This is a genomic window from Streptomyces sp. NBC_01428 (assembly GCF_036231965.1).
Taxonomy (GTDB): Bacteria; Actinomycetota; Actinomycetes; order Streptomycetales; family Streptomycetaceae; genus Streptomyces.
Map to the genome: position 1 here is coordinate 1,594,096 of NZ_CP109499.1, position 459,662 is coordinate 2,053,757.

Annotated in this window: 399 protein-coding genes, 4 tRNA genes, 8 pseudogenes and 1 riboswitch (2 of these 412 only partly in view); of the genes and pseudogenes, 181 read left to right on the top strand and 230 right to left on the bottom strand. The window is 72.3% G+C overall.

Translation table 11 applies throughout. From position 1 onward, the window contains the following. The 4 genes in view from rhaS to OG406_RS06970 are tightly spaced (at most 34 nt apart) and all read right to left on the bottom strand, a layout consistent with a single transcriptional unit that may run on beyond the window. On the bottom strand, positions 1–819 hold the 5' portion of the coding sequence (rhaS, locus tag OG406_RS06955; RefSeq protein WP_267049175.1) for a rhamnose ABC transporter substrate-binding protein. 270 nt of this gene lie to the left of the window's left edge; only the first 819 of its 1,089 coding nucleotides appear in the window; it begins with the start codon at positions 817–819; its stop codon lies off the left edge, out of view. A gap of 34 nt (positions 820–853) precedes the next feature. Continuing rightward, positions 854–1,846: an ABC transporter permease gene (locus OG406_RS06960; protein ID WP_164371193.1), complete on the bottom strand. Its 993-nt coding sequence runs from the start codon at positions 1,844–1,846 to the stop codon at positions 854–856. Next, positions 1,839–2,879: an ABC transporter permease gene (locus OG406_RS06965; protein ID WP_164371194.1), complete on the bottom strand. Its 1,041-nt coding sequence runs from the start codon at positions 2,877–2,879 to the stop codon at positions 1,839–1,841. Before OG406_RS06965 ends, OG406_RS06960 begins: the two co-directional genes overlap by 8 nt. Next, complete coding sequence (locus OG406_RS06970; protein ID WP_329184739.1) at positions 2,876–4,393, bottom strand: sugar ABC transporter ATP-binding protein; 1,518 nt, start codon at positions 4,391–4,393, stop codon at positions 2,876–2,878. Before OG406_RS06970 ends, OG406_RS06965 begins: the two co-directional genes overlap by 4 nt. A gap of 353 nt (positions 4,394–4,746) precedes the next feature. Between OG406_RS06970 and rhaI the strand changes: the two genes are divergently transcribed. The 7 genes from rhaI to OG406_RS07005 all read left to right on the top strand — a co-directional run bounded on the left by rhaI (position 4,747) and on the right by OG406_RS07005 (position 13,932). Further along, a complete protein-coding gene (rhaI, locus tag OG406_RS06975) occupies positions 4,747–5,907 on the top strand; it encodes an L-rhamnose isomerase (protein ID WP_329184740.1) in 1,161 nt (386 codons plus the stop codon). A gap of 343 nt (positions 5,908–6,250) precedes the next feature. After that, entirely contained in the window at positions 6,251–8,290 is a 2,040-nt protein-coding gene (locus OG406_RS06980; protein WP_327408323.1) for a bifunctional aldolase/short-chain dehydrogenase, read from the top strand. A 5-nt stretch (positions 8,291–8,295) separates the two neighbouring features. Next, positions 8,296–9,741: a rhamnulokinase gene (locus OG406_RS06985; protein ID WP_329184741.1), complete on the top strand. Its 1,446-nt coding sequence runs from the start codon at positions 8,296–8,298 to the stop codon at positions 9,739–9,741. A 94-nt stretch (positions 9,742–9,835) separates the two neighbouring features. Next, positions 9,836–10,591 (top strand): (Fe-S)-binding protein, encoded by a 756-nt coding sequence (locus OG406_RS06990; protein WP_266851002.1) that lies wholly within the window; start codon positions 9,836–9,838, stop codon positions 10,589–10,591. Beyond that, complete coding sequence (locus tag OG406_RS06995) at positions 10,588–12,081, top strand: LutB/LldF family L-lactate oxidation iron-sulfur protein (protein ID WP_329184742.1); 1,494 nt, start codon at positions 10,588–10,590, stop codon at positions 12,079–12,081. Before OG406_RS06990 ends, OG406_RS06995 begins: the two co-directional genes overlap by 4 nt. Next, entirely contained in the window at positions 12,078–12,773 is a 696-nt protein-coding gene (locus OG406_RS07000; protein ID WP_329184744.1) for a LutC/YkgG family protein, read from the top strand. Before OG406_RS06995 ends, OG406_RS07000 begins: the two co-directional genes overlap by 4 nt. Before the next feature lie 4 nt (positions 12,774–12,777). Then, positions 12,778–13,932: a betaine/proline/choline family ABC transporter ATP-binding protein gene (locus OG406_RS07005; protein WP_266617740.1), complete on the top strand. Its 1,155-nt coding sequence runs from the start codon at positions 12,778–12,780 to the stop codon at positions 13,930–13,932. 11 nt (positions 13,933–13,943) lie between these two features. Here the strand turns inward: OG406_RS07005 and OG406_RS07010 are convergent, their stop codons facing one another. Genes OG406_RS07010 through OG406_RS07025 form a run of 4 tightly spaced genes read right to left on the bottom strand, consistent with a single transcriptional unit; the run spans position 13,944 to position 16,903 of the window. Then, a complete protein-coding gene (locus OG406_RS07010) occupies positions 13,944–14,552 on the bottom strand; it encodes a hypothetical protein (protein WP_267049170.1) in 609 nt (202 codons plus the stop codon). A 52-nt stretch (positions 14,553–14,604) separates the two neighbouring features. Continuing rightward, entirely contained in the window at positions 14,605–15,558 is a 954-nt protein-coding gene (locus tag OG406_RS07015; protein ID WP_443067057.1) for an ABC transporter substrate-binding protein, read from the bottom strand. Further along, complete coding sequence (locus OG406_RS07020) at positions 15,555–16,226, bottom strand: ABC transporter permease (protein ID WP_164371205.1); 672 nt, start codon at positions 16,224–16,226, stop codon at positions 15,555–15,557. The genes OG406_RS07015 and OG406_RS07020 overlap by 4 nt, the downstream gene beginning before the upstream one ends. Next, entirely contained in the window at positions 16,223–16,903 is a 681-nt protein-coding gene (locus OG406_RS07025; protein ID WP_081220600.1) for an ABC transporter permease, read from the bottom strand. Before OG406_RS07025 ends, OG406_RS07020 begins: the two co-directional genes overlap by 4 nt. 180 nt (positions 16,904–17,083) lie before the next feature. On the opposite strand from OG406_RS07025, the gene OG406_RS07030 reads away from it, so the two are divergent. Next, a complete protein-coding gene (locus OG406_RS07030; RefSeq protein WP_329184747.1) occupies positions 17,084–17,872 on the top strand; it encodes an ABC transporter ATP-binding protein in 789 nt (262 codons plus the stop codon). Positions 17,873–17,875: 3 nt separating this feature from the next. Next, positions 17,876–19,192, top strand: coding sequence for an ABC transporter permease (locus OG406_RS07035; protein ID WP_329184749.1), 1,317 nt, complete (start codon positions 17,876–17,878; stop codon positions 19,190–19,192). Between the two features lie 195 nt (positions 19,193–19,387). On the opposite strand, the gene OG406_RS07040 is transcribed toward OG406_RS07035, so the two are convergent. Beyond that, complete coding sequence (locus tag OG406_RS07040) at positions 19,388–20,353, bottom strand: pirin family protein (protein WP_164371207.1); 966 nt, start codon at positions 20,351–20,353, stop codon at positions 19,388–19,390. A 255-nt stretch (positions 20,354–20,608) separates the two neighbouring features. Here OG406_RS07040 and OG406_RS07045 point away from each other — a divergent pair, with 255 nt between their 5' ends. The 4 genes from OG406_RS07045 (at position 20,609) to OG406_RS07060 (ending at position 22,888) form a co-directional block, all read left to right on the top strand. Beyond that, positions 20,609–21,124 carry a MarR family winged helix-turn-helix transcriptional regulator gene (locus OG406_RS07045; RefSeq protein ID WP_329184752.1) on the top strand — a complete coding sequence of 172 codons (516 nt, stop codon included), beginning with the start codon at positions 20,609–20,611 and terminating at the stop codon, positions 21,122–21,124. Further along, entirely contained in the window at positions 21,121–21,579 is a 459-nt protein-coding gene (locus OG406_RS07050) for a MarR family transcriptional regulator (RefSeq protein ID WP_329184754.1), read from the top strand. Before OG406_RS07045 ends, OG406_RS07050 begins: the two co-directional genes overlap by 4 nt. 76 nt (positions 21,580–21,655) lie before the next feature. Beyond that, positions 21,656–22,003 carry a tetratricopeptide repeat protein gene (locus OG406_RS07055; protein ID WP_266617730.1) on the top strand — a complete coding sequence of 116 codons (348 nt, stop codon included), beginning with the start codon at positions 21,656–21,658 and terminating at the stop codon, positions 22,001–22,003. A gap of 228 nt (positions 22,004–22,231) precedes the next feature. Continuing rightward, entirely contained in the window at positions 22,232–22,888 is a 657-nt protein-coding gene (locus OG406_RS07060) for a peptide deformylase (RefSeq protein ID WP_329184758.1), read from the top strand. A 159-nt stretch (positions 22,889–23,047) separates the two neighbouring features. Here the strand turns inward: OG406_RS07060 and OG406_RS07065 are convergent, their stop codons facing one another. Further along, complete coding sequence (locus OG406_RS07065) at positions 23,048–24,481, bottom strand: dihydrolipoyl dehydrogenase family protein (RefSeq protein WP_266617727.1); 1,434 nt, start codon at positions 24,479–24,481, stop codon at positions 23,048–23,050. A gap of 120 nt (positions 24,482–24,601) precedes the next feature. Here OG406_RS07065 and trxA point away from each other — a divergent pair, with 120 nt between their 5' ends. Beyond that, the gene (gene trxA, locus OG406_RS07070; RefSeq protein WP_164371213.1) at positions 24,602–25,003 is read left to right on the top strand and encodes a thioredoxin; all 402 of its coding nucleotides are present in this window, start codon (positions 24,602–24,604) and stop codon (positions 25,001–25,003) included. A 239-nt stretch (positions 25,004–25,242) separates the two neighbouring features. On the opposite strand, the gene OG406_RS07075 is transcribed toward trxA, so the two are convergent. The 3 genes from OG406_RS07075 to OG406_RS07085 form a co-directional block, all read right to left on the bottom strand. Further along, positions 25,243–26,679 (bottom strand): benzaldehyde dehydrogenase, encoded by a 1,437-nt coding sequence (locus tag OG406_RS07075; protein ID WP_329184762.1) that lies wholly within the window; start codon positions 26,677–26,679, stop codon positions 25,243–25,245. A gap of 197 nt (positions 26,680–26,876) precedes the next feature. After that, the gene (locus OG406_RS07080; protein ID WP_329184764.1) at positions 26,877–28,055 is read right to left on the bottom strand and encodes a 4-hydroxybenzoate 3-monooxygenase; all 1,179 of its coding nucleotides are present in this window, start codon (positions 28,053–28,055) and stop codon (positions 26,877–26,879) included. A 97-nt stretch (positions 28,056–28,152) separates the two neighbouring features. Further along, positions 28,153–29,187: a LacI family DNA-binding transcriptional regulator gene (locus OG406_RS07085; RefSeq protein ID WP_164371216.1), complete on the bottom strand. Its 1,035-nt coding sequence runs from the start codon at positions 29,185–29,187 to the stop codon at positions 28,153–28,155. A gap of 168 nt (positions 29,188–29,355) precedes the next feature. Here OG406_RS07085 and OG406_RS07090 point away from each other — a divergent pair, with 168 nt between their 5' ends. The 4 genes from OG406_RS07090 to OG406_RS07105 all read left to right on the top strand — a co-directional run bounded on the left by OG406_RS07090 (position 29,356) and on the right by OG406_RS07105 (position 33,320). After that, positions 29,356–30,780, top strand: coding sequence for an amidase (locus OG406_RS07090; protein WP_164371217.1), 1,425 nt, complete (start codon positions 29,356–29,358; stop codon positions 30,778–30,780). Positions 30,781–30,806: 26 nt separating this feature from the next. Next, positions 30,807–31,025 (top strand): hypothetical protein, encoded by a 219-nt coding sequence (locus tag OG406_RS07095; protein ID WP_203659681.1) that lies wholly within the window; start codon positions 30,807–30,809, stop codon positions 31,023–31,025. 171 nt (positions 31,026–31,196) lie between these two features. Continuing rightward, positions 31,197–32,702 carry a flotillin family protein gene (locus OG406_RS07100; RefSeq protein WP_164371218.1) on the top strand — a complete coding sequence of 502 codons (1,506 nt, stop codon included), beginning with the start codon at positions 31,197–31,199 and terminating at the stop codon, positions 32,700–32,702. A 171-nt stretch (positions 32,703–32,873) separates the two neighbouring features. Beyond that, a complete protein-coding gene (locus OG406_RS07105; protein WP_164371219.1) occupies positions 32,874–33,320 on the top strand; it encodes a type II toxin-antitoxin system PemK/MazF family toxin in 447 nt (148 codons plus the stop codon). Between the two features lie 43 nt (positions 33,321–33,363). On the opposite strand, the gene OG406_RS07110 is transcribed toward OG406_RS07105, so the two are convergent. Then, complete coding sequence (locus OG406_RS07110; protein WP_267049162.1) at positions 33,364–34,197, bottom strand: TIGR02452 family protein; 834 nt, start codon at positions 34,195–34,197, stop codon at positions 33,364–33,366. A gap of 257 nt (positions 34,198–34,454) precedes the next feature. Here OG406_RS07110 and egtA point away from each other — a divergent pair, with 257 nt between their 5' ends. Genes egtA through egtD form a run of 4 tightly spaced genes read left to right on the top strand, consistent with a single transcriptional unit; the run spans position 34,455 to position 38,903 of the window. After that, positions 34,455–35,828 (top strand): ergothioneine biosynthesis glutamate--cysteine ligase EgtA, encoded by a 1,374-nt coding sequence (gene egtA / locus OG406_RS07115; RefSeq protein WP_164371221.1) that lies wholly within the window; start codon positions 34,455–34,457, stop codon positions 35,826–35,828. Then, positions 35,825–37,153, top strand: a complete 1,329-nt coding sequence (egtB, locus tag OG406_RS07120; RefSeq protein WP_329184770.1) for an ergothioneine biosynthesis protein EgtB — start codon at positions 35,825–35,827, stop codon at positions 37,151–37,153. The genes egtA and egtB overlap by 4 nt, the downstream gene beginning before the upstream one ends. After that, positions 37,153–37,944 carry an ergothioneine biosynthesis protein EgtC gene (gene egtC / locus OG406_RS07125; RefSeq protein ID WP_164371223.1) on the top strand — a complete coding sequence of 264 codons (792 nt, stop codon included), beginning with the start codon at positions 37,153–37,155 and terminating at the stop codon, positions 37,942–37,944. Before egtB ends, egtC begins: the two co-directional genes overlap by 1 nt. Beyond that, a complete protein-coding gene (gene egtD / locus OG406_RS07130) occupies positions 37,941–38,903 on the top strand; it encodes an L-histidine N(alpha)-methyltransferase (RefSeq protein WP_164371224.1) in 963 nt (320 codons plus the stop codon). The genes egtC and egtD overlap by 4 nt, the downstream gene beginning before the upstream one ends. A 196-nt stretch (positions 38,904–39,099) precedes the next feature. Here the strand turns inward: egtD and OG406_RS07135 are convergent, their stop codons facing one another. Then, positions 39,100–40,362, bottom strand: a complete 1,263-nt coding sequence (locus tag OG406_RS07135) for an extracellular solute-binding protein (RefSeq protein ID WP_164371225.1) — start codon at positions 40,360–40,362, stop codon at positions 39,100–39,102. Positions 40,363–40,581: 219 nt separating this feature from the next. Here OG406_RS07135 and OG406_RS07140 point away from each other — a divergent pair, with 219 nt between their 5' ends. After that, the gene (locus OG406_RS07140; protein WP_081220578.1) at positions 40,582–40,797 is read left to right on the top strand and encodes a dodecin; all 216 of its coding nucleotides are present in this window, start codon (positions 40,582–40,584) and stop codon (positions 40,795–40,797) included. Between the two features lie 35 nt (positions 40,798–40,832). On the opposite strand, the gene OG406_RS07145 is transcribed toward OG406_RS07140, so the two are convergent. Both OG406_RS07145 and OG406_RS07150 read right to left on the bottom strand, forming a co-directional pair. Next, positions 40,833–41,327, bottom strand: a complete 495-nt coding sequence (locus OG406_RS07145) for a phosphatase domain-containing protein (RefSeq protein WP_404122689.1) — start codon at positions 41,325–41,327, stop codon at positions 40,833–40,835. Positions 41,328–41,403: 76 nt separating this feature from the next. Further along, positions 41,404–41,955 carry an RNA polymerase sigma factor gene (locus OG406_RS07150; protein WP_164371227.1) on the bottom strand — a complete coding sequence of 184 codons (552 nt, stop codon included), beginning with the start codon at positions 41,953–41,955 and terminating at the stop codon, positions 41,404–41,406. A 46-nt stretch (positions 41,956–42,001) separates the two neighbouring features. Between OG406_RS07150 and OG406_RS07155 the strand changes: the two genes are divergently transcribed. Together OG406_RS07155 and OG406_RS07160 are read left to right on the top strand one after the other, a co-directional pair. Continuing rightward, entirely contained in the window at positions 42,002–43,393 is a 1,392-nt protein-coding gene (locus tag OG406_RS07155) for a serine/threonine-protein kinase (protein WP_329184776.1), read from the top strand. A 158-nt stretch (positions 43,394–43,551) separates the two neighbouring features. Further along, complete coding sequence (locus tag OG406_RS07160; protein WP_164371229.1) at positions 43,552–44,304, top strand: DUF4232 domain-containing protein; 753 nt, start codon at positions 43,552–43,554, stop codon at positions 44,302–44,304. A gap of 49 nt (positions 44,305–44,353) precedes the next feature. On the opposite strand, the gene OG406_RS07165 is transcribed toward OG406_RS07160, so the two are convergent. The 3 genes from OG406_RS07165 to OG406_RS07175 form a co-directional block, all read right to left on the bottom strand. Then, positions 44,354–46,276 carry an RICIN domain-containing protein gene (locus OG406_RS07165; protein WP_329184777.1) on the bottom strand — a complete coding sequence of 641 codons (1,923 nt, stop codon included), beginning with the start codon at positions 46,274–46,276 and terminating at the stop codon, positions 44,354–44,356. A 418-nt stretch (positions 46,277–46,694) separates the two neighbouring features. Then, a complete protein-coding gene (locus OG406_RS07170) occupies positions 46,695–47,663 on the bottom strand; it encodes an aldo/keto reductase (protein WP_164370892.1) in 969 nt (322 codons plus the stop codon). 78 nt (positions 47,664–47,741) lie between these two features. Then, positions 47,742–48,515 carry a nuclear transport factor 2 family protein gene (locus OG406_RS07175; RefSeq protein WP_329184781.1) on the bottom strand — a complete coding sequence of 258 codons (774 nt, stop codon included), beginning with the start codon at positions 48,513–48,515 and terminating at the stop codon, positions 47,742–47,744. A 277-nt stretch (positions 48,516–48,792) separates the two neighbouring features. On the opposite strand from OG406_RS07175, the gene OG406_RS07180 reads away from it, so the two are divergent. The 3 genes from OG406_RS07180 (at position 48,793) to OG406_RS07190 (ending at position 52,904) form a co-directional block, all read left to right on the top strand. Further along, positions 48,793–49,293: a methylated-DNA--[protein]-cysteine S-methyltransferase gene (locus OG406_RS07180; RefSeq protein WP_329184783.1), complete on the top strand. Its 501-nt coding sequence runs from the start codon at positions 48,793–48,795 to the stop codon at positions 49,291–49,293. A 114-nt stretch (positions 49,294–49,407) separates the two neighbouring features. Beyond that, entirely contained in the window at positions 49,408–50,457 is a 1,050-nt protein-coding gene (locus tag OG406_RS07185) for an LLM class flavin-dependent oxidoreductase (RefSeq protein WP_329184785.1), read from the top strand. Positions 50,458–50,546: 89 nt separating this feature from the next. Beyond that, positions 50,547–52,904: an excinuclease ABC subunit UvrA gene (locus OG406_RS07190; RefSeq protein WP_329184787.1), complete on the top strand. Its 2,358-nt coding sequence runs from the start codon at positions 50,547–50,549 to the stop codon at positions 52,902–52,904. Positions 52,905–53,003: 99 nt separating this feature from the next. On the opposite strand, the gene OG406_RS07195 is transcribed toward OG406_RS07190, so the two are convergent. From OG406_RS07195 to OG406_RS07215, 5 genes are all read right to left on the bottom strand, one after another. Further along, on the bottom strand, positions 53,004–54,206 hold the full coding sequence (locus tag OG406_RS07195) for a 1-acyl-sn-glycerol-3-phosphate acyltransferase (protein WP_443067140.1): 1,203 nt from the start codon (positions 54,204–54,206) through the stop codon (positions 53,004–53,006). Further along, entirely contained in the window at positions 54,206–54,976 is a 771-nt protein-coding gene (locus OG406_RS07200; RefSeq protein WP_266617710.1) for a GNAT family N-acetyltransferase, read from the bottom strand. Before OG406_RS07200 ends, OG406_RS07195 begins: the two co-directional genes overlap by 1 nt. A 286-nt stretch (positions 54,977–55,262) precedes the next feature. Next, the gene (locus tag OG406_RS07205; RefSeq protein WP_164371265.1) at positions 55,263–56,012 is read right to left on the bottom strand and encodes a succinate dehydrogenase/fumarate reductase iron-sulfur subunit; all 750 of its coding nucleotides are present in this window, start codon (positions 56,010–56,012) and stop codon (positions 55,263–55,265) included. Further along, positions 56,009–57,958 (bottom strand): fumarate reductase/succinate dehydrogenase flavoprotein subunit, encoded by a 1,950-nt coding sequence (locus OG406_RS07210; protein ID WP_329184790.1) that lies wholly within the window; start codon positions 57,956–57,958, stop codon positions 56,009–56,011. The genes OG406_RS07205 and OG406_RS07210 overlap by 4 nt, the downstream gene beginning before the upstream one ends. Position 57,959: 1 nt before the next feature. Beyond that, positions 57,960–58,631, bottom strand: coding sequence for a succinate dehydrogenase (locus tag OG406_RS07215; protein WP_329190686.1), 672 nt, complete (start codon positions 58,629–58,631; stop codon positions 57,960–57,962). A 120-nt stretch (positions 58,632–58,751) separates the two neighbouring features. On the opposite strand from OG406_RS07215, the gene OG406_RS07220 reads away from it, so the two are divergent. Beyond that, positions 58,752–59,642, top strand: coding sequence for a LysR family transcriptional regulator (locus OG406_RS07220; protein ID WP_164371498.1), 891 nt, complete (start codon positions 58,752–58,754; stop codon positions 59,640–59,642). Positions 59,643–59,883: 241 nt separating this feature from the next. Here the strand turns inward: OG406_RS07220 and OG406_RS07225 are convergent, their stop codons facing one another. The 4 genes from OG406_RS07225 to OG406_RS07240 form a co-directional block, all read right to left on the bottom strand. Then, complete coding sequence (locus tag OG406_RS07225; protein ID WP_326841851.1) at positions 59,884–60,663, bottom strand: SDR family NAD(P)-dependent oxidoreductase; 780 nt, start codon at positions 60,661–60,663, stop codon at positions 59,884–59,886. A 98-nt stretch (positions 60,664–60,761) separates the two neighbouring features. After that, complete coding sequence (locus OG406_RS07230; RefSeq protein WP_266851044.1) at positions 60,762–62,897, bottom strand: putative bifunctional diguanylate cyclase/phosphodiesterase; 2,136 nt, start codon at positions 62,895–62,897, stop codon at positions 60,762–60,764. Continuing rightward, a complete protein-coding gene (locus OG406_RS07235) occupies positions 62,894–63,706 on the bottom strand; it encodes an SAM-dependent methyltransferase (RefSeq protein WP_266851046.1) in 813 nt (270 codons plus the stop codon). Before OG406_RS07235 ends, OG406_RS07230 begins: the two co-directional genes overlap by 4 nt. 472 nt (positions 63,707–64,178) lie before the next feature. Further along, a complete protein-coding gene (locus OG406_RS07240) occupies positions 64,179–65,114 on the bottom strand; it encodes an SCO0930 family lipoprotein (protein ID WP_081220559.1) in 936 nt (311 codons plus the stop codon). A gap of 681 nt (positions 65,115–65,795) precedes the next feature. Here OG406_RS07240 and OG406_RS07245 point away from each other — a divergent pair. The 3 genes from OG406_RS07245 (at position 65,796) to OG406_RS07255 (ending at position 67,554) form a co-directional block, all read left to right on the top strand. Next, positions 65,796–66,017: a hypothetical protein gene (locus tag OG406_RS07245; RefSeq protein ID WP_239155099.1), complete on the top strand. Its 222-nt coding sequence runs from the start codon at positions 65,796–65,798 to the stop codon at positions 66,015–66,017. A 15-nt stretch (positions 66,018–66,032) separates the two neighbouring features. Then, on the top strand, positions 66,033–66,797 hold the full coding sequence (locus OG406_RS07250) for a bestrophin-like domain (RefSeq protein WP_326841852.1): 765 nt from the start codon (positions 66,033–66,035) through the stop codon (positions 66,795–66,797). 226 nt (positions 66,798–67,023) lie between these two features. Next, positions 67,024–67,554, top strand: a complete 531-nt coding sequence (locus tag OG406_RS07255; RefSeq protein WP_164371272.1) for a hypothetical protein — start codon at positions 67,024–67,026, stop codon at positions 67,552–67,554. A gap of 149 nt (positions 67,555–67,703) precedes the next feature. On the opposite strand, the gene OG406_RS07260 is transcribed toward OG406_RS07255, so the two are convergent. Beyond that, positions 67,704–68,195 (bottom strand): hypothetical protein, encoded by a 492-nt coding sequence (locus OG406_RS07260; RefSeq protein ID WP_081220555.1) that lies wholly within the window; start codon positions 68,193–68,195, stop codon positions 67,704–67,706. A 332-nt stretch (positions 68,196–68,527) separates the two neighbouring features. Here OG406_RS07260 and OG406_RS07265 point away from each other — a divergent pair, with 332 nt between their 5' ends. Continuing rightward, entirely contained in the window at positions 68,528–69,190 is a 663-nt protein-coding gene (locus OG406_RS07265) for a class F sortase (protein WP_164371273.1), read from the top strand. A 78-nt stretch (positions 69,191–69,268) separates the two neighbouring features. Here the strand turns inward: OG406_RS07265 and OG406_RS07270 are convergent, their stop codons facing one another. Both OG406_RS07270 and lysX read right to left on the bottom strand, forming a co-directional pair. Next, positions 69,269–70,111, bottom strand: coding sequence for a polysaccharide deacetylase family protein (locus OG406_RS07270; RefSeq protein ID WP_164371274.1), 843 nt, complete (start codon positions 70,109–70,111; stop codon positions 69,269–69,271). 81 nt (positions 70,112–70,192) lie between these two features. Continuing rightward, positions 70,193–73,471: a bifunctional lysylphosphatidylglycerol synthetase/lysine--tRNA ligase LysX gene (gene lysX, locus OG406_RS07275; protein WP_164371275.1), complete on the bottom strand. Its 3,279-nt coding sequence runs from the start codon at positions 73,469–73,471 to the stop codon at positions 70,193–70,195. 101 nt (positions 73,472–73,572) lie between these two features. Between lysX and OG406_RS07280 the strand changes: the two genes are divergently transcribed. Continuing rightward, on the top strand, positions 73,573–74,037 hold the full coding sequence (locus tag OG406_RS07280) for a universal stress protein (RefSeq protein WP_081220551.1): 465 nt from the start codon (positions 73,573–73,575) through the stop codon (positions 74,035–74,037). Positions 74,038–74,077: 40 nt separating this feature from the next. Here OG406_RS07280 and OG406_RS07285 read toward each other — a convergent pair whose 3' ends face one another. Continuing rightward, complete coding sequence (locus tag OG406_RS07285) at positions 74,078–75,232, bottom strand: CapA family protein (protein WP_329184801.1); 1,155 nt, start codon at positions 75,230–75,232, stop codon at positions 74,078–74,080. A 280-nt stretch (positions 75,233–75,512) separates the two neighbouring features. Between OG406_RS07285 and OG406_RS07290 the strand changes: the two genes are divergently transcribed. From OG406_RS07290 to OG406_RS07300, 3 genes are all read left to right on the top strand, one after another. Beyond that, the gene (locus tag OG406_RS07290) at positions 75,513–76,061 is read left to right on the top strand and encodes a sigma-70 family RNA polymerase sigma factor (RefSeq protein WP_164371277.1); all 549 of its coding nucleotides are present in this window, start codon (positions 75,513–75,515) and stop codon (positions 76,059–76,061) included. A gap of 135 nt (positions 76,062–76,196) precedes the next feature. Next, a complete protein-coding gene (locus OG406_RS07295; RefSeq protein WP_081220549.1) occupies positions 76,197–76,712 on the top strand; it encodes a hypothetical protein in 516 nt (171 codons plus the stop codon). 199 nt (positions 76,713–76,911) lie between these two features. After that, positions 76,912–77,592: a zf-HC2 domain-containing protein gene (locus OG406_RS07300; RefSeq protein WP_266617702.1), complete on the top strand. Its 681-nt coding sequence runs from the start codon at positions 76,912–76,914 to the stop codon at positions 77,590–77,592. A 19-nt stretch (positions 77,593–77,611) separates the two neighbouring features. On the opposite strand, the gene OG406_RS07305 is transcribed toward OG406_RS07300, so the two are convergent. From OG406_RS07305 to OG406_RS07315, 3 genes are all read right to left on the bottom strand, one after another. Next, a complete protein-coding gene (locus OG406_RS07305) occupies positions 77,612–78,472 on the bottom strand; it encodes an Fpg/Nei family DNA glycosylase (RefSeq protein WP_266617701.1) in 861 nt (286 codons plus the stop codon). A 72-nt stretch (positions 78,473–78,544) separates the two neighbouring features. Further along, positions 78,545–80,620 (bottom strand): SpoIIE family protein phosphatase, encoded by a 2,076-nt coding sequence (locus tag OG406_RS07310; RefSeq protein WP_329184804.1) that lies wholly within the window; start codon positions 80,618–80,620, stop codon positions 78,545–78,547. Positions 80,621–80,722: 102 nt separating this feature from the next. Continuing rightward, a complete protein-coding gene (locus tag OG406_RS07315; protein ID WP_329184806.1) occupies positions 80,723–82,036 on the bottom strand; it encodes a DUF6777 domain-containing protein in 1,314 nt (437 codons plus the stop codon). Between the two features lie 117 nt (positions 82,037–82,153). Between OG406_RS07315 and OG406_RS07320 the strand changes: the two genes are divergently transcribed. Next, positions 82,154–83,581 carry a lipase maturation factor family protein gene (locus OG406_RS07320; RefSeq protein WP_329190688.1) on the top strand — a complete coding sequence of 476 codons (1,428 nt, stop codon included), beginning with the start codon at positions 82,154–82,156 and terminating at the stop codon, positions 83,579–83,581. Positions 83,582–83,609: 28 nt separating this feature from the next. On the opposite strand, the gene OG406_RS07325 is transcribed toward OG406_RS07320, so the two are convergent. The 8 genes from OG406_RS07325 to OG406_RS07360 all read right to left on the bottom strand — a co-directional run bounded on the left by OG406_RS07325 (position 83,610) and on the right by OG406_RS07360 (position 91,586). Continuing rightward, positions 83,610–84,449, bottom strand: coding sequence for an amidohydrolase family protein (locus tag OG406_RS07325; RefSeq protein ID WP_329184807.1), 840 nt, complete (start codon positions 84,447–84,449; stop codon positions 83,610–83,612). Beyond that, entirely contained in the window at positions 84,446–84,760 is a 315-nt protein-coding gene (locus OG406_RS07330; RefSeq protein WP_164371284.1) for an L-rhamnose mutarotase, read from the bottom strand. The genes OG406_RS07325 and OG406_RS07330 overlap by 4 nt, the downstream gene beginning before the upstream one ends. Further along, positions 84,757–85,743, bottom strand: coding sequence for an aldo/keto reductase (locus tag OG406_RS07335; protein ID WP_329184809.1), 987 nt, complete (start codon positions 85,741–85,743; stop codon positions 84,757–84,759). The genes OG406_RS07330 and OG406_RS07335 overlap by 4 nt, the downstream gene beginning before the upstream one ends. Next, entirely contained in the window at positions 85,740–86,513 is a 774-nt protein-coding gene (locus tag OG406_RS07340; protein WP_164371286.1) for an SDR family NAD(P)-dependent oxidoreductase, read from the bottom strand. Before OG406_RS07340 ends, OG406_RS07335 begins: the two co-directional genes overlap by 4 nt. Beyond that, complete coding sequence (locus OG406_RS07345; RefSeq protein WP_329184812.1) at positions 86,510–87,865, bottom strand: L-fuconate dehydratase; 1,356 nt, start codon at positions 87,863–87,865, stop codon at positions 86,510–86,512. The genes OG406_RS07340 and OG406_RS07345 overlap by 4 nt, the downstream gene beginning before the upstream one ends. Positions 87,866–87,938: 73 nt before the next feature. Next, a complete protein-coding gene (locus tag OG406_RS07350; RefSeq protein ID WP_266617694.1) occupies positions 87,939–88,964 on the bottom strand; it encodes an ABC transporter permease in 1,026 nt (341 codons plus the stop codon). Next, positions 88,957–90,513 (bottom strand): sugar ABC transporter ATP-binding protein, encoded by a 1,557-nt coding sequence (locus tag OG406_RS07355; RefSeq protein WP_164371289.1) that lies wholly within the window; start codon positions 90,511–90,513, stop codon positions 88,957–88,959. Before OG406_RS07355 ends, OG406_RS07350 begins: the two co-directional genes overlap by 8 nt. Then, a complete protein-coding gene (locus tag OG406_RS07360; protein WP_329184817.1) occupies positions 90,510–91,586 on the bottom strand; it encodes a sugar ABC transporter substrate-binding protein in 1,077 nt (358 codons plus the stop codon). The genes OG406_RS07355 and OG406_RS07360 overlap by 4 nt, the downstream gene beginning before the upstream one ends. A gap of 194 nt (positions 91,587–91,780) precedes the next feature. Between OG406_RS07360 and OG406_RS07365 the strand changes: the two genes are divergently transcribed. Then, positions 91,781–92,515, top strand: coding sequence for a FadR/GntR family transcriptional regulator (locus tag OG406_RS07365; protein ID WP_329184819.1), 735 nt, complete (start codon positions 91,781–91,783; stop codon positions 92,513–92,515). Positions 92,516–92,801: 286 nt separating this feature from the next. Here OG406_RS07365 and OG406_RS07370 read toward each other — a convergent pair whose 3' ends face one another. From OG406_RS07370 to OG406_RS07395, 6 genes are all read right to left on the bottom strand, one after another. Further along, positions 92,802–95,825 (bottom strand): alpha-mannosidase, encoded by a 3,024-nt coding sequence (locus OG406_RS07370; RefSeq protein WP_326841862.1) that lies wholly within the window; start codon positions 95,823–95,825, stop codon positions 92,802–92,804. A gap of 33 nt (positions 95,826–95,858) precedes the next feature. After that, positions 95,859–97,859, bottom strand: coding sequence for an endo-beta-N-acetylglucosaminidase (locus OG406_RS07375; protein ID WP_329184821.1), 2,001 nt, complete (start codon positions 97,857–97,859; stop codon positions 95,859–95,861). Positions 97,860–97,902: 43 nt separating this feature from the next. After that, positions 97,903–99,135 carry a glycoside hydrolase 5 family protein gene (locus OG406_RS07380; protein WP_164371294.1) on the bottom strand — a complete coding sequence of 411 codons (1,233 nt, stop codon included), beginning with the start codon at positions 99,133–99,135 and terminating at the stop codon, positions 97,903–97,905. A gap of 146 nt (positions 99,136–99,281) precedes the next feature. After that, positions 99,282–100,196, bottom strand: coding sequence for a carbohydrate ABC transporter permease (locus tag OG406_RS07385; RefSeq protein ID WP_329184823.1), 915 nt, complete (start codon positions 100,194–100,196; stop codon positions 99,282–99,284). Next, positions 100,193–101,164, bottom strand: coding sequence for a carbohydrate ABC transporter permease (locus OG406_RS07390; RefSeq protein ID WP_329184825.1), 972 nt, complete (start codon positions 101,162–101,164; stop codon positions 100,193–100,195). Before OG406_RS07390 ends, OG406_RS07385 begins: the two co-directional genes overlap by 4 nt. 6 nt (positions 101,165–101,170) lie before the next feature. Further along, positions 101,171–102,457, bottom strand: coding sequence for an ABC transporter substrate-binding protein (locus tag OG406_RS07395; protein ID WP_164371295.1), 1,287 nt, complete (start codon positions 102,455–102,457; stop codon positions 101,171–101,173). Positions 102,458–102,677: 220 nt separating this feature from the next. On the opposite strand from OG406_RS07395, the gene OG406_RS07400 reads away from it, so the two are divergent. Next, entirely contained in the window at positions 102,678–103,727 is a 1,050-nt protein-coding gene (locus tag OG406_RS07400) for a LacI family DNA-binding transcriptional regulator (RefSeq protein ID WP_164371296.1), read from the top strand. Positions 103,728–104,123: 396 nt separating this feature from the next. Then, the gene (locus OG406_RS07405) at positions 104,124–105,464 is read left to right on the top strand and encodes an amidase (protein WP_329184827.1); all 1,341 of its coding nucleotides are present in this window, start codon (positions 104,124–104,126) and stop codon (positions 105,462–105,464) included. Between the two features lie 180 nt (positions 105,465–105,644). Here the strand turns inward: OG406_RS07405 and OG406_RS07410 are convergent, their stop codons facing one another. Continuing rightward, on the bottom strand, positions 105,645–105,818 hold the full coding sequence (locus OG406_RS07410) for a hypothetical protein (protein ID WP_266617685.1): 174 nt from the start codon (positions 105,816–105,818) through the stop codon (positions 105,645–105,647). A gap of 530 nt (positions 105,819–106,348) precedes the next feature. On the opposite strand from OG406_RS07410, the gene OG406_RS07415 reads away from it, so the two are divergent. Further along, positions 106,349–106,909, top strand: a complete 561-nt coding sequence (locus OG406_RS07415) for an HD domain-containing protein (protein ID WP_329184830.1) — start codon at positions 106,349–106,351, stop codon at positions 106,907–106,909. A 273-nt stretch (positions 106,910–107,182) separates the two neighbouring features. Here the strand turns inward: OG406_RS07415 and OG406_RS07420 are convergent, their stop codons facing one another. The 6 genes from OG406_RS07420 to OG406_RS07445 all read right to left on the bottom strand — a co-directional run bounded on the left by OG406_RS07420 (position 107,183) and on the right by OG406_RS07445 (position 116,279). Then, positions 107,183–108,697, bottom strand: a complete 1,515-nt coding sequence (locus OG406_RS07420) for an SDR family NAD(P)-dependent oxidoreductase (RefSeq protein ID WP_329184831.1) — start codon at positions 108,695–108,697, stop codon at positions 107,183–107,185. A 101-nt stretch (positions 108,698–108,798) separates the two neighbouring features. Beyond that, positions 108,799–110,127: a wax ester/triacylglycerol synthase family O-acyltransferase gene (locus OG406_RS07425; RefSeq protein WP_266617682.1), complete on the bottom strand. Its 1,329-nt coding sequence runs from the start codon at positions 110,125–110,127 to the stop codon at positions 108,799–108,801. A gap of 155 nt (positions 110,128–110,282) precedes the next feature. Continuing rightward, positions 110,283–112,616, bottom strand: coding sequence for a GH92 family glycosyl hydrolase (locus OG406_RS07430; RefSeq protein ID WP_329184833.1), 2,334 nt, complete (start codon positions 112,614–112,616; stop codon positions 110,283–110,285). A 329-nt stretch (positions 112,617–112,945) separates the two neighbouring features. After that, entirely contained in the window at positions 112,946–114,166 is a 1,221-nt protein-coding gene (glgC, locus tag OG406_RS07435; RefSeq protein ID WP_081220524.1) for a glucose-1-phosphate adenylyltransferase, read from the bottom strand. Between the two features lie 82 nt (positions 114,167–114,248). Further along, positions 114,249–115,400: a glycogen synthase gene (glgA, locus tag OG406_RS07440; protein ID WP_164371501.1), complete on the bottom strand. Its 1,152-nt coding sequence runs from the start codon at positions 115,398–115,400 to the stop codon at positions 114,249–114,251. A 129-nt stretch (positions 115,401–115,529) separates the two neighbouring features. Beyond that, complete coding sequence (locus OG406_RS07445; RefSeq protein ID WP_329184836.1) at positions 115,530–116,279, bottom strand: (2Fe-2S)-binding protein; 750 nt, start codon at positions 116,277–116,279, stop codon at positions 115,530–115,532. A 207-nt stretch (positions 116,280–116,486) separates the two neighbouring features. Between OG406_RS07445 and OG406_RS07450 the strand changes: the two genes are divergently transcribed. After that, positions 116,487–117,851, top strand: coding sequence for a DMT family transporter (locus tag OG406_RS07450; RefSeq protein WP_329184838.1), 1,365 nt, complete (start codon positions 116,487–116,489; stop codon positions 117,849–117,851). Here OG406_RS07450 and OG406_RS39390 read toward each other — a convergent pair. Both OG406_RS39390 and OG406_RS39395 read right to left on the bottom strand, forming a co-directional pair. Next, a pseudogene (locus tag OG406_RS39390) lies at positions 117,841–118,575 on the bottom strand (M23 family metallopeptidase); the annotation flags it as partial. The gene OG406_RS07450 and the pseudogene OG406_RS39390 sit on opposite strands and share 11 nt — an antisense overlap. 183 nt (positions 118,576–118,758) lie before the next feature. Continuing rightward, positions 118,759–119,049, bottom strand: a pseudogene (locus tag OG406_RS39395) (transglycosylase family protein); the annotation flags it as partial. A 560-nt stretch (positions 119,050–119,609) separates the two neighbouring features. Between OG406_RS39395 and gndA the strand changes: the two are divergent. Then, complete coding sequence (gndA, locus tag OG406_RS07460) at positions 119,610–121,049, top strand: NADP-dependent phosphogluconate dehydrogenase (protein WP_266617676.1); 1,440 nt, start codon at positions 119,610–119,612, stop codon at positions 121,047–121,049. A gap of 777 nt (positions 121,050–121,826) precedes the next feature. On the opposite strand, the gene OG406_RS07465 is transcribed toward gndA, so the two are convergent. The 9 genes from OG406_RS07465 to OG406_RS07505 form a co-directional block, all read right to left on the bottom strand. After that, positions 121,827–122,579 carry an aspartate/glutamate racemase family protein gene (locus OG406_RS07465; RefSeq protein WP_329184842.1) on the bottom strand — a complete coding sequence of 251 codons (753 nt, stop codon included), beginning with the start codon at positions 122,577–122,579 and terminating at the stop codon, positions 121,827–121,829. Further along, positions 122,579–122,923 (bottom strand): GNAT family N-acetyltransferase, encoded by a 345-nt coding sequence (locus tag OG406_RS07470; protein ID WP_081221938.1) that lies wholly within the window; start codon positions 122,921–122,923, stop codon positions 122,579–122,581. The genes OG406_RS07465 and OG406_RS07470 overlap by 1 nt, the downstream gene beginning before the upstream one ends. Before the next feature lie 67 nt (positions 122,924–122,990). Continuing rightward, entirely contained in the window at positions 122,991–123,410 is a 420-nt protein-coding gene (gene panD, locus OG406_RS07475; protein ID WP_329184844.1) for an aspartate 1-decarboxylase, read from the bottom strand. A 217-nt stretch (positions 123,411–123,627) separates the two neighbouring features. Continuing rightward, a complete protein-coding gene (locus OG406_RS07480; RefSeq protein WP_329184846.1) occupies positions 123,628–125,532 on the bottom strand; it encodes an alkyl/aryl-sulfatase in 1,905 nt (634 codons plus the stop codon). A 183-nt stretch (positions 125,533–125,715) separates the two neighbouring features. Next, complete coding sequence (locus tag OG406_RS07485) at positions 125,716–125,877, bottom strand: hypothetical protein (RefSeq protein WP_329184848.1); 162 nt, start codon at positions 125,875–125,877, stop codon at positions 125,716–125,718. A gap of 59 nt (positions 125,878–125,936) precedes the next feature. Continuing rightward, positions 125,937–126,512 carry a hypothetical protein gene (locus OG406_RS07490; protein WP_329184849.1) on the bottom strand — a complete coding sequence of 192 codons (576 nt, stop codon included), beginning with the start codon at positions 126,510–126,512 and terminating at the stop codon, positions 125,937–125,939. A gap of 144 nt (positions 126,513–126,656) precedes the next feature. After that, positions 126,657–127,598 (bottom strand): diacylglycerol/lipid kinase family protein, encoded by a 942-nt coding sequence (locus tag OG406_RS07495; protein WP_329184850.1) that lies wholly within the window; start codon positions 127,596–127,598, stop codon positions 126,657–126,659. A gap of 78 nt (positions 127,599–127,676) precedes the next feature. Further along, positions 127,677–127,763: transfer RNA gene (locus tag OG406_RS07500), tRNA-Arg, on the bottom strand. A 193-nt stretch (positions 127,764–127,956) separates the two neighbouring features. After that, positions 127,957–128,592 carry a TetR/AcrR family transcriptional regulator gene (locus OG406_RS07505; RefSeq protein ID WP_081220514.1) on the bottom strand — a complete coding sequence of 212 codons (636 nt, stop codon included), beginning with the start codon at positions 128,590–128,592 and terminating at the stop codon, positions 127,957–127,959. Between the two features lie 197 nt (positions 128,593–128,789). On the opposite strand from OG406_RS07505, the gene OG406_RS07510 reads away from it, so the two are divergent. The 3 genes from OG406_RS07510 (at position 128,790) to OG406_RS07520 (ending at position 133,580) form a co-directional block, all read left to right on the top strand. Next, positions 128,790–130,388: an MFS transporter gene (locus tag OG406_RS07510; protein ID WP_329184851.1), complete on the top strand. Its 1,599-nt coding sequence runs from the start codon at positions 128,790–128,792 to the stop codon at positions 130,386–130,388. 65 nt (positions 130,389–130,453) lie between these two features. Continuing rightward, entirely contained in the window at positions 130,454–132,685 is a 2,232-nt protein-coding gene (locus OG406_RS07515) for an MmgE/PrpD family protein (RefSeq protein ID WP_329184852.1), read from the top strand. A gap of 88 nt (positions 132,686–132,773) precedes the next feature. Then, positions 132,774–133,580: a GDSL-type esterase/lipase family protein gene (locus OG406_RS07520; protein ID WP_329184853.1), complete on the top strand. Its 807-nt coding sequence runs from the start codon at positions 132,774–132,776 to the stop codon at positions 133,578–133,580. Positions 133,581–133,669: 89 nt separating this feature from the next. On the opposite strand, the gene OG406_RS07525 is transcribed toward OG406_RS07520, so the two are convergent. The 12 genes from OG406_RS07525 to OG406_RS07580 all read right to left on the bottom strand — a co-directional run bounded on the left by OG406_RS07525 (position 133,670) and on the right by OG406_RS07580 (position 144,701). Further along, a complete protein-coding gene (locus OG406_RS07525; RefSeq protein WP_164371319.1) occupies positions 133,670–134,152 on the bottom strand; it encodes an SRPBCC family protein in 483 nt (160 codons plus the stop codon). Between the two features lie 22 nt (positions 134,153–134,174). Then, positions 134,175–135,410: a beta-ketoacyl-[acyl-carrier-protein] synthase family protein gene (locus OG406_RS07530; RefSeq protein WP_164371320.1), complete on the bottom strand. Its 1,236-nt coding sequence runs from the start codon at positions 135,408–135,410 to the stop codon at positions 134,175–134,177. After that, positions 135,410–135,649 carry an acyl carrier protein gene (locus OG406_RS07535; RefSeq protein WP_081220508.1) on the bottom strand — a complete coding sequence of 80 codons (240 nt, stop codon included), beginning with the start codon at positions 135,647–135,649 and terminating at the stop codon, positions 135,410–135,412. Before OG406_RS07535 ends, OG406_RS07530 begins: the two co-directional genes overlap by 1 nt. Positions 135,650–135,712: 63 nt before the next feature. Further along, positions 135,713–136,738, bottom strand: coding sequence for a beta-ketoacyl-ACP synthase III (locus OG406_RS07540; protein WP_266851111.1), 1,026 nt, complete (start codon positions 136,736–136,738; stop codon positions 135,713–135,715). Then, entirely contained in the window at positions 136,735–137,790 is a 1,056-nt protein-coding gene (locus OG406_RS07545) for a fatty acid desaturase family protein (protein WP_329184857.1), read from the bottom strand. Before OG406_RS07545 ends, OG406_RS07540 begins: the two co-directional genes overlap by 4 nt. Beyond that, positions 137,787–138,770, bottom strand: a complete 984-nt coding sequence (locus tag OG406_RS07550) for a VlmB-like protein (RefSeq protein WP_164371323.1) — start codon at positions 138,768–138,770, stop codon at positions 137,787–137,789. The genes OG406_RS07545 and OG406_RS07550 overlap by 4 nt, the downstream gene beginning before the upstream one ends. A gap of 2 nt (positions 138,771–138,772) precedes the next feature. Continuing rightward, the gene (locus tag OG406_RS07555) at positions 138,773–139,396 is read right to left on the bottom strand and encodes a flavin reductase family protein (RefSeq protein ID WP_329184860.1); all 624 of its coding nucleotides are present in this window, start codon (positions 139,394–139,396) and stop codon (positions 138,773–138,775) included. Continuing rightward, positions 139,393–139,887 carry a hypothetical protein gene (locus OG406_RS07560; RefSeq protein ID WP_329184862.1) on the bottom strand — a complete coding sequence of 165 codons (495 nt, stop codon included), beginning with the start codon at positions 139,885–139,887 and terminating at the stop codon, positions 139,393–139,395. Before OG406_RS07560 ends, OG406_RS07555 begins: the two co-directional genes overlap by 4 nt. Next, on the bottom strand, positions 139,887–140,447 hold the full coding sequence (locus OG406_RS07565; RefSeq protein ID WP_329184863.1) for a type II toxin-antitoxin system RatA family toxin: 561 nt from the start codon (positions 140,445–140,447) through the stop codon (positions 139,887–139,889). Before OG406_RS07565 ends, OG406_RS07560 begins: the two co-directional genes overlap by 1 nt. Before the next feature lie 2 nt (positions 140,448–140,449). Next, a complete protein-coding gene (locus OG406_RS07570) occupies positions 140,450–141,730 on the bottom strand; it encodes an aspartate aminotransferase family protein (RefSeq protein ID WP_385632887.1) in 1,281 nt (426 codons plus the stop codon). 15 nt (positions 141,731–141,745) lie between these two features. After that, complete coding sequence (locus tag OG406_RS07575; RefSeq protein ID WP_329184866.1) at positions 141,746–142,882, bottom strand: acyl-CoA dehydrogenase family protein; 1,137 nt, start codon at positions 142,880–142,882, stop codon at positions 141,746–141,748. A 115-nt stretch (positions 142,883–142,997) separates the two neighbouring features. Next, entirely contained in the window at positions 142,998–144,701 is a 1,704-nt protein-coding gene (locus tag OG406_RS07580) for an aldehyde dehydrogenase family protein (RefSeq protein ID WP_329190692.1), read from the bottom strand. Between the two features lie 219 nt (positions 144,702–144,920). Between OG406_RS07580 and OG406_RS07585 the strand changes: the two genes are divergently transcribed. Then, on the top strand, positions 144,921–145,919 hold the full coding sequence (locus tag OG406_RS07585) for a bifunctional lysylphosphatidylglycerol flippase/synthetase MprF (RefSeq protein ID WP_329184867.1): 999 nt from the start codon (positions 144,921–144,923) through the stop codon (positions 145,917–145,919). Positions 145,920–146,023: 104 nt separating this feature from the next. On the opposite strand, the gene OG406_RS07590 is transcribed toward OG406_RS07585, so the two are convergent. Further along, positions 146,024–146,788 (bottom strand): AfsR/SARP family transcriptional regulator, encoded by a 765-nt coding sequence (locus OG406_RS07590; RefSeq protein ID WP_164371329.1) that lies wholly within the window; start codon positions 146,786–146,788, stop codon positions 146,024–146,026. 823 nt (positions 146,789–147,611) lie between these two features. Between OG406_RS07590 and OG406_RS07595 the strand changes: the two genes are divergently transcribed. The 7 genes from OG406_RS07595 to OG406_RS07625 all read left to right on the top strand — a co-directional run bounded on the left by OG406_RS07595 (position 147,612) and on the right by OG406_RS07625 (position 155,941). Then, positions 147,612–148,028: a glycosyl hydrolase gene (locus OG406_RS07595; RefSeq protein ID WP_164371330.1), complete on the top strand. Its 417-nt coding sequence runs from the start codon at positions 147,612–147,614 to the stop codon at positions 148,026–148,028. A 269-nt stretch (positions 148,029–148,297) separates the two neighbouring features. Further along, positions 148,298–149,236 (top strand): pseudouridine-5'-phosphate glycosidase, encoded by a 939-nt coding sequence (locus tag OG406_RS07600; RefSeq protein WP_329184870.1) that lies wholly within the window; start codon positions 148,298–148,300, stop codon positions 149,234–149,236. Then, positions 149,233–149,949: an HAD family hydrolase gene (locus OG406_RS07605; protein ID WP_329184872.1), complete on the top strand. Its 717-nt coding sequence runs from the start codon at positions 149,233–149,235 to the stop codon at positions 149,947–149,949. The genes OG406_RS07600 and OG406_RS07605 overlap by 4 nt, the downstream gene beginning before the upstream one ends. Then, the gene (locus tag OG406_RS07610; protein ID WP_266851125.1) at positions 149,946–151,394 is read left to right on the top strand and encodes an MFS transporter; all 1,449 of its coding nucleotides are present in this window, start codon (positions 149,946–149,948) and stop codon (positions 151,392–151,394) included. The genes OG406_RS07605 and OG406_RS07610 overlap by 4 nt, the downstream gene beginning before the upstream one ends. 11 nt (positions 151,395–151,405) lie before the next feature. After that, complete coding sequence (locus OG406_RS07615; protein WP_329184875.1) at positions 151,406–151,867, top strand: cupin domain-containing protein; 462 nt, start codon at positions 151,406–151,408, stop codon at positions 151,865–151,867. A gap of 10 nt (positions 151,868–151,877) precedes the next feature. Next, positions 151,878–152,129, top strand: coding sequence for a tautomerase family protein (locus tag OG406_RS07620; RefSeq protein WP_164371335.1), 252 nt, complete (start codon positions 151,878–151,880; stop codon positions 152,127–152,129). Positions 152,130–152,908: 779 nt separating this feature from the next. After that, entirely contained in the window at positions 152,909–155,941 is a 3,033-nt protein-coding gene (locus OG406_RS07625; protein WP_329184877.1) for an AfsR/SARP family transcriptional regulator, read from the top strand. A gap of 173 nt (positions 155,942–156,114) precedes the next feature. Here the strand turns inward: OG406_RS07625 and OG406_RS07630 are convergent, their stop codons facing one another. Together OG406_RS07630 and OG406_RS07635 are read right to left on the bottom strand one after the other, a co-directional pair. Beyond that, on the bottom strand, positions 156,115–156,768 hold the full coding sequence (locus tag OG406_RS07630; RefSeq protein WP_329184879.1) for a hypothetical protein: 654 nt from the start codon (positions 156,766–156,768) through the stop codon (positions 156,115–156,117). A gap of 257 nt (positions 156,769–157,025) precedes the next feature. After that, positions 157,026–158,219, bottom strand: a complete 1,194-nt coding sequence (locus OG406_RS07635; RefSeq protein ID WP_267049105.1) for a hypothetical protein — start codon at positions 158,217–158,219, stop codon at positions 157,026–157,028. A 545-nt stretch (positions 158,220–158,764) separates the two neighbouring features. On the opposite strand from OG406_RS07635, the gene epsC reads away from it, so the two are divergent. The 12 genes from epsC (at position 158,765) to OG406_RS07695 (ending at position 173,340) form a co-directional block, all read left to right on the top strand. Continuing rightward, positions 158,765–159,346 (top strand): serine O-acetyltransferase EpsC, encoded by a 582-nt coding sequence (gene epsC / locus OG406_RS07640; protein ID WP_164371505.1) that lies wholly within the window; start codon positions 158,765–158,767, stop codon positions 159,344–159,346. A gap of 97 nt (positions 159,347–159,443) precedes the next feature. Beyond that, entirely contained in the window at positions 159,444–160,421 is a 978-nt protein-coding gene (locus OG406_RS07645; protein ID WP_329184882.1) for a PLP-dependent cysteine synthase family protein, read from the top strand. Beyond that, positions 160,418–160,885 (top strand): cupin domain-containing protein, encoded by a 468-nt coding sequence (locus OG406_RS07650; RefSeq protein ID WP_327408439.1) that lies wholly within the window; start codon positions 160,418–160,420, stop codon positions 160,883–160,885. Before OG406_RS07645 ends, OG406_RS07650 begins: the two co-directional genes overlap by 4 nt. A 59-nt stretch (positions 160,886–160,944) precedes the next feature. Then, positions 160,945–161,910, top strand: coding sequence for a DMT family transporter (locus OG406_RS07655; protein ID WP_164371340.1), 966 nt, complete (start codon positions 160,945–160,947; stop codon positions 161,908–161,910). 574 nt (positions 161,911–162,484) lie between these two features. Beyond that, complete coding sequence (locus tag OG406_RS07660; RefSeq protein ID WP_329184885.1) at positions 162,485–163,312, top strand: cupin domain-containing protein; 828 nt, start codon at positions 162,485–162,487, stop codon at positions 163,310–163,312. Positions 163,313–163,319: 7 nt separating this feature from the next. Further along, positions 163,320–165,197: an asparagine synthase (glutamine-hydrolyzing) gene (gene asnB, locus OG406_RS07665; protein ID WP_329184887.1), complete on the top strand. Its 1,878-nt coding sequence runs from the start codon at positions 163,320–163,322 to the stop codon at positions 165,195–165,197. Then, on the top strand, positions 165,194–166,228 hold the full coding sequence (locus OG406_RS07670; protein WP_329184889.1) for a PrpF domain-containing protein: 1,035 nt from the start codon (positions 165,194–165,196) through the stop codon (positions 166,226–166,228). The genes asnB and OG406_RS07670 overlap by 4 nt, the downstream gene beginning before the upstream one ends. Then, complete coding sequence (locus OG406_RS07675; RefSeq protein WP_329184892.1) at positions 166,207–167,382, top strand: acyl-CoA dehydrogenase family protein; 1,176 nt, start codon at positions 166,207–166,209, stop codon at positions 167,380–167,382. Before OG406_RS07670 ends, OG406_RS07675 begins: the two co-directional genes overlap by 22 nt. Further along, positions 167,370–168,773 carry a dihydroorotase gene (locus tag OG406_RS07680; protein ID WP_164371345.1) on the top strand — a complete coding sequence of 468 codons (1,404 nt, stop codon included), beginning with the start codon at positions 167,370–167,372 and terminating at the stop codon, positions 168,771–168,773. Before OG406_RS07675 ends, OG406_RS07680 begins: the two co-directional genes overlap by 13 nt. After that, on the top strand, positions 168,770–169,297 hold the full coding sequence (locus OG406_RS07685; protein ID WP_266617650.1) for a flavin reductase family protein: 528 nt from the start codon (positions 168,770–168,772) through the stop codon (positions 169,295–169,297). The genes OG406_RS07680 and OG406_RS07685 overlap by 4 nt, the downstream gene beginning before the upstream one ends. Positions 169,298–169,425: 128 nt before the next feature. Further along, the gene (locus tag OG406_RS07690; RefSeq protein WP_329184896.1) at positions 169,426–169,884 is read left to right on the top strand and encodes a MarR family winged helix-turn-helix transcriptional regulator; all 459 of its coding nucleotides are present in this window, start codon (positions 169,426–169,428) and stop codon (positions 169,882–169,884) included. A 255-nt stretch (positions 169,885–170,139) separates the two neighbouring features. Beyond that, entirely contained in the window at positions 170,140–173,340 is a 3,201-nt protein-coding gene (locus OG406_RS07695; protein WP_329184898.1) for an alpha-L-rhamnosidase, read from the top strand. 87 nt (positions 173,341–173,427) lie between these two features. Here OG406_RS07695 and OG406_RS07700 read toward each other — a convergent pair whose 3' ends face one another. Continuing rightward, the gene (locus OG406_RS07700; RefSeq protein ID WP_266617647.1) at positions 173,428–175,326 is read right to left on the bottom strand and encodes an ABC transporter ATP-binding protein; all 1,899 of its coding nucleotides are present in this window, start codon (positions 175,324–175,326) and stop codon (positions 173,428–173,430) included. Positions 175,327–175,512: 186 nt separating this feature from the next. On the opposite strand from OG406_RS07700, the gene OG406_RS07705 reads away from it, so the two are divergent. The 4 genes from OG406_RS07705 (at position 175,513) to OG406_RS07720 (ending at position 181,273) form a co-directional block, all read left to right on the top strand. Beyond that, positions 175,513–176,496, top strand: coding sequence for a lysylphosphatidylglycerol synthase transmembrane domain-containing protein (locus OG406_RS07705; protein WP_382754133.1), 984 nt, complete (start codon positions 175,513–175,515; stop codon positions 176,494–176,496). A gap of 104 nt (positions 176,497–176,600) precedes the next feature. Beyond that, positions 176,601–177,365: a crotonase/enoyl-CoA hydratase family protein gene (locus OG406_RS07710; RefSeq protein WP_329184900.1), complete on the top strand. Its 765-nt coding sequence runs from the start codon at positions 176,601–176,603 to the stop codon at positions 177,363–177,365. A 375-nt stretch (positions 177,366–177,740) separates the two neighbouring features. Further along, on the top strand, positions 177,741–178,826 hold the full coding sequence (locus tag OG406_RS07715; RefSeq protein ID WP_329184902.1) for a mechanosensitive ion channel family protein: 1,086 nt from the start codon (positions 177,741–177,743) through the stop codon (positions 178,824–178,826). Between the two features lie 227 nt (positions 178,827–179,053). Further along, entirely contained in the window at positions 179,054–181,273 is a 2,220-nt protein-coding gene (locus tag OG406_RS07720) for an NADP-dependent isocitrate dehydrogenase (protein WP_266617645.1), read from the top strand. A gap of 165 nt (positions 181,274–181,438) precedes the next feature. Here the strand turns inward: OG406_RS07720 and OG406_RS07725 are convergent, their stop codons facing one another. Beyond that, positions 181,439–183,112, bottom strand: a complete 1,674-nt coding sequence (locus tag OG406_RS07725) for an FAD-dependent monooxygenase (RefSeq protein WP_329184905.1) — start codon at positions 183,110–183,112, stop codon at positions 181,439–181,441. A 600-nt stretch (positions 183,113–183,712) separates the two neighbouring features. Here OG406_RS07725 and OG406_RS07730 point away from each other — a divergent pair. Together OG406_RS07730 and OG406_RS07735 are read left to right on the top strand one after the other, a co-directional pair. Beyond that, positions 183,713–184,777, top strand: a complete 1,065-nt coding sequence (locus tag OG406_RS07730; protein WP_329184907.1) for a right-handed parallel beta-helix repeat-containing protein — start codon at positions 183,713–183,715, stop codon at positions 184,775–184,777. A gap of 68 nt (positions 184,778–184,845) precedes the next feature. Further along, positions 184,846–185,883, top strand: a complete 1,038-nt coding sequence (locus tag OG406_RS07735; protein WP_329184909.1) for a methyltransferase — start codon at positions 184,846–184,848, stop codon at positions 185,881–185,883. A gap of 125 nt (positions 185,884–186,008) precedes the next feature. On the opposite strand, the gene OG406_RS07740 is transcribed toward OG406_RS07735, so the two are convergent. The 7 genes from OG406_RS07740 to OG406_RS07770 all read right to left on the bottom strand — a co-directional run bounded on the left by OG406_RS07740 (position 186,009) and on the right by OG406_RS07770 (position 191,322). Beyond that, positions 186,009–186,341: a TcmI family type II polyketide cyclase gene (locus tag OG406_RS07740; RefSeq protein WP_081220473.1), complete on the bottom strand. Its 333-nt coding sequence runs from the start codon at positions 186,339–186,341 to the stop codon at positions 186,009–186,011. A gap of 27 nt (positions 186,342–186,368) precedes the next feature. Beyond that, positions 186,369–186,842, bottom strand: a complete 474-nt coding sequence (locus OG406_RS07745) for an SRPBCC family protein (RefSeq protein ID WP_266851161.1) — start codon at positions 186,840–186,842, stop codon at positions 186,369–186,371. A 1-nt stretch (position 186,843) separates the two neighbouring features. Beyond that, the gene (locus tag OG406_RS07750) at positions 186,844–187,104 is read right to left on the bottom strand and encodes an acyl carrier protein (protein ID WP_081220471.1); all 261 of its coding nucleotides are present in this window, start codon (positions 187,102–187,104) and stop codon (positions 186,844–186,846) included. Positions 187,105–187,132: 28 nt separating this feature from the next. After that, complete coding sequence (locus OG406_RS07755) at positions 187,133–188,386, bottom strand: ketosynthase chain-length factor (protein ID WP_266617641.1); 1,254 nt, start codon at positions 188,384–188,386, stop codon at positions 187,133–187,135. Continuing rightward, positions 188,383–189,651 carry a beta-ketoacyl-[acyl-carrier-protein] synthase family protein gene (locus tag OG406_RS07760; protein ID WP_266617640.1) on the bottom strand — a complete coding sequence of 423 codons (1,269 nt, stop codon included), beginning with the start codon at positions 189,649–189,651 and terminating at the stop codon, positions 188,383–188,385. The genes OG406_RS07755 and OG406_RS07760 overlap by 4 nt, the downstream gene beginning before the upstream one ends. After that, positions 189,648–190,130 carry a cupin domain-containing protein gene (locus tag OG406_RS07765; RefSeq protein WP_081220468.1) on the bottom strand — a complete coding sequence of 161 codons (483 nt, stop codon included), beginning with the start codon at positions 190,128–190,130 and terminating at the stop codon, positions 189,648–189,650. The genes OG406_RS07760 and OG406_RS07765 overlap by 4 nt, the downstream gene beginning before the upstream one ends. Positions 190,131–190,197: 67 nt before the next feature. Next, entirely contained in the window at positions 190,198–191,322 is a 1,125-nt protein-coding gene (locus tag OG406_RS07770) for a SchA/CurD-like domain-containing protein (RefSeq protein ID WP_164371356.1), read from the bottom strand. 236 nt (positions 191,323–191,558) lie between these two features. Between OG406_RS07770 and OG406_RS07775 the strand changes: the two genes are divergently transcribed. Then, complete coding sequence (locus OG406_RS07775; protein ID WP_329184915.1) at positions 191,559–193,349, top strand: FAD-dependent oxidoreductase; 1,791 nt, start codon at positions 191,559–191,561, stop codon at positions 193,347–193,349. A 90-nt stretch (positions 193,350–193,439) separates the two neighbouring features. Here the strand turns inward: OG406_RS07775 and OG406_RS07780 are convergent. The 4 genes from OG406_RS07780 to OG406_RS07795 form a co-directional block, all read right to left on the bottom strand. After that, a tRNA-Pro gene (locus OG406_RS07780) sits at positions 193,440–193,513 on the bottom strand. A 116-nt stretch (positions 193,514–193,629) separates the two neighbouring features. Next, positions 193,630–194,397, bottom strand: a complete 768-nt coding sequence (locus tag OG406_RS07785) for an NPP1 family protein (RefSeq protein ID WP_164371358.1) — start codon at positions 194,395–194,397, stop codon at positions 193,630–193,632. A gap of 272 nt (positions 194,398–194,669) precedes the next feature. Beyond that, a complete protein-coding gene (locus tag OG406_RS07790) occupies positions 194,670–195,764 on the bottom strand; it encodes a maleylacetate reductase (RefSeq protein ID WP_329184918.1) in 1,095 nt (364 codons plus the stop codon). Then, entirely contained in the window at positions 195,761–196,708 is a 948-nt protein-coding gene (locus OG406_RS07795; protein ID WP_329184920.1) for a dioxygenase family protein, read from the bottom strand. Before OG406_RS07795 ends, OG406_RS07790 begins: the two co-directional genes overlap by 4 nt. 244 nt (positions 196,709–196,952) lie before the next feature. Between OG406_RS07795 and OG406_RS07800 the strand changes: the two genes are divergently transcribed. Next, a complete protein-coding gene (locus tag OG406_RS07800) occupies positions 196,953–197,489 on the top strand; it encodes an NUDIX hydrolase family protein (RefSeq protein ID WP_203659731.1) in 537 nt (178 codons plus the stop codon). Positions 197,490–197,581: 92 nt separating this feature from the next. Here the strand turns inward: OG406_RS07800 and OG406_RS07805 are convergent. Then, a tRNA-Pro gene (locus OG406_RS07805) sits at positions 197,582–197,658 on the bottom strand. Between the two features lie 100 nt (positions 197,659–197,758). On the opposite strand from OG406_RS07805, the gene OG406_RS07810 reads away from it, so the two are divergent. From OG406_RS07810 to OG406_RS07820, 3 genes are all read left to right on the top strand, one after another. Next, the gene (locus OG406_RS07810; RefSeq protein ID WP_329184922.1) at positions 197,759–198,292 is read left to right on the top strand and encodes a DUF309 domain-containing protein; all 534 of its coding nucleotides are present in this window, start codon (positions 197,759–197,761) and stop codon (positions 198,290–198,292) included. Positions 198,293–198,346: 54 nt separating this feature from the next. Further along, entirely contained in the window at positions 198,347–199,117 is a 771-nt protein-coding gene (gene cobF / locus OG406_RS07815; protein ID WP_267049091.1) for a precorrin-6A synthase (deacetylating), read from the top strand. An 87-nt stretch (positions 199,118–199,204) separates the two neighbouring features. Next, a complete protein-coding gene (locus tag OG406_RS07820) occupies positions 199,205–201,289 on the top strand; it encodes an MDR family MFS transporter (protein ID WP_329184925.1) in 2,085 nt (694 codons plus the stop codon). A 56-nt stretch (positions 201,290–201,345) separates the two neighbouring features. Here the strand turns inward: OG406_RS07820 and OG406_RS07825 are convergent, their stop codons facing one another. The 5 genes from OG406_RS07825 to OG406_RS07845 form a co-directional block, all read right to left on the bottom strand. Next, positions 201,346–202,092, bottom strand: a complete 747-nt coding sequence (locus tag OG406_RS07825; RefSeq protein ID WP_329184926.1) for a cobalt-precorrin-6A reductase — start codon at positions 202,090–202,092, stop codon at positions 201,346–201,348. Positions 202,093–202,177: 85 nt separating this feature from the next. Then, a complete protein-coding gene (locus tag OG406_RS07830; RefSeq protein ID WP_329184928.1) occupies positions 202,178–203,761 on the bottom strand; it encodes an alpha-amylase family glycosyl hydrolase in 1,584 nt (527 codons plus the stop codon). Between the two features lie 201 nt (positions 203,762–203,962). After that, positions 203,963–204,736, bottom strand: a complete 774-nt coding sequence (locus OG406_RS07835) for a sulfite exporter TauE/SafE family protein (protein WP_164371365.1) — start codon at positions 204,734–204,736, stop codon at positions 203,963–203,965. Between the two features lie 108 nt (positions 204,737–204,844). Beyond that, positions 204,845–206,353, bottom strand: a complete 1,509-nt coding sequence (locus tag OG406_RS07840; protein ID WP_329184931.1) for a long-chain-fatty-acid--CoA ligase — start codon at positions 206,351–206,353, stop codon at positions 204,845–204,847. A 120-nt stretch (positions 206,354–206,473) separates the two neighbouring features. Next, positions 206,474–207,661 carry a thiolase family protein gene (locus tag OG406_RS07845; RefSeq protein ID WP_164371367.1) on the bottom strand — a complete coding sequence of 396 codons (1,188 nt, stop codon included), beginning with the start codon at positions 207,659–207,661 and terminating at the stop codon, positions 206,474–206,476. Between the two features lie 255 nt (positions 207,662–207,916). Here OG406_RS07845 and OG406_RS07850 point away from each other — a divergent pair, with 255 nt between their 5' ends. Both OG406_RS07850 and OG406_RS07855 read left to right on the top strand, forming a co-directional pair. After that, on the top strand, positions 207,917–208,261 hold the full coding sequence (locus tag OG406_RS07850) for a DUF3140 domain-containing protein (protein WP_164371368.1): 345 nt from the start codon (positions 207,917–207,919) through the stop codon (positions 208,259–208,261). A gap of 148 nt (positions 208,262–208,409) precedes the next feature. Continuing rightward, a pseudogene (locus tag OG406_RS07855) lies at positions 208,410–209,221 on the top strand (SAM-dependent methyltransferase). Positions 209,222–209,285: 64 nt separating this feature from the next. Here the strand turns inward: OG406_RS07855 and OG406_RS07860 are convergent. Together OG406_RS07860 and OG406_RS07865 are read right to left on the bottom strand one after the other, a co-directional pair. Continuing rightward, positions 209,286–211,139 (bottom strand): ABC transporter ATP-binding protein, encoded by a 1,854-nt coding sequence (locus OG406_RS07860; protein ID WP_329184934.1) that lies wholly within the window; start codon positions 211,137–211,139, stop codon positions 209,286–209,288. A gap of 296 nt (positions 211,140–211,435) precedes the next feature. Continuing rightward, a tRNA-Pro gene (locus OG406_RS07865) sits at positions 211,436–211,509 on the bottom strand. Positions 211,510–211,687: 178 nt separating this feature from the next. Between OG406_RS07865 and OG406_RS07870 the strand changes: the two genes are divergently transcribed. After that, positions 211,688–212,389, top strand: a complete 702-nt coding sequence (locus OG406_RS07870; protein WP_329184936.1) for a transketolase — start codon at positions 211,688–211,690, stop codon at positions 212,387–212,389. Positions 212,390–212,461: 72 nt separating this feature from the next. Then, complete coding sequence (locus OG406_RS07875; RefSeq protein WP_329184937.1) at positions 212,462–213,373, top strand: transketolase family protein; 912 nt, start codon at positions 212,462–212,464, stop codon at positions 213,371–213,373. A gap of 42 nt (positions 213,374–213,415) precedes the next feature. Here OG406_RS07875 and OG406_RS07880 read toward each other — a convergent pair whose 3' ends face one another. The 13 genes from OG406_RS07880 to OG406_RS07940 form a co-directional block, all read right to left on the bottom strand. After that, the gene (locus OG406_RS07880) at positions 213,416–214,912 is read right to left on the bottom strand and encodes an MFS transporter (RefSeq protein WP_329184938.1); all 1,497 of its coding nucleotides are present in this window, start codon (positions 214,910–214,912) and stop codon (positions 213,416–213,418) included. A 116-nt stretch (positions 214,913–215,028) separates the two neighbouring features. Beyond that, positions 215,029–215,388, bottom strand: coding sequence for an MmcQ/YjbR family DNA-binding protein (locus OG406_RS07885; RefSeq protein WP_266617623.1), 360 nt, complete (start codon positions 215,386–215,388; stop codon positions 215,029–215,031). Between the two features lie 68 nt (positions 215,389–215,456). Continuing rightward, entirely contained in the window at positions 215,457–216,005 is a 549-nt protein-coding gene (locus tag OG406_RS07890; protein WP_329190695.1) for a GNAT family N-acetyltransferase, read from the bottom strand. Positions 216,006–216,016: 11 nt separating this feature from the next. Beyond that, the gene (locus OG406_RS07895) at positions 216,017–216,598 is read right to left on the bottom strand and encodes a helix-turn-helix domain-containing protein (protein ID WP_329184940.1); all 582 of its coding nucleotides are present in this window, start codon (positions 216,596–216,598) and stop codon (positions 216,017–216,019) included. 34 nt (positions 216,599–216,632) lie between these two features. Continuing rightward, entirely contained in the window at positions 216,633–217,538 is a 906-nt protein-coding gene (locus OG406_RS07900; protein ID WP_164371375.1) for a LysR family transcriptional regulator, read from the bottom strand. A 141-nt stretch (positions 217,539–217,679) separates the two neighbouring features. Then, positions 217,680–218,876, bottom strand: coding sequence for a glycine C-acetyltransferase (locus OG406_RS07905; RefSeq protein ID WP_081221929.1), 1,197 nt, complete (start codon positions 218,874–218,876; stop codon positions 217,680–217,682). A 19-nt stretch (positions 218,877–218,895) separates the two neighbouring features. Then, entirely contained in the window at positions 218,896–219,924 is a 1,029-nt protein-coding gene (tdh, locus tag OG406_RS07910; RefSeq protein WP_267049082.1) for an L-threonine 3-dehydrogenase, read from the bottom strand. A 317-nt stretch (positions 219,925–220,241) separates the two neighbouring features. After that, entirely contained in the window at positions 220,242–220,829 is a 588-nt protein-coding gene (locus OG406_RS07915) for a GAF domain-containing protein (RefSeq protein ID WP_164371377.1), read from the bottom strand. Next, positions 220,826–221,425, bottom strand: a complete 600-nt coding sequence (locus OG406_RS07920; RefSeq protein ID WP_267049081.1) for a GTP-binding protein — start codon at positions 221,423–221,425, stop codon at positions 220,826–220,828. Before OG406_RS07920 ends, OG406_RS07915 begins: the two co-directional genes overlap by 4 nt. Then, a complete protein-coding gene (locus tag OG406_RS07925; protein ID WP_081220443.1) occupies positions 221,403–221,774 on the bottom strand; it encodes a DUF742 domain-containing protein in 372 nt (123 codons plus the stop codon). Before OG406_RS07925 ends, OG406_RS07920 begins: the two co-directional genes overlap by 23 nt. A 2-nt stretch (positions 221,775–221,776) precedes the next feature. After that, the gene (locus OG406_RS07930; RefSeq protein WP_081220442.1) at positions 221,777–222,211 is read right to left on the bottom strand and encodes a roadblock/LC7 domain-containing protein; all 435 of its coding nucleotides are present in this window, start codon (positions 222,209–222,211) and stop codon (positions 221,777–221,779) included. 71 nt (positions 222,212–222,282) lie between these two features. Then, entirely contained in the window at positions 222,283–224,658 is a 2,376-nt protein-coding gene (locus OG406_RS07935; RefSeq protein WP_443067058.1) for an ATP-binding protein, read from the bottom strand. A 357-nt stretch (positions 224,659–225,015) separates the two neighbouring features. Further along, the gene (locus OG406_RS07940) at positions 225,016–226,233 is read right to left on the bottom strand and encodes an MBL fold metallo-hydrolase (RefSeq protein ID WP_267049079.1); all 1,218 of its coding nucleotides are present in this window, start codon (positions 226,231–226,233) and stop codon (positions 225,016–225,018) included. A 359-nt stretch (positions 226,234–226,592) separates the two neighbouring features. Here OG406_RS07940 and OG406_RS07945 point away from each other — a divergent pair, with 359 nt between their 5' ends. Then, positions 226,593–227,771, top strand: coding sequence for a Glu/Leu/Phe/Val dehydrogenase dimerization domain-containing protein (locus OG406_RS07945; protein WP_329184947.1), 1,179 nt, complete (start codon positions 226,593–226,595; stop codon positions 227,769–227,771). A 49-nt stretch (positions 227,772–227,820) separates the two neighbouring features. Next, positions 227,821–228,441 carry a TetR/AcrR family transcriptional regulator gene (locus OG406_RS07950; protein ID WP_164371382.1) on the top strand — a complete coding sequence of 207 codons (621 nt, stop codon included), beginning with the start codon at positions 227,821–227,823 and terminating at the stop codon, positions 228,439–228,441. Positions 228,442–228,519: 78 nt separating this feature from the next. Here OG406_RS07950 and OG406_RS07955 read toward each other — a convergent pair whose 3' ends face one another. The 3 genes from OG406_RS07955 to OG406_RS07965 all read right to left on the bottom strand — a co-directional run bounded on the left by OG406_RS07955 (position 228,520) and on the right by OG406_RS07965 (position 233,051). Then, on the bottom strand, positions 228,520–229,305 hold the full coding sequence (locus tag OG406_RS07955) for an SGNH/GDSL hydrolase family protein (RefSeq protein ID WP_164371515.1): 786 nt from the start codon (positions 229,303–229,305) through the stop codon (positions 228,520–228,522). Between the two features lie 312 nt (positions 229,306–229,617). After that, positions 229,618–230,514 carry a M23 family metallopeptidase gene (locus OG406_RS07960; protein WP_267049077.1) on the bottom strand — a complete coding sequence of 299 codons (897 nt, stop codon included), beginning with the start codon at positions 230,512–230,514 and terminating at the stop codon, positions 229,618–229,620. Between the two features lie 2 nt (positions 230,515–230,516). Continuing rightward, positions 230,517–230,676: riboswitch (cyclic di-AMP (ydaO/yuaA leader) on the bottom strand. 302 nt (positions 230,677–230,978) lie between these two features. Further along, positions 230,979–233,051 carry an alpha-galactosidase gene (locus OG406_RS07965; RefSeq protein ID WP_267049076.1) on the bottom strand — a complete coding sequence of 691 codons (2,073 nt, stop codon included), beginning with the start codon at positions 233,049–233,051 and terminating at the stop codon, positions 230,979–230,981. Between the two features lie 198 nt (positions 233,052–233,249). Here OG406_RS07965 and OG406_RS07970 point away from each other — a divergent pair, with 198 nt between their 5' ends. Then, a complete protein-coding gene (locus OG406_RS07970) occupies positions 233,250–234,047 on the top strand; it encodes a tyrosine-protein phosphatase (protein WP_329184951.1) in 798 nt (265 codons plus the stop codon). 28 nt (positions 234,048–234,075) lie between these two features. Here OG406_RS07970 and OG406_RS07975 read toward each other — a convergent pair whose 3' ends face one another. The 20 genes from OG406_RS07975 to OG406_RS08065 all read right to left on the bottom strand — a co-directional run bounded on the left by OG406_RS07975 (position 234,076) and on the right by OG406_RS08065 (position 255,206). Continuing rightward, positions 234,076–234,225, bottom strand: a complete 150-nt coding sequence (locus OG406_RS07975) for a DUF6126 family protein (protein ID WP_239155109.1) — start codon at positions 234,223–234,225, stop codon at positions 234,076–234,078. After that, the gene (locus OG406_RS07980; protein WP_329184954.1) at positions 234,222–234,872 is read right to left on the bottom strand and encodes a helix-turn-helix domain-containing protein; all 651 of its coding nucleotides are present in this window, start codon (positions 234,870–234,872) and stop codon (positions 234,222–234,224) included. Before OG406_RS07980 ends, OG406_RS07975 begins: the two co-directional genes overlap by 4 nt. Positions 234,873–234,933: 61 nt before the next feature. Next, the gene (locus tag OG406_RS07985) at positions 234,934–236,334 is read right to left on the bottom strand and encodes an aspartate aminotransferase family protein (protein ID WP_327408468.1); all 1,401 of its coding nucleotides are present in this window, start codon (positions 236,332–236,334) and stop codon (positions 234,934–234,936) included. Beyond that, entirely contained in the window at positions 236,331–238,283 is a 1,953-nt protein-coding gene (gene dxs / locus OG406_RS07990; protein WP_329184958.1) for a 1-deoxy-D-xylulose-5-phosphate synthase, read from the bottom strand. The genes OG406_RS07985 and dxs overlap by 4 nt, the downstream gene beginning before the upstream one ends. A 28-nt stretch (positions 238,284–238,311) precedes the next feature. Continuing rightward, positions 238,312–239,469 carry a flavodoxin-dependent (E)-4-hydroxy-3-methylbut-2-enyl-diphosphate synthase gene (ispG, locus tag OG406_RS07995; RefSeq protein WP_266851209.1) on the bottom strand — a complete coding sequence of 386 codons (1,158 nt, stop codon included), beginning with the start codon at positions 239,467–239,469 and terminating at the stop codon, positions 238,312–238,314. Positions 239,470–239,473: 4 nt separating this feature from the next. Next, positions 239,474–240,496 carry an adenosyl-hopene transferase HpnH gene (gene hpnH / locus OG406_RS08000; protein ID WP_081220430.1) on the bottom strand — a complete coding sequence of 341 codons (1,023 nt, stop codon included), beginning with the start codon at positions 240,494–240,496 and terminating at the stop codon, positions 239,474–239,476. 5 nt (positions 240,497–240,501) lie between these two features. Beyond that, positions 240,502–241,143: a phosphorylase family protein gene (locus OG406_RS08005; RefSeq protein ID WP_164371390.1), complete on the bottom strand. Its 642-nt coding sequence runs from the start codon at positions 241,141–241,143 to the stop codon at positions 240,502–240,504. Further along, a complete protein-coding gene (shc, locus tag OG406_RS08010) occupies positions 241,143–243,143 on the bottom strand; it encodes a squalene--hopene cyclase (RefSeq protein WP_329184962.1) in 2,001 nt (666 codons plus the stop codon). The genes OG406_RS08005 and shc overlap by 1 nt, the downstream gene beginning before the upstream one ends. Positions 243,144–243,295: 152 nt before the next feature. Beyond that, a complete protein-coding gene (locus OG406_RS08015; protein WP_329184963.1) occupies positions 243,296–244,426 on the bottom strand; it encodes a polyprenyl synthetase family protein in 1,131 nt (376 codons plus the stop codon). Next, positions 244,423–245,829, bottom strand: coding sequence for a hydroxysqualene dehydroxylase HpnE (gene hpnE, locus OG406_RS08020; RefSeq protein WP_326841912.1), 1,407 nt, complete (start codon positions 245,827–245,829; stop codon positions 244,423–244,425). Before hpnE ends, OG406_RS08015 begins: the two co-directional genes overlap by 4 nt. After that, positions 245,826–245,966 carry a DUF6380 family protein gene (locus tag OG406_RS39400; RefSeq protein WP_351422268.1) on the bottom strand — a complete coding sequence of 47 codons (141 nt, stop codon included), beginning with the start codon at positions 245,964–245,966 and terminating at the stop codon, positions 245,826–245,828. Before OG406_RS39400 ends, hpnE begins: the two co-directional genes overlap by 4 nt. Then, positions 245,966–246,916: a presqualene diphosphate synthase HpnD gene (gene hpnD / locus OG406_RS08025; protein WP_081220425.1), complete on the bottom strand. Its 951-nt coding sequence runs from the start codon at positions 246,914–246,916 to the stop codon at positions 245,966–245,968. Before hpnD ends, OG406_RS39400 begins: the two co-directional genes overlap by 1 nt. Further along, on the bottom strand, positions 246,913–247,815 hold the full coding sequence (gene hpnC, locus OG406_RS08030; protein ID WP_266617609.1) for a squalene synthase HpnC: 903 nt from the start codon (positions 247,813–247,815) through the stop codon (positions 246,913–246,915). Before hpnC ends, hpnD begins: the two co-directional genes overlap by 4 nt. 358 nt (positions 247,816–248,173) lie before the next feature. Continuing rightward, positions 248,174–248,953, bottom strand: coding sequence for an ABC transporter ATP-binding protein (locus OG406_RS08035; protein WP_081220423.1), 780 nt, complete (start codon positions 248,951–248,953; stop codon positions 248,174–248,176). Continuing rightward, positions 248,946–249,875 carry an ABC transporter permease gene (locus OG406_RS08040; protein WP_326841913.1) on the bottom strand — a complete coding sequence of 310 codons (930 nt, stop codon included), beginning with the start codon at positions 249,873–249,875 and terminating at the stop codon, positions 248,946–248,948. Before OG406_RS08040 ends, OG406_RS08035 begins: the two co-directional genes overlap by 8 nt. Before the next feature lie 98 nt (positions 249,876–249,973). After that, a complete protein-coding gene (locus OG406_RS08045; protein WP_164371394.1) occupies positions 249,974–250,858 on the bottom strand; it encodes a glycosyltransferase family 2 protein in 885 nt (294 codons plus the stop codon). Further along, positions 250,855–251,634 carry a CDP-alcohol phosphatidyltransferase family protein gene (locus tag OG406_RS08050; RefSeq protein WP_164371395.1) on the bottom strand — a complete coding sequence of 260 codons (780 nt, stop codon included), beginning with the start codon at positions 251,632–251,634 and terminating at the stop codon, positions 250,855–250,857. The genes OG406_RS08045 and OG406_RS08050 overlap by 4 nt, the downstream gene beginning before the upstream one ends. Beyond that, the gene (locus tag OG406_RS08055) at positions 251,612–252,673 is read right to left on the bottom strand and encodes an iron-containing alcohol dehydrogenase family protein (protein WP_329184967.1); all 1,062 of its coding nucleotides are present in this window, start codon (positions 252,671–252,673) and stop codon (positions 251,612–251,614) included. Before OG406_RS08055 ends, OG406_RS08050 begins: the two co-directional genes overlap by 23 nt. Further along, positions 252,661–253,413 (bottom strand): phosphocholine cytidylyltransferase family protein, encoded by a 753-nt coding sequence (locus OG406_RS08060; RefSeq protein ID WP_266617608.1) that lies wholly within the window; start codon positions 253,411–253,413, stop codon positions 252,661–252,663. Before OG406_RS08060 ends, OG406_RS08055 begins: the two co-directional genes overlap by 13 nt. Continuing rightward, the gene (locus OG406_RS08065; RefSeq protein ID WP_266620339.1) at positions 253,410–255,206 is read right to left on the bottom strand and encodes a DUF5941 domain-containing protein; all 1,797 of its coding nucleotides are present in this window, start codon (positions 255,204–255,206) and stop codon (positions 253,410–253,412) included. The genes OG406_RS08060 and OG406_RS08065 overlap by 4 nt, the downstream gene beginning before the upstream one ends. A gap of 321 nt (positions 255,207–255,527) precedes the next feature. Here OG406_RS08065 and galE point away from each other — a divergent pair, with 321 nt between their 5' ends. The 4 genes from galE (at position 255,528) to idi (ending at position 259,065) form a co-directional block, all read left to right on the top strand. Then, positions 255,528–256,508 (top strand): UDP-glucose 4-epimerase GalE, encoded by a 981-nt coding sequence (gene galE / locus OG406_RS08070; protein WP_329184969.1) that lies wholly within the window; start codon positions 255,528–255,530, stop codon positions 256,506–256,508. A 150-nt stretch (positions 256,509–256,658) separates the two neighbouring features. After that, a complete protein-coding gene (locus OG406_RS08075; protein ID WP_164371399.1) occupies positions 256,659–257,597 on the top strand; it encodes a cation diffusion facilitator family transporter in 939 nt (312 codons plus the stop codon). A 199-nt stretch (positions 257,598–257,796) separates the two neighbouring features. After that, positions 257,797–258,348, top strand: coding sequence for a GNAT family N-acetyltransferase (locus OG406_RS08080; protein WP_329184972.1), 552 nt, complete (start codon positions 257,797–257,799; stop codon positions 258,346–258,348). Positions 258,349–258,471: 123 nt separating this feature from the next. Further along, the gene (gene idi / locus OG406_RS08085; protein ID WP_081220416.1) at positions 258,472–259,065 is read left to right on the top strand and encodes an isopentenyl-diphosphate Delta-isomerase; all 594 of its coding nucleotides are present in this window, start codon (positions 258,472–258,474) and stop codon (positions 259,063–259,065) included. 8 nt (positions 259,066–259,073) lie between these two features. On the opposite strand, the gene OG406_RS08090 is transcribed toward idi, so the two are convergent. After that, positions 259,074–259,577: an ATP-binding protein gene (locus tag OG406_RS08090; protein ID WP_164371517.1), complete on the bottom strand. Its 504-nt coding sequence runs from the start codon at positions 259,575–259,577 to the stop codon at positions 259,074–259,076. Between the two features lie 311 nt (positions 259,578–259,888). Between OG406_RS08090 and OG406_RS08095 the strand changes: the two genes are divergently transcribed. Then, on the top strand, positions 259,889–260,632 hold the full coding sequence (locus OG406_RS08095; RefSeq protein ID WP_329184974.1) for an enoyl-CoA hydratase/isomerase family protein: 744 nt from the start codon (positions 259,889–259,891) through the stop codon (positions 260,630–260,632). Between the two features lie 6 nt (positions 260,633–260,638). Here OG406_RS08095 and OG406_RS08100 read toward each other — a convergent pair whose 3' ends face one another. Together OG406_RS08100 and OG406_RS08105 are read right to left on the bottom strand one after the other, a co-directional pair. Then, positions 260,639–261,274 carry a DJ-1/PfpI family protein gene (locus tag OG406_RS08100; RefSeq protein WP_164371402.1) on the bottom strand — a complete coding sequence of 212 codons (636 nt, stop codon included), beginning with the start codon at positions 261,272–261,274 and terminating at the stop codon, positions 260,639–260,641. Between the two features lie 139 nt (positions 261,275–261,413). Then, positions 261,414–262,367: a GlxA family transcriptional regulator gene (locus OG406_RS08105; protein WP_329184976.1), complete on the bottom strand. Its 954-nt coding sequence runs from the start codon at positions 262,365–262,367 to the stop codon at positions 261,414–261,416. A 111-nt stretch (positions 262,368–262,478) separates the two neighbouring features. Here OG406_RS08105 and OG406_RS08110 point away from each other — a divergent pair, with 111 nt between their 5' ends. From OG406_RS08110 to OG406_RS08120, 3 genes are all read left to right on the top strand, one after another. After that, complete coding sequence (locus tag OG406_RS08110; RefSeq protein WP_267049066.1) at positions 262,479–263,345, top strand: SCO6745 family protein; 867 nt, start codon at positions 262,479–262,481, stop codon at positions 263,343–263,345. Positions 263,346–263,398: 53 nt separating this feature from the next. Continuing rightward, on the top strand, positions 263,399–263,530 hold the full coding sequence (locus OG406_RS08115; protein WP_266617602.1) for an LPFR motif small protein: 132 nt from the start codon (positions 263,399–263,401) through the stop codon (positions 263,528–263,530). Positions 263,531–263,657: 127 nt separating this feature from the next. Beyond that, complete coding sequence (locus tag OG406_RS08120; protein WP_326841921.1) at positions 263,658–266,063, top strand: Tex family protein; 2,406 nt, start codon at positions 263,658–263,660, stop codon at positions 266,061–266,063. 169 nt (positions 266,064–266,232) lie between these two features. Here OG406_RS08120 and OG406_RS08125 read toward each other — a convergent pair whose 3' ends face one another. Together OG406_RS08125 and OG406_RS08130 are read right to left on the bottom strand one after the other, a co-directional pair. Continuing rightward, positions 266,233–267,873, bottom strand: a complete 1,641-nt coding sequence (locus OG406_RS08125) for an ABC-F family ATP-binding cassette domain-containing protein (RefSeq protein ID WP_164371406.1) — start codon at positions 267,871–267,873, stop codon at positions 266,233–266,235. A 381-nt stretch (positions 267,874–268,254) separates the two neighbouring features. After that, positions 268,255–269,298 (bottom strand): oxidoreductase, encoded by a 1,044-nt coding sequence (locus OG406_RS08130; RefSeq protein WP_329184982.1) that lies wholly within the window; start codon positions 269,296–269,298, stop codon positions 268,255–268,257. A 66-nt stretch (positions 269,299–269,364) separates the two neighbouring features. Here OG406_RS08130 and OG406_RS08135 point away from each other — a divergent pair, with 66 nt between their 5' ends. After that, the gene (locus tag OG406_RS08135) at positions 269,365–270,327 is read left to right on the top strand and encodes an FAD-dependent oxidoreductase (RefSeq protein ID WP_329184985.1); all 963 of its coding nucleotides are present in this window, start codon (positions 269,365–269,367) and stop codon (positions 270,325–270,327) included. Between the two features lie 24 nt (positions 270,328–270,351). Here the strand turns inward: OG406_RS08135 and OG406_RS08140 are convergent, their stop codons facing one another. Further along, a complete protein-coding gene (locus tag OG406_RS08140; RefSeq protein ID WP_329184987.1) occupies positions 270,352–272,310 on the bottom strand; it encodes a Xaa-Pro dipeptidyl-peptidase in 1,959 nt (652 codons plus the stop codon). A gap of 182 nt (positions 272,311–272,492) precedes the next feature. Here OG406_RS08140 and OG406_RS08145 point away from each other — a divergent pair, with 182 nt between their 5' ends. Beyond that, positions 272,493–274,013, top strand: a complete 1,521-nt coding sequence (locus OG406_RS08145) for a M1 family metallopeptidase (RefSeq protein WP_326841925.1) — start codon at positions 272,493–272,495, stop codon at positions 274,011–274,013. A 133-nt stretch (positions 274,014–274,146) separates the two neighbouring features. Here the strand turns inward: OG406_RS08145 and OG406_RS08150 are convergent, their stop codons facing one another. Together OG406_RS08150 and OG406_RS08155 are read right to left on the bottom strand one after the other, a co-directional pair. Further along, a complete protein-coding gene (locus OG406_RS08150; RefSeq protein ID WP_329184989.1) occupies positions 274,147–275,067 on the bottom strand; it encodes an adenosine kinase in 921 nt (306 codons plus the stop codon). Positions 275,068–275,200: 133 nt separating this feature from the next. Continuing rightward, positions 275,201–276,667 carry an amino acid permease gene (locus OG406_RS08155; protein ID WP_329184991.1) on the bottom strand — a complete coding sequence of 489 codons (1,467 nt, stop codon included), beginning with the start codon at positions 276,665–276,667 and terminating at the stop codon, positions 275,201–275,203. A 568-nt stretch (positions 276,668–277,235) separates the two neighbouring features. On the opposite strand from OG406_RS08155, the gene OG406_RS08160 reads away from it, so the two are divergent. Continuing rightward, positions 277,236–277,934, top strand: coding sequence for a MerR family transcriptional regulator (locus OG406_RS08160; protein WP_329184994.1), 699 nt, complete (start codon positions 277,236–277,238; stop codon positions 277,932–277,934). 158 nt (positions 277,935–278,092) lie between these two features. On the opposite strand, the gene OG406_RS08165 is transcribed toward OG406_RS08160, so the two are convergent. The 6 genes from OG406_RS08165 to OG406_RS08190 form a co-directional block, all read right to left on the bottom strand. Next, positions 278,093–280,285 (bottom strand): 3-hydroxyacyl-CoA dehydrogenase NAD-binding domain-containing protein, encoded by a 2,193-nt coding sequence (locus OG406_RS08165; RefSeq protein ID WP_329184995.1) that lies wholly within the window; start codon positions 280,283–280,285, stop codon positions 278,093–278,095. A 36-nt stretch (positions 280,286–280,321) separates the two neighbouring features. Further along, complete coding sequence (locus OG406_RS08170; RefSeq protein ID WP_329184997.1) at positions 280,322–281,536, bottom strand: acetyl-CoA C-acetyltransferase; 1,215 nt, start codon at positions 281,534–281,536, stop codon at positions 280,322–280,324. A 21-nt stretch (positions 281,537–281,557) separates the two neighbouring features. Then, positions 281,558–282,700, bottom strand: coding sequence for an acyl-CoA dehydrogenase family protein (locus tag OG406_RS08175; protein ID WP_329184999.1), 1,143 nt, complete (start codon positions 282,698–282,700; stop codon positions 281,558–281,560). A gap of 67 nt (positions 282,701–282,767) precedes the next feature. After that, the gene (locus OG406_RS08180) at positions 282,768–283,781 is read right to left on the bottom strand and encodes an LLM class F420-dependent oxidoreductase (protein ID WP_164371417.1); all 1,014 of its coding nucleotides are present in this window, start codon (positions 283,779–283,781) and stop codon (positions 282,768–282,770) included. After that, the gene (locus tag OG406_RS08185) at positions 283,781–284,917 is read right to left on the bottom strand and encodes a CaiB/BaiF CoA transferase family protein (RefSeq protein WP_329185001.1); all 1,137 of its coding nucleotides are present in this window, start codon (positions 284,915–284,917) and stop codon (positions 283,781–283,783) included. Before OG406_RS08185 ends, OG406_RS08180 begins: the two co-directional genes overlap by 1 nt. 284 nt (positions 284,918–285,201) lie before the next feature. After that, entirely contained in the window at positions 285,202–285,582 is a 381-nt protein-coding gene (locus OG406_RS08190; RefSeq protein ID WP_164371419.1) for an MmcQ/YjbR family DNA-binding protein, read from the bottom strand. A 138-nt stretch (positions 285,583–285,720) separates the two neighbouring features. On the opposite strand from OG406_RS08190, the gene OG406_RS08195 reads away from it, so the two are divergent. Next, positions 285,721–286,893 carry a saccharopine dehydrogenase family protein gene (locus tag OG406_RS08195; protein ID WP_266851275.1) on the top strand — a complete coding sequence of 391 codons (1,173 nt, stop codon included), beginning with the start codon at positions 285,721–285,723 and terminating at the stop codon, positions 286,891–286,893. Positions 286,894–286,978: 85 nt separating this feature from the next. Here the strand turns inward: OG406_RS08195 and mmpA are convergent, their stop codons facing one another. Together mmpA and OG406_RS08205 are read right to left on the bottom strand one after the other, a co-directional pair. Next, a complete protein-coding gene (gene mmpA / locus OG406_RS08200; RefSeq protein WP_164371263.1) occupies positions 286,979–287,125 on the bottom strand; it encodes a morphogenic membrane protein MmpA in 147 nt (48 codons plus the stop codon). 199 nt (positions 287,126–287,324) lie between these two features. Beyond that, positions 287,325–288,014 (bottom strand): endonuclease V, encoded by a 690-nt coding sequence (locus OG406_RS08205; protein WP_164371421.1) that lies wholly within the window; start codon positions 288,012–288,014, stop codon positions 287,325–287,327. A gap of 64 nt (positions 288,015–288,078) precedes the next feature. Between OG406_RS08205 and OG406_RS08210 the strand changes: the two genes are divergently transcribed. Continuing rightward, entirely contained in the window at positions 288,079–288,375 is a 297-nt protein-coding gene (locus OG406_RS08210) for a YciI family protein (RefSeq protein WP_164371422.1), read from the top strand. Positions 288,376–288,412: 37 nt separating this feature from the next. Here OG406_RS08210 and OG406_RS08215 read toward each other — a convergent pair whose 3' ends face one another. Continuing rightward, positions 288,413–289,498, bottom strand: a complete 1,086-nt coding sequence (locus OG406_RS08215) for a WD40/YVTN/BNR-like repeat-containing protein (protein WP_387107190.1) — start codon at positions 289,496–289,498, stop codon at positions 288,413–288,415. A gap of 290 nt (positions 289,499–289,788) precedes the next feature. Here OG406_RS08215 and OG406_RS08220 point away from each other — a divergent pair, with 290 nt between their 5' ends. After that, a complete protein-coding gene (locus OG406_RS08220) occupies positions 289,789–290,205 on the top strand; it encodes an SsgA family sporulation/cell division regulator (protein ID WP_081220391.1) in 417 nt (138 codons plus the stop codon). Between the two features lie 15 nt (positions 290,206–290,220). Here the strand turns inward: OG406_RS08220 and OG406_RS08225 are convergent, their stop codons facing one another. Both OG406_RS08225 and OG406_RS08230 read right to left on the bottom strand, forming a co-directional pair. Beyond that, on the bottom strand, positions 290,221–291,057 hold the full coding sequence (locus tag OG406_RS08225; RefSeq protein ID WP_329185006.1) for an isocitrate lyase/PEP mutase family protein: 837 nt from the start codon (positions 291,055–291,057) through the stop codon (positions 290,221–290,223). A gap of 118 nt (positions 291,058–291,175) precedes the next feature. Continuing rightward, positions 291,176–291,856, bottom strand: coding sequence for a GOLPH3/VPS74 family protein (locus OG406_RS08230; RefSeq protein WP_164371425.1), 681 nt, complete (start codon positions 291,854–291,856; stop codon positions 291,176–291,178). A 303-nt stretch (positions 291,857–292,159) separates the two neighbouring features. Here OG406_RS08230 and OG406_RS08235 point away from each other — a divergent pair, with 303 nt between their 5' ends. The 3 genes from OG406_RS08235 to OG406_RS08245 all read left to right on the top strand — a co-directional run bounded on the left by OG406_RS08235 (position 292,160) and on the right by OG406_RS08245 (position 295,902). Then, entirely contained in the window at positions 292,160–293,794 is a 1,635-nt protein-coding gene (locus OG406_RS08235) for an ABC-F family ATP-binding cassette domain-containing protein (protein ID WP_266851285.1), read from the top strand. A gap of 125 nt (positions 293,795–293,919) precedes the next feature. Continuing rightward, positions 293,920–294,696 (top strand): dimethylargininase, encoded by a 777-nt coding sequence (gene ddaH / locus OG406_RS08240; RefSeq protein ID WP_329185007.1) that lies wholly within the window; start codon positions 293,920–293,922, stop codon positions 294,694–294,696. Between the two features lie 228 nt (positions 294,697–294,924). Beyond that, on the top strand, positions 294,925–295,902 hold the full coding sequence (locus OG406_RS08245) for an acyl-ACP desaturase (protein ID WP_164371428.1): 978 nt from the start codon (positions 294,925–294,927) through the stop codon (positions 295,900–295,902). Positions 295,903–296,145: 243 nt separating this feature from the next. Here OG406_RS08245 and OG406_RS08250 read toward each other — a convergent pair whose 3' ends face one another. Beyond that, positions 296,146–296,391 carry a WhiB family transcriptional regulator gene (locus OG406_RS08250; RefSeq protein WP_179165336.1) on the bottom strand — a complete coding sequence of 82 codons (246 nt, stop codon included), beginning with the start codon at positions 296,389–296,391 and terminating at the stop codon, positions 296,146–296,148. Positions 296,392–296,663: 272 nt separating this feature from the next. On the opposite strand from OG406_RS08250, the gene OG406_RS08255 reads away from it, so the two are divergent. Next, the gene (locus OG406_RS08255) at positions 296,664–297,455 is read left to right on the top strand and encodes a VOC family protein (protein WP_164371518.1); all 792 of its coding nucleotides are present in this window, start codon (positions 296,664–296,666) and stop codon (positions 297,453–297,455) included. Between the two features lie 154 nt (positions 297,456–297,609). On the opposite strand, the gene OG406_RS08260 is transcribed toward OG406_RS08255, so the two are convergent. Both OG406_RS08260 and ligD read right to left on the bottom strand, forming a co-directional pair. Then, the gene (locus OG406_RS08260) at positions 297,610–298,644 is read right to left on the bottom strand and encodes a LacI family DNA-binding transcriptional regulator (RefSeq protein ID WP_329185011.1); all 1,035 of its coding nucleotides are present in this window, start codon (positions 298,642–298,644) and stop codon (positions 297,610–297,612) included. A gap of 204 nt (positions 298,645–298,848) precedes the next feature. Then, a complete protein-coding gene (gene ligD / locus OG406_RS08265) occupies positions 298,849–299,880 on the bottom strand; it encodes a non-homologous end-joining DNA ligase (protein ID WP_164371430.1) in 1,032 nt (343 codons plus the stop codon). 74 nt (positions 299,881–299,954) lie between these two features. On the opposite strand from ligD, the gene OG406_RS08270 reads away from it, so the two are divergent. Beyond that, entirely contained in the window at positions 299,955–301,025 is a 1,071-nt protein-coding gene (locus tag OG406_RS08270) for an ATP-dependent DNA ligase (RefSeq protein WP_329185013.1), read from the top strand. Between the two features lie 37 nt (positions 301,026–301,062). On the opposite strand, the gene OG406_RS39405 is transcribed toward OG406_RS08270, so the two are convergent. Continuing rightward, positions 301,063–301,407 (bottom strand): hypothetical protein, encoded by a 345-nt coding sequence (locus OG406_RS39405; RefSeq protein WP_388695795.1) that lies wholly within the window; start codon positions 301,405–301,407, stop codon positions 301,063–301,065. Between OG406_RS39405 and OG406_RS08275 the strand changes: the two genes are divergently transcribed. Beyond that, on the top strand, positions 301,394–302,188 hold the full coding sequence (locus OG406_RS08275; protein WP_406362145.1) for a DUF3048 domain-containing protein: 795 nt from the start codon (positions 301,394–301,396) through the stop codon (positions 302,186–302,188). The genes OG406_RS39405 and OG406_RS08275 overlap by 14 nt on opposite strands. Positions 302,189–302,209: 21 nt before the next feature. Here OG406_RS08275 and OG406_RS08280 read toward each other — a convergent pair whose 3' ends face one another. Continuing rightward, entirely contained in the window at positions 302,210–302,674 is a 465-nt protein-coding gene (locus OG406_RS08280) for a MarR family winged helix-turn-helix transcriptional regulator (RefSeq protein WP_081220382.1), read from the bottom strand. A gap of 245 nt (positions 302,675–302,919) precedes the next feature. Here OG406_RS08280 and OG406_RS08285 point away from each other — a divergent pair, with 245 nt between their 5' ends. The 7 genes from OG406_RS08285 to pcaDC are packed head-to-tail and all read left to right on the top strand — an operon-like array spanning position 302,920 to position 309,364. Next, the gene (locus tag OG406_RS08285; protein ID WP_329185018.1) at positions 302,920–303,702 is read left to right on the top strand and encodes a CoA transferase subunit A; all 783 of its coding nucleotides are present in this window, start codon (positions 302,920–302,922) and stop codon (positions 303,700–303,702) included. Beyond that, the gene (locus OG406_RS08290) at positions 303,702–304,349 is read left to right on the top strand and encodes a CoA transferase subunit B (RefSeq protein WP_267049046.1); all 648 of its coding nucleotides are present in this window, start codon (positions 303,702–303,704) and stop codon (positions 304,347–304,349) included. The genes OG406_RS08285 and OG406_RS08290 overlap by 1 nt, the downstream gene beginning before the upstream one ends. Further along, entirely contained in the window at positions 304,346–305,548 is a 1,203-nt protein-coding gene (locus tag OG406_RS08295; protein WP_329185020.1) for a thiolase family protein, read from the top strand. The genes OG406_RS08290 and OG406_RS08295 overlap by 4 nt, the downstream gene beginning before the upstream one ends. 9 nt (positions 305,549–305,557) lie before the next feature. Further along, positions 305,558–306,325, top strand: coding sequence for a protocatechuate 3,4-dioxygenase subunit beta (gene pcaH, locus OG406_RS08300; protein WP_164371437.1), 768 nt, complete (start codon positions 305,558–305,560; stop codon positions 306,323–306,325). A gap of 2 nt (positions 306,326–306,327) precedes the next feature. Beyond that, positions 306,328–306,891 carry a protocatechuate 3,4-dioxygenase subunit alpha gene (gene pcaG, locus OG406_RS08305; protein WP_329185024.1) on the top strand — a complete coding sequence of 188 codons (564 nt, stop codon included), beginning with the start codon at positions 306,328–306,330 and terminating at the stop codon, positions 306,889–306,891. Next, entirely contained in the window at positions 306,888–308,237 is a 1,350-nt protein-coding gene (pcaB, locus tag OG406_RS08310) for a 3-carboxy-cis,cis-muconate cycloisomerase (protein ID WP_329185027.1), read from the top strand. Before pcaG ends, pcaB begins: the two co-directional genes overlap by 4 nt. Beyond that, a complete protein-coding gene (gene pcaDC, locus OG406_RS08315; protein ID WP_326841941.1) occupies positions 308,234–309,364 on the top strand; it encodes a bifunctional 3-oxoadipate enol-lactonase/4-carboxymuconolactone decarboxylase PcaDC in 1,131 nt (376 codons plus the stop codon). The genes pcaB and pcaDC overlap by 4 nt, the downstream gene beginning before the upstream one ends. A 136-nt stretch (positions 309,365–309,500) precedes the next feature. On the opposite strand, the gene OG406_RS08320 is transcribed toward pcaDC, so the two are convergent. Continuing rightward, a complete protein-coding gene (locus OG406_RS08320) occupies positions 309,501–312,167 on the bottom strand; it encodes an ATP-binding protein (protein WP_266851305.1) in 2,667 nt (888 codons plus the stop codon). A 621-nt stretch (positions 312,168–312,788) separates the two neighbouring features. Here OG406_RS08320 and OG406_RS08325 point away from each other — a divergent pair. Then, positions 312,789–313,808, top strand: a complete 1,020-nt coding sequence (locus OG406_RS08325; RefSeq protein WP_329185029.1) for a DUF2510 domain-containing protein — start codon at positions 312,789–312,791, stop codon at positions 313,806–313,808. Positions 313,809–313,960: 152 nt separating this feature from the next. Here the strand turns inward: OG406_RS08325 and OG406_RS08330 are convergent, their stop codons facing one another. Further along, a complete protein-coding gene (locus OG406_RS08330; RefSeq protein ID WP_164371443.1) occupies positions 313,961–314,578 on the bottom strand; it encodes a TetR/AcrR family transcriptional regulator in 618 nt (205 codons plus the stop codon). 230 nt (positions 314,579–314,808) lie between these two features. On the opposite strand from OG406_RS08330, the gene OG406_RS08335 reads away from it, so the two are divergent. Together OG406_RS08335 and OG406_RS08340 are read left to right on the top strand one after the other, a co-directional pair. Then, positions 314,809–315,738: a phosphatase PAP2 family protein gene (locus tag OG406_RS08335; protein ID WP_329185031.1), complete on the top strand. Its 930-nt coding sequence runs from the start codon at positions 314,809–314,811 to the stop codon at positions 315,736–315,738. Continuing rightward, complete coding sequence (locus OG406_RS08340) at positions 315,735–316,691, top strand: hypothetical protein (RefSeq protein ID WP_164371445.1); 957 nt, start codon at positions 315,735–315,737, stop codon at positions 316,689–316,691. Before OG406_RS08335 ends, OG406_RS08340 begins: the two co-directional genes overlap by 4 nt. 156 nt (positions 316,692–316,847) lie before the next feature. Here the strand turns inward: OG406_RS08340 and OG406_RS08345 are convergent, their stop codons facing one another. The 3 genes from OG406_RS08345 to OG406_RS08355 all read right to left on the bottom strand — a co-directional run bounded on the left by OG406_RS08345 (position 316,848) and on the right by OG406_RS08355 (position 320,895). Next, complete coding sequence (locus tag OG406_RS08345) at positions 316,848–317,705, bottom strand: phospholipid scramblase-related protein (protein WP_329185033.1); 858 nt, start codon at positions 317,703–317,705, stop codon at positions 316,848–316,850. Positions 317,706–317,757: 52 nt separating this feature from the next. Beyond that, positions 317,758–319,809 carry a phosphocholine-specific phospholipase C gene (locus tag OG406_RS08350; RefSeq protein ID WP_329185035.1) on the bottom strand — a complete coding sequence of 684 codons (2,052 nt, stop codon included), beginning with the start codon at positions 319,807–319,809 and terminating at the stop codon, positions 317,758–317,760. A 216-nt stretch (positions 319,810–320,025) separates the two neighbouring features. Next, positions 320,026–320,895: a UbiA family prenyltransferase gene (locus OG406_RS08355; protein ID WP_266617560.1), complete on the bottom strand. Its 870-nt coding sequence runs from the start codon at positions 320,893–320,895 to the stop codon at positions 320,026–320,028. A gap of 164 nt (positions 320,896–321,059) precedes the next feature. Between OG406_RS08355 and OG406_RS08360 the strand changes: the two genes are divergently transcribed. From OG406_RS08360 to OG406_RS08390, 7 genes are all read left to right on the top strand, one after another. Next, positions 321,060–322,154, top strand: coding sequence for a type III polyketide synthase (locus OG406_RS08360; protein WP_329185038.1), 1,095 nt, complete (start codon positions 321,060–321,062; stop codon positions 322,152–322,154). A 37-nt stretch (positions 322,155–322,191) separates the two neighbouring features. After that, complete coding sequence (locus OG406_RS08365; protein WP_164371456.1) at positions 322,192–322,731, top strand: isoprenylcysteine carboxyl methyltransferase family protein; 540 nt, start codon at positions 322,192–322,194, stop codon at positions 322,729–322,731. Then, positions 322,728–323,741, top strand: a complete 1,014-nt coding sequence (locus tag OG406_RS08370) for an NAD(P)/FAD-dependent oxidoreductase (protein WP_266617558.1) — start codon at positions 322,728–322,730, stop codon at positions 323,739–323,741. The genes OG406_RS08365 and OG406_RS08370 overlap by 4 nt, the downstream gene beginning before the upstream one ends. 111 nt (positions 323,742–323,852) lie before the next feature. After that, positions 323,853–324,710 carry a YhjD/YihY/BrkB family envelope integrity protein gene (locus OG406_RS08375; RefSeq protein WP_329185040.1) on the top strand — a complete coding sequence of 286 codons (858 nt, stop codon included), beginning with the start codon at positions 323,853–323,855 and terminating at the stop codon, positions 324,708–324,710. Positions 324,711–324,969: 259 nt separating this feature from the next. Further along, positions 324,970–326,034, top strand: coding sequence for an aromatic ring-hydroxylating dioxygenase subunit alpha (locus tag OG406_RS08380; protein WP_329185041.1), 1,065 nt, complete (start codon positions 324,970–324,972; stop codon positions 326,032–326,034). After that, on the top strand, positions 326,031–326,210 hold the full coding sequence (locus OG406_RS08385) for a hypothetical protein (RefSeq protein WP_164371460.1): 180 nt from the start codon (positions 326,031–326,033) through the stop codon (positions 326,208–326,210). Before OG406_RS08380 ends, OG406_RS08385 begins: the two co-directional genes overlap by 4 nt. Beyond that, on the top strand, positions 326,207–327,142 hold the full coding sequence (locus OG406_RS08390; protein WP_329185044.1) for a PDR/VanB family oxidoreductase: 936 nt from the start codon (positions 326,207–326,209) through the stop codon (positions 327,140–327,142). Before OG406_RS08385 ends, OG406_RS08390 begins: the two co-directional genes overlap by 4 nt. On the opposite strand, the gene OG406_RS08395 is transcribed toward OG406_RS08390, so the two are convergent. Continuing rightward, positions 327,093–327,908 (bottom strand): IclR family transcriptional regulator domain-containing protein, encoded by an 816-nt coding sequence (locus OG406_RS08395; RefSeq protein ID WP_164371462.1) that lies wholly within the window; start codon positions 327,906–327,908, stop codon positions 327,093–327,095. The two genes, OG406_RS08390 and OG406_RS08395, sit on opposite strands and share 50 nt — an antisense overlap. Positions 327,909–328,093: 185 nt before the next feature. Here OG406_RS08395 and OG406_RS08400 point away from each other — a divergent pair, with 185 nt between their 5' ends. Genes OG406_RS08400 through OG406_RS08415 form a run of 4 tightly spaced genes read left to right on the top strand, consistent with a single transcriptional unit; the run spans position 328,094 to position 331,519 of the window. Beyond that, positions 328,094–329,065 (top strand): ABC transporter substrate-binding protein, encoded by a 972-nt coding sequence (locus OG406_RS08400; RefSeq protein WP_329185046.1) that lies wholly within the window; start codon positions 328,094–328,096, stop codon positions 329,063–329,065. Next, positions 329,062–329,868 (top strand): ABC transporter permease, encoded by an 807-nt coding sequence (locus OG406_RS08405; RefSeq protein WP_326841950.1) that lies wholly within the window; start codon positions 329,062–329,064, stop codon positions 329,866–329,868. The genes OG406_RS08400 and OG406_RS08405 overlap by 4 nt, the downstream gene beginning before the upstream one ends. Positions 329,869–329,873: 5 nt before the next feature. Further along, on the top strand, positions 329,874–330,683 hold the full coding sequence (locus OG406_RS08410; protein ID WP_164371520.1) for an ABC transporter permease: 810 nt from the start codon (positions 329,874–329,876) through the stop codon (positions 330,681–330,683). A gap of 23 nt (positions 330,684–330,706) precedes the next feature. Beyond that, positions 330,707–331,519, top strand: coding sequence for an ABC transporter ATP-binding protein (locus OG406_RS08415; protein ID WP_164371465.1), 813 nt, complete (start codon positions 330,707–330,709; stop codon positions 331,517–331,519). Here the strand turns inward: OG406_RS08415 and OG406_RS08420 are convergent. The 12 genes from OG406_RS08420 to OG406_RS08475 form a co-directional block, all read right to left on the bottom strand. Further along, positions 331,488–333,671, bottom strand: coding sequence for a discoidin domain-containing protein (locus OG406_RS08420; protein ID WP_267049029.1), 2,184 nt, complete (start codon positions 333,669–333,671; stop codon positions 331,488–331,490). The genes OG406_RS08415 and OG406_RS08420 overlap by 32 nt on opposite strands. Before the next feature lie 53 nt (positions 333,672–333,724). Beyond that, positions 333,725–335,326, bottom strand: a complete 1,602-nt coding sequence (locus OG406_RS08425) for a glycoside hydrolase family 13 protein (protein ID WP_267049028.1) — start codon at positions 335,324–335,326, stop codon at positions 333,725–333,727. Between the two features lie 39 nt (positions 335,327–335,365). After that, complete coding sequence (locus OG406_RS08430; RefSeq protein WP_081220353.1) at positions 335,366–336,241, bottom strand: carbohydrate ABC transporter permease; 876 nt, start codon at positions 336,239–336,241, stop codon at positions 335,366–335,368. After that, positions 336,238–337,209, bottom strand: coding sequence for a carbohydrate ABC transporter permease (locus OG406_RS08435; protein ID WP_266851334.1), 972 nt, complete (start codon positions 337,207–337,209; stop codon positions 336,238–336,240). Before OG406_RS08435 ends, OG406_RS08430 begins: the two co-directional genes overlap by 4 nt. An 8-nt stretch (positions 337,210–337,217) precedes the next feature. Next, entirely contained in the window at positions 337,218–338,573 is a 1,356-nt protein-coding gene (locus OG406_RS08440) for an ABC transporter substrate-binding protein (RefSeq protein WP_081220351.1), read from the bottom strand. A gap of 167 nt (positions 338,574–338,740) precedes the next feature. Further along, on the bottom strand, positions 338,741–339,739 hold the full coding sequence (locus tag OG406_RS08445; protein ID WP_203659742.1) for a LacI family DNA-binding transcriptional regulator: 999 nt from the start codon (positions 339,737–339,739) through the stop codon (positions 338,741–338,743). A 79-nt stretch (positions 339,740–339,818) separates the two neighbouring features. Beyond that, positions 339,819–340,508, bottom strand: coding sequence for a GntR family transcriptional regulator (locus OG406_RS08450; RefSeq protein WP_164371468.1), 690 nt, complete (start codon positions 340,506–340,508; stop codon positions 339,819–339,821). 107 nt (positions 340,509–340,615) lie between these two features. Next, positions 340,616–341,617 (bottom strand): proline racemase family protein, encoded by a 1,002-nt coding sequence (locus OG406_RS08455; protein WP_164371469.1) that lies wholly within the window; start codon positions 341,615–341,617, stop codon positions 340,616–340,618. A 54-nt stretch (positions 341,618–341,671) separates the two neighbouring features. Further along, positions 341,672–342,571 carry a dihydrodipicolinate synthase family protein gene (locus OG406_RS08460; protein ID WP_267049027.1) on the bottom strand — a complete coding sequence of 300 codons (900 nt, stop codon included), beginning with the start codon at positions 342,569–342,571 and terminating at the stop codon, positions 341,672–341,674. Positions 342,572–342,701: 130 nt separating this feature from the next. Continuing rightward, on the bottom strand, positions 342,702–344,126 hold the full coding sequence (locus OG406_RS08465) for an FAD-dependent oxidoreductase (protein WP_329185053.1): 1,425 nt from the start codon (positions 344,124–344,126) through the stop codon (positions 342,702–342,704). Further along, positions 344,119–344,451 (bottom strand): (2Fe-2S)-binding protein, encoded by a 333-nt coding sequence (locus OG406_RS08470; protein WP_329185056.1) that lies wholly within the window; start codon positions 344,449–344,451, stop codon positions 344,119–344,121. Before OG406_RS08470 ends, OG406_RS08465 begins: the two co-directional genes overlap by 8 nt. Continuing rightward, a complete protein-coding gene (locus OG406_RS08475; protein ID WP_329185058.1) occupies positions 344,448–345,599 on the bottom strand; it encodes an NAD(P)/FAD-dependent oxidoreductase in 1,152 nt (383 codons plus the stop codon). The genes OG406_RS08470 and OG406_RS08475 overlap by 4 nt, the downstream gene beginning before the upstream one ends. Before the next feature lie 161 nt (positions 345,600–345,760). On the opposite strand from OG406_RS08475, the gene OG406_RS08480 reads away from it, so the two are divergent. After that, positions 345,761–347,170 carry an aminopeptidase P family protein gene (locus OG406_RS08480; RefSeq protein WP_329190701.1) on the top strand — a complete coding sequence of 470 codons (1,410 nt, stop codon included), beginning with the start codon at positions 345,761–345,763 and terminating at the stop codon, positions 347,168–347,170. Between the two features lie 188 nt (positions 347,171–347,358). Then, positions 347,359–347,973 carry a hypothetical protein gene (locus tag OG406_RS08485; RefSeq protein WP_329185060.1) on the top strand — a complete coding sequence of 205 codons (615 nt, stop codon included), beginning with the start codon at positions 347,359–347,361 and terminating at the stop codon, positions 347,971–347,973. A 34-nt stretch (positions 347,974–348,007) separates the two neighbouring features. Here the strand turns inward: OG406_RS08485 and OG406_RS08490 are convergent. Further along, positions 348,008–348,134 (bottom strand): annotated as a pseudogene (locus OG406_RS08490) (ABC transporter permease); the annotation flags it as partial. Between OG406_RS08490 and OG406_RS08495 the strand changes: the two are divergent. Continuing rightward, positions 348,135–348,272: pseudogene (locus OG406_RS08495) on the top strand (GntR family transcriptional regulator); the annotation flags it as partial. A 57-nt stretch (positions 348,273–348,329) separates the two neighbouring features. Here the strand turns inward: OG406_RS08495 and OG406_RS08500 are convergent. Continuing rightward, positions 348,330–348,989 (bottom strand): MmyB family transcriptional regulator, encoded by a 660-nt coding sequence (locus OG406_RS08500; protein ID WP_164371475.1) that lies wholly within the window; start codon positions 348,987–348,989, stop codon positions 348,330–348,332. A 269-nt stretch (positions 348,990–349,258) separates the two neighbouring features. Between OG406_RS08500 and OG406_RS08505 the strand changes: the two genes are divergently transcribed. From OG406_RS08505 to OG406_RS08515, 3 genes are read left to right on the top strand one after another with little or no spacing between them, the layout of a single operon-like run. Next, entirely contained in the window at positions 349,259–349,915 is a 657-nt protein-coding gene (locus OG406_RS08505) for a helix-turn-helix domain-containing protein (protein ID WP_081220336.1), read from the top strand. Between the two features lie 32 nt (positions 349,916–349,947). Beyond that, the gene (locus OG406_RS08510) at positions 349,948–350,478 is read left to right on the top strand and encodes a toxin-antitoxin system, toxin component (protein ID WP_164371523.1); all 531 of its coding nucleotides are present in this window, start codon (positions 349,948–349,950) and stop codon (positions 350,476–350,478) included. 13 nt (positions 350,479–350,491) lie between these two features. Then, positions 350,492–351,796: an MAB_1171c family putative transporter gene (locus OG406_RS08515; RefSeq protein WP_329185063.1), complete on the top strand. Its 1,305-nt coding sequence runs from the start codon at positions 350,492–350,494 to the stop codon at positions 351,794–351,796. Positions 351,797–351,846: 50 nt separating this feature from the next. Here OG406_RS08515 and OG406_RS08520 read toward each other — a convergent pair whose 3' ends face one another. Continuing rightward, complete coding sequence (locus OG406_RS08520) at positions 351,847–352,890, bottom strand: alpha/beta fold hydrolase (RefSeq protein ID WP_081220335.1); 1,044 nt, start codon at positions 352,888–352,890, stop codon at positions 351,847–351,849. Positions 352,891–353,151: 261 nt separating this feature from the next. Between OG406_RS08520 and OG406_RS08525 the strand changes: the two genes are divergently transcribed. Further along, the gene (locus OG406_RS08525; RefSeq protein ID WP_164371476.1) at positions 353,152–353,388 is read left to right on the top strand and encodes a hypothetical protein; all 237 of its coding nucleotides are present in this window, start codon (positions 353,152–353,154) and stop codon (positions 353,386–353,388) included. Positions 353,389–353,559: 171 nt separating this feature from the next. Here the strand turns inward: OG406_RS08525 and OG406_RS08530 are convergent, their stop codons facing one another. From OG406_RS08530 to OG406_RS08550, 5 genes are all read right to left on the bottom strand, one after another. Beyond that, the gene (locus OG406_RS08530) at positions 353,560–354,600 is read right to left on the bottom strand and encodes a hypothetical protein (RefSeq protein ID WP_329185064.1); all 1,041 of its coding nucleotides are present in this window, start codon (positions 354,598–354,600) and stop codon (positions 353,560–353,562) included. A gap of 169 nt (positions 354,601–354,769) precedes the next feature. Next, the gene (locus tag OG406_RS08535) at positions 354,770–355,357 is read right to left on the bottom strand and encodes a YciI family protein (RefSeq protein ID WP_329185066.1); all 588 of its coding nucleotides are present in this window, start codon (positions 355,355–355,357) and stop codon (positions 354,770–354,772) included. Between the two features lie 156 nt (positions 355,358–355,513). Then, positions 355,514–356,266, bottom strand: coding sequence for a GNAT family N-acetyltransferase (locus tag OG406_RS08540; RefSeq protein WP_267050049.1), 753 nt, complete (start codon positions 356,264–356,266; stop codon positions 355,514–355,516). Positions 356,267–356,442: 176 nt separating this feature from the next. Next, positions 356,443–357,153 carry a 4'-phosphopantetheinyl transferase family protein gene (locus OG406_RS08545; RefSeq protein WP_329185069.1) on the bottom strand — a complete coding sequence of 237 codons (711 nt, stop codon included), beginning with the start codon at positions 357,151–357,153 and terminating at the stop codon, positions 356,443–356,445. Further along, complete coding sequence (locus tag OG406_RS08550) at positions 357,101–358,009, bottom strand: metallophosphoesterase family protein (RefSeq protein ID WP_329185071.1); 909 nt, start codon at positions 358,007–358,009, stop codon at positions 357,101–357,103. Before OG406_RS08550 ends, OG406_RS08545 begins: the two co-directional genes overlap by 53 nt. Before the next feature lie 272 nt (positions 358,010–358,281). On the opposite strand from OG406_RS08550, the gene OG406_RS08555 reads away from it, so the two are divergent. From OG406_RS08555 to OG406_RS08570, 4 genes are all read left to right on the top strand, one after another. After that, entirely contained in the window at positions 358,282–359,514 is a 1,233-nt protein-coding gene (locus OG406_RS08555) for an ATP-grasp domain-containing protein (RefSeq protein WP_164371481.1), read from the top strand. 123 nt (positions 359,515–359,637) lie between these two features. Continuing rightward, entirely contained in the window at positions 359,638–360,147 is a 510-nt protein-coding gene (locus OG406_RS08560; protein ID WP_329185074.1) for a GNAT family N-acetyltransferase, read from the top strand. Positions 360,148–360,264: 117 nt separating this feature from the next. Then, complete coding sequence (locus OG406_RS08565) at positions 360,265–361,953, top strand: carbohydrate binding domain-containing protein (protein ID WP_443067059.1); 1,689 nt, start codon at positions 360,265–360,267, stop codon at positions 361,951–361,953. Between the two features lie 138 nt (positions 361,954–362,091). Next, the gene (locus OG406_RS08570; protein WP_329185076.1) at positions 362,092–363,126 is read left to right on the top strand and encodes a D-cysteine desulfhydrase family protein; all 1,035 of its coding nucleotides are present in this window, start codon (positions 362,092–362,094) and stop codon (positions 363,124–363,126) included. A gap of 52 nt (positions 363,127–363,178) precedes the next feature. Here OG406_RS08570 and OG406_RS08575 read toward each other — a convergent pair whose 3' ends face one another. After that, positions 363,179–364,516, bottom strand: a complete 1,338-nt coding sequence (locus OG406_RS08575; RefSeq protein WP_266617535.1) for a 6-phospho-beta-glucosidase — start codon at positions 364,514–364,516, stop codon at positions 363,179–363,181. Positions 364,517–364,867: 351 nt separating this feature from the next. On the opposite strand from OG406_RS08575, the gene OG406_RS08580 reads away from it, so the two are divergent. Then, the gene (locus OG406_RS08580) at positions 364,868–365,713 is read left to right on the top strand and encodes a hypothetical protein (RefSeq protein WP_329185079.1); all 846 of its coding nucleotides are present in this window, start codon (positions 364,868–364,870) and stop codon (positions 365,711–365,713) included. A 73-nt stretch (positions 365,714–365,786) separates the two neighbouring features. Here the strand turns inward: OG406_RS08580 and OG406_RS08585 are convergent, their stop codons facing one another. The 4 genes from OG406_RS08585 to OG406_RS08600 are packed head-to-tail and all read right to left on the bottom strand — an operon-like array spanning position 365,787 to position 369,566. Next, positions 365,787–366,242, bottom strand: a complete 456-nt coding sequence (locus tag OG406_RS08585) for a MaoC family dehydratase (RefSeq protein WP_329185081.1) — start codon at positions 366,240–366,242, stop codon at positions 365,787–365,789. A gap of 9 nt (positions 366,243–366,251) precedes the next feature. After that, on the bottom strand, positions 366,252–367,754 hold the full coding sequence (locus OG406_RS08590) for an acyl-CoA synthetase (RefSeq protein WP_329185083.1): 1,503 nt from the start codon (positions 367,752–367,754) through the stop codon (positions 366,252–366,254). Between the two features lie 10 nt (positions 367,755–367,764). Next, on the bottom strand, positions 367,765–368,649 hold the full coding sequence (locus OG406_RS08595; RefSeq protein WP_266851367.1) for an amidohydrolase family protein: 885 nt from the start codon (positions 368,647–368,649) through the stop codon (positions 367,765–367,767). Further along, complete coding sequence (locus tag OG406_RS08600) at positions 368,649–369,566, bottom strand: SDR family NAD(P)-dependent oxidoreductase (RefSeq protein WP_329185086.1); 918 nt, start codon at positions 369,564–369,566, stop codon at positions 368,649–368,651. The genes OG406_RS08595 and OG406_RS08600 overlap by 1 nt, the downstream gene beginning before the upstream one ends. 220 nt (positions 369,567–369,786) lie before the next feature. Between OG406_RS08600 and OG406_RS08605 the strand changes: the two genes are divergently transcribed. Both OG406_RS08605 and OG406_RS08610 read left to right on the top strand, forming a co-directional pair. Further along, positions 369,787–370,215, top strand: a complete 429-nt coding sequence (locus OG406_RS08605) for a MarR family winged helix-turn-helix transcriptional regulator (RefSeq protein ID WP_329185088.1) — start codon at positions 369,787–369,789, stop codon at positions 370,213–370,215. Then, entirely contained in the window at positions 370,212–370,994 is a 783-nt protein-coding gene (locus OG406_RS08610) for an IclR family transcriptional regulator (RefSeq protein ID WP_329185090.1), read from the top strand. The genes OG406_RS08605 and OG406_RS08610 overlap by 4 nt, the downstream gene beginning before the upstream one ends. Before the next feature lie 21 nt (positions 370,995–371,015). On the opposite strand, the gene OG406_RS08615 is transcribed toward OG406_RS08610, so the two are convergent. Continuing rightward, entirely contained in the window at positions 371,016–371,648 is a 633-nt protein-coding gene (locus OG406_RS08615; protein ID WP_329185092.1) for a class I SAM-dependent methyltransferase, read from the bottom strand. A 149-nt stretch (positions 371,649–371,797) separates the two neighbouring features. Here OG406_RS08615 and OG406_RS08620 point away from each other — a divergent pair, with 149 nt between their 5' ends. Then, complete coding sequence (locus tag OG406_RS08620; protein ID WP_266617530.1) at positions 371,798–372,370, top strand: helix-turn-helix domain-containing protein; 573 nt, start codon at positions 371,798–371,800, stop codon at positions 372,368–372,370. Positions 372,371–372,394: 24 nt separating this feature from the next. Here OG406_RS08620 and OG406_RS08625 read toward each other — a convergent pair whose 3' ends face one another. Next, positions 372,395–375,097 (bottom strand): FAD/NAD(P)-binding protein, encoded by a 2,703-nt coding sequence (locus tag OG406_RS08625; RefSeq protein WP_329185094.1) that lies wholly within the window; start codon positions 375,095–375,097, stop codon positions 372,395–372,397. A gap of 305 nt (positions 375,098–375,402) precedes the next feature. Here OG406_RS08625 and OG406_RS08630 point away from each other — a divergent pair, with 305 nt between their 5' ends. Both OG406_RS08630 and OG406_RS08635 read left to right on the top strand, forming a co-directional pair. Next, positions 375,403–376,698 carry a L,D-transpeptidase gene (locus tag OG406_RS08630; protein ID WP_438829368.1) on the top strand — a complete coding sequence of 432 codons (1,296 nt, stop codon included), beginning with the start codon at positions 375,403–375,405 and terminating at the stop codon, positions 376,696–376,698. Between the two features lie 237 nt (positions 376,699–376,935). Then, on the top strand, positions 376,936–378,339 hold the full coding sequence (locus OG406_RS08635) for a glycoside hydrolase family 16 protein (protein ID WP_266617528.1): 1,404 nt from the start codon (positions 376,936–376,938) through the stop codon (positions 378,337–378,339). Positions 378,340–378,417: 78 nt separating this feature from the next. On the opposite strand, the gene OG406_RS08640 is transcribed toward OG406_RS08635, so the two are convergent. Next, positions 378,418–379,347 carry a helix-turn-helix domain-containing protein gene (locus OG406_RS08640; protein WP_327408515.1) on the bottom strand — a complete coding sequence of 310 codons (930 nt, stop codon included), beginning with the start codon at positions 379,345–379,347 and terminating at the stop codon, positions 378,418–378,420. Between the two features lie 146 nt (positions 379,348–379,493). Here OG406_RS08640 and tkt point away from each other — a divergent pair, with 146 nt between their 5' ends. Genes tkt through OG406_RS08675 form a run of 7 tightly spaced genes read left to right on the top strand, consistent with a single transcriptional unit; the run spans position 379,494 to position 388,468 of the window. Beyond that, positions 379,494–381,569 carry a transketolase gene (gene tkt / locus OG406_RS08645; protein ID WP_329185097.1) on the top strand — a complete coding sequence of 692 codons (2,076 nt, stop codon included), beginning with the start codon at positions 379,494–379,496 and terminating at the stop codon, positions 381,567–381,569. Between the two features lie 19 nt (positions 381,570–381,588). Then, positions 381,589–382,734, top strand: a complete 1,146-nt coding sequence (gene tal, locus OG406_RS08650; protein ID WP_164371493.1) for a transaldolase — start codon at positions 381,589–381,591, stop codon at positions 382,732–382,734. Next, positions 382,731–384,392: a glucose-6-phosphate dehydrogenase gene (gene zwf, locus OG406_RS08655; RefSeq protein WP_329185099.1), complete on the top strand. Its 1,662-nt coding sequence runs from the start codon at positions 382,731–382,733 to the stop codon at positions 384,390–384,392. Before tal ends, zwf begins: the two co-directional genes overlap by 4 nt. Continuing rightward, complete coding sequence (gene opcA / locus OG406_RS08660; protein ID WP_266617526.1) at positions 384,389–385,321, top strand: glucose-6-phosphate dehydrogenase assembly protein OpcA; 933 nt, start codon at positions 384,389–384,391, stop codon at positions 385,319–385,321. Before zwf ends, opcA begins: the two co-directional genes overlap by 4 nt. Beyond that, entirely contained in the window at positions 385,314–386,963 is a 1,650-nt protein-coding gene (gene pgi, locus OG406_RS08665) for a glucose-6-phosphate isomerase (protein WP_329185100.1), read from the top strand. The genes opcA and pgi overlap by 8 nt, the downstream gene beginning before the upstream one ends. 6 nt (positions 386,964–386,969) lie before the next feature. Further along, on the top strand, positions 386,970–387,848 hold the full coding sequence (gnd, locus tag OG406_RS08670; protein WP_329185102.1) for a phosphogluconate dehydrogenase (NAD(+)-dependent, decarboxylating): 879 nt from the start codon (positions 386,970–386,972) through the stop codon (positions 387,846–387,848). An 8-nt stretch (positions 387,849–387,856) separates the two neighbouring features. Beyond that, positions 387,857–388,468: a histidine phosphatase family protein gene (locus tag OG406_RS08675; protein WP_164370240.1), complete on the top strand. Its 612-nt coding sequence runs from the start codon at positions 387,857–387,859 to the stop codon at positions 388,466–388,468. A gap of 83 nt (positions 388,469–388,551) precedes the next feature. On the opposite strand, the gene OG406_RS08680 is transcribed toward OG406_RS08675, so the two are convergent. After that, positions 388,552–390,000, bottom strand: coding sequence for a hypothetical protein (locus tag OG406_RS08680; RefSeq protein WP_164370241.1), 1,449 nt, complete (start codon positions 389,998–390,000; stop codon positions 388,552–388,554). Positions 390,001–390,552: 552 nt separating this feature from the next. Next, a pseudogene (locus tag OG406_RS08685) lies at positions 390,553–391,230 on the bottom strand (hypothetical protein); the annotation flags it as partial. A gap of 44 nt (positions 391,231–391,274) precedes the next feature. Here OG406_RS08685 and OG406_RS08690 point away from each other — a divergent pair. Further along, positions 391,275–392,750 (top strand): annotated as a pseudogene (locus OG406_RS08690) (glycoside hydrolase family 31 protein); the annotation flags it as partial. Positions 392,751–392,768: 18 nt separating this feature from the next. On the opposite strand, the gene OG406_RS08695 reads toward OG406_RS08690, so the two are convergent. After that, positions 392,769–394,643 carry a bifunctional sugar phosphate isomerase/epimerase/4-hydroxyphenylpyruvate dioxygenase family protein gene (locus OG406_RS08695; protein WP_329185106.1) on the bottom strand — a complete coding sequence of 625 codons (1,875 nt, stop codon included), beginning with the start codon at positions 394,641–394,643 and terminating at the stop codon, positions 392,769–392,771. 88 nt (positions 394,644–394,731) lie between these two features. Next, positions 394,732–395,616, bottom strand: coding sequence for a shikimate dehydrogenase (locus OG406_RS08700; protein WP_329185108.1), 885 nt, complete (start codon positions 395,614–395,616; stop codon positions 394,732–394,734). A 183-nt stretch (positions 395,617–395,799) separates the two neighbouring features. On the opposite strand from OG406_RS08700, the gene OG406_RS08705 reads away from it, so the two are divergent. Continuing rightward, the gene (locus OG406_RS08705) at positions 395,800–396,465 is read left to right on the top strand and encodes a TetR family transcriptional regulator (protein ID WP_329185110.1); all 666 of its coding nucleotides are present in this window, start codon (positions 395,800–395,802) and stop codon (positions 396,463–396,465) included. Between the two features lie 233 nt (positions 396,466–396,698). Further along, entirely contained in the window at positions 396,699–398,051 is a 1,353-nt protein-coding gene (locus OG406_RS08710) for an MFS transporter (protein WP_329185112.1), read from the top strand. A 268-nt stretch (positions 398,052–398,319) separates the two neighbouring features. On the opposite strand, the gene OG406_RS08715 is transcribed toward OG406_RS08710, so the two are convergent. Next, positions 398,320–398,919, bottom strand: coding sequence for a TetR/AcrR family transcriptional regulator (locus OG406_RS08715; RefSeq protein ID WP_164370248.1), 600 nt, complete (start codon positions 398,917–398,919; stop codon positions 398,320–398,322). Positions 398,920–399,066: 147 nt separating this feature from the next. Here OG406_RS08715 and OG406_RS08720 point away from each other — a divergent pair, with 147 nt between their 5' ends. Continuing rightward, positions 399,067–400,008, top strand: a complete 942-nt coding sequence (locus tag OG406_RS08720; protein ID WP_164370258.1) for an NAD(P)-dependent oxidoreductase — start codon at positions 399,067–399,069, stop codon at positions 400,006–400,008. Here OG406_RS08720 and OG406_RS08725 read toward each other — a convergent pair. Further along, on the bottom strand, positions 399,964–400,413 hold the full coding sequence (locus OG406_RS08725; RefSeq protein ID WP_266617518.1) for a PPOX class F420-dependent oxidoreductase: 450 nt from the start codon (positions 400,411–400,413) through the stop codon (positions 399,964–399,966). The genes OG406_RS08720 and OG406_RS08725 overlap by 45 nt on opposite strands. Positions 400,414–400,542: 129 nt before the next feature. On the opposite strand from OG406_RS08725, the gene OG406_RS08730 reads away from it, so the two are divergent. Genes OG406_RS08730 through OG406_RS08740 form a run of 3 tightly spaced genes read left to right on the top strand, consistent with a single transcriptional unit; the run spans position 400,543 to position 403,900 of the window. Next, the gene (locus tag OG406_RS08730; RefSeq protein WP_329185116.1) at positions 400,543–401,121 is read left to right on the top strand and encodes a TetR/AcrR family transcriptional regulator; all 579 of its coding nucleotides are present in this window, start codon (positions 400,543–400,545) and stop codon (positions 401,119–401,121) included. Next, complete coding sequence (locus OG406_RS08735) at positions 401,118–402,644, top strand: MFS transporter (protein WP_329185119.1); 1,527 nt, start codon at positions 401,118–401,120, stop codon at positions 402,642–402,644. Before OG406_RS08730 ends, OG406_RS08735 begins: the two co-directional genes overlap by 4 nt. Positions 402,645–402,673: 29 nt before the next feature. After that, complete coding sequence (locus OG406_RS08740) at positions 402,674–403,900, top strand: serine hydrolase domain-containing protein (RefSeq protein WP_329185120.1); 1,227 nt, start codon at positions 402,674–402,676, stop codon at positions 403,898–403,900. Between the two features lie 13 nt (positions 403,901–403,913). On the opposite strand, the gene OG406_RS08745 is transcribed toward OG406_RS08740, so the two are convergent. The 3 genes from OG406_RS08745 to ribA all read right to left on the bottom strand — a co-directional run bounded on the left by OG406_RS08745 (position 403,914) and on the right by ribA (position 406,990). Continuing rightward, positions 403,914–405,149: an MFS transporter gene (locus tag OG406_RS08745; protein ID WP_329185122.1), complete on the bottom strand. Its 1,236-nt coding sequence runs from the start codon at positions 405,147–405,149 to the stop codon at positions 403,914–403,916. A gap of 150 nt (positions 405,150–405,299) precedes the next feature. Beyond that, positions 405,300–406,286: an ornithine cyclodeaminase family protein gene (locus OG406_RS08750; RefSeq protein WP_329185124.1), complete on the bottom strand. Its 987-nt coding sequence runs from the start codon at positions 406,284–406,286 to the stop codon at positions 405,300–405,302. Continuing rightward, on the bottom strand, positions 406,283–406,990 hold the full coding sequence (gene ribA, locus OG406_RS08755) for a GTP cyclohydrolase II (RefSeq protein ID WP_266617512.1): 708 nt from the start codon (positions 406,988–406,990) through the stop codon (positions 406,283–406,285). Before ribA ends, OG406_RS08750 begins: the two co-directional genes overlap by 4 nt. Before the next feature lie 39 nt (positions 406,991–407,029). Between ribA and OG406_RS08760 the strand changes: the two genes are divergently transcribed. Then, on the top strand, positions 407,030–407,791 hold the full coding sequence (locus tag OG406_RS08760; protein WP_323178235.1) for a creatininase family protein: 762 nt from the start codon (positions 407,030–407,032) through the stop codon (positions 407,789–407,791). Positions 407,792–407,928: 137 nt separating this feature from the next. On the opposite strand, the pseudogene OG406_RS08765 reads toward OG406_RS08760, so the two are convergent. The 5 genes and pseudogenes from OG406_RS08765 to OG406_RS08785 all read right to left on the bottom strand — a co-directional run. Continuing rightward, positions 407,929–408,732, bottom strand: a pseudogene (locus OG406_RS08765) (lysylphosphatidylglycerol synthase transmembrane domain-containing protein); the annotation flags it as partial. 278 nt (positions 408,733–409,010) lie between these two features. After that, positions 409,011–409,958 carry a class I SAM-dependent methyltransferase gene (locus OG406_RS08770; RefSeq protein WP_164371040.1) on the bottom strand — a complete coding sequence of 316 codons (948 nt, stop codon included), beginning with the start codon at positions 409,956–409,958 and terminating at the stop codon, positions 409,011–409,013. After that, positions 409,955–411,181: a glycosyltransferase family 4 protein gene (locus OG406_RS08775; protein WP_382751917.1), complete on the bottom strand. Its 1,227-nt coding sequence runs from the start codon at positions 411,179–411,181 to the stop codon at positions 409,955–409,957. Before OG406_RS08775 ends, OG406_RS08770 begins: the two co-directional genes overlap by 4 nt. Further along, complete coding sequence (locus OG406_RS08780; protein WP_266617509.1) at positions 411,178–411,576, bottom strand: 6-pyruvoyl trahydropterin synthase family protein; 399 nt, start codon at positions 411,574–411,576, stop codon at positions 411,178–411,180. The genes OG406_RS08775 and OG406_RS08780 overlap by 4 nt, the downstream gene beginning before the upstream one ends. A 137-nt stretch (positions 411,577–411,713) precedes the next feature. Continuing rightward, complete coding sequence (locus tag OG406_RS08785; protein ID WP_329185128.1) at positions 411,714–412,694, bottom strand: zinc-dependent alcohol dehydrogenase; 981 nt, start codon at positions 412,692–412,694, stop codon at positions 411,714–411,716. A 106-nt stretch (positions 412,695–412,800) separates the two neighbouring features. On the opposite strand from OG406_RS08785, the gene OG406_RS08790 reads away from it, so the two are divergent. After that, positions 412,801–413,652: a CDP-alcohol phosphatidyltransferase family protein gene (locus OG406_RS08790; protein ID WP_329185129.1), complete on the top strand. Its 852-nt coding sequence runs from the start codon at positions 412,801–412,803 to the stop codon at positions 413,650–413,652. A gap of 155 nt (positions 413,653–413,807) precedes the next feature. Here the strand turns inward: OG406_RS08790 and OG406_RS08795 are convergent, their stop codons facing one another. Further along, positions 413,808–415,112, bottom strand: coding sequence for a lectin-like domain-containing protein (locus tag OG406_RS08795; RefSeq protein ID WP_329185131.1), 1,305 nt, complete (start codon positions 415,110–415,112; stop codon positions 413,808–413,810). 260 nt (positions 415,113–415,372) lie between these two features. Here OG406_RS08795 and OG406_RS08800 point away from each other — a divergent pair, with 260 nt between their 5' ends. From OG406_RS08800 to OG406_RS08815, 4 genes are all read left to right on the top strand, one after another. Next, positions 415,373–416,254, top strand: a complete 882-nt coding sequence (locus OG406_RS08800) for a DNA-3-methyladenine glycosylase family protein (RefSeq protein ID WP_164372443.1) — start codon at positions 415,373–415,375, stop codon at positions 416,252–416,254. A 163-nt stretch (positions 416,255–416,417) separates the two neighbouring features. Continuing rightward, a complete protein-coding gene (locus tag OG406_RS08805; protein WP_329185134.1) occupies positions 416,418–417,551 on the top strand; it encodes an ABC transporter ATP-binding protein in 1,134 nt (377 codons plus the stop codon). Then, positions 417,551–418,261: an ABC transporter permease gene (locus OG406_RS08810; protein WP_081220284.1), complete on the top strand. Its 711-nt coding sequence runs from the start codon at positions 417,551–417,553 to the stop codon at positions 418,259–418,261. The genes OG406_RS08805 and OG406_RS08810 overlap by 1 nt, the downstream gene beginning before the upstream one ends. Before the next feature lie 14 nt (positions 418,262–418,275). Then, positions 418,276–418,932, top strand: a complete 657-nt coding sequence (locus OG406_RS08815) for an ABC transporter permease (RefSeq protein ID WP_203660328.1) — start codon at positions 418,276–418,278, stop codon at positions 418,930–418,932. Positions 418,933–419,008: 76 nt separating this feature from the next. On the opposite strand, the gene OG406_RS08820 is transcribed toward OG406_RS08815, so the two are convergent. Genes OG406_RS08820 through OG406_RS08835 form a run of 4 tightly spaced genes read right to left on the bottom strand, consistent with a single transcriptional unit; the run spans position 419,009 to position 423,108 of the window. Further along, the gene (locus OG406_RS08820) at positions 419,009–419,620 is read right to left on the bottom strand and encodes a GTP-binding protein (RefSeq protein ID WP_164372446.1); all 612 of its coding nucleotides are present in this window, start codon (positions 419,618–419,620) and stop codon (positions 419,009–419,011) included. After that, positions 419,571–420,002: a DUF742 domain-containing protein gene (locus OG406_RS08825; RefSeq protein WP_081220281.1), complete on the bottom strand. Its 432-nt coding sequence runs from the start codon at positions 420,000–420,002 to the stop codon at positions 419,571–419,573. Before OG406_RS08825 ends, OG406_RS08820 begins: the two co-directional genes overlap by 50 nt. 56 nt (positions 420,003–420,058) lie before the next feature. After that, a complete protein-coding gene (locus OG406_RS08830; protein ID WP_164372447.1) occupies positions 420,059–420,532 on the bottom strand; it encodes a roadblock/LC7 domain-containing protein in 474 nt (157 codons plus the stop codon). Between the two features lie 2 nt (positions 420,533–420,534). Next, positions 420,535–423,108 carry an ATP-binding protein gene (locus OG406_RS08835; RefSeq protein ID WP_329185138.1) on the bottom strand — a complete coding sequence of 858 codons (2,574 nt, stop codon included), beginning with the start codon at positions 423,106–423,108 and terminating at the stop codon, positions 420,535–420,537. A gap of 332 nt (positions 423,109–423,440) precedes the next feature. Here OG406_RS08835 and OG406_RS08840 point away from each other — a divergent pair, with 332 nt between their 5' ends. Then, a complete protein-coding gene (locus OG406_RS08840) occupies positions 423,441–424,400 on the top strand; it encodes an ABC transporter substrate-binding protein (protein ID WP_164371672.1) in 960 nt (319 codons plus the stop codon). A 99-nt stretch (positions 424,401–424,499) separates the two neighbouring features. Beyond that, complete coding sequence (locus tag OG406_RS08845; protein WP_329185141.1) at positions 424,500–426,182, top strand: aromatic amino acid ammonia-lyase; 1,683 nt, start codon at positions 424,500–424,502, stop codon at positions 426,180–426,182. A 186-nt stretch (positions 426,183–426,368) separates the two neighbouring features. Here the strand turns inward: OG406_RS08845 and OG406_RS08850 are convergent, their stop codons facing one another. Further along, positions 426,369–427,853 (bottom strand): MFS transporter, encoded by a 1,485-nt coding sequence (locus OG406_RS08850; RefSeq protein ID WP_327408535.1) that lies wholly within the window; start codon positions 427,851–427,853, stop codon positions 426,369–426,371. A gap of 363 nt (positions 427,854–428,216) precedes the next feature. On the opposite strand from OG406_RS08850, the gene OG406_RS08855 reads away from it, so the two are divergent. Continuing rightward, positions 428,217–428,795 (top strand): TetR/AcrR family transcriptional regulator, encoded by a 579-nt coding sequence (locus OG406_RS08855; RefSeq protein WP_164371669.1) that lies wholly within the window; start codon positions 428,217–428,219, stop codon positions 428,793–428,795. A gap of 125 nt (positions 428,796–428,920) precedes the next feature. Here OG406_RS08855 and OG406_RS08860 read toward each other — a convergent pair whose 3' ends face one another. Both OG406_RS08860 and OG406_RS08865 read right to left on the bottom strand, forming a co-directional pair. Next, positions 428,921–430,381 carry an amidase gene (locus OG406_RS08860; protein WP_329185143.1) on the bottom strand — a complete coding sequence of 487 codons (1,461 nt, stop codon included), beginning with the start codon at positions 430,379–430,381 and terminating at the stop codon, positions 428,921–428,923. Positions 430,382–430,628: 247 nt separating this feature from the next. After that, a complete protein-coding gene (locus OG406_RS08865; RefSeq protein ID WP_329185145.1) occupies positions 430,629–431,240 on the bottom strand; it encodes a TetR/AcrR family transcriptional regulator in 612 nt (203 codons plus the stop codon). A gap of 108 nt (positions 431,241–431,348) precedes the next feature. On the opposite strand from OG406_RS08865, the gene OG406_RS08870 reads away from it, so the two are divergent. From OG406_RS08870 to OG406_RS08905, 8 genes are all read left to right on the top strand, one after another. Beyond that, complete coding sequence (locus OG406_RS08870; protein WP_267048982.1) at positions 431,349–433,037, top strand: CocE/NonD family hydrolase; 1,689 nt, start codon at positions 431,349–431,351, stop codon at positions 433,035–433,037. Positions 433,038–433,230: 193 nt separating this feature from the next. Then, positions 433,231–434,886, top strand: a complete 1,656-nt coding sequence (locus OG406_RS08875; RefSeq protein WP_329185149.1) for an ABC transporter substrate-binding protein — start codon at positions 433,231–433,233, stop codon at positions 434,884–434,886. Further along, entirely contained in the window at positions 434,883–435,833 is a 951-nt protein-coding gene (locus OG406_RS08880; protein ID WP_267048980.1) for an ABC transporter permease, read from the top strand. Before OG406_RS08875 ends, OG406_RS08880 begins: the two co-directional genes overlap by 4 nt. Then, on the top strand, positions 435,830–436,705 hold the full coding sequence (locus tag OG406_RS08885) for an ABC transporter permease (RefSeq protein ID WP_267048979.1): 876 nt from the start codon (positions 435,830–435,832) through the stop codon (positions 436,703–436,705). The genes OG406_RS08880 and OG406_RS08885 overlap by 4 nt, the downstream gene beginning before the upstream one ends. Continuing rightward, complete coding sequence (locus OG406_RS08890; protein ID WP_329185153.1) at positions 436,702–437,838, top strand: ABC transporter ATP-binding protein; 1,137 nt, start codon at positions 436,702–436,704, stop codon at positions 437,836–437,838. Before OG406_RS08885 ends, OG406_RS08890 begins: the two co-directional genes overlap by 4 nt. Further along, positions 437,831–438,646 (top strand): ABC transporter ATP-binding protein, encoded by an 816-nt coding sequence (locus OG406_RS08895; RefSeq protein ID WP_267048977.1) that lies wholly within the window; start codon positions 437,831–437,833, stop codon positions 438,644–438,646. The genes OG406_RS08890 and OG406_RS08895 overlap by 8 nt, the downstream gene beginning before the upstream one ends. Further along, positions 438,646–439,119: a DUF3237 domain-containing protein gene (locus OG406_RS08900; RefSeq protein WP_267048976.1), complete on the top strand. Its 474-nt coding sequence runs from the start codon at positions 438,646–438,648 to the stop codon at positions 439,117–439,119. Before OG406_RS08895 ends, OG406_RS08900 begins: the two co-directional genes overlap by 1 nt. Before the next feature lie 90 nt (positions 439,120–439,209). Next, positions 439,210–439,644 (top strand): PAS domain S-box protein, encoded by a 435-nt coding sequence (locus OG406_RS08905; protein WP_329185156.1) that lies wholly within the window; start codon positions 439,210–439,212, stop codon positions 439,642–439,644. A 94-nt stretch (positions 439,645–439,738) separates the two neighbouring features. Here the strand turns inward: OG406_RS08905 and frc are convergent, their stop codons facing one another. Together frc and oxc are read right to left on the bottom strand one after the other, a co-directional pair. Continuing rightward, positions 439,739–440,995, bottom strand: coding sequence for a formyl-CoA transferase (frc, locus tag OG406_RS08910; RefSeq protein ID WP_164371667.1), 1,257 nt, complete (start codon positions 440,993–440,995; stop codon positions 439,739–439,741). Between the two features lie 65 nt (positions 440,996–441,060). Further along, positions 441,061–442,812, bottom strand: a complete 1,752-nt coding sequence (gene oxc / locus OG406_RS08915; RefSeq protein WP_329185157.1) for an oxalyl-CoA decarboxylase — start codon at positions 442,810–442,812, stop codon at positions 441,061–441,063. A gap of 298 nt (positions 442,813–443,110) precedes the next feature. Between oxc and OG406_RS08920 the strand changes: the two genes are divergently transcribed. After that, positions 443,111–444,700: a FadD7 family fatty acid--CoA ligase gene (locus tag OG406_RS08920; protein ID WP_329185158.1), complete on the top strand. Its 1,590-nt coding sequence runs from the start codon at positions 443,111–443,113 to the stop codon at positions 444,698–444,700. A 26-nt stretch (positions 444,701–444,726) separates the two neighbouring features. Here the strand turns inward: OG406_RS08920 and OG406_RS08925 are convergent, their stop codons facing one another. The 5 genes from OG406_RS08925 to OG406_RS08945 form a co-directional block, all read right to left on the bottom strand. Further along, complete coding sequence (locus tag OG406_RS08925) at positions 444,727–445,659, bottom strand: LysR family transcriptional regulator (protein WP_081220271.1); 933 nt, start codon at positions 445,657–445,659, stop codon at positions 444,727–444,729. Positions 445,660–445,781: 122 nt separating this feature from the next. After that, positions 445,782–445,994, bottom strand: coding sequence for a formate dehydrogenase subunit delta (locus OG406_RS08930; protein WP_266851433.1), 213 nt, complete (start codon positions 445,992–445,994; stop codon positions 445,782–445,784). A 1-nt stretch (position 445,995) separates the two neighbouring features. Further along, positions 445,996–448,866: a formate dehydrogenase subunit alpha gene (gene fdhF / locus OG406_RS08935; protein WP_329185159.1), complete on the bottom strand. Its 2,871-nt coding sequence runs from the start codon at positions 448,864–448,866 to the stop codon at positions 445,996–445,998. Then, the gene (locus OG406_RS08940; RefSeq protein WP_329185161.1) at positions 448,863–450,476 is read right to left on the bottom strand and encodes a formate dehydrogenase beta subunit; all 1,614 of its coding nucleotides are present in this window, start codon (positions 450,474–450,476) and stop codon (positions 448,863–448,865) included. Before OG406_RS08940 ends, fdhF begins: the two co-directional genes overlap by 4 nt. After that, complete coding sequence (locus OG406_RS08945) at positions 450,473–450,952, bottom strand: NAD(P)H-dependent oxidoreductase subunit E (protein WP_326841988.1); 480 nt, start codon at positions 450,950–450,952, stop codon at positions 450,473–450,475. Before OG406_RS08945 ends, OG406_RS08940 begins: the two co-directional genes overlap by 4 nt. Before the next feature lie 361 nt (positions 450,953–451,313). On the opposite strand from OG406_RS08945, the gene OG406_RS08950 reads away from it, so the two are divergent. After that, on the top strand, positions 451,314–452,000 hold the full coding sequence (locus OG406_RS08950) for a GntR family transcriptional regulator (RefSeq protein ID WP_107482688.1): 687 nt from the start codon (positions 451,314–451,316) through the stop codon (positions 451,998–452,000). A gap of 17 nt (positions 452,001–452,017) precedes the next feature. On the opposite strand, the gene OG406_RS08955 is transcribed toward OG406_RS08950, so the two are convergent. From OG406_RS08955 to OG406_RS08965, 3 genes are all read right to left on the bottom strand, one after another. Continuing rightward, entirely contained in the window at positions 452,018–453,004 is a 987-nt protein-coding gene (locus tag OG406_RS08955; RefSeq protein ID WP_329185164.1) for an acyl-CoA dehydrogenase family protein, read from the bottom strand. Positions 453,005–453,207: 203 nt separating this feature from the next. Next, positions 453,208–453,756, bottom strand: a complete 549-nt coding sequence (locus tag OG406_RS08960) for a beta-class carbonic anhydrase (RefSeq protein WP_164371659.1) — start codon at positions 453,754–453,756, stop codon at positions 453,208–453,210. Positions 453,757–454,076: 320 nt separating this feature from the next. Continuing rightward, on the bottom strand, positions 454,077–454,925 hold the full coding sequence (locus OG406_RS08965) for a DUF429 domain-containing protein (RefSeq protein ID WP_329185167.1): 849 nt from the start codon (positions 454,923–454,925) through the stop codon (positions 454,077–454,079). A gap of 134 nt (positions 454,926–455,059) precedes the next feature. Here OG406_RS08965 and OG406_RS08970 point away from each other — a divergent pair, with 134 nt between their 5' ends. From OG406_RS08970 to OG406_RS08990, 5 genes are all read left to right on the top strand, one after another. Further along, complete coding sequence (locus OG406_RS08970) at positions 455,060–456,067, top strand: LacI family DNA-binding transcriptional regulator (protein ID WP_164371657.1); 1,008 nt, start codon at positions 455,060–455,062, stop codon at positions 456,065–456,067. 146 nt (positions 456,068–456,213) lie between these two features. After that, positions 456,214–457,569: an ABC transporter substrate-binding protein gene (locus OG406_RS08975; protein ID WP_329185169.1), complete on the top strand. Its 1,356-nt coding sequence runs from the start codon at positions 456,214–456,216 to the stop codon at positions 457,567–457,569. A gap of 1 nt (position 457,570) precedes the next feature. Next, the gene (locus tag OG406_RS08980; protein ID WP_329185170.1) at positions 457,571–458,566 is read left to right on the top strand and encodes a carbohydrate ABC transporter permease; all 996 of its coding nucleotides are present in this window, start codon (positions 457,571–457,573) and stop codon (positions 458,564–458,566) included. Positions 458,567–458,577: 11 nt separating this feature from the next. Further along, positions 458,578–459,462: a carbohydrate ABC transporter permease gene (locus OG406_RS08985; RefSeq protein WP_267048964.1), complete on the top strand. Its 885-nt coding sequence runs from the start codon at positions 458,578–458,580 to the stop codon at positions 459,460–459,462. 156 nt (positions 459,463–459,618) lie between these two features. Then, positions 459,619–459,662, top strand: the 5' end (the start) of a protein-coding gene (locus OG406_RS08990; protein ID WP_329185173.1) for a CBM35 domain-containing protein. The gene runs 2,470 nt beyond the window's last position; only the first 44 of its 2,514 coding nucleotides appear in the window; the start codon lies at positions 459,619–459,621; its stop codon lies beyond the right edge, outside the window.

Below are 459,662 nucleotides of genomic sequence, written 5' to 3' on the forward strand. Positions count from 1 at the left end.
GACCTTGCCCTTGTACTTGGAGCCGGACAGGTACTGCGCGGCCGCCTTGATGCCGACGGTGGTCGGCGAGATGATCCCGGCGAGCTTGGGGTGCTCCTGGAGGAGGCCCTGGGTCTGCTGGAAGGACTGCTGGGCGTCGTCGTTGCCGTAGGCGACCTTGACCAGCTTGATGTTCTTGTACTTGGGGTCCTTCAGCTCGTCCTTCATGAAGTCGATCCAGGTGTTCTGGTTCGTCGCGGTCTGCGCGGCGGACAGGATCGCGATCTCGCCCTTGTAGCCGATCTGCTGGGCGAGGAGCTGCACCTCGGTGCGGCCGAGGTCCTCGGCGCTGGCCTGCGAGACGAAGGCGTTGCGGCAGTCGGCCTTGGTGTCGGAGTCGTAGGTGACGACCTTGATCTTGTTCGTCATCGCCTGCTTGAGCGCGGTGCACAGCGCGCCCGGGTCCTGCGCGGACACGGCCATGGCGTTCACCTGCTGCTGGGTGAGCGTGTTGACGTAACTGACCTGGCCGCTGGTGTCGGTGGCGCTGCTCGGGCCGACCTCCTTGTAGGTGGAGCCGAGCTCCTTGAGCGCCTTCTCGCCGCCCTTGTCGGCGGAGGTGAAGTAGGGGTTGTTGACCTGCTTGGGCAGGAAGCCGACGGTCAGCCCCTTCTTGGTGGCCGCGTTCGGGTCGGCCTTGGCGCCGCCGGCCGCGGAGTTGGAGCCGCCCGAGTCCTTGACGTCGTTCTTGGTGGTGCCGCCGCACGCGGTGACGGCCAGGGCGAGGGAGGTGACGGCGGCGAGCGCCGCGCAGGTACGGCGGATCGAAGACTTGCGCATGGCTGACGGTCCTTTACGGGGGTGAGCGGAGCGGTTACGAGATCGGAGTCGAGGCGGCTCTGCGGCCCGCCCTCGCTACGGAGATCTGCCGTGCGACCCGGGGGCCGAGCACGGAGACGACGAGCAGAACGCCGGTGACGACGATCTGCGACTGCGCGGAGACGTTGAGGAGGCTCATCACGTTCTGGAGTGCGCCGAGCAGGAAGACTCCCGCGACGGCGCCGCCGAGCGTGCCCTTGCCGCCGTCGAAGTCGATGCCGCCGAGCAGGACGGCGGCCACGACGGACAGTTCGAGCCCGTTGGCGTTGTCGTAGCGGGCGCTGGCGTAGTGCAGGGCCCAGAAGACGCCGGTCAGGGAGGCCATCAGACCGGTCGCGACGAACAGGAGCAGCTTCTGCCGCTTGACGCGGATGCCGGCGAAGCGGGCGGCCTCCTCGTTGGCGCCGATGGCGAACGACGACCGCCCGAAGGGGGTGGCGTGCAGCACGACGACGGCGACGGCGAGGAGGACCAGGAAGGGCAGCAGGGCCTGCGGGACGAACGTGTCACCGATGCGTCCGGCGGCGAAGTTCAGGTACGGGGTGGGGAAGTCGGTGACCGCGTCGGAGCCGAGCACGATCTGCGCGATGCCCCGGTAGGCGGCCAGCGTGCCGATGGTGACGGCGAGGGACGGCAGCCCGAGCCGGGTCACCAGCAGGCCGTTGACCAGTCCGCACGCCACGCCGAGCAGCAGGCACAGCGGGATGATCGTCTCGATCGACATGCCCTGGTTCCACAGGACGCCCATCACCGAGCCGGAGAGTCCCGCCGTGGAGGCGACCGACAGGTCGATCTCGCCGGCGACCACGAGCAGGGTCATCGGCAGGGCGATCAGCGCGATCGGCAGGGTGTTGCCGATCAGGAACGACAGGTTGAGGGCGTTGCCGAAACCGTCCACGAAGGAGAAGGAGAACAGCAGCAGGACGATGAGGAGGGCGCCGACGACCGTGTCCCAGCGGACGGCGCGCGCGAGAGCGGAGTCAGCCATGGCGGGCGTTCCTCTTCTTCAGGGCGGAGGCCACGCGCAGCGCGACGACCCGGTCGACCGCGATGGCGAGGATGAGCAGGATGCCGTTGATGGCGAGCACCCAGACGGAGCTGACGCCGAGGGCGGGCAGCACGCTGTTGACGGAGGTCAGCAGGAGGGCGCCGAGGGCCGCGCCGTAGACGCTGCCGGAGCCGCCGGTGAAGACGACGCCGCCGACCACGACCGCGCTGACGACGGTGAGTTCGTAGCCGTTGCCGGTGCCGGAGTCGACGTTGCCGAACCGGGCGAGGTACAGGGCGCCGGCGAGTCCGGCGAGTCCGCCGCAGACGATGTACGCGGTGAGGATGCGCTTGCGGACCGGGATGCCGGCGAGGCGGGCGGCCTCGGGGTTGGAGCCGAGGGCGTACAGCTCGCGGCCGCTCCCGAAGTGCTTCAGGTAGTACGCGGTGACCACGAGGACGGCCAGGGCGATGAGCGCGAGGTACGGGACGGCGGAGATGCCGCCGGAGCCGAAGTCGACGAAACCGCCGGACAGGTCGGCCGCGGTGATCTGGCGGGAGCCGACCCAGATGGAGTCGATGCCGCGGATGATGTAGAGCGTGCCCAGGGTGACGACGAGGGCGGGCACCTGGCCGAGGCTGACGAGGAGTCCGTTGACGAGTCCGCAGCCGATGCCGAGGAGCACGGCGAGGACGATCGCGACGACGCCGTTGCCGCCGCCCTGGAGGTAGGTGCCGGCCGCGAAGGCGCTGATGCCGAGGGTCGAGCCGACCGACAGGTCGACGTTGCGGGTGATCACGACGAGGGACTGGCCGGTGGCGACCAGCACGAGGATGGTCGCGTTCAGCAGGAGGTCCTTGATGCCCTGTTCGGACAGGAACTCGCTGTTGCCCATCTGGGTGACGGCGATCATCACCAGGAAGACGGCCAGGATGGCGAGTTCGCGCATCTTGAAGACGCGGTCCACCAGCCGGGTGCCGCTGGACTTGGGCACCTCGGTGGCGGGGGCGGGGGTGGGCGCGGTGACCGTCATGCGGCGGCCCTCCCGGTGGCTGCGGCCATCACGGTTTCCTCGGTGGCTTCGGAGCGTGGGATCTCGGCGGTGAGCCGGCCCTCGTGCATCACGAGCACGCGGTCGGCCATGCCGAGGATCTCGGGCAGATCGGAGGAGATCATCAGGACGGCCACCCCGTCGGCGGCCAGCTCGCTCAGCAACCGGTGGACCTCGGCCTTCGTGCCGACGTCGATGCCACGCGTCGGCTCGTCGACGATGAGCACCTTGGGGCCGGTGGCGAGCCACTTGGCGAGGACGACCTTCTGCTGGTTGCCGCCGGAGAGCGTGGCGACGGTGTCGGCGATCCGGGCGTACTTCACCTGGAGCCTGACGGCCCAGTCGAGGGAGCGGCTGCGCTCGGCGCCGCGGTCCATCAGGCCGGCCCGGGCCGTCGTCCGCAGCCCGGTGAGGCCGATGTTGCGCTCGATGGACATGTCCATCACCAGACCCTGGGCGCGGCGGTCCTCGGGGACGAGCGCGAGGCCGGCGGCCATGGCGGTGGACGGGGCGCCGTTCGTCAGCGCCTTCCCGTCGATCTGCACCTCGCCGGCGTCCCAGCGGTCCACCCCGAACACGGAGCGGGCCACCTCGGTGCGGCCGGCGCCGACGAGACCGGCGAGGCCGACGATCTCGCCGCGCCGGACGTCGAAGGAGATGTCGGTGAAGACGCCCTCCCGGGTCAGCCGGCGCACGCTCAGGGCGACTTCGCCGGCTTCGACGTCCTGCTTGGGGTAGAGCTCGTCGAGGTCGCGGCCGACCATGCGGCGGACCAGGTCGTCCTCGGTCATGCCCTCCAGCGGCTCGCTGGAGATGAGGGCCCCGTCGCGCAGGGTCGTGACGCGCCGGCAGATCTGGAAGATCTCCTCCAGCCGGTGCGAGATGAACAGCACCGCGGAGCCCTGATCGCGCAGGGTGCGCACCACGCCGAACAGACGGGCCACCTCGCTGCCGGTGAGGGCGGCGGTGGGCTCGTCCATGATCAGGACGCGGGCGTCGAAGGAGAGCGCCTTGGCGATCTCGACGATCTGCTGGTCGGCGATGGACAGTCCGCGTGCCGGGCGCTCGGGGTCGAGTTCGACGCCGAGGCGCTTCATCAGGGCGGCGGTCGCCGCGTGGGTCGCCTTGTGGTCGATGCGGCCGAGGGCCCGCCGCGGCTGGCGGCCCATGAAGATGTTCTCGGCGATCGAGAGGTCGGGGAAGAGGGTGGGTTCCTGGTAGATCACCGCGATGCCCGCGTCACGGGCGTCGGCGGGGCCGTGGAAGACGACGGGTTGGCCGTCCAGGATCACCTGGCCGGCGTCCGGTCGGTGCACGCCGGCGAGCGCCTTGATGAGGGTCGACTTGCCCGCGCCGTTCTCTCCGGCGAGCGCGTGCACCTCGCCGGGGAACAGTTCCAGGGACACGTCCCGCAGGGCGCGCACGGCGCCGAAGGACTTCGACAGGTCCTTCAGCGCCAGCACCGGGGTCGGTCCCGTGTCGGACGGGTGGGTCATGAGGGGCTCCTCGACGACGCCTGCGGGACGGCCCCCACGACGTCGTGAAAGGTTTCAATTGGGTTGCCGGGACGTTAGGCAGGTCACCCAGGTCACGTCAATGGGTTCGTGGCGAAATTCTTCGAGGGCCAAAGGTCACAGCAGAGTCACGAACAAAGGCCGGCGCCGGAGGGGTTGACAGCCCTTCGGGGTGCTCATAGCTTCGCTCCTGAATCGTTTCAGCCGTCGTGTTCAGCAAGCCGGTGAGCAGCCTCGGGGGAAGCCCGCGTGGCGGGGCCCCGGGAAGCGTGCACCGAAGCGGTTCAGGAAGCCGTCGGAAAGCCGTTCCCACTCGAAGTCGTAGGAGCCCCGAAGTGACCGAGTTCGCCGCGGTGAAGGCCGCGCTCAAGACCCAGGCCGTCGAGACGCCGTCGTGGGCGTACGGGAACTCGGGAACCCGGTTCAAGGTCTTCGCGCAACCGGGCGTGCCCCGGACCCCCGAGGAGAAGATCGACGACGCGGCCAAGGTCCACGAGTTCACCGGCGCCGCCCCGACCGTCGCCCTGCACATCCCCTGGGACCGGGTCGACGACTTCGCGGCGCTCGCCAAGCACGCCGAGGAGCGCGGCCTGAAGCTGGGCGCGATCAACTCCAACACCTTCCAGGACGACGACTACCGGCTCGGGTCCGTCTGCCACCCGGACGCCGCGGTGCGCCGCAAGGCCGTGGGCCACCTGCTCGAATGCGTCGACATCATGGACGCGACGGGCTCCCGGGACCTCAAGCTGTGGTTCGCGGACGGAACCAACTACCCCGGCCAGGACGACCTGCGCGAGCGCCAGGACCGGCTGACCGAGGCCCTCGCCCAGGTCCACGACCGGCTCGGCGACGACCAGCGCATGCTGCTGGAGTACAAGTTCTTCGAGCCCGCCTTCTACGCCACCGACGTCCCCGACTGGGGCACGGCCTACGCGCACTGCCTCAAGCTCGGCCCCAAGGCGCAGGTCGTCGTCGACACCGGGCACCACGCGCCCGGCACCAACATCGAGTTCATCGTCGCCACCCTGCTGCGCGAGGGGAAGCTCGGCGCCTTCGACTTCAACTCCCGCTTCTACGCCGACGACGACCTCATGGTCGGCGCGGCCGACCCCTTCCAGCTGTTCCGGATCATGTACGAGGTGATCCGCGGCGGCGGCTTCACCTCCGACGTCGCCTTCATGCTCGACCAGTGCCACAACATCGAGGCGAAGATCCCGGCGATCATCCGGTCGGTGATGAACGTCCAGGAGGCCACGGCCAAGGCGCTCCTCGTCGACCGTGACGCGCTCGCCGCGGCCCAGCGCTCCGGGGACGTCCTGGCCGCCAACGCGGTCGTCATGGACGCCTACAACACGGACGTGCGGCCGCTGCTCGCCGAGGTGCGCACCGAGCTGGGACTCGACCCCGACCCGGTGGCCGCGTACCACCGCTCGGGGTGGGCCGAGCGGATCGCCGCCGAGCGGGTGGGGGGACAGCAGGCAGGGTGGGGCGCGTAGGCAGGCGCCGGTTCCGTATGGGCGCCCGCTCTCTCTGAGGACTCACGCTGTCCGAGGGCTCGGGCTCGCTCTGTCCGAGGGCTCGCTCTGTCTCTCACTCCTTCTGAGGGCTCGCCTCCCTGAGGAGGGGCCGTCCTCCGCTCCGGAGGTCCGTGGCCGGGCGGAGTGGGGGCCCGGTCGCCGGGTTGCGTCTGCCCCGCGGGCCGGTCGCCGGGGCGCGAAGACCGTTGTGGCCGGTCGCGCCGTTCCCCGCGCCCCTGACGGGGCGCTCCTGCTCGGGTTCCTCTTAGTGCACCTCTTCCTCACCCCCCTTCCTCCCCTCCTCTTCCAAAGGATCCGGAACATGGCACCCCATCCCGAAGCCGCCGCTCTGCTGGCCCGGTCCCGCCGGCTCGGCGCGGATCCCCGCAACACCAACTACGCGGGCGGCAACACCTCCGCGAAGGGCACCGACACCGACCCCGTGACCGGTGGGGAGGTCGAGCTGATGTGGGTGAAGGGGTCGGGCGGCGACCTCGGCACGCTCACCGAGGGCGGGCTCGCGGTACTGCGCCTGGACCGCCTGCGGGCGATGACCGAGGTGTACCCGGGCGTCGAGCGCGAGGACGAGATGGTCGCCGCCTTCGACTACTGCCTGCACGGCAAGGGCGGTGCCGCCCCCTCCATCGACACCGCGATGCACGGACTCGTCGACGCGCCGCACGTCGACCACCTGCACCCCGACTCCGGGATCGCGCTGGCCTGCGCGGCCGACGGGGAGAAGCTGACGTCCGCGTGCTTCGGCGACAGCGTGGTGTGGGTGCCGTGGCGCCGGCCCGGCTTCCAGCTCGGCCTCGACATCGCGGCGGTCAAGGAGGCCAACCCCGAGGCGATCGGCTGCGTCCTGGGCGGGCACGGCATCACCGCGTGGGGCGCCACGGCCGAGGAGTGCGAGCGCAACTCGCTGCACATCATCCGCACCGCCGAGGCCTTCCTCGCCGACCGCGGCAGGGCGGAGCCGTTCGGGCCCGTCGTCGAGGGGTTCGAACCGCTCGCCCCGGCCGACCGCCGTGAGCGCGCCGCCGCGCTGGCCCCGCACGTACGCGCCCTGGCCTCGCAGGACCGGCCGCAGGTCGGTCACTTCACCGACTCCGACGAGGTGCTGGACTTCCTCGCCCGCGCCGAGCACCCCCGGCTCGCGGCGCTCGGCACCTCGTGCCCCGACCACTTCCTGCGCACCAAGGTCAGGCCGCTCGTCCTCGACCTGCCGCCGGCCGCCTCCCTCGACGACGCGGTCGCCCGCCTGAAGGAGCTGCACGCCGCGTACCGCGTGGAGTACGCCGCCTACTACGAGCGGCACGCGGAGCCCGGCTCCCCCGCGATGCGCGGCGCCGACCCGGCGATCGTGCTGGTTCCCGGGGTCGGCATGTTCTCCTTCGGCAAGGACAAGCAGACGGCACGGGTGGCGGGCGAGTTCTACGTGAACGCCGTCAACGTGATGCGCGGCGCCGAGGCCGTCTCGACGTACGCGCCGATCGAGGAGTCGGAGAAGTTCCGCATCGAGTACTGGGCCCTGGAGGAGGCCAAGCTCCAGCGGATGCCGAAGCCCAAGCCGCTCGCCACCCGGGTGGCGCTGGTGACGGGCGCGGGCAGCGGCATCGGCAGGGCCATCGCGGAGCGGCTGGCGGCCGAGGGCGCGTGCGTGGTGGTCGCGGACCTCAACGCCGAGGGCGCCGAGGAGGTCGCCGCCGGTCTCGGCGGTCCCGACAAGGCCGTCGCGGTCCGGGTGGACGTCACCTCCGAGGAGCAGATCGCCGAGGCGTTCAAGGCGGCGGTGCTGGCGTTCGGCGGGGTCGACCTGGTGGTCAACAACGCGGGCATCTCGATCTCCAAGCCGCTGCTGGAGACCACGGCGAAGGACTGGGACCTCCAGCACGACATCATGGCGCGCGGCTCCTTCCTCGTCTCGCGGGAGGCGGCCCGGGTGATGATCGCGCAGGAACTGGGCGGGGACATCGTCTACATCGCCTCCAAGAACGCGGTGTTCGCCGGACCCAACAACATCGCCTACTCCGCCACCAAGGCCGACCAGGCTCATCAAGTACGGCTCCTCGCAGCCGAGTTGGGCGCACACGGCATCCGCGTCAACGGTGTCAACCCGGACGGGGTGGTGCGCGGCTCGGGCATCTTCGCGGGCGGCTGGGGTGCCCAGCGGGCCGCGACGTACGGCATCGAGGAGGAGAAGCTCGGCGAGTTCTACGCCCAACGGACCATCCTCAAGCGGGAGGTGCTGCCGGAGCATGTCGCGAACGCCGTGTTCGCGCTGACCGGCGGGGACCTGACGCACACCACGGGGCTGCACGTCCCGGTCGACGCCGGCGTCGCCGCCGCGTTCCTGCGATGACGTCGATGCACACCCCGCACACCTACGCCGCGGTCGACCTCGGCGCGTCCAGCGGACGCGTCATGGTCGGCCGGGTCGGCCCGGACACCCTGCACCTGACGGAGGCGCACCGCTTCCCGAACCGTCCGGTCCGGGGCCCCGAGGGGCTGCGCTGGGACATCCTCGCGCTGTACGCGGGTGTCCTCGACGGGCTCCGCGCCGCCGGGCAGGTCGACTCCGTCGGCATCGACAGCTGGGCCGTGGACTACGGCCTGCTGGACGCGGACGGGGCGCTGCTCGGCAACCCGGTGCACTACCGCGACACCCGCACGGAGGGCGTCGCGGAGAAGGTCTGGGCGACCGTGCCCGCCGCCGAGCTGTACGCGGCGACCGGCCTGCAGTACGCGCCGTTCAACACCCTGTACCAGTTGACGGCGGCCCGCTCCACCGCTCAACTCGGCTTCGCGAAAAAGCTGTTGCTCGTACCCGACCTCTTGGCGTACTGGCTCACGGGCGAGGCCGGCACCGAGCTCACGAACGCCTCCACCACTCAGCTGATCGATCCGGGCACGCGCGACTGGGCGTACGGTCTCGCGGAGCGTCTCGGTATCGACCTCACGCTGTTCGCTCCGCTGCGCCGGCCCGGCGATCCGGCCGGGACCCTGCTGCCGCGTGTCCTGGAGGAGACCGGGCTGACCGGGCCGGTGCCGGTGACGACGGTCGGTTCGCACGACACCGCGTCGGCGGTGGCCGCCGTCCCGGCCACCGGGGAACGGTTCGCGTACATCTGCACCGGCACCTGGTCGCTCGCGGGTCTGGAACTGGACGCGCCCGTGCTCACCGAGGCGAGCCGGGCCGCCAACTTCACCAACGAACTGGGCCTGGACGGCACGGTCCGCTACCTGCGCAACATCATGGGGCTGTGGCTGCTCCAGGAGTGCCTACGGGAGTGGGACGGTCCCGATCTCGGCGAACTCCTGTCGTCCGCCGCCGAGGTGGCGCCGCTGCGGTCGGTGGTGGACGCGGGCGACGCGGCGTTCCTCGCGCCCGGCCGGATGCCGGCGCGGATCGCAGAGGCGTGCCGGGAGTCGGGGCAGCCCGTGCCGGCCTCCCGCGCCGAGATCACCCGGTGCATCCTCGACTCCCTCGCGCTCGCCCACCGCCGCGCGGTCCGGGAGGCGCAGGCTCTCGCCGACCGTCCCGTCGACGTCGTGCACATCGTGGGCGGCGGCACCCGCAACGAACTGCTCTGCCAACTCACCGCCGACGCCTGCGGGTTGCCTGTCGTGGCGGGCCCGGCGGAAGCGGCCGCGCTCGGCAACGTCCTCGTCCAGGCCCGGGCCCACGGGCTGGTCGGCGACCGCGCCGGGATGCGCCGGCTGGTGGCCCGCAGCCAGCCGCTGCGCCGCTACGAGCCGCGCGGTGACACGGCCGCCTGGCGCGCGGCCGAGGCCCGGCTCGGCACGCCGTGACCCGTCCGTCGTCCGGCGGGCGCGCAGTGCCTCCCGCACCGCGTGCCCGCCGCGTACGCTGCACCCATCCGATGATCGAGACCAAGGAGCTGCGATGCGAGTCGCCCTGTTCCTGACCTGTGTCAACGACACGCTGTATCCGGACACCGGCCGCGCCGTGGTGAAACTGCTGACCAGACTGGGTGTCGACGTCGATTTCCCGATGGGGCAGACCTGCTGCGGACAGGCTCACTACAACACCGGTTACCGCCACGAGGCCGAGCCGTTGGCCCGTCACTTCTCCGATGTCTTCCGCGCGTACGACGCGATCGTGACGCCGTCGGGGTCGTGCGGGGCGATGGTGCGGGAGCTGTATCCGCGGATGGGCGAGCGGGCGCGCGCCGAGGGGCGGGGCGACAGCCTGGCCCGGACGCTGGCGCCGGTCGTGCCGAAGACGTACGAGCTGACGGAGTTCCTCGTCGACGTTCTCGGGGTGACGGACGTCGGCGCGTACTACCCGCACACGGTGACCTATCACCCCACCTGTCACGGCCTGCGCAGCCTGGGCCTCGGGGACCGGCCGCACCGGCTGCTCCAGGCGGTCAAGGGGCTCGAACTGCGGGAACTGCCCGGCGCGGACGAGTGCTGCGGCTTCGGCGGCACCTTCGCCGTGAAGAACCCCGACGTGTCCGCGGCGATGGGCGCCGACAAGGTGCGCAACGCCGAGTCGACCGGGGCCGACGTGCTGTGCGCGGCCGACAACTCGTGTCTGATGCACATCGGCGGCACGATGGGCCGCCTCAGCACGGACATGCGGCCCGTCCACATCGCGGAGATCCTGGCGAGCACGGAAGAGGAGCCGAGCGCATGAGCGGAACGTTCGTCGGAATGCCGGCCTTTCCCGTGGCCGCGCAAGAGGCCGTGCACGACAGCACCCTGCGGGGCAATCTGCGCCACGCCACCCACACCATCCGCGCCAAGCGCGAGAAGGCCGTCGCGGAGGTCTCCGACTGGGCGGCGCTGCGCGAGGCGGGGAAGCAGATCAAGGACCACACGCTCCGTCATCTCGACCGCTATCTCGTCCAGTTGGAGGAGGCGGTCACCGCGGCGGGCGGCGTCGTGCACTGGGCCGCCGACGCCGACGAGGCCAACCGGATCGTCACCGCGCTGGTGAGGATGACCGGCGAGACCGAGGTCGTCAAGGTCAAGTCGATGGCCACCCAGGAGATCGGGCTGAACGAGGCGCTGGAGGCCGCGGGCATCCACGCGTACGAGACCGATCTCGCCGAGCTGATCGTGCAGTTGGGCAAGGACCGGCCGTCGCACATCCTCGTCCCCGCGATCCACCGCAACCGCGGCGAGATCCGCGACATCTTCGCCCGCGAGATGGGCGAGTGGGGCCGGCCCGCGCCCGAGGGACTCACCGACACGCCCGCCGAACTGGCGGAGGCCGCGCGTCTGCACCTGCGCGAGAAGTTCCTGCGCGCCAAGGTCGGCATCTCCGGCGCCAACTTCATGGTCGCCGAGACCGGCACCCTCGTCGTCGTGGAGTCCGAGGGCAACGGGCGGATGTGTCTGACGCTCCCCGAGACCCTGATCTCGGTCGTCGGCATCGAGAAGATCGTGCCGAGCTGGCGGGACCTGGAGGTGTTCCTGCAGACCCTCCCGCGCTCCTCCACGGCCGAGCGCATGAACCCGTACACCTCGATGTGGACGGGAACCAAGGACGGCCGCGCCGGGGAGGACGACGGGCCGGGGACCTTCCATCTGGTGCTGCTGGACAACGGCCGCACCGACACGCTCGCCGACGAGGTCGGCCGCCAGGCCCTGCGCTGCATCCGCTGTTCGGCCTGCCTCAACGTCTGCCCGGTGTACGAGCGGGCGGGAGGGCACGCCTACGGCTCGGTCTACCCGGGTCCGATCGGCGCCATCCTGAGCCCGCAGCTGCGGGGCACCGGCAGCGAGATCGACGCCTCCCTGCCGTACGCCTCGTCGCTGTGCGGTGCCTGCTACGAGGTGTGTCCCGTCGCCATCGACATCCCGGAGGTCCTCGTGCATCTGCGCGAGCGGATCGCCGAGGGAGGACCCGCCACCCGCGACGGCAACCGGGTCCTCCTCAAGCCCGCCAAGGGCCACGCGGCGGAGCGGGCGGCGATGCGGGCGGCGCGGTGGGCCTTCAGCCATCCCGGCGCGCTGCGCGGCGGCCAGCGGCTGGCGTCGCGGACCCGGCGCTTCCACCCGCGCACCCTGCCGGGGCCGGGCCGGGCATGGAGCGCCACCCGCGATCTGCCGGAGGTCCCGGCGGAGTCGTTCCGCGACTGGTGGCAGCGGACGCGGGGCGGAAAGGACGTGACGAAGTGAGCAGCAGGGATCTCATCCTCGGGCGGGTGCGGCGGGCGACCGCCGACATCCGCGACGACGACACCCCGTACGAGCGGGCCGTGGACCGGAGTTATCTGCGCGAGCACGGAGAGCGGACCCCAGCCCAGACGGTCGCGCTGCTCGCGGAGAACCTGGCGGACTACCGGGCGGTCGTGCACCGCTGCGCGGCCGACGCGCTGCCGGCGACCCTCGCCGGTCTGCTGGCCGCCCGGGGCTCCGGCACGGTCGTCGTACCGGAGGGTCTCGACGGGGCCTGGCTCGCGGAGAGCGAGGTGACGCGCGTCGCGGACCGCGCCACGGGCACGGCGCACGAGCTGGACGCGGTCGACAGCGTGGTCACCGCGTGCGCGGTGGCCGTCGCCGAGACCGGCACCATCGTCCTGGACGCCTCCCCCGACCAGGGCCGGCGCCGCATCACCCTCGTGCCCGACCACCACATCTGTGTCGTCCGGGTCCCCGGTCAGGTCGTCTCCTCCGTGCCGCAGGCCCTGGAACGTCTGGACCCGGCACGCCCGCTGACCTGGATCTCCGGGCCCTCCGCGACCAGCGACATCGAACTGGACCGGGTGGAGGGGGTGCACGGCCCGCGCACCCTGGAGGTGGTGCTGGTCGACGACGCTTCCCAGGGCGTCCCGCCGTCGAGCGGGGAGCACGTGGCGCGGCTAGCGTGAGGGCATGATCCGGTTCGAGCAGGTCAGCAAGGTCTACCCGGACGGTACGAAGGCCGTGGACGACCTCTCCTTCGAGGTGGACGAGGGTGAACTCGTCACGCTCGTCGGCCCGTCGGGCTGCGGCAAGACGACGACCATGATGATGGTGAACCGGCTGATCGAACCGACGTCGGGCCGGATCCTCGTGAACGGCGAGGACATCGCCGAGGTCGACCCGGTGCGGCTGCGGCGCCGGATCGGGTACGTCATCCAGCAGGTCGGCCTGTTCCCGCACCGGACGATCCTCGACAACACGGCGACCGTGCCGACCCTGGTCGGCTGGAAGAAGGCCAAGGCCCGCGCGCGAGCCGCCGAACTCCTCGACCTGGTCGGCCTCGACCCCGCCACCTACGGGTCGCGCTACCCCGAACAGTTGTCGGGTGGCCAGCGCCAGCGGGTCGGGGTGGCGCGGGCGCTGGCCGCCGATCCGCCGGTCCTGCTGATGGACGAGCCGTTCGGCGCCGTGGACCCGGTGGTGCGGGAGCAGTTGCAGGACGAGTTCCTGAGCATGCAGCGATCCGTCCGCAAGACGGTGCTGCTGGTCACCCACGACATCGAGGAGGCCGTCCGCCTCGGCGACCGGATCGCGGTGTACGGGCAGGGGCGCATCGAGCAGTTCGACACCCCGGGGGCGGTCCTGGGAACGCCTGCCACGCCGTACGTCGCCGAGTTCGTCGGCGCCGACCGCGGGCTGAAGCGGTTGTCGGTCACCGAGATCGAGGCCGACGACCTGGAACAGCCGCCGGTCGCACGGCTCGACGAGAGCGCCGCCGAGGCCGCGGCGCGGCTGCGCGGGGACGGCTCCCGGTGGGCCGTGGTCCTCGACACGGACGGCGACCTGCACGGCTGGGTCGGCGTCGACGAACTCGGCGCGGGCGGCCTGGTCGGTGCGTACGCCCACCGGATGAACTCCTGGGTCCCGGTGGGAGCCCCGCTGAAGCAGGCGTTCGGTGTGATGCTGCAGCACGACGCCGGCTGGGTCGCCGTCCTCGACGGCGCCCGCTTCCTCGGCGTCCTCACCCCCGCCAAACTCCACGAGGCCCTGCGCCGCTCGGTCGACGCCGACGCCCGGGGAGTCCCGCGCGGCCAGGTCGACTTCGACTCGGTGGCGGACGCCTGAGGGACGGTCCGTCAGGAATAGGCGACCGGGCTGCCGCGGCGCAGCACGAACTGGGCCGCGCGCAGGTACACCGCGACGTAGAAGGCCGCGTCCAGGTCGTCGGCCCAGGGCCCCGGACGGGTGGCCGCCAGGTCCTTCGCCGCCCCGTCCCGGAACCACGTCGTCAATTCCAGGTTGTCGGACGTCGCCGGGACGGCGGACGGCAGCCCGACCGCCTCGGCGAGGCGCTCCGCGAGCGCCAGCACCTGGGGTGCGCCCGCGACCATCGTCTCGTCCGTGTAGGCGGAGGCGACGGGAAGCCAGATCTCCTCGTCGAGCGATATCGGCACCAGCAGCGTCCAGCCGCAGAGGAGGTCGGCCTCCGCGGGGGACAAGTGGTCCTCGCACAGCGCGACGAAGCCGTCCATCGGCGGGACGAGCTTCTCCTCGAAGGCGAGCCCGGAACCCCGGACGAAGGGCGCCTCTTCGGGCAGGGAAGTGAACGGCGGCAGGCCGCGGGCGCGCAAGGCGTCGTTCAACGCGGCGGCACGCGGCCCGTATCCGGTCCCCTCCTCGTCGTCCTCGTCATCGTCCTCGCCGGACCATTCGCTCGCGCTGATGCTGACCAGGTAGATCCCCATGCCCGGAAGCTACCGCGCGCCACTGACAGTCCCGGCGACGATGCCCGCCCCCTCACTTCAGCAGACCCTTGTCCTTCAGGTAGGTGCGGGCCACGTCCTCCGGGAGGCGGCGCCAGCTGTCCACCTGTTCGTTCATGGTGGCCAGGTCGGCGGTGGTGAGGACCTCGTTGAGCCGGTCGAGCGCCTTGGCGGGTCCCTCGCCGCCGGCGCGGGCGCGGTTGACGACGGGGACGAGGTAGTCGGCGTTCTGGAGGTGCTTGTCGTCGGCGAGCAGGACGAGGCCGAACTCGTCGAGGGTGGCGTCGGTGGTGGTGGTCAGCACCATCTGGTCCTGGCCGTTCTGCACGGCCTTCTTGGCCTGGGTGGTGCCGACGCCCTTCGGGTCGACGCCGGTGATGTCGATCCCGTACGTCTTCCTCAGACCGGGCTCGCAGTACGGCCGCTTGACGCATTCGTCGCCTGCGGCGAGGCGGACCTTCAGACCGGATCTGCCGAGGTCGCTGAGGGTCTTGAGGTGGTGCTCGCGGGCGTACTCCTTCGTCACCGCGAAGGCGTTCTGGTCGACCGCCCTGCCCGGGTCGAGGACGGTGAGGCCGCGCGGTGTCGCGAGCTTGCGCAGGGCGGTCATGGTGGCGTCGAGGTCGGGTGAGCCGACCGGTGGCGCGTCGGCGCCGTTGGTCTTCGCGTTCAGCCAGTCGGCGAAGGTGGCGGCGTACTCGGCGACCACGTCGATCTGGCCCGATTCGAGCGCGGGTTCGTACAGTTCGCGGTTGGCGACGGTGAGCATCGAGGTCTTGTAGCCGGCCTGCTTGAGCAGCAGGGAGTACATCTGGGCGAGCAGGTCGCTCTCGGTGAAACCGGCCGAGCCCACGGTCAGGTTCTTGCTGTCGCCCGGCGGGGCGGTGACGTCGCCCTGTGTCTCCAGCGAGGGCCCCGTGCCGCAGCCGCCGGCCAGGAGCGCGATCGCCAGGGCCGGTACCGCGAGGGTGACGGCGGCGCGCCTCACCGGGTGCCCCGCGCCCACCGCGGGGACAGCCGCTCGGCGATCTCGAAGACGGCTTCGACGATCAGGGCGAACACGGCCACCAGGACGGCTCCCGCGACGACCTGCGGGGTGCTCGCCAGGTTGAACCCCGCCGTGATGATCCGGCCGAGGCCGCCGCCGCCCGCGAGGGCCGCGATGGTGGCGGTCGCGACGAGCTGGACGGCGGCGATCCGCACCCCGTTCATGATCATCGGGAGGGCGAGCGGTACTTCCACGCCGAAGAGCATCTGCCGTCCGGTCATGCCCATCCCGCGCGCGGCCCGTACGACGTCACGGTCGACCTCGCGCATCCCGACGTAGGCGTTGGTGAGCAGCGGCGGTACGGCGAAGAGGACCAGCGCGACGACGGTGGGGCCCTCGCCCCACTGGCCGATCGGGGTGAGCAGCAGGATCACCAGCACGGCGAACGTGGGGATCGCGCGGCCCACGTTGGAGATGTTCACGGCGAGCGCGCCGCCCTTGCCGAGATGGCCGAGGACGAGGGCGACGGGCAGCGCGATCAGACAGCTGATGACCAGGCAGACGACCGTCAGGACGAGATGCTGGGCGAGGCGGTGCCAGACGCCGTCGTCGCCCGACCAGTGGGCGGGGTCGGTGAGCCAGTCCCAGGCCCCGGTCAGTGTGTTCACCGGCGGGCCGCCCGCGTCCAGGGCGTGATGAGCCACTGCACGCCGAGCAGCAGCAGGTCGGCCGCGACGGCGATGACGACGCACAGCACGGACGCGGTGAGCACCTGGGCCTTGAAGTAGGTGTTCATGCCCGCGTAGATGAGGTTGCCGAGTCCCCCGAAGCCGACGATCGCGCCGACGGTGACGAGCGAGACGGCCGACACGGTGGCGATCCGCAGGCCGGCCATCGCGGCGGGGACGGCGAGCGGGAGTTCGACGGTGAGCAGCAGCCGGATCGGCCCGTATCCCATGCCCCGTGCGGCCTGCCGGGTCTCCTCGGGGACGGCGCGCAGCCCGGCGAGGATGTTCCGAACGAGGAGCGTCAGCGAGTACAGGACGAGCCCGGCGGCGACCAGCGAGGCCGACAGGCCGTACACGGGCAGCAGGAGCGAGAACATCGCGAGCGAGGGGACCGTGTAGAGGATCGTCGTCACCGCGAGGACCGGTCCGGCCGCCCAGCGCCAGCGGCGGGCGAGGACGGCGAGCGGGACGGCGAGGACGAGGGCGATCGCGACGGCGACCGCCGTGAGCTGGAGGTGCTGGACCGTCGCGTCGACCAGGATGTGGCGGCGCGTGCTCAGGTACTCGCCGCAGATCCACTCGTTGCGCGCGAGGCAATCGTCCGGGGGCGCGGTCACGCGTCCATTGCATCGGGTGTTCGACACGGTCCGCGCGTTGTGGTGGCCCGTACGGGGGTGGCCCGGTGCGCGGGGGTGGCGCTGAGTACACCGCGCGATACGGGTTCTGCGCCCCGTGTGGTCGCGACGCCGTCTCCGTAGCGTCGTGGACGAGGCACAGGACGTGCCGGACGGAGGGCGATGACGATGTTCCGCTCAGCACGCCGCACCCAGGACACGGGCCCTGCCCCGGAGGCTCTGCGGCTGGTCAAGGTCACCAGGACGTACGGGGAGGCGGAGAGCGCCGTGACGGCCCTCGACGGGGTGACGCTCGGTCTGGCGCGGGGTACGTTCACCGCGGTCATGGGCCCGTCGGGGTCGGGGAAGTCCACGTTGCTGCAGTGCGCGGCGGGTCTCGACCGGCCCGACAGCGGCATCGTGATGGTCGACGGCACGGAGATGACGAGCGGCGGTGAGGCGGAGCGGACCCGGTTCCGGCGGGAGCGGATCGGCTTCGTGTTCCAGCAGTACAACCTGCTGCCGACGCTGACGGTCGCGCAGAACACGGTGCTGCCGCTGCGGCTGGCCCGGCGTCGCGTGGACAGGGCCCGTGCCCGGCAGGTCCTCACGTCGCTCGGTCTGGGCGACCGGCTGGGGCATCTGCCCGAGCAGCTCTCGGGCGGGCAGCGGCAGCGGGCGGCGATCGCCCGGGCGCTGATCACCCTGCCGCGGGTGATCTTCGCGGACGAGCCGACCGGCGCCCTCGACACCCGCAGCGCCCGGGAGGTGCTGGCGCTGCTGCGCCGGGCGGTGACCGAACACGGCACCACGGTGGTGATGGTGACGCACGATCCGCTCGCGGCGTCCCACGCGGACGCGGTCGTGTTCCTGGCGGACGGACGGCTCGCGGGCGAACTGCGGGCGCCGACCGTGGACGCGGTGGCCGAACGTCTGGCGCACCTCGGCGACGACGCACCGCTGGGAGCGTGAGTCGTGGTCACCCTCTCCCTGGCCCTGCGGTCCGTCCGCAAGCGTCCCGGCCGCTTCACCGCGACCCTGCTGTCGGCGTTCCTGGGTGCCGTGGTCGTCATGACCTTCAACTCGCTGCACGACACGGCCGGGCAGCCCGGCGTGGACCCGGTGAGCGCCGAGTCGCTGTCCACCGCGGCGAGCGTGGTCGGCGGGTACGGCACCCTGCTGGTGTTCTTCGCGGTCGCCTCGACGCTCACCGTGAACGTGCGGCAACGCGGCGCCGAGACCGAGCTGTTGCGCCGCTCGGGCGCCACGCCGGGGCAGATCCGGCGGATGGTGGTCGGTGAGGCGGTGGCGGTCGCCCTGGTGGGGGCACTGCTGGCCATCGGACCGGCGATGCTCGGCGGCCGGGCCCTGCTGGAGTTGTTCGAGGACAGCGGCCAGGTGCGGCGGTCCGTGGACTATGTCTTCGGCCCCGTCGCCCTCATGTCGGGCCTCGGCATCACGCTGCTCGCGTCGGCGGGCGCCGCGTTCCTCGCCGTGCGGCGCGCGACCCGCGGACAGCGGCCGGCCGGCCGGTCACGGAAGGTCCTCGCGTACGCGGCGACGGCCGTCGGTGCCGCCGCCGTGTGTTCGACGTTCGCCTTCTCGGCGGACGACGCGGCGCTGATGGCACCGCCGGCCTACGGAGCGATCCTGCTGTCGGTGGGCTGCGCGCTGCTCTCGCCGCGGCTCCTGACGGCGCTGCTCGACCGGCTGCCCCTGTCGGGTCCGAGCGGCTATCTCGCGGTACGGAATCTGCGGCGCCGCGCGGACGAGCTGTCCGGTGTCCTGATGCCGCTGATCCTGTTCACCTGCATGGCGACGGCGACGCTGTACATGCAGGCCGTCGAGAACGACGCGATCGACGCCTCGGGGCTGGTGAAGTCCGTCGACTCGAAGAACCTGGAGACCCTGAACCTGGTCGTCGTCGGCATCATCGTGGTGTTCTCCTGCGTCATGCTCGTGAACTCCCTGTACGCGGCGACGACGTACCGGACCAGGGAGTTCGGCGGTCAGCGGCTGGCCGGCGCGACCCCGGGCCAGGTACTCGGCACGGTCGGCGCGGAGGGCGTGATCCTCACGGTGACGGGCGTCCTGCTCGGCACCGGTGCGGCGCTCACGGGGATCGTCCCGTTCACGCTGGTCCGCACGGACGCCGCGTGGCCGGGCCGGGGTCCGGGCATCTGGCTCGCCGTCGTCGCGGTCGCGACGGCGGTGACGCTGGGGACCGGCCTGCTGACGGCACGGGCGACGCTGCGCACTCCGGCGGTCGAGGCGGTGGCGCCGGGCGAGTGAGCGTCGTGACGCGGGATCCCGACGAGGGGGGCGGCCGACGAGCGGCTGCCCCTCTCGCATGTCCGGGTCCCGTGCGTGCGGCCTCGCACTCCCCTGCGTGGGGCGTCCGCCGCGCGCTCCCCCACGTGGAGCGCCCGCCTCACGCTCCCCCGCGTGGGGCGGCCGGTCCCCGAGCATGAGGGCGGGGTGCTCCGGTCAGCGCACCCGGCCGCGGGGCTTCAGGGGCACCGGCGGCAGGTCCGGGGCGTGCAGCGGGGCGCCGTCGTAGCCCTTCACCTCACCGAAGCGGGAGCCCTTCGCCCAGTCCTGGCGGGCCTGTTCGATCTCCGCCTGGGTGCGTCCGATGAAGTTCCACCACATGATCAGCTCCTCCTCGAACGGTTCACCGCCCAGGAGCATGAGGCCCGCGTCCGTCGCGGCGCGCAGCGGGAGTTCGGTCCGGCCGCAGCCGAGGTACAGCATGGAGCCGGGGAGCATCGGCACCCCGTCGACATGGGCCTCGCCCGACATGGCGAGGACGGCGTACTCGAAGTCGGGCTCCAGCGGCAGGCGCAGGTCCGCCCCGCTCGCGAGGGCCAGGTCGGCTCCGACGATCGGGGTGTACGTCGTACCGGGCGAGGTGGTGCCGTCGACCGTGCCCAGCAGGAGCGTGGCACGCAGGCCGGGGGCGGTGACGACGGGCAGCTCGCCGTGGTGCTCGAAGTGCGGGTCGGTGTGCCGGTGGCTGTCCGGCAGGGCGACCCAGAGCTGCGCGCCGTGCAGCAGGCGGGCGTGCGGCCGGGGGCTCTCCTCGGAGTGGCTGATCGCGCGGCCGGAGGTCATCAGGCCCAGTTCGCGCGGGCGGATCGTCTGGAGGCTGCCCGTGGAGTCGCGGTGCAGCACCTCGCCCTCGTGCAGCCAGCTCACGGTCTGCAGGCCCATGTGCGGGTGCGGCGGGACCTGCATGCCGGGTTCGTCGGCGATGTCGTCGGGCCCGTAGTGGTCGACGAAGCACCAGGCGCCGACCATGCGCCGGCCCAGGTTGGGGAGCAGGCGGCGGACTTCGGTGGACTCGCCGAGCTTGACCCGGCGAGGGCTGAGGAGTTCGCGCACCGGCTCGGCCACCACGAACCCGCGGCCACCGCAGAGAGCGGGAACCGCCTCCTGATCAAGATTGCTCATGGCCCACAACCTAGACCTGTCGGGGACCCCACGTCAGGTCGTCGAACCGCCCATCCAGGGGCACTTGGCTCAGAACAGGCGCGATGGGTCAGGAGCTCCGCCCGGGTCCGTACGCCATTGGACGGACCTGTCCTGTCCCACCGGGGCCCCGGGCCCGCTCCCGGCGACGCGGCAGCCACCGCTCGCGATCACCGTCGTCGGCGCCGATCCGAATTATAGTAGCCATGTACATAGTAGCCATGTACTGTTTCTTTCATGAGTTCTGCGAAGTCGGTCTCCGAGTACGCGACGCCCGGTTTCCTCGTCTGGCGCCTGTCCATGAAGTGGCGGGTCGCGGTCGACCGGGCGGTGGGCCCGCTGGGCCTGACGCACGCGCAGTATTCGCTGGTCGCGTCGCTGTACGGCATGCACCGGGACGGTGTGCGCCCCAGTCAGCGCCGGCTCGCCGACCACACCGGACTCGAACCGCTCTACGTCTCGAAGCTGGCCCGGTCCCTGGAGGCCGCCGGCATCGTCGACCGCACCCGCGACCCGGCGGACCCCCGCGCGGTGCAGTTGTCCCTCACCGAGGAGGGACGCGAGATCACCGGCCGCGCGATCACCGTGGTCCAGGGCCTGCTGGAACAGCTTCTCGGCCCCCTGGGCGGCCTCGCGGGCGACCGCACACGGGCGTTCAGCCACGAACTGGCCACCCTGCTCGACGTACCGCTCGATCCGCACGCCGGAGCCGGAGCGGTTCCGGACGCGACCTCTTCCAAGGAGCAGTCATGAGCACCTCCGTTTCGCCCACCCCCGCCGTCCTTCCCGTCAACGGCCAGGTCATCGGCCTGGCCCACTACGCGAGCCGTGCCGCCCTGGAGCGGGTACTGGCGCGCAGCGGCACCAGCTTCAACCGGTCCGTGGCCCTGCGGGCCGTCTCCGACAACGGCGGGACGGTCGAGCGCGCATGGCTGGTGGGCCGGCTGACCGGCGCGTTGAAGATCGAGGAGTCGGTGGCCCGCGCGACCGTCGAGGAGATGACGGCGGACGACCTCCTGGCGGAGCCCGGCGCCGGGCAGGTGTCCCTCACCGACGCCGGGCGCGAGCTCTTCGACTCGATCCGTACCGCGGGCAACGCGATCGCGGCCCGGCTGTACGCGGGGATCCCGGCCGAGGACCTCGCGGCCGCCGGACGGGTCCTCACCCTCGTCACCGAGCGGGCGGACGCGGAGCTCGCCGAGGCGTGAACCGACCGTCGACCACCTCAGGTCGTGGAATATTCAACCAACCTGGTCGGTTGTGGAGCGTCGAAGGAGGTCCGCAGTGGACATGACGTACTACGACCACGGAACGGCCGCGGAGCGCTGGGAGCGGGCGCAGCTGTTCTTCGACGCCAAGGACTACGCCGCGGCGGCGCGGGTGCTGGACGGGCTGGTCGAGGAGACCCCGGAGCAGGTGGGGCCCCGGCTGCTGCTGGCCCGTTCGTACTACCACTCGGCCCAACTGGGCCGCGCCGAGACCGAGTTGCGGGCACTGGTGGAGATCGACCCGGTCGAGCACTACGCGCGCCTCATGCTGGGGCGGACGCTGGAGCGCCAGGGGCGGCACGCGGAGGCGGCGTCGCACCTGCGGATCGCGTCGGCGCTCGCGGGCGAATTCCAGCAGGCCTGATCCGTTCCGCGGCACGATCGGCCGGGTGTCCGTCACCCGTCCCGTCGCGGTACCTCGGCCGGAGGGCCGGTCACCTCGGTGACCGGCCCTCCGGCGTGCGCGGGCACCGGACGGCCGCACCTCCCGAAGAGGCCGCGCCCACCTCGAGAGCGCCGGTTGTCCCGAGAAGTCGCGGGACTCGCCCGGCGCCGCCTCGATCGGAGCGAGCCGGCTTGGCATCCTGGCCCGATGGCATCCGAACGTGACTCCAGCGCCTCCCGCACCCTCAGCGACCTGATCGAGGAACTCCTCGAACACGAGGGTCCGTTGCCGATCTTCGGGGCCGGCGACCCCGTGCTGCGGATGGCGGCCGAGCCGTTCGACGGGCAGTTGGAGCCGGGTCTGCTGGCCCGGTTCGTGGCCGCCCTGCGCGCCACGATGCACGCGGCACCGGGCGTCGGCCTCGCGGCCCCGCAGGTGGGGGTGCCGCTGCGGCTCGCGGTCATCGAGGACCCGGCACCGGTCCCCGAGGAGATCCGCCTGGCCCGCGGACGGGTTCCGCAGCCGTTCCGCGTACTGGTGAATCCGTCGTACGAGGCAGTCGGCCGGGCCCGGGCCGCGTTCTTCGAGGGCTGCCTGAGTGTCCCCGGCTACCAGGCGGTGGTGGCCCGCCCCGAGGAGGTGCGATTGACCGCGTGGGACGAAAACGGGCTGCCGGTCGACGAGGTGTTCCGAGGCTGGCCGGCCCGCATCGTCCAGCACGAGACGGACCACCTGGACGGAACGCTCTACCTCGACCGCGCGGAACCGCGCAGCCTGTCCTCGAACTGGGCAGCGGCCGAACTCTGGGGCCAGCCGACACCGGAACGGGCTGCCCAGGAACTGGGGTTCACGCTCCCGGGATAGCGGCGGGGGCCGCGGACGAGGACCTGTGGAGCGAGGAGTACCGGGGGCTGGTCGCCCTCGCCTGACGTTCGGGGGCATCGGGAAAGCGGCAGGCCGGGCGGCGCACCCTGCGTCGCCCGGCCTGTCGGTTCGTGGCCGGGGCTTCCCCGGCCGGCCCGCTCACGCGTCCCGGTAGGCCTCCAGGAGCCGCAGCCAGACCTCGCTGACCGTCGGGTAGGACGGAACGGCGTGCCAGAGGCGGCTGATCGGGACCTCGCCGACGACGGCGACGGTCGCGGAGTGGATCAGTTCGCCGACGCCGGGGCCGACCAGGGTGAGGCCGAGGACGACCTCGCGGTTGATGTCGACGATCATGCGGGCCTTGCCGCGGTAGCCGTCGGCGTAGAGGCCCGCGCCCGCGACCGAGGACATGTCGACGTCGACGGCCCGTACCCGGTGGCCCGCCTGTTCCGCCTCCGCGAGGGAGAGGCCGACGGCCGCCGCCTCCGGGTCGGTGAAGACGACCTGCGGGACACCGGCGTGGTCCGCGGTCGCGGCGTGCGCGCCCCACGGGTCGGTCTCCAGCAGCGGTACCCCGGCGGCGCGCGCGGCGATGGCGGCGCCCGCGATCCGGGCCTGGTACTTGCCCTGGTGGGTCAGCAGGGCGCGGTGGTTGACGTCTCCGACGGCGTACAGCCACTCGCTGCCGACGACGCGGAGACTGTCGTCGACCTCCAGCCAGGTGCCGTCCTCCAGGCCCACGGTGCCGAGGCCTAGATCGTCGGTACGGGGTGCCCGGCCGGTGGCGAAGAGGATCTCGTCGGCCTCGATGCGGTCGCCGGTGTCCGTGAGCGCGACCACCGTCGAGCCCTCGCGGGACACGGCGGTCACCGAGACGCCGGTGCGCACGTCCGCGCCGGCCTCGGTCAGCGCCTCGGCGACCAGTTCACCGGCGAAGGGCTCCATGCGGGGCAGCAGGCCCTTGCCACGGACGAGCAGGGTGACCTGGGATCCGAGCGCCTGCCAGGCCGTGGCCATCTCGGCGGCGACCACACCGCCGCCCACCACGATCAGCCGCCCGGGCACGGCGTGCGCGCTGGTGGCCTCGCGGCTCGTCCACGGCTTGACCTGGTCGAGTCCGGGCAGGTCGGGCAGGAGGGCGCGGGTGCCCGTGCAGACGGCGACCGCGTGCCGCGCCGTGAGCGTCGTCCGGGTGCCGTCGGGGCCGTCGACCGTCACCGTGCGGGGACCGGCCAGGCGGCCGTGGCCGCGGTACAGCACCGCTCCGATGCCGTCCAGCCAGCCGATCTGGCCGTCGTCCTTCCAGTCCGAGGTGAACCAGTCGCGGTGGGCGAGCACCGCGGGGGCGTCGAGGGGGCCCTGTACGGCCTGGGCGAGGCCGGGTACGCGGCGGGCGTCGGCGCGGGCGATGGCAGGGCGCAGCAGGGCCTTGCTGGGCATGCACGCCCAGTACGAGCACTCGCCGCCGACCAGTTCGCTCTCCACGACCGCGGTGGAGAGGCCGGCCGCGCGAGCGCGGTCGGCCACGTTCTCCCCCACGGGCCCGGCACCGAGCACCACGACGTCGTAGGCGATGGATTCCGTTTCCGTCATGGGGCCAGTCTGGTTGCTGGTGTGCGTCGTGGCCACACGGGTACGGGCGCGGAATACGCCCCCGGTGGGTGGCGTTGTGCAAACCGGCATGAGCCGGACGTCAGGAAGAGGGAATATCGCATGAGCAGCACCGTGGAGCTCACCAAGGAGAACTTCGACCAGACGGTCACGGACAACGAGTTCGTCCTGATCGACTTCTGGGCGTCCTGGTGCGGGCCGTGCCGTCAGTTCGCGCCGGTCTACGAGAAGGCGGCCGACGCGAACCCGGACCTGGTCTTCGCCAAGGTCGACACCGAGGCGCAGCCGGAGCTCGCGGCCGCCTTCGACATCCAGTCCATCCCGACCCTGATGATCGTGCGCGACCAGGTCGCGATCTTCGCGCAGCCCGGGGCGCTCCCCGCGGAGGCCCTGGAGGACGTGATCGGGCAGGCGCGGAAGCTCGACATGGACGAGGTCCGCAAGTCGGTCGCGGCCCAGCAGGCCGCGGCGGCCGAGGGTCAGCCGGCCCCGGGCGGCGAGTGACCTGAAGCGGGCACGGCGTCACCCGCCGGTGCCGCCGCACCGGCGGCGGCACCGGGTGACGCGCCGTGTCCGCGACGAGGACGCGGCGACGCGGCGAGTCCCTGCGATGAGCCGTGCCCGCGCGGCGTCCGGACACTCCGGTGCGCACGCGGCACCCAGCACCTCCAGCGCCCGGCACCCGGCACCGCCGGACGCGGGAGTGGAGTGCCCGGAGAGGATCCGGGAGTGCCCGGGAGTGCCTAGAACGGATATCCGGCCACGTCCCCGCGCACCGTCGTCCAGCGGATGTCGGTGAACGCGTCCAGGTTGGCGTCGCCGCCGAAGCGCGCGCCGGTTCCGGAGGCGGCGGTCCCGCCGAAGGGCGCGACGGCCTCGTCGTTGACGGTCTGGTCGTTGATGTGGACGATCCCGGTCGGGATGCGGTCGGCGAGTTCGAGGCCGCGCGCGGTGTCGCGGGTGACGATGCCCAGCGAGAGACCGTACGGTCCCGCGGAGGCGAGGGCCGCGGCCTCGTCGAGGGTGTCGAAGGAGCGGACCGGCGCGACCGGTCCGAAGACCTCCTCCGTGTACGCCGGGGTCGTGTCGTCGACCCCCGCCAGCACGGTCGGCCGGTAGAAGAGCCGGTCGTGTTCCCCGCCCGCCGCCAGCTTGGCGCCGCGGGCCGTGCTGGCCTCCACCAGCCCCCGGATCTTGGCGAGTTGGGCGTCGTCGATGATGGGCCCGAGGTGCACCTGCTCGCGGTAGGGGTCACCGACGGCCAGCGAGTCGGCCTTCGCCGCGAGCCGTTCGACGTACTCCTCGTACAGCGAGGCGTGGACCAGGTGGCGGCCGGTCGTCATGCAGATCTGGCCCTGGTGGAAGAACGAGCCCCAGGCGGCCGTGGAGATGACGGCGTCGAGGTCGGCGTCCGCGAGGACGACCAGGGCGGAGTTGCCGCCCAGTTCGAGGTGGGCGCGCTTGAGGTGACGGCCCGCCGCCTCGCCGACCGCCCGCCCCGCACCGGTCGAGCCGGTGAAGGAGACGACCGGGACGAGCGGGTCGGCGACGAGCGCCTGACCCACCTCGGCGCCACCGGGCAGGACGTGCAGCAGCCCGTCGGGCAGCCCGGCCTCGGCGAAGACCGCGGCCAGCGCGAGGCCGCCGCACACCGCGGTCCGCGGATCCGGCTTGAGGACCACGCCGTTGCCGAGCGCGAGCGCCGGGGCGACCGAGCGGATCGAGAGGATCAGCGGCGCGTTGAAGGGCGCGATCACGCCCACCACACCGACCGGGACACGGCGCGTGTACGACAGACGCGGGGCCTCCGAGGGCAGGACCTGGCCCGTCGGGCGGGAGGCGAGGGCGGCCGCCTCGTAGCACTCCTGGGCGGCGACGTGCAGTTCGAAGTCCGCCTTGCCGGGGATGGAGCCGGACTCGCGCACGATCCAGTCGCGCAGTTCGTCGGCGTGCTCGGCGAAGAGGTCTCCGGCCTTGCGCAGCACCGCGGCTCGCACGAAGTGCGGGGCCGCGGCCCACTCGGTGCGGGCCGCGTGGGCGGCCCGGGCCGCCGCGGCGACGTCGTCGGCCGCGGCGAGCGTGACGGCGCCGAGACGTTCTCCGGTGGCGGGCTCGGTGACGGGGTGCTCACCGCCCGAGAGCGGGCGGGTCTGCCAGGTCGTGGGGTCGAGCAGCGGCATGTCGGCTCTCCGATCGTTCCCTGATCTCACGCGGGTGCTGCGGGTGGTCCGGCGGTGATACGGCTCGTCGGGTGACGGGGGTGATGCGGATGATGCGGGTGTTCGGCGGTGATACGGCCCGTCGGGTCCGGCGGGCGTTCGGTCCCGGCCTGTGGGCCGCGTCCGGGCACGGGGCTCGGCGCGGGTCGTCGGACGGCTCATAAGGCGAGCGGAAGTCCCGTGTAGTGCGCGGCCAGTTCGGCGGCCGCGGTGCGGGACGCCGTGATCCGGCGCAGCCGCGCGAGCTGCATCCGGGCTTCGAAGGCGTCGCTATCTGGTTGAGCGTGCAACATCTTAGTCATGTCGTACGAGAAACGGGTGGCCTGCCACACCCGGGTGAGTGCCACCTCGGAGTAGCGGTCGAGCAGCCGGGAGGATCCCGAGCGGTGCAGCTCGGCGAAGCCCTGCGCGAGGACCCGTACGTCGGACACCGCGAGGTTGAGCCCCTTGGCGCCGGTCGGCGGCACGATGTGGGCGGCGTCGCCGGCGAGGAACAGCCGCCCGTGACGCATCGGTTCACGGACCAGGCTGCGCATCGGCGTGACCGACTTGGCGGTGACGGGGCCGCGCTCCAGGCGCCAGTCCCCGTCGACGGCGAAGCGCGCGGCCAGTTCGTCCCAGACCCGCTCGTCGGGCCAGTCGGCGGGGTCGGTGCCGTTGGGGACCTGGAGGTAGAGGCGCGACACGGACGGGGAGCGCATGCTGTGCAGCGCGAAGCCCCCTTCGCCCCGGGCGTAGATCAACTCCTCGCAGGACGGCGGCACATCGGCGAGGATCCCCAGCCAGGAGTACGGGTACTCGTGCGCGTACGCGCGGCTCGCGCCGGCCGGGAACGCGGCGCTCGCGATGCCGTGGGAGCCGTCGCAGCCGACCACGTAGTCGCAGCTCAGGGTCCGCTCGCGCCCCTCGTGCAGGAACCGCACGACCGGTTCGCCGCCCTCCACCCCGTCCACCGCGAGCGCCTGCGCCTCGAACAACAGCGGTGGCCCGCCGTCGAGTTGGAGGGCGACGAGGTCCTTCACGATCTCCGTCTGGGCGTAGATGGTGACGGTGCGGCCGCCGGTCAGGCCGGGGAAGTCGATGTGGTGGCGCTCGCCGTCGAAGCGCAGCTCGATGCCGCGGTGCACCAGGCCTTCGGCGTTCAGCCGGTCACCCGCTCCGCAGGCGCGCAGCGCGTCGACGGTGCCCTGCTCCAGCATCCCGGCCCGCTGGCGCTCCTCGACGTAGGCCCGTGTCCTGCTCTCCAGGACGACACAGTCGATCCCCGTCCGGTGCAGCAGGCGGGCCAGCAGGAGCCCGGCCGGGCCGCCGCCGATGATGCCGACCGAGGTCCGCATGACGCCTCCGCTGTCCGGTGCCGCCGGGTCGGGGCCCGGTGGATTCGAGGGGACCAGTCCCGGCGCGGGGGCACCGGGCGAACAGGCCCAGCCTCTCTCAGCTCGACGCGCGGTGCACGACCCGTGCGCCCAGCACCTCGTGCGTCTCGGGCTCGCCGCCGGGTTCGCGGACGACCCGGTCGACCAGTTCGGCGAGGTCGCGGCCGGAGGGCAGTTCGATGTGGACGGTGCTCAGCCGGGGCCGGAGCAGCCGGCCGAGCATGAGGTCGTCGGCGCCGACGACGGCGGTCTCGTCGGGGATCGTGACGCCCTCGTCCTGGAGGGCGCGCATCAGGAGCATCGCGTACTCGTCGTTGTAGGCGAAGACGGCGTCGAGGCCGAGCGAGCGCCAGCGGGCCGCGAGTCCGGCCGCGGCCTCCTCCTCGTACGGAAGGGGCAGCTCGGTCACCGTCGCGTCGGTGCCGCGCAGCGCCCTGCGGACGCCGTCGAGGCGCGGGGTGGAGAAGATCTCCAGGCCGGCCTCGCCGGGTATCACCACACCGACACGGCGCCGGCCGCGGGCCAGCAGGTGCTCCCCCGCCGCGTGTCCGACCCGGTCGTGGTCCATGAGGAGCGCGTGGGCGCCCTCGACGCGCTCGGGGCCCAGCGTGACGACGGCGCGGGCTCCGGCACGCTTGAGGACGGCCACGCCCTGCGGACCGAGCCCGCTGCCGGGGACCAGGACGGCGACGGGCCGCAGCTCCGCCCAGGCGCGGGCGGCCTCGTCACCGCGGAGGCCGACGCTGCCGTACTGCACGACGGTGTAGTCGAGCCGGCCGAGCGCCCCCTGGAGCTCGCTGAAGAACTGGTTGTAGAGGGGCCCCACGGGGACGGATGGGGCGGGCATCAGGACCATGCGGCTGTGACCGGCGCGCAGGCTGCGGGCAGCCGCGTGCGGGACGTAGCCGAGTTCCTCGGCGGCCTCGCGGACCCGGCGGCGGGTGGGCTCGCTGATGCGGACGGCGCTGGTGTTGTTCAGGACGTACGAGACGGTCGCGCGCGAGACTCCCGCGAGGCGCGCCACGTCGGCACTGGTCGGCACGGGTCGCTGCGCGGGCGCCGACGGGGCGGGCTGCTTCGGTATGTGCACCATGACGTACGGCATCCTTCCAGAAGCCCGGAACGCCACCTCGGGCCGGGGCGCCCCGACATCGCCCGCGGCGCGGAACTCCCGCTTCCGCACGGGGGGTTGGACGCCGCGTACCGCTGGGACCGCCCGCAGGTTACCGTTCGGTAGACGACGTCCTCCGGAGGTGTCCGCATGGCTCCCGACCGCACCCCAGGCCTGACGGAGAGCGCGCGCGCCCTCGCCGACGGCGAGGTCACCTCGCGCGCGTTGGTCGAGCGGGCGCTCACCCGCATCGAGGCGAGCCGTTCCACGCTCAACGCGTTCCGGCTGGTGCGCGCCGAGGCGGCGCTCGCCGAGGCCGACGCGGCGGACCGCGAACGGGCGGCGGGCGGGCGGCGGCCCCTGCTCGGGGTGCCGGTGGCGGTCAAGGACGACATGGACGTGGCGGGAGAGCCGACCGCGTTCGGCTGCCCCGGCACCCACCCCCGGGCCGCCGAGGACGGCGAGGCGGTACGGCGGCTGCGCGCCGCCGGGGCCGTCGTGATCGGCAAGACGAACACCTGCGAGCTGGGGCAGTGGCCCTTCACCGAGGGCCCGGCCTTCGGCGCGACCCGCAATCCCTGGCACACCGGGCACACGCCCGGCGGTTCGTCGGGCGGCTCCGCGGCGGCGGTCGCCGCGGGTCTGGTCCCGGCGGCGCTCGGTTCGGACGGCGCGGGCTCCGTGCGCATCCCGGCCGCCTGGACCCATCTGGTCGGCATCAAGCCGCAGCGCGGCCGGATCTCGACCTGGCCCCGCCCGGAGTCCTTCCAGGGCATCACCGTCAACGGCACGCTCGCCCGGACCGTCGCGGACGCCGCCCTGCTGCTGGACGCGGCGAGCGGCAGCCACCACGGCGATCTGCACCGCCCGGCCGCGCTGCGCGTCCACGACGCGGTGGGCCGCGACCCGGGCCGGCTGCGGATCGCGCTGTCGCTGAAGCCGCCGTTCACGGCCGTGCCCGCGCGGCTCGATCCCGCCGTACGGGCGAGGGTCGTCGCGCTCGCGGAGCGGCTCGCCCGGCTCGGGCACACGGTGGAGGAGGCGGAGCCGCGCTACGGACGGATCGGGCTCACGTTCGTCCCGCGCGCCACGGCCGGCATCGCCGAGCACGTGCGCGAGGCGCCCTTCCCCGAACTCCTCGACCGGCGCACCCGCGACGCCGCGCGACTGGGCAGGCTGCTGGGCGGGGCACCGCTGCGGGCGGCCCGGCGGGCCGAGGCCCTGCTGCACCGCCGCGTCGGCGCGCTCTTCGAGGGATACGACGTCCTGCTCGCGCCCACGACCGCCGCTCCCCCGCCGCGCATCGGCGCCCTGCTCGGCCTGGGCGGCTTCGGCACCGACCGGGCGATGATCGCCGCATGCCCCTACGCCTGGCCGTGGAACGTCCTCGGCTGGCCGGGCGTGAACGTACCGGCGGGTTTCGTCGGCGACGGGCTCCCGGTCGGCGCGCAACTGCTCGGCCCGGCGGACAGCGAGCCGCTGCTCGTCTCCCTGGCGGCGCAGCTGGAGGACGACCTGCGCTGGCAGGACCACTGGCCCGCGCACGGGGCCGTCGCCGACTCCCCGGCGGCATGAGGCAGTCGCGGCCTTACCCTGGCGTCATGGACGACGCGCCGATGGTCGGTTTGATGGGACGGGTGACCGGCACGGTCGGCCCCGGACTCGTCGGCGAGGTGATCGTCCGGGTGCGCGGCGGCGCCGAGCACTTCCTCGCCTATCCGGCCGTCGCGAAGGACCGTATCGAGCGGGGCACGGTGGTGATGGTCGTGGAGTACCTGCCGCCCCGCACCGTGTACGTGTCGCCCGCCTACGACGCCTGACGAAGCCGCCCGTCTCCCGTCACAGACACGACAGTTGAGCCCGCCCCGCCCCAGGTGAGAGGCCGGGGCGTCAAGAACGCGACAAGGATGCGCCGACGTCTGTACCCCGGCGCCGGCGAGGAGCACACTCCGTTCGTTCGGTGCCGAAAGGGCACCATTCAAAGGGGGCGTATGCCGATGGTCGTCGGCGTCGTGGCGGGGGCGGTTGTCCTCGCAGTGATCTTCATCGTCGTGGTCTTCAAGCTCATGTGGCGGGTCGCGGAGCCCAACGAAGCACTCATCATCTCCGGTTCGAAGCATCGGACGGAGGGCCTCGAGGAAGGCATGGGTTTCCGCATCGTGACGGGACGCGGCACGCTGGTGATGCCGGGCGTGCAGGCGGTGCGGAAGATATCGCTCGACCTCAACGAGACCGAGCTGCACGTGGACTGCGTGACCACCCAGGGCATTCCGCTCAAGGTGCGGGGCGTGGTCATCTTCAAGGTGGGCGACGACTTCGTGTCGATCGCGAACGCGGGCCGCCGTTTCCTCGACCAGCAGAAGATGATGGCCGAGCGGGTGCACAACGTGTTCGCCGGCCATCTGCGGTCCATCGTCGGCGGGTTGACCGTCGAGGACATGATCAGGGACCGGGAGAAGCTGACCGGTCAGACGCGGGCGGCGTGCGGGACGGAGATGGAGAAGCTCGGTCTGATCGTCGACTCGCTGCAGATCCACGAGATCGAGGACCCGACCGGATACATCAAGAACCTCGCGATGCCGCACGCCGCCGCCGTCCAGCGGGACGCGCGCATCGCGCAGGCCGAGGCGAACCGCCTCGCCACCGAGGCCGAGCAGAAGGCCGCGGCCCGGATGTCGGAGGCGACCCGGGACAGCGAGATCCTCCAGGCCGGCTACCAGGCCGAGCGCGACAAGGCGGCGGCGAAGGCCCGGCAGGCCGGACCTCTCGCGGACGCCGCGGCCCGGCAGGACGTGGTCGTGCAGGAGACCCGGATCGCGGAACTCGACGCACTCCGCCGCGAGCAGCAGCTCCAGGCGGACGTCCGCAAGCCGGCGGACGCCCAGGCCTACGAGACACGGGCCCGCGCCGAGGCCGAGCGTGACGCGCGTATCTCGGCGGCGCAGGCCAAGGCCCAGGAGACCGAACTGGCCGCCGCGGCCGAGGCGAACCGGGTCAAGACCGCCGCCAACGCCGAGGCCGAGGCGACGAAGGCCCGGGGTGCGGCCGCCGCGCTGGCGACCAAGGCCACCGGTGAGGCGGAGGCGGCGGCGTCCCAGGCCAAGGGGCTCGCCGCCGCCGAGGCCACCCGCGCCCAGGGCCTCGCGGAGGCGGCGGCCATCCAGGCACGGGCCGCCGCGCTCGCCGAGAACCAGGAGGCGGTGGTCGCCCAGCAACTCGCCGAGAACTGGCCGGAGATCGTCCAGGCGGGTGCGAGCGCGTTCGGCAACGTCGACCACATGGTGCTGCTCAACGGGGCCGACGGCATGTCGGACCTGTTCGCCAAGGCGCTCACCATGGGCGGCACGGGCCTCGGCCTGGCCCGCCAGTTGCTCGCCTCGATGAGTCCGGAGGGCGCACCGGCCAAGAGCGGGGCGACGGGCCTCAACGGCTTCACGCCGCCGCTCACCGAGAAGGTCCCCGTGGAGAAGGTTCCCGTGGAGAAGGACGAGGGCTGACCCGGACGGGCTGAGGCGCGCGGGACACCGGGGTCACTCGGGTGAGGCGCGGGCGTACGGGAGTCGAGCGACGACTCCGGTGCGCCCGCGCCGTCCGTCGGGCGCGTCACCGGGCGCGGCGTGCTCGACCCGCCTGTCGAACTCCCGTGCCCAGGCTCTACCGTGGCCCGCGTGACTGCCTCTCCCGATGAAGACGTCCCCGGCCGCTACGGTCCCACCGCGACCACCGAGGCCGAACCCCGCGACGTCGGCCCCGTGAAGACCGAGTACTCCCCCGCCCACGACGGCGACCCCGACCCGGGCGAGATCGTCTGGACCTGGGTGCCGTACGAGGAGAACGACGGCCGGGGCAAGGACCGCCCGGTACTGGTCGTGGCCCGCGAACCCGCGGGCACCCTGCTGGCGGTACAGCTCTCCAGCAAGCGGCACGACGGCGAGCGCGAGTGGGTCGCGATCGGGAGCGGCCCCTGGGACCGGACGGGACGGGACTCCTGGATCGCCGTCGACCGGGTGCTCCGGCTGCACGAGGACGGGATGCGCCGCGAGGCGTGCGCGCTGGACCGGATGCGGTTCAACTCCGTCGTGCACCGGCTGCGCGAGCGGTACGGCTGGCGCTGAACCGTACGGGGTGACGGGCGACCGGTGACCGCCGGGCGCCCCGTCACACTCCCCGGAGTTCGTGAGCGAACGCCTGCTCGAAAGCACGGTGGGTCGCGCGGTCCGGCGTGCGGTCGAGGACGCCGAACACCACATGGTCGAAGTACCCGTCGAAGCGGCCTCCCACCAGCAGCCCGCGGAAGGCGCCGGCCACCTGGGCCGGATCGTTCCGGAAGACCCCGCAGCCCCAGGCGCCGAGCACCAGACGGCGGTATCCGTGGGCGGCGGCGGTCTCCAGGACGCGCTCGGCACGGACCGCGAGCGCGCGGGGCAGCTCGCCGGCGCGCTCCGGGGCGGTGCGCAGCACGACGCCCGCGTTCGGGGCCGCCGCGGTCAGGAACCCGGCCGGAAACGGCTCGTCGAGGAGCCGGCCCCGGTCGTCGCGGAAGACGGGTACGCCGGGTGAGTGGATGACACGGTCCGTGTAGAACGTGTCGCGGTGGGCGCGGTGATGGTCGTAGAACCCCCGGGCCCGCAGCAGGCAGGCGTACAGCGCGGAGGCGCGGCACAGGGCCTCCTCCTGGGCCTGGGCGCCGTTCAGATAGCCGCCGCCCGGATTGCGCGCCGAGGAGAAGTTCAGCACCGCGACGGGGTCACCGTCCAGGGCGGTGAGCCGGCGGGCCGCCTCCAGGCTGCTCTCGCCCGTGACCTCGAACGACGTGTCGTGGTGGGGCACCGAGGGCGTCTCCACCGGCTCGGGTCCGTGCAGCCGCGTCCCGGACCGGGCCGACTCGACGGCGTCGGCGATGGTCACCCGGACGCCGGAGGGGCCGCGGTAGCCGCCGGCCGCCACGATCTCCTCCGTCTCCCGGGCGATCGCCCGCAGGCGCGCGCTCATGGCGTGACCCCCGTACGCGCCACGAGCACGGCCCGTGTGTTCTCCCCCGTCGTGCCCATGAACGCATCGTGAGCGATGCTGGTCCTGCGGCGCAACAGAGTTTCGGGGCCCCGCAAACGGTGTACTCCGGTCCCGCAAGCGACAAATTTGCACCCTTGTGCGAACCGCCGAGAGGGTCTTGGGTGGACGGGTGAATGCCGGTCCGGCCCACCAGACCCCGGGCCGGCGGCATGGTGGAATCTCAGGAGGATCCCCACATGTCCGATTCGGTGAGTGACTGTACGGAGCGACGCCGCTCCACCGTCACCGAGGCCGAGGTGGAGGCGCTCGTCCATGGCATCTGCTTCAAGACGGGCCCGCCCCGCCTCCTCGGTGTGGAAGTCGAATGGCTCGTCCACGAGCTGCGCGCGCCGTGGCTCCCCGTACCGCCAGAACGTCTCGAAGCGGCGTACGCCGCTCTGCGGGCCGTGCCCCTGAGTTCGGCGCTGACCGTCGAACCCGGTGGGCAGCTGGAGCTGAGTTCCGCTCCCGCCGCCTCCCTGATGGAGTGCGTACGGTCCGTGTCGGCCGACCTGGCCGCCGTCCGCGCGAAGCTGCGCGAGACGGGCCTCGGCCTCAGCGGTTACGGCCAGGACCCCTGGAACCCCCCGACCCGCTACCTCCATGAGCCCCGGTACGACGCCATGGAGCGCTGTCTCGACCGTGCGGGGCCCGAGGGCCGCGCCATGATGTGCACGTCGGCGTCCGTGCAGGTGTGCGTGGACGCCGGTTACGAGGAGCCGGGTCCGCTGGGGCACGGGCGGCGCTGGTGGCTCGCGCACCAGCTCGGCGCGGTCCTGGTGGCCGCGTTCGCCCACTCCCCCATGGCCCGGGGACGGAGCACGGGCTGGCGCTCCACACGGCAGTCGCTGTGGACCGCGATGGACCCCGGGCGCACCGACGCGCCGCCCCTGGGCGGCGATCCCCGGGCCTCCTGGGCCCGACACGTCCTCGACTCCCCGGTGATGTGCGTCCGGGCGCCCGAGGGCCCCTGGGACGTGCCGGAGGGCATGACCTTCCGCGACTGGACCCGGTCCGGCACCCCGCCGGTCCGGGAGGACCTCGATTACCACATGACGACGCTGTTCCCGCCGGTACGTCCGCGCGGTCATCTCGAACTCCGCATGATCGACGCGCAGCCGGGTGAGGACGGCTGGATCGTGCCCCTCGCGGTGACGGCGGCCCTCTTCGACGACCCGGACGCGGCCGAGGTGGCCTACCGGACCGTGAAGCCGCTCGCGGAGCGGGCGGGCCCGGACCGAGCGCCCCGCAACCCGCTGTGGCGGGACGCGGCCCGGCACGGCCTCGCCGATCCGGAACTGCGCGAGGCCGCGGCGATCTGCTTCGCCGCGGCCCAGGAGGCGCTGCCGAGGCTCGGGGCCTCCCCCGAGGTCCTGGACGCGGTGGCCGAGTTCACCGACCGCTACGTGGCGCGGGGCCGCTGCCCCGCCGACGACCTGCTCGGCGCGGACCGGGCCCAGCACGAGGGCCGGTCCGGCGACCGGTCAGGCACCCGTTCCGACGGCCGGTCCGAGGCCCGGTCCGACGGCCGCTCGACCGGCCGGTTCGATGGGAAGGACATCAGCTCATGACCGCCCCCGCCCCCGATTCGCTGACGGATCCGGAGTCGCTCAGGGAGCGCGCCCTCGACGCGCTCGTCACCGCCCGGGACCGCACCGCCCTCCTCACCTCGTGCGTGGAGGACCCCGACCTGACCGCGCAGCACTCGCCGCTGATGTCCCCGCTGGTGTGGGACCTCGCGCACATCGGCAACCAGGAGGAGCTGTGGCTGCTGCGGGCGGTCGCGGGACGCGAGGCGCTGCGGCCCGAGATCGACGGGCTCTACGACGCGTTCGAGCACGCGCGTTCCGAGCGGCCGAAACTGCCGCTGCTGCCGCCCGCCGAGGCCCGCACGTACGCGGCGGAGGTGCGCGGCCGGGCGCTCGACGTCCTGGAGAGCTCCGCGTTCCGGGGCAGCCGCCTCACCGAGGCCGGATTCGCCTTCGGCATGGTCGCGCAGCACGAACAGCAGCACGACGAGACCATGCTGATCACCCATCAGCTCCGGAGGGGCCCCGCCGCCCTGACCGCTCCGGATCCCGCTCCGGTCGCGCCGTTCACGGGGCCGGCCGAAGTCCTGGTGCCCGGCGGCCCGTTCGTGATGGGCACCTCCACCGAACCCTGGGCGCTCGACAACGAGCGTCCCGCGCACCGGCGTACGGTCCCGTCGTTCCACATCGACACGACGCCGGTCACCAACGGCGCCTACCAGGCCTTCATGGCGGACGGCGGCTACGGCGACCCGCGCTGGTGGACGCCGGAGGGCTGGGACCACATCCGGACGCACGGCATCGAGGCGCCGCTGTTCTGGCGGCGCGAGGGCGGTCAGTGGCTGCGGCGGCGCTTCGGCGTCACCGAGGTCGTGCCGCCCGACGAGCCCGTTCTGCACGTGTGCTGGTACGAGGCCGACGCGTACGCCCGCTGGGCGGGCCGGCGGCTGCCCACCGAGGCGGAGTGGGAGAAGGCGGCCCGCCACGACCCGGTCTCCGACCGTTCCACCCGCTACCCGTGGGGCGACGCCGACCCCACACCGGAACACGCCAATCTGGGTCAGCGTCATCTGCGTCCGGCACCGGCGGGCAGCTATCCGGCGGGCGCCTCACCGCTCGGCGTACGGCAGTTGATCGGTGACGTGTGGGAGTGGACGTCGAGCGACCTGGAGCCGTATCCGGGGTTCGCCGCCTTCCCGTACAGGGAGTACTCGGAGGTCTTCTTCGGGCCCGACCACAAGGTGCTGCGCGGTGGTTCGTTCGCGGTGGACCAGGTGGCCTGCCGGGGCACGTTCCGCAACTGGGACTATCCGATCAGGCGGCAGATCTTCGCCGGCTTCCGCACGGCCCGTGACGGATCCTCCTGATGTGCCGTCATCTGGCGTTCCTCGGCGACGAGGAGCAGCTCGGGACGCTCCTCGTCGCGCCGGAGCACAGCCTGTTCCGGCAGTCCTGGGCGCCCCGCAGACAACGGCACGGGACGGTCAACGCCGACGGTTTCGGCGTGGGTTGGTACGCCGAGGGCGATCCGGTGCCCGCCCGGTACCGGCGTACCGGGCCCGTCTGGGGTGACGCGTCGTTCGCCGACCTGGCCCGTGTGGTCAGGTCGCGTGCGGTGCTCGCCGCGGTGCGGGACGCGACCGTGGCGGGCTCGGACGGGGAGGCCGCGGCGGCGCCGTTCGCCGCGGGCACCTGGCTGTTCAGCCACAACGGCGCCGTCCTCGGGTGGCCCGGCTCCCTCGCCCCGCTCGTGTCGGGCCTGCCCGCGGCCGAGCTGCTGTCCCTGGAGGCCCGCTGCGACTCCGCGTTCGTGTGGGCGCTGGTGCTGCGCCGGCTGCGCTCCGGGGACACGGAGGGGCAGGCGCTGGCCGACACGGTCGTGGAGGTCGCGGAGGCGGCCCCCGGATCACGCCTCAACCTGCTGCTGACCGACGGCGGGACCATCGCAGCGACCGCCTGGGGCGACACCCTCTGGTACCTCGCGGAGCCGGGCCGTCGCGTCGTGGTGGCCTCCGAGCCGCACGACGACGACCCGGGATGGCGGGAGGTCCCCGACCGCACCCTCCTCACGGCGAGCCGCACCGAGGTGCTGCTCACCCCGCTCAAGGACATGAGCGACGACATGGCATCCGCACAGCGCAAGGAGCCCCGTACGTGAGCCCGTTCCTGCTGACCCGCACCCTTCCCGAGGACGCCACCGAGGCGGCCCTGCGTGCCGACGTCCTGCACGGCCTCGGGCAGTCACCGAAGACGCTGCCGCCGAAGTGGTTCTACGACGCGCACGGCAGCGAGCTGTTCGAGAAGATCACCGAACTGCCGGAGTACTACCCGACGCGCGCCGAGCGGGAGATCCTGCTCGCGCGGGCGGGCGCGATCGCGGCGGCGAGCGGTGCGCGCACGCTCGTCGAGCTGGGTTCCGGCTCGTCGGAGAAGACGCGTCATCTGCTGGACGCGCTGCCGGACCTGCACACCTACGTCCCCGTGGACGTGAGTGAGAGCGCGCTCACGCAGGCCGGGCACGCGCTGATCGCGGAGCGTCCCGAGCTGAACGTGCACGCCCTGATCGCCGACTTCACCGCCGGTCTCACGCTCCCGGACACACCGGGACCGCGTCTGGTGGCGTTCCTGGGGGGCACCATCGGCAATCTGCTGCCCGCCGAGCGTGCCTCGTTCCTGTCGTCCGTACGGTCCCTGCTGTCGCCCGGGGACACCCTGCTGCTCGGCACGGACCTGGTGAAGGAACCGTCGGTGCTGGTCGCGGCCTACGACGACGCGGCCGGGGTGACGGCGGCGTTCAACAAGAACGTGCTGAGCGTCGTCGACCGTGAACTCGGCGCGGACTTCGACCTCGACGCGTTCGAGCACGTCGCGCTCTGGGACGCCGGGCACGAGTGGATCGAGATGCGGCTGCGGTCCCGTGTCGCGCAGACCGTGAAGATCAGCGCCCTCGGTCTGGCCGTCGACTTCGCGGAGGGCGAGGAGGTGCGGACCGAGATCTCGGCCAAGTTCCGCGCGGAGGGCGTCCGCGCCGAACTGGCGGAGGCGAGCTTCGACCTGACGCACTGGTGGACGGACACCGAGGGCCGCTTCGCGCTGTCGCTGAGCTCGGCGGTCTGACCTCCGGTCGGCGAGGACGGCGACCGGCGGCCCGCGGGTCCGGCACGGACCACCCGTGGGCCGGCCGCGGATCGGCGCACGGGCCTCCCGGACCCGACGGTCCGGGAGGCCCCGCCGCGTCAGCACCCCGTCGCGTCCGCACCCCGCCCCGGCCGTCCCTCGTCAGGTCGCACCCGTCCCCGGAGCGGGCGTCAGCTCATTCCCCGTCCACGGACAGGACGCGCGTGATGCTCTCGGAGGCCTTGCGGGCCTCCGTCGCCGGGTCGGCTCCGCCGAGGATCTTCGTCATGGACTTCTTGATCGGGTTGTCCGCCTCGACGGCGGCCCACTGCGGCGAGGACGGGGTCGCCCGGCCCTGCGCGGCCCCCGCCGCCATGGCGGCCACGCCCGGTTCGCCGGACACGGCGCCGGCGAGCTTGGACTTGTTGGGGACGTAGTTCATCGTCCTGGCCAGTTCCTTCTGCCACTTGGCGCCCGCGAGCGCCGCGATGACGGCGGTGGCACCGGTGCGGTCGTCGGTGTTCTCGGGCACGACGAGGTCGGAGCCACCGGTGAAGACCGCGCCGGGCTTCTCGGCGGTCTTGCCGGGAACGGGGAAGAAGCCCAACTTGCCCTTCAGGTCGGGGTTCGTGCGCTCGATGGCCTGGACGAGTCCGGGCACGGCCACGATCTGCGCCACCCGCCCCTTCGCGAACACCCCGGACTGCGGCGGGTGTTCCTCGTCGGCGTCCACCGGTCCGTCACCGAGCGCCTGGAGGCGCCGGTAGAATTCGATGCCGCGCAGCGCGGCCGGCGTATCGAGCGTGCCCGTCCAGCTGCCGGAGCGCGACTCCTCGGCGAGGTCGCCGCCCTCGTCCCAGATGAACCCGGAGAGGGTGTACCAGTCCTGGCCGGCCAGGTAGATGCCCTGGTTCCCGGCGGTGTTGAGGCGTTCGGTGTCGGTGAGCCACTGCTCGCGGGTCTTGGGCGGCTGCTCGACGCCGGCGGCCCGGAACAGGTCCTTGCGGTAGATGACGACACGGTTGGCGGCGTACCAGGGGACGCCGAACTGGCGGGTGCCGAACCGGCCGGGCTCGGCGAGGCCGGGCAGCCAGTCGTTCACGCCCCAGTCGCGCATCGATTCCAGGGTCAGGTCACTGAGCCCGCCGGCGTCGACGTACTGCGCCACCTGGGTGTTGCCGACCTCGATGACGTCGGGCGCGTCGGCGTCACTCTGCTTCAGGGCCGCCTGGACCTTGTCGCCGATCCCGGTCCACTCCTGGATGCGGATGTCGAGCCGGATGTCGCCGTGCCTGCTCTCGAAGTCCTCGGTGAAGCGCTTGAGGAAATCCTTGGAGGCGCTGTCCTTCATCAGCCACACCGTGACGGTGTGTCGTGACGTGCCGCTTCCCGGCAAGGAGCCGCACGCGGTGAGCAGGGAGGCGCTGACGCAGGCGACGGCGAGGAGGCGACGTTTCACGAGGGGTCCAGTTCTGTCTTGCGGACAGGGGGGAGGGGCCCGGCGTGGGGGGACGAGCTTGGGGTGCTCGTACGGGTGTGTGGATTTTGGTATGGACCAATGAGGTCCGTCAAGGGCCCACCGTCACCCGGGGCGGCCCGCCGTCTCGCGCAGCGTCACCGGGTGGGGCACCGTGGAATGACGCGTGGCACCACCGCCACGGCGGAGAGGAGCACCCGCATGTCCGACCACACCTACCGGGTCACCGAGATCGTCGGGACCTCGCACGAAGGCATCGACCAGGCGATCCGCAACGGCGTCACCCGCGCCTCGCAGACCCTGCGCAACCTCGACTGGTTCGAGGTCACGCAGGTCAGGGGCCAGATCGAGAACGGGCGGGTCGAGCACTACCAGGTCGGCCTGAAGCTCGGATTCCGGCTGGAGGACGCGGACTGACGCGTCGCCGGGACTCCGCACGGCCCGTCTCCGGGTCAGGTGCGCCCCTCCCCCTCCTGCGCGTCCCGCAGCGCCGGTGACGCGTCGGCCCAGCGCGCCCGTACGACCCTGAAGCCGGCCCGTTCCGCGTCCTCGCAGACGAGTTCGTCGTCGTCGACGAGGACGCGGATCTCCCGGTCCCGCGCGAGTCGGCGCAGGATCTCCAGTTTGGTACGGCGGGCGGGCCTGCGGTCGTCGTTGCGCCGCATCCAGATACGCCCCTCGGGCAGACCCTGGGCGGCCAGCCAGGCCACCGTGTCCCGGCGGCACCGCTCCGGACGGCCGGTCAGGTAGACGACCTCGCACTCGCGCGCGCTGCTCAGCGCCAGCGCGACCCCCTCGGCGAGCGGTGGATCCTGGGCCGCCGCCGCGAAGAACGCGTCCCAGTCCCGCGGGGAGCGCTCCAGGAACCGCTGGCGGTGCGCGGTGTCCGCGAGGGTGCCGTCCAGGTCGAACACGGCGAGTGGCGGTCTGCTGCTCTGCTCCTTCACAGCGACCAGCCTAGGGACTGTCCCGGCACGCCACGCGCCCGGCGCGACGACCGAGCCCCCCGGGACGGAGCCGGCTTCAGGAGGCGTCGGCCAGCCAGGGCCGGACCTGCCTGCGCGCCTCGTGGAGGCGGGACTTGAGCGTGCCGAGCGGAATGCCGACGCGCTCCGCGACCTCCGCGTATTCCAGCTGGCAGATGTCGCGGTACACCAACGGCGCCACCAGGTGCGGGTGTTCGCGCTCCAGCCGGTCCAGCGCCTCCAGCAGGTCGACCCGCGAGCCGGCGATGACGCTCGTGGTCCGGGGATCGACGTGCTGGGCGGCGTCGATCTCCTCGGGCCGCTCGGCGGCCCGGCGCTTCAACTCGCGGTACTTCTGCCGGGCACAGTTGGAGACCACCGTGTGGAGCCAGGTGCTGAAGCGGCTGCGGCCCTCGAACGTGGTGATCTTCCGGGACACCTGGAGGAGCACGTCCTGGGCCGCCTCCTCGGCGTCCTCGCGGCAGGGCAGAAAGCGTCCGCAGCGCCGCACGACCTCGGGCCGGACCTGCTGGAGCAGCACGTCGAGGGCCGCCCGGTCACCGGCGGCCGCCCGCAGCGCGAGTTCCTCGGTCCCCGCCGCGTCCTGCACTGGATGCTCCCCTCGGAGTCGATCAGAGGCCAGGCATGATAGTCGCATGCACTCCCTGGAACGGATCGGCCGCTACCGTCTGGACCGGCGCCTGGGCGCCGGCGGTTTCGGCGTGGTCTGGCTCGCCCACGACGACGACCTCGACGCCACCGTGGCCCTGAAAGTGCTGTCCGACAACTGGGTGGACCGGCTGGATGTCCGGGAGAGATTCCTCGCCGAGGCACGCCTGCTGCGCAAGGCCGACTCCAACCGGGTCGTGCAGGTCTACGACATCGGTGAACTCCCCGACGGCAGGCCCTACTTCGTCATGGAGTACGCGGACGGGGGCACCCTCGCCGACCGGCTGGCGGACGGACCGCTGCCCGTCGCCCGGGCCCTGCGGCTGACCGCGCTGGCGGCGCGCGGGGCGGCGGCCCTGCACGAGGCCGGCATCGTGCACCGCGACATCAAGCCGTCCAACGTCCTGCTGCGCACCGCCCCCGGCGGCTCCGACCGGGTGCTGCTGGCCGACCTCGGGCTGGCGAAGAGCCTCGCCCAGGCCTCCGGGCTCACCATGGCGGCGGGCTCCGCGGGCTACACCCCGCCCGAACAGGCCCAGCCCGGTTCCGGGATCGACGCACGGGCCGACGTGTACAGCCTGGGGGCCCTCGGCTACCACCTGGTCACCGGTTCGGTGCCGGGCCCGCCGGGGAAGGTGGAGCGGCCGGACCGGCTCCGCGCCGACGTCCCGGCGGACGTGCGGCGGGCACTGCTGCGCGCCATGGAACCCGACCGGGAGCGGCGCTGGCCCACCGCGGCGGAGTTCGCCGCGGAACTCGACCGGCTGGCCGACGAGGTGGCGGCCGCGGACACCTCCCGACGGACCCGGCCCCGCCGTCGCATCGCGCTCCTGGCGCTGACCGGTGTCGTCGTGGCCGGCGCGGTCGGCGCCGGCGCCGTCCTGCTGACGCGGGATCCCGGGCCGGGGACCGTCCGGGTCGCGGACCGTACGGGCCGGGTCTCCGCACAGGTACCGGCGTCGTGGGGCGGCCAGGTGCGCGACTCGGGCTGGAATCCGCGGACGCTGGGTCTGCGGGACGGCACGGAACCCGGGCTCGCCGTCGCGAACCACCTCACCCGCTGGCAGGACCTCGGCGCGGGCGGTGTCGACGGCGCCTTCGTCGGACTGAGCGAGCACGGCGACGTGACCACCGAGGTCCGCGGCCTCGCGCACACCGGCTGCCACTACGCCGGCAGCCGCCCCTACGCCGGCCCCCGCTGGCACGGGCTGATACGGACCTGGGACGACTGCCGGGGCGACGCCGGGTCCCTCACCGAGGCGGCGCTCACCCCGGCGGGCGGAGCGGCGCAGCCCCAGGTGTACGTGCAGATCCGGCAGGAGAGCGGCGACCGGAAGGCGGTCGACGGTGTGATCGGCTCCGTACGGGTGACGGCCTGACCGGCGTCGGACGGCACCGTTCGGCCGCCCTCGGGAAATTCGTCGGCCGATCCCGCGAACTTTTCGCTCCGCAGGTGCATCGGAGAAGGGTGACGGGGCACAACGCGCCGTGCGTACGGGCGAGAGGCCCGTACGAAGAGAGACCAAGGAGTGGTGACATGTCGACCTTCCGGCGCGCGGTGGCGGACACGGACCGGCCCGACGCGGTGTCCGCACGCCGCCTTTCCCCCGCCGCCCGGCGGGCCGCGCTGCTCGCCGGTGTGGCGCTGCTGAGCGTGCTCACCGCCTGCGGCAACGACACCCCGAGCGGTTCCCCGAAGAGCCTGTCCGGTACGGCCGAACCGGCGTCCGGGGACACCGGCACGAACACGGGCTCCGCGGGCTCGTCCGACCAGAGCGCGAGCTCCACCCCGGACAGCGGCACGGCGGGTACCCCGACCGATGCGGCCTCGGCCTCCGCCACCGCCTCCTCCGGCAACGCCTCCACCGCGAGCAGCCGGTGCCACACCTCCGAGCTGCGTGCCTCGGTCGGCGGCAACGACCCGGGGGCCGGGCAGGAGAACTTCCCGATCGTGCTGACCAACCGGTCCGGGCGCACCTGCACGGTGCGCGGCTACCCGGGCGCGGCGTTCGTCGACGCGTCCGGCAAGCAGCTCGGCCCGGACCCGCAGCGGTCCACGGACTCGGTGACGACCGTGAAGCTGGCCCCCGGACAGAGCGCGTGGGCGGGGCTGTCCTTCTCCAACCCGGAGATCAGCGGCGCCCACACGGCGACCCCGGCCTCGCTGGTGGTCACACCGCCCGACGAGAAGGACTCCCTGACGGTGAAGTGGACGCAGGGCAAGGTCCCGGTGTCCGGCAACTCCTCGTCGGTCCGCCTCACGGTGGTGCGGGTCGGCAGCGGCGCCTGACCGCCGCCTCGCCTCGGGCCCGCCTCGGGCCACGGTGCCCCGGGTCCCGTCAGTTCCCCGGCCCCGAGGTGGCGGACGTGGGCGCCGGCTCCACGGAGGCCCCCCAGTTGACGAGTTGCGTCCGGGGCGAGGGCGAGGCGGTGTCCAGTGTCCAGCGCTGAACCGGATCGTCGTCGTCGCGGGTCTTGAGGACGAGCGCCGACTCCCCTTCGACGGCCGCGGGCACGAGGACCAGGTCCTTGTTCCAGCGCGCCACCAGCCTGCCCTGGGCGGTGAGGTCGTAGCGGACGTTCTTCGCGCCCCGTTCCGACGCGCCCGCGCAGGGGGCCAGTCGGACCGAGTAGCTCAGCTGGGAGTCGAGACAGAGACCGGGCTCGGCGGCGTCGCGCAGCAGTCCGTCACGGCCGTACGACCAGGTGCGTACCGACTCGTCGTCGCAGGAGGTGAGCCGGGTCTCCACGCCGGCCGCGGCCTGTGCGCCGACGATGCCGACGCAGAGCCCGGTCGTGGTGTTGCGCAGGAGGGCGCCCGAGGCGCCGTCCGCCCGGCCGCCCGCGCCCGTCCAGGACGGTGTCGAGCCGGTGTGCGGGCGCGGTGCCCCCGAGGAACCGCTGCCGTCGGCCTTTCCGCTCGGCTCGTCGGAGCCCGCACCGGCGGCCCAGAGAACCAGCGGAACCAGGATCAGCGCGCCCACCGTCAGCACGGCGAGCGTCACGTTCCGGCGGCTCGGGGCGCGCCGGGCCCCCTTGTGCGGCGTGGCCCCGCGGGACGGCTTCGCGCGGGTGCCGGAGGGCGACCTGCCCCGGCGGGACGGGCGCTCCCTTACGGGCCGCGCCGGTGCGCGCCGACGGGACCGGGGGCCGGCGGAGCGCGACGGCGACGGGTCGCCGGGCTCGGCGCGGACCGTCGCGGGGCGGACGGGCGCGGCCTGCGGCGGGAAGGGCGGGGGCGGGGGTGCTCCGGGCGGGAGCGTCACGTCGGCCCGGGGATGGAACTCGACGATGGGGTCGGCTCCGTGGGGCGGCGTCTCCCGGCCGGGACCGGTAGCCGGCGCGCCCGACGTGGGCCCGTACCGGCCCGCCGGGTCCTCGGCGTCCCGGCCGGTCCCCGGTGCGTCCGCGGCGGGGGCGGCGGGGGCTCGCGTCCGGCGTGACGCCGCGTACGGGACGGCGCCCCAGCCGAGGACCGCCTCGGCGAGCGGGACGGCGAGCGAGCCGTTGAACTGGTTCAACTGGTCGGCCGCGTACCGGCAGTGGCCGCACCGGTTCATGTGCAGGCGCAGGTCGGGATCGAGGTCGGCGCCGCCGCGCCGCAGGGAGACGTCCAGCATGCGGTGGTAGCCGCGGCACTCTCCCTCGGGGGCGAGTTCGCGGTGGACCTCCAGGCAGCTCTCGCGCAGCCGCTCGCGGGCGCGCCGGAGTTCCGCGGGGGCGTCCGCCACGGGCAACCCGAGCAGGGCCGCCGGGACGGCCAGCCGCTCGCCCTCGGTCTCGCCGTGCCACAGCAGGCAGCGGGCCGCTTCCGGCAGTCGCTGGAAGGCCCGGGCCAGCAGCCGTCTGCCCTCGGGCGGAAGCAGCGGGTCGGTCTGCGGGTCGGTGCGGTCCACGTCGGCAAGGAGGTCGGGCGAGAGCAGTTCGCGCCGCTCGTCCGCGAGCCACTCGCCGGCCATCCGCCGCACGGTGACGAGCAGTTGGGGACGCCATGCGGCAGTGGGGCCGCCCTGGTGCAGGGAATCGCCGAACAGGCGCGTGAAGGAGGCGGTGGTGAGCATTCCGGCCGGGCCCACGCCGTCCGTGCACAGCCGCGCATAGGCGAAGACCGATTCCCAGTGCCGGTCGAGCAGTTCTCCGACGGGCCGGGTCGCGGGCGTCCCGCCCGGACTCTGCCTCAACTCGGCGGCGAGCCGTGCGTCCGGGACGACCTCGGGCAGCCGGCCCCGGTCGGGAGAAGGGGGCGGCACTGAGTCATTCACGTCCGCATTTCCTTCCGAGACAACGCGTCACCAAGTTCCCGCTCACACAAATGCGGACCCTCCGGCGAGGCCGGACGATCCGCCCTGGAGAGGGGCCGCGCCGCGAACGACCACCTCGGGCGGCCCTGGGGCGAGGGGGAACGGGCGCGCCGTACGCGCGCAGAGGCAGGCGAATATTGTCCGCACGCCGACAAGCCCCACCTTTGCACAGGCCGGGGACCCGGAACAAGTGAACCCGGAATTCTCCTAATGGCGCGCGCGGCCGGGATATTGACCAAATGTCAGCCCGGCCCGCGCGAAATGCAATTCGGAATCCCGCGGGCCCGCGAATCGCCCCGGTCTCACCACAATGGGAGCGCTCTCACGCGCTCGTTCGAGCGCGCGTCATTCCCGACGACGGCCGCGGCGGAGCGCCGGATCAGTGGCCGCTGATCTCCCGCGGGGCGTAGGGCTGTTCGAGCTGCTCGGTCTCCTTGTCGGTGAGTTCCACGTCCAGGGCGGCGACCGCGTCGTCGATGTGCGACGGTTTGGTCGCTCCGACGATGGGCGCGGTGACGGTGCTCCGGCCGAGCAGCCAGGCGAGCGCGACCCGGGCGCGCGGCACCCCGCGGTCCGCGGCGATGCGTGCGACGGCGTCCACGATCTCGCGGTCGCCCCCCTGGTACAGCTTCCTGCCGAAGTCGTCGTTGCGGCTGCGTTCGGTGGCGGTGTCCCCGTCACGGGTCAGGCGGCCGCGGGCGAGCGGGCTCCACGGCAGGACCCCGACGCCCTGGTCGGCGCAGAGCGGCAGCATCTCGCGCTCCTCCTCGCGGTACAGGAGGTTGTAGTGGTTCTGCATGGAGACGAACTTCGTCCAGCCGTGCAGGGCGGCGGTGTACTGCATCTTGGAGAACTCCCAGGCGTACATCGAACTCGCCCCGATGTAACGGGCCTTGCCCGCCTTCACCACGTCGTGCAGGGCTTCCATCGTCTCCTCGACGGGGGTCGCGTGGTCGAAGCGGTGGATCTGGTAGAGGTCGACGTGGTCGGTGCCGAGGCGGCGCAGACTGTTGTCGATCTCGGTCATGATCGCCTTGCGGGACAGGCCACGGCCGTTGGGTCCTTCGTGCATCGCGCCGTTCACCTTGCTGGCGAGGACGATCTCGTCGCGGCGCGCGTACTCGGCGAGCGCCCGGCCGACGATCTCCTCGCTGGTGCCGTCCGAGTAGACGTTCGCGGTGTCGAAGAAGGTGACCCCGGCCTCCAGCGCCCGGCGGATCAACGGCCGTGAGGCCTCCTCGTCCAGAGTCCACGCGTGCGTGCCGCGATCGGGGAGACCGAAACTCATGCAGCCCAGGCAGATCCGGGACACGTCCAGACCCGTCGAACCGAGCTTCACGTACTGCATGCTCATTCCTGCTTTCACTGGCGGTGGGGTGGGGAGAGCCGAGGACTGTTCCCTGCCCGCCGAAGGCGCACCGCAGGCCTACTCGACGGGCCCTTCCACGTCGTCGTACATCCGGGCCGACAGGATCAGCCCGTCGCCGCCCCGCGTGCAGACCGCGAGCCCCGGCTGCGGCGGCAGGTCGGCGTCGCCCCAGCGGTCGCAGATGTACTCGAAGGCGCTGCGGGTGCCGTCCTCGGTCACGGTGCACAGTTTGAGCGGGATTCCGCCGCCGGCGGCGAAGAGGGCGTCGTACAGCTCGGTCAGTTCCTCGGGCCCGGCGTGGCGGTACGTCTCCTCGGAGGGCCCCCGGAAGGTGCCGTCCGGCCCGAACGCGGCGACGACGGCCGCGGTGTCGCCCGCGTCGAGGGCCGCCGTGTAGGCGCCCACGACGTCGGAGGCGTGGACCGCGGGGTCGGGTTCGAGCATCGGACGGCGCACGACGTGCCGGCCGAGCAGGGGCCAACGGGAGTGGTGGATGCGTACGGGGAGTTTGGAGGCGGGGTCGACGGCGACCGCCACGGGCACTCCGGCGCGCTCGCCGTCGGGACCCTCCAGGTGCACGATCCACTCGCCCACGGCCCGCCGCGCGCCGATCGTGGTGGCGACCTCCTCGATGTCGACCTTGTGCTCGGCCCGCCAGGTGTCCTGCACCCCCAGCCAGGCGGCCAGCACGGCCACACCGCTGATCCGGCCCGCCTCCGGGTCGTCGAGGGCCACGGGTACGGTGGCCGACGCGGGGTCGCGCAGCGCGTCGGCGAGGTCGGCGGCGCCGATCCGGTCGACGAGATCGGCGATCTGCGGGATCCAGACCATGGGGACTCCTGGCGGTGCCGAGTGGTCGTGCGGTGGTCGAGCGGTGATCGTCCCCGCGGTCGTCCTCGATCGTGGGGCCGGTCGTCTTCGATCGTGGGCCCGTACGGCCCGGGGCGCGACCTCAGCGCGTGGAATCGGTGGCCCGCCCGGGGTGGGCCCCCGTACGCGGGCCGTCTTTCGACCCAGCGCCATGTCCGAATACCGCCGGACGTGGCGCCGGACGAGGCGCACTGTTGAGGGTGCACACAGCTTGGGACCTGGGAAAGGAACCGGACCGATGACGCTCTACACGACGATGGACAGCCCGCTCGGCCCGCTGCTGCTGGTGGGCCGGGAGTCCCCGACGGCCAAGGGCGGGACCGCGCTCGCCGCGCTGTCGCTCCCCGGCCAGAAGAACGGCGCGGTCGTCCAGGACGGCTGGCGCGAGGACCCGGACGCCTTCCGGGAGATCGGCTCACAGCTCCGTTCGTACTTCGAGGGCGGGCTGACCTCGTTCGACATCGAGTACGTGCCCGGTGGCACCGACTTCCGGCAGCGCGTCTGGAAGGCCCTGGAGGACATCCCGTACGGCACCACGCTCAGCTACGGGGAGATCGCCGCGCGGATCGGCGCGTCCCGGGCCGCCGTCCGGGCCGTCGGTACGGCGATCGGCGCGAACCCCCTGCTGGTGGTCCGCCCCTGCCATCGGGTGATCGGCGCGAACGGGGCGCTCACCGGATACGCGGCGGGGCTGGAGCGCAAGCGGCTGCTGCTGGACCTGGAGAACGTGCCGGTGTGATCCGCGGCTCCCGGGGCCGCCTTGCCCGGCCCGGGAGCCGGGGCGGATCATGGACGGCGCCGGGAACCGGCGGAACGACGCCGGAACGACGGGTGACGAGCGACCGGAGCGGCCATGCGCAGCGAGCGACACCACGACTCCCCCTCGGCGGCGGAGCCGCCCGGCGACGAGGTGCGCTTCTCCGTGCTCGACCGCTCCCGAGTCCGCGAGGGACACGAACCGGCCGAGGCCCTGCGGGACAGCGTGCGTCTGGCCCGTGAACTGGAACGGCTGGGATACCACCGGTTCTGGGTCGCCGAGCATCACGGCGTCCCGGGTGTCGCCGGGTCCGCGCCGACCGTCCTGGCCGCCGCGGTCGCCGCCGCCACCCGCACCCTGCGGGTCGGCACCGGAGGCGTGATGCTCCCCAACCACCGGCCGCTGGTCGTCGCGGAACAGTTCGGGGTTCTGGAGTCGCTGTTCCCGGGGCGCATCGACATGGGCGTCGGGCGTTCCGTCGGCTTCACCGACGGGGTGCGCAAGGCGCTCGGCCGCGACAAGGACGCCGCCGGGTCCGAGGACTACTCGGCCCAGCTCGACGAACTCCTCGGCTGGTTCCGCGGCACCGCACCCACCGGGGTGCACGCCCGCCCCGCGGAGGGACTGACCGTCCCGCCGTTCGTGCTGGCCCTCGGCGAGGGCGCCGCCATCGCCGCCCGGGCCGGCCTCCCCCTGGTCATCGGGGACCTGCGGAACCGGGACAGGATGCGGCGCGGTATCGACGAGTACAGAGCGGCCTTCCGCCCCTCCGTATGGGCGGAGCGGCCCTATGTCGTGATCTCCGGCACGGTCGCCGTGGCCGCGAGCCCCGGGGAGGCCCGGCGGCTGCTGCTGCCGGAGGCCTGGTCGATGGCGCACGCCCGGACCCACGGCACGTTCCCGCCGCTGCCGCCCGCAGAGCGGGTCGAGACGCTCACGATGACGGGCAAGGAACGCGGCTTCTACGAGTCCGGTCTGACCGGCCACATCGCCGGCACCGAGGACCAGGTGGCCGACGAACTCCGTACGGTCCTGAAGGAGACCGGCGCCCAGGAGGTACTGGTCACCACGAGCACGTACGACCGGGCGGCCCTGCTGGACTCCTACCGCCGGCTGGCCCGGGTCGCGGGACTGGCCCCCGCCTAGAATCGTGGGGTTTGCCCGCCCACCCCGATCCACGCCCGTGCCGAAGGTCCTCAGGTCCCCGGTACCGGGCAGCTCCAGGAGTCCCGCCGATGCCCCTTCCCGACCGCAGCCCGCACGACCCGTACGTCCGCGTCCGCGGCGCCCGGGAGCACAACCTGCGGGGGGTGGACGTCGACATCCCGCGGGACGTGCTCGCGGTGTTCACCGGTGTGTCCGGGTCCGGGAAGTCGTCGCTCGCGTTCGGGACGGTGTACGCGGAGGCGCAGCGCCGGTACTTCGAGTCGGTGGCCCCGTACGCGCGGCGGCTGATCCACCAGGTCGGGGCACCCAAGGTCGGGGAGATCACGGGGCTGCCGCCCGCGGTGTCGCTCCAGCAGCGCAGGTCGGCGCCCACCTCCCGTTCGTCGGTGGGCACGGTCACCAACCTGTCGAACTCGCTGCGGATGCTGTTCTCCCGGGCCGGCGACTACCCGGCGGGCGCGGAGCGGCTCGACTCGGACGCCTTCTCACCGAACACGGCTGCCGGCGCCTGCCCCGAGTGCCATGGCCTGGGCCAAGTGCACCGGACGGGTGAGGAGTTGCTGGTCCCCGATCCGGCGCTGTCGATCCGCGAGGGCGCCATCGCGGCCTGGCCGGGTGCCTGGCAGGGCAAGAACCTGCGGGACGTCCTCGACGCCCTCGGGTACGACGTGGACCGGCCCTGGAGCGAACTGCCCGCCGCGGAACGGGAGTGGATCCTCTTCACCGACGAGCAGCCGGTCGTCACCGTGCATCCGGTGCGGGACGCGGAGCGCATCCAACGCCCTTACCAGGGCACGTACATGAGCGCCCGGCGCTACGTCCTGAAGACCTTCTCCGACACGAAGAGCCCCACGCTCCGGGCCAAGGCCGAGCGCTTCCTGGCCGCCGCGCCCTGTCCGGTGTGCGGGGGCAGGAGGCTGCGCGCCGAGTCGCTGGCGGTGACGGTCGCGGGGCGGACGATCGCCGACCTGGCCGCGTTGCCGCTGACCGAACTCGCGCGGTCCCTCACGGCCGAATCGGAGACCGCCCGGGTCCTGACCGAGGACCTCGTCTCCCGGATCGACCCGGTGGTCGAACTCGGCCTCGGCTACCTGAGCCTGGACCGGTCCACCCCGACCCTCTCGGCCGGTGAACTCCAACGGCTGCGCCTGGCCACACAGTTGCGGTCCGGTCTGTTCGGTGTGGTGTACGTGCTCGACGAGCCGTCCGCCGGTCTGCACCCGGCGGACACCGAGGCGCTGCTCACCGTGCTGGAGCGGCTGAAGGCCGCGGGCAACTCGGTGTTCGTCGTGGAGCACAACCTCGACGTCGTGCGGGGCGCGGACTGGCTGGTCGACGTGGGACCGCAGGCGGGTGAGCACGGCGGGCGCGTCCTGCACAGCGGCCCGCCGGCCGGGCTGGAGAACGTCGCGGAGTCGGCCACGGGCCGTTTCCTCTTCGACCGCTCCCCCGCCCCGGCCCGTACCGTGCGGGCCCCCCGCGGCCAGGTGAAGGTGGGACCCGTCACCCGGCACAATCTGCGGGACGTCACGGCCGAGTTCCCGCTCGGGGTGCTCACCGCCGTCACCGGCGTCTCCGGCTCGGGCAAGTCGACGCTGATCGGCGAGGTGACGGAGGAGCTGGCGGGTGTCGGCCGGCTCGTCGGCGTCGACCAGAGGCCCATCGGCCGGACACCCCGCTCCAACCTGGCCACGTACACCGGGCTGTTCGACGTCGTCCGCAAGGTGTTCGCCGCCACACCGGACGCTCGCGAACGGGGCTACGGCGTGGGGCGCTTCTCCTTCAACGTGGCCGGCGGCCGCTGCGAGACCTGCCAGGGCGAGGGCTTCGTCAGCGTGGAGCTGCTCTTCCTGCCCAGCACCTACGCTCCCTGCCCGGACTGCGGCGGCGCGCGCTACAACCCCGAGACCCTCGAAGTGACGTACCGGGGACGGAACATCGCACAGATCCTCGACCTCACCGTCGAGGCCGCGGCCGCGTTCTTCGCCGACACCGGCACCCCCGCCGTGTCGCGCAGCCTCGAAACCCTGCTCGACGTGGGACTCGGGTATCTGCGACTCGGGCAGCCCGCGACGGAGTTGTCGGGTGGTGAGGCACAACGCATCAAGCTGGCAAGCGAGTTGCAGCGGATGCGTCGGGGGCACACCTTCTACCTCCTCGACGAGCCGACGACGGGACTGCACCCCGCCGATGTCGAGGTGCTGATGCGGCAGTTGCACGGGCTGGTGGACGCGGGCCACACCGTGGTGGTCGTCGAACACGACATGGCCGTCGTGGCGGGCGCGGACTGGGTGATCGACCTGGGCCCGGGCGGAGGCGAGGAGGGCGGCCGGATCGTGTCCACCGGACCACCCACCCAGGTGGCCCACGCCCCGGACAGCAGAACGGCGCCGTACCTGGCCCGAGCGCTCGGGCAGGACGCCTAGGACACGCCGGGCACCGACTCCCCGCCCGGGGCACAACCCGGGCGAACGACGCGACGCCAACGGCCCTCGGACGGAGCCGGGTCGACTGTGTGCCCGCCCTCAGGGGTGGGTCCCGGGCGGTGATCCTGCGGCACGTGGGGTTCCCTGTGCCGCCGCGGCGAGCGTGCGCCGGTCCGGGTGGTCGTCGGGGGCGAGGGTGGGGCTCAGGTCGATCTCGGCCACGAGCCCGCGGGCCGACACCACCCGCCAGAGCGAGGTGAGCAGCGCGTCCTCGCCGACGAACGCGGGTGCCGTGCTGGCCGTGCCGTCGGCGAACCGGTAGCGCACGCGCACCGGCTGGACCGGTGTTCCGGCGTCCAGCGCGGCCTGGAAGACGGCCCTGCGGTAGCGGCCCTGGGCGCGGCCGCACCACGTGCTGCCCTCGGGGAACACGACGACCGCGGCGCCACCGCGCAGGACCCCGGCGATCCGCTCCACCGTGCCCGGCAGCGCGCGCAGCCGGTCGCGGTCGATGAAGAGGGTGCCGCCCCGTGCCGCGACCGCGCCCACGACGGGCCAGCCGCGCACCTCGGTCTTGGCCAGCATCCGGGCCGGGCGGACGGCGGCGAGCAGCGGGATGTCGAGCCACGAGATGTGGTTGGCCACGATCAGCAGCCCGCCGGTGGGAGGAGCGGCCCCGGTGATCCGTGTACGGACTCCGGCCGCGCGCACCACGGCGAGGCACCAGTGGCGGATCCACCGGTCGCGCCGGGCCGCCCGCAGACGGCCGACGAGCGGGGTCAGGAGCACCCCCACGAGGACCACCGACAGGAGTGCGCCGAGCCGCAGGGCGGACCGCGGGACGCCGGTCCAGGGCCGTGCGGACTCCACGCAGCCGCGCGGGGAGCAGGGCGCGCCGGGCAGCCAGGCGCTGCCCGCCGGAGCGGGCCGGCGCCCGACCGCCCGCCGGGGCGCGGGGACGCCGTCGAGCCCGAAGGCCGGCGCGGCGGCACCCTGCCCCTCGGCGGGGCGGAACGGCCCGGCGCCGGGCAGCCGCGGCGACGGGACGCGGGGCGCGGCGACGCGCGACACCACGGTGCCCGGCGTACGGGTGCGGGACACGACCCTGCCGGTCGTCGCGGTCGCCGGCGTCGTCACGCCGGGCGGCTCGGTCGCGGACGTCGTCACCGTGTGCGGCGGGACGGCGGGCCGCGGCGACCCGCCGCCACGGGAGCCGGGCGCCGCGGCGTGCTCAGCGGTGCCCGGCTCCGTCGTGCGGCCGGCCGGCACGGCGGGCGTCGCGGTCGTGCGGGGTGTGCTCATCACGCGGGGACGAGGGAGAGGAAGTGGCGGAGGTAGCGCGGGTTGACCCGGCGCATCGACAGCAGGACGTACAGGTCGGCGACCCCGAAGTCCGCGTCGAGAGCGGGCTCGCCGCACACCCAGGCGCCGAGGCGCAGATAGCCGCGCAGCAGCGGGGGCAGTTCGGTGCGGGCGGGCCGGGCGACGCCCTCGGGGTTCCAGGGCCGCAGCGGGCGGATCCGGAACTCCTCGGGGGCGAGGTGCTTGTGCCGCACCCGGTCCCAGGTGCCGGCGGCGAGGGTGCCGCCGTCGGCGAGCGGGACGGAGCAGCAGCCCGCGAGCCACTCGTGGCCGCCCTCGACCATGTAGCGCGCTATGCCGGCCCAGATCAGGCCGATGACGGCGCCGTCGCGGTGGTCGGGGTGGACGCAGGAGCGCCCGACCTCGACGAGGCCGGGGCGGATCGCGGCCAGCGGTCCGAGGTCGAACTCGCTCTCGGAGTAGAGGCGTCCGGCGATCGCGGCGCGCTCGGGAGGCAGCAGCCGGTAGGTGCCGACGACCTGCCCGGTCACCGTGTCGCGGACCAGCAGGTGGTCGCAGTACGCGTCGAAGGCGTCGATGTCGAGGCCGGGCTGCGGGGTGTTCAGGAGAGCGCCCATCTCCCCGGCGAAGACGTCGTGGCGCAGCCGCTGCGCGGCCCGGACGTCGGCCTCGTCGCGGGCGAGGGTGACGGTGTAGCGGGTGGGGGTGACGGGCTGGGCGGGGCTGTCGAGGGTGGAAACGCCGGTCATGGCACTCTCCTGGTCACGGGCCGTTCGGCGGCGGGGTCCCCCGTTCTCGGGCGGAGCCGAGCGTTCGGGGGAGGCAGACCGGAATCCGTACGGCCTGCGCGCTCCTGTTCTTCCGATGCCGGTTGGCGTGCGCGTGACCTGTGCCAGGAGGGCGGATGTGAGGATGCTGAATGGCAGGGGTGCCGTCCGCGGCGGGCCGGGTGGCCCGGGAGAGCGAGACGGGACCGGGGTGTGAGCACCACCCCCGGTCCCGCCCGTCCGCACCCTACGGCGAACGACTGTGTGGCTAACGCCTGCCTGTCCTGCGGGTGGCCCGCAGCCACTCCTTGTTCATTCCGGTGATGGAGAACAGCGGGATGCCCTTGGGGCACGCGGTCGCGCACTCACCGGCGAGGGTGCAGCCGCCGAACCCCTCCTCGTCCATCTGCGCCACCATGTCGAGCACCCGGGTCTCCCTTTCGGGGGCGCCCTGCGGCAGCACGTTGAGGTGGTTGACCTTGGCGGAGGTGAACAGCATCGCGGCGCCGTTGGGGCAGGCGGCGACGCAGGCGCCGCAGCCGATGCACTCGGCGTGCTCGAAGGCGAAGTCGGCGTCGGGCTTGGGCACCGCCGTGGCGTGGGCCTCCGGTGCGGCACCGGTCGGGGCGGTGACGTAGCCGCCGGCCTGGATGATGCGGTCGAAGGCGGACCGGTCGACCACGAGGTCCTTCACGACGGGGAACGCGGCGGCCCGCCAGGGCTCGATGTCGATGGTGTCGCCGTCCCGGAAGGACCGCATGTGGAGCTGACAGGTGGTGGTGCGCTCGGGTCCGTGCGCGTCGCCGTTGATGACGAGGCTGCACGCCCCGCAGATGCCCTCGCGGCAGTCGTGGTCGAAGGCGACGGGGTCGTCGCCGGTGAGGATGAGTTCCTCGTTGAGGGTGTCGAGCATCTCCAGGAAGGACATGTCGGCCGAGATGCCGTCCACCTCGTACGTGGACATCGCTCCGTCGGCGTCGGCGTTCTTCTGCCGCCAGACGCGCAGGGTGAGCTTCATGCGTAGCTCCGCTGGGTGGGGTGGACGTACTCGAAGACGAGGTCTTCCTTGTGCAGGACCGGCGGGGTGCCGGTGTCGGTGAACTCCCAGGCGGCGGCGTAGGAGAACTCCTCGTCCCTGCGGGCCGCTTCGCCGTCCGGGGTCTGGGACTCCTCGCGGAAGTGGCCGCCGCAGGACTCGGCGCGGTGCAGTGCGTCGAGGCACATCAGCTCGGCGAGTTCCAGGTAGTCGACGATCCGGTTGGCCTTCTCCAGCGACTGGTTGAACTCCTCACCGACGCCGGGGACCTTGATGCGCCGCCAGAACTCCTCACGGATCTGCGGGATGCGTTCCAGGGCCTTGCGCAGTCCCGTCTCGGTACGGGCCATACCGCAGAACTCCCACATGAGTTCGCCGAGTTCACGGTGGAAGGAGTCGGGGGTGCGGTCGCCGTCGACGGCCAGCAGGAGCCGCAGCCGGTCCTCGGTGTCGGCCAGGACCTCCTGGACGGCGGGGTGTTCGTCGGTGACCGCCTCACGGTGGGGGTTGCGCGCGAGGTAGTCGTTGATCGTCGAGGGGAGGACGAAGTAGCCGTCGGCGAGCCCCTGCATCAGGGCGGAGGCGCCGAGGCGGTTGGCACCGTGGTCGGAGAAGTTGGCCTCGCCGATGGCGAACAGGCCCGGGACGGTGGTCTGAAGGTCGTAGTCGACCCACAGACCGCCCATCGTGTAGTGCACGGCGGGGTAGATCCGCATGGGCACGCTGTACGGGTCCTCGGCGGTGATCCGGGCGTACATGTCGAAGAGGTTGCCGTACTTCTCCTCGACCTGGGCCCGGCCCATCCGCGCGATGGCGTCGGCGAAGTCGAGGTAGACGCCCTGGCCGCCGGGGCCCACTCCCCTGCCCTCGTCGCACACGTTCTTCGCGGCGCGGGAGGCGATGTCGCGGGGCACGAGGTTGCCGAAGGCGGGGTAGATCCGCTCCAGGTAGTAGTCGCGCTCGTCCTCGGGGATCTCGTTGGGCGGCCGGGTGTCGCCGTGCGCCTTCGGCACCCAGATGCGGCCGTCGTTGCGCAGCGACTCGCTCATCAGTGTCAGCTTCGACTGGTGGTCGCCGGTGCGCGGGATGCAGGTGGGGTGGATCTGGGTGAAGCAGGGGTTGGCGAAGTACGCGCCGCGCCGGTGGGCCCGCCAGACGGCGGTGGCGTTGGAGTTCATGGCGTTCGTCGACAGGTAGAAGACGTTGCCGTAGCCGCCGCTGGCGAGGACGACGGCGTCCGCGTAGTACGTGTCGATCCGGCCGGTGATCAGGTCGCGCGCGACGATGCCGCGGGCCTTGCCGTCGACCACGATCAGGTCGAGCATCTCGGTCCGCGCGTGCATCTCGATGTTCCCGGCCGCGATCTGCCGGGACAGCGCCTGGTAGGCGCCGAGCAGGAGTTGCTGGCCGGTCTGGCCGCGGGCGTAGAAGGTGCGGGAGACCTGGACGCCGCCGAAGGAGCGGGTGTCGAGGAGGCCGCCGTACTCGCGCGCGAAGGGCACGCCCTGGGCGACGCACTGGTCGATGATCTCGACCGAGATCTGCGCCAGGCGGTGGACGTTGGACTCGCGGGCTCTGAAGTCGCCGCCCTTGACGGTGTCGTAGAAGAGCCGGTGGACGGAGTCGCCGTCGTTGCGGTAGTTCTTCGCCGCGTTGATGCCGCCCTGGGCGGCGATCGAGTGGGCGCGGCGCGGGGAGTCCTGGTAGCAGAACTGGACGACGTGGTAGCCCTGTTCGGCGAGGGTGGCGCCGGCGGAGCCGCCCGCGAGTCCGGTCCCGACGACGATCACGGTGTGTTTGCGGCGGTTGGCCGGGTTGACCAGCTTCGCCTCGAAACGGCGGGTGTCCCAGCGCTCGTTGACGGGCCCCTTCGGCGCCTGGGCGTCGGCGAGCGGCACACCGGTCGGGTAGTCGGCGTATGCGGTCATGTCAGCTCACCACTCCGGTCATGACACCGACGGGTACGGAGAGGAATCCCGCCGTGAGCACCAGCGCGAGGACGTTGGCGACGGTTTTGAGGGCGCGGTCGCGGCTGCGGCTGCCGGCGCCGAGGGTCTGTGCGGCGCTCCAGAAGCCGTGCCGGATGTGCAGGCCGAGCGCGAGCATGGCGACGATGTAGACGATGTCGCCGTACCAGGTGGAGAAGGTGTCCACGACGTTCTGGTACGGGTGGCCCTCCTGGAAGCCGCCGGAGTGCACGGTGCCGGTCGTCAGGTCGAGCAGGTGCCAGACGATGAAGAGGCCGAGGATGATTCCGCCCCAGCGCATGGTGCGGGTGGCGTAGCTCGTCCGGGGCTTGCGGTGGACGTACCGGTCGGGGCGGGCTCTGATGTCACGGCGGCTGAGCTGGTAGGCGGAGACCGCGTGCGCGACCACGGCGACGACCAGCACCACGCGGACGAGCCAGAGCGTCCACTCGTAGTGCATGACCGGTTCGCCGATCGTGCGCAGCCAGTGGGCGTAGTGGTTGAACTCGCCCGCGCCGAAGTAGATCTTGAGGTTCCCGATCATGTGGGCGACCAGGTAGAGCAGCATGATCAGGCCGCTGACGGCCATCACGGTCTTCTTGCCGACGGAGCTGTCCCACACGGTGCGCGCCATGGACGGCCGTCGGTCCGTCCGCGTTGCCAGAGCCATGGGTCAAGACGGTAGGCCGCACGGAACCGATCAGTCCAAGACATGGAACAGCTCGTTTCCATAGGCACGAGCTATCGTGAGGGCATGCAGTTCCAGCAGCTCCAGTACTTCGTGGCCGTCGCGGAGACCCGGCACTTCACCCGGGCCGCCGAGCTGATGCACGTCGCGCAGCCTTCCCTGTCGCAGCAGATCAAGTCGCTGGAGCGGGAGTTGGGCGCGGACCTGTTCCTGCGGGCGCGCGGCAACATCACGCTCACCGACGCGGGCGAGGCACTGCTGCCGCTGGCCCGGCGGATCCTCGCGGACGCGGACACGGCGCGGCACGAGGTGCAGGAGCTGGCCCAGCTGCGCGGCGGGCGGGTGCGGCTCGGTGCGACGCCGAGCCTGTGCACGGGGCTCCTGCCGGACGTGCTGCGCGCCTTCCACGACCGCTATCCCGGCATCAGCCTGCTGATCGAGGAGAGCGGCTCGCACGACCTCGTACGGGATCTGGCGCGGGGCGCTCTGGATCTCGCTCTGGTCGTGCTGCCGCTCCCGACGCCGTCCCCCGCGCTGACCACGGTCGAACTGCTGCGGGAGGACCTGGTGGTGGTGTCGTCGCCGGAGGCCCCGGCGCCGGGGCGGGGGGACGGTCGCCGGACGGTGCGCGTGGCCGATCTGGAGAGCGAGCGCCTGGTGATGTTCCGGCACGGCTACGACCTGCGCGACCTGACGGTCGCCGCCTGCCGCGCCGAGGGCTTCGAGCCGGACTTCGCGGTCGAGGGCGGCGAGATGGACGCCGTGCTGGGTTTCGTCCGGGCGGGCCTCGGCGTGGCCGTCGTGCCGCGGATGGTCGCCACCGGGTCCGGACGGGGACTGCGGGTGACGCCGCTGGCCAGGCCGGGGCTGCACCGGACGATCGCGCTGGCCCACCGCAGCGACGTGGCGCCGCCCCGGGCGGCGCGCGAACTCCAGCGGATGCTGCTGGAACGCTGACCGCTCCGGGTTGCGCCACGGGGTGCGCGCGCCCCGGGCCGCCGAGGAATCCGCGGACGTCCCCGACGAAGCCGGCGGTGTCGGTGGGGCCGAAGGCGGTGCGCTGGAGCACGAAGCCGTGGAGGAGGGTCGTCACGCCCCGGGACCCCCGGTCGGGGTCGCGAGGAGATCGTCGCGCCCGACCGCCTCACGGCCTGGGGACACCGTCCGGCCCCGGCGTCACCGGAGCCGGCGGCCGGTGTCACCAGGTCGGGATGAACCCGCCGTCGATCAGGAAGTCGCTGCCGGTGATGTTCCCCGCGCGGTCACCGGCGAGGAAGAGCACCAGGTCCGCGACCTCGGACGGCTTGGAGAAGCGGCCTGTCACGGTGGCGCCGGACGCCTGGGAGACCACCTCCTCGGGGGTGAGCCCCGCGGCGGCCGACACCGTCGCGGCCACTCCGCCGCCGCCCAGCCACAGCTCGGTCTCCACCGGACCCGGGCTGACCGTGTTGACCCGGATGCCCTGGGGACCGACCTCCTTCGACAGGGCCTTGGAGAACGCGACCAGGGCGGCCTTGCCCGCGCTGTAGTCGATCACCAGCGGGTCGGGCAGGGTCGCGTTGACCGAGCCGACCGTCACGATGGAACCCCGGCCCGCGGCGAGCATCACCGGCAGGGCGGCACGGGTGACCCGTACGGCGGTCAGCAGGTTCAGGTCGACCGTACGGGCCCACTGCTCGTCGGTCACCGACAGGAAGCCGCCGGTCCGCGCCGGGGCCGAGCCCACGTTGTTGACCAGGACGTCGATCCGCCCGCCCGCGGCGTCGATGAGCCGCGCGGCCGCGTCGGGCTCGGCGAGGTCGACGCCCACCCAGGTGACGTCACCCTCCTTGGCCAGCGCGTCCAGGCCGGGCGATCTGCCCCGCGACCCCGCGACCACCTTCGCACCCGCTCCGGCCAGCGCCTCGGCGACGGCGAGCCCGATGCCCTTGCTGGCCCCGGTGACGACCGCCGTCCTGCCCTGAAGTTCCGTGCTCATGGCTCTCAGCTCCATCCCTGGGACGCGCGTCCTGCCGACACCCGACACGGCGACGCGGCGCGGCCTCCGTTCCAGGAGACCACGCCGCGCCCCGGCCTTCAGCCGGTCGCGTCGACCAGCGCCAGATCGTGCAGCCGCTCCGGCGGGCCCGGCCGGGCGTAGTACCAGCCCTGGGCCGTGTCGCAGCCCAGTATCCGCAGCTGCTCGGCCTGGGCACCGGTCTCCACGCCCTCGACCGTGACGGCGAGATCCAGGCTGTGGGCCAGCGACACGATACCTTCCACGATCTTCAGGTCGACGGGGTCGGCGGGGAACTGCTGCATGCCCTGCGTGAAGGACCGGTCCAGCTTCAGGATGCTGACCGGCAGACGCCGCAGGTTGGCCAGGTTCGAGTAGCCCGTGCCGAAGTCGTCCAGCGCGATGTCGACGCCCATCTCGGCGAGCCGGCGCAGCGGCTTCAGCAGATCGTCGTCGGCACCGATCAGGGCGGACTCGGTGACCTCCAGGCAGAGCGCCTGGGCGTCCAGGCCCTCGCGCTCCAGGATGTCGACGGTGTCCTGGACCAGGCCGGGATGGGTCAACTGGCACGGCGAGAGGTTCACGTTGACCCGCAGCGGGCCGCCGCCGGGGTGCCGCTGCTGCCAGGTGCGGGCCTGGCGGACCGACTGCTCCAGGACCCAGCGGCCGAGCGGCACGATCAGTCCGGTGTGTTCGGCCAGCGGGATGAAGCGGTCGGGGCTCAGCACTCCGTGCTGCGGATGCAACCAGCGCACCAGCGCCTCGGCGCCGCGCACGCTGCCGTCACCGAGGTGCACCAGCGGCTGGTACTCGATGAAGAACTCGCCCCGGTCCAGGGCCGCCGGCAGCGCCGTGGTGAGCCCGTGCCGGGTGATCGCCCGGGCGTCCGCCTCCGGATCGGCCAGTTCGAAGCGGTTGCCGCCCGCGGACTTGGCCCGGTACATCGTGATGTCGGCACTGCGCAGCACGTCGGCGGCGCCGCGCACCCCGGCCGGGCCCTCCACGACGCCGATGCTGCCGCGCACGGTCAGCTCACGGCCGTCGATACTGATCGGCGTGACGAGCGCGTTCATGATGCGCCCGGCCAGCTCCTCGACCTCGCGCTCGGTGTCCGGCCCCGTCGTCAGGGCCACGAACTCGTCGCCGCCGAGCCGGGCGACCATCTCGCCCGAGGCGGTCGCACAGGACTGCAGGCGGTCGGCGACCTCGACGAGCAGCCGGTCGCCCGCCGCGTGGCCGAGGCTGTCGTTGATGGTCTTGAAGCCGTCGAGGTCGAGGTAGCAGAGCCCGAAGCGCTGCCCCTCCCTCGCGGCCAGTGCCTTCTCCAGCCGCTCGAAGAACAGCGTGCGGTTGGGGAGCCCGGTGAGCGCGTCGTGCGTCGCCTCGTAGCGCAGCCGCAGGTTGAGCAGCCGCCGCTCGGTGGTGTCCTCCATCAGCGCGAGCTGGTACTGCGGCTCGCCGTCCGCGTCCCGCAGCAGCGAAACCGTCAGGTTGGTCCACAGGGCGGTGCCGTCGGGGCGGTAGAACGCCTTCTCGACGTGGTAGTGGTCCCGCTCGCCGCGCACCAACTCCTCGTACAGGCGCCAGACTTGGGGAGCGTCCTCGGCGTGCGTCCACTCGGTGACCCGGCGTCCCCGCATCGTCTGCTCGGAGCCGCCGAACATGCGCAGCAGCGCGCCGTTGGCCTGGAGCATGTTGCCGTCGAGGTCGGCGATGCCGATCCCTATCGCCGCACCCTCGAACACCGCGCGGAAGCGCGCCTCGCTGTCGTGCAGCGCCTCGGCCACGGCGCTGCGGGCGGTCAACGCCGCCTGGGAGATGGCCTGCTGCTCGGTGAGCGTGCGCTCCCGCAGCGCTCGCGCGTAGCCGGCGGCCATGGCGTGCTGGAGTCGCGCGGACCGGTTCCGCAGCGTCTCCTGGTGGCCGCCCTCGCCGCAGTAGAGCACCAGATAGGCGTCGACGCAGTCGAGGGCCCGGCTGAGCGCCTCCGGGTCGGTGCAGTGGGCGGCGACGAGCGCGGCGCCGACCGTCTGTCCGGCCTCCGCCTCGAAGGTCCTGGCCAGCAGCGCATCGCTCAACCGGCGTGCGAGGGGCAGGAGTTGCACCTCGAACTCGGGGCGGGTCAGCGACGTGGAGGTGACCGGGAAGACCGCGCGGCTCCAGATCGTCGCGAACCGGCGCAGTCTGTCCTCCGGTCCGTCCGGCTCGGCGGTCACGCCGTGCGTCCCACGCCGCCGAACCCGGAGAAGGAATACGGGTCCTCGTCCTCGGGTGCCGTGTCGGGCCGCCAGTCCGGCATCGGCACCAGGCCGGGTTCCACCATGTCGTACCCCTCGAAGAACCGCGCGATCTCCTCGCGCGTGCGCATGATCAGCGGATTGCGGATGTTCTTGTAGACGCCGACCGCGCCCTCGGCCTGCTCCTGCGGGAGCGGAATCCCCTCGAACGCCGCGTGCGTGACGACCAGCATGCTGCCCGGCGCGAGGGCGTCACGCAGTTCGGCCAGCGCACTGTACGGGTCGTCCGCGTCCTCCACGAAGTGAAGTATGGCAACGAGGAGCAGCGCGACAGGCCGCTTCAGGTCGATCAACTGCTGGACGGGCGCGCTGGCGAGGATCTCCTGCGGCTTGAGGAGGTCGGCGGCGACGACGTCCGCGTCCGCGATGTCCTCGAGAACGGCCTGGCTGTGTGCGACGGCAACGGGATCGTGGTCGACGTAGACGACGTGCGCGCCGGGGCGGGCGGCCTGCGCGACCTCGTGGACGTTGCCGAACGTCGGGATGCCCGAGCCGATGTCGAGGAACTGGTCGATGCCCTCGGCGGCGGCGAACCGGACGGCGCGGCGCATGAACGCGCGGTTGGCCTGCATGACCTTGGGGAGGCCCGGCATGAACTCCATCGCCTTGCGGGCCGCCTCCCTGTCGACCTCGAAGTTGTGCGAACCGCCCAGGTAGAAGTCGTACATTCGGGACACGCTCGGCACCGAGATGTCAATGCTGCGGGGGGCCCAGGCGGGACGCTCCATCTATCTCTCCAAGGCGTAGTCGACGGCGTAGGCGATCCGGTGTTCGAGCAGAGGCTACTGATCGCCCGCCAAAGGGGCGAGCCAAAACGGAAATTGACCGTCCGTTCCCGGTCACTGCCTCGGGCAAGTGCCGAATTGGCGTCCGCGAACGTCACTCGAACACACCACGCACCGCCGTTGCGAAATCCCTCCGAAGCGTTCCAAATGACTTCGGGGGATCACGAAGCGTGGCCACGCCCGCCGAAGGAACCGCCGCACTCTTTCACATCCGGACCGCCGGCCGGACCTTTCACGTTCGGCGGCGGCACACCGACTCGCGCTCACCGTAAGCCAGTTCACCGTCCGGCCGTTCCCCGCCGCGTGGCGACGCGGCCACGGCAAGGGTCCGCCCCCTCCCTGCGGTGCGGAGGGGGCGGACCCGGGGTCGCGCGGCGTTTCGGGGCGGGGTGACCCGCCCTCGGGGGACGATCCGTTACTTCGCCGCGCCGACCGGCTTGCCGTCGGGGGCGACGGCGTACCACGTGCCGCCCACGCCCTGGCCGTTGGTGTCACCGGGAGCGGTGTCACCGGAGAAGGTGTAGATCGGCCAGCAGTTGACGGTCATCTGCTTCACGCCGTCCGGACGGGTGAAGCCCATCAGGCCCTTCTTCTGGACACCCTTGGTGTCCTTCGAGGCGACCGGCGCCACGGCCGGCCACTTCTCCAGGCAGGCGCCCGTGCACGCCGACTTCGAGACGGGCCAGGCCTGGTCCTTCATGAAGCGGTAGACGGTCATCCCGTTCTTGTCGACGACGACGTCACCGAGCTTCGCGTCCTTGCGGACCGACAGGCCGGGCAGGTCGGCGAGCGTCGCCTTCTTGCCGTTGGGCGCGGAGGCGTACCAAGTGCCGCCCACGCCTTGGCCGTTGGTGTCCCCGGCCTTGGTGTCCTTGGCGAAGCGGTACATCGGCCAACCGGCGACCGTCAGCTGCTTCGTACCGTCGGCGCGCGTCACCTCGCCGAGCAGCGACTTGTCGACGCCGGCGGCGGCCTCGGCGCCGTCGGCGGGAACCGGCGGCCACGCGGTCGCGCAGGCGCCGTCACAGCTGGACTTCGGGGGCTCCGCGGTGTCCTTGTCGAAGCGGTAGAGCGTCATTCCGGCGCCGTCCGTCAGCACCTTGCCCAGCTTCGTGCTCTCCGTGACGGCGAGCTGACCCGCGGGCTCCGCCTTGGCGGCGGCCTGGTCCTTGGAGTCGGCGCCGTAGCCGTTGCCCGCCGTGGTGCTCGTTCCGTAGCCACCAGCGGCGGCGGTCGCCCCGACGTTCTGGCTGCCCGTAGGGGTGCCCTGTTCCTGACCGCACGCCGTCGTGAGCGCCAGCACGGCCGCAGCTGCCGCTACGAGTGAGGCGCTCCGCCAGGAGGTCTTCATGGGTAACTCCCGCTGTTCGCATAAGTGGTGCAGCGCCCTGCTGCGCCGCGCATGGCCCTAGGTACGGGCGGAAGGGGCGGGAGTGTTCAAGGGGGCCGGAACTTTCTTTCGGAAGCCTGTGACCCGGATGACGCTTTCTTCGCGCGTACGTGCGATCACGGGCCGCGCTTACCGTACGGAGCGTCAAACCATGGCATGCCGGACGTCCTTCCTTCGGGGGCATTCACCCGCACTCCGGCGTGGCCCCGTCGCGCGCACCCCATGATCTTGGTCGTGCAAGGACCCCAACGAACCCGATCCGCCCTCGTCATACGCGTCTTGGCGGTGACGGCGCTCAGCTGGCTGCTCGTCGGCGCGCCGAGCGGAACGGCGTCGGCGGACGCGTGCGCGTACGCCTCGACCGGCCCGGGCGGAGACGGCGTGACCGCGGTGGCCGTGGCGGGCGACGGAGCGGTCGCGGTCGTCGGGAACACCACCTGGTGCCCGACCCCACCGCCGCCGTGTCCCCCGACCCCCACGCCCACCCCGACACCGCCCCCACCGCCGAAGCCGCCTCCCCCGCCCAAGCCGAAGCCGACGCCCAAGCCGACACCCCCTCCGCCCACCCACGCGCCGGCGCCGAAACCGAAGCCGCCGCCACCCCCGCCGCCTCCACCGCCCCCCGCGCCGAAACCGAAGCCCGTGCCGCCCCGGCCGGCCCCGGTGCCGCCGCCGAGACCCACGCCGAAACCCGAGCCGACGCCGAGCGCGCGCCCCACACCCGCGCCCGCACCCGTCAGCTATCCGGCGTACCGCCCCGCGCCGCACAAGCACCAGCCCCGCAGCGGCCCGTCGCTGGTCTCGTTCACCCTGCTCATCACCGCGCCCGCGGTGCTCGCCGTCGCGGCGCTGCGCCCGCGCTGACCCTGGAGGCAAACCTTGTCGGATTGGCTTGTTCTCGCCCTCGCGATGGCGGCCGCGTGCATCGTGGTCCTCATCGTGACGCTCGTCCGGCACCGCCGGGCGCGCGAGGACGAGGACCCCAGCGAGACCCCGGACGTCATCGAGTACATGACGATGATGATCGGCGTGGTGTACGCCATCGTCCTGGGCCTGGCGATCGCCGGCGTGTGGGAGGCCCGCGGGGCCGCCCAGGACCATGTGCAGGCGGAGGCCCAGGCGCTGCACGAGATCTCCGAGCGGGTCCGGGTCTACCCGCCCGACGTGCGCGACCGCATCCGCGGTGACGTCGACGCCTATGTCGACTACGTGGTCACCAAGGAGTGGAAGTCCATGACGGACCACGGCCGGGTGACCGCCGAGGGCGGCCGGCTGCTCGAACAGATCCGGCACGACGTCACCGACTACGAACCGAAGTCGGACTTCGAGGCCCAGGCGTACCAGCCGCTCGTGGACCAGGTGACGGCGGCCGACGCCGCACGCAGCGCCCGGGCCGACTCCACCGGGGCGACCATGCCCGGGGTGGTGTGGTTCGGGCTGATCATCGGTGCCGTGGTCACCGTCGGCATGATCTTCGCGCTGCAGATCAGGCGAACCCCCCGCGAGCTGATCCTCGCCGGGCTGTTCTCCGCGCTGATCGCGTTCCTGCTGTTCCTCATCTGGGACTTCGACGCGCCCTACAGCCGGGGGATCGCGGCGTCCGTGGAACCCTTCACGGCGCTGTTCCCGCACCTTCCCGGCTGACGCGGCAGCCGGACAGAACCACACACCGGGGGACGGACGACACGCCGTGTCCGTCCCCCGGCCGTACGCACCGTGTCCCCCGTGCGGCCCACAGACGTGACCCGTTCGCACTACAGGGATCGCGGACGGACGCACCCTTTCCTAGCGTTCCGATCATCGAGGTGCATTTCTGACGCAATGCGGAAAAGGTCCGCAGCAAGGCTCCTCGGGGACCTGGAGGCTCACCATGCGCGCGATACGCGTCGCTTCGGCCGCACTGCTGGGCGTGACCGCCCTGACCTTCACCGCGCCCGCCGCCTTCGCCGGCGACCGGGACGACCACAACATCACTCCGTTCGCCTTCAGCGTGCAGCCGTCCACCATCGCCGCCGGCGGTCAGGTGTCGCTGCTGCTGAAGCGGGACGGCGGCTGCCGCGGGAACGCGACGGTCACCTCCGGTGTCTTCGACACCGTCACGATCCCGCCGGGCCAGTCCTCGGCCACCGCCATGGTCGACTGGGACGCCCGGCCCGGTGCGGTGTACGACGTGACGTTCTCCTGCGGCGGGGCGAGCGGCAGCACCGGTCTCACCATCGCGAGCGGCCGTTCCAGCAGCCCCACCCCCGTCCCCCTGCAGCGCGGGGTGCGGGCGGGTGTCGGCGGCAGCGTCGGCGGCTTCGACCTCAAGGAGATCGGCATGGGCGCGGCTCTCATCACCGGTTCCGTGGGCGCGGCCTGGTACATGGTGCGGCGCCGCTCGGCGTCCGACGAGTCCTGACCCGGGGCCCGAACGGCACAGCGCTCCACCCCGGACCCGTCGGGAGGGTCCGGGGTGGAGCGCTGTCACGTGCGCGCTGTCTCCGGGGCGGACCGCCGGCCCCCGAGGGGGTGCGCCGGCCGTCCCTGTGCTGGAAAGCGACCGAGCGGTCAGATGTGCTTCTCGGACCGGCGGCGCATCCAGAACACCCCGCCGCCGACGACCGCCGCGGCCACCAGGCCACCGCCGATCGCCATGTCGGTCGGCGTGGCGCCCGTGGAGCTGCTGCCACCGAGACCACCGCGGGTGCCGCCGATGACGGTGAAGGCCGCCGGGCGGGTGAGCGGGCCCGTCCCCTCGCAGTTGACGGTGATGTCGTACGAGCCGGGGCGGGCGTCCTGGTTGATGGTGGCCGTTCCGCTGGACGTCTCGTTGTGGGCGCCGACGAGCGGCCTGAGCCGCGCCTGACGGAACGCCGGCGAGGTCATGGTGCCCCCTCGCGAGCACCCGTCGACCGTCACCGTCAGCTGACCGCCGCGGGCGATGACGCTGGGCATGGCGACGATGTTGCTCGGACTGTTCCACGCCGCGGCCATCGGGGCGGCGAGCCCCACGGCGGCGACCGCGGCGGCAGACACCGCCAGGGCACGAGTAGTACGCATGTGATCCTCCGCGGAGACGCCCCCGGGAACCGTCCCCGGTGGATCGGCGAGAAAGCGCCTCCCAGACAGACCCTCAGATGCCGTGCACACGCCCGCATTTCGAGAATGGTCCGTCCTGGTGAGAGGACACGCCGAGAGAATTCCACACAATCGGATATTGCCGCAGGTCACGGACCGTCAGAAAATTCCTGGTCATGGCAACTCGGATGGCGCAGGAGACAGCCGCGCCGCCACCCGTTCGCCCGCGCCCCGTCGCCCGGCGGCTCCGCTGCGATTAGCGTGCTCATATGCGCGACTGACGCGGCGACGGCCACGTCGAGAGGGGATGGCGAATGTCTGCGTCCGAGCTGGCCGAAGAGGAGGAGCGGCAGAGGAAGCGCGCCCCTTGGGGCGTGATAGCGCTTGTTCTGCTGACCGGCCTCGCCCTCATTCGGAATGGTTCCGGTGAGTTCGACGTGGGTCCGCCGCAGCCCGCGTCCGCGGCCGCCGCCGACAGCCGCACCTCCGGTGGCACCTTCGCCAAGACGCCGGACCCGTTGCCGTACTCCGTCGTCGACCGGGTACGGATCCCGGCCATCAGGGTCGACACCCCGGTGATGCCGGTGGGTCTGGACGCCGACGGCTGGGTCGCGGCGCCGCCGCCCGAGGACCCGAATCTCGCCGGCTGGTTCACCGGCGCGGTCGCTCCCGGCGAGAAGGGCACCTCCGTGATCGTCGGCCATGTCGACAACATGCAGGGTCCCGCCGTCTTCTACGGGCTCGGGGCGCTCAAGAAGGGGAACAAGGTCGAGGTCCTGCGCAAGGACGGAAAGACGGCCGTGTTCGAGATCTACGGCATCGAGGTGTTCTCGAAAGAGGATTTCCCCGGTGACCGCGTGTACAACAGCAAGGGAACTCCGGAATTGCGCGTGATCACGTGCGGCGGCGGTTTCTCGAAGCAGCACGGATACGACGGGAACGTGGTCGTGTTCGCGAAGATGGTCGAAACGCGCTGAGCGCTGTACGGCGCGGTGTGCGAGAGCCGGCCTGCGGGAGGTGTTTCTCCTCCCGCCGGCCGGCTTCTCCTTTTCCGCCTAGACGCCGTTCCTGCGCGGCACCGTGAGGTGGTAGCCGGAATCCAGCAGATGCGGCAGGTACTCGCGCAGCGCCTGCACGCTCTGGGAGCGGTTGCCGCCCGCGTCGTGCGAGAGGACGACGACGCCGGGGGCGGCCTCCTTCTCCACGGTTCCGACGATCGAGCGGACGCCCGGCGTCGCCCAGTCGTTCGTGTCGATCGTCCAGGCCAGCGGCTCCATGCCGAGGTCGGCCTGGATCTGGAACGTCGCCCTGTTCCACGCCCCGTAGGGCGCGCGGAACCAGGCCGGGGACTCGCCGTAGGCGTTCTTGATGACCTTGCTGGTGCGCTCGATCTCGGAGCGGATCCTGGAGCGGGAGAGCGAGGTCAGCAGCGGGTGCGTCCAGGTGTGGTTGCCGACGATGTGACCGTCGTCGGCCATCTTTCCGAGCAGGTCCTTGTTGTCGTTGGCCATCTCGCCGCACACGAAGAACGTCGCGCGCACGTCGTACTCGCGCAGGATGCGCAGGACGTCGGGGGTGTAGAGCGGGTCGGGGCCGTCGTCGAAGGTCAGCACCATGGTGCGGCCGCGCCCGGACATGCGCAGGAAGGGCTCGTGCCGGACGACGGTCCGGCCGGGGGCACCGAGCGGCGGGCCGTAGCCGGTGATCGGCTGGAGGCGGTACGCGGACGGTTTGACGGCGCGGGCGGCCTGCGGGCCGGAGCGGGGCGGGACCCGCACCGGTTGCGCGGCCGGGTCGGCGGTCAGGACGTGGGCGGTGCCCGCGACTCCGGCAGCCCCCAGGACGGCGGCGCCGGCGACCAGCGCCTTACGTCGGGTGATCAGCTGATCCTTTTTCATGACCAATCAGTCACCCGGCGGAGGGCCCGCCCGACTGAGCAACACCGGGGGAGGGTTCCGAAAGCACCCGCCTGGACCATTTCAGCGGCGGCGCACCAGCGGGAACGGCAGGGTCTCGCGGATCGTCAGCCCGGTCAGGAACATGACGAGCCGGTCGACGCCGATCCCGAGTCCGCCGGTGGGCGGCATGGCGTACTCGAGCGCGTCGAGGAAGTCCTCGTCGAGCTCCATCGCCTCGGGGTCTCCCCCGGCCGCCAGCAGCGACTGGGCGGTGAGCCGCCGGCGCTGCTCGACCGGGTCGGTCAACTCGGAGTAGGCGGTGCCCAGTTCCGTGCCGAAGGCGACGAGGTCCCAGCGTTCGGCGAGGCGCGGGTCGGTGCGGTGCTGCCGGGTGAGCGGGGAGACGTCGGTCGGGAAGTCCTTGTAGAAGGTGGGCAGCTGCGTCTTCTCCTCGACCAGGCGTTCGTACATCTCCAGGACGATGTCGCCGCGCCCGTCGTCGTCCACGTACGGCACGCCCGCGCGGTCGCAGAGCCGCTGGAGCGCCTCGACGGAGGTGTCGGCGTCGATCTCGTCCCCGAGGGCCTCGGAGATCGCGCCGTAGACCGTCTTGACGGGCCACTCCCCGGAGATGTCGTACTCCGTACCGCCCTTGCGGGCGATCGGTGAGCCGAAGGCGGCGGTGGCGGCGCCCTGGATCAGCTCGCGGGCGAGGTCGAGCATCACGTCGTAGTCGGCGAAGGCCTGGTAGGCCTCCAGCATCGTGAACTCGGGGTTGTGCTTGTAGGAGACACCCTCGTTGCGGAAGGTGCGGCCCATCTCGAAGACCTTCTCCAGTCCGCCGACGCAGAGCCGTTTGAGGTACAGCTCGGGTGCGATGCGCAGATAGAGGTTCAGGTCGTAGGCGTTGATGTGGGTGGTGAACGGCCGGGCGTTCGCGCCTCCGTGGATCTGCTGGAGCATCGGGGTCTCGACCTCCAGGTAGCCGCGCTCCAGCAGGCCCTGGCGCAGCGCCTGGACGGCCGTGGAGCGGGCCCGTACGACGTCGCGGGCGCCGGGGCTGGACACCAGGTCGAGATAGCGGCGGCGCACCTTGGCCTCGGGGTCGGCGAGGCCCTTGCGTTTGTCGGGCAGCGGGCGCAGGCACTTGGCGGTGAGCTGCCAGGCGCTGACGAAGACGGTCGGTTCGCCCCGGTCGCTGGCGCCCGCGAGGCCGTCGGCGGTGATGTGGTCGCCGATGTCGACGACCTGGCGGAAGCGGTCGAGCGCCGCTCCGGACTCCTGGCGGGTGAGGGCGAGCTGGAGGTCGCCGGACCAGTCGCGCAGCACGGCGAAGAGGATGCCGCCGAAGTCGCGGACGAGCATCACGCGCCCGGCGACGGTGACGTCCTCGCCGCCGCGGACCTCGGACAGCAGATGGGTGCGCGGCGGGATGCCGACCGGGTAGGGGTCGGTGCCGTCGGCGCGCAGCCGGTCGAGCTTGCGGTGCCGCACCCGGACCTGGTCGGGGAGGTCCGCGGTGGCGTCCTCGGCCGCGCTCCCGTCGCCGGTGGCGAGGCCGAGGGCGGACAACGAGGGCAGTCCGGCCGTGGTGGCGGGCTGGGGTCCGCCTCGGGAGTGCCCCCTGCCCCACAGCGAGCGCATCGAGGGGACGGAGACGAACCCCTCGGCGATGGCGGACGCCATGCCGATGCGGGCGAGGGAGCCGGTCTCGCCGTAACAGATGAAGCGCGGGTACCACTCGGGGTGGTACTTGGCGTTGGAGCGGTACAGCGCCTCCAGCTGCCACCACCGGGAGAAGAACAGCAGCAGCCGGCGCCAGAGCCGCAGCACGGGGCCCGCGCCGATGCGGGCGCCCTCCTCGAAGACGGAGCGGAACACCGCGAAGTTGAGGGAGATACGCCGTACGCCGAACTTCCCGGCCGCGGCGCACACCTCCGCGACCATGAACTCGGTGACGCCGTTGGGCGCGCTGCGGTCGCGGCGCATCAGGTCGAGGGAGATGCCGTCGCGGCCCCAGGGCACGAAGGAGAGCAGGGCGAGGAGCTTGCCGTCGGAGTCCATCGCCTCGGCGAGCAGGCAGTCGCCGTCCTCGGGGTCGCCGAGCCGGTCGAGGGCCATCGAGAAGCCGCGCTCGGTCTCGGTGTCGCGCCAGGCGTCGGCCCGGCGGACGATCTCCTCCATCTCCGTCTCGGTGAGGGTGGAGTGGCGGCGCACCCGGCAGGTGGCGCCGGAGCGCTTGACGCGGTTGACGGCCTGTCGGGTGACGCGCATGTCGCGGCCGCCGAGGTCGAAGCGGGCGACGTGCAGGATCGCCTCGTCGCCGAGCTGGAGGGCGCCGAGCCCGGCACGCGCGTAGGCCTTGGCCCCGTCCTCGGAGGCGCCCATCGCGGCGGGCGCCCAGGCGTAGCGGCGGGCCGCGTCGAGCCAGGCGTCGATCGCGTGCGGCCAGGCCTCCCGGTCGCCGACGGGGTCGCCGCTGGCGAGGCAGACTCCGGCCTCGACGCGGTAGGTGACGGCCGCCTTGCCGCTGGGCGAGAAGACGACGGCCTTGTCGCGGCGGGTGGCGAAGTAGCCGAGGGAGTCGTCGGCGCCGTAGGCCTGGAGGAGGGCACGGATGCGGGCCTCCTCGTCCCCGTGCAGGGCCGCCACCATGCGCTGGGAACGGAACAGCGTGGCGGCGGCGTTCAGCAGGGCGAGGGCGCCGAACAGTCCGAGGACGAAGAACAGCCAGCGTGGTGGCCGGCCGTCGAAGGATCCGCCGGACACCAGTCCGCCGCAGACCCGGTTGGCGGCCCACAGGAGTCGCTGGCTGTGCGGCAGGGTCCCCGGGAACAGCTCCACCAGGCCCCAGCCGACCAGGATCGCGACGACGAGTCCGGCGATCAGGACGAGCAGGGCCCGCCGTACGGCGCCGCGCCGCGAGTCGGCGTAGAACTCGCGGCGGGCCACGATCAGCAGGGCCAGCAGGAGCCCGCAGACGACCAGGGAGGGCACGGACTGCGCGTACAGGCCGACGGCGACGCCGAGGATGTCGGTGAGGACCAGCAGACCGAGGTAGACGACCACCAGCCACCAGGCGATCTTCTTGCGGGCGGCCGTGGCGGCGGCGAGCAGGAAGAGGAAGACGGCGTAGGCGAGGTTGGCGCTGACCGGGATGATCAGCAGGTCGAGGAAGCGCGTGACCGGGCGCAGCACCCGGCGCAGCGGGGCGATGAAGGCCAGTACGGCGCAGAGCAGTCCGATGATGCCGAAGAAGGTCGCGAAACCCTCGGGCACCTTGCTGAGGAATCCGCGCGGGGACGGCCGTGCCGGAGCGGCTCTGTCCTTGGGCGGGCGGGCCTCCACGGTGGAACTCATGCTTCCGACTGTAGGAAGGGGGAGGCCGCCCCGCCCGTCGAGCGATTTCTCCGGGCTCCCCCGCGGCCGTGGGACCTGCGGGTTCCGCTAACCTCACAGCCGTGACGGATGAGCAGCACGCACAGGGGTTCGAGCGCGGGACGGACGGTCCCAAGGTCATCGTGGTCGGAGTGGACGGCTCCGAGTCCTCACTGCGCGCTGCGGCGTACGCGGGGGGTCTGGCACGGCGGCAGCGGGCGCTGCTCGCGGTGGTCTACATCCAGCCGGTGATGGCGGCGGGGGCCGCGCTCGGGGTGCCGGTGGCGGAGACGACCGACGAGATCGCCGAGGATCTGATCCGGTACATCCGCGACGCGGCCGAGCGGGTGAAGGACATATTCGATGTGCGCTGGGAGTTCCACACCTTCCGCGGCGACCCGTACAACGGCCTGGTCACCGCGGCCGACGAGCTGAAGGCGGACGCGGTGGTGGTGGGCGCCTCCGAGCAGGCCGGCCACCGGATCGTGGGGTCGGTGGCGATCCGGCTGGTGAAGGCGGGCCGCTGGCCCGTCACCGTCGTCCCGTAGCCCGCCTCCGCGGATCCCCGCCGGACGTCCCCGACGTCCCCTACTTCCCCATCACCAGGCCGTCCTCGCCCGCGCCCCGGCTCAGGACGACGTCGCGGACACGGTCACGGACGGCGCCGACCGCGGCCCCCTGGTCCAGCGCGGCGTTGAGGTCGAGGACCCGGCCGGCGTCGAGGTCGAAGCCCTGCGGGATGAACTCGGCCTTCGTGACCCTCCAGCGTTCGCCCGCCCGCGCCGGGGGCGCGAAGGTGAACCGTCCGATGGTGCTCTGGTTGCCGCGCGGGTCCTGGACGCCGTCGCCGTTGTACATCTCGCCCGCGATCTGGTCGCCCATGCCGTAGACGACCCAGGTGCCGTTGACCTTCTCGTAGGCCTGCGGGACGTGCGCGTGGGTGCCGAGGATCAGGTCGATGTCCGCCCGCCCGGCGGTGGCGGACGCGGTCAGCCGGCGGCTCAGGTCCAGTTGCTGTTCGTCGGGTTCGTCCTGCCACTCGGTCCCCCAGTGCAGGGAGACGACGACCACGTCGGCGCCGGCCTTCCGGGCGGCGCGGGCGTCCGCGACGATCCGGTCCGGGTCGATCGTCCGGACCGCCCAGGGCTGCCCCTGCGGGAGCGGGATCCCGTTCGTGTCGTAGGTGTAGGCGAGCTGGGCGACCCGGGCGCCGCCCGCCCGCAGCACGGTGGCTCCGCTCGCCTCCCGAGCCGTGCGCGCGGACCCGGCGTGCCGCACGCCCGCGCGGTCGAGCGCGTCCAGGGTGCGGCCGATGCCCGCGGCGCCGTCGTCGAGGCTGTGGTTCGAGGCGGTGGAACAGGCGTCGTAGCCCGTCGCGGCGAGGCCTTCGGCCACCTGGGGCGGGGACTTGAAGGTGGGGTACCCCGAGTAGTCGCCGTCGGCGCCGTAGACGGTCTCCATGTGACAGATCGCCAGATCGGCACCGGACACGATCGGCCGGACACCCGCGAGCATCGGCCGGAAGTCGTATCCGTCGCCTCCGGCGTCCGAAGCCGCGCGGTCGATGATCGAGCTGTGCGGCAGGACGTCCCCCGAGGCGACCAGGGTGAAGGGACGGGTGGCACCGGGGGCGGCCTGTCCGTCCCGGCGGTGTCCGGGCGAGTCCTGCGCCTGGCAGGCCGCGGCCGTGGCGATGAGGACGGCCGCGATGGCCAGATTGATCTGTCGCGCGCGTGTGATCATGCCCGGCCCCATCTGGTCGTATTTGATTACTAATTGAGGCGATTCCAGGTATACGGACGGCCGGCGGTCAAGGAGGCACCACCGCGGCTCGCCCGTTCGGCGCCCGCGCGCCCGCCCGTTGGAGTGACCGGCGCCGAACGGCCGTGCGGGACCGGCGGAATCCTGGCCTCCAGCTCGGCGGGACCGTTCGGCGCACCGTTCACCGACGGCATCGACCGCCCACCGCACGGGCGTGTCAGCGGCCTGTCCGCGCGGAGCGCATCGCGCTGCCATACACGCCATGACGGCCGGAACCACCACCATCACGAGCGGGACGACCGCCGAGCACGAGCTGGCCGCGCTGCAGCGCGAGCACGGCCGGCCCCTCTTCGCCCTGCTGCTCCGCCTGTCGGACGGCGACCGGCAGCGGGCCGAGGACCTGGTGCAGGAGACGCTCGTCCGCGCCTGGCAGCACCCCGAGGCGCTCCGGGCGGACGCCTTCGACTCCGTCCGCCCCTGGCTGCTCACCGTGGGACGGCGGCTCGCCATCGACGCGCGGCGGGCCCGGCAGGCCCGCCCGCCGGAGGTCGGGGACGCCGTACTCGACCACGCGCGCATCTGCGCGGATCACGCCGAACGGTCGGCGGCGACGCTCGATGTGCGGGAGGCTGTGAAGACACTCACTCCCGAGCACCGTGAAGTCCTGGTGCTCGTGTACTTCCAGGGGGCGAGTGTGGCGGAGGCCGCGGAGGCCCTGGGCATTCCGCCCGGTACCGTGAAGTCCCGCGCGTACTACGCGCTGCGCGCCCTGCGCCGGGTACTCCCAGGATATGCAGCCGACCTGCGGTGAAACCGAAGGCTTGGTCAAGCCTCCGCAAAGCGCCTTGCCGACGACCATGGTTGAGCACTCAGCTTGCCTCATCCGTGTTCCGGACCGGGGCCCGGGATCGGGCGACGCGCACGCACCGGAGGAGGGCAGGAAGGGATGCTGCACAGAGGGCAAGAGAGCACGGACGGCACCGGGGGTGGCGAACTCACCGTTCCCATGGCCTGGTTGTACGCCGAGTACATCGCCGACGAACTGCTGCGGACCGGCGATCTGATGCCGCCGACGTCCTTCGAGTTCCGCGCCGGGCGTGACGCCCTCGCGCTGACCATCTTCCTGTCCGACAGCAGCGGCGAACTCTCGGGGATCCGGGTCATCACGCAGCTGGAGACCTGGCTCTCCCTGACCGCCTACGACCAGCCCTGGCAGGAGTGGGTGCGCGAACGCATGGCGTTGCGCGCCGCCGAGGCCGCCGGGTCGGCCGCGCCCGATCCCGACCTGGAACTGGCGTCGACGGCCTGGCGCTGGCTGGAGGAGACCGAGCTGCTCGCTCCGGACCTGGACGCGGTGCCCGGGGGCGGTCCCGTACCGGGTGAGGACGACGGACCCAAGGTGTGGACGCCCGCCTGGCGGCTGGGGCTTCCGCTCGGGCATCTCGCCATCCACCTCTTCTGAGAACGTCCCCCGCCACCGCTTCCTCCACCGCGCCGCGAGATTTCCTCGGACCGCACCAATCCGCGGGCACCGGCGCTCCGAATGTCTGAACCGCGATTCCGGACGGGTCTTGAGTGATTCGGCGGTCTGGTGCGTACCCGTGGGCAACAGCAGCACCACTCACAGTCCGCACCATCGCCACGAGGATTCGGTATTCGGTATGAGGTCCCTGGAACGGCATGGCGACGTCGGCGCCTACGCACTCGGCGTGCTCGACGAGGCGGAAGCCTTCCGCTTCGAGGACCACCTCATGGAGTGCCCTCGGTGTACGGCGCACGTGAGCGAGTTTCGCCCCGCCACACGGCAGTTGATGCTGTACCGCCGCTCGACGCCGCGCACGGTGCACCCGTTCGCCGCCCCCGGGCCGCGGCTGCTCGACCGGCTGCTCGGCGAGGTGGCCGCGCGCAACCGGGCGGGGCGCAGGCGCCTCCTCTACGTCGTGGCGGCCTCCGTGGTCCTCGCGGCCGGCGGCCCCGCGATCGCGGTCGCCACCGCGCACGACACCCCCGCCAACCGGGTCGCGGCGGCGGACCCGCAGGAGCACCGGGTCGCCGCCACCGACGCGGACACCGGGGTCTGGGCCCAGGTGACGACCGCGGACCGGACCTGGGGCACCGACGTCGACGTCCGGGTCAAGGACCCGGGAGGTCCCCGCTCCTGTCAGCTCGTCGCCGTCGGCAAGGACGGCACGGAGGAGACCGTGACCAGCTGGATGGTCCCGCCCCACCACGGCGAGGCCACCCGGATGCGGGGCGGCGCGGCCCTGCGGAGCGCCGACATCGGCCGGTACGAGGTGCGCACGGCGGACGGCAAGCACCTGGTGACCCTCGAAGCTCCCTGACCGGTGCCCGTCCGCTCCGCTACTTGAGCAGGCGGGACATGCGGCGGTCCGCCAGCGGCTTGCCGCCGGTCTGGCAGGTCGGGCAGTACTGGAGGGCGGAGTCGCTGAAGGACACCTCACGGATGGTGTCGCCGCACACCGGGCAGGCCTCCCCCGCTCTCCCGTGCACCCGCAGCCCGCTCTTCTTCTCGGCCTTGAGCCGGCCGGCGGCCAGCCCGTGGGAGCGCTCCACCGCCTCGGCGAGGGTGACGCGCAGCGCCTCGTACAGCCGGCTGGTCTCCTCCGGGGTCAGGGAGGAGGCGAGCTTGAACGGGGACATCTTCGCGGCGTGCAGGATCTCGTCGCTGTACGCGTTGCCCACACCCGCGATCAGGCTCTGGTCGCGCAGCGCGCCCTTGAGCTGACGCCGCTCCCCCTGGAGCAGGCCCGCGAAGCGCTCCTCGTCGAAGTCGTCGGCGAGCGGGTCGGGGCCGAGGCGGGCGACCCCGGGGATCAGCTCCGGGTCCGCGACGACGTACACCGCGAGGCGCTTCTGGGTGCCGGCCTCGGTGAGGTCGAAGCCCTCGCCGGTCTCCAGCGCGACCCGCAGCGCGAGCGGGCCCTTGCCGGGCTTGGGCGGGCCGTCCGGCAGGGTGTCGCGCCAGTGCAGCCAGCCCGCGCGGGCCAGGTGGGTGACGAAGTGCAGGCCGTCCGCGTCGATGTCGAGGAACTTGCCGAACCGGCGGACGGCGGTGACCTCGCGCCCTTCCAGGGCCGAGACGGGAGGGTCGTAGGTCTTCAGGACGCTGATGGCGACGGGCAGCACGCGCACGATCTCGCGGCCGACGAGACGGTCGGCCAGGAAGTCCTTGAGCGCGTCGACCTCGGGCAGTTCCGGCATACGTCCAGAGTGCCATCCGGCACCGACAGCGCTACCGAACACCTCCGGCCGGGGCGCGCGGCTCCGGGCGGTTCAGTCCCGTTCCCGGACGACGAACTCGCACCAGACGGCCTTGCCGCCGCCCCGGGCCTCCACGCCCCAGACGTCGGTGAGCCGGTCGACGAGGAGCAGTCCGCGGCCGGACACACCGGACTCCCCGGCCTCGCGGCGGCGCGGCAGGGCGCTGGAGGAGTCCTCGACCTCGGCCCGCAGTCTGCGGTCGGATCCGGTCAGCACCCGCAGGGTGACGACGGCCGAGCCCTCGGTGTGCATGAGGGCGTTGGTGATGAGTTCGTCGGCGACCAGTTCGATCTCGTCGGCCAGCTCGCCGGCCCCCCAGGCGCGGACCGCGGCCCGGATCATGTGCCGGGCCTCGACGAGCGCCTCGGGGTCGCCCGGTGCCACGTGCTGCTGGAGGCGCCCGCCGGAGCGCTGGTCGCTCAGGCCGCGGCGGCGCAGGAGCAGCAGGGCGACGTCGTCGTCCCCGCCCCGGTCCTCCGCCATGTCGATGAGCCCGTCGGCGAGATCGTCGACGTCCGGCGGGCCGACACGGATCACCTCCCGGAGCGTGTGCATGCCGTCGTCGAGGTCGGCGCCGGGTACTTCGACGAGTCCGTCGGTGCAGAGCAGCAGGGTCTGGCCGGGGTCGAGTTCGATGGTGGCGACCGGGTATTCGAGGCGCCCGAACTCGGCGGACAGGCCGAGCGGCAGGCCGCCCTCCACCGGCAGCCGCCTGCACGTTCCGTCGGTGTGCCGGACCAGCGGGTCGATGTGGCCGGCCCGGACGAGCTGGGCCACTCCGGTGGACAGGTCGATGTCGGCGTACAGGCAGGTCGCGAAGCGGTCGGTGTCGAGTTCGTCGAGGAAGACCGAGGCCCGGGCCATCACGGTGGCCGGGGTGTGGCCCTCGGCGGCGTACGCGCGGAGCACGATGCGCAGCTGGCCCATGACGGCCGCGGCGTGCGTGTCGTGCCCCTGGACGTCGCCGATGACGGCGCCGACGCGGCCGCCGGGCAGCGGGATGAGGTCGTACCAGTCGCCGCCGATGTCGCGGCCGAGCGAGGCGGAGCGGTAGCGGACGGCGATGTCGGCGCCCGGCACGCTGGGGATGGAGCGCGGCAGCATGGCCTGCTGGAGGCCCTGGGCGAGGTCCTTCTCCTGCTCGAAGAACATGGCCCGCTGGAGGCTCTGGGCGATGCTGCTGCCGAGGGCGACGAGGACGTTGCGCTCGTCCTCCGAGAAGCCGCGCCGGTCGTTGTAGAGCAGGCCGATCGCGCCGATGGGGCGGGCCTGCACGATGAGCGGCAGATAGGCGGCCGAGGTGATGTTCAGGCCGGTGATGTTGGGCCACAGCAGCGGGTACGAGGCGGCGAACTCCTCGGGCGACTCGATGAAGTGCGGCGCGAGGTTCCGTACGACCTCGTTCATCGGGTACTGCGCGTCCAGGCGGGTGACCCGGGTGCCGGGGACGTAGCTGTCCACGGGGCCGGTGGCGACCATGCGGATGCGGCCGGCCTCGACCAGGCCCATGACCAGGCTGGTCGCGCCCAGGTGGGTGAGGCCGTGGGTGTCCTCCAGGACGTCGATGACGTCCTGGACGGTGACGGCGTGGGCCAGCGCCGCCGTGGTGAGCTGGACGACGTTCGTCTGATGGCGCCGGGCCTCCTCCTGGGCGGCCTGCTCACGGCGCGCCGCGGCCTCGCTGAGCTCGTCGGTCGCGTCGCGGACGATGCCGATGATCCGGCGCGGCCGGCCGTTCTCGTCGCGGCGGATGTAGCCCTGGGTGTGGGTCCAGCGCAGGGCGCCGTCGCGGCGGCGGATGCGGAAGTAGGCGCCGTAGTTCTCGCTGCCGTCCTTGAGGGCGTGGGACACCATCGCGTCCAGGCGCGCCGACTCGGCCGGCGGGACGCGCACGGCGAGGGTGGCGGGCAGCCCGTCGTACTCGTCCGGGCGCACGTCGAAGACCTCGTGGGCCCGGGCGTCCATGTGCATCAGACCGGTGTCCAGGTCCCAGTCGAAGCTGCCCATGCGATTGAGCGCCAGGATCGGATCCGGGTGGGCGGGCCAGTCGTCCGGGAGTGACAGGGCGCTCGCTCCCCGATCAACCATGGGGCCACCTTGCCAGCATTTGCCCGATTATTCGACTTCTGGAGGCCCTTGCTCCGGGTTCCGGGGGAGCCCTTTACCGGGCCGCCCTCACCGAGCGTTCGCTCAGCCGTCGAACACTCCGGTGGAGACGTCGAAGACGCTCTCGCCGGGGTCCGGGTCGTCCGGGAGCAGCCCGCCGTCGCCGGGGGCGTCGGGGAGGTCCGGGACGGTGTCCTCGGGCGGTGTGGCCGTCCCGGTGGGGGGTGCCGAGGGCGTCCGGGTGGCCGGGTGGCCGGGCGTGGCCGTCCCGCTGGGCCGCGGGACTCCCCCGTCGGAGTGGGAGGGGGCCGGGGTCGTGGCGCAGCCGGCCGGCTCGCCGGGCGCTGACGGGCGGTCGTGGCGGGAGACGCCCATGACGCTGTCGTCGGTCGGCGTGGCGGAGGGCCCGGTGCCGGATCCGGCGGACTCCTCCGGGGTGGTCTCGGCGGTCTCCGGCGGCTCGGTGCGTGACGGCTCGGCGCGTGGCGCGTCCGGCGTGACGCAGTCCTCGGCGGAGCCGTCCGGCGACGGGCTCACGCCGTCCTCGTCGCGGGGAGCGGTCCCGGGGGCGGAGTCGTGCGGGCTCGGGGAGGTGTCCGGGCGGCCGGGCGGGGTCGTACCGCCGGGTCGCGGGACCGGGCGGTCGTGACGGTGGCCGTCCTGTCCGACGGGCCGCTCGATCCAGCTGTCCGCCGTGACGTCGGTGATCGTGAGGCCGGTGATCACGACGGGCGCCGGGGTCACGACGACGACCCGGACGGGCCGGTACCCGCTCCAGGGCCGGCCACGGGTGGCCGGCTCGGCGTCCGTCGCGACGGGCCGCCCGAGCGGGTTGCCGCAGGCGCAGCGCACCCGGGGCACGCCCCGGTCGTCGACGAGGACGGCCGTACCGGCCTGGAGCACGGCCGGGAACCGGGTCGCCTGCCCGTCACGGAACCCGTGGTCGGTGACGCGGGTGTCCGCGCGCAGCACGACCGAGGTCAGTCCGCGCAGGTAGCCGGGGACGGACTCGGGTGCGATGCCGGACGACAGGGCGAAGGCGCGGGTCCTGGCCGGGTCGGCGGCGAGAGCCCCGGCCTGCCGCTCCACGTCACAGCTGCCGGTGTTCCGGGTCCCTCCGTAGAGGCCGGGTGTGGCGCCCGAGAAGGAGCGCGGGCCCTGGTCCCCGGTGGCCGTCGGTTGCGGCGTTCGGGTGACGGGCGGCGGGGTGCCGCCGGTGGTGGCGGTCGACTCCGTGAAGGGGTCCGGACCTCGGTCCGAGAGCGGCTGGAGGAGGACCTCGCCGTCGGCCGCTCCGCTCGCCGCCGTGTCCCGGTCGTGGCCGCCACCGCACGCGGCGAAGAGGAGAACCGCCGCGAGGGCGCCGCCGGTGACGAGGGGCCTGGTGGGTATGCGCACCACGTTCTCCCGTTCATCGCGGGCCAGTCGTGGATCATTCTCTGCGTCACCCTCTTGGCGCACGCAAGCGGAGTACGGTCACCCAGCGTCACAATGGACGGGAGAGGAGCGCTCGACGTGGAGTGGTTCGCGGCACCCGACTACTGGCTGAGCCGGCTGGTCCTCCAGCGGGGGCTGGCCGTCCTGTATCTCGTCGCGTTCCTCGGCGCGGCCCTGCAGTTCCGCGCGCTGATCGGGGAGCGCGGGATGCTGCCGGTGCCGCGTTTCCTGCGGCGGGTGCGCTTCCGGGACGCCCCGAGCGTGTTCCACCTGCGCTACTCGGACCGCTTCTTCGCCCTCTGGTCCTGGACCGGCTGCGCCGTGTCGGTGGCGCTGATCGCGGGCGCCGACGCGTATCTGCCGCTGTGGGGCTCGATGCTGCTGTGGCTGCTCCCGTGGGCGATGTACCTGTCGATCGTCAACGTGGGACAGACCTGGTACGCGTTCGGCTGGGAGTCCCTGCTCCTGGAGGTGGGGTTCCTCGCGGTGTTCCTGGGCAACGACGAGGTGGCGCCGCCCGTCGTGGTCCTGTTCCTGCTGCGCTGGCTGCTGTTCCGCGTCGAGTTCGGGGCGGGCCTGATCAAGATGCGGGGCGACCCCTGCTGGCGCGACCTGACCTGCCTCGACCACCACCACGAGACCCAGCCGATGCCGGGGCCGCTGAGCTGGTTCTTCCACCACCTCCCGAAACCGCTGCACCGCGTCGAGGTGGCCGCGAACCACGTCACCCAACTCGTCGTGCCCGTCCTGCTGTTCACCCCGCAGCCGGTCGCGACCGCCGCGGCCTGCCTGATGATCCTGACCCAGCTGTGGCTGGTCCTGTCCGGCAACTTCTCCTGGCTGAACTGGACGACGATCGTGATCGCCGTGAGTGCCGTACGGATCCCCGGCGACGCGCCGCACACCGCGGCGCCCCCGCTCTGGTACGAGATCGTCGTCCTCGCCGTGTCCGCCGGGCTGCTGGCGCTCGGCGTCCGCCCGGTGCGCAACATGCTCTCGCGGCGGCAGGTCATGAACCGCTCCTTCGACCCGCTCCGGCTCGTCAACACCTACGGGGCGTTCGGCAGCGTCAGCCGGGTGCGCCACGAGGTGGTGGTCGAGGGCACCGCCGACGAGGTCCCGCACGAGGACACCGGCTGGAGGGAGTACGAGTTCCGGGGCAAGCCCGGTGATCCGCGGTACTGGCCGCGCCAGTTCGCGCCGTACCATCTGCGTCTCGACTGGCTGATGTGGTTCGCCGCGCTCTCCCCCGGCTACGCCGACGCGTGGTTCGGCGGGCTGGTGGAACGGCTGCTGGTGAACGACCGGGACACGCTGCGGCTGCTGCGCCGCTCGCCGTTCCCCGCGGACGCCCCGCCCCGCTTCGTCCGCGCCCGTCTCTTCCGCTACCGCTACACGACGTGGCCCGAACTGCGCGAGACGGGCGCCTGCTGGCACCGGACGTACGTACGCGACTTCCTTCCGCCGACCCGGCTGGAAGGCGGTGCACGGCGGCGGGTGCCCTGAGCCGCCGCGGCCGGGCGGAGCCCGCGGGTCAGAGCCCGTAGACGCGCGTGGCGGTCCCGGCGAACACCGCCTCCCGCTCTCCCGGGCTCAGTGCCGTCGTCAACTCCTGGGCGATTTCGAGGACTTCGCCGTACGTCGCGGCGAGCGTGCACACCGGCCAGTCCGAGCCGAACATGATCCGGTCGGGCCCGAAGGCGGCGAGGACGGTGTCCGCGTACGGCCGCAGGGCGTCCGGGGTCCGGCGGGCCGGGTCGGCCTCGGTGACCAGCCCGGAGAGCTTGCAGACGGTGTTGGGCAGCGCCGCCAGCGCGCGGACGGCGCTCGCCCAGGGTTCGAGCGCACCGGAGGCGACCGGGGGCTTGCCCAGGTGGTCGAGGACGAACGTGAGCCCGGGACGGTCGGCCGCGGCCCGGACGCACGCGGGCAACTGGTGCGGCAGGACCACGAGGTCGTACACCAGTCCCGCCTCGGCGACGGCTTCGAGTCCGCGCCGCACGTCCGGGCGCAGCAGCCATCCGGGGTCGCGCTCGCCCTGGACCTGGTGGCGGATGCCCTTGAGGCGGTGGCCGCCGGGCAGTTCCCGCAGCCGCGCCAGTTCGTCGGCGACGTCGGGGCGGGTCAGGTCGGTCCAGCCCACGACGCCGGCCACCAGGGGGTTCTCCCGCGTGAGGGCGAGCAGCTCCGGCGTCTCCTCGGCGACGGTGACCGTCTGCACGAGGACGGTGCGGTCCACACCCGCCGCCACGGCCTCGGGTTCGAGGTCCGGCATCCTGAAGTTCCGGCGCAGGGGCCGGAGTTCGGGTCCGGTGATCCAGTCCTGGTCCCGGACGGCGAGGTCCCACACGTGGTGGTGCGCGTCGACCGTCACGGCAGTTCCCAGACCACCGGCAGTCCCGCCTCGGCGCCCGCCCCGGAGTAGTCGTGCACGACGTCGAGGAGTTCGGCCATGCGGGCCTGCCAGGCGATGTTCACGGGGAGCTTCTCCAGTTCGGCGAGCATGCGCCCGTAGTCCTCGCACTCCAGGAGGTGGAAGAGGTCGGTGCCGCTGCGCCAGATGGTCCAGGAGGTGGCTCCGGAGGCCCGGATCGCCGCGGTGAGTTCGGCCGGCACCTGTCGGTGTGCCGCCTCGTAGGCGGCGACGCGCTCCGGGCGGACCTTGGTGTGCAGGGCGACTCTCATGACGGCTCCGGTACGGGGAGGGGGGCGGAGTCCGGCAGCAGGCCGGCGGCGCGCAGCTCCCGCCAGAAGGACGCCGGTACGGGTGTGGCGAACTGCGCCGCGCAGTCGTGGACTTCGGCGGCGGAGCGGGCGCCGACGAGGACGCTCGCGACGGCGGGGTGTGCCGCGGGCAGGGCGAGGGCCGCGGCCCGCAGCGTGGTCCCGTGCCGCTCGGCGATCTCCTTCAGCCGGAGCGCCCGGTCGAGCAACCCGGCCGGTGCGGCTGCGTAGTTGTAGGTCGATCCGGGTCCCGGGTCGGCCAGCAGACCGGAGTTGAAGGCGCCGCCCACGACGACGGAGGTGCCGCGCTGCCGGGCGGCGGGCAGCAGGGCGGTGAGGGCGTCGTGGTCGAGGAGGGTGTAGCGGCCGGCGCACAGGACCACGTCGACGTCCGTGTCCTGGACGAAGCGTGTGAGCATCGCGGTCTGGTTCATGCCCGCGCCGATCGCGCCGACGACGCCCTGCGCGCGGAGCTTCTCCAGCGCCGGGTAGGCCTCGTGGAAGGCCTGCTCGGCGTGGTCGTCGGGGTCGTGCAGGTAGACGACGTCCACCCGGTCGAGGCCGAGCCGTTCGAGGCTGGCGTCCAGGCTCCGACGTACCCCGTCGGCGCTGAAGTCCCAGACACGGCGGTGGGTGGCCGGCACCGCGAAGCCGTGGGCGAGGTCGTCGCCGCCCGCGTCCGCGGGTTCCAGCAGGCGGCCGACCTTGGTCGAGAGGGTGTACGCGGCGCGGGGCCGGTCGCGCAGGGCGGCGCCGAGCCGCCGCTCGGAGAGGCCGATGCCGTAGTGCGGGGCGGTGTCGAAGGTACGGATGCCGCAGGCCCAGGCGACGTCGACGGCCGCGCGGGCCTGCTCGTCGGTCACCTCGGTGTACAGGTTGCCGATGCCGGCGGCGCCGAAGGAGAGGGCGCCGACGGGGACGCCGCTCGCGCCGAGGGTGTTCACCGGCCCGCCGGGCGCAGTCGCAGGCCCTGCATGCCGCCGTCGACGGCGAGCGCGGTGCCGGTGGTGGCGCCGGACAGAGGGCTCGCCAGGTAGGCGATGGCCCCGGCGACCTCGGGCGCGGACACCAGCCGGCCGGTGGGCTGGCGGGCCTCCAGGGCGGCGCGTTCGGCGGCCGGGTCGGGGGCGGCGTCGAGGAGCCGGCCGACCCACGGGGTGTCGACCGTGCCGGGGTTGACGCAGTTGACGCGGATACCCTCGCGGACGTGGTCGGCGGCCATCGCGAGGGTGAGGGCGAGGACGGCGCCCTTGGAGGCCGAGTACAGGGCGCGCTGGGGCAGTCCGGCGGTGGCCGCGATGGAGCAGGTGTTCACGATCGCCGCGTGCGAGGAGGCCCGCAGGTGGGGCAGCGCCGCTCGGGTGGTCCGCACGATGCCGAGGACGTTGACGTCCAGCACGCGGCTCCATTCCTCGTCGTCGTTGTCCTCGACGGTGCCGCGGGCGCCGATGCCCGCGTTGTTGACGAGCACGTCGAGGCCGCCCAGGCCGGCGACCGCGGCGGCCGTCGCCGCGCGCACCGAGGCGTCGTCGGTGACGTCGGCGCGGTGGCCGGTGAGCGGCTTGTCGACCGACGACGGGTCGAGGTCGAGGACGGCGACGCGGGCACCGCGGGCGGCGAGGAGGTCGGCGGTGGCGCGGCCGATGCCGGAGGCCCCGCCCGTCACCAGCGCCGTCAGCCCGTCGAAGTCACGGAGTTCCTGAGGGTCCGTCATGCTGCCTTCCCTTTGCGTTCGTCGGCGTCCCGCTGGGCGAGGTCGGCGGTCCAGAAGGTGCCGTCCGGATAGGTGAACTCCGCGATGGACTCGGGGCGCATGGTGGCGGAGAAGCCCGGAGCGGTGGGGGCCGTGTAGCGGCCGTCGCGGATCACCACGGGTTCGGTGAATTGGTCGTGCAGATGGTCGACGTACTCGATGACCCGGTCGTCGGTGGTGCCGGCCAGCGCGACGAAGTCGAACATCGAGAGGTGCTGGACGAGTTCGCACAGTCCGACGCCTCCGGCGTGCGGGCAGACGGGGATGCCGAACTTGGCCGCGAGGAGCAGGATCGCGAGGTTCTCGTTGACCCCGCCGACCCGGGCCGCGTCGATCTGCAGGACGTCGACGGAGCCCGCCTGGAGGAGCTGCTTGAACACGATGCGGTTCTGGACGTGTTCACCGGTGGCGACCTTGACGGGGGCGACGGCCGAGCGGACGGCGGCGTGCCCGAGGATGTCGTCCGGGCTCGTCGGCTCCTCGATCCAGTACGGCTCGAACTCGGCGAGGGCCCGTGTCCAGTCGATCGCCTCGTCGACGTTCCAGCGCTGGTTGGCGTCGATCGCGATGCGGATGTCCGGGCCCACCACGGCGCGGGCGACCCGGCAGCGGCGTAGGTCGTCCGCGAGGTCCGCCCCCACCTTCAGTTTGATCTGCCGGAATCCCCCGGCGACCGCCTCCGCCGCGAGCCGGGTGAGTTTCTCGTCGCTGTAGCCGAGCCAGCCCGGTGAGGTGGTGTAGGCCGGGAAGCCCTCGGCGCGCAGGGTGGCGGTGCGCTCCGTCGCCCCTTCCCTCCCCCGGCGCAGCAGGTGGAGCGCCTCGTCCGGGGTCAGCGCGTCCGTGATGTAGCGGAAGTCGACCTGGCCGACGAGCCAGGCGGGGTCGGCCTCCGCGAGGAGCTGCCACAGGGGTTTGCGGGCGCGCTTGGCCGCCAGGTCCCACACGGCGTTGACCACGGCGCCGATCGCCATGTGCATCACGCCCTTCTCCGGTCCGAGCCAGCGCAGTTGGCTGTCGCCGACCAGGTCCCGGGAGAGGGAGCCCGGGTCGGCGCACAGCTCGTCCACCGGCCGGCCGAGGACATGACCTCGCAGCGCGTCGATCGCGGCGACCTGGACATCATTGCCCCGCCCGATGGTGAAGGTGAAGCCGTGCCCCTCGGCCCCGTCCGGCGCGTCGCTGCGCAGGACGACGTACGCCGCCGAGTAGTCGGGGTCCGGGTTCATCGCGTCCGAGCCGTCGAGCTCGCGCGAGGTGGGGAAACGGACGTCGTAGGTGTCGACCGCGGTGATGCGGGCGGGGGTCGGGGACACGGAAGGCCTTTCGGTCGGTGACAGGGGGTCCTCGGTGGGGCGTCCGCCGGTCCGGGCCCCGGTGCTCGGTCGCTCAGTCCTGCGCGCGGCCCGTGGTCACCCGGGCGATCATGAGGGCGACGAGGATGATCCCGCCGTAGATGGCCTGGATCCAGAAGGACGGCACCTGGGCGAGCGTGAGCAGGTTCTGCACCACGCCGAGGAGGAGGACACCGGTGAGGGCGCCGAACATGGTGCCCTTGCCGCCGTCGAGGCTGATCCCGCCGATGACCGCGGCGGCGAACACCGTGAAGATCATGTTGTTGCCCTGGTTGGCGCTGATCGCGCCGACGTAGCCGGTCTGCATGACGCCGCCGACCGACGCGAGCACACCCGCGACGACGAACACCCCGAGCATCACCCGCTCGACCCGGATGCCGGCGGCGCGGGCCGCGTCGGCGTTGCCGCCGATGGCGTACAACGCGCGTCCGACGCGGTGGTACTTGAGGACCAGACCGGCGACCGCGAAGGCGACGGCGGCCAGCCACACCGACAGCGGGACGCGCAGGAACGTCGTGGTGGCGAGGGAGAAGAACGCGTCGGGCATGCCGAACAGGGTCTTGCCCTTGGTCGCGCCGACCAGAAGGCCCCGCAGGACGATCAGCATCGCGAGCGTGACGATGAAGGCGTTCAGCTTGAACTTCACGACGAGGACGCCGTTGAAGGCTCCGATGGCCGCGCCCACGACGAGGACCGCGAGGAGGGCGAGCGCCGCCGGGAACTCCGTGCCCCAGCCCGACTGGGCGGCGGGCAGGACGAGCAGCGCGCCGACGGCGGGCGCGATGCCGACGACGGACTCCAGCGACAGGTCGAACTTGCCGGTGATGAGGACGAGGGACTCGGCGAGCACGACCATCGCGAGGGCGGCCGAGGCCCCGAGGATGGAGATGATGTTGCGTTCGGTGAGGAAGGAGTCGTTGACGAACGCGCCGAGCACGACCAGAAGCAACAACGCGGGCACGAGGGCGAGTTCACGGGCCCTGCGCAGGAGGACGGCCTTGGCGGCGCGCGGGTCGGGGGTGCGGGCGGGGGCGGGCGCCGGGGTCTTCGTCTCAGTCATCCCGGCCTCCCCCGCCGCTCCCGGGGGCCTGGGGGGTGTCCCCCGCGGCGGTGCCGTTGCCATGGTCCACTCCTTCGATGGAGGCGATCAGCTCGTGGTCGCGCCAGCCCGCCGGATGCTCGGCGACGACACGGCCGTGGAAGAGGACGAGGACGCGGTCGCAGCGGCGCAGGTCGTCGAGTTCGTCGGAGACGACCAGCACGGCGGTGCCGTCCTCACGGGCGCTGTCCATCCGGGACAGCAGGGACTCCTTGGACTTCACGTCGACGCCCGCGGTCGGGTTGATCAGTACGAGCAGGCGCGGGTCCGAGGCGAGCGCGCGGGCCATGACGACCTTCTGCGCGTTGCCGCCCGAGAGGTCGGAGACCGGCTGCTCGGGCCCCTCGGTGTGGATGCCGAGGCGTTCGATGAGCCCGGCGGCGAAGCCGCGTCTGCGGCCGGTGCCGATGAACCCGCGGCGGCCCAGCCGGTCCAGGACGCTCAGGGTGACGTTGTCACCGACGCTCATCCCGGGCACCAGGCCCTGCTCGTGCCGGTCCCGCGGAACGCAGCCGACGCCGGCCTTCAGCGCGGCGGCCACGTCACCGAACGGGAGCCGCTCGCCGTCCAGCCGGGCGCTGCCGCCGGTGGGGGTGTGCAGTCCGGCGAAGGACTCGGCCAGCTCGGTCTTGCCGCTGCCGCTGGAGCCGGCGAGCCCGACGACCTCGCCCCGGCGGACGGTCAGGTCGATCCGCTCGTACGCCGGGGAGGTGAGTCCCGTGCTGTCCAGGACCACGGGTGCGTCCTCGTCAGACTCCCTTGGTTCGACGGCCAGTTCGGCGATCGACTCCCCCGCCATGGCCTCGATCAGCGCGGGGCGCGGGAGGTCGGCGACCGGCGCGGTGGTGATCCAGCGGGCGTCCCGCAGGACCGTGACCGTCTGGCAGACCTCGTACACCTCCTGGAGGTGGTGCGAGATGAACAGGAAGGTGACGCCGGATTCCTGGAGCCCCCGCATCCGGGTGAAGAGCCGCTCGATCTCCCGGCTGTCGAGCTGGGCGGTGGGTTCGTCCAGCACGATGAACCGGGCGCCGAAGGAGAGCGCCCGTGCGATCTCGACCATCTGCCGGTCCTCGACCTTGAGGTCCGCGGTGCGGGCGTCCGGGTCGACGCGCACGTCCCAGGTCTCCAGCAGCCGCGCCGCCTCGGACCGGAGCCGGCGCCAGCTGATGAAGCCGCCCCGGCCCGCCGGCTGCCGGTTGATGAAGAGGTTCTCGGCGACCGTCAACTCCGGTACGACGGTGGGTTTCTGGTAGACGCAGGCCACCTTGCGCCGCCAGGCGTCACGGTCGGCGAGCGCGGGTGCGGGCCGGCCGCCGAAGCTGATCGTCCCCTCGTCGGGTGCCTGGAGGCCGGTGAGCAGGGTGACGAGGGTGGACTTGCCGGCGCCGTTGCGGCCGACCAGGGCATGGGACTCGCCGGGGAACACGGCGAGTCGACCGTCTCGGAGAGCGACGGTGGGACCGTACCGCTTGGTGATCCCCCGCGCCTCGACCAGTGGAGTGCTCATTTGACCGTGTTGCCCCAGAGCCCCGGATCGTCCACGTTCTCCTTGGTGACGAGCGGCGCGGGCAGCTGGTCCTCCAGGATGCCGCCGGGCAGCTTCACGATCTCGGAGTCGTGGTCGGTCGGACCGGGCTTGAACGTCTTCCCCTGCATCGCGGCCTTGATGTAGTACATGCCGTACTTGGCGTAGGCGTCGGCCGGCTGGGAGACGGTGGCGTCGATCTCACCCTTGCGGATGGCGTCGAACTCCTGCGGGATGCCGTCGTTCGAGACGATGGCGATGTGCCCGGCGGCGCCCGCCTTCTTCAGCATGCCCTTGGACTTGAGGGTCTGCAGGGTGGGCGCGAGGTAGACACCGCCCGCCTGCATGTAGATGCCCTTGATGTCGGGATTGGCGTTCAGCAGCGTGTCGAGCTTGGAGGCCGCGGTGTCCGACTCCCACTTGGCGGGGATCTCCAGGACCTTCAGCTTCGGGAAGTTCTTCCGGACGCAGGCACGGAACGCCTCGGAGCGGTCACGGCCGTTGACGGACGCGAGGTCGCCCATGATCTGCACGACCTTGCCGGAGCCGATCTGCTTGCCGAGGTACTGGCAGGCCTTCTCGCCGTACGCCACGTTGTCGGCGCGGACGACCATGGCGACCTTGCCCTTCTCGGGCGCCACGTCGACGGCGACCACGGGGACGCCCTTGCGCTCGGCCTGGTCCAGGCCCGCGGCGATCGCGGCGCTGTCGAGGGGCGCGACCACCAGACCCTTGACGCCCTGGTTGAGCTGGTTGTTGATGTCGGTGATCTGCTGCGAGGGGTCGCTGTTGGAGTTGACGGTCTTGAGCGCGTCCACTCCCTGCGACGTCGCCATCTTCGGCACGTAGTCGTTGTACGACTGCCAGAACGGTGACGTCAGCAGGGGCAGGATCACCCCCACCTTGCCGCCTCCGTCACCCTTTCCGCCGCCCGAGGCGACGTCGTCCTTCGTGCTGCCGCACGCCGCGAGAGCGAGGGTCGCGCAGGCGGCCACCGCCGCCGCGCACACCGTCCGCGACGGGATTCGCCTGTTCCGCACAGTTCTGCCGGCCATCTGACGGCTCCTCATTGAGCGTGATCGAGCAGGACGGGTGGCCGGAGGTCCCTCTACCGACCGGGACGAATATTTATCAGACCACTTCGGGCCTCCGACACCCTCTGGAGCCAACTATTCGTAGTTTCCGGCCATAGTGGTCTGACCACTTCGGTCGTTAGACTGCGGCGCACCCGGCAACAGGAGGAAGTGGCGTGGACGAGAGCCAGCCCGTCGGGGCGGAGTCCGGCAAGGACCCCGCCCCGCCGAAGGGCACCGTGACGCAGCGCGCCATCGAGCAGATCAAGGCGTTGATCCGGGAGGGCCGGCTGGAGCCGGGGCAGCGGCTGCCGACCGAACGGGACCTGGCGTCCCAGCTGGGCATCTCCCGCAGTTCGATGCGCGAGGCGATCCGGGCGCTCACGGTCCTCGGCGTACTGGAGGCCCGGCACGGATCGGGCATCTACGTGACGCAGCTGGAGGCGGGTGACCTGTTGGAGACGTTCGGCGTGGTGGCCGATCTCTCCCGTGGCCACCAGCTCGTCGAACTGCTGGAGCTGCGCCGCATCCTGGAGTCGACGGCCACCGCGATGGCCGCCGCGCGGATCACCCCGGACCAACTCGCCGAGGTCGACAAACAGTTGACGGCGATGAACGCGACGGACGATCCGGAGCAGATCCTCGCCCACGATCTCGCCTTCCACCGCGAGATCGTCGCCGCCGCGGGCAACGAGACGATGACCGCCATCCTGGACGGGCTCTCCTCCCGCACGTTCCGCGCCCGTGTCTGGCGTGGCTACCAGGAGGAGGGCGCCTTCGACCGCACCCGGCGCGAGCACGCGGCGATCCTGCGCGCGCTGGTGGCACGCGATCCCGACGCGGCACGGGCGGCGGCCGCCGCACACGTCGGCGAGGTCGAGCAGTGGCTCCGGTCGCAGCTCGCGCCGTAGCTCCGGCCCACCACGTATCACCGGTTCGGCAGGTTCCGCCGGTTCCACCGGCAACGGACACCGCGTGCAGTCGCCGGCGCGTGAGGGTGCCGACCCTGCCGGCCCGTTCACCGTCCGACGGGTCGTGCCGCGAGGAACTCATCCGCGCGCGCCCCTCCGGCAGGGCCGGACCGCCGGGCGCCGTCCCGGATGCCGCCGGCGCCGCCCGGCGAGCCTCCACACGAGCCGGGGCGGCGAGCCGACGTCGCGGACCGACCGTGGTGGGGCCGGTCCGGGACGTCGGGCCTCAGGCCCGCTTCAGCCGGAGCGTCACCAGCTCGAACGGCCGCAGGGACACCCGCAGACGGCTCCCGTCCCGCTCGGGTTCCGTCGCGTCGGCGAGCGGCCGCTCCAGCAGGTCCGTGACCGTGACGTCGTCGAACGCGAAGCCCACGGTCAGGGTGGCCCGCGACCGGCCACCACGCGACTCGTGGAACCGCACGATCACGTCACCGCTCTCGTCGTCGGCCAGCTTGACCGCCGTCACCACGACCGCGTCCTGTCCGACACCGACCAGCGGCAGGACCTCCTGCGAGCCGGAGCCCGCCAGCCGCCGCTCCGGCAGGTTGATGCGCCAGCCCTCGCGCACCGCGTCACCGATCGCCGCGCCCGGCACGAGGGCGTGCCGGAACCGGTGGATGCCCTGGTCGGTCTCCGGGTCGGGGAAGCGCGGCGCGCGCAGCAGCGAGACCCGGACGGTGGTCGTCGTACCGGAGTCGCTGTCCCGGACGGCGCGGGTGACGTCATGGCCGTACGTCGAGTCGTTGACCAGGGCGACGCCCCACCCCGGTTCCTCGATGTGCACGAAGCGGTGGTTGCAGGCCTCGAACTTGGCCGCCTCCCATGAGGTGTTGGTGTGGGTGGGCCGGTAGAAGTGCCCGAACTGGGTCTCCGACGCGTACCGTTCGGCGTGCACGTCGAGCGGGAAGGCGAGCTTCAGGAACTTCTCCGTCTCGTGCCAGTCGACCTCGGTGTCGATGTCCAGGCGCTGTTCGCCGGGCGACAGCGAGAGCACCTGCGTGACCTTCGAGGTGCCGAAGGAGCGGACGATCCGCACCGAGACGCCGTCCTCGCCCGGGGCGACCTCGTCGGCGTCCACCAGATCGGTGACCGTGTTCCGGTAGAACTCGTCGACGTCCCAGGCGTCCCACATGTTCGGGAAGTCGGGATGGAGTTGCAGCAGGTTCGCCGCCCGCCCCGGTGCGACGGTCTCCCGGTCGGCGGACAGGTCGAACGCCGACACGACGAGTCCCTGCGCGTCGATCTCCACGCGCAGCACGCCGTTGTCCAGGACGTAGCCGCCGTCCACGCGCGGTGCCAGAGCCGTCTCGCCGAGCACCGCCGGTGTCCGTGCGCCACCGGCGGGGACCCCGTCGCGGGCGTGCGGCGCCGAGTTGAAGACCAGGGGCGCCGAGCCCTCGCCCGCCAGCGCCCGCTGGGCCGCGCCGATGACGGCCTCCAGCTCGGCCGCGACCCGCTCGTAGGTGCGGCGGGCCTCGCGGTGCACCCAGGCGATGGACGAGCCGGGCAGGATGTCGTGGAACTGGTGGAGCAGGACCGTCTTCCAGATGCGGTCCAACTCCTCGTACGGGTAGGTGAACCCGGTACGGACGGCGGCGGTGGCGGCCCAGAGCTCGGCCTCGCGCAGGAGGTGTTCGCTGCGCCGGTTGCCCTGCTTGGTCTTCGCCTGGCTGGTGAGGGTGGCGCGGTGCAGTTCGAGGTACAGCTCGCCGACCCAGACGGGTGCGTCGGGGTACTCCGCCTCGGCCTTGCGGAAGAAGTCCTCGGGGGTCTCCCAGGTGACGGTCGCGGAGCCTTCCAGGTCGCGCAGGCGGCCCGCCTTGGCGATCATCTCGCGGGTGGTGCCCCCGCCGCCGTCGCCCCAGCCGGTCGGGGCGAGGGAGTGCCGGGCGGCGCCCTTGTCCTTGAAGTTGCTCGCCGCGTGGGCGATCTCCCGCCCGTTCATGGAGCAGTTGTAGGTGTCGACGGGCGGGAAGTGGGTGAAGATCCGGGTGCCGTCGATGCCCTCCCAGCGGAAGGTGTGGTGCGGGAACTTGTTGGTCTGCGACCAGGAGATCTTCTGCGTGAGCAGCCACTTGGACCCGGCCGCCTTGATGATCTGCGGCAGTCCTGCGGCGAAGCCGAAGGTGTCGGGCAGCCACGCCTCGTCGTTCTCGACGCCGAACTCGTCGAGGAAGAACCGCTTGCCGTGCACGAACTGACGGGCCATCGCCTCGGAGCCCGGCATGTTGGTGTCGGACTCGACCCACATGCCGCCCGCGGGCACGAACCGTCCGTCGGCGACGGCCTTCTTCACGCGGGCCCACACCTCGGGCCGGTGCTCCTTCACCCAGGCCCACTGCTGGGCCTGCGACATGGCGAAGACGAAGTCGGGTTCGTCCTCGATGAGGGCGGTCATGTTGGAGGTCGTGCGGGCCACCTTGCGCACGGTCTCGCGGAGCGGCCACAGCCACGCCGAGTCGATGTGCGCGTGTCCGACGGCGCTGATCCGGTGGGCCGACGGCACGGCGGGGGCGGCCAGGACGTCCTGGAGCAGCGAACGGGCCTGTTCCGCCGTCCCGTTGACGTCCTGGAGGTCCACGGCGTCCAGGGCGCGCTCCACGGCGCGCAGGATGTCCCAGCGGCGCGGGGACTCCACGGGCAGTTCGGCCATCAGCTCGCCGAGGACCTCCAGGTCGATGACGAGGTTCCACACCTCCTCGTCGAGGACGGCGAGGTCCATGCGGGCGAGCGTGTACTGCGGCTCGCTGCCGGCCGTCTCCTTGTCGCCGAGCTGGGTGGGCCGGAAGGGGTGGTAGTCGAGGATGACCGGGTTGGAGGCCGCCTCGACGCGCAGGTCGACGTACTCGCCGCCCTCGGCCGGGGCGGCGACCCGCACCCACTGGTTGCGCGGGTTGAGGCCCTTCACGGGGCTGCCGTCGGGCCGGTACACGAGCCCCTCGCACTGGAAGCCGGGCATGTTCTCGTCGAACCCGAGGTCGAGGAGGGCCTCGACGGTCCGGCCGGCCCAGGCCTCGGGCACGGTCCCGGTGACCCGGAACCAGCTGGTGCCCCACGGAGCACCCCAGCGCGCGCCCACCTCGATCGGTTCCGTCGGGGCGGCGAGGCCCTCCTCGACGGGCACGGGTTCACCGGGCGCGTTCCAGACCGCCACCTCCAGCGGAACGGACTCGGGGTACACGGCCGGACGGATGCGTTCGTCCAGGACGCGCTTGAGGCGGGACTCGACCAGGGTGCGGTCGTCATGCATGTGAGTGCTCCGTGGGGTATGGGATGCGGGTTGTTACCAGGTGTGCGTGGTCGTGGCGGGTGTGGAGACGCTGAACAGTTCCCCCACTGAGCGCAGTTCGAATCGTGCGGCCGCTTCTCCCTGTTCGGGGGCGAGCCCCGCGACGTGGAAGGCACGCTGGCAGGTACCGCCCAGGAAGCGGCGCGTGCCGTCGGGGAGGATCCGGTGCAGCTCGTAGTGGCGCACCGGTCCGGGAGCGGGCTGCCACCCGAGGCGCAGGTCGCCGCCTTCGGCGTCGGTGACACGGAGGCCGGTGGGCGCGTCCGGGGTCTCGGCGGCGTTCCGGACCGCGAGTCCGCCGAGCCGCCAGCGCACCGGACCCCCGGTCCCGGTCAGCCGGACACCGAGGGCACGGACGGTCCCCGTCAGCCCGGACAGGGACACGGTCGAGGTCTGCCAGCCGCTGCCCGAGGAGACCGGGAGATGGGTGTACGGGGGTGCCGCGCCGGGCGCCGCGGGGTCGTCCGTGGCGACCGCCAGCTCCAGGGAGACCTCGCCGGCGTCCGTGCGGTGCGTCAGTTCGACGACGGTGTCCTCGCCGAGCGGGAGCCGGGTCGCGTAGAGGTCCAGGGTGGCCGGGGCGTCCAGGTCGCCGGAGACGAGGACGCTGCTGCCGCCGCGCCAGGCGTCCGCGAAGTCGAAGGTCACCGAGGGGCGTCGGCCGCCGGTGCGGACCACCCAGCGGCGGGAGGGCAGCCGGTCCTGGAGGCCGAGATGGTTCCAGGCGGTGTCTCCGGTCGCCTCGCCGCCCTCGTACCACTTCAGTCCGTGGCCGGTGTTGAAGACGGTCGCGAACGGGAGGGAGGTGACGGTGGAGCGGTCGGCGAGGAAGAGCGCGGGCGCACGCCAGCGGGCCGTGGTGTCGGGCCGCGCGGGGTCGAGGGAGGCGCCGGTCCAGAAGGCGTCGTCGGCCGCGTGGAAGTCGCCGGGGCCACGGCCGGCGGGCAGGTGGTTGCGCGTCCACTCCGGCCGGTAGTAGCCGATGGAGGTGACGTGCGCCTTCGTGGCGGGGACGACGGCGTCCCAGTTCACGGAGGCGTCGGTGCCGTTCGCCTCGACGTCGACGCCCGCCCACAACGCGTAGCGGTCGCGCCCCAGTTGTTCGGCCGTCGTCCCGGACGTGGCCAGAGCGCCGGAGGTCCAGCGGAAGTCGAGGAACAGGGAGTCGGCCGCCTGGAAGAACGCCTTGTTCCGGTCGTTCAGCGCGCCCTGCCAGCTGACCGAGCCGTTCACGGTCATCGCGTCGTACCAGGTGACGCGCTGCCCCCTGGCCGCGCCGAGCGCCTTCAGCTCGCCGAGGAAGCCGAGCATGTCGGTGGCGAGGGCCGGATCGCCGCCGCCCGTCTCGGCGTTGACGAACCAGCCGTCGAACCCGTAGGCCGCGGCGACGGCGACGAGTTGCGCCGCGAGCGGGTACCGTCCCTCGGCGTCCTTCCGCACGAGGTCGCGGGTCCACCGCAGTTGACCGCCGTACGCGGCGGGCGGCAGGAACACGTTGCCGAGGACGGGGACGCCGTGCCGGTGCGCGGCGTCCACGATCGGCGCGTTCGGCGCGAGGATCAGCCCCTCGCCCGACGAGCCGCCCCAGAAGACGAGTTCGTCGAGGTAGGACCAGTGGGTCAGCGCGTAGTAGTCGGCGGTGGCGGCGCCCTGCGACGAGTTCTGGGCCGTCGGGCCGAAGGAGACGAGCGACTGGACGCGGGCCTGCCCGGAGCGTGCCGTGGTGTTGGCCGGGACGGGGGTGAAGCGGTCCGCCAGCGGCACGGCGGAGGCGTTGAACGCCAGGTCGGCGTCGGTGTCGGCACGCCACGACGCCAGGCTGCGCCAGGTGATGCCGGCGCCGGGGGTGCCCGCGGGCAGTGAGTCGGGGTACCAGTAGGAGGCGTACGGCTGGAGGTCCCGGGCCGCGGCGGCGGCCGTGCCGGACACGCCGGGCACGAGTCCGGCGGCGGCTCCCGCTCCGGCGAGCAGGACGGTTCGTCTGCTGAGGTTCACGATGTGCTCCGTAGCGTGTGGGGAACGGATTACGGTGCTCGGCTCAGGCGGTCGCCTGAGCCGGTGTGACGACCTCGGTGATCCCGCGCGCGGCCAAGTGTTCGCGGTCGGTGACGCGGCTCGCGAGGACGGTGGTGGGGCGGACCCCGTCGGCGGTCAGCCGGGCGAAGGCCTCGAAGACGGGGCCGCCCGGCGCGCACACGGAGCGGCCCGGCGCGGTGTCGACGACCAGGGCGGTGGTGCGGAGGGCGGGCGCGGCCGGACGGTCCCGCCCGACGAGGCCGGCGATAGTGTCCCCGGCGGGTTTCGTCCGCCGGTCGCTGGTCAACAGGCCGAGGCTGTATTCGAGTTCGGGGAAGTCGGCGAGGTCGCGGCTGACGTCGTGCGAGCACCACCAGGTCACGCCCCACAGGTCGGGGCAGTCGAGGGCGTTGGTGACGGTGGCCTCGGTGAAGGCGGCGGCGTGCTCGGCGGGGATCAGCGGGGCGGGCGCGCCGACCTCCTGGAGCCAGACCGGGCGGTGCGGGTCGTCCGCCCAGGCCTTGGACAGCTCGATCAGATAGGCGGCGTGGTGCTCGGTGGCGACGCCGGTCCGGCCGTGGCGCTGCGCCGTGCCGTTGAACACCCAGGAGTGGACGGCGGTCATGGCGCCGAGCCGGGCCGAGTGGCCGGGGGTGAAGGGCTGGTCGTCCTGGTACCAGGCGGCGTCGTACGAGGCGTGCAGGTGCGGCTTGCCGGGGGCGCCCTCCTCGCAGGCGTCGAGCAGCCGCCGCAGCCACGCACCGGCCTGGTCCTCGGTCACGCGGTCGGGGTCGGGGTGGGGTCCGGCGGCGAACTGGTTGACCTCGTTGCCGATGGTCATCCCGATGAAGTTGGGCCGGTCGGCGAGGGCGGCGGCGAGGGTCCGCAGATAGGCCGCCTCCCCCGCGACGACGTCCGGGTCGGTGAAGATGTTCCGCCGGTGCCAGGTCCGGGTCCAGGCGGGCAGGAAGTCGAAGCTCGACAGATGCCCCTGCAGGCCGTCCACGTTGACGTCGAGTCCGCGTTCGGCGGCCGCGTCGGCGAGCGCGACGAGCTGCTCGACGGCGCGCGGGCGGATCAGGGTGCGGTTGGGCTGGAAGTAGGGCCAGAGCGGGAAGACCCGGATGTGGTCGAGGCCGAGCGCGGCGATGGAGTCGAGATCGGCGCGGACCGCGTCCAGGTCGAAGTCGAGCCAGTGGTGGAACCACCCTTGGCTGGGGGTGTAGTTGACGCCGAAGCGCACGGCAGGAGGCATGCGGGGATCCTTGCGAATCGGAACGACGGAGCGGTGGAGGCCGGCGGGTGAGGCGGTAGGACGGTGAGGGGGCTGACGGGCACGGGGTGGTGGGGCGGAGGCGCCGGTCGGCGGAGTGCGGGCCGGCGGCTCGTCCGCGACGGAGGTCAGCCCTTGACGGCCCCCTCGCCGACACCGCGGAAGAAGTACCGCTGGAGGCAGGCGAAGAGGGCGATGAGCGGTGCCACGGCGATGACCGTGCCGGCGGCGACGAGGCGTTCGTCGTTGGCGAAGGTGCCGTGCAGGTAGTTGAGTCCGATGGTGAGGGTGAACTTCGAGGGGTCGCTGAGCACGATGAGCGGCCACAGGAAGTCGTCCCAGGCCCCCATGAAGGCGAAGATCGCGACGACGGCGAGGGTGCCCTTGACCGAGGGCAGCGCGATCCGCAGGAACCGCTGCCACACGTTGGCGCCGTCGACGAAGGCGGCCTCCTCGATCTCGTGGGGGAGGTTGAGGAAGGCGTTGCGCATCAGCAGGACGTTCATCGCGCCGACGCAGCCGGGCAGGACGACCCCGATGAGCGTGTTGTTCAGGCCGAGTTCCCGCATGGTCGTGAACTGGGCGATGATGATGCCCTCGACGGGCACCAGCATGGCCAGGATGAAGACCAGGGTGGCCACCCGCCGGCCGCGGTAGCGCAGCCGGGCCAGGGCGTACCCCGCGAGGGCCGAACCCACGCAGTTGGTGACGACGTTGGCGCCGGCCACCTTGAGGGAGTTGAGGGCGTAGTCCCACACCGGGATGGTGTCGGCGACGCGCTGGTAGTTGTGCAGGGTCGGGTCGCCGGGCACGAACCGGGGCGGCGAGCTGAAGATGTCCTCGGTGGGGCCCTTGAGCGAGGTGGACAGCTGCCACAGGAAGGGCCCGACGGTCAGGGCGAGGACCGCCAGCAACAGCAGGTAGCGCAGGGCGAGTTCCCAGAGCGGGACGCGTCGGCCGTGTTCGTCGGTGACCCGGCGACGGTGCGGGCGCTCCGCCTCTGGGCGCGGTGCCGCGGCGCGGGTCTTCACCGGCGTGCTCATGCGTCCTCCTTCCGGTCGGCGCGCAGCACGAGCAGCATCAGCGCGACGGTGACGACGAAGACGACGACGGAGAGGGCGGACGCGTAGCCGACGCGGCCGGTCAGTCCGGTGCCGGTGCGCTGGACGAGCATGACGAGGGTGGTGTCCTCGCCGGCCGGGCCGCCGTCGGGGCCGGCCATCAGGTACACCTCGGAGAACACCTTGAAGGCGGCGACCGAGGAGAGCGCGCCGACCAGGACCATGGTGGACCGGACGGCGGGCACGGTGACGGTGAGGAAGCGGCGCACCGCCCCCGCTCCGTCCACCGCGGCGGCCTCGTGCAGTTCGCGGGGCACGTTGGCGAGCGCGGCCAGGTAGATGATCATGTAGTAGCCGAGGCCCTTCCAGACCGTGACGGCCATGGCGCTGAGCAGCAGCAGCCACTGGTCGCTCAGGAAGCCGACCTTGCCGGCCCCGACCGCCTCCAGCAGCGCGTTCACCAGGCCGCGCTCGTCGAGGAGCCACACCCAGATGAGTCCGACCACGACGATCGACGCGACGACCGGGGTGTAGAAGGCGGACCGGAAGAAGGCGATGCCGGGGATGTTCTTCTGGACGAGGAGAGCGAGCAGCAGCGGCAGCAGGACGAGCGCGGGGACGACCCCGAGGACGTACAGCGTGCTGTTGCGCAGCGCCGTCCAGAACATCTCGTCGTGCAGCAGCTCCCGGAAGTTGGCCAGGCCCACGAACGCGCCGGGGATCAGGGTGCGGCGGTCGGTGAAGGAGTTGATCACCGTCGAGACGAACGGGTAGAGGATGAAGACGCCCACGACCAGGAGGCCCGGAGCGGCGAACAGCCAGGGGCTGGTGCTCAGTTGGCGGCGTACCCGGGTGCCGGGCCGGGGCTGCGGGGAGCCCTCCCGGGAGCCGGCCCGCGGCTCCCGGGACAGCGCGCGGGGCTCCCGTGCGGTGCTGGAGGAACTCGCCATGACCGCTCAGCCCTGCTGCCGCAGCAAGGTGTCACAGGCCTTGACAGCGTTGTCGAGTGCCGTCCTGGGACTCTGCTTGCCCTGCAGCGCCTTGGCGATCTCGTTGCGCAGCGCGGTCTTCATCTGCTCGCTGAACAGGACCGGGGTGTAGTTGACCGCGTTCTTCAGGGACTTGGCGGCGGCGACCCGTACGCGCGTCTCGTCGGTGCCGTCCTCCTTGGTGAAGTACGGGTCGTCCAGGGAGCCCGCGGTGCTCGGGAAGATCGCGACCTTCTTGGCGAAGGACATCTGGTTCTGGGCGTCGGTGACGAAGTGCGCGAAGGCGACGGCCGCCGGGGTGTGCTTGGTGCGCGCGTTGACCATCACGCCCATCACGTACATGTTCACCTTGCCGGTGCTGGTGATCTGGTCCGTGATGCCGATGTTCTTGTACAGGTTCGGGGCCTGCTTCTTGAAGTTGCCGAGGTCGAGGGCGCTGCCGGGGTTCATCGCGACGGCGCCGGTCAGGAACTTCTTGCCGGACGACTCGGGGGTGGCGGTGAGCGCCTGCGGGTCGAGCGCCTTGGCGTCGTACAACTCCTTGTACTTGGTGAGGAGTTGTACGCCCTTGGCGTCGTTGAAGGAGAACGCGGTGCCCTCCTTGTTCATCAGCTCGACGCCGTAGCGCCCGAAGTCCTCGATGGTGGGCACGTTGGCGAGGGTGGCGACCTTGCCGTCGCTCTTGTCCGCCAGCCGCAGCGCGTCGGTGAAGAGCTCGTCGTACGTGGTCGGCGGCTGGGACGCGTCGAGGCCCGCCTTCTCGAACAGCGACTTGTTGTAGAACAGCGGCCCGGTGTTGAGGTACCAGGGGAAGGCGTAGGTGCCCGTCATGCCCGGGACCTGGTGGCCGGCCCAGGCACCCGCGAGGTACTCCTTCTTGTACCGGGCGGCCGACTTGTCGAGGTCGAGGGCGAGTCCGGCCTTGGCGAGCGGGGCGACGAGGTCGGGAGAGACGTTCACGACGTCGGGCAGGGTGCCGCCCGCCGCGTCGGCGCTGATCTTGTCGGCGTAGCCCTCGGCCGGCTGGTCGATCCACTTCACGTGGGTGCCGGGGTACTTCTTCTCGAAGTCGGCGACGACGCCCTCGAAGTAGGGCTTGAAGTTGGCCCTCAGATTCCAGGTCTGGAAGGTGATGTCGCCCTCGATCTTGCCGGAGGCGTCCGTCGAGCCGCCGCTGTCGCCGGAACCGCAGGCGCTCAGCGGCAGGACGAGGGCGACGGCGGCGGCGACAAGTGCTCTGCGGGGTATGGGCACGGTGACACGGCTCCCTTGCGGCGTCTGCGGGTGGTGGCGCCAGCGACCATGCCCGGCGGCCGTCGGCGAAGTCAATGGATTGGCATCCACTAAATGAATTCGCATGACATTAGTGCAGGTCAGAGCCATCTCACGAGTCCCTTGCGCGAGATCGCTAATGCGCTTTAGGCTGGATGCACTCAAGCGCTTTAGTGCATGACCTGGAGAAATGGGGAGTCCCGTGCCAGCCAGACGGTCTCCGGCACGCCGGCCGACGATGAAGGACATCGCGCGGCGTGCCGGGGTCTCCGAGAGCGCGGTCTCCTTCGCGCTGAACGACCGGCCCGGCGTCTCCGAGGTCACCCGCGACCGGGTGCGCCGGGTCGCCGAGCAGCTCGGCTGGCGGCCCAGCACCGCGGCGCGCCAGCTGTCCGGCGAGGGCGCGGCCACCGTCGGCCTGGTGGTGGCGCGGCCCGCCGACGCACTGGGCGTGGACTCGTTCTTCCTCCAGCTGATCTCGGGCATCCAGGAGGTGCTGGCGGAGCGTCATCTCGGCCTGCTCTTCCAGGTCGTCGAGGACGTGGACGCCGAGTGCGCGGTCTACCGGCGCTGGTGGGCCGAGCACCGGGTGGACGGCGTGCTGGTGGTGGACCCGCGCGTCGACGATCCGCGTCCGGGACTCCTCGACGAACTCGGCCTGCCCGCCGTGGTCATCGGCGGGGCTCCGGACGCCCCGCACCCGGGGATGTCCACCGTGTGGGCGGACGACGCGGGCGCGATGGCGGCCGTGGTCGACGCCCTGTACACCCTGGGGCACCGCAGGATCGTGCACATCGCGGGCCTGCCGGGGCTCGCGCACACCGAGCGGCGCATCCGCACCCTGCGGGCCGAGGCCGAGCGGCGCGGTCTGCCCGAGGTCCGCTCGCTGACCACCGACTACTCGGACGCGCAGGGCGCGGCGGTCACCCGGCGTCTGCTGGAGGGCGCCGAACCGCCGAGCGCGCTGATCTACGACAACGACGTGATGGCCCTGGCCGGTGTCGCCGCCGCGAGCGAGCTGGGCTTCTCCGTGCCGGGCGCGGTGTCGGTGGTCGCCTGGGAGGACTCGCCGCTGTGCCGCATGGTCAAGCCGTGGCTGTCCGCGCTGTCCCGGGACACGGTCGAGTTCGGCCGGACGGCGGCCCAGGAGCTGACGGCGCTGCTGGACGGCGGTCCGGCGCGCACGGTTCGGGTCCCGGTACCGCGGCTGATCGAGCGGGAGAGCACGGGCCCCTGCACGGCGGAGGCGTGACGGGGTCGCCGGGACGCACGAGGACTGGTTCTCGTCGACGGGCGAGATGTGGACGCCGGCCTTGATGCCGTACCGGCGCACGGAGTCCGCGAAGGACCGCAGGACGTCGCCGCGGCCCTCCAGCTCCGGGATCGGTCGCATGCGGCCCTCATTCGTCGGAGGTCTGATGATCGAGGGGCCCCAGGAGACTGTCAATGGAGGCTCTACCGACCGGCGTTGAACAGGTGATCGGATGACTCGACGGGCTGCGGGAACGTCGGCCGCGGTCCGCGCGGAAGTCCGACGGGACCGCACCGGATGTCCGCGGCGGACGGCTCTCGACGCGGCGGCCCCCGCCGGGCAGAGTGCACCCGTACACGTACTACTCACCAGTACGCCATGGAGCGAGGAGCACCCGTGACCACCTGGGTCGGCCGCACCGCCACCGAGATCGCCGCCGCCGTCCGCGAACAGCGGGTCACACCGCGCGAGGTGGTGGCCGAACACCTCGCCCGGATCGAGCGGTTCGACGGCAGGGTCGGCGCCTTCCGCACCGTCCGCGCCGACGCGGCGCTCGCCGAGGCGGACGAGCTGCTCTCCCGGGATCTCGGGCAACTCCCCCTCGCGGGAGTGCCAGTGGCGGTGAAGGACAACCTCGCGGTGTGCGGCGAGGCGAACCGCAATGGTTCCGCCGCGACCCCGGACACCCCCGCGGGCGAGGACCACGTCACGGTGGCCCGGCTGCGCGCGGCCGGCGCCGTGGTGGTGGGACTGACGAACGTGCCCGAGCTGTGCGTGTTCGGCACCACGGAGGGGGTGCACGGCACCGCCCGGAACCCGTGGGACCTGTCCCGGACGGCGGGTGGTTCGTCCGGCGGGAGCGCCGCGGCGGTGGCCGCCGGGATGGTGCCCCTCGCGCTCGGCAACGACGGGATGGGCTCCCTGCGGATCCCGGCCGCGAACTGCGGCCTCGTCGCCCTCAAACCGGGCCACGGCGTGGTCCCGGCCGGGATCGGCCACGGCGACTGGTTCGGCATGTCGGAGAACGGGCCCCTGGCCACGACGGTCGAGGACGCCCGGCTGATGTTCTCCGTCCTGGCCGACACCGAGCAGCCGCCGCCCGCGGAGCCCGTCACCCGCAGCATCGCCGTCTCGGTGCGCAGCCCGCTGGCCGGTGTGCGGGTCACGCGACCGTATACGATCGCGGCCCGCCAGGCGGCCGCACTGCTGTCCGAGGCGGGGCACCGGGTACGGCCCGCGAACCCGCCGTACCCGGTCTGGCTGAGCACGACCTCGCTCGCGCACTGGACGGCGGGCACGGCGGTGGACGCCGAGGACCTCGACCCGCGCCGGCTGGCCCGGCGCACCCGGGTGCACGCGGCCGTCGGGCGCCGCTTCGTGACCGGGGTCCGCACGGGAGTCCGGCGCGAGCAGCTGCGCGCGCGGCTTGCGCCGTTCTTCGCGGAGCACGACGTACTGCTCACTCCGGCACTGGCCCGCCGCAGCCCCGCCTCCGTGGCCTGGCACGAGCGGGGCTGGCTGCGCAACATCCTGGCCAACACGGCCTATTCGCCGATGACTCCGCCGTGGAACCTCACCGGCTGGCCCGCGATGGCGGTCCCGTTCGGCACCCTGCCGAACGGCGCCCCCTGCGCCGTACAGCTCGTCGGCCGTCCCGGCTCCGAGGCGGCGCTGCTGGACGTGGCGGGACAGCTGGAGGTACTGAACCCGTGGCGACGTACGGCGCGGCTGGACTAGGCGGCGCGGGAGGCGTCCCGAGCGGGGGGACTCGGCGTCGCCGCGTCTCCGGGGGCTCGACCGCGCCGGAGAACACGGGAGCCGCGGCCGGTGGCCGGCCGCGGCTGTTCCGACGGGTATGGGCGTGAACCGTGCACGCCCATACCGCCGGCGATCGCGATGGACCGATCCCGGCGTCGGTCAGTCGACGCTGGGGAGGATGTGGGGCTCGGCGAGGTCGTCCTCGTAGCCCGCGAGGCGGATCGGGGCGGACCTGGCCCACACGTCCAGGCTGCCGAGCTTGATGTCGGCACCGCCGGCGCGCTCCGTGCGTTCCTTGGGGCGCTGATCGCGATTCGTCTTCTCTGGTGTCACCGCGCACTCCTTATGTGTCGGGTCACCCTCGGGACGTGCGGTCCGGTCTGCCCGGTCTCCTGACGTCCGCTCGGGTATGAGTCGAAGGCAGTTAGGGACGCGGTGGCGCCGGTAACTCGGGTGAGAGCAGGCCGTGGTGACCGGCTTGTCCCGGGACGGACCGTGGGTGTGGGTGGACCCCAGTAAGGCTGCCCGTCGGCTACAGGGTAACCAAATGAGCAGGTGACTGCTCGATGGGGCCGAAAACTTCGCGTTACCGTCGCGGGTCGCCCTGGTCCCATCAGGCCCCGATCTGCGGTGATTTGAAACACGATGCCCTCTTCGCCGCCACCCATTCGGCTCAATACCGACCACAGGGGAGGGCATCAGGACGTGTCAGGGGCCAGCCTGAAGTCACCGGCGGCCGACGGGCGTCGCTCCGACCGGGCCTCTCCGGAGGCGGTGCGCAGTTCAGATCCCGTTGGCCGGTTCGCAAGGAGGGCATGGTGAGCTGACCCCCGGCACAGGCTTTCTCGTGGGAGGACCGGCGCATGGAACTGCGCGGCGTCGACGATCTGATGGATCTGCTGCACGCCTGCCGGGGCGCGTGGGACACCCCGGACCGGAGCGGCGACCCGGTCGATCTGCACGATCACGGGCTGCAGACCGCCGCGCTGCTGCGCCGGGAACGCCCCAGCGACAAGGAGCTCCAGGTCGCCGGCCTCGTGCACGACATCGGGCATCTGCTCAGGCCGGGCGACGACGCCGGGCACGCCGACCACGCGGCCGAGGCGCTACGGCCGCTGCTCGGCGACCGGGTCGCCCGCCTCGTCCGGCTGCACGTGGCGGCGAAGCGCTATCTGGCGACCACGTCGCCGGGCCGCGGGCTGTCCCCGCAGAGCGCGCTGACGCTGACCGCCCAGGGCGGCGCCATGAGCCCGCGGGAGGTGGCCGCGTTCGAGCAGGACCCGCTGGCCGAGGACGCGGTGACCCTGCGGCAGGCGGACGACGCGGGAAAGGTCGTCGGCCTGGACGCGGGCGTCATGGAGGACTGGCGCAATGTGCTGGAACGGGTGGCGTCCCGCGCGGCCCGCCTCGACTCCGTCGACTGACGCGAACCCGGACGCCGCGCGGAGCCCGGCCGGGACGCACCGCCTCGGCCCGACCGGCATGCGGCGCGGACCGCCCGGACCGGTGGCCCGGTGCGGGAGCGGTCCGAGCGCACCCGTCGGAGGCCGGCGACGCCGTGCGTCGACGGAAGGGCATGCCGGCCGCTTCCGTGCGTCGACGGAGCCGCCCGGCACGCCGGTGGCGTCCGCCGGACCTGCCGACGGACGCCACCGGGACACCTCACCGAGGGCACGTCGTCCGACGCGCCGCCCGTTTCACCACTTGCCGGGCGCGTAGTCCTTGAGGAAGACGCCGTACAGGTCCTCGCCCAGCTCGCCGCGGACGATCGGGTCGTAGACGCGGGCCGCGCCGTCGACCAGGTCGAGCGGGGCGTGGAAGCCCTCGTCGGCGAGACGGAGCTTGTCGTAGTGCGGGCGCTCGTCGGTGATCCAGCCGGTGTCGACCGAGGTCATCAGGATGCCGTCGGTCTGGAACATCTCCTGGGCGCTGGTGCGCGTCACCATGTTCATGGCGGCCTTGGCCGCGTTCGTGTTCGGGTGGCCCGCGCCCTTGTAGCCGCGGCCGAACACACCTTCCATCGCCGAGACGTTGACGATGTAGGAGCGCCCGGCGGACGCCTTGCGGGCGGCCTCGGCCATCTGCGGGCGCAGGGCGCTGATCAGGATGAACGGAGCCGTGTAGTTGCACAGCTGGGTCTCCAGCAGCTCCACCGGGGAGATCTGCTCGATGGTCTGGACCCAGGTGTTGCTGTCGACGACGTCCGGCAGCAGGCCGCCCGCGTCGATGGCGGTGCCGTCGCGGTGCCGGACCACGCTGGCGTTGCCGGCGACCAGGGCGAGGTCGGCGACCTTCTGCGCGTCGAGTCCGGAGACCCCGGCGGGCAGCGCGGTCAGTCCGTCGACGGCGCCGGAGTTGAAGGCGCCGATGACATGGCGGGCGGGCAGCTCACCGGCCGGCAGCGGGGCGCTCTCGCCCTCGACGAGCGCGGCGTAGGCGGAGGGCAGCCGCCGTACGGTCTGGGTCGCGTTGTTGATCAGGATGTCGAGCGGGCCCTGCGCGGCGATCCGCTCGGCGAGGGACACGGCCTGCGCGGGGTCGCGCAGGTCGATGCCGACGACCTCCAGGCGGTGGATCCAGTCCGCCGAGTCGTCCATGGCCTTGAAGCGGCGGACCGCGTCGCTCGGGAAGCGGGTGGTGATGGTGGTGTGGGCACCGTCACGCAGCAGGCGCAGCGCGATGTACATGCCGATCTTGGCGCGGCCACCGGTGAGCAGGGCGCGCTTGCCGGTGAGGTCGGTGCGGGCGTCGCGGCGGGAGCGGTTGAGGGCGGCGCAGTCCTGGCAGAGCTGGTGGTAGAAGTAGTCGACCTCGACGTAGCGGGTCTTGCAGGTGTAGCAGGAGCGCGGGCGCTGGAGTATCCCGGCGATCCGGCCCTCCTCCGTCGCCGACGACGGGAGGATGCCCTCGGTCTCGTCGTCGATCCGCTGGGCCGAGCCGGTCGCCGTGGACTCGGTGACCTGCTTGTCGTGGGCCGTCTTGGCGGCGCGGCGCTCCTGGCGGCGGCGCTGCTTCACGGTCCGGTAGACGCCCGCGGTGGCGCGGCGCACGGCGATGGCGTCGGGGTGGTCGACGTCGATCTTGTCGAGTTCGTCGAGCACACCGAGGCAGACGGCCAGCCGCTCGGGGTCGATACCGGGACCGAACGCGACGTCGGCCACCTCTGTCGTGTCCACGGCGGGGGTCGCCCGGCCGTCGTCTGTCACCGTCATCGCTGCTGCCGTTCCTCGGGTTGTGCGCCGCGTTCGAACCGCGCTCGCTGTCGAAGGCGGAATTTTACGGAGCAATCGTGCGCGCACCAAACCCGTGGTGATCATGGCGTGCAGGCGGCGATCAGGGTGCGCACCTCCTCGGTGAGCGAACGGGCCAGCAGATCGAGGTCCGGGACGGCCTCCGCGTCGGCGACCAGGCCGTAGTGGACGCTCCCCCGGTAGGTCGAGACGGCCACGGCGAGGGCCTGGCCGCGGGCCAGCGGAGCGAAGGGGTAGACCTCGGTGAGCGGGCAGCCGCCGAGCTTCAGGCCGAGGCTGGGCAGCGGGACGCTGGTGACGAGGATGTCGAAGAGCAGCCGGGCGGCCTGCCCCACGACCGGGCCGCCGAGCCGGTGCCCGAGGGGCGGTACGTGGTCGGCGAGCAGCGCGACGGCGCCGGCGCCCCGGTTGGGCCCGGCGTCCTTGTTCCGGTCCATCTCGCTCCGCACGGCGCGCAGCCGGCCGAGCGGGTCGGGATCGTCGACAGGAAGCCGTATCAGGTAGCCGGAGAGCCGGTTGCCCTGCGGCTGGGCGGTGCGCGGGCGGCGCCGGGAGACGGGGATGAGGGCGCGCGGGGCGACGCCCTCGCTCCCGTCGCCGCGTTCGTCGAGCCACCGGCGCAGGGCGCCGGCGACGACGGCGATGAGGACGTCGTTCACGGTGCCGCCGACGGTCTTGCGGACCTGGTGGACGTCGTCGAGGTCGATCACGACGCCGGCCGTGCGCCGGGTGCCGGTGGGCGCGGAGGTGAGGGCGGGCGAGGACTGCACGGCGAGGGTGGCGCGGGCGACGGAGGCACCGATGTCGAGAGCGCGGCCCACGTCGGAGAGGGTGCCGCGAAGGAAGTCGGGGAGCTTGCGGACGTCCGGGAGGAGTCCGCGGGGCGGCTCGGCGGGACGGGGGCGGGGCTCCGGCAGGTCCATCGGGTCCATGATGGCCGCGGCGAGCATGAGGGCCCTGAGCCCGTCGGCGAGCGCGTGGTGGAACTTGAAGAGCACCGCGAAGGACACCCCGTCCTCGCCGGGCAGCACGTGCGCCTCCCAGGGCGGGCGGCCGCGCTCCAGCGGGCTCTCCATCAGCCGGCCGGCCTCGGCCTGGAAGTCGGCGGTCGGCGCGTGCAGCAGGACGTGGTCGAGGGGTTCGAAGTCGGACGCGGGCTCGCGGGTCGCGCTGCCGAAGGCGAGGGGGGCGAGCGGCTGCCACACGTCGCGGATGCGCATGCGCAGCCCGGGCACGGCGGCGGCGCGGGCGGCCAGCAGGTCGGCCGCGTGGGCGCCCGCCGTCGGCGAGTGCGCGGCGAAGACGCCGAGGGCGCCCAGGTGCATCGGATGCCGGGCGGACTCGATGTTCCAGAAGGCCAGGTCGAGTGGTGCGAGCAAATCGGAGGTCAAAGGCTTGCTCTCGCGTCGACGACGGGTGAACCTGCAGTCAAACCTGGACCGGTGATTACGGTCAAGTACGATCAAGCTACGCACAGTTAACACCAAGTTAAGTCCCGCCCCTCGTGGGAGGGGCGGGACTCGGTCGCATCAGGACATGCCGGGTGTCACTTCAGGACCGGGGGCGCGGCCGAGGCCGACGTTCCCCACCCGGACGGCTCGGAGCCGACCGTGAATCCGAGGGAACGGACGCTCCTCAGCTTGTCGGTCGTCAGATACGTACGGCCGTACGACGACCCGTCGACGCGGGCCGCCTGGATGTAGCGGTCGGTGTCCGAGGTGCCCGGCGCCGTGACCGTGAGGGCGCCGCGCGGGTAGTACCGCCGGTCGAGGGTGAGGTCGACCCGGTCGAAGACGGGCGTGGACAGGCCCCACGTGTCGAAACCGGGCTGCACCGGGAAGATCCCGATCGAGGACAGCACGTTCCAGGCGGACATCGTGCCGAGGTCGTCGTTGCCCGTCATCCCGGTCGGCGCGTCCGTGAAGAGGGTCAGCGCCGCGTGCACGACGTCGGTCGTCTTCCACGGCTGCCCGGTGGACAGATAGGTGTACGGGGCGATGAGATCGGGCTCGTTCTGCGGGTTGTACTTGTCCGCGTTGTAGTACGCGTACGGCCCGTTCACCCAGACCTCGCGAGCGGTCTTCGCGGGGTCCTTCAGGAGCTGGTCGTAGGCGAAGAACGAGTCGAGACGGTCGTTGGCCGCCTGCTTGCCGCCGATCAGGTCCACCATGCCCGGCAGGTCCTGCGGCACGAGCCACTGGTACTGCCAGGACGTGCCCTCGTGGAAGCCCTCGCTCTGGGCGGGGTCGGCGGGTCCGGTGAAGGCGCCCGCGGCGTCCCGGGCGCGGAAGAAACCGGTCGAGGGGTCGTGGATGTTCCGGTAGCTCTGGGACCGCGCCAGGTAGCGCGCGGCGTCCTCGTCGTGGCCCAGATCCCGGGCCATCTCACCGAGCATGGCGTCGGACAGCGCGTACTCCAGGGTGACGGAGGCACCGTGGTCGTAGTCCGAGTCGCCGGGCTTCGCGTGCGGGCGGCCCTTGATGTACGGGGCGAAGGCGTTCGCGATGTACTCCCGGTTGGCCTCGCGGCCCAGCGCCGGGGAGTCGACGGGCGGCACGCCGTCCGCGTTCTTCTTCAGCGCCCGGTAGGCCCGGTCCTCGTATCCCTTGAGCAGGCCCTGCTGGTAGGCGTTGGTGAGGAACGGTGTGACCGGGTCGCCGGTCATGATGTTCGTCTCGGCCGTGCCGTAGCCCCACTTGGGCAGCCAGCCGCTCTCCTCGTCGATCCTGATGACGGAGATCGCCATGTCACGTGCCTCGCGCGGCGCGAGCAGCGACAGGAGCTGCGACTGGGTGCGGTAGGTGTCCCACAGCGACCAGTTCTGGTAGTACGTGAAGCCCTTCGCGCGGTGGACCCGCTGGTCCCAGCCGGTGTAGCGGCCGTCCGCGTCGCTGCCGACGTTCGGCGCCAGGAAGGAACGGTAGAGCGAGGAGTAGAACGTGCGGCGCAGGGTGTCCGTGCCGCCCTTCACCCGTACGTCGTCGAGCCGGTCCTCCCAGGCCCGCCGGGCGGCACCGCGGACGGCGTCGAAGGAACGGCCCCCCTCCGCGCGGAGGTTGACGGCCGCGCCGGAGGCGTCCACGTAGGAGAGCGCCGTGGTCGCCTCGACGGTGCGGTCCTCGGTGGTGTCGAAGCGCACGAAGGCGCCGGTGCGCCCGGTGGTGCCGGCCGTCTTCTCGGAGCCCTGCGTGACGGTGTCGCCGTTCCAGGTGCCCGAGGTGGTGAACGGCCGGTCGAAGCGGGTGATCGTGTAGACCGTGTACGGCTTCGTGCCCTGGCAGAAGCCGCTGCCGGTGATCGCCGTGCGGACGGTCCGGTTGTCGAGGATCTCGACCTTGGTGGAGACCGTCTTGTGCAGCGACTGGCCCGCGTTCAGCAGCACGTTGGCCTTGTCGGTGGCCGGGAACGTGTAGCGCTGCACGCCGGTGCGCGCGGTGGCGGTCAGCTCGGCCTCGATGCCGCTCTTCAGGCCGACCTTGTAGGAACCGGGGCTCGCCGACTCGGTGTCGTGGTCGAACTCGGCCGCGTACTGCGCGTAGTCCGTCCGGGTGACCTCGCCGGTCGTGGGCAGCACGGGCAGGTCGCCGCCGAGCCCGCAGCCGACGCCGGACAGGTGGACGAGCGAGAAGCCGCGGATGTGGTTCTGCGAATGGTCGTAGCCGGTGTTGTGCCCTGTGTCCGGCGAGAACTGCACCATGCCGAAGGGCACGGCGGCGCCGGGATAGGTGTTGCCCTCGTTCTCCGTTCCGATGAACGGGTTGACCAGATCGGTGAGTTGGCCGTCGCGCGGCTCGGCGGCCTGTGCGGTGGGCAGGGCGAGCAGCGCGGACGCTGTCACCAGCCCGGCCGTGCACAGGCGCAGGCGCCGGGTCCATCTCATGCGGGAGACCTCCGGTGGGGTGGGCGACATCGTTGTCGTTGTCTTCTTGCATGGTCGGGTCGGGGGGCCGGCTTTCCCGGCAACCGGCGGGGATCCCCCGGGACGCGTCGCGTCCGGCCGGGATGACATCGTTGTCAACATGCGCAACGTCGTCATCCACAGCCGTTGGCATGACAGCACGCGATTCCGCCGCCTGTCCAGGGACATGACAAGACGTGCACAGAACGGCCCCGGTCACCCGGCTCGGTGAGCCGGGTGACCGGGGCCGTTCGTCCACGCGCGGCGACCGGGGTCCCGGGCCGCCGCCACCGGGGCGGTCGGGACGTGCCCTACGGCACGCGCTGGCCCTTGCCCAGCGCGATCACCCCGCCCTTGGAGACCGTGTAGAGGTCGGCGTCCCGCTCGGGGTTGACGCCGATCGTCGCGCCCGGCGGCACCTCGACGTTCTTGTCGAGCACGGCGCCGCGGACCACGGCGCCGCGCCCTATCTTCACGTTGTCGTGCAGGATCGAGCCCTGCACCACCGCCCCCGGGTCGACGAGCACGCCCGGCGAGAGCACCGAGCGGGTCACCTGACCGCGGATCAGGGAGCCCGCGCTGATGATGGACTCGCTCGCAATGCCCCCGGCGTTGAAGCGGGCGGGCGACAGCTGGCCGGAGCTGGTGTAGATGGGCCAGTTGCGGTTGAACAGGTTGAAGGCGGGCCGCTCGGCGATGAGATCCATGTGGGCGTCGTAGTAGGCGTCGAGCGTTCCGACGTCCCGCCAGTAGCCCTGGTCGCGCGTGGTCTCGCCGGGCACGTGGTTGTCGCTGAAGTCGTACAGCTGCGCCTCGCCGCGCTCTGTGAGCGCCGGGAGGATCGAACCGCCCATGTCGTGCACGGAGTTCTCGTCCTCGGCGTCCCGCTGGAGTGCCTCGATGAGGGCCTTCGTGGTGAAGATGTAGTTGCCCATCGACGCGAAGACGCACTCGGGGTCGTCCGCGAGGCCGGGCGGGTCGGCCGGCTTCTCGAGGAAACCCCGCACGGTCTGGCCGTCGGAACCGGGGCTGATGACGCCGAAGGACGACGACTCGGCGCGGGGCACCCGTATTCCGGCCACCGTCACCCCCGCGCCGCCCTCGATGTGCTGCTCCAGCATCTGCCGGGGGTCCATCCGGTAGACGTGGTCGGCGCCGAACACCGCGACGTACTCGGGCTGTTCGTCGTGGATGAGGTTGAGCGACTGGAGGATCGCGTCCGCGCTGCCGAGGTACCAGCGGGGTCCGAGTCGTTGCTGCGCGGGAACGGGCGTCACGTAGTTGCCGAGCAGGCTCGACATCCGCCAGGTGGTGGTGATGTGCCGGTCCAGCGAGTGCGACTTGTACTGCGTGAGGACGCAGATGCGCAGGATGTCGGCGTTGACGAGATTGGAGAGTACGAAGTCCACGAGGCGGTACGTACCGCCGAAGGTCACCGCTGGTTTCGCCCGGTCCGCCGTGAGCGGCATCAACCGCTTGCCCTCACCGCCCGCCAGTACGATTCCCAGCACCGAAGGTCCACCGCGCCGCATGCCGCCGCCCCTCTAAGCCCGGTCCGGCCGTCCCGGCTGTGCGGGTCCGGCCGTTGGTTCGAAAAATGCACCTGCCCGACCACTACCCCGCTTTGAGGACTTCCTCGTACAACTGGACGGTCCTTCGGGCGACGGCGTCCCAGCCGAACTCCTCCACGGCGCGCCGCCGTCCCGCCTCACCCATGCGCCGCGCCGTCTCGGGCTCGGCGAGCACGGAGTCCAGGGCGGTCGTGAGGCCCGCCTCGAAGTCGTCGTCCAGGGGCACGAGAAGACCCGTCCCGCCGTCCTCGACGACCTCGGGGATGCCGCCGACCCGCGAGGCCACCACGGCCGTCCCGCAGGCCATCGCCTCCAGGTTGACGATGCCGAGCGGCTCGTACACCGACGGGCAGGCGAACACGGCCGCGTGGGTCAGGAGTTGGATCACGTCCGGGCGGGGCAGCATCTGCGGGATCCAGTGCACGCCGTCCCGTACGGCGCTCAGCTCCTGGTACAGCTCACGGAACTCGCGGTCGATCTCCGGGGTGTCGGGGGCGCCGGCGCAGAGCACCACCTGAGCGGCCGGGTCGATGTCCCGTACCGCGCGCAGGAGATGGGGCACACCCTTCTGCCGGGTGATGCGGCCGACGAACAGGACGTACGGGCGGGCGGTGTCCAGGCCGATGCGCTCCAGGACGTCGGTGCCGTGGTCGGGGCGGTACAGGGAGGTGTCGATGCCGTTGTGCACGACGCGCACCCGGGCGGGGTCGAGGTCCGGGTAGCAGCCCAGGATGTCGTCCCGCATGGCCCCGGAGACCGCGATCACGGCGTCCGCGGCCTCGATGGCGGTGCGCTCGGCCCAGCTCGACAGGGCGTATCCGCCGCCGAGTTGCTCGGCCTTCCAGGGACGCAGCGGTTCGAGGCTGTGGGCGGTCATGACGTGCGGGATGCCGTGCAGGAGTTTGCCGAAATGGCCCGCGAGGTTGGCGTACCAGGTGTGCGAGTGGACGAGTTCGCGGCCTTCGAGGGAGGCGGCGATGGAGAGGTCCACGGAGAAGGTGCGCAGCGCGTCGTTGGCGCCGTCGAGCGTGGGCCACGGCCGGTGGCGGACCACTCCGCCGGCACCGCCCTCGCCCCAGCAGTGCACGTCGAGGTCCGTCAGGGCGCGCAACTCCCGCGCCAGGAACTCGACATGGACGCCGGCGCCGCCGTACACGTCCGGCGGGTACTCCCGGGTCAGCAGGCCCACGCGCACACAGAACCCCTGTCGTAGTCGGCAGATGCCCTTCATGGTCACTCAGTTGGGGCCGATGCGGAAGAGCGTGCGGAAAGTGGTTGCGCCGGCTTCGGGCGGGCCGGGTGCGCGGGGGCGGTCCCGATCCCGTCAGCTGCGGCCGGGGGCCGGCCGTGGCGGGCGGTCGAAGCAGCAGTCGCCGCACACGCCGCCGCCGGGCACCCGGTAGTAGAGGCAGCAGCTGCGGCGGCGCAGCGTCCTCGGGTCGAGCGTGCCGGCGAGGTCCGGGTGCGCGAGGAGACCGGCGGCCAGGGTCCGGGCCCGCTCCGCCGCCTCCGGACGCCCGTGGGCGATCGCCCAGCGGTCGAGCTGGCGCACGGCTCCGGCCAGGGCGGAACCGGCGTTGCCCCACAGCAGACCCGGTGAGACGCGGTACCGGTCGCGCAGCGCCGCACTCAGCGGGACGAGATGCCCGGCACGCACGACCTCGTCGAGGTCGGTCACGGGCCGGGCGCGGACCTCGGTCAGCCACAGGTCGTCCGGGGCGGCGGCGTCCGGGTCCCACCGGAGCAGTTCCGGATCGAGGTCGGGCAGGTGACCGTGGACGACGGCGGACCCCAGGGCGATCGACCAGAGGCGGGCCGCGAGCCCCTGCTGTGCGACGGACGCCGCGACGCGCGCCTCCGGCGCACCGATACTCCTCGCGACCTTCTCGACACGGAAAATCATCGGATCCCCGTAAACCTCCCCGGTGGTGTCGCCTCGCGGTCGCGCGTAGGCCCGCGCGAGGGTCGGCAGGGGGCCGCGCCGGGGTACTCCGGTGCGTAGTACGAAGAAACCGCCGAGCGCGCCGAGCACCGTCAGCTGGGGGTCGAGGTCCACGAAGAGCAGTAGTACCAAGTCCCCTAGGGGTTACCACCAGTGGATCGCTCCGTGGTGTCGCCCACCCTGGGGAGGACAAGGCCCGATCTGTACTCCATCGGCAGTAGGACCCGATGGAGTCTCAGGGACGACGACGAGAACTAAAACGCGAGGCATCGTTGTTTCCATGGAAGCCGACCGTTCGTCGCGCCGGGTCAGCCCGCGCCGTTCGCAGAGGAGGGACTCATGAGTGCCCTCGCTCTGTCCGTGGTGCTCTCGTTCGTCTCGGCCGTCGCGTACGCGGGCGGCGCCATCATCCAGGAGCAGGTCGCGCTGACCTCTCCCGGCCAGGCCTACGCGCCGGTGCGCCGTCCCGGCTGGTGGGCCGCCGTCGCGCTGACCGGCCTGGGCGGGCTGCTGCACGTGGTCGCCCTCGCCTTCGGCCCCCTGTCGCTCGTCCAGCCGCTCGGCGCGCTGACGATCGTCTTCGCGCTTCCGATGGCGGCCCTGTTCGTCGGCCGCAAGGCCGGAGCGGCGGCCTGGCGCGGCGCGATCATGGCCACGGTCGGACTCGCGGGCCTGCTGTCGCTGGTGGGCTCGTCCGACGCGAACTCCCTGAACAGTGCCCAGCGTCTGGCGCTGGGCGTGGTGGCGGGCGGCTCGGTCGTGGCCCTCATGGTGGCGGGGCGCGCGGCGCACCGGCACCCGGCCGTGCGGAGCATCCTGCTGGCGGTCGGCGCGGGCATCGCGTTCAGCATGTCGTCGGTGTACACCAAGACCGTCGCCGTGGACTGGTCGCGGCACGTCTCGCTCGCGGACCTGTCGAGCCTCGCCGCGATCGGCGTCTTCGCGACCGCGGGCATGCTGCTCTCGCAGGCCTCCTACCGAGGCGCCGGCCTGGAGGCGCCGCTGGCCACGCTGACGGTGGTGAACCCCGTCGTGGCGGCCGCGGTCGGCATCACGATGTTCGGAGAAACCTTCCGCTACGGCACGACCGGCACCGCGCTCGCCCTCGGCTGCGGTGTGGTCGCGGCGGGCGGTCTGATCCTGCTCACGTCGGAACGCATCAGCAGCGGCGCCGCGCGCTCGGGGAGCGACGCGAAGCAGCCGGCCGCGGAGACGGAGACGGTGCCACGGGACGAGGTCGAGGTCGTGAGCCCGGCCGACGGGCCGACGCCGGAGGCCGCGCCCGTGTCCGGCCCGTCAGCCGTCGGCCCGGTCGGTCCCGTCGCCCCGGTGGTCCCCTCGGACCTGGGCGCCCTCACGTCGCTCACGGCCTCCGAGGCGAGCGTGCGGGAGTTGCTCGCGGGGCTGCCGGACCAGACCGGTGACGAGGCTCTGTACCACCCCGCGCCGCACGGCGCCGCCGGGATCGTGCCGGTGCCCACGTCCGGGCCGACCGGCGGGACCGTGCTGGTGCCGGAGGCGCAGCCCGGTGGCGGAACGGTGCTGGTGCCGACTCCGCTGAAGGCGCCCGCCCCCGGGGTGGACGCCGCCGCCCCGGAGGAACCCTCGGCCAGGGACGAGTTGCCGTATCTGACCGCCATGCTCGGGGTGCCCTACGTGCCGATGCCGTTCGTGAACCACCACCGCACCCGCGTCAGATCCTGACGCCGCCCGCCCGGAGGTACGCCACCGGGTCGATGTCCGAACCGAAGCCGGGCCCCGTCCGCACCTCGAAGTGCAGATGCGGGCCCGTGCTGTTGCCCGTGGACCCGGACCGGCCGAGGCGCTGGCCGGCCACCACGCTCTGGCCCGCCTTCACGGAGATCGCCGAGAGGTGGGCGTACTGCGTGTAGCGGCCGTCGGCGTGCCGGATCACCACCTGGTAGCCGAACGAACCGCCCCAGCCCGCGGTGACCACGTGCCCGGCGGCCACCGCAGCGACGGAGGTCCCGGTCGCGACCGGGAAGTCGACACCCGTGTGGTAGCCCTTCGACCAGGACGACCCGGCCGCGCGGTACGGCGTGCCGGTCGCCGCCTGGACCGGGGCGACCAGGGAGTGCGACTTCCGGGTGGGGGTCGTCGTGTGGGTGGAGGCCTTGTCCGCCGGGGCCTTCTTCGCGGGTGCCTCGGCGGCCTTCTTCTTCGCCGGAGCCGGGGCGGTGTGCGGGTGCGCGGGAGCGGGCGCCGTGCCGTGCAGGGCGAGACGCTGGCCCGGCAGGATCAGGTCGGGGTCGGAGCCGACGGTCGTGCGGTTCGCGGCGTACAGCCCCTGCCAGCCGCCCTGGACGTGCCGCGCGCCGGCGATGCCGGACAGCGTGTCGCCGTGGACGACCGTGTACATCTCGGCGGTGCCGGCCTGCGACTGCGGGGTGTTCTGCGGTTTCACGTCCCGCACGGAGCGCTGGGGCGCCTGCTTCGAGCGCTGGGCGGTCTGCGGGGTGCTCCGCGGGGTGGTGGCCGCCGGGTGGACGTCGGGGGTGCCGCCGCCCCTGGTCAGCCCGCCGCGCACCGAGCACACCGGCCAGGCGCCGGGCCCCTGGCCGCGCAGCACCTTCTCGGCGATGGCTATCTGCTGGTCCTTGGTGGCCTGGTCCGCGCGGTGGGCGTAGGCCGTCCCGCCGTACGCCGCCCAGGTGGACTGGCTGAACTGCAGCCCGCCGTAGTAGCCGTTGCCGGTGTTGATGCTCCAGTTCCCGCCGGACTCGCAGGCGGCGACCTTGTTCCAGGTGCCGACATCGGCCGCGTGGGCGACTCCGGTTCCGACGAGCGGGAGCGCGATCCCCGCGCCGCCCACCGTGACGGTGAGTGAGGCGCGGTTGATCCTGTTCGGCTGATACCGGCGGTGCCGACCGCGTACGGCCATGAGGGAGCCCCCCTAGACATGCGTCAGGAGCGGCAAAAGTAAGCGTTGGGAACAGGACAGGACAAGACGGCAATCGGTCGCTCCCGAACGGTGGTTGACGGGCCGGGAGGGCACCGGTCGCCCGTTCCCGCCCGGCACGCTCGGTGACCGTCCCGGCTCCGGTCGGGACGGGGTCTCTTCGCCGTCCGTGGCCGGTGGGGATCGGATGCCCCGGTCGGACGAGGGGCCGGGGACGAGGTCGCGGGCATGGGATCCGCGATCCGGGGGAGGCGTTCCGGTGCGTGCGCGTCCCGTGCGACGGGCGGTCGAGGGCCACGAGCCTGGCCGAAACCCGCCCTCACGGCGGCACCCGGTTCTTCCGCGTGCCTCTGCGTGGACTCCGCCGACGCGTCAGGATGGCCCTGGGGGCACTACTGACGAGCGGGACGGACAGCGAGGACGCACACGACCGACACGGGGACCTGTCGACACAGGACCCACCGATACCAGTACCTGTCGCTTCCCCTACTTTCTCTCCTTCCTCCCGGCCCACCCAGCGGAATTCTTAGGAGCCAAACCGTATGAGCACTTCAGCCCAGATCGGCGTCACGGGTCTCGCGGTCATGGGGCGCAACCTCGCCCGCAACTTCGCGCGCAACGGCTACACCGTCGCCGTGCACAACCGCACCGCCGCCAAGACGAACGCGTTGGTGGAGGAGTTCGGCGACGAGGGCACGTTCGTCCCGGCCGAGACGGCGAAGGAGTTCGTGGAGGCGCTGGAGCGGCCCCGACGCCTGGTGATCATGGTGAAGGCGGGCGACCCGACGGACGCGGTGATCCAGGAGTTCGCGCCGCTGCTGGAGCCCGGCGACATGATCATCGACGGTGGCAACGCCCACTTCGCAGACACCCGGCGCCGTGAGCACGCTCTGCGCGAGCAGGGCATCCACTTCGTGGGCACGGGCGTCTCCGGCGGCGAGGAGGGCGCGCTGCACGGGCCGAGCATCATGCCGGGCGGCTCGACCGAGTCGTACGCCTCGCTCGGCCCGATGCTGGAGAAGATCTCCGCCAAGGCCGACGACGGTTCCCCGTGCGTCACGCACCTGGGCCCCGACGGCGCCGGGCACTTCGTGAAGATGGTCCACAACGGCATCGAGTACGCCGACATGCAGCTCATCGGCGAGGCCTACCAGCTGCTCCGTGACGTCGCCGGCTACTCCCCCGCGCAGATCGCCGACATCTTCCGCACCTGGAACACCGGCCGCCTCGACTCCTACCTGATCGAGATCACCGCCGAGGTGCTCTCGCACGTGGACGAGGCGACGGGCAAGCCGTTCGTCGACGTGGTCCAGGACCGGGCCGAGCAGAAGGGCACCGGACGCTGGACCGTGCAGATCGCGCTGGACCTGGGGGTGCCGGTCTCGGGCATCGCCGAGGCGGTCTTCGCCCGCTCCCTGTCCGGGCACGCCGACCTGCGTGAGGCCTCGCGCGGCCTCGCGGGCCCGAAGGCGCAGCAACTCGGCGAGGCGGAGGCGGCGGCCTTCGCGGACCGGGTGGAGCAGGCGCTGTACGCGTCGAAGATCGTCTCGTACACGCAGGGCTTCCACGAGATCACCGCGGGCAGCGACGAGTACGACTGGGACATCGACCTCGGTGCCGTGGCGTCCATCTGGCGCGGCGGCTGCATCATCCGGGCGGCCTTCCTCGACCGCATCCGCGCCGCCTACGACGCCCGCCCCGACCTTCCGAGCCTGCTGTCGGACGACACGTTCGCCCAGGAGATCGCCGCGGCCCAGGACGACTGGCGCGAGGTGGTCGTCGCGGCGACCCGCCAGGGCGTCCCCACGCCCGGCTTCTCCGCGGCCCTCGCCTACTACGACGCCCTGCGCGCCGAGCGTCTGCCCGCGGCCCTCACACAGGGGCAGCGCGACTTCTTCGGAGCGCACACGTACCGCAGGACGGACCGGGAGGGCTCGTTCCACACGCTGTGGGGCGGGGACCGCTCGGAGGTCGACGCGTAGCCGCACCCGAGCGGACGGCAGGGACGCTCCGGAACGGCCGAAGCCGCCACACCCCAGCGGGGGTGTGGCGGCTTCGGCCGTGCTGCGGGGTCAGCGCCCCCTGGGACGCGGCCCGCACCCGGCGGGCCGGACGTCCCTCAGGACAACGGCCCGGGCTGCGGCTGCGGCTCCGGCACGGGGTCCGGGCCCGGCGGCTTGGGCACCGGGGACGGTGAGGGGACGGGCTCCGGCCCGGGTACGGGCTCGGGGCCGCCCGGCCCGGGGGTCGGGTCGGGCCTCGGGGGCCCGGGCGAGGGATCGGGGCCACCGGGGTTCGGCACCGGGTCCGGGAAGGGTGAAGGTCCCGGCGGCTCGGGGCTCGGCCCGGGAGTGGGCCCCGGCGGTACGGGGTCGGGATACGGCTGCGTCATGGCGGTCCTCCAGCCATTCGGTACGTCGGCCCTGGACTGTTCCCCGCGTACCCAGCAGCCGACCATGCACTCACCCCGTCGCGCGAGGGATGCGGGCCAGGTGGGGCAATGGGGGCTGCGGGGAGCGGGGCGCGGGGATGACCGGCGGGGCGGCCGGGCGGTGGGGGCGGCTGGAGGCCGGGGAGGGACGGGAGACCCGGGAGGCGGGCCGAAGGCGTCGGCCGGTCGGCACATGAACCATGTCGACGGGGCGCGGAGGTCGCGTTGGCCGTGCGTGGTGGCCCTGGCCGTCGCGCAGGGCCACCGCCGGGCGAGCGGCTCTCCGGGGCTGGTTACGGGCATCGGGGCGTGCGGCGGTGCCGGTCGCTCAGCGCAGGGGGCGACGGTCCCGGGGCGAGCCGGCGTCGCCGGTGCCGGTCCAGCCGGGCCGGGGCGGGCACTCGGCGGCGGAGGCAGCGGCCGCCAGGCCCGGGCGGGGACTGGACAGGACCGGGATCGCGGTGGTGGTCAGGGTCTGTGCCGGTGTCATGGACGCCTGGGCGAGGACGATCGCGTCGGCGCCGGTGACCGCGTCGGCGGCGTCGGCCACCGCGCGGGCGCAGCCGTCCGTGTCGCCCGCCTCGAACAGGGCCCACGCGCCGTCGACGAGCACCGTACGGACCTCGACGCGACGTCCGGCGCGGCGGGCCTCCTCCTCGACGAGGGCGACCGTCGGCTCCAGCGTGCTGGCCACCGTCGCGAGGACGACGACCCGCGGGCCTGCGGCGACCGCCGCGGCGGCCATGGGCCGGTCCACGCGCAGCACGGGCACCCCGGCGTCGGTCCGTTCGGCCACGCCGCCGATGGTCGAACAGGTGCAGAGCACGGCCCGGGCACCGTCGGCGACGGCTTCGCCGAGCAGGGCCCGGACGTCGTCGGCGACCGCGTCGGGGCCTTCACGCCGGGCGCGCGCCAGCAGGTCCTCGGCGACGAAGTGCCGCAGGTCCAGGCCCGGGTGGTCCTCGTCGCGCAGGGCGTCGAAGACGGGGATGTGGGCCGGTGAGGTGTGCAGCAGCGCGAGTGGTCCGGGCGACGCGGGAAGAGGTGCTCGGGACGCCGCCGGGGACGGTGCCCCGGACATCAGAAGCGTCCGGGGTGCGCCTTGAGCCACTCCAGTGCGGCACGCCGCAGCGCGGGATCGGCCGCGGGAGCCTCCTCGGGGTGGCGCTCCGCCCACTTCACGACGTACGGGCAGAGCGGCGCGACCACGATGCCCTCGCGCGCGGCGATGCCGTACAGCTCGCGGGCGAGGGAGCCCGCGATGCCGTGACCCTCGTGCTCGGGCTCCACGATGGTGTGGACCGGGACGAGGGCGCGGGCGGGCTCCTCCAGGACGAAGTACTCGATGTGCCCGACCACCTCGTCGCCGGCGAACGCCTCAAGGCGTCCGGCCGGCCGGTCGTCACGGATCTCGATGTCGCTCACGGCCACTCCTCGGTTCCTCGGTTCCAGGTGCTGCGGCGCCGCCGCCGCGTGACACGGACGCCGTGGTTCAGACGGTGACGGCCTGGGGGCTGCGCTGCTGGTCCGAGCCCGGGACCGGCTCGGACGGATCGGCACCGAGGGAGACGATCCGGTTGTCGCGGTCCACATGCACGACCCGCGGCCGCAGCGCCCGCGCCTCGGCGTCATCGACCTGAGCGTAACTGATGATGATCACCAGATCATCGGGCTGCACGAGATGGGCGGCGGCCCCGTTGATCCCGATGACCCCGGACCCGCGCTCCCCCTCGATGACGTACGTCTCCAGACGGGCACCGTTGGTGATGTCGACGATGTGGACCAGCTCACCGGGCAGCAGATCGGCGGCGTCGAGCAGATCGGCGTCGATGGTCACGGATCCGACGTAGTGCAGGTCGGCCTGGGTGACGGTGGCACGGTGGATCTTGGATTTGAACATGGTGCGCAGCATGTCGGACTCCTGAAAGACGGCTCCCTGCCTGCTTTCTGCAGGTCAAAGGCTGCCGACACTCTACATCGGCACGCCTTCGACCCCCGAGGAGTTCAGAGGAACTCAGGGGAGACCGGAGGAACGCGCACGACATCGAGCGCCCGGCCCTGCGCCTGAGCCGCGCCGCGCGCTCGTGTACGGAATCGGGCAACTGAACACTTGGCGTCCGACCCTTCGTTCAGGGCGTCACGATGTCGAAGTCGGGGTCGAACGTGTCGATGAGCTCGGCCAGCGTCTGAAGGGCGCCGCCGTCGCCGTCGAGGGCGATCCTTCCGGCCTCGGCGAGCGAGGCCGCGCTCGCCGGGTTCAGCAGTACGCCCACCAGGGCCGCCTTGGGGCCGGTGACGGTGAGTTGTGTGTTCGGGGACGCTCCGCGCCGGGCGTTGAGTACGCCGCGCGCGACCCACATCGTCCACGTCTCGTCGACGTCCGCGAACGCGAAGTCGATGCGCAGGTCGGCCTGAGCGGCTTTGTCACCGATCAGGTGGACGGCGGCGTAGTCGAAGAGGATGTCGATGGGCATGGCGAGGATCGTGTCGGGGCTCGCCGTGGCGAACGTGGCGGGCTGGACGCCTTCGCGCAGTTCCTTGGCCGCGGTCAGGAAGATGCCGCGCCACTGCGGGCCCTCGGCCTGGTAGCCCATCTGTTCGTAGGCGTCGGCCTGCAGGTCGCGGGCCGCCTGGTTCTCCGGCTGCGCGAAGACGAGAGCGTGCAGGATCTGGGCGGCCCACCGGTAGTCGCCCGCGTCGTGGGCCCGGCGTCCTTCGGCCATGACCTTCTCGGCGCCGATCAGTGCGACGAGGCGCCGGGCCGACTCGGTCGGCGGGTGAGGATGCAGGGACACGGGGTCGCCGTCCCACATGCCGAGTTCCTTGGTGAACACCGCGCGGACGTCGTGGTGCAGCGTGCCGTGGTAACCGCGGTTGAACCATTTGCGGCCCAACTCCTCGGGCAGTTCGATGACTTCAGCTGCCTCCAAGGGCGTGTATCCCTTGTTCGCGAGGCGCAGCGCCTGGTCGTGGATGTACTTGTAGGTGTCGCGCTGCGACGCCAGGAACGAGGTGACCGCCGCGTTCTCCCACACCGGCCAGGTGTGCGGCCCGTAGTGCACCTGGACCTCGTCGCCCCACCGCTCCAGCGTCTCGTCGAGGTACCGGGCGAAGTTGCGGGCGTCACGGGTGCGGGCGCCGCGCAGGGTCTGGATGTTGTGCAGCGAGTGGTTGGCGTTCTCGGCGCAGGTCAGCGCACCCAACTGCGGGATCCAGATGTGCATTTCCTCCGGCGCCTCGGTGTCCGGGGCGTAGAGGAACTCGAATTCCAGGCCGCCCAGGTCGCGCTTGGTTCCGGTCTCGGTGATCGGATCCGTGGGCGAGATGTACGAGACCGTGACGCCGGGCACGGTCGTGATGCCGATGCCGCAGGTCACGCAACCGGTGGCGGAGTAGTCGAGGAGGCTGTTGAAGGCGTACGACGCACGGCGGGACATCGCGTTGCCGGCGATCACGTTCTCGCCGATGGCGTGCTTGTCGAAGGAGGCGATCGTCCCCGGCGCGATGATCGGCACCTTGCCCGACGCCACGTCCTCGACGCCGACCACTCCTTTGACACCGCCGTAGTGGTCGATGTGGGTGTGCGTGTAGATGACGGCGGCGACCGGCTTGTCGCTGACGTGTTCGCGGATCATGGCCATGCTCTGCGCGGCCGCCTCGACGGATGCCATGCAGTCGACGACGACGAGTCCGGTGTCGCCCTCGATCACGGTCAGGTTGGCGATGTCGTTGTTGCGCACCTGGTAGACGCCGTCGGTGACCTTGTACAGACCGCCTTTGCGGATCAGTTGCGACTGGCGCCACAGGCTGGGGCTGACCGTGTCCGGCGCCGGGGCGTCGTCGGCGATGTAGTCGAACCGGCTCGCGTCGAAGATGACGCGGCCGTCGGCGGCGTACAGCTTGTCAGGGAACGGGGCGAGGTAGCCGCGGTCCCTGTCGAGGAAGTCCTGTCGGTCGTCCATGGCGTACCGGGCGAGGGCCGCGCGGTTCGCGTCGCCGGTGGCGGGCGTCGCACCCTTGGGCGTGTAGGCCATGACGGCTCCTCCTGCCCCGCCGCCCGGGACCCGTCTGGAGCGCCGGTGGCAGTGGGCCGGTTCGACTGGCAACCACCCTCCCCCCGGACGCTCCGGGCGGCGAGGCAGGTCGCCTGTTCGGGTGAAGGCGCCATCCCGCGAGAGGGCGTGCGGCCGCGGCCGTCCGCACGGCTCCGTGCCGTTTCACCAGGCACGACCGGTGGCGACCGGAAGGGCGACGTCCGGCCCGTCGGGCGCCAGGGTCGAGGTCGTCGCCGGCGTGACGCAGACGAAGCGGATGCCGGGGGCGCCGTCCGGGGCCTGCCCGAGCTGCCCGGCGACCGCCGGATCGGTGAGGACCGCCACCGTGCCGGAGTCGTCGAGCTCACGAGGTGTCGGCGGTCAGGACCGTGATCCGGTGCGGCTCACCCGGGCCAGCGCCAGTCCGCGTCGACGCGCGCCCTCCTCCACTCGACCTCGTCGGCCGAGACCGGGGACTGGATCTTGTAGACGTCGCCGACCCGCAGGTTGCGTGGCGTGCTGTACTCGCCATGGGTCCCTATGACCGACACCGCGACCTGGGAAGCGGGCTGCCAGTACGTGCGGAAGTACGGCGAGTTCGCAGGAGGTTCGGGGACTTCGAGCAGCGGAACGCCGCGGTGCTCCAGCAGACGGCGCAGCTTCTCGAACCGCAGCCGGGGAGTGAACCGCCCGTACTGGGCACGGATCGCCTCGTTCACAAGCCCCGGGTCGCGATACGCGAGCCTGTGCACCTGGAGGGAGACGTGGCTGCCCGACCAGGGAAGGGCCGAGGACGCGCGGCCCCAGAAGAACTCGGCGAGGCCGTAGTCGCGCCACATGGTGCGGTCGCCGGAGACGTTCTCGGCGAAGTCCGGCCCCAGGACCTCGGTGACGCGCTCGGGCGAGTCCGCCGGCCCCACGCCGAGCACGCCGGCCGTGGTGACGACGTCGACGTAGAACGCCAGGGAGTACGGGGTCAAGGGTTCATCCTCGATGCGGTGGGTGCCCGGGCCACGAGGAGCAGCGAACGGGTCGTCTCCTCACCCTGGATACGGTCGTGTTGATTCTCGTGCAGGGTGACAGCCTTCAGGAAGGGGCAGCGGCGCACCCCCGCGCTCCCTCACCTACCGCCCCGGCAACGGCGCCACGACCCGCAGCGCCCCCGGCATCACGTCCAGCGTGAAGCGCTCGCCCGGTAGGTCCAGTACGTCGCCGTCGTACTCGAAGACGAGAGGGTGTCCGTCCGTGCGTTCCACGACGATGGAGCGGCCGCGGGCGTAGACCACTCCCTCGCGGCCGACGTGGCCGCCGTCGCGGGAGAGTGCCGGGAGTTCCCGCAACGGGAGGGCGGTGCCGACGACGCATACGTCGAGGAGGCCGTCGTCCAGGACGGAGTGCGGGAGCAGTTTGAAGCGTCCGCCGCGGTGCCGGCCGCCGCCGACGTTCGCGAAGACGGTCGGGCCCTCCTGCACCACCTCGCCGTCGACCAGGACCCGGCCCGGGTAGGGGGTGAACGTACGCAGGGAGGTGGCGACCGCCTTCTCGTACCGTTCGCGGCCGGCGTCGGTGATGTCGCGGGCCGTGATGAGGGACTGGGCGACGACGCCGGTGGAGGCGCCGAGCAGGGCCGACGCCCCGTTCTCCGCGACTCGCGCCAGGTCGATCGCGCGGAAGTGCGGTGCCGTCACGGCGAGTTCGAGGGCTTCACGCCAGGGTCGGTCGGCCCAGATCTCGCGGTAGAAGGAGTTGCCGGTGCCGGTGGGCAGGGTCAGCAGGGCGGGTGTCCGGGCCGCGTGGGGGGACGCGGAGGTGTCGGCGCCCGCCAGGCCCGCGGCCACGTCGTGCGCCGTTCCGTCGCCGCCCAGTGCGACCACGATGCCGGGTCCGTCGGGAGCCAGCGCCTCGGCGGCCAACTTGCGTGCGTGGCCCGCCTGTTCGGTGACCGCGAGGGTGACGGTGTGACCGGCGTCGGCGAACCGGCGGCGCACCGTCTCGGCGGTCTCGGGCAGGTACGTTCCCGAGACGGGGTTGGCGATCACCAGGACCGATGCGAACGGGGCGCTCATGACGACGGGCACTCCAAGCCGGGGTGGACAGCACGGCGGCGCCGCCGGAGTCCGGCGGCGCCGCTCGGGAACACGCTGCGGAGAGGGCAGGATTCGAACCTGCGCGGGCCGAAACCCGAACCAAGTCGCCTCGGTACCCCGTTGGGCCGCTTCGGGTACCTCTCCTCGCTCCGGTCGGCGGGCTCTCGTCCGTTCCCCGGTGCACCGCAGACACTTCCGCATGCGCCTGACATTCTCCTGAGACGGGCACCTCAGGACGCTCACAGGACGGCGCCCTTGGATCGTCGGCGTGGTGGAAGACGCGCGAGAGCGCGCCCCGGCGGGACGCGCTCCGTTTCGTTCCGGACGATCGCCCGGTTCAGTCGAGGTCCGGGTCGCCGAGGCCTCGGTGCGCCAGTTCCAGGATGGACGCGGTGACCTCTTCGAGGTCGATGGGCTCGTCGCGGCTGATCAAGTCGTCGAGGAGGCCGTCCGCGGCGTGGAAGACCAGGCGGCAGGCGAGGCCGGTGTCGCGGGCGCGGAAGGCTCCGACCAGCGAGCCGCGGGCGACGAAGTCGCACATCAGGTCCACGACGCGCTGGTTGGAGGCGTGGCAGAGCTCCAGCGCCTTGGCGTTGGCGGAGCGGTAGACGATGCGGTGCAGGTCGGCGTTGTGGACGGCGTGCTCGACCATCGTGCGGATCAGCCGGTCCAGGCTCGGCCACCAGGCGCCGCCCTCGTCGAGCATCGCGCGGGTGTCCCGCAGGAAGCCGTCGACGTACTCCTCCCACATCGCCCCGAGCAGGTGGTCCTTGGAGTCGAAGTAGAGGTAGAAGGTGCCCTTGGCCACCTCGCCCGCCTCGGCCAGCTCGGCGACCGTGGCCGCCGCGAAGCCCTTCTCCCGGAAGACCTCGGAAGCACCCCTGATCAGCGCCGAGCGGCGGTCGTCGGGGCTCATGGTCCGGCGCTTGCGGCGCGCGGGCTTCCCGGGGTGGGTCTCTGCTGCCGTCGCCATGGGCTCGCCTCCTGTCCGGGATCCTCCGCCAGGCTCGCGGGGATCGCCTCCAATCTACCGTCCCTCAATGACTGACCGTCGGCCAGTTGACTGACTGACCGTCGGTCATTAGCCTCGAAGCGTCCTGGCAGACAGCCGGACCAGCCCCTCACCGTCCTTGAGACCCGTCCCCGAAACCTTGATACGAGGGAACCGCGATGAGCGACACCACCGCCCCGGGCCAGCGGAAGGGGCTTCTGCTCGCCTTCCTCTGCTTCGGCGTGTTCATGGTCTATCTCGACGCCACGATCGTGAACGTGGCGCTGCCCGACATCCAGGAAGACCTGTCCACGGACATCACCCAGCTCCAGTGGATCATCGACGCCTACACGCTGACCTTCGCGTGTCTGCTGCTGACCTCCGGCACCCTGGGCGACATCCTCGGCCGCAAGAAGATCTTCCTCGCGGGCCTGATCGGCTTCACCCTCAGCTCCGTGATCTGCGCGCTGTCCGACTCGATCGGGGTGCTGCTCCTCGGCCGTACCCTCCAGGGGGTCTGCGGCTCGATCATGATCCCGGTGTCGCTCGCGCTGGTCTCCGCCGCCTACACCGCCCCCGCCGACCGCGCCAAGGCCATCGGCATCTGGGCCGGCGTCGGCGGCATCGCGCTGTCGACCGGTCCCGTGCTCGGCGGCGTGCTCGTCGACCACTACGGCTGGCAGAGCATCTTCTGGGTCAACGCGCCCGTCGGGGTCATCGCCACCGTCGTCCTCGCGAAGCTCCTCACCGAGAACCGCTCCCCGCGGAAGCGCCGTCTCGACCTCGTCGGACAGCTGCTGTTCATCACGACGATCGCGGCGCTGGCGTACGGCCTGATCGAGGGCAACAGCAGGGGCTGGACGTCCGGGATCATCCTCGGGTCGTTCGCCGGGTCGGTCGTCACGCTGCTGCTCTTCGCGCTGTGGGAGCTGCGGCACCCCGACCCCATGCTGCCGATGGGCTTCTTCCGCAGCCCGATCGTGGTCGTCGCGGGCATCGTCAACTTCCTCAGCCTGTTCGGCCTGTTCGCCGCGATCTTCCTGCTCACGCTGTATCTGCAGAGCATCAACCAGCTCAGTTCCATCGAGACCGGGGTGCGGTTCCTCGCGCTCACGGTGCCGATCATGATCGCCTCGTTCGCCGCCAGCATCGTGGCCGCGAAGGTCGGACCGCGACTGCCGATCGCCATCGGTTCCGCACTGTCCGCCGGCGGCCTCTTCGGGCTCACGGTCCTGGAGGTCGGGTCCGGATTCGGCAGCTACTGGTGGTCACTGGCCCTCCTCGGCGTGGGCGTCTCGTTCACCGGCGCGCCCGCCACGGTCGCGCTCCTCGGGTCCGTACCGGCGGAACAGGCCGGTACCGCGTCCGGCGTCTCCAACACGTTCCGCCAGGTCGGCACCGTCTTCGGGGTCGCCCTCGCCGGCGCTCTGCTCCTGCGGCACCTGCGGGACGGGATGCCCGACGCGCTGGCCGGGACCGACCTGCCCGCCCAGACACAGGCCAAGGCCGTCGAGCTGCTCGGTGACGGCGACCTGTCCCGTGTCGCAGCCCTCCCCCCGCAGATCCGGGGGACGGTGATGGAGGCGGTCAGCCCGGTCTACGTCGAGGGCATGCACATCGCCATGGAGATCGCCGGCGCCGGCGCCCTGATCGGCGGGCTGTTCGCGCTGATCTTCCTCAAGGGCAGGCGGCCGGCCGACCAGGCCGAGGCGCCCGCGGTGGACCACGACCACGGGCAGGACGACCTCCCGGTCGAGACCGCGGGACAGCACTCCTGATGTCCGGCTCCGGTACGACTCCCGTGGGACGGGACGCTTCCGGCGCCCCGCCCCACGGGCAGGACGTGGCGAAGGGTCCCGACCCGCTCCGGGCGCGGTCCCGGACAGCCCCGGCACAGGACTCGCCCGGTTCGGCGGAGCCCCGCGGCGAGTCGGGCGAGGCCGGCAGGCCCGGCGAGCACGGCGGACACGGCGAAGACGGCGGACCCAGCCGCGGCAGCGGCAGCGGCAGCGGCAGCGGCAGCGGCAGCGGCAGCGGCGAGAGCATCATCCGCCAGCTCTCCAACTGGGGCAGCCGACTTGTCCTGGACGACGCACCCGAGCGGGTCGTCGCGCACCTCAAGAGCCAGATCCTCAGCCAGCTCGGCGCCGCCCGCGCGGGGTACGGGCACCCGCTCGGCAGACGTGTCCGCCAGGCCTACGGCAGCCCCCTCCAGGACGATCCCCAGCACGCCGTGCACTCGCTCTCCATGGCGACCGTCTGCCTGGACTTCGACGACACCGCCTACGCGGGCCACCTGTCGCACTCCACGGTCAACGTCCCGCTGATCTACGCGAGTTCACTCGGCCTCGACGGGCGACAGCTGTTGACCGCGGTCCTCGCGGCCAACGAGACGGCCGCCCGGATCACCGCCGCCGCGACCCTCGGCCCGTTCCGCGGCCAGACCGCGGGGCACACCCATCTGGCCGGGGCGGTCGCCGGGCGGCTGCGCGCGGAGAGCGCCTCCGCCGACGTCTGGGCGCACGCACTGGGCATGGCGTTCTCGGTGCCGACGTGGAGCCTGTCACGCGGGTTCTTCAGCACGGACGCCAAGCTGCTGGTGGCCGCCGTGCCGGTGCGGATCGGGCTGAGCGCGTGCGACGGCGCCCGGTTCGGGCTCACCGGGCCCGAGGACGTACTGGAACATCCGCAAGGGTTCCTGCACCGGTTCGCGGACATCCCCCTGCCCGAGGAGGCGGTGGCCGGACTCGGCACCCTCTGGCACACGGAGACCTTCTCGTACAAGATCCATCCGGGCAGCGCCTACACGAGCGCCGCCGTCGACTGCGCGGTCGAACTGCACCACGCGTTGGAGGGGGTCGACCACCGGGACATCGCCGAAGTGGTCGTGCGGGGCTCGATCTTCACCGCCGGGCTCGACCGCATCGCCCGGCAGCACCGGATCGGCCCCGACTCCAGCGTGGCCGCCCTCAACTTCTCCCTCCCCTACAACGTCGCCACCGCCCTCCTCACCGGCTCCCTGCTCCCCGCGGACCTCGCGCACCCCGCGGTGGACCGCCCCGACCGCTGGGAACTCGCCGCCCGCGTCCGTACCGAGCACGACCCGGCGTTCAGCCGGCACGCGCTGCTGGCCACCGCCCCGCTCGGCCAGGCGCTGCGCCGGGCGGGCGAGCGGGCCGAGGCCTGGGTACGGGCCATCGACACCCGGGCCGCCGAGACCCTGCCGCCCGCCTGGCTGGAGCCGGAGACCGACTTCCGGTGGGCCACCAAGAACCTCGGCGCCCGTGTCACCGTCCGGCTGCGCGACGGCCGCGAACTGCACGTGGAGCGGCGTGGCGCGGTGGGTGCCGCGAGCGGCGCCGACGGCACCGACCACGCGGCGCTCGCACGCGCCAAGTTCCTCGCGTGCGGCGGCGATCCGGAAGCCGCCGACCTCGTCGCCCGTCTCGAACACCTGCGTCCCGACGACGTCCGACGCCTGGTGCGGCTGGCGCTCGCCGGGCCCGACGACGCCCCCATCTCGCGCCCATCCGCCGAGACCCCTGTCGCCCGCGACGTCCGGGACATGCGAAAGGACACAGCAATGGAGACCGCCGCTCTGGAAGAGGCCTATACGGGCCTGATCGCCGCCGCGACCGCCGCGGCCCGCGGCGACGAGGCGTCCGCCCCACCGTCGGGCGAGCGCGACGCGGACTGGACCCTCGCCCATGTCGCCCTGAGCGACCGGCTGTTGGCGTCGACGGCCCGGCAGGTGCTGGCGGGAGACGCGGCGGGGCTGGACAACGGACCGGCCATGGACCCGAAGGCCATCGGGGAACTGACCTCCTCGGCCGGTCGGGACGTCCTGGTCGAACTCGTCCGCCGCAACGCCGCCGAACTGGTCGGCCTGCTCGCCCAGACACCCGACAATCAGCGGGCGACGCCGGTCTCCGTGCGCCTCGTCGGTGACAAGGGCGAGGAGCTCTTCAGCGGGGCCGTGCCGTGGGGCGAGATCGTGCGCCTGCGCGCCGAGGACCACATCCCCGGGCACACGGGCCGGCTCCGGCGTATCGCGGGGGCACCGCAGGAGACCTGAGAAGGGGCACGTCCGGTGGACGCGCGCAGCACCGCGGCCCTCCCGCTCACGGGGAGAGTGGGGGCCGTCGACCAAGGGGGGACGGCCGATGCCTGGACCAGGGCACGGAAGAGACCGGACACGGAACGAGGCGCGGGGCGAGGACCGGATCGTCCGGCGGGGTGTCCGGGCGCCGGGCGGCGCACCGCGGAGGGCTGCGGGGGACGTCGGCGCGGCTCCCGCGGATGAGCACGCGGATCCGCGGTGCCTGGGGCCCGGCGAGGGCGCCGCACTCCTCGCCGACGCCCGGTGGCGGCGCGCCGTGGTGCTGGGCGACAGCAGCGTCGACTCCGCCGGGATGACCGTCGTGCCGGGCTGGGCGCGCGCCCCGTGGACCGACCGCGTCATCGCCGCGCTGCGCGAGGCGCATCCGCGGTTCGCCTGTCTCCATCCCCGAGGCAGGCGGGAGCTTTCGCTCTCCCACGTACGGTCGACCCAGCTGGGGGACGCGCTCGACTTCAACGGTGACCTCGCGCTGCTCGCGTGCGGGGGGCCGGAGTTGAGGGCGCGCTCCTTCGATCCGGACGCCATGGAGTTCGAATTGAGCCGGATTCTGGCCGCGTTGCGCGGAGCGACCTGTCAAGTGGTGCTGGTGGTCAGCCCGTTCGACCTGACGCAGGCCGGTGAGGTGCCCGCGGACCAGGTCGCCGGCCTCCGGGCCCGGCAGCGCCTGCTCTCCGAACGTATCGAGGCGGTGGTCCTGCGCCACGGCTGCGTCCATGTCGACCTCGCCGCGCACGAGGGTCCGTCCCCCGGGGATCTGTGGGGCGCGCGCCCGGGGCGGCTGAGCAGCCGGGGTCACGCGGTGGCGGCGGCCGCGGTGGTCCGGACGCTGGGGCGTCTGCTCGCGACGTGAGGAAGGGGACGGGCAGGGGGCACTGCGGTGGCCCGCCGGAGGTGACCGGCGGGGCACCGCGGTGCCCCTTCAGGGTCGCGCTGTGCTTCCTACTGCTCCAGTGCCGCTTTCAGCCGCCCCAGGGTCGCCCGCATCCCCGCGGTGTTCGCCCGGTGCCGTACCGCCGGCTTGGTGCCCGTGAAGAATCCGAGCAGTTCGGCCGGCCGGCCCTTGCGTCCCGTGCGCAGGTCCTCCCAGTACTCGGTGACCCGGGTGCCGTCCTCCTCGGGCGCGAACCGGTAGCCCCAGAGGGCGATCGGCAGGCCGAAGCTGGTGACGCGGAAGGCGAAGTCGCGGCCCTCCTCGGCGCGGACGACACGGCAGTCGGTGAACCAGAGCCAGGGGCCCTTGCGGTTGAAGCCCGTGAACCTGGTGCCCCGGACGACCGGGCCACGGCCGTGCACCCAGACCCCGACGCACTCCGGGGAGAACGTGGCCATCGTCCGTACGTCGCTGATCGCGCGGTAGGCCCGCTCGGGGGTGGCGTGCACCAGCACGCTCTCCTCGACCTGCCATCTGCGTTCCTCGGACACGTCCCACGGCTCCCGTTCGCTGTCAGGCCCTGCTGAACACGAGGACGGCGTTCTGGCCGCCGAACCCGAAGGAGTTGCTCACCGCGACCTCGACCGACAGCTCGCGGCCCGCCTTGGCCACCACGTCCAGGTCGACCTCCGGATCGAGGCTCTCCAGGTTCGCGGTGGGCGGGACGAAACCGTTCTCGATCGTGAGCACCGTGGCCACGGCCTCGATCGCCCCCGCGGCGCCGAGTGCGTGACCGACCACCCCCTTGATCGAGGTTACCGCCGGGTGCTGCCCGACGACCCGGCGGATCATGCGTGCCTCGGACACGTCGTTGAGCGGTGTGGAGGTGCCGTGCGCGTTGACGTGCGTCACGTCGGCCCCGTCGACCCCCGCGTCCGACAGGGCGCTGCGGACGGCGAGTTCGGCACCGGCGCCCTGCGGGTCGGGTGCCGTGGCGTGGTGGGCGTCGGCCGAGGCTCCGTAGCCGCTGACCATGGCCCGTATCCGGGCGCCGCGGGCCTTCGCGTGCGCGGCGCGTTCGAGGACGAGGACGGCGGCGCCCTCGGCCGGTACGAAGCCGTCGCGGTCGGCGTCGAAGGGCCGGGAGGCGGTGGACTGTGCCGCGCGGCGCTTGGACAGGGCGCCCATCTGGCTGAAGCCGGAGACGATCGACGGGACGAGGGGAGCCTCGGTTCCGCCGGTCACCACGATGTCGCACAGCCCGCTGCGGAGCAGTTCGCGTGCCATGCCGATCGCGGTGGTCCCGGAGGCGCAGGCGGTGGCGGTCACGAAGTTCGGGCCGCGCGCCCCGCACTCCATCGCCACGTAGCCGGCGGACATGTTGATGGACAGCATCGGGATGAGCAGCGGCGAGACCTTCTGGGGGCCCTCGTCGCGGAGGACGTTGTGCTGCTTCTCCCAGGCGGCGGCGCCGCCGATGCCGTTCCCGAGGACGACGCCGACGCGGGTGCCGTCCCAGGTGGACGGGTCGAGACCGGCGTCCGCGATGGCCTCCGCGGCGGCGGCGATCGCGAACTGGTTGCAGCGGTCGAGGCGCCAGGCCTTGCGCCTGCCGACCGCCGCGGCCGGGTCGAAGTCCGGTACGGCGCAGCCGAAGTCGGCGGGTGTTCCGTCGAGTGCGGGGACGGGGCCCGCGGCCGTGCCCTCTCCCTCGCGGATGCGCTTCCAGGACGTGGGGACTCCGATCCCCGCGCAGCTCACCATCCCGACCCCGGTGACGGCGGCGTCGAAGCGGGAGGTGCCCGCCATCAGACGGCCACGCCCTTCGCCTCTATGACCTCCGCGGCGCGGGAGATGGTGTCCCGCGAGCTGATGTCCTCGTCGTTCACCGGCACACCGAACTCCTCCTGGGCGGCCAGGGAGAGTTCCACCATGGCCAGCGAGTCCAGCTCCAGGTCGTTGAAGGTCTGTTCGGGGCTGATCTCGTCGGCCTCCAGACCGAAGCCGGCCTGCAGCAGCTTGACCATGCGGTTGTAGACGTCGCTCATGACTGCGTCTCCTGTTGCTCGTGATGGGTGTGTGGTCGGTCGCCGGTGGTGGGCCGGCGTCGTTCAGGCCGGCTGGATGTCCGGCCAGGTCAACGTGCACGCGCCCCAGGTCAGTCCGCCGCCGAAGGCGGTCAGCAGGACGCGTCGGCCCGCGCTCAGGGCCCCGGAGCGGTCCGCGTCGCCGAGGGCGAGCGGGATGGACGCGGCGGCGGTGTTGCCGACGCGGTCGATGTTGACGAAGCAGTCCGCGCGGTCGACGCCGATCCGGTCGGCGACGGCGTGCAGGATCCGCAGGTTGGCCTGGTGTGCCACGACGAGGTCCGGCAGTCCCCCGGTCCAGTCCGTCCGGGCCGCCAGCACCCGGCGCGAGGATTCGGTCATCCGCTCGACGGCGTTGCGGAAGACCGCCTTGCCGTTCATCCGGAAGTACGGGTCCGCCGCGTCCCCGGCGGTGGGAAACGGGTCCCGTGAACCCCCGGTGCGTACGGTGATCAGGTCGCTGCCCGTTCCGTCGCTCCCCAGGTCGAAGGGGCCGAGCGCACCCGGCTCGTCCGGTTCCCCGGCGCGCAGCACCACCGCTCCGGCACCGTCGCCGAAGATGGCGCGGCCGGAGCGGTCCTCGGGGTCGAGGATGCGCGAGAAGGTCTCGGCGCCGATCACGAGGACACGTTCGGCGGTGCCGGCGGCGATGAGCCCCGCCCCGGCGGCGAGCCCGTAGAGGAAGCCGGTGCACACCGCCGCCACGTCGAACGCCGGTACCGTGCCGAGCCCCAGTCGCGTCGCCACCAGAGGAGCGGTCGCGGGGCAGGGGTGGTCCGGGGTGGTCGTCGCCACGATGACCGCGTCGACCGCCGCGTTCCCTTCCGCCGAGGCCGATTTCAGCGCCCGGCCGCCCGCCTCGATCGCGAGGTCGCTCGTGGCGGTGGAGGCGTCGGCGATGTGCCGCCGGCCGATGCCGGTGCGACTGCGGATCCACGCGTCGGAGGTGTCGACGAGCGTCGAGAGTTCCTCGTTGGTCAGCGCGTACGGGGGGACGCAGGTGCCGAGTCCGCACACGACCGCCGCCCGGCCGGCGCCCGGGGTGTTCATGAGACCCCGCTCTCCAGCCGCGCCACCTCGTCGCTGACCTCGTCGAGGTAGTCGGCCACCTCCGCGTAGGACTCGATGATCGACACCTCCACGTACGGCAGTCCGCTGCGCAGGCAGAACTCCTTGACGATGGGCTGGGCCTTGCGCAGGTTGGTGCGTGGCATCGACGGGAACAGGTGGTGCTCGATCTGGTAGTTGAGGCCGCCGTAGAAGAAGTCGCTGAACCGGCTGGGCTTGAGGTTGCGGGAGGTGACGACCTGGCGGGTGAGCCAGTCCAGGTCCTCCTTCTCCCCGTCGCGGACCGGCATGCCCTTGTGGTTCGGGGCGAACATCAGGCCCATGTAGAAGCCGAACACGGCCTGGTGGAGCGCGAGGAACGCGATCGCCTTGCCGGGCGGCAGGACGTAGAAGAGCGCGGCGACGTAGAGCACCAGGTGCAGGGTGATGACGGTGAGTTCGGACTTCTTGTACTTGGTGAGCGCGCCCCTGCTCGCGGCCACGTAGCCCGACATGTGCAGGCGCAGGCCTTCCAGTGTGATCAGGACGAAGAACATCCAGGACTGGTGGCGGACCACGAACCGCTGGAACGGTGTGGTGCGTTTGATCCGGTCCCCGGCCTCGAAGATGACCTGCCGGCGCAGGATGTCGGGGTCCATCGAGAGGTGGTTGGGGAAGTTGTGGTGGGCCGTGTGGTGCTTGACCCACCAGCCGAAGCTGACGCCGGTGAGCAGGTTGCCGTGCACATAGCCGATGATGTTGCTGGCCTTGCGGGTCCGGACGATCTGCCGGTGGCCCGCGTCATGGCCGACCAGGTCGGTCTGGCCGAACATCAGGCCGAGGAAGACGGCCACGGCCAGCTGCCACCAGGAGTCTCCCAGCAGCGCGAACGCCGTCCAGCCGGCCGCGAGGAGAAGGAAGTTGAAGGCGATCTTGTAGACGTACCAGCTGGGGCGGGTGTCCATCAGGCCGGCGTCCTTGACGAGCCGGGTGATCTCCTCCAGCGTGCCGGAGCCCTCGGCGTCCCGTAGTCCCCGCTCGTTGACGGTGGTCATATCGCTTCCTCCAGGCCCATGTAGAGGAGACGCTTGCGCTGCATGGACTCGGACCACTCGTGAGCCGTCCCCACCCGTTCCTCGACGGTGGTGTCGACGAGACGGCGGCCCGGCCAGATCTCGTAGTCGCCGGCGAGGTCGCGGTGCGCGTCCAGGCCCTTCTGGAAGAGGGTCTCGCGGCGCAGCGTCATCTCCGTGGCGGGCAGGTTCTCCCACAACTTGCGGCCACGGGTGATCAGTTCGAGGATGCGTTCCTTGTCCTCGGGGTGCGCGAGGAGGTGTTCGCGGGCGACCGAGCTGCCGACGGTGAGGTGGCGGATCTCGTCGATGCCCGCGCCGCGCTCGACGTCGGCGGCGGCCGGGTCGAAGACGCGCCACTTGAGCTCGGAGAGCTGTGCGGCGGGAGCGAGGACGCCCTCGACGAGGATGGTCAGGACGACCACGCCCCCGATGAAGTCCTCCTGGTCGCGCAGGACTTCGAGGCCGAGGTTCTCCAGCGGCACGAGCACGGCGTCGCGGTCGGCGGCGGCGAGCCTGTCGATGGTGGTGAACAGGTCCTGCTGGGCGACGCCGAGGCTCAGCAGATGGTTGCGGAACACCATCGAGTGCCGGGCCTCGTCCATCAGCTGGGTGGTGTAGAACTCCATCGTCGCCGTGTCGGGCGCGAGGGCCACCATGTAGCCCAGCGCGCGCGTCGCCTTGTCCTCGGCGATGGAGCGGAACGCCAGTTCCTGGGTGAGCGCGTCGTTCAGCGGCCCGGGACGCCGGGTCACCTCGTGCGGTCGTACGTTCTCGTCGTGGCCGAGGACCTTGCCGCGCAGGGTGCCCTGCGGCACGGCGCGCAGCCAGTACTGCAAGTCGCATTCGGCGGCGGTCAGTTCGAGGGAGTTGGCGCCGTCGACCAGTGACGGTGCGTGGTCCCAGTCGGCTTCCGAGGGGATCGCGGAATCGGGGGCCGTCCCCGTGGTGGTGTCGGTCATGGTCAGCTCCGGGTCGTGTCGTCGGGCGGGGCGGCGGCCAGGGCGGTGGAGGCCGGGGCGGCGGGGGCCGGGAGCCGGTGCAGGGCTCCGGCGAAATTGACCAGCGGGACCTCCGCGGAACCGAGCCGGGCGTCGGTCACCAGGCCGAGGACCAGCTCGTGGTCACCGGTCGGCACGGTGCGTGTCACCCGGCACTGCAGCCAGCCGACGGCGCCACCGAGCAGCGGCACCCCGTCGGCGGTGTGCCCCGCCCAGACGCCACGGCCGGGGCGGGTGAGCCCCTCGCCCCGGTCGGAGCGGGCGAAGTGCCGTGCGAGGGGGTCCTGTTGGCTGCCCAGGACGTTGACGGCGAAGGTGCCGGCCGCCAGCAGGGCGGCGAGGCCCTGGCTGTCCCGGCGCAGGGCGACCGAGACCATGGGCGGCTTCATGGAGGCGAGCGTCAGGGTGCTGACGGTGACCCCGTGGGTGCCCTCGTCGCGGCTGCACGTCAGGACGGTCACCCCGGTGGCGAACTTCCGGGTGGTGGCGCGGACGGAGGCGGTGCGGCTGCCGGGCGGCCAGTAGGCGGCCGCGGTGTGCGGACGCGCGGAGGCCGCGCTCTCCGAGGTCGTGCTCGGGGACGTCATGGCGTCGGCCTCGCGTCGAGCTGCTCGATGAGGCGGGTGCCGTCGGCGGCGGAGGCGGCGAACTCGGACCGGAAGCGCTGGAACGCCGGGTCGGCCACCGGTTCGAAGTCCAGGCCGAAGGGCTTGAGGAAGTTGCCGAACAGGGCGCGGTCGCCGAAGAGATGGATGGGCAGGACGAGCAGCGCCCACTCCGGGCCGGCCAGCCAGATCCAGGCGAGCGCGACGATCGTCTGCGTGGCCAGGCTGTGCATCGTGTTGTAGAGGACGTAGTAGACCTTGGAGATCGCCTTGTCCTCGCTGCGGTGGTAGGCGATCGCGCCGGGGATGTACCCGATGAGGTCGATGTAGAGGAAGAGGGCCACGGCCGGCAGCCACCGCACCTCGGTGATGTGCGCGAAGAAGAAGCCGACCGCGACGGCGAGGCCCACCGCGTACTCGACGCGGATCAGCCGGGAGGTGACGGGGGTGTCGAAAGCGTTCTTGGCATCCATCAGACGGCTCCCGCGGGGATCGCGGTGGGTGCGGCGTCGCCGGTCCGCAGCTCCGCGGCGCGCTCGCGGGCCAGTTCGACGGCCCGCACGAGTGCCTCGTCGCCGACGACCTCGGCCTTGGCGAACAGGCTGGTGACGACCACGCCGATCGTCTCGCGGAACACCCGTTCCGCCACCGGGTCGAGAATGCCCGCGAGGCTCGGGATGCCGAAGTCGAACTCGGTGAAGAAGTCGATCAGGCTGTCCTCGCCGTCGGCGCGCACCCGCCAGGTGCCGGTGAACTCGGCGAAGTCCCCGTCAATCTGGGTGAAGGCGATGGTCAGGCCGGCGCGGTCGAAGGTGTCGGTCTCGCTCCAGCGCAGGATGCCGTTGCGGAAGTACACCTCCCAGTCGCTGTGTTCCTCGGCCGCGCCGCCCGGCGTTCCGGAGGCTGCCCGGTCGACCGTCACCGACCGTACGACCGGGGAGAGTTCGGGATAGCTGGCGAAGTCCTTCACGCGGTCGAACGCATCGGCGGGTGCGACGGCGACCGCGCGGATCGTGACCTGTGCGCTGCGCATGGTCAGGCACCTCCTGAGGTCGGTGTGTAGCGGGCGGCCTGGGTCCGGCAGGCGCGGTCCAACGCCTCGTAGAGGAACTCCAGGTCCGTGCTGTCGAGCACGGCGGGCGGGGTGAGGCGCAGGACCAGATGGGAGTTGAGCGAGTGGTTGGCGATGACTCCGTGCTGGATCAGCTCGATGAGCAGGTCCCCGGCCGGGCCGGGCTCGGCGAACTCGATGCCGAGCATCAGCCCGCGTCCGCGCACCTCGCGGACCACTTCGCCGAAGTGGCCGGTGACGATGGAGCGGAGCCGGGTGAGGATCTCCTCGCCGAGCGTCCTGGAGCGGGTGACGAGGTCGTTGTCCTTGATCGCCTCGATGGCCCCGCGGGCGGCGGCCATGGCGAGCGGCGCCCCGGAGAAGGTGGAGGTGTGCAGGTACGGGTCCTGGTCGAAGGCCTTGAACACCGCCGGGGTGGCCACGACCGCCGACACGGGGACGACACCGCCGCTGAGCCCCTTGCCGACGAGCAGGATGTCCGGCACCACGCCCTCGGCGTCCGCGCCCCACCAGGTGCCGAGCCGTCCGAGGCCCGTCTGGATCTCGTCCAGCACGAGCAGGGCGTCGAACTCCTCGCAGAGCGCCGCGACCTGGGTCAGGTATCCGGCCGGCGGTATGACCACTCCGGCCTCGCCCTGCACCGGTTCCACGAAGACGCAGCCCTCGCCCGGGATGCGGGCGAGCACGGCGCGCAGGGCTTCCGCGTCCCCGTACGGCACGTGGGCCGTGTCGGGCAGCAGGGGGCGGAACGGGTCCTGGAAGAGGCTCTTCCCGGTGAGCGACAGGGCGCCCATCGTCTTGCCGTGGTATCCGCCGTGGGTGGCGACGAGCCGCGTCCGGCCGCGGGTGCGGGCCAGTTTGATCGCCGTCTCGACCGCCTCGGCGCCGGAGCCGGCGAAGTGGACGCGGCTCAGGCCCTCCGGTACGACGGACACCAGGGCGTCGGCGGCCAGCGCGGCCTGCGGCTCCAGGAAGATGCGGGTGGCGACGGGGTGGGTGTGCAGTTGTTCGGCCACCCGGCGGATGACGGCGGGATGCCGCGCTCCGGTCAGGAAGACCCCGTAGCCGCCGCAGTTGAGAAAGCGGCGTCCGTCGCTGGTGGTGACCCATGCTCCTTCGGAGGCGACCTCGACATGGCCGCCGAACATCTCGCCGAGGGTGGCACGGCCCTTGCTGAGCCGGCTGCGGTAGAGCCGCCCGAGTTCGTGGCGGTCCGGCAGAACGTCCGGTGCGAGTGGGGTGATCGTCACGGTGCCTCCTCAGGCCAGCCGAAGCGGCTTGCCCGCCACGTGTTCGAGGAACGGGCCCTGGAAGCTCGTGCGGGACGGCGGGTGGAAGGTCAGCCCGTGCGAGACCGCGGCAAGGTAGGCGACGTCGGAGGAGGTGATGAAGGCCATGCCGCCCAGCAGCTCCACGGCGCGGTTCACCGTCTCGCCGAGCGCGTCCTGGACCGCGTAGCGCGCCACCAGGGTCTTCGCGAGCGCCTCGTTGCCCCGCTCGCCGTCCATCACCATCCGGGCGACGCCTTCGAGGAGCAGGTTCGCGGTCTCCAGCTTGGCGATCAGGTTCGCCCGGTCCGACTCGCCGCCGCGGCCCGACCGGTACAGGCGTTCCACCAGCGCGGAGACCATCCCCACGTACGCGGCGGAGATGAGCAGTTCGAACCAGATGAACCCGACGGTCTGCAGTTCGTCGAGCTCGCCGGCCTCCCCGAGTTCGGTCCGCATGATCAGCTGTTCGTCGACGAACACGTCCGTCAGGCGCACCTCGTTGCTCTCGGCGCCCGCCAGCGCCCAGCTCTGCCAGAAGGGGTGGCTGGTGATGCCGTCGGTCTGGCGCGGCACGAGCAGCACCGCCATCTCGGAACCCCCGTCGGGCGTCGGCAGCGCCACGCTCGCCGTCAGGAGGTCCATCGACCGGGAGAGGCTGCACGGCTTCTTCGAGCCGTTGATGACGAACCCGCCCTCCGCCTGTTCCGCCCGCATGGTCGGCGTGAGGATGCCCTGCGAGGGCTTCCCCTCGGCGAACCCGGAGGCGACCAGGAGGTTCTGCTCGGCGATGCCCTCGAGCAGCGCCCACTCCATGCCGCTGCTCTTGATGGAGTCGGCCAGGGTGAAGAGGGTGGCCACGGAGAAGTGGTGCATCGTGGTGGCGACGGCCAGCGAGGGAGAGACGGCGCCGATGGCCCGTACGACGGCGAGCGCCTGGAGCGGGTCCGCGCCGGCACCCTGGTACTCCTTGGGGATCACCAGCCCCGGGCCCTTGGCGGTGCGGAAGTGGGTGACGCCGGGGCTCTCCGGCTTCTCCAGATCGGCGAGCGGAATGTCATCGAGGTTCTTGAGCAGGCCGGGCAGATAGCTCTCGCAGATCTCCCGAGCCGCGTCCAGGGAACGCATGGCTTCCTCAGGGTCGGTGGATGTTCGGAACGCGGGGGATGCAGGGACACGGGGCATGCAGGGGTACGCGACGCGGACGGGGACCGGGTCTTCGGGGATACGGGGATACGGGGAGTCAGCCGCGGTGGTCCGCCGGGGCCGGTGCTGCGGTGGCCGGCCGGCCACCGCCGAACACCGCCTCGCGGGGGCGCAGCCCCTGCACGCTGACGCTGACTCCCTGTACGTGGGAGGTGCGCAGGATCGGGTAGTTGGCCTCGCCGAACACGCCGCCGGTCAGGCCCGTGCCGCCGTGGGTGGGCAGGTAGGGCAGGAACCCGATGTGCGAGTCGTTCACCTTCAGCAGCCCGCCCTTGGTGACCCGTGCGGTGAACCGGTCGATCACCGAACGGTCGTCGGCCCAGAGGGAGTTGCGCAGCCCGTACTCGTTGCTGTTGACCCAGTCGATGAACTTCTCCAGCAGTTCCTCGTCGTCGCCGTCGGCACGCGACGCGACGACCACGGGGAGCAGCGGGAAGAAGGTCTCGTGCGCCACCGCCCGTACGTCGCGGGCCCCGTCGAGGCCGCGGACCAGGACGACGGTGGGTTCGAGGAAGATGCCGGAGGAGTCGCGGGCGCCGTCGAGCTGCATGGCGTGGCCGCCGCAGACCAGTTCGGCGCCCGAGTCGAGGGCGTCCTGGAGGCAGGAGAAGAACTTCTCGTTCCGCAGCACCGGGGTGAGCAGGACGTCCTCGTCGCCGGCGTGGCCCGGCTTCACCAGGGCGCTCTGGCGGGCGAGTTCGGCGGTGAGCGACTCGGCGATGTCGGGGTGGGCGAGCACCTGGTTGGGGATCATGCAGAGTTGTCCGGAGCCGTAGAAGCTCTCGGTGAGCGCTTCCGCGGCCAGTCGGACGTCGGCGTCCTTCCAGACCACCACCACGTCGTTGCCGGCGAGTTCGAGGATCGGCTTCTTGCCGGCGGCGACACAGCGCTCCTGGAACCGGATGCCGTTCTCGCTGCTGCCGAAGTACATGATGTCGTCGACGTGCGGGCTCTGCAGCCAGGCGTTCAGCATCGGCGCCGGGTCGCCGCACACCACGCCGAGGGTGCCGGGCGGGGCTCCGACCTCCTCCAGCGCGGGGACCACCACCTCGTGCAGGACGTACATCACGCCGAGCGGTGCGCTGCGCGGGGCCCGTACGACCAGGGCGTTGCCCGCGAAGAGCGAGGTCACGCCGAGGAGCGCGCTCGAAAGGGGCGCGTTCTGCGGCGGGTTGAGGCAGACGACCCCGTCGGGCTGCCGGCGTACGGAGATCTCGCGGGCGCCGTGCCGGAACTCCTGGAGCATCTGGGTGCGGTAGAACCCGAGCGACTCGGGTCCGAAGCACTCCAGCATGCCGGAGACCTGCCAGCGGGCGAGCGCCAGCGGGTGGCCCTCCTTGACCAGGATGTCGATGATCTCGCCGGCCCGGTCGGCGAGCCGGTCGTGGAGGAGGGTGCCGAGCTGTTCGAGGCGCACGTCCAGGGGGGCCGCGGACCATTCGCGGGCGGCCCGGGCAGCGGCCCCGAGGGCCTGCTCGACCGTCTCGCGGTCCGCCTTCGCGACCCGGCCGACGATCGTGGGCGGCAGCTCACCTCCCGCCGGACCGCCGTGCCACTGACCGCGCTCCAGTTTCCGCTTCAGGGTCAGATTGGTGAAGGCGTCGTCGAGCAGTGCCGCCGCGTCCAGGACGTAGACCCATTCCGTACTCGGAATGTTCTTTCCGTCGACATAGGAGAGATACGTCGAGGCCCCAGGGGCGAGGACGACATCCTCCTGGGTGAGCGGCGCTCCCCCCGCCATGTGCGTGCCGTTCACGCGGTCCCCGCTTTCTTCATCCGCTTCGAACAGTCGGATCATTCTTCTTCCGGCTGCGTTCAGTAATCTCGCAGCGGGGGCTGAGAAGGCTCTGAGACGGAGCTGAGACGACCGTTTCAGGAGCATCGAAGGCGGCGGTCCGAGTATCTGCGGGCAAGGAACGTGAAGGTGAGTCGGCGTACGGCCGGGCGACAGGGGAACGAGATGTCAACGACTGAGGAATCGGTAGCCTTCGACTCCGTCGCGCAACCGCTGCGGAAGTACGCCGAGAACCCGAGCGCTTTCCTGGCACTCAACAGCGGGACCGAGTATTTCCTCGCCCCCGGCGCGGAGGGCTTCGTCGCCTACCGCACGGCGGGCGGCTATCTGGTCCAGTTCGGCGGGGTGTTCGGTCCCGAAGGCGAACAGGAGAAACTCCTGAAGGCCTTCCTGGAATTTGCGCGTGCCAAGCGGCGCAAAGTCTGTGCGATCCAGCTCCAGCGCTCGGACGCCGACCTCTACGCCCGCTGCGGATTCACCGTGAACCAGGTGGGTTCCTCATTCTCTTTGCACCTGCCCGCGTTCACGCTCAAGGGTTCCCGGTTCATGAAGTTGCGCAACAAGATCTCCCGTGCGAAGCGCAGCGGTCTGCAGATCGACGAGGTCGCGTACGACGAGGTGGCCGGTGAGATCGACGCTCTCGACCAGCGGTGGCTGCGCAGCAAGGGCAGGCACGTCAAGGAGATCGAGTTCCTCGTGGGCCAGTGCGGCGGGCCCGCGCAGAGCGAGCGCCGCCTGTTCGTCGGCCGTGTCGAGGGTGCCGTCGTCGCGTACATCTCCTACTCCCCCGCGTACGGCTCCCGGGCCGGCTGGCTGCACGACCTCAGCCGCCGCGACAACGACGTGTCCCCGGGCGTGATGGAGGCGGTGAACGCCCACGCCATCGACACCTTCCGCACCGAGGGCGCCGAGTGGCTGCACTTCGGCTTCACTCCGTTCACCCGCCTCGACCCGGGTGTCGAGGTGTCCGCCGCCAGCCCGGTGACGGGGAAGTTCATGCGGTTCCTCGCCGACCACGGCGAGAAGGTATACCCGTCGGCCAGCCAGCTCGCGTACAAGGAGAAGTGGGCGCCGCAGCTGGTGCTTCCCGAGTACCTGGCCTTCCACGGGCGGGCGCGGTTCGGGGCGATCTGGCAGATCCTGCGGGTGACCAAGTCGATCTGAGCCCGTCCGTCGGGCCCGGGGCTCCGGAGAACCGATGCCCACGGCCCGGCGCCGGGCCATGGGCACGTCTCCTCCATCGCCGGCGGCGACCGCCCCGCGGATGCCTACCGGGCCCTGAGGGGTTCCTGACGGAGGATCTCCTGGAACCTGGCACGCAGGGCGTGCCCCGGCTCCAGGCCGAGTCCCTGGGACAGCCGCTGACGGGTCCGGTGGTAGGCGTCGAGCGCCTCGGCCTGCCGGCCCGTGCTGTACAGGGCGGTGATCAGTTGTTCGCAGAAGCGCTCGCGCAGCGGGTACTGGGCGTGCAACTGCTCCAGCTCGGTGACCACGTCGCGGTGCATGCCCAGCGTGAACTGGGCTTCGAAGAGCTGCTCGTAGGCCGTCAGCCGGGTCTCGGTGAAGCGGGTGGAGGCCATCCGGCACAGCATGCCGTGGCCGGCGTCGAGCAGTGCGGGGCCGCGCCACAGCGCGAGCCCCTCGGTGAGCAGTCGGACCGCGCCGCCGGGATCGGAGTCCTGCAGGAGCGCCGCCCGGCGGACCAGGTCGCAGAAATGCAGGGCGTCGACGCGGCGGTCGGGTATCGAGAGGACGTAGCCGAAGTTCGACGTTCCGATCAGATCCCGCTGACTGCCCATCCCGGTGCGCGCCGCGATAATGCGCCGTAATCGCGCCATGTGGCCGTGCAGTGAATTGTCGGCGTCACGCGGCGGGTTCTCTCCCCACAGTTCGTCGATGAGGTCGTTGCGTGAGACGGGACGGTTCGGCGTCAGGGCGAGGGTCGCGACAATGGCGCGCAGTTTTTCCCCCGGAATCTTGACCGATATGTGCTCGTCGGCCATCTCCAACGAGCCGAGCAGATGGATCTCCATTTTCGCTCCCACGTCTGACCACTCAGGGCGGACACACCACAGCGACGGGACAGCGCGGTCTCGTCACACCAAGGAATGCAGGGGAAAATCGGCGCCGCACCGGCGGCATCGAGGTATCGACCGAACTGCCGCACCGGCCCCGGGATCTTCAGTCGGAGATCAGGTGCGGGTCATTCGATGCGAAGGAGAGAAAGGAACGGCGTCCGTCACAGCGGACAGCCTCGACGGGCATCCGGATCAATGACTCTCGCCTTGCCCCGTGAGGCACGTTCAAGAACACCGTGAGTGGTAGCGACTTCCCCCGTGGCAACCATGGCCTGAACAGTAATTCTCGCGCCCGGGAGGGGTCAACACGTTCGGGTCGCGTCGGCGAGTCGGCCAAACCGCCATCTCCACGGATTTCCCGATTCCACAACAGGTCAACGAGTGGTAAAGACCGCTGGCGGGCATCGACTCGACCCATTCGAACGGGATGTCGAGAGCCGCACACCCGTCACGGGGCGCGTGACGCGCGTCACGCGCGGTGGTGGGGAGCGCGGACGGGACGCGGCTCGGCCGGGATGAGTTCCGCCTTCGTGCGCGGAGCGTAGCGAAGCCGTCGGGCAGGCCGCCGCGTCGCCCCCAGGCTCCCGCCGACCATTCCACCCGTCCCAAACCTCCGTCACCCGTTCGAGCTGCAGGTTTCCATGCTGCTGGAAAGGATGGTCGTGGCCGGGGCCGGCGATCCACGATGGGGGTCGACGAGCCGTCAGGCACCCGGAGTGACGGGGGCGGCGGGCCGTCGGTTTCGCTTCACTCCTTCGTTCGGAAGAGGACAGCCAACATGCAGACGAACAAGCGCATCGCCGGTGCCGTGTCCGCGGTGGCCCTGATGTCGGGGCTCTTCACGGCGGCCGGTGCCACCACCGCCGGTGCCGCGGACGGGTGCACCAACAACAACGGGCTGACGCAGTACACCGCGTTCGGCACACAGGGCCAGGGCTTCGAGCTGCGTCGCAACGGGTCCGGAAACAACACCTGTGTGTGGGGCCGGATCGTGGGCGGCAGCCCCGGTATGCACATCTGGGTGGACCGCAGCAACGACGGCGGCCGGACCTGGCAGGGCCACCTCGGCGAGGCCACCATCACGAGCGGCGGCAGCGTGTGGACGGAGGCCTTCGCCGACCGCAACGGCCAGGTGGCCCGCACCTGCGGCGACTCGGGCTACAACACGCCCATCCGCTGCACCGGTTGGTACTAGACGGAGCGGCGAGCCGGCCTCCTGTAGCGGGTCGTGAGGGCGGTTGTGGCGGCGGGCGCTCGGCGCTCCGTCGCCACGACCGCCCTGGCGCGTGTGGCGGGGTGGGCCGTCGGTCCCCCACCGTGGGCCCAGTCCCCGGCCGTGGGCCGTCGGTCCCCCGCCGGGAACGGAACGGGAACGGGGTTCGGGACAGTCCGGGTGACTTGGATGTCCGCGCCCGGCGCGCTCCTTCCCCCCCCGTCCCCAGCGACCGTTCAGGAGAGACCCTCATGCACCCACTGCTGCGCATCAGTGAGGAAGTCGGTGACGCACTGGCCGAGAACCGGCCCGTCGTCGCCCTGGAATCAACGGTGATCGCGCACGGTCTGCCCTACCCGGGCAACGTGGAGACCGCGCTCGCCATCGAGAAGGCCGTACGGGAGTCGGGTGCCGTACCGGCGACCGTCGGGCTGGACGGCGGCCGGTTCACCGTCGGCATGTCCCCCGACGACATGGAGCGCTTCGCGGTCGGCACCGGGGTGCCCAAGGTGTCCAGCAGGGACGTCGGGGTCGTCCTGGCCGGCGGCGGCATGGGAGCCACCACGGTGGCGTCCTCCCTCGTGGCCGCCGACCTCGCCGGCATCCCGTTCTTCTCCACCGCGGGCATCGGAGGCGTCCACCGGGGTGCGGGCGAGAGCTTCGACATCTCCGCGGACCTCGTCCAGTTCACCCGCAGCAAGGTGGCCGTCGTGTGCGCCGGCGCCAAGAGCATCCTCGACCTCGCTCTGACGCTGGAGTACCTGGAGACCCTCGGCGTGCCGGTGATCGGCTACCGCTTCGACGACTTCCCCGCCTTCTACTGCCGCTCCAGCGGACTGCGCGTCCCGAAGCGGATCGACGACCCGGGCGACGTGGCGCGCGCGGTGCGGATGCACTGGGCGGCCGGCCTGCCGGGCGGCCCCCTCATCACGGCACCCATCGACGAGGAACACGCCCTGGACAGCGCCCTCATGGAGGAGGTGATCCAGGAGGCGCTGCGTGCCGCCGAGGACGACGGGGTCAGTGGTCCGGCCGCCACCCCGTACCTGATGAAGGCCGTCTCGCGGGCCACCGAGGGCCGTTCCGCCGCCGCCAACCGCGAGGTGCTCATCAGTACCGCCCGGCTCGCCGGACACCTCGCCGTCGCCTACGCCGCCACCGCCGAACCGCACGGGGAGGCAGCGGCATGACCACCGCGACGGTCTTCGACATCGACGGCACCCTCGCCAACACCCCGTCCGCGATAGCCGAGTTGATCGGGGACGTGGTGCGCGGCCTCGGCGCGTCCCCCAGCCGCGCCCAGGTGCTGGCGACGGTCGGAAAGCCTCTGGAGGCCTCCCTCGCCGGGCTGTTGGGCGTGTCCGTCGACGACGGGGCGACCGCCGAGGCCGCCGCCCGCTACCGCGGCCGCTTCGCGACGGACGTCCTGAGCCAGGGTCCGGCGCTCCTGCTGCCGGGCGTTCCCGAGGGCCTTGACCGGCTGCGGTCGGCGGGCCACCTGCTCGGGATCGCCACCTCCAAGATCTCCTCCAGCGCGATCGCGCTGCTGGAGGCGACCGGCATCCTCGCCCGGTTCGACACCGTCGTCTGCCACGACATGGTCGAACGCGGCAAGCCCCACCCGGACATGGCGCTGCGCGCCCTCGCCGACCTCGGCGCAACGGCTCCGCGGTCCTGGTACGTCGGCGACACCGTCACCGACATGACGATGGCCCGGGCCGCCGCCCTGCGCACCGTGGGCGTCTCCTACGGAGTCGACTCCGCCGCGGCCCTCACCGCCGCGGGGGCCGACCACGTCGTCGCCGACTTCCCCGCCGTGATCCGCGTGCTGCTGCACGGGACCGCCGGCACCCCCCACGACCTCCCCGGGACACGCCCGGAACCGACCGGAGCCCTGACATGACCGTCCAGACCACCCCCGCCTCCGCCTCGCCCACCTCGGCCCCCGAAGCCGGCGGGTTCAGCGGGCGGATGAAGGCCGCGCTGCTCGCCCTCTCCATCGCCCAGTTCCTGGTGGCGCTCGACTACTCGATCATCTACGTGGCCCTGCCGAGCATCGGCTCGGGACTCGGCCTGCCGCCCGAACGGCTCCAGTGGGTGGTGTCCGCCTACGCCGTCTTCTTCGCCAGCTTCCTCGTCGTCGGCGGCCGGGCCGCGGACCTGACCGGCCCGCGCCGGCTCTTCCTCGGCGCGCTCGGCCTGTTCGGCGCCGGCTCGCTGGCGGCCGGACTGGCCGGCGACCAGTGGCTGCTGGTCGCCTCCCGCGCCGCCCAGGGCATCGGCGCCGCCGCCCTGACCCCGGCCATGCTGGCACTCATCGGGGCCGCGTTCCCGGCCGGTCCCGTCCGGTCCCGGGCGCTCGCGATCTGGGGCGCGATCGGCGCGGTGGGACTCGCGGCCGGGGTACTGATCGGCGGTGTCCTGACCGCGGCGCTCTCCTGGCGGTGGGTGTTCTTCGTGAACGTGCCGCTCATCCTCGTCACCGTCGCCCTCGCCCTGCGGGTGCTGCCGGCCGGTGAGCGCACACACGCCTCGGTACGGCGGCTCAACATCCCCGGAGCGGCCCTGTTCACCGGCGCCGTCCTGTTCCTGGTGGCGGCGCTCACGCAGGCCGCGGTCGACGGCTGGACCTCCGCCTCCTGCCTCGGCTGCCTCGCCGCCGCCGTCGCGCTGGGCACGGCCTGGACGGCGTACGACCGGCGCCCCGCCGCCACCCCGCTCATCCCGCCGGCGCTGCTGCGGATCCGCTCGCTGGCGGGCGCGAGCACGATGTCGGCGCTCTACATGGCGAGCGTCGGCGCGGAGTTCTTCCTGATCACGCTGTTCCTCCAGAACGTGTGGGGCTACGGGCCGCTCGGCGCCGGCATCGCCTTCCTGCCGCTGGCGCTCAGCGTGGTGGCGGGCAACCTCGTCACCGGCCGGCTCGCCGGGTCCTGGGGAATCCGTCCCACGCTCGCCACCGGATTCGCGGTCGGCGCGGCGGGGCTGGCCCTGCTCGGCCTCGGCACGAGCGGCTCGGACTACTGGACGGCCGTCCTGCCGGGCCTCCTGGTCAGCGGGCTGGGACAGGGCATGGCCTTCGCGGGCATGTACATCGCGGGGACCAAGGACGTGCCGGACAGCGACCAGGGGACCGCGTCGGCGGTGCTGACGACGACGCAGTACACGGGCGGCGCCATGGGCCTGGCCGTGCTGGTCCTCGTGCTCGGTGACGCGCCCGAGGGCGGGGCGTTCGGCCGGGCCTACGCGCTGACCGCCGTACTCGCCCTGGTCGCCGCGGCGGTGGCCCTGCGGGCGCTCACTCCCCGTGCGGCGTCCACCGGGGCGGATGCCGGGGGCGAGCGGTGACGCTGCCCCGCGTGATCGATCCGGGTGCGGGCCCCACCACGGTCGTCGGAGGCACCCCGGTCTCCTTCCTCGTGACCGGGGACGACACGGCCGGCCGGTTCGGCCTCACCGAGCACCGGCTGCCGCCCCGCGCCCCGGGAGCGCCGCTCCACTTCCACAACGAGCTGACGGAGATGTTCTACGTGGCGAGCGGCGACGTGCTGCTCACGGTGGGCGGGGAGCGGCGCGTGGCGGGGCCGGGCACGTTCATGATGGTGCCGCCCGGGACCACCCACGCGTTCGGCAACCCCGGCGCCGACCCCGCCACCCTGCTGGTGATGTTCACCCCGGACGGCGGCCGGGAGAAGTACTTCCGCGAACTGGGCGACCTGTTGGACTCCTCGCCCGAACCGACCCCCGAGATGATGGAGGAACTGGCGCGCAGATTCGACCAGTTCCCCGCGACCGAGGGCCTCGTGGCCCCCGAGAAGTGAGGAGAGAACCGTGCCTGTGGTGACCGTGGACTGGTGGAAGGGCAACGACCGACAGAAACGAGCCGATCTCGTGGACGAACTGACCACGACGCTGGCCCGGGTCGCGGGATGCCCGAGAGAGGCCGTGACCGTGCTCGTGCGGGACGTCGAGCAGGATCACTGGGGCCGCGGAGGCGTCCTGGCCGACGCGCCCGCCGAGGAGCCGGCGGACCTGCCGCCGGTGCCGGACGGCGCCGAACCCGTTCCGGCGAGGCGCCGTTGACGGGTTCGCGTGGACACGGTGGGTGGCCGGCAGCGGGACGCTGCCGGCCGTTCGCCGTGTGCGGGGCGAGCCCGCGCGGGCGCACTCCGGGCCTCTCCCGCGTTCACAACCTGGTCCGTCGTCCCGCCCGCGAGCCCGATCGGTGATGCGCCGGACGAGGGCGCCGGCCACCGCGGCACGGCGGGCGCCCCGCACTGGCCGTACGCCCGGGGAGCCGCCCGCCGGGTCCATGAACCCTTTCCGCAGGGCGACTTGATCACGTCGCGCGGTCGCCGATCGGGCACGAAACGGGCACGCTCCGGCCGTGAACAGGCACGCGGAGACTCGCTTCCGCGGCCGTCGCCCCACCACGCCGGCACCAGGCGCACCGCTACGTGCCGTGACAACGCCTGTACGGGGCCCCGCCGCGTCTCCGCCTCGCCGCCGCCTCGCGGACCGGCTCCCTCGGTGCCGGTGGCCCCGCCCCCGCAACACCGCATCACGGGGCGCCTGTTGTGAGCGGTCCTCCCCGGCGCCCGCGGTCGGCGCCGTGTCCGGACCCTTGCGAAAACTTGTCCGATACGCGCCAGCGCGCCCCCCGCTCCCCATGTAAGAGCCATGAAGCCGCGACCGTCGGTACACATCGTGCGTCAGAATGTGAACGTCGACGACGGCCGCCCTGTGCCGTTCCCTGCAGAACGTGAAGGAACGGGACGCCGTCTCCGGTCCCCCACGCGGTCCCCTCCGCAGGCGAACGGTGGTGCGGCGGCCGCACCCGGACCGAGGAGAGGACCCGCGCCATGCGCCAGCCAGCGCCGATTCGCTTTCGCATCCTCGGATCGCTGGAATGTTGGGACGGGGACGAACGCGTCCACGTCGGGGGTCCCGTCAGCGAACGGGTCCTGGTGACGCTGCTCCTCGAACCGCAGCGCGTGCTGCCCGTGCACCGGCTGGTCGAGGCCGTCTGGGACGAGGACGCACCCGCCACCGCCGCGCACCAGGTCCGCAAGGCCGTCGCCGAGCTGCGCCAGCGCATCCCGGACGGACGGACCCTCATCGCCACCGACGGTCCCGGATACCGCGCGGCCGTCACACCCGACCAGCTCGACCTTCTCCAGTTCACCGACGCCCTGCGCCGGGCCCGCGACCACGCGGCCGCCGGTCTTCCCGCGGAGGCCACGGCGCTGCTGCGGGAGGCCGTCGCCCTGTGGCGCGGCCCCGTCCTGTCCGGCAGCGGCGGCGCGGTCGTCGACGCGGCCTCCGCGTCGCTGGAGGAACGGCGGATGACCGCCGTGGAGCAGCTCTTCGACCTCAGGCTCGACGCCGGTGAGAGTGCCGAACTCATCGCCGAGATCCGTGACGCGATCGGCGGGAACCCGTTGCGCGAGACGCTGCGCGGCCAGCTGATGCTCGCCCTCTACCGCTCGGGCCGGCAGGCCGAGGCGCTGGAGGAGTACGGCACGATCCGCGCCGTCCTCGACGAGGAGCTCGGCATCCAGCCCGGCGACGCCCTGCGCGAGCTGCACCAGGCCATCCTGCGCAACGACCCGGCGCTGACCGCGCCCGCGACGGCCGCCGCCACGGCGGCTCCGACGGTCACCGGCAGCCGCTCCACCCTCCCCTACGACCTGCGCGACTTCACCGGCCGCGAGGAGGAACTGCACAAGCTCCTCGGGTTCGTCGAGGACGCCACCGGCTCCGGACCGCTGATCGTCGCGATCGACGGCATGGGCGGCAGCGGCAAGACCTCGCTGGCCGTCCGCGCCGCCCACCGGCTCGCCGAGCGCTACCCCGACGCGCAACTCCACCTGGACCTGCGCGGCTACACCCCCGGCGAGGAACCGCTCGCACCGGCCGCGGCGGCCGAGGCGCTGCTGCGCATGCTGGGTGTTCCGGGCGAGCGCATCCCGGACGACCCGCAGGGCCGCATCTCCCTGTGGCGGTCGACGATGACCCGGCACCGGATGATCCTGCTGCTCGACAACGTGGTCGACGAGGCCCAGGTGAAACCCCTGCTGGCCTCCCCCACCGGCACCGTCGTCCTCGTCACCAGCCGCGCGCTGCTCGTGGACCTGGACGCGGCCCACTCCGTCTCCCTCGGCACCATGGCACCGCCGGACAGCGTCGCCCTGATCGTCGGCATCATCGGGGAGCGGCGGGCGCACGCCGAGGCCGCGGCCGTCGCCGAACTCGCCGACCTCAGCGGGCACTTACCCCTCGCCCTGCGTATCGCGGCGGCCCGGCTGCGCAAACGGCCCCGCTGGACCGTGCGCTATCTCGTGGACCGGCTCCGCGACGACACCCACCGCCTCGCGGAACTGAGCGCCGGCGAGCGCAGCGTGGAGGTCACCCTGCGTCTGTCGTACGAGGGCCTGGACGCCGACTACCGCAAGTCGTTCCGCCTGTTGGGCCAGCATCCGGGCGCGGACCTCGACGTCTACACGGCGGCGGCACTGCTCGACCTCGGGGTCCGAGACGCGGAGGACATCCTCGAATACCTCCTCGACATGCACCTCGTGCAGCAGCACGAACCGGGCCGTTACGCGTTCCACGACCTCGTGCGCAGTTTCGCCCACATGCTGTCGCGGGCCCGGAGTTCCGGCGGCACCGGCGAGTTCAGCGAGGAGGCGGCCGGGGCGGTCCGCCGGCTGCTGGAGTTCTCGATCACCGCCTCGGACGCGGCCTGCGACCTGCTCTTCCCCGGCCGGGTGCGGATGGCCCGCCCGACGCCCTCGTTCCGTCCCGAACTGGCGCCGCTCGGCACGCCGGAGGCCGCCCGCGACTGGTTCGAGCGCGAACAGGACAGTCTCCTCGCGGCGATCGCCCTGGCCTTCCGCCGGGGGCTGGACCGCGAGGTCGCCCTGCTCGCGGCGAACGTCGTCTTCCACCTCGATCTGCGGGGCAGGCTCGACGACTTCCTCGCGCTGTGCCACACCGCGCTCGCCGCGGCCCGCCGGCTGGGCGAAGCCGATCTCCTGCGGCTGAGCCTGTCCAACCTGGCGGTCGCCTGCTGGAAGCGCGGCAGGTTCGAGGACGGCATAGCGGCGGCGGTCGAGGCCCATCGGCTCGCCGTCGACCTCGGCGACCGGCGCGGACAGGCCAAGGACACCGGTGTGCTGGGCCTGTTGCTCGCCACCACCGGCCGCTTCGAGGAGGCGCTGCCCCGGCTGGAGCAGTCGATCGCCCTCAAGCGCGAACTGGGCGCCGAACGCGCCGAGGCGGAGTCCCTGTCGAACGTCAGCGGCGTCTACATGGAGCGCGGTCACTTCGCCCAGGCGGTGCAGGCGGCGTCCCGCTCGATCGAACTCGCCCGCAAGATCGGGGCGTCGGAGAAGGAACTGGTGGGGTTGAACGACCTCGCGCAGATCCAGCTCGCGATGGGTGACGTCGAGACGGCGGCCCGTACGCTCGCGGCGGCCCGTGAACGCGCACCCGGTGTACTGGCCCCGGCCGAACGGGCGTTGCAGCTCGTCCTCTCCGCGGAGGCCGAGGGGCGGCTCGGTCGCCGGCAGCAGGTGCTGCACTGGGTGGAGGAGGCACTCGCCACCAAGGGCCTCGAGGACGCGCCCGTACGGGAGGCGACCGTGTGGAACACCGCCGGCCGGTTCTTCCGGCAGGGGGGCGATCACCGGCGGGCGCTGGAACTGCACCGGCAGGCCCACGCCTCCGCGGCCAAACTGGGTCACCGGGTGGAGGAGGCCTACGCCCTGGACGGCGCCGCCCAGGCGCTCGCGGCGCTGGGGGACGCGGCGGGGGCGGCCGAACAGGGCGCCGCCGCGGAGGATGCCTTCCAGTCGATGGCCATCCCCGGACGCGTCCGCCGAGGGGACTGACGTCCCCCCGACGTTCGGGAGAGCGGCGGTTCCGTCGACGCCGGCGGCGCGCACGCCCCGTACGGCTGCCGCCCGAACGCCTCATGCCGATGCCCGCCGTGAACAACGGCGGGCATCGGCATGAGGTGCGCGGGTCGGCGGTGGGGGGGGCGCCGCGCCCGGTGAAGCGGCGCTCAGGCGGCGATGACGTTGGGGCCTTCGTCACCGTCGGCGCCGAGGGCCACCACGTTCGGACCCTCGTCGCCGTCAGCACCGGCCGTGACGACGTTGGGACCCTCATCGCCCGAGACTCCCGCGGCGATCACGTTGGGACCCTCGTCGCCGTCAGCGCCCGCGGCCACCACGTTGGGACCCTCATCGCCGTCGGCACCCGCGGCCACCACGTTGGGACCCTCGTCACCGTCCGCACCCGCAGCCACCACGTTGGGACCCTCATCGCCGTCGGCACCGGCCGCGACGACGTTGGGACCCTCATCGCCGAGGACACGGGCGGGCACCACGTTCGGGCCCTCGTCGCCCAGGACGGCCGCGGCGATCACGTTCGGACCCTCGTCACCGTCGGCGCGCGCGGCGACGACGTTCGGGCCCTCGTCACCGTTCTTACCGGCCGTGATCACGTTCGGGCCCTCGTCGGAGGCGGGCGCCAGGAACAGGCTGCTGTTCGAGGCCGCGTGCCCGGCGAACGTGATGCCGAAGACGGCGTTCGGGCCCTCGTCCGAGACCGGGCCCGCGGCCGTCGCGCCGGCGGCGATGCCGGCGCCGAGGGCCAGGGTGATCGCCGCGTGGGCGAAGAAGCCCGCCGAGGTTCCGAAGCCCTTGCTGATCATGGTGTCCGCCTTCTGTCGTCGCGGTGCGGTGCTGACAGAAAGAAAGGTCGCGTCCGGCGCTCCCGGCCCGTTCCGCGTCCGTTACCGCCCTCTCGGGCACGACGGGGAAGCGCCCGGGAACGGCATCGGCGGGGCTCCGGCCGCCGTCTTCGCCGCCTCTCGGGGGTGCCGAAGACGACCGCCCGCACGGCCCTTTTCGGGCCGTACGGGCGGTCGTCGGGAACGGGGTGCGGCCGGTCGCGCGGGGGGCGTCGGCCTCAGAGGTGGTCGGGGCGCCGGCTCACCTCCGCACGGAGGAGACGCCCGACGGCGGTGACCGTCTCGGCGGCCTGCTGCGTCGACTCCGCGCTCAGCATCACGTGGCCCTCCGCGCCCGCGCCGTGGCCCGGGATGTCGTCCCCGGACGCGTACGGGAAGTGCACCCGGTGGACGCCGGGCAGCTCGGAGACCGCCTCCAGGCCGGACACCGACAGCAGCCGTCCCGTCGGCAGCCGATAGGACGCGACGGCCGCGTACCGGTCGGCGGTCGGTACGTTCACGGGTTTCCCGGCGAGCACCTGGACGAGTTCCTCGTCGGCGTCGAAGCCCGTCGCGAGCTCGATCAGCGAGGCCAGCGGCTCGTCCGGCCAGGTCGCGCGCGAGCGCACCACGCGTGGTCCGTCGGCGGTCAGGACGACCACGGTGTAGGCGTAGCCGAACTCGTAACCGGCGAGGTCGAGCAGCTCGGTCACGATCGCGCGCGCCTCTGCCTCGTCCCGTTCCCCCAGAGGCGCCGGGAAGAGGTGACTGCTCGGATGCCAGGCGCCGTGCAGGGCCACGACACCCACCACCCGGTGCATGCCGTCGACGGTGAGGGTCACGACGCCGTACTCGGGGCCCTCCAGGTACTGCTCCACCAGATACGAGCGCTCGCCGGCCGTCGCGTCCCGGGCGCCGGCGATCCCCGAACAGACGGGAAGGGTGCGGACGGTCACCTGCGCGCCGATCTCCTCGACCGCGGCGGGCAGTTCCTCCGCCGTACGGGCGCGGGCGGCGGGGACGTACGAGTGCCGGCTGCCGTTGAGCAGGGCCCGCATCGCCGCGGGTTCGCCCAGGAGCCGGGCCGCGTCCGCCGGGTTGGGGGTCAGTCCCAGACGGGCCGCGGTCCCGGCGACGGCGGGGAGTTCGGCCGTGCCCGCACAGGCCAGCAGCCGCTGACTCCCGTGGACGCGGACCGACGCCTCGATCGACCCGGCGAGGGCGTCCTCGTCCGCGAAGTCGACCTGGTCCACCGGCACTTCGGGCGGAAGGCAGGCGTCGTGGGGCGGGAGCGTGTCCGTGAGCACCCGTACGGCGAAGCCGGCGGCGACGGCCGCGCGCACCAGGCGGGGTGAGGGACAGAGCAGCAGCAGACGCTGCGGAGCACTCTCCGGGGGGTCGGGCTCTCGGTGGCGGTCGGCCGTCGCACTCATGGCTGGCTCCTCGTCTCCTCGACGGCGGGCGGGACCGGACGGGAGGGTTGCCCGTCGATGTCCCACGTGCCCCGGACAACTGATGGTTCGTACATAGGTGGTTGCTTCCTTGCGCGTAAAGGCGCCGGACCGGATCTCCTGGTCGTGCTCCGCGCGTCCCGGCGCGGAGTGGCGCTCGACGGGAGTGTCCCGGGGGCCGTTCCCGGATCCCTCCCCGTGCGTTCCCGGTCCGGCTCGGATCGCGGCTCCCGTGGACCGGCGACCGGGGAACCGGCCGGGAAGGGATCGGGAACGGGGCGAGGCAGGCTCTGTCCGGGACCTCGACCTACCACGGCGGCCGTCAGGATCCCCCCTCGCTCCACCGGGAGCAGAAGCACCCCCCACCGTCCCGGACCCCTCCGCGGCCGCCTCCCTTCCCCCGACTGGAGCCCCCCGTGAGCGCCACTTCCCAGGAGCCCGCCTCTGTACTTCCCTTCCGACGGGCCGGTGCGGACGCCGGCCGTGCCGTGCCGACCGCCACCCCTCCCGACCTCACCGGTACCGGTCTGCTGCGTCTGATGCGCGAGGACCTGCACGTCGTCGTCGAGCGCGACCCCTCCGTACGGGGCCGGCTGGAGGCGGCGCTGCATCCCGCGCTGACCGCGCTGTGGACGCACCGGGTCGCCCACCGGCTGCACACCCGGGGACACCGGATGGCGGCACGGCTGCTGGCCCGCTGGGCACGGCGGCTGACCGCCGTCGAGATCCACCCCGGGGCGGTACTGGGCCGTCGCGTGTTCATCGACCACGGAGCCGCCGTGGTCATCGGCGAGACGTGCACGGTCGGCGACGACGTGACGATCTACCACCAGGTGACGCTCGGCGCGGTCGGCTGGTGGAGCGACAACAACCGGCCCGAGGGCGCCCGCAGGCACCCGGTGGTCGGCCGCAACGTCGTCCTCGGCACGAACGCCACCGTGCTGGGGCCGGTGACCGTCGGCGACGACGCCGTCATCGGCGCGCAGGCACTGGTCAACAAGGACGTCCCGGAGGGGACACGGATGCTGGCCGCCACCGCGACGACGGGCAGGCGGGGCCGCCCGTCCGAGGACGTCATCGCGAGCATCGCCTCCGCCGGCTCCTGGTAGCCCCGCACCTACCGCGCCCCCGACACCGGCGGCACCCCCTTGGTGACCGCAGGCCCAACCACCCCGCACCGGACCGGAACTGACGAGGAATCACATCATGCGCACTCTCGCACCGCACACGTCCCGAGCGCCCCTGGCCCGGCCCGCCGTCGCCGACGGCATCGACGACCTGGTGGGCGCCACCCCGCTGGTCCGCCTGCGGCTCGACGGACTGGCGGCGGGCGCGGAGATACTGGCCAAGCTGGAGGCGGCCAACCCGATGTCCAGCAGCAAGGACCGGGCGGCGCTGTACATGCTGAAGGCGGCCGAGGCCCGGGGCGATCTCGCGCCGGGCGGCACGATCGTCGAGGCCACCTCCGGGAACACCGGCATCTCGCTCGCCGCCCTGGCGGCCGCCCGCGGCCACCGCTGCGTCATCGTCCTGCCCGACAACGCGACGACCGAGCGGGTCCGGCTGCTCGCGGCGCTGGGCGCCGAGGTCGTCCAGACCCCCGCCGACCGCGGCTACCCGGGCGCGATCGAGAAGGCCGAGGAGATCCACGCGGCCACGCCCGGCTCCTGGTTCCCGTGCCAGCACGAGAACGCGGACAACGTCGAGGCGCACTACGCCACCACCGGACCGGAGATCACCGCCGCCCTCACCGCGACCGGCCGCCGTATCGACACGCTCGTCTGCGCGGTCGGCACCGGCGGGACCCTCACCGGCATCGCCCGCCACCTGCGCGAGCAGGACCCGCGTGTGCGGATCGTCGCGGTCGAACCGCTGGGATCCCCGTTGCTGTCGGGCGGGCAGCCCGGACGGCACCGCATCCCCGGCCTCAACGGCGGGTTCGTCGCCCCCACCACCGACGTCTCCCTGATCGACGAGGTGATCACGGTCAGCGACACGGACGCGCTGCGCACCGCTCGTGAACTCGCTTTCGGGCAGGGCCTGTTCGTCGGTGTCTCGTCCGGTGCGGCCGTGCACGCCGCCCACCTGGTGGCCGCCCGCACCGAGTACCGCGACCGGACCGTGGTCACCGTCCTGCCGGACACCGGCGAGCGCTACCTGAGCATGTGGGAGGACGTCTCGTGACGCTCCTGGTCTCCACGCTCAAGCGGTTCGGCGACGCGGTGAAGGTCCGTATCGGGGAGACGACGACGACCCGGTACATCGCGCTCGCCGAGACCACCGACGGCCGCCTCGGCATCTTCCACCACCACATGCTCCCCGGTGCCGCCGGAGCGGCCCCGCACTACCACACCCGTATATCCGAGACCTTCTACGTCCTTTCCGGCGAGGTCACCGTCCACGACGGCACGAGCTGGCGCAAGGCCCACGCCGGCGATCTCCTGCACGTGCCCGAGCACGCGGTGCACGGCTTCCGCAACGACAGCGACGCCCCGGCGGAGATGCTGATCATCTTCACGCCGGCGGAGAACCGCGAGGGCTACTTCACCGGCCTGGCGGAACTCCTGGCCGACGGCAACGTCCCTACGCGCGCCGAGATGGTGGCGCTCATGGAGAAGTACGACCAGTTCGAGATCGACGAGTCCTGACCTCCCCCGATCTGCGTCCCCCGTCCCCCAACCGTTCGACAACTTCCAGGAGTCATCAGATGAACCCCGTCAACTGGGCCCGCTTCGGCCTGCTCGCCGCCCTCTGGGGGTGCAGCTTCGCCTTCATCAAGGTGTCGCTCGACGCCTTCGAGCCCCTCCAACTCGCCTTCGGGCGGCTCCTTGTGGGCGCCCTCGTCGTGTCGGTGATCCTCGCCGTGACCAAGGGTGCCTTCCCGGACCGGAAGGTCTGGGGACACATCGTCGTCGCCTCGGTGTTCGGCAACGTCGTGCCGTTCACCCTCTTCGCCGTCGGCGAGCAGCACACCACCGCGACCATCGCCGGCGTCATCCAGGGCGCCACACCGCTGGTCACCCTCGGCCTCGCGGCCCTCGCCATCCGCACGGAGAAGCCCACGGCCCGCAAGGTGACCGGTCTCGTCATCGGTTTCGTCGGACTGATCGTCGTCGTCGGGCCGTGGCGCACCCACGGCTTCGGTTCCCTCGGCGGCCAACTGGCCTGCGTGGGGGCGGCGGTCAGCTACGCGGTCAGCTTCGTCTACCTGCGCCGCTTCATCGCCCCGCACAAGATCCCGGCTCTCGCCGTGACCGCCGCGCAGCTCACCTCCGCCATGGTCATCACGGGTCTGATCACCACGTTCACCATCGGCTGGGACCTGCCGGGCGAGCTGACGACCGGCCCGCTGCTGTCGCTCCTGGTCCTCGGCGGCGCGTCCACCGGTATCGCCTTCGTGCTGATGAACCGGCTCATCGCGGACGCCGGTCCCACCACGGCCTCCGGCGTCAACTACCTGGTCCCGGTGTTCTCCGTGATCGTCGGAGCGTCGGCCCTCGGCGAGTCCGTGACGTGGAACGTTCCGGTGGGCGGCGCCGTGGTCATCGCCGCGCTCGCCCTCGCCGAGGGACGGCTGCCGCTGCCGTCCCGCCGTACCGCCGGCCCGCCCGTGGCCGCCACGGCTCCCGCCCCCGACCGGTCGCAGACGGCCGTCACCCAGGAGGCCTGCTGACCGGGCCGACCACCGGCCCGCCCCGCACCTCGCTGCACCTCACCGCAAGAACGCCGCACGGCGCGCTCCCGACCCGGGGGCGCGCCGTGCGGCGTTCACGTGCCCGCACCTCCACGCCCACGCTTCCGGGTCCGGGGCCGGGTCCTGACCGTTACCGGCACCGTGTTCCGGCAAGCCGGCAGGCCGGCAGGTCGGCGCGCCGGTCGGTGAGGGGCGTTCGCCGAGGTACCCCGGCCCCCCGTGCTCTTCCCGTGACCGCTCCCGGGGCCGGGAGCGACGTGGGACACGACCGGGAACCCCTCGCGCGAACCTTCGTCAGGAGAAGGAAGAAGGACCGCGGCGACCCGCACCGGCCGCCGCACCGTCTCCGCCGAGCAACCGGTCCACGACCCCGTAGTGGTGACACCCCGGTCATCCGGCACCGCTCCGCTCTCGTGCGCCGGGACGCACGGTCCGCTCCCGCCGCCGGCGGCCGGCGAGGCCCCATCGGGCACCGTCCACCGCCGCGCTCCCCCACAGCACCGGCAGGCCGACGCCACCGCGCGGCCCTCGACCACAGGAAGCAGCCACCGGCATGCCCCCATCCACCGAAGCTCCCACCACCGCCCTCGGCGACGCCCGCATCATCACCGCTGCGGAGTTCGTGTTCCTCCCCGTCGCCGGGGCCGACCCCACCGCCCGCACCACGGTGGCGACCCCGGTCAGCCCGGCCGCCGGCGCCACCCACGTCACCCTCCACATCGTCCGGGTCGCCGCCGGTGAGTCGTACACCCCCGAGCACAGCGCGGCCGAGGAGAACACCGTCGTGGTGTACTCCGGCACCGGGACCGCCGCGGTCGGCGGTAACTCCCGTCCCGTGGAGCGCGGTTCGGCCGCCTACGCACCCACCGGCCAGGCGCTCGTCCTCAGCGCCGACGGCGCCGGAATGACCGCGTACGTGTGGCGCACCCCGCTCGCGGGAGCCCCCGTCGGCGGCGCGCCCGTCCTGCACTCCTCCCTCTGGGACGACACCACCCAGCTGCGCGGCTTCGGCGGGACGGGCCAGATCGAGGCCACCGAACGCCGCGCGACCATGAACTTCGTCTTCTGGCCCGGCAACGGCAGCAGCCGGCTGTGTCTGCACTGCGGCATCCAGCAGCCGGGCGAGACCTTCAGCGTGCACCTCCACCCCGACAGCGACGAGGCGTTCATCGCCTTCGAGGGCGTCGGCCAGATGTACCTGCGCGACCGCTGGATCGACGTCAGCGCGGGAGACGTGCTCTACGCGTCGCCCGGGGTCCTGCACGGCGCCCGCAACCCCCACACCGGTTCCACCGCCCGCCGCTTCGTCACGTGCGGTGGCCCCAGCCCCTACGACCCGGCGCTCTACTCCGCCGCCGGTTACTCCTCACAGGTCAGGTGAACGCAGCGTGTGCCGCATATACGGAACCTTCAACATCCACTCCGACGAGGCCGAACTGCGCCGTGTCGCCGACCTGATGCACCACGGCGGGCCCGACGCCCAGGGTGTCGCGCACCGCTCCGACTGGGCGCTCGGCAACAACCGGCTGTCCATCATGGACCCCGAGGGCGGCGCGCAGCCGTACCACCTCGGCCGGGTCACCGTCGTCTTCAACGGTGAGATCTACAACCATCGTGACCTGCGCGAACGCCTGACCGGCCTCGGGTTCCACTTCGACGACCAGTGCGACGGCTCCATCCTGCCCGCGCTGTACCTGACGTACGGGGACCGGTTCGCCGAGCACCTGGACGGCATGTACTCCGTCGCCGTCATGGATCTGCGCAGCACACCCCGCATGGTGCTGGCCACCGACGACTCGGGCATGAAGCCGCTCTACTACCAGTGGGAACAGGCCACAGGGCGCTTCCACTTCGCCTCGGAACTGCCCGCGCTCCTCGGCTTCTCCGGGGTGCGGGCGGAGGAGGACGAGGCGGGACTCGACGCCTATCTGACCTCGAAGACCCCGTTCGGCGACCGCACCATGTTCCGCGGCATCCAGGTCATGCCGCCGGCCGCCACCGCCGTCCTCAGCCACCGTGACGGACTGCGGATCAAGCAGCGGCCCATGGCCCACGAACGGGGTCTGCGCCCCGACAAGGACCGCACCCTGGACGAGGCCGGCGAGCAGCTGCGTGCCCTGCTCTACGAGGAGGTGTCGCGCCTCCTCGTGGCCGACGCGCCGGTCGCCGCCGTCACCTCGGGCGGGCTCGACTCCAGTCTCGTCACGGCGCTCGCCGCCGAGGCACTGCGCGCCGCCGGAGGCCTCGGGAGCCTGCACACCTTCAACATCGCCTACACCGGCACCTGGCCCAGCGACGAACGCGCCTTCGCCGCCGAGGTCGCCCGCGCCGCCGGCACCCGGCACCACCAGGTCGAGGTCGATCCGGCCACCTTCCCCGACCTGATGACCGACGTGGTGCGCCACCTCGGGCAGCCCAACGCCGATCCGATCACCCTGTCCACGTTCTCCCTCTTCCGCGCGGTCCGCGACGCGGGCTTCAAGGTCGCCCTCACCGGCGACGCGGCCGACGAACTCTTCAGCGGCTACTCCCGTATGACCCAGGCGGTCGCCGCGCACCACGGTTCCGACTGGATCGACGACTACCTCGACCACCTCGCCGCCGTCCCGCGCTCCCTGCGCGAGAGCCTGTACACCGACGAGTACTCCTTCGCCGTGAACGCGGTCGGCTCCTCGCTGCCCGCCGAGATCCGGCGTGTCCTGCACAGCAGCCCCGGCACCCGGCTGCAGCGCATCGGCGCGGTGGAGCAGCGCTACCGGCTGCCGGCCTACCACCTGCGCCGTGTCGACCACCTGTCGATGGCCAGCTCGGTCGAGGTGCGGGTGCCGTTCTGCCAGCCCTCCGTCGTCCGGTTCGCCTCCACCCTCACCGACGCGCAGCGGCTCGTGCCCGGCCAGGGGGTGAAGCGTGCGCTGTACCGGTCGGCCCAGGGCCTGATCCCGCGCAGTGTGCTGGAACGCCCCAAGCAGCCCTTCACCCTCCCGGTGACGGCGATGCTCGCGCCCGGCCAGCGGCTGTGGACCCTCGCCCGCGACGTACTGTCCCCGCGGACCCTGCGCGCCGACGGACGGATCCGCCCCGAGCGGGTGGACGCCCTCTTCGACGAGCAGGCCACCCGGCCCAGCGACTCCGTCTCGCTGGCCCTGTGGTCCCTGATGTCGCACCAGTTGTGGCGCCAGGAGTTCTTCGCGGCGGCGGGGGCGACCACGGGAGCGCCGCTCACCCTGCACACGCCGGCGCGGGTCCTCCAGGAGGCGGCGGCATGACCGTCAGCCTCGCCCGAGCGCACGGCACCCCGTGCCCCACCGCCGTGCTCGACGCCCGCACCCTGCCCGCCTCGGAGCCCGAACTGCTGGCCCGGCTGACCGAGTTGCGGTCGGCGCTGGCCGACCACGGAGCCGCGGACGTCCTGAAGAACGCGCTCGTCCAGCCCTCCCGGCATCCCCTGTTCGACCTGGACTACCGGTTCGTCCAGTCGATGCCGGACCGGCTCGACAGCTTCGACCTGCGGGGCTCCTGCGGGCACTCCATCCTCGCCGCGGTCGAGGCGGCGGCCCGCACCGGCATGATCCAGCCCCTCGTGGCGGGCTGCCGGGTCCGGGTCAACGTGCTCAACAACGGGGACAACGTGGTGTGCGAGGCGGAGGAGACCTCCGACGGAGGCACCCGCTTCACGGCGCACTTCCTCTGCTCGCCGCCACGCCCGGTCGACGAGCTCCTGATCACCGGCGAGCCGGTCACGGGCATCCGCTTCGACGGCCGTACGGTGCCGGTCTCCCTGGTCTCGATGGGCAATCCGTACCTCTTCGTGAACGCCGCCGAACTGGGCGTCCGCACCGTCGAGGAGCTCTTCGCCGACGACCCCGCGCTCTTCGACAAGATGACCCGGCTGCGCCTGGCCGTCTGCCGGGCGCGGGGCTGGGACACCACCGGCGCCTTCCCCAAGGTGGCCGCGCTGCTTCCCGACGGTCCCGGCGCCCTCGCGGTCCGCGCCATCTCCGTACCGTCCTGGCACCCCACCGTGGCCCTCACCGGCGCGACCTGCCTCGCCGCGGGCGCCGCCGTCGAGGGCACGATCCCGCACCTGCTGTCCGGCGCCGCGGACCAGCCGGAGAACGGCATGCTCGCCCTGCGCACGCCGGGTGCCACCGTCCGCGCCTCGGCCCGTACCACGGGCGGTCCCCACGACCGCCGGCTCGCCTGGATCTCCGTCGCGGAGAAGCAGGTCGACTACCGCGGCCACTTCCTGCCCACCCCCACCTCCCAGGAGTTGTCATGGCTTCCGCAGACAGCCTGACCGTGCCCGACGCGCCGGACCTCGCCGACGCACCGCTCCCGCTGCCGGCCACCGGTCTGACCGCGTCGGTCCGCGAGCGCCTCGCCGCCTGTGCCCGGGACGCCGACCTGAGCGGCGAACCGGACCGGCGTGCCCTGACCCTGCTGCGCGAGAGCGGTCTGCTCGGTCTGGCCCTGCCGTACGAGTACGGCGGGACGGGTGCCGACGCGCACGGGCTGAACACGGCCGTCGAACAGGTGGCGCGGGTCAACGCGTCCGCCTCGATCATGCTCTTCCAGCACTACGCGGTCAGCACCCGCATCCTCGAACACGGCAGTCCGGCCCTGCGCCGCCGGCTGCTGCCCCGGCTGGCGCGCGGCGACTGGCTCGCCGCCTCGGCCTGGAGCGAGACGGGGGCGGGCGCGAACAAGAAGCACCTGTCCACCACCGCGCGCCGCACGCCCGACGGCGGCTGGGTCCTCGACGGCGCCAAGTCCTTCACCACCAGTGCGGGCCTGGCCGACATCTACCTGGTGCTGGCGCAGACCGACGAGCCCGCGCCGGACGCGGCGCCGGACACCGGGTACGGCTCCGCGGGCCAGACGTTCTTCCTGATACCGGCGGACACGCCGGGCCTGGAGCCGGACACCTCGATGAAGCTGACCGGTATGCGCGGCTCGGCGACCGGCTTCGTCTCCGTCCACGACTGCCCTGTGCCGGACACGGCGCGGCTGGGTGCGGTGGGCGCCGCCGCCTCGATCATCGCCGGTGTCCGGGACAGCGGCGCCACGCTCGGCGCGGTGTCCGTCGGCCTGGCGCAGGCGGCGCTCGACCTGGCCCACGAGCATGCCGAGCGGCGCGGCCTGACGGCCCAACAGGCCGTACGGCACCGGCTGGTGGACATCGCGGGTGAGGTCGAGGCCGCGCGTGCGGTCGTCGAGCGCACGGGCCGCCGTACGGCTTCGGACCCCGGGATCGCGACGCTGCACTCCAAGCTGTTCGCCTCCTCGGCGGCCGAGCGCGTCGTCAACGCGGTGGAGCGGCTGCTGGGTTCGGCCGGCTACGTCGCCTCGAACGAGATCAACCGCTACGGCCGCGACGCGCGCGCCGTCGCCCTGATGGGACCGACCAACGACCTCTGCAAGGAACTGGTGAGTCTGACGTGGAACCGTTGAATCCCGCATCCGAGGACCTTCCCGCCGACCTGGTCGTCGAGGGCGGCCGGCTCGTCACCCCCGACGGTGTCCGTGACGGCACGGTGGTCGTCCGGGACGGCCGTGTCGCGGCCCTGCTCGGTCCGGACGAGCCGCTGCCCGCCGGCCGTCGTCTCGACGCCCGTGGCCGGTATGTGCTGCCGGGTCTGATCGACTCCCACGTCCACTTCCGCACCCCTGGCCTGGAGTACAAGGAGGACTGGGAGCACGGCAGCAAGGCCGCCCTCGTCGGGGGCGTGACGACGGTGGTCGACATGCCCAACACCCGTCCGCCGTCCCTGGACGAGGCGGGGCTGATCGCCAAGGACGCGGTGATCCGGGGCACTTCGTGGGCCGACTACCGCTTCCACCTGGGCGCCGACCCCGACCACCCCGAACTGCTGGCCGACATCGACCCGCGGATAGCGACCTCGGCGAAGGTGTTCATGGCGGGCCACCACACGGCACCGGTCGTCTTCCGGGACCGCGAGCAGTTGCGGCGGGCCTTCGCCGCGGCGGCCCGGGGCGGCATCAGGCTCGTGCTGCACGCCGAGGACCAGCACGTCTTCGACCTGCTCGACGCGAGTTCGAGCGCCCCGGACTCGTACGGCGAGTACGAGCCGCACCGGCCGCGCTCGGGAGGCATCGTCGCGGTCGCCCAGGTGGTGCACCTGGTGCGGGAGTACGGCACGAAGGCGCACATCCTCCATGTGTCGTCGGCGGAGGAGGCCGACCTGCTGTCGGCCGCCGCCGCCGAGGGCCTGCCCCTCACCTTCGAAGTGACCGGCCACCACCTGTCGTTCACCCACGACGACACCACCCGGCGCGGTCCGCGGACCCGGCTCTCCCCCGCCATCCGCGAGTGCCGCGACCAGAAGCGCCTGTGGCACGCGGTGCTGCACGGCGAGGCCGTCTCCCTCGGCAGCGACCACGCCCCGCACACCGTGGAGGAGAAGAACCGTCCGCCGGCCGACGCGCCGCCCGGTCTCCCCGGCGTCCAGGAACTGGCCACGGGTGTGTGGACCGGGCTGCGGACCCGGGGGATCGATCCGGACGAGGCGGCCACGCATCTGGCCCGGCTCATGGGCTCGGGACCGGCCCGGCTGTTCGACCTGCCCGGCAAGGGCCGGCTCGAACCGGGTGCGGACGCCGACCTGACGCTGCTCGACCCGAACACACGCTGGCAGTTCTCCGCGCACGACGTGCAGGCCCTGTGCGGCTGGTCCGCGTACGAGGGCTGGACGTTCACCGGGCGGTTCACCACCACGGTCAAGGCGGGACACGTCGCCTGGGACATCCGTACGGGCTTCTCCGGTCGTCCCGAGGGCCGCTGGCTCCAGGGTTCGGCCCGGCCGCTGGAGGTGGCGCGGTGACGCCGTCGCTGCTCGCGTCCCAGCCGTCGACCGGGGCGGCTGAGGACCTCGGCGAGGCGTTCCGCGCCGCGATGTCCGCCCTGGCCGCGCCGGTCACCATCGTGACCTGCTACGACGACCGGGGCAGGCCGCGCGGTCTGACGGCCAGCGCCGTCAGCTCGCTCTCCCTCGGTCCGCCGCTGTTCCTCGTCTGCATCGACCGGAACTCCCGTACGCACGACGCCCTGACGGACGCCGAGGACTTCGCCGTGCACCTGCTCGGCCCCGGCGAGGAACACCTCGTGCAGCGGTTCATGCGGCCGGCCGAGCGCCGGTTCGACGACCTCCCGCTGGCGGCGGAGTCCCACCGGGCCCCGGTCCTGCGGGACGCGTCCCTGACCCTGACGTGCGTCCGCCACGACATCCTGGAGGGAGGCGACCACACGATCCTGGTGGGGCGGGTGACCGAGGTGGGCGGCGAGCCCGCGCACGCGGGTGGCCTGGTCTGGCACCGACGCGGCTTCGCGCACGCGCGGCGGCCGTGAACCGGGGCGGGGGCTGCCGCCGCAGTGCGGCCGGCGGCCCCCGCCCGGACCCGGCGCACGCGCCGTCCCTTCCCCACCCAGCGGCGGGTGCCGTCGGCGCCCCGCGCACGACAGACCGGAGAACCACTGTGACCACGCGTCCGCACCAGGTCTTCGAGGACATCGCCCGGCTCGGCGCCCTGCTGTCGCAGGACATCGACACCCGGCTGCGCGAGGAGTGCGACCTGTCCCTGAACGGCTTCCGGATGCTCCTGACAGCGTCCGGCCGGGCCCCCTTCTGCCGCGTCCAGGAGATCGCCGACGCGCTCGCCCTCAGCGTGGGCGGCGCGAGCCAGGCCGTCGACCGCCTGGAACGGCGGGGTCTGTGCGTACGCCGCTCCAACCCGCGCGACCGGCGCTCCAGCCTGGTCGACGTCACCCCCGCGGGCCACGGACTGCTCGACGACGCGACGCTCGTGTACGCGGACGCTCTCGACGCCCTCGTCGGCACCCCGCTCGCCGAGCCGGAGCTCGGTGAACTCGCCCGTCTCCTCGGGGTGTTGCGCGTCTCCGTGGGCCCGGAGAGCCGCCTCGCGCCGGCCGGCTGACCGCGCCCCACGCCCCCCGCCGTCCGGAGGCCGGGCCGCCGCGCCTCCCGCAGGTCGGACACCGTGTGCCGCTCCCCCGCCGCTCGATTGAAACCGTTCAATTTCCCGGAGGCGCGAACCAGCCACCCGCCCCCACACATCACGCCAGTACAGCCGCATCACAGAAAAACCCTGCACACTCATTGACCCCCACCCCTCCCGCCCCTACCTTCACCGACGTGAATCGATTCACAACTCCGAGGTGAGGGGCCGCAATTGATCAGCAGGCGGAACATCCTGGCGAGCGCCGCGGGCGCGGTCGCCGTGACGGCCACGGGAGCGGGTGCGGCCCAGGCAGCACCGGCGACCGCGGCGGCCGGACGACGTGGTGAGGTGCGGGTCACCGAACCGACCGTCGAATACGTGCGGAACCCGTTGGGCGTCGACGCCCGAAACCCGCGCCTGAGCTGGCCGATGACCTCGGACACCCCGGGGATGCGGCAGAGCGCCTACCGGATCCGGGTCGCCTCCAGCGCCTCCGGCCTGTCCCGGCCCGACGTCTGGGACAGCGGGAAGGTGACGTCGGACCAGTCCACCCTCGTCCCGTACGCCGGGCCGCAACTGACTTCACGGAAGCGGTACTTCTGGTCGGTCCAGGTGTGGGACACCGACGGCGCCGTCTCCCCGTGGAGCGCCCCGGCCTGGTGGGAGACCGGCCTCATGGGCTCCGGGGACTGGTCGGCGACGTGGATCTCCGGCCCCGCCGCCCTCACCGACGCGCCGTCCTTCGACGGCAGTTCGTGGATCTGGTTCGCCGAGGGGGATCCGGCGAGCGGGGCCCCGAAGGGCACGCGCTGGTTCCGTCGGGTGGTCGACGTCCCCGAAGGCGTCACCTCGGCGAAGCTGGCCGTCACCGCCGACAACGTCTACGCCTTCGCGGTGAACGGCACCGAGGTGGCCCGCACCGACCTGGCGACGGACAACGAGGACTGGCGCCGCCCGGCCGTCGTCGAGGTCCTCGCGCACCTGCGGCCCGGGCGCAACGTCCTCGCCGTCGCGGCCACCAACGCGACGGAGAGCCCGGCGGGACTGGTCGCCGTCCTCGACCTGCGGACGGCGTCCGGCGAGCAGCGGATCGTCACCGACACCTCCTGGAAGGCGACCGACACGGAACCCGCGGCGGACTGGCGGGAGACCGGCTTCGACGACGGCGGCTGGCCGGCGGCGAAGGTGGCCGCGGCCTGGGGATCCGGACCGTGGGGGCGGGTCGTCCCGGCGTCGTTCGCCGCCAACCAGGTGCGGCACGCGTTCACACTGCCGCGCAAGAAGGTGGCCCGGGCACGCCTGTACGCGACGGCGCTCGGTCTCTACGAGGCGCACCTCAACGGCCACCGCGTGGGCGTCGACCAGCTCGCCCCCGGCTGGACGGACTACCGCGAGCGCGTCCAGTACCAGACCTACGACGTGACCTCGCTCGTGCGGTCCGGCGCCAACGCCCTCGGCGCCTGGGTGGCGCCGGGCTGGTACGCGGGCAACGTCGGCATGTTCGGGCCCCACCAGTACGGCGAACGCCCCGCCCTGCTGGCGCAGTTGGAGGTCGAGTACACCGACGGGACGAGCGAACGGGTCACGTCGGGCGAGAACTGGCGGGCCGCCGCCGGCCCGATCGTCGCGGCCGACCTGCTCGGCGGGGAGACGTACGACGCGCGGCTGGAGACCTCCGGCTGGACCTCACCGGGGTTCGACGACCGGAGCTGGCTCCCGGTGCGTGCCGCGGGAGACGCCGCGCCGCCCCGGATCGTCGCGCAGGTGGACGGCCCGGTGCGGGTGGCCGGTGAACTGGCGACACGGAAGGTGACACAACCGGCCCCCGGCGTCCACGTGTTCGACCTCGGACAGAACATGGTCGGCTCGATACGCCTGCGGGTGTCCGGCGCGGCCGGGACGACCGTGCGGATCAGGCACGCGGAGGTCCTCAACCCGGACGGCACCCTGTACACGGCGAACCTCCGCTCGGCCGCCGCGACCGACACGTACACCCTGAAGGGTGGCGGCGAGGAGACCTACGAGCCGCGGTTCACCTTCCACGGGTTCCGCTACGTCGAGATCACCGGCTTCCCCGGCACCCCGTCCGCGCGGGCCGTGACCGGCCGTGTGATGCACACCTCGGCACCCTTCACCTTCGAGTTCGAGACCGATGTCCCGATGCTCAACCAGCTGCACAGCAACATCACTTGGGGACAGCGCGGCAACTTCCTGTCCGTGCCGACGGACACGCCCGCGCGTGACGAGCGGCTCGGCTGGACCGGTGACATCAACGTGTTCGCGCCGACCGCCTCCTACACGATGGAATCGGCCCGCTTCCTGACGAAGTGGCTCGTGGACCTGCGCGACGCCCAGACCGCGGACGGCGCGTTCACCGACGTCGCGCCCATGGTCGGGACGGTCGGCAACGGGGTGGCGGGCTGGGGCGACGCCGGGGTGACGGTCCCCTGGGCGCTCCACCAGGCGTACGGCGACCGGCAGGTGCTGGAGGACGCCTGGCCGTCCGTCCAGGCGTGGCTGTCCTACCTGGAGCGCAACAGCGACGGGCTGCTGCGGCCCGCCGGCGGGTACGGCGACTGGCTGAACGTCTCGGACGAGACCCCCAAGGACGTCATCGCCACCGCGTACTTCGCGCACAGCGCGGACCTCGCCGCCCGGATGGCGACGGAGCTGGGCAAGGACGCCACACCCTTCACCCGGCTCTTCGCGAGCGTCCGCGACGCGTTCCGGAGCGCGTACGTCGGCGCCGACGGAAAGGTGAAGGGCGACACGCAGACGGCGTACGTGCTCGCCCTGTCGATGGACCTGCTGCCCGAGGCGGTGCGCACCGCGGCGGCCGGCCGGCTCGTCGATCTGATCCGGGCCAAGGACTGGCACCTGTCGACCGGCTTCCTCGGTACCCCCCGGCTGCTGCCGGTGCTCACGGACACCGGGCACACCGATGTCGCCTACCGGCTGCTCCAGCAGCGTTCCTTCCCGAGCTGGGGCTACCAGATCGACAAGGGCTCCACCACGATGTGGGAGCGGTGGGACTCCATCAAGCCCGACGGCAGCTTCCAGACACCGGACATGAACTCGTTCAACCACTACGCCTACGGCTCGGTCGGCGAGTGGATGTACGCCAACATCGCCGGCATCGCGGCGGGCCGTCCCGGCTACCGGGAGATCGTCGTGCGGCCCCGGCCGGGCGGTGACGTCACCTCGGCGCGCGCCACGTTCACGTCGGTGCACGGTCCGGTCTCCACCCGGTGGAGCCTGCGCTCGGGCACCTTCGACCTGACCTGCGCCGTGCCCGCCAACACGACGGCCGAGGTGTGGATCCCGGCGACCGGCCCGGACGCGGTCACCCACACCGGGGCTGCCTACGTGCGCACGGAGGACGGCTGCGCGGTGTACCGGGTCGGCTCCGGCAGCCACCGGTTCACGGCCTAGCCGCCGCGGAGGGCGAAGGGACCGGGTGGACGCGCGGGTTCGTCGCGCGTCCACCCGGTCCCTGGTACCCCGGCTCCCCCGGAGGGTCTACGCCTCCACCCCCGCCGGCTCCGGGGTGTCCTCCCGGGCGGTCCTGAACTGCGTCCGGTACAGCTCCGCGTACCGGCCCCGCACGGCGAGCAGTTCCTCGTGGGTGCCCCGCTCGATGATCCGGCCCGCCTCGACGACGAGGATCAGGTCGGCGGCCCGCACGGTCGACAGCCGGTGCGCGATCACGACGGCCGTGCGCCCCTCCAGTGCCTCGGCGAGCGCCTCCTGGACGGCCGCCTCCGAGGTGTTGTCGAGGTGGGCGGTGGCCTCGTCGAGGATGACGACGCGCTGGCGGGCGAGCAGCAGACGGGCGATGGTCATGCGCTGGCGCTCGCCGCCGGAGAGCCGGTAGCCGCGTTCGCCGACGACGGTGTCGAGGCCGTCGGGCAGGGAGGCGACGAGATCCTCGAGGCGGGCGCGGCGCAGCACGTCCCACAGTTCCTCCTCGGTCGCGCCGGGCCGGGCGAGGAGGAGGTTCTCGCGGACGGAGTCGTGGAAGAGGTGGCCGTCCTGGGTGACCATGCCGAGGGTCGCGCGCATCGAGGCGGCGCTGAGGTCGCGGACGTCGACGCCGCCGATCCGGACGGCGCCCGCGTCGGTGTCGTAGAGGCGCGGCAGGAGTTGCGCGATGGTCGACTTGCCGGCGCCGGAGGAGCCGACGAGCGCGACGGTGCGGCCGGGTTCGGCGGTGAAGGAGATGCCGTGCAGCACCTCGGCGCCGCCCCGGGTGTCCAGGGCGGCGACCTCTTCGAGCGAGGCGAGCGAGACCTTGTCGGCGGCGGGGTAGGCGAAGCGGACGTCGTCGAACTCGACGGCGACGGGCCCCTCGGGGACCTCGCGGGCGTCCGGCTTCTCGGCGATGAGCGGCTTCAGGTCGAGCACCTCGAAGACGCGCTCGAAGCTGACGAGGGCGCTCATCACCTCGACGCGTGCCCCGGCGAGGGAGGTGAGCGGCGCGTACAGGCGGGTGAGGAGCAGTGCGAGGGAGACGACGGCGCCGGCGTCGAGGGTGCCGCGCAGGGCGAACCAGCCGCCGAGACCGTAGACGAGGGCGAGTGCCAGGGCCGACACCAGGGTCAGCGCGGTGATGAACGCGGACTGCGCCATCGCCGTACGCACCCCGATGTCCCGCACCCGGCCGGCGCGCTCCGCGAACTCGACGGACTCCTGGCCGGGCCGGCCGAACAGCTTGACGAGGGTGGCGCCGGGGGCGGAGAAGCGCTCCGTCATGCGGGTGCCCATCGAGGCGTTGAGGTCGGCGGCCTCGCGCTGGAGCCGGGCCATCCGGCTGCCCATGCGCCGGGCGGGGAGCACGAACACGGGCAGCAGGACGAGCGCGAGCAGGGTGATCTGCCAGGAGAGGGTGAGCATCACGGCCAGGGTGAGCAGCAGCGTCACGACGTTGCTGACGACTCCGGACAGGGTGTTGCTGAAGGCGCGTTGGGCGCCGATGACGTCGTTGTTGAGTCGACTGACGAGCGCGCCCGTACGGGTACGTGTGAAGAACGCGACCGGCATGCGCTGCACATGATCGAACACAGCCGTCCGAAGATCGAGGATGAGCCCCTCGCCGAGCGTCGACGAGAGCAGGCGGCTCAGGATCCCGAGCGCCGCCTCGGCGACCGCGATGACCGCGATGAGCACGGCAAGGCGGACTACGGTGCGCTCGTCGCCCCGGGACACGATGGTGTTCACGACGTGCCCCGCGAGCACCGGCGTCGCGACGGCCAGCAGCGCGGTCGCCACGCTGAGGACGACGAACTGGACGATCCGGCGGCGGTGCGGCCGGGCGAAGACGGCGATGCGCCGCAGCGTCGCGGGGTCGAAGGGCCTGCGCTCCCGCTGGGCGTTCATCACGCTGTACAGCTGGGTCCAGGCCGTGCTCTCCATGCTCATGGGAGAGACGGTAGGACCTCAAGCTTCGTTGAGGTCAAGGATTCGCCAGGAGCGCACCCGCACGGGCAGGACGGTGTCAACCCGGGGCCCGCGGGTGCCACCCCTCCCGCAGCTTGCGCGGCGTGTCAGCCGCTGTCCCCGCGCCCGCAACCTCACGTTGGTGCGGTGTGGAAAACCTCTCCCGATGTGACGACCGTACGACTCCCCCGAGCGAGGCCGGCGCTTCCCCGGCGCCTCGCCCTGCGCCCCGCCGTCCGGCCGGTCCTGTGCCTGCTCCCGCTCGCGCTGGTCCTGGTGGTGGCCGTACGCCACCGGTCCGTCCTCGCCGAGGGCTTCGGCCAGCTGCGGTCCGCCGAGTGGCCGTGGCTCGCGGCCGCGGCCACCGCGACCGCGCTGACCTGGGTGGCCGCGGCCCTGACCCGTCAGGGGGCCGTCATGGAGCGGCTGCCCGCACGCCGGCTGCTCGCCACCCAGTTCGCGGCGGGGGCGGCCAACCACCTGCTGCCGACCGGCCTCGGCGCCGGAGCGGTCAATCTCCGGTTCATGACGGTGTGCGGGGTTCCGCTCGCCCGCTCGTCGGCCGCGCTCGCGCTGTATCTGCTCGCCGAGGCGACCGCCCGGCTCGGTCTGCTCCTCGGCCTGCTGATCGCGTTCCCCGACGCGTTGCGCCTCGGCGGCCTGCTTCCGGACGGCGCGGTCGGGCCGCTGCTGCTGGGCATCGGGCTGCTGGTGGCGCTCGCCGCGGCGACGCTGCTGCTCGTCCGGCGGCTGCGCACTCCCGTCGTCTCCTTCCTGCGCACCGCGCTCGGCGAGGCCCGCTCGGTGCACACCAGGCCGGCGCGGGCCTTCGCCCTGTGGGGCGGTTCGCTCGCGTTCCCGCTGCTCCAGGCCGCCGGTCTCGCCGCGGTGGGCCGCGCGCTCGGCCTGCCGGTGTCCCCCGCGCACATGGTGATCGCCTATCTCGCGGCGACGGTCGCGGTCGCGCTGGTGCCGACTCCCGGCGGCCTCGGCTCGGTGGAGGCGGCCCTGACCGTGGCGCTGGTCGCGGCGGGCGGCCCGGTCGCGGTGGCGACGGCGGTGGTCCTGGCGTACCGGATCATCACGGTGTGGGTGCCGCTGCTGCCGGGGGCGCTGACGCTGGGGGCCCTGGTGCGCTGGAAGGTGATCTGAGACAGGGGCATCCCCGGCGCCGGTGCGCGCGCCCGCGAGCTGTGGTACCGAGGAGTGACCACGACGCGCGGTGAGGCGCGTCGGCCGGAGAAGGGGTCAGCGCCATGCCGGTCCGGATCGAACGCCAGGGTCATGTCACCACCGTCGTCCTCTCCCGGCCGGCCGCGCGCAACGCGGTGGACGGGCCGACCGCGGCGGAACTCGCGGACACCTTCAAGAAGTTCGAGGCCGACGAGACGGCACGTGTCGCGGTGCTGTGGGGGGAGGGCGGCACCTTCTGCGCGGGTGCGGACCTCAAGGCCATCGGTGCCGAACGGGGCAACCAGGTCACCGAGGACGGCGACGGCCCGATGGGTCCCACCCGGCTGCGGCTGACCAAGCCGGTGATCGCGGCGGTCGCGGGGCACGCGGTGGCCGGCGGTCTGGAGCTGGCGCTCTGGTGCGATCTGCGGGTCGCCGAGGAGGACGCCGTCTTCGGTGTCTTCTGCCGCCGCTGGGGTGTCCCGCTCATCGACGGGGGCACCGTGCGGCTCCCCCGGCTCATCGGCACCAGCCGCGCGATGGACATGATCCTCACCGGCCGCGCGGTCCCCGCGGCGGAGGCGTACACGATGGGGCTCGCCAACCGGCTGGTCCCGGTGGGCCGGGCCCGCGCCGAGGCCGAGCGGCTCGCCGCGGAGATCGCCGACTTCCCGCAGGCCTGCCTGCGCAGCGACCGCGCCTCGGTCCTCGACCAGGAGGGCCTGATCGAGAAGGCCGCCCTGCGCACCGAACTCCGTTACGGCATGGACGTGCTGGACGAGAGCAGGGAGGGCGCGGCCCGCTTCTCCGCGGGCGCCGGGCGGCACGGTTCGTTCGACGGGGCCTGACCGCGGGCCCGTTGGCGGGGCCCGGCGCCCGGGCCGTCCGCCGCGGCCGTGTGCGGCGGCGGAGGGACGTGTCCCGGCCCTTTCGGCGCGGGGTCGACGGGGCCCGCGACAGAGAAGGGCCCCGCGCGGGAGGAGAACGGTCAGCAGGCGTTCCCATGACGGGCGTTGACGGGCGGTTCCGGTCAAGGGCGGTACTGTGCGGGCCTGGTGACGGAGGGGCAGCCGGATGCGGCAGGATGAGCGGTCGCCCCGGACGGCGAACACCTGTCCGGGCATGATCGTGCGTTCCCCGGATTCGAGCAGGTGGCAAGTGACGACACAGCGCATACGGCCCGCAGGGCCTCACCCCGGTCCCCGCCTCCCGGGAGGTCACCGATGAAGCGTTCGGTCACCGTGGACGACCTGATGATCGCCGGCATAGCCGTGGCGGCGGGGCTGCTGGCGGCGTTCCTGCTGCGGATGCTGCTGCGCTGGCTGGGCAAGCACGCCGAGCGCACCCGCTGGAGCGGCGACGACGTCATCGTGGACGCGCTGCGCGCCCTGGTGCCGTGGGTGGCGTTCGTGGGCGGCCTCGCGTCGGCGGCCGCGGTGCTGCCGCTGACCTCGGCGGTGGGCCGCACGGTCAGCCGCTCGCTGACCGTGCTGCTCATCCTGGTCACGACGGTCACCGCGGCACGGCTCATCGCGGGCCTGGTCCGGTCGGTGACCCAGTCCCGGTCGGGTGTCGCCGGCTCGGCCACCATCTTCGTGAACATCACCCGGGTCGTGGTGCTGGCGATCGGCTTCCTGGTCGTCCTGCAGACCCTGGGGATCTCCATAGCGCCGCTGCTCACGGCACTGGGCGTGGGCGGTCTCGCGGTCGCCCTGGCCCTCCAGGACACCCTCGCCAACCTCTTCGCGGGGGTGCACATCCTCGCGTCGAAGACGATCCAGCCGGGCGACTACATCAGGCTGAGCAGCGGCGAGGAGGGGTACGTCGTCGACATCAACTGGCGCAACACCACGGTCCGCCAGCTCTCCAACAACCTGGTCATCATCCCCAACGCCCAGTTGTCGGGCACCAACATGACCAACTTCACCCGGCCCGAGCAGCAGATGACGCTGACCGTGCAGGTGGGCGTCGGGTACGACAGCGACCTGGACCACGTCGAGCGGGTGACGAACGAGGTCGTGACCGAGGTGATGACCGGGATCACGGGCGCGCTCCCGGACCACGAGCCCGCCGTGCGGTTCCACACCTTCGGCGACTCGCGCATCGGACTGACGGTGATCCTCGGCGTGGGCGAGTTCAGCGACCAGTACCGGATCAAGCACGAGTTCATCAAGCGCCTGCACAGGCGCTACCGCGACGAGGGCATCCGCATCCCGTCCCCGGCCCGCACCGTCGCCCTCCAGAGCGGCGGCACCCCCCTGCCGGAGTCCGCCATCCCGCACCAGCGCGAGGCGGCGTCCCGCCCGTGAGGTGCCCGCGGCCCGGACCGGCCGCGTCCGGGCACGGCCCGGCGGCGGATGCGCGGAGCGTGACGGGCTCCCGCGGAACGTGACCGCACCGCGCCGGACGCCGGCCCCGGGCCCGCGGCTGTTTCCCGCGGGCCCGGCCCGCCCCGGCGCGGACCCCTGTCGAGGCCGGGTCGCTCACGAGATATCTTGATGTCGAGCAATGTTGCAGACGTGGAGCGGAGCACCCGGTGACTGACTCGACCATCATCTATACGCACACTGACGAGGCCCCGGCCCTGGCGACGTATTCGTTCCTGCCGGTGGTCCAGGCGTACGCCTCGCAGGCGGGTGTCACTGTGGAGACCCGTGACATCTCGCTTGCCGGGCGCATCGTCGCCCTCTTCCCGGAGTACCTCCAGGAGGACCAGCGCATCGCGGACGCGCTGACCGAGCTGGGCGAGCTGGCCAAGACGCCCGAGGCCAACATCATCAAGCTGCCGAACATCTCGGCGTCGATCCCCCAGCTGAAGGCGGCCGTGGCCGAGCTTCAGGCGCAGGGCTACGCGCTCCCGGACTACCCGGACGACCCGAAGTCGGACGAGGAGCGCGACATCCGCGCCCGGTACGACAAGGTCAAGGGCAGCGCCGTGAACCCGGTGCTGCGCGAGGGCAACTCCGACCGCCGCGCCCCCGCGTCGGTCAAGAACTACGCCAAGACCCACCCGCACCGCATGGGCAAGTGGACGTCCGACTCGAAGACGAACGTCGCCACCATGGGCGTCGACGACTTCCGCTCCACCGAGAAGTCCGCGGTGATCTCCGAGGCGGGCGCGCTGCGCATCGAGCTGGTCGGCGACGACGGCACCACCACCGTGCTGCGCGAGTCCGTACCCGTCCTGGCCGGCGAGGTCGTGGACGCGTCCGTCATGCACGTCGCGCCGCTGCGCGAGTTCCTCACCGCGCAGATCGCCCGCGCCAAGGCCGAGGGCGTGCTGTTCTCGGTCCACCTCAAGGCCACGATGATGAAGGTCTCCGACCCGATCGTCTTCGGTCACGTGGTGCGCGCCTTCTTCCCGAAGACGTTCGCGCGGTACGGCGAGACGCTCGCCGCCGCCGGTCTGACCCCGAACGACGGTCTCGGCGGCATCTACAAGGGCCTGGAGTCCCTGCCCGAGGGCACGGAGATCAAGGCGTCCTTCGACGCCGAGCTCGCCGAGGGCCCCGAGCTGGCGATGGTCGACTCCGACAAGGGCATCACCAACCTGCACGTGCCGTCCGACGTCATCGTCGACGCCTCGATGCCGGCCATGATCCGCACCTCCGGCCACATGTGGGGCCCGGACGGCCAGGAGGCCGACACCCTCGCGGTGCTGCCGGACAGCAGCTACTCCGGCGTGTACCAGGTCGTCCTCGACGACTGCCGCGCCAACGGCGCCTTCGACCCGTCGACCATGGGCACCGTCCCGAACGTCGGCCTCATGGCGCAGAAGGCCGAGGAGTACGGCAGCCACGACAAGACCTTCGAGGTGCCGACCACCGGCACCGTCCGTCTCGTCGACCAGGCCGGCGACGTCGTCCTGGAGCAGACCGTCTCCGCCGGCGACATCTTCCGCGCCTGCCAGACCAAGGACGCCCCGATCAAGGACTGGGTGAAGCTGGCCGTCACCCGCGCCCGCGCCACCGGTGACCCGGCCGTGTTCTGGCTGGACGCCGAGCGCGCGCACGACGCCGTGCTCATCGAGAAGGTCGAGCGGTACCTGGCGGAGCACGACACCGAGGGCCTGGACATCCGTGTCCTGCCCCCGGTCGAGGCGACCAAGCTGTCCGTGGAGCGCATCCGCCGCGGCGAGAACACCATCTCGGTCACCGGCAACGTGCTGCGCGACTACCTGACCGACCTGTTCCCGATCCTGGAGCTGGGCACCAGCGCCAAGATGCTGTCGATCGTCCCGCTGATGGCGGGCGGCGGCCTCTTCGAGACGGGCGCCGGCGGCTCCGCGCCGAAGCACGTGCAGCAGCTCGTCAAGGAGGACTACCTCCGCTGGGACAGCCTCGGTGAGTTCCTCGCCCTGGCGTCCAGCTTCGAGCACCTCGCGACCACCACGGGCAACGCGCGCGCCCAGGTGCTCGCCGACACCCTCGACCGCGCGACGGCGACGTTCCTCAACGAGGACAAGTCGCCGACCCGCCGCGTCGGCGGCATCGACAACCGCGGCAGCCACTTCTTCCTCTCCCTGTACTGGGCGAACGAGCTGGCCCGGCAGACCGACGACGCGGACCTCGCCAAGGCGTTCGCCCCGCTCGCCGAGGTGCTGACCGCCCAGGAGCAGACGATCGTCGACGAGCTGAACGCCGTCCAGGGCAAGCCCGCCGAGATCGGCGGCTACTACCAGCCCGACCCGGCCAAGGCCGCCTCGGTCATGCGCCCGTCGGCCACCTGGAACGAGGCGCTGGCGACCCTCGCCTGACCCACGCGCCGGCCCGCGGAGGCGACTCCGCGGCCGCAGCCGCACGCACGCCGCCCCGGCCGGACTCCCCGGCCGGGGCGGCGTGCGTCGTGACGGACCCCGCCGGTGCCGTACGCCGGCACGGACACCCCCGTTCCTCGGGCGCTCGTCGCCCGACGGCGAGGGTCAGGCGAACGTTCGGCGCAGGTGTGCCGTCAGGTGGTCCGGCACGGCGCAGTGGAAGCGTCCGGAGAGGTAGCCGTCCGGGCGGATCAGGACGGCCTCGCCGTCGCCCGGCGCGTAGGCGGCCCGGAACCCGCCCGCGGCGTCCCGCACCCGCGGCGGACGCAGGCCGACCGGCCGGGCGTCCTCCGGCACCTCGGCGGCGGTCACCACGTAGGCGTCGAGCAGGCCGTGGGCGACGCGACGCGCCTCGGCGGCGCAGGCTTCGAGGCGGGCGGCCCCCTCGCCCGACGCGTACTCCTCGCCCGCGAAGAGCAGCAGCACGTGCCGCGGGGTCCGCAGCAGGTCGAACAGCCGCCGCGGGTAGGTGGCGAGATCGCTCAGCAGGCCGCGGCAGTCCGGGGCCCGGTCACCGGGCAGGGGACCAGCCTCGGGTGCGCGGTCGGCCGGCCGGGGCTGGGTCAGCGGGCTGTCCGGGTAGGCGACCAGCAGCTGGGCCTGGCGCAGCATCGCCGTCTCGGTGTCGTTGCCGTTGTTGAGGGGCCCGGCACCGGCCCGGCGGACGGTGCGGGCATGGCGGACGGTGCGGTCGACCACTTCCTGCGCGACCGGATGGCGTTCGGCGTGATAGCTGTCGAGCAGGTCGTCCGTGGCCAGTCCGCGGACGGTCAGGGCCAGCTTCCAGGCGAGGTTGTAGGCGTCCTGCACCCCGGTGTTCAGGCCCTGCCCGCCGATGGGCGGCTGGATGTGCGCGGCGTCCCCGGCGACGAAGACACGGCCGTTGCGGTAGCGGTCGACCAGGCGGTGACTGGTCCGGAAGGTGGAGGACCAGCGCAGCGTGGAGGCGGTCGTCACCTCCGGGGACAGCCGGTCGAGCACGGCCTGGATCTGGCCGAGGTCCAGGCCCTGCCCGTCCCCCGCGCCGAGGGCCGTCCCGTCCGGTGCGCCCGGGCCGTCCTCGCCCTCGGCCCCGGCGTCGCGGCGCAGCATCGACAGCCAGTACCGCCGGACGCCCGGCATCGGGATGCAGACGACCATGTCGTCCACCTCACCGTTCGCGTCCAGCTTCACGGACCGCATGCTGTAGCCGGCGGGCAGCTCCCAGTCGACCTCGACGTCGCCGATCATGTACTGCTCGGGGAGGGCGTCGCCCTCGAAGGTCAGCCCGGCCGCCCTGCGGACCAGGCTGTGCGCGCCGTCGCAGCCCACGACGTAGCGGGCGCGCAGACGCTCGGCCGATCCGTCGGCGCGCGCGAGAACGACGTCGACACCGTCCGGGCGCGGCTCCAGCGAGCGCAGCTCGACCGCCCGCTCGACGTCCGTGCCGAAGCCCGCCAGGTGCTCGGTGAGCAGCCGCTCGGTCTCGTACTGGGGCAGCGTGGCGAAGGGGTAGGAGATCTCGGGCGGCAGCGTGAGCTCGACGCGCGGGCGGGGCTTGCCGTCGATGTAGACCAGCTGACCCAGGTGCGGTACGGCCTCGTCCAGAACGCTGTGGACCAGGCCCATCGCCTCCCACACCTCCAGCGTGCGGGGCACGATACCGATCGCCTTGGCATAGGGGTCCGGGGCGGCCAGCCGATCCACGATGCGGCAGTCCACGCCGTGCCGTCGCAGCTCGGCCGCCGCCGTCAGACCCACCGGGCCCGCGCCCACCACGAGTACGTCGACATCAGCCATGTTCAGGCCCTTCGTCGTCCGGATTGGGTACCGGGAAAGTCTGCTTCACCGGACGGCTCCGGACCGTTGGAGCCGAGGCTCCCCGCGAAGGGACCATCACGGAAATCCGGGCCAGGGGCGCGTTGTCGGACCTCGGGTTCACCGGTCCGGCCGACGCTGGATCGGCCTACCGCTCCCGTCGGGGCGGCCGGATCGCCGGCGGCCGGCGTTCAGGACGGCGCGGTGCGGGCGCGGTCAGGGGCGCGGCGGCTGACCGGCCGTCGGCACGGTCGGCATGGCACACGGTCGGCGTGACACACGGTCCGCATGACCTGGGGGCAGGTGACAGGGACGGTGGCCAGGGTTTCCACAAGCTCGGTCCTTCGTGGCGGCCACGCCCGCCTCCCGCGCGGACGGGAGCACGGTCTGCGCCCCCTCCGCGGACGGCGACGTCGTCCCCCACTCCCCCGGCGGACGACGCGCGGCACCGGCCCGACATCACGCCCCCGCACATCGGCGGTCACGGCGTTCTTCCCCGCTCGGCGCGTCACGGTGACAGGGGCGGGCCCACCTGGGCGATCACCGGTGGCGGGCCGCAACACCCCTTCATAACTTCGGCCTATGACCAAACGACAGTTGGCCCACCTCGCCTGCGCGGCGGCGGTCGTGGCGTCGGGCCTGGGCGCCGCCGCCCCCTCGGCCGCCCACCGGTCGGTGCACCTCGTGCGCGCCGGCGAATCCATCCAGAAGGCCGTGGACGCGGCGAAGCCGGGCGACACCGTCGTCGTCTCCCCGGGCACCTACCACGAGAGCGTCCGCATCACCGTGTCGGACCTGACCCTGCGAGGCTCCGGCGCCCGCAACACCGTCATCGTGCCGGGCACGACGACCGCCGCCGACGCGTGCGCCGGCGCGGGCAACGGCGTCTGCGTCACCGGCACGGGCGCCAGCCCCGTCCGGAACGTCACCGTGGCCGCCCTGACCCTGCGGGGCTTCACCAAGCAGGGCCTCTGGGCGACCGGGACCGACCGCCTCACCGTCCGCGCCGTGACCACCGAGCAGAACGGTCAGTGGGGGCTCGCCACCGAGCGCTCCACGCGCACGCGGATCGTCGGCAACACCGCCCGGAACAACGGCGACGCCGGAGTCTTCCTCTCCAACACGGTCACCGCCGAGGAAGGCGCCCTGGACACCGACGGCGCCGTCGTCGCCCGCAACCTGCTCAGCGGCAACCGCATCGGCATCACCGTACGACGGCTGCGGAACCTGACCGTCGGCCACAACGAAGCCACCGGCAACTGCTCCGCCATCAACATCGTCGGCGACGAGAACAAGCCGCGGGTCGGCGCCGTGACCGTGCGTCAGAACCACATCCACGCCAACAACAAGTTCTGTCCCAAGACCGCACGGCTGCCCTTCCTCCAGGGCTCCGGCATCGTCCTCACCGGCGCGGAGGACGTTCACGTGACGCGCAACCGGATCGAGGACAACGTCGGCACGTCCCCGCTGTCCGGCGGCATCGTCCTGTTCAAGAGCTTCGTGGGCGCCCTCAACGAACACAACGAGGTCCGCGGCAACATCCTGCGGCGCAACGGCCCCGCCGACCTCGCCAACCGTGACACCGGCCAGGGCAACACGTTCCGGGGCAACTCCTGCAAGGTCTCCGAACCCGCCGGGCTGTGCTGATCGGGGGAGCTCCCCCAGCACGCCGGTCCCCCTCCCCCGTACAGCACGACACCAGAAGCGAGGCACCCATGACGACAGTCGAACAGGTCGACCAGACTCCCCCGCCGCCCATGCGGCTGCGGGAGCTCGTGTTCGGAGCGGCCTGCGCCGCCGCCGTACGCGCCGCCGCCCGCCTCGGCGTGGCCGACGCGCTCGACGAACGCCCCATGGAGGTGGAGGACCTGGCGGCGGCGGTGAAGACCCAGCCGCACACGCTGCGCCGGCTGCTGCGGGCGCTGTCCTGCCAGGGCGTCTTCGTGGAGCACCCGGACGGCACCTTCGGGCACACGGAGATGTCCCGGCTGCTGCGCGAGGACGACCCGCACAGCCTCCGGTACATCGCCCTGTGGTGCACCGAGCCGTGGACGTGGGCGGTCTGGCCGCAGCTCGACGAGGCGGTCCGCTCCGGCGACAACGTCTTCGAGAACGTGTACGGCCGGGAGTTCTTCTCCTACCTCAACGAGGAGGCGCCCGAGTCCGCGCACGTCTTCAACCGCGCCATGACCACGTCCAGCGCGCAGTCGGCGCGGGACGTCGCCGAGCTGCTCGACCTGGAGGGCGTCACCTCGGTCGCGGACATCGGAGGCGGCCAGGGGCAGGTCGTGGCCAGCCTGCTGGAGAAGCACCCCGCCCTGCACGGCACGCTGCTCGACCTGCCGGGCGTGGTGGAGAACGCCGACGCGCGGCTGCGCGACGGCGGGGCGCTGGCGGAGCGGGTGCGGATCGTGCCCGGCGACTGCCGCCAGGACATCCCGGTGCAGGCCGACGTGTACATCATCAAGAACATCCTGGAATGGGACGACGAGAGCACCCGCCGGGCGCTCGCCAACGTCCGCAAGGCCGCGCGTCCCGGCGCCCGGGTCATCGTCATCGAGAACCTCGTGGACGACACCCCCTCCATGAAGTTCACGACCGCCATGGACCTGCTGCTCCTTCTGAACGTGGGCGGCGCCAAGCACACCCGGCAGAGCATGGTCGACCGGCTCACGGACGCCGGTCTGGTCATCGGCGAGGTCCGCCCGGTGAACGCGTACCTGCACGCCTTCGAGTGCACGGTCCCCGCCTGATCCTGGCAGGACACACCTCGACGAGAGCCGGGCGAAGAACCCGGACGAAGAACCCGGAAAACCCGAGGCCGCCGGTTCCGCTTCTCGCGGAGCCGGCGGCCTCGGGTGTGTGCCGGGGTGCCCGGTCAGGACGCGGTGTTCCGCTCCCACGTGTAGAAGCACTGCGCCATGGCGTCCTTGGGGCTCCGCCACGTCTGCGGGTCGTACGCGCTCACGTACGCCGCCAGTTCGTCACTCACGTTCCGGAACTCCGGGTGTCCCGCCACCTTCGCGATGGCCGGCGCCGGGTCCCGCTCGGACTCGATGAGGTGCAGGTACACATCACCGAACTGGAAGAGGCTGCGCCGGTTGACCCCGATGAGGTGCGGCAGTTCGCCGCGGTCGGAGGCGGCGAACACGTCGGAGATCGCGGGCGCCGAACCGGGCGCCATACGGGCGACGATCAGGGCGTGGTGCATCGGACGGTCCTTCCTGTGTGCCGTGGGTCAGCTGACGGGCGCGCTGCGGCGCTCCCGGGCGGCCTGCTCGATCTTGTCCCGGATGAGGCCCATCTGCGTGGCGGAGTTCCGGTTGATGTTGTCCGTCATCCACTCGTCGTCCACCGGGGCCTCGGGCTTCATCGCGAAGTCCTGCACCCACCGCATGTGCGTGCCGGCCGGCGTCTCCTCGTACTCCCACCGGATGTTCATGTGCGCGAAGGGGCCGGTCTCCACGCGGCGGGCCCGGACGGTCCGCGCGGCGCGGTCCATGGTGCGCTCCGAGACCCAGCTCCACACCTTCCCGTTCTCGTCCGGGTGCATGGTGAGGCGGAACGTCGTCGAGTCGCCCTCCCGGGAGAGGACTTCGAGGGAGGCGTACTCGCTGAACAGCCGCGGCCAGTTCTCGATGTCGTTCGTCATGTCCCAGACGAGGTCGAGAGGGGCGTCGATGGTGATGCTGTTGTCGGTGTGTCCGGGCACGTCAGGCTCCAGCCTTGAGGGTGTCGTTGACGAGGTCGAGGAACTCGCGGGGGGTCTTGCAACGTTCGGCGTCCGGCGGGAGGGGCCGGCTGTACCGGTTCTCCAGCTCGCCGACGATGCCGAGCAGCGCGAGCGAGTCGAGGCCGAGGGTGCCGAAGGGCGCGTCGGAGGCCTTCGCGAGTTCCTGGGGGTCGACGGTGATCCCGGCCGCCTTCTTCATCAGCGCGGCCAGTTCGTCGAGGGTCACTTCGGTGGTGATCATGCGTGTGTTCTCCTCACTTGCCGCCCGACTAGCGGGCGGAGTCTCCGCGGCGCACGACGAGCGCCGCGTTGGAGCCCATGAGTCCCCGGCTGAGGATCAGGGCCGTCCGCAGCTCGGCGGGGCGGGCGTCCGACGTCACCACGTCGAGGTCGTGGCAGATGTCGAACACGTTCGGGGTGGGCGGTACCTGGCCGTGCTCCATCGCGAGCACCGCGGCCGCGGTGTCGAGCAGCGGCGCCCCGCAGTAGGCGCGTCCGATGCCCGTCTTGGGTGCCGTGACGGGGACCCGGGTCCCGTGCGCGCCGAGGGCGTCGGCGATCGCGAGGGCCTCGGCCCGGTCGGCCTCGGGGACACCGAGGGCGTCCGCGAAGACGACGTCGATCTCCTCCGGCGCGCAGTCGGCCTCGGCGAGGGCGCCGCGGATGGCCTGCGCGAGTCCCTCCCTGGACCGCTCCCACTGGGAGGCGCCGGTGAAGGTCGCCGCGTGTCCGGCCACCACGGCCCGGACGGTCGCGCCGCGCTCACGGGCACGCCGCTCGTCCTCGACGACGAACATGGCGCCGCCCTCCGCGGGAACGAAACCGCAGGCTCCCTTGGTGAAGGGACGGTAGGCGCGGTCGGGGTCCTCGACGGTGCTGAGCTCGGGGTAGGCGAGCTGGCAGACCATCGAGTACGGGGCGAGGGGGGCCTCCGCCGCTCCGACGACCATCGCGCCGGTGCCGCGCCGGACACCGCGGGCGGCGTGGGCGACGGCGTCCAGTCCGCCCGCCTCGTCGCTCGCGACCACACCGCAGGGGCCCTTGAAGCCGCCGCGGATGGAGATCTGGCCGGTGCTGGCGGCGTAGAACCAGGCGATGGACTGGTACGGGCCGACGTACCGGGATCCCTGGCCCCACAGCTTCTGCAGTTCGCGCTGGCCGAACTCGCCGCCGCCGGATCCCGCGGCGGTGACGACGCCGATGTCGTACGCCTCCTCGGGGTCGACGTCACCGAGTCCGGCGTCGTCCAGGGCGAGGACGGTCGCGCCCAGTGCGAAATGGCTGAAGCGGTCGGTCTGGACGAGGAACCGCTCCTCGATGAGGTCGGCGGCCTCGAACGACCGGACCTCGCCCGCGACGCGCAGCGGCAGATGCCCGCAGCCCTCGCGGGTGATCCGGTCGAGGACGCCGAGCCCCTCCCGGACGGACTTCCAGTAGGCGTCGGCGGTCTGTCCGTTGGGGGCGATGACGCCGATGCCGGTGACGGCTGCGCGCCCGGGGCGCTGCGTACGCTGCGTGCTCATCGTGTCCTCCCTGCCGGCCCGGTCAGCAGCACCGCGGACTGGAACCCGCCGAATCCGCTGCCGACGGAGAGCACGTTCCTCAGCTTCCGCGGGCGGGCGGTGCGCGGCACGTAGTCCAGGTCGCACTCCGGGTCCGGGGTCTCGTAGTTCGCCGTGGGCGGTACGACCTGGTGCTTCAGGGCGAGGACGCAGGCGACGACCTCGATGGCGCCGATCGCGCCGAGCGAGTGGCCCACCATGGACTTGATGGAACTCATGGGCGTGCCGTAGGCGTGGTCGCCCAGGGAGCGCTTGACGGCCGCGGTCTCGTGGCGGTCGTTCTGCCGGGTTCCGGAGCCGTGCGCGTTGACGTAGTCGATCAGCGTGGGGTCGAGACGGGCCTGGTCGAGCGTGGTGTCGATCGCCCGGGACATCTCCAGTCCCTCACTGGTCAGACCGGTCATGTGGTAGGCGTTGCCGTAGGTGGCGTAGCCGCCGATCTCGCAGTAGATGTGCGCGCCGCGTGCCCTGGCGTGTTCGTACTCCTCCAGGATCAGTACCGCGGCGCCCTCGCCCATGACGAACCCGTTGCGGTGGGCGTCGAAGGGCCGTGAGGCGTGCTCCGGGTCGTCGTTGTCGGGCGACGTGGCCTTGATGGCGTCGAAGCAGGCCATGGTGATCGGGGAGATCGGGGAGTCGGACGCGCCGGCGATGCAGATGTCGGCCCGGCCCTCCTCGATGGTGTGGAAGGCGTAGCCGACCGCGTCGAGTCCGGAGGTGCAGCCGGTGGAGACGGTCTGCACCGGCCCCTGGGCCCCGAACTCCTCGGCGACGACCGAGGCGAGCGTGCTGGGCGAGAACGCCAGGTGCAGCTGGGGGTCGGCGGTGCGGTGGTCGACGTCCCACCGGCTGCCGCCCTCGCTGACCTTGACGTAGTCGTGCTCCAGGCGGGTGGTGCCGCCGACGGCGCTGCCGAGGGAGACCGCTACGCGCCAGGGGTCCTGCTCGGCGGTGTCGATGCCCGCGTCACGGACGGCTTCCCCGGCGGCGACGACCGCGAACTGGATGTAGCGGTCGGCGTCGCGGACGAGCTGCGGGTCGAGTCCGTGCGCGAGGGGGTCGAAGTCGCACTCGGCGGCTATGCGGGAGCGCAGTCCCGCCGGGTCGAAGAGCGTGATGCCGCGGGTCGCGGTGCGGCCGCTTGCGAGGAGGTCCCAGAACGCCTTCGTCCCGGTTCCGCCCGGAGCGACCACACCGATGCCGGTGACGGCCACTCGCCGGGTCACTGTATGGCCCCACTTCGCTCGGACGCCTGTCCGTGGTCCGGCGCGGACAGGTCCGGCCCGGTGGTGGCGAACCGCGGAGCGGGCTGGGTGTCGTCCGTCTCCTCGGTGTCGACGTGGCCGAGGCTCGGGCGGGGGGCGAGCGGGCCGAGGTGGAAGACCATGCGGGCCTCGGTGTCGCCGACGTTGCGGAAGCGGTGCCGCATGTTGATCGGGATGAGCAGGCCCTGGTCGGGCTGGAGCGCGAACGCCTCGCCGTCCAGGTCGACTTCGAGGGCGCCGTTCACCACGAACACGAACTCCTCGGAGTACGGGTGGTAGTGCTCGCTGATGCGCTCGCCGGGCTGCATGATGGCCAGGCCCATGAAGCCGCTGGTGGACCCCGCGGTGGCGGGCGTGAGCATGGCCCGGACGTCCCCGCCGCGCCTGCGGTTGGGTTCCGTCTCGCTCAGGTCCACGATGCGTGGATGATTCGTGATCATGCTTGGTTCCTCCGGGTGGGGCGGGGACGCCGGGTGGGACGTCCGCGGACGCTGGCTGTGGAGTCCCTCAGGAGTCCGACGCGCTGCGGTCGGTGACGGGCAGCATGTCGGCGTGCGACAGCAGACGGTTGGTGTTGCGTTCCGTCGACAGGGCGCCTTCGACGCCGATCGCGGCACCGTCGAGCAGGCGTTCCAGCTCGGCGGCCTTCTGGGGGCCCTTGAGGCCGAGCGAGGCGACGGGGTCCAGGTCGAGCTCGCCCACGATGTCGATCAGCCGGACGACGATGTCGTCGCGCTGGAAAACGGTGCTGCGGTACACGGGGCTGCCCTGGTCGTCGGCCGCCGCCTCGTCCTGGTGGGAGAGGAACTTGGCCAGCTCCGTTCCGCAGCCCGGCCGCGCCGGGTAGTACAGGGCGTGCCGCCGCAGCTGCGCGGGCTCCTCGCGGCCGGAGACCACGTGGTGCACGGCCGGCAGCGCCGCCCGGGTGAAGAAGACGCGCGCGGAGTCCGGGTTGCTCAGGTCGCGGTCCTGCTCCAGGTACGGGTTGATGGCCTCCTCGACCGCCCGCACCTCGGGCTGGCGTGCCACGTGGCGCAGGGCGGCGAGGAGGTCGCCCTCCACCTCCACGGCGCGTACGACGCGGTTGCCGTGCATGAAGAGCGAGGTGCGGCGCAGCCGGGTGTTGTCGTCGACCCGGGCCTGCGGCGACGTGTAGCCGGCCAGCAGCTCGGCGACCTTGGACTCGGAGCCGGGCTTCACCGTGAAGGTGAGGGCGTGGCGGGCGACGCCGTCTCCGACGCGGGCCTCCACCTGCGGGGCCGGCGAGGCGGGCTGTCCGGTGAGGGCCTGGGCGGGGTGGGTCTCGCGGAGGATGCTGTAGCGCATCGACCGGGTGTCCCGGACGCAGCTGTGCATCGGCCGTACCGTCTCGACGTGCTCCTCGCTGTTCACCCAGGCGAGGAACGGGGGCGCGCTCTCCCACTCGCTGGTGATGAGCCACTGCGAGGGGTTCTCGATCGACTGGCACAGCTGGTCACTGATGTGACCGGGCACCGAGGCGACCTGGTTGCGCATGAGTTCGTACGCCTCGAGGAACTGCTCCTGGGCCCCTTCGTACAGGTCCAGCAGCAGAATCACCCGAAGCCTGGAGCCGTCGAAGGCCGACTGCGAGATACGTCCCGAGATGGTCATTCCGGCACACCTCTCCTCTTGGTCACGGAAAGCGAGGAACGACCGCGGTGTCCGAAAAAGGCCGGGGCCGCCATGAGCCGATCGTTGACGGGACCTCCCGACTGCGCGACCCCGCCGGGTCGGACGAGTGAACGGCGAGCCATCCGGGTGCCTCCGACGCGCGAACCGGTCGCACAGGGCGTGGAATCGGCATCGTCATCTCCCACCACGTCGCAGGCGACGCCTGGAGGCAGTCAATGAACCGATTCGAAGGGGCCGGCGAGATCGGTCACCGCACGCCCGTCCTCATCGTCGGCGGCTCGCTGGTGGGACTCTCCACCTCGCTCTTCCTGGGCCGTCTCGGCGTGCCGCACATCCTCGTGGAGCGTCACTCGGGCACCTCGCACCATCCGCGCGGGCGCGGCAACAACGTGCGCACCATGGAGCTCTTCCGGACGGCCGGGGTGCAGCGGCGCATCGAGGAGGCCGCCTCGGTGCTGGCGGACAACCACGGCATCCTGCAGACGCCGTCCCTGGTGGGCGACGCGGGCGAGTGGCTGTTCAAGGAGATCGACCCGGGCGGCGGCCTGGCCCGCTTCAGCCCCGGCGCCTGGTGCCTGTGCAGCCAGAACGATCTGGAACCGGTGCTGCTGGAGAGCGCCCGGGAGCTGGGCGGCGATCTGCGGTTCTCCACGGAGCTGATGTCGTTCGAGCAGGACCCCGACGGGGTGACCGCGATGGTCAAGAGCCGCGAGACCGGCGAGCACACCACGATCCGTGCGGACTACCTGGTCGCGGCGGACGGACCGCGCAGCCCCGTCCGTGAGGCGCTCCGCATCGGCCAGACCGGGCCGGGCGACCTGTTCCACAACGTGAGCGTCACGTTCACCTCCCGCGGTCTCGCGGAGGTCGTGGGCGACCGCCGGTTCATCGTCTGCTACCTCACCGATCCGGAGGCGGACGGCGCGCTGCTGCCCGTCGACAACAAGGAGCACTGGGTCTTCCACGCCCCCTGGCATCCCGAACGGGGGGAAACCATCGAGGAGTTCACCGACGAGCGGTGCGTGGAGCACATCCGGCGGGCGACGGGCGTGCCGGACCTGGACGTGCGGATCACCGGGCGGGCCGCCTGGCACGCGGCCGAGCGGGTCGCCGAACGGTACGCGGACCGGCGGGTGTTCCTCGCGGGCGACTCGGCGCACGAGATGTCCCCGACCGGCGCGTTCGGCTCCAACACCGGTATCCAGGACGCCCACAACCTGGCCTGGAAACTGTCCGCGGTGATCGGCGGGTGGGCCGGCAGGGGGCTGCTCGCGTCGTACGACGCCGAGCGCCGGCCGGTGGCGGAGGCGACCAGCGCACGGGCCTCGTCGCGTTCCGTCGAGCACAGCCACCCGGGGTACACGCCGTCCCCCGCGGCGGGCGGCCCGGGCGGTGCCGGAGGGCCCGGTGGCCCCGGCGGCCCCGGGCGTCCGGGTGCCGGGGGTCCGGGAGGTGCCGGGGGTCCGGGAGGTGCCGGGGGTCCGGGAGGTGCCGGGGGTCCGGGAGGTGCCGGGGGTCCCGGCGGCAGGAAGGGCGGGATCCTGAACGTGGCGCTCGCCTACCGCTACCCGCGGGGTGCCGTGGTGGGCGCCGATCCGGCGGCCCCGGTCGTGCCCGACGGCGTACGGCTGACGGGTGAACCGGGGACGCGGGCGCCGCACCAGTGGCTGACCCGCTCGGGCGAGCGGGTCTCCACGCTCGACCTGTACGAGCGGTCCATGGTGCTGCTCAGCTCGGCGGACGGCAGCGGCGGCTGGCACGACGCCGCCCTGGACGTGGCGCGGGAGCTCGACGTCCCGCTGGATTCCTACCGGGTCGGCGTCCGGCCCGAGGCCGAACTGGCGCCCGCGGACGACACGGAGTGGGCGGAGGCCCACGGCGTCTCCCGGGACGGCGCGGTGCTGGTCCGACCCGACGGGTTCGTCGCCTGGCGGTCCGCGGAGGGGTCCGCGGATCCCGCCGCGGCGCTGCGGGAGGCGCTCACCGCGGTCCTCGACTGCGGCTGATCCCCGTCCGGACCGCCCCCGGCGGGCGTGGAAACGGCCGGAGGCCGTATCGGTCACCCGATACGGCCTCCGGCCGACGACTTCGTAAAGTCGGGACGACAGGATTTGAACCTGCGACCCCTTGACCCCCAGTCAAGTGCGCTACCAAGCTGCGCCACGTCCCGATGCGCCGCCACCCGGTGTCCCGTGTGATCGCGCATCCGAACCCTACCGCACCTCGGTGGGTGCCTCCGCACGCACCGTCATCGTCCCAGCCCAGCGGGGGTCGGCGGGCCGCCCGTCAGGCGTTGGGGTCGAAGGTGATGCCGGCCGGCTTCGCCTTAACGAGGTGCGCGTTGAAGTTGCCGTCCTTGAGGCCGAACACGGCGCTGCCGAAGTTGTAGGCGCTCAACTTGTCGCGCAGCCCGGCCGGGTAGCCGTTCCAGCCGACCAGGGTCGGGAACTGCCAGGTGTGCTGGTGGTTCTCCGGCGGCTCGTCGTTGGTGTTCGCGGGCCGGAAGCAGTGCGTTCCGATGCCGTCCTTGTGGTAGACGACCTTGGGGTGCGTGCCGTCCCAGCGGATCTGGTCCCGGCCGTAGATGTTGAAGTTTCCGTGGGCCGAGGTGGACACGTACTTGGCCTCGTTGTCCTGGACCCACACCACGACGTGTTCCCAGTCGTTGCGGTGTCCGCCGAGGCCGCTGCCGGCGACGGCCTGGTCCTTCTCGAAGTAGAGGCCGTACATGATGGCGCACCAGCCGTTGTTGCACTTCTCGCGGGAGTAGCCGTTGGTGTTGTCGAGGTCCCAGGAGTCGCGGCACTGGCCGTTCAGGGCGCCGGAGGGGTTGAGGCCGCCGTTGACCGTCCCGTCGGGACCGATGGCGGGCGTCGGGTAGCAGCCGTCGGTGTCGTAGTCGAAGGCCGGCTGGAACGTCTGCTCCAGTCCGTCCGCGTTCGCGGGCAAGGCCTTGGGCGGGTCGGCGAGGGCCAGGCCCGGGAAGGCGACGACCAGCGCGACGGCGCTGCCGAGGATGAGCGAGACCTTGCTGATCCGCGAGCTTCTCTTCACTGCGTCCTCCAGATCGACCGCGGCGTGGGGGCGGGGCAGACCACGCGGTCAGGTTGGCATGCCCAGATCAGCTTTCCGGGCGTGCGGCGAAAACGCCAGACTCCGCGGGTGTCCGAGCGATGAAGGATCAGCCAATGCGCGTCCCACGACGGACTGTTGGGGTGATCCGGACACCCCGACAGCACAACTCCCCTACTCGGCAACCCAGTTGTCGCCGAAATACCGTCCGGCCGGGGCCGACTCCGCGGCCGGCGACCGTGGCCCCGGAGCCCTCACTCGCCCCCGGTCCGCGGCTCCCAGCCCTCGTACGCCGCCGTCAGCAGCCCGAGGACGCCGTGGGCCGTCACCTCGCGCGGGTTGGGGTACGACTCCGTGGCGACCTCGGCCGCCGCCCGGCTCAGGTCGCTCTCCTTCAGGCCGAGTTCGGCGAGTGTGCGCGGAGCGCCGAGGTCTCCCGCGAACTGCCGCAGGGCGTGCGGCACGTCATCGGTGTCCAGCGCCCGCGAGAGCGCGGCGATCGCCTGCGGCGCGGCGGCCGCGTTGTAGGCCAGGGCATAGGGCAGGACCACGGTGTGGGTCTCGGCGTGCGGCAGGCCGAAGGTGCCGCCGAGCACGTGGCAGAGCTTGTGGTGCAGTCCCATGGTGGTCGCGCCGAGGCACGCGCCGCAGAGCCAGGCGCCGTACAGGGCGCGTCCGCGCGCCTCCAGGTCACCGGGGGCCTCGGCCACCCGCCGGAGGGCGCCCGTCATCGCGCGGACGCCTTCCTCTGCCATCAGGGAGACCAGCGGGGACGCGTCGGGCGCGTACAGCGCCTCGACGGCGTGCGCGAGGGCGTTGACGCCGCTGGTCACCGAGAGCGGCACCGGGAGGGCGAGGGTCAGTCCGGGGTCGTAGACGACGGAGCGCGGCTGCACGGACGGGTCGCGTCCGGTGCGCTTGGCCCCGTGCTCGGTGAGGCCCCACACGGACGTCATCTCCGAGCCGGAGTAGGTGGTGGGCACGGCGATCAACGGCAGTCCGGTGCGCAGCGCCACCGCCTTGCCCAGGCCGATCGCGGAGCCGCCGCCGACGGCGACGCAGCCGTCCGCGCCCGCCTCCCGTGCCGCCTCGACGGCGCGGTCGGCCACCTCCGCGGGGACGTGCATCCGGGCACCCGCGTGCACCCCCGCACAGCTGTCGCCGAGGGCGTCCGCCACCGACCGCGCGACGTCCTCGCCCCGGCTGCCGCAGATCACCAGGACGCGATGCAGCCCGAGCCGGGCGGCCTCGGCCGGCGTCGCGCTCACCGCCGCGCCGGGCCGGAACACCACCCGTGCGGGCCGGGTCTCGTAGGAGAAGTCGAGCGGGCTCTCGGGGCTGTTGCTCATTCCGGCTCCAGTACGAGGTCGAAGTGCGCGTGCCGGAACGGGTTCGCGACGCCGAACTCCCGTGCCAGGGAGGGGTCGTCGGTCTCGGTGAAGTCCTGCACGAGGCTCTTCTTGACGGCGAAGACGGCGTCCGACTCGAGATGCGCGCCGCCCGCCACGAAGATGTGCGTGGTGACGGGGGCGTGGCCCGCCGCCGAGGCGATGAAGTGGATGTGGGCGGGGCGGTAGGGGTGCCGGGCGGTGGCTCCCAGCAGGGCGCCGACCGGGCCGTCGGTGGGGATCGGGTACGGGCTCGGCACACAGGTGCGGAACCGGAAGCGGCCCTCGGCGTCGGCCGTGAAGAGTCCGCGTCCGTTGCCCGGAGGCTGGACGTCCGGCTGCTGGACGTCGTAGAAGCCCTCGCCGTTCGCCTGCCACACGTCGAGGACCGCGCCGGGCAGCGGAGTCCCGTCGGGCGAGAGCACCTGCCCGTCGATCACGCACGGTTCACCGGTGCCCATCAGGTCGATGTCCGCGCCGAGTTCACGCGGCGGCGACGCCGTCATGTGGAACGGGCCGAGGACCGTCGACTCCGTCGTACGCGGGTCCCGGTGGCCGTTCAGGGTCTCCACGAGCATCGAGACACCGAGCACGTCCGACAGGAGGATGAACTCCTGCCGGGTGTCGGTGCACATGTGCCCCGTCGCCGTCAGGAAGCCGATGGCCTGTTCCCACTCCTCCATGGTCGGCTGCGTCTCCCGGACGAAGTCGTGGAGATGGCGGGTGAGCGCGCCGAGCAGCCCGCGCAGGCGCGGGTCGGGCGTGCCGGCGAAGCTGTCGACGACGGCTTCGGTGATCTCGGTCGTGAAGTCCGTACCGGTGTCCGTACCGGTGTCCGAACCGACGCCCGTACTGACGTCCGCGCCGACGTTCGTGGCGACATCCCTGCCGAAGTACTCCGCCATGCCGCTCCCGTGGTCCCTAGGTCGTCCTGCCAGGCACGTGCCCAGGCTACGAGGCCACCCGCGCCGGGGGTGGCAAGCCGGCGAACCCGTCGCCGGTGTCCCGTCCGCCCGCCCCCGCGACGGCCGCCCGCGGGGTCCCGACACAGGCGGGACGACGCCGGGGATACATGATCGCCCTTTCCGTAAGGCATGGTTGACCCGAGCAACACGCACGCACCGGACGCACGGAAAGTATGATCAAGCAATGTCTGACTTGACCGAAACCACGCCCGGCTGGCTGTCCCGCGACGAACTGGAATCGGCCCGCGCCCGCATGCCGATCCTGTACGTCGAGGCGGTCCCGGTGCGCGTCGACGACAACGGCGAAGTCACCCACATCGGGCTCCTGCTCCGTATCGGTCCGGACGGGACGGTCAGCCGCACCCTCGTCTCCGGCCGGGTGCTGCACCACGAGCGGGTCCGCGACGCGCTGCTGCGCCACCTGGAGAAGGACCTCGGTCCCGTGGCACTCCCCCGGGTGCCCGCCTCCCTGCAGCCCTTCACCGTGGCCGAGTACTTCCCGACACTCGGCGTCACGCCCTTCCACGACCCGCGCCAGCACGCGGTGTCCCTGGCCTACATCGTCCCGGTGACCGGCGACTGCCGTCCCCGGCAGGACGCGCTCGACCTGGTCTGGTTCAGCCCGGAGGAGGCCTCGTCGGCGATGGTCGCGGACGAGATGCCCGGCGGTCACGGAGTGCTGCTGCGGCAGGCGCTGGCCCACGTCGGCTGCCTGTCCTAGCGGCGACGGGACGCGGGGAGACGGGGAGTCCGGGAGACGGAAAAGGCCGTTTTCTCACGGATGAGAAAACGGCCTCCGACCTGCTCGAAAGCTGGTCGGGACGACAGGATTTGAACCTGCGACCCCTTGACCCCCAGTCAAGTGCGCTACCAAGCTGCGCCACGTCCCGGTGCGTTCCCGCGCGGCGGACCGCGCGATCGTGCGAACAGAACTTTACCCCACGTCGGGGGCTGCCCCGCAGGGGGCGCGGAGAGCGGGACAATCGGATCATGAACGGACCATCACGGACACCACGGACACCGCCGGGCGGGAGTCGTGACCGGGACCCCGAGGGCCGGGCGCGCAACGCGCGGCCCCGCGACGGCCTCGGCCGCCCCCTGCCGTACGGATCGGCCGGGGTGGAGCGGCAGCCCGAGGGCGTCGTCCGCGCACCCGGGGAGTCGGTCGCCGAGGCCCAGACGCTGCTGGACGCCGGACGGCCCTTCCACGCGCACGAGGTATTCGAGGACGCCTGGAAGTCCGGCCCGGACGACGAGCGGGGGCTCTGGCGCGGGCTGGCGCAGCTCGCGGTGGGGCTCACCCACGCGGCCCGCGGGAACACGACGGGCGGCGCCCGGCTGCTGCGGCGCGGCGCCGGGGCCGTCGAGGAGTGGGGCGCGGAGACCGGCCGACCCCGGCCGCACGATCTGCGGCTCGCGGAACTGGTCGACTGGGCAAGGGAGTTGGCCGATTCCGTGGAGCGTGGCGGTGTCCCGGTCGACGCGGCGGCGTCGGCGCCGCGGCTGCGCGGGCGGGCCGGCTGAGGCGGAGCCGGACGCGGTGCGTCGGGCGTCCCGGGCGTGGGGCAGACTCCGGGGGTGCGAAAGATTCATGTCATCGGCATCGGAGCGGGCGACCCCGAGCAGCTCACCCTGCAGGCGGTCAAGGCGCTGAGGAGCACGGACGTGTTCTTCATCCTGGACAAGGGCGAGGTGAAGTCCGACCTGGTCCGGCTGCGCCGCGACATCCTCGACGCGCACGTGCCGGAGGGGACGTACCGCCTGGTCGAGGCGCGTGACCCGGACCGCGACCGGACGGCGGGCGGCGCGGCGTACTCGCCGGCCGTCGGGGACTGGCGCAGCGCACGCGGCGCCATCTACGAACGGCTGATCGCCGAGGAGCTGGGCGAGGACGAGAGCGGCGCGTTCCTGGTGTGGGGCGACCCGGCGCTGTACGACAGCACGCTCGGCATCCTGGAGGAGATCCGGGAGCGGGACACCGTGGCGTTCTCGTACGACGTGGTGCCCGGCATCAGCAGTGTCTCGGCGCTCGTCGCCCGGCACCGGACGGGTCTGAACCGGGTCGCCCGGCCCGTGCAGATCACCACCGGGCGGCGCCTAGCGGAGGGTTTCCCGGAGGGCGTGGACGACGTGGTCGTGATGCTCGACGCCCAGCGGACGTTCCGCCAGTACGCGGACCAGGACATCGACATCTACTGGGGCGCCTACATCGGGACCCCCGACGAGATCCTCGCCTCCGGACCGCTGGCCGAGACGGCACCCCGCATCGAGCGGCTGCGCGCCGAGGCCCGGGAGCGCAAGGGCTGGATCATGGACACGTATCTGCTGCGCAGGAATCCTCGGGAATAGGGCCGGGCCCGGAGCGTCGACGAGCGCCGTACGCCGGGCGGATGACCCCGCATGCACGGGGAGCCGCCGGGTGTGAGGGTGGCGATTGTGACGATCACCGAGGATACGGCGCCACCCGCGGCGGAAGCGCCCGGACCGCCGGTGCTGGACGGCCGGCGCCGCAACATCGTCTTCGCGACGATCGTGCTGGGCATTCTCCTCGCCGCGCTCGACCAGACGATCGTGGGCACCGCGCTGCCGACGATCGTGTCGGACCTGGGCGGCGCCGAGCACATGTCGTGGGTGGTGACCGCGTACCTGCTGGCCGAGACCGTGGCGACGGTGCTGGTCGGCAAGTTCGGCGACCTGTTCGGCCGCAAGATCGTCTTCCAGGCCTCGGCGATCATCTTCATCACCGGTTCGTTCCTGTGCGGCCTCGCCACGAACATGTCGCTGCTGATCTCCTGGCGGGCGATGCAGGGCATCGGCGCGGGCGGTCTGATGGTGACCGCCATGGCGCTGATCGCGGACGTCATCCCGCTGCGCGAGCGGGGCAAGTACCAGGGCGCGATCGGCGCGGTCTTCGGTGTGGCCACGGTCATCGGGCCGCTGCTCGGCGGGCTGTTCACGGACCACCTCTCCTGGCGGTGGGCCTTCTACATCAACGTGCCCATCGCGGTCGTCGTGGTGATCGCGGCGGCCCGCACCATCCCCGTGGTGAAGTCGGCCACGCGGCCCGTCATCGACTATCTGGGCATCGCGCTCGTCGCGGTCGGCGCGAGCGCGCTCATCCTGGGGACGAGCTGGGGCGGCAACCAGTACGCCTGGGGATCGCCGACCATCATCGCCCTGTTCGTGGGCGGTCTGGTCGCGCTCGGCCTGTTCTGCTGGGTGGAGACCCGCGCGGCCCAGCCGATGCTGCCGATGCGCCTCTTCTCCAACCCGGTCTTCACGGTGTGCTCGATCCTCAGCTTCATCGTGGGCTTCGCGATGCTCGGCGCGATGACGTTCCTGCCGACCTATCTGCAGTACGTCGACGGGGACTCGGCGACGATCTCCGGTGTCCGGACGCTGCCCCTGGTGGTGGGACTGCTCATCGCCTCGATCTTCAGCGGCAACGTGGTCAGCAAGACCGGGCAGTACCGCATCTTCCCCATCGTCGGTTCCCTGGTGATGGCACTGGGGCTCTACCTGATGTCCCTGATGGGACCGGACACGGGGACGTGGCTGGAGTCCCTGTACATGTTCGTGCTCGGCACCGGCATCGGACTGTCCATGCAGGTCCTGACGATCGCCGTGCAGAACACCGTGGAGTACACCGACCTCGGCACGGCCACCTCGGGAGTCACCTTCTTCCGTACGCTCGGCAGCTCGTTCGGTACGGCCGTCTTCGGGACGATCTACACCAACGCGCTGAAGCCCAACCTGGCCGACGGCGTGCGGTCGGCCGCGGAGGCCGGCGCGGTGTCGCCCGCCGTCGTCGCCCGGGCGGCGCAGAGCCCGGAAGCCCTTCACCGGCTGCCCGCCCGGACGGCGCGGCCCATCATCGAGGCGTACGCCGACACCATCCACACGGTGTTCCTGTGGACCGTGCCGGTGGCGCTCCTCGGGTTCGTGGTGGCGCTCTTCCTCAAGCAGGTGGAACTGCGGGACAGCGCCCGGCTGGGTTCGACGGACATGGGCGAGGGGTTCGCGTCGCCGGCCGGCACCGACTCCCAGCGGGTGCTGGAGGCGTCCGTCGGGAAGATCATCGGGGGCACGGAGATGGCGACCGCCCGCCGGATCGTCGCGGAGTCGGACACCCGGCTGGACGTCGCGGGCGCCTGGGCCGTCATGCAGGTGGAGCTGTTCAGCCGGATGGTCGGCCACGCCAACCTCAACCTGATCGCCGGCCGGCGCCATCTGCCGCCCGAGGTCCTCGTGCCGGTGTTCAACCGCATGGTCGAGGAGGGCTATCTCACCCGGCACGGCTCGCTCTTCTCCCACACGGCGGCCGGTGAGCGCGAGGCACGGGTGATCGGCACGGCCTGGGGCAGGTGGCTCGCGGAACGCGTCGAGCAGGACGTGGGCCGGCCGTCCGGCACGGAACTGCGCGCCGCCGTCGACACCATCGCCAAGCGGCTGCTGGTCGAGGACCTCACCCAGGACATCCCCGACCGGTCCCGGGAACTGGAGCCGGCCTCGAAGGCCTGACCGCCCCGCCGTCGCGCGGCGCCAGGGCCGACGGGATCTTGGCCGGGGCCGTCCGGTCAGTCCCCGGCGAGGTCCAGCAGGGCGAGCGCCGACGGCACGTCCGCCACGGCGCTCACCCCGTCCGGCAGGGGCGGACGGCGGACGACGACCACGGGCAGGGCGAGGTCGCGGGCGGCCGTCAGTTTCGCGGACGTGGCGGCTCCCCCGCTGTCCTTGGTCACGAGGACGTCGATGCGGTGCCGGAGCAGGAGTGCCCTCTCGTCGTCAAGGGTGAACGGGCCGCGGGCCAGCAGCACTTCGGTGTCCGGCGGCAGCGGCGGGTCGGGGGCCTCCACCGACCGGACGAGGAAATGCGGTCCGGACAGGTGCGCGAACGCGGCGAGACCGAGCCGGCCCGTGGTGAGGAAGACGCGGCGGCCGAGGCCGGGCAGCAGTGCGGCGGCCTCCGTGAGGGAGCCGGCCTCGTGCCAGCGGTCGCCGGGGCCGGCCTGCCAGCCGGGGCGGCGCAGGACCACCGCGGGGACACCGGTGGCGGTGGCGGCCCGTGCCGCGTTCGCGGTGATGCCGGAAGCGAACGGATGGGTCGCGTCCACGAGAACGTCCACCCGGTGCTCTCGCAGCCACCGCGCGAGCCCGTCGGCCCCGCCGAACCCTCCGGTCCGTACGTCCCCTTCGACCGCGCTGGGCCGGGCCACGCGCCCCGCCAGCGAGGTCGTCACCCGTACGCCGGGACGCGCGGTGAGTTCGGCGGCGAGCTCACGCGCCTCGGTCGTGCCGCCGAGGACGAGGACGTGGGGGGACATGGCCCGAGCCTACGGGGGCGCGCCGGCGGGTTCCGGACGCGCCCCCGCCGCTCGCGGTCAGGGAGGCAGGGTCGATCGGCCCCGGTCAGGGAGCCAGGCGGAAGACGCCGTAGGAGAACGGCTCGGTGGTGATCGTGCCGTCGGGGTGCGCCTCGACGCCCCGCGCGAGCAGGGCCGGGCCGACGGTCACGTCACGGAGGGTGCAGGTCTCCGGCCGTCCGCTCGGGTTGACGGCCACGAGGTACGAGTCGCCGCGCGTGTAGACCAGCGGATAGCCGGAGTTGAGCACCTCGACCGGCCCGTGCGTGCCCAGTTCCCGGTGTTCGCGCCGGAGCCGGATCAGGGCCCGCACCTGGTGCAGCAGCGATGTGTCGTCGGCCCGCTGCGCGGCCACGGACGGCCGGTCGACGGCCGGGTCGAGCGGCAGATACAGGTCCTCCTCGGCGGCCGTGGAGAAGCCCGCGCTCGGTCCGTCGTCCCACTGCATCGGCGTACGGGAACCCTGGCGCGCCTCGTCGCCGAGCTGACTGCCCTCCTTGCTCGGCAGCCCCGGCAGATACCGCATGCCGATCTCGTCGCCGTAGTAGATGACGGGCAGGGAGGGCCAGGTGAGCTGGAAGGCGAAGGCGGGCGCGACCATGTCCCGGGTGCGGGTGCCGCACACCAGCCGGGAGAAGTCGTGGTTGGCCGTCGGGAGAGCCACGTAGCCCGCTCCGGCGATGGCCGTGTCGGCCTCGCGCCACGCTTCGAGGAACTCCCGCATCGAACCGTCGCCGTCGGGTCCGAAGAAGCAGGGGTCCTCGCCCCAGACCGGGTTGTGGCTCCCCTGGGCGTTGCCCCACAGCGACCGCAGCGGGCGGCCGACGAAGTGGAGGAAGAAGTCGGCGTGGATCCCGGCGGGCACGGAGGTCTTGGGGTCGCCCCACTCGGAGAGCAGCGCCCGGTCCGGGTAGGTCTCGTCCATCCACGCCCGCGTCTCGCGCCACAGGGCGGCGGTGGCCGAGCGGTCGGGATCGTCCTTCACCAGGGAGAACGCCATGTCGACGCGGAACCCCGCGACACCGCGGTCGAACCAGTACGCCATGATCTCGCGCAGCGCCGCCCGGTTGGCGAGGGGCCCCGGGGCGTCGACGGGCTGGCGCCAGGGCTCGGCCGGGTCCGGGCGCGCGTAGCCGAAGTTGAGGGCCGGCTGGACGGGATAGAAGTTCGGCAGGTAGTACCCCGGCCGGGTGCCGGGCGAGGGCACCCAGGCGGGGCTCGGCGCCTCGGTGGTGTCGGCCCAGATGTAGCGGTCGTCGCCGGGATCGTCGGCCGAGGCCCGGAACCACGCGTGCTGGTCGGAGGTGTGCCCGGCGACCAGGTCCAGCATGACCCGGATGCCGCGTGAGCGGGCCTCCTCGACGAGGGTGGCCAGGTCGTGGTTCGTGCCGTAGCGGGGGGCGACGGTCCGGTAGTCGCTGACGTCGTATCCGGCGTCCGCGAAGGGCGAGGCGAACAACGGGCTGAGCCAGACGGTGTCGACGCCGAGCCACTCCAGGTACTCCAGCCGGTGCAGCACGCCGGGCAGGTCCCCGATGCCGTCCCCGTCGGTGTCGGCGTAGGTCTGCGGATAGATCTGGTACATCACCGCGTCCGCCAGCCAGGCGGGCGGCGGTTGGATGTCCGCCATGGAAGCGGCCCTTCTCTCGGACGTCGGCAGGGCAGGAGGACACGGCCGCGGTGAGCGGGCGCGCCGCGTCAAGCTAACAGTGCAGAAAGCGCTTTCCAAGAGCGCTGGGGCGGAGACGTGAGGCCGGTGTCGGAAAGATCCGCCGTGTTCCGCGGCGGATCTTTCCGACGCGTCACGACTGCCCCGGCCGGGCGGTCCGACTCAGTGCAGGAGCAGTTGGATTCCGCCCACCACCGTCGCCGCGATCACCAGGCGTTCGAAAAGCAGCTGGTTGATCCGGTTCACGGCCCATTTCCCGAGGAACGCGCCCGGCACGACGAAGACGGCCAGCGCGGCGTCCAGCAGCAGGGAGTGGCCGTCGATCAGTCCGAGTCCCGCGCTGAAGGGCAGCTTGGACACGTTGACGATCAGGAAGAAGAAGGCGGAGGTGCCGAGGAAGCCGAGCTTGCGGAAGCCCGCCGAGAGGAGATACATCGACATCACGGGGCCGCCCGCGTTGGCGACCATGGTGGTGAACCCGCCGAGCACGCCGTAGGAGCGGGCCTTGACGCGGCCCGAGCGCGTGACGACGGCGTCGGGTTCGTCGTCCTGGACGGCGGCCCTGCGGCGCCACACGGTGACCGCCGCCATGAGCAGCAGGATGGCGCCGATCGACGTCCGGACGACCGCGTCGTCCGCCCACACCAGGAACACGGTGCCGAGGACGACTCCGGCGGCGACCGCGGGGAACAGCCGCCACAGCGTGGGCCAGTGGGCGTGGCGCCGGTAGGTGAGGACGGCGAGCACGTCGCCGACGATCAGGATGGGAAGCAGGACGCCGGTCGAGGCGCGGGCGGGCAGTACGGCGGCGAAGATCGCCAGGCTGACCGTGTTGGCCCCGCTCACGGCGGTCTTGGAGAAGCCGACGAGCAGGGCCGCGGCGGCCAGGGCGGCGAACTCCCAGCTGGATATGTGCCAGAGCGTCATTGTGTTCATGCGGGGACCGATGCTATGCCCACGCAACTCGCCCGCGTAAGGAGCGTCTCGCCGGACGGCTCCCGGGCGGGCGGAACGCGGGCGCCGGTCAGGCCGTGCAGCGCGTACTCAGTCCGTGTAGCGCGTGCGCAGCTCCCGCTTGAGGACCTTCATGCTCGGGCCGAGGGGCATCTCGTCGGCGAACTCCAGTCGGCGCGGGTACTTGTGACGGCCCAGATGGTCCTTGGACCACTCGGCGATCTCGGCCGCGTCGGCCGTGGCGCCCTCGGCGCGGACCACGACGGCGCACACCTCCTCGCCGTGCAGCTCGTCCGGCAGGCCGATCACCGCGACCTGGGCGACGGCGGGGTGCCGCATCAGCACCTCCTCGACCTCGCGCGGATAGATGTTGTAGCCGCCGCGGATGATGACGTCCTTCTTGCGGTCGACGATCCGCAGGAAGCCGTCGTCGTCCTTGGTGCCGAGGTCACCGGTGCGGAACCAGCCGTCGACCACGGCCTCCGCGGTGGCCTCGGGCCGGCCGAGGTAGCCGGAGAAGACGTTGTGGCCCCGGATGACGACCTCGCCCAGTTCCCCCGGGGGCAGCAGGTCGATCCGCCCCTCGACCTCGGCCCGCGCGATCTCCGCGTCGACGCCCCACAGCGGGTGGCCGATGGTGCCGGCCCTGGTGCCGAACAGCGGCTGGTTGACGGTGGCGGTCGGCGAGGTCTCCGACAGCCCGTAGCCCTCGTAGATCCGCGCGCCGAACGCCGCCTCGAACCGCTCCAGGACGGCGACGGGCAGGCTGGCGCCGCCCGAGATGCAGAGCCTCAGCTCGGGCAGGGCCGCGGCGCCCGCCGCCGCTGCCGCCAGGGCGACGTACATCGTCGGGACGCCGTGGAAGGTGTTGACGCCTTCCGCCACCATCAGCTCGATCGCGCGCGCGGCGTCGAACCGCGGCAGCAGGACGAGGGTGGCGCCCGCGCGCCAGGTGGAGTTGAGGGAGACGGTCTGCCCGAAGGCGTGGAAGAGCGGCAGGGCTCCGAGGGCGATGTCGTCGGGGCGGATGTCGTTGGCGTCGAAGGCGTTGACCGTCGCGTTCATCACCAGGTTGAAGTGGCTGAGCACGGCGCCCTTGGGGACGCCGGTGGTGCCACTGGTGTAGAAGACGACGGCCGGGTCGTCGGCGTCCCGGGTGACGTACGAGGTGAGGGGTTCGGCGGCCTGGGCGAGCTTCTCGAACTCGGCCCCGAGCGTGACGACCCTGACGCCGAGGGCCCGCGCGGCGGCCGCCCCGGTCGCCTCCTGCGCCGGGTGGCAGAGCAGCAATGTCGCTCCGCTGTCCTTGAGTACGTGCTCGACCTCGGAGGCCGACAGGAGCAGGTGCACCGGGACGACCACACCGCCGGCCGCCGCGATCGCGTAGTAGGCGTGCGGGAACTCCGCCGTGTTGGGCGCCATGAGGGCAACGCGGTCTCCGGGCCGCACGCCGAGGCCGGTGAGCGCGCCGGCCTGGGCCAGCGCGGACTCCCACACCTCGGCGAAGGTGAGGCGCAGCTCGCCCTCGACGAGCGCCGTCTTCGAGGGGCGGCGCCGGGCGTTCTCGGCGAGGATCGCGGCGAGGGACAGGGTTGCCATGGGGGGTGGCTCCGTTTCTTGCTGGTGCGGCTCTGGACCGGAGAGGGCGGGACGGGCCCGGTGGGCACGCGCTGCGGCGTACGGCGTCACGGGCCCCCGGGCGTGCGGATGCGGCCGGTGTCAGTGGCGCTCGACCAGGACCGCGCTCCCCTGCCCGACCCCGACGCACATCGTGGCCAGGCCGCGGCCGGCGCCGGTGCGGCGCATGCGGTGCAGCAGGGTGGTGAGGATGCGGGCGCCCGAGCAGCCGAGGGGATGGCCGAGGGCGATGGCGCCGCCGGTCGGGTTGACGAGGTCGGGGTCGATGCCGAGGAGGTCCACGCAGGCGAGGGCCTGGGCGGCGAACGCCTCGTTGAACTCGGCCTCCTGGAGGTCGTCGACGCTCCAGCCGACGCGCGCGAGCGCCTTGCGGGTCGCGGGCACCGGGCCGATGCCCATGACGTCCGGGTCGACTCCGGCGGAGGCTCCGGCGACGTACCGGCCGAGCGACTCCAGGTGCAGTTCGTTCAGGACCTCCTCGCTGACGAGGAGCACACCGGCCGCTCCGTCGTTCATCGGCGAGGCGTTGCCCGCGGTGACGGTGCCGCCCGCGCGGAACACCGGCTTGAGGCGGGACAGCTTGTCGAGCGAGGTGTCCTCGCGGACGCATTCGTCGCGGTCGACGACCACGCCGTCGGGGCGCTCCACGGGCAGCAGTTCGGCGTCGAAGTGACCGTTCTTCCGGGCGTCGGCGGCGCGCTGGTGGCTGCGGAGCGCGAAGGCGTCCTGCCGCTCGCGCGAGATGCCGTACCGCTCGGCGACCTCCTCGCCGGTCTCCCCCATCGACAGCACCCCGTGCAGGTCATTCATCGCGGGGTTGACCAGCCGCCAGCCGAGCCGGGTGTCGACGGTCTCGATGCGGTGCGGCAGCGCCTCGTCCGGGCGCGGCAGGACGAAGGGGGCTCGGCTCATCGACTCGGAGCCGCCGGCGAGGACGATGTCGGCCTCGCCTGAGGCGATGGCACGGGCGGCCGTCGTGACGGCTTCGAGGCCCGAGGCGCACAGCCGGTTGACGGTGGCGCCGGGCACGCTGTCGGGCAGCCCGGCGAGCAGGGCGGCCATGCGGGCGACGTTGCGGTTGTCCTCGCCCGCCTGGTTGGCGGCGCCCCAGTAGACGTCGTCGACACGGGCCGGGTCGAGTGTGGGCACCTCGGCGACGAGGCCGCGGATGACGCCCGCGGCGAGGTCGTCGGGCCGCACGGAGGACAGGGCTCCGCGCAGCTTGCCGATGGGCGTGCGGCGGGCGGCCGCGAAGTGGACGGGGCGCACGACAGGACTCCTGACAGACAACGGCGGGCAACGGCGGCACGACATTAATTAGCACTGCTAGTTTTGGACTATAGACCGCCACCCGACCCTTGGGAAGATCCGCCGGCGGCCGGTATCGGCAGGTCCGTCCCCGGCAGCGGTCCCGCATGGAGCGGGGACCGGCGGGCAGGCGGGGATGCGGGACGGGCCGGCGGTACACCGCCCGCCGCCCCGCGTCACATGACAGACCGGCGGGAACACCGAAGGGGCACCGACATGACCGACACCGTCGAGCTCGACGCACTGTGGGACGAGTTCCACAGCGTGGTGAACATGACCTCCCAGGAGCTCGCGGCCTGGCTGCGGGCCGGTGAGACCGGCGAGACCGCCATGGGCAGCGAGCCCCCGCCCGGGCGGCCGGGCGCGCCGACCGGCCTGCTGGTCCTCGCGCTCCTCCAGAAGCGCCGCGCCGATCTCACCGACGAGGACGTCGCGACCATGTACGAGGTGATCGACACCGTGGAGGCCGAGGCGGACGGCCCGGACGCGGGAGCCGGCGACGAACGCGTGCGCCACCGGCTGATGACCCTGGGCCACGATCCGCAGCGGCGCCGGCGGTGAGTCCCCCTCCGGCGGCCGGCCGGAGGCCGGGTGGCCGGGGATCGACGGTCCCCCGGCCCGGGCACCCCGTGGATGGCACACTGCTCGCGCACCCGGCCGGGCAGCCGCCGGCGGGGTGAACAGGCCGAACGGAAAAGGGAGTTGCCGTATGACGGGGACCGAGTCGGCAGCGGACCGGATCGACACCAGCAGACCCCATCCGGCACGGGTGTACGACTGGTATCTGGGCGGCAAGGACAACTACCCGGTCGACGAGCAGCTCGGGCAGCACATCATGTCCCTCGATCCGGGCGCCCCGCGGGCCGCGCGCAGCAATCGCCGGTTCATGCAACGGGCCACCCGCCACCTGGTCCGCACGGCGGGAATCGGCCAGTTCCTCGACATCGGCACGGGCATCCCCACCGAGCCCAACCTCCACCAGATCGCGCAACGGACCGCTCCCGACGCCCGGGTGGTGTACGTCGACACGACCCCATCGTGCTGGCCCACGCCGAGGCGCTGCTGCGGGGCACCCCGGAGGGGATGACGGAGTACATCCAGGCGGACATCCGCGAGCCGGGGAAGATCCTGGCCGAGGCCGGCCGGGTGCTCGACCTCGACCGGCCCGTGGCCCTCTCCCTGATCGCGCTGATGCACTTCGTCGCCGACGAGTCCGGCGCGTACGAGCTGGTGGAGACACTGGTGGACGCGCTGGCGCCGGGCAGTTGCCTCGCGCTGTCCGCGATGACCGCCGACTTCGAGCCGGAGAACGTACGGCGGGGCATCGAGACGTACGCGCGCGGCGGGGTCACCCTCGTGGGCCGCTCGCACGCCGAAGTGGGCCGCTTCTTCACGGGACTCGACCTCGTCGAGCCGGGGATCGTCTCGGTGAAGGACTGGCGCCCCGACCTCGCGGAGGACGAGACCCCGATCGGTGACGAGCCGGTGTCCCTGTACGGCGGGGTCGGCTTCAAACGCTAGAGCGCCTCCAACCCCCCGCCGCCGGGACCCCGTTGGCCCGCGTACCCGCCCGGCCGGCCCGCCCTCAGCGGCGCTCGGCCGGAGCGGGGTCGCCCTCGGCCGGCACGGCCAGGCCGGCCGGGACCGGGCCGTCGTCGATGAAGCCGCCCGACTGATGGCGCCACAACGTGGCGTAGGCGCCCTCGCAGGCGAGCAGTTCCTGGTGGGTGCCCTGTTCGACGATGCGTCCGCGGTCCAGGACGACGAGCCGGTCCATGGTGGCGACCGTGCTCAGCCGGTGGGCCACCACCAGCGCCGTGCGCCGCTCCATGAGCCGCCACAGCGCCTCCTGGACGAGGATCTCGCTCTCGGAGTCCAGGGCGCTGGTCGCCTCGTCGAGGAGCAGGATCGGCGCGTCCCGCAGGATCGCCCGGGCGAGGGCGACCCGCTGGCGCTGCCCGCCCGACAGCTTGATGCCCCGCTCCCCCACCATCGTGTCGAAGCCCTCGGGCAGCGCGTCGGCGAACTCGGTGACGTGGGCCGCCTCGGCCGCGCGCCGGATCTCCGCCTCGGTGGCGTCCGGCCGCGCGAAGGCGATGTTGTCCCGCAGGGTGCGGTGGAACATCGCGGGATCCTGCGGCACGTAGGCGATCAGGCTGCGCAGGTCCGCCTGGCGCAGCCTGCTGATGTCCTGACCGCCGATCAGGATGCGGCCCGCGTCGATGTCCGTCATCCGCAGCAGCAGCCGGGTGAGGGTGGTCTTGCCGCCCCCGGACCGGCCGACCAGACCGACCTTCGTGCCGCTCGGCACCTCCAGTTCGAGCCCCGCGAACAGCGGCTTCGCCCCTCCGTGCGTGAAGTCCACCCGCTCGAAGCGGACGTCGGCGGCCCGGGACCGCAGCGGCTCCGGGGCGACCGGGTCGAGCACGGTCGGCGGTGTGAGCAGCAGCTCGGTGAACTGCGCCGCCTCCGTCATCGAGCTCTCCAGACGCCGGTAGATCTGGTTGAACTCGAACATGATCCGGGTCGCGTTGGCGTAGTACGTGAAGGCGACGACGACGGCCTCCACTCCGTGCCCGCCCCCGGCGAGCGCGACCGCGAGCAGCAGGCCGAGCGCGTTGGTCAGGACCGACATCGGCGCGACCAGTGTGTCGATGCGCAGGTTGCCGTAGTCCCAGGACCGCAGGGTGAGCCGGCGGGACACGGCGACCCGCGAGCGGTGTTCGGCCGCCTCCCGTTCCTCGGCCGCGAAGGCCCGGACGGTGTCCATGTTCATCAGGCTGTCGGCGACATGGCCGGACACCCGGGCGATCGCCTCCTCCCGCTGCGCGACGAGTGCCTGCCGGCGGCGGATGAGCGGCACCACGCACAGCCCCGTCACCCCGATCATCGCGAGCAGTCCGACGACCAGCAGCGGCTCGTAACGCCACAGGATCACCGAACCGAACACCAGCGGTACGAAGCTGCCGACGACCTGGAAGGTCATCGTGTCGACGAACTCCTCGAAGCGGGTGGCGAAACTCAGCACGCGCTTGGTCAGCGACCCCGCGAAGTTGTCGTGGAAGAACGACGCGTCCTTCGCGAACAGTTCGTCCATGCCGATCACGTAGAGGTGCTCGATGCCGAGGGCGTCGAGGCGGTTGAGACAGTGCAGGCCGAGCCGCCACAGGCCCTCGGCGAGCAGCAGGACGCCGCCGAAACCGAGGACGTACGGCAGTGCCGCGCCGACGGAGACGTCCTTGCCCTCGGCGATGCGGCCCACGAGCTTGGCGACGATGAGCGGCGCGACGTAGCTGATGCCGATGTTGCCCAGCGCGGGCAGCAGCATGGCGGGCCCCGTCAGTCTGCGGAGCCGGCGCAGCTCCCGTCCGTAGTGCCGCAGCGCGAGGACCACCGAGCCCTTGCCGGGTAACGCCCTGCCTGATTCAGGTGATGCCATCCCCAACCCCCGTGTCGTCGTGGGCAGCCCTGTCAGCGCGTCCGCGGGGGAGCTGCCGGTGCGTGAAGGGACCGTGCGGAGTGCGGTACGGCCGGCCCGGCGGCCTTCAGTGTCCCGTGGCGACGTCCGGGCGGTCCACGCGTTTTTCTCGGCCACCGGGGCACGGCCCGGTGCCACGGGGTCACGCGGAGGGGAGGCGGAAGGGAGAGCGTGCGACGGCGTGGACGGCGCGCGGACACGACGAAGGCCGCTTCCTCATCGCTGAGAAAACGGCCTTCGAACCACGACTCCTCGAGTCGGGACGACAGGATTTGAACCTGCGACCCCTTGACCCCCAGTCAAGTGCGCTACCAAGCTGCGCCACGTCCCGATGCCCGTCTGACCTGGGGTTTCCCCTGGCTGGACGTGCACGGAAACAATACCGCACTCGTGCCCGTGGTCGCGCACCCGTTTTCCGCGGGGCGCTCGCACGGCGGCGTCCGAAAACGTTCGGCGGATCCCCGCCCACGCTTGACCTGAAGTTTGGTTGAGGTTGCACGCTCGTCCTCATGACGATCACCGCGAAGCACAGCCGCACCTACGCCGACCTGCCCCGACTGATGGGCCTGATGACGGGCGACGAGAAGCACGGCCCGGCGGCGACCTCCACGCTGGACGCCCTGTGGGTCCTGTACGACCGGGTCCTGCGCGTGCGCCCCGAGGGGATGGACGACCCGGGACGTGACCGGTTCCTCCTGTCGAAGGGGCACGGTCCGATGGCCTACTACGCGGTGCTCGCGGCGAAGGGCTTCCTGCCGGTGGCGTGGCTCCCCGGCTTCGGCTCGTACGACTCGCCGCTCGGGCACCATCCGGACCGGGTGCTGGTGCCGGGCGCGGAGATCGGCAGCGGGTCGCTCGGCCACGGACTGCCGATCGGGGTCGGGACGGCACTCGGACTGCGCGCGCAGGGGCTCGACGATCCGCGGGTGTGGGTGCTGATCGGCGACGCGGAACTGGACGAGGGCAGCAACCACGAGGCCATCGCGTACGCGGGACCGGCCGGGCTGGACCGGCTGCACACCGTCGTGATCGACAACTCCTCGGCCACGCATGCCCGCCGGGGCGGGATCGCGGCGCGGTTCGAGGCGGCCGGCTGGTCCGCCGCCACCGTGGACGGCCGCGACCACGAGGCCCTGTACGCGGCCTTCACGGCCGCGCATCCGGGGCGCCCACGGGTGGTCGTGGCCCAGGTCGAGCCGAAGAACCCGTGACCGCCCCGGCTCCCCGCTTCCCCTCACCCCTCCTCACCGCTTCTCGCCGTTTCCACGAAAGGACCCGCACTCATGGACACCATGCGTGACCGTTTCGCCCCCGTCGTCTCGCGGCTGCTCGACGAGGACCCGCGCGTCGCGGTCGTGCTCGCCGAGATCGGCGCCGACGGCTTCGCGGAGGCCCGGCGCAGGCATCCGGACCGGGTGATCAACGTCGGCATCCGCGAGCAGCTGCTGATCGGAGCGGGCGCGGGTCTGGCGCTGACCGGTCTGCGGCCCGTGGTGCACACCTTCGCGAGCTTCCTGGTGGAGCGGCCCTTCGAGCAGGTGAAACTGGACCTGGGGCACCAGGACGCGGGCGCGGTCCTGGTCAGCGCGGCGGCCTCCTTCGACTGGCCTGCCGGCGGCTTCACCCACATGGCGCCGGGCGACGTGGCCCTGCTGGACACGCTCGACGGCTGGACGGTGCATGTCCCGGGGCACCCCGACGAGGCGGAGACACTGCTGCGGCACGCCGTCGCCGCCGGGGACGACAAGGTGTACGTCCGGCTGTCCGTGCAGGCGAACGCGCGCCCGCTCGGTGTCGACGGGTCCCGCTTCCGCACCGTCCGGGAGGGGCGCGAGGGCGTGGTCGTCGCCGTCGGGCCGATGCTCGACGCCGTGCTCGCGGCCACCGAGGGACGCGACGTGACCGTGCTCTACGCGACCACCGTGCGCCCCTTCGACGCCGCCGCGCTGCGCGGCGCCACCGAGACGGCGGGCAGCGATGTCGTCCTGGTCGAGCCCTACCTGGCCGGCACCTCGACGGCCGCGGCGGGTGACGCGCTCGCCGACGTGCCCCACCGCGTCCTCGGTCTCGGTGTCGGCCGCCGTGAACTGCGGCGCTACGGGACCATGGAGGAGCACCTGGTGGCGCACGGTCTGGACGCCCGGTCCCTGCGGGAGCGGATCGACGCCTTCCTCGCGGCCCGCGTAGGGGTCTGAGGCGCGGTCGTCGGCCGCCCGCGCCCCGGCGTGACGCTCCGCTCAGCCGGCCCGGCGTCCGTCCTTGCGGGCCGGTACGGCGAGCGCGGCTCCGGCCCCGATCCGGGCCACGGGACCGTCCACCCGGACCAGCTCGCGTATCGCGGGCACGGAGAGCAGGGCAGCGGCCACGACGAGGCTCATGACTCCGCCGATGAGCAGGACGCGGTCGGCGCCGAGTGCGGCGGCCGCGGGGCCCGCGAGCGCCTGGCCGACGGGCATCATCGCCAGGGAACCGGCGACGTCGTAGGCGTGGATGCGGTTGAGGACGTCAGGGGCGACCTGCGTCTGCACACTGGTCGCCCACATGACACCCCAGACGGACATCCCCGCGCCGGCTGTCACCGCTCCGGCGCAGATGGCCCCCACGCCCAGCCCGGCGCCCACGGAGGCGGGGAAGCAGGCGAAGGCGAAGAGGGCGAACGAACCGGCGCGCAGCATGCGGCGCGGCCGCAGGCGCAGGGCGACGAGCCCGCCGACGACCGTGCCCGCGCCGAGGGCGGAGTTGATCAGTCCGTAGGCGCGCGGGCCGTGCTGCTGCACCACCTCGGTCGCCACCAGGGGGACGGTCGGACCCCAGACGGCGATCATGTACACACACCAGATGACGATCACGCCCCACAGCCAGGTGCGGGATCTGAACTCCCGCCAGCCCTCGGCGAGATCGGCGCGGAACGTGGCGCCGTGCGTCCGGCTCCCGGGAGCGGCCGGCGGCAGGCGGAGCAGCAGCAGGCACAGGGCGCTGAGGCCGAAGGTGGCCGCGTGGGCGACGAAGACGCCGCCGGCGGAGGCGAAGGCGACGAGCAGGCCCGCGAGGGCCGGGCCGCCGAGCTGGGCGCCGGACTCGGCGATGCGGATGGCGCCGTTCGCCCCCTGCACGTCGGTGGCGAGGCGCGGCACGGTGCTGGCGACCCCGGGCTGGAAGACCGCGCCCGCGACGCCGTTCACCGCGCCGATCACACAGATCTGCCAGAGGACGACGTGGTCGGTGAAGAAGAGCGCGGCGGCCACGGACTGGGTCACGAGCCGCACCAGGTCGGCGCCGATCATCAGTTTGCGGGTGCTGAAGCGGTCGGCGATCACGCCGCCGAAGATGACGAGTCCGGCGAAGGAGGCGGCGGACGCGGCCATGGCGAGCCCCACGGCGCCCACGCCGTACCCGTACTGGAGGAGTCCGGCGGCGAGGGCCACGGGCAGCATGGTGTCGCCGAGCCGGGCGAGGGCCCGGGCGACGAAGAAGAGGGCGAAGTCGCGCGACCAGACGGACGGTGGCGTCCGGTCGGCAACGATGTCGGCCCGGAACGTGCCGGTGCCCGAGGGGCCGACGCCGACCTGCCGGCCGTCGGGCCCACGGGCCGGAAGCAGCCCTTCACGCGACGGCGCGTGGGCGCCTCGCGATGCCGGGGGCTGCGTGTCCCGCTCCCCGCCGTCGGGCTCCTCCGCCGCGCGGATCGACGGCCCCGCGCACTGCGGCTCCTCACCCGATGACGTCCTGGTCATCCTGCTCGCACCCCTCCCCTGGCCCTGCCGCACGACTCCCCCACGAAGTCGTCCGTCCCGCACCCCACTCCTGTTTCCGGATCATGCCACGGGGCACCGACAACGCCGGAGGCGTTTCAGTCGGCGGACGGACGCCCCACCTCGGGGTGGGCCTCGATCAGTCGGGGCGTGGCCGCCTGGCGCCAGGAGTCGGCGAGGATGTCCCGGAGTTCGTCCTCGTCCTCCAGCGCGGCGAGCCGGGCGCGGACCCAGGCGAATCCGGCCTCGTGGTCGGCGATCCAGAACTTGCCCGGTTCGGCCAGGACCAGTTCGTCGCGCTCCTCCTTCGGGCAGCGCACGGCGATGGAGGTCTCGGCCTCGGGCATCGTGGCGAACATCTTGCCCGCGACCCGGAACGTGGGCATGCTCCAGGCGATCTTCTCCGTCGTGTCCGGGAGGGAGAGGGCGATCCGTCGTACGTCTTCGGCATCCGGCATGAGACGCACGGTAGCCAACGGCACTGACATCGGAGGGTCGAAGCACCACGTCAGAGGGTGCTCGGGGGTCACCCCGCCGAGTGAGCGTCGCCTCCGGCGTCCGTCTCCAGCCGCTTGTAGAAGACGGTCGTCGGACGCAGTTCGCCGGTCGGTGTCCTCGCGTAGTCGGGGATCGCCCCGAGGCGGGTCCAGCCGGCCGAGAGGTACAGGGACTCGGCGGGGCTGTCCGTCTCGGTGTCCAGGTGGAGGAGGGTGACGCCCACGGCGGCGGCGCCGGTCTCCGCGGTGGTCAGGAGCCTGCGCCCGAGGCCCTGGCCGCGGCCGTCCCGGTGCACCATCAGTTTGACGAGTTCGGCGCGATGGCGGCTGTTGGGCTTGTCCGGGCGGACGAGGCTCACGGTGCCGAGCAGCCGGCCGCCGCGACGGGCCGTCCAGACGTCGAGGTGTCCCGCCGCGACGGCGGTCGCCCGCTCCTCCCACCAGGCGACGGCGGCCGTCCGGTCGAGCGGCGCGAGGAACCCGATCGAGGCGCCGCCGGCCACGGTGTCGGTGAGCAGATCGGCCAACTCGGCCGCCGACGAGCGGACTTCGGTCGCGGTGAGCCGGGAGACGGTGATCGCGGGGCCGCTCACGGGAGCACCACCGCCAGCGCGTAGCGCACACCGTCGGGTCCGGGGCAGCGGAAGCGCGTCGGGCCCCACACCCGCAGCCGGAGGCAGTCGCCGGGTCCGAGCCGGTGCTCGACGTCCTGCGCGGTCACGTCGAGCGATCCGTCGAGGACCCAGATGTGCTGCTCCAGGCCGGGCACGGGAGGCCGGTCGTAGGCGATGTCGGCGCCGGCCGCGAGTCTCCCCTCGACGAGTTCGCCCCGCAGTCCGGCGTGCGGCGGCGACACCGACCGGCGCTCGAAGCCGGAGGCCCGGTCCGTCCAGACCGCCTGGTCGGCGGCGCGGACCAGCAGCGCGGGTTCCGCCTCGACCTCGCTCAGCAACTGGGACATGGTCCGCCCGTACACATGGCAGAGGCGGTTCAGGAGCGAGGCCGTGGGGCTGATCTCGGCACGCTCGGCTCGGGACAGGGTCGAGCGGCTGACACCGCTCCGTTCCGCCAACTCGCCCAGGGACCAGCCCCGTTCGGCCCTCAGCTCCGCCAGGCGCGCCCCGAGCCGGGCATCCACCGCGTCGACGACGTCGAGATCCTCGTTTCCCATATTCGAGATGCTATCCCAGATATGGGAAATGATGTCAGTCGACCGTGGCGGCGTGCGTCAACGCCTCCAGTACGGGCCGGATCAGCGGATGGTCCTCGGCGCCGCGACGGACGGCGGCGAAGACGCGGCGGGTGGGTGCGACGCCGTCGACGGGGCGGACGACCACGCCGGTGAGTTCCATGCCGCGCAGCGCCGAGCGGGGCACCAGGGCGACACCGGCGTCGGCGGAGGCGAGGGCGACGACCGCGCGGAAGTCGTCCGAGGAGTGTTCGAGGCGCGGTTGGAATCCCGCGTTCTCGCAGGCCAGGACGACCACGTCATGGCAGGGGTTGCCCGGGTAGGGGCCGATCCACGGGTCCTTGGCCAGCTCGGCGAGCGGCACCTCCTCGGCGTCGGCCAGCCGGTGGGTGACGGGGACGACCGCGTCGAAGGGTTCGGCGTAGAGCGGCACGTGGGTCAGACGCGGGTCGTCCGCGTCCGGCGCCCCGCGGTACTCGACGGCCACGGCGATGTCGACCTGCCGGTCGAGGACCATCGGCAGGCTGGCGTCCCCCTCGGCGTCCTGCACGCGGAGGCGGATTCCGGGAGCGGCGACGGCGAGGCGGGACAAGGCCGGGGCCACGACCAGGGCGATGCCGGTGGCGAAGGAGGCGACCGTGACCGTACCGGCCGAACCCGAACTGTAGGCGGCCAACTCGGCTTCCGCCCGCTCCAGTTGGGCGAGGACGGCGTTGGTGTGGCTGAGCAGGATCTCGCCTGCGGGTGTCAGCCGTACGCCTTTGGCGCCGCGCTCGACGAGCCGGTGACCCGTCTCCTGTTCCAGGGCGGTCAGCTGCTGCGAGACCGCCGAGGGGGTGAGATACAGGGCGGCGGCTGCCGCGGTCACCGTGCGGTGGTCGGCCACCGCACGGAGGATGTGGAGCCGCCGTGCTTCGATCATGCGACCGATTCTCTCAGGTCACACGGGCTTTCCGGTCATCAGGCGGACCGGAACCCGGCCCGTGCGCCGGGCACGGACCGCCCGTCGCCCACGCCCCCGGAGCGGCTCGCGCCGTCCGGGGAGCAGGGGGCGGGCGGGCCGTCAGGCGGCGTCGAGTTCCGCCCGCGCCGCCACGAAGGCGTCCACGGCACGGTTGACGTCCTCGGTGGAGTGTCCGGCGGACAGCTGCACCCGGATCCGGGCCTTGCCCTGCGGGACGACCGGGTACGAGAAGCCGATCACGTACACGCCGCGCTCCAGGAGCAGCTCGGCCATCCGGCCGGCGACCGAGGCGTCACCGATCATGACGGGCGCGATGGCGTGGTCGCCCGGGAGGATGTCGAAGCCCTCCGCGGTCATCCGGGAGCGGAACAGGGCGGTGTTCTCGGCGAGCCGCACCCGCAGGTCGTCGGCGGACTCCAGCAGGTCGAGGACCTTCAGGGAGGCCGCGGCGATCACCGGGGCGAGCGTGTTCGAGAAGAGGTACGGACGGGACCGCTGGCGCAGCAGGGCGACGATCTCGGCGCGGGCGGCGACGTAACCGCCGGAGGCGCCGCCGAGGGCCTTGCCGAGGGTGCCCGTGATGATGTCGACGCGGTCCATGACGCCGTGCAGCTCGGGGGTGCCGCGGCCGCCGGGGCCGACGAAGCCGACGGCGTGCGAGTCGTCGACCATCACCATGGCGTCGTAGCGGTCGGCGAGGTCGCAGATCTCCTTGAGGGGGGCGACGTAGCCGTCCATGGAGAAGACGCCGTCGGTGACGATCAGCCGGCGGCGGGCGTCGGAGGCCTCCTTGAGCTGCGCCTCCAGGTCGGCCATGTCGCGGTTGGCGTACCGGAAGCGGCGGGCCTTGGAGAGGCGGATGCCGTCGATGATCGAGGCGTGGTTGAGGGCGTCGGAGATGACCGCGTCCTCGGCGCCGAGCAGGGTCTCGAAGACACCGCCGTTGGCGTCGAAGCAGGAGGAGTAGAGGATCGTGTCCTCCTGGCCGAGGAACGCGGACAGCCGCGCCTCCAGCTCCTTGTGCACCTCCTGCGTACCGCAGATGAAGCGCACGGAGGCCATGCCGTAGCCCCAGCGGTCGAGGGCCTCGTGGGCGGCGGCGACGACCTCGGGGTGGTCGGCGAGACCGAGGTAGTTGTTGGCGCAGAAGTTCAGGACCTCACCGGGGCGGCCGCCCGCGGTGACGCTCACGGTCGCGGACTGCGGACTGCCGATGACGCGCTCGGGCTTGTACAGCCCGGCTGCGGTGATCTCTTCGAGGGTGGTGCGCAGGTCGTCACGGACGGAGTCGAACATCATCAGTTCCTTAGAGTCCTCAGAGGGTCCAGTCGAGGATGACCTTGCCGCCACGGCCGCTGGCGGCGTCGGCGAACGCGTCCTCGTAGTCGCGGAATCCGTACCGGCCGGTGATCACGGGCGCGAGGTCGAGGCCGCCCTCCAGCAGGACCGACATCGCGTACCACGTCTCGAACATCTCGCGGCCGTAGATGCCCTTGATCGTGATCATGGAGGTGACGATCCGGGACCAGTCGACCGGGAACTCCTCGGAGGGCAGACCCAGCATCGCGATCCGGCCGCCGTGCGTCATGTTGGCGATCATGTCGCGCAGGGCCTCGGGGCGGCCAGACATTTCCAGGCCGATGTCGAAGCCCTCGCGCAGGCCGAGGGTGCGCTGGCCGTCCGCGATCGTCGAGCCCGCGACGTTGAGCGCCAGGCTGACCCCTGTCTTGCGGGCCAGTTCGAGGCGCTCCTCGCTGACGTCGGTGATGACGACGTTGCGGGCGCCCGCGTGGCGGGCCACGGCGGCGGCCATCAGGCCGATCGGCCCGGCTCCGGTGATCAGGACGTCCTCGCCGACCAGCGGGAACGACAGGGCCGTGTGGACGGCGTTGCCGAACGGGTCGAAGATCGCGGCGACATCGAGGTCGACCGGGACGCGGTGCACCCACACGTTGGCGGCGGGCAGCACGACGTACTCGGCGAACGCGCCGTCGCGGCCGACGCCGAGGCCGACCGTGGCACGGCAGAGGTGACGGCGGCCCGCGAGACAGTTGCGGCACTTGCCGCAGACGAGGTGCCCCTCACCGCTGACCCGGTCACCGACGTTGATGTCGGCGACGTCGCGGCCGGTCTCGACGACCTCGCCGACGAACTCGTGGCCGAGGACGAGCGGCGTGGTGATGGCCTGCTGCGCCCAGCCGTCCCAGTTGCGGATGTGCAGGTCGGTACCGCAGATGCCGGTCCTGAGGACCTTGATCAGCACGTCGCCGGGGCCTGCCTGCGGCTCGGGGACGTCCGTGAGCCAGAGCCCGGGCTCCGCCTTCTCCTTGACCAGCGCCTTCACGCGACGGCTCCTGTGGGGTGAGGTCCCGGGAAAGGGCGCGCCGAAGGCAGCCCGTGCCGGGGAGAGGGGTGAATTCCCTGAGGAATCTGCCCTACGACGGTACCTCCGGTCCATCGAGGATTTCTTAAGCGCGGCCCCAGCTTTCCTTCACGCCCGGGTTTTCCCCGGCCCCTTTTCCGCCCGCACGGGTTTCCCTCTCCCCGACTTCCCGGCGCCCGGAATCCGTGGGTCGGCCCGGTGACACCAGGGCTCTTCACCCGTGTCGAGGTCGGTCGCCGGACGGACGGAAGGCCGGTTCTCCGTGGGGCGGCCGCACGTCAGAAGCCCTGGGACCCTTCCCGCCGTTCGAGTTGTCCGGCCAGTTCCGCGGCCATCGACTTGATGGTCTCCAGGCCGGCCTTTCCCCACGGCCGAGGTTCGACGTCCTCGACGCAGATGGTGCCGAGCGCGATACCGGTGCTGTCGATCAGCGGAGCGCCGAGATACGAGCGCACGCCGATCTCGTCGACGAGCGGATTGCCGGCGAAACGCGGATAGTCGCGGACGTCCTCCAGGACGAGCGCCTTGCGGCGCACCACGACGTGCGGACAGAAGCCGTACTCCCGGCCCATCCGGCGGTCCACCGGCCGTGCGCCGCCGTCGGCCGCCGTGGCACCGCCGTCCGTCCGGGCGTCCCGGTCCGGGGTGTGCAGGCCCGCGAAGAACTGCTGTTCCTCACCGACGAAGGTGACCTTCGAGTACGGGGCGGCCGCGACCTTGGCCAGGCGGTCCGCGAACGCGTCGAAGACCGGCTCGGCCCGCTCCCCCAGCCCGAGCCGGCGCAGCCGCCGCACCCGGGCCGGAGCGTCCTTGTCCTCCGGGGTCAGCAGCAGGCGGCCGGACGGCCGGGGCGGGTCGTAGCTCATGCCCGTGCTCCCTGCCCCGGCGCCCGGACCGGCGCGTGGGCCAGCAGGTGGCGGACCAGGGTGAGCAGGGTCTGCACACCCGAACTGGAGATCCGCGCGTCGCAGGGCACGACCGGGATCGCGGGGTCGAGGTCGATGGCCGCGCGCACCTCGTCGGGGCTGTAGCGGTGCGAGCCGTCGAACTCGTTCACCGCGACGATGAAGCCGAGGCCGCGCTGCTCGAAGAAGTCGACCGCCGCGAAGCAGTCCTCCAGCCGGCGCGTGTCCGCGAGGATCACCGCGCCGAGCGCGCCCTCGGAGAGTTCGTCCCACATGAACCAGAACCGCTCCTGTCCGGGCGTGCCGAACAGGTAGAGCACGTGTTCCGGGTCGAGGGTTATCCGGCCGAAGTCCATGGCGACGGTCGTCTCGACCTTGTTCTCGATGCCGTCGAGGTTGTCGGTCGCCGCGCTGACCGTGGTGAGCAGTTCCTCCGTGCTGAGCGGCGCGATCTCGCTCACCGCGCCGACGAAGGTCGTCTTGCCGACTCCGAACCCGCCCGCCACCAAGATCTTCAGTGCGGTGGGGAACGGGTCAGAGCTGTCGTCGTAGTCCATCGAGCACTGCCTCCAGAAGAGACCGGTCAGTGGGGTTGTGGTGGAACTCCGGGGGCTTCGTGGTGAGCACCCCGCAGTCGACGAGGTCGGACAGCAGCACCTTGGTGACCGCCGCCGGCAGCTTCAGGTGGGCGGCGATCTCCGCGACGGAGACCGGCGCCCGGCACCGTTCGAGTGCCTGGCTGTGCTCGGGCCCCAGATAGCCGAGGGGTGTGGCTCCGGTGGCCCTGACCTGCGAGAGGAGGTCGAGAGCGGTCGACGGCCGGGTCCGGCCGTTGCTCACGGTGTAGGGGCGCACCAGGCGCCCCGCCGCGTCGTCGAGCCAGGGCCCGTCGCCGGCCGTGGCCACGCTCAAGACCTCATCGCCGGGGTTTCGACGGCGTGCTGCCGGGGCGCGGTGACCAGGTAGGGCCGGACGCTCTTGACCAGCATGGCCATCTCGTAGCCCAGCACCGCGGCGTCCGCCTCCCGGCCGGCGAGCACGGCGAGACAGGTGCCGGAGCCGGCCGTGGTGACGAACAGCAGGGTCGAGTCGAGTTCGACGACGACCTGCCGGACGTCGCCGCCGTCCCCGAAGCGCACGCCCGCGCTGCGCCCGAGGGAGTAGAGGCCCGACGCCAGCGCCGCCATGTGGTCGGCGCTGTCCGGGTCCAGGCCGTGGACCGACTTCACGAGCCCGTCGCAGGAGAGCAGCACGGCGCTCGTGGTGTGGGGTACGCGCTGGACGAGGCCGCTCATCAGCCAGTCGAGGTCGGAAACGTGGCCGGTCGGCGCATCGCTCGCCATGGGGGATCGACTCCTTGAGGTATGAAGGTCCGCGGGAGCGGTGGGGGGCGGTGTGGGGGTGGTGGGGGTGGTCATCCGGCCGGTGCGCTCCCGTCGTGCCGGCCGGTGCGGTCGTGTCCGGGCGCGGTGTCCCGGTGCTCGTACGGCGGCGGCGCGTCCGTCGTGTGCGCGTCGCCCGGGTACGGCGTCGGGGTGCCGTTCGTCAGGGGTGCGCCGGCGAAGTCCGTGGCGTCGGAGGGGGCACCCGGCAGGGGCGTCCCGTCGGCACGGCCGGCCCCGTCGGTGCGGAGCGCCTCCGGACGCGGCCGGTACGGGAGCGGGCCGCCCGGCGCGAGGGGGTCCAGGTGGTCGGGGCCGCTGCCGACCGCGCTTCCGCCGTCGCCGCCCGGACCGATGTCGCCGAGACCCTCAGGGCCGGGATCCCCGTGCGCGGTGCCGACTTCGCCGGGTGCGCCGTGGACGGCGGAGAAGCCGTCCGGGTGCGGCGGAGTCATCGGGGCCGGCTCGCCCGGGCTCCGCGTTCCGATGCGCCGCTCCGGGAGGCCGCCGGGCAGGTGGCCGGTGCTGTGCCGTCGGGGCAGGTCCGGGCCGACGCCGTTCGGCGGCAGCAGGTCCGCGCGCAGGAGATCCATGGGGCTCCGGACGGGCGTCTCCTCCAGCGGGTCCAGGGGCGCGCCCGGTCCGCCCGCCGCTCGGGCGTGGACGGCCTCCGCGCGTCCGATGCCGCGCTGGAAGGCGGCCATGAGTCCGGGGTCGTGCCCGACGGCCTCGTCCGTGTCCTGCCGGGGGGTGGGGCCCTCGCGCAGCTGCGGGACGAGATGTTCCTGGGCGCGCCGCTTGGGCAGGTGGGGCCTGTCCATGGTGCCCCGTACGGCGCCCGCACGGGGGGTCGGCGGCATCCCCGCGTTCTCCTCCGCGGCGGTCCGGTCCGCCGGCCTGATGCCGGGGACGGCCTCGGCGGGGTTGGGGCGTCCGGCACGGGTGGAGCGGGTGGGGAGCGGTGCGGGAGCGCCGTCCGGCACCGGCCCGCGCTCCGGTGCCCGCCCGCGGGGCGGGACCCGCGGGGGCGTCTCTCCCTGCGTGAGTTCCCGCTGCGCCTGGCGCGGTACGGGCGCCACCTGGCGACCGACGGGCGCGACCGGCACCGGTCCCGGCATCGGCTGCGCGGGCCGGGGGCCACCGGGCAGCGGCTGTGCCCCGCCCGCGTCCCGCTGCCCCGAGGCGTCCCCGAGGACACCGGGCGCCGGGCCCAGCAGTTCCTGCGGGACGACGAGTACGGCCTGGACGCCTCCGTAGATGTTGCTCTGGAGCCGTACGTGGATGCCGTGCCGCCGGGCGAGCTGCGAGACGACGAACAGACCGATGCGCCCGTCCTGCAGCAGGCTGGCGACATTGACCTGGTCGGGGTCGGCAAGCAGGGTGTTCATCCTGTGCTGCTCACCCGGCTGCATGCCGAGCCCGCGGTCCTCGACCTCGATGGCCAGGCCCGAGGTGACGAGGTTGACGCGCAGCAGGACCTGGGTGTGCGGCGCGGAGAACACCGTGGCGTTCTCGACGAGTTCGGCGAGCAGGTGGATGACGTCGGCGACCGCGTGTCCGCGCACGGTGCCGTCGATGGGGGGCACGAGCTTGACCCGCGAGTACTGCTCCACCTCGGCGATCGCGGCGCGCAGCACCTCGGTCATGGGGACCGGGTTGCTCCACTGGCGGCGCGAGACGGCGCCGCCGAGCACGGCGAGGTTCTCGGCGTGGCGCCGGATGCGGGTGGCGAGGTGGTCGACGTGGAAGAGGCCCTTGAGGAGATCGGGGTCCTCGATCTCGTTCTCCAGCTCGTCGAGGATGGAGATCTCCCGGTGCACCAGGGACTGCAGGCGCCGGGCGAGATTGACGAAGACCTCGACCTTCTGTTCGCTGCCCGTGGGGCCGGTGAGCCGCGCGGCCTGGACGACGGCGGCGACGGCCCCGTCGTGGGCGCGGGACATGTCGGCGGCGAGCAGTTCGAAGTCGTCGGCGTCCACCGGAGGCTGCCGACGGGACTTCCTGGCGGGCGGGGTCTCGCCACGCCGCAGGCCCTCGACGACGGTGTGCAGGTCTGCCTCGGTGCGGGCGCTGGCGCGGCGCAGGGCGCCTATGCGCTCCCCCACGGACAGGGCGGCACGGTCGGCGGCGACGGCAGCAATCAGGATGCCGGCCATGGCGACGGCCACGGCTCCGGCGAGGACGGCCCACAGGGCGGGGCCGGGCCGGGCGCCGGTGGAGCGGACGGTGAACAGGACGACCGCGCACGCGCTGAGAGCCACCGCGGTGGGCGGCAGGACGGCGAGGCGCAGCAGTTGGGGCCGCAGGTGCGTCTCGGGCGGTGCGGGCGTGGCGCGGGCGACGGGTCGTCCGTGTCGCCCGCCCTCACGGCGGTCTGCGCGTGCGGCCGGTGCGCGAAGGTGAGACATCGGCGTCCTCGTACTGGATGCGTCGGGGCACAGGGCTCCCCGCGGGTCTGCGCGACTCGGGCATGCGCCATCGCGATGCCGGTCGACAGAGCCGAAGAATTCGGCCCTGTGTCGCCCGACGGCAACTGACAGTAGTCGTCAACGCATCAGCTGCGATGGGCTGTTGACAAAGTCTCCCGGTCAGCGTCCCGCTCTGGTATGAGGCCTCGTACGGCTGACCGATAACCCTTCTGGACACCCGTTCGGACAGCGTTCGGATTCGATCGGGGCTGTTCAGAGCCGGTCGGAAGCGGTCACAGACAAAAGGCGAGGGCCGAGGAGCATCGTGCTCCTCGGCCCTCGCCGTCGACGTGATCGTCAGCCCGCGGGCACCGTTTCCGGGTCTCCCGTGCCCTCCGTCGAGCTGCCTGCGGTGTCACCCGCCGTGTCGGCCGCCGCCTGCTCGGCGACCGGCCAGCCGCCCTCGGGGGTCCGGGCGACGCCGCGCCACCACGGCTCGGAGGGGACGGTCTCGGCGGTGGGCTCGAAGGGCTCGCCGGGGCGCGGCAGCGCGACCGTCGCGCCGACCGCGCGAGCGGCGGCCACGGTGCCCTCGCCCGGGTCGGCCCAGGTGTGGTTCGCCAGGTTGAACGTGGCCCAGTGGATCGGCATCATCACGCCCGAGGGCTGCCCGCCCTGGAGGTCGAGGTGGGAGCGCATGCCCTCCTCGGGCGTCATGTGGATGTCCGGCCAGTACTCGCTGTACGCGCCGATCTGGATCATCGTGAGGTCGAAGGGGCCGTGGGCCGCGCCGATGTCCTTGAAGCCCTGGAAGTAGCCCGTGTCACCGCTGTGGTAGATCCGGTGCGTGTCGCCCTCGACGACCCAGGAGGCCCACAGGGTCTGCTGGATGTTGCGCAGCCCGCGGCCGCAGAAGTGCCGGGCGGGGGTCGCCGTGAGCGTGATCCCGCCGACCTTGGCCGACTCGTTCCAGTCCAGCTCGCGCAGCCGGTCGGCGGAGACGCCCCAGCGCTCCAGGTGGGCGCCGACGCCGAGCGGGACGGCGAACACGGTGTCCGTGCCGGCCAGCGCCTTGATCGTGGGCATGTCGAGGTGGTCGTAGTGGTCGTGCGAGATCACCACGACGTCCACCGGGCCGAGCGCGGCCAGCGGCAGGGGCACGGGGTGCAGCCGCTTGGGTCCGGCGAAGGCGAAGGGGGAACAGCGCTCGCCCCAGACGGGGTCGAAGAGCACGCGGTGCCCGTCGATCTCGGCGAGGACGCTGGAATGCCCCATCCAGGTGATCCGCAGGCCGGTCGCGGCCGGCTTGGCCAGGTCGGCGAGCGTCGTCGGGTGCACGGGGACGGTTCCCGCCGGGGAGCGGTGGAGGCGCTCCTCCTTGCGGAAGTAGACCTTCGCGAACTCCAGCATCGAGCCGTCGGGGCGGGTCCGGGCGCTCTCCGGGTTCTGGAACACACCGTCCGCGAAGTTCGGCGATCTGCGCATGCGCTCCATGCGCGCTCCGCCCGGATCCGCGCCGAAGGCGGCGGGCCGCAGCGAGCGGAGCCCGGAGCTCAGGGTACGGAAACCGGTCACGGGTACCTCCAGAAGGAGTCGGTCAGGCTTTCATTATGGTCGTCGCCTCTGACGGCGCCGCGTCGCCCCGGTCACGACGCGATGTCCGTCCGTCCCGGGCCTGTGTCTCCTCAACCCCGGCACGGACCCGCTTCTTCCGCCCGGGAGCAACGTTCTCGCCGTCGCCCACGGGCATCGGAACCGCCCGCCCGTCCCGAGCGCCCGGCCGCCGGGGTCCCGCGCGCGTTGACAGGACGGCCGACCGGTTTCGATACTGAACCATGATTCAGTACTGATCCAGGATGCCGTCCGAGATCCCGAGGGGGGAAACCCCCCGCTCACCCGCGCACCACCGTGACAGCCGTCCCCGAGGAGATCCCATGACCACCCCCCTCATGTCGCTCACCTGGACGGACCACGTGACCGGCCGCCAGGGCTTCCTCGTCGTCGACCGGCTCGTCCGCGGTGTGGCGAGCGGGGGCCTGCGGATGCGTCCTGGCTGCACGCTGGCGGAGGTCACCGGGCTCGCCCGGGGGATGACCATGAAGGAGGCGCTGCACTACGACCCGGCCGGCCGGTACGTTCCGCTGGGCGGCGCCAAGGGCGGCATCGACTGCGACCCGCAGGACCCGGGGGCGTACGACCTGCTGGTGCGCTACCTGCGGGCGATGCGTCCGTACATCGAGGCCTTCTGGACGACCGGCGAGGATCTCGGCCTCTCCCAGGACCTGGTCGACCGGGCCGCCGCGGAGGCCGGGCTCGTCTCGTCCATCCAGGCGGTCTACCCGCTCCTCGACGACGAGCGGGCGGCCCGGCGACGGCTCGCGGACGCCTTCGCCGTCGAGGTCGACGGCATCGGTCTCGACGAACTGGCCGGCGGCTGCGGCGTCGCCGAGTCGGTGCTCGCCGCGCTGGACCGGGCGGGGGTCCCGTACGCGGGGACACGGGTCGCCCTCCAGGGACTCGGCACGATGGGCGGGGCCACCGCACGGTTCCTCACCCGCGCGGGCCTGAAGGTGGTGGCCGTCGCCGACGTCAAGGGGACCCTCGCGAACCCGGACGGCCTCGACGTCGAGGCGCTGCTCGCGGCACGGGACGCGTACGGGACCGTCGACCGCGCCGCGCTGCGCCCCGGCGACCGTGAACTGCCCGGCGACGCCTGGCTGTCCGCCGATGCGGAAGTGCTGGTGCCCGCGGCGGTCTCGTACGCGGTCGACGCGGTCAACCAGGCCGGGATCAGGGCGCGTTGGGTGGTCGAGGCGGCCAACATGCCGGTCCTGGCGGAGGCGGAGGAGCTGCTGGCCGCCCGCGGGGTCGTCGTCCTGCCGGACGTGGTGGTCAACTCCGGTACGAACGCCTGGTGGTGGTGGACCCTGTTCGGCGACATCGGCGCCGACCCGGACGAGGCGTTCGCCCACATCCGCCGCTCCATGCGCGCCCTGATCGACCAGATGCTCGCCCGCGCGGAGGCCGACGGGACGACACCGCGTGCCGCCGCCCACGCCATCGTCACCGACCGGCTTCCGGTCATCGCGGAGCGGTTCGGCTGGTACGGATGACGCGAACTCGTGTCCGACCGCGGGCGACCGCGCTGTGTAGGGTTGCGGCGTGGCGAGAGTGCGGTTGAGCGTGGCGGAGCGGCGCGAGGAATTGCTGCGGGCCGCCGTGGAACAGATCGAGGCGCGGGGCGTGGCGGCGGTACGGATCGCCGACGTGGCCTCGTCCCTCGGCGTCAGCAACGCGCTCGTCCTGTACCACTTCTCCACCAAGGAGAAGCTGGTCGCGGCCGCCTTCACCTACGCGGCCGAGGACGATCTCGCCCATCTGCGCAAACTGCTCGGCCGCCGCACGACCGCGCTGCGGCGCCTGCGGACCGCCGTCCGCTGGTACGCCCCCACCGGCCAGGCCAAGGGCTGGCGCCTGTGGATCGAGGGCTGGGCGGCCGCACTGCGCGAGCCGGCCCTGCTGGAGGTCACCCGCGACCTCGACCGCCAGTGGAAGGCGGCCCTCACCGAGGTGATCGCCGAGGGCGTCGCCGCGGGCGAGTTCCAGTGCCCCGACCCGGTCGGCACGGCCCTGCGCCTCACCGCCCTGCTCGACGGCCTTGCCGTCCAGATGACCGCCTACGGCGGCACCGTCTCCCGGGCCCGCACCCAGCAATGGGCGGACGAGGCCCTGGCCCGCGAACTCGGTCTGGAGAGGGCCGCGTTGGTGGCGGGGCCGCGATAAGGACACGGACGCGGCGTCCGGGGACAAGTCGGCCCCGGGCCCGCGGGGCCCGGGGCGCGGTGACCGTGGGGCTGGCGGTCAGGCGACCGACTCGATGCGGGTCTTGATGTCGCCCGGGGAGAGCGCGCCCTTGGCGGCCACGTGGTCGCCGGAGGACTCGCCGCGCAGGCGTCGGCCGATCCACGGGACGAGGTACTCGCGGGCCCAGTGGATGTTGTCGCGTCGCACCTCGAAGGTGCCGCGCGGCGGCAGCGGCGGCCACGGCTGGTCCGGGTCGGCCGGCACCTCCAGGCCGAGGACCTGCCCGGCGCGCAGCGCCACCCGGGTGTGACCCTCGGGCGAGAGGTGGAGCCGGTCGCCGTCCCAGGCGCGGCGGTCCTGGATCGTCTTGAGGGACCACAGGTCGAGGACCGGGCAGCCGTAGCGGTCCGCGATGGCCCGCACATGCCCGTTGTACGTGGCGATCTTGCCGCGCAGATGCTTGAGCACGGGCACGCCACGGGTGTCGAAGCCGGTGGTCACCATGACCGCGCCGACGGCCGAGGTGAGGTCGGCGACGGCTCGCTCGAAGCGCTCCGCGACCTCGTCGGGATCGGTGCCGGGCCGGATGATGTCGTTGCCGCCCGCGGAGAAGGAGACCAGGTCCGGGCCGAGCTCCTTGGCGCGGACGAGCTGGGTCTCGACGATCTGGTCGAGCAGTCTCCCGCGCACCGCGAGGTTGGTGTAGTTGAAGTCGCCCTCGGGTCGCCGGTCCGCGAGCAGAACCGCGAAGCGGTCCGCCCAACCGACGAAGGCCCCGTCGGGCCCCAGGTCGCCGACGCCCTCGGTGAAGCTGTCCCCCACCGCCACGTACGACCCGATCACTGATCTGTCGTCACTCTTCGAATCGTCTGCCACGTCGGCCCATGATTCACCTTCGGATGTGAGCTACGCGACCGTAGGGAAGGGTTGACGGCCGGTGAGATAAGCCACTCGTCAAGTGTTGGTCAACCATGGAATAAGGCTCTGGTCAGGCCTGTTGAGGCAGCCGCCGCGAATTGTGTCCCGGGCGGACACCGGAAGCCGCCGGGAGCCGCCGGGAGCCGCCGAGAAACACCGAAGGCCGGACCCCGGGGATCGTGGGGTCCGGCCTTCGGAGGCGGTCCTGCCGTCAGGAGCAGGTCGGGCGAGGCGGCGTCAGCCGACGGCAACACCGTGCGAGCGCAGGTACGCGACCGGGTCGATGTCCGAGCCGTAGTCGGGCGTGGTGCGGATCTCGAAGTGCAGGTGCGGTCCGGTGACGTTGCCGGTCGCGCCGGAGAGGCCGATCTGCTGGCCCTCGGTCACGGTCTGGCCCGCCGAGACGGACAGGGACGACATGTGGGCGTACTGCGAGTACCGGCCGTCGGCGTGCTGGATGACGACCTGGTTGCCGTAGGCGCCGCCCCAGCCGGCGGAGACGACGGTACCCGCGGCGATGGACTTGATGGTGGTGCCGGTCGGGACGACGAAGTCCGTGCCCGTGTGGTAGCCGCTGGACCACATGCTGCCCGCCACCTTGTAGTTGGTGCCGATGGTGGCGCCGTCCACGGGGAGGGTGTAGCCCGAACTGTTGCCGACGGCGGCCGTCTTGGTGGCCGTGCTCGCCGTGTCGGCCTTCGCGGCGGCGGGCTTCGCGGCAGCCGGCTTGGCGGCCGAGGGCTTCGCCGGGGCCGAGGCCTGCGGGGCGGCGGCCTTCGCGCCGAGGGACAGCTTGAGACCGGGGTGGATCAGCGACGGGTCGCTGCCGATGGCGGAGCGGTTGTCCGAGTAGATCTTCTTCCAGCCGCCGCTGACGTGCTGGTCGTCGGCGATCTTGGCGAGATAGTCGCCGGCTTTCACCGCGTACGTCGTCGACGTGCCGGCCTTCGCGGCGGCCGGGGCGACGGTCGCGGACTTCTGGGTGTGCTGCGCGGCGGCGGCCGGGGTCGCGGCGTGGGCGCCGGTGGCTCCCAGCAACGGCAGCGCGAGTGCGGCGCCACCGGTTCCGGCCACGGCGATCGTGCGGGTGAAACGCAGGGACTTGGGACGGCGGTGCTTACCCTTCGCGGGCATGGCGATTTCCTCTCCGGCGCCTGCGAGGTGAGCTGTCGGGTGCGGGCTGGAGATGCCCGGCCACGCGGCTGCGCGGCTGTACCCCTAGCCTGTTCCGGAGACCGGACCAGGCACGGAACCTGTGGGTCCCCCGCTCCTGCCGTGTACGGGTGAGTGTGCGGATTCCGGGCGGCGGCAGGATTGGGCGTCCGTCCGGATTGAGGCAGAACGTAAGCGAGATGCGAGCACGTCGACAACTGTGTGCGGATTCTGTGCGCTCGCCTTTCTTGATCCATGCGGAATTCACCGTCACCCTCCGTGGAATGACGATCTTTCCGCGCTTTCAATTCGCCCGGAAACAAAGGCCGGTCACGAAAGGCCGACGGCAACACATCGTCACGAATATGACGCTGCTCACGCGACCCGGCGCACGTCGCTTCATTCCAGGGCCAGTTGGAATGAAGACGCTATTTCGGACAGAACAGTCAGATGCGACGCAGGCGGATAACCGTCGCATCGAGATCGCCGCTCAGCCCGGTGCTCAGACCGTGATGCAGCAGCACCGCACCGCGGTGCACTTCGCCCGTTTCGACCCGTTCGTAGACACCGGCCGGGTCGAGCCCGCGCAGCCTGAGCGGGGCCGGCCGCACGCCGTGGTGCTGCGCCTGCAGCCAGGCGAGGACCACGGTCTCGCCTCCGAGCACGTACTGCACGGCGCTCAGCCCGCCCTCCGGGGGGCGCAGCCGGTAGAGGTCGCCCTGCTGCACGACCGGCCGGATCTCCTTGTAGAGCTCGACCCAGTCCCGCGCCTCGGCCAGTTCCTCGTCGCTCCACCGGCTGAGGTCGCCGCCGACCCCGAGGACCCCGGCCATGGAGCTCACGAAGCGGAAGCGCAGCGAGCTGACCCGGCCGTTGAGCAGCTTGTTCGGGCTGTCCGTGACCCAGGCGGCCATGATCCGGGCCGGGTGGACCTGGCTGAAGCCGTGCTGGATGCCGAGCCGGTCGAGCGGGTCGGTGTTGTCGGAGGTCCACACCTGGTCGGTACGGGCCATGACACCGAGGTCGATCCGGCCGCCGCCGCCGGAGCACGACTCGAAGGCGACGCCGGGGTGCGCCGCGCGCAGCCGGTCGAGGAGGGCGTAGAAGGCCTCGACGTGGGCCACCCAGAGCTTTTGCGGATAGCGCTCGCCGGGCCAGCCCGCGTCCGTGAAGGAGCGGTTGAAGTCCCATTTCACGTAGTCGATCGGCGCGCCGGAGAGCAGGGCGTCGAGCCGCTCCCAGAGGTACTCCTGAACGTCCGGCCGGGCAAGGTTCAGTATGAGTTGATTGCGGAATTCCGTCCTGGTTCGACCGACTTGGTGCTGCACCCAGTCGGGATGCGCGCGGTAGAGGTCGCTGTCGGGGTTGACCATCTCGGGCTCGACCCAGATGCCGAACTGCATGCCGAGGGCGTGCACGTCGTCGGCGAGCGGCTTGAGCCCGGCCGGGAAGCGGTCCGGGTTGGGCGTCCAGTCCCCGAGCCCCGCGTGGTCGTGGGTGCGGGCCCCGAACCAGCCGTCGTCGACCACGAACAGCTCGACGCCCATGGCGGCCGCGCGGCGCGCCAGGACCCGCTGCTGCTCCTCCGAGATGTCGAAGGTGGTGGCCTCCCAGGAGTTGAACAGCACCGGCCGGTCCCGCTCCGCGTCCGGGACGACGTACGTCCGCTGGTACGCGTGCCAGGCCCGGCTCGCGCCGCCGAACCCGCCGTCGCTCCACAGCCCGGCGAAGACGGGTGTCGTGAAGGTCTCCCCCGGTGCGAGGAGCAGCAGGCCCGAGTCGTCGTGTCCCGCGCCGCCGGTGATCTGCACGCGCGCGTCGGGCAGTTGGGCGACCGCGATCCGCCAGGAGCCGGACCAGCCGAGCGCGCATCCGTACACCTCGCCGCTCTCCTCGGTGGCCTCGTCGTCGAGGGCGACCCAGGGCAGGTGCTGGTGTCCGGTGTGGCCGCGGCGGCTGCCGATGACCTTCTCGCCGTAGGTGAGCGGTGAACGCGCCAGCCGGGACTCGGCGGCCCAGCGGCCGTGCAGGTGGGACAGCCGCCAGCCGTCCCGCTCGGGAAGGGTCCAGGTCGCGGAGTCCGCGCGCAGCAGTTCCAGGTCCTCGCTTCCGTCGTTGGCGAGCGTGACACGGCGTTCGACGACGTCGCCGCGCAGCCGGTAGTGCAGGGTGATGCCGAGCCCCGCGTCGGAGAAGCGCAGCCTCAGCTCGTCCCCCTCGGCCGCGGCGTCCTCGAAGCGCCACTCGGTGCCGCGCCGCTCGTCGGTCCGTACGGAGAGCGCGGGGCGGACGAAGCGGGGGCCGCCCTCGACGGGGTACTCCTCGCGGCCGTCGAGCGGGGAGTCGAAGGGCCGGTACGGCGGCGCCGGCCGGGCGGCGAGGGCCTCGGCGTCGGCGAGCGTGATCCGCGGGCCCCAGTGCAGGTGGAGCAGCTCGTCGCGTTCCGTGAGGTGGAGCGCGTAGCCGCTGCTCGTTCCGGTGAGGAGCCAGGTCCGGCCGTCCGCGCCGATCTCGATCATCAATCCCCCACAGATACGAACACGTGCGATCAGGGATCAACATCATCGGGGCAGTCACGGTCGCGAGGCAACGCCTGTGGACAACTCATTGCCTCAGGAACCCATGTCGTATCGTCGAATGCGCGACCGATGACAGCAGCTGACGGGCGCCGGCCGGGCCCTGTCCGGCGCGCCCGCGGCCGAAGATGAGGAGCCCCCGTGACGCAGCAGGTCCCGTCGGCCGAGCCCGAGCTCGGCGGAGTTCGCAACTTCCGCGACGTGGGCGGCCTGCCCACCACGGACGGCCGGCGCGTGCGCCCGGGACAGCTGTTCCGCAGCGGCCACCTCGCGCACGCCACCGAGGAGGACGCCGCGTTCCTCTCCTCCCTGGGCCTGCACACGATCTTCGACTTCCGCAACGCGGCGGACCAGAAGCTGGAGGGCCCGGACGTCGAGCTGCCGGGCGTACGGAACGTGAACCTGCCGCTGTCCGACCCGGCGGACGGCAGCGAGTTCTGGAAGATGGTCCGTGACGGCGACCTGGACCAGCTGCGTGCCCTTCTCGGCGACGGCAAGGCGGCGGACCGCATGATCGGCTCGTACCGCGCGATCATCACGGAGCGCACGGCGGAGCACTCCCGGGTGCTGCGCTCGATGGCGGAGGACGGCGTGCCCGCGCTGATGCACTGCGCGGCGGGCAAGGACCGGGCGGGACTGTCCATCGCCGTCACCCTGCTCGCGCTCGGCGTCGAGCGGGACGCGATCGTCGCCGACTACCTGGAGTCGAACGCCACGCACCGGCGCTACAAGGTGCGCCGCACCAGCTCCGCCGCCTCCGCCTACTCCCCCGAGGTCATGGAGCTGCTCAGCCCGCTCTTCGACGCCCGCGCGGAGTACCTGACGGCGGCGTTCGAGACGATCGAGGAGACCTGGGGCGGGGTCGACGCCTATCTGGAGAAGGGGCTGGGGCTGACCCCGGAGCTGCGCGACCGCCTGCGCGAGCGCCTGCTGGACTGAGCCGCGCGCCCGCGCCGCCGGGCGCCGACTACTGGTTCTGCGCGCCCAGCGTGAAGAGCAGGTAGACGAAGGCCGCGAAGAGATGGCCGACGGCCACGTAGATGATCAGCCGGACCCACAGGGCACGCGGGAACTTCTCCTCCATGGACGGCTTGCGCGGTTCGGTGGGCTCGGTCATGACGTCTCTCCCGGGGTCGGGTGGCCCGTCGCCGGGCCGAGGCACAGCGCGGCGGTCGGGCTCTGCAGCAGGGTGTGGACGAAGAGGAGTTCGGCTCCGGCGCGCTCGGCGGCGGCGATGCGGTGCGGGGTCAGCGAGTCGAAGTGCGCACTGTCCCCGGGTTCGAGTACGTGGGCGGTGTCCCCGAGACGCAGCCGGAGCCGCCCTTCCAGGACGTACAGCCACTCCTCGCCGGGGTGGACCCGCACGATGTCGCCCTGCGAGCCGTGGGGGACGTGCACGCGCAGCGCCTGCATACCGCGTCCGGAGGAGCCGGCCTGCCGGTAGATCCAGCCGCCGGCGGGGGTGGGCTCCATGTCGGCGGCGCGCACGACGGCGTCGCGGTCGGCGACCGTCTCGCCGAGCAGCTCGGAGACCGTCGTACCGTAGACACGGGCCACGGCGAGCAGCATCGGCAGCGAGGGCTGGCGCTGACCGGTCTCCAGCCGGGAAAGATGCGCCGGGGAGAGTCCGGCGGCACGGGCGGCGGCCTCGAGCGTGAGGGAGGCGCGGCGGCGCAGTGCGCGGAGCTGGGGCGCCACGGCGGGCAGCTCGGCGGACGCTTCGTCGGACGGTTCGTCGGCCGTCCCCAGATCGGCAGGGCTCATGGGTCCATTGAGCCCGAGGATTGCCTCTGGGGCAATTTTCTTGCCCCAGAGGCAAAAAGGCTCAGCGGTTCGCGACCGCCTGTTTCACCAGGGTCTTCCCGAAGTCCCACATCAGCCCGCCGCCGCTGTGCGCATCGTCCATCACCGCGGTGAAGGCCTCCACGAACCGGTCGACGTCCGCCTCGTCGACGACGAGTGGCGGGATCAGCTTGATCACCTCGAGGTGGTCGCCGGAGACCTGGGTGAGGATGCGGTGCCGCTGGAGCAGCGGGACGACCACCATCTGCGCGAACAGGCCCTTGCGCGCGGCCTGGAGCATGGTCCAGCGGCTGCGCAGCTTGATCGACTTGGGGCGCCCGAACTCGATGCCGATCATCAGGCCACGGCCGCGTACGTCGCTGAGCAGCTCGTAGCGTTCGATCAGCGCGGTCAGCCGGGACATGAGCTGCTCGCCAGTGGCCCGGGCGTTGGCGACGATCTGCTCGTTCTCCATGACGGAGAGCACCGCGAGCCCCGCCGCCATGGCCTGCGCGTTGGAGCCGAAACTCGCCGAGTGGACGAGGACCCGGTCCATCGAGGAGTAGACCTTCTTGAAGATCCAGTCCTTGCCGAGGGTCGCGCCGACCGGCACGTAGCCGCCCGAGAGCGCCTTGGCCACGCACACCAGATCCGGTTCGACGCCCTCCTCGTGCTGGTAGGCGTAGAAGTCCCCGGTCCGTCCGAGGCCCGTCTGCACCTCGTCGGCGATGAGCAGCGCCTTGTGCCGGTGCAGCAGCTCCTGGGCGGCGCGCAGATAGCCGGGCGGCGCCTCGTGGACGCCCTTGCCCTGGATCGGCTCCACGATCAGCGCGGCGACGTCGCCCCTCTTCAACTCCCGTGCCAGGGCGTCGAGATCACCCATCGGAATGGCGGTGTCGGGCAGCAGCGGAGCGAAGCCGTCGCGGAAGCCGTCCTCGCCGTTCACGGACAGGGAGCCGGTGGTCAGACCGTGGAAGGCGTGGGAGCAGTACAGGATCCGGGGCCTGCCGGTGGCGAACCGGGCGAACTTCAGCGCGGTCTCGACCGCCTCGGTGCCGCTGTTGCCGAAGAACACCCGGTCCAGGTGCGGACTGTGGGCGAGCAGGCGTTCCGCCAGCAGGCCCGGCAGCGGCTGGCAGTCGAAGCGGGTGAGGTCGGCGAGCGAGGCGTCGAGGACGTCGTGCAGCGCCTGCCGGACGACGGGGTGGTGACGGCCGAGGCCCATGACGCCGAACCCGGCGAGCATGTCCAGGTAGTCGTTGCCGTCCGCGTCCCAGAAGTGGGCCCCCTCGGCCCGCTCGTAGACCTTGTCGAAGCCGATGGTGTGCAGCATGCGCGGGAGTTGGTGGTTCAGGTACTTCGTGTGCAGCTCGTAGCGCTCGGCTCCGCGCTCGGCGAGGAGCGCGCCGAGGTCGAACTCCCCCTTCTCCGCTGGGTCGGTCATTCCTTCTTCTCCTTGGACGACTCGTTCCGGGCCGGCGCGTCGGCGGCCTTCGACATCTCGTACGCGGCCCGGGCCCGCTCGTCCCTGACGGCCAGACCGGCGCTGATCCGCCCGGCGATCTCCACCGGGGTGAGCCCGATGTCGGCCAGCACCTCGGACCGCTTGGCGTGCGCGAGGAACTGGTCCGGAATGCCGAACCGCCGCACGGGAACGTCGACTTCGGCGTCTCCGAGGGCCAGCGCGACGGCCGCGCCGACGCCGGACGCCCTGCTGTTGTCCTCGACGACGGCGACCAGACCGTGCTCGGCGGCGAGCCCGGGGAGCGCCGGGTCGACGGGTTTGACCCAGCGCGGGTCGACGACGGTGCAGCCGATGCCGCGGGCGTCGAGCAGCTCCGCGGTCTGCAGGCAGACCGGCGCCATCACCCCCACGGCGACGAGCAGCACATCGGGTCGTTCGCTGCGGTGCAGCACGTCGAGGCCGCCCACGTGGTCCACGGCGGGGACGGCCGGTCCGACCGACTCCTTCGGAAAGCGGACCAGGGTGGGCGCGTCGTCGACGGCGACCGCCTCCCGCAGCTGGGCCCGCAGTTGGTCGGCGTCGCGCGGCGCGGCGATCCGCAGGCCGGGCACGACCTGGAGGATCGACATGTCCCACATGCCGTTGTGCGAGGCGCCGTCGACGCCGGTGACACCGGCCCGGTCGAGGACGAAGGTCACCCCGCAGCGGTGCAGGGCGACGTCCATGAGGAGCTGGTCGAACGCCCGGTTGAGGAAGGTCGCGTACACGGCGACGACCGGGTGGAGGCCGCCGGTCGCGAGGCCGGCCGCGGAGACGGTGGCGTGCTGCTCGGCGATGCCGACGTCCCAGACCCGGTCGGGGAACCTCTCGGCGAACTTGCCGAGCCCGACGGGATGCAGCATGGCCGCGGTGATCGCCACCACGTCCGCGCGCTCCTCGCCGATCCTCGCGATCTCCTCGCCGAACACCGAGGTCCAGGAGGGGCCGTTGGACGGTGCGAGGGGCTCGCAGGTGAGCGGGTCCATCACCCCGACGGTGTGGAAGTGGTCCTCCTCGTGGGCGAGCGCCGGCTCGTAGCCGCGGCCCTTCTCCGTCAGGCAGTGGATCAGGACGGGCCCGTGGAAGCGCTTCGCCCGGCGCAGCGCGGACTCCACGGCGCCGAGGTCGTGGCCGTCGATCGGGCCGACGTACTTGAGCCCGAGGTCCTCGAACATGCCCTGCGGCGCGAAGGCGTCCTTGAAGCCCTTCTTCGCGCCGTGCAGCGACTCGTAGACGGTGTTGCCGATCAGGGGCGTGCGCAGCAGCACCTTCTTGCCCCAGGCGAGGACCTGCTCGTAGCTGTCGGTCGTCCGCAGGGTCGCGAGGTGGTTCGCGAGACCGCCGATGGTCGGAGCGTACGAGCGTTCGTTGTCGTTGACGACGATGATCAGCGGCCGGTCCTTGGCGGCGGCGATGTTGTTCAGCGCCTCCCAGGCCATGCCGCCGGTCAGGGCGCCGTCGCCGATCACGGCGACGACGTGCCCCTTCTCCCCCTGTACCTGGCGTGCCTTGGCGAGCCCGTCGGCCCAGCCGAGCGCCGTGGAGGCGTGGCTGTTCTCGATGACGTCGTGCTCGGACTCCTCGCGCGAGGGGTAGCCGGAGAGGCCGCCCTTGCCGCGCAGTTTCGAGAAGTCCTGACGGCCGGTCAGCAGCTTGTGCACATAGCTCTGGTGACCGGTGTCCCACAGGATGCGGTCGACGGGCGACTCGAAGACCCGGTGGAGGGCGATGGACAGCTCCACCACTCCCAGGTTGGGTCCGAGGTGTCCGCCGGTCCTGGCGACCGCGTGCACCAGGAACTCCCTGATCTCCTCGGCCAGTTCACCGAGTTCCGTCTCGGACAGCGCCTTCAGGTCGCGTGGTCCCCGGATGTTCTCCAGCATCGTCACGTCGGGCCCCCTCTCGGTCCGTGCTCGATCAGCTCACGGTGACGGCCGGTTCGCCGGAGGCGACGCCGTCGTTCTCCATCTGCTCGGCGAGCTTCATCGCCTCGTCGATGAGGGTCTCCACGATCTTCGACTCGGGTACGGTCCTGATGACCTCGCCCTTGACGAAGATCTGCCCCTTGCCGTTGCCCGAGGCGACCCCCAGGTCCGCCTCCCGGGCCTCGCCGGGGCCGTTGACGACGCAGCCCATGACCGCGACGCGCAACGGGACCTCCATCCCTTCCAGGCCGGCGCTGACCTCGTCGGCCAGCTTGTAGACGTCGACCTGGGCCCGCCCGCACGACGGGCAGGAGACGATCTCCAGGCGCCGCTGCCGCAGCCCGAGGGACTCCAGGATCTGGATGCCGACCTTGCACTCCTCGGCGGGCGGCGCGCTCAGGGAGACCCGGATGGTGTCCCCGATGCCCTCGCTGAGCAGTGCCCCGAACGCCACGGCCGACTTGATGGTGCCCTGGAACGCCGGACCGGCCTCGGTCACGCCGAGGTGCAGCGGGTAGTCGCACTGGGCGGCCAGCTGCCGGTAGGCGTTGACCATGATCACCGGGTCGTTGTGCTTGACCGAGATCTTGATGTCGCGGAACCCGTGCTCCTCGAAGAGGGACGCCTCCCACAGCGCCGACTCGACGAGCGCCTCCGGCGTCGCCCTGCCGTACTTCTCCAGCAGCCGCCGGTCGAGCGAACCGGCGTTGACACCGATCCGGATCGGGGTGCCGGCGTCGCCCGCGGCCCGGGCGATCTCCCGCACCTTGTCGTCGAACTGCTTGATGTTGCCCGGATTGACGCGCACCGCGGCACAGCCGGCGTCGATGGCCGCGAACACGTACTTCGGCTGGAAGTGGATGTCCGCGATCACCGGGATCTGCGACTTCCTGGCGATGGTCGCGAGGGCGTCCGCGTCGTCCTGAGTGGGACAGGCGACGCGGACGATCTGGCAGCCGGACGCGGTGAGTTCCGCGATCTGCTGCAGGGTGGCACCGATGTCCGACGTACGCGTCGTCGTCATCGACTGCACCGACACCGGCGCTCCGCCCCCGACCGCCACCGGTCCGACCTGGATCTGCCGTGCGACACGGCGCTCCGCGATCGGTCGGACCGGCACCTCGGGGAGGCCCAAGGAAACGGCGGTCATGGCCTCACACGCGGCTTTCCGAGAAGGTCTCGCGGGAGGCGCGGATGGACTCCTTCAGGGAGCCCAGCGTGGCGAGGACGGCGGTCGGCTCGTAGCCGCAGTGCGCCATGCAGTTGGCACACCGGTCGTCCTTGCCGCGGCCGTAGGAGTCCCAGTCGGTCTCCTCCAGGAGCTGCCGGTACGTCTGCACGTACCCGTCGCTCATCAGATAGCACGGCTTCTGCCAGCCGAAGAGCGAGTAGCTCGGGATCGCCCAGGCCGTGCACGGGAAGTCGACCTTGCCCTCCAGGAAGTCCAGGAAGAGCGGGCTGTGATTGAGGCGCCAGCGGCGCCGGTTGCCGCCCGCGAAGGCCTTCTTGAACAGTTCCCGGGTCTGCTGGACGCCGAGGAAGTGCTCCTGGTCGGGAGCCTTCTCGTAGGCGTAGGCGGGCGACAGCATCATCTCGTCGACCTTCAGGTCGTCGTTGAGGAAGTTGAGGACCTCGATGATGGTCTGCGGGGTGTCGGTGTTGAAGAACGTCGAGTTGGTGGTGACGCGGAAGCCGCGGCGCTTGGCCTCCTTGATGGCCTCGACCGCCTCGTCGAAGACGCCTTCCTTGGCGACGGACTCGTCGTGCCGCTCACGCAGCCCGTCGATGTGCACGGCCCAGGCGAAGTACGGCGAGGGCTTGAACTTGTCCATCTTCTTGCGCAGCAGCATGGCGTTGGTGCACAGGAAGACGAACTTCTTCTTGGCCACCAACTGCCGCACGATCTCGTCGATCTGAGGGTGCATCAGCGGCTCGCCGCCGGCGATGGACACCATCGGCGCGCCGGACTCCAGCACCGCGCCCACGGCCTGCGCCACGGGCATGCGCTGCTTGAGCACACCCGCCGGGTGCTGGATCTTCCCGCAGCCCTCGCACGCGAGGTTGCACGCGAAGAGGGGTTCCAACTCGACGATCAGCGCGAACTTGTCCCGCTTCTTGAGCTTCTGTTCAAACAGGTATGCAGCGACCTTCATGGACTGCCGGAGCGGCATGGCCATCTGGCTCACCTCCGAGGGAGCAACAAAGAACGGTGCCATTCAAAGAAAGCGGGAAGCACGGCACGAAGAACACGGAAAGCTGATATTCCACCGCGGACCGTGCCGATACGGACGAGTTCATGTTCTGGAGCGTCCACGACCACCCGTACGGCCGCAACCGGGCGGGTGCCCGCGCGGACCGCGGCCAGAAGTGTGGCCGCGGACTCCATGTCCACGGCGATGGCTCCGGTCGCGAGCAGATCCGACCGCTCGGGACCACGGACGACGTGATCGGAGCCGGTGAGCGGCCCCGTGTGCACGGTGCGGCCGGGCAGGGCCCGCACCAGTTCCTTGACGAGGAGGTCGGTCCCCACGCACGGCGTGGTGCCGTCCGGGTCCCGGGTCTCCTCGGCGACGACCAGGTCACCGGGGTGCATGCCCGGGGCGAGCCCCGCACAGAACCCGGTGGCCAGCACGGCCGCCGTACTCAGGACCGGGTCGTCGAGCACCCGGGTGACGGACCGCTCGGCGGCCCTCGGACCCATCCCCGTACGCAGCACGGTGACGGGTCCGCCGGCGCCGCTGCGGTCGCCGCTGCGCAGCGCGAGGTGCTCGATGCCGAGCGCGCAGGCGATCAGCAGCGGAGCCGGAGCGGGCCGACCGGTCATCAGCCCCCCTCCTTCGCGGAGAAGGGCTCCCCGTTGACATAGCGGCCGAGCGCGGTCAGCGGGAAGACCTGCCGGTAGAGGTGGTAGTTGATCGAGAAGTCCCACGGGAAGCCGGTCCCCGTGAAGTACGGCTCGTCCCAGGAGCCGTCGGCCAGCTGGGTCTCGGCGAGCCAGCCGACCCCGCGCTCCACCGTCTTGGACTCGTTCTCCCCCGCGGCCAGCAGGGCGAGCAGCGCCCAGCCGGTCTGGGAGGCGGTGGAGGCGCCGCGGCCGCTCCACCCGGGGACGTCGTCGTAGGAGCGCAGGTCCTCGCCCCAGCCGCCGTCCTCGTTCTGTACGTTCTCCAGCCAGGCCACGGCCCGCCGGATCGCGGGGTGCGACCCGGGCAGCCCCGCCGCCACGAGCGCCGGGACCACCGATCCCGTGCCGTAGACGTAGTTGACGCCCCACCGTCCGAACCAGGAGCCGTCGGTCTCCTGGTTGGCGAGCAGCCACTCGATGCCCCGGCGGGTCCGGGGATCGTGGGAGAGACCCTCGACCGCCAGCATCTCCACGACGTGCGCGGTGACGTCCGCGGAGGGCGGGTCGATCACCTCGCCGAAGTCGCAGAACGGGAGCCGGTTGGGGAACGGGCTGGTGTTGTCGACGTCGAACGCGCCCCAGCCGCCGTCCTTGGACTGCATGCCGAGGTTCCAGCGGACCCCGCGTCCGATGGCGTTCTCGACGCGTGCCGGATCGTGGTGCCGGACGCGGCGCAGCGCGAGGACGACCTCCGCGGTGTCGTCGATGTCCGGGTAGTTGTCGTTGTGGAACTCGAACGCCCATCCGCCCGGGGGAAGTTGGGGCCGCTTGACGGACCAGTCACCGGGCCGGACGATCTCCTCCCCGAGCATCCAGTCCACGGCCTTGACGAGCTGCGGGTGATCGGCCGGCACCCCGGCGTCGGCGAGCGCGATGGTCGCCAGACAGGTGTCCCACACCGGTGACTGGCAGGCCTCGATCATCCGGGAGCCGTCGTCGCGCCACACGGCGAACCGGTCGAGGGAGGCCAGTCCCGCGCGCATCACGGGGTGTTCGAGGTCGTAGCCGAGCAGGTGCAGGGCGATGACCGAGTAGACCGCGGGCGGCTGGATGCCGCCCCAGCAGCCGTCGTTCTCCTGCCGCTCGATGATCCAGCGTCCCGCGGTGTTCATCGCCGCTCTTCGCAGGGCACGCGGCGCGACCTTGCGGTACTGGTGCAGGGCCTTGTCGAGACGCTGGAACGCCCCGTCCCAACTGGCCACCCGCGCGAGCGGCTTGGCCGGGTTGGGGTGGTGGGGATCGGTGTGCAGCTCGTCGAGCGGGAACGGCGCGGGCCGCACCGGTCGCTTCGCCGACACCACGGTGAGCGGCACGATCGTCTGCCGCGCCCAGCAGCCGAAGTCGTAGATGTTCAGCGGCATCCACTTGGGGAAGTAGATGAGCTCCGGCGGCAGTTCGGGGAGGTCGTCCCACTTCCACCAGCCGAAGAGGGCGAGCCAGATCCGGGTGAAGACCCGGGCCGCGGCGATCCCTCCGCGCTCACGGATCCAGGCGGACGCCTGCGCCATGTGCGGTGCGTCCGGGGCGTCCCCGGCCAGCCGCAGCGCGACGTACGCCTCGATCGTGGTGGAGAGCTCGCCCGGGCCGCCGTAGAACGAGGCCCAGGTGCCGTCCTCGCGCTGCTCGCCGCGGATGAACAGGGCGGCGCCGCGCGTGGTCGGCTCGTCGCGGATGCCCAGGAACTGGCGGAGCAGGAGGTCCTCGGCGTCCATGGTGACGTTCGTCTCGAGGTCGCCCTTCCACCAGCCCTGGTCGTCCTGCAGCGCGAGCAGGAAGTCCGTGGCACGCGCCATGGCGCGCGTGGCGGCGTCTCGGGTCTCGACCGTCCCGGCCGCCGCGGGAGTGTCGTGCTGGATTTCGCTGGCCGAGGCAGCGCGGGGAGGAAGTGCCCCGGTGCTTCCGTCGGTCGTCGCTGTCATGGCTTCCCCTTCGTGCAGTGGTACGACTCTGCTGTGGGTCCGCCGTCGGCCGGTGCTTCCGTTCCCGATGGTGATCCCGTGCTCGAACGAGGTTCGAAGCCCGGGGGAAACACCGGCCGGCGACTACGCGAGGTGTATTCGACCGATAGTGATCATCTCTTTCGTACGACGACGAAGTCGGCGAGTGCCACGAGCTCGGCCCGCACACGGTCGGGCATCGGGACGGCGTCGAGCGCCTCGATGGCGATGGCGTGCTGCCGGCGCGCCTCCTGGGCGGTCCAGTCGCGGCCGCCCGCCTCCTCGATGAGCGCGGCGCGCGCGGCGAACTCCTCCTCGGAGAAGTTCTCGAAGTCGCTGGCCTTGGCGTCCTCGGCGAGCAGGTCGCCGAGCCGCTCGGAGGCGGGCCCGCCCGCCGCGAGCGCCGCCACCACGGGCAGGGACTTCTTGCGCTGGCGCAGATCGCTCCAGGTCTGCTTCCCGGTGGCCTCCGGGTCGCCCCAGATGCCGAGGAGATCGTCGACGGCCTGGAACGCCAGGCCGAGGTGGTAGCCGTACCGCTCCAGGGTGTCGGCGGTCAGGTCGTCGGCGCCACCGAGGACCGCGCCGATGGAGCAGGCGCAGGCGAGCAGGGCGCCGGTCTTGTTGCCCTCCATCTCCAGGCACTCCTCGACGCTGACCCGGTCGCGGTGCTCGTAGGAGATGTCCTGGGCCTGGCCGTCGATCAGGGCGCGGGTGGCGGTGGTCAGGCGCCGGGTGGCGCGGCCGGCCTCGACACTGCCGAGCTCCAGCAGCACCTCGTTGGCCAGCGCGAACAGGGCGTCGCCGACCAGGATCGCCTGGGCGGGGCCGTGCACCTTCCAGACGGTGTCGCGGTGCCGGCGCTGTTCGTCGCCGTCCATCAGGTCGTCGTGCAGCAGCGAGAAGTTGTGCACCAGCTCGACCGCGACCGCGCCGGGGACGCCGACCTCGGGCTCGGCGCCCGCGGCCTGCGCGGAGAGCACGGCGAGCGCCGGGCGGACCGCCTTGCCGCCGTCACCGTCCGCGGGGTTGCCCTCGGCGTCGATCCAGCCGAAGTGGTAGGCGGCGACGGTGTCCATGGGCGCCGCCAGGCGGTCCACGGCCGCCTTCAGCACCGGTGTGGACAGGGTCCGGCCGCGCTCCAGGAGCGCGGTCACGTCCACCGCGTCGGCAGCCGTTTCGGCCGGGGGCACAGTGGGCACAGTCTCTCCTCTTGTTGCGATACCGGGGGTGCGGGGGCCTGTCGTGCTCTGTTCGAGCGTCATGCCGCCTCCTCGAAGAGTCCGAGGAGATGATCGCGGGACCGTCCCAGCGCGCCCAGCGCGGCACCCGCCGCGCCGACGCCGCTGCGGACCGCACTCTCCATGGTCGCGGGCCACCCTGTGGCGGTCCACGCTCCGGCCAGGTACAGGCCGGGGGCCTTGGTCCGGGCACCGGGGCGCAGCCGCCCGACACCCGGGTCGGGAGCGAACGTCGCGGTGCGCTCCCGGGTCACGAAGAAGTCCTTCACCTCGGCGCCGCGCGCACCGGGCAGCAGTCGCTCCAGCTCGGGGAGGTACCGCTCCCGCAGCGCCGACACGGGTTCGTCGATCTCGTCCTGCGCCGCCGACTGCGACAGCGCGAGGTACTGGCCCTCGCGGAGCCCGGACGCCTCGGTGCGGTCGAAGACCCACTGCACCGGGGAGCCGAGCGCGGCGAAGAACGGCGCGGTGAGGACGGTGCGGTCGTAGACGACGTGGACGTTCAGGATCGGCGCGGTGCCGATGTCCAGCAGCCGCTCCGGGGCGTCGAGCGCGCCGTCCGGCAGAAGATCGTGGGCCTCGCGCTGGGGCACGGCGAGCACGACGGCGTCGGCGTCGATGCGCTCGCCGGGAACCTGAACACTCCAACGCCCGTTCTCGTAAGGGGAGACGGAGGTGACGCGTGTACGGATCTCGGTGCGTACGCCCGCGGAGTCGAGCGCCTTGCGGGCCATGGTGTCGTGCAGTTCGCCCAGCGGGACGCGTGCCCAGCCGATGTCGGCAGCGCCCGGGTCGGACAGCAGACCCGTCTTGAACACCATCGCGGCGAGGGCGAGCGAGCAGTCGCCGGCCACCGCGTTGAGGGTGGCGACCCCCACGAGGTCCCACAGTGCTTCGACGGCACGTCGTGACTGACCGTGCCCGGCGAGCCAGTCGCCGAAGTTCTGCGCGTCGAGCGACGGATCGGTGAGATCCAGTCCCTTGAGCGCGAGCGCGGCACGGCCGACTCTGGCGCGCTCGGCGAGCGAGAGGTGCGGGTAGGTCGCGAGGCTGCGCGCCAGGTGCAGCGGCACCGGCAGCGCGTCGCGGCCGATTCTGCCGAGTCTGCGCCCGGGAGCGGCCTCCGCGTCGAGAACGGGCACGTCGAGACGATCCTGCAGCGGCGCCAGCGAGGCCGCGTCGATGCGGTCGAGGAACCAGCGGTAGGCGGTGCAGCAGCGCAGATAGACATGCTGGCCGTTGTCCACGGTGAGGTCGCCGCGCTGGAAGGAGAACGCGAGACCGCCGAGCCGCGGCCGGCCTTCGAGCAGGGTGACGCGCACTCCGGCATCGGCGAGCGCGAGCGCCGCGGTGATCCCGGCGAGTCCGCCGCCGATCACCACGGCGGACCGGGCGGAGTCGTCAGCGGACTCCTTGACCTCGCTCATCGTGCACCCTCCCCTGGGGCCGCGCCATGGTGATCGAACGACGCACGGCAGGCCGTTGCAGTCAGGGACGCCGTCCGGCTCCGGAGGGTTGCGTGCCGCTTTTCGCCGGTCGTGTCACCTTGACCCCTATTGTCCATCAGGCGCGCCTCCGGACGGTGCGCCGGGAGACGTGGCGGGCGTCGAGTCCGGAGAGACCGCGCACGGCGACGAACGCCTTCTCGCGTCCGGGGAGCGAGACCCGGCCGCGCAGTACCGCCTCGGGCTCGCGCTCGATGCGGTCGAGCAGCCGCCGGTAGATGCCCGCCATCGCCGCGACACAGGCGCCGCTGCGCCGGTCGAGCATGGGCAGCAGCCGGTAGCCCTCGGCGAACAGCGCACGGGCACGCCGCACCTCGAAGTGCACCAGACCCGCGAAGTCGGAGCCCGGCGGCGGGGTCGGCCCGTCGAAGCCGGCCGAGCAGCCGAACTTCGCCAGATCGTCGGCCGGCAGGTAGGTGCGCCCGCCCTCCGCGTCCTCGCGGACGTCCCGCAGGATGTTCGTGAGCTGGAGGGCGAGCCCCAGCGTGTCGGCGTACTCCGGCGCGCGCTCGGCGCCGCGGGCCCCCGGTTCGGTGCCGAAGACACCGAGTGAGAGCCGCCCGATCGCCCCGGCCACGCACCGGCAGTAGACCTTCAGGTCGTCCCACGTCTCGTAGGTCTCGCCGCGTACGTCCATCAGCACGCCGTCGATGAGCTCGTCCAGGCCCCCGAGGGGGACCGGGAAGTACTCGGCGGTGTGCGTGAGGGCGACGGCGACCGGGTCGGTGTCGTCCTCGTCGACGGCGCCCGCACGGACGCGGGCGAGCAGCGCCTTCGTCTCCTCGAGGCGTACCGCCTTCACGTCCGGTGCCAGCGTGCCGTCGCCGATGTCGTCGACACGCCGGGAGAACGCGTAGAGCGCAGACATCGCACGGCGCTTGGCCGTAGGCAGCAGCCTGATGCCGTACGCGAAATTGCGGGCCTGCTGACCGGTCACTGCCTCGCAGTAGCTGTACGCGGCGAGTACCGGTGCGGACACGTGCTGTTCCGACTCCACGGTCCGGATCACCCCTTTCCTCGCAGAGTCACTCCCACCTCGCGCAGCAACTGGAGCTTGCCGGGCTTGGGCGGGCCTGTCAGTACGTCGTATTCGGCGGCGACGATCGCGTGGACCGCCGCCTTCCCCCCCGCGACGAACCCCGCGAGCAGCAGCTTCAGCCTGCCGTGGACGCTACCCACGAGGGGGGTGCCTTCATTCAGGAGGTTCAAGGCGCGTTCTGCTTCGTATGCAACCAGTGCTCGCACCGATGCGCCTGCTGTGGGGGCGGCGAGATCCGCTTCGACGACATGAAAGCGCTTCATGTCCTCGGCGGGAAGATAGACACGGTCGCGGCCGAGATCCTCGGCGACGTCCTGGAGGTGCTCGACGATCTGGAGTGCCGTGCACACCGCGTCGGAGTGGCGGACCCGCTCGGGGGTGGACGTCCCGGTCACGGAGAGGACCAGCCGGCCGACGGGGTTCGCGGACAGCTCGCAGTAGGCGAGCAGGTCGTCGTAGGTCTCGTACCGCTTGACAAGCTGATCCTGACGGTTGGCCGCGATCAGGCCGAGGAACGGCTCGGGGGTGAGGCCCGCGCGGCGGACGGTGGGCTGCAGACCTTGCAGCAGGGGATGGCGCGGGGTCGCGTCGAACACGCGGTGAAGATCGGATTCCAGGGCGTCCAGCAGAACCGACGTGTCCTCGGACTCGGTGGCCGACACGCCGAGCAGGCGGGCGTCACCGCCACCGGGGGCGAGGTCGCCGTCACCGATGTCGTCGACGAGGCGCGCGAAGCCGTAGACCGCCATCAGGTCGTCGCGCCAGGCCCTGGGCAGGAAGAAGGGCGCCACGGGGAAGTTCTCGTCCGCGGCTTTGTCCAGGGTGCCGCGCCCCGGATCACCGGTGCGGGCCGTATCGGCTTCGGTCACCGCCGGCCGCCCGGCGCGGGGACGGCACACGCATCGCGGAGCTGGAGAGTCACCGTAGCCATTGCCGTCACATCTCCCGTTCTACACTGCCGACCCAACACTGCCCATTTCGGACACGCCGCTCGGAGATCCGCACAGCGCGACGGTGCCGGGTGTCGCGTATTATCGCCCTACTTGACGCAATTCAGCACCGGTACAGCTTACGTTGTACAACGCGGCACACTCCGCCGGGGTGTCCTGCACATCACAACAACACACCGATTGGCGTCAAGATTCCTACGGCCGACCGGAGTTGGCCTTTCCTTTGCAGACGCAGGGCCCCGCCGGAGAGTTCCGGCGGGGCCCTGGGCGAAACGGGTTACTTGCCCGTGAATTTCTCGTACTCCTTGAGGACCTCTTCGGTGGGTCCGTCCATGCGCAGCTCACCGCGCTCCAGCCACAGCACGCGGTCGCAGGTGTCGCGGATCGACTTGTTGTTGTGACTGACCAGAAACACCGAGCCCGCGCTCTTGCGCAGCTCGCGGATGCGGGCCTCGGAGCGCTTCTGGAAGGAGCGGTCGCCGGTGGCGAGCGCCTCGTCGATCATCAGGACGTCGTGGTCCTTGGCCGCCGCGATGGAGAAGCGCAGCCTGGCCGCCATGCCGGACGAGTAGGTCCGCATCGGCAGCGTGATGAAGTCGCCCTTCTCGTTGATCCCCGAGAAGTCGACGATGTCCTGGTAGCGCTCCCGGATCTGCTCGCGGGACATCCCCATGGCGAGCCCGCCCAATATGACGTTCCGCTCGCCCGTCAGGTCGTTCATCAGGGCCGCGTTCACGCCGAGCAGCGAGGGCTGGCCGTCGGTGAAGACCTTGCCCTTCTCCGCGGGCAGCAGGCCGGCGATGGCGCGCAGCAGCGTCGACTTGCCGGAGCCGTTCGAACCGATCAGGCCGATGGCCTCGCCCCGGTACGCGGTGAAGGAGACGCCCTTGACGGCGTGCACCTTGCGCACCCCGCGCTCCTCGCCGCGCTTGACGATGCGGCTCAGGGCGGCGGTGGCGCTTCCCTTGCCGGTCTTGGCGCCGTTCACGCGGTAGACGATGTGCAGCTCGTCCGCGATGACGGTCGGGATGTGCGACCTCTTCTCGAGCTCAGCCACGGCCGTACCTCTCTTCAGCCTTCCAGAAGTACACGAACCCGCCGACGGCGAAGACCACGGCCCAGAAGACGGCGATGGCCCATACGTGGGGCGGCAGGTTGGAGGAGCCGTATCCGTCGATGAGCGCGAAGCGCATCAGGTCCATGTAGACGGCGGCCGGGTTCGCCTGGAGCGCGCGGGCGATCCACTCCGGGCTCTCCGCGAGCATGGTGCTGATGGAGAACATGACACCGGAGGCGTACATCCAGGTGCGCAGGACGAACGGCATCAGCTGGGCGAGGTCCGGGGTCTTGGCGCCCATCCTCGCCACGATCAGCGCGAGGCCCGTGTTGAAGAGGAACTGCAGGAACAGCACGGGGAGGATCAGCAGCCAGGACATGCCCGGGTAGCTGCCGAAGGCGATCACCACGATGAACAGGACGATCATCGAGAACAGCAGCTGCTGGAGCTGCTGGAGCGCGAAGGAGACGGGCAGCGAGGCGCGCGGGAAGTGCAGCGCGCGCACCAGGCCGAGGTTCCCGGAGATCGCCCGGACACCCGCCATGATCGAGCTCTGCGTGAACGTGAAGACGAAGACGCCCGTCACCAGGAACGGGATGTACACGTCGTGCGACATCCCGCGGTTGGCCTTCAGGATCAGGCCGAAGATCAGGTAGTAGACGAGCGCGTTCAGCAGCGGCGTCGCCACCTGCCAGAGCTGGCCGAGCTTGGCCTGGCTGTACTGGGCGGTGAGCTTCGCCTGGGAGAAGGCGAGGATGAAGTGCCGTCGGCCCCAGAGCTGACGAACGTACTGGGCGAGGCCCGGCCGGGCGCCACTGACCGCGAGCCCGTACTTGGCGGCCAGCTCGGCCGCGGAGAGCCCTTCGTCGGGCGACGGTCGGTCGCTCACCGCGACTCCACCGTCATGTGTTGTCTCACTCACAAGTGGAAACTTTCGTCTTCATGATGCGCACGGCCGGATCGGGCAGAGGCGAGAGCCGGGGACCGTTGCCGGCTCCGACGCTCTCGGAATCGAGCTTGTCAGATGACGGGAGGTCGGCCCAGTCGAGTCAGCCGCCACACCGTACGCCACTTCATGGGACGGCGGGGTCCGCACGGACTGCTCCAGCCCTCCCGGAATCCCCCGAACCAGGCCTTGAGAGCCGCCCGGGAGGGGCGGCGCAGCAGCGTCAGGAGCATCCAGACGCCGAGGTAGACCGGGACGAGGAGCGCGGGGAGGTTGCGGCGGGCGAGCCACACGCGGTTGCGGGCCACCATGCGGTGGTACACCGCGTGCCGCGAGGGGGCGGTCGTCGGGTGGTACAGCACCATGTCGGACCGGTAGTCGATCATCCAGCCGGCGTCGAGGGCCCGCCAGGCGAGGTCGGTCTCCTCATGGGCGTAGAAGAACGCGTCCGGAAGGCCGCCCACTTCGGCGAGGACCTTCGTGCGCACGGCGTTGGCGCCGCCGAGGAACGTGGTGACGCGCGAGGAGCGCATCGGGTCGGCGGCACGCAGCCGGGGCACGTGGCGCCGCTGGGTCTCGCCCGTCCCGGGGTCGGCGATGCGGAAGCTGATGATCCCGAGGCGGGGGTCGTCGGTGAAGGCACGGCGGCACAGTTCCGCGGTGTCGTGGTGGGCGAGCAGTCCGTCGTCGTCCAGGAAGAGCAGGACGTCGACGTCGGTGCCGCCCGGGCCGAAGGCCTCGATGCCGACGTTGCGGCCCCCGGGGATGCCGAGGTTCTCGGGCAGCTCGACCGTACGGACGCCTGCGGGGACGTCGGGGACGGGCGAGCCGTTGCCGACGACGACCACCTCGACGCGGTCGCCGTCCTGCTTGGCGACCGAGTCGAGCAGGGCCCGCAGCTCCTCGGGGCGGTTGCCCATGGTGATGACGACCGCGCCGACCTTCATGCCCGTACTCACTTGAGCCTGCTCGAGGCGAGGATGGACACGAGGTGCAGCAGGGTCTGCAGGATCGCGATGCCGGCGAGCACGGCGGTGCCGAGCCGGGTGAAGAACAGGTCGCCCCTGATCTGGTCGACGATCGCGAGGACCACGATGAGCATGGTCGCCTCGATGCCGAGGATCAGCCGGTGGAACTTGAGCGCGGCCGCGGCCCGGCGGGCGAGCGCCATGCCGGAGGAGCGGGGCTCGGCGGCGGACTCCTGGACCGGGGGCAGACCGCCCTGGTGACGGGCGACACCGACGAGGTCGGTCTCCGCCTTGATCAGGATGGCGCCGAGGGCGGCCAGGGTGCCGAGGAAGGCCCACAGCCAGTCGATCCGGCCGCCGCCCCACAGGTCGGCGGCGCGCAGCCCGAGGCCGACGAGGACCGCGGCGTCGGTCAGATAGGCGCCGACGCGGTCCAGGTAGACCCCGCCGAGCGAGAATTGCTTCTTCCAGCGGGCGACCTCGCCGTCGACACAGTCGAGCAGCAGGTAGAGCTGGACCATGACCAGTCCGAGCACGGCGCCCGCGATCCCCGGCACCAGCAGGGCCGGGGCCGCGAGCACGCCGCACAGAGTCATCAGGTACGTGAGCTGGTTGGGCGTGATCCTGGTGTTCACCAGGTAGCGGTCGCAGCGCAGCGAGATCTCTCGCATGTACAGGCGTCCCGCCCAGTGCTCACCGCTGCGCCGGTCCTTGACCCCCGCGGGGTGAACGACCGGGCGGAGTTCAGCTACTGATGGCCTTGGCATAGTCGGAGTAGAAGTCCTTGATCTGGTGGGTTTTCAGGTCGAGGTGTTCGAGGATCGTGTAGCGCCCGGGCCGGGTCCGCGGAGCGAACTCGACGACCTGGACGAACTCGTCCACGGTGAAGCCGATCTCCTCGGGCAGCACCGGCAGTCCGTGCCGGCGCAGTACCTCGGCCTGGTACACCGACTCCTCGTGCGCCCCGCGCAGGTACATCGCGAAGGCCGCTCCCAGACCGCACTGCTCGCCGTGGCTCGCCGCGCGCTGGGGGAAGAGGAGGTCGAAGGCGTGGTTGATCTCGTGGCAGGAGCCCGAGGCGGGCCGGGAGTCGCCGGAGATCGACATCGAGATGCCGGTGAGGACCAGCGCCTCGGCCAGGACCTGGAGGAAGTCGTTGTCGCCGACACCGCCGGGGTGCCGCAGGACGGCCTCGCCCGCCTGGCGTGCCATCGCGGCGGCGAGACCGTCGATCTTCTCGCCGTTGACGCGGTGGGAGAGCTCCCAGTCCGCGACCGCGTTGATGTTGGACACGGCGTCGCCGATGCCGGACCGGACGAACCGGATCGGCGCCTCACGGATCACGTCGAGGTCGATGACGACCGCGATGGGGTTCGGCACGCCGTAGGAGCCGCGGCCCGCGTCGTTGTCCAGGGTGGCGACGGGCGAGCACAGTCCGTCGTGCGCCAGGTTGGTCGGCACGGCGACGAGCGGCAGCCCGACCCGCGCCGCGGCGAACTTCGCGCAGTCGATGATCTTGCCGCCGCCCAGGCCCACGACGGCGTCGTAGTGCCCGGACCGCATCTCGTCGGCCAGCCGGATCGCGTCGTCGAGCGTTCCACCGCCGACCTCGTACCAGGTGGCACCCGGCAGGGCCGGGGTCAGGCGCTCGCGGAGCCTCGCGCCCGACCCGGTGCTGACCGCGACGGCGATCTTCCCGGAGTGGGAGATCCGCTCGTCGTACAGGACGCTCGCCAGGTCGTCCAGGGCACCCGCGCGGATGTCGACCACGACCGGCGAGGGGATGAGCCTCGTCAGTACTGGCACGCGATCACACGCCCCTTGGCCAGGTCGTCGTGGTTGTCGATCTCCACCCAGGCCACGTCGCCGATGGGCGCGACGTCGATCTGGAAACCGCGGTTCACCAGCTCCTGGTAGCCGTGCTCGTAGAACTGCTGCGGGTCCGTCTCCCACACCGTCTTCAGCGCGTCGGCGAGCTCGTCGGCCGCGGCGCCCTCGATGAGGGTCACGCCGATGTACTCGCCCGTCGCCTCCGCCGGGTCCATCAGCTTCGTGATCTTGCGGACACCCTTGTCGGGGTCCACGACGACCTTCATCTCCTCGTCGGCGAGGTCCTTCACCGTGTCGAGCGCGAGAATGATCTTCTTGCCCTCGCCACGCGCGGCCAGCAGCGTCCGCTCGACGGAGACCGGGTGCACGGTGTCACCGTTCGCGAGGATCACGCCGTCCTTCAGCGCGTCCCGGCCGCACCACAGGGAGTAGGCGTTGTTCCACTCCTCGGCCTTGTCGTTGTCGATCAGCGTGATCTTGAGGCCGTACTTCTCCTCCAGCGCCGCCTTGCGGTCGTACACGGCCTCCTTGCGGTAGCCGACGATGACGCCGACCTCCTTCAGGCCGATCTCCGCGAAGTTCCCCAGCGTGAGGTCCAGGACCGTGATCGAGTCCTCCGCACCCTCGGGACCCACCGGCACGAGCGCCTTGGGAAGAGTGTCGGTGTAGGGACGCAGACGCCGTCCGGCGCCGGCCGCCAGCACGAGGCCGATCATGCGGGTTCTCCTTCATCGTGTACGGCGGGGGCCCCGGAGGACACCCAGAAACGGATGCTCTCGATGAGCACCAGAAGTGCCACGGCCACGGCGAACACCGTGAGCGCGACCTTGAACTGTGCGGCGGTGAGCAGCGCGGCCAGAACGGTGACCAGCAGCGTCCTGCCTTCGTGCCCGCCGGTCGCCCGCACCAGCCAGTGCGGGGGGGCGCCGGCGTTTCCGCGGATGCGGTACACCGTGTCGTAGTGATGGTAGGCGACCGCGGCCACCAGGCCGAAAGCTGCCGGAAGGGCTCCGTTCACGTCCGCGTTGGCCGCGAGGACCAGCACGGTGAGGTACTCCGCCGCGCGGTAGAAGGGCGGAACGAGCCAGTCCAGGGCGCCCTTCAGGGGCCTGAGCAGGGCGGCCGGCGAGAGCAGGACGTAGACCGCGGCCCCGAGGACCGGCCACCAGCTTCCGTAGGGGGCGAGTGCGGCGCAGATCACGACGATCGCCCCGGCGACGAACGCGACGGCGGCGGGCGCGAGGCGCGGGACACCGCGGGCGACACGGGTCAGCAGTTCCGCGAGCGGACCGGAGTCGGTGAGGTCCACGAGGGCCTGGGCGGCCCGGTCGGTGCGGTGTGCCTTGCGGGTGAGCGAGCGCAGCACGCGGCCGGCGGTGGTGTAGGTCGCCGCGAAGGCACAGCCGACGAGCAGGGCGTAGAAGGTGATGCGGGGGGTGGTGAACGCCGTGAGGACGGCGATCATCGCCCAGCGCTCGCCGATGGGCAGGACGATCATGCGGCGCACCCAGACCGTCCAGCCGACGCTGTCGAGCTTGTCCGACAGCGCGGCGGTGGGGCTGGTGTTGGCCGTGGCGTCGTGGTTCGCCTCGTTGAAGGAGAAGTCCACGACGTGCCGGCAGGTCTGCAGGATCATCGCGCCGAGAGCGAGCGCCCAGACGTCGTCGCCACCGCGGGCCGCGCCGAGCGCGAGGCCCGCGTAGTAGGCGTACTCCTTGGCCCGGTCGAACGTCGCGTCCAGCCAGGCGCCGAGGGTGGAGTACTGCAGGGAGTAGCGGGCGAGCTGTCCGTCCGTGCAGTCCAGGACGAAGGAGAAGAGGAGGAGCAATCCGGCGGCGACGTAGCCGGGGCGGGTGCCGGTGGCGGCGCAGCCCGCGGCGATCAGGGCGGTGACCAGCGACGCGGTGGTGACCTGGTTCGGGGTCAGGCCGCGGCGGGCGCACCAGCGGGCGATGTAGCGGGAGTACGGGCTGATGCAGTAGGTGGTGAAGAAGCCGTCGCGGGCCTTCACGGCGCTGCGCAGCCGGATCGCCTCGTCGTCCACGGAGGAGACGGCCTGCCGGGCCTCGTTGCGTTCCTGCGGGTCGGTCGGGACGACGGCGACGAGGGCGCCGAGTTCCGGGCGGTGCACGGCGACGTCGTCCGCGTCGAGGGCGGCGGTGAGGCGTTCGGCGAGGTTCTCGGTGGCGACGGCGAGGCCGCCGCTCGCGGAGCTCTCGCGGGCCAGGGCGCGGGTCAGCGCCCGCCGGGCCTCGGGCTGCACGGACACCGCGCCGGGCAGCGCGGAGGCCGCGAAGCGGGGGTCGGTGAGACCGAGGCGCAGGGCGTGCTCGTGCCCCACGAAGCGGCTGTCGACGACGGCGACCCGCTCGTTCGCCGGCACGGCGGCGAGCAGGCTCTCGGTCTCACCCGCGTCGGAGGCGAGCCGCACGTCGAAGCCGAGCGACCGCAGATCGCCTTCGAGCGACGATCCGGGGACCGGGTGACCGGTGAGGATGGCGGTCGACAGCGAACTCACTCCCTGGGTGCCGGCGCGGCCTCGCGCCGGGCGTGTGCGTGATGGGAAGAGCCCCGGCCTGCAGAGGCGGCCCGGGCGGCGTGTCGGCAGAGGCTATCGGATGAACGGAGGCGGGCGTTCACCGCCCGTTCACGGCCCGATCAACCGCTTCTGCGCTGGCTGCGCCGCGATCATCATCGGGGATCGTGGTCCCCGCTCACAAACCCGCGTTCGCAGACCGGCGCATTCTCGGCATGCCGTCCGACACCCTCCCGCACCCCCCGGAGCGGGGCAGGGCGGACACCTGTTTCGACCGGCATAGGGTTGGCGTCCATGACATGGCTGATCACCGGCGGAGCCGGATACATCGGGGCACATGTGGCGCGGGCGATGGCGGAGGCCGGGGAGCGTCTCGTCGTCCTCGACGACCTCTCGTCCGGGGTGCCGAACCGGCTTCCGGAGGACATCCCGCTGGTCCAGGGCTCCTCGCTGGACGGGGACCTGCTCAAGCGGGTGCTGTCGGAGCACGCGATCACGGGGGTGGTGCACCTCGCGGCGCGTAAGCAGGTCGGTGAGTCGGTGGCCCAGCCGACGCGCTACTACCAGGAGAACGTGGGCGGCCTCGCGACCGTCCTGGAGGCGGTCGCCGGGGCGGGTGTGAAGCGCTTCGTCTTCTCCTCGTCGGCGGCCGTCTACGGCAACCCCGATGTGGACCTCATCACGGAGGACACCCCCTGCGCCCCGATGAGCCCTTACGGCGAGACGAAGCTCGCCGGGGAGTGGCTGGTGCGGGCGACGGGCCGGGCGCACGGTATCGCGACCGTGTGCCTGCGCTACTTCAACGTGGCGGGGGCGGCCTCGCCGGAGCTCGCCGACACGGGCGTCTTCAACATCGTGCCGATGGTCTTCGACCGGCTCACCCGGGGCGAGGCCCCGCGGATCTTCGGGGACGACTACCCGACGCCGGACGGGACCACCGTCCGTGACTACATCCACGTCGCCGACCTCGCCGAGGCGCATCTCGCGGCGGCCCGGCGGCTGGCCGAGGGCGCGAGCGGTGACCTGACGGTGAACATCGGCAGGGGCGAGGGCGTCTCCGTGCGGGAGCTGATGACCCTCGTCTCCGAGGTGACCGGCGACTCCCGGCAGCCCGTCGTCGAGCCGCGCCGTCCGGGCGACGCGCCGCGCGCGGTGGCCTCGGCCGCCCTGGCCGGCGAGCGGCTCCGCTGGAGCGCGCGGCGCGGGGTCCCCGAGATGGTCGAGTCGGCCTGGCGCGGCTGGCAGTTCCACCACCCGGGAACCAGCGCCGGATGATCTTGTCAACGCTCTGACCTGCGGATCGTTTCCGCAGGTCAGAGCATATGACAACGGTGTTCAGTGCCGCGTTGCCCAGGGACCCGTGCCCGTAGTTCACTGTGAGTCCGGACCTGTTGTTCCGGACCGACGCACGGGAGGCGGCTTTCCATGGGGGCTGGGCACGATCACGGGCACGCGCACGGCGCTCCCCCGACGGGCACGGCGGCGGCCGCGTACCGCGGGAGGCTGCGCGTCGCCCTGGGCATCACGCTCACCGTCATGGTGGTCGAGATCTTCGGCGGTCTGCTGGCCGACTCGCTCGCGCTGGTCGCGGACGCGGCACACATGGCGACTGACGCGCTGGGGCTCGGCATGGCCCTGCTCGCGATCCATTTCGCGGCGCGGCCCCCGAGCCGCAACCGCACCTTCGGGCTGGCCCGGGCCGAGATCCTGGCCGCGCTCGCCAACTGTCTGCTGCTGCTCGTCGTCGGCGGCTACGTGCTCGTCGAGGCGATCCAGCGCTTCGTGACGCCCGCCGACACCCAGGGCGGACTGGCCATCGTGTTCGGCGCGATCGGTCTGGTCGCGAACTCGGTGTCGCTGACGCTGCTGATGCGCGGCCAGAAGGACAGCCTGAACGTGCGGGGGGCCTTCCTGGAGGTGGCGGCCGACGCGCTGGGCTCGCTGGCGGTCATCATCGCGGCGGTGGTCATCATCACCACCGGCTGGCAGGCCGCGGACCCGATCGCCTCGATCGCCATCGCGCTGATGATCGTCCCGCGCACCTGGAAGCTGCTGCACGAGACGCTCGACGTGCTGCTGGAGGCGGCGCCCAAGGGCGTCGACATGGCGGAGGTACGCGCCCACATCCTGGCTCTCGACGGGGTCGAGGACATCCACGACCTGCACGCCTGGACCATCACGTCCGGCATGCCGGTGCTCTCGGCGCACGTCGTCGTCAGTTCCGACGTGCTGAACGCCATAGGGCACGAGAAGGTGCTCCACGAACTGCAGGGCTGCCTGGGCGTCCACTTCGACGTGGAGCACTGCACGTTCCAGCTGGAGCCGAGCGGGCACGCCGAGCACGAGGCGCGGCTCTGCCACTGACCGCGCGGAGCTCCCGTAAAACCTGGGGCGGCGCGGTACCGCCCGCTGTTAGCGTGGCCGCGGTCCCCGGAGGTGGGTTGATGACGGTCGTGCCCGGCGCTGCCCCGCGCAGCGACCTCGTCGTCCCCGTTTCCCGGGCCCGCGGCTGACCCGCCGTTCGGCGGCGCGTCGGCCGGGCCCTCGTTCAAGGGTTTTCACCGTGACCGAGCACACAGACAACAGCACCCCGCCGACCCCGGACGGTTCTGCCCGGCGCATCCGCCGGGAGACGTCCGCCGATGCCACGGCGGTGCACGCCCTGACCGCCGCCGCCTTCGGACGGGCCGAGGAGGCCGACCTGGTGGACGCGCTGCGCGCCGACCCGGACGCCTGGCTTCCCGGCCTGTCCTACGTCGCCGAGGCGCCGGACGGCACCGTGGCGGCGTACGCGCTGATCACCCGTTGTCACGTCGACGACGCCCCGGCGGCCGCGCTGGCGCCGGTGGCGGTCCGGCCCGATCTCCAGCGGAGGGGTGCCGGTTCGGCCGTCGTACGCGCGGTGCTGGACGCGGCACGCGCGCGGGGAGAGCGGCTCGTCCTCGTACTCGGGCATCCCGGGTACTACCCGAGGTTCGGATTCGGGCCCGCCGCCGCGTACGGCATCGGGCCCGGATTCGACGTGCCGTCCGAACATCTGATGGCCCTCGTCCTCGGCGGTTCCTGGCCGGTGGCACCGGGCACGATCAGGTATCCAGCGGCTTTCGGCGTCTGACGCACACCGTCCGCATGTCCCGCTCCGGGCTCCCGGGGCGGGACATGCGGGAGCCGCGAAGTGCCGGGAGTGCCGCTTTCGTACGGCAGACTTGGGGCTTGAAGACCGATGCGAAGGATGGGTATGCCGATCACACCTGCCACCGCGACGCACAGTTCGTCGAACGGCACCGTTGAAGCGATCTTGCTGGAACTGGTCGACGAGGACGGCAACACGATCGGTACGGCGGAGAAGCTCGCCGCCCACCAGGCGCCGGGACAGCTGCACAGAGCGTTCTCGGTGTTCCTCTTCGACGAGCAGGGCCGGCTGCTGCTCCAGCAGCGCGCCCTCGGCAAGTACCACTCCCCCGGTGTCTGGTCCAACACCTGCTGCGGCCACCCGTACCCGGGCGAGGCGCCCTTCGCGGCCGCGGCCCGGCGGACGTACGAGGAGCTGGGGGTGTCGCCGACGCTGCTGGCCGAGGCGGGCACGGTCCGCTACAACCACCCGGACCCGGACTCGGGCCTGGTGGAGCAGGAGTACAACCACCTCTTCGTCGGCATGGTGCAGTCCGCGCTGCGGCCCGATCCCGAGGAGGTCGGCTCGACGGCTTTCGTGACCGCCGCCGAGCTGGCCGAGCGGCACGCGAAGGACCCGTTCTCGGCGTGGTTCATGACGGTTCTGGACGCGGCCCGTCCCGCCGTCCGTGAGCTGACGGGCCCGTCCGCGGGCTGGTAGCGGGTCCGCTACACGGCACCCGGGGTGAGCGGCAGGGCGGCCCAGATCACCTTGCCGCCGCTCGCGGTGTGCTCGACGTCGCACACACCCCCGGACTCCCTGGTGACCTCGCGCACCAGCAGCAGGCCCCGGCCGCCGGTCTGGCCGTAGTCGGCCTCCAGCGCGGTCGGGCGGTAGGGGTGGTTGTCCTCGACGGACACCCGCACCCACTCGGCTCCGACGGCGACCTCGACCGCGAGCATCGGCGACAGGAGTGCCGCGTGCTTGACGGCGTTCGTGACCAGTTCGGAGACGATCAGCAGCAGTCCCTGGACGAGTTCGTCCGAGACCGGGACCCCCTGACGGGCCAGCAGGTCACGGACGGCGTGCCGTGCCTGCGGCACCGAGGCGTCGACGGCGGGCGCGGTGAACCGCCACACCCCCTCGTACGGCAGTGGCTCCGGCGATCTGACGCCGGGTGTCACGCCCCCGCCTTCTGGGCTCGGGTCGGACCCCCGCCCGAGGTTCTCCATCGTCCGGTCGCCACCCTTGCGCTCGATTGTCACCACACGTCGAGTGTTGGTAATGCGCTGGTCCGTACCGGAGAACTGAACAGAAGTCAGCGACTATCGACGCCTTCTGACCGTCTGCGTATGACACGGTCAGTTCCACGACAGCTCCTGCCCCTCTGGTGCCGCCTTCCGAAAGTATTCAGGTTGTACGGGTTTGTCCCGGAGCTGACCTGATGCGCGCACCCCTCGCTTCCGCCGCGCCCGGCTCCGTTCCGTTCCGGCTCTCCGGCCGCCTTCCGGCAGCCCTCCGGGGTGCGGATAGCATCCCGCCCATGGAGCCGCAGCTGTCGCATCACGTCGGCGACGGAGTCGCCACCGTCGTCATCGACCATCCCGCCAAGCGGAACGCCATGACGACGGAGATGTGGCGTGCGCTGCCTCCCCTGCTGGCGGAGCTGGCCGGCCGCCCCGACGTCCACGCGCTCGTGCTCACCGGCGAGGGCGCGACCTTCTGCGCCGGGGCCGACATCTCCACGCTGCGCGGTTCCCCGGACGAGGCCCAGGGTCTGGCCGTGCTCGCCGAGGAGTCCCTCGCCGCGTTCCCCAAGCCGACGCTCGCCGCGATCCGCGGCTACTGCGTGGGAGGCGGCGCCCAGCTCGCGGCGGCCTGTGATCTGCGGTTCGCGCAGGAGGGAGCGCTGTTCGGCGTGACCCCGGCGAAGCTCGGGATCGTCTACCCCGCCTCCTCCACACGGCGGTTGGCGGCCCTGGTCGGACCGTCCGCCGCCAAATACCTGCTCTTCTCCGGCGAGTTGATCGACACGGAGCGCGCGTTGCGCACCGGCCTGGTGGACGAGGTGCTGCCCGAGGGCGAACTCGACAAGCGGGTCGGGGAGTTCACCCGCGTCCTCGCCTCGCGCTCGCTGCTGACGCAGGCCTCGGCGAAGGAGTTCGCGAACGGGCGCACCGACCGCGACGCGTACTGGGCGGAGCAGGCGCGCGGCGGCGGCGACGCCCCGGAGGGTGTCGCCGCCTTCCTGGGGCGCAGGCAGCCGCGGTTCACCTGGACTCCCTGACACGCGCTAGCTCAGAACGACGTGGCTGCCGTTGCGGAACCTGTCGACGAGGTGCGCGGGCGCCTTCTCCGGTGAGCCCGCGTCGTACGGCGGCTGGGGGTCGTACTCGGTCAACAGCTGGACGGCCTGGGCGTGTTCGTCCCCGGCGATCCGGCCGAGCAGCGTGAGTCCCATGTCGATACCGGACGAGACACCGGCCGCCGTCACGTACTTGCCGTCGAACACGACCCGCTCCCCCGTCGGCTCGGCCCCGAACTCCTTGAGCCCGTCGAGGGCCAGCCAGTGCGAGGTGGCCCGGCGGCCTTCGAGGAGTCCGGCGGACGCGAGCAGCAGGGAGCCCGTGCACACCGAGGTCGTCCAGGCACTGGTGCCGTCCGCGGTACGGAGCCAGTCGAGGAGGACCTCGTTGCCCATCTGGGCGCCCTGACCCGGGCCGCCGGGAACCACCACGATGTCGGGACGCGGGACCTCGGCGAGGCTCTTGTCGGCGGTCAGCGCGAGCCGTCCGGTGTCGGAGCGGACGGGCCCGGTGCGCTCGGCGACGAAGACGGTGTCCGCGTCCGGGAGCCGGCCGAGCGTCTCGTAGGGGCCGACGGCGTCCAGGGCGGTGAAACGGTCGTAGAGGACGATGGCGATCTGCATCGGAGGCCTTTCGGAGGGTGGGCGGGACACGGGTGGGCGGGCGGGTGCGCTCGGGCCGCGTACGGGATCCGCCGGTTCGGCCGGGCGGGTCAACCGGTGGCCGGGTGGACCGGCGGCGAGGGTGGACCCCGGTGCGGTGTCAGCCGGCCGGTGCCGGCCGGAAGCGGCGCCGGTACTCGGCCGGGGCGGAACCGAGGGTCTTCACGAAGGCGCGGCGCATGGCCTCCGGTGTGCCGTAACCGGAGGCGCGGGAGATCTCCTCGACGCCGTCGGGGGTGTCCTCCAGGAGCCGGCGGGCGTGTTCGAGCCGGACGCCCTCGACGTAGCGGCCGGGCGTGGTGCCGGTCTCGGCCTGGAACGCGCGGGCGAAGTGACGGGGCGAGAGGCGGGCCCGGGCGGCGAGCGACTCGACGCTCAGATCGCCGCCGGGGTGTTCGGAGATCCACTGCTGGACCTCGCGCAACGGTTCGCGCCGCGCGGTCTGCGCGGCGAGCTGGACGCTGAACTGGGCCTGGTTCCCGGGCCGTCGGAGGAAGACGACGAGGTGGCGGGCGATGGTGAGGGCGGCGGCACGGCCCAGGTCGTCCTCCACCAGGGCGAGGGCCAGGTCGATGCCGGAGGTGACCCCCGCCGACGTGGCCACATGGCCGTCACGGACGTAGATCGGATCAGGGTCCACCTCGACCGCCGGATGGTCGCGGGCGAGCCGGTCGCAGTATGCCCAGTGGGTCGTCGCCCGCCGGCCGTCGAGGAGGCCCGCCGCGGCGAGCAGGATCGCGCCGGTGCACACGGAGACGAGGCGCTCGGCGCCCGGGCCGTGCGCGCGCAGCCAGTCGACGAGCAGGGGGTCGGGGTTCCGCGTGCCCCTGCCTCCGGGCACCAGAAGCGTGTGCGGCGCGGGCGCCTCGGCGAGCGGGTGGTCCGGGACGAGGACGAGTCCGCTGGAGCAGCGCACCGGGGCGCCGTCCAGGGAGGCGGTGCGGATGCGGTACGAGTCGGCGCGGTGTGCCTCGGCGCCCGCGAACACCTCCAGCGGGCCGGTGACGTCGAGGCTCTGGACGCCGTCGAAGAGGACGATCAGGACCGTTCGCATGCCTCGATTCTCGACCCGCGCCCGGATGGCCGCAATGACGCGTACCCCACCTTTCCTGCCATCCGGGCACCACGGTTCACGACGTACCGACCAGTCGGTAATGTGCGGGGTATGACCACTCCACTGCCGGAGCGCGCCGGGCGCCGCTGCCACAACGTCCTCAACCCGCTGCACTCGACGCACTACTTCTCCCCCGATCTGGGGCGTGAGCTGGCCGCGGTCGGCATCGCGGACGACCGCGGCGCGTACTTCGCCGCGCGGTCCGCCGCCATGGGCGCGGTCGGCGCCGGCACGGTGACGGCGACGTTCTACAACTTCCGGCACTCGCTGGTGGCCGAGCACGTGCCCCAGGTGTGGGAGAAGGCCTCCCCGGAGACCGTCCTCGCGGCGCGCCTGCGGGCCGTGGACGCGACGCTCACGCGGCTGCTCGGCGAGGACGTCGTCGCCTCCGAGGAGGTGGCCGAGGCCGCCCGGCTCGCGCTGCGGGCGGCCGAGGCCTGCGACGCGACGGCCCGGCCGCTGTACTCCGCCCACGCGGACCTCCCGGTGCCCGGGCCGCCGCATCTGGCGCTGTGGCACGCGGCGACCCTGCTCCGCGAACACCGCGGTGACGGACACCTCGCCGCGCTGCTCGACGCGGAGCTGGACCCGGTGGAGGCCCTGGTGAGCCACACCGCGACCGGCAAGGGCATGGCCCCCAAGTGGGCGCTCGGCACCCGCGGCTGGAACCGGCAGGACTGGGAGGCGGCGTCCGGACGGCTGCGCGAGCGCGGGCTGCTCGACGCCGAGGGCGAGTTGACGGAGGCCGGTGTGGCCCTGCGGCAGGACATCGAGGCCCGCACGGACCGCCTCGACCGCGCCCCCTACGAGCACCTCGGCGCGGCCGGGGTGGAGCGGCTCACCGAGCTCGCGAAGGGTCTGCTGATGACGGCGCTCGCCAACGGGGCGTTCCCGGCGGACATGATCGGCAAGAACTGAGGTACCCGTTCGTCACCGGCTCCTCCGTGCCGGAAGACGAAAGGGGAAAGAACATGCTGCGTGCCATTGCCGACGTTCTGCGTCAGATCGGCGGGGCCATCGCCACCGTCGTCACCCTGCCGTTCCGGGCTCTGGCCCGGCTGTTCGGCGGAGCCTCGGGCTCCGGACGGACCCGCAAGGCGTGAGGGACGGCGCCTCCCCCGGCGCCGCCCCACGGCGCGCGACCGCTCCGTGCGCCGCCCTGATCCACCGTTGTCGGTGTCACCTGCCACAATTGCCGCGCAACCCCAGTGGAGAAGGCGGTACGGGATCGTGACGACACCCCTCGTAGGGTCCATCGAAGGCAGGATCGCCGAGGAACTCGGCGTACGGGAGCGGCAGGTCAAGGCCGCCGTCGACTTGCTCGACGGCGGCTCGACCGTGCCCTTCATCGCCCGCTACCGCAAGGAAGCGACCGAGATGCTCGACGATGCGCAGCTGCGCACCCTCGAGGAACGGCTGCGCTATCTGCGGGAACTGGAGGAGCGGCGCGCCGCGATCCTCGAATCGGTGCGCGAGCAGGACAAGCTCACCCCCGAGGTGGAGGCGCAGATCAGGGGCGCCGAGACGAAGGCCCGCCTGGAGGACATCTACCTCCCGTTCAAGCCGAAGCGGCGCACCAAGGCGCAGATCGCCCGTGAGGCGGGCCTCGCACCGCTGGCCGACGGCCTGCTCGGCGACCCGTCCGTCGACCCGCTCGCCGCGGCCGCTGCCTTCGTCGACGCGGACAAGGGCGTCGCCGACCCGCAGGCCGCGCTGGACGGCGCCCGGTCGATCCTCACCGAGCGCTTCTCGGAGGACGCGGACCTCATCGGCGAGCTGCGCGAGCGCATGTGGGTGCGCGGCCGGCTGTCCGCCAAGGTCCGGGAGGGCAAGGAGGAGGCGGGCGCCAAGTTCGCCGACTACTTCGACTTCGCGGAGCCCTTCAAGGATCTCCCCTCGCACCGCGTCCTCGCGATGCTGCGCGGCGAGAAGGAGGACGTCCTCGACCTCGTCCTGGAGCCCGAGGAGCCGACGGAGGGCCCTTCGTCGTACGAGGGGACCGTCGCTCACCGCTTCGGCATCGCCGACCGCGGCCGGCCCGGTGACAAGTGGCTGGTGGACACGGCCCGTTGGGCCTGGCGCACCCGCATCCTCGTGCACCTCGGCATCGACGTGCGGCTGCGGCTGCGCACGGCCGCCGAGGACGAGGCGGTGAACGTCTTCGCGGCGAACCTGCGGGACCTGCTGCTCGCCGCCCCGGCGGGCACGCGCGCGACGCTGGGCCTCGACCCCGGTTTCCGTACGGGTGTGAAGGTCGCCGTCGTGGACGCGACCGGCAAGGTCGTCGCCACCGACGTCATCCACCCGCACGTTCCGGCCAACCGGTGGGACGAGGCCGTCGCCAAGCTCGCGCGGCTCGCCAAGGAGCACACGGTCGACCTGGTCGCGATCGGCAACGGCACGGCCTCCCGCGAGACCGACAAGCTCGCCGCGGAGCTGATCACCAAGCACCCCGAGCTGAACCTCACGAAGGTGATGGTGTCCGAGGCGGGGGCGTCGGTGTACTCCGCGTCCGCGTTCGCCTCGCAGGAGCTGCCCGACATGGACGTGTCGCTGCGCGGCGCCGTCTCCATCGCACGGCGCCTCCAGGACCCGCTGGCCGAGCTGGTGAAGATCGACCCCAAGTCGATCGGGGTCGGGCAGTACCAGCACGACCTGTCCGAGGTGAAGCTCTCCCGCTCGCTGGACGCGGTGGTCGAGGACTGTGTGAACGGCGTGGGGGTGGACGTGAACACCGCCTCCGCCCCGCTGCTGGCCCGCGTCTCCGGCATCACCTCGGGCCTCGCGGAGAACATCGTGGCGCACCGCGACGCGAACGGCCCCTTCACCTCGCGTACGTCCCTCAAGGGCGTCGCCCGGCTGGGCCCTAAGGCGTACGAGCAGTGCGCCGGCTTCCTGCGCATCCGGGGCGGCGACGACCCGCTGGACGCCTCCAGCGTGCACCCCGAGGCGTATCCCGTGGTGCGGCGGATGGTGAAGACGGCCGGTGGTGAGGTCGGTTCGCTCGTCGGCAACACGGGTGTGCTGCGCTCGCTGAAGCCCGCCGACTTCGTGGACGAGAAGTTCGGCCTGCCGACGGTGACGGACATCCTCAGGGAGCTGGAGAAGCCCGGGCGCGACCCGCGGCCCGCCTTCAAGACGGCCACGTTCAAGGACGGCGTCGAGAAGATCTCCGACCTGGCCCCCGGGATGATCCTGGAGGGCGTCGTGACGAACGTGGCCGCGTTCGGTGCCTTCGTCGACGTCGGCGTCCACCAGGACGGGCTCGTGCACGTCTCCGCGATGTCGAGGACGTTCGTGAAGGACCCGCGTGACGTGGTGAAGCCCGGCGACATCGTCAAGGTGAAGGTCCAGGACGTCGACATCCCGCGCAAGCGGATCTCGCTGACCCTGCGGCTGGACGACGAGGCGGCGGCACCGGCTCCCGCCGAGGGCGGCGGCCGTCCGCAGCGGGGCGGGCGTCCGCCCCAGCAGCGGGGGCAGCGGCAGGGCGGCCAGCGACAGGGCGGGGGCGGCCGCGGAAGTGGCGGCGGCACCGGCGGTGGCTCGCGGCAGGCTCCGCCGCCCGCCAACAGCGCGATGGCGGACGCCCTGCGGCGCGCGGGTCTGACCGACCCCAAGGGCGGCCGGGGCTGACACGCGGTCCGGGTACCGGGGCCGACACCGGGTCCCGGGTACCGGGGAGGGTGAAAGCCCTCGGTGGGACGGACGGAGGGGCGGCTGCCGTGATCGGCGGCCGCCCCTCCGGCGTGTGGTCGCAGCCCGCTCCACGCCCCCTGTCGGGCGCGGCGGTGTGCCGCCCGGCTCAGCGCTCGGTCACCTTGCCGTCCGCCACTTCCAGGCGGCGGGTCGTGCGGACCGCGTCGAGCATCCGGCGGTCGTGGGTGACCAGCAGGAGCGTGCCCTCGTACGAGTCCATCGCCGATTCCAGCTGCTCGATCGCCGGGAGGTCGAGGTGGTTGGTCGGTTCGTCCAGGACCAGCAGGTTGACGCCCCGGCCCTGGAGGAGGGCGAGGGCGGAACGGGTGCGCTCGCCCGGGGAGAGGGTCGCCGCCGGGCGCGTCACGTGGTCGGCCTTGAGCCCGAACTTGGCCAGCAGGGTGCGGACCTCGGCGGGTTCGGTGTCGGGCACGGCCGCGCCGAACGCGTCCATCAGCGACTCGGGGCCGTGGAAGAGCTTGCGGGCCTGGTCGACCTCGCCGACGACCACGCCGGAGCCGAGGGTGGCGTGGCCCGCGTCGAGCGGCACCCGGCCGAGCAGGGCGCCCAGCAGGGTCGACTTGCCCGCGCCGTTGGCCCCGGTCACGGCGACCCGGTCCGCCCAGTCGATCTGCAGGGTCGCCGGGCCGAAGGTGAAGCCGCCGCGCCGTACCTCGGCGTCCCGCAGGCCGGCCACGACCGCGCCCGAGCGCGGTGCCGCCGCGATCTCCATGCGCAGTTCCCACTCCTTGCGCGGCTCGTCGACCACGTCGAGACGCTCGATCATGCGCTGGGTCTGCCGGGCCTTGGAGGCCTGCTTCTCGCTGGCCTCGCTGCGGAACTTGCGGCCGAGCTTGTCGTTGTCGTTGCCCGCCTTGCGCCGGGCGTTCTTGACGCCCTTGTCCATCCAGCCGCGCTGCATCTGGGCCCGGCCTTCGAGGGCCGAGCGCTTGTCGGCGTACTCCTCGAAGTCCTCGCGGGCGTGCCGGCGCGCGGTGTCGCGCTCCTCCAGGTAGGCCTCGTAACCGCCGCCGTACAGGGTGATCTGCTGCTGGACGAGGTCGAGTTCGAGGACCTTGGTGACGGTGCGGCTGAGGAACTCGCGGTCGTGGCTGACGACGACGGTGCCCGCGCGCAGTCCGGAGACGAAGCGCTCCAGGCGCTCCAGGCCGTCCAGGTCGAGGTCGTTGGTCGGCTCGTCGAGCAGGAAGACGTCGTAGCGGGACAGGAGCAGCGAGGCGAGTCCGGCGCGGGCCGCCTGGCCGCCGGACAGGGAGGTCATCGGCTGGTCGAGGCCGACGCCGAGGCCGAGGGTGTCGGCGACCTCGGCGGCGCGTTCGTCGAGGTCGGCGCCTCCGAGGTCGAGCCAGCGTTCCAGGCTGTTCGCATAGGCGTCGTCCGCGCCGGGCGCTCCGTCGACGAGGGCCTGCGTCGCCTCGTCCATCACGCGCTGGGCCTCGTCCACGCCCGTGCGGCGCGCGAGGAAGTCCCGGACGGTCTCGCCCTCCCGGCGTTCCGGTTCCTGTGGCAGGTGTCCGACGGTCGCGGTCGGCGGGGAGAGCTTCAGCTCGCCCTCCTCCGGGGTGAGCAGACCGGCGAGCAGGCGCAGCAGGGTGGACTTGCCCGCGCCGTTGGCGCCGACGAGCCCGATCACGTCACCGGGAGCGACGACGAGGTCGAGTCCGGCGAAGAGGGCGCGGTCGCCGTGTCCGGCGGTGAGGTTCTTGGCGACGAGGGTGGCAGTCATCAGGGGGCCGATTTTAACGGCCGTCCGTCGCGCTCCGCGCCGCCGATCGGGACGGGCCGCCGCGCCCTCGCCGACCTACCCCCGCAGGACCGGCGTTTCCGGGCCGCCTGAGGGCCCCGCCACCCTGCCTCACCACCGCCTCCCACGCTTCCGCACGGCCCCGGCCCGCCAGCCCTCCCCCCCCTGGCCGGGGGCTGGCCAGCGGCTTGGCAGGATGGCCCGGCGACTCGGCCCGGCGGTCCGCATCCCCAGCCGGGATGCGGACGAGTGGGGTCGGCCGTGATCCGGTGATCCCGAGATCCCGAGGCGGGTCGCTGCTTCCTCGCTCCGGGAAGCCCCCGGCGTTCCTGGTGCGCCGCGTCGCGCCGAGCCGGCCCGGGGTCAGCGGGCCATCGCCTCGACCAGTACGCCCCCCGACGTCCGGGCCACGACGAACGACGCGCCCTTCACCGCCCGGGCCTCCAGCGGGATCCGGTGCCGCCCGGTTTCCAGGACGCCGTCGAAGACGTCGTGGGCGTGGCCCCGGGCGAGGCGGTCGAGCCGGTACGCGGTCAGCCGGACGCGGCAGGTCGAGGTGACCTCGATCCCGGCCTCGCCGTCGGCGGCGACCAGGCGGGTGAGGCGGCGCAGCTCCAGGGGCCCGCGGTCCAGCGCGTGCTCGACCTGGGCGACCAGCAGCGGAACGATGGGCGCGAGCCCCTCGACGTGCGGTACCTCGATGTCCGCGGCGTCGAAGGCCTCCCGTACGGCGGCCCGTTCCGCCGCGCCGACGGACGGTCCGTACACCACCGCTCCGTAGACGCGCAGTTCACCGGCCGGGACTCCGGTGGTGTCGCGCGCGATGTCGGCGCCGATCCCGATGGTGCGCAGGGCGGCGGCGAGTTTGGCGAGCAGCGCGACCCGGGGGCCGATCAGCAGGACGCGGGGGCGACGGCCCGCGTCGGTGTCAGCGTCGGCGTCGGCGTCGGCGTCGAGGAGGGAGTTCAGTGCGGCGCGGTACTCCGTGCCGTGGAAGCGGAACGGACCCATCCCGTGGTAGCCGTTGCGCTCCAGGTCGGGCCGCTCCCCCGTCTGCCAGGCGAAGTCGCGCCAGACGTAGTCGTCGTCCTCCCTCTCGATCAGCGCGGTGACGGCACCGCACTCGACGCCCTCGCACTCGGGGCAGCCGTAGATGACGTGACGGCCGTCGGACAGCGGGGCGTCGGCCTCCAGCAGCAGGCCGCGCACCTGGGCGGTGAAAATGGCGGGCGGGACGTCGGAGGCGAGTGGGGACACCGCGTCGAGGTCGGAGAGCTGGAACAGGAGCGGGCGTCCGTCGACGACGAAGTCGACGAAATCCCGGTGCACTTGGAAGTCACCGTTGGCGAGGACTTCACCGGCACGCATCGCCGGTGCCAGGCCGAAGGTCGCGTACTCGGCAGACATGCCCCGAGTATTCCCGCACGGGGGCCGGTCCGAGCACGGCATGACACATTCCGCTAGCGTCCCCGCATGGAGCAGCCCGGGAACGACGAGGTGATCGTGGTCGGCAGCGGGGTCGTCGGTCTGACGACGGCCGTGGTGCTGGCCGAGGCCGGACGGCGGGTCCGGGTGTGGACGCGGGAGCCCGCCGAGCGGACCACCTCGGCGGTCGCCGGGGCGCTGTGGTGGCCGTATCGCATCGAACCGAAGGCGCGCGCCCGCGCGTGGGCGCTCACTTCCCTCACCGTGTACGAGGAGTTGGCGGCCCGGCCCGCCGAGACGGGCGTACGCGTGGTCGAGGGGGTGATGGGCGAGACGCGGTTGGACGAACTCGGCGACTGGGCGGCACGCGTGCCCGGCCTGCGCACGGCGACGGCGCAGGAGTACCCCGGGACGGCTCTGTGGGCGCGACTCCCGCTGATCGACATGCCCGTCCATCTGCGTCTGCTCCAGGACCGGCTCCTCGGGGCCGGCGGCACGATCGAGGAGCGGGAGGTCACGGACCTGTCCGAGGTACCGGCCGCGATCGTCGTCAACTGCACGGGCCTGGGGGCCCGTTCGCTCGTCCCGGACCCCGCCGTCCGGCCCGTGCGCGGGCAGCTCGTCATCGTGGAGAACCCGGGGGTACGCGACTGGCTCGTCTCCACGGACCCGGCGGCCGGGACGACGACGTACGTCTTCCCGCAGCCGGACCGGCTCGTCCTCGGCGGCACCACGGACGAGGACGACTGGTCGCGGGAGCCCGACCCGGACGTGGCGGCGGCGATCGTCGAGCGGTGCGCGGCGCTGCGGCCCGAGGTCGCCGGGGCGCGGGTGCTCGACCACCGGGTGGGCCTGCGGCCGGTACGGGAGGCGGTCCGGCTGGAGCGTGAAGTCCTGCCCGACGGGCGGGTTTTGGTGCACAACTACGGTCACGGGGGCGCCGGGGTCACCGTGGCGTGGGGGTGCGCGCGGGAGGCGGCCGGGCTCGTGAGCGCGGCCGCCTCCCGCTGAGAGCGGTCCTTCAGGCGCGGTGGGTCAGCGCCGCTCCCCCGGGACACGGACGGCGGCGCCGGGATCGCGTACGCCGTCGAGGACGGACGCGGCGGGGGCCGGGGCGGAGCCGGCGGTCGCCCGAGCGAAGGCCGCCGCGCCGCCGACGAGCGGGACGTGCGCGGACGTACGGGTCAGGTCGAGGGTCAGGGCCGGTGTGCTGGACGGCGGGTCGATCAGGTCCTTGTCGGTGCCCGCGACGATCAGCGCGAGGCGGTGACCCTTCGGGACGACGTGGTCGGTGGCCGCGAGGTCGAGGGTGGTCGTGTAGGCCTTGCCGGGCGTGAGCGGGCCGCCGTGGCCCGAGGCGCGGTGGCCGAGGTCGGCCCAGCCACGGCTCAGGACGGTGAAGTCGACGTCCGCCGTGGCAGCCTCGGTCCCCAGGTAGCAGGCGCTGTCGCCCGCGGTGCTCGCGCCCCAGCAGGTGCGGCCGGTGAGCGTGGTGATGCCCTCGCCCGGGCCCGCGTAGTCGCGGACGGTGTCCGGTCCGAGGTCGACCAGGACCGCGGAGAGATGGGCCGTCGAGGTGGTGGGGGTGGCGGTGACGGTGACCCGGGAGGAGCCGGAGAGCCGCAGGTCGCGGGTGAGCGGCCCGGTGGTGAAGCCCGCCTTCTCCGGCGTCGGCCGGTCGATGTGCGCGGCCCAGTCGGTCTCGCTCAGCGCCGGGTCGTCGGTGAAGGTCTCCGTCCCCGAGCCCCCGCGGAGGGCGAGGGTGCCGACGCCGGCCTGGGTGCCCGTGCCCGGGTGCAGGGTGGTCGCCGTGGTGGTGCGGGGCGGCCAGAGTGTCGAGGTGGTCCACTGGTCGGGGTGGCGTTCGATGTCGGCCATCGGCTCGTCGTCGATGCCGTTGTCGTAGCCGAGGAGTTCATGGTCGAACCAGCGGTGGAGGGTGTCGACGAAGGCGGCACGGCGGAAGTCGAAGGGGTCGACGTGGCCGGTCTGGGAGAGCCAGATCTTGCGCTCGACACCGTGCCGGGCGAGGGCGTCCCACCACTGGCCGAAGTTCTTCGTGCGGACGTTGAGGTCCTGCATGCCGTGGACGAGGAACACGCTGGCGCGCACCTTCGAGGCGTCCTTGACGTAGTCGCGCTCGGTCCACAGCGGCGTCCAGTCGCCGGTGCGCGGGGCCCCGTCCACCAACTTCTGCTGTACCGCGGCGCACTTGGCGCGCGCGTCGGGACTGTCCACGTAGCCGGAGAGCCAGTCGGGGCCGGAGTCGTAGAGCGGGGCGCCCTGGGCGAAGTAGTAGTCGTACCAGGAGGAGATGGCGCTGATCGGCACGATGGTCTTCAGGCCCTTGACGCCGGTGGCGGCGACCCCGTTGGCGATGGTGCCGTCCCAGCTCTTGCCGATCATGCCCGTACTGCCGTCCGTCCAGCCCGCCTTGGCGGTGACGGCGCCGGTGCGGGTGGTGTATCCGCGGGCCCGGCCGTTCAGCCAGTCCACGACGGCCTTGGCCGACCGCACGTCGGAGCGGCCGCCCACGTCGACGCAGCCGTCGGAGCGGTTCGTGCCGGCGAGGTCGACTCCGACGAAGGCGTAGCCGCGCGGGACGAAGTAGTTGTCGTAGAACAGCGGCATCTGGACGACGTGGCCGTTCGCGTCGTACGTCTTCACCTGGCTCTCGTTGCCGCGCCCGCAGCACGAGTAGTAGGGGCTGGCGTCCATGATGACGGGGACTTTGCGGCCCTGCCGGGCGGGTTCGCGGGGGCGGACGATGTCGACGGCGACCCGGTCGGGCTTTCCGTCGCTGTCGCCGTCGAGCCCGGTGTCGACCCAGACGGACTCCCGGATCGCGTTCTCGTACGAGTAGACCGGGGTGCTCTCGCGCGGGGCGCCGTGTGCGGCGGCGGGGGCGAGGAACGCGGCCATCAGGGCGGCCACGGCGGCCGTCGCGAGCGATCTCCAGGTCGTGAAGCGCATGCGGCGCACGGGTATCGGCATGCGCGGAAGGTACCCCGGTCAACTCCCTTGCAAAAGGGGGGAGATGAGCGACGGGTGGGGTGGGGCGTCACATGTCGGCCGAATGGCGATCGTGTGACAGGGGTGGCCGTGGACATGACCGGGGCCACAGGGACTCAATAGGCTCCGGACAGACTTCATGCCCCCACGACTTGGAGCCCCACGTGCACCGCAGACTCATCGCCCCGGGCGCCCTGGCCGCCTCCCTGCTGCTGGCGATCCCGGCATCGGCGGCAAGTTACACACCCGGAGCACCGGGCATCGGCGACCGCTACTACCCGGCCTACGGCAACGGCGGATACGACGTCTCCCACTACGACCTGCGGCTCACGTACCAGCCACGGACGGACGAACTGGAGGGCACGGCGACCCTGCTGGCGACGACCACGCAGGACCTGTCCCGGTTCGATCTGGACTTCCTGCTCGACGTGAGCGAGGTCCGGGTCAACGGCGCGAAGGCGTCGTTCGAGACGTCGGGCGAGCACGAGCTGGAGATCACCCCGGCGAAACCGCTCGCCAAGGGCACGCCGATCACGGTCGTCGTCCGGTACAGCGGGGTGCCGTCCACGAAGTCCGCGTACGGCTTCTCGACCTGGCACCGGACGCCGGACGGCGCCGTCGCCGCGGACGAGCCCGAGTCGGCGTGGTGGTGGTACCCGAGCAACGACCACCCGCTCGACAAGGCGACGTACGACGTGTCGGTGGCGGTGCCGGACGGCACCCAGGCGATCTCCAACGGCACACTCCAGTCGTCGAGTTCACGGCTGGGCTGGACCCGTTACAACTGGCGGTCGAACAAGCCGCAGGCGACGTACCTGACGACGCTCGCGGTCGGGAAGTTCGACATCACGACCGGCACGTCCGACGGCGGCGTCCCGGTCGTCAACGCCTACAGCAAGGACCTCGGGGACAACGACGGCGCGGCGCGCGCCAGTGTCGAGCGGACCGGCGAACTCGTCGACTGGCTGAGCGGCTACTTCGGGCCGTATCCGTTCAGTTCCGCGGGCGGATACGTCCCCAACACCACGACCGGCTACGCGCTGGAGACGCAGACGCGGGTGTACTACAGCCCCCGCCAGTTCGCGAACGGCTCCAACACCTCCGTGGTGGTGCACGAGTTGGCGCACCAGTGGTACGGCGACGACGTGTCGCTGAAGGGCTGGAAGGACATCTGGATCAACGAGGGCTTCGCGCGCTACGCGCAGTGGCTCTGGTCGGAGCACGAGGGCGAGGGCACCGCGCAGGAACTCGCGGACTACACCTACGCCTCCCACCCGGCGGACGACGCGTTCTGGACGGTCGCGCCCGGAGACCCCGGGGCGGAGAACCAGTTCGACACGGCGGTCTACGACCGGGGCGCGCTGGCCGTGCAGGCCCTGCGCAACGAGGTCGGGGACGACGCCTTCTTCGCCATCCTGAAGGGGTGGCCGAAGGAGCACGCGTACGGCAACGCGTCGGTCGACGACTTCCGGACGTTCGCCGAGCGCGTGTCCGGGCGGTCGCTCGCCGCGCTCTTCGACACCTGGCTCTTCCAGCCGTCGAAGCCCGCGGCTCCGGCGGCGCGGGGTGCGGGTCCGGCCAAGTCCGCGGAAACGGCCGCCCGGGGTTCGGTGCCCCGTCCCAGGTCCTGGAAGAAGATCGCGGCGACCGACACGGTCCACACCGGCACGGCCGACGGGCGCTGAGGAGACCGGCCGGACGGACTCACCGACGGGCGTGGGCGCCCCGCGCAGGAGTGGGGCGCCCACTCCGTCGTCGGCGCGAACCGGTACCCGACCGCACCGTCCCAGCCGCTCTGCCGCTTCACGCTTCACGCGGTCACGCCGGGTAGGCCTTCTCCCACTCTGCCGCCCGGGAGACCAGTTCGGCGTGGCTGACGGCCCCGGCGCGGGTCGAGGGCACGGTGCAGGCGTGGGCGCCGGCCAGCGCCCCGTACAGGGCGCAGCGGCGGAGCGGCTCCCCGGTCAGCCGGCCGAAGAGGAATCCGGCGGCGAACGCGTCCCCGGCGCCGTTGGAGTCGACGACGGGTGCCGGGGGCGGTACCGCGGGGACGTGGACGAGTTCGTCCCCGGCCAGCAGGTACGCGCCCTCGGCGCCCGCCGTGGCGACGACCACCTCGGCCCGGCCCCGCTCCCTGACGCGCCGCATGGTCCGCTCGGGGTCGGCGAGCGCGGTGGTGGAGACGAACACGATGTCGGCGGCGTACGCGAACGGCTCGTGGTACGGATTCTCGCCGTCCCAGTTGTGCAGGTCGGTCGACAGGGTCACCCCGGCCTCCCGGAGGGCCGGCAGGGTGTGCGCGCAGGGGTGGGTGATCGACACGTGGGCGTGCCGGCTCGCCCCGGCCAGCTCCCGCACCGTCCCCTCCGGGAACCGGTCGGCCTCCCGTGAGCGGGTGTCGTCGTACAGGGACAGCCGCCGCCCGTCGGGGCCGACGAGATTGACCGCCCGCTTGGTGCCGGCGGGCTGGGGCACCGTCGTGAGCGGGATGCCCCGGTCGCGGTGCAGGGCCCGGACGAGGTCGCCCTCCGGGTCGTCGCCGAGCAGGTCGAGGTGGTGCGTGCGCAGGCCCAGCTCGTGCAGCCCGAGGGCCACGAAGTCCCCCGTCTGTCCGGCCCGTGTCTCGATCCCGGGGCGGATCATGTGGCTGTCGGCGTACGGAAGGGGCAGCTCGGGCACGTGCACGATGGTGTCCACGCCCGCGCCGCCGAGGACGAGGACGTCGATGTCGCGGCTCATGACTCTCCCTGTCGGATGCGACCAGCGAGTCAAGCAGGCCCGGACGATCACTGCAAGGAGTTGCGCAAGGTTCCGCAACTCCTTGCGGTGACACCGGGCTTGACCGTCGGACGGGGACCCCGCCTCCCGTCCGCTACTTCGTCAGGCCGTTCAGTTCCTCGTCCTGGGTCTTCGTGACCCGGCGGCGGACGCCGAACCAGCCGGCGACGAGCAGGACGGCGATCAGGGGGACGAGGAGGAGGGTCTTGCGGCCGACCTCGGGGTCGTTCCACATCAGGCCGAGGACGGCCAGCAGGAAGGCGATGGTGACGATCTCGGTCACCGGGCTGCCGCGCAGCCGGAACGACGGGCGGGTCACCAGTCCCTCCTTGGCCCGGCGGACGAACACCAGGTGGCAGATCATGATGATCACCCAGGTGCTGATGATGCCGAGCGACGCCACGTTCAGGACGATCTCGAAGGCCTGGCTCGGCATGAGGTAGTTCAGGACGACGCCGAGCACGCACACCGCGGAGGTGAGCAGGATGCCGCCGTACGGGACCTGGCTGCGGTTCATCTTCGCGGTGAACCGGGGCGCCGAGCCCGCCATGGCCATGGAGCGCAGGATGCGGCCGGTGGAGTACAGGCCGGAGTTCAGGGACGACATGGCCGCCGTGAGGACGACGAGGTTCATGACGTCACCGGCCGCCGGCACGCCGATCTTCGACAGGACGGTGACGAACGGGCTCTGGTCGGCCGTGTAGACCGAGCCCGGCAGCAGCAGGGCCAGCAGGACGACCGAACCGACGTAGAACACGCCCACGCGCCACATGATCGAGTTCACCGCGCGCGGGACGACCTTCTCCGGCTCCTCGGTCTCACCGGCGGCGACGCCGACCAGCTCCAGCGCGGCGTACGCGAAGATCACGCCCTGCATCACGAGGACGACCGGCATCATGCCGTGCGGCAGGAGCCCGCCGTGGTCGGTGACCAGGCCCGGACCCGGGGTGTGGCCGCCGACCTCGTGCTGCGTGGCCAGCAGGAAGATGCCGATCAGCATGAAGCCGACGAGGGTGGCGACCTTGATGATCGCGAACCAGAACTCCATCTCGCCGAAGATCTTCACCGAGATCAGGTTCACGGCGAGCACCACCGCGAGGGCGATCAGCGCCAGCACCCACTGCGGGATGTCGGTGAAGAAGCTCCAGTAGTGGGTGTAGAGCGCGATCGCGGTGATGTCGGCGATCCCGGTCGTCGACCAGTTGAGGAAGTACATCCACCCGGCGACGTACGCGCCCTTCTCGCCCAGGAACTCACGGGCGTACGAGACGAAGGACCCGGAGGAGGGTCGGTAGAGCACGAGCTCGCCGAGGGCGCGGACCACGAAGAAGGCGAAGGCGCCGCATACGAGGTAGGCGACGGCGAGCGCGGGACCCGCGTCGTGCAGGCGGCCGCCGGCGCCGAGGAAGAGCCCCGTGCCGATCGCGCCACCGATGGCGATCATGTTGACGTGGCGGGCCTTGAGGCCCTTGCTGTAACCGGCGTCGCCCGCGTCGGCGGGCGACTGGGTCGCACCGGTGCGGGAGGCGGCCCCGGCCGTGTCTACGGCGTCCTTGCTCACGGGTGGATCTACCTTCTGGTGCGCCCCGGCACACGGGGTGCGCGGGTGTCCGGATGTGCCGGGTCCGCGCTGTCTCCGACGATGCGCGGACCAAGGCGCCGCCTGCCCAGGAGGATCACCTCCCATGCGGTGGCACGCGTCACACCAGGGAACTTCTCACCCGGCGATCACAGGACACACGGTTTGTGACGGGCGTGTGGGCCCGCGCCGACGGGCGTGTGGCGCCCTCGCCGACAGGCGTGTGCGGCCCGCGCCGGGCCGCCGACACGTCACGCGGCCGACTCCGGGGCCGGGCCGCGGCCCGGTCGGGTGCCGTCACCCCGTCCGGCCGTGTGCGATCACCTCACCCGGCCGGTCCGGTCACCCTCCATGACGGCTCCGTCACCGTACGCGCGGCGCGGCGGGACGCGGGTCCGTCGCCCTGCGCACTCCCGCGTCCCGAGCGGTCCGCCCCCCGCCGGTCCTGGACAACCGCTTTCACAACACTGGTGGGACAGCAATACTGTTGCACCGCGCGGTCACCGGTCCGCCGGAGCGCGCGGTACGACGCGAGAGGCGAGGACCTGCCATGACGACGGACACCGGGGAGCCCACGCTCACGGTCGACGAGCTGGCCGCACGGGCGGGTGTCACGGTCCGCACGGTCCGCTTCTACAGCGCCCGGGGCCTGTTGCCGCCTCCGGTGATCGGACCTCGCCGTGTCGGCCACTACAGCCAGGAGCACCTGGCGCGGCTCGCCCTCATCGAGGAGTTGCAGCACCGGGGCATGACGCTGGCCGCGATCGAGCGCCATCTCACGCAGCTGCCGCCCGGCCTGAGTGCGCACGATCTCGCCATCCACCGTGCCGTGGTCGCCTCCTGGGCACCCGACGCGACGGAGGAGGTGACCCGTGCGGAACTGGAGCGGCGGGCCGGGCGTCCCCTCGACGACGAGGACCTGGAGCGGCTCGCCGCGATGGGCGTCGTCGAGCGGGCCGGCGACGCGGTACGGCTGGACCCCGGGCTGCTGCGGCTCGGCGTCGAGTTGCTCGACGTGCCCCTCGCGCACGAGACGATCCTCGCCGCCCGGACCGTCCTGCTGGAGCACTCGCGAGCGGCGGCCCACGAGCTGTCCACCCTCCTGCGGGACGCGGTGGGCGACCGCGAGTCCGTGGCGGCCGTGAAGTCGCTGTCGGCCCACATGCAGCCGCTGGTGGTGCAGGCGCTGCTCACCACGTTCCAGCGGTCGCTGAAGGAGGAGCTGCGGGAGTGGCTCAAGGAGTCCTGACCGGGCTCCGCGCGGAACTCACCCTCGCGGCGACGCGATGGCGCAGGGCCCGGCCGGAGCGGCGGACCGCCGGTTCGCCGGCCGGCGTCCGGTGGCCGCCCCGCGCAGCGCGTCCCCGTGCCACGGGGTGACGGGTCACCCCGTGGCACGGGCCCGGGTCATCCCGCGTCGGTGAAGCGCTCGCCCTTCTCCGCCTTCTCGACCAGCAGCGCCGGCGGGGTGAACCGGTCGCCGTAGCGCTCGGCCAACTGCCGTGCGCGGGCCACGAATCCGGCCGGTCCGGTGCCGGTGGCACCCTCGTAGCCGTTGACGTACTGGAGCACGCCGCCGGTCCAGCCGGGGAACCCGATGCCGAAGACGGACCCGATGTTGGCGTCGGCGACGGAGGTGAGGACGCCTTCCTCCAGGAGCCGGACGGTGTCCAGCGCCTCGGAGAAGAGCATGCGCTCCTTCATGTCCTCGAACGGGATCTCGTGCCCGGGCCGGGTGAAGTGCTCGCGCAGTCCCGGCCACAGCCGACCGCGCCTGCCGTCCTCCCCGTACTCGTAGAAGCCACCGCCGCCGCTGCGGCCGGGGCGGCCGAACTCGTCGACCATGCGGTCGATGACGGCCTCCGCCGGGTGCGTCTCCCAGGTGCCGCCCGCCTCCTCGACGGCCTGCTGCGACTCCTTGCGGATCTTGCGCGGCAGGGTGAGCGTCAGCTCGTCCATCAGGGAGAGGACCTTGGCGGGATAGCCGGCCTGGGCGGCGGCCTGCTCGACGGAGGCGGGCTCGATGCCCTCGCCGACCATCGCCACACCCTCGTTGATGAACTGCCCGATGACGCGGGAGGTGAAGAAGCCGCGCGAGTCGTTGACGACGATCGGGGTCTTCTTGATCTGCCGTACGAGGTCGAAGGCGCGGGCGAGCGCCTCGTCACCGGTGCGTTCGCCCTTGATGATCTCGACCAGCGGCATCTTGTCGACGGGCGAGAAGAAGTGCAGCCCGATGAAGTCCTCCTGCCGCTCGACGCCCTCGGCGAGCGCGGTGATCGGCAGGGTGGAGGTGTTGGAGCAGAGGAGCGCGTCGGGTTCGACGACGCTCTGGATCTCCTGGAACACCTTGTGCTTGAGCGAGGTGTCCTCGAAGACGGCCTCGATGACGGCGTCGCAACCGGCGAGGTCGTTCGGGTCCGCGGTGGGCGTGATGCGGGCGAGCAGGGCGTCGGCCTTCTCCTGCGTCGTCCGTCCCCGGGAGACCGCCTTGGCGCACAGCTTCTCGGAGTACGCCCGGCCCTTGGCCGCGGCCTCCGCCGTCACGTCCTTCAGGACGACGTCGATGCCCGCGCGGGCGCACGCGTAGGCGATGCCCGCGCCCATCATGCCCGCGCCGAGCACGGCGACCTTGCGGACCGGGCGCGGCTCGATGCCCTGGGGCCTGTTGGCGCCGGAGTTGACGGCCTGGAGGTCGAAGAAGAACGCCTGGATCATGTTCTTCGAGGTCTGGCCCGCGGCCAGCTCGACGAAGTAGCGGGCCTCGATGACCTGGGCCGTCTCGAAGTCGACCTGGGAGCCCTCGACGGCGGCGGCGAGGATGCTGCGCGGGGCCGGGTAGGGCGCGCCGTTGGTCTGCTTGCGCAGGTTGGCCGGGAAGGCGGGCAGGTTGGCCGCGAACTTCGGGTTGGCCGGGGTGCCGCCCGGGATGCGGTAGCCCGGCTTGTCGTAGGGCTGCTGGGACTCGGGGTTGGCGTCGATGAAGGCGCGCGCCTTGGCGAGCAGTTCCTCGGGGCCGGCGGCGACCTCGTGGACGAGGCCGTTCTCCCGGGCGCGCGTCGCGTTGTACTGCGTGCCCTGGAGGAGGACCTTCAGCAGGGCGTCGGCGATGCCCAGCAGCCGTACGGTGCGGACGACTCCGCCGCCTCCGGGGAGCAGGCCCAGGGTGACCTCGGGGCAGCCGATCTTGGTGCCGGGGGTGTCGAGGGCGATCCGGTGGTGGCAGGCGAGGGCGAGCTCGAAGCCGCCGCCCAGGGCGGCGCCGTTGATCGCGGCGACGACCGGCTTGCCCAGGGTCTCGATGCGGCGCAGGTTCCGCTTGATGGCGAGGCCGCCGTCGAAGAGGTCCTGGGCGGTGGCCGGGGTGACGCGGATGAGGTCGCGCAGGTCGCCGCCCGCAAAGAAGGTCTTCTTGGCGGAGGTGAAGATCACGCCCCGGATCGAGTCCTTCTCGGCCTCCAGGCGGTCGGTGATCGCGGCGAGGGAGGCGCGGAACGCCTGGTTCATCGTGTTCGCGGACTGGTTGGGGTCGTCGAGGACGAGGGTGACGACGCCGGTCTCGTCCTGTTCCCAGCGGATGGTGGTGGGCTCAGTGCTCATCAGGGGATGCTCCGTAGATCCGTGATCCGTTGGGGGTCAGACGCGCTCGACGATGGTGGCGATGCCCATGCCGCCGCCCACGCACAGGGTGGCGAGGCCGTACCGCTTGTCCTGGCGTTCCAGTTCGTCGACGAGGGTGCCGAGGATCATCGCGCCGGTGGCGCCGAGGGGGTGGCCCAGCGCGATGGCGCCGCCGTTGACGTTGACCTTGTCCAGCGACAGTCCCATGTCCTTCACGAAGCGCAGGACGACGGCCGCGAAGGCCTCGTTGATCTCGACGAGGTCGATGTCGTCGATGGTCAGGCCGGCCTTGGCGAGCGCCTTGCGGGTGGCGGGCGCGGGCCCGGTGAGCATGATGGTGGGCTCGGAGCCGGAGACGGCGGCGGAGACGATCCGCGCGCGGGGGGTGAGGCCGTAGCGCTCGCCGACCTCGCGGGAGCCGATGGCGACGAGCGAGGCGCCGTCGACGATGCCCGAGGAGTTGCCCGCGTGGTGGACGTGGTCGATGGCCTCGACCCAGTGGTACTTCTGCAGGGCCACGGCGTCGAATCCGCCCAGGTCGCCGATGTCGGCGAAGGACGGCTTCAGCTTGGCGAGGGAGTCGGCGGTGGTGCCGGGGCGCAGGAACTCGTCGTGGTCGAGGACCGTGAGACCCGCGCGGTCCCTGACGGGGACGACGGACCGCTCGAACCGGCCGGCCTTCACGGCGGCGGCGGCGCGCTCCTGGGAGAGCGCCGCGTACTCGTCGACGTCGCGGCGGGAGAAGCCCTCGATGGTGGCGATGAGGTCGGCGCCGATGCCCTGCGGCACGAAGTTGGTGGCCAGGTTGGTCATCGGGTCGGCGAACCAGGCGCCGCCGTCCGAGGCCATGGGCACCCGGGACATCGACTCGACGCCGCCCGCGAGGACCAGGTCCTCCCAGCCCGAACGGATCTTCATCGCCGCGAGGTTGACGGCTTCCAGGCCCGAGGCGCAGAAGCGGTTCTCCTGAACGCCGGCCACGGTGTCGGGCAGGCCCGCCGCGATCGCGGCGATACGGGCGATGTCGGAGCCCTGGTCGCCGACCGGGCCGACGACACCGAGGACGATGTCGTCGATGGCGGCCGGGTCGAGGTCCGGGAAGCGGCGCTGCACCTCGTGGATGAGCCCGACGACCAGGTCGATGGGCTTGGTGCCGTGCAGGGCGCCGTTCTGCTTGCCGCGGCCGCGCGGGGTGCGGATCGCGTCGTACACGTACGCTTCGGTGCTCACTGGTAAGCCTTTCGGGGAGGGTTAGCCGAGCAGGGAACGGCCGATGATCTCCTTCATGATCTCGGTGGTCCCGCCGTAGATGGTCTGGATGCGTCCGTCGATGAAGGCCCGGGCGACCCGGTATTCCGTCATGTAGCCGTAGCCGCCGTGCAGTTGCAGGCAGCGGTCGGCGACCCGCTTCTGGAGTTCGGTGGCCCACCACTTGGCCATCGAGGCGTGCACCGCGTCGAGTTCGCCGTCGGAGTGGTCGACGATGCAGCGGTCGAGGAAGGTGCGGGTGACGGCGCACTCGGTGGCCATCTCGGCTATCTCGAAGCGGATGTGCTGGAGCTTGGCGAGCGGCCGGCCGAACGCCTCGCGCTCCTTCACGTACTCGGTGGTGATCTCCAGCAGGTGTTCGGCGCCCGCGATGGCGGCGACGGCGATCCCCATGCGTTCCTGCGCGAGGTTCGTCATCAGGTGGACGAACGCGCCGTTCGGCTCGCCGAGGAGGTTCTCCTTGGGCACGCGCACGTCGTGGAAGAACAACTCGGCGGTGTCCTGGGACTTCTGGCCGATCTTGTCGAGGTTGCGGCCCCGCTCGAAGCCCTCGGCGCCGCGCTCCACGACGAGCAGGGACAGTCCGTGCGCGCCGCCCTCGGGGGTGGTCCTCGCGACGACGATCACCAGGTCGGCGAGGATGCCGTTGGAGATGAACGTCTTGGAGCCGTTGAGCAGGAAGTGGTCGCCCCTGTCCTCGGCGTGGGTCGTGATGCCCTGGAGGTCGGATCCGGCGCCGGGTTCGGTCATGGCGATCGCGGTGATGAGCGAGCCGTCGCAGAAGCCGGGCAGCCAGCGCCGCTTCTGTTCCTCGGTGGCGAGGCCGGTGAGATAGGGGCCGATGATGTCGTTGTGCAGGCCGACGGCGAGGCCGGCGGCTCCCGCGCGGGTGAACTCCTCGGCGAGGACGGCGCTGTAGCGGAAGTCCGCGTTGCCGCCGCCCCCGTACTCCTCCGGTACGGCGAGCCCGAGCAGGCCCTGCCGGCCGGCGGCCCGCCAGGCCTCGCGCGAGACGATGCCGTCCTTCTCCCACTGTTCGTAGTGGGGCAGCACCTCCTTGGCGAGGAAGGTGCGGACGGTCTCGCGGAACGCGTCGTGCTCGGCGGTGAAGATCTGCCGCTTCATGCGGGAACGGCCTTCCTGGTGTGCGGGCGGTGGTCCACGATCGGGCGCGTGTCGGCCGGGCGGCCGCTCAGAGCCAGTTCTTCACGGTCTCGACGAGCCGGGCCGGATCGGGGCCCACGGGCGTCACGTTGAGCATCGTCACCCCGGCCTCCTCGAAGGCGGCGACGCGGTCTCGGACGTAGCCCTCGGGGCCGCACAGCGACATCAGTTCGCAGAACTCGTCCGGCACGGCCGCCTCCGCCTCGGCCTTGCGGCCGGAGAGGTACAGCTCCTGGATGAGCCGGGCCTCCTTCTCGTAGCCGTAGGCCACCGCGAGGTCGTTGTAGAAGTTCTTGCCCGGGGCGCCCATGCCGCCGACGTAGAGCGCGATGCGGGGGCGCACGAGGTCGCGCAGGGCCGCCGCGTCCTCGCCGATCGCGAGCGGGCCGCCGGCGACGACCTGGAGGGGGCCGAGCGACGGGTCGCGCAGCGCCCTGCCCTCGGCCAGGGGGGTGCCCCACACCTGGTGGGCCTTCTCGGGGATGAACAGCGTGGGGAGCCAGCCGTCCGCGATCTCCGCGGTCATCCGTACGTTGGCCGGGCCCAACGAGGCCACGTAGAGCGGGACTTCGGGGCGGACGGGCCTGGTGAGGATCTTCAGCGGTTTGCCCAGGCCGCCGGGGCGGGGCATGTCGGTGATGCCGTGGTGGTCGATGACCTCGCGGCGCAGGATGCGGCGGGTCAGCTCGATGGTCTCGCGGGTCCGGCCGAGCGGCCTGTCGTACGCCTTCCCGTGCCAGCCCTCGACGACCTGCGGGCCGGAGGCGCCGAGACCGATGATCGCGCGGCCTCCGGAGACCGCGTCGAGCCCTGCCGCCGTCTGGGCGATCAGGGCGGGGGTGCGTGAGTAGACGTTCAGGATCGCGGCGCCGATCCTCATCCGCTCGGTGCGCGCGGCGAGGTAGCCCATGACCGTGGGCGAGTCGAAACCGTAGGCCTCGGCGACCCAGACGGCGTCCAGCCCGGCGGCCTCCAGGGCGGCGACCTCGTCGGCAGCCGCTCGCGCGTCGCCCGCGTAGTCGAGCGGGAGGGAGAGTTCCATCAGTCGTCGTCCTCGGTCAGCCGGGGTACGTCCCAGTCACGGGCCACGTCCGCGGTGTCGGCCCCCGGCAGGGCGGGGCCGCCGCGCACGGAGGTGGGGGTGGTGGAGAAGCGCGGCGCGGGGGCCGGCTGGGTGATGCCGCCGTGGTCCACGAAGGTGCCGCGGGCCGCGAGGTGCGGATGGGTGGGTGCCTCGCGCAGGGAGAGAACGGGCGCCACGCAGGCGTCGGATCCGTCGAACACCGCGGTCCACTCGTCGCGGGTACGGGTCTTGAAGCGGGCGGCGACCGTCTCGCGCAGTTCCGGCCAGCGGGCGAGGTCCTTGCGGGCGGGGCGCAGTTCCGGGACGCCGAGCAGGTCGACGAACGTGTCGTAGAACCGGCCCTCCAGGGGGCCCACGGCCATGTGGCCGCCGTCGGCCGTCTCGTAGGTGCCGTAGTACGGGCAGCCGCCGTCGAGGAGGTTGGCGCCGCGCCGGTCCTGCCAGCCGCCGGCGGCCATCATGCCGTGGATCATCGTGGACAGGTGGGCGGTGCCGTCGACGATGGCCGCGTCCACGACCTGCCCGGCGCCGCTCTCGCGTGCGTGGTGGAGAGCGGCGAGGACGCCGACGACGAGGTAGAGCGAGCCGCCCGCGTAGTCGCCGAGGAGGTTCGCGGGGACGGCGGGGGCCTCGTCGGGTCTGCCGATCATGCCGAGGGTGCCGGTGAGCGCGATGTAGGCGACGTCGTGCCCTGCGCGGTGGGCGAGCGGGCCGTCCTGGCCCCAGCCGGTCATCCGCCCGTAGACGAGTTTCGGATTGCGGGCGTGACAGGGCTCGGGGCCGACGCCGAGGCGTTCCGCGACGCCGGGCCGGTAGCCCTCGATCAGGATGTCGGCCCGTTCGGCCAGGTCGAGGACCCGGGACGGGCCGCTCTCGGCCTTGAGGTCGATGATCACGGACCGCTTGTTGCGGTTGGTGACGTCGTGGGCCGGATCGATCGCGAGGCCGGGGCCGTCGGGGCGGTCCACCCGCACGACGTCCGCTCCCAGGTCGGCCAGCAGCATGGCGGCGAACGGGCCGGGTCCGATGCCCGCCAGTTCGACGACACGCACCCCGGCGAGGGGGCCGTGCCCCGGCGTTCCTGTCACTGCCATCAAGCTCCCAGCACTGTGACACTACTGATGTGACATCAGCGATGTTAAGAACGTGTTCCACTCCGGGCAAGCCCCTGACGAGCAAGCGCTTAGTTAAATTCCGGTGGGTGGAGGGGACCGAAGGGGTCCGGAACGGACCGGAGGGGCCCGAAAGGGACGCCGCGGGCCGACGGTGAGGCGGGCTCGGGATCGGCCGGAACCGGCCCCGCTTCCGCGATCAGTGCAGGTCCGGCACCGCTCTCAGGGCGGTCCGCACCCCACGCGGAGCAGGTCCCGGCGCACGCTCAGGCCTGGTCCAGCTCCGCGATCAGCCGCTTGGGGGCGACGACCCGGTAGCTCTCCTCGACCCAGTCGCACAGCAGCTCCGCCCGGGGAGACCCCGACTCCTCCAGGGGTATGCGCACCCAGCCGGCCCGGCCCAGGCCGTAACCGGCGGGCTCCGCGCCCGGGGAGGTGAGCGCGTGGGCGTGCGCCTCCTCGTCCGTCAGCTTCACCGTGACGGCCAACGGGTGACTGCCGTCGTCGACGCCGAGGAAGACGAAGACCTTCTTGTTGGCCTTGGCCACGGTCTCGCCCCAGGGGAACTCCTCCGTGGCGCCGGGCAGCCCCAGCGCGAACTCGCGCACCTTCTGCCACTTTTTCAGCGCGTTCTTCGGCACGGCCACGGCTACCTCCGGCCTGTTCGTGCGACCTCGTCGTCCAACTGCTCGTCCCTCACGCTAGCCTCAGCCACCGACAACGGCGCTTCGCAACGACGCGGGGCCACCGCACGGTCGAGCGCAGGCCACAGTGGGGAAGGTGTCATGAGCAGGCTGAACGGGACGGACCGCGCGTACGACGTCGTGCTCTTCGGAGCCACGGGGTTCGTCGGAGAGCTCACCGCGGAGTACCTCGCCGCGCATGCGCCCGAGGGGCTCCGGTGGGCGATCGCCGGACGCAGCGAGGAGAAACTGGAACGCCTGCGGGAACGGCTCGGCGGCGCACCCGGTGTGCTGCGGGCGGACGTGACGGACCCGGACTCGGTCCGCGAACTCGCCCGGCACGCGCGCGTGGTGGCCAGCACGGTGGGTCCGTACGTGACGTACGGGGAGGACCTGGTCGCCGCCTGCGCGGACGCCGGGACCGACTACCTGGACCTCACCGGCGAGCCCGAGTTCGTGGACCTGATGTACGTGCGGCACGACGCACGTGCGCGGGAGACGGGCGCGCGGCTCGTGCACGCCTGCGGTTTCGACTCGGTCCCGCACGACCTCGGCGCGTACTTCACCGTGCGACAGCTCCCGGAGGATGTGCCGCTGCGGGTGGACGGATTCGTCCGCTCCCAGGCGATGTTCTCGGGCGGCACGTTCAACTCCGCCCTCAACCAGTTCGCCCGGGGCCCGCAGATGATCGCGGCCGCCCGGGACCGCAGGCACCACGAGCCCCGGCTGATGGGCCGCCGTGCCGTGGCGCCGCTGGGCGCCCCACGGTTCGCGGGAGAGGTCGGCGCCTGGGCGCTGCCCCTGCCCACCATCGACGCGCAGGTGGTGCAGCGCTCGGCACGGGCCCTGGAGCGGTACGGGCCGGACTTCCGCTACCGCCACTACGCGGCCGTACGGCGGCTGCCCGTCGCGCTCGGCGGGCTGGCCGGGGTGAGCGCGCTCTTCGCCGCGGCCCAACTCCCGCCCGCCAGGCGCTGGTTGTCCGACCGTTTCAAGCCAGGCGAGGGGCCGAGCGCGGCGCGGCGCGCGAAGAGCTGGTTCTCGGTGCGGTTCGTGGGCGAGGGCGGCGGCCGACGTGTGTTCACCGAGGTCGCGGGCGGCGACCCCGGCTACGACGAGACGGCCAAGATGCTCGCGGAGGCGGCGATGGCCCTCGCCCTCGACGACCTGCCGAAGACGTCCGGGCAGGTCACGCCCGCGGTGGCGATGGGGGACGCGCTGATCGAGCGGCTCCGCGCGGCGGGCATCACGTTCCGGGTGGCCGCGATGCGCTAGGTCCGCAGGCTCGGGCCGTTCGGTGCCGCCACCCGGTGCGCGAGGAGCGCTTCGGGCCGGGGGCCGCGGCCCGGCCCGGCGTCCGTCACGTCGCCCAGCCGGTCACCGTCCAGATCATCCCGCCGATCCAGGCGAGTCCGGCCAGGACGGCGAGGAGCAGCGCCGTCGTGACGGCGCGCTCGACGGGCTGGGCGGGGCCGGCTGCGGCCTTCGGGGCGCGGTGTGAGGTCATGGGGGCCAGCCTGCCGATCACGGCCGTGCCGTCGCATCCGTGCGCGTACTCAGAAGACGTACTCAGACGCCTCGTCCGGTCCCCTCACCCGGACGAACCGCTGACGCGGCCCGCTCCGGCGGCCCGCTCGGACGGCGTGCCTCACCTGACGTGGGTCGACGCCGCGTTCGCGGCGTGTGGGGCCGACCGGGCGGCGCTGTCAGGCCGTTGCCTCCTGAAGAGCGCGCCGGCACAGGGCGTCCGCACGCCGAGTGGTCTCCGGGAGGCGGTACTCGGGGGTGAGCGCCAGCGTGTGCGCGCAGGCGTTGTCGAGGTCCACCCGGTGACCGACGGAGACGAACACGGGCTTCACGCCGTCCCGCGTGCGCAGTGCGCGCCCCACCTCTTCTCGGTCGGCCAGGAGGGGCGAGGCGCTGCCGCGCCGGGGGCCCGGATCGTCGTACGCGAAGGTGAACGGGTTCTTGGCGACGCCGATGGCGGGGAGTCCGGTGAGGACGCCGAGATGGGCGGCGAGACCGAAGCGCCGCGGGTGGGCGAGACCGTAGCCGTCGCAGACCACCAGGCCCGGCGGGCAGGGCAGGGCCTCCAGAGCGGCGAGGACGGTCGGGATCTCCCGGAACGCGAGGAGCCCGGGCACGTACGGGAAGGAGACCTGGCCTACCGCGGTGGCCTCCGCCACGACGTCGAGGGTCGCCGCGTCGAGGACGACGGCCGCCGCCGCCACGACGTCCCGCTCGTCGTCGTAGGCCACGTCGACGCCCGTGACATGGCCGGTGCCGGGCGGCGGACCCGGCTCGTCGAGGACGACCCGCCCCCTCAACTCGTCCTGCACGGCGCGGGCTTGGTCCTCGGTGACGGGCCAGCCCGCCGGAATCCTCACGGTCTTCATGATGGAAGGAGCCTAGGACCTCACCCCCGCGGCGCCCGACCGGGCCGGAGGTAGGCTCGCGATCATGTTCGTACTGGAGCTGACCTACACCGCGCCGCTCGAAGCCGTCGACGCCGTCCTGGAAGCCCATGTCGCCTGGCTGGACCAGCAGTACGCGGCCGGTTGCTTCCTCGCGTCGGGGCGCAAGAACCCGCGCGACGGCGGGGTGATCCTGGCCGTCGCGGAGGACCGGGCGCGGATCGAGGAGATCACCGCGGGCGACCCGTTCGTCACCGCGGGCGTGTGCGCGTACCGCGTGACCGAGTTCGTCGCGACGAAGACGGCACCCGGCCTGGAGCGGTACCGCGAACCGCTCGGCTGAGCGGCACCCCTCCCCCGGCGGCCGGCACCCGCCCCGTTCAGCGTTCCAGCCGGGCGACCCGCCCCTTCTCGCCGGAGGCCCAGCAGCCCAGGTCGGGTGTGCAGTCCACGGTGTCGTACGAGCCGGTGTCCAGGGTGCGCCAGGTGCGGCCGCCGTCGGTGGTCAGGTCGGTGCCGGTGGGGCCCACGGCGAGCGCGGACGTGCGGCTGTGCGGGAGCCAGGTGACGCCGGAGCGGTAGGCGGGCACGGGCCGGTCGGCCGTCGTCCAGGTGCGGCCGCCGTCGGCGGTGACCGCGGAGGCCCGGGGCGACGCCTGGTCGGCGCGGTAGTCGCCGCCGACCGCGAGCCCGTGGGCCCGGTCGCGGAAGGCGAGGGCGAAGACACCCCGTGCGGGGTCGCCCGCGGGCACGGGGGTGCCGGCGGCGGTCCAGGTGAGCCCGCGGTCCGCCGAGTGCAGCACCCGCGCGCTCGCCGCCCCTCCCGTGGCCAGCCACACGTCGCGCGGCCCCGAGGTGACCAGGCACTGGCCGCTCGCGGCGAATCCGGCCTCTCCGTCCTGCGCGGCGGGCATGCCGCGGCTCGGCAGCACCTTCCAGGAGCGGCCGCCGTCGCCGGTCGACAGGATGCGGAACCGGCCGTCCACCGGGTCGCTCATCGCCAGGCCGTGGCGCGGATCGAAGAAGGTGAGGCAGTCGTAGAAGGCCTTGGCGTCGGTGTTGCGGAAGGACTCGGTCCAGGTCGCGCCGCCGTCCTCGGTCCGCAGGACGCGGGAGGCCTCGCCCTCACCGATGGCGAGGACCACGGCCCGCCGCGCGTCGAACGCCTCGACGTCACGGAACTCCAGGTCGGCCGCGCCGGGCGGCGACACGTCGCGCCAGTGCGCACCGCCGTCGGTGGTGCGCAGTACGGTGCCCTTCGAGCCGGCCACCCAGGCGGAGTTCCGGCTGACGGCGGCCAGTCCGCGGAACCGCGCGTCCGTCCCTGTGTCCTGGACCGCCCAGTGCGGGGTCCGCACCTGCTCGTGGGACGGTTCGTGCGCCCGCGCGGGCACGGCCGCCGCGAGCGCCGCGGCGAGCGTGGCGACGCTCAGACCCACCGTGACCGACCGACCCGTGCGCCTCATCTTCCCCAAGCCCCTCATGGCGGGCGAAGCTAGTGCACGCGCCCGATGCCGTCCAGATGGCCTCCGGCGGGAACCTCGGGGGCCCGTCCGGGTGTCCTCAGGGGTGTCCTGCGAGCACGGGACGGAATGGGACGGCCGCTGTCGGGGAAAGTGGATCTCCCCGGTGCATGACCCCGGTGACAGAGGTCACTCGGGTCACGGGTGCACGCGCCGTGTCATTTTTCCGTCTCTTCCAATGACCGGCGTCATCCACCCGGAGTCCGTCCAGTCGTCACAAGGGAGCAAAGGCGTTGTCCACCGTCATCGAGCAGCCCGTTGAGGCCCGCCTCGTCGCCGCCGCCCCGCGGATGCCGAGCATTCCCGCGACCCTCCACTACGACCGGACCGACCCGTTCGCCGTCCGCATGACCTTCCCCGCGCCCGCGACCCTCGAAGGCGTGGAGGTCTGCTGGACCTTCGCCCGCGAACTGCTGGTGGCGGGCCTCGACGACGCGGTGGGGTTCGGTGACGTACGGGTGCGGCCGTACGGCTACGACCGCACCGTGCTGGAGTTCCACGCCCCCGAGGGCACCGCGGTGGTGCATGTGCGCTCGGGACAGGTTCGGGACTTCCTGGGGCTGACGACCGAGCTGGTCCCGGTCGGTCTGGAGCACCTCCAGGTCGACCTGGACCACGATCTCGCGGAGCTGATGCGGGGCACCTGCTGAGGAGCTGAGACCCTGTCAGCGGCTGCCGCCCAGCAGGGAGTTGAGCTCCCCGTAGTCGTACCCGTCGGCCATCGCTCCGTAGGTTCCCGTGTCCAGCAGCTCCCGCGCGGCACGACGGACCAGGGCGTGGGCGGCCTGCGCGACGCCCGACCCCGCGCTGACGCGGGCCACCCCGAGAGCGGCCAGCTCGGCGACGGTCGGCGCGCCCGGGCCCACCATGATGTTCAACGGCCCGTCGATGCCCTCGGCGAGTGCCCTGACGGTCACCGGGTCGACGGCTCCGGGGACGAAGACGCCGTCGGCTCCGGCGGCGAGGAACGCCCCGGCGCGCTCCAGGGTCTCCGCGACGCCGCCCGCGCCGCGCAGGAACGTGTCGATGCGGGCGTTGACGAACAGCGGCACGCCCGCCGCGTCGGCGGCCGCGCGGGCCGCCGCGATACGGTCCGCCTGCTCGGCGACGGGGCGCAGCGGCCCGCCAGCCTCTCCGTGGAGGGCGTCTTCGATGTTCACGCCCACGGCGCCCGCCGCGAGCACCGCGCGGACGGTGCCGCCCGCGCCCGCCGCGTCGGGCGCGTAGCCGCTCTCGATGTCCGCGCTGACCGGCACGGCCACCGCGGCCGCGATCCTCGCGACGGCGGCCAGCGCCCGGTCCCGGTCGAGTACGTCCCCGTCGGCGGCGCCCAGGTCCCAGGCGAGGCCGGCGCTCGTCGTCGCCACCGCCCCCGCGCCGGCCTCCTCGACGATCCGGGCACTCGCGGTGTCCCAGGCGTTCGGCAGGACGAGGGGCCGGCCGGGGACGTGCAGGGCGCGGAAGGCGAGTGCGGTCGCGCGGAGCTGTTCCGTGGTGGTCATGGGAGGAGCCAAACACGGGCCGGACCGCGGGGGCCGGCAGGAATCCGACAGGGACGTGCGGCCCGTCGCCTGCCGGGGACGCCGGTTCGAAGCGCGCCCGGGTGCCGGTCCGTGCGGCTCAGCCTCCGGTGGTCGCCGCCGTGGTCGAGGCGGTCGTCGCCGCCACGATGACCGCCGTCCTGACCTCCTGGATGACCTTCTTCAGGGCCGGGGCCGCCGCGCCGCCGCGTTCGGTGAGTTCGTCGATACGGGCTTTGTGCAGCTTGCGCTCCTTGGCCGAGGCGAGGGTCCGCAGCTCGGCCGCGGTGGCGAGGGCGACGAGGGCCGCGTCGCGGTCCCCGACCTCGGCGACCGGCACCGGCCCCTCCAGCACCTGGCGGGCCTCGGCACGCAGCGCGTCCACGACGGGGACGCGGTCCAGTGTGTAGTCCACGGACGGGAAGAGCCCGAGGACCCGCTTCTTCTCCGCCCGCAGGTACCCCTCGGCGGCCAGCTGTGCGCGGACGGCGTCCAGGGTGACCCGGGCGCGCAGCGTGACCCAGGCCTTCCACTTGCGGGGCCGGGACTCCGCGACGAGTTCGAGCAGCCCGTCGAGGACCAGATCCCCGGTCCGGGAGTCGGGGTCCACCGGGGTGACGATGCCGTCGTCGTCGACGAGCAGCCCTCGCTGGGCCAGCTCGGTGAGGGCACCGGCGCGGACCAGGTGGTGGAGATGGGTCGACCCGGTGACCTTGGGTTTGGTGGTGTCCCAGGCCAGGAGGTAGAGCCGGGCGGGCAGCGAGAGCGAGCCGTTCGGCACGGGATCTCCTTAGGTGTCGTGAGGGCCACGTTAATCCTTTGACAGCCCCCGGGGCCGTCCCTACGGTGTACAGCGGTTCTGTTGCCGTCGAATGGAGAAGGACGTTGCTCGTCTGAGGTCTGAGACACCGCGTCACACGCAGTCGGTTCTGTCCGGCTTCCGTGTGCGCAGCGTGCGACCTCGGCGTTCGAGCCGTCCTTCGGCGCAGGGCCCTTTGTCTGCTCTCCTCCGAACTGGATCGTCGTCGCCTCGCGGTGTCCCGAACGCGTACCCCCGACCGTTTCCAGCAACCGCGAGGCCCTCATGTCAACCTCCCCCACCTCCATCACGTGCACCTCCCTGTCCTTCGCCTGGCCTGACGGCACCGATGTCTTCGACGACCTCCAGATCGCGTTCGGACCGGGCAGGACCGGTCTCGTCGGAGTCAACGGATCAGGAAAATCGACGCTGTTGAAGCTGATCGCCGGGGAACTCACCCCGGCCGACGGCACCGTCCGGGTCGCGGGCGAGATCGGCCATCTGCCGCAGAGCGTCACGCTCGACACGGGCCTGCGGGTCGACGAGGCGCTCGGCATCGCCGCTCAGCGGGCCGCCCTGCACGCGATCGAGTCCGGCGACGCGGCCGAGGAACACTTCGACGTCGTGGGCGACGACTGGGACGTGGAGGAACGGGCCCTGGCCACCCTCGGTGAACTCGGCCTCGGACACGTCGACCTGGACCGCACCATCGGCGAGGTGTCCGGCGGCGAGTCGGTGCTGCTGCGCCTGGCGGCCCTGCTCCTGCGCCGCCCCGACGTCCTCCTCCTCGACGAACCCACCAACAACCTCGACCTGTACGCGCGGCAGCGGCTCTACGCGGCCGTCGAGGCCTGGTCCGGCGTCATGGTCGTGGTCAGTCACGACCGCGAACTCCTGGATCTGGTCGACCAGATCGCCGACCTGCACTCCGGCGGGGTCACCTGGTACGGCGGGAACTTCTCGGCGTACGAGGAGGCCCTCGCCGGCGAGCAGGAGGCGGCTGAGCGCATGGTGCGCGTCGCCGAGTCCGACCTGAAGAAGCAGAAGCGCGAACTGGTCGATGCTCAGGTCAAGTTGGCCCGGCGCAAGCGGTACGGGCAGAAGATGAACGACCAGAAGCGCGAACCGAAGATCGTCATGGGGGCACGCAAGCGGTCGGCGCAGGAGTCCGCGGGCAAGCACCGCATCATGCACGAGGAGAGACTCAGCGAGGCGAAGGACCGTCTCGACGAGGCGGTGGAGGCCGTACGGGACGACGACGAGATCCGCGTCGATCTGCCCCACACGGCCGTACCGCCGGGACGCACCGTCCTCACGCTCGAACAGCTGGAGCTGCGGTACGGCGCGCGGGTGGACGGCATGTTCGACCTGCGCGGCCCGGAGCGGATCGCGCTGATCGGGCGCAACGGAGCGGGCAAGACGACGCTCCTGCGCACGATCGCGGGGGAACTGGACGCCGTGTCCGGTGAGGCCCGGGCCCATGTGCCCCTGCGTTTCCTGCCGCAGCGCCTCGACGTCCTCGACGACGAGCTGACCGTCGCCGAGAACGTCGCCCGGTACGCGCCGACGGCCACCAACAACCGCGTCCGGGCGCGGCTGGCGCGCTTCCTGTTCAAGGGGGCGAAGGCCGACCAGCGGGCGGCGACGCTCTCCGGCGGCGAACGCTTCAGGGCGGCGCTCGCGGCCCTGATGCTGGCCGAGCCCGCGCCGCAGCTGCTGATGCTCGACGAGCCGACGAACAATCTCGACATGGCGAGCGTCCGCCAGCTCACCAGCGCCCTGGAGTCCTACGAGGGCGCGCTCGTCGTCGCCAGCCACGACATGCCGTTCCTGGAGTCGATCGGCATCACGCGCCGGCTGCTGCTGGAAGGAGGAGAACTGAAAGAAATCGCTCCGGAAACTGTCGGGTATCCCTTCTAGTGCGGACGGCGGGGGCCGCCTAGCGTCGGACGGGACGGTGCACGACGTGAAGCTGGGGGCTTTCGCGCGCTCCGCGTGCGCCACCTGTGCGCCGACGACCCCCTGCCGACATCGGAGACCTGCCCGTGCCCAGCCGCAAAGCGCTCGTACGCCGTCCCGGCCCCCGCCTCGCCGAGGGGCTGGTGACGCACGTCGAGCGCACCCCGGTCGACGTCGACCGGGCGGTCGCGCAGTGGGAGGCGTACGTCGAGGCGCTACGCCAGCACGCCTGGGAGACCGTCGAGGCCGACCCGGCCGACGACTGCCCGGACGCGGTGTTCGTCGAGGACGCCGTCGTCGTCTTCCGCAACGTCGCCCTGATCGCCCGCTCCGGCGCGCGGTCCCGGCGCGGCGAGACCGCCGGGGTCGAGGAGGCCGTAAAGCGCCTGGGCTGCTCGGTGAACCGGATCCGGGAACCGGGCACCCTCGACGGGGGCGACGTCCTGAAGGTCGGCGACACGATCTACGTCGGCCGGGGCGGGCGGACCAACGCGTCCGGCGTGGGGCAGCTGCGCGCCGTCTTCGAACCGCTCGGGGCGCGCGTGGTGGCCGTCCCCGTCAGCACGGTGCTCCACTTGAAGTCGGCGGTCACCGCGCTGCCCGACGGAACGGTGATCGGGTACGAGCCCCTGGTGGACTCCCCCGCCCTCTTCCCGCGCTTCCTGCCGGTACCGGAGGAGTCCGGGGCGCACGTGGTGCTGCTGGGCGGCGGGAGGCTCCTGATGGCCGGGAGTGCTCCGAGGACCGCGGACCTGCTCGCGGATCTCGGACACACGCCGGTCCTTGTCGACATCAGCGAGTTCGAGAAGCTCGAAGGATGTGTGACATGCCTCTCGGTCCGGTTCCGGGAGCTGTACACCTGACCGGGTGATCGAGACGCTCGTGGGTACCCGCGGACCTGCGCTTCCGGAGCGCCTTCGGAGCGCTTCCGGAGGGTTCCAGGGAGTGAGCGATCACCCCGAAAACCCTGCTGATCAGCGCTCTTTACGGAGTCCTTAACCTACGGCAACGTAACCTACGGATACGTAGCCTACGATGCCGTAGGTTGGCTTCTCCGCTCGTCGTAGTCCCCGTCCCCCTCTGGAGCAACCGTGACGATCACTTCTCCTCACCTCGGCAGCCCGTCAGCCGCCTGGACCGACGCACGCCTGCTGTACGCGTTGGAGGAAGTGGTCGAGACGGAGCTCAACCGCCACCTGAAGGTGGCCAAGGACTGGATGCCGCACGAGTACGTGCCGTTCAGCGACGCCCGGAACTTCCCCGGCCTCTTCGAGGACGGCGAGGCCTGGGACAAGGAGCAGTCCAAGGTCACCGAGATCGGCCGCATCGCGCTGGTCGTCAACCTCCTGACCGAGGACAACCTCCCGAGCTACCACCACGAGATCGCCTCCCTCTTCGGCCGGGACGGCGCCTGGGGCACCTGGGTGCACCGCTGGACCGCGGAGGAGGGCCGGCACGGCATCGTGATGCGCGACTACCTGCTCGCCTCGCGCGCCGTGGACCCGGACCAGCTCGAGGCGTTCCGCATGCAGCACATGAGCGAGGGCTTCGAGTCGGACAACCGCCACTCGATGCTGCACTCCGTCGCGTACGTCGCGTTCCAGGAGCTGGCGACCCGTATCTCGCACCGCAACACCGGCCACCAGTCGGGCGACCCGGTCTGCGACCGCATGCTGGCGCGCATCGCGACCGACGAGAACCTGCACATGGTCTTCTACCGCAACCTCCTGAAGGCCGCGTTCGAGCTCGCCCCCGACATGACCATGCAGGCCGTGCGGGACGTCGTGGTCAACTTCCGGATGCCCGGTCACGGCATGCCCGGCTTCGAGCGAATGGCCGCGCAGATGGCCATCGGCGAGGTCTACAACATGCGTATCCACCACGACGACGTGCTGCAGCCGGTGCTGCGTCACCTGAAGGTGCTGGAGATCGACGGTCTGGGCCCCGAGGGTCTCCAGGCCCAGGAGGAGCTCGGCTTCTTCATGGGCGGCCTCGACGCCGAGGCGTCGAAGTTCGACGAGAAGCTCGCGGCCCGCAAGGCCCGCATGGCGGCCCGCGCGACCGCATAGGTCCCCGCGCGGCCCCACGTCCCCGGACGTGTCCCGCGTTAGACCCCCGTCTCCCGACCCTGCTCGCACAGGGTCCGCGAGGCGGGGGTTCTCGCATGTCCAGGGGGTCACCGGCCGGTCAGGGCTGGGGTGTTCGCCGCCGAGAGCCGTCAATCCCATGTGCGGTCAGGCCTGTTCGTCCTCGCGGTACGCCGTGCGGTGCACACTGCGTACGGCGGCGACGCCGGCCGGGCCCGTGCTCCGTCATTCTCGGGCGCGGCGCAGACCGAGGCGCTCCTTCTCGGAGAGTCCTCCCCAGACGCCGAAGCGTTCGTCGTTGCTCAGCGCGTAGTCGAGGCAGGCGGACCGCATGTCGCACATCCCGCAGATGCGCTTCGCCTCGCGCACCGAACTGCCGGGCTCGGGAAAGAAGAAGTCCGCCCCCGTCTGCGCGCACAGCGCCTGCTGCTGCCAGGCGATGTCGGACGGAGTGATCGTTTCCATGGGCATGCTCAGGATCGTGCCCCGCCGCGAAAAACGTTCGATCAACGCGGGATCAACGCGGCGTTCCGACGCCCCCGGCGGCCCCGATGATGCCCCCGCGGGACGGTCCTGAGCACGGCGGCGCGCGGGGGACGAGGCGAACCATGCGAATCCGCCCGGACACCGAGCGTAATGGCGCGGGTGTCTCGGGACGGGAGTGCGCGTCCCGGCCGCGCCGGTCGGCGGGCGGTGGAAGACTCGGTACCAAAGGCAGCGGGACCCCTCAAAGGAGGGCAATGATGCTCACCACCCGTTTCGTCAACGGCTCGCCGAACTGGCTGGACGTAGGCACATCCGACCTCGACGGCGCCATCTCCTTCTACCGAGCCCTGTTCGGCTGGCAGTTCACGTCGGCGGGACCCGACGCCGGCGGTTACGGCTTCTTCCAGATCGACGGGAAGACCGTCGCCGGCGGCATGCAGACCACCCCCGAGCAGGGACCGCCGTCCTGGAACGTGTATTTCCAGAGCGCGGACGCCGAGTCCACGGCCAAGGCGGTGGAACAGGCGAAGGGCGCCGTACTGATGCCGCCCATGGACGTGATGGGCGAGGGCCACATGGCGATGCTCGGCGACAAGGCGGGCGTGCACTTCGGCATCTGGCAGCCGGCCCGCACCAAGGGCCTGGGGCTCGCCACGGACCCGGGTTCGCTGTGCTGGGTCGAGCTGTACACCCCGGACCTCCCGGCGGCCGCCGCGTTCTACAACGCGGTGTTCGGCTGGGAGACTTCGGCGGCCCCGTTCCCCGGCGGCGTCTACACCTGCGTCAATCCCGCCGGTTCGGAGGCGGAGGACATGTTCGGTGGCATCGTCCCGCTCGCCGACGACCCGGTCGAGGCCGCTTCCGGGGCGTACTGGCTGCCGTACATCGAGGTCGCCGACACGGACACCGTGGTCGCGAAGGCCCAGGAACTCGGCGGCACGGTGCGGATGCCCGCGACCGACATGGAGGGCGTCGGCCGCGCCGCCCGGCTCACGGATCCGTACGGGGCGCGCTTCGCGGTGATCAAGAGCGCTCAGCAGCAGGGCTGATCCGGCGCCGGGAGGGACTCGAACCGCGGTCGCGGATCCGCGCGAGGGGAGCCGTCCCCGGTGGGTTCCAGGGCGGCCCTCGCGCGTTCGGCCGCCGCCGGAATCCGCGCCCGGCGGCCTGTCGGGCGGTCCGATCGGAGCCGTTCCGGTCGGATCACGCCGAGCCGCGGACCACCACGGTGGTCGGCAGGACGACACCGGAGCGTTCGGGGTCGGTGTCCGTCCCCGTCCGGCCCTCCAGGCCGCGGATCAGCAGCCGGGCCATCAACCGGCCCATCTCCTCTATGTCTTGACGGACCGTCGTCAACGGCGGGTCCGTCTGCTCGGCGATCGGCAGCATGTCGTCGAAGCCGATCACGGCGACGTCCTCGGGGACGCGCCGCCCGGCTTCGCGCAGGACGCGCAGCACGCCGAGGGCCGACAGGTCGTTCGCCACGAACACGGCGTCCACGTCCGGGCGGCGCTCCAGGAGTTCCCGCATCGCGCGTTCGCCGCCGGAGGGCGTGAAGTCGCCCTCCGCCACGAGCGCCGGGTCGACCTCGCCCACGACGTCCCGGAAGCCGTCGAGGCGGTCGACGGCGGAGGTCTGGTCGAGGGCGCCGGTGATGTGGGCGATGCGGGTGCGGCCGAGGCCGACGAGGTGGCGAACGGCCTCGCGGGCACCACCCCGGTTGTCGCAGTCGACGTACACCGACTCCCGGTCGCTCCCGCCCCAGTCGGGCCGCCCGCCGAACACGGTGGGCACGCCCGCCCCGTGGATCAGACCGGGCAGCGGGTCATCGAGGTGCAGCGAGAAGACGAGTGCTCCGTCGACGTGGCCGCCGGCGAGGTAGCGGGCGACGCGCGCGTGGTCGTCGCGGCCCTCCGTCAGCAGCAGCACGAGTTGCGAGTCGTGCGCCGTCAGTTCCTTGCTGATACCGCGGAGTTGGTGGGCGAAGAAGGGGTCCGCGAAGACCCGGGTCTCCGGTTCGGCGATCACGACGGCGACGGCGTCGTGGCGGCGGGTGACCAGGCTGCGCGCGGCCTGGTTCGGCACGTAGCCGAGTTCCTCGACGGCGCGGCGCACCCGCTCCACGAGGGGTTCTCGCACTCCGTCGCCGCCGTTCACCACCCGGGACACGGTGGCCCGGGAGACCCCGGCCCGCGCGGCCACGGCCTCCAGCGTGGGGCGCGACACGGTCTCGGTCATGCGGGGCACCTCCTCGGCGGATGCGGATCAGGATAGCCGCGCCGCGACCGGGGGTGCCGTGCGGATCACGGCGAACCGCGCTGTGCGGGGCGGCCGTTCCGCGCCGCCGACGAGGGCGGCACTCCCGGCGGCCGCGACGGGCGGTCCGAGACGCCCGCCCAGGCGGCCACTCCCGTCGCGTCGATCGCGTCGGGCGGGGGCCGCTCAGGCGCCCGGCGGCTCCGCGTCCTCGTGCCGGGCGCGGCTCGGCTGGACCCGCTTCGGCTCGCCCGGCATCTTCGGGTACTCGGGCGGATACGGGAGATCACCGAGGCCGTGGTCGTGCTCGTCGCGGCTCGCGAGCTCCAGCAGGGCCTCCAGCGAGAAGGCGTGATCGTCCATGTCGGCGTGCACGTCGCCGAGTTCGGCGAAGCGGACCGGCATCGTCGCCAGGTCGAAGTCGCGCGGCCGGGCGTCGTCCACCTCGTCCCAGCGCAGCGGCGCGGAGACGGGCGCGTGCGGCCGGGGGCGCACGGAGTAGGCGGAGGCGATGGTGCGGTCCCGCGCGGTCTGGTTGTAGTCCACGAAGATCTTCTCGCCCCGCTCCTCCTTCCACCAGGCGGTGGTGACGTGGTCGGGCATCCGGCGTTCGAGTTCGCGGCCGACGGCGATGGCCGCCCGGCGTACCTGTGTGAAGGTCCAGCGCGGCTGGATCGGCACGAAGACGTGGAGGCCGCGGCCCCCGGAGGTCTTGGGCCAGCCGCGCAGGTCGCCGTAGTCGTGGAGCACCTGGCGCAGCTCGTGGGCGGCGCGGACCGCGTCCGTGTAGTCGGTGCCGGGCTGCGGGTCGAGGTCGATGCGGAGTTCGTCGGGCCGGTCGACGTCGTCGCGGCGCACCGGCCACGGATGGAAGGTGAGCGTGCCGAACTGCGCGGCCCAGAGGACGGCGGCCGGCTCGGTGGGGCACATCTCGTCGGCGCTGCGCCCGCTGGGGAAGGTGATGTGGGCGGTGGGGATCCAGTCGGGCATGTTCTTGGGCGCCCGCTTCTGGAAGAAGGACTCGCCCGCCACGCCGTCGGGATAGCGCTCCAGGGTGGTGGGGCGGTTGCGCAGGGCGCGCAGGATGCCGTCACCGACGGCCAGGTAGTACTGGGCGAGGTCCAGCTTCGTGAAGCCGCGCTCCGGGAAGAAGATCTTGCCCGGACTGGACAGACGTACGGTCCTGCCGGCTGCCTCGAGTTCCACCGCATCGCCCATGCGAGCCACGGTAGGCGCAGTGCCGTGGCCCCGCACACCGGGCGGATGCCCGCGGTTGCGCGGAGAATCGGAGCATGGACCTGCCGGTGATGCCGCCCGTGAAGCCGATGCTCGCCAAGTCCGTCGCGAAGATCCCGCCGGACATGCACTACGAGGCCAAGTGGGACGGTTTCCGGGCCATCGTCTACCGGGACGGCGCGGAGCTGGAGATCGGGAGCCGCACCGGCAAGCCGCTGACCAGGTACTTCCCGGAGCTGGTCGAGGCGCTGCTCGATCGGCTGCCGGAGCGCTGCGTGATGGACGGCGAGATCGTGATCGCCCGGGACGGCCGGCTCGACTTCGACGCGCTCACCGAGCGGATCCACCCGGCGGACTCACGGGTCAGGACGCTCGCCGAGCGCACTCCGGCCTCCTTCGTGGCGTTCGACCTGCTGGCCCTGGCCGACGAGTCGCTCCTGGACGTCCCGCTGGGCGACCGGCGGGCCCTGCTGGTGACGGCCCTGTCCGGCGTGACCGCGCCGGTGCACCTGGCGCCGGCGACCAGGGACCGCGAGGTGGCGCAGCGGTGGTTCGAGCAGTACGAGGGCGCGGGTCTCGACGGGGTGGTCGCCAAGCCGCTCACGTCGCCGTACCTGCGGGACGAGCGGGCCATGTTCAAGATCAAGCACGAGCGGACGGCGGACGTCGTCGTCGCCGGGTACCGCTTCCACAAGAGCGGGCGGGTCGTCGGGTCGCTGCTGCTCGGTCTGTACGACGACCGGGGCACGCTCCAGCACGTGGGGGTGAGCGCCGCGTTCACGATGAAGCGGCGCGCGGAGCTGGTGGAGGAGCTGGAGCCGCTGCGTCTGGAGGACGCCTCGGAGCATCCGTGGGCGGCCTGGGCCGAGGAGTCCGCGCACGAGTCGGCACGGCTGCCGGGCGCGCCGAGCAGGTGGTCGGGGAAGAAGGACCTGTCGTGGGTGCCGATCAGGCCCGAGCGGGTGGCGGAGGTGGCGTACGACCACATGGAGAACGGCGCCCGGTTCCGGCACACCGCCCGGTTCCGCCGATGGCGCCCGGACCGGACCGCGGAGAGCTGCACGTACGGACAACTGGAGGAGCCGGTGGGCTACGACCTGGCGGAGATCTTCGGGCCGCAGGGCTGACCGCGGGACGCGGAACGGGGGCCTCCGCGGTTCCGCTTCACTCTCCCCCGATCATCTCGCTGAGCCGATCGGCCCAGTCGACGCGCGCAATCAGAAACGATCGGGTATGGCCACCGATGAACTGATGAACGCACAATCGACGGTACGAGACGGGTGGCACGGTGGGCATGCGAAAGATGGTGCGGACGCGGCGCGGCGCATGGACGGCGGCACTGCTGGCCGTCACGGTGACGGGCTCCCTGATGACGGGCTGCACCGCGGGGGACGGCAGGGGCGGCGGCCCGACCGACGACGGCAGGGCCCGGGTGCCGAGCACCGGTCCGAGCGACAGCGCGAGCCCCAGCGCGAGGACCGGTTCGGTGCTCGCGGTGAAGATCGACAACGTGGCCGCGGCCCGTCCGCAGACCGGCCTCGACGCGGCGGACGTGGTGTACGCGGAGCAGGTGGAAGGCGGTCTGAGCCGGCTGATGGCCGTGTTCGCGAGCACCTTCCCGAAGGCCGTCGGCCCGGTGCGCAGCGCCCGTGAGTCGGATCTGGAGCTGCTGAGACAGTTCGACGAGCCGACGCTCGCCTTCTCGGGGGCCCAGCACAAACTGCTGCCGCTGATCGACAAGGCGCCGCTGCACCCGCAGCTTCCGGGGAAGGTGCCGGACGCCTGGTACCGGGGCAACGACAAGGCCGCGCCGCACAACCTCTATCTGCGCCCGCAGCGGCTCGTCGGGGACGCGCCGGGCGACGCCGCGCTCAGCACGGGCTTCCGCTTCGGCTCGCCGCCCGCCGGGGGGACCCCCGAGACCTCCCGTACGGTGAAGTTCCCGTCGGCCCGGTTCACCTTCACCTGGTCCGCCGAGCGCAAGCGCTGGACGGTGGCCATGGACGGCACGCCGACCGTCACCACGGAGGGCACCTCGGTCGCGCCGGCGACGGTCGTCATCCAGTACGTCAAGGTGCGCTCGTCCACGTACCACGACGTCCTCGGCAACAACACGCCGTACACCGAGTCGGTCGGTTCGGGCACCGCGACGGTGCTGCGCGACGGCCGGGCGTACGACGCCGACTGGAACCGGTCCGAAGCGTCGCGCGGGACGGACTTCACGACGCCGGACGGCGCGCCGATGAACTTCGCCCGCGGACAGGTCTGGGTCGTCTTCGCCAAGGCGTGAGCGGAGACGTCGGGCGGGCCGTTACTGCCGGGCGCCGAGGGGTTCCGCGGGGTTGCGGAGTCCCTCGGCGGCGTCCGCGACCCGCTGGATGAGGTCGAAGAAGAGGGTCTGTTCCGCGGCGGAGAGCGGACCGAGGAAGACCTGGTTCATCCGCGCGGTGCGCACGGTCAGCCTGCGGTGGGTGCGCAGCCCCTCGTCGGTGAGCCGGAGCAGGAAGCGCCGGCCGTCCTGCGGGTCGCGCACCTTGTCGAGCAGTCCGCGGCGCCCGAGCCGGCTGATGACCTCGGCGATGGTGGACCGGTCGAGCCCGACGCGCTCCCCCACCGTGCGCTGGTCGAGGCCGGGCTCGGCCACCAGCGCGTTCAGGACGGCGAACTGGGGCGAGGTGATCTCCTCGGAGACCATCGTGTTCCACAGCAGGTAGTGGGCCTGCTGGAGTCGCCGGGCCAGGTGCCCGGGGTGGGTGGAGAGATCCACCGCGGCCATGTGCGCTCCTCGGGTTCCGGTACGCGCTTCCGGCCACGCGCCACCACGTAATGAATCGTCTGTGTACTGAACGATACCCCGCCCGTCCACCCCTGTCCCACCGTGCGAACGCATCACAACGGCGCTCCCACGCCGGGTATTGACGTCCGGGAGCCGCGGTGGCAGCGTGTGGGAAACCTCGGAGAAATAATCAGTGCCCTGAGTAATTCGAGGGCCGGGCGCTCGGGAGAGATGGGGCTTCGCGGATGGACAAGGTGGTCGCCACGGCGCTGGAGGCGGTGGCCGATGTGCCGGACGGCGCGACACTCGCGGTCGGCGGCTTCGGCCTCAGCGGTGTGCCGAACGTGCTGATCGAGGCGCTCCACGAGCGGGGGGTCCGCGAGCTCGGCGTGGTCTCCAACAACTGCGGAGCCATGGAGTCCGGGCTCGCGGTCCTGCTGGCGGCGGGGCGGATCGCCCGCGTCACGGGCTCCTACATCGGGGCGAACAAGGAGTTCGCGCGCCAGTACCTGGCCGGCGAGCTGGAGGTCGAGATGATCCCGCAGGGCACGCTCGCCGAGCGGCTCCGTGCGGGCGGCGCCGGGATCCCCGCCTTCTACACGCCCGCCGGCGTCGGCACCCAGGTCGCCGAGGGCGGCCTGCCCTGGCGGTACGACGGCTCGGGCGGCGTCACGCTGGCCTCCCCGCCGAAGGAGGTACGCGACTTCGACGGCACCCCGTACGTGCTGGAGCGCGGAATCCGCACGGACTTCGCACTGGTCCGCGCCGCGAAGGGGGACCGGCACGGCAACCTCGTCTTCAACAAGTCCTCGCGGAACTTCAACCCGCTCGCGGCGATGGCAGGACGGGTGACGATCGCGGAGGTCGAGGAACTGGTCGAACCGGGGGCGATCGACCCGGACGCGGTGCATCTGCCGGGCATCTTCGTGCAGCAGGTCGTGGCGCTCTCGCCCGCGCAGGCGAACGCCAAGATGATCGAGAAGCGGACGGTCTCGGCGCCCGCCGCCGACGGAAGGGTGAGCGGCTGATGGCCTGGAGCAGGGAAGAGATGGCGGCCCGAGCCGCGCGGGAACTCGCGGACGGCCAGTACGTGAACCTCGGCATCGGCCTGCCGACGCTGATCCCCAACCACCTGCCGCCGGGCGTCGAGGTGATCCTGGAGTCGGAGAACGGCATCCTGGGCACCGGCCCCTACCCCGCCGAGGACGAGGTCGATCCCGACCTGATCAACGCCGGCAAGGAGACCGTCACGGTCCTGCCCGGCGCCGCGTACTTCGACTCCGCGCTGTCCTTCGGGATGATCCGGGGCGGGCACATCGACGTGGCCGTGCTCGGCGCGATGCAGGTGTCCGCGGGCGGCGACCTCGCCAACTGGGCCGTCCCCGGAAAGCTGATCACCGGCATCGGCGGCGCGATGGACCTCGTCCACGGCGCCCGCACGGTCATCGTGGTGATGACCCACACGGCGAAGGACGGTTCGCCGAAGATCCTGCGGGAGTGCGGGCTGCCGCTCACCGGGAAGGCGTGCGTCGACCGGATCATCACCGACCTCGGCGTCCTCGACGTCACCGAGGAGGGCCTGGTGCTGGTGGAGACCGCCCCCGGTGTCACGGTCGAGGAGATCACCGCGAAGACCGCAGCCGAAGTCCGCGTCACAGAGGAGATCCCGTCGTGAAGGACGTCTACATCGTCGACGCCGTACGGACACCGATCGGCCGGTACGGCGGTTCGCTGGCCGGAGTCCGGCCGGACGACCTGGCGGCCCACGCCATCCGTGAACTCCTCGCCCGCACACCCGGCCTGGATCCGGCGCGGATCGAGGACGTGTACGTCGGCAACGCCAACGGAGCGGGCGAGGAGAACCGCAACGTCGGCCGGATGGCCGCGCTCCTGGCCGGACTCCCCACCTCCGTGCCGGGCGTGACCGTCAACCGGCTCTGCGCGTCCGGGCTGGAAGCCGTCGTGCAGGCCGCCCGCGCCATCGCCGTCGGCGACGCCTCGATCGTCCTGGCCGGCGGCGTCGAGTCGATGACCCGCGCGCCCTACGTGCTGCCCAAGAGCGACCGCGCGTTCCCCGCCGGGCACACCGAGATGTACTCCACCACGCTCGGCTGGCGCATGGTCAACCCGCGGATGGACCCGCAGTGGACCATCCCCCTCGGGGAGTCGGCCGAACTCATCGCCGACAAGCACGGGATCACCCGGGAACAGCAGGACGAGTTCGCCCTCACCAGCCACCGGAAGGCGGAACAGGCCCGGCACAAGGGCCTGTTCGACGCGGAGATCGCCCCGCTGACCCTCCCGGCGCGCAAGGGCGACCCCGTCGTGTTCGGCGCCGACGAGTGCGTGCGCGCGGACGCGTCCCTCGACGCCATGGCCCGCCTCAAGCCGTCCTTCCGCACGGAACACGGCACGGTGACCGCGGGGAACGCCTCGCCCCTCAACGACGGTGCCGCCGCCCTGCTGCTGGTCGACGAGGAGGGTCTCGCGGCCACCGGTCGTGAGCCCCTGGCCCGGGTCCGCTCGACCGGCGTCTCGGCGATCGACCCGCAGTACTTCGGGCTCGCCCCCGTCGAAGCGGTGCGGCGCGCGCTCGGCAAGGCGGGCAGGCGGTTCGACGACCTGTCGATCCTGGAGCTGAACGAGGCGTTCGCCGCGCAGGTGCTCGGATGCCTCGCGGAATGGCCCGCGTTCGACCCGGCGATCCTCAACCCGCAGGGCGGCGCCATCGCCCTCGGTCACCCCCTCGGCGCCTCGGGCGCCCGCCTCGCCGGCACCGTCGCCCACCAACTCGCCCGCGCGGGCGGCGGGGTCGGTGTCGCCACCCTCTGCATCGGCGTGGGCCAGGGCCTCGCCCTCGTCCTCGAACGCTAGGAACCCGAGATGGCTCTCACCCAGTCGGACATCGACGTCGAGATCACGGATCTCCAGGACGCGTACGACAAGGCGGTCGCCGGCGGCGCGCCCGTGCGGCACCACCCCGCACGCGACTACCCGCCCTACCGCAGCTCCCGGCTCCGGCATCCCCGGCAGCCGCTGGTCGCCGTGAGCGGCGACCCGGAGACCGTCGAACTGTCGGGTCCGGTCTTCGGCGTCACCGACATAACGGAGATCGACAACGACCTCACCCTGCAGCACCGGGGCGAGCCGATCGGCGAGCGCATCACCGTCTCGGGCCGGCTCCTCGACCGGGACGGCCGACCGGTGCGCGGCCAGCTCGTCGAGATCTGGCAGGCCAACGCGGCCGGCCGGTACGCCCACCTGCGGGAGCAGCACCCCGCACCGCTGGACCCCAACTTCACCGGCGTGGGACGCACCCTGACGGACGATCAGGGGCGGTACGCGTTCACGACCGTCAAGCCGGGACCGTACCCGTGGGGCAACCACACCAACGCCTGGCGGCCCGCCCACATCCACTTCTCGGTGTTCGGCACGGCGTTCACACAGCGCCTGATCACCCAGATGTACTTCCCGAGCGACCCGCTGTTCCGTTACGACCCGATCCTGCGGTCCGTGACGGACGAGGCGGCCCGCGGCCGGCTGATCGCCGCCTACGACCACGGCCTCTCCCGGCCCGAGTTCTCCATGGGCTACAGCTGGGACATCGTCCTCGACGGCCCCTCCGCCACCTGGATCGAGGAAGGCCGTTGAGCATGACCGAGCGGTTGCTCCCCACCCCGTCCCACACCATCGGCCCCTTCTACGGCCACGCGCTGCCCTTCCCGGGCGGCGGTGCCCTAGCGCCCGAGGGCCACCCCGACACCATCACCCTGCACGGACACGTGACCGACGGCGCGGGTGTGCCGGTCCCCGACGCCCTGCTCGACTTCTGGCAGGCGGCACCCGACGGCTCCCTCACCGGCGCCCCGGGCTCCCTGCGCCGCGATCCGTCGACGGGTGGTTTCCTCGGCCGCAACGGCGTCGACTTCACGGGCTTCGGCCGGGTCGGCACCGACGCCGACGGCCACTACACGCTGCGCACGCTGCCGCCGGGCAACACCGGGCTGCCGTACGTCAGCGTCTGCGTGTTCGCGCGCGGTCTGACCCACCACCTGTTCACCCGCGCCTATCTGGCCGACGGAGCGGACCCACTGCTCGACGCGTTGCCGGCCGAGCGGCGCGCCACGCTGGTCGCAGCCGAGGACGCCCCGCGGACGTACCGTTTCGACATCCGCCTTCAGGGCGAAGGCGAAACGGTCTTCCTGGAGTTCCAGTGACAGCTGTCGACCCCGTCTCCGCCGACGCCGGTCTGCTCGCCCCCGGATGGGCGGGCTCCCCGGCGTCGGCGGAGACGAGCGACGCCGCGTATCTGCGGGCCCTGCTCGACGCCGAAGCCGCTCTGACCCGCGCCCAGGCGTCGCTCGGTCTGGCCCCCGCAGAGGCCGCCGCGGCGGTGTCCGACGCGGCCGGCGGGGCAGGCTTCGACGTCGCGTCGATCGCGCTGCGCGCCCGGTCCGGCGGCAACCCGGTGATCCCGCTGGTCGCGGACCTGACCGCCGCCGTCACCGCGGAGCACGGCCCGTACGTGCACCGGGGCGCGACCAGCCAGGACATCCTGGACTCCGCCACCATGCTGGTCGCCGCCCGCACCCTGGACGTGCTCCTCGGCGACCTCGACCGCGCGGAGCGGGCGCTGGCCCGGCTGGCGCGGGAGCACCGCGACACCGTGCTCCCGGGCCGCACCCTCACCCAGCACGCGGTGCCCACGACCTTCGGGCTGAAGGCGGCGGGCTGGCGTTCGCTGGTCCTCGACGCCCGGGACCGGGTGCGGACCGTACGGTCGTCCCTGCCGGCCCAGCTGGGCGGCGCCGCGGGCACCCTGGCCGCCTTCACCGTGTTCGGGGCGGACGACACCCGGGAGCTGACCGTCGCGTACGCCCGTGAACTCGGGCTCGCCGAACCGGTGTTGCCGTGGCACACCCTGCGGACGCCGGTGGCCGACCTGGCCGGCGCGCTCGCCTTCACGGCGGGCGCGCTGGGCAAGACGGCCGTCGACGTCCTCACCCTGTCCCGCACGGAGATCGGCGAACTGGCCGAGGGCTCGGGGGGCGGCTCGTCCGCGATGCCGCACAAGGCGAACCCGGTGCGCGCCACCCTCGTCACCGCGGCGGCCCGCCGGGCACCGCTGCTCGCGGCCACGCTGTACGGCGCGCTGACCGCCGAGGACGAACGCCCGGCCGGGGCCTGGCACGCCGAGTGGGAGCCGCTGCGCGACCTGCTCCGGCTGGTCGGCGGCGCCGCGGCGCAGGCGGCCGAACTCACCGAAGGGCTGCGCGTGGACGCGGCGGCGATGCGCGAACACCTGGACCTCACGCACGGGTTGATCGTCTCCGAACGGCTGGCCGCCGAACTCGCCCCCCTGCTCGGCCGGTCCCGCGCCAAGGCGCTCCTCACCCGCGCCGCCGAGCGCGCCGTCTCCGAGAGGCGGCCCCTGGCGGACGTGCTCGGCGAGGAACCCGACCTCGCGGACCTCACCGCCTCCGACCTCGCGGACCTCACCGACCCCACCCGCTACACGGGCTCCGCCGGGGCCCTCACCGACCGTGCACTGGAGCGACGTTGACCGGGAAGATCCTCAACCACCGCAGCGAAGGCCCCCTCACCGCTCCCCCGCTGCTCCTCGGGCCCTCGCTCGGGACGTCGACCGCGCTGTGGGACGGCCTCGCACCCGAACTGTCCGTCACCCACAACGTCGTGCGCTGGGATCTTCCCGGCCACGGCGATTCTCCGGGCCACCTGATCGGCCCCGGGGCGACGGTCGCCGACCTCGCGGGACTCGTGCTGAAACTGGCCGACGTGCTCGGCATCGAACGGTTCGCGTACGCCGGTGTCTCACTGGGCGGCGCCGTCGGCCTGCACCTGGCGGTCCACCACCCCGAGCGGCTCACCTCCCTCGCCGTGATCTGTTCCTCCGCCCACTTCAACGGGTCGAAGCCGTGGGAGGAGCGGGCGGAACTGGTGCGCCGCGAGGGCCTCGCCCCGGTGGCCGCGAGCGCCCAGAGCCGCTGGTTCACCCCCGGGTTCACCGTGCCGGGCCTGGTGGAGGACCTCCGCACCGCCGATCCCGCCGCGTACGCGGCCTGTTGTGACGCCCTCGCCGCGTTCGACATCCGGGACCGGCTCGCGTCGATCACCGTGCCGACGCTGCTCGTCGCCGGGCGCGAGGATCCCGCCACGCCGCCCGCCCATCTGCGGGAGATCGCGGACGCGGTGGCGGGCGCGGCGCTCGTCGAGATCCCGGGTGCCTCGCACCTGGCGCCCGCCGAGCGTCCGGACGCCGTCCTGACGGCGCTGCGACCCCATCTCTCGGGGGACCCGGGGCGGGGCATGGAGGTCCGCCGCGAGGTCCTCGGCGACGATCACGTGGACCGTGCGCAGGCCCGCCAGACGCCGTTCACGGCACGGTTCCAGGACTTCATCGCGCGCTACGCCTGGGGCGAGATCTGGACCGATCCGACGCTGACGCGCCGGGAGCGCAGCCTGGTCACGCTGACCGCGCTGGTGGCGCACGGTCATCTCGACGAGCTGGCGATGCACGTCCGCGCGGCGCGACGCAACGGGCTCACGCCCGAGGAGATCGGCGCGGTGCTGCTGCAGACCGCCGTGTACTGCGGTGTCCCCGCCGCCAACTCCGCGTTCGCCGTGGCCCAGCGGGTGCTGGCGGACGAGGACGGCCCGCTCGCGGAGTGACCTCTGTCAGGGAAGCGAAGGGACGGAAAGAGAAGGTAAGGGGAGCGGAGCAGTGGGCTCCCCCTCCGCCCCTTCCCGCCCCGTCCGGGGGCGCCGCCCCGGACCCCGCTCCCCCGAACGCCCAGGGGCGGCGTTCCTAAAGCCCCGCCAGTGCGCGTTCCGCCTTCTTCACCAGACCGTCGGCTCCGCTCGTGCGGGCCAGGGTCAGGCCCTTGTTGAGTTCCGTCACCGAGCGGGAGGCGATGCCGTACTCGATACGGGCCGCCGCGTGCTCGTACTGGCAGGGCGAGGCCTCCAGGTAGGTGACCGCCTGCGCGGCCAGCCGGACGGCGCGCTGGCCGGTCTCCAGCGCGGCGGCGCAGCGCAGGGCCTCACCGATCGCCGTGTCGGTGCCGAACCGCTCGGCCTGGCGGCGCGCCTCGGCCGCGAGGGCCACCGCACGGGACGGGTCCTCCGCGGCGAGCGCTCGGGCGAGGTCGACGGCCCAGGGCGCGAGCACCGTGTTGTGGTGACCGCGCGCGGTGGCCGCCTTCTCCGCCGCCTCCAGTTCGTTGACACCCTCCTTGGTGCGGCCGAGGGCGATCAGCAGCCGGCCGCGGACGGAACGGGTGTCCGGGAGGACGATCGTGGAGGGGTACGGCGGTGCGAAGCCGTAGCGTTCGGCGATCTCGGCCGCCTGCTGGACGTGACCGCGCGCCAGCAGGGTGTCGATGAGGCCGCAGGTCGCCGACCAGTACAGCGGCAGTCCGCGTCCGACGCGCTCCGCGAGCCGCAGGGACTCGCGCTGGTAGTGCTCGGCGTCGGCGAGACGGCCCCGGCGGCGGTGGGCGAGTCCGAGATAGGCGTTGGCCAGGGACAGATGGCCGCCGCTCCAGCCGGCCTTCACATAGGCGCGCAGGGCTTCGCTGAACAGGCTCTCGGCCCGGTCGAGCCGGTCGGCGTAGGCGTACGCGCTGCCCAGCATCAGCAGGAGTTCGACGCCCCACTCGGTGTCGGTCCAGCCGAGTCCGGGTGCGAGGCGGCCGTTGACGAGGGCACGGTCGCAGAGTTCCACGACCTCCTCGGCGTTCTCGCCCCGGGTCATCGCGTCGAAGCCGCGCAGTATCAGCACGGCACGCTCGGAGTTGTCGCGGCCGGCGCAGGTCTCGGCGAGTTCGGCGAGGCCGCTGGAGTGTCCGGAACGCTCCTCGCCGGCGTGGATGCCCTCCCACATGTAGTGCACGGCCTGCAGCCGCATCCGGGCGGGTCCGGGCGTGAGCCGGTCCACCTCGGCGTCGACCGTGCGGACGGCCTCGTCGAGCTGGTTGTTGTGCAACAGCGCCTGGGAGAGCCGGAAGACGGCGTCCACGCGGACGGTGTCCTCCAGGCCCGGCCGTTCGAGCGCGGCGCGCAGGTGACTGATGGTCGTGGACGGCGCGGTCAGGAGGGTGGCACAGCCCAGTTCGTAGAGCAGCAGCGCGTGCACCTCGGGCAGCGGCGGCTCCTGGAGCGCACGCTCCAGACAGCGCCGGGCGGCGTCCGGGGCGCCGACGGCGAGGTGTTCGCGGGCCGCCTCCCGCATCTGCTCGACGAGTTCGGGGTCGTCGTCCGGGTGCACTTCGAGGAGGTGGCGGGAGGCCGCCGCGGCGCCGCGTCCCGACTCGGTGACCGCCCAGGCGGCCTGCCCGTGCATGGCGGTGCGCAGGGCGTCCGGGATCGAGCGGTAGACGGCGGTCGCGATGAGCGGGTGCACGAACTCCAGGTCGCCCTCGGCACCGTGGCCGTTCGTGGACTGAGCGGTCGTCAGGATGCGTGCTGCGCCCAGCAGTTCGGCGCAGCGCTGGGCCTCGTCGTCGGGCATTCCGGCGAGTTGGCCGGCGAGGTCGAGGGAGATGCCGGTGCCGAGGATGGCGGCCGCCCAGGCGAACCGGGTGGCGTCGATGCCGAGTCCTTCGAGGCGGGCGACGAGTCCGCGGCCGCGCGCCGAGCGGTTCAGGTCGCGCAGTTCGGCGGCCGAGCCCTCGCCCGGTTCGAGTTCGCTGTCCTGGACCTTGGCGAGCAGTTCGACGGTCTCGTAGGGGTTGCCGCCGGTGACCGCCCAGACCTCGCGGCAGAAGGGCGCGTCCGCGTGCTCCCCGAGCGTGGCCCGGGTGAGGCCCTCGGTCGCGACCGGGGTGAGCGCGCTGAGGGTGGAGATCGGGAGGGCCGCGGCGGCGACGGCGTCGAGCAGCCGGGCGCTCTCGCCGCTGACCCCACCGGGCCTGCGGGCGACCACGACGAGGACGGACAGGTCGTCGAGGCGCTCGGCGAACGCGGCGAGCCAGCGCAGGGTCTCCTGGTCCGCCCAGTGCGCGTCGTCGATGAGCAGGACGAGCGGCCAGTCGCGCTTGGCGAGCCGGCGCACCGCGGCGACGAGTCCGTCGCAGACGCCCTGCGGGTCGGGCTGCCGGTCGCCCGGTTCGGTTATGCCGAGCGCGGGGCCCGCGATGTCGTACCAGTCGCCGAGGTACTCGCGCGCCTCCTCCGGAAGCAGCGAGACGAGGGCGGGCTGCAGCAGATGCCGTACGACGTTGAAGGGGACGGACGTGACGGTCTCGCCGCCGCGCGCCGACCACACCGAACAGCCGTTGCGTTCCGCGATGCGGCGCGCCTCGGCGAGGAGGGCCGTCTTGCCGAGGCCCGCGTCGCCGCTGAGCACGAGCAGGCTGCCCGAGGTCGCGGAGTCCGCGCGCAGCGCGGTGATCGCCGCTTCGAGTGTGGCGACCTCCTCGTCGCGCTCCCACAGGGAGGCCGAGGCGACCGCTCCGGGCCGTACCTCCGTCATCCCGCTCCCTCCCCAAGGTCGCCCAAACGACGTACAGGGAACGAGCCTAGCCGTCCGGACGCCTTGGTGGAGGCGGGACCCGTCACCAGTTGCCGGGACGAGTGACAGCCGTGTATTGGAGGCGACGCCCCGGGGCCTCCGACGACCGTTGTGAAAGTTACTGACAGTCGACGGCCGGGGAAATGACGCCAACTTTCCACCCTCGTTGCGCCGGGGCCCGACCGTGAGGGGCCCCCGCACGCCGGCGGGAGGAACCGGCACGAGCGCTCCCGCGCACGACTCCGACCTGCGCGCGGCTTCGCCGCCTCGATCGTCCCCGCCGGGCCGCTCGGCGACCGGGTCGGCCGTCGTCCGGTCGTGCTCACCGGGCCCAGCTCGTCACCTCTCTCGGTCCCCCTCCTCAACCTCCATCAGGACGAAGGCACTTCGAACACCGTGAAGGGTTCGCGGTCCTCGTGCCGGGTGCGGTCGTCGGACTGATGGCCGCCCCGGGCCGGAACGGTCTGCGACTGCCGCCGCCGGCGGAGCGGACCCCGGTGCGGCTGGTCCTGAAGTGACCCCGGCGGCCCGGGAGGGGAACCCTCTCATCCGCCTTTCACCCGAGGCTCATACGGTGGGTCCATGACGCAGGTGACTCCCCCCGGCTGGTATCCCGACCCCGGGCAGACAAGTGACGCTCCCGCCGCCGAGCGCTGGTGGGACGGTAGGACATGGACGGATCAGGTCCGCCCCGTCGGGTCGGCCGCCCCTTGGGGGCCCCCGGCGTATCCGCCGACGGGGCCCCATCCGGCACCGCCGGGGTCCCGTAGGCGCGGACTGCGCACGGGCATAGCGGTCGCCGCCGCCATCGCCGTACTGGCGGGGATCGGCGGCGGCGTGTACGCCCTGACCAAGGACGACGGCGGCAGCTCCGCCTCCCGGAGCCCCGGTGGCCAGGTCGGCCCCGACGGCCGGGGCGGACCGAGCGGCGGTCCGAACGGGCAGGGCGGTTCCGGCGGCGAGGGCGGGTCCGGCGGCCCGGGCGGTGCTCCCGGGGACTCCGGAGGATCCGGCGGCCCCGGCGAACAGAGCCCGGCGCCCGGTCAGTCGGGACAGCCGCAGACCGAGGCCGGCTACGCCACGGACTCCTACAACGGCATCAGCATCCCGGTGCCGGACGGCTGGACCGGCCAGGACGGCACGGGCAGCGCGACGGTCTCCACCAAGGACACGTACAAGTGCCCCGGCGACACCTCGCAGAAGTGCCAGCGCGGCGGCGCCTATTCGGCCCCCGCCAAGCTCCAGGGCCTGAAGGCGAAGACCGCTGAGGCGGCGGCCAAGGAGGACATCTCCAAGAACGCCACCGAGTCGTACGGCAAGGGCTACGGCTCGATCACCTCGCACAAGGAGCTGGCCTCCAAGGCGGTCACGGTGGCCGGGCAGAAGGGCTACCTGGTCCGCTGGAAGGTCGCGACGAGCAAGGGCGACGACGGGTACGTCGAGTCACTCGTCTTCCCCTCCCCCGCCGACCCCTCCTCGCTCGTCGTGGTCCGCTTCGGCGTCGACGTCGGTTCCAAGGCGCCCGAGCTGTCGACGATCGACACCATCACCAAGGGCATCAAGGTGGCCTCGGGGACCGGCGGCGACGGGCAGAACGTGTAGCGGCAGGTCCTCCGGACATGGTTCGGCCGGGTGGAGCGCCCCTCCGCTCAAGGGGAACCCCACCCGGCCGGGGGGTGCGCGCCGCCCCCGTCCCCACGGTGCGGCGCGTGACAGGCCGTCGTCCGGTCATCCCGCGGACGGCGGCCTGAGTCTCAGGTCAGGCCCAGGGCAGGCAGCACGACCGCCTCCACGAACTGTGTGAGATACGCCGCGTCCGCGTACTGCCCCTCCAGGAGAGGGCGCACCCGCAGGACGCCGAGCATCTGGGCCGGTACGAACTGCAGCGCCGGATGGTCGGCGGCGATCTCACCGCGCTCGACGCCACGGGCGATCATCTGCCGCAGTTCGACGACCTCGGGTTCGACGAGAGCGTCGCGGAGCGCCTGCTGGAGCTCCTTGTCCTGCATCACGGCGTTGCCGAGGCCCTGGAGCAGCTGGGTGCTGTCCCGTCCGGCCCACTCGCCGGCGGCCCGGGCCGCCTCCCGCAGATCACCGGCGAGAGAGCCGGTGTCGATCCCCGTGAACGTGGGGCAGCGGTTGTTGCGCAGCGCGGCGGCCACGAACTGGGGCTTGGTCCGCCACTGGCGGTAGAGCGTGGACTTGCTGCAGCGGGTGCTGGCGGCGACGCCCTCCATGGTGAGCGCCTCGTAGCCGCATTCCCGGATCTGTTCGAGCACGGCGTCGAAGAACTCCTGCTCACGCTCGGGCGTGATCTTGGAGCGGCGCGAGGCGACGACCGTTTCCGGTCCGTCCGCGGCCTGCGACGTCATGGCGCTTCTCCTCGCTGCATCCGACGCGTGTGGGTGTCGTGCTGCACACACTCTAATCGATACGCCACTGTACCGGTACTGCTCCGTATCGGTACACTGGCGTATCGGTACACTGTCGTATCGATGAGCCTTGGACAGGATCCACTCCTCCGGACCGGACGCCGAGTGGATCCTGTCCTGGGCTCACCGCGCACCACCCCACGCACGATCGTCAGCAAGGGGGCCGGGGGATGGATTCCCGAACCGAGCCTGCAGTTTCCACGTCCGCATCCGAGTCCGCGCCGGAACCGGAGCCACCCGACGCGGCCGTACCCGCGAGGGCGCCGGGCCGCACCCTCGCGTGGGCGCGCACCTCCGCGCACCGCACCGGGCCGGACCTGCGCGACAGCGCCGCGCGGCCGCCGCTCGTACGCGAGGTGCTGCTCGTCGTCGGCCTCTTCGTCGTCTACAAGGTCGGCCGCCAGCTGGCCACCGGTCACACCGCGGAGGCGTTCACCAACGCCCACCGGGTGTGGGACGCGGAGCGCTCCCTCCACCTCCCGGGCGAAGGCGCCGTACAGACCGCCCTGCTGCACAGCGACACCCTCGTGCACATCGCGAACACGTACTACGCGACCGTGCACTTCCCGGCCACCGCGGCCTTCCTGGTCTGGCTCTATCTGCGACGCCCCACGCACTACGTGTGGGCACGCCGGGTGCTCGCCCTGGTCACCGCCGCCGCCCTGGTCGGGCACCTCACCTTCCCGCTGGCCCCGCCGCGGCTGCTCACCGAGTCCGGCCTCCTGGACACCGGGCAGCTGTACGGGCCCTCGGTCTACGGGGCGCACCCGGCGACCGACGCGATGGCGAACCAGTTCGCCGCCATGCCGTCGCTGCACTTCGGCTGGGCGCTGATGGTCGCGATCGGGCTGATCGCTGCGACCCGGTCGCGCTGGCGCTGGCTGTGGCTGCTGCATCCGCTGCTGACGCTCGTGGTGATCGTCGGCACCGCGAACCACTACTGGCTGGACTCGGTCGTCGCGGCCGCGCTGCTCGGCGTCGCGCTCGCCGTGGTCCACGCGCCGCGCCGCACGGCGACGACCGCGGTCCGGGGCCAGGGGCACGGACGGACCAGGATCCCGGCGCAGGACCGGCCCGAGCTGGTCGGAGCGGGCCGATGAACCCGACCCTCGCCGCCATCGTGCTGTCCCTGTTCTCCGCGGTCGCCTACGCCGCCGCGGCCGTCGCCCAGGAGCGGCTCGCCGCCCGGTCGGGCGGCTCGGGCACCCTGCGCCTGCTGGCCGACGGCGCCTGGTGGTGGTCGGTGGTGCTGAACGCCGCGGCCGCGCTGCTGCACGTCGCCGCCCTCAAGTACGGAACGCTCACGCTGGTGCAGCCGCTCGGCGCGCTCACCCTGGTCGCGGCGGTCCCGCTGGGCGCGCGGGTCGCCGGCCGGAAGGTCAGCCCGGTGGAGTGGCGCGGTACGGCGCTCACTCTGATCGGCCTCGCGGCCCTGCTCGTCACGGCGTCCGGCCCCGCGCCCGACGACGTGCTCAGCCTGCCGCAGGCGCTGGGCGTGGCCGGTACGACCGCCGTGCTCATCGGCGCCCTGTCGCGCGGCGCGCGGCCCGGGCTGCGGCACGCGACGGCTTCCGGTTTCGCGTCGGGTGTCGCCTCCGCCCTCACCCAGACGGTGACGGTGGCCGCGACGGACCGTTCGGACTCGCTGCTGAGCGCCCAGGTCGTCGTGGTGGCGCTGCTGGTGGCGGTCTTCGCGGCGGGCGGGCTCCTGCTGTCGCAGACCGCCTATCAGGGCGGCCTCGGCGCACCGCTCGCGGTCGTGACCCTCGCCAATCCGCTGGCCGCCGCGGCGATCGGCCTGTCGCTGCTGGGCGAACGGCTGCAGGGCGGAGTGGCGGGCGTCCTGCTCGCCCTGGCCGGGGCGTCGGTCGCGGGCTGGGGTGTGGTGACACTGTCCCGCTCGGCTCCGGAACGCGCCGCGGACATGGCCGAACCGGCCGTCGACGACGACCACCCGGTCGCGGCGGTGCTGGCGCTGGAACCGGGATCGGCGGCGTGCGAGCCGTCCCTGCTGCCGCAGCAGCCCAGTCCTGGACACCTCACGTCGCTGTAGCGCGGGCGTCCCCGCGGTCCGGACGGAACGCGGGGCCGGGAACCACAGCACCCCGGCACCCCGGCACCCCGGCACCCCGGCGGAAAACGGAAGGGCGGTCGCGGAGAGATCCGCGACCGCCCTTCCGTGCTTACGGGCCGCAGCGGCCCGGTCGGTTCATCCCAGTCCGCGGGAGTCCTGCTTGAGCGCCGTGTCGACGGTGAGCGCCGTCGCGACGACGAGGCTCAGCAGGGGTTCGGGGAGCTGGAAGTGGATCTGCAGGACGTAGTTGTCCGCGGTCGTGAACATGGTCTTGGCGAGACCTTCCCAGGTCTTCGTGATCCGGGCCACCTCGTTGTCGGCGTGGTCCACGATCGCGAAGTTCCAGGCGCGCCAGTTCTCCGCCTTGATCGCGCCGACCTGCTGTCCGTTGGCGTTGATCGCGAAGTTGATCTTGCCGAACATGTTCTGCTGGACGATCTCACCGACCGGCGAACCGTCCGGACGCGTCACGATCACCCGCGACTTGATGAACTTCGCGGGACGGGTCAGCAGCAGCTGCGGCTGCCCGTGCGCGTCACGGATCTCCAGCTTGTGGGTCATGTACTGGTCGAGGCTGGAGACGAAACGCAGGATCTTCTTGAAGGCGTTCTGCCCGACCTGGACGACCGAGCCGATCAGGTTGCCCTGCTGGTCCATGACCTTGTACTCGTTGGTCAGCTCGATCAGCTTGGCCTTCTGGTTCACCACCAGGACCGGCTCGGTGAACAGGCCGCCGCCGCCGGCGCCGCCCGCGGCGACTCCGGCCTGCTGCTGCACCTGACGCTGGACGCGCGGGTCGGAAGCCGGCGCGGCCTGCTGGGGGAACGCCTGCTGCGGCGCCTGGGCCTGCTGCGGAACCTGCTGCGCGGCCGAGGCCTGCTGGTCCGCATTCGTGTGGTCGGTCCACTGCGAACCGTCCCAGTAACGCACCGTCTGGGGCGTTCCGTTCGGGTCCGGGTACCAACCTGCAGGAGTGTTCGAATGCGTGGTCACCGGGGCACACTACCGTGACATGGCCGGAAATCAACCGGCGGTCGACCGGCCATCAGACGGTCACGAGAGCCGGGTCGCTGACGCCCGCCTGGCCGTTCTCGACATGTCCGGCGAATCGCCGCAGGAAGCCCGCGTCCGTGTCGGAGGCCACGCTCAGGTCGTACCAGCGCTTGCTCGCCCGCAGGTCCACCGTGTGCTTCACGGTCGCGCCCGGCTTCACCCGGAAGGCCTGGGCCTGCCCGCCGTACCGGCTGGTGAGCTTCAGGTTCACGGCGGCCGTCCCCTTGTTGGTGAACGTCAGCTCCACGTCGTTGCCCGTGTGGCGGGCCGTGACCTCGGGGCCGGCGGTCCTGTTGGCGCCCTTGAAGCTGCGCAGGAACCCGTTCGGGCCGTGCACCGTGAGGTCGTACGAGCCGTTGGAGTACGCCGAGTTCCAGGTGTCGGCGACCGTCTTGCCGGCCTCGGTGGTGTACGTCCAGGGGCCGTCGGCGCGGTTTCCGGACGTGACGAGGAAGGCGGCGCCCGCCTTGGCGCCGGAGCCGAAGGTGAGCGTGAACGTCCCCGCCGCGGTGTCCGCCGAACCGTCCACCAGCGGCGCGTACTTGAGCGGCCGGGCCGGACGCGAGCCGCGCTCCTGCTTGGGCAGCGCCGGGTTCGCCGGCGGGGTCGGCACGTAGTCGGGGTGACGGTCGTGGTCCGGCGGCCGGTAGCCGTCGGTGTCGGGCAGCGCGACCGGCCTGGTGTCCGTGTGCGCGAAGTCGAAGGCGGCGGTGAGGTCGCCGGTGATCGCGCGGCGCCAGGGCGAGATGTTGGGCTCGCGCACCCCGAAGCGGGTCTCCATGAAGCGGATGATCGAGGTGTGGTCGAGCGTCTCGGAGCAGACGTAGCCGCCCTTGCTCCAGGGCGAGACGACGAGCATCGGGACCCGCTGGCCGAGTCCGTAGGGGCCCGCGGCGTGGCTCGCGTCCCCCTTGTACAGGTCGGGGCCGACGTCGACGGTGGACTTGCCCTGCGCGGCGGACTGCGGCGGGAACGGCGGCACCAGGTGGTCGAAGAAGCCGTCGTTCTCGTCGTAGGTGATGAACAGTGCCGTCTTGCTCCACACCTCGGGGTCGGAGGTGAGCGCGTCGAGGACCTGGGAGATGTACCAGGCGCCGTAGTTCGCGGGCCAGTTGGGGTGTTCGGTGAACGCCTCGGGGGCGGCGATCCAGGAGATCTGCGGCAGCGTGCCGCCCTGCACGTCGGCCCGCAGCCGGTCGAAGAAGCCCTCGCCCTTGCGCGCGTCGGTGCCGGTGCGCGCCTTGTCGTAGAGGGGGTCGCCGGGCTTGGCGTCGCGGTACTGGTTGAAGTACAGCAGCGAGTTGTCACCGTAGTTGCCGCGGTAGGCGTCGGAGATCCAGCCCCAGGAACCGGCCGCGTCGAGGCCGTTGCCGATGTCCTGGTAGATCTTCCAGGAGACGCCGGCCGCCTCCAGCCGCTCGGGGTACGTCGTCCAGCTGTAGCCGGCCTCGTCGTTGCCGAGGACCGGGCCGCCGCCCTTGCCGTCGTTGCCCGTGTAACCCGTCCACATGTAGTAGCGGTTCGGGTCCGTCGAGCCGATGAAGGAGCAGTGGTACGCGTCGCAGACGGTGAAGGAGTCGGCCAGCGCGTAATGGAACGGGATGTCCTCACGCGTCAGGTAGGCCATCGTCGTGGCCGACTTGGCGGGCACCCACTTGTCGTACCTGCCCTTGTTGAAGGCGGTGTGGCCGTCGCTCCAGCCGTGCGGGAGGTCCTGGATGAAAGCCAGCCCGAGGTCGTCCGCCTCGGGGTGGAAGGGGAGCACGTCCTTGGTGCCGTCCGACTGGTACCAGACGGACTTGGTGCCCGTCGTGGTCGCCGGGCGCGGGTCCCCGAAACCGCGGACGCCCTTCAGAGAGCCGAAGTAGTGGTCGAACGAGCGGTTCTCCTGCATCAGGACGACGATGTGCTCGACGTCCTCGATCGTGCCGGAGCGGTGCTGCGCGGGCAGGGCCGCGGCGCGCTGGATGCTGTTCGACAGCGCGGTGAACGCCGCTGTGCCACCGGCGAGCTGGAGGAATCGGCGCCGATTCACGTGGGGCATGAGTGATTGACCTCTTTGTCCTGACGGGTGGGGCCGGATGTGACGGAAGGTGCGCGAAAGGAGTGTTCCAAGAGCACCAAACGTCAGGGAAGGGCCCTGTGGCTCTTGCGTGAAACTCGGAGGTACGCGAGGCGAACGGTTCCGGACAGGTCATCAGACGGCGCGGTGACCGGACGCCGCCGGAACGTGGTCCCGGGCCGGCGGAGGCCGGACCCGTCACGCGATGCCGGTGCCGCGGACCAGCAGCAGCGCCACGTCGACCACGGCGACGGCGACGGCCGCCGCGAACGCGGCCCGTTCCCGGCGACGGCCCAGGACCGTCCCCGCCACGGCCACCAGGACGGCCGCCGCGAGCGCCGCGATCCCGCGTCCGCCGGGCGGTCCGGCCGGCCCCAGCACCAGCGTGGCGGACGCGGCCGCCAGCGGTACCGGCAGCAGCAGCCGGGCGCCGTCCGGACCGAGCCGGTGCGGCCATCCCCGTACACCGATCGCCAGATCACCGCGGATGTCCGGCAGGACGTCGCCGAGATGGGCTCCGATCCCGAGCAGCGCCCCCGCGGTGACCGCCCACCAGGCCGGCCACGGCCCGCCCGGCAGGCCCAGCGCCACGAACGCGGGCAGCGCCGCGAACCCCACGGCGTACGGCACCCAGGACCAGACGGTCGCCTTGAGCCGCAGGTCGTACGCCCAGGCCGCCGCGACTCCGGTCAGGTGGACGGCGCCCGCCAGAAGTCCGCAGGCGAACGACAGCGGCACACAGAGCGCCAGCGCCGCGTACGCGGCCACCCACACCTCGGCCACCCGGACGGTGCCGTCGACGACGGGTTTGCCCCGGCGGCCCGCGGCGAGGTCCCGGTGCGCGTCGAACGCGTCGTTGCACCAGCCGACGGACAACTGCCCGGTCAGCACGGCGAGAGCGGTCAGTACACAGCGGGCCGCGCTCTGGCCCGCCGTCACGGCGAGCGCGGTCGTCAGCGCGGTGACCGCCACGACGGGCCCGGGGTGGCAGGACCCGATCAGCCCGGCCGTCCGGCCGGCCCACCCCGCCTCCGGGTGACCTGTCCTCGACTGCCCGGGAGTGCCCACGCGGCCGATCGTAGGCGCGCCCGCCCCGCACCGGCCGGATGCGCGCCCGAAGGTGCGAACGTCCGTCCGGACAGAGCCGCCGGACGGGCGATCCCTGGTGGCGAGGGCGCGGTCCGGGGAACAGGTGCAGGCATCCACCCAGTCGGTCACCGGACGGGAACCACATGACGCGGATCGCCGCCGTTCACGGCGCCCTCGCACCCCACCGTCACGCCCAGTCCGAGATCACCGACATAGTGGCGCGCACCTGCCTCCCGGAGGGCGCCGACCGCCGGGTCCTGGACCGACTGCACAGCAGCGCGCAGGTCCGCTCGCGTCACACGACACTGCCGCTCGAACGGTACGGGGAGCTCGACGGGTTCGGCGCCGCCAACGACGTCTTCATCACGGCGGCCACCGACCTGGGCGCCAGGACGGTCCGGGAGGCGCTGCGCCGGTCGGGGTTCTCCCCCGCCGACGTGGACCTGCTCATCTTCACGTCGGTCACGGGGATCGCCACACCGTCGATCGACGCCCGGCTGGTCGGCCGTCTCGGACTGCGCCCGGACGTCAAACGGCTGCCGCTGTTCGGCCTGGGCTGCGCCGGGGGCGCCGCCGGGCTGGCCCGTATGCACGACTACCTGCTCGGCCGGCCCGACCAGGTGGCGGTCCTGCTCTCCGTCGAGCTGTGCACGCTCACCTTCCAGCGCGACGACGCCTCGATGGCCAACCTCGTGGCCACCGGCCTGTTCGGGGACGGCGCCGCCGCGGTCGTGGCCTGCGGCGCGGACCGCGCCGCGGCGCGGAACAGGAGCGCCGAGGGCACCGAGGGGCTCGCGAGCGACGGCCCGACCGTCATCGACACCCGCAGTCACCTGTACCCGGACACGGGAAGCGTCATGGGCTGGGAGATCAGGACCTCCGGCTTCCAGGTCGTCCTCGACCCGCAGGTCCCCGACGTGGTGCGGCGCTATCTCGCCGAGGACGTCGAGGGGTTCCTCGGCGACCACGGCCTGAAGCCGAAGGACGTGACCGCCTGGGTGTGCCACCCGGGTGGCCCCAAGGTCCTGCACGCGGTCACCGAGGCCCTCGAACTGCCGGAGGGGGCATTGGATGTGACGTGGCGTCACTTGAAGGACGTCGGCAACCTGTCCTCGTCCTCGGTGCTCCACGTGCTGCGCGACACCCTCACCGACCGCCGCCCGGCACCGGGCACCCCGGGTCTGCTGCTGGCGATGGGACCGGGCTTCGCCTGCGAACTCGTCCTGCTGCGCTGGTAGTGGCCCGCACCGCCGAAGGACACAGGACGCAGGAATCATGATCTGGTACGGACTTCTCGTGGCCGTCGTCGCCGCCGAGCGCGTCGCCGAACTCGTCGTCGCCCGCCGCAACGAACGCTGGAGCGTCGCGCGCGGCGCGACCGTCGCGGGGCAGGGCCACTACCCGGCGATGGTCGCCCTGCACACCGGCCTGCTGGCGGGGTGTCTCGCCGAGGTGTGGCTGGCCGGCCGGCCCTTCGTCCCCGCGCTCGCGTGGCCGATGCTGGCCGTGCTCGCGGCCGCCCAGGGCCTGCGCTGGTGGTGCATCCGCAGCCTCGGCCCCCGGTGGAACACGCGGGTGATCGTCGTCCCCGGTCTGCCGCTCGTGGCGAAGGGCCCCTACCGCTGGCGACGGCTGCGCCATCCCAACTACGTGGCGGTCGTCGCCGAAGGGGTCGCCCTCCCGCTCGTCCACACGGCGTGGGTCACCGCGGTCGTCTTCACCGTCCTGAACGCGGTGCTGCTCCGTGTGCGCATCCGCTGCGAGAACCGGGCGCTGGCGTCCGCCACCGCACCGGCCGCGACGGTGCCGGCGTGATCGACGTGCTGGTGGCGGGCGGCGGGCCGGCCGGGCTGGCCGCCGCGGCGCACGCCGCGCTCGCGGGCCTGGAGGCCGTCGTGGTGGAACCCCGGGTCTCGCCCGTGGACAAGGCGTGCGGGGAGGGCGTCATGCCCAGCGGTGTCGCGGCGCTGCGGGCGCTGGGCGTCGAAGTGACGGGGCGGGACCTGCGCGGCATCCGGTACGTGGACGGGGCCGTCCGTGCGGAGGCGCCCTTCCGGGGGCGGCCGGGGCTGGGGATCCGCCGTACCGCGCTGCATGCCGCACTGCACCGGCGCGCTCTCGGACTCGGCGTGCGCGTCGTGCAGGGCAAGGTCGGTGAGGTGCGGCAGGACGAGGACACGGTCACCGCCGCCGGGATCACCGCCCGCTGGCTGATCGCCGCCGACGGCCTGCACTCCCCCGTGCGCCGCGGACTCGGCCTGGAACGCACCGCCCGGCCGCACGGCCGCTACGGGCTGCGCCGGCACTTCCGCGTCGAGCCGTGGACGGACTTCGTGGAGGTCCACTGGTCGCGGCACGGGGAGGCGTACGTGACGCCGGTGGCCGACGACCTGGTGGGCGTCGCCGTCCTCAGCCGCACCCGTCGCCCCTACGACGACCACCTCGCCGACTTCCCGGCGCTCACGGCCTCGCTGCGCGGCCCCGCCGACACGAGTGTGCGGGGCGCCGGGCCCCTGCTCCAACGTGTGCGGCGCCGGGTCGCGGGCCGTGTGCTGCTCGTCGGGGACGCGGCGGGATACCTCGACGCCCTGACGGGCGAGGGTGTCGCGCTCGCGGTGGGGACCGCCGGAGCCGCCGTCCGCTGTCTCGCCGCGGGACGCCCTCAGGAGTACGAGCGCGCCTGGGCGGATCTGACACGCCGTCATCGTCTGCTGACAGGTGCGCTGTTGAGGGCGAGCGGTCGCCCGGGTGCCGCCCGTCTCATCGTCCCGGCGGCCTCCCGGATGCCCCCGCTCTTCGCGGCGGCGGTCCGGGCGCTCCAGTAGAGCACCCGGGTCACCGCGAGCTCTACCGACCACCGATGTGGCACGGACGGGGCCAAGGCACCTTGTTCCGGGCCCTGTCGGAGGGGCCGGCACCTGTGATAGTCGACCTGCATGCCGAAGACGTCTCCCGGCGAAGCCGACGCCGACCGCCCGCCCCCACGGACCCGGCTGGGCCGCGCGCTGCGTGATTCACCCGTCGGGCGGGGCTGGCGGCGGAGCACGGAGGTCGAGCTGGCGTCGAGATCGCTGGGCTTCGCGGCGCTCGGATTCCTCACCCTGGTACCGCTGTTGATCGTCGTCTCCGCGGCGGACCCGGCGCACGGACGGGGGTTCGCCGAGTGGCTGGGCGACGGTCTCGGTGTGTCCCGGCCCGCGCGGGAACAGGTCGCGCAGTTGTTCACGCGGCCCGGCCAGGTCCTGCAGACCACGACGGCCTTCGGCCTCGCCGCCCTCGCCGTCTTCGGTCTCAGCTTCGGTGCGGCGGTGCAGACGGGCTACGAGAAGGTCTGGGACCTGACCCCGGCCCGCTGGTACGCCCGATGGCGCCATGTGCTCTGGCTCGCCGTGCTGGTCGGCTCGCTCTTCCTGACCGCCACGACCACCCTGTGGCGCCACTCGGCCGCCGGAACGCTGGCCGCGACGCTGAGCGCCGTCCTCTTCTTCTGGTGGTCGCAGTGGGTGCTGCTCGGCGGCAGGGTCTCCTGGCCGGCGCTGCTGCCGGGCGCGGTCCTGACCGCCCTCGGCCTGCTGGGCCTGCGCGTCTTCTCCCGCCTCGTGTTCTCGCCCCTGATCGCCTCAAGCGCCGTCACCTACGGCCCTTTCGGCACCGCCCTGGTCGTCCAGTCCTGGCTGGTCGGCGTGGGAGTCGTCGTGTTCGACGGCGCCCTGGTCGGACGGCTCCTGTACGAGGAACTCCCGTCGGTGGCCGAAGCGGTGAGGAGACGCAGGGCCGGCCGCCGGGAGGGATGACGGCCGGACGCCGCGAGCGCTGAGGGCCGCGTGCCGGGAGCGCCGGGGGCCGGTCGCCGCGAAGGTGCGGGCGGTCCCCCGGTCTCTTCGCCGTGCTCGAAGGCCGCCCCGTGGTCGTCGAGGCCGGGCGGACCGGCGTCGGCGTCCTCTCGGGGCCTGCCGCGGAGCGGGCACGTCTTCCGCCGGGCGGAAGTGGTGTTGCGGGGCCGCGGAGTCCGTCCCGACGATGACGCCACGACCCAGAGACGGGAGCCGCTCCATGCCGCACACGACCTCCTTCGCCAGGAACCAGTGGTACGTCGTCGCCTACACCTACGAGGTGGGGCGCGAGTTGCTCGGCCGGACGGTCCTCGGGGAGCCGCTCGTCCTCTACCGCAGCGAGGAGGACGAGAGGGCCGTCGTGCTGTCGGACCGGTGTGTGCACCGCCGCTTCCCGCTCTCCGAGAGCCGGCTCGACGGCGACCGGATCGTCTGCGGCTACCACGGCTTCACCTACGACACGACCGGGACGTGCGTGTATGTGCCGGGGCAGAAACGGATACCGCGCACCGCCCGGGTCGCCGCCTACCCGGTCGTCGAGCAGGACCTGTTCGTCTGGGTGTGGATCGGCGACCCGGCGCTCGCCGACCCGGACGCCGTGCCGCGTGCCCGGCACATGGACGCGCCGGAGTGGACGACGGTCAGCGGCATGGAACCCATCGACGCCGACTACGGCCTCCTCGTGGACAACCTCCTCGACCTCTCCCACGAGACGTACCTGCACGGCGGGTACATCGGGACGCCCGAGGTGGCGGAGACCCCGATCTCCACCGAGGTCGACGAGGGCGCGGGGATCGTGCGGGTCTCGCGGCACATGGACGACGCCGAGTGCCCGCCCTTCTACGCCCGTTCGACCGGCATCGAGGGCCGCATCACCCGCTGGCAGGACATCGAGTACCACGCGCCGTGTCTCTATCTGCTGCACAGCAGGATCGCGCCGGTCGGGGTGGCGCCGGAGCCGGACGGCAGCGACCCGAACGCCTTCCACACCGAGATCACGTACGCCATCACGCCGTCCGCCGACGGCGCGGTGTACGACTTCTGGGCCGTCTCGCGGGACTTCGCCCGTGAGGACGAGGAGGTCACCGCCTTTCTGCGGGAGTTCAACCACACGGTGGTGATGCAGGACGTCGACGCGCTCAACCTCCTCCAGCGGACGCTCGGCACCGAACGCTCCGGCTACCAGGAGCTGAGCATCAACATCGACACCGGCGGCCTCGCCGCCCGCCGCATCCTGGCCCGGCTGGCCGAGGAGGGCGACAAGCCGGTGGAGAAGGCCCTGTGAGCGGCCCGACCGGGGAGATCTACCGCGTGGACTGGCTGCCGGGCACGGACGTGCTGCACGGCACCTGCCACTGCGGCGCCGAGCACACCGCCGAGGACCCGATCGCGATGTGGGAGTGGATGCTCGCCCATCCCGAGGGGCACGAGACCGGCGGAGCGGGGGACGGCGGTTCATGAACACGTACGAGGCCGAACTCGTCGTCGCACGGCGGGAGTCCGTCGCCGACGGCGTGGTCGCCCTGACCCTGCGCGACCCCCGGGGCGCGGAACTCCCGCCCTGGCAGCCGGGAGCACACGTCGACGTGGTCCTCGAACCCGGCCTGGAACGCCAGTACTCCCTGTGCGGGGACCCGGCGGAGCGCCGGGAGTGGCGGATCGCGGTGCTGCGGGAGCCGGACGGCCGGGGTGGATCCGCCCATGTCCACGGGCGGTTGACGCAGGGGTCGGTGGTCCGGGTCCGGGGACCGCGCAACCACTTCGTTCTCACGCCCGCGCCGCGCTACCGGTTCGTCGCGGGTGGCATCGGCATCACGCCGATCCTGCCGATGCTCGCCGCCGCCGACGCGGCGGGCGCGGAGTGGACGCTGCTGTACGGCGGACGCTCCCGTGAATCCATGGCGTTCACCGAGGAGTTGGAGCGGTACGGGCAGCGGGTCACGCTCGCGCCGCAGGACGAGTCGGGTCTGCTGGATCTCGCCTCCGTGCTGGACGGCGTCCCCGACGGAACCCTCGTCTACGGCTGCGGTCCGGGGCCGCTCCTCGACGCGGTGGAGGCGGCCTGCCCGGCGGAGGTGCTGCGCGTCGAGCGGTTCCGTCCCAAGCCCCAGGAGGCGTGCGGGGAGGCGGAGTTCGAGGTCGTACTGGAGCGGTCCGGACGCAGCGTGACCGTCGCCCCCGGGGTCTCGGTGCTCGACGCCGTGCGCGCCGCCGGCGTCGAGGTGCTCTTCTCCTGCACCGAGGGCACCTGCGGGACCTGTGAGACGGACGTGCTCGACGGCACGCCGGACCACCGGGACGCGGTGCTCTCGGACGAGGAGCGCGAGGCCGGCGAGACGATGCTCATCTGTGTGTCCCGCTGCCGGGGGAAGAGGCTCGTGCTGGACCTGTGACCCGAAGGTCCGCCTCGATCCGCCCGACCGTGGCCAGCAGATGGGGCAGCAGGTCACGGCGGACGGAGTCCAGGGTGTTGCGGCTGGCGTGCACGGGGATGTTCACGGCGGCCACGACCACGCCGTCCCGGTCCCGCACCGGGGCGGCGACCGACCGCAGGCCCTCCTCCAGCTCTTGGTCGACGATGGCGTACCCCTGCCGCCGCACTCGGCGCAGCTCCGTGCGCAGGCGGTCCGCCGACACGAGGGTCCGCGCGGTGAGGGGCCGCAGGTCGGCGCGGGCCAGCCGGACGTCGGTCTCCTCGTCCGTGAGATGCGCGAGGATCACCCGGCCCACGGAGGTGACATGGGCCGGGAAGCGGGTGCCGACGGTGATCGTCGCCGCCATGATGCGCCGGGTGGGGACCCGCGCGACGTACACGATGTCGTCGCCGTCGAGGACGCACAGGGAGCTCGACTCCCCGACCGTTTCGGCGAGTTGTTCCAGATGGGGCAGGGCGATCTCGGGGAGGGTGAAGCCCGAGAGGTAGGCGTAGCCGAGTTCCAGGACGCGTGGGGTGAGCCGGAAGGTCCGGCCGTCCGTGTGGACGTAGCCGAGGTCGGCCAGGGTGAGCAGGAACCGGCGCGCCGCCGCACGGGTCAGGCCGCAGCCCCGCGCGACCTCGCTGAGGGTCAGTTCGGGCCGGTCGGCGCCGAAGACGCGGATCACGGCCAGCCCGCGTTCGAAGGACCGGACGAAGTGGGGCGCTCGGGCAGCCGCGGACATCGTCGCCTCCAGAGGGACGCGCGGAGCACTCCCCGCGCGACCGGGAGCACACTTCGACAACTGTCAACAATATTGTCAGCCAGAGCCATTGACCCGGCTCCGGCGGGGTTCTACCTTCGCGCTGTGCACCATTGTGCGGTCTGCGCACAACCTGTCGGAACACTTACGTCTGCACAGGAGGAGCCATGCGTCGTCTGCTCGCCGGTATCGCGGTCGGAACCTTTCTGGTCGCCGCGTCGGCCTGCGGTTCGTCCGACGGCGGTGGCGCCTCGGACAAGAACGCGTCGTCCGGCGGCACCACCACGGTCAAGCTGGGCGTCATCCCCATCGTCGATGTCGCCCCCGTCTATCTGGGCCAGAAGAAGGGCTTCTACGCCAAGCACGGACTGAAGCTGTCACTGACGACGGCACAGGGCGGCGCGGCGATCGTGCCGGGGGTCGTCTCGGGCCAGTTCCAGTTCGGCTTCTCCAACATGACCTCACTGATGGTCGCCCAGTCGAACAACGTTCCCGTGCGCGCCATCGCCAACGGAGTGGCCTCGACGGGCGTCACGGGCAAGGACTTCGGCGCCATCACGGTCAAGAAGGGCAGTGCGATCAGCTCGCCGAAGCAGCTGGAGGGCAAGAAGGTCGCCGTCAACACCCTCAAGAACATCAACGAGACGGCCGTGCGCGAGTCCGTGCGCAAGGCCGGCGGCGACCCGGCGAAGGTCAAGTTCGTCGAGCTGGCCTTCGACCAGATGCCCGCGGCCCTCGACAGCGGCCAGATCGACGCCGCCATGGTGGTCGAGCCCGCGCTCGCCACGGTCAGGAGCCAGGGCGCCACCGAGATCGCCTCGTCCCTGGTCGACGTCGCCAAGGACCTCACCGTCGCGATGTACTTCACCTCGAACCAGTACGCGCAGCAGCACCCCGACACCGTCAAGAAGTTCCAGGCGGCGACGGCCGAGTCCCTCGCCTACGCCGACACCCACCCGGACGAGGTCCGCGCGATCGTCACCACGTACACGAAGATCCCGGCGGCCGTCCTCGCGAAGGTGACGCTGCCGAAGTGGCCGGCCGGGGCGAACCGCGCCTCGATCGAGGCATTGGAGCAACTCGGGCAGCAGGACGGGCTGTTCAAGACCGCGCCCGACCTGGACAAGCTGCTGCCGTGAAGCGGAGGCAGCCACACGCGGGCGGCGCCGCACGGGTCCCGAACGCCGTTCTGGGCGCCGCCGGGCTCGCGGCCTTCCTCGCCCTCGGCGAAGTGGTGCCGCGGCTCGGCATCGTCAAGGAGCGGTATTTCCCGCCCACCAGCCGCATCGCCGGCGCGCTCGTCGACGAGATCGGCGAGCGCGCCTTCTGGACGGACCTCGGCGACACCCTCACCGGCTGGGCCCTTGGCCTCGCCATCGCGGTCGGCGCGGGCATCGTCGCAGGGGTGACCGTGTCGGTGGTGCCGTATCTGCGGGAGGCGACCGCCTCGACGATCGAGTTCCTGCGCCCCATCCCCTCGGTGGCCCTCATCCCGCTCGCCGTGCTCCTCTACGGCACCGAACTGCGGTCGGTGCTCCTCCTCGTCGTGTACGCCTCCTTCTGGCAGGTCCTCGTCCAGGTCATGTACGGCGTGCGGGACGTCGACCCGGTGGCCGAGGAGACGGCGCGCTCGTACGGACTCGGCACCTGGGCGAGGGTGCGCCACGTCCTGTGGCCGACGGCCCTCCCCTACGTGATGACCGGCGTCCGGCTCGCCGCGGCCGTCGCCCTGATCCTCACCGTGACCGCCGAACTCGTCATCGGCGCACCGGGGTTGGGGGCACGTATCGCGGTCGCCCAGGCCTCGCAGGCGGTCCCCGAGATGTACGCGCTCATCGTCGTCACGGGTCTGCTCGGGCTGCTCATCAACGTGGGGGCCCGGTCGGTGGAGCGGCACGCGCTGGCCTGGCACCAGTCGGTGCGCGGGGAGGTGGCGGTGTGACGGACGTGCCCACCGGCCGCACCCGGCCGAACCGGGGATGGGTCCTCCTGCTGCGGGCGCTGTTCGTCGTCGCGCTCCCCGCCCTGCTCGTCGCCGTGTGGTGGCTCGCCTCGGACGGCAGCACGAACGTGTACTGGCCACCGCTGCGCACCATCCTGAAGACGTTCCCGGACGTCTGGACGGGCGACCGGCTCCGCGCCGACCTGCTGCCCAGTCTGCTGCGGCTCCTCGCCGGCTACGCGGTGGCCGGCGTCGCCGGGATAGCCCTCGGCACGCTCATCGGCTCCTACCGGACGGTGCGGGCCGTGTGCGAACCCGTCCTGGAGTTCCTGCGCGCGGTGCCACCGCCCGTCCTCGTCCCCGTCATCATGCTGTTCGCCGGGATCGGCGACACCATGAAGATCGCGGTGATCGCGAGCGGCTGCGTCTGGCCGGTCCTGCTCAACACCGTCGAGGGGGTACGGGCCGTCGACTCCGTGATGTCCGAGACGGCCCGCTCGTACGGGATCACCGGCCCGGCACGGATGCGCGCGGTGGTGCTGCCCGCGGCGAGCCCGCAGATCTTCGCGGGGCTGCGCCAGGCCCTGTCCATCGGGATCATCCTGATGGTCATCAGCGAGATGTTCGCGGCCAGCAACGGTCTCGGCTTCACCATCGTGCAGTTCCAGCGCGGTTTCGCGATCCCCGACATGTGGACCGGGATCCTCGTCCTCGGTCTGCTCGGGTTCCTTCTCTCGGTCGTCCTCCGGCTCGTGGAGCGCCGGGTGCTCGGCTGGTACCACGGTCTGCGGGACTCCTCCCGGCGGTCCCCGTGACGACGCTCGCGAAAGGGCGGTCCATGCACGCGTCTCTGGTCGTCACCGGCCTGCGGAAGGTCTACGAGGGGGCGGGGCGCCGGGTGGAGGCGGTCCGCGACCTCACCTTCACCGTGGACACGGGTGAACTCGTCTGCCTGGTCGGCCCGTCGGGCTGCGGCAAGACGACCCTGCTCAGGTGCATGGCCGGGCTGCTCACCCCGACGGCGGGCGAGGTGCGGCTCGCCGGGCGCCCGGTGAGCGGGCCGCCGCCCGGCATGGCCTTCGTCTTCCAGGAGTACGGACGCAGCCTCTTCCCCTGGATGCGGGTCGGCGAGAACGTCGAACTGCCCCTGAGGCAGAAGAGGCTGGGCAGGGGCCGGCGGCGCGAACTCGTCGCCGACGCGCTGGAGTCCGTCGGCCTGTCGGACGCGGCCGGCGCCTATCCGTGGCAGTTGTCCGGCGGGATGCAGCAGCGGGTCGCCATCGCCCGGGCCCTGGCCTACGAGCCCGAGGTGCTGCTGATGGACGAGCCGTTCGCGGCGGTCGACGCGCAGACCCGCGCCGACCTGGAGGACCTGGTCCGCCGGCTGTGGCGGGAGCGCGGGATGACCATCCTGTTCGTGACGCACGACATCGACGAGGCCGTCTATCTCGGCGAGAGGGTCCTGATCCTGTCGGCCTCCCCCACCGTGGTGCGGGAGCAGCTGACGGTGGATCTGCCGGACGAGCGGGACCAGTTGCACACGCGCGTGGCCCCGCGCTTCGCCGAGTTGCGGACCCATGTGTACGAGCAGATCCAGGCGGCGAAGCGCGGGGAGGTCCTCACGCGGACGGATACGCCTCCACTTCGCTGAGCTGCGCCGCGGGCCAGCCGGTGTTCGCCGTGACGTTCAGCCGGAGGTAGCGCAGGCTCGTGCCGGCCGGCAACGGGATCGTCACGGTGTTGCCGCTCGCCGGGTCGAAGCGGTAGCCCTGCGAGCCGGCCACCGTGGAGTAGCCGGAGCCGTCGGTGCTGCCCAGCACGGACAGGGTCTGGGTGCGGGCGGCCCAGGCCGTGGCGGGCGGCAGCTTCAGGACGACGCGGCGAACCGCCTGGGCGGAGCCGAGGTCCACCGTGATGGCCTGCGGGAAGGCGTTGTTGCTCGACTCCCAGTAGCTGTTGGCGTCCCCGTCGACGGCTCTGCCCGGGGTGTAGACGTCCTGGGAGCCGGTGGCGGTGGCCGGCCGGCCCTTGGCCAGGTTGGCGTTCTGGTCCGGCGGCGGGGTTCCCTGGCCGGGCTGCGGCCACGCCGAGCAGTTCGACCAGGTGCTGCTCCAGCCGGAGTTGCCTCCGCCGTCGGTGACGGTGAAGGTGCCGGAGCCGCTCGGGTAGGGGCAGTTGTAGATGCCGGCCGCGCCGACGCCGGTGGCCTGGACGTTGCTGAACTTCGCGGAGCCCGGGGTCTCGGCCTGGACGACGACCGTCCCGGTGTTCTTCACGGTCGCCCCGGTCACGTTGATGTTGGACGTCGCGTATCCGCGGCCGCCGCCGGAGACGAACTCGAAGGCGCTGTACGGGCTGTCGGTGATGGTCGTGTTGGTGATGTTGACGCTCGCGTTGATCGCGCTGTCGTAGGAGTCGACCCGCAGCGCGCCCATCGGGTGACCCCAGTTGGGGTTGACCGCCCCGGTGCGCACCAGGGTGTTGCCGTCGACGGTGATGGTGCCGGCGAGCGGGGAGAAGGGGTCGAGGAACTTCTGGTTGGAGACGGCGATGCCGCTGCCGAGGGCGTTGGTGTCGGACACCAGGTTGTTCTTGACGCTGATGTCGGTGCCGCCGTAGATCGCGATGCCGTTGGCGAGGTTGGGCTGCGAGATGGTGTTGCTCTCGAAGCTGGAGTTGCTGTCGGCGCCGTTCAGCGACCACATGGCGAGCGAGTCGTCCCCCTGGTTGCGCAGGAAGTTGTTGCTCACGCGGACGCCGTGCGCGTTGCCGTTGAGGTTGAGGCCGTCGGCGGTGGTGTCGAGGATGCGGTTGTTCTCCACCACGAGGTTGTCGTTGTTGCCGGTCAGCCAGAGGCCGACCTTGAGGTGCTGGATCCACATCCCGGAGACCGAACTGCCGGGTCCGAGGGAGCCGTTGACGAAGTTGTCCGGGTTGGAGTCGACGCGCTCGGTGACCTCGCCGATGACGGCGAAGTTCTTGAGGTGGACGCCGCCGGAGGAGCCGCCCTGGTCGATGAAGCGGGACGCGTGGACGACGGAGTACCAGCCGCCGGCGCCCTGGAGGGTCACGTTCTGGACGCCGCTGAGCGAGGACGTCACCCGGTAGTCGCCCGGCGGGATCCACACGACGCCGCCCTGGGCGGCGGAGATGGCGTCCCGGAAGGCCTGGGTGGAGTCGCCCTGCCCGCTGGGGTCCGCGCCCTTGTCGGTGACGGACACCGATCCCGCGGGCCGGGCCGCGGCGGCGGCGACCTGTTCGAAGTCCGCCACGTCGACGGTGACCTGGGTCGAGGTGGCCTGGAAGGCGATCTTGTCGCCCGCCTGGACGTTCTGGCCGAGGAGCAGCCGGGCGTTGTCGAAGAAGTGGTGCTGCTTGGCGCCGGCGATCCAGGACGTGTCCACGTAGGAGTACTTGGAGGTGACCGCGAGCGTCTTGGAGATCCTGGTTCCGTTGACGTACACGTCGAGCGTCCCCGACTGGCCGTCGGGGACGCTGTAGGAGACGTTCACGGCGTTGGCCGCGCGCGGGGCGGTGAACTCGACGCGCTGGCCCGCGGACAGGCGGACGGCCTGCCGGCCGGAGGCCTCCGAGGCGAGGCTGCCCTGGGTGTAGTCGGGGCCGACCCTCGTGCCCGTCGTGGTGGCCGACTCCGCCTCGACCGAGGTGAAGGGGAGACTCGCGCCGGCCGCCGCCACCGCGGCGTGGGCCGTGGTGGCGGCGAGCATCCCGGCGGCGAGGGCGACGGCCGCGGCGCAGGCGAGGGGCACGCGTCCGACACGTCCGACAGTGGTGCTGTGCATGTGCTGATCCCTTCGAGGTGGGGGTGGGGGCAGCGGTGCGCGGTCCGGCGGCGTCAGGCGCGCAGCCACACCGCCGTGTCCGGTGGGAGGAAGCCGTCCGCGTCCAGCGCGGCGCTGCCGAGCAGGAGTTCGGAGTGCTCCGGGAGTTCGACCGGGCCGTCGGCCAGGTTGACGACGCAGAGCAGGCCGTCGGTGCGGGCGAAGGCGAGGACGCCCTCGGGTGCGGGCTGCCAGGTGAGGGGGCCGTCGCCGAATCCGGGTTCGGCGCGGCGGATGCCGAGGGCGGTCCGGTACAGGCTCAGCATCGAGTCGGGGTCCTCGGCCTGCCGGTCGGCCGCGTAGCCGGGCCAGTCGGCGGGTTGCGGGAGCCACGGGTCGCCGCCGAACCCGGCGTGCGGCGCCTCGGCCTGCCAGGGCAGGGGCACCCGGCATCCGTCGCGGCCCGGGTCCGTTCCGCCGGAGCGGAGGTACATCGGGTCCTGGATGCTCTCCAGCGGCAGCTCGACCTCGGGCAGGCCGAGTTCCTCGCCCTGGTAGACGTACACGGAGCCGGGCAGCGCGAGCGAGAGCAGGGCGGCGGCCCGGGCCCTTCGGGTGCCGAGGGCGAGGTCGGTGGGGGTTCCGAAGGCCTTGGCGGTGAACTCGAAGCCGGTCTCGGTGCGGCCGTAGCGGGTGACCGTGCGGGTCACGTCGTGGTTGCACAGCACCCAGGTGGCCGGCGCCCCGACGGGCGCGTGCTCCGCGAGGGTGTCGTCGATGGAGGTACGCAGCCGTGCCGCGTCCCAGGGGCAGGACAGGAAGGAGAAGTTGAACGCGGTGTGCAGCTCGTCCGGGCGCAGGTAGCGGGCGAAGCGTTCGGTGTCGGGGAGCCAGACCTCGCCGACGAAGACCCCGTCGTAGGCGTCGGCGACCGACCGCCAGGAGCGGTAGATGTCGTGCAGGTCGTCGCGGTCGACGTACGGGTTCGGGTCGACGCCCTCGACGTAGTCCGGCAGCTCGGGGTCCTTGGCGAGCAGCGCGGCCGAGTCGATGCGGACGCCCGCGACGCCCCGGTCGAACCAGAAGCGGAGGATCTCCTCGTGCTCCTGCCGGACGGCCGGGTGGTCCCAGTTGAGGTCGGGCTGCTCGGGGGTGAAGAGGTGCAGGTACCAGTCGCCGTCGGGCAGCCGGGTCCACACGGGTTCGGTGGAGCCGGCGAACTGGGAGGGCCAGTCGTTGGGCGGGAGTTCGCCGTTCTCGCCGCGGCCGGGGCGGAAGTGGAACAGCTCGCGTTCCGGGCCGCCCGCCAGGGCCGCCTGGAACCACGGGTGCTGGTCGGACACGTGGTTGGGCACGATGTCGACCAGGGTGCGGATGCCCAGTTCACGGGCCTCGGCGATGAGCTTCTCCGCCTCGGCGAGCGTCCCGAAGGCCGGGTCGATGGAGCGGTAGTCGGCGACGTCGTAACCGCCGTCGGCCATGGGCGAGCGGTACCAGGGGTTGAACCACAGTGCGTCCACGCCGAGTTCGGCGAGATAGGGAAGTCTGGCGCGGACACCCGCGAGGTCGCCGGTGCCGTCGCCGTCGCCGTCCGAGAAGCTGCGGACGTACACCTGGTAGATGACGGCGGATCGCCACCACGCGGACTGATTTCGGGCAGGGCGGGGCTGTCCCACGGTGCGATGCCTTTCGTTCGAGGAGGTCACGTACAGGCGTCAGCCCTTGGTGCTGCCCGCGCTGATCCCGGCGATGATGTGCCGTTGGAAGACCAGGAACATCACGACCATGGGGATGCTCGCGATCACCATCGCGGCGATGAGCACGGTCAGTTGGATGTTCTGCGACAGCTGGACGAGTGCCACGCTGATCGGCTGTTTGTCGGTGTCGGAGAAGACCATCAGCGGCCAGAGGAAGTCCTGCCACACGGCGACCAGGGCGAAGATCGACACGACGCCGAGGACGGGCCGGGACATCGGCAGCACGATCGACCACAGGGTGCGCAGTTTCCCGGCGCCGTCGATCTCGGCGGCCTCCAGGACGTCGCGCGGGATCTGGTCGAAGAAGCGTTTGAGGAGATAGAGGTTGAAGGCGTTGGCGACGGCCGGCAGCCAGATGCCGAGCGGGTCGTTCAGCAGACTGGTGTGGATGAGGGGCAGGTCGGCGACCGTCAGGTACTTCGGTACGACCAGGGCCTGCGCCGGGACCATCAGGGTGGCGAGGATGCCGCCGAGGATCACCTTGCCGAAGGCGGGCTTCAGCTTGGAGAGGGCGTACGCGGCGGCGGTGCAGAAGACGAGCTGGAGGATCCAGGCCCCCGCCGCCTGGACGACCGTGTTCCACAGGTGCGTGGGCAGGTCCATCAGGTCCCACGCGTCGGTGTAGCCGGACAGGTGCCATGTGTCGGGGACGAGGGTCGGCGGTGTGCGCGTCACCTCGTCCGGCGACTTCATGGCGCCGGTCACCATCCAGTAGACGGGGAACAGGAAGGCCAGCGCGAAGAGCAGGACCACGCCGCAGAAGACGGTCCAGTAGACGGCCTTGCCGCGGGGGCGGGCCAGGGTGAGCGGGGAGACCAGGGTGCGCGTGCTCATGCGTCGTCCCCTTCCGAGCGGGTCAGCCTCAGGTACGCCGCGGAGAAGGCGCTCAGCAGGACGAGCAGCATGACGCTGAGCGCGCAGGCCCCTCCGAAGTCGTTGTAGAGGAAGGCGTACTTGTAGATCAGGTAGAGCACCGTGACGGTCTTGTCCTCGGGGCCGCCGCCGGTGATCACGAACGGTTCCGTGAACACCTGCATGGTGGCGATGATCTGCAGCAGCATCAGCATCAGGATGATGAAGCGGGTCTGCGGGATCGTCACGTGCCGGACGCGCTGGAGGAGGCTCGCGCCGTCCAGCTCGGCCGCCTCGTACAGCTCGCCGGGGATGCTCTGCAGCGCGGCGAGGTAGATGAGGACGGTGCCGCCGAGGTTGGCCCAGGTGGCCACGATGACCAGCGAGACGAGTGCGGTGTCGGCGCCGTTGGACCAGTTGGAGGTCGGCAGGTGCAGGAAGCGCAGCGCCTCGTTGGCGAGGCCCGCTCCGGGATCGTAGAACCACTTCCACAGCAGGGCGCTGACCACCGGCGGGATCATCACCGGCAGATAGACCACGACGCGGAAGAAGGCCTTCGCGTGCCGCAGTTCGTTGAGGACCAGCGCCAGTACGAAGGGCACCGCGAAGCCGATGAGGAGGGCGATCACGGTGAAGGTGAGGGTGTTGCGCCAGGCGGCGGTGAACTCCGGGTCGTGGAAGACCCGGGTGAAGTTGGCGGTGCCGACCCATTCACCGCCGCTGCCGGGCGTGTACTTCTGGAAGGCGATCACGACCGCGCGGATCGCCGGGTACCAGGAGAACAGGACGAAGCAGAGCACACCGCCGATGAGGAACGCGTAGGCGCGGGCCTGGTCGGCCAGGCGCCGGCGCCAGGGGGTCCCGGGCCGGCGTCCTGCCGACCGCGGCGCCTCCGGCGCGCCGACGGCGGCCGGAGGGAACGCTGCGGGGGGCTTCGATGCGGTCTTCATGAACGGTGTCAGCCTCGGGCCAGGATGGAGTCGATCTTGCCGGAGGCGTCCTTGAGGAGCTGGTCGATGTCGGCGTCCTTCTTGGTGAGGACCGCGGACACCGCGCCGTCGAGGACGGAGTAGATCTGCTGGGCCTGCGGCGGCTCGATCTTCATGTCGAGGCTCTGGTTGCCGTCGAGGAAGGCCTGGTAGTTCTCCACCGGCACGTTCGCGTTCGCCTTCTTGACCTCCTGGTCCTTGGCGTCCGCGGCGCCGGTGAACAGGCGCGGCTCGGGCAGGCCGACCGGGGCGTTGTTCTGCTTGGCGCGGGCGTAGTCACCGAGGAAGCCGTCGCCGGGCGTCAGGAACATGGAGTCGAGCCACTTGAGGCCCGCCTTGATCTGGGCCGGCGTGTCCTTCTTGTTGAACATGTAGCCGTCGCCGCCGATGAGCGTGCCCTTGCCGCCGGGCATCGGAGCCAGGCCGAGGTCCTTGTAGTTGCCGCCCTTCTCCTTGACCAGGATCGGGATGTTGTCGGGCGCGGAGAGGTACATGCCGAGCTTGCCGGAGCCCATCATCTGCTGGACGTCGTTGATGACCAGCAGCTGCTTGCTGCCCATGGAGTTGTCGCTCCAGCGCATGTCCTTGAGGTTCTGCAGGACGGCCTTGCCCTCGGCGGTGTCGATGTTGGCCTTCTTGCCGTCCTCGCTGACGACGTCGCCGCCCTGCGAGTAGAGCTCGGCGGTGAAGTGCCAGCCGCCCTGGTTCTGGGCGCTGTAGTCGGCGTAGCCGACGGTGCCCTTGCCGAGCGCGGCTATCTTCTTGGCGTCCGCGCGCAGCTCCTCCCAGGTGGCCGGGGGCTTGTCGGGGTCGAGGCCGGCCTTCTTGAAGAGCGCCTTGTTGTAGATGAGGCCCATCGAGTAGCCGGTGCGCGGGACGCCGTAGATCTTGCCGTCCACGGTGTAGATGTCGCGCAGCTGCTGCTGGATGGTGCTGTAGCTCTTCAGGTCCTTGACGTAACTCGTGATGTCGGCGGCCTGGTTGACGTCGACGACGTGCTTGGCGTCGGTGAAGTACGTGTAGAACACGTCCTCCATCTGGCCGCCGGCGAGCTTGGCGTCGAAGGTCTTCGGGTCCTGACAGGGGAACGCGTCGTGGCTGACGACGTCGATGTTCGGGTTGGCCTTCTCGAAGGCCTTGGTGTCGGCGTCGAAGAACGAGCGGTCGACCTTGGCGCTCTTGGGCGGCTCGCAGTTGACGGTGATACGGGTCTTTCCGTCGGCCGCCTTGCCGTCGTCGTCGCTCGAACCGCACGCGGCGGCGCTGAGCACGACGGACGACGCCATGAGCGTGACGAAGGTACGGCGGAACCCGGTGCTTCTCATTGGTGGACCCCTTCGGGCTGGAGCGAGGAAGGCCCACGGCGGGCTCGCCGCCGTGTTCTGGCGCCGCACACTCAAGCACCGACGACATCCGTCCGCAAGATGTCGCGCAGAATCTGTAATTATTTGACAGCGACAGGGATCCCTGTGGCGTATGGTTGCGGGAAACTTCAGCCGCGGGGGGCCTGCGCCGTCGACCCGCGCACGACCAACTCCGGCTCGAACAGGAGCTCTTCGGCCGTCACACTGCTGCCGCCGATCTGTGCGTTGAGCAGTTCCACCGCGGCGCGCCCCATCGCCTCGATCGGCTGGCGGACGGTGGTCAGCGGGGGTTCGGTGCAGTTCATGAAGGCCGAGTCGTCGTAGCCGACGACGGAGATCTCGCCCGGCACACTGAGTCCCTTGCGGCGGGCGGCCCGTACGGCGCCGAGCGCGAGCGGGTCACTCGCGCAGATGATGCCGGTGACACCCCGGTCGAGCAGCCGGGTGGCCGCGGCCTGGCCGCCCTCCAGCGAGAACATCGCCCGGGCGACGTGTTCGTCGGGCAGCTGCGGCGCGAGGGCGCGCGCGGCGGCGAGCTTGCGGCCCGAGGGCATGTGGTCGCCGGGGCCGAGGACGAGGCCGATGCGCTCGTGGCCGAGGGAGTCGAGATGGCGCCAGGCCTGTTCGACGGCGACCGCGTCGTCGCAGGAGACGCAGGGGAATCCGAGGTGTTCGATGGCCGCGTTGACCAGCACCACCGGAATGTTGCGGTCCGCGAGCTGCCGGTAGTGGTCGTGCGGAGCGTCCGCCTGCGCGTAGAGACCGCCGGCGAAGACCACGCCGGAGACCTGCTGCTGAAGCAGCAGTTCCACATAGTCGGCCTCGGAGACGCCGCCCTTGGTCTGGGTGCACAGCACGGGCGTGAGACCGAGCTGGGCGAGCGCCCCGCCGATCACTTCGGCGAAGGCCGGGAAGATCGGGTTCTGCAGCTCGGGCAGGACCAGCCCCACGAGCCGCGCGCGTTCGCCGCGCAACTGGGTCGGCCGCTCGTAGCCGAGGACGTCCAGGGCGGAGAGAACCGCCTGCCGGGTGGAATCGGAGACTCCGGGCTTGCCGTTGAGCACCCGGCTGACCGTGGCCTCGCTGACCCCGACCTTCTTCGCCACCTGAGCAAGTCGTCGCGTCATGACCGCAAGAATAGCGCAAGAAATGCAAGCTGCTTGCGTAACGGACCGGCCACTTCACGAACGGCCTTTCGGCGACCCCTCAGGGAGCGGCCCACAGCCCCCGGACATGCCCCAGGTGGCGGGTCATCACCGCGCGCACCGCCTGCTCGTCGCGGTCCAGGAGGGCGTCGAGAAGCTCCAGGTGCTCCTCCGCCGAAGCCTCCAGCCGGCCTGCCTCGACGAGCGCCGTGAGCCCGTACAGGCGCGAGCGCTTCCTCAGGTCGCCGACGACCTCCACCAGGTGCGCGTTGCCCGCGAGGGCCAGGAGGCCCAGGTGGAAGCGGATGTCCGCCTCCACGTACGCGATGAGGTCGCCGGCCGCCGCGGCGGTCACGATCTCCCGGGCCGCGGGACGCAGGGCCTCCAGGGAGACGGGGTCCGCCGTGGTCGCCAGTCGCACGACCGTGGGGATCTCGATGAGGGAGCGGATGTGCGTGTACTCGTCGAGCTGCCGCTCGGAGACCGCGGTGACCCGGAACCCCTTGTTCGGCACCGTGTCGACCAGTCCCTCCTTGGCCAGATCGAGCATCGCCTCGCGGACCGGCGTCGCCGACACACCGAAGCGCGCCGCCAGCGTGGGCGCCGAGTAGACCTCGCCGGCCCGCAGTTCGCCCGCGATCAGGGCCGCCCGCAGCGCGTCGGCCACGCGCTCGCGATAGCTGCTCCGCTTCCCGCCCAGTGAGGGCAGGGCGGGAGCGGCGGAAGGTGCGCTGCTGCGCTGGGCGGCCATCGGGGTCTCCTCGTACGGGCCGGTGCGTCGCCTTGTCGCCGCACCGGCCGGGTGCCATGTCACGTCCTACTCGGACCACCAGTATCTACGTCCCCGGGGCGGGCCGCTCACAGGACGAACCCGGCCGGGAACGGATCGGTGGGGTCGAGCAGGTACTGGGCCGTCCCGGTGATCCACGCGCGGCCCGTGAAGCTGGGCAGCACCGCGGGGATCCCGGCCACCTCGGTCTCGCCGAGCAGCCGTCCGGTGAACCGTGTCCCGATGAACGACTCGTTCACGAACTCGGTGTGCAGCGGGAGTTCGCCCCGCGCGTGCAGCTGGGCCATGCGCGCGCTGGTACCCGTCCCGCACGGCGACCGGTCGAACCAGCCGGGGTGGATGGCCATCGCGTGGCGCGAGAGACGGGCCGTCGCCCCGGGGGCGTACAGGTGGACGTGGTGGCAGCCGCGGATGGACGGGTCCTCGGGGTGCACGGGCCCGCCCCCGTCCTCGACCGCGTCCATCAGGGCCAGCCCGGCCGCGAGGATCTCGTCCTTGCGGGAGCGGTCGAAGGGCAGTCCGAACTGCTCCAGCGGCAGGATCGCGTAGAAGTTCCCGCCGTACGCGAGGTCGTAGGTCACCGTGCGCCCATCGGCGAGCGTGGCCTTCAGGTCGAGGCCGACGGAGAACGAGGGCACGTTCCGCAGCGTCACCTCCTTCGCCGCGCCGTCCTCGACGGCGACCTCGGCGACGACGACGCCCGCCGGGGTGTCGAGCCGGATCGTGGTGACCGGCTCGACGACCTCGACCATGCCCGTCTCCACCAGTACGGTCGCGACACCGATCGTGCCGTGTCCGCACATCGGGAGGTAGCCGGAGACCTCGATGTAGATCACGCCGAAGTCGCAGTCCGGCCGGGTGGACGGCTGGAGGACGGCGCCGCTCATCGCGGCGTGCCCCCGCGGCTCGTTCATCAGGAGCTGCTTGATGTCGTCGCGGTGCTCACGGAAGTACAGCCGCCGCTCGTTCATCGTCGCGCCCGGGATCGTGCCGATGCCTCCCGTGATCACCCGGGTGGGCATGCCCTCGGTGTGCGAGTCGACGGCGTGCAGGACGAGTTTGCTGCGCATGGCACTCCTGGGTGGTGTCGGCGGGGGACGGACGAGCGGCGGGCCGGCCGCCGCTCAGACGAGACCGGCGGCGACGGCCCGTTCCGTGGCCGACCTGACGGCCGCCTCCTGGGCGGGCAGGAGCGGTACGCGGGGCGGGCGGACCGGGCCGCCGTGGCGGCCGACGATGTCCATGGACAGCTTGATGGCCTGGACGAACTCGACCTGGGAGTCCCAGCGCAGCAGCGGATGCAGCTGCCGGTAGAGCTTGCCGGCCGTGTCGAGGTCTCCGGCGACGGCGGCGCGGTACAGCTCGACGCCCGCCCTGGGCAGCGCGTTCGGGTAGCCGGCCACCCAGCCCTTGGCGCCCGCCACGGCGAGTTCCAGCAGGACGTCGTCGGCCCCGACCAACAGATCGAGGTCCGGGGCGAGTTCGGCGATGCGGTAGGCGCGCCGCACGTCCCCGGAGAACTCCTTGACGCCCTGGATCGAACCGGCCGCGTACAGCTCGGCGAGCAGCTCGGGCACCAGGTCGACCTTGGTGTCGATGGGGTTGTTGTACGCGACGACGGGGAGGCCCGCCCGGGCGACCTCGGCGTAGTGGGCGAGGACGGACCGCTCGTCGGCCCGGTAGGCGTTGGGCGGCAGGAGCATCACGGCGCCACAGCCCGCCTCGGCGGCCTGCTCGGCCCAGCGGCGCGCCTCGGCGGAGCCGTAGGCGGCGACCCCGGGCATCACCCGCTGCCCGCCGATCGCGGAGACGGCGGTCTCGACGACCCGGGCGCGTTCCTCGGGTGTGAGGACCTGGTACTCGCCGAGGGAGCCGTTGGGCACGACGCCGTCGCAGCCGTTCTCGACCAGCCAGGCGCAGTGCTCGGCGTAGCGGTCGTGGTCCACGGAGAGGTCGTCGTTCAGCGGGAGCGCGGTGGCGACGAGAACTCCGCGCCAGGGGCGGTGGTCGGGGGTGACCGTCATGACGTACTCATCCCTCTCGATAGGGTGTGACATTTTACTGAAGCCCGAGTGGAGGGCCTCAGGTGAGGCTCAGGACGGGGACGGGCGGCGCACGGTCGGCGGCCGGGCGGAGGGGGCCGGAGTCCGGCGTTCAGTCATCCGGTTCCTCTCCGGCCCTCGCGAGCACGCCGAGCGGTACCGGGCGCGCCAACAGCCTGCGTGCGGGGGTCGGTTCGCAGCCCGCGAGGCCGACCACCGCCGGTTCGCACATCCGGCCCTGGCACCATCCCATCCCGGCGCGGGTGAGGAGTTTCACGGTGCGGACGTCACCGGCGCCGAGGTCGGCGACGGCCTCGCGGATCGGGCCGGCCGTGACCTCCTCGCAGCGGCACACGACGGTGTCGTCGGTGACCTGGTCCGTCCAGTGCGCGGGCGGCGCGTACACGGTGTCGAGCGCCCCGGAGAAGGCCCGCAGGCGCGTACGGGAGCGGATCGCGCGGGTCGTCGCACGCGGGTCGGGTGCGGTACCGGAGAGCCGGGCCGCGATCGACCAGCCCGCGATGTGTCCCTCCGCCAGGGCGAGGGCGGAACCGCCGACACCGGTGGTCTCCCCCGCGGCCCAGACACCGGGCACGTCGGTGCGCTGCTCGTCGTCGACGTCCACCCGCAGTCCGTCGGTACGGCAGCCGAGCGCCCCGGCGAGATCGGTGTGCGGGATCATGCCGTGGCCGACGGCGAGGGTGTCGCAGGGGATGCGCCGCTCGGTACCGGCCCTGACCCGTCCGTCGGCGTCGAGCGCGGCGACGGTGACGGCGTCGAGCCGCTCGTCGCCGTGCGCCTCGACCACGGTGTGGTGGGAGAGGAACGGGACGCGGTGGCACAGGAGTCGGGCCGCGTACCCCGCGCCCTCGGCGATCTTTCCGGGCTGGGCCGCCAGGGCGGCGGCCCGGCGGGCGAAGGCGCGCGGGTCGGCGGACTCCACCAGCGCGGCGACGTCGGCCCCGGCGGCGGCCAGTCCGGTCGCCACCGGCAGCAGCAGCGGCCCGGTCCCGGCTACGACGGCGGTGCGGCCCGGTACGACGAGTCCGCCCTTGAGCATGGCCTGGGCCCCGCCCGCCGTCACGACACCGGGGAGGGTCCAGCCGGGGAACGGCAGCACCTTCTCGTATCCGCCGGTGGCGAGGAGCACCGCGTCCGCCCGTACGACGACGGAGCGTTCCTGGAGGGGGCCCAGCAGGGCGTGCACCGCGAAGGCCGGCGCCGTGCCGCTGTCGCCCCCGGCCACCGCGCCTTCCACCAGCCAGACATGATGATCCGTCAGATGCTCGACCGTGCCCGCTTCCAGGTGCCGCGCGAGCCCTTCCTCCAGCCGCTCCCAGGTGCGCCACCGGTGGTGCAGGGCGCCGGGACGACGGGCGCGCAGACCGGGTGCGGGGCGCCGGTAGAACTGGCCGCCCGCGGTGACGCCCGCGTCGATCAGCGTCACGCGGATCCCGCGGGCCGCCGCGGCGAGGGACGCGGCGAGCCCCGCGGGGCCCGCGCCGATCACCGCCAGGTGGTGCCGTCCGTCAGTCATCGTGGCCCGTGCCTTCCTGACCGCGGCCCGTGTCGTGGCCGGTGCCGTCCTGAGTGCGGATCGCGTCGCCGGGTTCCAGGGGGACCAGGCAGGCCCGTTGGTTGGGGCGGTCGTTGACGGTGACGAGGCAGTCGAAGCAGACGCCGATGCCGCAGAAGACACCGCGCGGCCTGCCGGAGTCGCGGGTGGTGCGCCAGGAGGTGACGCCCTCGGCCCACAGCGCGGCGGCCACCGTACGGCCGGGCAGTGCCTCGATCTCGCGGCCGTCGAGGGTGACGGTGAACGCGGGTCCGGGCTCGGCCCCGGCGAGTTCCAGCGGGTTCACACGGCCTCCTCGGGGAAGCGGTCGGGCCGGAACGGCGCGAGGTCGAGGTCGGGTGTCGCGCCGGTCATGACCTGCGCGAGGAGGTGACCGGTCCCGGTGGACAGACCGATCCCCGCGCCTTCGTGGCCGCAGGCGTGGAAGAGGCCGGGCGCCCGGGGGTCCGGGCCGATCGCGGGCAGGTGGTCCGGCAGATACGGCCGGAAGCCGAGATAGGTCCGCAGGGCGCGCACCTCCGCCAGGAAGGGGAAGAGCCGGGTGGCGCCCGCGGCCAGTTCGCGGACGACGGGCAGCGAGAACGAGCGGTCGAAGCCGACGCGTTCACGGCTGGCGCCGATCAGGACCGGGCCGGCCGCCGTGCCCTCGACCACCGGTGAGGTCTGGAGGGCGGCCGAGTCGCTGGCCACGTCGGCGACGTAGTCCGCGGCGTACACCTTGTGCCGGACGCGGCGCGGCAGCGGTTCGGTCACCAGGACGAACCCGCGGCGGGGCAGGACGGGAAGGCCGACACCGGCGCGGGCCGCCACCTCACGGCCCCAGGTCCCGGCCGCGTTGACGACGGCCGGCGCGTGCAGGTCACCCCGGTCGGTGCGCACCCCGCGGACCGATCCGTCCCGCGCCCGCAGCACCTCGGTCACGGTGTGCCCCGTGAACAGCCGCGCGCCCGAGGCCCGGACGAGGCGGGCGGCGGCGAGGGCGGGCATCACCTGGGTGTCCTGCGGGTAGTGCACGGCGCCCGCGAGGCCGGGGGCCAGGTGCGGTTCCAGGTCGTGGAGCCGGTCGGCGGTGACCGGTTCGGCCAGGACACCGGCCGCGCGCTGGGCGGTCGCGAACGTCGCCAGCGCGGCCAGCCCGTCGGGCGTGGAGGCCACGACGACCCCGCCCTTGGCCTCGTACTCGACCGCCGCCGCGTGCTCCTCGGCGAGGTCGGCCCACAACCGCCCGGAGAGCAGGGCCAGATCGAGTTCGGGGCCGGGTTCCTTGTCGGAGACGAGGAGGTTCCCCTCGCCCGCGCCGGTCGTGCCGCCGGCGACCGGGCCGCGGTCCACCACGGCCACGTCGAGGCCGGCGCGAGCCGCGTACAGAGCGCAGGCGGCTCCCACCATTCCGGCGCCGACGACCACGACATCGCAGGTAAGGGGCTTGCTCACATCAGTACTATGTCACATGCTTCTGTCGTACGGAATGGTCGGCGCCGCGAGCGGACACGCTGCGTGGACGCCCCGCCGGCCGCGTTCCCGCGACACACCGGGCCGCCCCGACCGCCGTGACCCGCACTGACCGAGACGAGCTGAAGAAGAAGGTGTCCGCCGTGGCCAAGGCCCGGAAGAACGGTCTCTACCGTGGAATCTCCGACGAGCTGTCCGCCCTGATGCGTACGGGCTGGGCCGACACCGAGCGGGGCGACCTGCTGCCGGGCGAGCAGGCGGCGCACGCGGCCCGGCGTCGTGCCGCACTGTCCGCCCTGTTCCCGGGCGAGCGGCTGGTCGTGCCGTCCGGCGGCCTCCGGAACAGGTCGAACGACACCCACTACCCGTTCCGCGCGTACTCGGGCTACGTCCACATGACGGGCGATCAGGCCCGCGACGGAGCGCTGGTGCTGGAGCCGCGGGCGGACGGCGGTCACGACGCGCACTGCTATCAGCTCCCCCGTGACAGCCGGGACAGCGACGAGTTCTGGACGGGCATGACGGCCGAGCTGTGGATGGGCAGGCGCCGCTCCCTCGCCGAGTCGGAGCAGGTGCTCGGGCTCCCCTGCCGCGACATCCGCACGCTCTCCAAGGACCTGGCCGACACCGGCGTCCCGACCCGCGTCGTACGCGGGCACGCCCCCGCGATCGACGCGGCTCTCGTCACCGACGAGGAGCGGGACGCGGAGCTGGAGGAGGCGCTGTCCGGGCTGCGGCTGGTGAAGGACGCGTGGGAGATCGGCGAGCTGCGCCGTGCGGTGGACTCCACCGTGCGCGGATTCGTCGACGTCGTACGGGAGTTGTCGCAGGCCGTCGCCACGTCGGAGCGGTGGATCGAGGGCACGTTCTTCCGGCGCGCCCGGGTCGAGGGCAACGACGTCGGCTACGGCTCGATCTGCGCGGCCGGCGAACACGCCACGATCATGCACTGGGTGGAGAACGACGGCCCCGTCCGCCCCGGTGAACTGCTGCTCCTCGACGCGGGCGTGGAGACCCGCACGCTGTACACCGCCGACGTGACCCGCACCCTCCCGATCAGCGGCACGTTCACACCGCTGCAACGGGAGATCTACGACGCGGTGTACGAGGCGCAGGAGGCCGGCATGGCGGCGGTGAGGCCCGGCGCCCCGTACCGCGCCTTCCATGACGCCGCCCAGTGGTCGATGACCGAGCGGCTGGTGGCCTGGGGGCTCGTCGAGGGCCCGGTGCGGCGGGCGTTCGACCTCGGTCTGCAGCGTCGCTTCACCATGGCGGGCACGGGACACATGCTCGGACTCGACGTGCACGACTGCGCGCAGGCCCGCAACGAGGACTACGTCGGCGGTGTCCTGGAGCCGGGCATGGTCCTCACCGTGGAGCCGGGCCTGTACTTCCAGCCGGACGACCTGACGGTGCCCGAGGAGTGGCGGGGCATCGGCGTCCGGATCGAGGACGACCTCCTGGTCACGGCGGACGGCTACGAGAACCTGTCGGGCGCTCTGCCGCGCTCGGCCGACGAGGTCGAGGCGTGGATGCGGGAGCACGCGGGATAGCCGCGACGAGTGTCGGGGTGCACGGTCCGGGTCACCGTCGGACACCCCTGAGCGGCCCAACGAGCCGCCGGCGTAGGCCACTTCGCCCGCGTACGGGGTCTTCTCAGGGGTAGTCGGAAGGCTCCGCGCACACATCGTGCGCGCAGCGGGCGGGATCCGAGGGGAGCCCGTCACGGAAGGGGAGACCGATGATGGGGAAGCTCTCCGACGTCCTGACCCGGCACCTGTGGCTCCAGGTCGTCCTGTCGTGGCTGGTGGCCACGGCCGTCCTGCTGCTGATCTATCCGGGCCGCTCGGTCCCGGCCGTGCTGGCCCGGGTCGTGATCACGTCCGTGGGAGGTCTCTGGTTCGCCCTGCGGTTCCGCTCCCGGGAGAAGCGGGCAACGGGCGGCTCGGCCGAGGGACTCGCCGACCTGGAGCGGCAGTTGCGCTCGGGCGAGGTGCCCGCCGACCCGGAGCGGCGGGCGGTCCTGCGCGAACTGGTGGACCGGCGGCTGCACCGGACCCGGCACCGCGGGGCGGCTCTGGTGTTCCTCTTCCTCCTCTTCGGGGGTGTGGTGATGCTGACGGCCCTGACGGCGGGACCGCGGCAGACGCTCGGGTTCGGGCTGCCGGCGGTGGTCTTCCTGACCTGGGCCGTCGTCGGCGGCGGCCGGGGGCAGCGGCGGTTGCGTGCCATGCGGGACCTCCTCGCCGCGGCCCCGGACTCCACGGGGCCGGATCGCCCCGCACCGGGTCCTGCCGGTCCCGGCGTCCCGGCGTCGAACGGGGCGGGCACCGGCCGGCCGGGGCCGCAGCGGTGATCCGGGAGCGGAGCCGCCCGCGGTGCGGGTCCGGTCAGATCCTGCTCTCGGTGGCGGTGTCCGCCGAGAGCCGCTGGGCCACGTAGATCGGGACGACCGAGAGCAGCACGAGGACGGCCCGCGACGACGTTCACGACCGGGGCCTGCCGGGGTCGCGTCACGAGCTGGCGTCGGCCGAGGACGCCGCCGCCCGCAGCCGCGTCCACGGGCGTTTCCACGTCGAACTCGCCGCGGCGGCGCAGTCCGCGAGGCTGACCCGTGAACAGGTCGCGCTGCAGACCGAGGTGGGGGCGCTGATGGGGACGCCGGCCGGCTGAAGCGGCGGCGGGTTCGCCCCGGGGACCGGGCCCGAGGGCTCAGACCGCGCGCAGTTCGGCTGCGCCGTTGCGGGTGGTGCGCGCCGTGCCGGGGCCGCCCGGCGCCGGACGGACCGCCTCGCGCAGGACCAGCGTCATCCGCGTATAGCCCATGTCCTGAAGGGTTTTGGGGGTGTCGTCGACGATGCGGCAGTCGGTGCTGCCCCAGCGCGGGTCCGGGTGCACGACCGGGCGCACCGCGCCGTCGTGCTGCACCGCACCCGGGCCGACGGCGCGGATCCAGTGCGGCAGACCGTGTCGATAGGCCGCGTCCATGATCGGGTCCTGGGCGATGTCCCGGCGGATCGACAGGAGTCCGCGGTCCTGTCCGTGCCGCTCGACGGCCGCCGCGAAGTGCGCGAGCATGGGCAGACACCAGCTCGACTCGTGCTCGCCGAGAACGGTGGCCGCGTCGGGGTGGAACAGGACGAAACGCAGGAAGTTGTCGCCCGGCATGGCGGTCGGATGCGCTCCGACACCGCTGAAAAGTGTCTCGAACCCGGCGTTGGACAGCACGACGTCCCAGCGGTGGTCGAACACCACGGAGGGGAACGGCACGGCCTCGATCAGGCTCGCGTAGTCCTGGAGGTACGCCTGAGCTTCGAGACTGTCGGGGACAGGTCGCGGCTGGGACCGCTGCCTTCCTGCCTGGTACGCCATCGGGAGGTCACCCCTCTTGCCTCTGCGGCCTTCACGCGGCGCACCGATCCTGCTGCCCAGGGCACAGGCGTGTCAACTATCGTGGCATTTGGCGCTTGTTGACGGCTGAATCTCGCCACAGTTGTGGCGAGACCTGGATGTGAGTTCGAGCAAGGGGCTACGCTCCGCATGGTCCCCGGTCTTCGCGCCGGGACGCGTCCTGGCCCTCGCGTCCGGATGGCTCCCGACCTTCGTGAGAGCGACCTGAGAGAGACGTAGGAGATCTGTCGGTGACGGATGGCTTCGAGGTTCCGGGCGCCACGGCGACGGTTCTGCTGCAGGCCGTCGTGGCCCGGGTCACCACACTCGCCGACCGGCTCGGCGTCCAGCACGCCGAGGTCTTCGACGTCCGGCGCCTGTCGGCCGAATCCGGTGTCCCCGAGCCCGTGGTCAAGACCCTGCTCGGCGGACGCCCCGCCGGCGAACCCGACCTGCAGGCCCGCTTCCTGCAACGACTCGACCTGCTGCGCCGCACCCGGCTCAAGCCCAACGGGCGGCGCTACACCCAGCAGGAGATCGCGGACGGCGCCGGCATGTCGCGCCAGCAGGCGGGCGCCCTCATCAACGGCGACCGGCGCCCCACCATGGAGCACTGCGACGCCATCCAGCGCTTCTTCCGCGTGCACGCCGGATTCCTGACCGCGGAGGACTCCGAGGCGCTCGTGGGCGCCCTCCAGCGCTCCGAACAGGAACTCCTGCAACGACTCGCCGACCGGGAACGGGCGGCGGCCACCGTCGCCGACGACCCGCTGGACCGGCTGCTCCTCGACCACGGGGTCCGCGGAATCGCCTGGCGGGCCGCGCAGTTGCCCACCGACCAGCACCGGGACAAGGTCGCCGAGTGGCTGGACATGCTCCTGGAGAGCGTCAAGCGGCCAGAGTCGTGAGCCGGGGGAGATCTGTGGGCATCGGAAGGGACATGCGCCGCCTGTGCGGCGAGCTGGTCGCGGAGCTGTCGCTCCCGGCCCCGGCGGCGCCCGCCGACCTGTACGCGGCGCTGTGCGGCGCCATGAGCAGACGCCGCGGCCGTCCCGTCCAGTTCCGTACGGCCCCCTTCCCGCCCGGCACCGCCAGCGGTCTGTGGCTCGACATGGCCGAACAGGACCTCGTCGTCATCGAGGAACGCACCGCGCCGGACCACCAGTTGGTCATCCTGGGCCACGAGCTGTGGCACATGAAGGCCGGGCACTGCGGTCACCACGTCGCGGGCGCCGCCGTCGCGGCCCGCTTACTGGACGACGGCGCCGACCTCGGGGCGACCGTCCTCAAGGTGGCCGCCCGCACCCGCTTCGACCTCGCCGACGAGAAGGAGGCCGAGAGCTTCGGTCTGCTGCTCGCCAGCAAGTGCCGCACCTGGCTGGCCGGTTCGTCACTGCGCGGCCCGGTGCAGCGGGACGGCCTGGCCGGCCGCATCGAGGCGTCCCTCGGCTATCGCGGGCCGCGGGGCTGAAGGTCCCGCGACCATGGACGGATCCAGCTACTACATCCCTGCCGTCGCCATGGGCGCCGCCCTCGCCTTCAAGGGGCCCGCGCTGCTGCGCGGCTGGCGCGACCCCCTGCTGCGCTCCGTGGGCGTCCTGCTGGCGCTCGCGGGCCTGGTCTTCCTCTTCGCGGCCCCGCCGACCATCGCCGCCGTCAACGACGTCACCGGGATACCGAACGTCTCCGGGCCCCTGGTCTACTGCCTGTTGAGCGCCTTCAGCGCCTCCTGTCTGGTGCTGATCATCAACTGGCGTGGCGGACCGCCCGAGGTGACCCGCCGTCTCGCCCGCCGCTGGATCCTCGGCTACACGGTGGTCGGCGTGGCCCTGATCGCGCTGTTCGCCCTCGGGGAGACGCCCGTCGAACGGCTGCGGGACCTCGACACCTACTACGCCAACACCCCGTTCATCCGCGAGATGATCGTGCTCTACCTCGTCTCGCTCTCCGTCGCGGGAATCGCGATGAACGTCATGTGCTGGCGCTGGGCGGCGCAGGTCCGCGGCCGGCTGCGCGCCGGACTGGTGATCATCGCGCTCGGCTCCCTGTTCAACATCCCCTACTCGGCGGCCAAGTTCGCCGCCGTGGTGGCCCGCTGGAGCGGCGGCGACCTGGACGGCCTGAGCACCAATGTCGCACCCGTACTGGCGTCGGCCGGCGCCCAGCTCACGGCGGTCGGCTTCTGTGTACCGCTGGCCTGCCAGCGCATCGGGGACAACTGGAACACCTGGTCCACCTACCGCAGACTCGGGCCGCTGTGGCGGGAGCTGCGTCCGGTCGCCGCTCCGGAGGACCGCGCCGTGCGCATCTCCTGGTGGTCGCCCGCCGAACTCCAGGTCACACAGCGCGAGTCCGACATCCACGACGGCATGCTCAGCCTGTATCCCTACTTCGACTCCGCGCTGCGCTCCCGGGCGTACGCCGCCGCCGTCGCCGCCGGCTCCTCCCCCGGCGACGCGCAGGCCGAGGCCGACGCCGCGATGGTGACGGACGCCGTGCGGGCGAGGGCCGCCGATCCCGACGGCAGGGTCATCACCTCGGCGGACGCGGCCACCCCGCCGGGCACCGGGGGCCCCTCCTCCGTGCACGGTGACGGTCCGCGTGATCTCGTCCGTATGTCGATCGCGCTGCGCGAGTCGGCGGTCGTGGCGGCGTCCCGCCGACGGACCGGGCACGTCGGCTCCCGGGCCGCAGACTTCACCACCGAGTCCGCCGGGACGGCCGAGCCCGCGGCGGCCGACCAGGGCCGGGGCGACCGACCCCGACCCGGATCAGGTGGCGCGGGGTGACCGACCCCGACCCGGATCAGGTGGCGCGGGGTGACCGACCCCGTTCCCGCTCAGGTGGCGCTGCGTTCGCTCGCCTCGCGCAGGTCCCGCTCCAGCGCACGGTTCCTGGCACTGTCCGGCTGACCCGCCGCCGTACCGGGGCGTCCGGCGCGCAGCAGTTCGCGCCAGTGCTCGCGGCTCCAGTCGGCCGGCCGCGTACCGGTCGTGAACTCCTCGACCAGGGCGAGGAAACGGGCCGGGTCACTGTGGAACGGGAAGTGGCCGGCGCCCTCGAAGATCTCCAGCCGGCTGCCGGGCATGGCCTCGTGGGCTCCGTAGGCGTGCCGCACCGGCACCACGCTGTCCCGGTCGCCCCACAGGAGCATGGTGGGCATGCCCTCGGTGAGGTAGCAGCGGTCGAGCATGGTGACCGCCTGGCCGCGCCAGTCGACGACGGCCCGCAGCGTCCGGATGAACGCGCTGCGGGACGTGGTGTCGGGCAACGCGTCCACCAGGTTCAGCAACTCCGGTGCGTCCTGCCCCAGATCGGTGTCGAGCAGCCGCATCAGCCGCAGGAAGAGCCCCACTTGGAGGCGCATGCCGGGCAACTGCAGGGAGGAGAGGACGAGATGGGCGCCGGGCAGGGAGACGGCGCGCAGGACGGGATTGACCTCGCCGCCCACACCGCCCGCGCTCACGAGGATCAGCCGTTCGGTGCGTTCCGGGAACTGGTACGCGAACTGCATCGCCACTCCCCCGCCCAGCGAGTGCCCGACCAGTGTGGCGGACTCGATGTCGAGGGTCGTCAGCAGGTCGCGGACCCCGTTGGCGTAGGCGGCCACCGAGTAGTCGGCACGCGGCTTGTCGGAATCGCCGTGACCGAGCAGATCGGGTGCGATCACCGTGTGGCTGCGGGCGAGGTCGGGGATCAGGTCGGCCCAGGTCGCGGAGGAGTCGCCGATGCCGTGGATCAGGACGAGCGCCGGGCCCTCGCCGGCCATCCGGTACGCGCGCCGGTAGCCGTGCACGACGCGGTGGCGCAGGCGCAGTTCCGCGTCGTGCACGGAGCGCAGCCGTGGGGTGCGGCGCTGATGCGGGGGCGGTGAGTCGTCCACGGGTCGGCCTCCCCGTTCCGGGCGACCGCTGGGCGGCCGACGCAGTCCACGAGCCGTCGCGACGACGGCTCCGGGGCCGCCCGGTGGGCGGCCTCCAGCTCTCCTCCTCAGCGTAGGGCCCCTGTTCCACAAGGGATTTCCGTGAGGTTTCGCCTCCGCTAAGCGGGCGAACCCGCACGGACCGAGACCGGATTGTCAGTGGCGGACGGCAAGCTGGGTCCAGGAGCAGTGTCACGACAAGCCGACCGGGAGAGCCGTCCGATGCCGACCGCCGTACTGACCGAACACGAACGCGCCGCCGTGCAGGCCTATCTCCGTCTCCTCCAGACGGTTCGAGCAGCGTTCGACGGCCCACCCGACGGGGGCCGACCACCCATGGTGCCGCCGGCCGTCCTCGCCGAGGCGGAGCGGGCACTGGCGGCGGCCGGACTCGCGGGCAACGAGGAGGAGTTCTTCCGGCTGCTCCAGGCGTGGTGCCCGGAGCCGGACTGGTCGTGAGACGTGAACTGGTCCGGGGTGGGGGCCTGTCGGGAGGGGTGGGGTCCGGTCCCCGGAGCGGGGACGGGGGTCTGGCCGGGCGACGGGGCGGGGGTCCGGGTGCGGGTGCGGGTGCGGGTGCGGGTGCGGGTGCGGGTGCGGGTGCGGGTGGGATGTGTACCCGGGTCCTCGTCAGGGTCCGGGGTCGGGTCCCTGTCCGGCATCGAGACCGGGACCGGCACCGGGTTCGGGTCCGGGCCGGGGGCCGGGGTCAGGGGTAGGGCGAGGCACCGGGTCGGGGCCGGAGTTGGGGCCAGGGGCCGGGATGGGGCGAAGCACCGGGTCGGGGCTGGGGTCGGGGCCAGGGGCCGGGATGGGATGCGGAGACAGGCTCGGCACCCGACCACGGCCCACGCCCGCGTCTGGTCCTGAGCCCGCCCCGGCCCCTGCGCCTAAGTCTCCGCCTGCGCCTGCGCCTGCGCCCGTGACAGGCGAACCGCCGCGGGGCCGGTGGATCTCGGCGCCGTGTCGAGCCCGGAGCGACGCTCCCCCGGCGAGGCTGTCGTCGAGGAACGCGGACAGTTCGGAGAGCGCGTCCAGGGCCCGCTGGAGCGCGGGGCGCCGTTCACCGTGCGCGACGGCGATCAGGAACCAGGTGACGGGATCGGCCCACACCCTCCGGTCGGGCTCCGCCAGGAGGTCGCAGAACTCCCGGTAGCTGCGCAGCCGTCCCTCGGGTTCGAGGAGGGCGTCCGTGCCGATGCTGGACTGGGTCGCGTAGTAGATCTCGCAGGCGGCGAAGGCCGCGTGCACCTTCTGCAACAGGCCGGGCAGCCGCGTGTCGTCGTTGCCGGCCAGGCGCAGGAAGGGCAGGTCGTGACGGGTTCGGGTCATCTGTGCGAACAGGCAGGCGGTCATCCACACGCTGGACGCGAGGACGACACCTTTCCCGGCGAACCAGTCGGCGCCCTTGCCCTCCATCTCGCGCGGGTCGGTGAGGACCTGCGCGGGTGGGTAACAGCCGTCGCGGTCCACGGAGGTGGCGTAGAGGGAGAGCCGGTGGTGGACCTCGGCGGTGTGCCACCGGAGGGGGTTGAGGTACGCCATGGTCCGGGTCTCCCGCTGGACCCGCTCGCTGTCACGCCTCTGTTGCCGACCGGACACCCACGCGAGCGTCAGGGAGATGGCGCCCGAGGTCACCGCGGAGATCAGGGTTACGGACAGGGCGTCCACGAGGCTGCCTCTTTCACACGGGATCGGTGGACGGAGGGGGTGGCTGCGGGGCGACCGGTGACCGGCGTCGGGCCGTGGGCGGCCACGGACGGGCGGACGCGGCGGAGTCGACGCCCGGATCCGGCCGCGGCCACCTCATGGGCCGTCGCGTCTCACGGCCCGTCTCGTCTCACGGCCGGCCGCCGAACTGCCACAGGTGGACCTCGATGTCGGCGTATCGGCCGACGGCATGGGGGTCGGCGCCGAGCACGGCACGCGCCGCGTCCGGATCCGACGCGCGCACCAACGCGGCCGTACCGAGCCAGGTGCGCCCGTCGTCGGACAGCAGAGGCCCGTACGCGATCAACTCGGCGCGCTCGGTGGGAGGAACCGGATCGGGGAGGCCGGAGGCGTCGATCTCCCGCCCCTCGCCGAGGCCGAGGACCAGGTAGCGCGTGCCGCCGGTCCGCCCGCCGGGGAAGTCCCACATGGTGCGCCCCAGCAGGTTCCGCCAGCGGCGCAGCATCACGTCCCGGTACACGCCCGCCTGATAGCCGGGCTCGTCGAACGCGAACGCGCGGGCGGCCGGGACGTCCGGCAGGTCGACGATGTGCACGCTGCCGGTGGGGGCGTCGTCGTCACCGGGGCCGGTGAGGGTCGGCCCGCGGGCGATCATCTCCTTCGCGTACCCGTCCATGTAGGACCAGTGGTCCTCCAGCAACGCGTCACGCAGCGCGAGGGATTCGGCCCGGTCACGGTGATAGCAGAAGAACTCCATACCCCCACTCTGTACCACCGGACACCCGTCCGCCCCGGCCATGGAAAAGCCACCGCACCCGCACCGCCGACGGCCCCCGGGCCCCACCGGGAGGCGACCGGAACGGGCAGGGAGCAGGGAGCAGAGAAGTGCAGGCGCTCGCTCCGCCCGTTCCGTTCAGCGCTCCTGCGGAGGTGTCCACGTGTACGGCGTTGCCGTGGTCGCCGGGTGGAAGCCGAGGCGGTGCAGGGTCGGTGCGCTGGCGTGGGACGCGTCGACGTGGAGGTGTTCGGCGCCTCGGGCCACGGCCAGGCGGGCCCGGGCGGCGGTGAGGGCGCGGTAGATTCCGCGGCCGCGCCAGGGCGGGACCGTCGTGCCGCCGCGGAGGCCGGCGAAGGTGCCGCCGGGGGTGAGGACGAGCCACGCGGCGGAGACGACCTCGTCGTCGGCCTCGGCGACGAGGACGGCCACGTCGTCGGGCGCCGCCTCGATCTGCCCGTTCAGGAAGGCGTGGAGCGGGCGCCAGTCCATGTCCCACACGGCTCCCTCCATCATCGCGATCCGGCGGATGTCGGGTTCCGCCGCGACGCGTCGCAGGACGACTCCCTCGGGGAGCCGAGGCTCCGTCGCCAGGTCCGCCGCGCGGCCGATCAGCACCGTCTGGGTGGGACCCGGAACGAAGCCCGCCGCGCGGAGGCGGTCGCCGAGGTCGGCCGGCCTGTCGTGGCCGCGGATCTTCCACTCGACGGCCTCACCGCGTGCGGCGAAGTGGTCGCGCTGCCGGGCGATCAGCCGGTCCAGGTCCGCGCCGCCCGGCCCCAGGTCGCGGGGGCCGATGACGAAGCCGCAGGGATGCCCGACCACCCGGTGCACCGGCCCGTCCCTCTCCCATCGCACTCCGGCGGGCAGCGCGGGCGGAACCCCTCGCATCTGTGCGTCGTACGCGGCCAGCAGCGCCTCGATGTCGTCCGTCACGGTGTCGAGCGTACGGAGGTGTGTTCCGTGCCCGCGCGGCCCCCGGCGTCCGCTCTCCCCCGCGGCCACCCGGGCGGCTGTCCTTCGACGCGACTGCCCTTCGGCTCAACTTCCTTACCGGATGGCCTCTTTCAGCGTGCGGGAGCGCGCGGGACCGTCACCGCTGTGGCCATCAGGCCGCCCTTCACCGTCCAGCGCCCGTCGAAGGAGGCGACGGGTTGTCCGTCCACCACCGGCCCGGGGACCAGGAGTCGGGCGTGGAAGCGGCCGGTGAGGGCGGCGGACGGGGTGGCGCCGGGCGGGGTCGGTGCGACGGAGATGTCGATGTCCGCCTCGGAGAAGTCCAGCCACTCGCCGGTGAGGGGGAACCACGCCTTGTAGACCGACTCCTTGGCGCTGAAGAGGAGGCGGTCCCAGTGCACGGCGGGAGTCCGGGCCCGGAGGCGGGCGAGGCCGGCCGACTCGGCGGGCAGGGCGATGGTGTCGAGGACACCGGCCGGCAGGCTCTGGTGGGGCTCGGCGTCGATGCCGAGCGAGGCGAGGTCCGTGACGCGGGCGAGGGCGGCGGCGCTGAAGCCGTCGCAGTGCGTCATGCTGCCGACCAGCCCGGCCGGCCACCGCGGTGCGCCGCGCTCACCGGGCAGCACGGGGGCCGGCGGGACGCCCAGCTTCTCCATGGCGCGCCGTGCGCAGCGACGCACGGTCGCGAACTCGCGCCGCCGTTTCGCCACGGCGCGGGTCAGGAGCGCCTGCTCCTCGGGGTACAGCGGTGCGGCCTCGGTCCCGTCGTCACCGTGGCTCTCCACGGCCACCACCCACTCCGGGAGCAGCTCCTCCATCACCGGCTTTGACCTCCATCGGCAGAATGCGGCGCAGCGTGCCCGGCTGTCCCGGACGCCTGCGCCATTCTCGCGGGTAACCCACCGAGACCTCTTCGAAGCGCACGCCCTCGTGCCAGGTGGTCCGCGGGATGTGCAGATGTCCGTAGACCATGGTCTCGACGCGGAACCGGCGGTGCCAGTCGGCGGTGGCGGTGGTGCCGCACCACATGGCGAACTCGGGGTAGCGCAGGATGTCCGTCGGGTGGCGGTCCAGCGGGTAGTGGTTGACGGGGACGACGGGCAGGTCGTCGGAGAGTTCGGCGAGCCGGCGTTCGGTCTCCGCGACGCGGGCCCGGCACCAGGCCTCACGGCTCGGGTAGGGGTCGGGGTGGAGCAGGTACTCGTCGGTGCAGACGACCCCGGTCTCGTGGGCGTAGGCCAGGCCCTGGTCCTTGTCGGCGCAGCCCGCCGGCAGGAACGAGTAGTCGTAGAGCAGGAAGAGCGGGGCGACGACGGCCGGGCCGCCGGGACCTTCCCAGACGGGGTAGGGGTCCTCGGGGGTCGCGACGCCCACCTCCCGGCACAGACCGACGAGGTGGTCGTAACGGGCGACGCCCCGCAGCTGGACGGGGTCCTTCGGGTGGGTCCACAGCTCGTGGTTGCCGGGGACCCAGACGACCTTGCGGAAGCGGCCGGCGAGTGTCTCCAGGGTCCAGCGGATGTCGTCGACGATCTCGCCGATGTCCCCGGCCACCAGGAGCCAGTCGCGGTCCGTCTCCGGGTGCATCCGGTCGACTATGGCGCGGTTCTCGGGATAGCCGATGTGCAGGTCACTGATGGCGAGCAGGTTCCCGTCGCCGCCGTCGATCGGCCGCACGCGGCACCCCCGAAGAACCGTGGACATCGGACGGCAACACAAGAACACACACGGCCGCCGGGGGACAAGGAGGCACCGCTGCGGGAGGCCGGCCGGAAGATCGGTGAATCCGTAACATCCCTGTAGCAGCGGAGGGGTTCCGCGCCCCCTATGATCGCCCCAACACCACCGTCTCGAACCGGCTTTGGCCGATGGCGGCCGGGTGTACCTCCCCTACCCCTGGCCGGGCTCGGCCTGCTCCGCCGTGCCCGGAAACCGTAAAGGTGGCTTGCATGGGCTCTCGCGTACGCGTCTGGCTCAACCGCACGTACGCGGAGAACGTGTTCTTCATCGATCAGCTGCGCAGCAATCCGCAGCATCGTGCGGTCGAGGTCCATGCCACCCACGGCGACGCAGACTCCCCCGTCCTGGCCGCGGCGGACACCGCCGAGCCGGAACCGGACGGGCTGTCGCCGCGCGCCTACGTCGAGTACGCGCTCGACCTGTGCGCCCGGCGCTCGATCGACGTGTTCGTGCCGGTCCTGCACCAGGCGGCGATCGTGGCGCAGCGCGCGGAGTTCGCCGCCGTGGGCACGGCGCTGCTGGCGCCGCCCGCGGAGGCCGTCGCGGTCTTCCACGACAAGGCCACCGCGTACCAGGCGGTCGAGTCCGTGGGGGTGCCGGTGCCTCCGTGGTGGCGGGTACGCACGGAGGAGGAGCTGGTCGCCGCGGTCGAGTCGCTGGAGGCGGCGGGTCAGCGGGCCTGCTTCAAGCCGGCCGCCGGAGCGGGCGGGGTGGGCTTCCGGGTCATCACCCGCACGCCGTTCTCCCTCATGCATCTGAACGGCTTCCCCAGCGCGTACGTCCCTCTCGACCTGGTCGTGGAGGCGCTGCGCGCGGCAGAGGAGCCGGTCGACTGGCTGGTGATGCCGCACCTGGGGCAGCCCGAGGTGTCGGTGGACTGTCTGACCGGGCCCGACGGCCGGGTGCGCATGGCGATCGGGCGCACCAAGAACGGACGCCGTCGCGGCTTCACCCTGCACCCCTCCTGGATCGAGCCGGCGCGGCTGCTCGCGGAGGCGTTCGGGCTGAAGCACCTGTCGAACATCCAGTTCCGCATGTACGGCGACCAGCCGGTCCTGATGGACGTCAACACCCGTCCGGCGGGCGGGCTGCACCAGCTCGCGCAGTGCGGTGTCAACGCCCCCTGGGCGGCTGTGCAGTTGGCGTTGGGCGAGGAGACGGGCGAGATCGTCCCGCCGTTCCTCGCGCAGGACTACACGGTGGTGTCGGGTCCGCGTCCGGTGCGTCCGGTGTCACTGCCGCAGCAGCGGACGGCGGGGGACGCGGCGGTGCCCATGCTCCCGGCGGTGCCGGCCCAGCCCACGGACTCCCCGTCCGGCCCGCACGGGACGGTCGCCGCGAACGCGACGGGATCCACGGCGTCCGCGCCGGCGGGCCAGGCGAACGTCTCGGCGTCGGCGACCGGTGCCCCGGCGGGAAGCGCCGCCACGGCTCCCGCCTAGGCCGTGGCCGCGACGTGGCGCCTGCGCGGCGACGCCTGGCACGCTCCGGTGCGGCGCCGGTGAACGTGTACCCGGCCGGGCCGAGCGCTGGATCGGGTGCTGGTAGACCGGTAGCGTCCCGCCATGAGCGCTGACGGCGGGACGCGGATCCGGTCCGCGCGGGAGGCCGACGCGGCCGTGATCGCGCGCGTGCACATGGCCTCGCGGGCGGCGACCATGCCGTATCTGCCCCCGCAGAGGCGGAACCACGAGCAGGTCACCCGTTGGGTCCTGGACGTCCTGCTCGAGGAGTGCCGCGTGTGGGTCGCGGTGTGCGACGCGGAGGTGGTCGGCTACGCGGCCCTGGACGGCGACATGCTCGAACACCTCTATCTGCGCCCGGACGTCCGCCGGCGGGGCATCGGCACGCTCCTGCTCGACGAGGTGCGCCGGCACCGGCGCGACGGGGTGTCCCTCCACGTCTTCCGGCAGAACACCGACGCCCGCGCGTTCTACGAGCGGCACGGCTTCGCCGTCGTCGAGGTGAGCGACGGTGAACGCACCATGGAGAACCTGCCCGACCTGACGCTCCGCTGGACACCGGAGAGCACTCCTCGACCACTACCGTCACGCGGCGAACTCCCGTCGGCATGACGGCAGTTGATCGAACACCCTAAATCCGCTCCGCATCTTGACAGCGCGATTGGTCCATACCAACTTGGTGGCGCACCTCTCTGCACTCCCGAACACCCCATTCCCCAGGGAGATCGCGTGCGCATCAGACAGCTCAGACGCTCCAGACATCGCCTCCTCGCCCTCCTCGGCACGGCCGCGCTGGCCCTCGCCGGGGCCGTCGCCCTGCCGGGTACGGCACAGGCGGCCAACATCCTGACCAACCCCGGCTTCGAGACGGGCAGCCTCTCCCCCTGGTCCTGCTCCGGCAACCTGGGCTCCATCGTCTCCAGCCCGGTGCACGGGGGCTCCAAAGCCCTTGCCGGGGCCGTGAGTTCGAGCGACAACGCGCAGTGCACCCAGACGGTGTCGGTGCAGCCGAACACGACGTACAGCCTCAAGGGCTGGGTCCGCGGCAGTTACGTCTACCTCGGCGTCGACGGCGGCGCCTCCACCTGGACGTCGTCCCCGTCCGCGTACAGCCAGCTCAGCGTCTCCTTCACCACCGGCGCCTCGCAGACCAGCGCGAAGATCTACGTGCACGGCTGGTACGCGCAGGGCACCTACTACGCCGACGACATCAGCCTGGACGGTCCCGGTGGTGGCGGTGGATCCGACACACAGGCGCCGACCGCGCCCACCGGTCTGACCTCGACCGGCAAGACCTCCTCCAGCGTGTCGCTGTCGTGGGCCGCGTCGAGCGACAACGTCGGCGTCACCGCGTACGACATCTACAGCGGCTCCAACCAGCTGCTCAGCGTGTCGGGCACCAGCGCGACCGTCAGCGGGCTGTCCGCCTCCACCGCCTACACCTTCACCGTCAAGGCGCGGGACGCGGCCGGGAACACCTCCGGCGCCTCCAACTCCGTGAGCGTCACGACGAACGCGGGCGGTGGCGGCGGCACCGGCTTCAAGCAGGCCGCGCCCTACCTGTACGAGGGCTGGGGCGACCCGCCCAACCCGACCACGGTGATGAACGCGACCGGCGTCAAGTGGTTCACGATGGCGTTCGTCCTGGACTCCGGTGGCTGCACGCCCAGTTGGGACAGCAGCCGGCCGCTGACCGGCGGGGTCGACCAGACCGCCATCAACCAGATCCGCTCCGCGGGCGGTGACATCGTGCCGTCGTTCGGTGGCTGGCAGGGCAGCAAGCTCGGGGCCAACTGCTCCTCGGCGAGCGCACTCGCCGGCGCGCTGCAGAAGGTGATCGACGCCTACGGCCTCAAGGCGATCGACATGGACATCGAGAACACCGACGAGTTCGAGAACGAGGCCGTCCAGGCGAAGATCCTGACCGCGCTGAAGACCGTCAAGGCCAACAACCCCGGCCTCAGGACGATCGTCACGTTCGGCACCTCGACGACCGGCCCGACCTACTACGGCAACCGGCTCATCGAGCAGGCGCAGTCCCTGAACGCCAACATCGACGTCTTCACCATCATGCCGTTCGACTTCGGCGGCGGCTCCGACATGTACGGCAACACGGTCAACGCGGCCGAGGGGCTGAAGACCAAGCTGAAGTCGACCTTCGGCTGGGACGACGCGACGGCCTACTCGCACATCGGCATCTCCGGCATGAACGGCCTGTCCGACCAGCAGGAGAACACGACGCCTGCCATCTGGACGCAGATCCGCGACTGGTCGAACACCCGCCACATCGCCCGGCTCGCCTACTGGTCGGTCAACCGCGACCGGTCCTGCCCCGGGGGCGGCGTGGTGAGCAACTGCTCCGGCATCAGCCAGAGCACCTGGCAGTTCACCTCGATCACGGCCGGCTTCACGGGCTGAGGCCGACAGCGGGCCCGCGGGGCGTCCTCGCCTCGCGGGCCCGCCGGACAGCGCGACGACGCGACGGGCCGCCCGGATCTCCGAGCGGCCCGTCGCGTTACGCTCCCCGCACGACCGGCGTCAGCAGAAAGGCCCGCGGTGACCAGCACGCTCTCCGAGGGGGACACCCCGCCCCGCGCCCGACTGGGCAGTTGGCCCACTGCCCTCGAACCGGCTCCCCGGCTCGCGGCGGCGCTCGGCCTCCGCCCCGACGACCTGTGGGTCAAACGCGACGACCTGACCGGTCCGGGCGGCGGCGGCAACAAGATCCGCAAGCTGGAGTGGACCTGCGGCGCGGCCCTCGCCGACGGCGCCACCGTGCTGGTGACGACCGGTGCGGCGCAGTCCAACCACGCCCGGCTGACGGCGGCCGCGGGCGCCCGGCTGGGCCTGCGCGTCGTCCTCGTCCTCGCGGGCCCGCCTCCGGAGTCCGGGCCCTCCGGCGCCCCCGCGAACACCGCCTCGGGCAACCTCGCGCTCGACGGCCTCCTCGGCGCCCGGGTCGTCTGGGAGGGCGACCGCACCCGCCTCGCGGCACGGGCGGAGCAGGTGGCGGAGGAGCTGCGGGCGGCCGGAGAGGTCCCGGCGCTGATCCCCTTCGGCGGTTCCAGCCCGCTGGGCGCCCGCGGCTACGCCGAGTGCGCGAACGAGATCATCGACCAGGCACCGGACGTGGCGAGCGTGGTCGTCGCGCTCGGGTCGGGCGGCACGATGGCGGGGCTCGTCGCCGGGCTGGGCGACGAGCGGGTCCTCGGCGTGCACGTCGGCGCCGTCGACGAGCCCGCCCGGACCGTCGCGGACCTGGTGTCGCGGCTGTGCGGCAGGCCCTGCGACCCGCGCGCGCTCAGGGTGCGCCACGACCAGGTCGGGGCGGGCTACGCCACGCTCACCGAGCCGGTCATGAACGCCCTGACCCTGGCCGCGCGCACGGAGGGCATCGTCCTCGACCCGATCTACACCGGCCGGGCCCTGGCCGGGCTGGCCGCCGCCGTCACGGACGGCGACATCACCCCCGGGCAGCGCACCGTGTTCCTGCACACCGGCGGCCTGCCCGGCTTCTTCGGCCACCCCACGGCGGTCACCCGCGCGGAGGCGGGGCTGCGCGGCCTTCCGGACGACCCCACGGCACCCTAGCCAAGTCCCTGACGCCGGAGGGGCGTCGGACGTGGGATGCCGACGGCGCCGGCTACGTGAGATAGCCCAGGCCCGGGTGCACGGCCGTGTAGCCGTCGACCAGGGCCCGGGCCACGTTCACGGAGTCCACGAGCGGGTGCAGGGCGAAGGCCTTCACCGCGGTCGTGCGGGAGCCGGACGCGGCGGCGGAGAGCACCTCGCGCTCGACGGCCTTGACCGCGCACACCAGGCCGGTGGCGTGGCCGGGCAGCGGGTCGACGGCGACGGGGTGGGCGCCGTTCGCGTCGACCAGGCAGGGCACCTCGATGACGGCCTCGCTGTCGAGGGCCGCGAGCGTCCCCCGGTTGCGGACGTTGAGGATCAGGGTGGTGCGCTCGTCGCGGGCGATGGCCCGCATCAGGGCGAGCGCCACCTTCTCGTAGCCGCCCGACAGGTCGTCCGCGTCCCGTTCGCCGGCGCCGGCCGCGTCCCTGTTCTCCGCCATGTAGGTGGCCTCGCGCTCGGCGCGCGTCCGGTCCCAGGCGCTCAGGGCGGCGGCGTCCGGTCGCTTCATCTCGTCGTAGAAACCGGCCTGTTGGTCGCGAAGGAACGCCCCGCGGGTCCGGTCGGCCTGCTGGTAGGCGCGGACGGTCTCGCGGTTGAAGTAGTAGTAGTGCAGGTACTCGTTGGGGATCGCGCCGAGCGACCGGAGCCACTCGGTGCCGAAGAGCTTCCCCTCCTCGAAGGAACCGAGCAGGGCGGGATCGGCGAGCAGGCGCGGGAGTTCGTCACGGCCCGCGACGCGCAGACCCCGTACCCAGCCGAGGTGGTTGAGCCCGACGTAGTCGATGAACGCCTCGCGCGGATCGGCGCCGAGGACCCGGGCGATCCGGCGGCCGAGGCCCACCGGCGAGTCGCAGATCCCGATCACCCGGTCGCCGAGGTGGCGGGACATGGCCTCGGTGACCAGGCCCGCCGGGTTGGTGAAGTTGATGACCCAGGCGTCGGGCGCCAGGCGGGCCACGCGCCGCGCGATGTCGTCGGCGACGGGCACGGTCCGCAGGCCGTAGGCGATGCCTCCGGCGCCGACCGTCTCCTGGCCGAGGACGCCCAGGTCGAGGGCGACCCGCTCGTCGGCGGCGCGTCCCTCCAGGCCGCCGACCCGGATCGCGGAGAACACGAAGTCGGCGCCGCGCAGGGCCTCGTCGAGGTCGGTGGTGACCGTCACCTCCGGCGCGTCGGGCACGTCCGCCGCCTGCTCGGCGAGGACCCGGGCCACGGCGGAGAGCCGGTCCGCGTCGAGGTCGTGCAGCACGACCTGGGTGACGCGGCCCTCGGCGCGGTCACCGAGGAGCGCCCCGTGGACGAGCGGGACACGGAATCCGCCGCCGCCGAGAATGGTCAGCCTCACGCAAGTACCACCTTCGCAGTTCGTCCGGGGCCACGGGCCGCGCGGCGAGGGTCACGCCACGGCCGCCCGGACGCCCGTTCCTTCCCGGGCGGACCGCGTCACCGGGCCAGGGGCTCCCGCGTCGTCCCACGTCACACGTCCCGGCCCCGTGGCCGGTGTCGTCGCTCCGCCGGCACGCCGTGAACAGTACTCGGCGCGGTCCGGCTTTCCCCGCAGCGCCGTGGGCGCGGTCCCCGGACACCGCCTATCCGCTCGGAGCGGTCCCCACAAGTGGTCCTGGGCCCTACGCGTGGCCGGGCGCCCCGTGATTCCATTCCAGCCCGGTGTCCGTCGCGCTGTGGAAGGTTGCTGATGAAACGTCAACTACTGTCATTGGTAGGGCTGTTGAGCGCGTTTTCGCTCGGCCTGGGTTCGTCGGCCGCGGCGTCCGGCGCGCCCGTGTGGACCGAGGCCGGCACCTCGTACGTCGACTCGCTGAGCGGCGGACAGGGCCTGGCGAGCCGGGCGGACGGGTCGCTGCTGCACCGCGGGCTGCTCAGCATCCCCCTCGGCCTGCGGATCAAGGGCTGGAACCACGTGGGCGACCCCGACATCGCCCAGGGCAACGTGTTCGACGCCTACCAGGGGCCCGACTCCGCGACGACGAAGATGTTCGCGGTCACCACCCCCGCCGGGAAGCGCTACGAGTACGTCCACCGGCTCGACCCGGGCGAGAAGCTGAACAACTCCTTCGCCACGGTGTCGCCGGACGGACAGTGGCTGGTGTCGGGCGAGTGGGGCGACCAGGACCGGCTCCAGGTGTTCCCGGCCCCGCTGCTGAACCCGTCGACCCCGCGCACCGGCGGCGCCCTGCCGCAGGCCGGTCCGATCACGCTCGACAGACCCGTCCGCGACATCCAGGGCTGCGACTTCGTCGACGCCACCCGGCTGCTGTGCGCCTCGGACGACGGTTCGCGCGCCCTGTTCCCGGAGGACCGGCCGCTGCTCCAGGTCGACCTGGAGCACGCGGTGGACGGCCGCCCCGTCACGGGGCACGTCACCAGTCTCCTCGCCCTGCCGCAACGCGGGGTGTGCGACGGGACGTACGAGGCGGAGGGCGTCGACTACGACACGGCGAGCGGGACACTGCGCGCCCAGGTCGTCCAGCCGGGCGTGTGCGCCGTCGCGACCTCCGTGTACGCGTACCGGCTGCGGTAGCCGGGGCGGGCCGGCGGCGCGGGGCGGGCGGCCCGGGGCGGGCGGTCCGGGGCGGGCGGTCCGGGGCGGGCGGTCAGACGTAGAACCGGGACAGGCTCTGGAGGACGGCGGCGGGTTTGCCGCCGCCGTCGGTCTCCACCGTGCCGTCGACGGCGATCTGCACCCCGCCGGGCACGTCCTCGACCGAGGCGAGCCGCGCGGCCAGCCGGATGCGTGAGCCTGCCTTCACGGGCGCGGGAAAACGCACCTTGTTCAGCCCGTAGTTGACTTTCGTGGTCACGCCCTCGACGTCGAGGAGCGAGGTGAAGAGGGGGATGAAGAGGGACAGGGTCAGATGACCGTGGGCGATGGGGGCGCCGAACGGGCCCGCCTTCGCGCGCTCCGGATCGACGTGGATCCACTGGTGGTCGCCGGTGGCGTCGGCGAAGGTGTCGATCCGCTCCTGGGTGACCTCGATCCAGTCGCTGGTGCCGAGGTCGCGCCCGACGAGGGCGCGGAGTTCGTCGAGGCCGTTCACGGTGATGCTCATGCGTCTTCCTTAGGGGGTGCCGTAGCGGGTACGGACGCGGGACTTGAGGAGCTTTCCGGAGGCGGTGCGGGGCAGTTCGTCGGTGACGACCACCGATTTCGGGATCTTGTAGCGGGCGAGACTGCCGGCGAGCGAGGCGAGGACCTCGTCCGGGTCCAGCTCGGCGCCGTCGCGGGGGACGACGACGGCGCGGGGCACCTCGCCCCAACGGGAGTCGGCGACTCCGATCACGGCGCACTCGGCGATGCCGGGGTGGGCGAGCAGGAGGTCCTCGATCTCGGCGGGATAGATGTTCTCCCCACCGGAGATGATCATGTCCTTGAGGCGGTCCACTATGAAGACGTAGCCGTCGTCGTCGACGCGGGCGGCGTCCCCGCTGCGGAACCATCCGTCGCTGAAGACGGCCGCCGTCTCCTCGGGCAGGCCCCAGTAGCCGGGCATGACGTGCGGTCCGCGCACGACGACCTCCCCCGTCTCGCCGGCGCCGACGGGTGTCAGGTCCGGCCGGACCACGCGGACGTCGCTGAAGAAGTGCGGCACGCCCGCCGATCCTGCCTTCTCGACGGCGTGCTCCGCGTCGAGGAAGAGGGTGCCGGGGGCGGCCTCGGTCATGCCGTACCCCTGGAGGAAGGTCAGCCCTCGTCGCTGGTAGGCGGCGATGAGCGGAGTCGGTACGGGTGAGCCGCCGCAGGTGAGGATGCGCAGTGAGGACAGGTCGGCGTCGGCCCAGCGCGGGTGCCGGGCCACCCGGTCGAACATGGTGGGTACACCGAACATGAACGTGATGCGGTGCCGTTCGACGAGGTCGAGGGTGGCGGCCGGGTCGAAGGACTCGGTGAGGACGCAGGTTCCGCCCTTGAGGATCACCGGGAGGGTGAGCATGTTCAGACCGGCCGTGTGGAACAACGGGGCGGACACCAGGGCGCGCTCGTCGGCGGTCAGGTCGTGGTCGACGAGGACGTTGACGGCGTTCCAGGTGAGGTTGCCATGGGTGAGCATCGCGCCCTTGGGGCGGCCCGTGGTGCCCGAGGTGTACATGATGATGCAGGTGTCGTCGGCGGTGACGGGCTGGTCGATCGGCTCCTCGGACGCTCCGGCGATCAACTCCTCGTAGGTCCGGCCGAGGTCGATGTACGTACGGACCTCGCCACCGCCCGGCAGCCCGGCGACCAGGCCGGTGAGGCCAGGGGCGTACACGAGGGCCCGCGCGCCGGAATCGGTGAGCTGGTGGGCGATCTCGGGTCCGGCGAGACGCGGGTTGAGCGGCACGAAGACCGCGCCGAGGACGCCCGAGGCGAACAGGGTCTCCAGGTAGGAGGGGTGGTTGGGGCCGAGATAGGCGATCCGGTCGCCGGGGCGGACACCCAGGGCACGGAGGGCGTGCGCCAGCCGGGTGCTGCGCGTGTGGAGTTCCGCGTAGTCCGTGGTGGAGTCGCCGTGGATCAGTGCGGTGCGGTGCGGGGTCTTGCGGGCCCGGCGTGCGGGCCATGACCCCAGTCCCTCGTTGCGCATCGTGGGCCCCTTACGGTGTGAGTCCGAGGAGCCGGGCCGCGTTCTCCTTGAGGATCTTCGGCCTGACCTCGTCCTTGACCGGGAGCTTCTCGAAGTCGGCGAGCCAGCGGTCCGGGGTGAGGACGGGATAGTCGGAGCCGAAGAGGACCTTGTCCTTCAGCAACGTGTTGGCGTACTGCACGAGTTGGGGCGGGAAGTACTTCGGTGACCAGCCGGAGAGGTCGATGTGCACGCCCGGTTTGTGGGTGGCGACGGCGAGGGCCTCGTCCTGCCAGGGGAACGACGGGTGCGCCAGGATGATCTTGAGGTGGGGGAAGTCGGCGGCGACGTCGTCCACGTGCAGCGGGTTGGAGTACTTGAGGCGGATCCCGCCGCCGCCCGGCACCCCGGCGCCGATGCCGGTCTGCCCGGTGTGGAAGAGGGCGATGGTGCCGGTCTCCTCGATGACCTCGTAGAGCCCGTACGCGACGGCGCGGTCGTCGGGGAAGAAGCCCTGGATGCTGGGGTGGAACTTGAAGCCCTTCACCCCGTACTCCTCGACCAGCCGCCGGGCCTGGCGCACGCCGGCCTTCCCGCGGAAGGGGTCGATGGACGCGAAGGGGATCAGTACGTCCGGGTGGGCGGCGGCCGCCTCGGCGACCTCCTCGTTCGGGACGGGCTCGGTGCCGGTGGCGGACTCGGCGTCCACGGTGAACACGACGGCGGCCATCCTCCGTTCGCGGTAGTACGCCGCCGTCTCCTCCAGGGTCGGCTTCCGTTTGCCCTCGACCTTGAAGTAGGCGCTGGAGGCGTCGTGCAGGTCGTCGCCGAGCGAGGAGTGCCCCTTGGAGGACACCTCGGCGTGGGTGTGGACGTCGATCGCGACCAGTTCGTCGAGGTTCGGAGCATGCGTCATCACGCCACCGGCAGCTTCGGCGCGGGGATGCCGACGGTCTGCGGTTCGGCGCCGAGCGTCCCCGGCCACGCGTCGGCCAGGGCCTCGGGGGTCCAGCCGCCGTCCGCGTAGGCCGCCTTGATCTCCTGCGGATGGGACCAGAGGGCGACTTTGTCACCGCCGATCCCGATGGCCTGTCCGGTGATCCCGCGGGCGGCGTCGGAGGCGAGGAAGGGAACCAGGGCCGCGCAGTCCTCGGCGGTGCCGAAGCCCTCGCCCTTGCGCAGGAAGTCCGGGAGCGGGGTGCCGTCACGCAGGGCCTCGACGTACGGCGCGAACGCCGGGATCGTCTCGGTCATGGCCGTGGCGGCGACCGGCACGATCGCGTTGACGGTGATGCCGGCGCGGCCCAGCTCCATCGACCAGGTACGGGCCATGGCGGCGACACCCGCCTTCGCCGCGGCGTAGTTCGTCTGGCCGAAGTTCCCGCGCTGTCCGGCGGGCGAGCCGACGAGGATCAGACTGCCGCCTTCCCCCTGCTCGCGCATCCGGACGGCGGCGGCACGGGCACAGGTGAAGGTGCCCTTCAGATGAGTGGTGACCACCGCGTCGAAGTCCTCGTCGGTCATCTTCCACAGGACCTTGTCCCGCAGGATGCCCGCGTTGGTGACCAGGACGTCGATCCGTCCGAACTCCCTTACGGCACGGTCGACAAGACGGCCGGCGGCCTCCGCCGTGCCGACCGCCACCACCTCCGCCACGGCCTCCCCGCCGGCCGCGGTGATGGACTTCACGGCCTGCCGGGCCACGTCCTCGTCGAGGTCGTTGACGACCACGCGGGCGCCGGCGGCGGCGAGGGCCCGGGCGTAGGCGAGTCCGAGGCCACGGCCGCTGCCGGTGACGACGGCGGCCTTGCCGGTGAGATCGATGCTGGGCACGAGAGGGTCCCTTCGATGCGGTGCGGCTTCCGAGATCGAAGCTAAGAGCAATAGTTGTCGACGTCAATAGTTGTTGAAGCCCGTTCCGTGCGGCATGCTGGTGCCGCACGTCCGAACCGCCCCGCCGGGGCCCGGCCCCAGGGAGTCCGTCATCGCACGCCAGCAGCGAGCCACCGACCAGGCAGCAGCCCCCGTCCGGATCGACGCGCGGGAGCCGTGGATGCGCGGACTCCACGCGGACACCGGCTACCTGCTCTACCGGCTCGGCCTGCGCTCCGGGCAGTTGTTCAACGCGTTCCTCCAGGAGTCGGGACTGCGACTGCGCCACTACGCGTTGTTGCGCTTCCTCGCCGGCTCGGAGGGCGCGCTGCAGCGGGAGTTGAGCACACGGCTCGGCTACGACCCGAGTGCGATCGTCGGGCTCGTCGACGACCTGGAGAGGCTCGGTTTCGCGGAGCGGCGCCCCTCCCCCGACGACCGGCGCAGCCGCGTCGTCGTGCTCACCGAGGACGGGCGCGCCTTCCTGCGCGACACGGACGAGGCGGGGCTGCGGGTGACGAACGACCTGCTGGAGCCCCTGGGCACCGCCGAGCGCGCGACCCTGCACGTGCTGCTGCAACGGATCGCGGACACCGAACTGAACGCATGACCGGCGGCCGGTCCGCGCCCGAGCGGCTCCTCGCCGTGCTCGCCGCCTTCGACCACGCCCATCCGGCGCTGTCGCTCACGGCGATCAGCCGGAGGGCCGGCCTCAGCCTCACCACCGCCCACCGGCTGGCGGCCGCCCTGACCGCGTGGGGCGCGTTGGAACGGGACGCGGACGGCGTCTACCACGTGGGGCTGCGGCTGTGGGAGACGGCGGCGCTCGCACCGCGCGGTCTGGCGCTGCGGCAGGTCGCCCTGCCGTACCTGGAGGACCTGTACGAAGCGACCCACGAGAACGTCCAGTTGGCGGTCCGCGACGGGGACGAGGTCGTCTACATCGAGTGGATCTCGGGGCGTTCGGCCGTCGGCGTCCGGATCCAGGTGGGCGCGCGCTGGCCCCTGCACGCGACCGGCGTCGGCCTCGCGCTGCTCGCCCACGAGGCCGCGGCGCTCCAGGACACCTACTGCGCGGGCCCGTTGACGGCGTTCACCGCGCACACGATCACCGACCCCGCCCTCCTGCGCCGCACCCTCGCCGACGTGCGCCGCACCGGCGTCGCGGTGAGCGCCCGTCAGGTCACGGACGACGCCCTGTCGGTGGCGGCTCCGGTCCACGGCCCGGCCGGAACGGTCGCCGCCGCCGTGTCGGTCGTGGTCCCGTACTCCGGCGCGCGCGTCCCGGCCCTGATACCGGCGGTGCGGCTGGCGGCCCGGGGGATCTCACGGGGACTGGGCTGGCGGCCGGAAGGCCCGGCGGGGACGGGGGGAGGGACGGGGACCTGATCCCGCAGGGGCCGCGTCTCGTCAGCCGCGTCGTACCGCGATCACGTTGTCCGTGACCGTCGCCGTCCGTCCCTCCGGGCCGGTGGCCGTGCGGCGGGGCGCCTCGGCCCGTTCGACGCGCCAGGTGTCGTCCAGGTGCAGGGACGCGACGACTTCGTCGGGCGTGGGGAAACGGATGTCCTGGCCGGCCTGCCAGGACCAGGGTGCCAGTGAGGCGTGCTCGATCACGATCAGCAGGCCACCGGGGGCCACCGCCCGGGCGGCCCGGCGGAGGACCTGGTCGCGGGAGATGGTGACCGGGGTGTGGAAGTAGGTGGCGGTGACCAGGTCGTGGGTTCCGTCGGGGAAGGTCTCGGCCAGATCGTGGCGGCGGAGCGTGACGCGGTCCGCCACGCCGGTGGCCGCGGCTCCCGCGGCCACCCGGTCCAGGGCGGTCTGTGACACGTCGACGGCCGTGACCTGCCAGCCGAGCCCCGCGAGCCACAGGGCGTCCCCGCCGTGCCCGCAGCCGAGGTCAAGTGCGGTGCCCGGCTCGGGCGCCAGGTCGCCGAGCAGGTCCGTCAGGACGACGTTGGGCCGGGTGCCCCACTGCGCGTCCATGCCGGCGTAGTGCTTCTCCCAGAAGGCTGCGGAGTCCGTGCTGCTGTCGTTCATGGGGTCCTTTCGGGCGTGGCCGGCGGGTGACGGCGCCTCGGGCTCCATCCCGGTCCGCGGGAGTCCTGGGCGACGTGCCGGCGAACCCGAGCATGCGAGCGGCGCTGCCGGAGTTGCAACCGGTCATGCCGTTTCGGCAAGCTGCCGGTATGGGCGCCTCGAAGAAGGACGTGCTGGACGCGGTCGGACCCCGTCTGCGGGAACTGCGGCGCCGACGCGGACTGACCCTCGCCGACGTGTCCGGGCGGTCGGGGATCAACGAGAGCACCCTGTCCCGTCTGGAGGGCGGCGCCCGCAGGCCGACCCTGGAGCTGCTGCTGCCGCTCGCCGAGATCTACGCGGTGCCGCTCGACGACCTCGTCGGCGCGCCCCGTACGGGTGACCCGCGTATCCACCTGAACCCGGTCACCCGCGACGGCATGACCTATGTGCCCCTCAGCCGGCCCGGCGGCGTCCAGGCCCACAAGCTGCTCATCCCGCCCCGGCCCGGCGTCGAGCCGGACCTGAAGACCCACGAGGGCTTCGAATGGGTCTACGTGCTCGCCGGCCGGCTCCGCCTCGTGCTCGGCGACCGGACCGCCGTTCTCACGGCGGGCGAGGCGGCCGAGTTCGACACGCGGGTGCCCCACTGGCTCGGCTCCGACGACGACCGGACCGTGGAACTCCTGGTTCTCTTCGGACACCAGGGAGAACGGGCCCATCTCAGGGCGCGTACCGGCTGATGTCCGCCGCGGCGGGGTCAGCGGTCACCGGGGGGCGCCCAGCTCCGCCAGCAGCCGGCGGTCCCTCGGGGCGTCGGCCCGGTCGAGGCGGGTGGTCAGCAGCCGGCGGGCCGCCTCGCAGTGGCCCGCCGCCACGAGGGCGTGGAACAGGGTCTCCTCCACGACCTCGCGCTGGGCCGCGCTGCCGCCGACGCGGGTGAGGACCGGGAGGAGGGCGGCCAGGCCCGCGGCGGCGTCGGCGAAGCGCTCCTCGACGAGGGCGGCGAGGGCCTCGCAGAGCGGGGCGACGACCGCCCGCTGCACCGGGTCGGCACCCGCGGCGTGGTCGCGGAGGCGGCGCAGCGCGGCGAGGTCCCCTGCGGCCGTGAGGGCGACCGCCGCGTGCAGGGCGGTGAAGGCCGTGGCCGGGCGCTCCACGTGCTCGGGGGCGACGCTGTCGAGCACGTCCGACGCCGCTGTCCGGCCCCGCCAGCTGTCACTGAGCCGGGCCCGCCACAGCAGGGACCCCGAGTCGACCAGCACGCGCACTCCGGTCACCCGGCCCGGGGCCAGCTGGGCGGACCAGCGTCTGCGGACGGCTTCGGCGTCGTCCAGGGCGAGTTCGTGCAGGGCGATGTGCCAGGAGAAGTGGGCCCGGTGGACGGCTCCCCTGCCCCGGCCGGAGACCCAGGCGTCCAGCCAGTCGCGGCCCTTCGCGTGGGCGCCCGACTCGTAGTGGACGTGGGCCAGCGCGTGCACGGCGTGTCCGGCGGCGGGCTCGGCGGCGAGGGCGTGGTGGGCCAGCTCGGCCGCCTCCGCCCAGCGGCCCTGCTCCTGCCGCAGGAAGGCGAGCAGCGAGGCCGGGAACCAGTGCCCGTCGTAGGCGGGTGAGGCCTGTTCGACCAGCTTCAACGCGTAGGCGGTGTCGAGGTCGTTGATGCCGGAGAAGGCGATGGTGGGCACGGCTGCGGCGAGGGCCAGCGCGTCGGCGGGGTGGGCGGCGAGGTGGTCGAGCAGGGCGCCCGCGCCGGCGTCGGGGGTGTCGGCGCGCACCCGGCGGTCGACCACGTCGACGAAGGAGCGCTCGCGTTCGTCGGCCCGTTCCCGCGCGGCGCGGCGGGCGTCGGCCAGCGCTCTCGGTACGTCGACGTCGGCGCCGCCCTCGTGACCGAGCAGGGCGAGCGCGGCGTGTCCGAGGGCGAAGCCGGGGTCGAGCGCGACGGCGCGGCGGAAGGCGTCCGCGGCGCCCGACCTGACCTTGAGGACCCGTTCGAGTCCGCTGCGGTGGGCGGCCGCCGCTGCGGCGTGGGTGGACAGCGGGAGTCCGTGGGAGTCGAGGGGACGGCGGCGGGCGGCTCGTCGCGGCGGGACGAGAAGGGTGAGCAACCGCTGTGCCAGGTCGGCCGCCTGGGCGCGGATCTCGGGGACCGCGGTGGTCTCCCAGAGTTCCCCGCGGCGTGGGGCGCCGAGGGTGAACAGGGCGGGTCCGGTCCGCCCCGACGCGTCGACGAGCCGCCCGTCACGGGTCGCGACGCCCAGGCCGAGAGGTCCGGGGACCGCCGCCTCGGCGCCGAACAGGCAACGCCACAGCGGGTCTTCGGGACGCGGGCCCGGTCCGGTGCAGTCGATCACCCATCCGGCCTCGATGCAGGTGCCGTCGGAGAGGGTCACCAGGAGGGTGCCGTCGGGTTGTGCGGCCGTGCCGGTGATCCGGCCGGTGTGCAGGCGCAGCCGTCGGGCCGTTCGCGCCCGCTCCACGGATTCGGCCGTCACCGGCGCCATGCGGTGGCGGTGGGTGTTCCACAGGGCGCCCTCGCGCTCCAGGAACGCGGCGCGCTCGCCGGGTGTGAGGCTGTGCCACAGGCGCGCGGTGTGCGGGCGCAGGCTGTCCAGGGCGGGCCGCCAGTCGCCGTGGGTGCGTACCGCACGGCCGATGTGGCGGTAGACGGTCCGGCGCAGCGCGGAGAGGGTGGGGGCGTCGAGGTCGTCGGGCGCGGCCATCGGCGCGGCGGGGCTCAGCGCGTGCGGCTGGGGCAGCAGTCCGGTGCGGGAGACGGCGTGCACGGTGCGGTCGGGCCGGTCGAGGGTGAGCGCCAGGTCGACCGCGGTGAGGCCGGTGCCGACGAGCAGGACGTCGGCCCGGGCGCCGGTGTTCCGGCGGGCGAGGATCTCGTCGAGGGCGCCCGGTGCCCAGGGGGCCCGGACGAAGCGCCCCGAGGCGCGGAGGCGGGGTGGGGCCCAGCCGGCGGTGGCGCCTGCCGGTCCGGTGGCGAGGACCACGCCGTCGGCCACCAGGCTTGTCCCGTCGGCGAGCCGGAGTTCCCGTCGGCCGTCGGAGGTTCGGGTGCAGGCCTCCGCCCTGGTCCGCAGTCGCTGTACGGCGACCGTGCCGTGGGCGTGGACGACGGCCCGCGCGAGGGTGTCGGCGAGGTAGGCGCCGTAGCGGTAGCGGGTGGCGAAGTCGGCCGGCCTGACGGTGGGTTCGCCGTGCCGGCACAGCCAGCGGGTGAAGTGGCCCGGGTCGTCGGGGTAGCAACTCATGTCACCCGCAGGCACGTTGAGCCGGTGCCGGGGGTCGATGGTGGCGTACGCGGTGCCGCGTCCGGCCTCGGGGGCGGGATCGATCAGGACGAGGCGGAGGGGCGTCCGGCGGCGGGCCGCCCCCTCGCACAGCTGCACGGCGGTGAGGGTGCCGGCCGCGCCCGCCCCGACGATGGCCACGGTGGGTCGCTCACGGGCAGGACTCACGGATACCTCCGGCGGGTGGGTGCGGATCCGACAGGTGGAACTCCTCCGTCTCCCCCGTCGGCCGGAGCCGCCGGAAAGGCCCCCGGAGAGAAAGAGGGGGCTTTCACCGGAGACACAGGACTCCGTTCGGCGCTTCCTACTCTGTTCACCGACGGGGGCGGCCCGACACCGTGGATTCCGGACGTCTGTGCGGGAGTCCTCACAGGAATCTCAGGTGAGGGACGCCGAATTCAAAGAATCGACCCATGAATGTCGCACAAGATGCCTCGGAGGCAAGGGGGAGCAGAATCGAGGAAAGGCGTTCCGTGGAGGTCCCCGAGATATCCGTCCGGCCCGAGTCCGTGCCGGAGACCGCAGGACGGCACCCGCGCCGGAGCGGGCGTCCCGCCTGGTCACGCCGCGGGGTGCTCACCGCGCTCGGCGCGGCCGTACCGGCCCTCGCCCTGACAGGATGCGGCTCGTCCGCCGGCGCGGCGGGGGGAACCGGCGCGACGGCGACCGGCGGCGCGACAGCCGGTTCAGGGGCAACGCCCCAGGTCAGGACGCCGACCGTCACCGTCACCCCGGCCGACGGCACGAAGAAGGCCGCGTTCACCAGCCCGGTCGGGATAGCCGTGACGGACGGCACCCTGTCGACGGTCGTGGTGTCCGGCAACGACGGTTCCCTGCTGGCCGGATCCTTCGACGCGGGCCGTACCCGATGGACCTCCACGAGGCATCCGTACTCGGGCACCAAATACACGGTCACGGCGAAGACGGACGACGGTTCGGAACACACCACGAGCTTCGTCACGAAGTCCCCGGGCGAGACCTTCGTGGGCCGGTTCACGCCGGAGGCGAATTCCACCTCGGGTGTCGGCATGCCGGTGTCGATCGCCTTCACGCACGCCGTGGCGGACCGGGCGGCCGTCGAGAAGGCCATCACCGTCACGGCGGAGCCGGCGGTCGAGATCGTCGGCCACTGGTTCGGGAACACCCGGCTCGACTTCCGGCCCCGGGAGTACTGGGCCGCCGGCACGAAGATCACGCTGAGCCTGCGGCTGAAGGACGTCGAGGGCGCGGACGGCGTCTACGGCGTCCAGTCGAAGGACGTCACCTTCCGCATCGGCCGCCGCCAGGTGAGCACCGTGGATCTCGCGAAGGACACGATGACGGTCGAGCGGGACGGCACGGCCGTCGCGAGCTACCCGGTCACCGGCGGCGACACGGACCACACCACCTGGTCCGGGATCATGGTGATCAGCGAGCGGCTGCGGCAGACCCGGATGGAGTCCTCGACCGTGGGCCTCGGCGACGAGTACGACATCGCGGATGTGCCGCACGCCCAGCGCCTGACCACGTCCGGCACGTTCATCCACGGCAACTACTGGGCCGCGTCCTCGGTCTTCGGGAGCGGCAACACCAGCCACGGCTGCATCGGCCTGCGCGACGCCAAGGGCGGGGCGGACCGTTCCGTACCGGGTCACCGGTTCTACGACAGCTCGATGCTCGGGGACGTGGTGGTGGTCGTGAACTCCGGCGAACGGACCGTCGAGGCGTCGAACGGCCTCAACGGCTGGAACCTGTCCTGGGCGGACTGGAAGACCGGCAGCGCCCTGTGACGGTGGCGCCGAGGGGCGGGTGCCGACGCGGCACACCGCCCGCCCCGGCCCCGTGACTCCTTCTTTCACGGCGTGAACTCCCGTACGACGCAAGGAGTTTCTCGGCTTCACCTCTTGACGGCCGGAGTGACAGAGAGCACATTGGCCGCGCACCTGCTGTGAGAGCGCTCTCACGAGCCATGGGAGCGCTCTCACGACCACCCGCGCACCCCACACTCCGTACCCGAAGAGGCACCCATGAGTGAAACTTCCGGCACACCCGTCAGACGCGGCTCCCTCCGGCGTGTACTCATCGCCGTGTTCAGCACGCTGAGTCTGGCCGCGGCCGCCGCGACGGCCGCCACCCTCCCCGCGAACGCGTCCGCCCCCACTCCCCCCTCCGGCTGGTCCCAGGTCTTCCTCGACGACTTCAACGGCACGGCCGGAACCGGCGTCAACACCGCCAACTGGCAGTACGACACGGGCACCAGTTACCCGGGCGGCGCCGCCAACTGGGGCACGGGCGAGGTCGAGACCATGACCTCCAGCACCAACAACGTCGCCCTGGACGGCAGCGGCAACCTGCTGATCACCCCGCGCCGTGACGCATCCGGCAACTGGACCTCGGGCCGCATCGAGACCAAGCGCACCGACTTCCAGCCCCCCGCCGGGGGCAAACTGCGCGTCGAGTCGCGGATCCAGATGCCGAACGTGACCGGTGCCGCCGCCAAGGGCTACTGGCCCGCGTTCTGGGCACTCGGCGCGCCGTACCGCGGCAACTACCAGAACTGGCCGAGCGTCGGCGAGCTGGACATCATGGAGAACGTCCAGGGCCTCAACACCGAGTGGGCCACGATGCACTGCGGCACCAACCCGGGCGGCCCGTGCAACGAGACGTCCGGCATCGGCGGCAACACCCCGTGCGCGGGCAGCACATGCCAGGCCGGCTTCCACACGTACGCCATGGAGTGGGACCGGTCGACGAGCCCCGAGGAGATCCGCTTCTACCTTGACGGCGTCAACTTCCACACGGTGAAGGCGAACCAGGTCGACGCGACCACCTGGGCGAACGCCACCAACCACGGCTACTTCGTGATCCTGAACGTGGCGATGGGCGGCGGCTTCCCCGACGCGTTCGGCGGCGGTCCGGACAGCGGCACGGTGCCGGGCCACCCGATGGTCGTCGACTACGTCCAGGTCCTCCAGTCGGCCGGCGGCGGTGGCGGGACCACCCCGCCGCCCACCGGCAACCGTGACGCCTACGGCGCGATCCAGGCCGAGTCGTACGACGGGCAGGCGGGCGTCGGCACCGAGACCACCACCGACACCGGCGGCGGCCAGAACATCAGCTCCCTCGCGAACGGCGACTACGCGCTCTACAAGGGCGTCAACTTCGGTTCCACGGCGGCCCGGCAGTTCTACGGGCGGGTCGCGAGCGGCGCGGGCGGCAGTGTCAGCGGCCTCGTCGAGGTGCGTCTCGACAGCCGGACCGCGACGCCCGTCGGCAGCTTCGCGCTCGGCAACACCGGTGGCTGGCAGTCCTGGCGGACCGTACCGGCGAACATCAGCTCCGTCACCGGGACGCACGACGTCTATCTGACCTTCACCAGCGGCCAGCCGGCCGACTTCGTGAACGTCAACTGGTTCGACTTCGGTCACTGAGCCGCGGCTCCCCGCGGGGAGCGGTGACCGACGGCCGGACGGCCGGACGGGAGGGGCGGACCACACGGTCCGCCCCTCTCAGCGCAGTTCGGCGCGGAAGGCCGCCGGGGCCGCGCCCGTGTGCTGCTGGAAGAACTTCGAGAAGTTCGCCGAGTCGGGGAAGCCGACGGCCACCCCGATGCGCCCGATCGGCATCTCCGTGTGGGCGAGGAGCCGTTTGGCCTCCAGGACAACCCGTTTGTCGATGAACCCCTTGGGCGTCTCGCCCGTGGCGGCGCGCACCGCGCGGACCAGGGTGCGCCGCGAGTAGCCGAGCCCGTCGGCGTAGGCGCTGACGCTGTGATTGGTGGCGAAGTCCTTCTCGACCGCGTCCCGGAAGCGGGTGAAGGTGGTGTCGGTGTGTTCCCGGGCCGCCTCGGCGGAACTGGCCGCGAGATGGGCGAGGCGCAGCAGGAACGCGGTCAGGGAGTGCCGCAGCACCGAGGTGTGCAGGCTGAGCGGCAGCGTGGTGGTGTCGACGTACTCGCGCTCCAGCTGGGCGAGCGAGTGCTCCAGCGCCGCCAGCCGGTCCGCCGCGGGGTGCAGCAGCGGGGGCAGGTCGTACCGGTAGAGGCCGGTCGCCTCGACGGTCGCGCGGGGCAGGAACCCGGGCTGCATGGTCAGGACGGTGCCGCGGTAGCGGTCGGTGCTGGAGAAGCGGTGCACCTGGCCGGGCCGGATCCACAGGATGTCGCCCGCCGCGGCCTCGTACTCGGCGAAGTCGATCATGTGCCGGACCGGGCCCTCGCTGAAGAGCATCACGACGTGGAAGTCGATGCGGTGCACGCGCTCCAGCGGGGCCTCCGCGTGCCAGGTGCGCCCGGTGCCCATCGCGCCGACCTGCATGCCGACGCCGGAGAGGCTCAGGTCGGACGGGAAGGGGAACGTCCTGATCCCGTCCGGGGTGCCTCCCCCGCCCGCGGCACCGCTCCGGTCCGGGCTCCCGCCTTGGGTGGTTCTGTCTGCCATGTCCTTCTCGCGTCGGCTCGCCACGACTCTGCGTGTCCCACTTTCACCGAAGGCTGACACACGGGCACCTTCCCCGGCAAAAGTCTGACTTTTAGGTTTGAAGGCGTTCGACCAGCGATGACCCCTCCCGTGAGGACTTCTTGAAGATGAGTACGCAGAGCTCCGACGACTTCACCTGGACCGAGCTCGACCGCCGAGCCGTCGACACCGCCCGCATCCTGGCCGCTGACGCGGTGCAGAAGGTGGGCAACGGCCATCCCGGAACCGCGATGAGCCTGGCCCCGGCGGCGTACACCCTCTTTCAGAAGGTGATGCGTCACGACCCGGCCGACCCGGAGTGGACCGGACGCGACCGCTTCGTCCTCTCCCCCGGCCACACCTCGCTGACTCTTTACACCCAGCTCTTCCTGTCGGGCTACGAGCTCGGCCTCGACGACCTGAAGGCGTTCCGCACGCACGGGTCGAAGACGCCGGGACACCCCGAGTACGGCCACACCGCCGGTGTCGAGACCACGACGGGCCCGCTCGGCCAGGGCGTCGCCAACGCTGTCGGCATGGCGATGGCCGCCCGCTACGAGCGCGGTCTGTTCGACCCGGAGACCGCCGAGGGCGACTCGCCCTTCGACCACACCATCTGGGCGATCGTCTCCGACGGCGACCTGGAGGAGGGCATCTCCGCCGAGGCGTCCTCGCTCGCCGGCCACCAGAAGCTCGGCAACCTGGTCTTCGTCTACGACGACAACCACATCTCCATCGAGGGCGACACCGCGACGGCCTTCTCCGAGGACGTCCTGGCGCGCTACGAGGCGTACGGCTGGCACGTGCAGCGCATCGAGCCCGCCCTCGGCGGCGACATCGACGTGCACGCGCTGCACGCCGCGCTCACCGCGGCCAAGGCCGAGACGGGGCGCCCCTCCATCATCGCGATGCGCACGATCATCGCGTGGCCCGCACCGAACGCGCAGAACACCGAGGCCTCGCACGGCTCGGCGCTCGGCGCCGAGGAGATCGCCGCCACCAAGCGCATCCTGGGCTTCGACCCGGAGCAGACCTTCCAGGTCGACGCCGAGGTGCTGGCCCACGCCCGGCAGGCCCTCGACCGGGGTGCCGAGGCGCACGCCGCCTGGGACAAGCGGATCGGCGCCTGGCGCACCGCCGACCCGGAGCGCGCCAAGCTCTTCGACCGGATCGTCGCGGGCCAGCTCCCCGAGGGCTGGGAGGCCGCGCTGCCGGTCTTCGAGGAAGGCACCTCCGTGGCCACCCGCGCCGCGTCCGGCAAGGCGCTCCAGGCCCTCGGGGAGGTGCTCCCCGAGCTGTGGGGCGGCTCCGCCGACCTGGCCGGCTCGAACAACACCACCATCGACAAGACATCGTCCTTCCTGCCGAGGGGCAACCCGCTGCCGGAGGCCGACCCGTACGGCCGCACCGTGCACTTCGGCATCCGTGAGCACTCGATGGCCGCCGAGATGAACGGCATCGCGCTGCACGGCAACACCCGCATCTACGGCGGCACCTTCCTGGTGTTCTCCGACTACATGCGCAACGCCGTCCGGCTGTCCGCGCTGATGCAGCTCCCGGTCACGTACGTCTGGACGCACGACTCCGTCGGTCTCGGCGAGGACGGCCCCACGCACCAGCCGGTCGAGCACCTCGCCTCGCTGCGGGCCATCCCGGGCCTGAACATCGTCCGCCCGGCCGACGCGAACGAGACCTCGATCGCCTGGGCCGAGATCCTGCGCCGGCACGCCACCGACCCGGCCCCGCACGGTCTGGCCCTCACCCGTCAGGGCGTGCCGACCTACCGGGCCGACCCCGACGCCGCGCGCGGCGGATACGTCCTGAAGGACTCCTCCACCGAGACCCCGGACGTGCTCCTCATCGCCACCGGCTCCGAGGTGCAGCTCGCCGTCGAGGCGCGCGAGCGCCTGGAGGCGGAGGGTGTCGGCACCCGTGTCGTGTCGATGCCGTCCGTCGAGTGGTTCGAGGAGCAGCCCGCGGAGTACCGGGAGCGTGTCCTTCCGCCGTCCGTGAAGGCCCGCGTGGCGGTCGAGGCCGGAATCGGTCTGACCTGGTACCGCTACGTCGGTGACGCAGGACGCATCGTTTCGCTGGAGCACTTCGGCGCCTCCGCCGACGCCAAGACACTGTTCGCCGAGTTCGGCTTCACCGCCGAGAACGTCGCCGCCGCCGCGCGGGAATCCCTCTCCGCCCTGCGCGGTTGATCCGTTCGTACCAAGGAAGATGATCACTGTGACCGAAGCAACCGCGACCGCGGCAAACCTGAAGCGCCTCTCCGACGAAGGCGTGTCCATCTGGCTGGACGACCTGTCCCGCAAGCGCATCGAGTCCGGCAACCTGGCCGAACTCGTCGAGAACCGCCATGTGGTGGGCGTGACCACCAACCCGTCCATCTTCCAGGCCGCCATCGGCTCCGGCGAGGGCTACGAGGAGCAGCTCGCCGACCTGGCCGTCCGCAAGGTGACGGTCGACGAGGCCGTGCGGATGATGACGACCGCGGACGTCCGCGCCGCCGCCGACATCCTGCGCCCCGTGTTCGAGACCACGGGTGGCCGTGACGGCCGGGTCTCCATCGAGGTCGACCCCCGGCTGGCCCACGACACGGCCGCCACCATCGCCGAGGCCAAGCAGCTCGCCTGGCTCGTCGACCGCCCGAACGTGATGATCAAGATCCCCGCGACGAAGGCGGGCCTCCCGGCGATCACCGAGGTCATCGGCCTCGGCATCAGCGTCAACGTGACGCTGATCTTCTCCCTGGAGCGCTACCGCGCCGTCATGGACGCCTACCTGGCGGGCCTGGAGAAGGCGGACGCGGCGGGCATCGACCTCGCCGGCATCCACTCCGTCGCCTCCTTCTTCGTCTCCCGCGTCGACGCCGAGATCGACAAGCGGCTCGCCAAGGCCGGCACCGACGAGGCCCTCGCGCTCAAGGGCCGTGCGGCGCTCGCCAACGCGCGGCTCGCCTACGAGGCGTACGAGGAGGTGTTCGCCGGGGACCGCTGGACGGCGCTCGCCCCGTCCGGCGCCAACAAGCAGCGTCCGCTGTGGGCGTCCACGGGGGTCAAGGACCCCGCGTACAAGGACACCCTGTACGTCGACGAGCTGGTCGCGCCGGGCACGGTGAACACCATGCCGGAGGCGACGCTGAACGCGACCGCCGACCACGGCGACATCCACGGTGACGCGGTGACCGGCGGCTACGCCCAGGCGCGTGCCGACCTGGCCGCCGTCGAGGCGCTCGGGATCTCCTACGACGAGGTCGTCGCCCAGCTGGAGACCGAGGCCGTCGCGAAGTTCGAGGTGGCGTGGGAGGACCTGCTGGAGGCCGTCGCGACCTCGCTGCGCGGCAAGGGAGTTGAGGGGGAATGACCAAGCGTGGAACACCTGCCGACGCCGCCCCGGAGGTTGCGCCCGCCGCGCCGCAGGGATCCGGTGACGCGCCCGTGGAACCGTCCGGCCTGACGCCCGAGGCGCTCGCCGAGGCGCTCGGCGTCGTCCCCGCGGCCGACTGGGACAACCCGCTGCGTGACCCGCGCGACCGCCGGCTCCCCCGGATCGCGGGCCCCTCCGGGCTCGTCATCTTCGGTGTGACCGGTGACCTGTCGCGCAAGAAGCTGATGCCGGCCGTGTACGACCTCGCCAACCGCGGTCTGCTGCCGCCGGGTTTCTCGCTCCTCGGGTTCGCCCGGCGTGAGTGGGAGGACCAGGACTTCGCGCAGGTGGTGCACGACTCGGTGCGCGAGCACGCGCGCACCGAGTTCCGCGAGGAGGTCTGGCAGCAGCTCGCCGAGGGCATGCGGTTCATCCCCGGCGACTTCGACGACGACAACGCGTTCGAGCAACTGCGTGAGGCTGTCGAGGAGTTGGACTCCTCGCAGGGGACCAGCGGCAACTACGCGTTCTATCTGTCCGTCCCGCCGAAGTTCTTCCCCAAGGTCGTCCAGCAGCTCAAGAAGCACGGACTCGCCGACGCCCCCGAGGGGTCGTGGCGGCGTGCGGTCATCGAGAAGCCGTTCGGCCACGACCTGAAGAGCGCGCGCGAGCTGAACAAGATCGTGCACGAGGTGTTCGACCCGGACCAGGTGTTCCGTATCGACCACTACCTCGGCAAGGAGACCGTCCAGAACATCCTGGCGCTCCGCTTCGCCAACCAGATGTACGAGCCCATCTGGAACCGGTCGTACGTCGACCACGTCCAGATCACCATGGCCGAGGACATCGGCATCGGCGGACGGGCCGGCTACTACGACGGCATCGGGTCCGCCCGCGACGTCATCCAGAACCACCTCCTGCAGCTGATGGCGCTGACCGCCATGGAGGAACCGGCCGCGTTCGACGCCGAGTCGCTGCTGACCGAGAAGCTCAAGGTGCTGCGCGCGGTGAAGCTGCCGGAGAACCTGGGCGAGCACACCGTGCGCGGCCAGTACGCGGCGAGCTGGCAGGGCGGCGAGCGGGTGCGCGGCTACCTCCAGGAGGACGGCATCGACCCCGCGTCGACGACCGACACCTACGCGGCCGTCAAGCTCCAGGTCGACAACCGCCGTTGGGCGGGCGTCCCCTTCTACCTGCGCACCGGCAAGCGGCTCGGCCGCCGCGTCACGGAGATCGCGGTCGTCTTCCAGCGCGCCCCGCACTCCCCCTTCGACTCCACGGCCACCGAGGAACTCGGCGCGAACGCGATCGTCATCCGCGTCCAGCCGGACGAGGGCATGACGGTGCGCTTCGGATCCAAGGTCCCGGGTACCTCGATGGAGATCCGGGACGTCACCATGGACTTCGCGTACGGCGAGTCGTTCACCGAGTCCAGCCCGGAGGCGTACGAACGGCTGATCCTGGATGTCCTGCTCGGCGACGCCAATCTCTTCCCCCGTCACCAGGAGGTGGAAGAGTCCTGGAAGGTCCTCGACCCGATCGAGGGGTACTGGGACGCGCACGGCAAGCCGGCGCAGTACCCCTCGGGCAGCTGGGGCCCGAAGGAAGCCGACGAGATGCTCGCACGAGACGGACGGAGCTGGCGCAGGCCATGAAGATCGACCTGACCGACACCACGGCAAGCAAGATCAACAAGGCGCTCGTGCAGGGACGCCGGGCCATCGGCACCCCCGCCGTGGGCATGGTCCTGACGATGGTCATCGTGACCGACGAGGAGAACGCCTACGACGCCATCAAGGCGGCCGAGGAGGCGTCCCGCGAGCACCCCTCGCGGACGCTGGTCGTCATCAAGCGCGTCGCCCGCACCCCGCGCGACCGCACCAACTCCCGCCTCGACGCGGAGGTGCGCGTCGGATCGGACGCGGGCACCGGCGAGACGGTCGTCCTGCGGACCTACGGCGAGGTGTCCGACCACGCCGACTCCGTGGTCCTGCCCCTGCTGCTGCCGGACGCGCCCGTCGTCGTCTGGTGGCCGGTGGACGCCCCGGACAACCCGGTCAAGGACCCGCTGGGCGCCCTCGCGCAGCGCCGGATCACCGACATGTACGCCGTCGAGGACCCGCTGCGCGCCCTGGACGCCCGCGCCGCCTCGTACGCGCCGGGTGACACCGACCTGGCGTGGACCCGGCTGACGCCGTGGCGCTCCATGCTGGCGGCGGCCCTCGACCAGGCCCGCGCGAAGGTGATCTCGGCGACGGTCGAGAGCGAGGCGCAGAACCCGAGCGCCGAACTGCTCGCCCGCTGGCTGGAGGCCCGCCTCAAGGTCACCGCCGAACGCGTCGTCACCGCGGGGCCCGTGGTGACCGCCGTACGGCTCGGCACCGAGAACGGCGAGATCGTGATCGACCGTCCCGACGGGCCGCTGGCCACGCTGTCCCTGCCGGGACAGCCCCCGCGCACCCTGGCGCTGAAGGTGCGCTCCACCTCCGAGCTGATCGCCGAGGAACTGCGCCGCCTCGACGCGGACGAGATGTACGCCGTCGCCCTGCGGGGCGAGGCCACCAAGGAGACCTCACGTGCCTGACTTCCCCCGTCTCACGCGGCGTCCGGAGTGGGTGGCCCTGGAGGACCACCGCGCGACCACGCTGCTCCAGCCGCACCTGCGTGAGCTGTTCGCCACCGACCCCGGCCGCGCCGAGCGCTACGTCGTCCGGGTCGGCGATCTGCACATCGACTACTCCAAGCACCTGATCACGGACGAGACCCTCGCCCTGCTCCAGGAACTGGCCTCCGCGACGGACGTGTTCGGGTTGCGGGACGCGATGTTCCGGGGCGAGAAGATCAACACGACGGAGGACCGGGCGGTGCTGCACACCGCGTTGCGGGCGCCGGCCGACGCGGTGGTGGAGGTCGACGGCGAGAACGTCGTTCCCGGGGTGCACGCGGTGCTCGACAAGATGGCCGCGTTCGCGGGGCGGGTGCGCTCGGGTGAGTGGACCGGTCACACCGGGCGGCCGATCCGCAATGTGGTGAACATCGGTATCGGCGGCTCGGATCTGGGTCCGGCGATGGCCTACGAGGTGCTGCGTCCCTTCACCGACCGCGGGCTGACGGTGCGCTTCGTGTCGAACGTGGACGGCGCGGACCTGCACGAGGCGTTGCAGGGCCTGGACCCGGCGGAGACGCTGTTCGTGATCGCGTCGAAGACGTTCACCACGATCGAGACGATCACGAACGCGACGTCCGCGCGCGAGTGGCTGCTGGAGGGTCTGAAGGCGGGTCAGGAGGCGGTCGCCCGGCACTTCGTGGCGTTGTCGACGAACAGCGGCAAGGTCGCGGACTTCGGGATCGACACGGCGAACATGTTCGAGTTCTGGGACTGGGTCGGGGGCCGGTACTCCTTCGACTCGGCGATCGGCCTGTCCCTGATGATCGCGATCGGTGCGGACCGGTTCCGGGAGATGCTGGACGGTTTCCGTCTGGTCGACGAGCACTTCCGTACGGCTCCGGCGGAGGCCAACGCGCCGTTGCTGATGGGCCTGTTGGGGATCTGGTACGGGAACTTCCACGACGCGCAGTCGCACGCGGTGCTGCCGTACTCGCACTACCTGTCGCGGTTCACGGCGTATCTGCAGCAGCTGGACATGGAGTCCAACGGCAAGTCGGTCGACCGTGAGGGCCGGCCGGTGGAGTGGCAGACGGGTCCGGTGGTGTGGGGGACGCCGGGCACCAACGGGCAGCACGCGTACTACCAGTTGATCCATCAGGGGACGAAGCTGATCCCGGCGGACTTCATCGGGTTCGCGAACCCGGTGGGTGAGCTGAGCGAGACGCTCAAGGCGCAGCACGACCTGCTGATGGCGAACTTCTTCGCCCAGACGCAGGCCCTCGCGTTCGGCAAGACGCCCGACGAGGTCCGCGCCGAAGGGGTCCCGGAGGAGCTGGTCGCGCACAAGACGTTCCGCGGTGACCATCCCACCACCACGATCCTCGCGGCCGAGCTGACGCCGTCCGTGCTGGGCCAGTTGATCGCGTTGTACGAGCACAAGGTGTTCGTCCAGGGCGCGGTCTGGAACATCGACTCCTTCGACCAGTGGGGCGTCGAACTCGGCAAGGTCCTCGCCAAACGCATCGAGCCCGCCCTCACCGACGGCACCGACGTACCGGGGCTCGACCCCTCCACCACCGCCCTCGTGGCCACCTACCGCTCTCTCGGGAAGAAGTGAACTGATATGCAGCTCGGACTCATCGGTCTCGGCAAGATGGGCGGCAACATGCGGGAGCGCATACGCCTCGCCGGCCACACCGTCGTCGGCTACGACCGCAACCCGGACCTCGCCGACGTCAACAGCCTCGCCGAACTCGTGGGCAAGCTCGAAGGACCGCGTGTGGTCTGGGTGATGGTGCCGGCCGGAGCCCCCACCCAGACCGTCATCGACGAGCTCGGCGATCTGCTGGAGGCCGGCGACACGGTCGTGGACGGCGGCAACTCCCGCTGGACCGACGACGAGAAACACGCCGAGGAGCTGGCGGCCAAGGGCATCGGCTTCGTCGACGCCGGTGTCTCCGGCGGCGTCTGGGGCCTGAAGAACGGCTACGCGCTGATGGTCGGCGGCGACGCCGAGAACATAGCCAAGGTCCAGCCGGTCTTCGACGCCCTCAAGCCCGAGGGCGACTTCGGCTTCGTGCACGCCGGCAAGGTCGGCGCCGGCCACTTCTCCAAGATGGTCCACAACGGCATCGAGTACGCCATGATGCAGGCCTACGCCGAGGGCTGGGAGCTGCTGGAGAAGGTCGACTCCGTCACCGACGTGCGCGAGGTGTTCCGCTCCTGGCAGGAGGGCACCGTGATCCGCTCCTGGCTGCTCGACCTCGCCGTCAACGCCCTGGACGGCGACGAGCACCTGGACAAGCTGCGCGGCCACGCCGACGACTCCGGCGAGGGCCGCTGGACCGTCGAGGCGGCCATCGACAACGCCGTCCCGCTGCCCGCCATCACCGCTTCCCTCTTCGCGCGCTTCGCGTCCCGCCAGGACGACTCGCCGCAGATGAAGATGATCGCGGCGCTGCGCAACCAGTTCGGCGGCCACGCCGTCGAGTCGGCGAAGTAGCCCGCGCCATGGGCGACCTCGTCCTGGTCCGCCACGGCGAGACCGAGTGGAGCGTGTCGGGCCGGCACACGAGCTGGACCGACCTCCCGCTCACGCAACACGGCGAGGAACAGGCCAAGTCCCTGGCCCCGTTCTTCGCCGGGCGCTCCTTCGCCCGGGTCCTCACCAGCCCGCTCGGCCGCGCGGTCCGCACGGCCGAGCTGGCGGGTCTGTCCGACGCGCGGATCGACCCCGATCTGCACGAATGGGACTACGGCGGCTACGAGGGTGTCACCACCCGCGCCATCCACACGGAGCGGCCCGACTGGGTGCTGTGGACCGACGGGGTGCCGCCGGGTCCCGACGGCCGTCCCGGCGAGTCCCCCCGCGACGTCGGCGAGCGCGCCGACCGGGTGCTGGCCCGGGTGGATGCGGCGCTGCGCGCCGAGGAGGGCGATGTGGTGCTCGTGGCGCACGCGCACTTCCTGCGGGTGCTGACAGCCCGCAGGCTCGGCCTTCCGGCCGGGTCGGGGCGGCTGTTCCAGCTCGCGACCGGCACGGTGAGCCGGCTCTCCACCGAGCACGGCGATCCGGTGATCGCGACGTGGAACGAGCCGGGCCCCGCCGTCACGGTCGGCTAGCACCGTCTTCTCCGCAGATTCTCCGCAGAGACCGAAGAGGCTCTCGGTCCGCCCGTCCGGGCGGCCCGGGAGCCTCTTCGGCGTCAGCCGTTGGCGATGCGCACGACGCCGGTGACGGTGCCCTGGTAGATCACCCCGCCCGGCGCGATCGAGCCGACCATCTGGAGGGTGTCGAACAGGGAGCTGGTGCCGAGGTAGCGGGTGCGGACGGTCCTGCCGGTCGCCGGGTCGATCTCGGCGTAGGAGAACGAGTCGAGGATCGACGTCGTGTTCGTGAACGGGACGACCGGGGTGCGGACGATCGTGTGGATGAGTCCGTCCGCGGTCGACAGCCGGGGAACGGCCGACGAGCGGACGGTGTTGTCCCACTTCAGGTCGCAGCCCGACTCGTCGGCGCGGACGTCGACCCGGCTGAGTCCGCCCTTGAAGTCGGCGGAGGCCGGGCTGGAGGTGCCGGCGTCGTCGGGCAGCGCCGGGTAGGGGTAGCCGTACGTACTGGCCACGAAGACCGAACTGCCGGTGCCGATGGGCGAGTTCTCGCTTCCGCTGCCGCCCGCCTTCAGGACGGGCACGGAGCAGACCTGGGCGCCGGTGTCGGTCCGGTAGACGAGCAGGTTCTCGGTGGGTGCCGCGTTGTCGACGACGGTGACGTAGTCGGTGCCGGTCCGGGGGCCGAAGAAGGTGGGGGTGGAGCCGGTGCCGCGGCTGAGCTGGCCGGGCTTGCGCGCGGGCCCGCGGTCGTACGGCCGGCGCCAGGCGACGCCCGGAGTCCCGTCCTCGGCGGCGGTCAGCAGATAGGTGGCGTGGGTGGTGGCGACGGCGGCTCCGGCCGGGGCGGTCGAGATCGAGTTGTCGACGCGTTCACCCTCCGGCAGCGACAGCGCGTGGACGGCGCCCGTGCGGTCGTCGGCGGTGCCGACCACACCGCCGCCGGTGGCGAACCAGACGCGGCCCTGCCAGTCCGGGGAGAGGCCGGTGACCGCGTCCCCGTCGGGCACGGCCTGCCGGAGCGAGAGCGATCGGGCGACGTACAGCTCCCAGCCGCCCGAGGCGGTCCGACGGTGGGCGATCCGCAGCAGGGTTCGGTCGCCGTCCACCGCGACCAACTGGTCCTGGTCGTCGAGGTAGGCGTAGACGCCGCCCAGCAACGAGCCCTTGGCGATCGGGAGTTCGGCGAGCGATGCGCCGGTCCCGGGATCGAGCAGGTGGACGGTGGGGACCTGCCCGAGAATGGGGGTGCACAGGGCGACCGGATAGCCGTCGGAGCCCACGAGGACGGTGGGGCAGGCGGACTGGAGGGCGACGCGCCGGGACGTGAGGGAACCGGTGCCCGGACCGGGGAGCGGGGTGGCGTCGGAGGAGCCGGTGTCGCCGTGCATGGTCGCGGTGCCCTGGGGCCCGGTGTAGGGGTTGTGCGGCGGCAGCGGGCCGAAGGCCGGGGCGGCCCCGGCCGTCGGCGCGGCGGTCACCAGCGCGAGCAGGCACGCGGCTCCGAGCACGGCGGCGCGCGGGAACAACGGGGAACGCGGCATGACGGGGTCCCTTTCGGGTGAGGAGGACGTGCGCCGCCCGGTGTGGACCACCGGCGGGCGGGCGGACGCCGGGACGGTTCGCCCCCGGGCACCGGGACGTCGTCCCGAGCGGGCCGGCCGGGCGCGGGGCACGGCGGAACGCCCCGCACGGGACGCGGGTCAGGGACGATCGGTTCGGGTCGGGGACGACGGGACGGCGTCGGTGCGGCGGCAGGCCCGCCGGAACGGTGAGATCCCGCTCGGGGGGGCTTTGCGGCCGGGAGGGACGGCTACGTCAGCGACAGAGCGCGCTGGACTGCCGGCACTGGTCGACATGGCGACGGGCGACGAGCACGACGGACGTGCACCTGATTCCCGTAGCGGCTGTCATGGACACGGATCTTGGCAGGAGGGGGCGGGCATGGACAAGGACCGGTCCACATCACGGACGCCCGGGCCGCACCCTGCACCGGACAGCTGAACGCCCTGCCCGGCCACCGCCTGTCCGCACCGAACTCGCCCACCCGCACGGCTGGTTCGGCGTCCGGCGGCACGGTGGACGGCCCGAGCCGTTCAGCGCGCCTCTCCGCGGGCGGAGCGTCTGCCCCAGCGCACGAACTCCTTCTCCGCGTCGCCGGTGGCGGACCACGGCGTCCGGGTGGCGCGCCGCCCGATGATCCGGAACACGTCGGCCGCGACGCCCGCGGTGTCCGCCGTGTCGGCGTAACAGGCCGCGTGGGCGAGGTAGTTGAGGTCGCGCAGCTCCACCGGCGCCGGCGGCCCCTCCGGGCGCGCGCCGAGCCAGCGCTGCCAGGTGCGCCGTACGTCGTTGACGGCGGCGTCATGACTCCAGTGCCGGCCCATACCGACGACGGCGTCCCGTCGGCCGCCGGCCGCGTCGAGGACGGAGCGGTACTCCTCGACGCGGGCGTACTGCACCAGCACGGGCAGCGCGCAGCCGGCCGGCGCGACGCCCGCCGCGTCCCGCGCGAAGTCGTACATCAGGCCGTGGGTGCCGTGCCAGCGCGAGGAGTAGTAGTGCAGGATCTGCAGGTGCCCCTCCATGCTGTACGGGTCCCGTCCGTGCAACTCGTCCCACCAGCGGCCGAGTTCCCTGCGGCGCACGCCGGACGGGTAGAGGCGCGCGACCGAGACGAGGAAGATCCACGGCGTGGGGTCCTCGGGGTGGGCGTCGGCGGCGCGCAGGCAGGCCAGCACCGCCTTGTCGACGCGAACAACTTCGACTGGAACGAGGGCGGTTACAACAACTCGCAGCCCTTCTACCTGTCGAGCGCATCGGCTCGTACACGGCCCTGGTGGGCAAACCGTTCATGCCACCGGTGTACGGCCTCGAACCCGGCGACTCCGACTGCTACCTGCACAACGCCAACCGCGGCGAGCGGCACACCCTCGACGCCCTGAAGGTCGCCGACGGCTACACCGAGCACGACATGCCGCTCGGCTGGATGCTCGTCAACGACGGCTACGGCTGCGGCTACGAGGATCTCGACCGGACCGCCAAGGGCCTGAACGAGCACGACGCCCAGCTCGGGCTGTGGACCCAGGACGGCATCGACAAACTCGCCGACCAGGTCAAGGCCGGGCAGCGGGTGGCGAAGCTCGACGTGGCCTGGGTGGGCAACGGCTACGGCTTCGCGCTCGACGCCTGCGACCGGGCGAAGGCCGGGATCGAGGACAACAGCGACGCCCGCGGCTTCGTCTGGCTGCCGGTGTCCTGGGCGGGCGCCCAGCGCTGCGGCGTCCTGTGGAGCGGCGACCAGAAACTGTCCTGGGACTACATCCGCTGGCAGATCCCCACGTACGCCGGGGCCACCCTGTCGGGCATCGCGTACAACACCGGTGACGTGGGCTCCATCTACGGCCACGACCCGAAGATGTACGCCCGGGACCTCCAGTGGAAGGCCTTCCTGCCGGCCGTCATGACCATGGACGGCTGGGCCTCGGACATCACGACGGGCAAGCCGGCCGACCAGCAGCCCTGGCTCGACGGGGAGCCGTACACCTCCATCAACCGCAAGTACCTCCAGCTCAAGGAGCGCCTGCTCCCCTACATGTACACACTGTCCGCCGAGGCCGCGACGTCGGGCGTCGGCGCCGTACGCCCGCTCTGGCTGGAGTATCCGGACGACCCGAAGACCCTGGGAGCGGACGCCAGGTACGAGTTCCTCGCGGGCTCCGACTTCCTGGTCGCTCCCGTCTACAAGGACTCCGACACCCGGGACGGCATCTATCTGCCGAAGGGCACCTGGACGGACTACTGGACGGGCCGCACGTACCGGGGCCCGACCACCGTCGACGGCTACCACGCACCGCTCGACACCCTGCCCCTCTTCGTGAAGGGCGGCTCGATCGTCCCCATGTGGCCCAAGGGCACGACGAGTTGGAAGACCCGTGACCGGAACGAACTGGACTGGGACCTGTACCCGAAGGGCGACAGCGGTTACACGCTGTACGAGGACGACGGCGTGACCCGGCACTTCGCCGAGGGAGCCTCGGCGACCCAGCGCGTCACGGTCGCCGCCCGACGGACCGCGACGACCGTCGACGTCGGCGCGAGCAGGGGGAGTTACCAGGACAAGCCGGCGTCCCGCGCGTACCGCTTCACCGTGCACGGCGAGCCGGCGCCCCGGCGGGTACTCCTCGACGGACACCCGCTGCCCCGCACGTCGTGGTCGTACGACAGCGGCACCGGGGTGACCACGGTGAGCACACCCCGTCTGACGCTGGACCGGGGGTTCACCCTGCGTCTGGTCCGGTAGGAAGGCGGGTCAGCGCCCCGGGCGTCCCGTCGCGTGCTGCGCGGCGAGGCGCACCGGGGCGTTCTGCGCTCCGTATCCGCGGTATCCGCCGTCGCGCTGGACGAGTTCGAAGAAGACGCGGCCGATCGTCTCCGTGTAGCAGTGCCTGAACTCCCCGTGGGCGTCGCGGTCGTAGAGGATGCCGAGGTCGCGCAGGACGGCGAGTTCCTCCGCGTCGAGGTCGTGCCGGGCGGCCAGGTCGTCGTGGTAGTTGGCGGGGATGGGCAGCAGTCGGCCGCCGGACGCGCGGAAGCGCCGGGCGGCTTCCGCCACGTCGTCGGTGGCGAGGGCGATGTGCTGGACGCGGGCTCCGTCGTCCGTCGGGGCGGGGCCGACACCGAGGGCGATCCGGACACTCCCGTCGGCGTTGGTGACGGCGCGGCTGCGGTGCAGGCCGTAGGGGTCGGCGACGTCCACGCTCTCCTGGCCGGTCAGGCCGAGCACACCGCGGTGGAACAGCGCGGCCTCGTCGAACTGGTGCCAGGGCTGGGTGAGTGCGAGGTGGTCGATCCGGCTCACGGACCCAGGGCCGGCCGGGCGCGCGGCCGGTGCGCCGGTGCCGACCGGCTCGAAGTCGTCCGTCCACCGGCGGAGTTCGGGACCGGTGGAGGCCGCCGGCGGGCCGGACGGGGCCGGGGATCCGGTGGGGGCGCAGAAGAAGACCTCCGTTCCGTCGGGCGCTGCCACGGCGTCGAGCGCGGCGTCGTCGAGAGCCCGGCGGCGCGGCAGCACGGGCGCGAGGAGTGCCTCGGCGCGACGGGCCGCGGCGGCCGGGTCGGGCGACTCCAGGCCGATCGCGGCGAGGGCCGTGCCGTCTCGCGAGGCGGCCGGACCGGTGTTGACCAGGACGCGGGCCCCGCCCTGCTGCCACAGGTCCACCGGCTTGCCCCGGTGCCGGGCGGTGCGGGTGAAGCCGAGCGCGCCGAGGAGGCCGGCGACGGGGACGACGTCGGGGGTGACGAGTTCGGCGAAGGCGACACCGGTCGGCACGACGGGGGCGGGCGGCGCGGCGAGGGCCATCCCGGCGGGGAGGACCGGCCGCGTCCGTTCCTGGAGGACGAGGAGGGAACGCCGGGCGTCGACGGCGGTCGGCCCCGCGGCGGCCTGCCGGAACACGTCGTTGAACACCTCCAGCGACAACGGGCCCCGGTATCCGGCGCGCAGGACGTGCGCCAGCAGACCGGAGAGGTCGAAGCCGCCCTGCCCGGGGAAGCAGCGGTAGTGGCGGCTCCACTGGAGGACGTCCATCGCCATCAACGGGGCGTCGGCCAGTTGCAGGAAGAAGATCCGGTCCCCGGGGATGTCCTCGATCCCCTTGGGGTCGGAGCCGCGCGCCAGGATGTGGAAACTGTCCAGACAGGTGCCGAGGGCCGGATGGCCGGCAGCCTCGACGACGGTCCAGGCATGGTCGTACGTGTTCACGTGCCGCCCCCAGGCGAGCGCCTCGTAGGCCACCCGGACGCCGAAGTCCTCGGCGAGGCGGGCCAGTCGGTGCAGTTGTTCCGCCGCGAGCGCGTCGTCGTCGACGGCGAGGGGCGAGACGCTGGAGCACACGAGCACGGTGTCGGCGCCGAGACGTCGCATGAGAGCGAACTTGTGGCGGGCCCGGCGCAGCGAGCGCGCGAACGCCGCCTCCGGAAGGGCCTCGACGTCACGCATCGGCTGGTACAGATCGATGGTCAGGCCGAGGTCGGCGGTGCGGTCCCGGATCTCCTCGGGGGTGAGGGGGCTCGCGAGCAGGTCGTTCTCGAAGATCTCCACACCGTCGAAACCCGCGCGGGCGGCGGCGGTGAGCTTCTCGGTCAGCGAACCGCTGAGGGACACGGTGGCGATGGACGTACGCACGCTGCTTCCTTCCGTAGCCGGGGCAGTCGGGGTGACGGGGGCCGGGGACCGGCCGGAGCGGTCGGGGCCGGCGCGGTGCGGTCCGCCGTCACGCGTTCTCCGCCGCGGGCACCGGGGAGCCCGCCGGCTCGGCGATGTCCGCGAGCATCCGGGCCGGGTCGGGCTCACGTCCGGTGAAGAGCCGGAAGGCGTCCGCGGCCTGGAAGGCGGCCATGCCGCCTCCGTCGAGGACCGCGCAGCCGGCGGCACGGGCGGCCCGCACCAACTCGGTCTCCAGCGGCCGGTAGACCACCTCCGCCACCCACAGCCCGGGACGCAGCAGCCGCGCCGGGAAAGGGAGTCCGGGGTGCGCGGCCATACCGGTGGGCGTGGCGTGCACGACGCCGTCGGCACGGGCGAGCAGCCCGGCGAGCGCGTCCGGTGCCGCGGCGGCGGCCCGGCCGGTGCCGAAGTGCCGGCGCAGGGCGGCGGCGAGCCGGGCGGCCCGGTCGGGCAGCGCGTCGACGACGGTGACGTGACCCGCGCCGAGGGTGAGCACCGCGTGGGCGACGGCGGCGCCCGCGCCGCCCGCGCCCAGCTGGACGACCCGCTCCAGGGACACGTCGGGCAGGCCGCGGGCGAAGGACGCCGCGAAGCCGGTGACGTCCGTGTTGTGGCCGATCGCCCGGCCGTCCTCGAAGACCACGGTGTTGACCGCGCCGAGGGCCGCCGCCTGCGGGGTGAGGTCGTCGAGGTGGCCGATGACGAGCTGCTTGCAGGGGTGCGTGATGTTCAGCCCGTCGAAGCCGACGTCGCGTGCCGCGCGGACGAGGTCGCCGACCGCCTCGGGGGCGACGCCGAGCGTGTCGAGGTCGATCAGCCGGTACAGACAGCGCAGTCCCAGCCGGTCGGCCTCGTGTTCGTGCAGCACCGGGCTGAGCGAGGGACCGATCCCCGAGCCGATCAGGCCGACGAGGTACGAGGTCTGGGACACGGCGGGCCTCCGGCGAGGACGACTGACGCTGACGACAGGGTTAATGTACGAACTGGTTCGTTAGTCATATCAAGGCGTCCGCCCGATGGGAAGGGAGGCGGCGGGAGGGGACCGCGCGCGCCCGCTCCGCCGCACCCTGCTTCTAGAATCGCGGGCACCGACCGTCTCGCCCGAAGGAACCCGATGACCAGCGTCGAAGAACCGGCACGACCCGGCGGCCGCATCCGCGACGCCGCCCGCACCCGGGCCGAGATTCTTGACGTGGCGACCCAGGAGTTCTCCCGTGCCGGCTTCGCGGGCGCCCGGGTCGACGAGATCGCCGCCCGCACCAGCACCACGAAGCGGATGATCTACTACTACTTCGGCGGCAAGGAACAGCTCTTCACGGCGGTCCTGGAGCGGGCGTACACGGTCATCCGGCAGGCCGAACAGAAGCTGGACGTCGAGCATCTCGACCCGGTCGCGGCCATCCGCAGACTCGCCGAGCTGACCTTCGACCACCACGAGGCGCACCCCGACTTCATCCGCCTGGTGAGCATCGAGAACATCCACGAGGCCGAACACATCGTCGCCTCGGACGAGTTGGGCAGCATCGGCTCGCCCGCACTCGACGTGATCGGCCGGATCCTGGCGACCGGCCGCGCGTCGGGGCTGTTCACGGCCGACGTCGACGCCGTGGACCTGCACGCGATGATCAGTTCCTTCTGCTTCTTCCGGGTCTCCAACCGGCATACGTTCGGCGCCCTGTTCGGCCGCGACCTGGTCGCCGCCGACCAGCGGGACCGCTACCGGGCGATGCTCGGCGACATGGTCATCGCCTATCTCACCGCGGACCGCACGGCCGGCTGAACGGCCCGCCGAGCGCGGGGAGATCCTTCGGCACGACCCCTTGACACCCGGGAAACGTCGGCGCACCATCCGTAGCCAGTCGCTACTAACTATCCAGTGGGTTAATTAGCCGGAACAGCAGGCGCCACACGATCCCGCTCCCGGCACGGCCGACCCGTACACCCCCAGGGTCCCGGCACCACTCCCCTGGCACCGCCGCACTCCCGTCCCCGGAGTTCCCCGAAGGAGCAGCCGTGTCCGATCCCGCCACCCCGCTCACCGCGCCACCGGGCCAGCCGAAGAAGGCCGCGACGGCCGCCTGGATCGGCAGCGCCCTGGAGTACTACGACTTCTTCATCTACGGCAGCGCCGCGGCCCTGATCTTCCCGAAGGTCTTCTTCGACGACTCGGACCCGGCCGACGCGACCCTCCTCTCGCTCGCCACCTTCGGGGTGGCCTACGCGGCCCGGCCCGTCGGCGCGCTGTTCCTCGGCCACTTCGGCGACCGCGTCGGCCGCAAGAAGATCATGGTCTTCACGCTGATCCTGATGGGGCTCTCGACGTTCCTGATCGGCTGCCTGCCGACGCGCGACCAGGTCGGCGGCCTCGCTCCGGTGCTGCTCGTCCTGTGCCGCGTCCTCCAGGGCATCTCGGCGGCCGGCGAGCAGGCCAGCGCCAACTCGATGACGCTGGAACACGCGCCGCCGGGCCGGCGCGGCTTCTTCACCAGCTTCACCCTCAGCGGCACCCAGGGCGGCCAGCTCCTGGCGACCCTCGTCTTCCTGCCGATCGCCGCGCTGCCCGAGGACCAGTTGCTCTCGTGGGGCTGGCGCGTGCCCTTCTGGGCGAGCGTCGCGGTCGCCGTGGTCGGCTACGTCATCCGCCGCACGCTCCAGGAGACCCCGGCCTTCACGCAGCAGGCCGCGACGGAGGGCGTCGTGAAGCTGCCGCTCGGCGTGCTCTTCCGCGACCACTGGGCGGACGTGCTGCGGGTGATCGCCGGTGCGCTGATCGCGTCGGTCAGCACGATCTTCACCGTGTGGGCACTGGCCTACGGCACCAGTGACGCCGTCGGCCTGTCCCGGACGCAGATGCTGTGGGTGGGCGCGCTGGCCAACGTGGTCGCGCTCGGCGCGATTCCCGCCTGGGCCACGCTCTCGGACCGCATCGGCCGCCGTCCGGTGTACCTGATCGGCGCCGCCGGCAGCGCCGTCCTGATGACCGCCTACCTGTGGGCGATCTCCACCGGCTCGTACGCCCTGGTCATGCTGTTCGGCATCCTCGCGTTCGGCGTCGTCTACAGCGCGGCGAACGGTGTCTGGCCGTCGTTCTACGGCGAGATGTTCTCCACCCGGGTCCGGCTGTCCGGCATGGCCATCGGCACGCAGATCGGCTTCGCGGTCGCGGGGTTCGCCGTCACGTTCGCGGCGCGGATCGCGGGTCCGGACGGCGACGACTGGTCGGCGGTGGCCCTGTTCACCGCGGCCCTGTGCGTCCCGCCGGTGATCGCCGTGCTCACCGCCCGCGAGACGCACAAGGTGCCGACCGAGCACCTCGGCGAGGGGCCGCGGGACGAGGCGGTCCGGCGGACCACGGTCGCCGCCTGATCCGACGGCCCCGACCGCCCCGACCGCCCCGACGGCACAGGCACGTTCACCGGCCCTTCACAGCAAGCCACTTGAGGCAACATCAGGTATTGACCGACGATCAGAGCACCCGCGACGCTCTGGTCTGCGGCACCCTGGAGAGGGGCTCCGCGCACCCCGGCCGGGTTCAGGGGCGGCCGGTGTGCGCGGAGTGCCCGTCGCGGGCGGGAACAGCGGAGCCGCACACCACCGATGCCGCCTGCCCCCGGGGACGTCCGGTGATCGGGCGTCAGGGGGCCACTCCCCCGCGTGCCGCGTCGAGCAGGGGCCCCAGTTCGCGGGTCACGGCGGTCAGGGCGCGTACGTCGCGTTCGGCCCGGGCGATGAGCAGCGCGCCCTCCAGCGCGCTGATCATCACGGTGGCGAGCGGTTCGGCGCGTTCGCCGGGGACGCCCATCCCGGCGAGGGCCTCGGCGACCGGACGGGTCCAGCGCGCGAAGGCGGCGGCTGCGGCGGCCCTGGTCGCGTCGGCGGACTCGGCGCAGTCGACGGTGGCCGCCGCGACCGGACACCCCGAGACGAAGCCCGTCGCCCGGAGCTCCTCGGTCCACTGCCCCACCATCGCCGCGAACAGCCCGGAGGGCGTCGGCTCCGGCAGCGCCGCGAGGAAGCGGGCGACCCGGTTGCCCGCATAGCGGCCGGCCCAGTCCACGGCCTCGTTGACCAACTGCTCCTTGCCGCCGGGGAAGTAGTGCTGGAGCGAGCCACGGGGTGCGCCCGCGTGCTCGGCCACGTCCCGCATCCCCGTCGCGGTCACCCCGTCGCGCCGGACGAGCTGCGCCGCGCTGAACACCATGCGCTCGCGCGGCCCGCGTTCGGGTTGCGCCATTACCGACCTCCCGTGCCGACCGACCTGTCGCACCCTATCCACTATGACGGCTGTCATGAAGCCGTCTACTATGACCGCTGTCATAGGCGGTGGTGGAGGCGACGGCCCGCGGACGGGCCCGCGCTCCGGCCGGAGAGGCGGTTCCTGGTGTACGTCGGTTTCATCGGTCTCGGCGTGATGGGCACGCCGATGGCGCTCAACCTGGTGCGTGCGGGTGTCCCCCTCGTCGTGTGGAACCGCACGGCCTCCCGGGCCGAACCCCTGCGCGCCGAGGGGGCACAGGTGGCGGCCGGCCCGGCCGAGGTCTTCGAGCGGGCGGACACGGTCCTTCTCGTGCTGGCCGACGAGGACGCCGTCGACGTGGTCCTCGGCCGCGGTACGAGCGGGTTCGCGTCGCGTGTCGCCGGACGCACCGTGGTCCACATGGGCACGACGTCACCGGAGTACTCGCGCGGCCTCGACGCCGACATCCGCGCCGCCGGCGGGCGGTACGCCGAGGCCCCGGTCTCGGGCTCGCGCGTTCCGGCCGAGGCCGGGCGGCTGGTGGCGATGCTCGCCGGTGACCCGATGACGGTCGAGGCCGTACGCCCCCTGCTCGCACCCCTGTGCCAGGAGACGTTCCCGTGCGGGGCGGTGCCGAACGCCCTGCTGATGAAGCTGTCGGTGAACCTGTTCCTGATCACCCTGGTGACCGGCCTGACCGAGGCGTTCCACTTCGCGGACCGACAGGGCCTGGACCGGGGTCTGTTCCTCGACGTCCTGGACGCGGGCCCGATGGCCAGCGGCGTCTCCCGGATGAAGGCCCCGAAGCTGCTGGACGGGGACTTCGGGGTGCAGGCCGCCGTCCAGGACGTCCTGAAGAACAACGAGTTGATCGCGCGGGCGGCCAGACTCACCGGCCTGGCCTCGCCCCTGCTGGACGCCTGTCACGCCCTGTTCGCCGAGACCGTGGCGCTCGGTCACGGGGACCTGGACATGGTCGCGGTGCTGCGGGCGATCGAGCACCGCACGGAAGCGGTTCCGGCACGGGGCGACGCCGCGCGGTCAGCGGGCGGGGATTCCGTAGGCCCGCTCGACGTGCAGGCGTAGGACGAGGCGGCGGTCGCGGACCATGGCCGCGCGATAGTCGTCCCAGTCGGAGTGTTCGCCGAGGACGTCGCGGTAGAGGCGGATCAGTTCCTCGACCGTCTCGTCGTTCGGGTCGGCGGCGACGGGCGTCAGTTCGGCGGTGCCCTCGACCACGGTGTACGCCCAGCGGTCGTCGCTGGTCACGTGGTACGAGGCCCGGGGGTCCCGGCGGAGGTTGCGCGTCTTGGCCCGGTCGTCGGTGAGGGAGACGCGGATGACCCCCTCATCGGGGTAGTAGACGTGGCTGACGTTGGACAGCTGGGGCCGGCCGTCCTTCTTGAGCGTGACGAGCACGCCGCCCTTGTACGCGGAGAGCAGTTCGAGCAGCTCGTCCTGCGCCCCGTCCCGTTTCTCTTCAGCAGTCATGTGCGTGGCAACACCCGGAGCCGGACGTCCCATTCCGCCCACGGACCCGCATCACCCGTCCGGCCGTTCCCCGATCACGCGCGCCACGACCGGTAGACACTGTCTACCCACTCCTGGTAGACAGTGTCTATGAGTGATCCGGAGACCGGTGGGCTGAGGGCGCGTCTGATCGACGTGGGCGTCGACCTCGTGACAGCGGAGGGCGCGCAGGCGCTGACCCTGCGGGAGATCGCCCGCAGGGCGGGGGTCTCGCACGGCGCCCCGCGCCGCTACTTCCCGACCCACCTGGAACTGCTGTCCGCCATCGCGCAGCGCGGGTTCGGCGAACTCCAGGCGCGGGCCGCGGCGGTGGACGACGACTCGGCCGACCCGCGGGCCCGGCTCACGGCGCTCGCCACGGTCTATCTGGACTTCGCCCTGTCCCGGCGCGGCATGTACGAGCTGATGTTCCGTCACGACCTGCTGGAGAGCAACCGGTTGGGGCTGCGGGAGACGAGCCTTCCGCTGTTCGGGGTGCTCGTCGGCCTCGTCGGCCGGGTGCGCCCCGAGGCCGACGCCCCGACCGTCGCGGGCACCCTGTGGGCGAACCTGCACGGCATCGCCCAGTTGTGGGGGTGGGGCAGTCTCCAACTCAGCACCGGAGCAGCCGAGTTCGCACCCCTGTTGTGGGCGGCGCTCGACGCGCACCTCGGACCGGAGGAGCGGTGAGCACGGTCCGCTCCGTGAAGGGGGCCCACCGTACGGCGACCCCGGCGGCGCACCGCCGGGTCACCCTGGCGAGCAGTGTCGTCGGTGCCGTGATCGTCGCGCTCGACGGCACGGTCCTCACCGTCGCCCAGCCCACCCTCCAGCGCGATCTGCACGCCTCGTTCGCCCGGGTCCAGTGGACCAGCACCGGGTACCTCATCGCGGTGGCCGGGCTGTTGGTGTTCGCGGGACGGCTCGGGGACCGCCACGGCCATCAACGGGTCTTCGGTCTGGGCGTTCTGGGCTTCGGCGTGGCGTCGGCGGGGATCGGCCTCGCTCCCGGACTCGGCTGGGTGATCGCGCTCCGGGTGGCGCAGGGCGTGTTCGGGGCGCTGCTGCAGCCGGCCACCCTCGGGATGCTGCGCGCCGCGTATCCGCCCGACCGGCTCGCGATGCCCATCGCGCTGCGGACCAGCGCCATCGGTGTCGCCGCGGCCTCCGGGCCCCTCCTCGGCGGCGCGCTGGTCAGCCAGTTCGGATGGCGGGCCGTCTTCACCCTCAACGTCCTTCCCGCGCTGGTGCTCGGCGTGCTGGCGCTCACGGTCCGGCCGCCGGCCGCCACGGAGGCGGGCGGGGCGGTGAACTCGGGTCCGGAGGCGGGAGCGAGTGCGGGTGCGGCTGCGGAAGCAGGTGCGGGTGCGAAGACCGGCGCCCCGGCCGCGTCCGGCCCCCTCGACGTACCGGGGGCCGTCCTTCTGACGGTGGCGCTGGTCGCGCTGGTCCACACCCTGGTCGGGATCCCCGACTCCGGCTGGACGGCGGCGACCGCGTTCGGACTGACCGTGACGGCTCTCGCCGGTGCCGCGTTCGTGCGCAGGGAACGGCGTGCCCCGAGCCCGTTGGTGCCCCTCGACGTACTCGGCTCGGCGACCGTGGCGGCCGCGCTCGGCATCCTGGTCGCCGCGTCCGCCGCCATGTTCGGCACCCTGTTCACCGCCAGTTCCTTCCTCCAGCGAACCCTGGGGCTCGACCCGCTGGAGACCGGTCTACGGGCCCTGCCGGGCGGCGTCATGATGGTGCTCGGTGCCCCCGTCGCCGCCGTCCTCCTGCGCAGGTTCGGCGCCCGCGCGACCACACTGGCCGGAACGCTCCTTCTCACCTGCGGTGTCCTGCTCCTGTCCCGGCTCGACGCGGCGTCGACCGCCGTGACCGTCGGGGCGGGCTTCCTGCTGCTGGGCGCCGGATTCGCCACCGTGATGGTCACCGCGACCGCGGTCGTCGTCCGGCAGGCGTCCGCGGGATCGGCCGGTGTGGCGGGCGGCCTGCAGCAGACGGCGATGAACATCGGCCCCGTCCTCGGCATCGCCGCCGCGGCCACGCTGCTGACCGTGACCCCCGGCTCCGTCGGCCTCCCCCTCGTCACGCTGGCGGCGATCTGCACGGCGGGCACCCTGCTCGCACTGCGGCTTCCTGGGCACAAGAACACCGTGAGCACCGCTCACCGGAGCCCGGCCGACGCGGCTCCGGCCCGTACGGGACCATGAACGAGACAGGCGCGGCCCGGAGGAGAGCCATGGGACATCTGCGACAGGAAGTCGAACCGAGATCGGTCGGCCTCGACACCAAGGCGCTGGCCCGACTCGACCAGCACTTCACCCACATGGTCGACGACGGCCACCTGCCCGGCTATCTGGTCTGCGTCTCCCGGCACGGGAAGGTCGCCCACCTCACCACGTACGGACGGCGTGACCGCGAGGCCGGACTCCCGGTGGAGACCGACACGCTGTGGCGGATGTACTCCATGACCAAGCCGGTGACCTCGGTCGCCGCGCTGACGCTGGTCGAGGAGGGACGCCTCGGACTCGACGACCGGCTGTCCGACCATCTCCCGGCCTTCGCCGAACCACGGGTCTACGTCAGCGGTTCGGGGTCCGGGACGGTCACACGGGCCGCCGAACAGCCCATCCTGATCCGGCACCTGCTCACCCACACCGCCGGGCTGACCTTCGGCTTCTACCACGCGCACCCCGTCGACGCGCTGTACCGGGACGCCGGTGTGGAGTCCTCCGTGGCACCGGGCGCCGACCTGGCCCGGACGTGCGAGGTGTACGCGGGGCTGCCCCTGCAGTTCGAGCCCGGCACCCGATGGAACTACTCCGTCGCCACGAACGTCCTCGGCCGCGTCATCGAGGTGGTGTCCGGCCAGGACCTCGACACCTTCCTCCACGAGCGGATCTTCGGGCCGCTGGGCATGACGGACGCCGGCTTCCACGTCTCACCCGAACAGGAGCCCCGACTGGGCGAGTTGTACGGGGAGGACAGGGAGGGCGGCATCCGGCCCGTCGCCGGGCTCCCGCTGCGCGGCCGGCCCCGCTTCCTCTCCGGCAGCGGCGGGATGGTCGCGAGCGCCCACGACTACCACCGCTTCGCGGAGATGCTCCGCCGGCGCGGCGAACTCGACGGGGTCCGGCTGCTGCGCCCCGGGACCGTGGACATGATGGCGGCCAACCACCTGCCGGGCAACGCCGACCGCCGTACCGTCGGCGCCCCCTTCCACCAGGAGCCGGGCAACGCGGGCCTCGGCTTCGGCCTCGGCGTCTCGGTCGTGGTGGACCCGGACCTGACCCGGTCCCCCTCCAGCGAGGGCGCGTTCGGCTGGAGCGGCGTCGCCACCACCACCTTCTGGGTCGACCCGCGCAACGACCTCACGGTGCAGTTCCTGAGCCAGCTGCGCCCGACCGCCTCCCACTCGGTCTACCCCGAGCTCAAGCGCCTGGTGCACGAGGCGCTCCAGGGCTGACCGGCGGGCGACGTCAACCGGGCTGCCGTACCGCCCGGTTGACGCGGTACACGTCCCGTACGCAGAGGTTGACCACCGTGGTCGCCACGATGACCCCCGCGCACACGAGGAGGACGTCCCGGTCGGACCAGGTGCCCGCGGCGAGGGCGGCGAGCAGATAGCCGAGCGGGATCGCGAGGCGCTCGCCGACGCTGTTGAAGGAGCCTGCCCGCCCCAACTCCTGCTCAGGTATGTGCAGTTGGAACGCGGTCGTCCAGGCGACGATGGCGACGTCCAGGCCGATGCCGGCGAGCAGGGCCGCGACCAGCACGGCGGGCAGGGGCAGTCCGAGCCCCATCGCTGTCAACGGCAGGAAGAGCAGCGAGGCGGTGCTCACGGCGACGACGAGCAGCCGGTACGGCTTCCACCACAGGCAGACCAGCGCGCCCGCCAACAGGCCGAGTGCGAAGGCCCCTTGCACGAGGCCCCAGGAGCCGGCGCCGGAGTACAGCTCCGCCGCGAGAAGGGGCCCGAGCAGCTGGAAGCCGGCCAGCCAGGCGGCGACCACGATCATGCCGGCCACGGTGTACGTCCACAGCCAGGTCCGGGAGCGGAACCCTGCCCAGCCCGCGCGCAGATCGCTCAGGGCGCTGTGCACGGTGACGGGTCTCTCCAGGCGCAGCCCGTGCAGCAGCAGCGCCGCGATCAGGAACGTGAGGGCGTCCCAGGCCAGTGCCCATCCGGGTCCGCAGAGCGCGACGACGATTCCGCCCACCACCGGGCCGAGCACCCGTACCGCGTTGCTCGGCAGCCTGACCAGCGCGTTGGCCTGCTGCAGGTACTCGGCCGCGACCAGTTGGTTCACCACGCCCTGTCCGGCGGGCACGGTGAACGCCATGGCGACGCCCGAGAGGAATCCGCAGGCGGCGATCGAGAGGGTCGAGGCCGCGCCGCTCAGCACGACGACGGCGAGGGCGCCTTGGGCGGCCGCCGCGACGACGTTGCCCGCCACCAGGATCCGGCTGCGGGACATCCGGTCCGCGAGGACCCCGCCGGCGAGCAGGAAGGCGACGGTGGGCACCGTGTTCGTGGCGAGCACCAGGCCGAGCGAGCCGGCCCCGCCGCCCTCCCCGATCACCGCGTAGGCGAGGGCGAGCGGCGCCATCGCCGTCCCCGTCGCCGAGATCAGGTTGGCGAGGACGAACCGGCGGAAGGCGGCGCTACGCAGCGGCGCCGTCCGGGTCGTCGGCGGGCGCGCCGCGGTCTTCATCGTCCTCCCTCACCGACGACGCCGGGACACGGCCCGGCTCCGTCGATCGACTCCCCGTGCCGGGCGATCATACGAGGTCGGCCGAGGGAGGCGAGGACGGGTGGCGGGCCCCGGACCGGGGCCCGCGGCCTGGGGCGGCGCGCCGCCCTGTCAGGCCTCCGGCTCCGCCGCCGCGGCGGCGCGCACCACCGCCCACGCCGCCGCGGCGTCCTGGATCCCGAGGCCCGTGCTGTTGTGGAAGACGATGTCCTCGGGGCCGGTGCGGCCGGGGTGGCGGCCGGTGAGGACGGCGCCGAGCGGGACCAGGTCGCCGACGGTCAGGCGCCCCTCGCGCAGGGCGTCCACCACCGGTCCGGCGTGTTCGGCCGCCGTCGCCGGATCGTCGACGACGACCGCCGCGGCCCGGCGGAGCACCTCCGCGTCGACCTCGCTGCGGCCGGGTTCGAAGGAACCGACACTGACGACCGTGCAGCCGGGGGTCAGCCAGGCGCCCCGGACGACCGGGGTGGCGCTGAGGGTGCAGGCGGCGACCATCGGAAGGCCCGTGACGGCCTCCTCGGCCGAGCCGACCGCCTCGACCGGCACCCCGAGTTCGGCGGTGAGGCGGGCCGCCGCCCCGGCACGGCGACCGGGATCCGGGCTCCAGACGCGTACGGACCGCAGGTCGCGCACCCGGGCGACGGCCCGTGCGTGGGCCAGGGCCTGGGTTCCGGAGCCGATGAGGCCCAGCTCCGTGCTGTCGGGGCGGGCCAGGACGTCGAAGGCGACGGCACTGGCCGCGGCGGTGCGCAGCGTGGTCACCGCCGTGCCGTCCAGGACGGCGACGACCTGCCCGGTGTCCGGGTCGAGCACGGTGACCACCGCGTGGACGGTGGGCAGCCCGGCCGCCGCGTTGGCCGGGTTGACGCTGCCGATCTTGGCGACCGCCCCGGTGTCCGCGGACAGCCGCGCCAGGTAGGCGAAGACCACGCTGTCGTCGAAGCGGCTGGGATGCATGATCTTGCCGGGCAGTTCCGCGGTGCCGTCACCGAGCGCGGTGAAGGCCGCGCGCTGCGAGGCGATCGCCGCGTCGGTGTCCAGCAGTGCGGTCACCCGCTCGCGCGAGAGGAACAGCGGTCCGGGGTCGTCGTGTGTCATTCCTCAGTGATGACCGTTTTCGCCGACCCGCAAAAGATCGCCTTCGCCCATTCGTCGCCGTCGAGGTGCGGGAGGTAGTGGTCGAGGCGCTCCCGCTTGGTCAGCAGGTAGGTGAGGTTGTCCTCGCACGGCGGAATCAGCAGCGGCACCTGCTCGGCGACCCTGATGCCGTGCCGCACCAGCGACTCGCGCTTGCGCGGGTTGTTGGACAGCAGCCGCACGGACCGGACGCCGAGGTCGTGCAGCATCTGCGCCGCCACCCCGTAGTCGCGGGCGTCCACCGGCAGGCCGAGGGCGAGGTTGGCCTCCACGGTGTCGAGTCCCTCCGACTGGAGCTTCATCGCCTTCAGCTTGGCGAGCAGCCCGATGCCCCGGCCCTCGTGGCCCCGCAGGTAGACGAGGACACCGCGCCCCTCGGCCACGATCGCCCGCAGCGCGGCGGCGAGTTGGGGCCCGCACTCGCAGTGCTGCGATCCGAACGCGTCACCGGTCAGGCATTCCGAATGCAGCCGGGTGAGCACATCCCCTTCCCGTACGGCGTCCAAGTCGCCGTAGACGAGGACGACTTGTTCCTCGCCCCGGTCGTGGTCGAGGTAGCCGACGGCCTGGAAATCACCGTATTCGGTGGGCAGGGGGGCAATCACGACTCGTTCGACACCTGTGAGGTGGGCATTCCCGCCGAGTACGCCAAAGTTATCTGTCATGATCTGGTTCCTAAGCAGAGTCGAAAGGGCCGTGAAAACATGAGTGGTTCGGGAACGCGCTCGACGGTGTCGGGTGTACTGCCGCTGGACACCACGGAGGATGTCCGCGCACGGGGGGCCGGTGTCCCCCGTCAGGTCGCCGTTCTTCCCGTCGGCAGTCTCGAACAGCACGGGGCCCATTTGCCGTTGACGACGGACACGCTCGTCGCCTGCGCCGTCGCGCGGGAGATCGCGGCCGCCTACCCGGTGCAGCTCCTTCCCCCGGTGACGATCTCCTGCTCGCACGAGCACGCCGCCTGGCCGGGCACGGTGAGCATCTCCGCGGTCACCCTGTACGCGGTGGTCCGCGACATCGCCGCGTCGTTGCGGCGCTCGGGCGTCGACACCCTGGTGGTGGTCAACGGCCACGGCGGGAATTACGTGCTGGGGAATGTCGTGCAGGAATCCGCGGGCACCGGTACGCGTATGGCGCTTTTCCCCGCCGCGGAGGACTGGGAGGGCGCCTGCGAACAGGCGGGTGTGCAGACGTCGTTGCTCAGCGACATGCACGCGGGAGAAATCGAGACGTCCATTCTCCTGCACGCTCATCCGGAATGCGTCAAAGACGGTTATGAGGCCTCCGATTTCGTCGCCGACGACCGTCGGCATCTGCTCACGCTCGGCATGTCGGCCTATACCGAGTCCGGGGTCATCGGCCGTCCGTCGATGGCGTCCGCCGAGAAGGGCAGGGCGCTCCTGGCCGGGCTGGCCGAGGCCTTCGGCGCGTACTTCGCTCTGGTGACGTCCGAGTCGCTGCACTGATCACGCCCTTCCGCGTTCTCCTCGTGGGGGCGCCGCAGCGCGGCTCCCCACCGGACGACCAGGACCACGGCGCCGGGCAGGCTCGCCGCGAAGCTCAGCACGCCGTAGATCACGGCGACGGTGAGGCCCATGCCGGCACCGAGTCCGGCGGCACCGAACGCCCAGGCGGTGACGCCCTCGCGGGGGCCCCAGCCGCCGATGTTCAGCGGCAGCCCCATGGCGAGCAGGGCCAGCAGGGCCAGCGGCAGCAGGCGGGTGACGGACGCGTCGGACCCGGCCGCGCGGGCCGCCAGCACGAACATCGCGAGGTGTCCGGCGAGCACCAGAACCGACGACAGTGTCACGCCGGGCCAGCTGCGCCGGGCCAGCAGGGCACCGCGCGCCTCGGTGAGAGCGGCACGGACGGCGCCGTACCGGGTGGCGGACGCCGGGGCACGGCCCTTGCGGACGGCGCCCACGGTCACCACGCCGCACACCGAGACCACGGCGAGCAGCAGGGCGGACTCCCGGGACTGGGTGAGCACCGGTGAGGGCTGGGTGAGCAGCACCACCGCGCCGACGGCGATCAACACGGCCTGTCCCGCGGTGCGTTCGATGACCACCGCGCGGACGCCCCGGCCGATGTCGCCGGCGCTCTGTCCGTGCCGTACGGCCCGGTGCACGTCGCCGAGGACGCCGCCGGGCAGTGCGGCGTTCAGGAACAGCGCGCGGTAGTAGTCCGCGACGGCCGCGCCGAGGGGGAGCCGGATGCGCAGTTCGCGCGCGACGAGGCACCACCGCCAGGCGCTGAACGCCGTGGTGAGCAGCCCGATCCCGATCGCCGCCAAGAGCGTCGTCCCGTCGATCCGTCGCAACCCGTCGAGGAACACCCCTGTACCCAGTCGCCAGAGGAGCACACCGAGGATGAGGACACCGGCGACCGTGCCGAGGTGCTTGCGCATCCGGCGGACGACGCCTCGGCCGCGCGGCCCGGAGCCGGGATCGGCGGCCTCGTCCGCGGGCCCCTCGGCGGACGTCGGCCCGGGGCCGCTCACCGGCGCCGCGGTGCCCGCCGACGCGGAGGCCGCGTCGGACACGGTCGTGCGGGCCGGCCCGGCCGTCGGCGCGTGCGGCCCGCCGGCCGGGTTCGCCGCCACGCCGTTCACGCCAACCGCGCCCACAGGGAGCGAGGTCGCCGGTAGGGCGGGCCCGGTCGCGGTCACCGTCTCCAGGCCGGCACTCACGCCGCACCCCTGGTGCCCCGGGGCAGTGCCAGGACGTCGCTGTGGTGCACGAGCACGCTCAACTCCCCTGCGGCGCACGCCTCCAGGCGGGCGCTCAGGTAGGACGCGGCGCGTTCCGCGAGGTCGGGGCGCTCCTCGACGGCCGCGCCGACCCAGCCGCGCAGCCACTCCGCGGTCAGTTCGGCCTGGTCGGGGCCGAGCCGCCAGGGGCTCGGATGCGCGCGCACCGTCGCGCCGTACCGGCCGAAGGCCTCGCAGGCGGCCGTGACGGCCTCGGGGCCGAGCCTCTCGCCGCGCCGCTGGTGGGCGTTGAACGCCTCGCCGATCTCGGCGTCCAGCGGGTCGGCCGGGGACAGTTCGACGCGGCCGACGACGGACAGGGTCAGCAGGGCGGGCACGCCGGCGCCGGCGCAGGCCGCCGCGAGCCGGTCGATCTCCTCGCCGGTGAGCACGTCGAGCAGCGCCGAGGCGGTCACCAGGGACGCTCCGGCGAGGGCGTCGGCGGTCAGCCGGCCGATGTCGCCCCGCTGGGTGGTGACGCCGACGTGGCTGCCGTCGGCCGCCGCGCGGGGCGCACCCACGGTGGCGAAGTGCAGCAGGTAGGGGTCCCGGTCGTGCAGGATCCAGTGCTGGGCGCCGTCGAGCCGCGGGGCCAGCCAGCGGCCCATGGAGCCGGTGCCGCAGCCCAGGTCGTGGATCACCAGGTCGCCGCCGCGCACCGGACGGTTGGCCAGCCGGACGCGCAGCGGGTCGAGCAGGTCGGCCGCGCGGGCGGCGGCGTCGGCGGGTTCCCGCAGCCGGAGCCACTGCGGCGCGTAGCGCGGCACCTCGTCGGCGTCGGACTCAGCCCCTCGCTGACCGGGCACGCCCGTCCTCACCTTCTGCTCGGGCTCCTCGGGCGTGCCGGAATCCGGCCCGCCCGTGGACGTCGTCGGGGCACTCATGCGGCCCTCCGGGGTGCGTCGGGCAGCCGGCCGAGCACTCCGGCCAGGCTGCGCGCGGTGGTCGCCCAGCCGTCGAGCGCGGCACGGCGTCCGCGGGCGGCGGCCTTCAGCCGGCGGCGCACGTCGGCCTCACCGAACCAGCCGCGCAGTTCGGCGGCGAGCGCCCCCGGGTCCTCCGGCGGCACGAGGATGCCGGGCACCCCGCCGTCGGGTGCGCGGCCGACCGCCTCGGGAAGCCCGCCGACGTCGGTGGCGAGCACCGGAATGCCGCGCGCCAGCGCCTCGGTGACGGCCATGCCGTACGTCTCGGCGTACGAGGTGAGGACCATGAGGTCGGCGGCGGCGTAACTGGCGTCGAGTTCGGCTCCGGCCTGCGGGCCCGCCAGGTGGAGACGGTCGCCGAGGCCGTACTGCGCGATGAGGGACCGCAGGTGGGCGACGTAGGCCGGGTCCTGGGCGAGTCCGCCGACGCAGACACAGCTCCAGGGCAGGTCGGTGACGGTCGCCAGGGCTTCGACGAGCCGGTGCTGGCCCTTGCGGGGGGTGACCGCGGCGACGCACAGCAGCCGGGAGACACCGTCCGTGCCGGAGGCGAGCGGCGCGATGTCGGCGCCGGGGGCGGCGACGTGGACGCGGTCGGGGGCGAGGCCGTGGTGGGCGACGAGCCGGCGGACGGCCCATTCGCTGGTGGCGACGACGGCCGACACGGCCCGCAGCGTCGTGCGTTCCCGGGCGTCCAGGTCGGCGGCGACGGCCGGCGGGAGCCCGGTCTCGTCGCCGAGCGGCAGGTGCACCAGGACGACCAGGCGCAGCCGGTCGGCCTCGGGGACGACGATCTCCGGGACCCCGCAGGCGACGAGACCGTCGAGGAGGACGACCGTGCCGTCGGGCAGGTCGGCGAGGGTGCGGGAGAGTTCCGTGCGGGCCGCGACGCCGGGGCGGGGCCATTCGCCGGGGACGGCGTGCCGGTGGACCTGCCAGCCGAAGCCGGGCAGGTCCAGGCAGAGGCGCCGGTCGTAGGCGTTGCCGCCGCTCGGCGCCGCCGGGTCGTCGACACCGCCGGGCATGACGAAGTGCACGGAGCGCAGGGACATGGGGATGATCTCGGCGTTCTTCAGAGCCGTGTGCTGCACGGGCACGTAGTTCAGGGCGCCGTCGGGGCCCTGCGTCACGGTGCCGTGTCCGGCCCGTGGGGTCGTCTTGTCGAGGATCACGTCGGTCACAGGGCACGCTCGTAACTCGCCCAGGCGATGTGCGACTCGTGGAGGGTGACGGTGATGCCGGTCAGGCCGCGGGCACCCTCACCGAGCCCGCCCGCGTGGACGCGGGCGGCGAGCCGGTCCGCGATGACCTTGGCGAGGAACTCGGTCGAGGTGTTGGTGTCCTTGAAGTCCGGTTCGCTGTCGAGGTTGCGGTAGTTCAACTCGCTGACGACGGCGCCGAGTTCCTGCGTCGCGAGCCCGATGTCGACGACGATGTTGTCGTCGTCGAGCTCGGGGCGGCGGAAGGTGGCGTCCACCAGGAACGTCGCTCCGTGCAGGCGCTGCGCGGGTCCGAAGACCTCGCCACGGAAGCTGTGGGCGATCATCAGGTGATCGCGGACGGTGATGCTGAACAACGGACGACCCTCCAGGTGCGGTACGTCTGATCCTCTGCCGGGATCACGTCTTCTAGTACGGGTACCCGGCGCACCGTGTTCAGCCGCCGGTCGCCCTTTCTTCGGAGTCGCTGGAGGTCAGGCCGGTTCCGGTCGGCTCAAACCTCGTCGTAGGCGACGCGGTGACACAGCGCCGGGATCGATCCGGAGGCGAGTTTCCCCATCACGTCGGGGAGTTCGGAGAAGGCGCACTCTCCGGTGATGAGGGCGTCGAAGGCCGGTTCCGCGAGGAGTTCGAGGGCGAGCGCGAGCCGGTCGGCGTAGGTCCGTCCGGCCCGGCCGGAGGGGGAAACGGAACCGACCTGGCTGCTGCGCAGGGTCAGCCGCCGGGAGTGGAAGGCCTCCCCGAGCGGCAGGCCGACCCGGCGGTCGCCGTACCAGCTCAGTTCGATGACGGTGCCCTCCCGGGCGAGGAGTTCCAGGGAGCGGGTGAGGCCGGCCTCGGTGGCGCTGGCGTGCACCACGAGGTCGCACTCGCCCGCGGCGTCCTCGGGGAGGGCGAAGCCGACGCCGAGTGCGCGGGCGACGGCGGCGCGATCCGGGTCGGCGTCGACGAGTTGGACCCGCACCCCGGGGAACCGGGCGAGGAGGGCCGCGACCGAGCAGCCGACCATGCCGCCGCCGACGACGGCGATCCGGTCCCCGATCAGCGGAGCGGCGTCCCACAGGGCGTTGACCGCGGTCTCGACCGTGCCGGCGAGGATCGCGCGGGACGCGGGCACGGAGTCGGGCACCACGGTCACGGCGTTCGCCGGGACGACGTAGTGCGTCTGGTGCGGGTAGAGGCAGAAGACGGTGCGCCCGAGGAGCGGTTCGGGTCCTTCCTCGACCCGGCCGACGTTCAGGTAGCCGTACTTCACGGGTGCGGGGAAGTCGCCCTCCTGGAAGGGCGCGCGCATCGAGGCGTACTGGTTCTCCGGGACCCCGCCGCGGAACACCAGGGTCTCCGTGCCCCTGCTGACCCCGGAGTACAGGGTGCGCACCAGCACCTCTCCGTTCCCGGGAGCGGGCAGGAGTGCCGGCCGGATCTCTCCGTGGCCGGGTTCGGCGAGCCAGAAGGCGCGAGTCGTGCGTTCCATGAGCGTCCCCCTGAACGATTCAGCAGATCTTCACGTACGGACCAGTGACAAGCCGCGGACGGTACGCGGCGTTGATCGACTCTGTCACACGGCCGGAGGATGTGCGGTGGCCCTGAACAACACGTACGGCGCGAGGCTCCCCCAACAGGAGACCATGGTGGGAGCCGGGGTGCAGCTTCTCCTGCTGGTGCTGCTGGGCACGGTGATAGGGATGGGTCCGGCGGGCTGGCTGAGTGGTCTGGCCTTCGGGATCGCGACCTGGGCGGTGCTCACCCGGGCCCTGCGGCGCACGCGCCCCCGCTCCTTCGGTCCGGCCAACCGCGTCACCCTCGGCCGCGCGATCCTGGTGGGCGGTGTCACCGCGCTCGTCGCGGACTCCTTCCAGAGTTCGCCGCCGGTGAGCCTCCTCGTCGGCCTGACGGCGGTCGCGCTGATCCTGGACGGTGTCGACGGCAAGGTCGCCCGACGGACCGGTACGTCGTCCGCCCTGGGCGCCCGCTTCGACATGGAGGTGGACGCGTTCCTGATCCTGGTCCTGAGCGTGTACGTCGCGATGTCGCTCGGCCCGTGGGTGCTGCTGATCGGCACCATGCGGTACGTGTTCGTCGCGGCGGCCCGGGTGCTGCCCTGGCTGAACGCGGCGCTGCCGCCGAGCATGGCCCGCAAGACGGTGGCGGCGCTGCAGGGCGTCGTGCTGCTGGTCGCGGGCGCCGGGATCCTGCCGTACGGGGTGACGACGGCGGCCGTGGCGCTGGCGCTCGGCTCGCTGGTCTGGTCGTTCGGCCGCGACACGGTTTGGCTGTCGCGGCACGGCGCCCGCCCGGCCGTGGAGCGGGCCGCGCAGGCCGAGCGGCAGCCCCGCCGACTGGTCGGCGCCACCGCGACGGGGCCGGCTGCGGCGACGGGCCCGGCTGCGGCTCAGCGCCTGGTCGCCCCGACGACCCGCACGGCGGCCTGACCCCGACCGGCCCGCGGCCGGCTCCGGGCCCGTGGCCCGCCCCGGCCGGTGGCCCGCTCCCCCGACCGTGCCCCGGTCCGGTCGTGACTCCGGTCCGGCCGGTGATGCCGTCCGACCCGTGATCCGGTGCGGGCGCGTGCCGCGGCCGGGCGGGTTCAGTAGGTGATCACCGCGTCGCGCACGGTGTGGCGGTCCGTGCGGCCGCCGGTGGCCGCGGCGAAGCCGACCAGCACGTTCCGCGGGAGGGTGATCTCCGTGTCGACGACCCGCGTGCCGTCCACGGCGACCCGCAGATGCCCCGCTCCCGTCACGGACACGTCCACGGCATGGGTACCGGTCCGCAGGCCGGGCAGGGCCGCCGAGGTGGCGGCGTACCGCAGCGGGGAGCCCGTTCCGCCGACGGCCACCCCGGCGAGTCCGGCCGCCGGCTCCCCGGTGTTGCGATGGGTGTCGAGGGCGACGGCGACTCCCGGCAGACCAGCGGAGCCGAGTCCCCCGCCGCCCGCGCCCAGGGCCGTCGGAGTCGCCTTCGCCGCGTCGAGGAGGAGCAGGGCGAGACCGTCCGCGCCGCTGCCGCCGCCGAGTCGCGCGGTGAAGCGGGCCCGCAGCCGCGCCGACGGCACGGCGACCGCCTGGACGGCGGATCCCCTGGCGTCGCGCACCGCGTCGGTGAGCACGAGGTCGCTGCCGGACTGCGCGGCGGAGCCGTTGCGGGTCCAGCCGTTCGGCCCGGGCGGCGCCACCGCGTAGGAGGCCGCCGTGATGACCGTGTCGCGGACGGCGTGGTTGTCGGTCTTCCCGCCGTTGGCGCCGGTGAAGACGGGCAGCGCCGTCGCGGGCAGAGCGGGGACGGTGGCGGTCAGCAGCCGGGCGCCGTCCATCCAGACGGAGAGGGTCTTCCCGGAGACGGCGATCGCGACAGCGTGCGGGCCCGAGCGGAGGTCCGGCACCCTGGCGGACGTCGTCGCGAGGGTGCGGGAGCTGTCCCCCGTGGCGGCCGTGACGCCGATGAAGTTGGCCGACGGGTCGCCGGTGTTGCGGTGGGTGTCGAAGGTGATCGCCACGCCGGGCTTCCCGGCCCAGCCGAGACCGCCGCCGTCCGCGCCGAGGGCCGTGGGGGTGGCCCGCGCCGGGTCGAGCAGACCGAAGGTGAGGCCGTCGCCACCGCTGCCGCCGCCGATGACGGTCACGAACGCGGCCTTGAGGCCGTCGGTGACCACCGGGACCTGGAACACCGCCGATCCCGCCTGGTGTGCCGCGGTCCGGGTGAGCTGGAGGTCGGCGCCGGAGACCTGGGCGGACCCGTTGCGGGTCCACCCGCCGGCTCCGGGAGCCGGGACGGTGACCCGGCCCGGCTCCGCCGCCGGTGCGGGCACCGCACCGGCGGCACCGAGCAGCAGGCAGCCCGTCACCAGGGCGAGAAGCCGGGTCGTGGTCCGCCGAGCGCGCGGGCTGAGCATGTCTCCACCTCGGGGCGTGAGTACGGGGAGCGGCGGCCGGGAGACCCCGCAGGCGATCATGGTCGGCACCCCGGCCCGATATTCGTACGAACCCGGTGCGGCGGCCGGGCATGGTTCACCCCGACGGGCCAAGGCGGTGCGCGCGGTCCGCCGCGACCGGTGCGACGCCCCGCGCAGATTAGTTGACGGGATGTGTCAGGTATTGCCGTCACAGTGGTGCGCGTCGACACGGTGAGCGTGTCCCCAGCGGGAGGTCGGACATGGCGCGGCACGAGGTCGGGTACGAGGTGAGGGGTCCCTGGTCCCTGGAGAGCAGCCGGGAGTTCTGGGAGGAGATGGCGCCGGTGCCGCCGGCCGGGGCGGCGGGCACGGAAGGGACGCTGCGGACGGTGTTCCCCGCGGACGCCGACTGGCGGCACGTCACCGCAGAGGTCACACAGGTCGGATCCGCCGCCCGGATCGTGGTCACCGGGGACGGCGACCTGGACGCGGCGGCGGACCAGGTGGCCCGCTTCCTCTCCCTGGACGTCGACGCCCGCGGCTGGCCCGCCGTCGGCGACCGGGACCCGGTGATCGGCCGGATCCGGGCGAGCAGGCCGGGACTTCGCCCGTGCGGGTTCCACTCCCCTTACGAGGCGGCCGCGTGGGCGGTGCTGACCCAGCGCACCGGGAGGACGACGGCCCGGGGCACCCGGGCCGACATCGTCGCGCGGCTCGGCGACGGCGGGGCGTTCCCCTCGCCCGAGCGGCTGCTCCGGCTGGACGTCGAACTGCCCTGGCGCAAGACCGAGTACCTGCACGCCGTCGCCGCCGCCGCGCTGGACGGGGAACTGGACGGGGCCGAACTGCGGGCCCTGGAGCCGGAGGAGGCCATGCGCCGGGTCCGGCAGGTCAAGGGGCTCGGCGTCTTCGCCGCCGAACTCGTCGTCGTGCGGGGCGCGGGACACCCGGACGTGCTGCCCACGCAGGAGCGGCGGCTGGCCGCGGAGATCGAGGACCAGTACGGGCCCGGGCGCGATCCGGCGGACATCGCGGAGAACTGGCGGCCCTTCCGCACCTGGGCCGCGCTCCATCTGCGCGTCCGGCGGGCCGAACGGCTGGGCACCGACGGGCACCGGCCCCCGCGGACCCGGGCGACGTGACCCCCCCGCACCGCTCCCGGCACGACTCCGTCGAAATCGGACACCCTCGCGCACGTCACGACCTGCCCCGGCCGAGATCAGACATCAACTGGCTAGACTACGACCCCTTGTGCACGTGATCGCGCCACGCGCGAGCAATGCCGTCCCCGAAGGGTTTCGACGCTTGATAGCCATCGAAGATGTCAGCAAGCGATATGCAGACGGCACGGTGGCCGTCGATCGCCTGTCCCTCCAGATACCGAACCACTCCATCACCGTCCTCGTCGGACCCTCGGGCTGTGGCAAGACGACCACGCTCCGCATGATCAACCGCATGGTCGAGCCGAGCAGCGGCACGATCCGGGTCGACGGCGAGGACATCACGCGGCAGCCGGTCAACGCCCTGCGCCGCTCGATGGGTTACGTCATCCAGAACGCCGGTCTCTTCCAGCACCGGACGATCCTCGACAACATCGCCACCGTGCCGCGGCTGCTCGGCTGGTCCAAGCAGCGCGCCCGGGACCGCGCGGCGGAGCTCATGGAACGGGTCGGCCTCGACCCGGGGATGGCCCGCCGCTACCCGTACCAGCTCTCCGGCGGTCAGCAGCAGCGCGTCGGCGTCGCCCGCGCGCTCGCCGCGGACCCGCCCATCCTGCTCATGGACGAGCCGTTCTCCGCGGTCGACCCGGTCGTCCGGCGGGGTCTGCAGGAGGAGTTGCTCCGCATCCAGGGCGAACTGGGCAAGGCCATCGTCTTCGTCACCCACGACATGGACGAGGCGATCACGATCGGCGACCGCATCGCGGTGCTGCGCACCGGCGGCAAACTCGCCCAGTTCGCCGCGCCCGACGAGATCCTGTCGGCGCCCGCCGACCCGTTCGTCGAGCAGTTCCTCGGCGCGGACCGGGGCATCCGCGGGCTGTCGTTCCTGTCCACCCGCGATCTCGGACTCGACCGCTCCCGGGTCGTGCCCGTCGGTCCCGAGGCCCGGGAGGCCGCCGGGCGCGGTACGGCGCAGGAGCCGGTGCTGGTGACCGACGCGGACGGCAAGCCGCTCGGCTGGGCCCCGCCCGCCTGGAACGGCGAGGTGGAGACGCTCGAACCTCACGGGCAGAGCTTCGAGGTGGGCCGGGACTCGCTGCGTGTCGCGCTCGACCGGGCCGTGCTGGCGCCGACCGGGCGGGCCGTGGGCGTCGACGCCTCGGGCCGGGTCCTCGGTGTCGCCGGACAGGAGACGATCGCCGCGGCGATCCGCGCGGCCCGGCAGCGCACGTCCACGGACGCCGCACGCGACGCCGCCCCGGCGAAGGCCCTGTGATGAACGGCTTCTTCGACATACCGAGCGACCTCCAGCACAGCTACCTGGGCCTGATCGGCATCCACATGCAGGAGGCCCTGGTCCCGGTCCTCGTCGGTCTGCTGCTGGCCCTGCCGATCGGCCTGCTGTGCGTCCACTACGACTGGCTGTACCCGCCGGTGCTGTGGACCTCGACGGTGCTGTACGCGATCCCGTCGATCGCGTTCTTCGTGGTCCTCATCGACTCCACCGGGCTGACCCAGCTGACCGTGATGATCCCGCTGTGCCTGTACAGCCTGGTGGTCCTGGTGCCCGCGGTGGTCGACGGGATCCGCTCGGTCCCCGAGGAGACCAACGCGGCCGCCGCCGCCATGGGTATCGGCCCCGTGCGCCGCTACTTCCAGGTCCAACTGCCCATCGCCGTCCCCGCGATCATGGCGGGACTGCGGGTGGCCACGGCCTCCAGCATCAGCCTGGTGAGCGTCGGTTCGCTGATCGGCAACCAGGGCGCGCTCGGCAACCTGCTGACCACCGCGATGCTCTACCACCGGCCGCGGCTCGCGGTGACCTCCGTGGTCACCACCGCCGTGCTGGCGATCGTGGTCGACGCGCTGCTGGTCCTGCTGCGACGGCTCCTCACCCCGTGGGAGCCCCCGTCCGGCCGCGCCGCGCGGCGTCCCGCGGCCACGCTCGAGGACCCGGCGGTCCGCACCCCGGAGGCCGTGTCGTGAACGTATTCAGCTTCATGCAGTCGTTCTTCAGCGACGGCGCCCACTGGCACGGTTACGACGGTATTCCGCAGCGGGTGTGGGAGCACCTGCAGTACACGGCGGGCGCCCTCGCGATCGCGGCGGCCATCGGGCTGCCGGTCGGTCTGGTCACCGGGCACACCGCGCGCGGCGGCAACGCGCTCGCGTTCCTTTCCGCCGGTGCCCGCGCCCTGCCGACCTTCGGTCTCCTGGTGCTGATGTTCGTGTGGCTGGGACTCGGGATCGTGCCGGTGATGATCCCGCTCGTGGTGCTGGCGATCCCGCCGATCCTCATCACCACCTACGAGGCGGTCCGCACCGTGGACCCCTCCCCCGTGGACGCCGCCCGGGGCATGGGCATGCAGGAGTCGAAGATCCTGTTCCAGGTCGAGATCCCGGCGGCCCTGCCGCTGATCCTCAGCGGGCTGCGCTCGGCGACGATCCAGATCGTGTCGACGGCGACGATCGCGGCCTATGTGTCCCTCGGCGGAGTCGGCCGCTACATCCTGGACGGGCTGTACCAGCGCGACTACGAGAAGGTCGTCGGCGGAGCCGCCCTCACGGCCGTCCTCGCGCTGCTCGTCCTGACGCTGTTCTGGGCCGTGGGACGGGTGGCCGTCTCTCCCGGAGTGCGCAGGCGCCGGTCCGCCTGAGACGGTCGGTACGACGGAGGCGGGGAAGGGCCCGAGGGCCCTTCCCCGCCTCCGTCGTACCGACCGTCCGTCCGCCTCAGCGCTGTGCCGTGGCGAGGGCGTGTTCGAGGACCACGAGCAACGCGTCGCGCACGGAGCCGCGTTCGCGGGCGTCGAACACGGTCAGCGGCACGTGGTCGCCGACGTCGAGCGCCCACCGCACGTCGTCCAGATCGTGTTCGAGCCGGCCGTCGAAGGCGTTGACGGCGACGGCGAAGGGGATCTGGCGGTGCTCGAAGTAGTCGACGGCGGCGTAGCAGTCGTCGAGCCGCCGGGTGTCGACGATGACGAGCCCGCCGAGCGCGCCCTCGACGAGGTCGTCCCACATGAAGCCGAAGCGTTCCTGGCCGGGGGTGCCGAACAGGTAGAGCTTGAGCGTGGGGTCGAGCGTCACGCAGCCGAAGTCCATGGCGACGGTCGTCGTCACCTTCTCGGGTGTGTGGGAGAGGTCGTCGACACCGGCGGCGACCGAGGTGATGGACGCCTCGGTGGTGAGTGGTTCGATCTCGGAGATGGCACCCACCGTGGTGGTCTTGCCCACGCCGAAGCCGCCCGCGATCACCATCTTCACCGGCAGCGGCGGCCGGGGCCGCTCGTCGTCAGCCCTCACGGATCGCTCCCCGGGAGTCGGGGACAGCTCGGAGACCATCGATAACCCTTCGCAATACGGAGACATCGCGGTTGGAGTGGGCCTGGGGCAGGTACAGGGCCAGTTGGCCGTCGGCACGCAGATCGTCGGCGAGGACCCGGATCACGTTGAGGTGCATCCGGAGTTTCGCCGCGATCTCCGCGAGGGACTGCGGCTCACGGCAGACCGTGATGATGTCGCGGTGCTGGTCGAAGACGAACGCGTCGAGTGCGGCCAGTCCCACCTCGGTGGCCACGACCTGCGTCTCGATCGGGATCGGCGGGACGAGGCTGTCGCCGCCGGCGATCCGTCCCGCGGTGAGCAGGAACGGCCGGACGACCGAGGCGGGGCGCTCGGCCCCCCACTCGGCGTCGCCGCCGGCCCGTGGCTCGCCGGACGTCATCACGTCCTCCCCCTTCACCCAGTGCGGTCACCGGCCGTGCGACGACGCCTCGGACGTCATCCGGCCGGGGCGATGCCCACGGTGTTCTTCAGTTCCATGACCAGTTGCGGGCTCAGCACGGCGCCCGCGCGGTTGGCGAAGACGGTCATCTCGTAGGCGATGTTGCCGAGTTTCGCCTCCTTCGACGCCACCACGCCGAGCACCGCTCCGGCGCCGAGGGCGGACACCAGGACGTGCCCTTCCTCCAGGTCGATGATGACCTTGTTGAGGCCGCCGAGGCCGTAGTTCCCGGAGGCGCCCATGGCCAGGCTGGTGATGCCGGAGACGATCGCCGCGAGGCGCTCGGAGTCGGCCTGGCCGCGCAGTTGGGAGACGGCTATGAGCAGTCCGTCGGAGGAGACTCCGATGACGTCGACGACCCCGGCCGTCTCGGTGGCGAACCGGTTGAGCAGCCAGTTGAAGTCGGCTGCGGCGGCCTTCACGTCCGTATCGGGCTCCGCGGTTCGGGACTCCGGCCCGCCTGTCCACATGGTCACGTGCTCATGCCTTCCGGGGAAGAGGGTCTTCTGTTCAGGGTGTCGGGGCCGGCGGGTCCGCCGGGTCCGTCGTCGGGGCGGAACGCCCAGACCGGGTGTTCCCCGGTCTCGCTCTCGCGCTGGGCGCGCTGGACGGCTTCCTCGAACTCGTCGAGTTCGGCGCGGGCCGCCTCGGCGTCCGTGGGCTGCCAGGAGGGGGGTCTGCGGTGGGTGACGGCTTCCCGGGTCTTGGGCAGCCGCGTCGAGGCCGTGGTGGCCGACAGGGTCGCCCCGCGCACCCGGCGGCGCAGCGGACCGGCCTCGCCGGGCCGTGCCGGTGCGGCGGGCGCCGTGGGGCCCGGGCCCGGGTCGGCTCCGGTGCCGGCCCGGAGGCCGCCGTGGGTCATGGCGTGCTCGGCGCCGGGGCCCGTCGTGGGTTCCGCTCGGCGGGCGTGGCCGGCGGGCTCCGCGGTCCGCGGCCTGGCGGGCACCCGCCGGGGCAGGCCCGCGGGTCCCGGCGGCGACTCGACCTGCGCGGGGCGCGGTTCGGCCGGCCCCGGGTGGCGGGCCGGCGGCATCATGCGCGGGGCGCGCGGAGCGGACCTGCCGGGGTCGCCGGACACCAGGTGGGACGCGGGGACCGCGACGGTGGCGGTGACGCCGCCGCCCGGCGTGCGGGACAGGACGACCTCGATGCCCCAGCGCCGGGAGAGACCGCCGACCACGAAGAGGCCGAGGACCTCGGTCGGAGCGAGGTCGAGGCGCTCGCGGCGGATCAGGCGGGCGTTCTCCTGCTCCAGCCGCTCGGGGCTCATGCCGAGGCCGTGGTCGATGATCTCGACGAGCGCGCCTCCCCCGCCGTGCCGGGGCCGCAGGACGACTTCGACGCCGCTGCTCGCCGGGGAGAACATGACGGCGTTCTCCAGGAGTTCGGCGAGCATCAGGGTCAGGTCGCCGATGATGTCGGGGACGACGGTGACATCGCCCTCGGCGTGCGGGGTGACGCGCTGGTAGCCCTCGATCTGGCCGAGCGAGGCGCGGACGATGTTGCTGAGCCGCATGGGTTCGGTGGTGAGGCCGGTCTCGCTGATGCCGGCGAGGAGCATGAGGCTGTCGGCGTTGCGCTGGAGCCGGACGGCGATGTGGTCGATGCGATAGAGGCGGTCGAGCACCTCGGGGTCGGTCTCACCGCGTTCCACCGAGTCGATCAGCGCGAGTTGACGTGCCGTCAGGTTGCTGACGCGGCGGCCGACGTTGCCGAACATCTCGGCGATGTTGCGCCGGCTGACGACCTGGCGTTCCAGCAGGGCGGTCGCGGTGACCTGGACCTGGTTGAAGGCTTCGGCCAGTTCGCCGATCTCGTCGCGCACCGGCACGGGCACGGCCTCCAGGCGCGGCGGGCTCGCGTCGTCGGCGTCGTCGTCCGCCACCCGGGCGAGTTCGGTACGGGCGGCGCCGGCGACGTGCTGGGCGGCCGCGGTGAGGGACCGTACGGTGCGGACCACGGAGCGGCGGGCCAGCACGGAGAACAGCAGCCACGCGGCGAAGGCGAGGAGGTTGCCGGCGACCAGCCAGGCCACGCGCCACCAGGCCTCGCTGGACGCGGACTGGGCGTCCGCGGCGATCTCGCCGATGAGCGACTGGACGATCTTCAGGCGGTTGCCGGCCTGCCGTTCGTAGGTGGGGTCGGCGCGCAGCGCGTCACCGAGCGCGGTCCGCAGCTGGGCCGGGGTCTCGGCGACCAGGGCGCTGGGGTCGACCTGGAGGGCCGCCCAGTGCTGGGTGATGACGCTCTGGTAGGGGCTGCGTTCGATCCCGGCGAGGGCGGTGCTCTGGTCCTGGCTCGCGAACCGGGTGAACCGCTCGGCCTGGTAGGAGTACTGGTCGTAGTCGCCGACGGCACCGGTGAACTCGATGAGCGCGTTGGAGTCGCGGGTACGGGCCGCGAAGACGCTGGTCTCGAAGGAGGCGTGGGCGGTGTCGGCGCGCAGCAGGGCGTCGAGCAGGTTGGCCGAGGACGAGCCGGACTCGCCGCCCGCCACTCCGAGGCCGAGGCCGTTGATGAGCCCCTCGATCACCGATCCGTAGGCGGGGTCGATGTTGTCGGCGGGGATCGGGCCCTGCTCGACCGTCGTGCGGAGGCTGTCCAGGCCCTCCAGTTCCTTCAGCGCCTGGGCCTCGGCGTCGGGCAGCCGGTCGCCGTAGGCGGTGCGGACGGCCGCGATGCGGGTGCCGACCTCCTGCTGCGCGTCGAGGTAGGGGGCGGTGTCCTGCGCGCCCTTTCCGGAACCGCCCGCCTCGTGGCGCAGGGAGACGAGGAGTGCCTGCCGGTGCTCCGTCTGCACGGCGTCGATGAGTTTGGTCACCTGGGCGCTGTCCCGGACGAGCTGGGCGGTGTCGGCTGCCGAGCGGGCCTTGTCGATCTCGCCGTACACGACGTAGGCGATCATCGCGGAGATGACGGCGAGCGGCACGATCACCAGGACGTTGAGTTTCCGGCGAAAGGGCCAGCGGTCCAGCGGGGATGGTGTCCGGCCGATCGGAAGAGCCGTGGACGGCTGCCCCGAGGCGGCTTTTCTGTGCGCGGGCACCCAACCTCCTTGACTTCATTCCCCGTTGGAAGCCTTTTGGCAGGCCTGCATGGATCAGTGGTCACGACAGCGCGCTCGGGCCGACAAGTGGAAGGGGGCCCTCGACGCGGCCAACCCTAGCGGCTGGCGTAAGAGTACGGCCATGATCAACCAAAAAGTGACATGCAGTGACGCCGGAATCGCGCGCATATTGGTCGCGTTGCGCCTACGGGGCGAAGCTGTACGGTCCCCACCAGTGATCTATTCGTGTCTTGACGGTTCTCGATGTGGCTCGATTGGATCGTCTGGACTGTCAAGACCCGCGCCCACGCCCCACCCGATGCCAAGTCTGGATGACCAACGTGACCATCGCCAGAAGCACCCGAACGTCCGCAACGTACGCTGCCACCCTGCTGGTTGTGGCCGCGGCCGCACTGACGGGCTGCGGTTCCTCCGACGACTCCGGCACGTCCGACCCGCTGAAGGGTGACGCCGCCAAGGGCGGTACGGTCGTTGTCGGCTCCAACAACTTCCCCGAGAGCATCCTGCTCGCCGACATCTACGGCGAGGCTCTCAAGTCCAAGGGGATCAAGGTCAGTTACAAGCTGAACATCGGCAGCCGCGAGACCACGTACGGCCTGATCAAGAACGGCACGATCACCGTGCTGCCGGAGTACAACGGCGCGCTGCTCGCCTACCTCGACGCGAAGGCCACCCCGAAGACCGTCGAGGAGACCAGCACGGCCATCACGGCCAAGCTCGACTCCAAGCTGAGCCTGCTGACGCCGTCCAAGGCCGAGGACAAGGACGCGATAGCGGTCAACGAGGCCACGGCGAAGAAGTACAGCCTGACGGACAAGTCGACCATCTCCGACCTCGCCGACTCGGCGAAGGACCTGGTGATCGGCGGCTCGCCGGAGTTCCAGACCCGTCAGCAGGGTCTGAAGGGACTGAAGTCCGTATACGGTCTCGATTTCAAGAACTTCAAGGCGCTGGACGCCGGCGGCCCCCTCACCGTGGCGGCCCTCAAGGGGAACAACATCCAGGCCGCGGACATCTTCTCCACGGACCCCGGAATCAGCAAGAACAAGTTCGTCGTGCTCCAGGACCCGAAGAGTCTTTTCGGTTTCGAGAACGTGACGCCGCTGACGTACAAGAAGGGCCTCCCGAAGGCGGGAATTGCCGTTCTCAACGACGTCTCGGCGAAGCTCGACACGGAAACCCTGGTGTCGCTCAACGGCCAGGTGCAGAACGACAGCAAGGACCCGCTGGACGTGGCGAAGTCCTGGCTGTCCTCGGCCGGACTCAGCTGACGCGCGGTCCGTCGGCCGGCTGACGGATGCCGGGGGCCGGGCGGTCGGGACATCCCGACCCCGGCCTTCCCGCGGCGTACGGAGGAGTGAACGCCCGTCATGCTCAAGCGCACGGCCGACGCGGCCGAGGCAGCAACGGCCCTCGCGGACGCGGGCGGTGGGGAAGCGCCCCCCGCCCCCGAGGGCGCCCCGCCGGTCCTGCTCGGGGACACCGGCCCGGGTGCCGGCGTGACGGGCGCTCCCGGCCCGGCCCGCAGCGCCCGGCCGCCCGGGGCTGACCTGGACGGCCGGGGGCTCGACGCGACGACGGTGGCCTCGGTCGCCGACGGGGCCCCGCCTCCGCCGCCGCATCCCGCGGCCCTGGAGGCGATGGAGCACACCCGCCGCGCCGCCCTGCGGTTGGCGGCCGAGGGCGCCCGCGTCTACGGGCGCAGCACCGGCGTCGGTGCGCACCGGGGCCTCGCCGTCGAGGAGTCCGACGGCGCCGGTCACGACCTGCGGCTGCTGCTGAGTCACGCTGGAGGCGTGGGCGAACCGCTTCCCGCCCGTGAGGTCCGCGCCATGATGCTGGTGCGCGCCAACCAGTTGCTCGCCGGCGGATCGGGGCTCCGTCCCGAGATCGCGGTGGCCGTCACGGCCGCGCTCCGGGCGCGGGTCCACCCCCGGGTGCCGGAGTACGGGGCGGTGGGCACCGGGGATCTGACCGCCCTGGCCGAGCTGGGGCTGGCCCTGTTCGGGTATGGCACCTGGATCCCCGACCGGGCGGATGCCGGGCACCGGCTCCCGGCGAGTCTGCCGGTCCACCGGGGCGACGCGCTGGCCCTGCTCAGCAGCAGCGCCCTCACCCTCGGCCAGTCCGCGCTCGCCTGTCACGACCTGGGCGTCCTGCTGAGCGCCGCGCACGTGGTGGCCGCGCTCTCGCTGCTCGCGGTGGACGCGTCCATGGAGCCGTACGCGCCCGGGGTCCACGCCGCCCATCCGCATCCGGCGGTCCAGGGCGCCGCGGCCCGGGTCCGGGACCTGCTCGGCACCGACGCGGTCCCGCTCGCGGTGCCACCGGAGTCTCCGGTCGGCACGTCCCGGGTGCAGGACCCCTACGGTTTCCGCTGCTTCCCGCAGGCTCACGGTCCGGCGACCGAGGCGTGGGAGTCCCTGGAGCGGGTGCTGTCGATCGACCTCAACTCCGCCACCGAGAACCCGCTGATCGGCTGGGACGCGACCACGCGGGCGCCGGTCGCCCTGCATCACGGCGGCTTCTTCACCGCGCCGCTCACGCTCGCGCTCGACCAGCTGGGCCTCGCCGTACTCGGCACGGCCCGCCTCTCCGCGGCCCGGCTGTCCGGTCTCGGGCGACCCGAACTGACGGGCCTGCGCTCGTACTTGGCCGACACATCCTCGGCGGGGTCGGGCATGATGATCCTGGAGTACAGCGCCGCGTCCGCCCTCGCCGAGATCCAGCTCTGCGCCACTCCGGCCGCGCTCGGGCACGTGGTGCTGTCCCAGGGGATGGAGGAGGCGGCGACCTTCGCCACCCAGGCCGCCCGCACGTCGCTGCGGCTGGCCCGGGCGTACCGGCTGGTCCTGGGCTGTGAACTCGTCGCCGCCGTAAGGGCGTTGCGGCTACGGGGCAGGGTGCCGCGTCCGGAGACGCCGGCGGGCCGGGCCTACGCCCGCGCGGCCGCCGAGCTGGACCCCGAGATGCGGGACCGTCCCCTCACGGACGACGTGACCACCGCGGCGGCCCTGCTCGACGAGTTCGCCGCACTCCCCGCCGCCCGCTGAGGGTCGTGCGTTCACCCTTGAGGCGGCTCGCACCCGGACACGGGGAGTCGGGCCCTGCGACACACCCCGCGGACACGGCGACGCGGGGGCCGGTCTCACGACACGACCCCCGCAGGGTGCCGGGCGGGCGGTCCGGCCCGCGGCACGACGCCCCACCGGGCGGCTACGCCACGGCCCGGTCCCGCGTCAGCTCCGCTCGGCCGGAGCGACGACCTCCGTCCGCGTCCGCTCCTGTGCCGGGGCGGCCGAACCGGCGTCGGCACGCCGGGTGTCCCCCGAGGCGCGCGGGCCCGGGACGCGGGCCGTGCGCCGGGCCGGGACGAGGAGCGCGGCCAGTGCGGCGGCCAGGCAGAGGAGGGCGAGCAGCGTGAAGCCGTGGGTGTATCCGGACTCGTACGGCAGGCCCGAGGACTGGACATGCCCCGTCACCAGGACGCTCGTCACGGCGGCGCCGATGGAACCGCCGATGGTGCGGATGTTGGCGTTCATCCCGGTCGCGGCGCCGGTCTGTTCGGCCGGGACGCTGCCGACGATGAGGTTGGCCATCGAGGCGAAGGCGAGCCCGATGCCGAGGCCGAACACGCCTGCCGCCAGGGCGACCTGCCACTGCCGGTCGTGCCACAGGGCGAGGATCGCGCACGCGACCGCGCCGAGCGTGGCACCGGCGACCAGCAGCTTCTTCGCGCCGAGGACGGGTTCGAGGCGGCCGCTGAGCACGCCGGAGCAGAACATCGCCAGCAGCATCGGCAGCATGAGCAGTCCGGCCGCGGTCACGCTCGCGCCGAAGCCGTAGCCCGCGGACTCCGGGGTCTGGACGAAGCCGGGGAGGAAGGACCAGATCGCGTACATGCCCGCGCCGAACAGCAGCGCGGCCGTGTTGGTGGTCCACACCGCGGGCAGTCGCATGATGCGCAGGTCGATCAGCGGGCCGGCGGACCGGGCCTCGGAGGCCAGCCAGACGGCGAACAGCAGGACGGCGGCGGCGAACAGACCGATCACCCGGCCCGATCCCCAGCCCCACTGCCCGGCCTGGCTGAGGGGAAGCAGCAGCGCGACCAGCCAGCCCGACAGCAGGACGGCGCCGAGCCAGTTGACGCGCCCGGCGGCCCGGCGGGGCGACTCGGGGACGTAGCGCAGGGCGATCAGCGCGGTCACCGCGACGATGCCGACGGGGATCCAGAACAGCCAGCGGTAGTCGAGCGCGCTCACGATCGGGCCGGCCGCCACCATGCCGACCCCTCCGCCCGCGGCGATCACGGCGGAGAGGTTGCTGATGCTGCCACTGACCCGGGAGGCGTCGAACTCGTCACGAATGATGCCGAAGGACAGCGGGAAGAGCGCGCCGCCGATGCCCTGCACCACGCGGGCGACGATGAGGACGCCGATGGTCGGCGCGAGCGCGGCGAGCAGACAGCCGGCCAGGACAGCGACCAGGACGGCGACCATGGTGCGCTTCTTGCCGATGAGGTCGCCGACCCGTCCGAGGATCGGCGTGAAGATCGAGGCGGACAGCAGGTACGCGGTCATCACCCAGGTCGCGGTGGACTGCGAGGTGTGCAGCGCGTGCTGAACGGTCGGCAGGGCCGGCGCGATCAGCGACTGCAGCATGGAGAACACGCCGGCACCGGTCGCGAGGACCGCGAAGGTGAGGCGGGGGGACGTGCGGGGCATGAAGAGCCTCTCCGGACAGGTTGCGGCCGAGGTCGTCGGGCCACGGTCGTACGGGACGGGCGGGGCGCCGGACGGCACCCGGGCACGCCGGCGACCGCGACGGCGGTCGCGCGGGGAAAAAGGAAGAGGAGAAGAGAAAAGAAGGAAGAGCGCGAGGAGCAGTAAGGAAGAGGAACGTCTGTGGGCGGGGTGGTGCGTCGTCGCACGGCCCGCCGGGGTCGTGGGCCGGGGCGGTGCACGTCGGCGTCGCGTGCGGCCGCACGCGGCCGACGCCGGACGCACCCCGGCTGTTAAAGTGGAGGTACCCCTCCACTGTAGCGGAGGCCCACCTCCGCTTCAACCCGATCCAGCCGGGAGGCAGCAGTGACGGCAGAGCCGTACCCCGTCAGCGAGATCGTCGCGTCCCGCCGTCCGCACCGGAAGGACGCCGCCCGCAACTACGACGCGCTGCTGGCCGCGGCCCGTGAGGCGTTCGCGGAGAAGGGCGCGGAGGCGTCCCTGGAGGACGTGGCCCGCCGCGCGGGCGTCGGCATCGGCACGCTGTACCGGAACTTCCCGACCCGGCGCCACCTCTTCGAGAGCGTCTACGCGGGCGAGGTCGACGACCTGTGCCGGGTCGCCGAGGAGGTGTCCGGCCTGGAGCCATGGGACGCGCTGACGTCCTGGCTGCGGCGCTTCGTGGACTACACGGTCACCAAGCGGGCCATCCGGGAGGCCCTGAACGACGAGTCCGAGATCTTCCTGGCCTGCCGGGACTCGATGTACGCGGCGGGCGGCCCCCTCTTCCGGCGGGCCCAGCAGGCCGGCGAGGCCCGGACCGACATGGACTTCGACGACCTGCTGCGCATGGTCGCCGGCATCACCGCGACGAACTTCCTGGACGACGCCCAGCGCGACCGCGTCCTGTCGGTGGCCCTGGACGGGGTACGGGCACCGGCCTGACCGGCGACGAACGCGTCCGCCGCCCGACGAGGGACGGCGGACCGTACGCCCGGGGCACCGGGGAAGGCGCGTGCCGTTCGCCTACTGCTTCACTCCACGCCCGCCCCGGTCACCCCACGACGACCTCAGGACCACAGGGTGAGTCCGGTCGGCCGCGCCTCGACCACCTCGGCCGCGTCGAGGACCCGGTGCTCCTCGAACCGCCCGCCGATGATCTGGGCGCTGAACGGCAGACCCTCACTGACGTTCACCGGGACCGTCACGGCGGGGAAGCCGAGGACGGGGACGGCGGTCATCGGCCACATCGCGGTGAACAGTTCACGGGCGCGGCCGGGGGTCGCGATGTCGGCGTCCTGCTCGAAGGGCGGTTCGGCGCAGACGGGGGTGAGCAGCAGCCGGTCCGAGCCGAGCATCTCCTGGAGCCGGGTGATGAGCGTGGCCCGGCGGGCCCAGCCGTTGATGTACGTGGCCAGTTCCGGGCGTTCGCCCCAGAGGTCGGCGGCGGCCGCGAAGTGGTTGTCCAGGGCGGTGCGGATGCTCGCGTCCCCCAACTGGGCCACCACAGGCCGGATCAGCCGGATGTCCTCGGTGATCAGCAGGGACCACAGCCGGCTCGCCTCGGCCAGCAGCGGCATGTCGTCCAGCTCCTCGACCTCGTAGCCGGCCGCGGCGAGCCGCGTCGCGGCCTCGCGCACGGCCCGGTCCACGGCCGGGTGGTTCTTCACGGTGCCGATCTCCCGTACGACGGAGACCTTCATCGGCCCTCCCGCCGCCGACGGCCGTCGCGGCAGCACCGGCAGACCATGGACGTGCCGCAGGTCGGGGGTGCTCATCGCGTCGAGCGCCAGCCGGACGTCGGCCACCGTCCGGGCCAGCGGACCCTGGACCGCGCAGGCGTGCACGGTGGGCGGGAAGTCCAACTCGACGAGCCCGTCCGGGGTTTCGGCATAGGCGGGCGGCGCCCAGTCGGAGACCAGGCCGACGGTCGGGCGCAGTCCGACGACTCCGCAGCAGGCCGCCGGGAAACGGATGGAGCCGCCGATGTCGTTGCCCTGGGCCAGCGGGGTCATCCCGGCGGCGAGCCCACTGGCCGCGCCGCCGCTGGATCCGCCGGGGGTCCGCCCGTGGTCCCAGGGGTTGAGCGTGCGGCCGTGGAGGTCGTTCGTCGAGAACCAACGGAACGAGAAGGCCGGTGAGTTGCTGCGCCCGAGCGGCAGAGCACCGGACGCACGCAGTGCCGTGACGCAGGCCGCGTCGCCCTCGGCGGGGCGGTGCGCGAGGGCACGGACGCCGTTGCTCGTGGCGTGGCCCCGCTGATCGGTGTTGATCTTGATGGAGACGGGGACACCGTGCAGGGGACCGAGATCGGCGCCGGCCGCGACGGCACGGTCGGCGGCCCGCGCCGCGGCGAGCGCCTCGTCGGGACGGACGTCGACCAGCGCGTTCAGCGCGCCGTTGGTCTCCTCGATGCGGCCGAGACAGGACCGCATCACCTCGACGGCGGAGATCTCGCGGACACGGATACGGGCGGCCAGGTCGGTGGCGGTGCGCTGCCACAGTTCGTCCGGCGCGGTGGTGTGGGCCATGGGCTTCCTCTTCGGTACGGGCGTCCGGCCGGCCGACGACGGCGACGGGCGGGACGGGGAAGGGGCGGCGGCGTGCCGCTGGGCGCACCTCCGTGCGGCGCGATGGCGCGCGGGTACGGGGCACGTCGGACGGAGTGCCACGGGGCGGCTGCCGTACGGCGATGTTCATACAACAGCGTTTTATTTGGCGCCCACACTCTGCCGCGCCGGTCGCGTTGTCAACCCCCGTCCGCCGGGAACCGGCAGCTCAGGCGTCGCCGGCGCCCTCGGACGCCGTGCCGGGCGCCGCGCCCTTGAGGAGCTCGACCAGGGCCAGGGCGACCTGGGCGCCCCGGTCGGACGTCCAGGTGTCCGGGTCCTCCAGGGTCGAGAGCCAGTACCCGCGGAACAGCAGGTGGAGCAGGTCGGCGCCGAACCCCGGGTCGGGCAGGCCGGCCTGAGCGGCGAGCGTGACGAGCTCGGTGCGATTGCGCCGGGAGGTGACGCGCCGCAGCTCCTCCAGCTCCTCGCCGGCGGCGGGTCCGGCGCTCGCGATCTCCATCAACAGCCGCCGCAGGACCTCGTCGTCGTGCTCGGTGGTACTCATCCAGCGGGCGGCGGCCTTCAGCCGCTCCAGACCGGTGAGACCGTCGAGCACCTCGTCCATCTCGGCCGTCCACTCCTCCTCCGCCTTGCGCAGGGCGTTGAGCATCAGGGCGGACCGGCTGGAGACGTAGTTGGTGACCATCGCCGTCGAGCCCCCGAGCTGGGCGGCGACGGCGCGGATGGTGACGGAGCGGACGCCTCGTTCGCGGGCGACCTGGATGGTGGCGGCGGCGATCTCGTCGAGCCGCCTGGCTTCGTCTACCTCGATCGGCATGTCGCAGACCTTAACTCAGAGGGTTGACCCCGTTTACATGGAGCTGCAATGTTGTCATACAACGTTGTTACATGACGGCGTTGCATCTGGATTCCCGGAGACCCACTCATGAGCATTCGCTACGAGCGGACCGGCTCCGCACCCGTTCCCGACCACGCGCGACAGCACCTGGTGCGCATGCGGGACGGGGTGCGGCTGGCCACCGACGTCTACCTGCCCGACGGCGCGGACAGCGCGCCGCTCCCCGCCGTACTGGTCCGCCTGCCCTACGACAAGAACAGCCGCTACGTCTACTTCGACAAGATCGCCGCGCTGTTCACCGGCCGCGGCTACGCGCTCGTCGTCCAGGACGTCCGCGGCAAGTTCCGTTCCGGGGGACAGACCCTGCCGTTCCTGCGCGAACCGCTGGACGGCTACGACGCGATCGAATGGATCACCCACCAGCCCTGGTCGGACGGTGTCGTCGGGATGTTCGGTGACTCCTACTACGGCTTCACCCAGTGGGCGGCGGTCGCCGCGGAACATCCGGCGCTGCGCGCCATCGTGCCCCGGGTCACCACCGTCGACTTCAACGGCACCACTCAGTCCGATCCGGGGGACCAGTCCCCGCTCGGCAGACCGGTCTGGCTGGAGGGCATCGAGTACTACGCCCACTACTGGGTCGACAACGACGTCTACGAGTTCGCGCCCGACCGTTCCGTCCGCCCGGTCATCGAGCAGTACGAGCAGGCCTTCGCGGCGATGGGAAACCGCTCGGCATGGTTCGACCTGCTGGCTCCGCGCTACACCAACCTGCTCCCGGCGCTCGGGCGGCACCCGTTCGACGCGCGGCCGGTACCGGTCCTGCACTGCGTCGGCTGGTTCGACAACATCTGTCTGCCGCAGATGCGGGACTATCTGGAACTCGCCTCACGGCCCGGCTGGGACGCCGTGCAGTACCTGTGGGCCGGCGCGATCGACCACGAGAACTACCACCTCGGCCTCGCCCCGGCCGCCCCGGCCGACGACCACGCCGACGACGAGGCCGCCCTCGACCGGATGCTGCCAGGCTACGCGGGGCCCGCGCTGGACTTCTTCGACGTGTTCCTCAAGGGCGTCCAGCCGGTGTCCACCCTGCCGAAGGTGACCTGGGAACTCGGGCACGAGGGCCGGCGCACGGCCGGGGCCTGGCCGCCTCCCGGCGCCACGGAGCGCACCTTCTGGCTCACCGATCCGTCCCGGGCGGGCGGCGCGCTGCCCGGCGGGACGCTGGGCAGCGCGCCCGGGACCGACGGCCGGACCGCGCGGTGGACGTACGACCCCGAGTCCCTCGTCCCCTCCCAGGTCGCCAACTCCTTTGCCTTCCTGCAGAGTTACCCCGACGAGTCGGGGATCGCGGCCCGCGAGGACGTCCTGGCCTTCAGCACCGGCGCCCTGTCCGAGCCACTCGATCTCGCCGGGCCGGCCCGCCTCGACCTCCATGTCACCAGCACGGGCGCGGCGTTCGACGTCTTCGCGAAGCTCCTCGACGTCGGGCCCGACGGACAGGCGCACATGATCACCCGCGGCGAGGTGTCCGTCGGCGGCGACCCCGCCCCGGCGGAGATCCCCGTCAGCCTCGGACACACCGGATACCGGGTGCGCCCCGGCCACCGGCTGGCCCTGCTCATCACAAGCAGCGACTACCCGATGTTCCTTCCTTCGTCGGGCAGTTCGGACAACCCCTGGACCACGCTCGCGCCCAAGGCCGGCACGCAGACCCTCCACGCCGACGCCTCCTCCCGGCTGACCGTCACCGTGCTCGCCGCGGAGAGCTGAACAGCCTCCCCGCACCGGAGAGTTCGCTCCGACGCCCGGCCCCGCCCCACCGACCGGCCACCGCACGACCGCAACTCCGCTGCTCCCGCAGCCCGAACGACCCGGGCCCGTCCGCCGGTCGTGAAGGGCTCGGCACCCCCACGCCCGAAGGACCCGTCACCCTCCCAGCACTCCCCTCATCAGGAGCACCGACATGCACGCTCCCAGAACCGCCCGCACCGCCGGCGCGCTGGCTGCCCTGTTCGCCCTGTCCGCCTGTTCGTCGGGCGGCGGCGCCTCCACCGCCGCCCCGAAGGCCGTCCGGCTGACGACGACCACGCCCGCCGCGACCGGCACGCTCGACAGCGTCACCTGGAACCTGCCGATGGGCGAACCGACCACGCTCGACCCGGCGAAGGTCGGCGACTACTCCCCCAGCACCGTGGAGTCCAACCTCTGCGACCCGCTGCTGCGGCTCCAGCCGGACTACACCCTCGCCCCCGGGCTCGCGAAGGCCTGGCACCGTCCCGACCCCAAGACCCTCGTCCTCGACCTCCGCGACGACGTCCGGTTCTGGAACGGCCACGCCATGACCGCGAAGGACGTGGTGGCGAGCCTGACCCGGCAGGGCCGGCCCGCCACCCAGAGCGTCAACACCCAGGTCCTGGCGACCGTCGCGGGCATCACCGCGACCGGCGAGCACCAGGTGACCGTACGCTTCAAGGCCCCCGACGAGCTGTTCCTCAAGTACCTGGTGAACGGCTTCGGAGCGGTCAGCGAGGCCGCCTACCTGAAGAAGGCCGGGGCCGCGTACGGCACCGCCAAGGGCGGGCTGATGTGCACCGGTCCCTTCGAGCTGTCGGACTGGAAACCGGGCGAGTCCGTCACCATGGTCCGCAACAGCGCCTACTGGGACGCCTCGCTGCGCCCCCGGGCCAAGAAGGTGACCTTCAGGTTCGTCACCGACAACGGCACCCTCACCAGCGCCCTGCTGTCCGGACAGATCGACGGCAGCTACGAGATCCCCGCGACCGTCGCCAAGGCACTGCGCTCCTCGGACGCGGGCACCCTCTACCACGGGCCCTCCGCACAGACCGTGTTCATCAGCCCGACCGGTCCGTCCTCCCCGCTCGCCGACCACCGGGTGACCGAGGCCCTCTCCCTCGTGCTCGACCGCGACGCGCTGGTCAAGAACGTCTTCGACGGGGCGGCGCAGAAGCTGAAGACCTTCATTCCGTCGCTGGTGTGGCAGAACGGTGAGGCCGCCGGCGTCTACGCCAAGGGCTACGACGCACTGCCCGCCGTACCGGACGTCGATGTCGCCCGCGCGAAGAAACTCGTCGACCGGGCGGCCCCGAAGCGGCGCACCGTCACCGTGGCGATGGGCGCCGGCGACCAGCAGTCCCTCCAGACGCTCACGTTCGTGCAGGCGGCGGCCAGGAAAATAGGGCTGAAGATCGTCATCAAGCAGCTCCAGCCCACCCAGATGTCCGGGCTCTTCTACGACCCGTCGCTGCGCGAGGGGCTCGACGCGACGATGGCGCTCGGCTACGTCGAGATCCCCGACCCGCTCTCGTACGCCCAGATGTTCACCGCGCCCGCCTCCCCGATGAACTGGATCCACTACGACAACAAGCGGGTGACGTCCCTGCTCGCGCGGGCGCAGGCCGCCCTGGACCCGAAGGAGTCGGCGAGCCTGTTCACCCGGGCCCAGGCGCTGTACTCCAAGGACCTGCCCATCGTCCCGATCGCCGCCCCCTACGAGCGCTTGTTCCTCAACAAGCGCCTCAGCGGGGCCCCCGCGTCCTTCGCCTACATCAACATGCCGTGGGCCGCGCGGCTCGGCGCCACCGGCGGGGCGACCTCATGATCTGGCGCTTCGTCGCCCGCCGTACGGCGATGCTGGTGGTGACCGCCCTGGTGGCCGGCATCGCCGTCTACGGCGCGCTGTTCGTCTCACCGGGCGATCCCGCCACCCTGCTCATCGGCGGCGGCAAGCCGCCCAACCCGCACCTGCTGGCGGAGATCCACCGCCAGTACCACCTCGACGATCCCTTCGTGCAGAGCTACTGGCGCTGGCTGACGGGCATCCTGCACGGGGACGCGGGACAGTCCCTCACCTACAAGGACTCCGTGGCCCACCTGATCTCCCAACGCATCGGCAACACGGTCTTCCTGGTCGGCTACGCGGCCTTCCTGATCATCGTGCCCGCCGTCGCTCTCGGCTCCCTGGCCGCCCTCCGCGGCGGGGTCACCGACAGTCTCGTCACCGTGCTGACCACCGCCCTCATGGCCGTGCCGACGTTCGTGATGTCGGTCCTGCTGATCTGGTGGCTGTCCGTGCGCTGGGGCTGGTTCCCGGCCTACGGGGCGGGCACCGGCTTCACCGGACGCCTCGAACACCTCACCCTGCCGGCGCTCGCGCTCGCCGCCTCCTGGCTCGCCTACGTCACGCAGGTCACCCGGTCCGCGGTGCGCGCCGAACTCGGTTCCGAACACGTGCAGACCGCACGCGGCCGCGGCATCCCGGAGCGGTACGTGATCCGCAAGCACGTCCTGCGCAACGCCTCCGGGCCGATCTTCTCCGTGTCCGGTGTCGCGGTGGCGGGACTGATCGCCGGCTGCTCCGTCGTCGAGCAGGCGTTCGGCGTCAACGGAGTCGGCGCGCTGCTCATCCAGAGCGCCGCCAAGCAGGACCTCGCCGTCGTCCAGGCGCTGGCGCTGATCACCGTGGTCGTGTTCGTCGCCGTCAACACCCTGGTCGACGTGGTCACGGCCGCGCTCGACCACCGCGTCTCCCTGGAGGCCCGTCCATGAGCACCTACCGGATCGCCACCGCCGGACGCGGCCGGGCGGGCCTCGGGCGGATGCGCTCGCTCGCCCGGGGGCGCGGTGTGCTGATCACCGCCGGTGCCGTCGTGACGGTGGCGGTCCTCGCGGCGCTCCTCGCCCCGCTGATCGCGCCGTACGATCCCGACGCGGTGGACATCACGGCGGTGTACGGGCCGAGTTCGGCCGCGCACTGGCTCGGCACCGACGACACCGGCCGGGACATCCTCTCCCGCATCCTGTACGGGGCCCGGCCCAGTCTGCTGGCCCCCGCCGTCGTCACACTGACCGCCGGCACGCTCGGCACCGCGCTCGCGGTGAGCGCCGCGTGGATCGGCGGCTGGTACGACCGGCTGGTGTCGGCCCTGCTGGACATCGTCTTCGGCTTCCCCGGGCTGGTGCTGGCCGTGGTCGCGGCGGCGGTCTTCGGCGCCGGGCTCACGGTGGCGGTGGTGACCCTGTCCATCGCCTACCTGCCGTACGTGGCCCGCGTCGTGCGGGGCGCGGCCCTGCGGGAACGCCGGCTGCCGTACGTGTCCGCACTGGGCATGCTCGGCATGTCCGGGTGGCGCGTGTGTCTGCGCCACCTCGTCCCGAACCTGCTGCCGCTGGTCCTGGTGCAGACCGCCACATCCTTCGGCTACACCCTGCTCGACATCGCCGCGTTCTCCTTCATCGGACTCGGCGCCCAGCCCCCGACCGCGGAATGGGGCCTGATGGTGGCGAACGGATCCTCCGGCATCCTCGCGGGCCGCCCCGAACAGTCCCTGTACGCCGGGCTGGTGATCGTCGTGTTCGTCATCGCCTGCAACCTGCTCGGCAGCGGCCTGTCCCAACGCCTCCTGGGAGACAGCCGATGACCCGTCGACCGACGCCCCGTACGCCCGAACCGCCCAGCGCGAACCCGCCTCCGGTGTCCGGTGACCCCGTGGCCGCACCGGGCGGCGCGCTCCTGGAGCTGGCGGACCTGCACATCACCCTGCCCATGGCGGGCTCCCCCCGTCCGGTCCTGCACCGGGTCGACCTGAGCGTGCCGGCCGGTTCCGCCGTGGGGCTGGTCGGCGAGTCCGGGTCCGGCAAGTCGATGACCGCCCGCGCGGTCCTGCGGCTGCTGCCGGCCGGGGCCCTCTCCAGCGGCCGGCTCCTCTTCGACGGCGCGAACGTGCCCGACATGGGCACGGCCCGGCTGAGAACCCTCCGCACCCGGGACGTCGCCATGGTCTTCCAGGACCCCCGGGCGCACATCAACCCCGTCCGCACCGTCGGTGACTTCCTCACCGAAGGCCTGGTCACCACACGGGGAGTCCGCCCGCGCGCGGCGGAGGCCACGGTCACCGCCCTGCTCCGCGACGTCGGCGTTCCCGACGCGGCGCGCAGGCTGCGCCAGTACCCCGCGGAACTCTCCGGCGGTCTGCTGCAACGCGTCATGATCGCCGCCGCCCTGGCCGGTGAACCCCGGCTGCTGCTCGCGGACGAACCGACCACCGCTCTCGACGTCACCACGCAGGCGGAGGTCATGGCCGTCATCGACGAGGCCCGAGCGGCGCGCGGGCTGGCGATGCTGTTCATCACACACGATCTGGCGCTCGCGGCGGCGGTGTGCGACCGCGTGGCCGTGATGTACGCCGGGACCGTGGTGGAGGAGCTGCCGGCCGGACAGTTGTACGACGGCGCCCGCCATCCCTACACCCGCGCCCTCCTCGCCTCGCGTCCCGAACCGGGCACCGGCCGGCCGCTGCGGGCGATCTCCGGCCGGCCCGTGTCGGCGTTCGAGGCCGGCCCCGGCTGCGCGTTCGCGCCCCGCTGTCCCTCCGCGTCGCGGCGGTGCACCGACGAACGGCCCCTGCCGCGCGACCTGGGCGACGGGCGCGCCGCCTGCCATCATCCCGCCGACCGCTCTCCCCACCCCGCCTCGGGAAACGGGGGGACGGGCATCCCGGCGGTCGGCCGTCCCCACCCGGACAGCAGCGAGAGGAGCCCCACGCATGAGTGACACGAGCGCACCCCCCGCCCTCCGCGTGACCGGACTGGGCAAGGTCTTCGGTGACGTCACGGCCGTGGACGGCGTCGATCTGACGCTGGCCCCGGGCGGCTCGGTGGCCGTGGTCGGGGAGTCCGGCTCGGGCAAGACCACCACGGCCCGGATGATCGCCGGTCTCGAACGCCCCACCACCGGGAGCATCCGGATCGCCGGACACGAGCCGCCGGGGCGCCGCGCCCGTGCCGCGGAACGTCTGCGGCACGCCCGCCGGATCCAGATGGTCTTCCAGGACCCGTACGCCTCGCTCGACCGGCACCAGCGCGTACGGGACTGCGTGGCCGAGGTCCTCACGCTGCACACCGGGCTGAGAGGACCGGCGCTGCGCGAGGAAGTGGTCCGGCACCTCGAACGGGTCGGGCTCGACGAGCGCCAGGGCGACGCCCTCCCGCGCACCTTGTCCGGCGGCCAGCGCCAACGGGTCGCCATCGCCCGCGCTCTCGCCGTGGACCCCCGCGTCCTGGTCCTCGACGAGGCGGTGGCAGCGCTCGACGTCTCCGTCCAGGCGCAGATCCTCACCCTGCTGCGCGAGATCCGCGAGCGGAGCCGGGTCGCCTACCTGTTCATCACCCACGACCTGGGCGTGGTGCGGCACGTCTGCGACGACGTCGTGGTCATGCACCGCGGCCGCATCGTGGAGAGGGGACCGACGGAGCACATCCTGACGAACCCCCAGGACACCTACACCCGCACCCTGCTCGACTCCGTGCCCCGCCGGGGCTGGAAGCCAGTCCGCCGCACCCCACCGATCGGAACACCCTGATGACATCCCAGCCTCCGGCAACGTCCCCGACCCTGACCTACGCCTTCGAGATCCGAGCCGAGGTCGCCGAGAGTCTGCACATCGGCCACGGCGACGGCGAGCGCACCGAGTTCACCCCCATCACCGGCGGCACCGTCAGCGGCCCCCGGCTCAACGGCGCGGTGGTCGCGGGCGGGGGCGACTGGTCCAACACCCGCGGCGACGTGTGCGAGTTGGACGCCCGCTATCTGATCCGCGCGGACGACGGGGCGGTCATCGACATCACGAACCGCGGCTACTACGTCGAAGGCACCGACAGTCCGGACCAGTTCGACGGCACCCTCAGAACGGCCGAGGCGGGCGTCTATTTCCGCACCTCCCCGGTCTTCCGTACCGACGCGCCCGCCCATCGCTGGCTCGCCGCGACGGTCTTCGTGGGCCTGGCCAGGGTGGAGGAGGACCACATCGTGATCCGGCTGTACAGCCTGGACTGACCGGTTCGCGGAGAGCCGTCCCGGCCAGGCCCCGAACGGACTGGATTCTGTATACTGTCGCCCACCAAATGGCCCCGACCCGGAGGCGACATGGCTGAGCTGGATCCCCAAGTGGTGCTGGGAATGGCGGACCGGGCACCCGACGGTGTGGTGATCATCGACAGGGAAGGTCTGATCCGGTACTGGAACAGAGGGGCCGAGCGTATCTTCGGCTTCTCCGCGGCCGAGGTGGACGGCGGCAGTCTCGACGTCATCATTCCGGAGAAGCACCGCCGGCGGCACTGGGAGGGCTTCGACACCGCCATGCGGAGAGGGACCACCCAGTACGGTGACGCCGACCTCCTGACGGTGCCCGCGCTGGCGGCGGACGGCCGCACCCTGTCCATCGAGTTCAGCGTGGTGCTGCTGACCGGGAACGACGGCGCCCCCTACGTCGGCGCCGTCGTCCGGGACGTCACCGCGCGGCGGGCCCGGGAGAAGGAACTGATGCGGCGGCGGGCCGAGACGGACCGTACGGCCGTGTGATCCGCGCGACGACCCTCCCGCACGCGGTGCACAACGAAGTGCCCCCCGAACGGCGTCCGTTCGGGGGGCACTTCGTGATGTCCCGTGTGCGGGGTCAGGCGACGACCTGGCCCTCGTGCAGCGCGCGGATCGCGTTCGCGTCGTAACCGAGGTCCGCGAGCACCTCGTCGGTGTGCTCGCCGAGCAGCGGGGCGCCGGCGATCTCGGGCTTGAAGGCGGAGAACTTGATCGGGCTGCCCACCGTCAGATAGGTGCCGCGTTCCTTCTGCTCGACCTCGACGATCGTGCCGCTGCGGCGCATGTCGGGATCCGCGGCGAGTTCCTTCATGCTGAGCACGGGCGCGCAGGGCACCTCGAAGGTGCGCAGGATGTCGACCGCCTCGTACTTGGTCTTGTCGGCGAGCCATTTCTCGATCTCGCCGAAGATCTCCATGATGTGCGGCTGCCGGGCCAGGGCGGTGGTGTACTCGGGGTCCTCGGTCCACTCGGGACGGCCGATGGCCTCGCAGGTGCGGGCCCAGTTCTGCTCCTGGATCGTGAAGTAGATGTAGGCGTTGGGGTCGGTCTCCCAGCCCTTGCACTTGAGGATCCAGCCGGGCTGACCGCCGCCGCCCGCGTTGCCGCCGCGCGGCACCGCGTCGCCGAACTCGCCGTTCGGGTACTGCGGGTACTCCTCCAGGTGGCCGATGCGCTCCAGGCGCTGCTGGTCACGGAGCTTGACCCGGGTCAGGTTGAGGACGGCGTCCTGCATGGACACCGAGACCTTCTGGCCGACGCCGGTGGCGTTGCGCTGGATGATCGCCGTGAGCAGGCCGATCAGCAGGTGCATCCCGCTGTTGCTGTCGCCGAGCGCCGAACCGCTGATGGTGGGCGGCCCGTCCCAGAACCCGGTGGTGGACGCGGCGCCCCCGGCGGCCTGGGCGACGTTCTCGTAGACCTTGAGGTCGTTCCACTGGGAGTCGTCGTTGAAGCCCTTGACCGAGCCGAAGACGAGCCGGGGGTTCAGGGCGTGGATGTGGTCCCAGCCGAGGCCCATCCGGTCCATGGCGCCCGGCGCGAAGTTCTCCACCAGGATGTCCGCCTCGCGGATCAGCTTCTCCATGACCTCCTTGCCCTCGGGGGACTTGGTGTTGATGGCCAGGGACCGCTTGTTGCTGTTGAGCATGGTGAAGTAGAGCGCGTCGAGGTCGGGGATGTCCCGGAGCTGACGCCGGGTCACATCGCCGCCGGCGATGCGCTCGACCTTGATGACGTCGGCGCCGAACCAGGCGAGCATCTGTGTGCACGCGGGACCGGCCTGGACTCCGGTGAAGTCGATCACCTTGATTCCGGCGAGCGGCTTTTCACTCATGGCGGTTTCCTTCTCGTGAATGATCGCGGTGCGGGAGTCGTCGCTGCGGGCGGGGGGTCGAGGGCTCACGTGCGGGCCGGCCGGATGTTGCCGACGGTGATGCCCTTGGGGTTCAGATGCGCGATGTGGCCGCTCTCGGTGCCGGCCGCGGGGTCGATCACGCAGTCGATGAGCGCGGGGCCGCCGGAGGCCAGCGCCTCGGTGAGGGCGGCGGTGACCTCGGCGGGCGTGGTCGCGCGATAGCCCCTGCCGCCGAACGCCTCGATCATCCGGTCGTGCCGCGCCGCGGCCATCAGGGTCGTCGGGGAGGGTGCGTCGCCGAGCGGATTGACGTCGTCGCCGCGGTAGACACCGCCGTTGTTCATCACGACGGTGACGACGGGCAGGCCGTAGCGGCAGATCGTCTCCAGTTCCATGCCGCTGAACCCGAAGGCGCTGTCGCCCTCGACGGCCACCACCGGCGCTCCGCTCTCCACGGCGGCGGCGATCGCGTATCCCATGCCGATGCCCATGACGCCCCACGTGCCGCTGTCGAGGCGGTGCCGCGGCACGTGCATGTCGATGACGTTGCGCGCGATGTCCAGCGCGTTGGCGCCCTCGTTGACGAGATACGTCTCCGGGCGCTCGCGCAGCACGTCGCGTACGGCCTTGAGGGCGCCCATGAACTGCATGGGGTGCGGGTCGGCCTTCAGGCGCTCCGCCATCTTCGCGACGTTCCGCGCCGAGCGGGCGCCGAGTTCCTCGCGCCAGGCGGCGGGGGCGGAGATCCGGCCGGGCTTGGTCCGCTCGGCGAGGGCGTCGAGGACCGACCCGATGTCGCCGACGAGCGGGGCGGCGATGGGCTGGTTGCTGTCCATCTCCCGTGCCTCGATGTCCACCTGGATGAACTTCGCGTCGGGGTTCCACTGCGGTGACTCGCCGTGGTTGAGCAGCCAGTTGAGGCGGGCGCCGACGAGCATGACGACGTCGGCCTTCTTCAGGGCCAGCGAACGGGCGGTGGCCGCCGACTGCGGGTGGTCGTCGGGCAGCAGGCCCTTGGCCATCGACATGGGGACGTACGGGATGCCGGTGGACTCGACGAACTCGCGGACCTGGTCGTCGGCCCGCGCGTACGCGGCGCCCTTTCCGAGGACCACCAACGGCCGCTCGGCGCCCGCGAGAAGCTCGATCGCCCGGTCGACGGCATCGGGCGCGGGCAGCTGGCGCGGCGCCGGGTCGACGAGACGGCTCAGCGTCCGCGCGCCGGCCTCGGCGTCCATGATGGACCCGAGCACCGCGGCGGGGATGTCGAGATACACACCGCCGGGGCGCCCGGAGACCGCGGTGCGCAGGGCGCGGGCGATGCCCCGGCCGATGTCCTCGACGCGGCTCACCCGGTAGGCGGCCTTGCAGAACGGCTGAGCGGCGGCGAGCTGGTCCATCTCCTCGTAGTCGCCCTGCCGCAGGTCGACGAGGTGCCGCTCGCTGGAGCCGGAGATCTGCACCATGGGAAAGCAGTTGGTGGTGGCGTTGGCCAGGGCGACGAGACCGTTCAGGAAGCCCGGTGCGGACACCGTGAGGCAGATGCCGGGTTTCCGGGTGAGGTAGCCGGCGGCCGCGGCGGCGTGGCCGGCGTTGCTCTCGTGCCGGAAGCCGACGTAGCGGATGCCCCGGGCCTGCGCGAGGCGGGCCAGGTCGGTGATCGGGATGCCGACCACCCCGTAGATGGTGTCGACGTCGTTCATCCTGAGCGCGTCGACGACCAGGTGGTACCCGTCGGTGAGCTCGGTCGGAACGTCGGCGTTCGCCGCGGTCTCCAGTGTCGAGGGGGCGGTCATGGTCCGAGGTCCTCCTTGGGCAGATCCTGCCGGTGCGGCTCCTTCAACCACCATCGGCAGCACGTCCGTCCGCGTCCAAGACCCATCGGCGACCAGCCGATAAGCAGCGTCTATCGAGGGCGCCCCCGGGCCCTGCCAACTCCCTTGATAGACCGCCTCTATCGGCCGTTCGCCGCTGCGTATTGGACGCGCTCCCCGCCTCGCCGCAGGCTCGCAGAGGAGCGCCCCGCCGAAGCCGGGGGCCCGCCGCGGCGGACGACGACGGTTCCGTCGGACCTGGGGGGACGGAGGTGGGGTCATGGCCGTTCCGGCCTCGGCGTCGGCGTGTGCGGCGGACGGGTACCGCCCTCCCGAACTGACCGGCCTCGCCGATCTGCTGGACCGGCCCACGCGGGAACGCCCCCGCGCCCGGGCCCTGGTGGTGGGCGCGAGCCGGCGGCCGGTGTCGTTCCGGGACCTGTCGGCGCTGGCCGGCGACCTGGCCGCGCGCCTCGCCGCCACCGGACTGCGCCGGGGCGACCCGGTCGGTCTGGTCGCGGCCGACACCGCCGAGTTCGTCGTCGCTCTGTTCGGCGCGGCGCGGGCCGGACTGGTGGCCGCACCGCTGGACCCGGCGCTGCCCGCACCCGAACTCGCCGCACGGCTCGACGCGCTCGGTGTCCCCGCCGTCCTGCTCGGCCCGTCGGCGGACGGCGGCCCGCCCCTCGCACCGCTCCCGGTCCCGGCCTGGCCGCTGCGGGTGGAGGTCTCCCCGACCGGGACGGCGTCCTTGACCGCCGACCTGGCCGCCGCCCCTCGCCGAGCAGGGCGCGCGGCGCATGAGTTGACCTCCGGCGACGCCCTCGTACTGCACACCTCCGGGACCGCGGCCCGGGCCCGGATGGTGCCGTTGACGCAGGCGAACGTCGCCGCCTCCGTGCGGGGCATCTGCGCCACCTACCGGCTGGGTCCCGGGGACGCGACCGTCGCGGTGATGCCGTTCTTCCACGGGCACGGTCTGTTCGCGTCGCTCCTGGCGTCGCTGGCCGGCGGGGGCGGCGTCCTGCTGCCCGCGGGGGGCCGGTTCTCCGCGCGGACCTTCTGGGACGACATGCGGGCGGCGTCCGCCACCTGGTTCGCCGCGGCCCCGAGCCTGCACGAGGTCCTGCTGGAGCGGGCGGAGTTCGGACATCCCGGGCCCCAGGGTCCGCCGCTGCGTTTCGTCCGCAGCTCCAGTGCCCCGCTCAACCCGGCGACGCAGCGGGCCCTGGAGCGTGCGTTCGGTGCCCCGCTGCTCTCCGCCTACGGGATGACGGAGTCCACCCACCAGGCGACCAGTGAACCGCTGCCGCAGGACGGCGTCCTCAAGCACGGGTCGGCCGGCCGGCCGACGGGCGTGGAGGTGCGGGTCGTCGACCGGGAGGGGCGGCCGTGCCCGGCCGGGGTGCGGGGCGAGGTGTGGCTGTCCGGGCCCACGGTGGCCCGCGGCTATCTCGCCGACCCCGTGGAGACGGCGCGCGGCTTCTCCGGGGGCTGGCTGCGCACCGGAGACCTCGGGTCCCTCGACGAGGACGGTCATCTCCGCCTGACGGGACGGATCACCACCGTCATCAGCCGCGGCACGGAGAAGATCTCCCCGGAGCACGTGGAGGACGTCCTCGCGGGCTGCCCTGGCGTCGCCGAGGCCGCCGTGTTCGCCCTCCCCGATGCCGTGTACGGGCAGCGGGTCGGCGCGGCTCTGGTCGTTCGCGACCCGGAGTGCGCGGGCGCCGAGGAGGTGCTGCGCCACTGCCGTGAGCGGCTCGCCCCCTTCGAGGTGCCCGAACGGCTGGTGTTCGTCGCCGCGTTGCCGTACACCGCGAAGGGCGGTCTCGACCGGCTGGCGGTCGAGGCCCGGTTCGCGCGCTGAGCGGAGGGCGGCGGTCGTGTCCCGGCTCAGCGCACGCGGTGCTCCGCGGTGAGGGGCCTGCCGAAGAAGTCGTCGAGGGAGAGGCCCGTCGCCGCGTTCACGAACGCGCGGGCGGCCACCGATCCGGGGGTCGCCGCGTGGATCGCCACCGACACCTGGGCGCCCGCCTCCGGGTCGACCAGCGGCAGCGCCCGCGTCCTGCCGATCACCGGCATCGCGCGCAGCCAGGTGTGCGGGACGATGCTCGCCCACTCGCCGCCGCCGACGTGCGCGTACAGCGAGGCGATCGAGTCGGTCTCCACCTGCGGGGTCACCACGAAGCCCTTGTCCGCGAACACACCGTCGACGATCTGCCGGATCCGCATGTCCGGGGTCAGCAGCGCGAGCGGCAGCTGGGCGGCATCCGCCCAGGTCATCGTGGAGGCCTGCGCGGTCAGCTGGTCGTCGGAGACCAGCAGCATGTAGCGCTCCTGGTACAGCGGGACGACCTGCAGGCCCTCCTGGTCGCCGGGGTCGAAGTGGGCGATCGCCACGTCCAGTTCGAAGTCGCGGAGCTGGCGGTGGAGTTCCTTCGTCGACAGTCGGGAGCGGACCTGCACCTTGGCCAGCGGGTGCGCGGCGCAGAACGCGGCGACGGGCATCGCAAGGGTGGTGGAGGCGGTGGGGTCGGTGCCGAGGCGGAGCGTGCCGGTGATGCCCGACTGCACGGCGGCCACCTCGGCCTTGAACGCGTCCTGTTCGGCGAGGATGCGCTTGGCCCACACGACGAGCCGCTCGCCCTCGGGTGTCAGACCCTGGTAGTTGTGACCGCGGTTGATGAGCGTGACGTTCAACTCCCGCTCCAGCTTGGCGATCGCCGCCGAGAGCGCGGGCTGCGAGACGTAGCAGGACTCCGCCGCCCGCGCGAAGTGCCGCTCGCGGGCCACCGCCACGAAGTACTCGAGCTGCCGGAACAGCATGCACGACTCCTCTCTCGCTCGCGCCGCACCCCGGCACCGCGGACGGGCCGGCCGGCTGCCCCGTGATCATCCCGAGCCTACCGATCCGGCCGTCTCCCGTGTCCCGTCGTGCACGGCCGCGGTCAGCGCAGGAGCCGTACCGCCGCGACCACCAGCGGATGCACTCCGTCGGCCCCGGCGTCGACGTCCGCGACGAGCCGGGACCGCATACGCGGGTCCCAGAACCGGCCGATGTGCCCGGCGACCGCCTGTGCCGCCTCGTCCCCGGGCAGGTGTCCCAGGTTCAGGGCGATGTCGTTCGCCATCCGGCGCTCCGCCGGGACGGTCCCCGTCATCTCAGTCCACCGCCGTGAGCGCGTCGTCGCCTGCGGCCTTCCGGGCCCCGTTCCCGCGGGGTTCCGGTGCCGTGTCCCCCGTCCGCCCGGGTGGCGCGCCGGCGCGGCCGAGGGGGTGCACGAGGCCGACCTGGACGGCGGTCACCTTGTACTCGGGGCAGTTGGTCGCCCAGTCGGAGTTCTCGGTGGTCACCACGTTGGCGCCGGTCACGGGGTGGTGGAACGTGGTGTAGACGACGCCGGCCGGCATCCGGTCGGAGATCTCGGCACGCAGGGTCGTGCGCCCGACCCGGCTGGCGAGCGTGACCAGCGCGCCGTCGGTGATGCCGCGCACCTCGGCGTCGTGCGGATGCAGTTCCAGGACGTCCTCGGGGTGCCAGGCGACGTTGCCGGTGCGCCGGGTCTGCGCACCGACGTTGTACTGGCTGAGGATGCGCCCGGTGGTGAGCACCAGCGGGAAGCGCCGGGTGGAGCGCTCCTTGGTCGGCACGTACGTGGTGACGACGAACCTGCCCTTGCCCCGGACGAAGGCGTCGACGTGCATGACCGGTGTGCCGTCGGGAGCCGCCGCGTTGCACGGCCACTGCACGCTGCCCAGCTTGTCGAGCACCTCGAAGGAGACCCCGGTGAACGTCGGGGTGACCGAGGCGATCTCCTCCATGATGCGGGCCGGGTGGTCGTACGCCATCGGGTAGCCCATGGCGGTGGCGATCTCGCAGACGATCTGCCACTCGTGCTTGCCCGTCTTCGGTTTCATGACGGCGCGCACCCGGTTGATGCGGCGCTCCGCGTTGGTGAAGGTGCCGTCCTTCTCCAGGAAGGAGGCGCCGGGCAGGAAGACGTGGGCGAACTTGGCGGTCTCGTTGAGGAACAGGTCCTGCACGACGACGAGTTCCATCGCCTCCAGGGCGGCCGTGACGTGCCGGAGGTTGGGGTCGGACTGTGCGATGTCCTCGCCGTGCACGAACAGTCCGCGGAAGGTGCCGTCGATCGCGGCGTCGAACATGTTGGGGATGCGCAGGCCCGGTTCGGCGAGGAGCGTGCCGCCCCACAGGTTCTCGAACACCTCGCGGACCGCGTCGTCGGACACGTGCCGGTAGCCGGGGAGTTCGTGCGGGAAGGACCCCATGTCGCAGGAGCCCTGCACGTTGTTCTGGCCGCGCAGCGGGTTCACGCCGACGCCGTCGCGGCCGATGTTGCCGCAGGCCATGGCGAGGTTCGCCATCCCCATGACCATGGTGGAGCCCTGGCTGTGCTCGGTGACGCCGAGGCCGTAGTAGATGGCGCCGTTCGGTGCCCCGGCGTACAGCCGTGCGGCGGAGCGGAGTTGGCCGGCGGGGATCCCGCTGATCTCCTCGGTGGCCTCCGGGCTGTTCTCGGGCAGGGCGACGAAACGCGCCCACTCCTCGAAGCCCTCGCACCGGCTCTCCACGAAGGACCGGTCGACGAGCCCCTCGGTGACGACCACGTGGGCCAGGGCGTTGACGACGGCGACGTTGGTGCTGGGCCTGAGCTGGAGGTGGTGCGCGGCCTCGACGTGCGGTGAGCGCACCAGGTCGATGCGGCGCGGGTCGATGACGATCAGCTGGGCGCCCTCGCGGAGCCTGCGCTTCATCCGCGAGGCGAACACCGGGTGTCCGTCGGTGGGGTTGGCGCCGATCACCATGATGACGTCGGCCTCGGCGACGGACCGGAAGTCCTGGGTTCCGGCCGACTCTCCGAAGGTCTGCTTGAGCCCGTATCCGGTCGGGGAGTGGCAGACCCGGGCGCAGGTGTCGATGTTGTTGTTGCCGAAGGCGGCGCGGACCATCTTCTGGACGACGTAGACCTCTTCGTTCGTGCACCTCGACGAGGAGATCGCGCCGATCGAACCGGGCCCGAACCGCGCCTGGATGTCCCGCATCCGGCGGGCGACGGTGCCGATCGCCTCGTCCCAGTCGACCTCGCGCCACGGGTCGGTGATCCGGTCGCGGACCATCGGCTTGAGCATCCGGTCCGGGTGGGTGGCGTAGCCGAAGGCGAAGCGGCCCTTCACGCAGGAGTGGCCCTCGTTCGCGCCGCCGTCCTTGTACGGCACCATCCGCACGAGTTCGTCGCCGCGCAGCTCGGCCTTGAAGGAGCAGCCGACCCCGCAGTACGCGCAGGTGGTGACCACCGACCGGGTGGGCATGCCGAGTTCGACCACCGACTTCTCCTGGAGGGTGGAGGTCGGGCAGGCCTGGACGCAGGCCCCGCAGGAGACGCACTCGGAGTCCATGAACGTCTCGCCGGCGCCGGGCGACACCTTGGAGTCGAAGCCGCGTCCCTCGATGGTCAGCGCGAACGTGCCCTGCACCTCGCCGCAGGCCCGCACGCAGCGCGAGCAGGCGATGCACTTGGAGGCGTCGAAGTCGAAGTACGGGTTGGAGGTGTCCTTCTCGGCTTCGAGGTGGTTCTCCCCCTCGAAGCCGTAGCGGACCTGCCGCAGTCCCACCACGCCGGCCATGTCCTGGAGTTCGCAGTCGCCGTTGGCGGGGCAGGTGAGGCAGTCCAGTGGATGGTCGGAGATGTACAGCTCCATGACGCCCTGGCGGAGCTTCTCCACCTTCGGCGTCTGGGTGCTCACCCGCATCCCGTCCGCCACCGGTGTGGTGCAGGACGCGGGGGTGCCGCGCCTGCCGTCGATCTCCACCACGCACAGCCGGCAGGAGCCGAACGGCTCCAGACTGTCGGTGGCGCACAGTTTGGGGATGTCGATGCCGGCCAGGGCGGCGGCGCGCATCACCGAGGTGCCCTCGGGGACCGTCACCGGGAGGCCGTCCACCTCCACGGACACCGTGGCCGCGCCGGGCCGTTCCGGGGTTCCGAAGTCGGATTCCTTGAGCAGTGTCATGCCGTGCCCTCCGTGCGTACGCCGCTCGTCGGCTCGGGTGGGGCTCCCTGTCCCGCTCCGCGGGCGAGGAAGTCGTCGGGAAAGTGCGCGAGGGCGCTCCGCACCGGCATCGGCGTGAGGCCGCCCATCGCGCACAGCGATCCGTCGGTCATCAGGTCGCACAGGTCCTCGAGCAGGGCCAGGTTCTCGTCCCGGTGGCGGCCCGCCACGATCTTGTCGATCACCTCGACGCCCCGTACCGAACCGACCCTGCACGGCGTGCACTTGCCGCAGGACTCCGCCGCGCAGAACTCCATCGCGAAGCGGGCCTGGGCCGCCATGTCCACGGTGTCGTCGAAGACGACGACCCCGCCGTGCCCGACCATCGCGCCCGCGGCGGCGAACGCCTCGTAGTCCATCGGCAGGTCGAACATCGACGGCGGCAGGTAGGCGCCGAGGGGGCCGCCGACCTGCACCGTGCGTACCGGGCGCCCGGTGAACGTACCGCCGCCGTAGTCCTCGACCAGTTCGCGCAGGGTGACGCCGAACGCGGTCTCGACGATGCCGCCGTGCGCGATGTTGCCGCCGAGCTGGAAGACCTGGGTGCCGCGGGAGCGGTCGACGCCGAGTTCCTGGTACGCGGCCGCGCCCGCGGCGAGGACGACGGGGACCGTGGCGAGCGTGAGGACGTTGTTCACGACCGTCGGCCGGCCGAAGAGGCCCTCGATCGCGGGGATCGGCGGCTTGGCCCGCACGGTGCCACGCCTGCCCTCCAGGCTCTCCAGCATGGAGGTCTCCTCGCCGCAGATGTACGCGCCCGCGCCGACCCGGACGTGCAGGTCGAAGTCGAGCGGGGAGCCGAGGATGCCCGTGCCGAGCCAGCCCTGTTCGCGGGCGATGCCGATCGCGGCGCGCATCGAGGCGACGGCGTCCGGGTACTCCGAGCGGATGTAGAGGTAGCCCTCGGTCGCGCCGACGGCGTGCGCGGCGATGGTCATGCCCTCGATGAGCAGGAACGGGTCGCCCTCCATGACCATCCGGTCGGCGAAGGTGCCGCTGTCGCCCTCGTCGGCGTTGCAGCAGACGAACTTGAGGTCGTCCGGGCAGTCGAGGACGGTCTTCCACTTGATGCCGGCGGGGAATCCCGCGCCGCCCCGGCCGCGCAGTCCGGACGCGGTGACCTCGGCGACCACGTCGGCGGGCGGGCGCTCCAGCGCGGCGCGCAGCCCCTCGATGCCGCCGTGCGCCACGTAGTCCTCGGGCGACAGCGGGTCCGTGACGCCGACGCGGGCGAACGTGACGCGGTTCTGGCGTGCCAGCCAGGGCAGTTCGTCCACCACTCCGCGGCACAGCGGATGGTCGGCGCCGTCGAGGAGACCGGAGGCGAGCAGGTCCTCGACGTCGGACGGGGTGACCGGGCCGTATCCGATGCGGCCGCGGGGGGTGACGACCTCGACGAGGGGTTCCAGCCAGAGCATGCCGCGCGATCCGTTGCGTACGACGTCGAGCGTGAAGTCGCCGCGGTCCGATGCCTGTTGGAGGGCGGTCGCCACGTCGTCCGCGCCGACGGACCGGGCCGCCGCGTCGCGGGGGACGTAGACCGTGGCGGCCGGGTGCGTGGTGTCGTTCATGAGGAGACCGTCCCGTCGAGGATCGAGCCCAGCCGGGCCGGGGTCACGCGGCCGTGCAGGCGGCCGTTCACCTCGACCGCCGGGCCGAGGGCGCAGTTGCCGAGGCAGAAGACCTGCTCGACGGTCACGGCACCGTCGGGGGTCGTCTCTCCGGGTGCCAGTCCCGCCTCGCGGGCGTAGGTCATCAGGCCCTCGGCGCCCAGGGCCTGGCACGCCTCGGCCCGGCAGATGCGCAGGAGGGTGCGTCCGGCGGGCTCGCGGCGGAAGTCGTGGTAGAAGGTCACCACCCCGTGGACATCGGCCCGGGAGAGGTTGAACTCATCGGCGAGCACCGGGATCGCCTCCTGCGGCACATGCCCCAACTCAGCCTGCACGGCGTGCAGTACGGGCAGCAGCGCACCGCGCTGGTCCCGGTGGCCGGCCGCCGCTCTGCGGACCACGCCCTCGACCGTCACGTCGCTCGCGCTGGTCGTCATGATCGCTCCGCCTTCCGTCACGCGGGCTCCCGGCGATGCTCGCGGGAGACTGGACGATACCTCATACAGGCTTCTGTATACAGAACTCAATCACCATCAATCGCTGTCCCCCGAGCGGGATTTGGCGCCGCGGGGAGGGAGGCATCGTCACGGAGCCGTGCGCCGCCCTCGCGCTCCAGGGCCCTTACGGCGGTGAGCCGCACGTCGGGAACCGGTGGCCGACCTGGGGATTTCCTCCGGAGGAGCCCGCCATCCTGCATACCAAAACCTGTATGCTGGCCGGGCCGTCGGCGACCGACTCGGCGGCCACCACTTGGCAGAGCCGTCGGCCCGCGGGCCCGGTGGCAGAACGGGGGCTCCCATGCGCGAGGCACTCACGGCCGCCGCGGCCCGGCGCGTCACCCGCCCGGCACCACTGCGCCAGGCCGTGTACGACGCACTGACCGAGCTGATCGTCAGCGGCTCCCTCAAGCCCGGCCAACACCTGGTCGAGGCCGAGCTCGCCGAGCACCTGGGCGTCAGCCGCCAGCCCGTCCGCGAGGCGTTGCAGCGGCTCCAGACCGACGGCTGGGTGGACCTGCGTCCTGCCCAGGGGGCGTTCGTCCACTCCCCCACCGAGGAGGAGGCAGCCCAACTCCTCGGTGTCCGGGCGGTTCTGGAGACCTACTCGGCGCAGCTCGCCGCGCAGAACGCGAAGCCCGAGGACATCGAGCGGCTCTGGGAGCTGCAGCAGGAGGGCGTCGACGCGCTCGCCGAAGGGGACGTCGAGCGGCTGGTCGCCGCGAACACGGCCCTGCACGCCTTCATCACCTCCGTGGCGGGCAACGACGTCCTGGCCGAACTCATCTCCGGTGTCGGCCAGAAGGTGCGCTGGTACTACACGCCGATCGCCCGCCCGCGCGGCAAGGAGGCGTGGAACGAACACGCCCAGCTGATCAGGGCCATCGCCAAGGGCGACGCCGACCGGGCGGGCGAGGTGATGCGCAAGCACACCGAGCGCACCACGGGCTTCTACCGCAAGCAGATCGCGGCCGGCGGACGGGCGTAGGCGGCAGCCGTACCGGTTCACGTCGGCGCGAGGGTTCCGGCGGGCCGGCACGCGGGGGCGAGGCCGGTGTCCTCCGACCGCGCGGCCCCGGCCGGACCGGCTCCGGACCGGACGTCATGCCCGCCCGCGCCCTGCGACGGGCCGGTCCCGGAACGCGCGTCCGCGAAGCCGGGCTCCTGGCACGGCACTTCCCGGGTTCGCGGCATCTCCGCGGCCATCGCGGCGGTCAGTTCGAGCAGCCAGGGCCGTACGACGCCGAGGACGATGTCCCCTCCCCCGCCGTCCGGTCCGAGCATCGCGTCGGCCGGAACGAGCACCGGGTCGGCACACACGGTCGAGGTCCCGCTGCCGCCGGGCCCCGCGCCGTCGGGCCTCGCCGGGACGAACAGGTCGGGCGCGTGGGCCGGGACGACCCACAGGGTCACGCCGCCCCGGTCCGTCCGCCGGGAACGCCCCGGCAGGGCCTGCGGCACGGTCGGCCGAGATGTCTCCCACGCCTCGGACGACCAGAGATAACTGTCCGCCTCACCTGCGGCGACCACTGCGCGCCGCCGGGCCCGCAGGGCGACGACACCACCGGAGCGGACGGCGGTCGAGCCGCCTCCCCCGGGCGACAGGTGCCGCCGTCCCGATCCCTCCTCGGCGAGGAGCCCCTCGGGGCCGATGTCCCCGAGGGCCAGTGTGGCGAGATGGCGTCCGGCGGCGATCTCGCCCCGCAGCCAGGGGTTCCCGTAGACCCCCAGCGCGGCGACCGCGGCGAAGTGGGAGGTGAGCACGGCGGCGGTCGCCGGGCAGACGCGAGCGGTCCGCGCCACCACCTCGGCGGCCTCCGCACACCCCCGACCCCCGCCGCCGTCAGCCGTGGGAGCGGTGAGCCCGAGCAACCCCGCGCGACCGAGGGCCGTCACGGCCGCACGCGGGAACCGGCCCCGCTCACCGGTCACTTCGGCGGCGGGCGCGACGACATCGGCGAGGACCGCGGAGAGAGAACTGCGGTACGACACGGGGTGACCCCCTTCTGGAATCCGGACCGGCCTCCCGCGGGAGCGCGCAAGAGCACCCTTCCGCAAGAATTGCATACAGTATGCCGTTGGGGAGTGGAGTGCGCCAGAGGACGGTGAAGGGAATCGGACCGTGACGGGTCGGACCGTGACGGACGCGGCCCCCTCGACGGCACGTCGAGGGGGCCGCGAACACGCTCCAGGACTCAGATGCCGGGGTCGATCTCCCGCAGCAATCCCGTGGTGACGTCGAAGACGAAGCCGCGCACGTCGTCGGTGTGCGGCAGGAACGGCGAGGTCCGGACGCGCCGCATCGACTGCCGTACATCCTGGTCGACGTCGCGGAAGGCCTCCACCGCCCAGGCCGGCCGCTGCCCGACCTCCATCTCCAGCTCGTGCCGGAACTCCTCGGTCAGGGTCTGCAGACCGCATCCGGTGTGGTGGATCAGTATCACGCTGCGTGTACCGAGGGCCCGTTGGCTGATCGTCAGGGAACGGATGGTGTCGTCGGTGACGACCCCGCCCGCGTTGCGCACGGTGTGGCAGTCGCCCAGTTCGAGACCGAGCGCGGCGTGCAGATCGATCCGGGCGTCCATGCAGGCCACGACGGCGACCCGCAGGACGGGCCGGGCGCCCATGCCCGGGTCGACGAACCCGGCGGCATAGGTGCGGTTGGCCGCCACGAGGCGGTCGATGACCGAGCCGTCACCGGGCGGATCGTCGATGGACGAGGCGAGTCGGGGTGCTGGAGTCATGCTGGGCTACCTCACTCCGGTCGGGTTCGAAAGGAGTACCGCGTCGGTGAGCATGCCCACGCGACGACGCCACAGGCACACGTCACCGGGCCGACGGGGCCGGCGCGCGTGGAGCCTGCCGCACCTCCGGCCCGGGCCGCGACCCTGGCGCCGTACCCACGGCCCCACCTCGACTGCTCTGCTCTGCTCATGAGCAGTCGCGGAGGACGGGCATCGCGCGAACACGCGTCAGGATGATGCATACGGTATCCAGGAACCAGCATTCTTGAACCGTCGCCCGCACCTTGTCCAGACGGCCGGTACCGCCACCGGCTCCGGATTCACCGCGCGGTGCCGTCCCGTCGCTGCTCCGGCCGGGCGGGCGCGATGATCGTGGCCACGTCACCCGCAGGCTCCGGGCCGTCGGACTCCCCCGGACCCAGCACCTGGCAGCGTGTCAGGCCGTGGCGGGCCCAGAGGGAAGCCGTCCATGCGCACAGCAGCGCGTCGATGAGGTCCTCGCGGTGCTTGTAGGCTCCGGCCGCCTCGGGCGTCGGCTCGTCGAGCAGGAGGCGCGCGACCGGGTGCGAATCGAGCCGCAGCGGAGGGTCCGCCGTCGTGAGGCCCGCCAGACGGGCGATCAGCTCGTCGCAGACCTCCGCCCGCACCGCGCGCCAGCGTGCCGTCGGCACACTCGCGGGACGCCGCTTGTACGTCGGCCGCGACAGCGGGTAGCCCAGCTCGGGCGCGCCCACCAGCGTCGTGTACGGGTAGCACTCGGACAGGGCGCCCCCGTCCCCCGGCGGACCGCCCCGGCCGTCGTCGTACCTCCAGCCCGCCGCCCGCAGCCGGTCGAGGAGCAGAACGCCGGCCAGCCGCGGGGACGCCTGGTTCGTGCTGTTCGCACTCACCTTCCAGCGCCCGTAGCGTCGGCCGACCTCCCGTTCGCAGGGCCGCTGTCCGGACGGGTTGTCGACCACGAGCGGGGCGTCGACGAAGGCGAGGGACGACGCCCCGCCGCCAGCCACCGACGCGATCCACTCCGCCGTCCCGTCGATCCCCCGGGTCCAGCCGCAGTCGAGGATCTCGCCCTCTCCGTCGATGACGGCCACACCCGTCTCGTTGGGCCGGGCCCGGGCTTCGTCGTGGGCCCAGGCGAGGTCGATGCCGATGAACCGTTCAAGCGCCATGGGTCGGTTGTACCCGTCCCGCGGGCCGTGAGCGCACCCGCCCGGATCACCGGTCCGATCACCATCCCACCATTGCTGTCATTTTCTTGCGTAGATCTGATTCTGTTTTGCGGTGACAGTTGTACAGTACCCGTGTGACAACGAGACTCTCCGAGGTGGCCGCGTTCGCCGGCGTCAGTGAAGTGACCGTCCGCCGGGTGGCGAGCGGGAGTTCGGTCGTGGCGCCCGCCACCCGAGACAAGGTGCTCAGGGCGTTCGACGTGCTCGGCCTGGAGCGCCCGGCAGCCGGCCGGACCGAACGCGCGCCGCTGGTCGGCCTGGTGGTGCCCGAACTGCAGAACCCGGTGTTCCCCGCGTTCACGGAGGCGCTCGCCGGACGTCTGAACAAGCAGGGGCTGATACCCGTCCTTTGCACCCGCACCGCGGACGGGTCCTCCGAAGCGCACTACATCCAGCGGCTGTTGGGGCAGAACATCGGCGGCATCGTCTTCGTCGGGTCCAGTTACGCCGACGCCGGGCCCGAGCAGAGCAGGGCGCTGCGCGACCGCAGGACCCCCCTCGTCCTGATCAACGCGGCCGACGAGAACCGCGGCCTTGCCCAGGTGTCGGCGGACGACGCGCAGGCCGCCGAACAGGCGTTGACGCACCTCACCGCCCTGGGTCACGAGCGGATCGGCCTGGTCGCCGGACCGATCGGACACGTTCCGTCGGCCCGGAAGCTCGCCGGGTACGCGGCCTTCTGGCGCGCCCGCGGAGTGCCGCCGGAGGAGTGGCACGGCTGGGTCGCGCACACGATGTTCTCGATGGAGGGCGGCGCCACGGCGGTGCCCCAACTCACCGCCCAGGGCGTCACCGCGGTCGTGTGCGCGAGCGACGCGCTGGCGCTCGGCGTGATCCGCGGAGCACGGCGCCAGGGCCTGGCCGTGCCGGAGGACTTCTCCGTCGTCGGGTTCGACGACTCGCTGTTCATGGTCGCCACCGATCCGCCTCTGACGACCGCGCGGCAGCCGGTGCAGGCGATGGCCGACGCGGCGATCACCGCGCTCGTCACCCAGCTCAACGGGCAGCCACCACCGGCCGAACCCCTGCTCTTCGGAACGGAGTTGATCGTGCGCGGATCGACCGCCGCCCGCCCGCGCTAACGCCATCGCGTCAGACGACTTCGTCAGCGCGATCAATTTTTTGCGTACTTTCATTGACGATTTGCGTGACAGCTTTTACGGTCTGCGTCATCGCTGCTGCCCGGGAACCGGCGTCCCCGGGCTCACTTCAGGAAGGCGCTGATCGTATGGCCGACTCTCTTTCCCGCCGCGGCTTCGTCGGTGCGGGTATCGCCTCGACGCTCGCTCTCGGACTCTCCGCGTGCGGCGGCTCCTCGTCGTCCGAGGGGAAGGGCGGCAAGGTGACGATCTCCGTGAACGGCATGCCGCCGAAGACGCAGCCCGTCGACCGCAAGTGGTACGAGCAGGACGTCAGGGACTTCGAGAAGAGTCACCCGAACATCAGGATCGACGCCCGCGAGGGCTACATGGACCCGAAGACCTTCTCGGCCAAACTCGCGGGCGGCCAGCTGGAGGACGTGTACTACGTCTACTTCACCGACCCCTCCGGCCTCATCCAGCGCCGTCAGGGCGCTGACATCACGCCGTACCTCAAGGGAGTTCCGTACATCGAGGACGTCGCTCCCGCGTTCAAGAAGGTCTTCACCGGGCCCGACGGCAAGATCTACGGCCTGCCGAACGGGCAGTACTCGCTCGGCCTGATCTACAACCGCGACCTGTTCAAGAAGGCCGGACTCGACCCCGACAAGCCGCCGACCACCTGGGACGAGGTCCGCGAGGCGGCACGGCGGATCACCGCGCTCGGCGACGGCATCGTGGGATACGCCGACTACAGCAAGAACAACCAGGGCGGCTGGCACCTCACCTCGTGGGTGTACTCGCTCGGCGGCGACATCGCCACCCGCCAAGGCGGCCGCTGGAAGGCCGCGTTCGACAGCGACGCGGGACGGCAGGCGCTGACCCACCTGCACGACATGCGCTGGACCGACCGCAGCATGGGCACCCGCCAGCTGCTCCAGATCGAGGACGTCCAGAAGATGATGGGCTCCGGCAAGCTCGGCATCTACATGGCGGGCCCCGACAACATCCCCACCATCGTCAAGCAGTTCGAGCGCAAGTACTCCGAGTTCGGCGTGGCCGCCATGCCCGGCACCGCGACCCTGGGCGGCGGCAACGGATTCATGTTCAACCCGAAGGCCACGCCCGAACAGATCAAGGCCGGCGTCCAGTGGATCCAGTGGAAGTACCTCAACCCCGACCGTACCCAGCACGACGACAAGCGCGCCAAGGGCGGTGCGGTGCCCATCGGCCTGCCGCTCGACCGGCTCTTCACCGCCCGGACGCAGGCCGAGGTGGACGCGGTCCACGCCCGGTACGCGACCGTCCCGCAGACGAACTACAAGCCGTTCATGGAGCGCAACAGCGGTCTGACGCAGAAGGTCGAGCCGCCGAACGCCCAGCAGATCTACACGGTCCTCGACAGCGTGATGCAGGCGGTGCTCACGCGCGAGAACGCGGACATCGGCCACCTGTTGGGCGACGCCGCGAAGAAGGTCGACTCGATACTCGCCACGGTCAAGTGACATGACCGTGCAACCCCTCACCCCGACCCCGAACTCCCCACGGGAGAAGCCCGCTCCGACGGCACCGCCCACCGCCCGGAAGGACGCGGCACCGTCCGCGTCCGCGCCGGGCGGGGCGAGCCCGTCCCGGCGGCGCCGGCGCCTCCGCGAGAACCTCGTCGCGTACGCCTTCCTGACCGCGGGTGTGCTCTGCTTCGCCCTGTTCTCCTGGTACCCCATCGTCCGCGGCTGGCTGCTCGGCTTCCAGCAGGTCACGTTCGCCCGGCCCGCCGAATGGGTGGGCTGGGACAACTTCCGGCGGCTCTTCGAGGACCCCCTGTTCGTCACCGCGTGGCGCAACACCGGCTACTTCACCCTGCTCGCCCTGGTCTTCGGCTTCGCGGCCCCCTTCTTCACCGCGGTCGTCCTGAACGAACTCAGGCACGGCCGGGCGTACCTGAGGATGACCGTCTACCTGCCGGTGATGCTCCCGCCGATCGTGACGATGCTCCTGTGGCGCTGGTTCTACGATCCCGGCCCCGGCCTCTTCAACAACGCGCTGGAACTCGTGCACCTGCCGGCACAGCAGTGGCTGGAGTCCGAGAACCTCGCGATGGTCTCGCTGGTCCTCGTGTCGACCTGGGCCAACATGGGCACCACCACGCTGATCTACCTGGCGGCGCTCGGCGGCATCCCCGGCGAGCTGTACGAGGCGGCGGAGATCGACGGCGCCTCCATCCGGCGCCGCCTGTGGCACGTCACCCTGCCGCAGATGCGGTTCATCCTGATGATCACGCTGCTGCTCCAGGTCATCGGAACGATGCAGGTCTTCATCGAGCCGTACGTCCTCACCGGCGGCGGCCCCGACGACGCGACGGTCACCGTCCTGCTCCTGCTGTACCGCTACGCCTTCATCTACAACGACTTCGGCATGGCCAGCGCCATGAGCACCGTGCTCTTCGTGGTGCTCGGCACCTTCGCGGCCGTCTATCTCCGGCTGACCCGGACCAAGGGCTGAGAGGAACCGACATGGCCGGCACCGCCGAACGCACCCTGATCGCGCCCACCGAGATGACCCGCCGCACCGGCAGGATCCTCTACCGCACCGTCCTCACCCTCACCCTGACCGGCTTCACGCTCGCGTTCGTCTTCCCCCTCTACTGGATGGCGACCGGCGCGTTGAAGTCGTCGGCGGAACTCGCCGCCCCGGACCCGACGCTGCTGCCCCACACCTGGCACCCCGAGGCGTACGCCGACGCCTGGACCAACGTGGGACTCGGCACCTACTTCCTCAACACCCTGCTGCTCGCGCTCGGCGCCTGGCTGTTCCAGCTCGTCATCGACGTGTCCGCCGCCTACGCCCTGTCCAAACTGCGCCCGGCGCTCGGCAACATCGTCCTCGGCATGATGCTGGCGACGCTGATGCTGCCGGTGTCGGCGCTGCTCGTCCCGACCTATCTGACCGTGACCGACGTGCCGCTCGTGCACGTCAACCTCATCAACACGCCCTTCGCGATCTGGCTCCCGGCGGCGGCCAACGCCTTCAACATCTTCATCCTGAAGCGGTTCTTCGACCAGATCCCCGGCGAGCTCCTCGACTCGGCGCGCATCGACGGCGCGGGGCCGGTCCGCGTCCTCGTCTCGATCGTGCTGCCGCTGTCCCGTCCGGTCCTCGCCGTCGTCTCCATCTTCGCGGTGGTCGGCGTCTGGAAGGACTTCCTCTGGCCGATGCTCGTGCTGCCCGAGCCGTCGAAGCAGCCGATCACCGTCGCCCTCGGCCGTCTCGCGGAGTTCATGCCGGCCAACCAGCTCCTCGCCGGGATGGTCATGGCCTCCGTCCCCCTGCTGGTGCTCTTCCTCGTCTTCCAGCGCCACATCATCACGGGCCTGACCGCGGGCAGCCTCAAGGGCTGACCCCCGCACCCCCCCGCCACCGGTACCGCTGTTCCTCTCTCCCCCGATCCCCTCGGCCCGCCTCCCCGGCCGAGCGCTGCCCGCGCCCGGGCAGCCCCGTTCCCGTCCGAACCGAACCCCCACGGGCGAGCCGCCCCGACGGAAGGACAGATCGCCATGTCACGATCACCGGGAATCCGCACCAGAGCACTCGTTCCCCC

Bases quoted from the DNA above. Each gene is read 5' to 3' on its own strand.
- OG406_RS08255 (WP_164371518.1), top strand. From the start codon at position 296,664: ATGCTCACCACCCGTTTCGTCAACGGCTCGCCGAACTGGCTGGACGTA.
- tal (WP_164371493.1), top strand. From the start codon at position 381,589: ATGATCACTGTGACCGAAGCAACCGCGACCGCGGCAAACCTGAAGCGC.
- OG406_RS08675 (WP_164370240.1), top strand. From the start codon at position 387,857: ATGGGCGACCTCGTCCTGGTCCGCCACGGCGAGACCGAGTGGAGCGTG.
- OG406_RS07465 (WP_329184842.1), bottom strand. From the start codon at position 122,579: ATGTCCGGGGCACCGTCCCCGGCGGCGTCCCGAGCACCTCTTCCCGCG.
- OG406_RS08340 (WP_164371445.1), top strand. From the start codon at position 315,735: ATGAACCCGACCCTCGCCGCCATCGTGCTGTCCCTGTTCTCCGCGGTC.
- OG406_RS07575 (WP_329184866.1), bottom strand. From the start codon at position 142,882: ATGCGTTCCCTGGACGCGGCTCGGGAGATCTGCGAGAGCTATCTGCCC.
- OG406_RS07545 (WP_329184857.1), bottom strand. From the start codon at position 137,790: ATGACCACCGTCAACGAGCGGGGACTACGGGACGCCGAGGGCTCCGGC.
- OG406_RS07505 (WP_081220514.1), bottom strand. From the start codon at position 128,592: ATGGCGACGGCAGCAGAGACCCACCCCGGGAAGCCCGCGCGCCGCAAG.
- OG406_RS07380 (WP_164371294.1), bottom strand. From the start codon at position 99,135: ATGCCTCCTGCCGTGCGCTTCGGCGTCAACTACACCCCCAGCCAAGGG.
- OG406_RS08140 (WP_329184987.1), bottom strand. From the start codon at position 272,310: ATGCCGATACCCGTGCGCCGCATGCGCTTCACGACCTGGAGATCGCTC.
- OG406_RS08485 (WP_329185060.1), top strand. From the start codon at position 347,359: ATGATGGGGAAGCTCTCCGACGTCCTGACCCGGCACCTGTGGCTCCAG.
- OG406_RS07480 (WP_329184846.1), bottom strand. From the start codon at position 125,532: ATGGCCTACACGCCCAAGGGTGCGACGCCCGCCACCGGCGACGCGAAC.
- OG406_RS08900 (WP_267048976.1), top strand. From the start codon at position 438,646: ATGACATCCCAGCCTCCGGCAACGTCCCCGACCCTGACCTACGCCTTC.
- OG406_RS07300 (WP_266617702.1), top strand. From the start codon at position 76,912: ATGAGGTCCCTGGAACGGCATGGCGACGTCGGCGCCTACGCACTCGGC.
- OG406_RS07090 (WP_164371217.1), top strand. From the start codon at position 29,356: ATGGCTCCCGACCGCACCCCAGGCCTGACGGAGAGCGCGCGCGCCCTC.
- OG406_RS07945 (WP_329184947.1), top strand. From the start codon at position 226,593: ATGACCACCCCCCTCATGTCGCTCACCTGGACGGACCACGTGACCGGC.
- OG406_RS39400 (WP_351422268.1), bottom strand. From the start codon at position 245,966: ATGGACAATAGGGGTCAAGGTGACACGACCGGCGAAAAGCGGCACGCA.
- OG406_RS08150 (WP_329184989.1), bottom strand. From the start codon at position 275,067: ATGAGCCGCGACATCGACGTCCTCGTCCTCGGCGGCGCGGGCGTGGAC.
- OG406_RS07170 (WP_164370892.1), bottom strand. From the start codon at position 47,663: ATGCAGTACGTGAAGCTCGGTTCGACGGGTCTGGACGTGTCCCGGATC.
- zwf (WP_329185099.1), top strand. From the start codon at position 382,731: ATGACCAAGCGTGGAACACCTGCCGACGCCGCCCCGGAGGTTGCGCCC.
- OG406_RS07670 (WP_329184889.1), top strand. From the start codon at position 165,194: ATGACCGTCAGCCTCGCCCGAGCGCACGGCACCCCGTGCCCCACCGCC.
- OG406_RS08205 (WP_164371421.1), bottom strand. From the start codon at position 288,014: ATGAAGACCGTGAGGATTCCGGCGGGCTGGCCCGTCACCGAGGACCAA.
- OG406_RS08800 (WP_164372443.1), top strand. From the start codon at position 415,373: ATGGCGCGGCACGAGGTCGGGTACGAGGTGAGGGGTCCCTGGTCCCTG.
- OG406_RS08290 (WP_267049046.1), top strand. From the start codon at position 303,702: ATGGCCTGGAGCAGGGAAGAGATGGCGGCCCGAGCCGCGCGGGAACTC.
- OG406_RS07735 (WP_329184909.1), top strand. From the start codon at position 184,846: ATGACGACAGTCGAACAGGTCGACCAGACTCCCCCGCCGCCCATGCGG.
- OG406_RS08745 (WP_329185122.1), bottom strand. From the start codon at position 405,149: ATGAAGACCGCGGCGCGCCCGCCGACGACCCGGACGGCGCCGCTGCGT.
- OG406_RS08510 (WP_164371523.1), top strand. From the start codon at position 349,948: ATGCGCCGCCTGTGCGGCGAGCTGGTCGCGGAGCTGTCGCTCCCGGCC.
- hpnH (WP_081220430.1), bottom strand. From the start codon at position 240,496: ATGGCCATGCCGCTCCGGCAGTCCATGAAGGTCGCTGCATACCTGTTT.
- OG406_RS08125 (WP_164371406.1), bottom strand. From the start codon at position 267,873: ATGACTGCCACCCTCGTCGCCAAGAACCTCACCGCCGGACACGGCGAC.
- OG406_RS08860 (WP_329185143.1), bottom strand. From the start codon at position 430,381: ATGGCCCACACCACCGCGCCGGACGAACTGTGGCAGCGCACCGCCACC.
- OG406_RS07830 (WP_329184928.1), bottom strand. From the start codon at position 203,761: ATGGCGGACATCCAACCGCCGCCCGCCTGGCTGGCGGACGCGGTGATG.
- OG406_RS07635 (WP_267049105.1), bottom strand. From the start codon at position 158,219: ATGAGTGCGACGGCCGACCGCCACCGAGAGCCCGACCCCCCGGAGAGT.
- trxA (WP_164371213.1), top strand. From the start codon at position 24,602: ATGAGCAGCACCGTGGAGCTCACCAAGGAGAACTTCGACCAGACGGTC.
- OG406_RS08880 (WP_267048980.1), top strand. From the start codon at position 434,883: ATGATCTGGCGCTTCGTCGCCCGCCGTACGGCGATGCTGGTGGTGACC.
- fdhF (WP_329185159.1), bottom strand. From the start codon at position 448,866: ATGACACTGCTCAAGGAATCCGACTTCGGAACCCCGGAACGGCCCGGC.
- opcA (WP_266617526.1), top strand. From the start codon at position 384,389: ATGAAGATCGACCTGACCGACACCACGGCAAGCAAGATCAACAAGGCG.
- gndA (WP_266617676.1), top strand. From the start codon at position 119,610: ATGAGCACTTCAGCCCAGATCGGCGTCACGGGTCTCGCGGTCATGGGG.
- OG406_RS07755 (WP_266617641.1), bottom strand. From the start codon at position 188,386: ATGAGCACGCAGCGTACGCAGCGCCCCGGGCGCGCAGCCGTCACCGGC.
- OG406_RS08555 (WP_164371481.1), top strand. From the start codon at position 358,282: ATGGGCTCTCGCGTACGCGTCTGGCTCAACCGCACGTACGCGGAGAAC.
- gnd (WP_329185102.1), top strand. From the start codon at position 386,970: ATGCAGCTCGGACTCATCGGTCTCGGCAAGATGGGCGGCAACATGCGG.
- OG406_RS07050 (WP_329184754.1), top strand. From the start codon at position 21,121: ATGAGCACCTCCGTTTCGCCCACCCCCGCCGTCCTTCCCGTCAACGGC.
- OG406_RS08380 (WP_329185041.1), top strand. From the start codon at position 324,970: ATGCCGCACACGACCTCCTTCGCCAGGAACCAGTGGTACGTCGTCGCC.
- ribA (WP_266617512.1), bottom strand. From the start codon at position 406,990: ATGACAGATAACTTTGGCGTACTCGGCGGGAATGCCCACCTCACAGGT.
- OG406_RS08430 (WP_081220353.1), bottom strand. From the start codon at position 336,241: ATGAGCACGCGCACCCTGGTCTCCCCGCTCACCCTGGCCCGCCCCCGC.
- lysX (WP_164371275.1), bottom strand. From the start codon at position 73,471: ATGAGTTCCACCGTGGAGGCCCGCCCGCCCAAGGACAGAGCCGCTCCG.
- OG406_RS07110 (WP_267049162.1), bottom strand. From the start codon at position 34,197: ATGAGCGCGCGCCTGCGGGCGATCGCCCGGGAGACGGAGGAGATCGTG.
- oxc (WP_329185157.1), bottom strand. From the start codon at position 442,812: ATGACCGCCCCCTCGACACTGGAGACCGCGGCGAACGCCGACGTTCCG.
- OG406_RS08840 (WP_164371672.1), top strand. From the start codon at position 423,441: ATGACCAACGTGACCATCGCCAGAAGCACCCGAACGTCCGCAACGTAC.
- OG406_RS07450 (WP_329184838.1), top strand. From the start codon at position 116,487: ATGAGTGCCCTCGCTCTGTCCGTGGTGCTCTCGTTCGTCTCGGCCGTC.
- OG406_RS07985 (WP_327408468.1), bottom strand. From the start codon at position 236,334: ATGACCGACCCAGCGGAGAAGGGGGAGTTCGACCTCGGCGCGCTCCTC.
- OG406_RS08500 (WP_164371475.1), bottom strand. From the start codon at position 348,989: ATGGCGTACCAGGCAGGAAGGCAGCGGTCCCAGCCGCGACCTGTCCCC.
- OG406_RS07350 (WP_266617694.1), bottom strand. From the start codon at position 88,964: ATGACTGAGACGAAGACCCCGGCGCCCGCCCCCGCCCGCACCCCCGAC.
- OG406_RS07160 (WP_164371229.1), top strand. From the start codon at position 43,552: ATGTCGACCTTCCGGCGCGCGGTGGCGGACACGGACCGGCCCGACGCG.
- OG406_RS08960 (WP_164371659.1), bottom strand. From the start codon at position 453,756: ATGACTCCAGCACCCCGACTCGCCTCGTCCATCGACGATCCGCCCGGT.
- OG406_RS07700 (WP_266617647.1), bottom strand. From the start codon at position 175,326: ATGAGCATGGAGAGCACGGCCTGGACCCAGCTGTACAGCGTGATGAAC.
- OG406_RS08165 (WP_329184995.1), bottom strand. From the start codon at position 280,285: ATGAGCACTGAGCCCACCACCATCCGCTGGGAACAGGACGAGACCGGC.
- OG406_RS08640 (WP_327408515.1), bottom strand. From the start codon at position 379,347: ATGGCAGACAGAACCACCCAAGGCGGGAGCCCGGACCGGAGCGGTGCC.
- OG406_RS07975 (WP_239155109.1), bottom strand. From the start codon at position 234,225: ATGACCGAGCCCACCGAACCGCGCAAGCCGTCCATGGAGGAGAAGTTC.
- OG406_RS08725 (WP_266617518.1), bottom strand. From the start codon at position 400,413: ATGACTGCTGAAGAGAAACGGGACGGGGCGCAGGACGAGCTGCTCGAA.
- OG406_RS07980 (WP_329184954.1), bottom strand. From the start codon at position 234,872: ATGAGCCCTGCCGATCTGGGGACGGCCGACGAACCGTCCGACGAAGCG.
- OG406_RS07790 (WP_329184918.1), bottom strand. From the start codon at position 195,764: ATGAGCAACAGCCCCGAGAGCCCGCTCGACTTCTCCTACGAGACCCGG.
- OG406_RS07555 (WP_329184860.1), bottom strand. From the start codon at position 139,396: ATGACGTCCCCGAGCACGACCTCGGAGAGCGCGGCCTCCGCGCGTCCG.
- OG406_RS07065 (WP_266617727.1), bottom strand. From the start codon at position 24,481: ATGACGGAAACGGAATCCATCGCCTACGACGTCGTGGTGCTCGGTGCC.
- OG406_RS07010 (WP_267049170.1), bottom strand. From the start codon at position 14,552: ATGGGGATCTACCTGGTCAGCATCAGCGCGAGCGAATGGTCCGGCGAG.
- OG406_RS07190 (WP_329184787.1), top strand. From the start codon at position 50,547: ATGCCCCTTCCCGACCGCAGCCCGCACGACCCGTACGTCCGCGTCCGC.
- OG406_RS08620 (WP_266617530.1), top strand. From the start codon at position 371,798: ATGGGCGCCTCGAAGAAGGACGTGCTGGACGCGGTCGGACCCCGTCTG.
- OG406_RS07240 (WP_081220559.1), bottom strand. From the start codon at position 65,114: ATGAAGACCTCCTGGCGGAGCGCCTCACTCGTAGCGGCAGCTGCGGCC.
- OG406_RS08415 (WP_164371465.1), top strand. From the start codon at position 330,707: ATGCACGCGTCTCTGGTCGTCACCGGCCTGCGGAAGGTCTACGAGGGG.
- galE (WP_329184969.1), top strand. From the start codon at position 255,528: ATGACATGGCTGATCACCGGCGGAGCCGGATACATCGGGGCACATGTG.
- OG406_RS08795 (WP_329185131.1), bottom strand. From the start codon at position 415,112: ATGCTCAGCCCGCGCGCTCGGCGGACCACGACCCGGCTTCTCGCCCTG.
- OG406_RS08460 (WP_267049027.1), bottom strand. From the start codon at position 342,571: ATGACGGTCACCCCCGACCACCGCCCCTGGCGCGGAGTTCTCGTCGCC.
- OG406_RS08810 (WP_081220284.1), top strand. From the start codon at position 417,551: ATGAACGGCTTCTTCGACATACCGAGCGACCTCCAGCACAGCTACCTG.
- OG406_RS08605 (WP_329185088.1), top strand. From the start codon at position 369,787: ATGCGCGGACTCCACGCGGACACCGGCTACCTGCTCTACCGGCTCGGC.
- OG406_RS08830 (WP_164372447.1), bottom strand. From the start codon at position 420,532: ATGTGGACAGGCGGGCCGGAGTCCCGAACCGCGGAGCCCGATACGGAC.
- OG406_RS07565 (WP_329184863.1), bottom strand. From the start codon at position 140,447: ATGCGCAGCGCACAGGTCACGATCCGCGCGGTCGCCGTCGCACCCGCC.
- OG406_RS08160 (WP_329184994.1), top strand. From the start codon at position 277,236: ATGACGACGGACACCGGGGAGCCCACGCTCACGGTCGACGAGCTGGCC.
- OG406_RS08610 (WP_329185090.1), top strand. From the start codon at position 370,212: ATGACCGGCGGCCGGTCCGCGCCCGAGCGGCTCCTCGCCGTGCTCGCC.
- OG406_RS08740 (WP_329185120.1), top strand. From the start codon at position 402,674: ATGGGACATCTGCGACAGGAAGTCGAACCGAGATCGGTCGGCCTCGAC.
- OG406_RS07205 (WP_164371265.1), bottom strand. From the start codon at position 56,012: ATGAAGCTCACCCTGCGCGTCTGGCGGCAGAAGAACGCCGACGCCGAC.
- OG406_RS07915 (WP_164371377.1), bottom strand. From the start codon at position 220,829: ATGAGCTACGACCCGCCCCGGCCGTCCGGCCGCCTGCTGCTGACCCCG.
- OG406_RS07730 (WP_329184907.1), top strand. From the start codon at position 183,713: ATGACCAAACGACAGTTGGCCCACCTCGCCTGCGCGGCGGCGGTCGTG.
- OG406_RS07660 (WP_329184885.1), top strand. From the start codon at position 162,485: ATGCCCCCATCCACCGAAGCTCCCACCACCGCCCTCGGCGACGCCCGC.
- OG406_RS08585 (WP_329185081.1), bottom strand. From the start codon at position 366,242: ATGAGCATCACCGTGAACGGCCTCGACGAACTCCGCGCCCTCGTCGGG.
- OG406_RS08980 (WP_329185170.1), top strand. From the start codon at position 457,571: ATGACCGTGCAACCCCTCACCCCGACCCCGAACTCCCCACGGGAGAAG.
- OG406_RS08540 (WP_267050049.1), bottom strand. From the start codon at position 356,266: ATGCGAGGGGTTCCGCCCGCGCTGCCCGCCGGAGTGCGATGGGAGAGG.
- OG406_RS08635 (WP_266617528.1), top strand. From the start codon at position 376,936: ATGAGTGAAACTTCCGGCACACCCGTCAGACGCGGCTCCCTCCGGCGT.
- OG406_RS08785 (WP_329185128.1), bottom strand. From the start codon at position 412,694: ATGGAACGCACGACTCGCGCCTTCTGGCTCGCCGAACCCGGCCACGGA.
- OG406_RS07215 (WP_329190686.1), bottom strand. From the start codon at position 58,631: ATGGCGCGCACCGTGTGGGACAGCTCCGTCGGCAAGAAGACCGTGATG.
- OG406_RS08870 (WP_267048982.1), top strand. From the start codon at position 431,349: ATGAGCATTCGCTACGAGCGGACCGGCTCCGCACCCGTTCCCGACCAC.
- panD (WP_329184844.1), bottom strand. From the start codon at position 123,410: ATGCTGCGCACCATGTTCAAATCCAAGATCCACCGTGCCACCGTCACC.
- OG406_RS08560 (WP_329185074.1), top strand. From the start codon at position 359,638: ATGAGCGCTGACGGCGGGACGCGGATCCGGTCCGCGCGGGAGGCCGAC.
- OG406_RS07140 (WP_081220578.1), top strand. From the start codon at position 40,582: ATGTCCGACCACACCTACCGGGTCACCGAGATCGTCGGGACCTCGCAC.
- OG406_RS07085 (WP_164371216.1), bottom strand. From the start codon at position 29,187: ATGGTGCACATACCGAAGCAGCCCGCCCCGTCGGCGCCCGCGCAGCGA.
- OG406_RS07530 (WP_164371320.1), bottom strand. From the start codon at position 135,410: ATGGCGGGCACCTCCCGCTTCGACGCCGCCGTCACCGGGGTCGGGATG.
- OG406_RS07880 (WP_329184938.1), bottom strand. From the start codon at position 214,912: ATGACCAGGACGTCATCGGGTGAGGAGCCGCAGTGCGCGGGGCCGTCG.
- OG406_RS07200 (WP_266617710.1), bottom strand. From the start codon at position 54,976: ATGACCGGCGTTTCCACCCTCGACAGCCCCGCCCAGCCCGTCACCCCC.
- OG406_RS08210 (WP_164371422.1), top strand. From the start codon at position 288,079: ATGTTCGTACTGGAGCTGACCTACACCGCGCCGCTCGAAGCCGTCGAC.
- OG406_RS06980 (WP_327408323.1), top strand. From the start codon at position 6,251: ATGGCACCCCATCCCGAAGCCGCCGCTCTGCTGGCCCGGTCCCGCCGG.
- OG406_RS07265 (WP_164371273.1), top strand. From the start codon at position 68,528: ATGTCTGCGTCCGAGCTGGCCGAAGAGGAGGAGCGGCAGAGGAAGCGC.
- OG406_RS07175 (WP_329184781.1), bottom strand. From the start codon at position 48,515: ATGGTCTGGATCCCGCAGATCGCCGATCTCGTCGACCGGATCGGCGCC.
- OG406_RS08875 (WP_329185149.1), top strand. From the start codon at position 433,231: ATGCACGCTCCCAGAACCGCCCGCACCGCCGGCGCGCTGGCTGCCCTG.
- OG406_RS07100 (WP_164371218.1), top strand. From the start codon at position 31,197: ATGCCGATGGTCGTCGGCGTCGTGGCGGGGGCGGTTGTCCTCGCAGTG.
- OG406_RS07060 (WP_329184758.1), top strand. From the start codon at position 22,232: ATGGCATCCGAACGTGACTCCAGCGCCTCCCGCACCCTCAGCGACCTG.
- OG406_RS07725 (WP_329184905.1), bottom strand. From the start codon at position 183,112: ATGGCTGATGTCGACGTACTCGTGGTGGGCGCGGGCCCGGTGGGTCTG.
- OG406_RS08525 (WP_164371476.1), top strand. From the start codon at position 353,152: ATGCCGACCGCCGTACTGACCGAACACGAACGCGCCGCCGTGCAGGCC.
- OG406_RS08390 (WP_329185044.1), top strand. From the start codon at position 326,207: ATGAACACGTACGAGGCCGAACTCGTCGTCGCACGGCGGGAGTCCGTC.
- OG406_RS07520 (WP_329184853.1), top strand. From the start codon at position 132,774: ATGCCTGGACCAGGGCACGGAAGAGACCGGACACGGAACGAGGCGCGG.
- OG406_RS07920 (WP_267049081.1), bottom strand. From the start codon at position 221,425: ATGGACTACGACGACAGCTCTGACCCGTTCCCCACCGCACTGAAGATC.
- OG406_RS08235 (WP_266851285.1), top strand. From the start codon at position 292,160: ATGTCAACCTCCCCCACCTCCATCACGTGCACCTCCCTGTCCTTCGCC.
- OG406_RS08330 (WP_164371443.1), bottom strand. From the start codon at position 314,578: ATGACGTCGCAGGCCGCGGACGGACCGGAAACGGTCGTCGCCTCGCGC.
- OG406_RS07270 (WP_164371274.1), bottom strand. From the start codon at position 70,111: ATGAAAAAGGATCAGCTGATCACCCGACGTAAGGCGCTGGTCGCCGGC.
- OG406_RS08760 (WP_323178235.1), top strand. From the start codon at position 407,030: ATGAGTGGTTCGGGAACGCGCTCGACGGTGTCGGGTGTACTGCCGCTG.
- OG406_RS08940 (WP_329185161.1), bottom strand. From the start codon at position 450,476: ATGAACGACACCACGCACCCGGCCGCCACGGTCTACGTCCCCCGCGAC.
- OG406_RS07560 (WP_329184862.1), bottom strand. From the start codon at position 139,887: ATGGATGCCAAGAACGCTTTCGACACCCCCGTCACCTCCCGGCTGATC.
- pcaH (WP_164371437.1), top strand. From the start codon at position 305,558: ATGGCTCTCACCCAGTCGGACATCGACGTCGAGATCACGGATCTCCAG.
- OG406_RS06990 (WP_266851002.1), top strand. From the start codon at position 9,836: ATGCGAGTCGCCCTGTTCCTGACCTGTGTCAACGACACGCTGTATCCG.
- OG406_RS08965 (WP_329185167.1), bottom strand. From the start codon at position 454,925: ATGGCGCTTGAACGGTTCATCGGCATCGACCTCGCCTGGGCCCACGAC.
- OG406_RS08075 (WP_164371399.1), top strand. From the start codon at position 256,659: ATGGGGGCTGGGCACGATCACGGGCACGCGCACGGCGCTCCCCCGACG.
- OG406_RS08515 (WP_329185063.1), top strand. From the start codon at position 350,492: ATGGACGGATCCAGCTACTACATCCCTGCCGTCGCCATGGGCGCCGCC.
- OG406_RS08360 (WP_329185038.1), top strand. From the start codon at position 321,060: ATGACGCGGATCGCCGCCGTTCACGGCGCCCTCGCACCCCACCGTCAC.
- OG406_RS07795 (WP_329184920.1), bottom strand. From the start codon at position 196,708: ATGGCGGAGTACTTCGGCAGGGATGTCGCCACGAACGTCGGCGCGGAC.
- tkt (WP_329185097.1), top strand. From the start codon at position 379,494: ATGAGTACGCAGAGCTCCGACGACTTCACCTGGACCGAGCTCGACCGC.
- OG406_RS07740 (WP_081220473.1), bottom strand. From the start codon at position 186,341: ATGCACCACGCCCTGATCGTCGCCCGTATGGCGCCCGGTTCGGCGCCC.
- OG406_RS07715 (WP_329184902.1), top strand. From the start codon at position 177,741: ATGAAGCGTTCGGTCACCGTGGACGACCTGATGATCGCCGGCATAGCC.
- OG406_RS08930 (WP_266851433.1), bottom strand. From the start codon at position 445,994: ATGACGGGGACCGTCCCGGCGGAGCGCCGGATGGCGAACGACATCGCC.
- OG406_RS07775 (WP_329184915.1), top strand. From the start codon at position 191,559: ATGAACCGATTCGAAGGGGCCGGCGAGATCGGTCACCGCACGCCCGTC.
- OG406_RS07625 (WP_329184877.1), top strand. From the start codon at position 152,909: ATGCGCCAGCCAGCGCCGATTCGCTTTCGCATCCTCGGATCGCTGGAA.
- OG406_RS07495 (WP_329184850.1), bottom strand. From the start codon at position 127,598: ATGAGCGCCCCGTTCGCATCGGTCCTGGTGATCGCCAACCCCGTCTCG.
- OG406_RS07710 (WP_329184900.1), top strand. From the start codon at position 176,601: ATGCCGGTCCGGATCGAACGCCAGGGTCATGTCACCACCGTCGTCCTC.
- OG406_RS08465 (WP_329185053.1), bottom strand. From the start codon at position 344,126: ATGACTGACGGACGGCACCACCTGGCGGTGATCGGCGCGGGCCCCGCG.
- egtB (WP_329184770.1), top strand. From the start codon at position 35,825: ATGACCGCCCCCGCCCCCGATTCGCTGACGGATCCGGAGTCGCTCAGG.
- OG406_RS07765 (WP_081220468.1), bottom strand. From the start codon at position 190,130: ATGATCACGAATCATCCACGCATCGTGGACCTGAGCGAGACGGAACCC.
- OG406_RS07310 (WP_329184804.1), bottom strand. From the start codon at position 80,620: ATGGTTGATCGGGGAGCGAGCGCCCTGTCACTCCCGGACGACTGGCCC.
- OG406_RS07340 (WP_164371286.1), bottom strand. From the start codon at position 86,513: ATGACGGACCCTCAGGAACTCCGTGACTTCGACGGGCTGACGGCGCTG.
- OG406_RS07210 (WP_329184790.1), bottom strand. From the start codon at position 57,958: ATGACCGCATACGCCGACTACCCGACCGGTGTGCCGCTCGCCGACGCC.
- OG406_RS07360 (WP_329184817.1), bottom strand. From the start codon at position 91,586: ATGGCCGGCAGAACTGTGCGGAACAGGCGAATCCCGTCGCGGACGGTG.
- OG406_RS08920 (WP_329185158.1), top strand. From the start codon at position 443,111: ATGGCCGTTCCGGCCTCGGCGTCGGCGTGTGCGGCGGACGGGTACCGC.
- OG406_RS08320 (WP_266851305.1), bottom strand. From the start codon at position 312,167: ATGACGGAGGTACGGCCCGGAGCGGTCGCCTCGGCCTCCCTGTGGGAG.
- OG406_RS08445 (WP_203659742.1), bottom strand. From the start codon at position 339,739: ATGACGCGACGACTTGCTCAGGTGGCGAAGAAGGTCGGGGTCAGCGAG.
- OG406_RS06960 (WP_164371193.1), bottom strand. From the start codon at position 1,846: ATGGCTGACTCCGCTCTCGCGCGCGCCGTCCGCTGGGACACGGTCGTC.
- OG406_RS07045 (WP_329184752.1), top strand. From the start codon at position 20,609: ATGAGTTCTGCGAAGTCGGTCTCCGAGTACGCGACGCCCGGTTTCCTC.
- OG406_RS08060 (WP_266617608.1), bottom strand. From the start codon at position 253,413: ATGATCGGCCTCGTGCTGGCGGCCGGCGCCGGACGGCGTCTGCGTCCC.
- idi (WP_081220416.1), top strand. From the start codon at position 258,472: ATGCCGATCACACCTGCCACCGCGACGCACAGTTCGTCGAACGGCACC.
- OG406_RS08435 (WP_266851334.1), bottom strand. From the start codon at position 337,209: ATGAAGACCGCATCGAAGCCCCCCGCAGCGTTCCCTCCGGCCGCCGTC.
- OG406_RS07540 (WP_266851111.1), bottom strand. From the start codon at position 136,738: ATGAACACCCCGGGCGCCGGCCGGGCGGCGGTCGTGTGCGGACTCGGC.
- OG406_RS08820 (WP_164372446.1), bottom strand. From the start codon at position 419,620: ATGGTCTCCGAGCTGTCCCCGACTCCCGGGGAGCGATCCGTGAGGGCT.
- OG406_RS08885 (WP_267048979.1), top strand. From the start codon at position 435,830: ATGAGCACCTACCGGATCGCCACCGCCGGACGCGGCCGGGCGGGCCTC.
- OG406_RS08975 (WP_329185169.1), top strand. From the start codon at position 456,214: ATGGCCGACTCTCTTTCCCGCCGCGGCTTCGTCGGTGCGGGTATCGCC.
- OG406_RS08440 (WP_081220351.1), bottom strand. From the start codon at position 338,573: ATGAGAAGCACCGGGTTCCGCCGTACCTTCGTCACGCTCATGGCGTCG.
- OG406_RS07195 (WP_443067140.1), bottom strand. From the start codon at position 54,206: ATGAGCACACCCCGCACGACCGCGACGCCCGCCGTGCCGGCCGGCCGC.
- OG406_RS06965 (WP_164371194.1), bottom strand. From the start codon at position 2,879: ATGACGGTCACCGCGCCCACCCCCGCCCCCGCCACCGAGGTGCCCAAG.
- egtA (WP_164371221.1), top strand. From the start codon at position 34,455: ATGTCCGATTCGGTGAGTGACTGTACGGAGCGACGCCGCTCCACCGTC.
- OG406_RS08285 (WP_329185018.1), top strand. From the start codon at position 302,920: ATGGACAAGGTGGTCGCCACGGCGCTGGAGGCGGTGGCCGATGTGCCG.
- OG406_RS07595 (WP_164371330.1), top strand. From the start codon at position 147,612: ATGCAGACGAACAAGCGCATCGCCGGTGCCGTGTCCGCGGTGGCCCTG.
- OG406_RS08815 (WP_203660328.1), top strand. From the start codon at position 418,276: ATGCAGTCGTTCTTCAGCGACGGCGCCCACTGGCACGGTTACGACGGT.
- OG406_RS07510 (WP_329184851.1), top strand. From the start codon at position 128,790: ATGAGCGACACCACCGCCCCGGGCCAGCGGAAGGGGCTTCTGCTCGCC.
- OG406_RS07580 (WP_329190692.1), bottom strand. From the start codon at position 144,701: ATGGCGGGGGGAGCGCCGCTCACCCAGGAGGATGTCGTCCTCGCCCCT.
- ligD (WP_164371430.1), bottom strand. From the start codon at position 299,880: ATGGGCGATGCGGTGGAACTCGAGGCAGCCGGCAGGACCGTACGTCTG.
- OG406_RS08225 (WP_329185006.1), bottom strand. From the start codon at position 291,057: ATGACCACCACGGAACAGCTCCGCGCGACCGCACTCGCCTTCCGCGCC.
- OG406_RS08680 (WP_164370241.1), bottom strand. From the start codon at position 390,000: ATGCCGCGTTCCCCGTTGTTCCCGCGCGCCGCCGTGCTCGGAGCCGCG.
- OG406_RS08365 (WP_164371456.1), top strand. From the start codon at position 322,192: ATGATCTGGTACGGACTTCTCGTGGCCGTCGTCGCCGCCGAGCGCGTC.
- OG406_RS07075 (WP_329184762.1), bottom strand. From the start codon at position 26,679: ATGCCGCTGCTCGACCCCACGACCTGGCAGACCCGCCCGCTCTCGGGC.
- OG406_RS08905 (WP_329185156.1), top strand. From the start codon at position 439,210: ATGGCTGAGCTGGATCCCCAAGTGGTGCTGGGAATGGCGGACCGGGCA.
- OG406_RS08250 (WP_179165336.1), bottom strand. From the start codon at position 296,391: ATGCCCATGGAAACGATCACTCCGTCCGACATCGCCTGGCAGCAGCAG.
- OG406_RS07430 (WP_329184833.1), bottom strand. From the start codon at position 112,616: ATGAGATGGACCCGGCGCCTGCGCCTGTGCACGGCCGGGCTGGTGACA.
- OG406_RS07900 (WP_164371375.1), bottom strand. From the start codon at position 217,538: ATGATCGAAGCACGGCGGCTCCACATCCTCCGTGCGGTGGCCGACCAC.
- OG406_RS07750 (WP_081220471.1), bottom strand. From the start codon at position 187,104: ATGATCACCACCGAAGTGACCCTCGACGAACTGGCCGCGCTGATGAAG.
- OG406_RS08270 (WP_329185013.1), top strand. From the start codon at position 299,955: ATGGACCTGCCGGTGATGCCGCCCGTGAAGCCGATGCTCGCCAAGTCC.
- OG406_RS08925 (WP_081220271.1), bottom strand. From the start codon at position 445,659: ATGCTGTTCCGGCAGCTCGAGTACTTCGTGGCGGTGGCCCGCGAGCGG.
- OG406_RS07040 (WP_164371207.1), bottom strand. From the start codon at position 20,353: ATGAGCAATCTTGATCAGGAGGCGGTTCCCGCTCTCTGCGGTGGCCGC.
- OG406_RS07095 (WP_203659681.1), top strand. From the start codon at position 30,807: ATGGACGACGCGCCGATGGTCGGTTTGATGGGACGGGTGACCGGCACG.
- OG406_RS07885 (WP_266617623.1), bottom strand. From the start codon at position 215,388: ATGCCGGATGCCGAAGACGTACGACGGATCGCCCTCTCCCTCCCGGAC.
- OG406_RS07630 (WP_329184879.1), bottom strand. From the start codon at position 156,768: ATGATCAGCAAGGGCTTCGGAACCTCGGCGGGCTTCTTCGCCCACGCG.
- OG406_RS08100 (WP_164371402.1), bottom strand. From the start codon at position 261,274: ATGCAGATCGCCATCGTCCTCTACGACCGTTTCACCGCCCTGGACGCC.
- OG406_RS07965 (WP_267049076.1), bottom strand. From the start codon at position 233,051: ATGATCGAGATCGGCGCGGACGGCCGGACCTGGCTCCTCACCGGAACG.
- OG406_RS08890 (WP_329185153.1), top strand. From the start codon at position 436,702: ATGACCCGTCGACCGACGCCCCGTACGCCCGAACCGCCCAGCGCGAAC.
- OG406_RS08395 (WP_164371462.1), bottom strand. From the start codon at position 327,908: ATGTCCGCGGCTGCCCGAGCGCCCCACTTCGTCCGGTCCTTCGAACGC.
- OG406_RS08850 (WP_327408535.1), bottom strand. From the start codon at position 427,853: ATGCCCCGCACGTCCCCCCGCCTCACCTTCGCGGTCCTCGCGACCGGT.
- OG406_RS07180 (WP_329184783.1), top strand. From the start codon at position 48,793: ATGACGCTCTACACGACGATGGACAGCCCGCTCGGCCCGCTGCTGCTG.
- OG406_RS08110 (WP_267049066.1), top strand. From the start codon at position 262,479: ATGACCACTCCACTGCCGGAGCGCGCCGGGCGCCGCTGCCACAACGTC.
- OG406_RS06985 (WP_329184741.1), top strand. From the start codon at position 8,296: ATGCACACCCCGCACACCTACGCCGCGGTCGACCTCGGCGCGTCCAGC.
- OG406_RS08845 (WP_329185141.1), top strand. From the start codon at position 424,500: ATGCTCAAGCGCACGGCCGACGCGGCCGAGGCAGCAACGGCCCTCGCG.
- OG406_RS07415 (WP_329184830.1), top strand. From the start codon at position 106,349: ATGGAACTGCGCGGCGTCGACGATCTGATGGATCTGCTGCACGCCTGC.
- OG406_RS07420 (WP_329184831.1), bottom strand. From the start codon at position 108,697: ATGACGGTGACAGACGACGGCCGGGCGACCCCCGCCGTGGACACGACA.
- OG406_RS08260 (WP_329185011.1), bottom strand. From the start codon at position 298,644: ATGACCGAGACCGTGTCGCGCCCCACGCTGGAGGCCGTGGCCGCGCGG.
- OG406_RS07185 (WP_329184785.1), top strand. From the start codon at position 49,408: ATGCGCAGCGAGCGACACCACGACTCCCCCTCGGCGGCGGAGCCGCCC.
- OG406_RS08095 (WP_329184974.1), top strand. From the start codon at position 259,889: ATGGAGCCGCAGCTGTCGCATCACGTCGGCGACGGAGTCGCCACCGTC.
- OG406_RS07675 (WP_329184892.1), top strand. From the start codon at position 166,207: ATGGCTTCCGCAGACAGCCTGACCGTGCCCGACGCGCCGGACCTCGCC.
- OG406_RS07825 (WP_329184926.1), bottom strand. From the start codon at position 202,092: ATGTCCCCCCACGTCCTCGTCCTCGGCGGCACGACCGAGGCGCGTGAG.
- OG406_RS07305 (WP_266617701.1), bottom strand. From the start codon at position 78,472: ATGCCGGAACTGCCCGAGGTCGACGCGCTCAAGGACTTCCTGGCCGAC.
- OG406_RS08015 (WP_329184963.1), bottom strand. From the start codon at position 244,426: ATGACGCTCGAACAGAGCACGACAGGCCCCCGCACCCCCGGTATCGCA.
- OG406_RS07655 (WP_164371340.1), top strand. From the start codon at position 160,945: ATGAACCCCGTCAACTGGGCCCGCTTCGGCCTGCTCGCCGCCCTCTGG.
- OG406_RS08580 (WP_329185079.1), top strand. From the start codon at position 364,868: ATGAAACGTCAACTACTGTCATTGGTAGGGCTGTTGAGCGCGTTTTCG.
- OG406_RS07080 (WP_329184764.1), bottom strand. From the start codon at position 28,055: ATGCGGACCTCGGTCGGCATCATCGGCGGCGGCCCGGCCGGGCTCCTG.
- OG406_RS08130 (WP_329184982.1), bottom strand. From the start codon at position 269,298: ATGTCTGCCGAGTACGCGACCTTCGGCCTGGCACCGGCGATGCGTGCC.
- OG406_RS08375 (WP_329185040.1), top strand. From the start codon at position 323,853: ATGCCGAAGACGTCTCCCGGCGAAGCCGACGCCGACCGCCCGCCCCCA.
- OG406_RS08895 (WP_267048977.1), top strand. From the start codon at position 437,831: ATGAGTGACACGAGCGCACCCCCCGCCCTCCGCGTGACCGGACTGGGC.
- OG406_RS08985 (WP_267048964.1), top strand. From the start codon at position 458,578: ATGGCCGGCACCGCCGAACGCACCCTGATCGCGCCCACCGAGATGACC.
- OG406_RS08005 (WP_164371390.1), bottom strand. From the start codon at position 241,143: ATGACCGGTCGGCCCGCTCCGGCTCCGCTGCTGATCGCCTGCGCGCTC.
- OG406_RS08185 (WP_329185001.1), bottom strand. From the start codon at position 284,917: ATGGCAGTGACAGGAACGCCGGGGCACGGCCCCCTCGCCGGGGTGCGT.
- OG406_RS07840 (WP_329184931.1), bottom strand. From the start codon at position 206,353: ATGGCAACCCTGTCCCTCGCCGCGATCCTCGCCGAGAACGCCCGGCGC.
- OG406_RS08455 (WP_164371469.1), bottom strand. From the start codon at position 341,617: ATGCGCAGCAAACTCGTCCTGCACGCCGTCGACTCGCACACCGAGGGC.
- OG406_RS07030 (WP_329184747.1), top strand. From the start codon at position 17,084: ATGACGATGTTCCGCTCAGCACGCCGCACCCAGGACACGGGCCCTGCC.
- OG406_RS07930 (WP_081220442.1), bottom strand. From the start codon at position 222,211: ATGGCGAGCGATGCGCCGACCGGCCACGTTTCCGACCTCGACTGGCTG.
- OG406_RS08715 (WP_164370248.1), bottom strand. From the start codon at position 398,919: ATGGCGCAACCCGAACGCGGGCCGCGCGAGCGCATGGTGTTCAGCGCG.
- OG406_RS07905 (WP_081221929.1), bottom strand. From the start codon at position 218,876: ATGTTCGACTCCGTCCGTGACGACCTGCGCACCACCCTCGAAGAGATC.
- OG406_RS08825 (WP_081220281.1), bottom strand. From the start codon at position 420,002: ATGACGTCCGGCGAGCCACGGGCCGGCGGCGACGCCGAGTGGGGGGCC.
- OG406_RS07835 (WP_164371365.1), bottom strand. From the start codon at position 204,736: ATGAACACAATGACGCTCTGGCACATATCCAGCTGGGAGTTCGCCGCC.
- OG406_RS07535 (WP_081220508.1), bottom strand. From the start codon at position 135,649: ATGAGCGACGTCTACAACCGCATGGTCAAGCTGCTGCAGGCCGGCTTC.
- OG406_RS08280 (WP_081220382.1), bottom strand. From the start codon at position 302,674: ATGGCCGCGGTGGATCTCTCCACCCACCCCGGGCACCTGGCCCGGCGA.
- OG406_RS07605 (WP_329184872.1), top strand. From the start codon at position 149,233: ATGACCACCGCGACGGTCTTCGACATCGACGGCACCCTCGCCAACACC.
- OG406_RS08115 (WP_266617602.1), top strand. From the start codon at position 263,399: ATGCTGCGTGCCATTGCCGACGTTCTGCGTCAGATCGGCGGGGCCATC.
- OG406_RS07800 (WP_203659731.1), top strand. From the start codon at position 196,953: ATGTCTGACTTGACCGAAACCACGCCCGGCTGGCTGTCCCGCGACGAA.
- frc (WP_164371667.1), bottom strand. From the start codon at position 440,995: ATGAGTGAAAAGCCGCTCGCCGGAATCAAGGTGATCGACTTCACCGGA.
- OG406_RS07155 (WP_329184776.1), top strand. From the start codon at position 42,002: ATGCACTCCCTGGAACGGATCGGCCGCTACCGTCTGGACCGGCGCCTG.
- OG406_RS06995 (WP_329184742.1), top strand. From the start codon at position 10,588: ATGAGCGGAACGTTCGTCGGAATGCCGGCCTTTCCCGTGGCCGCGCAA.
- OG406_RS07770 (WP_164371356.1), bottom strand. From the start codon at position 191,322: ATGACCATCTCGGGACGTATCTCGCAGTCGGCCTTCGACGGCTCCAGG.
- OG406_RS07260 (WP_081220555.1), bottom strand. From the start codon at position 68,195: ATGCGTACTACTCGTGCCCTGGCGGTGTCTGCCGCCGCGGTCGCCGCC.
- ispG (WP_266851209.1), bottom strand. From the start codon at position 239,469: ATGACCGCCGTTTCCTTGGGCCTCCCCGAGGTGCCGGTCCGACCGATC.
- OG406_RS07550 (WP_164371323.1), bottom strand. From the start codon at position 138,770: ATGACCGACACCACCACGGGGACGGCCCCCGATTCCGCGATCCCCTCG.
- OG406_RS07225 (WP_326841851.1), bottom strand. From the start codon at position 60,663: ATGAGCACGGAACTTCAGGGCAGGACGGCGGTCGTCACCGGGGCCAGC.
- glgC (WP_081220524.1), bottom strand. From the start codon at position 114,166: ATGCGGCGCGGTGGACCTTCGGTGCTGGGAATCGTACTGGCGGGCGGT.
- mmpA (WP_164371263.1), bottom strand. From the start codon at position 287,125: ATGACCTCACACCGCGCCCCGAAGGCCGCAGCCGGCCCCGCCCAGCCC.
- OG406_RS07390 (WP_329184825.1), bottom strand. From the start codon at position 101,164: ATGGCGAGTTCCTCCAGCACCGCACGGGAGCCCCGCGCGCTGTCCCGG.
- OG406_RS07810 (WP_329184922.1), top strand. From the start codon at position 197,759: ATGAACGGACCATCACGGACACCACGGACACCGCCGGGCGGGAGTCGT.
- OG406_RS07610 (WP_266851125.1), top strand. From the start codon at position 149,946: ATGACCGTCCAGACCACCCCCGCCTCCGCCTCGCCCACCTCGGCCCCC.
- OG406_RS07935 (WP_443067058.1), bottom strand. From the start codon at position 224,658: ATGTCTCACCTTCGCGCACCGGCCGCACGCGCAGACCGCCGTGAGGGC.
- OG406_RS08135 (WP_329184985.1), top strand. From the start codon at position 269,365: ATGGAGCAGCCCGGGAACGACGAGGTGATCGTGGTCGGCAGCGGGGTC.
- OG406_RS07875 (WP_329184937.1), top strand. From the start codon at position 212,462: ATGGACACCATGCGTGACCGTTTCGCCCCCGTCGTCTCGCGGCTGCTC.
- egtC (WP_164371223.1), top strand. From the start codon at position 37,153: ATGTGCCGTCATCTGGCGTTCCTCGGCGACGAGGAGCAGCTCGGGACG.
- OG406_RS08215 (WP_387107190.1), bottom strand. From the start codon at position 289,498: ATGAGGCGCACGGGTCGGTCGGTCACGGTGGGTCTGAGCGTCGCCACG.
- OG406_RS08105 (WP_329184976.1), bottom strand. From the start codon at position 262,367: ATGCGAACGGTCCTGATCGTCCTCTTCGACGGCGTCCAGAGCCTCGAC.
- OG406_RS08175 (WP_329184999.1), bottom strand. From the start codon at position 282,700: ATGAAGCGGCAGATCTTCACCGCCGAGCACGACGCGTTCCGCGAGACC.
- OG406_RS08945 (WP_326841988.1), bottom strand. From the start codon at position 450,952: ATGACGACCAGCGCGAGCGACGTGACGGTCGAGGGCGTGGTCCGCAGA.
- OG406_RS08705 (WP_329185110.1), top strand. From the start codon at position 395,800: ATGACCAGCGTCGAAGAACCGGCACGACCCGGCGGCCGCATCCGCGAC.
- OG406_RS07330 (WP_164371284.1), bottom strand. From the start codon at position 84,760: ATGAGAGTCGCCCTGCACACCAAGGTCCGCCCGGAGCGCGTCGCCGCC.
- OG406_RS08325 (WP_329185029.1), top strand. From the start codon at position 312,789: ATGACGCAGGTGACTCCCCCCGGCTGGTATCCCGACCCCGGGCAGACA.
- OG406_RS07590 (WP_164371329.1), bottom strand. From the start codon at position 146,788: ATGGAGATCCATCTGCTCGGCTCGTTGGAGATGGCCGACGAGCACATA.
- OG406_RS07290 (WP_164371277.1), top strand. From the start codon at position 75,513: ATGACGGCCGGAACCACCACCATCACGAGCGGGACGACCGCCGAGCAC.
- OG406_RS07220 (WP_164371498.1), top strand. From the start codon at position 58,752: ATGCAGTTCCAGCAGCTCCAGTACTTCGTGGCCGTCGCGGAGACCCGG.
- OG406_RS07895 (WP_329184940.1), bottom strand. From the start codon at position 216,598: ATGGGAAACGAGGATCTCGACGTCGTCGACGCGGTGGATGCCCGGCTC.
- OG406_RS08195 (WP_266851275.1), top strand. From the start codon at position 285,721: ATGAGCAGGCTGAACGGGACGGACCGCGCGTACGACGTCGTGCTCTTC.
- OG406_RS07255 (WP_164371272.1), top strand. From the start codon at position 67,024: ATGCGCGCGATACGCGTCGCTTCGGCCGCACTGCTGGGCGTGACCGCC.
- OG406_RS07860 (WP_329184934.1), bottom strand. From the start codon at position 211,139: ATGGCATCACCTGAATCAGGCAGGGCGTTACCCGGCAAGGGCTCGGTG.
- OG406_RS08535 (WP_329185066.1), bottom strand. From the start codon at position 355,357: ATGGAGTTCTTCTGCTATCACCGTGACCGGGCCGAATCCCTCGCGCTG.
- OG406_RS07355 (WP_164371289.1), bottom strand. From the start codon at position 90,513: ATGAGCACTCCACTGGTCGAGGCGCGGGGGATCACCAAGCGGTACGGT.
- OG406_RS07370 (WP_326841862.1), bottom strand. From the start codon at position 95,825: ATGCATGACGACCGCACCCTGGTCGAGTCCCGCCTCAAGCGCGTCCTG.
- OG406_RS07295 (WP_081220549.1), top strand. From the start codon at position 76,197: ATGCTGCACAGAGGGCAAGAGAGCACGGACGGCACCGGGGGTGGCGAA.
- OG406_RS08730 (WP_329185116.1), top strand. From the start codon at position 400,543: ATGAGTGATCCGGAGACCGGTGGGCTGAGGGCGCGTCTGATCGACGTG.
- OG406_RS08050 (WP_164371395.1), bottom strand. From the start codon at position 251,634: ATGCCAAGGCCATCAGTAGCTGAACTCCGCCCGGTCGTTCACCCCGCG.
- OG406_RS08590 (WP_329185083.1), bottom strand. From the start codon at position 367,754: ATGCGCAACGAGGGACTGGGGTCATGGCCCGCACGCCGGGCCCGCAAG.
- OG406_RS08400 (WP_329185046.1), top strand. From the start codon at position 328,094: ATGCGTCGTCTGCTCGCCGGTATCGCGGTCGGAACCTTTCTGGTCGCC.
- OG406_RS08770 (WP_164371040.1), bottom strand. From the start codon at position 409,958: ATGAGTGCCCCGACGACGTCCACGGGCGGGCCGGATTCCGGCACGCCC.
- OG406_RS08090 (WP_164371517.1), bottom strand. From the start codon at position 259,577: ATGGAGAACCTCGGGCGGGGGTCCGACCCGAGCCCAGAAGGCGGGGGC.
- OG406_RS08865 (WP_329185145.1), bottom strand. From the start codon at position 431,240: ATGCCGATCGAGGTAGACGAAGCCAGGCGGCTCGACGAGATCGCCGCC.
- OG406_RS07385 (WP_329184823.1), bottom strand. From the start codon at position 100,196: ATGAGCACGCCGGTGAAGACCCGCGCCGCGGCACCGCGCCCAGAGGCG.
- OG406_RS08595 (WP_266851367.1), bottom strand. From the start codon at position 368,649: ATGACGCATGCTCCGAACCTCGACGAACTGGTCGCGATCGACGTCCAC.
- OG406_RS08350 (WP_329185035.1), bottom strand. From the start codon at position 319,809: ATGCCCCACGTGAATCGGCGCCGATTCCTCCAGCTCGCCGGTGGCACA.
- OG406_RS07960 (WP_267049077.1), bottom strand. From the start codon at position 230,514: ATGCCCGCGAAGGGTAAGCACCGCCGTCCCAAGTCCCTGCGTTTCACC.
- OG406_RS07600 (WP_329184870.1), top strand. From the start codon at position 148,298: ATGCACCCACTGCTGCGCATCAGTGAGGAAGTCGGTGACGCACTGGCC.
- OG406_RS07850 (WP_164371368.1), top strand. From the start codon at position 207,917: ATGACCGACACCGTCGAGCTCGACGCACTGTGGGACGAGTTCCACAGC.
- OG406_RS07645 (WP_329184882.1), top strand. From the start codon at position 159,444: ATGCGCACTCTCGCACCGCACACGTCCCGAGCGCCCCTGGCCCGGCCC.
- OG406_RS07235 (WP_266851046.1), bottom strand. From the start codon at position 63,706: ATGGAGCGTCCCGCCTGGGCCCCCCGCAGCATTGACATCTCGGTGCCG.
- pcaG (WP_329185024.1), top strand. From the start codon at position 306,328: ATGACCGAGCGGTTGCTCCCCACCCCGTCCCACACCATCGGCCCCTTC.
- OG406_RS07005 (WP_266617740.1), top strand. From the start codon at position 12,778: ATGATCCGGTTCGAGCAGGTCAGCAAGGTCTACCCGGACGGTACGAAG.
- OG406_RS08180 (WP_164371417.1), bottom strand. From the start codon at position 283,781: ATGGAACTCTCCCTCCCGCTCGACTACGCGGGCGACGCGCGAGCGGCT.
- OG406_RS06970 (WP_329184739.1), bottom strand. From the start codon at position 4,393: ATGACCCACCCGTCCGACACGGGACCGACCCCGGTGCTGGCGCTGAAG.
- hpnE (WP_326841912.1), bottom strand. From the start codon at position 245,829: ATGAGCGAGGTCAAGGAGTCCGCTGACGACTCCGCCCGGTCCGCCGTG.
- OG406_RS08335 (WP_329185031.1), top strand. From the start codon at position 314,809: ATGGATTCCCGAACCGAGCCTGCAGTTTCCACGTCCGCATCCGAGTCC.
- shc (WP_329184962.1), bottom strand. From the start codon at position 243,143: ATGACAGCGACGACCGACGGAAGCACCGGGGCACTTCCTCCCCGCGCT.
- OG406_RS07585 (WP_329184867.1), top strand. From the start codon at position 144,921: ATGTCAACGACTGAGGAATCGGTAGCCTTCGACTCCGTCGCGCAACCG.
- OG406_RS08750 (WP_329185124.1), bottom strand. From the start codon at position 406,286: ATGACACACGACGACCCCGGACCGCTGTTCCTCTCGCGCGAGCGGGTG.
- OG406_RS08450 (WP_164371468.1), bottom strand. From the start codon at position 340,508: ATGGCCGCCCAGCGCAGCAGCGCACCTTCCGCCGCTCCCGCCCTGCCC.
- OG406_RS07285 (WP_329184801.1), bottom strand. From the start codon at position 75,232: ATGATCACACGCGCGCGACAGATCAATCTGGCCATCGCGGCCGTCCTC.
- OG406_RS08950 (WP_107482688.1), top strand. From the start codon at position 451,314: ATGCGCGAGGCACTCACGGCCGCCGCGGCCCGGCGCGTCACCCGCCCG.
- OG406_RS08420 (WP_267049029.1), bottom strand. From the start codon at position 333,671: ATGCACAGCACCACTGTCGGACGTGTCGGACGCGTGCCCCTCGCCTGC.
- OG406_RS07870 (WP_329184936.1), top strand. From the start codon at position 211,688: ATGACGATCACCGCGAAGCACAGCCGCACCTACGCCGACCTGCCCCGA.
- OG406_RS08615 (WP_329185092.1), bottom strand. From the start codon at position 371,648: ATGAACGACAGCAGCACGGACTCCGCAGCCTTCTGGGAGAAGCACTAC.